This is a genomic window from Faecalimicrobium sp. JNUCC 81, from assembly GCF_053667625.1.
The window spans coordinates 2767467-3228839 of sequence record NZ_CM132203.1 but is presented as its reverse complement, the minus strand read 5'-3'; the positions used below and the strand labels follow the sequence as shown (position 1 = coordinate 3228839).

General features: G+C 28.1%; 405 protein-coding genes, 6 tRNA genes, 6 rRNA genes, 1 other RNA gene, 5 riboswitches and 2 other annotated features (2 of these 425 running past the window's edge). Of the genes, 366 read left to right on the top strand and 52 right to left on the bottom strand.

What is annotated here, in order from left to right; all coding sequences use genetic code 11:
* From JNUCC81_RS15955 to hdhA, 3 genes are all read left to right on the top strand, one after another.
* A protein-coding gene (locus JNUCC81_RS15955; protein ID WP_454094367.1) for a ligand-binding sensor domain-containing protein crosses the window boundary here: on the top strand, positions 1-1076 show its final stretch. Its footprint begins 2137 nt before the window's first position; 1076 of the gene's 3213 nt are visible here — the last part of the coding sequence; its start codon lies beyond the left edge, outside the window; the stop codon is at positions 1074-1076.
* Positions 1077-1215: 139 nt separating this feature from the next.
* Positions 1216-3621 carry a PAS domain S-box protein gene (locus tag JNUCC81_RS15950; RefSeq protein ID WP_454094366.1) on the top strand — a complete coding sequence of 802 codons (2406 nt, stop codon included), beginning with the start codon at positions 1216-1218 and terminating at the stop codon, positions 3619-3621.
* Positions 3622-3785: 164 nt separating this feature from the next.
* Positions 3786-4574, top strand: a complete 789-nt coding sequence (hdhA, locus tag JNUCC81_RS15945; RefSeq protein WP_454094365.1) for a 7alpha-hydroxysteroid dehydrogenase — start codon at positions 3786-3788, stop codon at positions 4572-4574.
* A 33-nt stretch (positions 4575-4607) separates the two neighbouring features.
* Here the strand turns inward: hdhA and JNUCC81_RS15940 are convergent, their stop codons facing one another.
* Positions 4608-5435 (bottom strand): MerR family transcriptional regulator, encoded by an 828-nt coding sequence (locus tag JNUCC81_RS15940; protein WP_454094364.1) that lies wholly within the window; start codon positions 5433-5435, stop codon positions 4608-4610.
* Between the two features lie 127 nt (positions 5436-5562).
* Here JNUCC81_RS15940 and JNUCC81_RS15935 point away from each other — a divergent pair, with 127 nt between their 5' ends.
* Complete coding sequence (locus JNUCC81_RS15935; protein ID WP_454094363.1) at positions 5563-6012, top strand: GNAT family N-acetyltransferase; 450 nt, start codon at positions 5563-5565, stop codon at positions 6010-6012.
* A gap of 278 nt (positions 6013-6290) precedes the next feature.
* A complete protein-coding gene (locus JNUCC81_RS15930) occupies positions 6291-7937 on the top strand; it encodes an EAL domain-containing protein (RefSeq protein WP_454094362.1) in 1647 nt (548 codons plus the stop codon).
* A gap of 106 nt (positions 7938-8043) precedes the next feature.
* Here JNUCC81_RS15930 and JNUCC81_RS15925 read toward each other — a convergent pair whose 3' ends face one another.
* On the bottom strand, positions 8044-8211 hold the full coding sequence (locus JNUCC81_RS15925) for a hypothetical protein (RefSeq protein WP_454094361.1): 168 nt from the start codon (positions 8209-8211) through the stop codon (positions 8044-8046).
* 325 nt (positions 8212-8536) lie between these two features.
* On the opposite strand from JNUCC81_RS15925, the gene JNUCC81_RS15920 reads away from it, so the two are divergent.
* Both JNUCC81_RS15920 and JNUCC81_RS15915 read left to right on the top strand, forming a co-directional pair.
* Positions 8537-10456, top strand: a complete 1920-nt coding sequence (locus JNUCC81_RS15920; protein ID WP_454094360.1) for a tetratricopeptide repeat-containing diguanylate cyclase — start codon at positions 8537-8539, stop codon at positions 10454-10456.
* Between the two features lie 78 nt (positions 10457-10534).
* The gene (locus JNUCC81_RS15915; RefSeq protein WP_286184070.1) at positions 10535-10723 is read left to right on the top strand and encodes an asparagine synthase; all 189 of its coding nucleotides are present in this window, start codon (positions 10535-10537) and stop codon (positions 10721-10723) included.
* 71 nt (positions 10724-10794) lie between these two features.
* On the opposite strand, the gene JNUCC81_RS15910 is transcribed toward JNUCC81_RS15915, so the two are convergent.
* Positions 10795-11232 carry a MarR family winged helix-turn-helix transcriptional regulator gene (locus JNUCC81_RS15910; protein WP_454094359.1) on the bottom strand — a complete coding sequence of 146 codons (438 nt, stop codon included), beginning with the start codon at positions 11230-11232 and terminating at the stop codon, positions 10795-10797.
* 273 nt (positions 11233-11505) lie between these two features.
* Here JNUCC81_RS15910 and JNUCC81_RS15905 point away from each other — a divergent pair, with 273 nt between their 5' ends.
* The 19 genes from JNUCC81_RS15905 (at position 11506) to JNUCC81_RS15815 (ending at position 30754) form a co-directional block, all read left to right on the top strand.
* Positions 11506-13899, top strand: a complete 2394-nt coding sequence (locus JNUCC81_RS15905; RefSeq protein ID WP_454094358.1) for a PAS domain S-box protein — start codon at positions 11506-11508, stop codon at positions 13897-13899.
* A gap of 153 nt (positions 13900-14052) precedes the next feature.
* Complete coding sequence (locus JNUCC81_RS15900) at positions 14053-14979, top strand: alpha/beta hydrolase (protein ID WP_454094357.1); 927 nt, start codon at positions 14053-14055, stop codon at positions 14977-14979.
* Between the two features lie 151 nt (positions 14980-15130).
* Entirely contained in the window at positions 15131-15640 is a 510-nt protein-coding gene (locus tag JNUCC81_RS15895) for a DedA family protein (RefSeq protein ID WP_454094356.1), read from the top strand.
* A 27-nt stretch (positions 15641-15667) separates the two neighbouring features.
* Positions 15668-16936: a glycosyltransferase gene (locus JNUCC81_RS15890; RefSeq protein WP_454094355.1), complete on the top strand. Its 1269-nt coding sequence runs from the start codon at positions 15668-15670 to the stop codon at positions 16934-16936.
* Between the two features lie 96 nt (positions 16937-17032).
* Entirely contained in the window at positions 17033-17737 is a 705-nt protein-coding gene (locus JNUCC81_RS15885) for a response regulator transcription factor (RefSeq protein ID WP_208331885.1), read from the top strand.
* Positions 17709-19916 carry a sensor histidine kinase gene (locus JNUCC81_RS15880; RefSeq protein ID WP_454094354.1) on the top strand — a complete coding sequence of 736 codons (2208 nt, stop codon included), beginning with the start codon at positions 17709-17711 and terminating at the stop codon, positions 19914-19916. Before JNUCC81_RS15885 ends, JNUCC81_RS15880 begins: the two co-directional genes overlap by 29 nt.
* Before the next feature lie 133 nt (positions 19917-20049).
* On the top strand, positions 20050-21180 hold the full coding sequence (locus JNUCC81_RS15875) for an aminopeptidase (protein ID WP_454094353.1): 1131 nt from the start codon (positions 20050-20052) through the stop codon (positions 21178-21180).
* A gap of 123 nt (positions 21181-21303) precedes the next feature.
* The gene (locus tag JNUCC81_RS15870) at positions 21304-21480 is read left to right on the top strand and encodes a hypothetical protein (RefSeq protein ID WP_208331887.1); all 177 of its coding nucleotides are present in this window, start codon (positions 21304-21306) and stop codon (positions 21478-21480) included.
* A gap of 181 nt (positions 21481-21661) precedes the next feature.
* Positions 21662-22099: a YaiI/YqxD family protein gene (locus tag JNUCC81_RS15865; RefSeq protein ID WP_208331888.1), complete on the top strand. Its 438-nt coding sequence runs from the start codon at positions 21662-21664 to the stop codon at positions 22097-22099.
* 165 nt (positions 22100-22264) lie between these two features.
* Positions 22265-23461: a MalY/PatB family protein gene (locus JNUCC81_RS15860; protein WP_454094352.1), complete on the top strand. Its 1197-nt coding sequence runs from the start codon at positions 22265-22267 to the stop codon at positions 23459-23461.
* Between the two features lie 92 nt (positions 23462-23553).
* Positions 23554-23727, top strand: coding sequence for a Na+/H+ antiporter NhaC family protein (locus tag JNUCC81_RS15855; protein WP_454094351.1), 174 nt, complete (start codon positions 23554-23556; stop codon positions 23725-23727).
* Between the two features lie 102 nt (positions 23728-23829).
* Positions 23830-24132: a PTS sugar transporter subunit IIBC gene (locus JNUCC81_RS15850; RefSeq protein WP_208334549.1), complete on the top strand. Its 303-nt coding sequence runs from the start codon at positions 23830-23832 to the stop codon at positions 24130-24132.
* Positions 24133-24401: 269 nt separating this feature from the next.
* The gene (mgtE, locus tag JNUCC81_RS15845) at positions 24402-25736 is read left to right on the top strand and encodes a magnesium transporter (protein WP_454094350.1); all 1335 of its coding nucleotides are present in this window, start codon (positions 24402-24404) and stop codon (positions 25734-25736) included.
* A gap of 72 nt (positions 25737-25808) precedes the next feature.
* Positions 25809-26921, top strand: coding sequence for an FtsW/RodA/SpoVE family cell cycle protein (locus JNUCC81_RS15840; protein ID WP_454094349.1), 1113 nt, complete (start codon positions 25809-25811; stop codon positions 26919-26921).
* A 15-nt stretch (positions 26922-26936) separates the two neighbouring features.
* Complete coding sequence (locus JNUCC81_RS15835; protein ID WP_454094348.1) at positions 26937-27614, top strand: response regulator transcription factor; 678 nt, start codon at positions 26937-26939, stop codon at positions 27612-27614.
* Positions 27604-29016 carry a HAMP domain-containing sensor histidine kinase gene (locus JNUCC81_RS15830; RefSeq protein WP_454094347.1) on the top strand — a complete coding sequence of 471 codons (1413 nt, stop codon included), beginning with the start codon at positions 27604-27606 and terminating at the stop codon, positions 29014-29016. Before JNUCC81_RS15835 ends, JNUCC81_RS15830 begins: the two co-directional genes overlap by 11 nt.
* A 79-nt stretch (positions 29017-29095) precedes the next feature.
* A complete protein-coding gene (locus tag JNUCC81_RS15825) occupies positions 29096-29374 on the top strand; it encodes a hypothetical protein (RefSeq protein ID WP_454094346.1) in 279 nt (92 codons plus the stop codon).
* 232 nt (positions 29375-29606) lie between these two features.
* The gene (locus JNUCC81_RS15820) at positions 29607-30440 is read left to right on the top strand and encodes a metallophosphoesterase (protein WP_454094345.1); all 834 of its coding nucleotides are present in this window, start codon (positions 29607-29609) and stop codon (positions 30438-30440) included.
* Positions 30441-30502: 62 nt separating this feature from the next.
* Entirely contained in the window at positions 30503-30754 is a 252-nt protein-coding gene (locus JNUCC81_RS15815) for a hypothetical protein (protein WP_454094344.1), read from the top strand.
* A gap of 8 nt (positions 30755-30762) precedes the next feature.
* Here the strand turns inward: JNUCC81_RS15815 and JNUCC81_RS15810 are convergent, their stop codons facing one another.
* Positions 30763-31218 (bottom strand): MarR family winged helix-turn-helix transcriptional regulator, encoded by a 456-nt coding sequence (locus JNUCC81_RS15810; protein WP_454094343.1) that lies wholly within the window; start codon positions 31216-31218, stop codon positions 30763-30765.
* Positions 31219-31485: 267 nt separating this feature from the next.
* Between JNUCC81_RS15810 and JNUCC81_RS15805 the strand changes: the two genes are divergently transcribed.
* The 24 genes from JNUCC81_RS15805 (at position 31486) to murJ (ending at position 58521) form a co-directional block, all read left to right on the top strand.
* Positions 31486-33639: an ABC transporter ATP-binding protein gene (locus tag JNUCC81_RS15805; RefSeq protein ID WP_454094342.1), complete on the top strand. Its 2154-nt coding sequence runs from the start codon at positions 31486-31488 to the stop codon at positions 33637-33639.
* A 1-nt stretch (position 33640) separates the two neighbouring features.
* Positions 33641-35500 (top strand): ABC transporter ATP-binding protein, encoded by a 1860-nt coding sequence (locus JNUCC81_RS15800; protein ID WP_454094341.1) that lies wholly within the window; start codon positions 33641-33643, stop codon positions 35498-35500.
* 271 nt (positions 35501-35771) lie between these two features.
* On the top strand, positions 35772-36101 hold the full coding sequence (locus tag JNUCC81_RS15795) for a PadR family transcriptional regulator (RefSeq protein ID WP_208334558.1): 330 nt from the start codon (positions 35772-35774) through the stop codon (positions 36099-36101).
* Positions 36102-36104: 3 nt separating this feature from the next.
* The gene (locus tag JNUCC81_RS15790; protein ID WP_454094340.1) at positions 36105-36860 is read left to right on the top strand and encodes a permease prefix domain 1-containing protein; all 756 of its coding nucleotides are present in this window, start codon (positions 36105-36107) and stop codon (positions 36858-36860) included.
* Between the two features lie 457 nt (positions 36861-37317).
* The gene (gene agaB / locus JNUCC81_RS15785) at positions 37318-37794 is read left to right on the top strand and encodes a PTS galactosamine transporter subunit IIB (protein WP_454094339.1); all 477 of its coding nucleotides are present in this window, start codon (positions 37318-37320) and stop codon (positions 37792-37794) included.
* A 14-nt stretch (positions 37795-37808) separates the two neighbouring features.
* Complete coding sequence (locus JNUCC81_RS15780; protein ID WP_454094338.1) at positions 37809-38576, top strand: PTS mannose/fructose/sorbose/N-acetylgalactosamine transporter subunit IIC; 768 nt, start codon at positions 37809-37811, stop codon at positions 38574-38576.
* Complete coding sequence (locus tag JNUCC81_RS15775) at positions 38566-39414, top strand: PTS system mannose/fructose/sorbose family transporter subunit IID (protein ID WP_454094337.1); 849 nt, start codon at positions 38566-38568, stop codon at positions 39412-39414. The genes JNUCC81_RS15780 and JNUCC81_RS15775 overlap by 11 nt, the downstream gene beginning before the upstream one ends.
* Before the next feature lie 10 nt (positions 39415-39424).
* Positions 39425-39826 (top strand): PTS sugar transporter subunit IIA domain-containing protein, encoded by a 402-nt coding sequence (locus tag JNUCC81_RS15770; protein WP_454094336.1) that lies wholly within the window; start codon positions 39425-39427, stop codon positions 39824-39826.
* Between the two features lie 217 nt (positions 39827-40043).
* On the top strand, positions 40044-40688 hold the full coding sequence (locus JNUCC81_RS15765; protein WP_454094335.1) for a TVP38/TMEM64 family protein: 645 nt from the start codon (positions 40044-40046) through the stop codon (positions 40686-40688).
* An 82-nt stretch (positions 40689-40770) separates the two neighbouring features.
* Positions 40771-41907 carry a (Fe-S)-binding protein gene (locus JNUCC81_RS15760; protein WP_454094334.1) on the top strand — a complete coding sequence of 379 codons (1137 nt, stop codon included), beginning with the start codon at positions 40771-40773 and terminating at the stop codon, positions 41905-41907.
* Between the two features lie 15 nt (positions 41908-41922).
* Positions 41923-42594: a TVP38/TMEM64 family protein gene (locus JNUCC81_RS15755; protein ID WP_454094333.1), complete on the top strand. Its 672-nt coding sequence runs from the start codon at positions 41923-41925 to the stop codon at positions 42592-42594.
* Positions 42595-43179 carry a CDP-alcohol phosphatidyltransferase family protein gene (locus JNUCC81_RS15750; protein ID WP_454094332.1) on the top strand — a complete coding sequence of 195 codons (585 nt, stop codon included), beginning with the start codon at positions 42595-42597 and terminating at the stop codon, positions 43177-43179.
* A gap of 10 nt (positions 43180-43189) precedes the next feature.
* Positions 43190-44395 carry an ABC transporter substrate-binding protein gene (locus JNUCC81_RS15745; protein WP_454094331.1) on the top strand — a complete coding sequence of 402 codons (1206 nt, stop codon included), beginning with the start codon at positions 43190-43192 and terminating at the stop codon, positions 44393-44395.
* Positions 44385-45245: an ABC transporter permease gene (locus tag JNUCC81_RS15740; RefSeq protein ID WP_454094330.1), complete on the top strand. Its 861-nt coding sequence runs from the start codon at positions 44385-44387 to the stop codon at positions 45243-45245. Before JNUCC81_RS15745 ends, JNUCC81_RS15740 begins: the two co-directional genes overlap by 11 nt.
* Before the next feature lie 9 nt (positions 45246-45254).
* Positions 45255-46055: an ABC transporter permease gene (locus tag JNUCC81_RS15735; protein ID WP_454094329.1), complete on the top strand. Its 801-nt coding sequence runs from the start codon at positions 45255-45257 to the stop codon at positions 46053-46055.
* 21 nt (positions 46056-46076) lie between these two features.
* Complete coding sequence (locus tag JNUCC81_RS15730; protein ID WP_454094328.1) at positions 46077-47099, top strand: ABC transporter ATP-binding protein; 1023 nt, start codon at positions 46077-46079, stop codon at positions 47097-47099.
* A 347-nt stretch (positions 47100-47446) separates the two neighbouring features.
* Complete coding sequence (locus JNUCC81_RS15725; protein ID WP_454094327.1) at positions 47447-47737, top strand: hypothetical protein; 291 nt, start codon at positions 47447-47449, stop codon at positions 47735-47737.
* A 247-nt stretch (positions 47738-47984) separates the two neighbouring features.
* Positions 47985-49487 (top strand): 16S ribosomal RNA (locus JNUCC81_RS15720).
* Positions 49488-49538: 51 nt separating this feature from the next.
* Positions 49539-49614: transfer RNA gene (locus tag JNUCC81_RS15715), tRNA-Ala, on the top strand.
* 230 nt (positions 49615-49844) lie between these two features.
* Positions 49845-52746 (top strand): 23S ribosomal RNA (locus JNUCC81_RS15710).
* Between the two features lie 60 nt (positions 52747-52806).
* Positions 52807-52880, top strand: a tRNA-Gly gene (locus tag JNUCC81_RS15705).
* 9 nt (positions 52881-52889) lie between these two features.
* Positions 52890-53006 (top strand): 5S ribosomal RNA (rrf, locus tag JNUCC81_RS15700).
* Together the 16S, 23S and 5S rRNA genes with 2 tRNA genes alongside form the textbook arrangement of a ribosomal RNA operon.
* 214 nt (positions 53007-53220) lie before the next feature.
* Entirely contained in the window at positions 53221-56751 is a 3531-nt protein-coding gene (gene nifJ, locus JNUCC81_RS15695; protein ID WP_454094326.1) for a pyruvate:ferredoxin (flavodoxin) oxidoreductase, read from the top strand.
* Positions 56752-56955: 204 nt separating this feature from the next.
* Positions 56956-58521, top strand: a complete 1566-nt coding sequence (gene murJ, locus JNUCC81_RS15690) for a murein biosynthesis integral membrane protein MurJ (RefSeq protein ID WP_454094325.1) — start codon at positions 56956-56958, stop codon at positions 58519-58521.
* Between the two features lie 55 nt (positions 58522-58576).
* Here murJ and JNUCC81_RS15685 read toward each other — a convergent pair whose 3' ends face one another.
* Positions 58577-58750, bottom strand: a complete 174-nt coding sequence (locus JNUCC81_RS15685; RefSeq protein ID WP_454094324.1) for a hypothetical protein — start codon at positions 58748-58750, stop codon at positions 58577-58579.
* A gap of 277 nt (positions 58751-59027) precedes the next feature.
* On the opposite strand from JNUCC81_RS15685, the gene JNUCC81_RS15680 reads away from it, so the two are divergent.
* From JNUCC81_RS15680 to JNUCC81_RS15560, 25 genes are all read left to right on the top strand, one after another.
* A complete protein-coding gene (locus JNUCC81_RS15680) occupies positions 59028-59249 on the top strand; it encodes a NifU family protein (RefSeq protein WP_454094323.1) in 222 nt (73 codons plus the stop codon).
* 129 nt (positions 59250-59378) lie between these two features.
* Entirely contained in the window at positions 59379-62570 is a 3192-nt protein-coding gene (locus JNUCC81_RS15675; protein WP_454094322.1) for a two-component regulator propeller domain-containing protein, read from the top strand.
* 250 nt (positions 62571-62820) lie between these two features.
* Positions 62821-63690: a YitT family protein gene (locus tag JNUCC81_RS15670; protein WP_454094321.1), complete on the top strand. Its 870-nt coding sequence runs from the start codon at positions 62821-62823 to the stop codon at positions 63688-63690.
* Between the two features lie 267 nt (positions 63691-63957).
* Entirely contained in the window at positions 63958-68136 is a 4179-nt protein-coding gene (locus JNUCC81_RS15665) for a hemoblobin-interacting domain-containing protein (RefSeq protein WP_454094320.1), read from the top strand.
* An 84-nt stretch (positions 68137-68220) separates the two neighbouring features.
* Positions 68221-69255 (top strand): FAD:protein FMN transferase, encoded by a 1035-nt coding sequence (locus JNUCC81_RS15660; RefSeq protein WP_454094319.1) that lies wholly within the window; start codon positions 68221-68223, stop codon positions 69253-69255.
* 111 nt (positions 69256-69366) lie between these two features.
* Positions 69367-69548, top strand: a riboswitch (cobalamin riboswitch).
* 137 nt (positions 69549-69685) lie between these two features.
* Positions 69686-70711: an ABC transporter substrate-binding protein gene (locus tag JNUCC81_RS15655; protein ID WP_454094318.1), complete on the top strand. Its 1026-nt coding sequence runs from the start codon at positions 69686-69688 to the stop codon at positions 70709-70711.
* Between the two features lie 10 nt (positions 70712-70721).
* A complete protein-coding gene (locus JNUCC81_RS15650; RefSeq protein ID WP_454094317.1) occupies positions 70722-71813 on the top strand; it encodes a FecCD family ABC transporter permease in 1092 nt (363 codons plus the stop codon).
* Complete coding sequence (locus JNUCC81_RS15645; RefSeq protein WP_454094316.1) at positions 71813-72583, top strand: ABC transporter ATP-binding protein; 771 nt, start codon at positions 71813-71815, stop codon at positions 72581-72583. The genes JNUCC81_RS15650 and JNUCC81_RS15645 overlap by 1 nt, the downstream gene beginning before the upstream one ends.
* 87 nt (positions 72584-72670) lie before the next feature.
* Positions 72671-73429: a molybdate ABC transporter substrate-binding protein gene (modA, locus tag JNUCC81_RS15640; protein WP_454094315.1), complete on the top strand. Its 759-nt coding sequence runs from the start codon at positions 72671-72673 to the stop codon at positions 73427-73429.
* Positions 73430-73461: 32 nt separating this feature from the next.
* The gene (gene modB, locus JNUCC81_RS15635; protein ID WP_454094314.1) at positions 73462-74139 is read left to right on the top strand and encodes a molybdate ABC transporter permease subunit; all 678 of its coding nucleotides are present in this window, start codon (positions 73462-73464) and stop codon (positions 74137-74139) included.
* Positions 74140-75177 carry a sulfate/molybdate ABC transporter ATP-binding protein gene (locus JNUCC81_RS15630; RefSeq protein WP_454094313.1) on the top strand — a complete coding sequence of 346 codons (1038 nt, stop codon included), beginning with the start codon at positions 74140-74142 and terminating at the stop codon, positions 75175-75177.
* 319 nt (positions 75178-75496) lie between these two features.
* On the top strand, positions 75497-75940 hold the full coding sequence (locus tag JNUCC81_RS15625; protein ID WP_454094312.1) for an NfeD family protein: 444 nt from the start codon (positions 75497-75499) through the stop codon (positions 75938-75940).
* 5 nt (positions 75941-75945) lie between these two features.
* A complete protein-coding gene (locus JNUCC81_RS15620; protein ID WP_454094311.1) occupies positions 75946-76944 on the top strand; it encodes an SPFH domain-containing protein in 999 nt (332 codons plus the stop codon).
* A gap of 275 nt (positions 76945-77219) precedes the next feature.
* On the top strand, positions 77220-79238 hold the full coding sequence (gene glgB / locus JNUCC81_RS15615) for a 1,4-alpha-glucan branching protein GlgB (RefSeq protein ID WP_454094310.1): 2019 nt from the start codon (positions 77220-77222) through the stop codon (positions 79236-79238).
* Positions 79239-79294: 56 nt separating this feature from the next.
* A complete protein-coding gene (locus JNUCC81_RS15610) occupies positions 79295-80449 on the top strand; it encodes a glucose-1-phosphate adenylyltransferase (protein WP_454094309.1) in 1155 nt (384 codons plus the stop codon).
* A 1-nt stretch (position 80450) separates the two neighbouring features.
* Positions 80451-81578: a glucose-1-phosphate adenylyltransferase subunit GlgD gene (gene glgD, locus JNUCC81_RS15605; protein ID WP_208331947.1), complete on the top strand. Its 1128-nt coding sequence runs from the start codon at positions 80451-80453 to the stop codon at positions 81576-81578.
* Between the two features lie 16 nt (positions 81579-81594).
* Positions 81595-83037 carry a glycogen synthase GlgA gene (gene glgA / locus JNUCC81_RS15600; RefSeq protein ID WP_454094308.1) on the top strand — a complete coding sequence of 481 codons (1443 nt, stop codon included), beginning with the start codon at positions 81595-81597 and terminating at the stop codon, positions 83035-83037.
* A 15-nt stretch (positions 83038-83052) separates the two neighbouring features.
* Positions 83053-85503, top strand: a complete 2451-nt coding sequence (locus JNUCC81_RS15595; RefSeq protein WP_454094307.1) for a glycogen/starch/alpha-glucan phosphorylase — start codon at positions 83053-83055, stop codon at positions 85501-85503.
* On the top strand, positions 85481-87334 hold the full coding sequence (locus JNUCC81_RS15590) for a glycoside hydrolase family 13 protein (RefSeq protein ID WP_454094306.1): 1854 nt from the start codon (positions 85481-85483) through the stop codon (positions 87332-87334). Before JNUCC81_RS15595 ends, JNUCC81_RS15590 begins: the two co-directional genes overlap by 23 nt.
* A 150-nt stretch (positions 87335-87484) precedes the next feature.
* Entirely contained in the window at positions 87485-87910 is a 426-nt protein-coding gene (locus JNUCC81_RS15585; protein WP_454094305.1) for a single-stranded DNA-binding protein, read from the top strand.
* A 291-nt stretch (positions 87911-88201) separates the two neighbouring features.
* Positions 88202-89470, top strand: a complete 1269-nt coding sequence (locus tag JNUCC81_RS15580) for a dicarboxylate/amino acid:cation symporter (protein WP_454094304.1) — start codon at positions 88202-88204, stop codon at positions 89468-89470.
* A 136-nt stretch (positions 89471-89606) separates the two neighbouring features.
* Positions 89607-90416 carry a MerR family transcriptional regulator gene (locus JNUCC81_RS15575; RefSeq protein ID WP_454094303.1) on the top strand — a complete coding sequence of 270 codons (810 nt, stop codon included), beginning with the start codon at positions 89607-89609 and terminating at the stop codon, positions 90414-90416.
* Between the two features lie 77 nt (positions 90417-90493).
* Entirely contained in the window at positions 90494-91798 is a 1305-nt protein-coding gene (locus JNUCC81_RS15570) for an MATE family efflux transporter (RefSeq protein ID WP_454094302.1), read from the top strand.
* Positions 91799-91949: 151 nt separating this feature from the next.
* On the top strand, positions 91950-93062 hold the full coding sequence (locus JNUCC81_RS15565) for a YkvI family membrane protein (protein ID WP_454094301.1): 1113 nt from the start codon (positions 91950-91952) through the stop codon (positions 93060-93062).
* 58 nt (positions 93063-93120) lie between these two features.
* Positions 93121-93990 (top strand): hypothetical protein, encoded by an 870-nt coding sequence (locus JNUCC81_RS15560; RefSeq protein ID WP_454094300.1) that lies wholly within the window; start codon positions 93121-93123, stop codon positions 93988-93990.
* Between the two features lie 58 nt (positions 93991-94048).
* Here JNUCC81_RS15560 and JNUCC81_RS15555 read toward each other — a convergent pair whose 3' ends face one another.
* A complete protein-coding gene (locus tag JNUCC81_RS15555) occupies positions 94049-95254 on the bottom strand; it encodes a zinc dependent phospholipase C family protein (protein ID WP_454094299.1) in 1206 nt (401 codons plus the stop codon).
* Positions 95255-95507: 253 nt separating this feature from the next.
* Between JNUCC81_RS15555 and JNUCC81_RS15550 the strand changes: the two genes are divergently transcribed.
* From JNUCC81_RS15550 to JNUCC81_RS15530, 5 genes are all read left to right on the top strand, one after another.
* The gene (locus JNUCC81_RS15550; protein WP_454094298.1) at positions 95508-96695 is read left to right on the top strand and encodes a M20 metallopeptidase family protein; all 1188 of its coding nucleotides are present in this window, start codon (positions 95508-95510) and stop codon (positions 96693-96695) included.
* A gap of 219 nt (positions 96696-96914) precedes the next feature.
* Positions 96915-97937, top strand: coding sequence for a BMP family lipoprotein (locus JNUCC81_RS15545; protein WP_454094297.1), 1023 nt, complete (start codon positions 96915-96917; stop codon positions 97935-97937).
* 222 nt (positions 97938-98159) lie between these two features.
* Complete coding sequence (locus JNUCC81_RS15540; RefSeq protein WP_454094296.1) at positions 98160-99821, top strand: ribonuclease J; 1662 nt, start codon at positions 98160-98162, stop codon at positions 99819-99821.
* A 586-nt stretch (positions 99822-100407) separates the two neighbouring features.
* Positions 100408-101823: an MBOAT family O-acyltransferase gene (locus tag JNUCC81_RS15535; RefSeq protein ID WP_454094295.1), complete on the top strand. Its 1416-nt coding sequence runs from the start codon at positions 100408-100410 to the stop codon at positions 101821-101823.
* 14 nt (positions 101824-101837) lie between these two features.
* On the top strand, positions 101838-103034 hold the full coding sequence (locus JNUCC81_RS15530; protein ID WP_454094294.1) for a DHHW family protein: 1197 nt from the start codon (positions 101838-101840) through the stop codon (positions 103032-103034).
* Positions 103035-103048: 14 nt separating this feature from the next.
* Here the strand turns inward: JNUCC81_RS15530 and JNUCC81_RS15525 are convergent, their stop codons facing one another.
* Complete coding sequence (locus JNUCC81_RS15525) at positions 103049-103804, bottom strand: SGNH/GDSL hydrolase family protein (RefSeq protein WP_454094293.1); 756 nt, start codon at positions 103802-103804, stop codon at positions 103049-103051.
* Positions 103805-104342: 538 nt separating this feature from the next.
* Between JNUCC81_RS15525 and JNUCC81_RS15520 the strand changes: the two genes are divergently transcribed.
* The 7 genes from JNUCC81_RS15520 to JNUCC81_RS15490 all read left to right on the top strand — a co-directional run bounded on the left by JNUCC81_RS15520 (position 104343) and on the right by JNUCC81_RS15490 (position 113601).
* Positions 104343-105002 carry an ABC transporter ATP-binding protein gene (locus tag JNUCC81_RS15520; protein ID WP_454096411.1) on the top strand — a complete coding sequence of 220 codons (660 nt, stop codon included), beginning with the start codon at positions 104343-104345 and terminating at the stop codon, positions 105000-105002.
* A 2-nt stretch (positions 105003-105004) separates the two neighbouring features.
* Positions 105005-108253, top strand: coding sequence for an FtsX-like permease family protein (locus JNUCC81_RS15515; protein WP_454094292.1), 3249 nt, complete (start codon positions 105005-105007; stop codon positions 108251-108253).
* Positions 108254-108363: 110 nt separating this feature from the next.
* Positions 108364-108552, top strand: coding sequence for a hypothetical protein (locus tag JNUCC81_RS15510; protein WP_208331965.1), 189 nt, complete (start codon positions 108364-108366; stop codon positions 108550-108552).
* A 332-nt stretch (positions 108553-108884) separates the two neighbouring features.
* Complete coding sequence (locus JNUCC81_RS15505) at positions 108885-110393, top strand: DUF1846 domain-containing protein (protein ID WP_454094291.1); 1509 nt, start codon at positions 108885-108887, stop codon at positions 110391-110393.
* A gap of 284 nt (positions 110394-110677) precedes the next feature.
* Complete coding sequence (gene dinB / locus JNUCC81_RS15500; protein ID WP_454096410.1) at positions 110678-111775, top strand: DNA polymerase IV; 1098 nt, start codon at positions 110678-110680, stop codon at positions 111773-111775.
* A 189-nt stretch (positions 111776-111964) separates the two neighbouring features.
* Positions 111965-112840: a cation diffusion facilitator family transporter gene (locus tag JNUCC81_RS15495; RefSeq protein WP_454096409.1), complete on the top strand. Its 876-nt coding sequence runs from the start codon at positions 111965-111967 to the stop codon at positions 112838-112840.
* An 86-nt stretch (positions 112841-112926) separates the two neighbouring features.
* Positions 112927-113601: a copper homeostasis protein CutC gene (locus tag JNUCC81_RS15490; protein ID WP_454094290.1), complete on the top strand. Its 675-nt coding sequence runs from the start codon at positions 112927-112929 to the stop codon at positions 113599-113601.
* Positions 113602-113635: 34 nt separating this feature from the next.
* Here the strand turns inward: JNUCC81_RS15490 and JNUCC81_RS15485 are convergent, their stop codons facing one another.
* On the bottom strand, positions 113636-114280 hold the full coding sequence (locus JNUCC81_RS15485) for a Crp/Fnr family transcriptional regulator (RefSeq protein WP_454094289.1): 645 nt from the start codon (positions 114278-114280) through the stop codon (positions 113636-113638).
* Positions 114281-114402: 122 nt separating this feature from the next.
* Here JNUCC81_RS15485 and hcp point away from each other — a divergent pair, with 122 nt between their 5' ends.
* From hcp to JNUCC81_RS15450, 7 genes are all read left to right on the top strand, one after another.
* Entirely contained in the window at positions 114403-116121 is a 1719-nt protein-coding gene (gene hcp, locus JNUCC81_RS15480; protein ID WP_454094288.1) for a hydroxylamine reductase, read from the top strand.
* Between the two features lie 202 nt (positions 116122-116323).
* Positions 116324-116397, top strand: a tRNA-Cys gene (locus tag JNUCC81_RS15475).
* 9 nt (positions 116398-116406) lie between these two features.
* A tRNA-Thr gene (locus JNUCC81_RS15470) sits at positions 116407-116481 on the top strand.
* Positions 116482-116724: 243 nt separating this feature from the next.
* Positions 116725-117420, top strand: a complete 696-nt coding sequence (gene sfsA, locus JNUCC81_RS15465; protein ID WP_454094287.1) for a DNA/RNA nuclease SfsA — start codon at positions 116725-116727, stop codon at positions 117418-117420.
* A gap of 132 nt (positions 117421-117552) precedes the next feature.
* Positions 117553-118818 carry a 30S ribosomal protein S1 gene (locus JNUCC81_RS15460; protein WP_454094286.1) on the top strand — a complete coding sequence of 422 codons (1266 nt, stop codon included), beginning with the start codon at positions 117553-117555 and terminating at the stop codon, positions 118816-118818.
* 71 nt (positions 118819-118889) lie between these two features.
* Positions 118890-119606 (top strand): phosphatase, encoded by a 717-nt coding sequence (locus tag JNUCC81_RS15455; protein ID WP_454094285.1) that lies wholly within the window; start codon positions 118890-118892, stop codon positions 119604-119606.
* A gap of 70 nt (positions 119607-119676) precedes the next feature.
* Positions 119677-120183, top strand: coding sequence for a PaaI family thioesterase (locus JNUCC81_RS15450; protein ID WP_454094284.1), 507 nt, complete (start codon positions 119677-119679; stop codon positions 120181-120183).
* A 34-nt stretch (positions 120184-120217) separates the two neighbouring features.
* Here JNUCC81_RS15450 and JNUCC81_RS15445 read toward each other — a convergent pair whose 3' ends face one another.
* Positions 120218-121489: a conjugated bile salt MFS transporter gene (locus tag JNUCC81_RS15445; RefSeq protein ID WP_454094283.1), complete on the bottom strand. Its 1272-nt coding sequence runs from the start codon at positions 121487-121489 to the stop codon at positions 120218-120220.
* 278 nt (positions 121490-121767) lie between these two features.
* Here JNUCC81_RS15445 and JNUCC81_RS15440 point away from each other — a divergent pair, with 278 nt between their 5' ends.
* The 4 genes from JNUCC81_RS15440 (at position 121768) to JNUCC81_RS15425 (ending at position 128506) form a co-directional block, all read left to right on the top strand.
* Positions 121768-123270, top strand: coding sequence for a helix-turn-helix domain-containing protein (locus JNUCC81_RS15440; protein WP_454094282.1), 1503 nt, complete (start codon positions 121768-121770; stop codon positions 123268-123270).
* Positions 123271-123596: 326 nt separating this feature from the next.
* Positions 123597-124940, top strand: a complete 1344-nt coding sequence (locus tag JNUCC81_RS15435; RefSeq protein ID WP_454094281.1) for an alanine:cation symporter family protein — start codon at positions 123597-123599, stop codon at positions 124938-124940.
* A 52-nt stretch (positions 124941-124992) separates the two neighbouring features.
* On the top strand, positions 124993-126630 hold the full coding sequence (locus JNUCC81_RS15430) for an amidohydrolase (protein ID WP_454094280.1): 1638 nt from the start codon (positions 124993-124995) through the stop codon (positions 126628-126630).
* 244 nt (positions 126631-126874) lie between these two features.
* The gene (locus JNUCC81_RS15425) at positions 126875-128506 is read left to right on the top strand and encodes an EAL domain-containing protein (protein ID WP_454094279.1); all 1632 of its coding nucleotides are present in this window, start codon (positions 126875-126877) and stop codon (positions 128504-128506) included.
* Positions 128507-128561: 55 nt separating this feature from the next.
* Here JNUCC81_RS15425 and JNUCC81_RS15420 read toward each other — a convergent pair whose 3' ends face one another.
* The gene (locus JNUCC81_RS15420; RefSeq protein ID WP_454094278.1) at positions 128562-129869 is read right to left on the bottom strand and encodes a conjugated bile salt MFS transporter; all 1308 of its coding nucleotides are present in this window, start codon (positions 129867-129869) and stop codon (positions 128562-128564) included.
* Between the two features lie 267 nt (positions 129870-130136).
* Here JNUCC81_RS15420 and JNUCC81_RS15415 point away from each other — a divergent pair, with 267 nt between their 5' ends.
* The 21 genes from JNUCC81_RS15415 to JNUCC81_RS15315 all read left to right on the top strand — a co-directional run bounded on the left by JNUCC81_RS15415 (position 130137) and on the right by JNUCC81_RS15315 (position 154633).
* Entirely contained in the window at positions 130137-131651 is a 1515-nt protein-coding gene (locus JNUCC81_RS15415; protein WP_454094277.1) for a hypothetical protein, read from the top strand.
* Between the two features lie 306 nt (positions 131652-131957).
* Positions 131958-133292: an alanine:cation symporter family protein gene (locus tag JNUCC81_RS15410; RefSeq protein WP_454094276.1), complete on the top strand. Its 1335-nt coding sequence runs from the start codon at positions 131958-131960 to the stop codon at positions 133290-133292.
* A 63-nt stretch (positions 133293-133355) separates the two neighbouring features.
* Positions 133356-134987 (top strand): amidohydrolase, encoded by a 1632-nt coding sequence (locus tag JNUCC81_RS15405; RefSeq protein WP_454094275.1) that lies wholly within the window; start codon positions 133356-133358, stop codon positions 134985-134987.
* Positions 134988-135305: 318 nt separating this feature from the next.
* Positions 135306-136649, top strand: a complete 1344-nt coding sequence (locus tag JNUCC81_RS15400) for a hypothetical protein (protein WP_454094274.1) — start codon at positions 135306-135308, stop codon at positions 136647-136649.
* Between the two features lie 204 nt (positions 136650-136853).
* Positions 136854-138848 carry a YgiQ family radical SAM protein gene (locus JNUCC81_RS15395; RefSeq protein WP_454094273.1) on the top strand — a complete coding sequence of 665 codons (1995 nt, stop codon included), beginning with the start codon at positions 136854-136856 and terminating at the stop codon, positions 138846-138848.
* A gap of 174 nt (positions 138849-139022) precedes the next feature.
* Positions 139023-139409 carry an S-Ena type endospore appendage gene (locus JNUCC81_RS15390; protein WP_454094272.1) on the top strand — a complete coding sequence of 129 codons (387 nt, stop codon included), beginning with the start codon at positions 139023-139025 and terminating at the stop codon, positions 139407-139409.
* Positions 139410-139680: 271 nt separating this feature from the next.
* A complete protein-coding gene (locus JNUCC81_RS15385; protein WP_454094271.1) occupies positions 139681-140238 on the top strand; it encodes an ECF-type riboflavin transporter substrate-binding protein in 558 nt (185 codons plus the stop codon).
* A 21-nt stretch (positions 140239-140259) separates the two neighbouring features.
* Positions 140260-141966 (top strand): ABC transporter ATP-binding protein, encoded by a 1707-nt coding sequence (locus JNUCC81_RS15380; protein ID WP_454094270.1) that lies wholly within the window; start codon positions 140260-140262, stop codon positions 141964-141966.
* Complete coding sequence (locus tag JNUCC81_RS15375) at positions 141963-142793, top strand: energy-coupling factor transporter transmembrane component T family protein (protein WP_454094269.1); 831 nt, start codon at positions 141963-141965, stop codon at positions 142791-142793. Before JNUCC81_RS15380 ends, JNUCC81_RS15375 begins: the two co-directional genes overlap by 4 nt.
* Positions 142794-142913: 120 nt before the next feature.
* On the top strand, positions 142914-143912 hold the full coding sequence (locus tag JNUCC81_RS15370; RefSeq protein ID WP_454094268.1) for an ABC transporter substrate-binding protein: 999 nt from the start codon (positions 142914-142916) through the stop codon (positions 143910-143912).
* Positions 143884-144660 carry an ABC transporter permease gene (locus JNUCC81_RS15365; RefSeq protein WP_454094267.1) on the top strand — a complete coding sequence of 259 codons (777 nt, stop codon included), beginning with the start codon at positions 143884-143886 and terminating at the stop codon, positions 144658-144660. Before JNUCC81_RS15370 ends, JNUCC81_RS15365 begins: the two co-directional genes overlap by 29 nt.
* Positions 144648-145328, top strand: a complete 681-nt coding sequence (locus tag JNUCC81_RS15360) for an ABC transporter ATP-binding protein (RefSeq protein WP_454094266.1) — start codon at positions 144648-144650, stop codon at positions 145326-145328. Before JNUCC81_RS15365 ends, JNUCC81_RS15360 begins: the two co-directional genes overlap by 13 nt.
* Positions 145329-145407: 79 nt before the next feature.
* On the top strand, positions 145408-147201 hold the full coding sequence (locus JNUCC81_RS15355; protein WP_454096408.1) for an aminopeptidase P family protein: 1794 nt from the start codon (positions 145408-145410) through the stop codon (positions 147199-147201).
* A 144-nt stretch (positions 147202-147345) separates the two neighbouring features.
* Positions 147346-147825, top strand: a complete 480-nt coding sequence (gene ybaK, locus JNUCC81_RS15350; RefSeq protein WP_454094265.1) for a Cys-tRNA(Pro) deacylase — start codon at positions 147346-147348, stop codon at positions 147823-147825.
* A 177-nt stretch (positions 147826-148002) separates the two neighbouring features.
* Positions 148003-148842 carry a fumarate hydratase gene (locus tag JNUCC81_RS15345; RefSeq protein ID WP_454094264.1) on the top strand — a complete coding sequence of 280 codons (840 nt, stop codon included), beginning with the start codon at positions 148003-148005 and terminating at the stop codon, positions 148840-148842.
* A gap of 10 nt (positions 148843-148852) precedes the next feature.
* The gene (locus JNUCC81_RS15340) at positions 148853-149401 is read left to right on the top strand and encodes a Fe-S-containing hydro-lyase (protein WP_454094263.1); all 549 of its coding nucleotides are present in this window, start codon (positions 148853-148855) and stop codon (positions 149399-149401) included.
* Positions 149388-150572, top strand: coding sequence for an NAD(P)-dependent malic enzyme (locus JNUCC81_RS15335; protein ID WP_454094262.1), 1185 nt, complete (start codon positions 149388-149390; stop codon positions 150570-150572). The genes JNUCC81_RS15340 and JNUCC81_RS15335 overlap by 14 nt, the downstream gene beginning before the upstream one ends.
* 198 nt (positions 150573-150770) lie before the next feature.
* Complete coding sequence (locus JNUCC81_RS15330; RefSeq protein WP_454094261.1) at positions 150771-151475, top strand: GntR family transcriptional regulator; 705 nt, start codon at positions 150771-150773, stop codon at positions 151473-151475.
* A gap of 165 nt (positions 151476-151640) precedes the next feature.
* On the top strand, positions 151641-152960 hold the full coding sequence (locus JNUCC81_RS15325; RefSeq protein WP_454094260.1) for a PTS sugar transporter subunit IIC: 1320 nt from the start codon (positions 151641-151643) through the stop codon (positions 152958-152960).
* A gap of 28 nt (positions 152961-152988) precedes the next feature.
* The gene (locus JNUCC81_RS15320; RefSeq protein ID WP_454094259.1) at positions 152989-154299 is read left to right on the top strand and encodes a 6-phospho-beta-glucosidase; all 1311 of its coding nucleotides are present in this window, start codon (positions 152989-152991) and stop codon (positions 154297-154299) included.
* A gap of 19 nt (positions 154300-154318) precedes the next feature.
* The gene (locus JNUCC81_RS15315) at positions 154319-154633 is read left to right on the top strand and encodes a PTS lactose/cellobiose transporter subunit IIA (RefSeq protein ID WP_454094258.1); all 315 of its coding nucleotides are present in this window, start codon (positions 154319-154321) and stop codon (positions 154631-154633) included.
* 43 nt (positions 154634-154676) lie between these two features.
* Here the strand turns inward: JNUCC81_RS15315 and JNUCC81_RS15310 are convergent, their stop codons facing one another.
* Complete coding sequence (locus JNUCC81_RS15310) at positions 154677-155516, bottom strand: CvfB family protein (protein WP_454094257.1); 840 nt, start codon at positions 155514-155516, stop codon at positions 154677-154679.
* A gap of 173 nt (positions 155517-155689) precedes the next feature.
* Between JNUCC81_RS15310 and JNUCC81_RS15305 the strand changes: the two genes are divergently transcribed.
* The 24 genes from JNUCC81_RS15305 to addA all read left to right on the top strand — a co-directional run bounded on the left by JNUCC81_RS15305 (position 155690) and on the right by addA (position 188304).
* On the top strand, positions 155690-156424 hold the full coding sequence (locus tag JNUCC81_RS15305; protein WP_454094256.1) for a GntR family transcriptional regulator: 735 nt from the start codon (positions 155690-155692) through the stop codon (positions 156422-156424).
* A 9-nt stretch (positions 156425-156433) separates the two neighbouring features.
* Positions 156434-157564, top strand: coding sequence for an N-acetylglucosamine-6-phosphate deacetylase (gene nagA / locus JNUCC81_RS15300; protein ID WP_454094255.1), 1131 nt, complete (start codon positions 156434-156436; stop codon positions 157562-157564).
* A 17-nt stretch (positions 157565-157581) separates the two neighbouring features.
* Positions 157582-158331, top strand: coding sequence for a glucosamine-6-phosphate deaminase (nagB, locus tag JNUCC81_RS15295; RefSeq protein WP_454094254.1), 750 nt, complete (start codon positions 157582-157584; stop codon positions 158329-158331).
* Between the two features lie 332 nt (positions 158332-158663).
* Positions 158664-159599, top strand: coding sequence for an ABC transporter substrate-binding protein (locus tag JNUCC81_RS15290; RefSeq protein ID WP_454094253.1), 936 nt, complete (start codon positions 158664-158666; stop codon positions 159597-159599).
* A 133-nt stretch (positions 159600-159732) separates the two neighbouring features.
* A complete protein-coding gene (locus tag JNUCC81_RS15285; RefSeq protein ID WP_454094252.1) occupies positions 159733-160746 on the top strand; it encodes a FecCD family ABC transporter permease in 1014 nt (337 codons plus the stop codon).
* A gap of 9 nt (positions 160747-160755) precedes the next feature.
* The gene (locus JNUCC81_RS15280; protein ID WP_454094251.1) at positions 160756-161763 is read left to right on the top strand and encodes a FecCD family ABC transporter permease; all 1008 of its coding nucleotides are present in this window, start codon (positions 160756-160758) and stop codon (positions 161761-161763) included.
* Between the two features lie 15 nt (positions 161764-161778).
* Positions 161779-162561 (top strand): ABC transporter ATP-binding protein, encoded by a 783-nt coding sequence (locus JNUCC81_RS15275; protein WP_208333103.1) that lies wholly within the window; start codon positions 161779-161781, stop codon positions 162559-162561.
* An 11-nt stretch (positions 162562-162572) separates the two neighbouring features.
* Positions 162573-163913, top strand: coding sequence for an MATE family efflux transporter (locus tag JNUCC81_RS15270; RefSeq protein WP_454094250.1), 1341 nt, complete (start codon positions 162573-162575; stop codon positions 163911-163913).
* Between the two features lie 97 nt (positions 163914-164010).
* On the top strand, positions 164011-164703 hold the full coding sequence (locus JNUCC81_RS15265) for a YczE/YyaS/YitT family protein (RefSeq protein ID WP_454094249.1): 693 nt from the start codon (positions 164011-164013) through the stop codon (positions 164701-164703).
* Between the two features lie 324 nt (positions 164704-165027).
* Entirely contained in the window at positions 165028-165567 is a 540-nt protein-coding gene (locus JNUCC81_RS15260; protein WP_042277796.1) for a helix-turn-helix domain-containing protein, read from the top strand.
* Between the two features lie 17 nt (positions 165568-165584).
* Positions 165585-166628, top strand: a complete 1044-nt coding sequence (gene potA, locus JNUCC81_RS15255; RefSeq protein WP_454094248.1) for a spermidine/putrescine ABC transporter ATP-binding protein — start codon at positions 165585-165587, stop codon at positions 166626-166628.
* 1 nt (position 166629) lies between these two features.
* Positions 166630-167466, top strand: coding sequence for an ABC transporter permease (locus tag JNUCC81_RS15250; RefSeq protein WP_454094247.1), 837 nt, complete (start codon positions 166630-166632; stop codon positions 167464-167466).
* Positions 167467-167570: 104 nt separating this feature from the next.
* Complete coding sequence (locus tag JNUCC81_RS15245; RefSeq protein ID WP_286184065.1) at positions 167571-168245, top strand: ABC transporter permease; 675 nt, start codon at positions 167571-167573, stop codon at positions 168243-168245.
* Positions 168245-169297, top strand: coding sequence for an ABC transporter substrate-binding protein (locus JNUCC81_RS15240; RefSeq protein ID WP_454094246.1), 1053 nt, complete (start codon positions 168245-168247; stop codon positions 169295-169297). Before JNUCC81_RS15245 ends, JNUCC81_RS15240 begins: the two co-directional genes overlap by 1 nt.
* Before the next feature lie 102 nt (positions 169298-169399).
* Positions 169400-170050 carry a glycoside hydrolase family 73 protein gene (locus JNUCC81_RS15235; protein ID WP_454094245.1) on the top strand — a complete coding sequence of 217 codons (651 nt, stop codon included), beginning with the start codon at positions 169400-169402 and terminating at the stop codon, positions 170048-170050.
* 248 nt (positions 170051-170298) lie between these two features.
* Positions 170299-171801: ribosomal RNA gene (locus JNUCC81_RS15230) — 16S ribosomal RNA — on the top strand.
* A gap of 307 nt (positions 171802-172108) precedes the next feature.
* A 23S ribosomal RNA gene (locus JNUCC81_RS15225) occupies positions 172109-175010 on the top strand.
* Between the two features lie 65 nt (positions 175011-175075).
* Positions 175076-175192 (top strand): 5S ribosomal RNA (rrf, locus tag JNUCC81_RS15220).
* A gap of 78 nt (positions 175193-175270) precedes the next feature.
* On the top strand, positions 175271-175717 hold the full coding sequence (locus JNUCC81_RS15215; RefSeq protein ID WP_454094244.1) for a hypothetical protein: 447 nt from the start codon (positions 175271-175273) through the stop codon (positions 175715-175717).
* 465 nt (positions 175718-176182) lie between these two features.
* Entirely contained in the window at positions 176183-178078 is a 1896-nt protein-coding gene (locus JNUCC81_RS15210; RefSeq protein WP_454094243.1) for a hypothetical protein, read from the top strand.
* Positions 178071-180308: an ATP-dependent helicase gene (locus JNUCC81_RS15205; RefSeq protein WP_454094242.1), complete on the top strand. Its 2238-nt coding sequence runs from the start codon at positions 178071-178073 to the stop codon at positions 180306-180308. Before JNUCC81_RS15210 ends, JNUCC81_RS15205 begins: the two co-directional genes overlap by 8 nt.
* 16 nt (positions 180309-180324) lie before the next feature.
* Complete coding sequence (locus JNUCC81_RS15200; protein ID WP_454094241.1) at positions 180325-181104, top strand: PD-(D/E)XK nuclease family protein; 780 nt, start codon at positions 180325-180327, stop codon at positions 181102-181104.
* Positions 181094-184546: a helicase-exonuclease AddAB subunit AddB gene (addB, locus tag JNUCC81_RS15195; protein ID WP_454094240.1), complete on the top strand. Its 3453-nt coding sequence runs from the start codon at positions 181094-181096 to the stop codon at positions 184544-184546. The genes JNUCC81_RS15200 and addB overlap by 11 nt, the downstream gene beginning before the upstream one ends.
* Positions 184546-188304 carry a helicase-exonuclease AddAB subunit AddA gene (addA, locus tag JNUCC81_RS15190; protein WP_454094239.1) on the top strand — a complete coding sequence of 1253 codons (3759 nt, stop codon included), beginning with the start codon at positions 184546-184548 and terminating at the stop codon, positions 188302-188304. Before addB ends, addA begins: the two co-directional genes overlap by 1 nt.
* Before the next feature lie 61 nt (positions 188305-188365).
* Here addA and JNUCC81_RS15185 read toward each other — a convergent pair whose 3' ends face one another.
* Together JNUCC81_RS15185 and JNUCC81_RS15180 are read right to left on the bottom strand one after the other, a co-directional pair.
* Entirely contained in the window at positions 188366-189988 is a 1623-nt protein-coding gene (locus JNUCC81_RS15185) for a carbon starvation CstA family protein (protein ID WP_454094238.1), read from the bottom strand.
* Complete coding sequence (locus JNUCC81_RS15180) at positions 189985-190389, bottom strand: hypothetical protein (RefSeq protein ID WP_454094237.1); 405 nt, start codon at positions 190387-190389, stop codon at positions 189985-189987. The genes JNUCC81_RS15185 and JNUCC81_RS15180 overlap by 4 nt, the downstream gene beginning before the upstream one ends.
* 431 nt (positions 190390-190820) lie before the next feature.
* Here JNUCC81_RS15180 and JNUCC81_RS15175 point away from each other — a divergent pair, with 431 nt between their 5' ends.
* From JNUCC81_RS15175 to JNUCC81_RS15150, 6 genes are read left to right on the top strand one after another with little or no spacing between them, the layout of a single operon-like run.
* On the top strand, positions 190821-191918 hold the full coding sequence (locus JNUCC81_RS15175; RefSeq protein WP_454096407.1) for an ABC transporter ATP-binding protein: 1098 nt from the start codon (positions 190821-190823) through the stop codon (positions 191916-191918).
* 1 nt (position 191919) lies between these two features.
* Complete coding sequence (locus tag JNUCC81_RS15170; RefSeq protein WP_454094236.1) at positions 191920-193200, top strand: ABC transporter substrate-binding protein; 1281 nt, start codon at positions 191920-191922, stop codon at positions 193198-193200.
* The gene (locus JNUCC81_RS15165) at positions 193190-194071 is read left to right on the top strand and encodes a carbohydrate ABC transporter permease (protein WP_454094235.1); all 882 of its coding nucleotides are present in this window, start codon (positions 193190-193192) and stop codon (positions 194069-194071) included. The genes JNUCC81_RS15170 and JNUCC81_RS15165 overlap by 11 nt, the downstream gene beginning before the upstream one ends.
* Entirely contained in the window at positions 194052-194891 is an 840-nt protein-coding gene (locus JNUCC81_RS15160; RefSeq protein WP_454094234.1) for a carbohydrate ABC transporter permease, read from the top strand. Before JNUCC81_RS15165 ends, JNUCC81_RS15160 begins: the two co-directional genes overlap by 20 nt.
* Positions 194891-195820 (top strand): UbiA family prenyltransferase, encoded by a 930-nt coding sequence (locus JNUCC81_RS15155; RefSeq protein WP_454094233.1) that lies wholly within the window; start codon positions 194891-194893, stop codon positions 195818-195820. Before JNUCC81_RS15160 ends, JNUCC81_RS15155 begins: the two co-directional genes overlap by 1 nt.
* Before the next feature lie 40 nt (positions 195821-195860).
* A complete protein-coding gene (locus tag JNUCC81_RS15150) occupies positions 195861-196694 on the top strand; it encodes an ABC transporter substrate-binding protein (protein WP_454094232.1) in 834 nt (277 codons plus the stop codon).
* Between the two features lie 104 nt (positions 196695-196798).
* On the opposite strand, the gene JNUCC81_RS15145 is transcribed toward JNUCC81_RS15150, so the two are convergent.
* Both JNUCC81_RS15145 and JNUCC81_RS15140 read right to left on the bottom strand, forming a co-directional pair.
* On the bottom strand, positions 196799-197332 hold the full coding sequence (locus JNUCC81_RS15145) for a Gx transporter family protein (RefSeq protein WP_208334056.1): 534 nt from the start codon (positions 197330-197332) through the stop codon (positions 196799-196801).
* A gap of 5 nt (positions 197333-197337) precedes the next feature.
* Entirely contained in the window at positions 197338-197733 is a 396-nt protein-coding gene (locus JNUCC81_RS15140) for a NusG domain II-containing protein (protein WP_454094231.1), read from the bottom strand.
* A gap of 185 nt (positions 197734-197918) precedes the next feature.
* Between JNUCC81_RS15140 and JNUCC81_RS15135 the strand changes: the two genes are divergently transcribed.
* The 6 genes from JNUCC81_RS15135 to JNUCC81_RS15110 all read left to right on the top strand — a co-directional run bounded on the left by JNUCC81_RS15135 (position 197919) and on the right by JNUCC81_RS15110 (position 204631).
* Positions 197919-198407 carry an FMN-binding protein gene (locus tag JNUCC81_RS15135; RefSeq protein ID WP_454094230.1) on the top strand — a complete coding sequence of 163 codons (489 nt, stop codon included), beginning with the start codon at positions 197919-197921 and terminating at the stop codon, positions 198405-198407.
* 332 nt (positions 198408-198739) lie between these two features.
* On the top strand, positions 198740-199771 hold the full coding sequence (locus JNUCC81_RS15130) for an FAD:protein FMN transferase (protein WP_454094229.1): 1032 nt from the start codon (positions 198740-198742) through the stop codon (positions 199769-199771).
* Positions 199772-199794: 23 nt separating this feature from the next.
* The gene (locus tag JNUCC81_RS15125; protein ID WP_208334060.1) at positions 199795-200670 is read left to right on the top strand and encodes a LysR family transcriptional regulator; all 876 of its coding nucleotides are present in this window, start codon (positions 199795-199797) and stop codon (positions 200668-200670) included.
* An 11-nt stretch (positions 200671-200681) separates the two neighbouring features.
* Positions 200682-201623: a 1,4-dihydroxy-2-naphthoate polyprenyltransferase gene (locus tag JNUCC81_RS15120; protein WP_454094228.1), complete on the top strand. Its 942-nt coding sequence runs from the start codon at positions 200682-200684 to the stop codon at positions 201621-201623.
* Positions 201624-201647: 24 nt separating this feature from the next.
* On the top strand, positions 201648-203567 hold the full coding sequence (locus tag JNUCC81_RS15115) for an FAD-dependent oxidoreductase (RefSeq protein ID WP_454094227.1): 1920 nt from the start codon (positions 201648-201650) through the stop codon (positions 203565-203567).
* A gap of 95 nt (positions 203568-203662) precedes the next feature.
* The gene (locus JNUCC81_RS15110; protein ID WP_454094226.1) at positions 203663-204631 is read left to right on the top strand and encodes a polyprenyl synthetase family protein; all 969 of its coding nucleotides are present in this window, start codon (positions 203663-203665) and stop codon (positions 204629-204631) included.
* A 427-nt stretch (positions 204632-205058) separates the two neighbouring features.
* Here JNUCC81_RS15110 and JNUCC81_RS15105 read toward each other — a convergent pair whose 3' ends face one another.
* Complete coding sequence (locus tag JNUCC81_RS15105) at positions 205059-205733, bottom strand: NAD(P)/FAD-dependent oxidoreductase (RefSeq protein ID WP_454094225.1); 675 nt, start codon at positions 205731-205733, stop codon at positions 205059-205061.
* A 256-nt stretch (positions 205734-205989) separates the two neighbouring features.
* On the opposite strand from JNUCC81_RS15105, the gene JNUCC81_RS15100 reads away from it, so the two are divergent.
* Together JNUCC81_RS15100 and pepT are read left to right on the top strand one after the other, a co-directional pair.
* Positions 205990-207228: an HlyC/CorC family transporter gene (locus JNUCC81_RS15100; protein ID WP_454094224.1), complete on the top strand. Its 1239-nt coding sequence runs from the start codon at positions 205990-205992 to the stop codon at positions 207226-207228.
* Positions 207229-207412: 184 nt separating this feature from the next.
* A complete protein-coding gene (pepT, locus tag JNUCC81_RS15095) occupies positions 207413-208639 on the top strand; it encodes a peptidase T (RefSeq protein WP_454094223.1) in 1227 nt (408 codons plus the stop codon).
* Positions 208640-208724: 85 nt separating this feature from the next.
* Here pepT and yfcE read toward each other — a convergent pair whose 3' ends face one another.
* The gene (gene yfcE / locus JNUCC81_RS15090) at positions 208725-209291 is read right to left on the bottom strand and encodes a phosphodiesterase (RefSeq protein WP_454094222.1); all 567 of its coding nucleotides are present in this window, start codon (positions 209289-209291) and stop codon (positions 208725-208727) included.
* A 26-nt stretch (positions 209292-209317) separates the two neighbouring features.
* Positions 209318-210118: an NAD(+)/NADH kinase gene (locus tag JNUCC81_RS15085; protein WP_454094221.1), complete on the bottom strand. Its 801-nt coding sequence runs from the start codon at positions 210116-210118 to the stop codon at positions 209318-209320.
* A 172-nt stretch (positions 210119-210290) separates the two neighbouring features.
* Between JNUCC81_RS15085 and JNUCC81_RS15080 the strand changes: the two genes are divergently transcribed.
* The 8 genes from JNUCC81_RS15080 to JNUCC81_RS15045 all read left to right on the top strand — a co-directional run bounded on the left by JNUCC81_RS15080 (position 210291) and on the right by JNUCC81_RS15045 (position 216618).
* Complete coding sequence (locus JNUCC81_RS15080; protein WP_454094220.1) at positions 210291-210662, top strand: GntR family transcriptional regulator; 372 nt, start codon at positions 210291-210293, stop codon at positions 210660-210662.
* A 4-nt stretch (positions 210663-210666) separates the two neighbouring features.
* Positions 210667-211530 carry an ABC transporter ATP-binding protein gene (locus JNUCC81_RS15075; RefSeq protein WP_454094219.1) on the top strand — a complete coding sequence of 288 codons (864 nt, stop codon included), beginning with the start codon at positions 210667-210669 and terminating at the stop codon, positions 211528-211530.
* Entirely contained in the window at positions 211523-212224 is a 702-nt protein-coding gene (locus tag JNUCC81_RS15070; RefSeq protein WP_454094218.1) for an ABC-2 transporter permease, read from the top strand. Before JNUCC81_RS15075 ends, JNUCC81_RS15070 begins: the two co-directional genes overlap by 8 nt.
* A gap of 18 nt (positions 212225-212242) precedes the next feature.
* Positions 212243-212821, top strand: a complete 579-nt coding sequence (locus JNUCC81_RS15065) for a hypothetical protein (RefSeq protein ID WP_454094217.1) — start codon at positions 212243-212245, stop codon at positions 212819-212821.
* A 171-nt stretch (positions 212822-212992) separates the two neighbouring features.
* Positions 212993-214195 carry an MFS transporter gene (locus JNUCC81_RS15060; RefSeq protein WP_454094216.1) on the top strand — a complete coding sequence of 401 codons (1203 nt, stop codon included), beginning with the start codon at positions 212993-212995 and terminating at the stop codon, positions 214193-214195.
* A gap of 141 nt (positions 214196-214336) precedes the next feature.
* Positions 214337-215239 (top strand): RluA family pseudouridine synthase, encoded by a 903-nt coding sequence (locus JNUCC81_RS15055; RefSeq protein WP_454094215.1) that lies wholly within the window; start codon positions 214337-214339, stop codon positions 215237-215239.
* 33 nt (positions 215240-215272) lie between these two features.
* Positions 215273-216277, top strand: a complete 1005-nt coding sequence (locus tag JNUCC81_RS15050; protein ID WP_454094214.1) for a nucleoid-associated protein — start codon at positions 215273-215275, stop codon at positions 216275-216277.
* A 131-nt stretch (positions 216278-216408) separates the two neighbouring features.
* Positions 216409-216618: a hypothetical protein gene (locus tag JNUCC81_RS15045; protein WP_208334074.1), complete on the top strand. Its 210-nt coding sequence runs from the start codon at positions 216409-216411 to the stop codon at positions 216616-216618.
* A 46-nt stretch (positions 216619-216664) separates the two neighbouring features.
* Here the strand turns inward: JNUCC81_RS15045 and acpP are convergent, their stop codons facing one another.
* On the bottom strand, positions 216665-216892 hold the full coding sequence (acpP, locus tag JNUCC81_RS15040; RefSeq protein ID WP_454094213.1) for an acyl carrier protein: 228 nt from the start codon (positions 216890-216892) through the stop codon (positions 216665-216667).
* A 146-nt stretch (positions 216893-217038) separates the two neighbouring features.
* Between acpP and JNUCC81_RS15035 the strand changes: the two genes are divergently transcribed.
* The 7 genes from JNUCC81_RS15035 to JNUCC81_RS15005 all read left to right on the top strand — a co-directional run bounded on the left by JNUCC81_RS15035 (position 217039) and on the right by JNUCC81_RS15005 (position 220444).
* A complete protein-coding gene (locus tag JNUCC81_RS15035) occupies positions 217039-217470 on the top strand; it encodes a hypothetical protein (RefSeq protein WP_454094212.1) in 432 nt (143 codons plus the stop codon).
* Positions 217471-217503: 33 nt separating this feature from the next.
* Entirely contained in the window at positions 217504-217707 is a 204-nt protein-coding gene (locus JNUCC81_RS15030) for a hypothetical protein (RefSeq protein WP_208334076.1), read from the top strand.
* Between the two features lie 171 nt (positions 217708-217878).
* Positions 217879-218094 (top strand): hypothetical protein, encoded by a 216-nt coding sequence (locus tag JNUCC81_RS15025; protein WP_454094211.1) that lies wholly within the window; start codon positions 217879-217881, stop codon positions 218092-218094.
* Between the two features lie 200 nt (positions 218095-218294).
* A complete protein-coding gene (locus JNUCC81_RS15020) occupies positions 218295-218513 on the top strand; it encodes a hypothetical protein (RefSeq protein WP_208334078.1) in 219 nt (72 codons plus the stop codon).
* Between the two features lie 175 nt (positions 218514-218688).
* A complete protein-coding gene (locus JNUCC81_RS15015; protein ID WP_454094210.1) occupies positions 218689-218865 on the top strand; it encodes a hypothetical protein in 177 nt (58 codons plus the stop codon).
* 142 nt (positions 218866-219007) lie between these two features.
* Positions 219008-219196 carry a hypothetical protein gene (locus tag JNUCC81_RS15010; RefSeq protein ID WP_454094209.1) on the top strand — a complete coding sequence of 63 codons (189 nt, stop codon included), beginning with the start codon at positions 219008-219010 and terminating at the stop codon, positions 219194-219196.
* A gap of 228 nt (positions 219197-219424) precedes the next feature.
* Positions 219425-220444, top strand: coding sequence for a LacI family DNA-binding transcriptional regulator (locus JNUCC81_RS15005; protein WP_454094208.1), 1020 nt, complete (start codon positions 219425-219427; stop codon positions 220442-220444).
* A 126-nt stretch (positions 220445-220570) separates the two neighbouring features.
* On the opposite strand, the gene JNUCC81_RS15000 is transcribed toward JNUCC81_RS15005, so the two are convergent.
* Positions 220571-221803: a CD0519/CD1768 family membrane protein gene (locus JNUCC81_RS15000; RefSeq protein WP_454094207.1), complete on the bottom strand. Its 1233-nt coding sequence runs from the start codon at positions 221801-221803 to the stop codon at positions 220571-220573.
* A gap of 252 nt (positions 221804-222055) precedes the next feature.
* On the opposite strand from JNUCC81_RS15000, the gene JNUCC81_RS14995 reads away from it, so the two are divergent.
* The 7 genes from JNUCC81_RS14995 to JNUCC81_RS14965 all read left to right on the top strand — a co-directional run bounded on the left by JNUCC81_RS14995 (position 222056) and on the right by JNUCC81_RS14965 (position 230821).
* On the top strand, positions 222056-223030 hold the full coding sequence (locus JNUCC81_RS14995) for an ornithine cyclodeaminase family protein (RefSeq protein ID WP_454094206.1): 975 nt from the start codon (positions 222056-222058) through the stop codon (positions 223028-223030).
* A 36-nt stretch (positions 223031-223066) separates the two neighbouring features.
* Positions 223067-224089, top strand: a complete 1023-nt coding sequence (locus JNUCC81_RS14990; protein ID WP_454094205.1) for a proline racemase family protein — start codon at positions 223067-223069, stop codon at positions 224087-224089.
* A 162-nt stretch (positions 224090-224251) separates the two neighbouring features.
* Complete coding sequence (hutH, locus tag JNUCC81_RS14985) at positions 224252-225820, top strand: histidine ammonia-lyase (protein WP_454094204.1); 1569 nt, start codon at positions 224252-224254, stop codon at positions 225818-225820.
* 18 nt (positions 225821-225838) lie between these two features.
* Positions 225839-227872: a urocanate hydratase gene (locus JNUCC81_RS14980; protein ID WP_454094203.1), complete on the top strand. Its 2034-nt coding sequence runs from the start codon at positions 225839-225841 to the stop codon at positions 227870-227872.
* Positions 227873-227990: 118 nt separating this feature from the next.
* Entirely contained in the window at positions 227991-228884 is an 894-nt protein-coding gene (ftcD, locus tag JNUCC81_RS14975; protein ID WP_454094202.1) for a glutamate formimidoyltransferase, read from the top strand.
* Positions 228885-228888: 4 nt separating this feature from the next.
* Positions 228889-230166: an imidazolonepropionase gene (gene hutI, locus JNUCC81_RS14970; RefSeq protein ID WP_454094201.1), complete on the top strand. Its 1278-nt coding sequence runs from the start codon at positions 228889-228891 to the stop codon at positions 230164-230166.
* A gap of 10 nt (positions 230167-230176) precedes the next feature.
* Complete coding sequence (locus tag JNUCC81_RS14965; protein WP_454094200.1) at positions 230177-230821, top strand: cyclodeaminase/cyclohydrolase family protein; 645 nt, start codon at positions 230177-230179, stop codon at positions 230819-230821.
* 38 nt (positions 230822-230859) lie between these two features.
* On the opposite strand, the gene JNUCC81_RS14960 is transcribed toward JNUCC81_RS14965, so the two are convergent.
* The gene (locus tag JNUCC81_RS14960; protein ID WP_454094199.1) at positions 230860-231324 is read right to left on the bottom strand and encodes a hypothetical protein; all 465 of its coding nucleotides are present in this window, start codon (positions 231322-231324) and stop codon (positions 230860-230862) included.
* A gap of 238 nt (positions 231325-231562) precedes the next feature.
* On the opposite strand from JNUCC81_RS14960, the gene JNUCC81_RS14955 reads away from it, so the two are divergent.
* Both JNUCC81_RS14955 and ssrS read left to right on the top strand, forming a co-directional pair.
* Complete coding sequence (locus JNUCC81_RS14955; RefSeq protein WP_454096406.1) at positions 231563-232351, top strand: hypothetical protein; 789 nt, start codon at positions 231563-231565, stop codon at positions 232349-232351.
* A gap of 85 nt (positions 232352-232436) precedes the next feature.
* A non-coding RNA gene (gene ssrS / locus JNUCC81_RS14950) (6S RNA) lies at positions 232437-232618 on the top strand.
* Between the two features lie 42 nt (positions 232619-232660).
* On the opposite strand, the gene JNUCC81_RS14945 is transcribed toward ssrS, so the two are convergent.
* Positions 232661-233674 (bottom strand): hypothetical protein, encoded by a 1014-nt coding sequence (locus tag JNUCC81_RS14945; protein WP_454094198.1) that lies wholly within the window; start codon positions 233672-233674, stop codon positions 232661-232663.
* Positions 233675-233853: 179 nt separating this feature from the next.
* Here JNUCC81_RS14945 and JNUCC81_RS14940 point away from each other — a divergent pair, with 179 nt between their 5' ends.
* Positions 233854-235107 (top strand): exosporium morphogenetic protein CdeC, encoded by a 1254-nt coding sequence (locus JNUCC81_RS14940; protein WP_454094197.1) that lies wholly within the window; start codon positions 233854-233856, stop codon positions 235105-235107.
* Between the two features lie 45 nt (positions 235108-235152).
* On the opposite strand, the gene JNUCC81_RS14935 is transcribed toward JNUCC81_RS14940, so the two are convergent.
* From JNUCC81_RS14935 to JNUCC81_RS14925, 3 genes are read right to left on the bottom strand one after another with little or no spacing between them, the layout of a single operon-like run.
* Entirely contained in the window at positions 235153-235794 is a 642-nt protein-coding gene (locus JNUCC81_RS14935; RefSeq protein WP_454094196.1) for a hypothetical protein, read from the bottom strand.
* A 9-nt stretch (positions 235795-235803) separates the two neighbouring features.
* Positions 235804-237129, bottom strand: a complete 1326-nt coding sequence (locus tag JNUCC81_RS14930) for a polysaccharide biosynthesis protein (RefSeq protein WP_454094195.1) — start codon at positions 237127-237129, stop codon at positions 235804-235806.
* A gap of 50 nt (positions 237130-237179) precedes the next feature.
* The gene (locus JNUCC81_RS14925) at positions 237180-237974 is read right to left on the bottom strand and encodes a histidinol-phosphatase HisJ family protein (protein ID WP_454094194.1); all 795 of its coding nucleotides are present in this window, start codon (positions 237972-237974) and stop codon (positions 237180-237182) included.
* Between the two features lie 108 nt (positions 237975-238082).
* Between JNUCC81_RS14925 and pdxR the strand changes: the two genes are divergently transcribed.
* From pdxR to JNUCC81_RS14910, 3 genes are read left to right on the top strand one after another with little or no spacing between them, the layout of a single operon-like run.
* A complete protein-coding gene (gene pdxR / locus JNUCC81_RS14920; RefSeq protein ID WP_208334273.1) occupies positions 238083-239504 on the top strand; it encodes a MocR-like pyridoxine biosynthesis transcription factor PdxR in 1422 nt (473 codons plus the stop codon).
* A gap of 56 nt (positions 239505-239560) precedes the next feature.
* Positions 239561-239770 (top strand): DUF896 domain-containing protein, encoded by a 210-nt coding sequence (locus JNUCC81_RS14915; RefSeq protein ID WP_208334272.1) that lies wholly within the window; start codon positions 239561-239563, stop codon positions 239768-239770.
* Positions 239771-239822: 52 nt separating this feature from the next.
* Complete coding sequence (locus JNUCC81_RS14910; RefSeq protein ID WP_454094193.1) at positions 239823-241217, top strand: aminopeptidase; 1395 nt, start codon at positions 239823-239825, stop codon at positions 241215-241217.
* Positions 241218-241241: 24 nt separating this feature from the next.
* Here the strand turns inward: JNUCC81_RS14910 and JNUCC81_RS14905 are convergent, their stop codons facing one another.
* Positions 241242-242150 (bottom strand): selenium metabolism-associated LysR family transcriptional regulator, encoded by a 909-nt coding sequence (locus tag JNUCC81_RS14905; RefSeq protein WP_454094192.1) that lies wholly within the window; start codon positions 242148-242150, stop codon positions 241242-241244.
* Between the two features lie 314 nt (positions 242151-242464).
* On the opposite strand from JNUCC81_RS14905, the gene JNUCC81_RS14900 reads away from it, so the two are divergent.
* The 11 genes from JNUCC81_RS14900 to JNUCC81_RS14850 all read left to right on the top strand — a co-directional run bounded on the left by JNUCC81_RS14900 (position 242465) and on the right by JNUCC81_RS14850 (position 252522).
* A complete protein-coding gene (locus tag JNUCC81_RS14900; protein WP_208334269.1) occupies positions 242465-243214 on the top strand; it encodes a hypothetical protein in 750 nt (249 codons plus the stop codon).
* 239 nt (positions 243215-243453) lie between these two features.
* Positions 243454-244407, top strand: coding sequence for an ABC transporter permease (locus JNUCC81_RS14895; RefSeq protein WP_454094191.1), 954 nt, complete (start codon positions 243454-243456; stop codon positions 244405-244407).
* The gene (locus tag JNUCC81_RS14890; RefSeq protein WP_454094190.1) at positions 244397-245350 is read left to right on the top strand and encodes an iron chelate uptake ABC transporter family permease subunit; all 954 of its coding nucleotides are present in this window, start codon (positions 244397-244399) and stop codon (positions 245348-245350) included. Before JNUCC81_RS14895 ends, JNUCC81_RS14890 begins: the two co-directional genes overlap by 11 nt.
* Positions 245351-246106, top strand: coding sequence for an iron ABC transporter ATP-binding protein (locus JNUCC81_RS14885; protein ID WP_454094189.1), 756 nt, complete (start codon positions 245351-245353; stop codon positions 246104-246106). It begins immediately after the preceding gene.
* 87 nt (positions 246107-246193) lie between these two features.
* Positions 246194-247147: a siderophore ABC transporter substrate-binding protein gene (locus JNUCC81_RS14880; RefSeq protein WP_208334267.1), complete on the top strand. Its 954-nt coding sequence runs from the start codon at positions 246194-246196 to the stop codon at positions 247145-247147.
* Positions 247148-247314: 167 nt separating this feature from the next.
* Complete coding sequence (locus JNUCC81_RS14875) at positions 247315-249015, top strand: ABC transporter ATP-binding protein (RefSeq protein ID WP_454094188.1); 1701 nt, start codon at positions 247315-247317, stop codon at positions 249013-249015.
* A 71-nt stretch (positions 249016-249086) separates the two neighbouring features.
* On the top strand, positions 249087-249269 hold the full coding sequence (locus JNUCC81_RS14870; RefSeq protein WP_454094187.1) for a hypothetical protein: 183 nt from the start codon (positions 249087-249089) through the stop codon (positions 249267-249269).
* A gap of 102 nt (positions 249270-249371) precedes the next feature.
* Positions 249372-250247, top strand: coding sequence for a metallophosphoesterase (locus tag JNUCC81_RS14865; RefSeq protein WP_454094186.1), 876 nt, complete (start codon positions 249372-249374; stop codon positions 250245-250247).
* A gap of 3 nt (positions 250248-250250) precedes the next feature.
* Positions 250251-250982, top strand: coding sequence for a glycerophosphodiester phosphodiesterase family protein (locus JNUCC81_RS14860; RefSeq protein WP_454094185.1), 732 nt, complete (start codon positions 250251-250253; stop codon positions 250980-250982).
* Positions 250983-251099: 117 nt separating this feature from the next.
* The gene (locus JNUCC81_RS14855; RefSeq protein ID WP_454094184.1) at positions 251100-251576 is read left to right on the top strand and encodes a C-GCAxxG-C-C family protein; all 477 of its coding nucleotides are present in this window, start codon (positions 251100-251102) and stop codon (positions 251574-251576) included.
* A 13-nt stretch (positions 251577-251589) separates the two neighbouring features.
* On the top strand, positions 251590-252522 hold the full coding sequence (locus JNUCC81_RS14850) for a TDT family transporter (protein ID WP_454094183.1): 933 nt from the start codon (positions 251590-251592) through the stop codon (positions 252520-252522).
* 162 nt (positions 252523-252684) lie between these two features.
* Here the strand turns inward: JNUCC81_RS14850 and JNUCC81_RS14845 are convergent.
* Positions 252685-252770 (bottom strand) — tRNA-Leu (locus JNUCC81_RS14845).
* Between the two features lie 146 nt (positions 252771-252916).
* On the opposite strand from JNUCC81_RS14845, the gene polA reads away from it, so the two are divergent.
* The 27 genes from polA to JNUCC81_RS14710 all read left to right on the top strand — a co-directional run bounded on the left by polA (position 252917) and on the right by JNUCC81_RS14710 (position 279268).
* Entirely contained in the window at positions 252917-255565 is a 2649-nt protein-coding gene (polA, locus tag JNUCC81_RS14840) for a DNA polymerase I (protein WP_454094182.1), read from the top strand.
* An 8-nt stretch (positions 255566-255573) separates the two neighbouring features.
* Positions 255574-256176 (top strand): dephospho-CoA kinase, encoded by a 603-nt coding sequence (gene coaE / locus JNUCC81_RS14835; RefSeq protein WP_454094181.1) that lies wholly within the window; start codon positions 255574-255576, stop codon positions 256174-256176.
* Positions 256172-256726, top strand: coding sequence for a lytic transglycosylase domain-containing protein (locus tag JNUCC81_RS14830; RefSeq protein WP_208334280.1), 555 nt, complete (start codon positions 256172-256174; stop codon positions 256724-256726). Before coaE ends, JNUCC81_RS14830 begins: the two co-directional genes overlap by 5 nt.
* Complete coding sequence (locus JNUCC81_RS14825; RefSeq protein ID WP_454094180.1) at positions 256726-258384, top strand: ABC transporter substrate-binding protein; 1659 nt, start codon at positions 256726-256728, stop codon at positions 258382-258384. The genes JNUCC81_RS14830 and JNUCC81_RS14825 overlap by 1 nt, the downstream gene beginning before the upstream one ends.
* A gap of 151 nt (positions 258385-258535) precedes the next feature.
* Complete coding sequence (locus tag JNUCC81_RS14820) at positions 258536-258748, top strand: heavy-metal-associated domain-containing protein (RefSeq protein WP_454094179.1); 213 nt, start codon at positions 258536-258538, stop codon at positions 258746-258748.
* Between the two features lie 269 nt (positions 258749-259017).
* Entirely contained in the window at positions 259018-259623 is a 606-nt protein-coding gene (locus tag JNUCC81_RS14815) for a hypothetical protein (RefSeq protein ID WP_454094178.1), read from the top strand.
* A gap of 114 nt (positions 259624-259737) precedes the next feature.
* Positions 259738-260466: an endonuclease/exonuclease/phosphatase family protein gene (locus JNUCC81_RS14810; protein ID WP_454094177.1), complete on the top strand. Its 729-nt coding sequence runs from the start codon at positions 259738-259740 to the stop codon at positions 260464-260466.
* Between the two features lie 57 nt (positions 260467-260523).
* Entirely contained in the window at positions 260524-260895 is a 372-nt protein-coding gene (locus tag JNUCC81_RS14805; protein WP_454094176.1) for a VOC family protein, read from the top strand.
* 133 nt (positions 260896-261028) lie between these two features.
* The gene (locus JNUCC81_RS14800) at positions 261029-262243 is read left to right on the top strand and encodes a C40 family peptidase (protein WP_454094175.1); all 1215 of its coding nucleotides are present in this window, start codon (positions 261029-261031) and stop codon (positions 262241-262243) included.
* Positions 262244-262366: 123 nt separating this feature from the next.
* Positions 262367-263338, top strand: a complete 972-nt coding sequence (locus JNUCC81_RS14795; RefSeq protein ID WP_454094174.1) for a hypothetical protein — start codon at positions 262367-262369, stop codon at positions 263336-263338.
* Positions 263339-263495: 157 nt separating this feature from the next.
* A complete protein-coding gene (gene rsxC, locus JNUCC81_RS14790; protein WP_454094173.1) occupies positions 263496-264818 on the top strand; it encodes an electron transport complex subunit RsxC in 1323 nt (440 codons plus the stop codon).
* A gap of 21 nt (positions 264819-264839) precedes the next feature.
* Positions 264840-265820 (top strand): RnfABCDGE type electron transport complex subunit D, encoded by a 981-nt coding sequence (locus JNUCC81_RS14785; protein WP_454094172.1) that lies wholly within the window; start codon positions 264840-264842, stop codon positions 265818-265820.
* Complete coding sequence (locus JNUCC81_RS14780) at positions 265820-266389, top strand: RnfABCDGE type electron transport complex subunit G (RefSeq protein WP_454094171.1); 570 nt, start codon at positions 265820-265822, stop codon at positions 266387-266389. Before JNUCC81_RS14785 ends, JNUCC81_RS14780 begins: the two co-directional genes overlap by 1 nt.
* Positions 266390-266392: 3 nt before the next feature.
* Positions 266393-266986, top strand: a complete 594-nt coding sequence (gene rsxE, locus JNUCC81_RS14775; RefSeq protein WP_208334240.1) for an electron transport complex subunit RsxE — start codon at positions 266393-266395, stop codon at positions 266984-266986.
* A gap of 12 nt (positions 266987-266998) precedes the next feature.
* Positions 266999-267574, top strand: a complete 576-nt coding sequence (gene rsxA / locus JNUCC81_RS14770) for an electron transport complex subunit RsxA (protein WP_208334239.1) — start codon at positions 266999-267001, stop codon at positions 267572-267574.
* Positions 267575-267594: 20 nt separating this feature from the next.
* A complete protein-coding gene (locus JNUCC81_RS14765; protein WP_454094170.1) occupies positions 267595-268566 on the top strand; it encodes an RnfABCDGE type electron transport complex subunit B in 972 nt (323 codons plus the stop codon).
* 301 nt (positions 268567-268867) lie between these two features.
* A complete protein-coding gene (locus tag JNUCC81_RS14760; RefSeq protein ID WP_208334237.1) occupies positions 268868-269461 on the top strand; it encodes a Maf family protein in 594 nt (197 codons plus the stop codon).
* A 34-nt stretch (positions 269462-269495) separates the two neighbouring features.
* Positions 269496-270155: a RadC family protein gene (radC, locus tag JNUCC81_RS14755; protein WP_454096405.1), complete on the top strand. Its 660-nt coding sequence runs from the start codon at positions 269496-269498 to the stop codon at positions 270153-270155.
* A 26-nt stretch (positions 270156-270181) separates the two neighbouring features.
* Positions 270182-271249, top strand: a complete 1068-nt coding sequence (locus JNUCC81_RS14750; RefSeq protein ID WP_454094169.1) for a rod shape-determining protein — start codon at positions 270182-270184, stop codon at positions 271247-271249.
* A gap of 10 nt (positions 271250-271259) precedes the next feature.
* The gene (gene mreC, locus JNUCC81_RS14745) at positions 271260-272153 is read left to right on the top strand and encodes a rod shape-determining protein MreC (RefSeq protein ID WP_454094168.1); all 894 of its coding nucleotides are present in this window, start codon (positions 271260-271262) and stop codon (positions 272151-272153) included.
* Between the two features lie 15 nt (positions 272154-272168).
* The gene (mreD, locus tag JNUCC81_RS14740; protein ID WP_454094167.1) at positions 272169-272657 is read left to right on the top strand and encodes a rod shape-determining protein MreD; all 489 of its coding nucleotides are present in this window, start codon (positions 272169-272171) and stop codon (positions 272655-272657) included.
* Positions 272658-272667: 10 nt separating this feature from the next.
* Positions 272668-275730 carry a penicillin-binding transpeptidase domain-containing protein gene (locus JNUCC81_RS14735; protein WP_454094166.1) on the top strand — a complete coding sequence of 1021 codons (3063 nt, stop codon included), beginning with the start codon at positions 272668-272670 and terminating at the stop codon, positions 275728-275730.
* Between the two features lie 59 nt (positions 275731-275789).
* Complete coding sequence (locus JNUCC81_RS14730) at positions 275790-276470, top strand: septum site-determining protein MinC (RefSeq protein WP_454094165.1); 681 nt, start codon at positions 275790-275792, stop codon at positions 276468-276470.
* Positions 276471-276499: 29 nt separating this feature from the next.
* Positions 276500-277297 (top strand): septum site-determining protein MinD, encoded by a 798-nt coding sequence (gene minD / locus JNUCC81_RS14725; protein ID WP_454094164.1) that lies wholly within the window; start codon positions 276500-276502, stop codon positions 277295-277297.
* A gap of 23 nt (positions 277298-277320) precedes the next feature.
* Entirely contained in the window at positions 277321-277605 is a 285-nt protein-coding gene (gene minE / locus JNUCC81_RS14720; RefSeq protein WP_208334277.1) for a cell division topological specificity factor MinE, read from the top strand.
* 113 nt (positions 277606-277718) lie between these two features.
* Positions 277719-278837, top strand: coding sequence for a rod shape-determining protein RodA (gene rodA / locus JNUCC81_RS14715; protein ID WP_454094163.1), 1119 nt, complete (start codon positions 277719-277721; stop codon positions 278835-278837).
* Positions 278838-278854: 17 nt separating this feature from the next.
* Complete coding sequence (locus JNUCC81_RS14710) at positions 278855-279268, top strand: methylglyoxal synthase (RefSeq protein ID WP_208334231.1); 414 nt, start codon at positions 278855-278857, stop codon at positions 279266-279268.
* Between the two features lie 51 nt (positions 279269-279319).
* Here JNUCC81_RS14710 and JNUCC81_RS14705 read toward each other — a convergent pair whose 3' ends face one another.
* Positions 279320-280513 (bottom strand): FprA family A-type flavoprotein, encoded by a 1194-nt coding sequence (locus JNUCC81_RS14705; RefSeq protein ID WP_208334230.1) that lies wholly within the window; start codon positions 280511-280513, stop codon positions 279320-279322.
* Between the two features lie 368 nt (positions 280514-280881).
* Here JNUCC81_RS14705 and JNUCC81_RS14700 point away from each other — a divergent pair, with 368 nt between their 5' ends.
* The 9 genes from JNUCC81_RS14700 to JNUCC81_RS14660 all read left to right on the top strand — a co-directional run bounded on the left by JNUCC81_RS14700 (position 280882) and on the right by JNUCC81_RS14660 (position 289323).
* Positions 280882-282726, top strand: coding sequence for a TIGR03960 family B12-binding radical SAM protein (locus JNUCC81_RS14700; protein ID WP_454094162.1), 1845 nt, complete (start codon positions 280882-280884; stop codon positions 282724-282726).
* A 2-nt stretch (positions 282727-282728) separates the two neighbouring features.
* Positions 282729-283427 carry a TIGR03936 family radical SAM-associated protein gene (locus JNUCC81_RS14695; protein ID WP_454094161.1) on the top strand — a complete coding sequence of 233 codons (699 nt, stop codon included), beginning with the start codon at positions 282729-282731 and terminating at the stop codon, positions 283425-283427.
* A gap of 93 nt (positions 283428-283520) precedes the next feature.
* Entirely contained in the window at positions 283521-284918 is a 1398-nt protein-coding gene (locus tag JNUCC81_RS14690; RefSeq protein ID WP_454094160.1) for an Rne/Rng family ribonuclease, read from the top strand.
* 115 nt (positions 284919-285033) lie between these two features.
* Positions 285034-285345 carry a 50S ribosomal protein L21 gene (rplU, locus tag JNUCC81_RS14685; RefSeq protein ID WP_208334226.1) on the top strand — a complete coding sequence of 104 codons (312 nt, stop codon included), beginning with the start codon at positions 285034-285036 and terminating at the stop codon, positions 285343-285345.
* A gap of 14 nt (positions 285346-285359) precedes the next feature.
* Entirely contained in the window at positions 285360-285677 is a 318-nt protein-coding gene (locus JNUCC81_RS14680) for a ribosomal-processing cysteine protease Prp (RefSeq protein WP_042275704.1), read from the top strand.
* 13 nt (positions 285678-285690) lie between these two features.
* Entirely contained in the window at positions 285691-285981 is a 291-nt protein-coding gene (rpmA, locus tag JNUCC81_RS14675; RefSeq protein WP_042275702.1) for a 50S ribosomal protein L27, read from the top strand.
* Between the two features lie 118 nt (positions 285982-286099).
* A complete protein-coding gene (gene obgE, locus JNUCC81_RS14670; protein ID WP_454094159.1) occupies positions 286100-287377 on the top strand; it encodes a GTPase ObgE in 1278 nt (425 codons plus the stop codon).
* 20 nt (positions 287378-287397) lie between these two features.
* Positions 287398-287769: a YhbY family RNA-binding protein gene (locus tag JNUCC81_RS14665; RefSeq protein WP_454094158.1), complete on the top strand. Its 372-nt coding sequence runs from the start codon at positions 287398-287400 to the stop codon at positions 287767-287769.
* Between the two features lie 219 nt (positions 287770-287988).
* Positions 287989-289323, top strand: a complete 1335-nt coding sequence (locus JNUCC81_RS14660) for a CoA-disulfide reductase (protein ID WP_454094157.1) — start codon at positions 287989-287991, stop codon at positions 289321-289323.
* Positions 289324-289415: 92 nt separating this feature from the next.
* Here JNUCC81_RS14660 and JNUCC81_RS14655 read toward each other — a convergent pair whose 3' ends face one another.
* Positions 289416-290333 carry a ribonuclease Z gene (locus JNUCC81_RS14655; protein ID WP_454094156.1) on the bottom strand — a complete coding sequence of 306 codons (918 nt, stop codon included), beginning with the start codon at positions 290331-290333 and terminating at the stop codon, positions 289416-289418.
* Positions 290334-290708: 375 nt separating this feature from the next.
* On the opposite strand from JNUCC81_RS14655, the gene JNUCC81_RS14650 reads away from it, so the two are divergent.
* From JNUCC81_RS14650 to JNUCC81_RS14640, 3 genes are all read left to right on the top strand, one after another.
* Entirely contained in the window at positions 290709-291851 is a 1143-nt protein-coding gene (locus tag JNUCC81_RS14650; RefSeq protein WP_454094155.1) for a pyridoxal-phosphate-dependent aminotransferase family protein, read from the top strand.
* A 22-nt stretch (positions 291852-291873) separates the two neighbouring features.
* Entirely contained in the window at positions 291874-292401 is a 528-nt protein-coding gene (locus JNUCC81_RS14645) for an ECF transporter S component (protein WP_454094154.1), read from the top strand.
* Positions 292402-292559: 158 nt separating this feature from the next.
* Complete coding sequence (locus JNUCC81_RS14640; RefSeq protein WP_454094153.1) at positions 292560-295325, top strand: calcium-translocating P-type ATPase, PMCA-type; 2766 nt, start codon at positions 292560-292562, stop codon at positions 295323-295325.
* Positions 295326-295383: 58 nt separating this feature from the next.
* Here the strand turns inward: JNUCC81_RS14640 and JNUCC81_RS14635 are convergent, their stop codons facing one another.
* Both JNUCC81_RS14635 and recX read right to left on the bottom strand, forming a co-directional pair.
* The gene (locus JNUCC81_RS14635; protein ID WP_454094152.1) at positions 295384-295782 is read right to left on the bottom strand and encodes a hypothetical protein; all 399 of its coding nucleotides are present in this window, start codon (positions 295780-295782) and stop codon (positions 295384-295386) included.
* A 213-nt stretch (positions 295783-295995) separates the two neighbouring features.
* A complete protein-coding gene (recX, locus tag JNUCC81_RS14630) occupies positions 295996-296634 on the bottom strand; it encodes a recombination regulator RecX (RefSeq protein WP_454094151.1) in 639 nt (212 codons plus the stop codon).
* A 119-nt stretch (positions 296635-296753) separates the two neighbouring features.
* Between recX and nadD the strand changes: the two genes are divergently transcribed.
* The 12 genes from nadD to JNUCC81_RS14570 all read left to right on the top strand — a co-directional run bounded on the left by nadD (position 296754) and on the right by JNUCC81_RS14570 (position 311977).
* Positions 296754-297443 carry a nicotinate-nucleotide adenylyltransferase gene (nadD, locus tag JNUCC81_RS14625; RefSeq protein WP_454094150.1) on the top strand — a complete coding sequence of 230 codons (690 nt, stop codon included), beginning with the start codon at positions 296754-296756 and terminating at the stop codon, positions 297441-297443.
* Positions 297444-298013 (top strand): bis(5'-nucleosyl)-tetraphosphatase (symmetrical) YqeK, encoded by a 570-nt coding sequence (yqeK, locus tag JNUCC81_RS14620; RefSeq protein WP_454094149.1) that lies wholly within the window; start codon positions 297444-297446, stop codon positions 298011-298013.
* Positions 298014-298128: 115 nt separating this feature from the next.
* A complete protein-coding gene (gene rsfS, locus JNUCC81_RS14615; protein WP_208331645.1) occupies positions 298129-298479 on the top strand; it encodes a ribosome silencing factor in 351 nt (116 codons plus the stop codon).
* Positions 298480-298509: 30 nt separating this feature from the next.
* Positions 298510-298702 (top strand) — a binding site (T-box leader).
* Positions 298703-298754: 52 nt separating this feature from the next.
* On the top strand, positions 298755-301175 hold the full coding sequence (leuS, locus tag JNUCC81_RS14610) for a leucine--tRNA ligase (RefSeq protein WP_454094148.1): 2421 nt from the start codon (positions 298755-298757) through the stop codon (positions 301173-301175).
* Positions 301176-301601: 426 nt separating this feature from the next.
* Positions 301602-302819: a threonine ammonia-lyase gene (gene ilvA, locus JNUCC81_RS14605; RefSeq protein ID WP_454094147.1), complete on the top strand. Its 1218-nt coding sequence runs from the start codon at positions 301602-301604 to the stop codon at positions 302817-302819.
* Positions 302820-303033: 214 nt separating this feature from the next.
* A complete protein-coding gene (locus JNUCC81_RS14600) occupies positions 303034-303414 on the top strand; it encodes a RidA family protein (RefSeq protein ID WP_042275682.1) in 381 nt (126 codons plus the stop codon).
* Positions 303415-303789: 375 nt separating this feature from the next.
* Positions 303790-304464 (top strand): L-serine ammonia-lyase, iron-sulfur-dependent subunit beta, encoded by a 675-nt coding sequence (sdaAB, locus tag JNUCC81_RS14595; RefSeq protein ID WP_208331642.1) that lies wholly within the window; start codon positions 303790-303792, stop codon positions 304462-304464.
* 21 nt (positions 304465-304485) lie between these two features.
* Complete coding sequence (sdaAA, locus tag JNUCC81_RS14590; RefSeq protein ID WP_042275679.1) at positions 304486-305364, top strand: L-serine ammonia-lyase, iron-sulfur-dependent, subunit alpha; 879 nt, start codon at positions 304486-304488, stop codon at positions 305362-305364.
* A gap of 191 nt (positions 305365-305555) precedes the next feature.
* A complete protein-coding gene (locus JNUCC81_RS14585; protein WP_454094146.1) occupies positions 305556-306701 on the top strand; it encodes a hypothetical protein in 1146 nt (381 codons plus the stop codon).
* A gap of 3 nt (positions 306702-306704) precedes the next feature.
* Positions 306705-308387: an Hsp70 family protein gene (locus JNUCC81_RS14580; protein WP_454094145.1), complete on the top strand. Its 1683-nt coding sequence runs from the start codon at positions 306705-306707 to the stop codon at positions 308385-308387.
* Positions 308388-308399: 12 nt separating this feature from the next.
* Positions 308400-310007 (top strand): hypothetical protein, encoded by a 1608-nt coding sequence (locus JNUCC81_RS14575; RefSeq protein WP_454094144.1) that lies wholly within the window; start codon positions 308400-308402, stop codon positions 310005-310007.
* Between the two features lie 2 nt (positions 310008-310009).
* Positions 310010-311977 carry an MBL fold metallo-hydrolase gene (locus JNUCC81_RS14570; RefSeq protein WP_454094143.1) on the top strand — a complete coding sequence of 656 codons (1968 nt, stop codon included), beginning with the start codon at positions 310010-310012 and terminating at the stop codon, positions 311975-311977.
* 47 nt (positions 311978-312024) lie between these two features.
* Here the strand turns inward: JNUCC81_RS14570 and JNUCC81_RS14565 are convergent, their stop codons facing one another.
* Positions 312025-312270: a hypothetical protein gene (locus JNUCC81_RS14565; RefSeq protein ID WP_454094142.1), complete on the bottom strand. Its 246-nt coding sequence runs from the start codon at positions 312268-312270 to the stop codon at positions 312025-312027.
* Positions 312271-312445: 175 nt separating this feature from the next.
* Positions 312446-312657, top strand: a binding site (T-box leader).
* Between the two features lie 248 nt (positions 312658-312905).
* Here JNUCC81_RS14565 and argH point away from each other — a divergent pair.
* Positions 312906-314222 (top strand): argininosuccinate lyase, encoded by a 1317-nt coding sequence (argH, locus tag JNUCC81_RS14560; RefSeq protein WP_454094141.1) that lies wholly within the window; start codon positions 312906-312908, stop codon positions 314220-314222.
* Positions 314223-314390: 168 nt separating this feature from the next.
* Positions 314391-314729, top strand: a complete 339-nt coding sequence (locus tag JNUCC81_RS14555; protein ID WP_454094140.1) for a DUF2325 domain-containing protein — start codon at positions 314391-314393, stop codon at positions 314727-314729.
* Between the two features lie 25 nt (positions 314730-314754).
* Here the strand turns inward: JNUCC81_RS14555 and JNUCC81_RS14550 are convergent, their stop codons facing one another.
* Positions 314755-316083, bottom strand: a complete 1329-nt coding sequence (locus tag JNUCC81_RS14550) for a D-alanyl-D-alanine carboxypeptidase family protein (protein WP_454094139.1) — start codon at positions 316081-316083, stop codon at positions 314755-314757.
* Positions 316084-316163: 80 nt separating this feature from the next.
* Between JNUCC81_RS14550 and JNUCC81_RS14545 the strand changes: the two genes are divergently transcribed.
* The 9 genes from JNUCC81_RS14545 to JNUCC81_RS14505 all read left to right on the top strand — a co-directional run bounded on the left by JNUCC81_RS14545 (position 316164) and on the right by JNUCC81_RS14505 (position 326633).
* Complete coding sequence (locus tag JNUCC81_RS14545; RefSeq protein WP_454094138.1) at positions 316164-316823, top strand: helix-hairpin-helix domain-containing protein; 660 nt, start codon at positions 316164-316166, stop codon at positions 316821-316823.
* A gap of 87 nt (positions 316824-316910) precedes the next feature.
* Positions 316911-317951 carry a selenide, water dikinase SelD gene (gene selD, locus JNUCC81_RS14540; protein WP_454094137.1) on the top strand — a complete coding sequence of 347 codons (1041 nt, stop codon included), beginning with the start codon at positions 316911-316913 and terminating at the stop codon, positions 317949-317951.
* Between the two features lie 43 nt (positions 317952-317994).
* Positions 317995-319398 (top strand): L-seryl-tRNA(Sec) selenium transferase, encoded by a 1404-nt coding sequence (selA, locus tag JNUCC81_RS14535; protein ID WP_454094136.1) that lies wholly within the window; start codon positions 317995-317997, stop codon positions 319396-319398.
* Between the two features lie 21 nt (positions 319399-319419).
* Positions 319420-321303 carry a selenocysteine-specific translation elongation factor gene (gene selB / locus JNUCC81_RS14530; RefSeq protein WP_454094135.1) on the top strand — a complete coding sequence of 628 codons (1884 nt, stop codon included), beginning with the start codon at positions 319420-319422 and terminating at the stop codon, positions 321301-321303.
* 146 nt (positions 321304-321449) lie between these two features.
* Entirely contained in the window at positions 321450-324212 is a 2763-nt protein-coding gene (locus tag JNUCC81_RS14525) for an ATP-binding protein (RefSeq protein WP_454094134.1), read from the top strand.
* Between the two features lie 55 nt (positions 324213-324267).
* Entirely contained in the window at positions 324268-324942 is a 675-nt protein-coding gene (locus JNUCC81_RS14520; protein ID WP_454094133.1) for a uracil-DNA glycosylase, read from the top strand.
* 110 nt (positions 324943-325052) lie between these two features.
* Entirely contained in the window at positions 325053-325370 is a 318-nt protein-coding gene (locus tag JNUCC81_RS14515) for a rhodanese-like domain-containing protein (protein WP_208331629.1), read from the top strand.
* Positions 325371-325550: 180 nt separating this feature from the next.
* Positions 325551-326414 carry a G5 domain-containing protein gene (locus JNUCC81_RS14510; RefSeq protein ID WP_454094132.1) on the top strand — a complete coding sequence of 288 codons (864 nt, stop codon included), beginning with the start codon at positions 325551-325553 and terminating at the stop codon, positions 326412-326414.
* A gap of 122 nt (positions 326415-326536) precedes the next feature.
* A tRNA-Sec gene (locus JNUCC81_RS14505) sits at positions 326537-326633 on the top strand.
* 52 nt (positions 326634-326685) lie between these two features.
* Here the strand turns inward: JNUCC81_RS14505 and JNUCC81_RS14500 are convergent.
* Positions 326686-327441, bottom strand: coding sequence for a hypothetical protein (locus tag JNUCC81_RS14500; protein WP_454094131.1), 756 nt, complete (start codon positions 327439-327441; stop codon positions 326686-326688).
* 84 nt (positions 327442-327525) lie between these two features.
* On the opposite strand from JNUCC81_RS14500, the gene JNUCC81_RS14495 reads away from it, so the two are divergent.
* Positions 327526-328233 (top strand): tRNA threonylcarbamoyladenosine dehydratase, encoded by a 708-nt coding sequence (locus JNUCC81_RS14495; protein WP_454094130.1) that lies wholly within the window; start codon positions 327526-327528, stop codon positions 328231-328233.
* 27 nt (positions 328234-328260) lie between these two features.
* Here the strand turns inward: JNUCC81_RS14495 and JNUCC81_RS14490 are convergent, their stop codons facing one another.
* Positions 328261-329103 carry a ComEC/Rec2 family competence protein gene (locus JNUCC81_RS14490; protein ID WP_454094129.1) on the bottom strand — a complete coding sequence of 281 codons (843 nt, stop codon included), beginning with the start codon at positions 329101-329103 and terminating at the stop codon, positions 328261-328263.
* 219 nt (positions 329104-329322) lie between these two features.
* On the opposite strand from JNUCC81_RS14490, the gene JNUCC81_RS14485 reads away from it, so the two are divergent.
* The 4 genes from JNUCC81_RS14485 to holA all read left to right on the top strand — a co-directional run bounded on the left by JNUCC81_RS14485 (position 329323) and on the right by holA (position 333779).
* Positions 329323-330228: a DUF2156 domain-containing protein gene (locus tag JNUCC81_RS14485; RefSeq protein ID WP_454094128.1), complete on the top strand. Its 906-nt coding sequence runs from the start codon at positions 329323-329325 to the stop codon at positions 330226-330228.
* A gap of 1 nt (position 330229) precedes the next feature.
* Positions 330230-331396, top strand: a complete 1167-nt coding sequence (locus tag JNUCC81_RS14480; protein WP_454094127.1) for a GNAT family N-acetyltransferase — start codon at positions 330230-330232, stop codon at positions 331394-331396.
* Between the two features lie 105 nt (positions 331397-331501).
* The gene (locus JNUCC81_RS14475) at positions 331502-332761 is read left to right on the top strand and encodes a ComEC/Rec2 family competence protein (RefSeq protein WP_454094126.1); all 1260 of its coding nucleotides are present in this window, start codon (positions 331502-331504) and stop codon (positions 332759-332761) included.
* Positions 332736-333779: a DNA polymerase III subunit delta gene (gene holA / locus JNUCC81_RS14470; RefSeq protein WP_454094125.1), complete on the top strand. Its 1044-nt coding sequence runs from the start codon at positions 332736-332738 to the stop codon at positions 333777-333779. Before JNUCC81_RS14475 ends, holA begins: the two co-directional genes overlap by 26 nt.
* Positions 333780-333898: 119 nt before the next feature.
* Here the strand turns inward: holA and rpsT are convergent, their stop codons facing one another.
* Positions 333899-334165: a 30S ribosomal protein S20 gene (rpsT, locus tag JNUCC81_RS14465; RefSeq protein ID WP_208331621.1), complete on the bottom strand. Its 267-nt coding sequence runs from the start codon at positions 334163-334165 to the stop codon at positions 333899-333901.
* 268 nt (positions 334166-334433) lie between these two features.
* Between rpsT and gpr the strand changes: the two genes are divergently transcribed.
* The 12 genes from gpr to JNUCC81_RS14405 all read left to right on the top strand — a co-directional run bounded on the left by gpr (position 334434) and on the right by JNUCC81_RS14405 (position 347802).
* Complete coding sequence (gpr, locus tag JNUCC81_RS14460; protein WP_208331620.1) at positions 334434-335390, top strand: GPR endopeptidase; 957 nt, start codon at positions 334434-334436, stop codon at positions 335388-335390.
* 12 nt (positions 335391-335402) lie between these two features.
* Positions 335403-336362, top strand: a complete 960-nt coding sequence (spoIIP, locus tag JNUCC81_RS14455) for a stage II sporulation protein P (RefSeq protein WP_454094124.1) — start codon at positions 335403-335405, stop codon at positions 336360-336362.
* 22 nt (positions 336363-336384) lie between these two features.
* Complete coding sequence (locus JNUCC81_RS14450) at positions 336385-336639, top strand: hypothetical protein (protein WP_454094123.1); 255 nt, start codon at positions 336385-336387, stop codon at positions 336637-336639.
* Positions 336640-336755: 116 nt separating this feature from the next.
* Positions 336756-338561, top strand: a complete 1806-nt coding sequence (gene lepA, locus JNUCC81_RS14445) for a translation elongation factor 4 (RefSeq protein WP_454094122.1) — start codon at positions 336756-336758, stop codon at positions 338559-338561.
* Between the two features lie 190 nt (positions 338562-338751).
* Positions 338752-339174 (top strand): acyl-CoA thioesterase, encoded by a 423-nt coding sequence (locus JNUCC81_RS14440; RefSeq protein WP_454094121.1) that lies wholly within the window; start codon positions 338752-338754, stop codon positions 339172-339174.
* Positions 339175-339407: 233 nt separating this feature from the next.
* A complete protein-coding gene (locus JNUCC81_RS14435; protein WP_454094120.1) occupies positions 339408-340727 on the top strand; it encodes an APC family permease in 1320 nt (439 codons plus the stop codon).
* A gap of 212 nt (positions 340728-340939) precedes the next feature.
* Positions 340940-342073, top strand: a complete 1134-nt coding sequence (hemW, locus tag JNUCC81_RS14430) for a radical SAM family heme chaperone HemW (protein WP_454094119.1) — start codon at positions 340940-340942, stop codon at positions 342071-342073.
* A gap of 99 nt (positions 342074-342172) precedes the next feature.
* Positions 342173-343192, top strand: coding sequence for a heat-inducible transcriptional repressor HrcA (hrcA, locus tag JNUCC81_RS14425; protein WP_454094118.1), 1020 nt, complete (start codon positions 342173-342175; stop codon positions 343190-343192).
* 33 nt (positions 343193-343225) lie between these two features.
* Positions 343226-343819: a nucleotide exchange factor GrpE gene (gene grpE, locus JNUCC81_RS14420; RefSeq protein WP_454094117.1), complete on the top strand. Its 594-nt coding sequence runs from the start codon at positions 343226-343228 to the stop codon at positions 343817-343819.
* A gap of 116 nt (positions 343820-343935) precedes the next feature.
* Positions 343936-345774 carry a molecular chaperone DnaK gene (gene dnaK, locus JNUCC81_RS14415; RefSeq protein ID WP_454094116.1) on the top strand — a complete coding sequence of 613 codons (1839 nt, stop codon included), beginning with the start codon at positions 343936-343938 and terminating at the stop codon, positions 345772-345774.
* Between the two features lie 150 nt (positions 345775-345924).
* Positions 345925-347064 carry a molecular chaperone DnaJ gene (gene dnaJ / locus JNUCC81_RS14410; protein WP_454094115.1) on the top strand — a complete coding sequence of 380 codons (1140 nt, stop codon included), beginning with the start codon at positions 345925-345927 and terminating at the stop codon, positions 347062-347064.
* A gap of 264 nt (positions 347065-347328) precedes the next feature.
* Complete coding sequence (locus JNUCC81_RS14405) at positions 347329-347802, top strand: hypothetical protein (RefSeq protein ID WP_208331582.1); 474 nt, start codon at positions 347329-347331, stop codon at positions 347800-347802.
* Between the two features lie 37 nt (positions 347803-347839).
* On the opposite strand, the gene JNUCC81_RS14400 is transcribed toward JNUCC81_RS14405, so the two are convergent.
* Together JNUCC81_RS14400 and JNUCC81_RS14395 are read right to left on the bottom strand one after the other, a co-directional pair.
* Positions 347840-348940: a substrate-binding domain-containing protein gene (locus JNUCC81_RS14400; RefSeq protein WP_454094114.1), complete on the bottom strand. Its 1101-nt coding sequence runs from the start codon at positions 348938-348940 to the stop codon at positions 347840-347842.
* A 245-nt stretch (positions 348941-349185) separates the two neighbouring features.
* Entirely contained in the window at positions 349186-349734 is a 549-nt protein-coding gene (locus tag JNUCC81_RS14395; protein ID WP_454094113.1) for a hypothetical protein, read from the bottom strand.
* Between the two features lie 278 nt (positions 349735-350012).
* Here JNUCC81_RS14395 and JNUCC81_RS14390 point away from each other — a divergent pair, with 278 nt between their 5' ends.
* The 22 genes from JNUCC81_RS14390 (at position 350013) to JNUCC81_RS14285 (ending at position 380151) form a co-directional block, all read left to right on the top strand.
* Positions 350013-350948 carry an ROK family protein gene (locus tag JNUCC81_RS14390; RefSeq protein WP_454094112.1) on the top strand — a complete coding sequence of 312 codons (936 nt, stop codon included), beginning with the start codon at positions 350013-350015 and terminating at the stop codon, positions 350946-350948.
* A gap of 195 nt (positions 350949-351143) precedes the next feature.
* Complete coding sequence (locus JNUCC81_RS14385; RefSeq protein ID WP_454094111.1) at positions 351144-354266, top strand: alpha-mannosidase; 3123 nt, start codon at positions 351144-351146, stop codon at positions 354264-354266.
* Between the two features lie 133 nt (positions 354267-354399).
* Positions 354400-357102, top strand: coding sequence for an alpha-mannosidase (locus tag JNUCC81_RS14380; RefSeq protein WP_454094110.1), 2703 nt, complete (start codon positions 354400-354402; stop codon positions 357100-357102).
* Positions 357103-357157: 55 nt separating this feature from the next.
* Positions 357158-358102 carry a mannose-6-phosphate isomerase, class I gene (manA, locus tag JNUCC81_RS14375; protein ID WP_454094109.1) on the top strand — a complete coding sequence of 315 codons (945 nt, stop codon included), beginning with the start codon at positions 357158-357160 and terminating at the stop codon, positions 358100-358102.
* Between the two features lie 138 nt (positions 358103-358240).
* On the top strand, positions 358241-358855 hold the full coding sequence (locus JNUCC81_RS14370; protein WP_454094108.1) for a YesL family protein: 615 nt from the start codon (positions 358241-358243) through the stop codon (positions 358853-358855).
* 11 nt (positions 358856-358866) lie between these two features.
* Entirely contained in the window at positions 358867-360600 is a 1734-nt protein-coding gene (locus JNUCC81_RS14365; RefSeq protein WP_454094107.1) for a sensor histidine kinase, read from the top strand.
* A complete protein-coding gene (locus JNUCC81_RS14360) occupies positions 360593-362083 on the top strand; it encodes a response regulator transcription factor (RefSeq protein ID WP_454094106.1) in 1491 nt (496 codons plus the stop codon). The genes JNUCC81_RS14365 and JNUCC81_RS14360 overlap by 8 nt, the downstream gene beginning before the upstream one ends.
* A 179-nt stretch (positions 362084-362262) precedes the next feature.
* Positions 362263-363192 carry an ABC transporter permease gene (locus JNUCC81_RS14355; protein WP_454094105.1) on the top strand — a complete coding sequence of 310 codons (930 nt, stop codon included), beginning with the start codon at positions 362263-362265 and terminating at the stop codon, positions 363190-363192.
* A 37-nt stretch (positions 363193-363229) separates the two neighbouring features.
* Positions 363230-364180 (top strand): carbohydrate ABC transporter permease, encoded by a 951-nt coding sequence (locus JNUCC81_RS14350; protein WP_208331572.1) that lies wholly within the window; start codon positions 363230-363232, stop codon positions 364178-364180.
* Positions 364181-364220: 40 nt separating this feature from the next.
* Positions 364221-365684, top strand: coding sequence for an ABC transporter substrate-binding protein (locus tag JNUCC81_RS14345; RefSeq protein ID WP_454094104.1), 1464 nt, complete (start codon positions 364221-364223; stop codon positions 365682-365684).
* 92 nt (positions 365685-365776) lie between these two features.
* Entirely contained in the window at positions 365777-367051 is a 1275-nt protein-coding gene (locus JNUCC81_RS14340) for a glycoside hydrolase family 125 protein (protein ID WP_454094103.1), read from the top strand.
* Positions 367052-367144: 93 nt separating this feature from the next.
* Entirely contained in the window at positions 367145-368524 is a 1380-nt protein-coding gene (locus tag JNUCC81_RS14335; protein WP_454094102.1) for a glycoside hydrolase family 1 protein, read from the top strand.
* A gap of 30 nt (positions 368525-368554) precedes the next feature.
* Positions 368555-369460, top strand: coding sequence for an ROK family protein (locus tag JNUCC81_RS14330; protein WP_454094101.1), 906 nt, complete (start codon positions 368555-368557; stop codon positions 369458-369460).
* A 120-nt stretch (positions 369461-369580) separates the two neighbouring features.
* On the top strand, positions 369581-372613 hold the full coding sequence (locus JNUCC81_RS14325; protein ID WP_454094100.1) for an endo-beta-N-acetylglucosaminidase: 3033 nt from the start codon (positions 369581-369583) through the stop codon (positions 372611-372613).
* Positions 372614-372685: 72 nt separating this feature from the next.
* A complete protein-coding gene (locus tag JNUCC81_RS14320; protein WP_454094099.1) occupies positions 372686-375013 on the top strand; it encodes a glycoside hydrolase family 31 protein in 2328 nt (775 codons plus the stop codon).
* 242 nt (positions 375014-375255) lie between these two features.
* Positions 375256-376194 carry a 50S ribosomal protein L11 methyltransferase gene (gene prmA, locus JNUCC81_RS14315; RefSeq protein ID WP_454094098.1) on the top strand — a complete coding sequence of 313 codons (939 nt, stop codon included), beginning with the start codon at positions 375256-375258 and terminating at the stop codon, positions 376192-376194.
* 8 nt (positions 376195-376202) lie between these two features.
* Entirely contained in the window at positions 376203-376955 is a 753-nt protein-coding gene (locus JNUCC81_RS14310; RefSeq protein ID WP_454094097.1) for a 16S rRNA (uracil(1498)-N(3))-methyltransferase, read from the top strand.
* Positions 376956-378257 carry a tRNA (N(6)-L-threonylcarbamoyladenosine(37)-C(2))-methylthiotransferase MtaB gene (gene mtaB, locus JNUCC81_RS14305; RefSeq protein WP_454094096.1) on the top strand — a complete coding sequence of 434 codons (1302 nt, stop codon included), beginning with the start codon at positions 376956-376958 and terminating at the stop codon, positions 378255-378257.
* A 42-nt stretch (positions 378258-378299) separates the two neighbouring features.
* Positions 378300-378650: a histidine triad nucleotide-binding protein gene (locus tag JNUCC81_RS14300; protein ID WP_454094095.1), complete on the top strand. Its 351-nt coding sequence runs from the start codon at positions 378300-378302 to the stop codon at positions 378648-378650.
* A 161-nt stretch (positions 378651-378811) separates the two neighbouring features.
* Positions 378812-378991 carry a 30S ribosomal protein S21 gene (rpsU, locus tag JNUCC81_RS14295; RefSeq protein ID WP_021125460.1) on the top strand — a complete coding sequence of 60 codons (180 nt, stop codon included), beginning with the start codon at positions 378812-378814 and terminating at the stop codon, positions 378989-378991.
* Positions 378992-379018: 27 nt separating this feature from the next.
* Complete coding sequence (locus tag JNUCC81_RS14290; RefSeq protein WP_208331561.1) at positions 379019-379462, top strand: GatB/YqeY domain-containing protein; 444 nt, start codon at positions 379019-379021, stop codon at positions 379460-379462.
* A 191-nt stretch (positions 379463-379653) separates the two neighbouring features.
* Positions 379654-380151: a TspO/MBR family protein gene (locus tag JNUCC81_RS14285; protein WP_454094094.1), complete on the top strand. Its 498-nt coding sequence runs from the start codon at positions 379654-379656 to the stop codon at positions 380149-380151.
* A gap of 68 nt (positions 380152-380219) precedes the next feature.
* Here the strand turns inward: JNUCC81_RS14285 and JNUCC81_RS14280 are convergent, their stop codons facing one another.
* Entirely contained in the window at positions 380220-381224 is a 1005-nt protein-coding gene (locus tag JNUCC81_RS14280; protein ID WP_454094093.1) for a hypothetical protein, read from the bottom strand.
* Between the two features lie 244 nt (positions 381225-381468).
* On the opposite strand from JNUCC81_RS14280, the gene JNUCC81_RS14275 reads away from it, so the two are divergent.
* From JNUCC81_RS14275 to JNUCC81_RS14200, 16 genes are all read left to right on the top strand, one after another.
* Positions 381469-381705, top strand: coding sequence for a YabP/YqfC family sporulation protein (locus JNUCC81_RS14275; protein ID WP_208331558.1), 237 nt, complete (start codon positions 381469-381471; stop codon positions 381703-381705).
* A 12-nt stretch (positions 381706-381717) separates the two neighbouring features.
* Positions 381718-383010, top strand: a complete 1293-nt coding sequence (gene yqfD / locus JNUCC81_RS14270) for a sporulation protein YqfD (protein ID WP_454094092.1) — start codon at positions 381718-381720, stop codon at positions 383008-383010.
* A gap of 27 nt (positions 383011-383037) precedes the next feature.
* Complete coding sequence (locus JNUCC81_RS14265; RefSeq protein ID WP_208331556.1) at positions 383038-384015, top strand: PhoH family protein; 978 nt, start codon at positions 383038-383040, stop codon at positions 384013-384015.
* A 28-nt stretch (positions 384016-384043) separates the two neighbouring features.
* Complete coding sequence (gene ybeY / locus JNUCC81_RS14260; RefSeq protein WP_454094091.1) at positions 384044-384502, top strand: rRNA maturation RNase YbeY; 459 nt, start codon at positions 384044-384046, stop codon at positions 384500-384502.
* Between the two features lie 3 nt (positions 384503-384505).
* Entirely contained in the window at positions 384506-385228 is a 723-nt protein-coding gene (locus tag JNUCC81_RS14255; RefSeq protein ID WP_042275590.1) for a diacylglycerol kinase, read from the top strand.
* A 264-nt stretch (positions 385229-385492) separates the two neighbouring features.
* Positions 385493-386383, top strand: a complete 891-nt coding sequence (era, locus tag JNUCC81_RS14250) for a GTPase Era (protein WP_208331554.1) — start codon at positions 385493-385495, stop codon at positions 386381-386383.
* Positions 386384-386394: 11 nt separating this feature from the next.
* Positions 386395-387774 carry a magnesium transporter gene (mgtE, locus tag JNUCC81_RS14245; protein ID WP_454094090.1) on the top strand — a complete coding sequence of 460 codons (1380 nt, stop codon included), beginning with the start codon at positions 386395-386397 and terminating at the stop codon, positions 387772-387774.
* Between the two features lie 70 nt (positions 387775-387844).
* Entirely contained in the window at positions 387845-388000 is a 156-nt protein-coding gene (locus tag JNUCC81_RS14240; RefSeq protein ID WP_208331552.1) for a YqzL family protein, read from the top strand.
* The gene (gene recO / locus JNUCC81_RS14235) at positions 387966-388739 is read left to right on the top strand and encodes a DNA repair protein RecO (RefSeq protein WP_454094089.1); all 774 of its coding nucleotides are present in this window, start codon (positions 387966-387968) and stop codon (positions 388737-388739) included. Before JNUCC81_RS14240 ends, recO begins: the two co-directional genes overlap by 35 nt.
* Positions 388732-389355: a DUF4342 domain-containing protein gene (locus JNUCC81_RS14230; RefSeq protein WP_208331550.1), complete on the top strand. Its 624-nt coding sequence runs from the start codon at positions 388732-388734 to the stop codon at positions 389353-389355. The genes recO and JNUCC81_RS14230 overlap by 8 nt, the downstream gene beginning before the upstream one ends.
* A 156-nt stretch (positions 389356-389511) precedes the next feature.
* Complete coding sequence (gene glyQ, locus JNUCC81_RS14225; RefSeq protein WP_454094088.1) at positions 389512-390390, top strand: glycine--tRNA ligase subunit alpha; 879 nt, start codon at positions 389512-389514, stop codon at positions 390388-390390.
* On the top strand, positions 390390-392456 hold the full coding sequence (gene glyS / locus JNUCC81_RS14220) for a glycine--tRNA ligase subunit beta (RefSeq protein WP_454094087.1): 2067 nt from the start codon (positions 390390-390392) through the stop codon (positions 392454-392456). Before glyQ ends, glyS begins: the two co-directional genes overlap by 1 nt.
* 402 nt (positions 392457-392858) lie before the next feature.
* The gene (locus JNUCC81_RS14215) at positions 392859-393497 is read left to right on the top strand and encodes a helix-turn-helix transcriptional regulator (RefSeq protein WP_208331548.1); all 639 of its coding nucleotides are present in this window, start codon (positions 392859-392861) and stop codon (positions 393495-393497) included.
* A 10-nt stretch (positions 393498-393507) separates the two neighbouring features.
* Positions 393508-394344: a pyruvate, water dikinase regulatory protein gene (locus JNUCC81_RS14210; RefSeq protein WP_208331547.1), complete on the top strand. Its 837-nt coding sequence runs from the start codon at positions 393508-393510 to the stop codon at positions 394342-394344.
* A 45-nt stretch (positions 394345-394389) separates the two neighbouring features.
* On the top strand, positions 394390-397011 hold the full coding sequence (gene ppdK / locus JNUCC81_RS14205) for a pyruvate, phosphate dikinase (RefSeq protein ID WP_454096404.1): 2622 nt from the start codon (positions 394390-394392) through the stop codon (positions 397009-397011).
* 120 nt (positions 397012-397131) lie between these two features.
* On the top strand, positions 397132-397383 hold the full coding sequence (locus JNUCC81_RS14200; RefSeq protein ID WP_454094086.1) for a hypothetical protein: 252 nt from the start codon (positions 397132-397134) through the stop codon (positions 397381-397383).
* Between the two features lie 22 nt (positions 397384-397405).
* Here JNUCC81_RS14200 and JNUCC81_RS14195 read toward each other — a convergent pair whose 3' ends face one another.
* Positions 397406-399592, bottom strand: a complete 2187-nt coding sequence (locus JNUCC81_RS14195) for a DNA topoisomerase (protein WP_454094085.1) — start codon at positions 399590-399592, stop codon at positions 397406-397408.
* Between the two features lie 89 nt (positions 399593-399681).
* Positions 399682-400311 carry a hypothetical protein gene (locus JNUCC81_RS14190; protein WP_454094084.1) on the bottom strand — a complete coding sequence of 210 codons (630 nt, stop codon included), beginning with the start codon at positions 400309-400311 and terminating at the stop codon, positions 399682-399684.
* Positions 400312-400422: 111 nt separating this feature from the next.
* Between JNUCC81_RS14190 and dut the strand changes: the two genes are divergently transcribed.
* The 3 genes from dut to JNUCC81_RS14175 all read left to right on the top strand — a co-directional run bounded on the left by dut (position 400423) and on the right by JNUCC81_RS14175 (position 403096).
* Complete coding sequence (gene dut, locus JNUCC81_RS14185) at positions 400423-400854, top strand: dUTP diphosphatase (protein ID WP_454094083.1); 432 nt, start codon at positions 400423-400425, stop codon at positions 400852-400854.
* Positions 400855-401176: 322 nt separating this feature from the next.
* Positions 401177-402520 (top strand): C40 family peptidase, encoded by a 1344-nt coding sequence (locus JNUCC81_RS14180; protein ID WP_454094082.1) that lies wholly within the window; start codon positions 401177-401179, stop codon positions 402518-402520.
* A 168-nt stretch (positions 402521-402688) separates the two neighbouring features.
* Positions 402689-403096 carry a hypothetical protein gene (locus JNUCC81_RS14175; protein ID WP_454094081.1) on the top strand — a complete coding sequence of 136 codons (408 nt, stop codon included), beginning with the start codon at positions 402689-402691 and terminating at the stop codon, positions 403094-403096.
* Between the two features lie 494 nt (positions 403097-403590).
* On the opposite strand, the gene JNUCC81_RS14170 is transcribed toward JNUCC81_RS14175, so the two are convergent.
* Genes JNUCC81_RS14170 through JNUCC81_RS14160 form a run of 3 tightly spaced genes read right to left on the bottom strand, consistent with a single transcriptional unit; the run spans position 403591 to position 404675 of the window.
* Entirely contained in the window at positions 403591-404163 is a 573-nt protein-coding gene (locus JNUCC81_RS14170) for a manganese catalase family protein (protein WP_208334976.1), read from the bottom strand.
* Positions 404164-404193: 30 nt separating this feature from the next.
* On the bottom strand, positions 404194-404463 hold the full coding sequence (locus tag JNUCC81_RS14165) for a spore coat protein CotJB (protein ID WP_208334977.1): 270 nt from the start codon (positions 404461-404463) through the stop codon (positions 404194-404196).
* The gene (locus tag JNUCC81_RS14160; RefSeq protein ID WP_208334978.1) at positions 404460-404675 is read right to left on the bottom strand and encodes a spore coat associated protein CotJA; all 216 of its coding nucleotides are present in this window, start codon (positions 404673-404675) and stop codon (positions 404460-404462) included. The genes JNUCC81_RS14165 and JNUCC81_RS14160 overlap by 4 nt, the downstream gene beginning before the upstream one ends.
* Before the next feature lie 216 nt (positions 404676-404891).
* Between JNUCC81_RS14160 and JNUCC81_RS14155 the strand changes: the two genes are divergently transcribed.
* The 11 genes from JNUCC81_RS14155 to JNUCC81_RS14105 all read left to right on the top strand — a co-directional run bounded on the left by JNUCC81_RS14155 (position 404892) and on the right by JNUCC81_RS14105 (position 414917).
* A complete protein-coding gene (locus JNUCC81_RS14155; protein ID WP_454094080.1) occupies positions 404892-405752 on the top strand; it encodes a tRNA 2-thiocytidine biosynthesis TtcA family protein in 861 nt (286 codons plus the stop codon).
* A gap of 225 nt (positions 405753-405977) precedes the next feature.
* Positions 405978-406994: an exonuclease domain-containing protein gene (locus tag JNUCC81_RS14150; protein WP_454094079.1), complete on the top strand. Its 1017-nt coding sequence runs from the start codon at positions 405978-405980 to the stop codon at positions 406992-406994.
* A 100-nt stretch (positions 406995-407094) separates the two neighbouring features.
* Positions 407095-408288, top strand: a complete 1194-nt coding sequence (locus tag JNUCC81_RS14145; protein WP_454094078.1) for an MORN repeat-containing protein — start codon at positions 407095-407097, stop codon at positions 408286-408288.
* Between the two features lie 31 nt (positions 408289-408319).
* The gene (locus JNUCC81_RS14140; protein ID WP_454094077.1) at positions 408320-409273 is read left to right on the top strand and encodes a S8 family peptidase; all 954 of its coding nucleotides are present in this window, start codon (positions 408320-408322) and stop codon (positions 409271-409273) included.
* 196 nt (positions 409274-409469) lie between these two features.
* The gene (locus JNUCC81_RS14135; protein ID WP_454094076.1) at positions 409470-410156 is read left to right on the top strand and encodes a cell division ATP-binding protein FtsE; all 687 of its coding nucleotides are present in this window, start codon (positions 409470-409472) and stop codon (positions 410154-410156) included.
* Entirely contained in the window at positions 410140-411036 is an 897-nt protein-coding gene (gene ftsX, locus JNUCC81_RS14130; protein WP_208334893.1) for a permease-like cell division protein FtsX, read from the top strand. Before JNUCC81_RS14135 ends, ftsX begins: the two co-directional genes overlap by 17 nt.
* A gap of 18 nt (positions 411037-411054) precedes the next feature.
* Positions 411055-412161, top strand: coding sequence for a murein hydrolase activator EnvC family protein (locus JNUCC81_RS14125; protein WP_454094075.1), 1107 nt, complete (start codon positions 411055-411057; stop codon positions 412159-412161).
* A gap of 92 nt (positions 412162-412253) precedes the next feature.
* Positions 412254-412760: a 3'-5' exonuclease gene (locus JNUCC81_RS14120; protein WP_454094074.1), complete on the top strand. Its 507-nt coding sequence runs from the start codon at positions 412254-412256 to the stop codon at positions 412758-412760.
* A gap of 104 nt (positions 412761-412864) precedes the next feature.
* Entirely contained in the window at positions 412865-413161 is a 297-nt protein-coding gene (locus tag JNUCC81_RS14115) for a hypothetical protein (RefSeq protein WP_208334895.1), read from the top strand.
* Positions 413152-414168: a serine/threonine-protein kinase gene (locus tag JNUCC81_RS14110; protein ID WP_454094073.1), complete on the top strand. Its 1017-nt coding sequence runs from the start codon at positions 413152-413154 to the stop codon at positions 414166-414168. The genes JNUCC81_RS14115 and JNUCC81_RS14110 overlap by 10 nt, the downstream gene beginning before the upstream one ends.
* Before the next feature lie 272 nt (positions 414169-414440).
* The gene (locus tag JNUCC81_RS14105) at positions 414441-414917 is read left to right on the top strand and encodes a hypothetical protein (protein ID WP_454094072.1); all 477 of its coding nucleotides are present in this window, start codon (positions 414441-414443) and stop codon (positions 414915-414917) included.
* A 35-nt stretch (positions 414918-414952) separates the two neighbouring features.
* Here JNUCC81_RS14105 and JNUCC81_RS14100 read toward each other — a convergent pair whose 3' ends face one another.
* Complete coding sequence (locus JNUCC81_RS14100) at positions 414953-415123, bottom strand: 4Fe-4S binding protein (RefSeq protein ID WP_454094071.1); 171 nt, start codon at positions 415121-415123, stop codon at positions 414953-414955.
* A gap of 203 nt (positions 415124-415326) precedes the next feature.
* Here JNUCC81_RS14100 and JNUCC81_RS14095 point away from each other — a divergent pair, with 203 nt between their 5' ends.
* Both JNUCC81_RS14095 and JNUCC81_RS14090 read left to right on the top strand, forming a co-directional pair.
* Positions 415327-416253: a transglycosylase domain-containing protein gene (locus tag JNUCC81_RS14095; protein ID WP_454094070.1), complete on the top strand. Its 927-nt coding sequence runs from the start codon at positions 415327-415329 to the stop codon at positions 416251-416253.
* A gap of 15 nt (positions 416254-416268) precedes the next feature.
* Positions 416269-416688: a DUF3785 family protein gene (locus JNUCC81_RS14090; RefSeq protein ID WP_454094069.1), complete on the top strand. Its 420-nt coding sequence runs from the start codon at positions 416269-416271 to the stop codon at positions 416686-416688.
* Between the two features lie 47 nt (positions 416689-416735).
* Here JNUCC81_RS14090 and JNUCC81_RS14085 read toward each other — a convergent pair whose 3' ends face one another.
* Positions 416736-417383 (bottom strand): SIMPL domain-containing protein, encoded by a 648-nt coding sequence (locus JNUCC81_RS14085; RefSeq protein ID WP_454094068.1) that lies wholly within the window; start codon positions 417381-417383, stop codon positions 416736-416738.
* Between the two features lie 235 nt (positions 417384-417618).
* Here JNUCC81_RS14085 and JNUCC81_RS14080 point away from each other — a divergent pair, with 235 nt between their 5' ends.
* The 6 genes from JNUCC81_RS14080 to JNUCC81_RS14055 all read left to right on the top strand — a co-directional run bounded on the left by JNUCC81_RS14080 (position 417619) and on the right by JNUCC81_RS14055 (position 426336).
* The gene (locus tag JNUCC81_RS14080; RefSeq protein ID WP_454094067.1) at positions 417619-419562 is read left to right on the top strand and encodes a sigma 54-interacting transcriptional regulator; all 1944 of its coding nucleotides are present in this window, start codon (positions 417619-417621) and stop codon (positions 419560-419562) included.
* A 258-nt stretch (positions 419563-419820) separates the two neighbouring features.
* On the top strand, positions 419821-421086 hold the full coding sequence (locus tag JNUCC81_RS14075; RefSeq protein ID WP_454094066.1) for a pyridoxal phosphate-dependent aminotransferase: 1266 nt from the start codon (positions 419821-419823) through the stop codon (positions 421084-421086).
* 52 nt (positions 421087-421138) lie between these two features.
* Entirely contained in the window at positions 421139-422938 is a 1800-nt protein-coding gene (iorA, locus tag JNUCC81_RS14070) for an indolepyruvate ferredoxin oxidoreductase subunit alpha (RefSeq protein ID WP_454094065.1), read from the top strand.
* 1 nt (position 422939) lies between these two features.
* A complete protein-coding gene (locus JNUCC81_RS14065) occupies positions 422940-423533 on the top strand; it encodes an indolepyruvate oxidoreductase subunit beta (protein WP_454094064.1) in 594 nt (197 codons plus the stop codon).
* A 96-nt stretch (positions 423534-423629) separates the two neighbouring features.
* Positions 423630-424715 carry a butyrate kinase gene (gene buk, locus JNUCC81_RS14060; protein WP_454094063.1) on the top strand — a complete coding sequence of 362 codons (1086 nt, stop codon included), beginning with the start codon at positions 423630-423632 and terminating at the stop codon, positions 424713-424715.
* A gap of 112 nt (positions 424716-424827) precedes the next feature.
* Positions 424828-424932: riboswitch (SAM riboswitch) on the top strand.
* 78 nt (positions 424933-425010) lie between these two features.
* Entirely contained in the window at positions 425011-426336 is a 1326-nt protein-coding gene (locus tag JNUCC81_RS14055) for a Na+/H+ antiporter NhaC family protein (RefSeq protein ID WP_454094062.1), read from the top strand.
* A 43-nt stretch (positions 426337-426379) separates the two neighbouring features.
* On the opposite strand, the gene JNUCC81_RS14050 is transcribed toward JNUCC81_RS14055, so the two are convergent.
* Both JNUCC81_RS14050 and JNUCC81_RS14045 read right to left on the bottom strand, forming a co-directional pair.
* Positions 426380-426691: a DUF1540 domain-containing protein gene (locus JNUCC81_RS14050; RefSeq protein WP_454094061.1), complete on the bottom strand. Its 312-nt coding sequence runs from the start codon at positions 426689-426691 to the stop codon at positions 426380-426382.
* A gap of 76 nt (positions 426692-426767) precedes the next feature.
* Complete coding sequence (locus tag JNUCC81_RS14045; protein WP_454094060.1) at positions 426768-427196, bottom strand: hypothetical protein; 429 nt, start codon at positions 427194-427196, stop codon at positions 426768-426770.
* 149 nt (positions 427197-427345) lie between these two features.
* On the opposite strand from JNUCC81_RS14045, the gene JNUCC81_RS14040 reads away from it, so the two are divergent.
* Complete coding sequence (locus JNUCC81_RS14040) at positions 427346-428527, top strand: ion channel (RefSeq protein ID WP_454094059.1); 1182 nt, start codon at positions 427346-427348, stop codon at positions 428525-428527.
* An 87-nt stretch (positions 428528-428614) separates the two neighbouring features.
* Here JNUCC81_RS14040 and yidA read toward each other — a convergent pair whose 3' ends face one another.
* Positions 428615-429427: a sugar-phosphatase gene (yidA, locus tag JNUCC81_RS14035; protein ID WP_454094058.1), complete on the bottom strand. Its 813-nt coding sequence runs from the start codon at positions 429425-429427 to the stop codon at positions 428615-428617.
* Between the two features lie 210 nt (positions 429428-429637).
* Between yidA and JNUCC81_RS14030 the strand changes: the two genes are divergently transcribed.
* From JNUCC81_RS14030 to JNUCC81_RS13975, 12 genes are all read left to right on the top strand, one after another.
* Entirely contained in the window at positions 429638-431332 is a 1695-nt protein-coding gene (locus JNUCC81_RS14030) for a M3 family oligoendopeptidase (RefSeq protein ID WP_454094057.1), read from the top strand.
* 147 nt (positions 431333-431479) lie between these two features.
* A riboswitch (glycine riboswitch) is annotated at positions 431480-431586 on the top strand.
* A gap of 101 nt (positions 431587-431687) precedes the next feature.
* Positions 431688-432050, top strand: coding sequence for a GrdX family protein (locus JNUCC81_RS14025; protein ID WP_454094056.1), 363 nt, complete (start codon positions 431688-431690; stop codon positions 432048-432050).
* Positions 432051-432197: 147 nt separating this feature from the next.
* Positions 432198-433163: a thioredoxin-disulfide reductase gene (gene trxB / locus JNUCC81_RS14020; RefSeq protein ID WP_454094055.1), complete on the top strand. Its 966-nt coding sequence runs from the start codon at positions 432198-432200 to the stop codon at positions 433161-433163.
* Positions 433164-433265: 102 nt separating this feature from the next.
* A complete protein-coding gene (gene trxA / locus JNUCC81_RS14015) occupies positions 433266-433583 on the top strand; it encodes a thioredoxin TrxA (protein ID WP_454094054.1) in 318 nt (105 codons plus the stop codon).
* 95 nt (positions 433584-433678) lie between these two features.
* Positions 433679-434965 carry a glycine/sarcosine/betaine reductase component B subunit gene (locus tag JNUCC81_RS14010; RefSeq protein ID WP_454094053.1) on the top strand — a complete coding sequence of 429 codons (1287 nt, stop codon included), beginning with the start codon at positions 433679-433681 and terminating at the stop codon, positions 434963-434965.
* Positions 434966-435024: 59 nt separating this feature from the next.
* Positions 435025-435504 carry a glycine/sarcosine/betaine reductase complex selenoprotein A gene (gene grdA, locus JNUCC81_RS14005; protein WP_208333058.1) on the top strand — a complete coding sequence of 160 codons (480 nt, stop codon included), beginning with the start codon at positions 435025-435027 and terminating at the stop codon, positions 435502-435504.
* Positions 435505-435525: 21 nt separating this feature from the next.
* Complete coding sequence (gene grdB, locus JNUCC81_RS14000; protein WP_454094052.1) at positions 435526-436875, top strand: glycine reductase complex selenoprotein B; 1350 nt, start codon at positions 435526-435528, stop codon at positions 436873-436875.
* Positions 436876-437044: 169 nt separating this feature from the next.
* Positions 437045-438577: a glycine/sarcosine/betaine reductase complex component C subunit beta gene (gene grdC / locus JNUCC81_RS13995; protein ID WP_454094051.1), complete on the top strand. Its 1533-nt coding sequence runs from the start codon at positions 437045-437047 to the stop codon at positions 438575-438577.
* Positions 438578-438590: 13 nt separating this feature from the next.
* Positions 438591-439733: a glycine/sarcosine/betaine reductase complex component C subunit alpha gene (gene grdD, locus JNUCC81_RS13990; protein WP_454094050.1), complete on the top strand. Its 1143-nt coding sequence runs from the start codon at positions 438591-438593 to the stop codon at positions 439731-439733.
* Between the two features lie 66 nt (positions 439734-439799).
* Positions 439800-439901: riboswitch (purine riboswitch) on the top strand.
* Positions 439902-440022: 121 nt separating this feature from the next.
* Positions 440023-440595: a xanthine phosphoribosyltransferase gene (locus tag JNUCC81_RS13985; RefSeq protein ID WP_454094049.1), complete on the top strand. Its 573-nt coding sequence runs from the start codon at positions 440023-440025 to the stop codon at positions 440593-440595.
* A gap of 286 nt (positions 440596-440881) precedes the next feature.
* Positions 440882-441532: a fructose-6-phosphate aldolase gene (gene fsa / locus JNUCC81_RS13980; protein ID WP_454094048.1), complete on the top strand. Its 651-nt coding sequence runs from the start codon at positions 440882-440884 to the stop codon at positions 441530-441532.
* Positions 441533-441629: 97 nt separating this feature from the next.
* Complete coding sequence (locus JNUCC81_RS13975) at positions 441630-443528, top strand: FUSC family protein (protein WP_454094047.1); 1899 nt, start codon at positions 441630-441632, stop codon at positions 443526-443528.
* A gap of 43 nt (positions 443529-443571) precedes the next feature.
* Here the strand turns inward: JNUCC81_RS13975 and JNUCC81_RS13970 are convergent, their stop codons facing one another.
* A complete protein-coding gene (locus tag JNUCC81_RS13970) occupies positions 443572-444846 on the bottom strand; it encodes a dicarboxylate/amino acid:cation symporter (protein WP_454094046.1) in 1275 nt (424 codons plus the stop codon).
* 381 nt (positions 444847-445227) lie between these two features.
* Here JNUCC81_RS13970 and JNUCC81_RS13965 point away from each other — a divergent pair, with 381 nt between their 5' ends.
* The gene (locus JNUCC81_RS13965) at positions 445228-445836 is read left to right on the top strand and encodes a hypothetical protein (protein WP_454094045.1); all 609 of its coding nucleotides are present in this window, start codon (positions 445228-445230) and stop codon (positions 445834-445836) included.
* A gap of 66 nt (positions 445837-445902) precedes the next feature.
* On the opposite strand, the gene JNUCC81_RS13960 is transcribed toward JNUCC81_RS13965, so the two are convergent.
* Positions 445903-446688 carry a PIG-L family deacetylase gene (locus JNUCC81_RS13960; RefSeq protein WP_454094044.1) on the bottom strand — a complete coding sequence of 262 codons (786 nt, stop codon included), beginning with the start codon at positions 446686-446688 and terminating at the stop codon, positions 445903-445905.
* Positions 446689-446904: 216 nt separating this feature from the next.
* Between JNUCC81_RS13960 and JNUCC81_RS13955 the strand changes: the two genes are divergently transcribed.
* The gene (locus JNUCC81_RS13955) at positions 446905-447546 is read left to right on the top strand and encodes a lytic transglycosylase domain-containing protein (protein ID WP_454094043.1); all 642 of its coding nucleotides are present in this window, start codon (positions 446905-446907) and stop codon (positions 447544-447546) included.
* Positions 447547-447586: 40 nt separating this feature from the next.
* Here the strand turns inward: JNUCC81_RS13955 and JNUCC81_RS13950 are convergent, their stop codons facing one another.
* Complete coding sequence (locus JNUCC81_RS13950; protein ID WP_454094042.1) at positions 447587-448267, bottom strand: LytTR family transcriptional regulator DNA-binding domain-containing protein; 681 nt, start codon at positions 448265-448267, stop codon at positions 447587-447589.
* A gap of 192 nt (positions 448268-448459) precedes the next feature.
* Here JNUCC81_RS13950 and JNUCC81_RS13945 point away from each other — a divergent pair, with 192 nt between their 5' ends.
* The 16 genes from JNUCC81_RS13945 to flgB form a co-directional block, all read left to right on the top strand.
* On the top strand, positions 448460-448882 hold the full coding sequence (locus tag JNUCC81_RS13945) for a YaaR family protein (RefSeq protein ID WP_454094041.1): 423 nt from the start codon (positions 448460-448462) through the stop codon (positions 448880-448882).
* Positions 448883-448894: 12 nt separating this feature from the next.
* On the top strand, positions 448895-449218 hold the full coding sequence (locus JNUCC81_RS13940) for a FliM/FliN family flagellar motor switch protein (RefSeq protein ID WP_454094040.1): 324 nt from the start codon (positions 448895-448897) through the stop codon (positions 449216-449218).
* A 36-nt stretch (positions 449219-449254) separates the two neighbouring features.
* Positions 449255-449521 (top strand): flagellar biosynthesis anti-sigma factor FlgM, encoded by a 267-nt coding sequence (flgM, locus tag JNUCC81_RS13935; protein ID WP_454094039.1) that lies wholly within the window; start codon positions 449255-449257, stop codon positions 449519-449521.
* On the top strand, positions 449522-449935 hold the full coding sequence (locus JNUCC81_RS13930) for a flagellar protein FlgN (protein WP_454094038.1): 414 nt from the start codon (positions 449522-449524) through the stop codon (positions 449933-449935).
* A gap of 20 nt (positions 449936-449955) precedes the next feature.
* Positions 449956-451236 carry a flagellar hook-associated protein FlgK gene (gene flgK, locus JNUCC81_RS13925; protein ID WP_454094037.1) on the top strand — a complete coding sequence of 427 codons (1281 nt, stop codon included), beginning with the start codon at positions 449956-449958 and terminating at the stop codon, positions 451234-451236.
* 14 nt (positions 451237-451250) lie between these two features.
* A complete protein-coding gene (locus JNUCC81_RS13920; protein WP_454094036.1) occupies positions 451251-452192 on the top strand; it encodes a flagellin N-terminal helical domain-containing protein in 942 nt (313 codons plus the stop codon).
* Positions 452193-452205: 13 nt separating this feature from the next.
* Entirely contained in the window at positions 452206-452604 is a 399-nt protein-coding gene (gene fliW, locus JNUCC81_RS13915; RefSeq protein ID WP_454094035.1) for a flagellar assembly protein FliW, read from the top strand.
* Positions 452588-452800, top strand: a complete 213-nt coding sequence (gene csrA, locus JNUCC81_RS13910; protein ID WP_208334872.1) for a carbon storage regulator CsrA — start codon at positions 452588-452590, stop codon at positions 452798-452800. The genes fliW and csrA overlap by 17 nt, the downstream gene beginning before the upstream one ends.
* 23 nt (positions 452801-452823) lie before the next feature.
* Positions 452824-453207, top strand: a complete 384-nt coding sequence (gene fliS / locus JNUCC81_RS13905; RefSeq protein ID WP_454094034.1) for a flagellar export chaperone FliS — start codon at positions 452824-452826, stop codon at positions 453205-453207.
* A gap of 12 nt (positions 453208-453219) precedes the next feature.
* Positions 453220-454791 (top strand): flagellar filament capping protein FliD, encoded by a 1572-nt coding sequence (gene fliD, locus JNUCC81_RS13900; protein ID WP_454094033.1) that lies wholly within the window; start codon positions 453220-453222, stop codon positions 454789-454791.
* A gap of 14 nt (positions 454792-454805) precedes the next feature.
* Positions 454806-455126 (top strand): flagellar protein FliT, encoded by a 321-nt coding sequence (locus JNUCC81_RS13895; RefSeq protein WP_454094032.1) that lies wholly within the window; start codon positions 454806-454808, stop codon positions 455124-455126.
* Between the two features lie 111 nt (positions 455127-455237).
* Positions 455238-456422 (top strand): flagellar hook-associated protein FlgL, encoded by a 1185-nt coding sequence (gene flgL, locus JNUCC81_RS13890; protein WP_454094031.1) that lies wholly within the window; start codon positions 455238-455240, stop codon positions 456420-456422.
* A gap of 212 nt (positions 456423-456634) precedes the next feature.
* Positions 456635-457813 carry a flagellar hook-associated protein FlgL gene (flgL, locus tag JNUCC81_RS13885; RefSeq protein ID WP_454094030.1) on the top strand — a complete coding sequence of 393 codons (1179 nt, stop codon included), beginning with the start codon at positions 456635-456637 and terminating at the stop codon, positions 457811-457813.
* Between the two features lie 214 nt (positions 457814-458027).
* Positions 458028-459206 (top strand): flagellar hook-associated protein FlgL, encoded by a 1179-nt coding sequence (gene flgL, locus JNUCC81_RS13880; RefSeq protein WP_454094029.1) that lies wholly within the window; start codon positions 458028-458030, stop codon positions 459204-459206.
* A gap of 200 nt (positions 459207-459406) precedes the next feature.
* Positions 459407-460591, top strand: coding sequence for a flagellar hook-associated protein FlgL (gene flgL, locus JNUCC81_RS13875; RefSeq protein WP_454094028.1), 1185 nt, complete (start codon positions 459407-459409; stop codon positions 460589-460591).
* A 198-nt stretch (positions 460592-460789) separates the two neighbouring features.
* Positions 460790-460873, top strand: a riboswitch (cyclic di-GMP riboswitch).
* Positions 460874-461362: 489 nt separating this feature from the next.
* Positions 461363-461373: the 5' end (the start) of a flagellar basal body rod protein FlgB gene (gene flgB / locus JNUCC81_RS13870; protein ID WP_454094027.1), read on the top strand. The gene runs 316 nt beyond the window's last position; the window shows 11 of its 327 coding nt (coding positions 1-11); it begins with the start codon at positions 461363-461365; the stop codon falls past the right edge of the window.

Here is a 461373-nt window from a genome sequence, read left to right as displayed (position 1 = left end):
CAGATTATAAAAATAATAAAAATATACAATATCAATATAAGATGGAAGGATTAAATGATAAATGGATTTTAGTAAATAATAATGAAGCTATATATTCAGATTTAGACCCTGGAGATTATACATTCAAAATAAAAGCTAGAAATCAAAATGGTGTTATGGGAAAAGAGAGTAGTCTAAAGTTTACAATAAATCCTCCATTTTGGCAAAGCCAAACGGCTATAATGTTATATATATTTATAATTATTATTATAGTTTATAGAACAACAACTAAAGTAAAAAGATTAGATATACTAGTAGATAAAAGAACTAAGCAATTAAGAGATGAAATGAAAAAAAATAATAAGCTTTTAAATCAAGTTATAAAACTTGAAAAAAATAAAAATAATTATTTTATAAACTTATCTCATGAGCTTAGAACTCCTTTGAATGTAATTAATTCAATAGAACAGTTAATTACAGAACTTAATAAATCTGAAAAGGAAATAAGTAAAGATAAATTAGCCCATTATATGGACGTATTGAAGAAAAACTCAAAAAGGTTATTAAATTTAATAAATAATATAATAGACACGAATAAAATTGAACATGGAAACTATAAAATTAACTTAGATAAATATGATATTGTATATATAGTTGAAGAAGCTGCACTAGGCCTAAAAGAATATATCGAATCTAGAGAAATTGAGTTAATAATAGACACAGACGTAGAAGAAAAATATATAATTTGTGATGAGGATGAAATAGATAGATGCATCGTTAATTTAGTTAGTAATGCTGCCAAATTTACACCAGAAGGTGGGAAAATAGAAGTTAATATAACTGATCTAGATGATAAAGTAAAGATAAGTGTAAAGGACACTGGAATCGGAATAGATGAAAAATATCATAAATCTATATTTGATAGATTTAATCAAGTTATTGACCCAGACTCTGAAACAAAAGGAGGAAGCGGTCTAGGACTTACTATAACAAAGCATATAATAGAACTTCACAAAGGCGAAATATATGTTAAAAGTAAAAAAGATGAAGGTAGTGAGTTTGTAATTATACTTCCAACTACCATAGAAAAAATTTAATAATAAATAACAAAAAAGCTTGCATTTATTAAATGTAAGCTTTTATTTTTATAGTAACTCATTGAAAATTATTTTTTATTACGTAATATTAATATATAATTAAAATATACACACATTTAAATAGAGGGGAAATTAATTAATGAGGCTGTTTTTTAATAAGTTAGATGAACACATTTTGGTAATGGATGAAAATGGATATATAAAATATTGTAATGATAAATTATTACTAAAATTGCAATATGATGAAAGGGAAATACAAAATTTAAATGTATCCAGTATATTATCCAATGACAGAAATTCTTTAACAGAGTTATTAAAATATAAAAATAAAGGGAAAATAGATTTGAACTTACACTCAAAGTCTAATAAAGTAATGTACATGACTTGTGAAATAATTGAAGACATATACAATAACGAAAATTTGATTTTTATTATAGGTAAGGAAATATGCGAAAGATGCTATTCAATAGATGATTTAGAAATACTACTAGATAAATCTCCATTCACTGCTTGGATTAAGGATGTAAATGGAAAATATTTGTATGTAAATAAAGCTTATGAAGATAGTATACACAAAAGCAAATCGGAAATTTTAGGTAAGTATGATAAAGATATATGGTGTCTAGAAAATGCAACAAAATATATAAAAATAGATAAAGAAATAATAAATAGCAATAGAGCTAAATCTTATGAAGAAAAATTTACATGTAACGGAAAAGAAGAATGGTTTGAAAAATTTAAATATCCTGTAGCTGATGAAAACGGTAATTTGAAGTATATACTTGGAGTCGGAAAAAGTATTACAGCAGAAAGAAATTTAAAAGATAAAATTGCAGATAATTATGCTGAGATAGCTACATTAAATAATCTAATAAATAGTGATAAAGAAATTGATTTGTATGAATTACTAGAACAGATATGCAAAAATGTATTAGAACATATAGGATCCGATGGAATATCTATAATGTTATATAATGCTGATAAAGAAATATTAGAGCCTAAAGTCAGAATTGATTATGCAAAAAAAAGCATTCCAAAAGATTGCTTTATAAATTTATCGAGGAGTAAAGCTTTAGAAATTTTAGAAAAAAAAGATAATGAGGGAATTAAAGGTATTAAGTATGCAGAAAATATTATAACTATAGATCCATCTGCAGAAGAAGATATAGAATATATAGGAAGTTATAGTATTTCTCTTAATAATGAGCTTATTGGAATGCTAAGTTTTAGCTATAAAAAGGGAAATACTCCTAAACATGACTTAGATAGTACTATAAAAATAATTTGTATGCAAATTGCTGTAATAATTAAAAACTTTACATTGTCTCAAGAAGTCAAAGTAGAATTTGATAAAAGAAAAGAAACTGAACATAAATTAGAGGTTTTTTTAGAAACGGCAGCTGATATTGTAGGAATTATAGATAGCAAAGGACATATAAAAAAGGTAAGTATGTCATGGACTAAAATTCTTGGATGGAGTAGTGAAGAGCTATTATCAATGAATTGGAATGAAATTATCCATCCTGAAGATAAAGAGAGTTTTGATGATATTTGGATTGAACTTAAAAATAATAAAAGTACAATGCGTGGGCAAAGACGATATTTATGTAAAAATGGTGAATACAGATGGCTATATGTTAATGCTATGTATTTAAAGGATGAAGACTCATACGCTATGACTGCTAGGGATATTACGGAAGAAAAAAAGATAAAGGAAGAAAAAAAAGCATTACAAGAAGCAGTTGAATTAGAGAGTGTAAAAAATGAATTTTTTGCTAATATATCTCATGAATTTAAAACTCCTATTAATATAATTCTTGGGACTATGCAGTTATTAAATAGAAAAGTAAATCAAGGTTCTATATATTGTAATGATGATACAAATTTATTAAATTATATTAATTCAATAAAGCAAAATTCATATAGACTATTAAGGCTTGTGAATAATTTAATTGATATGAGTAGAATAGATACTGGATATTATGAAATAAATCTTAAAAATTATGATATTGTAAAAATAGTAGAAGATATAACAATGTCTGTAACCCAATATGTTGAAAATAAAGGTATAGATATAATATTTGATACTAATGTTGAAGAGTCTGTTATAGCTTGTGATCCAGATAAAATAGAAAGAATTATGCTTAATATCTTATCTAATGCTATTAAATATACAGATGAGCATGGTAAAATTATGGTAGACTTAAATCAAGTTGCTAAAAAGATAACTGTGTCTATAAAGGACAATGGGGTAGGTATATCTGAAGAAAAGTTAGATTTTATTTTTGAGAGGTTTGGACAAGCAAACAATGCATTAACAAGAAGATGTGAAGGTAGTGGTATTGGATTATCATTAGTTAAGTCACTGATAAATATGCATGATGGTGATATATATGTAAAAAGTAATATAGGAGAAGGAACTGAATTTACATTTGAAATTCCGATAAAAACTGTAGAAGAAAAAAATGAAAATATAAATAAAGATAACTATGAAGAGCTTAGAATTGAAAAATGTAATATAGAGTTTTCAGATATATATTCTTAATAAAAAATTTATAATAAAATATTGTAGTTTATATATAGATTAAAAATGGTATAAATAAAATATAAATTTATTAAAAATAGTACTAAATATTAGAATTTAGTACTATTTTTAAATGGTAAAATGTAAAAATATGGTTTAAGACAAAAATACTGGAGGCATTGACAATGAAGAAGTTACAAGGCAAAGTTGCAGTAGTAACATCATCAACAAAGGGGATAGGATTAGCATCAGCAGAAATTTTAGCTGAAAATGGAGCATTAGTTTATATAGCAGCTAGATCTAAGGATTTAGCAAATGAGGTTATATCTAATATTGCTTTAAAAGGTGGAGAAGCAAAATTTGTATACTTTAATGCTAGAGAAGAGGAAACTTACACTTTAATGATAGAAGAAGTAGTTAAAAATGAAGGAAGAATTGATATCTTAGTGAATAACTATGGAGGAACTAATGTAGCTCTTGATAAAAATCTTGTAGATGGTGATACTGATGAATTTTTCAATATAGTTAAGGATAACCTTCAAAGTGTATATTTACCATGTAAGGTAGCTGTTCCATATATGATAAAAAATGGAGGCGGAAGTATTGTAAATATTTCTAGTATAGGATCTGTAGTTCCAGATTTATCAAGAATAGCATACTGTGTTTCAAAATCTGCAGTAAATTCATTAACTAAAAATATAGCAACTCAATATGCTAGAGATAATATTAGATGTAATGCGGTACTACCAGGTCTTATAGCAACTAAAGCAGCTATTGACAATATGTCTGACGAGTTTATAGATTCATTCTTAAGACACGTACCATTAAATCGTATGGGTAGACCTGAAGATATAGCAAAGGCTGTGTTATTTTATGCTAGTGATGATTCATCATTTATAACTGGAGATATTTTAGAGGTAGCTGGCGGATATTCAATGCCAACACCTCAATACTCAGAATATACAAATAGATAATAAAAAAGACACTGATAACTATCAGTGTCTTTTTTATATATTTTTTACTTCAACTAATATCTGAGTTAGGTAATTTTCATAACCTTTAACTGAGACTTCATCTAAAATATACTCTTCATAAGAGTAATCACCTAAAGTTAGATTATTTTCATCTATAAATAGCAATATTTTATCATAAGTTTCTTTTATATTTTCGTAGCTACCTTGATGATAAGCGACTAAATACAAGCCTTTAGGTTTAATGTAAATAAAAGGACTAGATTGTAGATCATCTACTTTTGTATATAAGTAAGAATAGCCATTATGATTACCCTTTAAAATATTATCTTTATTAATAATTGCTCCTATAGAGTAACCAATATTCAAATTATTACAAATACAGTAGTCCATATGGTCTGACACAGCCTTAAAAAATCCTTTATCACTGGTATTATCAATAGGATTGCTAAGGATTAAATACTCTTCATCTTGTATTTTTAAATTTATTTTAGAGTGATTAACATTACAAGCTTTTTCTGTGATATCAATTTTAGTTTCCATTAATGTACGAATTTTATTTAAATTCTCGATTTCTTTATCTACTTCCTTTATTTTGTTTTTAAAAAGATTAATTAAGGAGCTTGGTGTTCTATTATCTAAATAAGATTTAATTTCTTTTAAAGGCATATTAATTTCCTTTAAAATTGTAATAACACTGAAAATCTCAAATTGTTGATAAGAATAGTACCTATACCCATTTTCATCTTTTATTTCAGGACAGAAAATTCCTATATTATCATAATGAAAAAGCGTTTGTTTTTTTACATTACATAGTTTTGCAAATTCTCCAGTGGTAAAATATTTATCCAAATTTTTATTCATAAATAACTCCCTCTATTGACTATACGGTAACCGTATATACTATTATGATATCATAACAACATTGATATCATAAATCAATAAATAATTAATAAAATATTATAATATTAACAACTTGAGAGGCTAAATTATGGATATAGAGATTAAAAAAGTAAATGATAAAAATTTAGAGGATATATTAAAATTAAGGATAAATGAAAATCAAAATTCTTATATTGAATCGACTGAAGAATGCTTAAAAGAGGCAGATGAATGTAAGTTTTATGAGCCAGCAGGACTTTATATTGATGGTGTGCTAGTTGGATTTGCAATGTATGGATTTTTTCCTAGAGAAGGGGAAGATGGAAGAGTATGGTTAGATAGATTTTTGATAGATAAAAAATATCAAGGTGAAGGTCTTGGTAGTATTATGTTAGATAATTTAATAAAATATTTATCTAACAAATATAAGTGTAATAAAATATTTCTAAGCTTATATGAGAATAATACGGGTGCGTTACACTTATATAAAAAATTTGGATTTGAATTTAATGGAGAGTTGGATATTAATGAGGAAAAAATAATGGTTAAAAAATTATAAAATTTAATACTAACATAAAAGCTACATAAATATTTATGTAGCTTTTATGTTGAAAAATTATAATAATAAAATTATTATAATTAAAATTTTAAAAATGTAAAAAATAGTGCTAAAATTATGGAAAATAATACAAAAAAAAATATTCGCAACCAAAAATATACAATTTGATACAAAATGCTTGAAATAAGAACTTTAAACTGTTATTATTTAGGCAATTATAAATATATATACATTATAAAAAATCAATATTAATAGTGTAAATATCAGGGGAAAAGTATATGGAAAAAATATTTAAAGCTAGATTTATATTAATATTATTTTCATTGTTTTGTATATTAAATATAAAATCATATGCAGATAGTGATATAAATAATAACGAAGAAATACTAAAAGTAGGTTTTTATGATAATAAGCCATACTATTTTATGAACAAAAAAGGAAAAGAAGATGGGTACTACCACGATTTATTAAACTTGTTAATTAAAGGGACTGGTATTAAATATAAATATATAAAATATGATTTTTCAGAGGCTGTTAATAAACTAGAAAATGGGGAGATAGATTTATTATTTGGTTTACATAGAACAGATGAAAGAATGAAAAAGGTTATATATACAAATAATTATATAGAAATAGAGACTTATAGGATTTATACGAATAAAGATATAAGATATGGTAAACTAGATGAATTAGAGGGATTGAAGTTTGGACTTGTTAAAAATGGTATGAATTCAAATTGGATATTTGAGTTTCTTGAAAATAAAGATATTAATATTATACCTGTATGGGTAGATACAGATAAAGATAGTATAAAACTATTAAAAAACAAATCTGTAGGTGCAATAGTAGGTAGTGCTGAAAATAATGATCTTGATGGGTATAAGAATATATATGAATTTTCAGCAGGTCCTGTATATATAGCGGGAAATAAACACAAAGGAAGTATTATTAAAGAATTAGATAATAGAATAGATTATATTGATGTATTAGAAAAAAAACATATAGAAAAAATATATAGAGACTATTTTAATGAAGCTACAAATCTGGATAAGAAAAAAATAACTATTATAATTAGTATTATTTTTTTATTGATTATATCTACATGTGTTTTAGTAATAAAAAGTATGTACCCGAAAATAAAGAAAAATAAAATTAAGTCTAGTATTAGAAATAGAATAAGAAATAAAGAGTATCTATTATATTATCAACCTATAGTTGATCCTAAAAAAGATAGTATAGTCGGATTTGAGGCATTATTAAGATTAAATCATCCTAAAGAAGGAATACTAACTCCTTATAAATTTATAGATGAGATAGAAAAAAACGACATGCTGTCAGAAGTGTCTATTTGGGTGCTAAAACAAGTATTATTAGATTATAATAAAATAAAAAAATATAATAATATAGATAATAAGAAATTTTATATATCAATGAATTTGACAATCAAAGAAATTGAAAATGATGATTTTATATATAAGATACAAGAAATATTAAATATATATCGTATGGAGAAAAACTCAATATGCCTAGAAATAGTAGAGAGTGTTAGAATAAGTAATTTAGAAAAGTTACAAAAGGCGATACAAACATTGAAGAATTTTGGATTTATGATTGCAATAGATGATTTTGGAGTTGAATATTCAAATCTAGATATATTAGAAAAATTAGATTTTGATATAATAAAGTTGGACAAGTATTTTGTTGATGATATATCAGAATCAATAGTCAGACAACGTATAATGAAATTTATTTCAGATATAACTATAATTAAAAATAAATCTTTAGTTGCAGAAGGCGTTGAAGATTTATTACAGAGAGAAATAATAAAAAATATTGAAAATAATAAATTTTTTATTCAAGGATATTTTTACTCTAAACCAATAAGTATTGAAGAAATAAAAAATATAAATATAAAAAGTTGTTAAATTATTAAATCTATAATTATTTCATATGATAATGATTTGAAATCTAAACAATAAGGGTATTACTAATATTAGTAATATCCTTATTTATTTAAGTACTAAAGTATTTTTAATAATAATCTTCTTCAATTGAGATTAATCCTTTAGAATCTAGGAATTTTTCTTCTAAATCTAATATAATTCTTATTTTATCTACAGAAATAGGTAATCCCATAAGTTTACTTTGCTCGTGTATGTAGTTTATCATTTCTTCAATAGATATTGTATTTTCTTCCATAAAATTAATCCTTTCAATTATATTATAAAAATAATTCTAATAAGATATTACTATATAAACTAAATAAAAAATATGAATAATATTAGGAAATTCTAAATATTAATAAAAATATGTCAAAAAATGACCTAATATGACATTTCGTAACAAAATACATGTTAATCACTACATAATATTGAAAAGGTAAAGGTGACAATATAGAATATAATAATGCAATAAAATTAATCATAACAAATTTAATTTGACGTTACTATATATTAGGGAAGGGATTGCTATGAGGTTAAAGTTTTTTAAAAAGGGAGTAGTATTTTTTATTTTTATCTTAACAATGATTATTCTTACTTTTTCAACAGAGAATAAGAATAAATCTTTATATACAGATAGATTTATTAATATCATTGAAAATAATGAAGAATATAATTTAGAGGATAGTAACATTATATTTTATAAAGAAAAAATTAACAATGAAATAAAAGATACTATAAATAATTCGATTTTGAAAAAGGCATATTGCTCACTAGGATATATAGAATTTATTAGTGGAAATTATGAAAAATCAACAAATTATTTATTAAAGTCTTTAGATTATAAAATAATGAGAAGGCATAAAGTACAGCTAATGACTTATAGTGGCGTATCAAAGAGTTATATGGCAATTAAAAATCTAGATAAATCATATGAATATTTTAAGAAAGCTGAAAATTTAGCTAAAAATACTAGAAAATATAATGATTTATCAAGTATGTATAGGGCTAGAGCAAAATCTTTAATTAATTTTGATAAAGGAGTAGGAGAAGCCATCAGTTTACTAGAAAAAGCTTTGAAATTAGAACAAAGTAGCAGAAATAAAGTAGAAAATTATTTATTTATATCAAAATTATATATGATAAGTGATATGTTTGATTTAGCTTTGACCTATAGCAATAAGGCAGTAGAAATGGCAATAGACAATAATTTCAATAGACTTATTACAGAGGGGTTGATAAGCCTTGGAACTAATTACTATAGCCAAGATAAATACAATAGGGCGATAACTATATATGAAAAAATTTTGTATGGAGATTATATAAAAACATTAGAAAATAAGCTGCTAGTAATAGGCTATCTTATGGAGAGCTATTCTAAAATAGAGGACTATAATAAAGCGGATAAATATATGAAAGAGTATTTAAAAGAAGTAAAAACATTACCAGTTATTAAAAAAAATAAAGAACTAAACTGGCTATATATAACAGTTGCTGAATATAAGGTAAAGCAAGGTAATATAGAAGAATCGATTGAGTGCTTAGATGAAGCAAATAGGATATACAAAAGCAATGAAGCGGCAATGTTTTCTAATACTGATATTTGGATAAAAAAAGTTGAACTAGACATAAAGTCTAAGAAAAATGTAGCTTATAGTAAAGTACTAAATGGATACATAGAGTTATTAAATAAAATTGAAGATAGAGGAATAAAATCAGGAATAAAGGATGCAACTATTGAGTCTATTATAGACCTAAGTGAAAAAAACAATGACTATTATACTACACTAATTTATACCAATAAGAAACTAGAGGAAATAGAAAAAGAGTCTAACAAAAATCTAGATACATCAGCTGATTATTCAATTAATAAATTTGAAAATGATATTATAAATAAAAAGATAAAAAATATGAAAGTAAGAATTAAGATTAGTTCTTTAATTATTATATCTATAATTACTATAATATTTATAACTCATAATAAGAATAAAAGAATAAAAAAATTAAATGAAGAGCTAAAATTAATAAGTATGACAGATCCTTTAACTGGATTATATAATAAAAGATTTTTAAATAATCAAATGAAAGATATTTACAAGAAAAAAGAAGACATTAGTTTTATAATGATAGATATTGATTATTTTAAATTGTACAATGATAATTATGGACACTTAAATGGAGATATAGTATTAAAAGAAGTGTCACAAATTTTAAAAACAGTCTTTAAAGAAGATATAGTATCAAGATATGGTGGAGAAGAATTTTTAATAATATCTAATTTTAGTAAGGAAAAAATAGTTGAAAATATAAAAGAATTAATGATAAAACTATATAATAAAAACATAATTCATGAATACTCATTGATTAGTGATAGAGTAACTTTAAGTATTGGAATTGAAACTATGAAAATATGTGAAAAAAATGATATTGATAAAATAATAAAATCGGCAGATGAGAAACTATATAGTTCAAAAGAAAATGGAAGAAATAGATATACTGTTTAATTAAAAAAATCATATTATATAATTATCTAAAAATAGACAAACTATATTTAATTATAAGAAATCATGGAGGACATATTTATGAAAAAAGGTTTAATACCAGTAGCTTTAGGTACAATAGTAACAGCAACAGGACTAGCTTTAGATTCTAAGCAAAGTAAAAAGTATAAATGTCAAAGAAATGATTATACAAGTATGGTAGGTACTCTTTTAATAGGAGTAGGAGCAGCACATGTTTTACTTGGAACAATAGATATAATAAAAGAGTAGATAATAAACACTAAAAATTAGGGATTTAAGGGAGCGTATTATTTAATTTATTCCATACCCTCCCTTAAATATTAATTAGCATCCTTAAAGTTCTTGCTAAGTTTTTTTAACAATCTTAAAAATTCTTTTTTTTCATCTTCAGTAAAGTTGCTATAAGCAATTTCTTTAACTTGAGAAGATATATTATTAAATTTATCTTCTATACTTCTAGCTTTGTCAGTTAATTTTATATAAGTAACACGCTTGTCTTTATCACATTTTTCTTTTTCTATATACCCTAAACCTATAAGCCTATTTACTAAAGATGTAACAGTAGATTTATCTTTACCTATTTTTTTAGCAATTTCTTTCATAGTAAGCTTTCCATTACTTTCATAAAGAGCAGTTAAAATATTACCATGAGTAGGAACTAAATCATTAAGTCCGCTTATTTTAAGTTTATTTTCTATAAATTTTATCATGTTTGCTTTTGTTCTGCTTATAAAGTACACAATATATTTATCATTCATAAGAAATCTCCAATCTAATAGATAATATAAAAAATTTACTTATTTATACTTTAATATAATAACATAATTATATGATTAGTTGTAAATCTTATATTATTCACAAAACTAAAAGTAATTTTACAGAAAGTATATATTTAAGATATTTCACAAAAAATAAATTTTTCTTAATAGCAGTAAATTACATATTTAGACAGTAAAAATATGTAAAATAATAATGTACCTTGAATTAAATGTAAAAAATACAAAGAAGTTTATCAAAGGGGAAGTTTAGTAATGGAATTCGTATTTAATAATTTAGATGAATATATATTAGTTATAAATAATAAAGGAAATATAAAATATTGTAATGACTGTTTATTAAAAAAATTAGGATATAGTAAAAAAGATATATATGAAAAAGATATATATAATATTTTATATAATCAAGAAAATTACATAAATAAAATATTAAATAATGAAAATGAGATAAGTTTAGATTTAACTTTATACTCAGACTATAAAGAGAAAATAGATGTTACTTCTAAGATAGTAATAAGTAAATGGAATAGAGAAAAAGGTATTTTTATCATATCAAAAGATATGTCAGAAAAATTTTATTCCAAAAAGGATTTGGAAAATTTGTTAGACCATCATCCTTATGCATCTTGGATAAAAGATATTAATGGAAAATATTTATATGTAAATAGCTTTTTTTCACTACCAATTGAACAGGAAAATGTTTTAGGAAAATACGATTATGAAATATGGGAAAAGGATATTCTTTCAGAATTTAAAAAAACAGATAAAAAAGTGATTGAAGAAGGGATACCAAAATTAATAGAAGAAAGAAGAATAATAAATGGGGATGTAAGATGGTATGAAACGTGTAAGGCTCTTATAGGTGAAAATGGTAAATATAAGTATTTAGTAGGAACAAGTAGAGATATTACATTAAGAAAATCAATGGAAGAAGAGAACTCTAAAAAACATAAATATATATCAAACTTATATGACATATTAAACGAAAAGTATAAAGAAAATGACTTGTATGATATATTAAATAATATTTCGCATAATACAAAAGATTATTTAGAAGCAGATGGATTATCTATATTTTTATATGATAAAAATAAAGAAATTTTAGAAAGTAAAACAAAAATTGGCTTGGCAGTTGAGGTGTTAAAAGATATTGAAGATATAAAAATATCAAATGAAGACGCTAAAAAATTAATTAAAAATAATAATTATGAAGGTCTAATGGATATAAACAATAGATCTTTTATTAAAGATAAGCAAAATAAATATATAAAGTATTTAGGTGTTTATAATATCGTATTAAATAATGAATTTATTGGTATTATGACTATTGGATATAAAAGTGGTAATATACCACTTTATAATTTATATGATCATATTAAAGATATCTGTAGTGAAATAGGGATTATTGTTAATAACTTTAGGCTATCTCAAGAGGTTAAGAAAGAGTTCGATAGAAGAGTTGAGATAGAAGATGAGTTAGAGCTTTTTTTAGACACAGCAACAGATCTTATAGGAATAATAGATGAGAAAGGTAATTTTAAAAAAATAAATTATCAATGGAGTAAAACTCTTGGATGGAGTAATGAAGAGTTATTATCAATGAATTATGAAGATTTAATTCATAAGGATGATTTAAATCCTTGTGAAAGAAAAATAGTAAAAAATAAGGATGAAAAGTTTATAATTTATGCAGAAAATAGATTTTTATGTAAAAACAATGAATATAAATGGCTAGCATGGAACTGTAGATACTTAGACGAAAGAAAAGAGTATATAACAACAGTTAGAGATATTACTGAAGAAAAAAGATTAGAAGAAGAAAGAAAAAATCTTCAAGAAGCAATTCATTTAGAAAGTATTAAAAATGAGTTTTTTGCAAATATATCTCATGAATTTAAAACACCATTAAATATTATATTAGGAACTATTCAATTAATAGATAAATATGTGAAAAGTGGGAATATGCAAAATACTAATATTATAGATTTAAGTAAATATATGAGACCAATAAAACAAAACTCATATAGACTTTTAAGATTAGTAAATAACTTAATAGATATGACTAGAATTGATACTGGATATTATGATTTAAATATAGAAAATAGTAATATTGTATCAATTGTAGAAAATATAACGATGTCTGTAGCTCATCATATAGAAAATAAAGGAATAAATCTTATATTTGATACAAATGAGGAGGAACTTATTTTAGCATGTGATTCAGATAAAATAGAAAGAATTATGCTAAACCTTATATCTAACGCAATAAAGTATACTGATAAAAATGGAGAGATTAAAGTAGATGTAAATTGCAATAAGAATAGAGTGAAGGTCTCTGTTAAGGATAATGGAATAGGAATATGTAAAGATAAAATCGAGATGATATTTGATAGGTTTATGCAAGTTGACAATAGCCTGACTAGAAGATGCGAAGGTAGCGGAATAGGACTCTCCTTAGTTAAATCTTTAGTTGAGATGCATGGTGGTAAAATAAATGTATATAGTGAATTTGGAAAAGGATCAGAATTTGTATTTGAAATACCAGTAAAAATAATCAAAGAAAATAAAAGATGCTATATGAAAAATGATTACATAGATTTTCAAATAGAAAAATGTAACGTAGAATTCTCAGATATATACTCCTTGTAATAAAATACCTTGGGATATAGACTTAATAAAGTTTATGTCTCAAGGTATTTTTAATTATATTAAAATCTATGTATATGATATAGATATAATTTGGTATAAATTAGTATTTATATGCAGATAATAGTATAAATAAGCTTGGGAGGGAGGGCTAAAATGAGTATATGGACAATATTTATTATACTTTTGATAATTATATCTGTAACAGGTATTGTAACAGGTTATTATTTTTCACTCATTATAGCTAGACCAATATGTCGTAGTTATGAAGAAACTTATTATTGTACTAAAGGAAGAGAGCCTAAGGTAATAGAAACTTATAACAAATTAAAAAAAGAAAAAGTTAGCATAGATTCGGTTTATGGATATAAATTAAATGGGATATTTTTCCCGAATAAAAAAGTAGATAAGGTTGTAATATTATCACATGGAGTTACATCTAATCTTTGGAATATGTTAAAATATGGATTTGCATATATACCTAAGGGGTTTAGTATATTAGCATATGACCACAGATACCACGGTCTTAGTGAGGGTAAAAGTGTATCATATGGATATTATGAAAAATATGACTTAAAGGCTTGTGTAGATTGGCTGAGAAATAGATATGGAAATAATATAAAAATAGGCTTACACGGAGAATCAATGGGATCAGCTATAATAATAGAATATTTAGGTTTATATGATGATGTAGAGTTTTGTGTTGATACATGTGGATATACAGATTTTAGAGAAGAAGCGAAGTTTATATTAAGACAGGACTTTAATATAAAACTGGATATAATTCAAAACTATATAATTATATTTTCAAGTATTATAAATAAAATTAAATATGGATGGAGCTTTAAACAAGTTTCACCTATAAAATCTATTAAAAATACGAAGACTCCACTACTTTTAATACATGGAAGAGAAGATACGGTAGTACCATTTGATATGTGTGAAAAGATATTTAATGCCAAAAAATATGGTATAAAAGATAAATATGAAGTTAAAAAAGCAAAACATACTACAACTTTAGATTCGGATGAAAAATCTTATATAGACCATCTATATAGATTTTTAGAAAGTGTTGGAATTTAGCTGAAAAATAAAAAAGCACTTACTAATTTATAAATTAGTAAGTGCTTTTTTATTTTAAATAATTCTTTAGAAATTCTTTAGATTTACTACAATAATATCTTAAGTTTTTAAGTTTATTATATATCTAATTAATAACGAAGGAGGAATTGAGATGGGAGTAGAGTCATTAACAAGTTATTTATCAGAGTATGGACTTATATTTTTATTTATAATAGTACTTTTAGAATATATGAATTTACCAGGATTTCCTGCTGGAGTAATTATGCCATTAGCTGGAATTTGGGTAGCAAATAGTGGAAATAATTTTTTTGTTGCCCTTATAGTTTCTGTATTAGCTGGGTTAATAGGAAGCTGGCTGTTGTATTTTTTAGGAATGTATGGTGGAGAGTTTTTCCTAGATAAATATATTAAAAAATTTCCAAGTCATGAAAAGTACATTAAAAGCAATATGGAAATGTTAAGGAAAAGAGGAAATGTAGGTGTATTTATAAGTAAGTTTATACCAATGGTAAGAACAATTATATCAATACCAGCGGGGGTATTGAAATTAAATTTTATAAAATACACAGTATATTCAACTTTAGGTATATTAATATGGAACTTCATATTTATAGCATCAGGATATTTTTTTGGAGATAGAGTTTTACAAGCATTATTATAAAAATTTAGAATACGGAGGGATGATTATATGCGTATAGCTATGTTAACTAATAATTATAAGCCATTTATAGGAGGAGTTCCTATATCGGTAGAAAGATTAACTGACGGGTTAAAAGAAATTGGACATGAAGTTTTCGTATTTGCACCAAATTATGATAATCAGATATATGAAGAACATGTAATAAGATGTAAATCTAAAACAAGTAAAAAAGACAGACATGTTATACCTAAAATATTAGATACTAGGCTTGAAAAAGAATTTAAAAAATTAAACATTGATGTTATACATGTACATCATCCATTTTTATTAGGTAATATTGGACTTTATCTAGGTAGAAAATATAATGTACCTGTTGTATTTACTTATCACACAAGATATGAACAGTACTTACACTATGTAAAAGTATATAGCGCTATTGAAGAGAGGCGTAAAGTTGAAAATAATAGAAATTTAATTTATTTAGAGGATAAAATATTAAACTATACTAAAAATAATTTTGTACCAAAGTATTTAAGTAAATTTGCGAATAAGTGTGATATGGTATTCGCTCCAACAAACTTAATTAAAGAGAGCTTAGAAGATAATGGTATAAATACAGATATTGAAATAGTTCCAACTGGGCTAGAAAAAAGATATTTTAATGCAAATATAGATGAAGTACAAGAAATAAGAAGCAAATATAAAAGAAATAAAAATTATTTGTTTTGTACAGTAGCGAGACTTGTAAAAGAAAAAAATTTAGAGTTTATAATAGAAGGTTTAAGAAAATTAAAAGAAAAAGAAGGGGATTGTTTTAATCTTATAATGATAGGTGATGGTCCTTTAAAAGAAGAACTTATGAACAAAGCTAAATATTTAGAGTTAGAAAATAATATAATATTTTTAAATTCTATAAAGAATGAAAAAATAGGAAATTACTATAAAGCTTGTGATATGTTTTTATTTTCATCTAAATCTGAAACACAAGGAATTGTTTTATTAGAAGCAATGGCAGCTAAAAATCCAGTGATAGCAATACAAGCAAGTGGTGTTACTGATGTAGTTAAAAATAACATTAATGGATATATGACAAATGATAATATAAAAGACTGGGTTGAAAAAATAAGTTATTTAATGAATAATGAGTCTGATATGGAGAGATTAAGCCAAGGAGCTTATGATACTTCTCTTAAGTATTTAAATTCAAATATTGCAAAACTAGTTGAATTAAATTATAAAAAGGTTATTGAAAATTATTGCCATAAAAATCAAATATATAAAAAATTTACTTCATTAGTATCAGAATATGTTAATTAGATAATTTAGAATGAATAAAATATCAATAAATGCTAAAATTCTTATGATATTGTATAATAATTATTATGTAATAGTTATAAGAAGGGGGTAATTGATATGAAACCATATAATATTTTAGTTGTAGAAGATGAAAAAGAGATAGCTGATGCTATTGAAATATATTTGTTAAACCAAGGATATAAAGTGTTTAAAGGATATAATGGACTTGAAGGTCTTGATATTATAGAAAAAGAAACTATTCATTTAGCAATAATAGACATTATGATGCCAAAAATGGATGGTATAACATTAACAATGAAGCTTAGAGAACATTATAATTTTCCAGTTATAATGTTGTCTGCAAAATCGGAAGAAGTAGATAAAATAATGGGATTAAATATGGGTGCAGATGATTATGTAACAAAGCCATTTAAACCTTTAGAGCTTTTAGCAAGAGTAAACTCCCACCTTAGGAGATATACAAAATATTTAAATATAATTAAAGAGAATAAGGAGAATAGTAGCATATTTACTATAGGTGGTTTGGAATTAAATGAAGATACAAAAGAAGTTACAGTAGATGAACAATATATAAAAACGACACCTATTGAATTTAAAATACTGCATTTAATGATGCAAAATCCAGGAAGAGTATATTCATCAGAAGAGATATATGAAAGAGTATGGAATGAAAGTGCAGTAAATACAGATACAATAATGGTTCATATTAGAAATTTAAGATCAAAAATAGAAATAAACCCAAAAAATCCAAAATATTTAAAGGTGGTGTGGGGTGTTGGATACAAAATTGAAAAACAATGATAAAAAATTAATAGCCACTCTTGGTATACTAATAATAAGCTTGCTTTTTTCAATTGTAATGATTAAGTCATATCCTATAATATATGAAAAATCCAAAGAGTATGATTATAATCCGTTTGAATCTAGAGAGCTTATAGATGATATAAACTCTACTAATTATGTACTTTATCAAAGGTTAATTGAAAAAAAGACTAATACTGTAAAAAATGCATCAGATATTTTTATAAATAATGAAAGTATTAAATCAGTAACTGAAGATATTAAATTAGAAGGCAATTATAGTTCATATAAAGAAGAAGACATTAAATTAGACCTTAAAAGAAATTTTGAAGATAGATTTAATGGTTGGGAAAGAACTTTAAATTATGATTTAGATAATTTGGAATATTACGCATTAGACAAAGATAGTAAAAAAGCGGTATATAGTAAGAGTAATGAAATTGATGTATTAGAAAATAGTGATGGAAAATCAAAAGAAAGAATAGATACTCTTAAGGAAAAATATCAATTTTATACAATTATTGATTTTGATGAAGATGGAAGTATAAGTGTAAGAGAAAGTTACGGAGCAAATTCTAAATCTATAGAAAGAAATCTAAGAGATATAAATAGGACTAATGTTGATTATAAAATAGAGCCAATAAAAAATGCTACATTTATATATGCAGTACCTCACAAATTATACTATTATGATAACATATCTAGATACATAAGTATTGAAGAACGTGCGGGAGATTTTGTAGCAAGTTCATTTGTAGTAAATTTATCTATGATGGTAGCAATAATATCTCTTTTAATACCTTATAGATTATCAAGTCAAGTACTTGGATTTAATAAATTGTGTAAAATACCACTAGAATTTGTAATAGGACTTATACTGTTTATAATAATATTCTTTAATATATATCCAGCAGGAATAGTACAAACTAGTGTAAATAGTGATACATTAAATTACTTGATTAGTGTAAATATAAATAAAAATATGGCTCATGTATTAATAAATTTAATGAATTTAATTATATGGTCTATACATTTTACAATCGTCTTTTTAATGACTACTTTAGTAAAATATATATTTAAAATAGGATTTTCAAATTATATTAAAAATCACACTTATACTGGAAGGTTATTAAATAAATTAGTAAATAAATTAAGAAGTATAAAGAATAGAGTTAGTGCGATAGATTTAAAGAAAAAGCCAAATAAATTTATATTCACTGCACTTAGTATAAATCTAATAATATTAGTAATTATGTGTATAGTATGGATATTTGGTATAGTTCTTGCAATAATATACACACTAGTTATGTTCATTATACTAAAGAAATATTCAAAGGATGTGATAAAAAAATATGATAAGCTTTTAGAGGCAACTCATGAAATATCACACGGTAATTTAGATATAGAAATAGATGAAAATTTAGGAGTATTTGAGCCTATAAAAAATGAACTACAAAGTATTCAAAAAGGTTTTAAAATGGCAGTTGAAAAAGAAGTAGTAAGTCAAAAAATGAAAACAGAGCTTATATCAAATGTATCACACGATTTAAAAACGCCATTAACTTCTATAATTACTTATATAGATTTATTAAAAAATGAAAATATAAGTGAAGAAAATCGACAATCTTATATAGACACAATAGATAAAAAATCTCAAAGACTTGAAAATTTAATAGAAGATTTATTTGAGATGAGTAAAGTAAATAGTGGTAATATACATTTAAATAAAATGGATGTAGACATAGTTTCATTAATGAAACAAACACTATTAGAAGTAAGTGATCAAATAGAAGAATCAGGGTTAATATTTAAAAATAATTTTCCAAATGAAAAAGTAATATTAAACTTAGATAGTCAACGTACATTTAGAGTATTTGAAAATCTAGTACTTAATATAACAAAGTATTCTATGAAAAACTCAAGAGTATATATTGATATACTAGAACATGAAGATAAAGTTGATATAATACTCAAGAATATGTCAGCAGTAGAAATAGATTTTGATGTTAATAATATAGTTGAGAGATTTGTAAGAGGAGATAAATCCCGTAATACAGAAGGAAGTGGATTAGGGCTTGCTATAGCTAAAAGCTTTGTTGAATTGCAAGATGGAAGCTTAGAAATAAGTGTAGATGGAGATTTATTCAAGGCGAAAATTAGTTTCAAAAAGAAGAAATAATAAAAAGTGTAGAAAGTTTATATAATTTAAACCTTCTACACTTTTTTTATATAAATATTTATTTATATATTGGTGTTTAATTATTTTAAGATTTAATATATAAATAGGGATTAAATTAATGGGAGGGATATTTATGGCAGATAAGAGACTAAATAAATTAGCTAAATTACTAGTAAACTATTCAACCGAGGTTAAAGAAGGAGACTTTGTATTTGTATGTGCAGATGAAGTATCAAAACCATGGGTTGTGGAAGTAGTTAAAGAATCTATAAGAGCTGGAGCTCATGTAGAATACATGATGGATTCTAATGAAGTTGATGAAATAAAGCTAAAATATAGCAATGAAAAACAACTTAAAGAAGGTGGAAACTTTATATACGAAAACTTATTATCTAAATCCGATGTATGGTTAACTGCATGGGGAAGTAGAAATACAAGGGGATTATCTAATATAGATGCACAAAAACTTAAGCTATCGCAACAAGGAGCAACGAAGTGGAGAAAAGTTTATTCAGAAAGGTGTGGTGATGGTTCTCTAAGATGGTGTGGGACACAGTACCCTACATATGCAGATGCTCAAGAAGCTTCTATGAGTATTAGTGAATATGAAGACTTTGTTTATGGGGCAGGACTTTTAGATAAAGAAGACCCTGTAGCTGAATGGAAAAGAATAAGTAAAGAGCAAGAACGATGGATAAAATATCTTGATAGTAAAAACGAAATTCATATAATATCAGAAGGCACAGATATTAAAGTTGATGTAAGTGGTAGAAAGTGGATAAATTGTGATGGTAAAGAAAATTTCCCAGATGGAGAAATTTTTACATCACCAGTAGAAAATAATATAAATGGTCATATTAGTTTTTCATTCCCAGGAATATTTCAAGGTAAGGTTATTGAAGGAATAGAACTAGATGTTAAAGATGGAAAAGTCATAAATGCAAGGGCTGAAAAAGGTGAAGATTTATTAAAAGCATTATTAGAAACAGATGAAGGTTCAAGCTTTTTTGGTGAGGTAGCAATAGGAACGAATTACGGAATAAAAGATTTTACATCTAATATGTTATTTGATGAAAAGATTGGTGGAACTATTCATATGGCAATAGGTGATTCAATGCCTGAGGCTGGAGGAAAGAACAAATCATCTCTACATTGGGATATGTTATGTGATATGAGAAATTGTGGAAAAATATATGCAGACAACGAACTTTTCTATGAAAATGGAAAGTTCATAGATGATATTTTAGAAAAATATAATCTATAAGCTTAATAAAAAATACTATACGTATAATACGTATAGTATTTTTTATTAAGCTTAAAATAATTTGATTATAAATACTGTGCTAGGTCAATAATGAAAGTATAAATATATAAAGGGGGAAGATATATGATAGTATTAAGTAGGGAAAATATTATAGAAGGTTTAATTGAATTAAGAGAAGAATCTGATTTTGAAAATAAGAAAATAATTAATAATATAAAATATATAATAAATAAAAAAGATGTTAATGATATAGATAAATTAAAGTTAATAAATAATGAGTTGGGAAAAGTAATATTATAAAATAAAGCCTATGTACTGTATAGTATGTAGGTTTTATTTTATAATATATAAGTTATAGTAAATTATTTACACTCAAGGAACTTATACCCTAGAATTTTATGGATAGCTTATGTAAATGATTTTAAAAAATATATTTTGTTAGCTATATTAGCTAAGTAAAATTTTTTATTTAGGAGAGAATATGAAAATACTAATAGATGCAGATGGTTGCCCAGTGGTAGATATATCTATAAAGGTAGCAAAAAAATTTAACTTAAAGACAATAATAATGTGTGACACGTCCCATAATTTTAAAAGATTGGGAGTTGAAACAATAACCTTATCAAAGGGATCTGATTCTGTAGATTTTGCTCTTGTTAATAAAGTTGAAAAAGGAGATATTGTTGTAACTCAAGATTATGGATTAGCAGCAATGGTTTTAGCTAAAGGGGGGTATCCTATAAACCAAAATGGACTAGTTTATGATAATGAAAATATAGATCAATTATTATTTACAAGACATATTTCTAAAAAGGTTAGAAGTGCTGGAGGTAGAATGAAAGGGCCTAAAAAGAGGCAAAAAGAAGATGACATAAGATTTGAGGAGAGTATGACTAAACTTTGTGAGAAAATTATATAGAGTTTCATGAGAAACTTAGACAAGTATAAATAAACTCATTTTAATATTAAAATGAGTTTATTTTCATGTAATAAATTATAAAATAAACCCCATTTTTAAAGAATATAGACTAAAATATAATTAAAGTGATAAATGGAAAAATATAACAAATATGGAGGGATATTAGTGAATTATAACTTTGATGAAATTATAGACCGTAGCAAAACTTACTCAGTGAAATATGATAATAGAAAAATTAAATTTAATAAAGAAGATGTAATTCCTTTATGGGTCGCAGATATGGATTTTAAAACTGCTAAGCCTATTATTGATGCAGTAATAGAAAGAGCAAATCATGGTGTTTTTGGATATACTTCAACACCAAAAGAATATTTTGAAGTAATTAAGAATTGGCAGTTAAAGAAAAATAATTGGAATATAGAGACAGAATATATGTCTAATGCTACTGGTGTAAAGACTATAATGAATCATTTTATGAGAGAATTTATACATGAAGGAGATAAGGTTATAATTCAGCCACCTGTTTATCACGGTTTTTTTAAAGCTGTTGAAAACTGGGATGGAGAGCTATTATATAATCCACTTAAACGAGTAGATGGAGATTACTACATGGACTATGAAGATTTAGAAAATAAAATTAAAGAAGGTGCTAAATTTTTAATACTTTGCAATCCTCATAATCCAGTTGGAAGAGTTTGGAGTAAAGAAGAACTCACAAAATTAGGTAATATATGTTTAGAAAATGATGTAATGATTATATCTGATGAGATACATTCAGATTTAATGCTTTGGGGAAATAAACACGTACCACTAGCATCTATATCAAAAGAAATTGCAGAAAATACAATAACTTGTATATCATCTACTAAAACATTTAATTTAGCGGGATTACAAGTTTCAACTACTATATTTCCAAACTTAGAAATGAAAGAAATATATGAAGATATGCAAGAACGATTAGATTCAAATAATATTAATACGATTAGTTTAGTAGCCAATATAGCTGCATATACTGAAGGTGAAGAATGGTTAGAACAAGTTTTAAAATATATAGAAGGAAATGTTGAATATATTATAGATTTTTGTGATAAAAATATACCGCAGATAAAACCGAATAGACCAGGTTGTACATATTTAATGTGGCTAGATTGTAAAGGTTTAAATTTAGATGAAGATGATTTAGTAGATTTCTTTATAAATGAAGCGAAAATAGGATTAAACGATGGTCGTGATTTTGGAATAGAAGGATCTGGATATATGAGACTTAATGTAGCTTGTTCAAGGCTGTTATTAGAAAAAGCAATGAACCAATTAAAAGATGCTATTTTAAGAAAAGAAAATATTTTAGATAAAAATTTATAAATGAGTGAGTAAAATTATATATATTATAAATATAAGTATTAAGGCGAAGAAAGTATAGAAGTTTGTAAAATAGGTAAAGGTGAAATATATTGATGAGAACTATATCTGATACAGGAATTATAATTGTGCCGATTATACCATGGAACGTTAACTCAATAATTATACGTTTAGTTACAGGGGTATCATGCTTATCTTATGCTCCATATGCAGTACTTTGTTTTTTCTTTCCTATAATTACTATTTTATTAGCTATGAAAATAAAATAATTTACATAATATATGTAAGTTATTAATAATAGTTATTGACTTAATAAAGACAAAAATAAGATAATATAGAATGTAGTATAATAGATTAGAGAGGGAAAAAATATGAATAAAAGTATAGTAGCAGTATGTGAAAATGAAGCATGTGCAAGTGCACTTAGAGAAAGTGGGGAAGCTTTAGGAGTTAGAATAAGAACTGAGGTACAAAACGGTTCTAATATAATAAATGAACTTTCAATAGAAGAAATAAAGTCATCAATGGCAGTATTATTTGTTATAGATGGAACTGTAGAAGATATAGAAAAAATAGAAAGATTTATAGACTTTGAATATTACGAAGTAGAGCCTAAATTTGTTATGAATGACCCTAAAGCAGTGATAAATGAAATTGTATTAGATATAAACTAAATAAAATATTTTAAGCGTATTGATAAATTTATCAATACGCTTTTTTAGTATAAAAACAATTATCCATATTTTCTCCATACTTTTTTTATATAATGAAAAATATGAAAAGGAGAGTGATCTTATGGATGATAGTTGGCAGCATTTAAATAAGTATCAAAAAATAAAATATTTTAAAGAGTTCATATGTATCACTACTAAACTTAAGTAAATTGAAATCTAATATAAATATATTTTAGTTTATGCTTATGAACTCTGATAAGGAGAAAATCATGGCAGAAAAAATAAGAGTATTAATACATGAAAATAAAATTATAGAGTTAAGTGAATATCTGCAAAGTATGAAGCATGTAGATATAGCAAAGCGTATGATGGACTTAGAAACTGAGGACTTAATTTTGGTGTTTAGAATATTACCAAAAGATGTATCAGCAGAGGTTTTTTCATATTTAGATAAAGAATCTCAACAATATATTGTAGAAATAATTGCAGATAGTGAAGTGAGAGAAATAATTGAAAAGTTATTTTTAGATGATACGGTAGCTTTAATAGAAGAGCTACCTGCTAATATAGTAAAAAAGGTTCTTAAAAATACTTCAATAGAAAAAAGAAAATTAATAAATCAATTTCTAAAGTATAATGAATCATCAGCAGGTTCTATAATGACAATAGAGTTTGTTGATTTAAAAGAAGAAATGACAGTAAAAGAAGCTATAAATCACACTAGAAAAACTGGATTAAATAAAGAAACAATAGATACATGTTTCGTAATAGATAACTATAGAAAGTTAAAAGGAACTATTACTATAAAAGATTTAATTTTAAGTGATGAAGATACTCTAATTTCAAATATAATGGATAAAAATACAATAAGTGTAAAAACATGTGAAGATCAAGAAAAAGTTGCTTCTTTATTTAAAGAGTACGACTTACTTTCAATGGCAGTAGTAGATAAAGAAGAAAGACTCGTAGGAATAATAACAATAGATGATATAGTGGATATTATTGAACAAGAAAATACTGAAGATTTTCAAAAGATGGCAGCTATAAAACCAAGTGAAGAAGCATATTTAAAAACATCAGTGTTGCAATTAGCAAAACATAGAGTAGTATGGCTTTTAGTTTTGATGATATCAGCTACTGTAACGGGTTCAATAATAAAAGAATTTGATGAAGTTATTCAATCAGTAGTTATACTAGCTGCATTTATACCGATGCTTATGGATACTGGTGGAAATGCCGGATCTCAGTCATCAACATTAATTATTAGAGGATTAGCACTTGGAGATATAAGTACAAAAGATTACTTAAAGGTAATGTATAAAGAATTTAGAGTAAGTTTAATAGTAGCATCAATACTTTCGGCTGTTAATTTTTTAAGAATATATTTTTTAGAAAATACAGACATAATGATTACACTTACTGTATGTGGAAGTTTATTTTTTACTGTAATAATAGCAAAGGTTGTAGGAAGTATTTTACCTATTATAGCTAAAAAATTAAAATTAGATCCAGCTATAATGGCAAGTCCTCTTATAACAACAATAGTAGATGCATTTGCGTTAACTATATATTTTACACTAGCTAGATTATTTTTAGGAATATAATAAATTAAATTCAATGAAGCCTATGTATAAATTCTTTTATCATAGGCTTTTATTTTAGAAAGACGGGAAAATATGAACACTAAAAAATATAAAATAATAAAAGAATTAGATTTAAAACTCATACTTAGTATATTATCAATATTTATATTTGGGATAATAATTTTAAGTAGTGCAACGCATGCAAGAGATACAGGGAATTACAACAAGATAATTAAGCAAATAATAGCTTTTTCACTAGCTGTTATTTTAATATTGGTTACACTAATGATTAGCTACAATACTTTAGGTAAAAACTATAAAGCTTTTTATATGGCAAGCATAATATTGTTGTTAATCATATGGGTTCCGGGACTTGGAAAAGTTCAGGAAGGTTCAAGAAGATGGATAAAACTAGGCCCGCTATACCTTCAAACATCTGAACTGGTAAAGATTACTTTTACCATAAGTTATGCTAAAATAGTTGAAAAAAGAAGAGGAAAGCTAAATACAATAAAAGAATTAATTCCGGTAATTATTTATGCTATGCCTATACTTTTATTAATGCTCATACAGCCGGATTTAGGAGGAACAATAGTATTTGGATGTATAATATTTGGAATGCTATTTGTAGCAGGGCTTAATATAGATATAATAAAAAAAGCATTTATAGTATTAGTTATAATAATACCCTTAATTTATATGTTTATGGCTCCACATCAGAAAGTAAGAATACAGGCGTTCCTACATCCTGATGATTTAAGCTATCCAGGAAATTATCAAGTAGTTCAATCTATGATAGCAATTGGTTCTGGAGGACATAAAGGTAAAGGTCTTTATAATGGAACTCAAAATAATAGTAATTTTTTACCTGTACAGGATAGTGACTTTATATTTGCTGTTATAGGAGAAGAACTTGGAATGGTGGGTATGTCTATCATTATATTTTTATATATAATGTTTATTACAAGGATGATTAATATGGCAAGAGAGGCAAAAGATTTTTATGGCACATTAATAATAGTAGGCGTAACAAGTATGTTTACCTATCAAATTATACAAAATATAGGAATGACAATGGCATTAATACCTGTTACTGGTGTAACATTACCACTAATTAGCTATGGAGGAAGCTCTTTGGTTTCATCATTAGCTAGTTTAGGTCTAGTTTTAAATGTAGGGATGAGAAAGAGAAAAATTAATTTTTAGGAAGGGGATAATAACATGGCTAATATATTGCTTGTAGACGATGAGCCTAAAATATGTGAATTTATAAAAGCATGTTTAGATGTAGAAAATTATAATACAGATATTTCACACGATGGAAAAAATGCAATAGATTACTTTGATAATAATAATTATGACATTGTGATATTAGATAGAATGCTACCAGATATAAGTGGAGAAAAAATATGTGAATATATAAGGAAAAAATCAGATACTCCAATAATAATGTTAACAGCAAAAATAGAAGATGAAGATAGAATAGATGGATTTAAATTAGGTTGTGATGATTATATTTGCAAACCATTTAATGTAATAGAATTAGTCTATAGAGTTAAATCTATTTTGAAAAGAAGTTTGGACTCAAAGGAAACATCATCAATAAAATTTGGAGATGAGTTTGAACTAAGTAAACTTTCTCCAGAATTAAAAGTAAGGGGAAAACAGATAGTACTTACTCTTACCGAGTATAAAATACTATTAAGGCTTTCGTCAAATCCAAAAAAGACATATACAAGAGAAGAACTCTTAGAAAATACAACTGAAAGCTATTACGAAAAAATAGATAGAGTTATAGATAGTCATATAAAGAATTTACGCCAAAAGATAGAATTGGATTCTTCTAAGCCTAAAATTATACAAACTGTATATGGAGTAGGATACAAATTTGGATTATAAAACTAAATCAATAAATGGAAAAATAATTAAAGCATTTACTATTATAATGCTATTAACTATTATATCTATAAAAGTATTTGTAGCTATGACTTTTGAAAATGGGTTTAGAAAATATGTTGATGATAGTAATAAAGCAGAAGTAGAACACCTTATTTTTGATTTAAAGAATATATATAAAGATGATAGTTGGGATATAGAAACTATAAAAGCGTTAGGAGAAGATGCTATTAGAAAGGGAATCGCTCTTGAAATATATGATAAAAATAAAAAATTAGTATGGAGTATATTTGAGGATGAAAAAGTATTATCTAATGAAACATTAAATGAAATAAGTAAAAATATGCAAAGTATAGATAATACTTGGAATAATCAATTTAGTGAGTATGAAATTACTGTTTATGATGACAATGGAAATATTGCTGGATATCCATATATAGGACATTATGCATCTACATATTATATGAAAAATGATATAGAATTTTTTCATGATATGAATAAGGTAATTATAATTATAGCTATTATATCTATAGGAAGTATTATAATTATATCTTTTATAATATCTAAATCCATATCAAATCCTATAGCTAAGGTATCAAAAATGGCTAAAGATATAGAAGAAGGTAATTATAGGGATACTATAGACTATAAAAGTAACATAGATGAAGTTGATGAGCTTATAAATTCTATAAATAAGTTAGGGTATGAACTAAGCGAGCAAGAAAATTTAAGAAAAAGACTAACTACAGATATAGCTCATGAACTTAGAACACCTTTAACAAGTATAAAGGGGCATTTAGACCTCATAATAGCTGGAATATGGGAACCATCAAAAGAAAGATTAGTAAGCATAAATGAAGAAGTATCTAGAATCACAAAGTTAGTAGAAGGTCTTAGAAATCTAGCTAAATTTGATAGTGAAAAAAATAAGCTAGAAAAAGAAAAAATAAATATAAAAGATTTAATAATAAATATAGTATATAATTACGAAGGCAAGGGATTAGAAAAAAATATAAAATTAGATTATGATCTTGAAGATATATATATTTATATAGACAAAAGGCAATTTTCTCAAGTAATTATAAATTTATTATCTAATGCAATTAAGTATACAAATATTAATGGCGATATTAAAATAAAAAATTATATAAAGGATTCTAGTATAAATATATCTATAAAAGATAATGGGATAGGAATACCTGAAAAAGATATAAATTATATATTTGAACGTTTTTATAGAGTAGATGAATCTAGAAGCAAAGAAACAGGTGGAATAGGTGTAGGCCTTACTATATCAAAATCAATAGTAAAACTACATGGTGGTGATATAATGGTAAATAGTGAAGTAGATAAAGGAACAGAATTCATCATTAGATTACCAATAAAAAATGTATCATCTAAATAAAATAGTTGATAGATTTTTATAATATATCTATTTTATGGATAAAATGTATAATATAAATCTTAAGGAGGAAAAGCCAAATATGGAAACAAAATTTGAAAATAGAAAAATGATAATAGAATACATAGAAAAAAATAGTGATATTATAAAAGATAAAAGCTATATATTTAAAGTTAGTATAAAGGATTTTGATACACCTAATTTAAATATTGAGTATGATTCTAGTGAAGATACTATAGTAAGAACTTGGATTGAAGAAGATATTGCAAATATTCCTAAAAGCCATGTTGTGCATAAGATATTTAGTTTAATAGAATATGAAGTAGTAGAAGTAATAAAATTTATGATAAAACACATATAAATACTTACAAATTAACAAAAATATGTAGATAAGTCTGAAAATTGTGGACAATTTAGTGAAAACGTATTCAAAACTATCCTAAAAAGGGTAGTTTTTTATATTAGGAAATATTGTATTTTGTCTTAGTTGTGGATAAATCAAAACTTTAACTAAATCAATTTATATTGTTAATCTAAATGTAATTTATTTAGTATAAAATGTAATTATACAAAAATAGAAAGAAGTGACAGATATGAAAATAATAAAAAAAATTTTTACATTTATATTAATAACACTAGTAATTGTAACATCATTTTTAGTTTACATGGCAAAGATAGAACCTAATATGCTAATAGCTAAAAACTATAATATTAATATTAATGAAAATAAAGAAGCGAAGAATATAAAAATAGTTCAGTTTACAGATACTCAACTAGGTGAATTTTATTCTTTAAGTCAATTAGAAAAAGCGGTAAAGAAAATTAATAAACAAAATCCAGATATTGTATTGTTTACGGGAGATCTAATTGATAAAGTAAGTCAGTATAAAGATATAGATAAAGTAACTTCAATAATGTCTAATATAAATTCTAAACTAGGTAAGTATGCAGTATGGGGGAATCATGATTATGGTAGTGGAGGCCATAAGTATTATGAGAACATAATGATTAAGTCAGGATTTAAAATACTTGTAAATGAAACAGTATCTATTCCTATAAATAAAGATAAAAATATTACTATATCAGGCCTAGATGAAGTTATGTTTGGGAAACCAGATGCAAAATCTATAGAAAAAAACATAAATAACAATGATATAAATATATTAATGTTACACGAGCCAGATTTAATTAGTGAGTTTGACTATTCAAATATAGATCTAGCAGTTGCTGGCCATAGCCATGGAGGTCAAGTAGCACTTCCATTTATAGGAGCTATAATTACACCTCCATTTGGAGAAAAATACACGAAAGGCTTCTATGAAATAAACGATAGAACAAAGTTATATGTTAATTCAGGTTTAGGGAATACAAGATCACCTTTTAGATTAATGAATATACCCGAAATATCAGTATTTAATGTTGAATAAAGAACAAATAAATCACATTACGTTATAGTCCAGAATAGAATGTATTAGAAGAGGTGACAAATTTGAAAAATTCTCAAAATACAGGAAAATCTTTATGGACGCATTTTTCAAGCGTTAGAAAAACAATTGCATTATTATTGACAGTTGTTTTTTGTTATTTAAGTATAAAAGGAAAAATAACTCAAGACCAATTTATACCTATATTTAGTATGGTACTTGGATATTATTTTGGTAAGTCTACTGCGTTGGATAATATATCCAATCCTAGTAAAGATAATAAAAATAATGATATAAATAATAATGTAAAAAATTAAGCTCAGAATTATTCTTCTGAGCTTAATTCCATTAAAACCTCTTTTAAATTTTCTAAAGATGTACCAAGTTTAATAAGTTGACTATCTGATAAAGTTGAAAGTCTTACTTTTAAAGCATCTTTAGCATGTTTAAATTTTTCATCTAGATATTGGTGACCTTTTTGTGTTAACTCAATATTAATAATTCTACGGTCTTTCTTATCTGGAATTCTCTCCACCATTTCCTCATCAATAAGTTTATTAATAAGTTTAGTCATATTAGGTGTAGAAATTAGTAGCTTTTTACCAATTTCTGATATAGGCAACATTCCTTTTTCCTTTAAAACAGCCATTATTTGAAAATGAGAATGATTTAATTTTTCAGGTGAAAGATTACAATCATTTTTTGTAAATAATTTTTTTTTGAATAATGGCATTATAGTTATAAAGTTTTGAACTATATTTTCTAGCTTAGTATCATTCATTTACCTTACCCTCCATAAAAAATATAAGTGACATTTATTAGTATAAATTAATAGAATAAATTTAGTGACCAAGAAAATAATATATATATTATTGACTTTTTTTTAAAAACATATATACTTAAAAAGTATAATAGTTAAAAAGTATAACTATTAAAAAATATAACTATGTTAACTATTATACAACAAATTTTATTAAATTGTAAAATTTATAATTTAAAGTTATTTAAGTTATTAAAAATATTTAACAATGTGGAGGAGGAATGATTAATGTTTAAAGTTCTTAAATACTTAAAACCATTTGTGTTATCAATTATAACAGTAGTTGCACTTTTAGTTGTTCAAGCAGTATGTGATCTTTCATTACCAGATTATACATCAAAAATTGTTAATGTTGGTATTCAGCAAAATGGTATAGAAAATGCAGTACCAAAAGAAATTCGTAAAAGTGAATTGAACAAACTTATGATTTTCATGACAGATAGTGAAAAAAGTAAAATCGAAAAAAATTATGTTTTATCACAAGATGATAAAGCTATTTATGATTTAAACACAAAAGATAAAGAAACAATAGATGAACTTAACTCTATAATGAGTAAATCTATAATGACAGTTTCAGCTCTTGATATGGCAAATAAAGAAGGAAAAATACCTAATGTTCCAAAAGGTACGGATATATGGACTATTATTCCTAAAATGCCACAAAATCAAATAAATGAGATGAAAAAAGGAATCGATGAAAAACTAGAAGATTTAGATGAAAATATGTTAACTCAATCATCAATTTATTACGTTAAAAGTGAATATGAAAAAATTGGAATAGACACAGAAAAACTACAAACTAATTACATACTTACTTCAGGAGCTAAAATGCTGGGTATAGCACTTATAAGTATGGCAGCAACAGTAACTGTAGGATTTTTAGCAGCTAGAGTAGCAGCAGGAATGGGTAAAAATCTTCGTAAAGATGTGTTTAGAAAAGTTGTAGGATTTTCAAATACAGAATTTGATAAATTTTCAACTGCATCTTTAATAACTCGTAGTACCAATGACATTCAACAAATACAAACATTCATGGTTTTATTAGTTAGAATGGTATTTTACGCTCCAATACTAGGTATAGGTGGAGTAATTAAGATATTAAATACGGATACATCTATGGCATGGATAATAGGTGTTGCAGTGGTAGCTATATTATCATTTGTAAGTGTATTATTTGCATTAGCAATACCTAGATTTAAAATAGTTCAAAAACTTGTTGATAAATTAAACCTAGTAACACGTGAATCGCTTACAGGAATGTTAGTTATTCGTGCATTTGGTACTCAAAAAACTGAAGAAAAGAGATTTGATGAGACAAATGAAATGCTTAGAAAAACAAATACATTTGTCAATCGTATAATGGCTTTAATGATGCCTACTATGATGCTTATTATGAATGTAATAACAGTTATAATAGTATGGTCAGGAGCTCACCAAATAGATGCTGGGAATATGCAAGTTGGAGATATGATGGCATTTATACAATATGCAATGCAAATTATAATGTCATTCTTAATGTTAACAATGTTATCAGTTATATTACCTCGTGCATCTGTATCAGCTGGACGTATAGGAGAAGTTTTAGAAACCAATGTAGTTATAGATGACCCTAAAAATCCTAAAGGATTTAATAAAGAAGAATACGGAAATGTTGAATTTAAAAATGTATCATTTAAATATCCAGATGCTGAACATAATGTTTTAACTAATATAAACTTTGTGGCAAAGCCTGGTGAAACAACAGCCTTCATAGGAAGTACTGGTAGTGGTAAGTCAACACTTATAAACTTAATACCTCGTTTCTTTGATACATCTGAAGGTGAAGTATTAGTAAATGGTGTAAATGTTAAAGATATAAATCAACATGAATTAAGAGATGAAATAGGATATGTTCCACAAAAAGGAGTATTATTCTCAGGAACAATTGAAAGTAATATAAAATATGGAGTGGAAAACTTAAGTCAAGATGAATTAGAAAAAGCAGCTGATATAGCTCAAGCTATGGAGTTTATAGATAACAAACCAGATAAATTCCAAACAGAGATATCACAAGGTGGTACAAATGTATCAGGAGGTCAAAAACAAAGACTTTCTATAGCTCGTGCTCTTGCAAAAAATCCAAAGATACTAATATTTGACGATAGTTTCTCAGCCCTAGATTTAAAAACTGATGCAGCTCTTCGTAAAAAATTAAAGGAAGAGATACACAATAGTACAATGCTTATAGTTGCTCAAAGAGTAAGTACTATTATGAATGCTGACCAAATAATAGTTCTTGATGAAGGTAATATGGTAGGAATCGGGACGCATGAAGAGCTTATGAAAAATTGTGAAGTATATAATCAGATTGCAGAGTCTCAGCTTTCAAAGGAGGAATTATAAAATGAATCCAAAGAGTAATTCAAGAAAAATGGGTCCAGGTGGACCAGGTGGACCTATGGGAGCAATGGCAGGAGTAAGTAAAGCTAAAGACTTCAAAGGCACAATGAAAAAATTAATACAACATTTAAAACCGTATAAAATAGCGATGGTACTTGTTGTAATATTTGCAATAGGTAGTGCAGCATTTAACATAGTAGGACCAAAGATACTTGGAAATGCAACTACAGCTATATTTGAAGGTTTAGTTAATAAAATAAGTGGATCAGGAAATGGTATAGATTTTGGATATATAGGAAGAATCTTATCAATGTTAGTAGGATTATATGTTATAAGTGCATTATTCTCATTTGTTCAAACATTTGTAACATCAGATATATCACAAAAAGTGTCTTATAATTTGAGAAAAGAAATATCAGAAAAAATTAATAATTTACCTTTAAATTACTTTGATAAAACTACAAATGGAGAAGTTTTATCTAGAGTGACTAATGATGTTGATGCAATAAGTCAAAACTTAAACCAAGTCTTATCTCAAATGATAACAGCAGCTACAACTATTATAGGTGTGTTAATAATGATGTTATCAATAAGTGTGAGTATGACTATTGCAAGTTTAGTTATAATACCACTTTCATTAATATTTATAATGTTAGTAGTAAAAAAATCACAAAAATACTTTAAAGAACAACAAGAATATTTAGGTAGTACTAATGGTCATGTAGAAGAAATCTATAGTGGACACAATATAATGAAGGCATTTAATGGAGAAGAAAAAGCTATAAATGAGTTTGAAGATATAAATGAAAAACTTTATAATTCAGCGTGGAAGTCTCAATTCTTATCAGGAATGATGATGCCAATAATGACATTTATAGGTAATCTAGGTTATGTTATAGTAGCTATAATGGGTGGATATCTTGCTATAAAGAAAACTATCCAAGTTGGGGATATACTATCTTTCATACAATACACAAGATCATTTATGCAACCTATAGCACAAACAGCTCAAATATCTAATGTTATGCAAGCAACAGCAGCAGCAGCAGAAAGAGTATTTGAATTTTTAGAAGAAGAAGAGGAAGCTAAAGATACGACTAATCCTTTATCTACTGAAAATGTAAAAGGTGAAGTTGAATTTAAAGATGTTCATTTTGGATATGATAAAGATAAAATAATAATAAATGACTTCTCAGCTAAGATAAAACCTGGCCAAAAAGTTGCAATAGTTGGACCTACAGGTGCAGGTAAAACAACGGTTGTTAAGCTACTTATGAGATTCTATGAATTAAATAGTGGTAAAATATTAGTAGATGGTCATGATATTAAAGATTTTACTCGTAATGATTTAAGAGATATGTTTGGTATGGTACTACAGGATACATGGTTATTTAATGGTAGTATGATGGAAAACATAAGATATGGTAGATTAGAAGCAACAGATGAAGAAGTTATAGAAGCATCTAAATTAGCACATGCAGACCACTTTATAAAAACTTTATCAGAAGGATATAAAACTGAAGTTAATGAAGAAGCAAACAATATATCTCAAGGACAAAAGCAATTGTTAACAATTGCTAGAGCTATACTTTCAGACCCTAAAATATTAATATTAGATGAAGCAACAAGTTCAGTTGATACACGTACAGAAGTTTTAATACAACAAGCTATGGAAAATCTTATGAAAGGTAGAACAAGTTTCATAATAGCACATAGATTATCAACTATTAGAAATGCGGATGTTATTTTAGTAATGAAAGATGGAGATATAATAGAACAAGGAAGCCATGAAGAATTACTAAAGGCTAAAGGATTCTATTATGATTTATATAATAGTCAGTTTGAAGAAGGCGAAGCATCTTAAAATATAATAAATAAAAAATACCCAAATTAAAGTGAATTTTAATTTGGGTATTTTTTTACTCTTTTAATTTTCATTTTAATACTTATATCCATATTGAAGTTTTATAAAAAAATAATATTAATTGAAGTTGGAGTTTATATCATTTTCCTTTACTGTAAAGCTTGAAAATATATTCTAATAAAATTTATCATTGCATTACGAGGTATTATAATTTATTATATTTATATAACTACATCGTATAGTGAGGTATTAAATATAAGGAGGTGATATTATGGAATTGAACAAGGAAGTTTTAAAAGGTCATATAGATACTTTGATATTAGCAATTTTAGATGAAAAGGACTCTTATGGTTATGAAATTGCAAAAATAGTCAGGGAAAAAACAACTTTTGAATTAAAAGATGGAACAATGTATGTATCTCTTAAAAGGCTTGAATCTAAAGGATTGATAAAATCTTACTGGGGAAATGAACAAGGAGCAGGGAGTAGAAGAAAGTATTACAATATAACTGATGAAGGAAAAGAAGCTTTAGATATAAAGGTAAAAGAATGGAACTTTGTACAAAATATTATGAATCAATTTTTAAAGGGGAGGTTATAAAATATGAAAATAATAGATGAATATTTAAATTCTTTATATACAAATGATAAAAGCAAGGAAATAAAAGAATTAAAAGAAGAATTAAAAGAGCATTTAGTGACATCAACTAATGAATTTATTGCTAAGGGATACTCAGAAGAAGATGCACAATTTCAAGCTATAAACCAATTTGATGATGGAACAGAGATGTTAAAGGATTTACATAAGGCTCTTAATGAAAGTAAAAAGGATAATGAAAAATTAAATAAAAAATTCATAAATATATTTAGAAATTTTTTTATAATATCATTAATAGTAGGTCTTGCAACTATGGTTTATGGTAAGAAATTAATTGATAAATTAGAGTATATACAATATAGTATACGTGGAGAGATTTATGAATTAGGAATTGATAAAAGAATAGATAAGCCAGAAACATATAAAAAGCAAATTGAAAATATATTAAAAGATAAAGACTTTAAATATGTAAGATATTTAGAGATTACTTCAGATTCAGATAAGAAACCTGTTTATAGATACAATGATAATTCAAATCAAACTCAATCTATAGCTATAAGGGGTACTGACATAGGGTCTTCAAATAAAAATGGAAAAAGGGGAAGTTTTGAAGTTGGAATAGATTATAGACCTGTATTGAGAGTGAGGAGTTTTTGGAATGAAGTTTTCTATGTTGGGATAATTTCTTTAATTACTTATATAGTTTTACTAGTGAGATACAAAATTAAATTTAAAAAAACTTTAATTTATAAAAAACTTTAATATATATTTAATTTTGGGTTAATTAATTTTGAAGGGAAAATATTACGTATGAAAAAGGAAGTACTACTTGGGGCATTAGGTATATCTACATTATTCAAGCTAACTTATTTAAATAATTAATTTTAGCTTATGATAGAAAGAGGGTATCGTATTTTAGGATACCCTCTTTAATTTGTTTATTTTTTATAAATGGATCTATTTTTTCTTTTAAATTAAAAAAAATTATTATAAAGTCAAATTTTTATTATAAAGTCAAAATTACTTTCATATAATTTATTAAAGTAATTCAATGATTACATAACTTAAATAACTTAAATAGTTAACGCAAAATTATAAAGCAGAAGAATGAAACTATAAATACATTCATTCACTAGATAACTACAATTAAGTTATAAAAAGTAAGGAAATATAAAAAAAGAAAATGTTTTCTAATAATTTTTAACAAGGGGTGGAGATTATGCCAAATATAGTATTAACAAGAATTGATAACAGATTAATCCATGGTCAAGTAGCAACAATGTGGTCTTCAAGCGTTGGAGCAAATTTATTATTAGTTGCAAATGATGAAGTTTCAACTAATGAATTTAGACAGGGACTTATGGATATGGCAGCACCGAGTTTTGCTCAAACAAGATATTTTTCAATAGAAAAGACTATAAATATAATTGATAGAGCAAGTGAGGCTCAACACATAGCTATAATATGTGAAAATCCACAAGATGTAGTCAGATTAGTTGAGGGTGGTGTGCCTATAAAAAAAGTCAACATAGGAAATATGCATATGGCAGAAGGAAAAAGACAAGTATCAAAAGCTGTGTGTGTAGACGATAAAGATGTAGCTGCATTTAAGCGCCTTAGAGAATTAGGAGTAGAGCTAGAAATCAGGAGAGTTCCAAGTGAATCTTCTGAGAATATAGATGAATTATTCAAATAAGGGGGTAAGTATTTATGGAATTAAGTTTTATCCAAATTGGTCTTATTTTAATCGTAACAATGATAGCAGCAATAGACCAGTTCAACTTCTTAGAGTCTTTATATAGACCTATAATAGTTGGGCCAATAATAGGTGCTATCATGGGGGATTTACAAACAGGTCTTATAGTTGGTGGTTCTTATGAACTTATGATGATAGGGGCAATGCCAGTAGGTGGAGCACAACCACCAAATGCAGTTATAGGTGGAATAATGGCAACAGTATTTGCAATACAATCAGGACTTGATACTTCAGCTGCATTACCACTTGCAATACCATTTGCATTACTTGGTCAATATGCAGTAACAGCACTATTTACAGTAATGTCACCTTTAATGGGATTATGTGATAAAGCAGCTGATAATGCTAATCCAAGAGGAGTAGATAAAGTAAACTATATGGCTATGGGAATATTAGCAGTATCTTTTGCGTTAATAGTTTTAGCTGGATTACTATCAGGTCAAGCGATAGGAGAAACTTTAACAAAAGTATTACCTTTATGGGTTTGGGATGGATTAACTGCATCTGGTAAAATGATGCCAGCACTAGGATTTGCAATGTTACTTAAGGTTATGTTGAGTAAAGAATACGCAATATTTATGGTATTAGGATTTGTATTAGTAGCATATGGAAAATTACCATTATTAGCAGTAGCTATGGTAGGTATAGCAGCAGCAGTTTATGACTTCCACGTAAGTATGAAAACTAAAAATACAGGAGGAGGTATAGGAGATGGCATCTAATACAGAAGAAATGATGAGAGGTCAAAGAGAATATATTGATAAGACTGAAGCACAGACTCTTGACAATAAAACTTTAAATCAAATGGCATGGAGATCTATGTTTTTACAAGCATCATTTAACTATGAAAGAATGCAAGCTGGTGGATGGTTATATTCTATACTTCCAGGGCTTAAAAAAATACACAAAAATAAAGATGATTTGTCAACTTCAATGAAACATAATATGGAGTTCTTTAACTGTCATCCATTCTTAATAACATTTGTTATGGGTATAATAATATCTTTAGAGCAAAAGAAAGCAGATGTTCAAACGATACGTGCTCTAAGAGTTGCAGCAATGGGACCTTTAGGAGGTATAGGGGATGCGATATTCTGGTTTACATTACTTCCAATAGCAGCAGGAATAGGGGCTAACCTTTCTCTTCAAGGTAGTATATTAGGACCAATTATATTCTTTGTAATGTTTAATGTGGTTCACTTAGGTCTTAGATTTGGACTTATGCATTGGTCTTACAAAGTTGGTGTTGAAGGTATAACTAAGCTTACTAAAAATGCTAAAGAGTTCACAAGAGCAGCTACAATATTAGGTATGATAGTTGTTGGATCATTAATAGCTTCTTATGTAGGTATAAATCTAGTTACTCCGGAGCATTTAAGTATGTCTGGAACAATTGACATACAATCTATATTAGATTCTATAATGCCTTGTTTATTACCACTTGTAGTGACATTTGGTATGTATGGATTAGTTAAGAAGAATGTGTCTCCATTAGTTAATATATTAATATTAGTAGTAATTGGACTAATAGGAGCATATATAGGAGTATTTAAATTCTAGGAGGATACTAATGATTATAATAACAGGACATGGGAAGTTTGGGACTGGACTTAAAACTAGCCTGGACTTAATAGTTGGAGATCATAACTTTATAAAGCCAGTTGATTTTACAGAGGAAAAATCTCCAGAAAAATTAAAAGAAGAAATAAAAAGCATTGTAAAAGAAGCTGATAGTAATGTATATATATTTACTGACTTAGTAGGAGGTACACCTTTTAAAGTAAGTAGTGAATTGACTTTAGAACATAATAATTTAGAAGTACTTTGTGGAACTAATTTGCCGATGCTTGTTGAAGCTACTATGATGGTATCTTTAGGATGTGATATTAATAGTGAATCAATAAAAGATGCAGGTATTAGTAGTATAAGACCTCAAGCAAAAACAGTAGTATTTACAGATGGTGGAATATAAAAAAGAACGCCAATTGGCGTTCTTTTTTATATAATAGAGAAAATATATAACAATGTATTTATATATAGATATAATCTATAAAATGACCTATAAAATATTTGATATAATTAAATTTAGGCATTTTTTATATAAAGTCAATGAGAGGAGTGGAATTGTTATAAATAAACAAAGCAGTAAAAAGTTAATTTCATTTTGGATAACACTAGGAATTATATTATTGTGTATATTAATTTATATATTTTTACCAAATATTAAAGGAACTGTAGATTTAGTTATATCTTATTTAGTTAGGTTGGATTTAGAAGGATTAAAAGAATATATACTATCTTTTGGAGCCTGGGCACCAGTAATATCATTTTTATTTATGATATTACAATCAGTTGCAGCTCCACTTCCTTCATTTGTTATAACTTTTGCTAACGCAGCATTATTTGGTTGGGTAATGGGAGCTATACTATCTTGGAGTAGTGCCATGGCAGGAGCAGCTTTATGTTTTTATATAGCTAGATTTTTAGGCAGGGATACAGTTGAAAAATTTACAAGCAAGTTTGCACTTAAGAGTGTAGACGAATTTTTTTATAAATACGGAAAACATACAATATTAATAGCTAGACTTTTACCATTTATGTCATTTGATTTAGTAAGTTACGCAGCAGGTTTAACATCAATGAGTTTTATATCATTTTTTATAGCTACAGGATTAGGACAACTTCCGGCTACAATAGTCTATTCTTATGTAGGAGGTATGTTAACTGGTGGAGTTAAATTAATGATGATGGGAATACTCACATTATTTGCTATAAGCATATTTATTTATATGCTTAAAAAAGTTTATAACGATGGACAAGTTAAACAGAATTAAATATTACAAATTAAATAGATTGATATAATATATCAATCTATTTAATTTTCAACAATTTCTATTTTGAAGATGGAGGTGCAATATGAAGAAAATAAATTTAGATGAAAAACGATTAACCCAGATTATAGATAATGAAAATAATTGTGTTGATTGTAAAATATGTTTTAACTCATGTCCTATGATGAAAGATTACAGTTCTTCTCCTAAAGAATTATTAACAGATATTATAAATGAAAAGAGTATAGATAAAAATATACCTTATTCATGTATGTTATGTAATGTTTGTACTATAAAATGTCCAAAGGATATAGATTTAAATACAATGTTTTATAATATAAGGAAAGATATATTTAAAGAGAATCATAAAGAGGTAGATAATATTGGATATAAAACAGTAAAAATCCATCAAAGTAGTAGCTTTTCTCCAGTATTTTCAAAACAATTTATTGAAAAGGAAAGTAAAAGAATATTCTTTCCAGGATGTAGCTTGTCAAGTTATAGCGATGATATAGTTTTAAAAACATATGACTATTTAAAATCAAATATAAAAGATATATCTTTAGTATTTGGATGTTGTGGAAAGCCAACCTTATCTATGGGAGATATGGATAAGTTTAATAATTATTATTCTAAGCTACAGTCTATAATTGATGAAAATAACATATATGAAATTATAGTAGCATGTCCAAATTGCTTTAAAACTATAAAAAACTATAGCAAAAACATAGTTGTAAAAACTTTGTGGGAGGTAATTATAGAGTATAAACTACCTAATGAGTTAAGAGGATACTATAACGATATAGAAGAAGTATTTTCAATTCATGACCCATGTCCTATTAGAGATGAAGGTGATATACATAATTACGTTAGAAATATACTTAATGATTTAGGAGTCAAAGTAGCTGAATTTAATAAAAATAAAGATAAAAGTGAGTGTTGTGGTTCTGGAGGGATGATAAGAGTTACTAATCCAAAAATAGCAATGAATCAAACTAAAAAAAGAGCTAATGAAGCTAAAAGTGATAATATAGTTACTTATTGTGAATCTTGTTGTGAATCGATGTTAAGTGTAGATAAGAATACTCTTCATATACTAGATTTTATGTTTAATCAAGATGTTCTAGATAAAATAAAATTTACACAAGATAAAAAATCCACTATTGAAAAATGGAAAACGAGATACAAGGGGATAAAAAAAGCTAAGAAAGTATTAAAATAATGAAAGGTATTTAATATGAAGATAAATAAAAATAATTTGTTAAAATATTTTATAAGTATTGTGTTCGTTATAATATTTATATTGATTGTATATAAGATATTTAAGATGGATATAGGTATAAGTGATATAAAAGACTATGTAAGTTCATTTAAAACTTTCGCTCCAATTATATATATTATAATGTTTGCATTAGTACCTCTTACACTGTTCCCAGATTCTATTCTTGCAATATCTGGGGGATTATTATTTGGATTATATAAGGGGTATATTTATACAGCAATAGGAGCATTAATAGGAGCGACTATATCTTTTTATATTTCAAAAAAATTAGGGAGAAATATAGTAAAAAAATTTACAAAAGATAAATTAGATAATATAGAAAATATAATAAATAATAATGGATTTTATATTATATTTTTACTTAGGCTAATACCTTTATTTCCATTTGATGTCATAAGTTATGGAGCGGGTTTAACTAAAGTAAAATATAAGGATTTTATATTGGCTACATTTTTAGGTACAGTACCAGGAATACTTGTGTTTACTAATATAGGTGCACATGCTTTAAATATAGGAAGTAGTAGTTTTTATATTTCTATTTCAGCATTAATACTTCTTATATTTATATCAATGATTTTAAAAAAGAAATTTATAAAAAATAATATAAATAAAGCACAGGAGGAATAAATGTTAGATACTCATGCGAGAAAATATGTAAATCCTATTATAGAGAGTGGAGCTAATTTTTTTATAAAGCTAAATTTAACTCCAAATAATGTTACTGTATTAGCTCTAATATTAGGGGTACTTACATCAGTATTTTTATACTTTGATATGGAGATTATAGGAGTGATACTATTATGGGTGTCAGGATACTTAGATGCAGTAGATGGAGCTATGGCAAGAAAAACAAATAAAACCTCTTCTTTTGGGACTTTAATGGATATAACTTTTGATAGGATAGTAGAGGTTTCAATTATATTAGTTATAGGATTTAGACATATAGATATAAGAATGAATTTAATAATATTAGCTATTAGTATTATTTTATCCATGACTATATTTTTAACAGTAGGAGCGCTTACGCAGCAAAAAGGTATGAAGTCATTTTATTACCAGGCTGGAGTAGCTGAAAGAAGTGAAGGATTTATAATGTTTTCATTAATGATTTTATTACCTAGTTATTTACCTATAATAACTAATATATTTTCAATTATGATTTTAATAACAGCTTTTCAAAGGGTGTTAGAAGCTAAAAAAATACTCGATTAAGGAGAATAATATGAAAAAAATAATAACATTAGTATTATGTATGTTGCTTACAATTAGTTTAGTAGGGTGTTCAAATAAAGAAACTAAAAGTAGTGAAAACATACTAAATAACAATTACGAAGAAATTTTAGAAAGTGCAAAAGGAAGTAGTGTGAATTTCTACGGATACGGTGGGGATGAGGTAATGAATAAGTGGTTTGATACATATGCAATACCTCAAATGAAAGAAAAATATGATATAACTGTAAAAAGAGTAGGTATGGATATAGATAATATATTAAATCAGTTATTATCAGAAAAACAAGCTAGCTCAAAAGGTGTAATAGATTTAGTATGGATAAATGGAGAAAACTTTAAAACAGCCAAAGAAAATGACTTATTATTTGGACCTTTTACAGCTAAACTTCCAAATTTTAATAATTATATAGATGGAGAATCGAAAGATATAACTACTGATTTTGGAACGAGTGTAGATGGTATGGAAGCACCTTGGGGCAAAGCTCAATTTGCTATAATGAAAAATTCATCTAAAGTGTCTCAAAAGATGGCTAATACTCAGAATTTAAAAGAAATAGTTAAAAAGTATCCAGGTAAATTTACATACCCAGCATTACCAGATTTCACGGGAAGTGCATTTGTTAGAAATGTAATATATGATATTGTAGGATATGAAAAAGTAAAAAATCTTCCAGAAGATGAAGCTAAGGTAAAAGAAGTTATACAACCAGCAATGGATTACTTAAATGAAATAAAGCCTTATTTATGGAATAAAGGAAAAACATATCCTCAAACTTCATCTCAATTAGATAATATGTATTTAGATAATGAAGTTTATTTTAATATGACATATTCACCAAATGGAGTTTTAAATAGAATTAAAAGTGGAGAATTTAGCAAGGATACAGAAATACTAGAATTTGATAAAGGTAATATAAGTAATACTCATTTCTTAGCAATACCTAAAAACTCTCAAAATCAAGTTGGTGCTATGGTTTTAGCAGATTTCTTAATGAGCATAGATGCGCAAAGTTCTAAGTCAGATAGCGAAAATTGGGGAGATGCAACTGTATTAGATATAGAAAAAATGAAAAAAGAAGAAAAATCAAAGTTTAGTAAATCTATAATAATAGAAAATTCATTGCCAGAGTTAAAAGCAGGTTTAGTTCCAATAATAGAAAAAATATGGATTAAAGAGGTTTTAGAAAGTGGAAAATAAATTAAAGCCATATTTACTACTAGCTCCAATTAGTATATTAGTTATATTAATAATGGGGGTAGGAATATTAAATTGTATTTTTCAAAGTATAGGATATATTCCAAGTATAGGACTTAATAATTTTACATTAGATTATTATAAAGAGATTTTAAGAGATGAAACTTTCTTAAAATCTCTTATATTTAGTTTAAAAATATCTTTTATATCATCTTTTATATGTGTAGTAGTAGGTGCATTACTAGCTTATGCATTATCTAAAAATAAGTACTCAAAACTAAAAGTAAATTTATTAAATTTACCTATAATAGTTCCTCATATAGTAGTAGTTATTATAGTATTTATGATTTTTTCTCAAAGCGGAATCTTATCAAGGATATTATATAATCTAGGAGTAATAAAAGATTCATCAGAATTTACACAATTAGTACTAGACGAAAATGGTATAGGAATAATTCTTGTATATTTATGGAAGGGAATACCGTTTGTAATTATAACTGCTTATAATATTTTAAAAAATATAAGCGAGAGTTTAGAAAATGTAGCTATAAATTTAGGGGCCAATAAGTTTCAGGCTTTTAGATTTATAATTTTACCACTGGCAATACCTAGTATAATATCGTCTTTTATTATACTGTTTGCATTTTCTTTTGGATCATTTGAAGTTCCCTTTTTAATAGGTCCATCTACACCAAAAGCCTTATCAGTACAAGCGTATATAAGTTATTCTAGTTCAGATTTAATGCAAAGACCAATTGCTATGAGTATAAATGTTATATTATCTGGAGTAAGTATTTTTATGCTTTTAATATATAATAAAGTTTTTTCAAAGATATATAAGGATAGATATTAGGTGATTACTATGAAGAGAAATTTAAAAAGATTAATAATTGATTTAAGTATTATAATTTTAATATCTCCAATTTTAATATTAATTATATGGGCTTTTACAAATGCATGGGCATACCCAGAATTAATGCCGAAAAACTATTCAATTAGAGGGATTGAATACATACTAAATATGAAAAATGTTAAGGTATTACTAAATAGTATATTAATATCAATGATGGTTGTAACAATAACCATATTAATAAGTATACCAGCTGCAAATGCATTAAGCTTATATGAATTCAAAGGTAAAAAAATCATAGAAATACTGATACTGTCTCCGATAATAGTTCCGACAATATCAGTGGCAATGGGAATACATATTATATTTATAAAATTAGGAATTGCGAATAATATATTGGGAGTGATAATTATCAACTTGTTGCCTTGCATCCCATATGCAGTAAGAATTATAGGCGATGTATATAAAATATTAGGAAACAAATATAACGTACAAGCTAAAGTTCTAGGAGCAGACAAATTTAGTATATTTAGATATGTTACTTTACCTCTTTTAATGCCAGGTATAATCGGAGCATCTAGTATGTGTTTTATAATATCATTTAGTCAGTATTTTTTGACACTACTTATAGGCGGTGGAGTAATAACAACATATCCTATGATTATGTTTCCTTATATACAAAGTGGTGACAGAACAATATCAGCATTATATAGTATAGTTTTTTTACTTGTTAGTTTATTAGTACTAATTCTTATTGAATTAACTGTTAACAAGTACTACAAACAAGATAATATAAATTATAAATTAGATTAAAAAATTATAAGGGAGAAGATTATGTCATACGTTAAGCTTGTTAATATGACAAAGTATTTTAATGATACAAAAGTTTTAGAAAATATAAGTTTAGATATCAATAAAGGCGAAATTATATCTTTATTGGGTCCATCAGGGTGTGGTAAAAGCACAACTTTAAAATTAATAGCAGGTTTATTAAATCCAGATAAGGGGGATATATTATTTAATGATAAATCAGTTTTAAATTTGCCTCCGGAAAAAAGAAATGCAGTAATAGTATTTCAAGAGTACTTATTATTTCCACATATGAATGTATATGAAAATATAGCTTTTGGATTAAAAATGAAGAAAGTATCAAACAAGGATATAGATTCTAAAGTTAAAGAACTATTATACTTAGTTAAATTAAATAATTATGAAAATAAATATCCATCAGAGTTATCAGGCGGTCAAAAGCAAAGAGTCGCAATAGCAAGAGCATTAGCAGTAGAGCCAGAGATATTATTATTAGACGAGCCTTTTTCTAATTTAGATATAAATTTAAGAGATGAAATGAGAGAGTTTGTATTAGATATACAAAGAAAAAAGAATATAACAACAATATTAGTTACTCATGATAAAGAAGAAGCTTTAATAATGAGTGATAAAATAGCTGTTATGTTAGATGGAGAGATAAAACAATTTGATACACCAAAAAACTTATATGAAAATCCAATAAGTAAAAATGTAGCAAATATATTTGGTGAAAGAAATTATATAAGAGGAAATATAGAAAATGGAGTATTTAAAAGTGATATTATAGAGATTAATTTAAATAATAAAGAAAATATAAATAATATAGAATTAATGATACCAAAGGAAAATATAGATATACGTAGTATATATTATGAATATGGAACAAAAGCTATTATAGTAAAAAAGAGATATTCAGGAGATAGGACACATTACGATTTAAAAATCAAAGGCAGTATATTAAAAGCTAGTTGCAACGAGGATTTATTTAATGAGAATGAATCAATAAGATTTATTGTTAAAAATAAGAATCTAGTATATTTTAAGTAGCATATAAAAAGTACACAATTTAATGTACCTATAGAAGGTGAATAAAAATATAAATGAAAAGTAGACAGGAGAATTAATAAATAGCACTAAAGAATTATTAGTTGTAGATGTTAGGGCTAAAGAAGGATTCAAAAAATGTATACAATGCAGCTTATCATGTATAAGAGTATGACTGTAAATGAGTGAGATAGAGAAAGTTATTATTAGAGAAAAGCCATATAGAATATATATTAATTGAAATATATATTCTATATGGCTTTTTTATATAAATAAATTATAAAAAATATAATAAAAATTAATATTATGGAAAAATTAAAAAAGAATATTATTTTAGGAGGTAAAATAAAATGGATAATATAATGGCGCAAAGAAATAAATTAGAAGATGGTAGCTACAACTTATCTATTGAAGTTGCAGACTCTGCTTATTTTAATATATATGATAATGCAGATAATAAATCAGGAGAAGAGCTATTAAGAAACTATTTAAAAGATAATTCTGACGATGCAAGATATGATAATGTAAAAGTAAACCATAATAAAAATAGACATCTAGTTAATATTACAGCTAAATTAAATTATGACAGTAACTTACATACAGAGTATGAAAATATATCAAGATTAATGCATAAAAAGTAAATTTAATGGACAAGTATAGCGTAAATTTATAATTAAATATAAAAATTATAAAAAAGTTTTAAAAAAGTATTGACGTTATAAATTTAAGATGATATAGTTATACTTGTCCGAAAGACAAGGACGAAAAATAACAGCAAATAAGTTGTTATAAAGAACTTTGAAAATTAAACAGTAGGTTAATTTATAGAATTTGAAACAACCAAACAAAGCCAGATATATAACAGTATCTGAGCCCAAGTCAAAACTTATATTTAAGAGTTTGATCCTGGCTCAGGATGAACGCTGGCGGCGTGCCTAACACATGCAAGTCGAGCGATTTCCTTCGGGAAAGAGCGGCGGACGGGTGAGTAACGCGTGGGTAACCTGCCCTGTACACACGGATAACATACCGAAAGGTATGCTAATACGGGATAATATGTTTTGATCGCATGGTCGAAATATCAAAGCTCCGGCGGTACAGGATGGACCCGCGTCTGATTAGCTAGTTGGTAAGGTAACGGCTTACCAAGGCGACGATCAGTAGCCGACCTGAGAGGGTGATCGGCCACATTGGAACTGAGACACGGTCCAAACTCCTACGGGAGGCAGCAGTGGGGAATATTGCACAATGGGCGAAAGCCTGATGCAGCAACGCCGCGTGAGCGATGAAGGCCTTCGGGTCGTAAAGCTCTGTCCTCAAGGAAGATAATGACGGTACTTGAGGAGGAAGCCCCGGCTAACTACGTGCCAGCAGCCGCGGTAATACGTAGGGGGCTAGCGTTATCCGGAATTACTGGGCGTAAAGGGTGCGTAGGTGGTTTCTTAAGTCAGAGGTGAAAGGCTACGGCTCAACCGTAGTAAGCCTTTGAAACTGAGAAACTTGAGTGCAGGAGAGGAGAGTAGAATTCCTAGTGTAGCGGTGAAATGCGTAGATATTAGGAGGAATACCAGTTGCGAAGGCGGCTCTCTGGACTGTAACTGACACTGAGGCACGAAAGCGTGGGGAGCAAACAGGATTAGATACCCTGGTAGTCCACGCCGTAAACGATGAGTACTAGCTGTCGGAGGTTACCCCCTTCGGTGGCGCAGCTAACGCATTAAGTACTCCGCCTGGGAAGTACGCTCGCAAGAGTGAAACTCAAAGGAATTGACGGGGACCCGCACAAGTAGCGGAGCATGTGGTTTAATTCGAAGCAACGCGAAGAACCTTACCTAAGCTTGACATCCTTTTGACCTCTCCCTAATCGAAGATTTCCCTTCGGGGACAGAAGTGACAGGTGGTGCATGGTTGTCGTCAGCTCGTGTCGTGAGATGTTGGGTTAAGTCCCGCAACGAGCGCAACCCTTGCCTTTAGTTGCCAGCATTAAGTTGGGCACTCTAGAGGGACTGCCAGGGATAACCTGGAGGAAGGTGGGGATGACGTCAAATCATCATGCCCCTTATGCTTAGGGCTACACACGTGCTACAATGGGTGGTACAGAGGGCAGCCAAGTCGTGAGGCGGAGCTAATCCCTTAAAGCCATTCTCAGTTCGGATTGTAGGCTGAAACTCGCCTACATGAAGCTGGAGTTACTAGTAATCGCAGATCAGAATGCTGCGGTGAATGCGTTCCCGGGTCTTGTACACACCGCCCGTCACACCACGGAAGTTGGGGGCGCCCGAAGCCGGTTTGCTAACCTTTTGGAAGCGGCCGTCGAAGGTGAAATCAATAACTGGGGTGAAGTCGTAACAAGGTAGCCGTATCGGAAGGTGCGGCTGGATCACCTCCTTTCTAAGGAGAATTACCTACTGTTTAATTTTGAGAGTTCTTAAAACTCTATATGGGGGTGTAGCTCAGCTGGGAGAGCACTTGCCTTGCACGCAAGGGGTCAGGAGTTCGATCCTCCTCATCTCCACCATTAGTACTTTGAGCAACGTAATAAATTGAATGAATATGAAATTTGTTCGTTGACGATGTACGCTAGTACTTTGAAAACTGCATAACATTTAGTGATATGACATCATTTTATATATAGACAATGAAGTCTTTAAAATAAGCTAGACAGATAAGTCTTTAAAATCAACTTTAAGCACTGGAATAAACTGAGTGAATACGAAGTTTGTTCAGTAGCGATAACTTTTAATAACTGGTCAAGTTATTAAGGGTGCAGGGCGGATGCCTTGGCACTAGGAGCCGATGAAGGACGCGATAAGCTGCGATAAGCTTCGGGGAGTTGCACGTAAACTTTGATCCGAAGATTTCCGAATGAGGAAACTCACTTAGAGTAATGTCTAAGTATCGTTAAGTGAATACATAGCTTAGCGAGGGGAACTCGGGGAACTGAAACATCTAAGTACCCGGAGGAAAAGAAAGAAATTCGATTCCGTAAGTAGCGGCGAGCGAACGCGGAACAGGCCAAACCAATGAAGTTTTCTTCGTTGGGGTTGCGGACATATCATAAACGAAGAGGTCATCGTAAGTGAAGAGAGTTGGAAAGCTCCGCCATAGAAGGTAATAGCCCTGTATTTGAAACGATAATTCTTTAGATATGATCCAGAGTACCACGGGACACGTGAAACCCTGTGGGAAGCAGGAGGGACCATCCTCCAAGCCTAAATACTACCTAGTGACCGATAGCGCATAGTACCGTGAGGGAAAGGTGAAAAGAACCCCGGGAGGGGAGTGAAATAGAACCTGAAACCCTGCACTTACAAGCTGTGGGAGCACATTACTTGTGTGACCGCGTACTTTTTGTAGAACGGGCCAACGAGTTACGTTAAGTAGCAAGGTTAAGCACTTAAGGTGCGGAGCCGTAGCGAAAGCGAGTCTTAAATGGGCGCTTAAGTTACTTGACGTAGACCCGAAACCGGGCGACCTATCCATGAGCAGGTTGAAGCGAAAGTAAAATTTCGTGGAGGACCGAACCCACGAGCGTTGAAAAGCTCGGGGATGACTTGTGGATAGCGGTGAAATTCCAATCGAGCCCGGAGATAGCTGGTTCTCCCCGAAATAGCTTTAGGGCTAGCCTCAAGGTTGAGAGAAGCGGAGGTAGAGCACTGAATGTCCTAGGGGGTATTGCACTTACCGAAGACTATCAAACTCCGAATGCCGTATTCTTATACTTGGGAGTCAGACTGTGGGTGATAAGATTCATAGTCGAAAGGGCAACAGCCCAGATCGTCAGCTAAGGTCCCTAAATGTACGTTAAGTGGTAAAGGATGTGGGATTGCACAGACAACCAGGATGTTGGCTTAGAAGCAGCCACTCATTTAAAGAGTGCGTAATAGCTCACTGGTCGAGTGATCCTGCGCCGAAAATTTCCGGGGCTAAAACGTACTACCGAAGCTACGGCATCATTATGATGGGTAGGGGAGCTTCGTATGCAGGCTGAAGCGTGACCGTAAGGACGCGTGGACAGTATACGAGTGAGAATGTTGGCATGAGTAGCGAGACGTGGGTGAGAATCCCACGGGCCGTAAACCCAAGGTTTCCAGGGGAAGGTTCGTCCGCCCTGGGTTAGTCGGGACCTAAGCCGAGGCCGAAAGGCGTAGGTGATGGACAACAGGTTGATATTCCTGTACCGCCAATAAACGCTTGAGAAATGGGATGACACAGTAGGATAAGCTAACCACACTGTTGGTTATGTGTGGCTAAGTACTGAGGCAGTCAAGATAGGCAAATCCGTCTTGATAATGCTGGGGTACGATGGGGAGCGAAATTTAGTAGCGAAGTAGCTGATTTCACACTGTCAAGAAAAGTCTCTATCGAGTTTAAAGGCGCCCGTACCTCAAACCGACACAGGTGGGTGAGGAGAGTATCCTAAGGCCAGCGAGAGAACTATTGTTAAGGAACTCGGCAAAATGACCCCGTAACTTAGGGAGAAGGGGTGCCATCCTTTGGATGGCCGCAGAGAATAGGCCCAAGCGACTGTTTACCAAAAACACAGGTTTCTGCTAAGTCGCAAGACGATGTATAGGAGCTGACGCCTGCCCGGTGCTGGAAGGTTAAGGGGATCTGTTAGAGCAATCGAAGCAGTGAACTTAAGCCCCAGTAAACGGCGGCCGTAACTATAACGGTCCTAAGGTAGCGAAATTCCTTGTCGGGTAAGTTCCGACCCGCACGAAAGGCGTAACGATTTGGGCACTGTCTCAACAATAGACTCGGTGAAATTGTAATTCCGGTGAAGATGCCGGGTACCTGCGACAGGACGGAAAGACCCCATGGAGCTTTACTGTAGCTTGACGTTGGGTCTTGGTACTACATGTACAGGATAGGTGGGAGACTTTGAAGCATGAACGCCAGTTTGTGTGGAGTCATCCTTGGGATACCACCCTTGTAGTACTGGGATCCTAACCAGAGGCCTTGAATCAGGTCTTGGGACACCGTCAGGTGGGCAGTTTGACTGGGGCGGTCGCCTCCCAAAGAGTAACGGAGGCGCTCAAAGGTTCTCTCAGTACGGTCGGAAATCGTACGAAGAGTGTAAAGGCAAAAGAGAGCTTGATTGCAAGACATACAGGTCGAGCAAGGACGAAAGTCGGACTTAGTGATCCGGTGGTTCCGCATGGAAGGGCCATCGCTCAACGGATAAAAGCTACCCTGGGGATAACAGGCTTATCTCCCCCAAGAGTCCACATCGACGGGGAGGTTTGGCACCTCGATGTCGGCTCATCACATCCTGGGGCTGTAGTAGGTCCCAAGGGTTGGGCTGTTCGCCCATTAAAGTGGTACGCGAGCTGGGTTCAGAACGTCGTGAGACAGTTCGGTCCCTATCCGTCGCAGGCGTAGGAAATTTGAGGAGACCTGTCCTTAGTACGAGAGGACCGGGATGGACGTACCTCTGGTGTACCAGTTGTTCTGCCAAGGGCATGGCTGGGTAGCTATGTACGGAATGGATAAGCGCTGAAAGCATCTAAGCGCGAAGCCAACTTCAAGATAAGATTTCCCACCGTAAGGGTAAGACCCCAGGAAGACTACCTGGTTGATAGGTCGAAGGTGTAAGTGCAGTAATGTATTTAGCTTATCGATACTAATAGGTCGAGGACTTGACCAAAAAAATAAAATGACTAATATGTTAAATGTTTGCAGTTTTCAGAGTATTAACTCTAAAATTGCGGGTGTAGCTCAATGGTAGAGTTCCGGCCTTCCAAGCCGGCTGTGAGGGTTCGATCCCCTTCACCCGCTCCATAAAGATTATGTGGTTATTATAGCAAAGAGGATACACCTGTTCCCATTCCGAACACAGAAGTTAAGCTCTTTAGCGCTGATGGTACTTGGTGGGCAACTGCCTGGGAGAGTAAGACATAGCCACGTAATCTTTTTTTATGTCTAAATTAAATATACAAAAATCCCCTTGATATATAAGTTTATCAAGGGGATTTTTGTATATTTAAGAATTATAAGTTATATTTGCAAAAAATTATAAATTAGTTTGGTAAAACATGAGTATTATATCGAATTTATGTAAAAAATAATTAGGATTTATATATTAAAAATAAATAAAATCTAAAATGAGAGGAGATATAATATGTCAAAAATAATGAAGACAGTTGATGGAAATACAGCTGCGGCTTATGTAGCGTATGCTTTCACAGATGTTGCATCAATATTTCCAATTACACCATCAACAACTATGGCTGAAATAGTAGATGAATGGGCAGCTCAAGGCTTAAAAAATATATTCAATCAAAAAGTAAATGTAGTAGAAATGCAATCTGAAGCAGGAGCAGCAGGGGCTTTCCATGGTTCATTACAAGGTGGAGCTCTTACCACTACTTTCACTGCATCACAAGGGTTGCTTCTTATGATACCAAATATGTATAAAGTTTCAGGGGAATTACTTCCAGGGGTATTCCATGTTAGTGCGCGTGCAATAGCAGCTCAAGCTTTATCAATATTTGGTGACCATCAAGATGTTATGGCAACAAGACAAACCGGATGTGTAATGTTAGCATCAGGCTCGGTACAAGAAGTTGCAGATATAGCTCCGGTTGCTCACTTAGCAGCTATAAAAGGAAGGTTACCATTTGTACATTTCTTTGATGGATTTAGAACATCACATGAAATTCAAAAAGTAGAAGTACTAGAGTATAGAGATTATGAAAAGTTATTAGATAAAAAAGCACTTCAAGAATTTAGAGATAGAGCCTTATCTCCAGATCACCCAGTTACTCGTGGTACGGCTCAAAACTCAGATATATACTTCCAAACTAGAGAAGCAAGTAATAAGTATTATGATCAAATAATACCAATAGTAGAAGATTATATGAAACAAATGAGCGAATTAACAGGAAGAAATCATAGTTTATTCAATTACTATGGAGCTGAAGATGCAAAAGAAATATTAGTTGCTATGGGATCAGTAACAGAAACAATAGAAGAAACAATAGATGAACTAAATTCTAAAGGAGCAAAATATGGATTAGTCAAAGTTCATTTATATAGACCATTCTCTAAAGAGCATTTATTTAATGTCATGCCAAAAACTGTTGAAAAAATATGTGTAATAGATAGAACTAAGGAACCAGGTGCAATAGGAGAGCCACTATATTTAGATGTTAGATCAGCTTTTTATAATAGAGAAAATGCACCTATGATAATAGGTGGAAGATACGGACTTGCATCAAAAGATGTAACACCTTCAGATATAAAAGCGATATTTGATAACTTAGTAAGTGAATCACCTAAAGACCAATTTACAGTTGGTATAAATGATGACGTAACTAATACATCTATCGAAGTTAAAGATGAGTTAAAATTAAGCCATGAAGGAACTATAAACTGTAAGTTCTGGGGATTAGGATCAGATGGTACAGTTGGAGCTAATAAGCAAGCAATAAAGATAATTGGAGATAATACGAAAAAATATGTACAAGCATATTTTGCATATGATTCTAAAAAGTCAGGTGGTATAACTATGTCTCACTTAAGATTTGGAGACAGACCAATTAGATCAACTTATTTAATAGATAATGCCGATTATATAGCTTGTCATAACCAATCTTATGTAAATCAATATGACTTATTAAGAGGACTTAAAAAAGGTGGTATTTTTGTTTTAAATACTATATGGAATGATCAAGAATTAGATACTCATTTACCAGCAAAAATGAAAAATTACATAGCTAATAATGATATTAAATTCTATACAGTAAATGCTACTAAAATAGCTCAAGAAATAGGTCTTGGAAATAGAATAAATATGATAATGCAATCTGCATTCTTTAAATTAGCTAACATAATATCAGAAGAAGAAGCTACTGAATACCTAAAATCATCTATAAGTAAAGCTTATGGTAAAAAAGGTGAAAAAGTAGTTAATATGAACTATGAAGCAGTAGAGAAAGGGAAAAATTCAATAACAAAAATTGAAATTCCACAAAGTTGGACAAATGCAAACGATGAAGTAAAAGAAAGTAGCAATGAGCCCGAGTTTGTAAAAAATATATTAAGACCAATGAATGCGCAAGAAGGAGATGGATTACCTGTAAGTGCATTTAATGGAATCGAAGATGGTACATTCCCTAATGGGACAGCAGCATATGAAAAACGTGGTATAGGAGTTAATGTACCAGAATGGATATTAGAAAACTGTATCCAATGTAATCAATGTTCATATATATGTCCTCATGCTACTATAAGACCATTCCTTGTAAGTGAAGAAGAACTAGGAAAAGCACCAGAAGGATTTGGAACTAAAAAAGCTGTAGGTAAAGGATTTGAAGGATTACAATATAGGATACAAGTAGATACTATGGACTGTACAGGATGCGGAAACTGTGCAGATGTATGCCCGGCTAAAGAAAAGGCATTAGTTATGAAACCACTTCATACCCAAATAGAAAAAGAAATACCAAATTGGGAGTTTGCAGTAGCTGAAGTTTCATATAAAGGAGATTTAGTAGCTGGTAAAACAGTGAAGGATTCTCAATTTAGAACTCCTTTAATAGAATTCTCAGGTGCATGTGCAGGATGTGGAGAAACACCATATATTAAACTAGTTACTCAATTATTTGGAGAAAGAATGATAATAGCAAATGCGACAGGATGTTCATCAATATGGAGTGCATCAGCTCCAACTAGTCCATATACAATAAACCATGAAGGTAAGGGTCCAGCTTGGGCAAACTCATTATTTGAAGATAATGCAGAGTTTGGATATGGAATGTATTTAGCATCTAAGCAAATGAGAAGTAAAATAGAAGATGTAATGAATGAATTATTAACTATGGAAGGCACAGAAAGTTTAAAAGAAGTTTTTGAAGAATGGATAGCGAATAAGGAAAACGGTGAAGGATCTAAATCAAGTAGTAAAAAAGTACTAAAAGCTATAGAAGGATCTTCATTTAGTCCAGATGTACAAGTTTTAGTTGATGAGATAAAAGATAGAAAAGATTATCTAGTTAAGACATCTCAATGGATAGTAGGTGGAGATGGTTGGGCATATGATATAGGATATGGAGGCCTAGATCATGTAATTGCATCTGGAGAAAATGTTAATATATTAGTATTTGATACAGAAATATATTCTAACACTGGAGGACAATCATCTAAAGCTACGCCAGTAGCTGCAATGGCTAAGTTTGCAGCGTCAGGAAAAAGATCTAAGAAAAAAGATCTAGGTATGATGGCAATAACATACTCAAATGTATATGTAGCGCAAGTATCTATGGGAGCAGACAAAAACCAATTAATGAAGGCAATAATAGAAGCTGAAAGCTATGATGGACCATCATTAATAATAGCTTATGCACCATGTATAAGTCATGGTTTAAAAGAAGGTATGGGAAGAAGTATAGCTAATGAAGCTCAAGCAGTTTCATGTGGATATTGGCATTTATATAGATACAATCCTCAATTAAAGGAAGAAGGAAAAAATCCATTTATATTAGATTCTAAAGAGCCTAAAGAAAGTTTTAGAGATTTCTTAATGGGACAAGTAAGATACTCAGCAATTGCTAAACAATTCCCAGATATATCTGATGAACTATTTACATTAGCTGAAAAATATGCAAAAGAAAGATACGAGGGCTATAAAAGATTAGCAGAACAAATGTAGATTACAAAAGAGTGCATAGTTTATAAACTATGCACTCTTTTTATATATTTATAATTATAAAACTTAATATAAAATAAGTCTAATTAGTAAAATATTATTTATGTAATTAAAATTTGATATAATTAGTATATAGTTGTACAATATTAGATAAAAATATTAAAATAATATAGAATATAATAGGTTTAGTAGAGAAGAGGATTATATATGGCAAAGAGAACTAAAAAGGCAGCAGTTATTCTTATGACGATAATATTAATATCAAAAATAACTGGCTTTCTAAGAGATATAGTATTAGCACAAACCTTTGGAGCTGGAGAAATAACAGATGCATATCTTACTGCGTTAAATATACCAGTAGTTTTATTTGATGGAATAAGTGCTGCTCTTGGAACAACATTTATACCTATGTTTTTTAAAGTTAAAGATAGTGATGGAGAAGAAGGAGTAAATAAATTTACTAGCAACGTATTGAATATAGTTGTAGTTCTAAGTGTATTATTTATCATTGTAGGTATGATATTTGCCCCATACATAGTAAAATTATTTGCCATGGGATTTAGTGGAGAAGTATTAAATCTTACTGTAGAATATTTAAAAATACTATTATTCTCAATGATATTTATAGCAGCTAATGGGCTTATATCATCATATTTAGTAGCGTCAGGAGATGTTTACATATCAGGTCTTATAAGTATTCCATTTAATATATTTGTTATAGGAGCGATAATATTAGGATCTATAACAAACTCTTATGTTATGGTGTTTGGAACATTAATTGCGTATATAGCTCAACTTTTATTCCAATTACCATTTTTATTTAAAAAAGGATATAAGCATGGATTTAAAATAAACTTTAAAGATGAAAATATAAAGCAAGTAGTATATCTTGTTATACCAGTATTTTTTGGTTCATATGTAGGACAAATAAATTCAATAGTTAATAGAACTTTGGCATCTACCTTAGAAAAGGGAAGTATTACTGCACTAAACTATGCAAATAAACTAAGTATGTTTGCAGTAGGTGTAATAGTTGTAGCGCTATCTACAGTTATATATCCAGTTTTATCAAAATTAGCTAGTGAAAATAATATAAAAGGATTTAAAAGTAATTTATCTAAATCTATAAATATTATAGTAATACTAATGGTACCTATAATGATTATGATTATGGATTTTTCAACGCCTATAGTTAGAATTTTATTTGAAGAAGGATCATTTGATTCACATGCTACATATTTAACATCAACAGCGCTATCTTGCTACTCTGTAGGTATAGTAGCTTATGGACTTAGGGAAATTTTGGCTAAAGGGTTTTATTCATTACAAGATACTAAAACACCAGTTAAAAATGCTACTATATCAGTGGTTATAAATGTAATTTTTTCTATAGTTTTAGTAAGGTATATGGGTATTGGAGGTTTAGCTTTAGCAAGTTCTATATCTGCAATATTAACTACCATGTTACTTTTTATATCTTTAAGGAAAAAAATTGGAAAGCTAGGATTTAAAAATATATTTATAACATTTATAAAAGTATCAATAGCATCAATTATTATGGGAATAACAATGAAGTTTATGTATAATAAGATACTAGGCTTAAGAAACATATTTACAATAGAAAATAGAAAATTTATAGGCGTGGACACTGTAATTTCTGTATTTGTAGGATTAATTATTTATATAGTTTTAATATTACTATTTAATATTAAAGAAGTAAGAGAAATATCTGAAATTATTGTAAATAGAATAAAAAAATATATAAAAAAATAAAGTCTTTAAGACTTTATTTTTTTATATATTTTTTATTTTAATTATGCATAAAATTTTATTTAAATAATAAATTTGTAGCAGTACCACCTACTAAAGCAGGGATTATTGATGACAATAAGCATAGTTTCATATTTATAAAGCTTATGTCTCCTTTAAAATTTAAACTATATAAAGCCACAAAAAGTATATACACAACTAAATATATAATTAATTTATTTATATACCTCATATATACTCATCTCCTTATAATAATTTATACTTTAATTATAAATTATTTTTATTAGGTCTGTAAACATTTTCCTGAGAAAAATTTTATAATATTTAAGATATATAATTAAAAATATTATAAAAATAAGTTAATTGTATATAATATTTGTTTTTTATGCATAAAATGAGTTAATTAAAAATAAAATTATAAAAATGAAAAATGAGAAAAGGATATATAAATATAGCATAGAAACTTATGAATATATGCAATTATAAATTATTATTTTAGGGGGAAGTTTATGACAGATAAGGTGTCAGCAGTTATCGAAAGAATAAGGCCATTATTACAGAAAGAAGGTAAAGATTTAAAGTTGGTAAATGTAAATGATCAGGGTATTGTATTAGTAAGATTAGAAGGAAATTGTAAAAAATGCCCTGTGTCAGCAGCTACTTTAAAGTTAGTGGTAGAAAATTTATTAACTAAGGAAATTGAAGGTATTAATAAAGTAATAGATATATAAAATCACTCATATATGAGTGGTTTTTTATTTTTTGTATATTAACCAAAATCTCTGAATATGGAAAAAAATGTAAATATGTAGTATAATTTAAAAAAATGTAAAAACTTAGGGGTAACATAAGGGGAAGAGATGAAAAAAATAAGCTTAATAAATATTTTAACTATTAATATTTTGAGCTTTATATTTTTTGTTATGAGTTTCTTTAATGTAAATGCATATGCACATGATATAAAGTTTAGAAATATTACCCATGAGGATGGGTTATCTCAAGCAACAGTAGAGACTATAATTCAAGATAGACAAGGATATATTTGGATAGGCACAAATGACGGACTTAATAAATATAATGGATATGATTTTAAGATATATAGACATGACCAGGATTCTGAAAATAGCATAACAAATAATTATATTGTTGATTTACAAGAGGATAAAGAAGGAAATATATGGGTAGGAACGGCTAATGGATTAAATAAAATAAATCATCAAGGTAAAATAACTAATTACTTCGCGGAAAAAGATAATGGGAACCTATCAAATAATAATATAGGTGATATATTAATAACTAAAGCAGGAGATGTTATGGTTGCTACATCTAATGGGCTTAATGTTTATGATGAAGAGAAGAATGAATTTAAACGTATTTTAAGTGGAGAAAATGATATAACTAATCAGTTTATCCATACATTGAAGCAAGATGCCAATGGAGATATATGGATAGGAACTAAAAATGGATTAAATAAGTTAGATATTAAGAGCCAAAAAATTTATAAATTTTATAGCAATGAAACAGAAAATAGCATAAGTGGAAATAATATATATGGACTTTCGTACGATGATGATGGATATATATGGATTGGAACTTTTAAAGAAGGATTAAACAGAATAGATATAAATACTCATGAAATAAAAAGGTATAAAAATGACCCCAAAGATATAAATTCACTTCCAGGAAATTACGTAAAAGATGTATATAAAGATAGTAATAATATACTATGGGTGGCTACAGATAGAGGATTAGCAAAGTATAATGAGAAAAAAGATAACTTTACGACATATAAAAATAAAATATATGATGAAGATAGTTTAGTTGATGATGACTTATTTACAATTATAGAGGATAAAAGTGGATTAATATGGGTGGGTACTTATAATGGTGTAAGTGTTTTTGATTCTAATAATAAAATGGAACATTATAAAAAAGACCCAACTAATAAAAACTCATTAAGTGATAATTTAATACATGGTATATATGAAGATAAGGATGGATTACTATGGGTAGGAACGAACTCTAAAGGTGTAAACGTAATAGATAGAAGAAGTGATAAAGTAACTCATATAAATAAGGACAGTACAAATGGAATTTTTGTTAATGATTCTATAAACGATATAACAGGAAAAGATAATATAATATATATTGGTACTAATAATGGTTTAGTAAAAATTGATAAAGATAAAAATATTATAGATACATACGATAAATCAAATGGAATATGTGAAGATAATGTAAGATGCTTATATCTAGACAGCAAAGGATATTTATGGATTGGAACTACAGATGGAGTAAGCATATTAAATACAAAAAATGATGAAGTAATAGACATTACTAAAATATTAAAGGATAATGGTATAGAAGATTTATTTGCTAGGGTAATATATGAAGATAAAGAAGGAATATATTGGATTGGAAGCTTTGTAGATGGGGGGTTAATAAGATTAGACCCAGTTAAAAAAACTATAAAAAACTATAAAAGAAAAACAAATGATAAGAGAACTATAAGTAGTGATACAGTAAGATCAATAGCAGAAGATAATAAAGGAAATTTATGGATAGGTACTAGTTATGGGCTGAATAAGTTCAATAAAAAATCAGAAACATTTACAAGGTATACAGTACATGATGGATTATCTAATGATACTGTATATGGAATATTAGTTGATAACGATGATGATTTATGGCTTAGTACTAATGAAGGTATTTCAAAGTTAGATACTGAGAGCAATAAGTTTGAAAAGTTTGGGGCAACAGATGGACTTCAAGGAAATGAATTTAATGGAAGTGCATATTATGAAAATAGTAAAGGTGAATTTTTCTTTGGAGGAACCAATGGGCTTAATATATTTAATCCAGATAAAGTAAAGAAAAATGATTATGTGCCAAATGTTGTTTTTGATGGATTTGAAGTTAATGGAAAAAGCTATAATAATATAGATGGATTAAAGTTTAAGCATAATGAAAATTTTATAAATATAAATATGTTTATATCAGATTATAGAAATATAGAAAACGTACAGTACAAATATATGCTAGAAGGTGCAGATTCTGAGTGGCATATGCTAGATAGAAATAATATAAATTATAGCAATTTACCTCCAGGTAATTATACCCTTAAAGTAAAGGCAAGAAGTCATAATGGAAAAGTAACAGATGAAAATCATGTAAGTTTTACGATACTACCACATCCATTAAAAAGTGATATAGCAATATTTATATATTTTCTACTTTTTATTTTGATAATATATTCGTATATAAACAGAATGAAATATTTAGATAAGTTAGTAACAAAAAAGACAGAGCAATTAAGTTATGAAATGGAAAAAAGTAATGAATTACTGAATAAAGTTATTCAGCTAGAAAGAAATAAAAATAATTATTTTATAAATTTATCTCATGAACTTAGAACTCCTTTAAATGTAATATATACAACGGAACAGCTTATAACAGAGTTTAATAAGTCTGAAAAAGGCATAGAGAAAGATAAATTGAGTGACTATATGAAGGTAATGAATAGGAATATAAAACGTTTACTTAATTTAATAAATAATCTAATCGACACAACTAAAATAGATAATGGGAAATATAAGATTAATTTAAAAGAAGAAAATATAGTATATATAGTAGAAGAAGCGACGTTATCATTAAAAGAATATATAGAAAGTAAAGGAATTCAGTTAATAATTGATCCGGATATTGAAGAAAAAAATATAAAATGCGATGCATATGAGATAGAAAGATGTATAGTAAATCTAGTAGGAAATGCAGCAAAATTCACACCAAGTGGAGGTACCATCGAAGTCAGGATAAAAGAGTTAAACAATAGGGTGATTATAACTATAGAAGATAATGGTATAGGTATAGATCCTAAGTACCATAAATTAATATTTGACAGATTTAACCAAATAGTAGATGCTAATTCTGAGGTAAAGGGTGGAAGTGGTCTAGGTTTAACTATCACCAAGCATATTATAGAAATGCATAATGGAGAAATTTATGTTGAAGGAAATATAGGCAAAGGAGCTAAGTTTACAATTATATTATAAAGAAAAAATGCGAATATTTTATAAATATTCGCATTTTTCTTTATATAAATAAAATAAACTATAGGAGGGGAATATAAATAAAAACTTACAATCATATAAACAAACAAAAATGCAAATATTTAACATATATATATAAATAAAATATGATTTAATGCGAATATTATTAAAAACTATTGCTAAAACAAAATGATAGAGTTACAATAAGATGTTGCAAATATACACATGTATTTATTAAAAAGGAGGAGAGTAAATGACAACAGCTAAATCTTTGAATATTGAAGATAATAAATTTTTACAATTTGGATTAATAATTATTGGTACTATACTTCAAGCTGTGGGAATCAATGCTTTTTTAGCACCAGCTAAGATGCTAAGTGGTGGATTAGCCGGTATATGTATAATTTTAAATCAGACATTAGGCCTTAACCAAGGTATGATGAGTTTCTTAATAAATATACCTATATTTATATTAGGTAGCAGATTTTTAGATAGAAAGTTTTTAGTTATAAGCTTTTTTAATATGATTTTATTCTCATTTTCCCTGGGAGCTACGCAAGATTTATTCCAAGCATTTTATATGGATGACATAATGTTACAATGCATATTTGGTGGTGTATTAAATGGAATTGGTATGGGATTAGTTTTTAAAGCTAGAGCATCAGCAGGTGGGCTAGATATAATAGCAGCTATAATGAAAAGAAAATTTGGTATACCTTTAAAGAATACATATTTAACCGTAAACTTCTTTATTGTATGCGCTGGAGGATTCCTATTTGGTGCAAAGCCAGTAATGTATACTTTAATAGCAATGTATTTAACTTCAATAACAATGGATATGGCGAAAGATATATTAGATAAAAATAAATCAATACTTCTTATATCAGAAAAGTATGAAGAAATTGCAAAAGCTATAATGAATGAAATGGGGACTGGTGTAACATTCTTAGAAGCTGAAGGAGCATACACTAACAGTAAAAAGAAAATAGTGTACTGCATAGTTGCATCAGGTCAAGTTGCAAAACTTACAGAATTAATATATAGCAAAGATGAAAGTGCTTTTATATCTGTAAACCACGTAGAAGAAGTAAGAGGTGCTGGATTTAGAGAAAAATTTTTATAAATTTAAAAATTAAAAATATATTATTAAAAATCTATGGATTTCAATACTATTTAAAGAAAATAGTTAGTTTCCATAGATTTTTTTATTAGAATGCAAAATTAAAAATAAATTAAAAGTATAGAAATTAAAATAATTCGACTAATTAATAATTAATATTAAATGAAAATAATTATCAATAACTATAGACAAGGTAACCAATGTGATATATATTATAGATAAAGGGAAATTTTCCCTAAGTAAAAAATTAATATGAGGGAGGGGATCTCATTGAATAGAAAATTAATGAGCACGGCCGTAATATCACTAATAACAGCATCATCAATCTCAATAGGAGTAAATTTATCAAATAATAAATTAGATGGTACAGATAATAATAAATTTATAACAGAAAAAAAAGTATCCTCTAAAGAGGATACAAACCATGAAGTGATAAATTTAAATTCAGATGAAATTAGTGATAACGGTGATAGTAAAAAAATAGGAAGTGGTAATTCAACAATAAAAGCAACTAATCTATCTAGACCAGACAGTGAGATAAAAACAATAGGTAATATAGTAAAAGGAGAGGAAATTGTTAAATCAGAGAAAGTAAATAATACAGATAAAATACCTAATCAAATTGTAAACCAAGAAAAAGTAAACGATATAGGTAAAGTAGATAAGCAAATTATAGATAATGAAAAAGAAAATAATATGGATAAGTTAGTTAATAAAATAACAAAGATAGATAAAGTAAATGAAAAAGGTGAAATAGTTGAAAAAATTATAGCTCCTAAAAATGTAAATAATACAAATAAAGTAACAGAAAAAATTATAAAACAAGAAAATGTAAATAATATAGTAGTTAATAAAGGTGAATCAGGGAAAAATTCAAATACAATACAAACTAAAATAAACAATAAAGCTAGAAATAATATTAAATCTAGTGATATTTCAATTAGTGGATTAAAACAATTTGAAGAATCAGAGCTAAAATCAGGAACAATAAAAAATGATTTAAAAGTAACTATTTCTAATGATACAAAAGCAACTTTTGCAAATAATATTGATGGAAATGTAGATGCAATAACGTCTGCAAGTGTGATGGGATTAAATAAAGGTCACTCTCTTTATATAAAAAGGCAAGATGATAAAAATATAATTTTATCTATAAAAGGAAAATCATTAGATCATGATGCTAGCATAAATACTAACAAGAGAAATAATGACTTTAATAATAATAAAATTTATGGTGATATAAAGTTATTAATGCTACCAGAATTTTTTGTAAATATATCAGGAAAAGATAGTGTAGAAAACGGTGGAATATATGCTATAACAGATATAGTATATAAAGATAATAAAAATGATGTAAATAGTGATTCTATTATAAATTCAGATAAAACAAAAATTATTAAAGTTGAAGGAAGTGCATATGCAGTAGTAACTTTATCTAAAGGAGATATAAATAATACAACATTTAAATTTAATAAAGTATCAATAAATCCAACTCCCGTTAATACTGAAGGTACAATAGTTAAATTTGAAGTTAACCCTAATGAAATAGCTGAAATTAGTGTAACTCAAAATAGTGGAGGAACTGAAAATATAACTCTTAATCAAGGTGGAAAATCATTTACAAAAATTATAAAAAATGAAGTACCAAATAAAATATTAGCATCTGGACCTATCAGTAAGTTTGATTACCATCAAGCTAATTACGATAAAAATGGAGAACGAATACTTACTCCAAGTAAAACTACATTTAGTACAAAACATGATACTAATGAAGGGATTGATCCTACTTTACCAAAATTAAGTATAAACAAAACAAAATTAGGTAAAGATGTTGTAATGACATTTGATAATAGTAGCCAGCAAGCTAAAGATTGGCAAAAAAATATTTATAAAATAGAAAGAGTACATAAAGATAGTAGTAGTAAAGAAAGCTTACACTACTCAATACAAGATGGAAAAATAGTAATAGATAAAGATTCTGTAGCTATAAAAGATAGAAATGGAGTACATAACATAAGGATAAAATCAAAAGGGTACAATGATTTAGATATAACTATAGAGATAGTAAAACCAGCAAGAAAAGTAGAACTTTCAGGTGATTTTAATTTCTGGGCTAATAATGAACTGGTATTTAGATTAAAAGATTTTACTTATGCTATACAAAATCCAGTTTATGAAATCTTACTAGATGGAAAAGTTATAGAAGGAAATTGCATTGACTATCATGTAATATCAGATTTAATCAGATTAGAAAATGATGCTCTAGGTAAACTTACACCGGGTAAACATAGTATAACTATTAAAGCATACGGATATGAAGATTCTACTAAAGAATTTTACCTAGAAGAAGCACCGGAAGGTAGTAGTAACCCATCTATGAATCATGAAAAAGGAAATTCTAAATTAAGTATAAATAATGCTTCTATATCAAGTATAGATACCATATCAAGTGCAAGTGGTGGAGGTGGTAGTACTGGAGGAAGCTTAATGATGAGAGCTAATATAATATATGATTTTGACTTGATTTCAAATGCTATGATTCTTAGAAATTTAAGAATGGGTACAGACTACTCAAATGAAGTTTTATCTTGGTGGGCAGCTATGACAAAAGATGCTGTATTAACTAATGAATCTGAGAAAGTAATAAGTTATCAAAGCTATAAAAATGCTGTAAATGAAGCGGCCATGAAAGGTAAGTATTTAACATTTAAAAGTTACTATGATAGCGTAAAAGAAAGTAATTACTTAAATGGACCATACCAAATTAAATATATGTTAGAAAATGGATTATTTGGAGATGTACAATTGTATTCGCAAGAAAATTTAAAAATAGCACCTAAATTATCAATTGAAGGTAATATTGAGGATGGATTAAAAATTAACATTGATAATGATAATCAATATACTGAAAATATAGAAAGAGTTTTAGTAGGCATGAATGAACTCTCAAAAGATAGTTATAAAATTGAAAACTCAAAAATAACAATTACCGATACATCTAAATTTAGTAGGGATGAAAATATTATCAAGCTAGTAGCAAAAGGATACAAAGATAATATAATATCTGTAAACTTAAGAAATAAAGAAGTAGATTTAAAAGCTAGTAAAGATAATAATGGAAATATATTAATAAAATTTGATAAAGACTTTAAGAGCAATGTAGTAGGCTTATCACTTAATGGAAAATCATTATTAAGTGATTCTCAAGTTGGTGGTAATGGCGATTATTACTATATAGGAGAAACTTTAGTTTTAAGAAATAAATTATTTGAAAATAAAGAAGATCAACAACAAACTATGATAGTGAAAGCGAATAAATATGATGATTCTAGCTTATCATTTATTCCTAAAAAATTAGAAATAAAAAGTGTAGAAAAGCTGGATATACCTAATTTTGTTAAGTTAAATGAATCAAATAAATTTAATAAAAATGAAAGTGTATTAATAGATGTAGAAGATGTTACTGATGGAAAGTATAGAAAAGACATAACAAATATTTTAGTAAATGGTAAAAATGTAGAGTATACTGCATCTAAAGATAATTTCTATTCAATTGAAATAGCAGGTACAGTTTTTAATGAGGAAAATAATTATGAAATAACAATAAAAACTAATAATTATAAGGATTTTGTTATAAATAAAAGAATAGGTAAACAAGAAGAATCTAAGCCAGAAATTACCGTAGATACAAAAAAAATACCTGCTCCAGAAATAATATTTGAAAAAGATATGTTTAGAAAAAATATAATTAAATCTAATGATAAAGATTATTTAAATAGTATTGATAGCATAAAAATTAATGGAAAAAGCTTAACAAAAGCATCAAATTCATACAGCAGTGATGGTTGGATTTTAGACAAAGATAAAATTATAATATTTAATGAATTAATAGGAGGAAGTGAAATAACTCTAGAATCAAGTTTATATGCAGATAACTCATATAAGGTGCCTAAAAAATCAGTAGAAAATATAAAGTTATCTAAAAAGAATAATGGTAATTCTGTATTTTCACATTCAGACTATAATTGGACTGAAAATGTAGAAGTAAGTATAAATGGAAAAATATTAAAAAATAATGAAGAAGTTAGAGCTGATTATGGTCAAGTTACGGTATTAGTTCCATTATCTATAAATGATAATATACTTATAAAATCAGAAGGATATAATGACTATATATACAATGTTCAGTTAGTTGATAATAAAGTAAAATCTAATAAAAATACGTTCACAGGTAGTTATACATTTACTTCATCTAATAATGGGTGGAGTGAATCTATAACTAGTGTACAAATAAATGGGGAAGAAATTGAAAAAACATCAGAGATAAACCCGACTAAAGGATATAAGTTTAACTACTCTGGAGGAATAGATTTATATAATCAGCTAAATTCCGGTGATATAGTAACAATAAAATCAGATGGATACACTGACTATACTTATACATTTTAAAATTAAGTATAATATATAAATATAATAGTAATAGTAATACGAAACCACATAGTTTCGTATTACTATTGATTATGAGAGGGAAGCATGAAAAAAATATATTTAATAGTTATATTATTGTTAGGAGTATTATCTATAGGATGTGAGAAAAAAGAATATAGTAGCTATGATATGGATGTATTCGCTATGGGATCTTATATAAAAATTAGCATATATTCACAAGAAAAAGTAGATGATAAAGTTTTTGAAAGAATGGAAAATGCTATAAGAGATGTAGATCATAAAATGTCTATCAATGACAAAAACGTAGAAAGTGAAGTCGACAAGATAAATGAGAAAGCTGGAACTGAATTTGTAAACGTTAGTAAAGAAACTTTTGAATTAATTGAGCGAGGCATAAAGTATAGTAAAGAAACTAATGAAAATTTAGATATAGCAATAGGTCCTGTAGTTAAATTATGGAATATTGGATTTGAAGATGCTAGCTTGCCAGATGATTTAGATATAAAAAATGCTTTGAGTTTAGTTGATATAGATAAAATATCATTAAATAAAAAAGAAAGCTCTATTATGCTAAAACAAAAAGGTATGATGATTGATTTAGGGGCAATAGCAAAAGGATATGTAGGAGAGAAATTAAAAAGTATTATTTTAGATAGTGGATATAAACATGCAGTTTTAAATATAGGTGGAAACATATTATGTATAGGAGAAAAAGTTGATTCTAGCCCATACAAGGTAGGAATAAGAGATGGAAAAAAATCTAAAAATGATGTCATAGGAGCATTAGATGTAGCAAATAAATCAGTAGTAACATCAGGAATATATGAACGAAATTTTGTAAATAATGGGAAACTATATCACCATATATTAGATAGAAAGACAGGATACCCTGTAGAAAATAATTTACAAAGTGTTTCTATTATATCGGATGATTCTACATATTGTGATGCATTATCGACAGCGATATTCTCTATGGGGCTTGATAAAGGTTTAGAATATGTAAATGATAAGAGTGACGTAGAAGCTATTTTTGTGACAAAGGATAATAAGGTTTATCTTACAAGTGGTATAAAAGGAAAGTTTAAATTAACTTCAGAAGAATATAATTTACAACCGTAAAAAATCTGACAATGTTTTCAATAAAAATACAATAATTAATTAAAATACCCAATAATATAGAAAAAAAACATAAATTCTATTATAATTATATATAAAGTAATAAAATTATTACTATATATGGATAATATTGGTTTTAGTGTGAATTAAAAAGGAAGATGGATGAGATTTCCACACAGTGCCGCTACTGTAATTAAGGAGTGCTAACTTACTATGTCACTGAATTTATAATTTGGGAAGGCTAGTTAGTGCGATGATTTATAAGTCAGGAGACTTGCCAGTATTAAAATATCGATACTCTTCGGTACAAAGAGAGATATAAGACATAAATAAATATCAATAAAGTGTCATTACTGAGAGTGTCCTTATATTATATCTATAGACAGTTATAATTTTTTACAAATTATAATTTAGATACAAAATGGAGGATGACATGAAAAAAATTAAGCAAATGATGGTATTTTTATTAAGCTTCATATTTATAATTGGAGCTGTTGGATGTAGCCCAACAAATGAAAAAAAGGATGAAGGTAAAAGCAACTCAAAGGTGGAAGAATCAGCAAATAAAGATTCTCACTACCCAGTAACTATTACAACTTATAATTATAAAAAAGAGCCAGTTGAAATAACTTTTAATAAGGCTCCTGAAAAAGTTGTAGCTATATATCAAAATTCAATTGAAACAATGTTAGCATTAGGATTAGAAGATAAAATAGTTGCAGCAGCAGGTCTTGACCATGATGTAAAAGATGAATATAAAGAAGCATTTAAAAAAGTGAAATATTTAGAAGAATTTACACCATCAAAAGAAAGTATAATAATGGAAAAACCAGATTTTATATTAAGTTGGTATTCATTATTTGATGAAAAAAGACTAGGTGAAGTAGATTATTGGCACAAGAACAATATAAATACATATATGTCTTTAAATAGTGGTGTAAAAGATGAAAAAACAATAGAAAATGAAATAACAGATATATTAAATTTAGGAAAAATATTTAATGTTGAAGATAAAGCTCAAGAGCTGGTAAATAAAATAAATAAAAAGGTTGAGGAAGTATCTAAATCTGTAGAAGGTAAAGAAAAACAAAGCACTTTAATTGTTGAGTTTGGTAAAGATCAAATGATTACTTATGGAGCGAATTCATTAGGTGGAGATATGATAAAAACATTAGGAGCAAATTTATTAAATCCTCAAGGGAAAGCAATTAATGAAGAAGATTTAATAAACTTAAATCCAGATTCTATATTTGTTGTATACATGGATAGATCAGATGAAAAGGTTCCTAAGCAAGAAGTAAATAAGATATTAGAAAATAAGGCGTTAAAAAGCTTAAATGCAGTTAAAAATAAAAGAGTTTATGCGATACCTTTAGGAGATATGTACTCTAGTGGTATAAGAACTATTGATGGTATAAATACTTTTGCAAAAGGATTATATCCAGACTTAAAAAACTAGGAGAGTCATAATGGAAAAAGAAATTTATATTAAAGATGGAAACTCTAATATATTTAAAGGAACACCTATTTATATAGGTGTTTCTATATTTTTATTAATACTATTATTTTTATCAGTAGGCCTTGCAGTTACACTTGGTTCTGTTGATATAAGCATAAAAGAAGTATATGATATTATTTTTTATAAACTATTTAATATTGGACAATCAGAAATCCTAGGTAATGGAGCTATTCATGATGTTGTGTGGCTTATAAGGCTTCCAAGAATTGTATTAGCAATATGTGTAGGTATGGGATTATCAGTAGTGGGAATAGTAATGCAAGCTATTGTAAAAAATCCACTAGCAGATCCTTATATATTAGGGGTATCATCAGGAGCATCATTAGGAGCTACAATAGCTGTCATGTTTGGAGTTGGTTCAATATTAGGAAGTAATGCAATTGGAGTTTCTGGTTTTATTGGAGCATTTATAGCATCTATACTAGTTCTTGTTATATCAAATATTGGAGGAAGAGCAAATTCTATAAAACTTCTATTAGCAGGAACAGCAATAAGTTCAGTTTGTAGTGCATTTTCGAGCTTTATAGTATATATAGTGGATGATGCAAGTAAAATAAAAACTATAACATTTTGGCTTATGGGAAGTTTGGCAGGAGCTAAATGGGAAGAGTTAATTTTTATACTACCTATAATAATAATTGGAACTATATTTTTTATAACTCAATACAGAACATTAAACTTAATGTTATTAGGAGATGAAGTTTCTATTACTTTAGGAACTGATTTGCATAAGTATAGACATATGTATCTGATAATAACATCATTGATGATAGGAGTTTTAGTGTATGCATCTGGTATGATAGGATTTGTAGGCCTTGTCATACCTCATATAGTAAGAATGATATTTGGAACAGACCACAAGAAGATAATACCTATAGCTGCAATATTAGGAGCAATATTTTTAATATGGGCAGATGTATTATCTAGAATAATAATAAAAGGAACTGAAATCCCAATAGGTATATTAACTTCTATAATAGGAGCTCCATGTTTTATTTGGTTAATGATAAGAAATGCTTACGGATTTGGAGGGAAAAATTAATGCATATAAAAACATATGGAGTTAATGCTAAAATAGGTGATATAGATATTTTAACGAATATTAATATAGATGTAGATAATAAAGAATTTGTAGGAATAATAGGGCCAAATGGAAGTGGAAAATCAACATTTTTAAAATGTATTTATAGAACATTAAAACCACATGGCGGAACTATAAAATTAGATGAAGTAAATATAGATAAGCTATCTATAAAAGATACTGCTAAAAAAATGGCGGTTGTTTCTCAGCATAATTATTATGATTTTGATTTTACTGTAAAAGATATAGTATTAATGGGGAGATCTCCTCACAAAAAAATGATGGAAAGAGATACTGAAGATGATTATAAAATTATGTATAAATCTTTAGATAAGGTAAATATGTTAGATTTTAAGGATAGAATATTTTCTACTCTATCTGGAGGGGAGCAACAACGTATAATATTAGCAAGAGCTTTAGCTCAAAAAACATCATGTTTAATATTAGACGAACCAACTAACCACCTAGATATAAAATATCAATTACAATTAATGGATATAGTTAAAAATTTAAATATAGAAGTAGTAGCAGCAATACATGACTTAAATATTGCAGCTATGTACTGTGATAAGATATATGTATTAAAAAATGGAGAAATAGTCAAATACGGAACTCCAAAAGAAGTATTGACTAAAGAATTAATAAAAGCAGTATACGAAGTTGATGCAATAGTCAATGAAGACAGTGAAACTGGTTTAATTAATATACTTTTTAAAAGAAACTTAGCTTAAAAGTTACAGCGCCTATATTATTAGGCGCTATTTTAATGTAAAATTATATAGTATTAAGGAAAATATATTATAGGGGGGTAAGAAAAAATGAAAAATATAATTAAGAAGCTGTACTTTATACTTCCAGTTTTTCTAGTAATGGTTGGATGCCAATCTAAAAACACAGTTGAAGAAATAAATATATCAGCTGCAGCTAGTTTAAAAGAAGTTATGGGCGAAATAAAAACTGAATATGAAAGTAAAAATAAAAATATAAATCTTACTATAAATTACGGAAGTTCAGGTTCTTTAAAGCAACAAATTGAACAGGGAGCTCCATGTGATATTTTTATATCAGCAGGACAAAGCCAAGTAGATGATTTAGATAAAGGTGGATTTTTAGTATCTGATACAGTTAAAGAATTTACAAGAAATAAGCTGGCTTTAATAGCTCCAAAGGATGGAACTTTAGGTAAAATAGATGACTTGACTACAGATAAAATAAAACATATAGGTGTTGGTTATCCTGATAGTGTACCAGCAGGGAAATATGCAGATGAAGTATTAAATAGTTTAAACTTAAAAGAGAAAATAAAAGATAAATTAACCTTTGGAAAAGATGTAAAAGAAGTATTAGCTTGGACAAGCTCAGGAAATGCGGATGCAGGATTTGTTTATATAAGTGATACTGTAAATAATGATAGCGTTAAAGTAATTGAAGTTATAGATGAAAAAAATCATTCGCCAATAATTTATCCAGTAGCTATTACAAAGAGTAGCAAAAAAATTGAACAAAGTAAGAAACTTGAAGAATTTTTACTTAGTGAAGATGTAAAAAAAATATTAAATAAATATGGATACAATTAAAGATTAGAAAGTATAGAAAGGAATTTAAAGTTATGGATTGGTCACCACTATATATATCTATAAAAACCTCTATTTTAGCGACTAGTATTACTTTTTTTATAGGGATATTGGTGTCTTATAAAATGGCAATGTATAAAGGAAAATTTAAGGGGTTAATTGATGGATTACTAACAATACCATTAATATTGCCACCTACAGTAATAGGTTTTTTTCTACTAATTATTTTAGGTAAGAATTCAATTTTAGGTAAATTACTTTTTTCATTTGATAAAAATATAATATTTACTTGGTCAGCAACAGTTATATCAGCAGTTGTTGTTTCATTTCCTATGATGTATAGGACGACTAGATCAGCATTTGAGCAAATTGATGATAATATTATTCTATCGGCAAGAACATTAGGTCTTAGTGAGTTAAAGATTTTTACAAAGATTGCTATTCCGCTAGCGTATCCTGGAATTATTGGAGGATGTGTATTAACATTTGCTAGAGCGTTGGGGGAATTTGGGGCAACTTTGATGATAGCAGGTAATATTCCAGGTAAAACTCAAACAATGCCAGTAGCTATTTTTTTTGCTGTTGAAAGTGGAGACATGAACAAGGCCATGACGTGGGTAATTATGATTATTTTAATATCATTTCTTATGATTATAATTCTAAATTACTGGTCTGATAAACAACAAAAAATAATAGGAAAGAGGCTAAAGTAAATGTCATTTTATATTGATATAGAAAAGAAGTTAGAGTCCTTTAATTTAAAAGTTAAATTTGAACAAAATGGTAATGTTCTTGGTTTTTTAGGTGAATCTGGTTGTGGTAAAAGTATGACTTTAAAATGCATAGCTGGTATTGAAACTCCAACAAAAGGAAAAATAGAGTTAAATAATAGAATATTATTTGACTCAGAAAAGAAAATAAATTTATCAGTACAAGAAAGAAAAATTGGATTTCTATTTCAAAATTATGCACTTTTTCCACATATGACTGTGAGAGAAAATATAGAAATTGGATTATTTAATTTAGAAAAAAATAAAATAAAATATATATCAAATAAATACATTCAGAAATTTAAATTAGTAGGATTAGAAAATAGATATCCTCATCAACTATCAGGAGGACAATCTCAAAGAGTTGCATTGGCTAGAGTTTTAGCTACAGAGCCAGAAATATTGCTTTTAGATGAACCATTTTCAGCGCTAGACTACCATCTTAGAAGTGACATGGAAATAGAGCTAGTAAATATATTAAATGATTATAAAGGTGAAGTAATATTTGTAACTCATGATATAAAAGAAGCGTATAGAGTTTGCGATGATATAGTAGTATACGATAAAGGGCTATCTAAGGATAAAAAAAAAATAGAGGAGCTATTTAAAAGTCCAAATTCAATTGTAGAAGCTAAAATGACAGGTTGTAAAAATATATTAAAAATAGAAAAAACTAAGGGTCATAATTTTTATATTTCAGACTTAAGCTTTGTAATTAATACTAATAAAGCTTTAGATGATAATATTAATTATATAGGAATTCGCCAAGAACATATTAATTTGAAAAAAGATATAAAAGGATTATTTAAAATAAAAAATATAGTAAAAAATCCATTTGGATATACAATCTTTATTAAAAATAAAGAAAATAGAGAATGTAAACTTATTCAAGTAGACCTATATAAAGATAGTGTAGATTTTAATATTAATGATAGTGTAAATTTAAATATAAATGAAGATAAAATAATGTATCTAAGATAAATTATAATTTTAAAAATAATTAATTGGGAAAGATACATAATATTCATTAGATAGCTCCTGTACTTAGCAGGAGTTATTTTATATATAAGGAGATTATATTTTATCCGATTTGTGGGTATATATATTTAAATTTTATGCTTGTTTATGCAGTCGTAATCTTTTTGTAATATATATAGCTTTAAATTATGGTAAACTGTATTTAAATAAGAGGGGAGAATCTTATTTTTTAGTTAATAATTTTTTTTATAAACATATATTTAATAATAGAAGATTTAAAAGCTTAATAAATTTAAAATATAATATTAAATGAGGGATTGATATGAAGTTAATATGGTTAATAATAGCTATTGCATTTGGGATAGCAGAGGCTATGACACCTAGTTTAACATTAATATGGTTTAGCATAGGTGCATTAGTAGTATTATTTTTAAGCAGCTTTATAGAGAGTATATTTATACAAATAGTACTATTTGCAATAATATCTACAGCTCTTTTATTTATAGCTACTAAAAAAATAGTAAAAAAAGATGAAAGTTATAAATATAATACTAACTTGCAGGCTATCATTTCAAAGAGAGGAACAGTGGAGTCAGAAATACTTCCGGGTCAAACTGGATTAGTAGTAGTTGATAGTGAAAAGTGGAGTGCTATATCTATTGATGGAAGAAAATTAGAAAAAGGCGATATTGTAGAAGTAGTTAAAATTGAGGGAGTTAAATTAGTTGTCAAAAAAATAAAAAAAATAAATATAGTGGGGGTATGATTTAAATGGTAGAATCAGTAATGCCGATAATATTACCAATAGTATTAATAGCTGTTGTTGTAATATTAGGCTTATCATGTGTTAGGGTAATAAAGCAGTCTAAAGTAGGAATAGTAATGAGACTTGGAAAGTTTCTAAAAGTAGCAGATACAGGAGTTCATTTTTTAGTACCATTTATAGATACTATGAGCTATGTAATTGATTTAAGAGAAAATGTAGTAGATTTTCCACCGCAACCAGTTATAACTAAGGATAATGTAACTATGCAAATAGATACTGTAGTTTATTATAGAGTTACAGATCCAGCTAGATATGTATTTGAAATAGCAAATCCAATAACAGCAATAGAAAATTTAACAGCAACAACTCTTAGAAATATAATAGGTGAATTAGACCTAGATGAAACATTAACGTCTAGAGATATAATAAATACAAAAATGAGAGTAATATTAGATGAAGCAACAGATAAGTGGGGTATAAAAGTAAATAGAGTAGAGCTTAAAAATATAATGCCTCCACATGATATACAAGTAACTATGGAAAAACAAATGAGAGCAGAAAGAGAAAGAAGAGAATCTATCCTTCAAGCAGAAGGTAACAAATCTGCATCAATACTTCAGGCGGAAGGGGAAAAGCAATCTGCAATACTTAGAGCAGAAGCTAAAAAAGAATCTACGATTCGTGAGGCAGAAGGTCAAAAAGAAGCAGATATACTTAAAGCGCAAGGTGAGGCTGAAGCAATAAGACAAATTGCAATAGCAAAAGCTCAAGGGGATGCAGAAGTTATATTTAGAGTCCAAGAAGCAAATGCTAAAGGTTTAAGAGAAGTATTTTTAGCTATGAAAGAATCTGATATTGATGATAATATGCTAGCTTTAAAATCAATAGAAGCTCTTGAAAAAATGGCAGATGGAAATGCAACGAAGCTTATACTACCTTCAGATACTGTAAACTTTTTAGGAACATTTAAAGGAATAAAAGAGGTTTTAGGTGATGATAAGTAGTATTTATATAGAATAAATTATTTTAAAGAAGTCTTATAATTTTATAAGACTTCTTTTTTTAGATTTAATATTAATTGAATCTTTACCACGAATAAACTCGATATATGAAAATAGATTTATTAATATGGAATAACATACAATAAAATGACTGAATTTTTCTAAAACTTATTCGTAAAGTATATAATGTTTTACTATATAATTAATTAAAGCATAGAACATTTTACTATATAATTAATTACTATGTGAGAGATCAATAGGGGGAGGAAATTTTACATATGGCGTACAAAAAAAATATAAAATATGAAGATCTCATTAGCCGAGAAAATATTGATAGATTTAAAATGGGTCATTCATATGATAGCTACAAATTTATGGGAAGCCATATAGCTACGCGCAAAGGTAAAAAGGGGATATGTTTTAATGTATGGGCACCAAATGCGAAAAATGTGTATTTAGTAGGAGATTTCAATGATTGGAACAAAGAATCATATCCTATGGAAAATATTAATGATAGTGGAATATGGAGTATTTTTCTAACAAATGTAATAATAGGTCAATCATATAAATATAATGTAATAGGTTATGATGGTATCAGTAGAATGAAATCGGATCCATATGCAGTATATTCTCAAAAAAGGCCAAACACTGCATCTATAGTATATAATCAAGACGATTATAAGTGGAAAGATCAAAAATGGTTAAAAAATAGAGAAAATAAAAAGTATGACAATGAGCCGATGAATATTTATGAGGTTCATTTAGGTTCATGGAAAAGAAAATGGGATGGGGAATTTTTTTCTTATGATGAACTCTATGAAATGATAGATTATGTAAAAGATATGGGATATACACATATAGAAATACTTCCTATAACGGAGCATCCATTAGATGAATCTTGGGGATATCAAACTATAGGATATTATAGTAGCACTAGCAGATATGGTAGACCAGATGAATTTAAAGCATTTATAGACAAGTGCCATAAAAGTGAAATTGGAGTAATAGTAGATTTTGCATATAGCCATTTTTGCAAAGATGAACATGGATTATATAAGTTTGATGGAACTAATCAATTTGAATATAGTGATCCACTAAAGGCTGAAAATATAGGCTGGGGAACTGCTCATTTTGATTTAGGAAAATCAGAAGTTAATAGCTTTTTATTATCAAACGCCATTTATTGGTTTAATGAGTTTCATATAGATGGAATGAGAGTAGATGCAGTATCCAGTATGTTGTATTTAGATTATGACATAGGTCAATGGAAACCGAATAAATATGGAGGAAGAGAAAATTTAGAAGCAATAGATTTTTTAAAACGATTTAATGAAACTATATATAGATACGTTGATAACCCTATAGTAGTAGCTGAAGAATCTACAGCATGGCCAATGGTAACAGGACCAACATATAAGGGAGCACTAGGTTTTACATATAAATGGAATATGGGATGGATGAATGATACCTTAAGATACATGGAAATGGATCCTATATATAGGAAATATCATCATGAATTAATAACTTTTTCTTTTATGTATGCCTTCTCAGAAAATTTCATACTACCTTTATCTCATGATGAAGTTGTCCATGGTAAAAAATCATTATTGGATAAAATGCCAGGGGATACATGGCAAAAATTTGCAAATCTTAGAACTTTATATGCGTATTATATGATGCACCCAGGAAAGAAACTTTTATTTATGGGATGCGAATTTGCTCAAGGGTTAGAGTGGCGATATGCTTATGGATTAGAATGGGAGCTTTTAGAAATAGAGCCTCATATTAAGATGAAAGATTATATAAGAGATTTAAATAATTTATATAGAAGTGAAAAAGCCTTACATGAAATAGATAATAGTTATGAAGGTTTTGATTTTATTGATCCTCACAATAGTGAACAAAGTGTAGTAGTACTTATGAGAAAAGGTAAAAAGCCTAAAGATTTTATGATAGCAGTAATAAACTTCACTCCTATTGTTTACTATGACTATAAAGTAGGTGTTCCATATGAGGGTGTATATGAAGAAGTATTAAACTCTGACAATGATAAATATTTTGGATCAAACCAAACTATGGAAGGTGCTAAGTTAACTTCTATAAATGAAAAATGGCATAATAAAGACCACTATATAAAAATAAAAGTTCCTCCTTTAGGAGTAAGTTTTATTAAGGGAAAAGATATATTTTTAGATAAATTAGATATAAATAAAGAAGAGAAAATACTTATTGGTGGTAAGAGTAAGAAAAGTGAAATTATAAATAAAAAAAGTATAATCAAAGTTCAGGAATTATAAAAATATAAAAAATATTTTAATAATAAATTAGTGATTAGTAATAAGGGGGATAACTAGTGAAAAAAGAAATGTTAGCTATGATTTTAGCAGGGGGACAAGGTTCAAGACTAGGAGTTTTTACAAAAAGAATTGCTAAGCCAGCAGTATCATTCGGTGGAAAGTATAGAATAATAGATTTTGTATTAAGCAATTGTTCTAATTCAGGTATAGATACAGTAGGTGTATTAACACAATATAGACCATTAATTTTAAATACTCATATAGGTATGGGAAGCCATTGGGATTTAGATAGAATAAATGGAGGAGTATATGTACTTCAACCATATATGAATGAAACAGAAGGAAATTGGTATAAAGGTACTGCAGATGCTATATATAAAAATATTGATTTTATAGATAATTATAACCCTGAATATGTATTAGTATTATCAGGTGATCATATATATAAAATGGATTATAATAAAATGCTATCATATCATAAAGAAAGAAATGCAAAAGCTACTATAGCTGTAATTGAAGTTCCATGGGATGAAGCTTCAAGATTTGGAATAATGAATACAAATAATGATGGAAGTATTTATGAATTTGATGAAAAACCTGAAAATCCTAAAAATAATTTAGCTTCTATGGGAGTTTATATATTTGATTGGAAGGTCTTAAAAAGTTACTTTAAACAGATTGAAACAGAAAATGTAAACTATGATGATTTTGGAAAAAATTTATTACCTCAAATGCTAGAAGACAATGTTGAAATGTTTGCATATCCGTTCACGGGATATTGGAGAGATGTAGGTACTATACAAAGCTTGTGGGAAGCTAATATGGATCTTATAAATTCAGAAGAAACATTAAAGTTAAATGATAATAAATGGAGAATATACACAAATACAAAGGCTATGCCTCCTCAATATGTTGGTTCAAATGCAAATTTAAGTAAATCAATGATCGCAGATGGTTGCATGGTACTAGGTAAAGTGGATCATTCTGTATTATCTCATGGAGTAGAAATTGGAGAAGGAAGTATTATAAAAGATTCGGTAATAATGCCTAATGTTAAAATAGGTAAAAATGTAGTTATAGAAAAAGCTATGATCGGAGAAGGGGCAATAATAGAAGATAATTGCTATATAAAAAATGATAGAAATGAAATAAATGTAGTTTCTGAGTATGAAGTTATAAAAGCTGAAGCTGTATTAGAAGGAGGTCTGTAAAATGGCAAATAAGTGTATGGGATTAATAAATTTAAATAAAAAAGGGGAGCCAAATATAAGTAAACTTAATTATGGAAGACCCTTAGCATCAACGCCGATAGCAGGAAGATATAGAGTAATAGATTTCACTTTATCTAATATGGTAAACTCAGGAATTACTAATATAGGAATATATGCAAAAGAAAAATACAGATCTTTAACTGATCACATAGGAAGCGGAAAAGATTGGGATTTAAGTAGAAAAAAAGGTGGATTATATATATTTAGTCCAGAAGATACTGAAGTACAAAATAAATATCCATATAGAAAGGGAGATATTTACAATATATTATGCAATATAGGTTATATAGAAAAGAGTGAAGAAGAATATATACTAATTTCACCAAGTTATATGATGTGTAATATGGATTATAGTGAAGCTATTAAATACCATATAAGATCTAAAAATGATATAACAATGGTATATAAACCAGTTGATAATGCAAATGAAGATTTTGATGGAAATTTGACTCTGGTGTTAGATGATAAAAAAGTAGTAAATATAGGTAGTAACTTAGGGGTATACTCTAATGCAAATATATGGATGGAAACATACATAATGAAAAGAGAAGATTTTATAAAAACTATATATATGTTAAGTAATACAGGAGAATATTTATATTTAGAAGATTACATATCTGAAAATGTAAATAATTTAAGAGTTGGAGCGTATGAATACAATGGATATTTAAAATGTATAAAAACAACTAAATCATACTTTGATATGAGTAAAGACTTATTAAATATAGATATAGCTAAGGAATTATTATATTCAGATAGAAGAATATTAACTAAAGAAAAAAATGAATCGCCTACAGTATATTCTGATAATGCAAATGTAGAGAACTCATTTATAGCTACAGGATGCGTAATAGAAGGAAATGTGAAAAATAGTATTATATTTAGAAAGGTACATATAAAAGAAGGTGCTAATATAGAAAACTGTGTAGTAATGCAAAACTGTATTATAGATAAAGGTGCATATTTACAAAATGTTATATTTGATAAAAATATAAATATGGGTGAAGGAAAAGAATTAAGAGGAGATGAAAATTATCCTATAGTCATAGAAAAAGATATAAGTATTTAGAGGGGGGAAATTTTTAGTGAAAGTTCTTTATGCAACATCAGAGTGTTGGCCATTTGCAAAAACAGGGGGATTAGGTGATGTAGCTTATGCATTACCTAAAGCATTAAAAAAGGAAGGTATTGATATTAGAGTAATACTTCCAAAGTATTCAAATATGCCAAATTATTTAAAAGAAAAATTAAAAGAAGTAGCTATATTTAATGTCAAGGTTGGATGGAGAAACCAATACTGTGGACTTTTAGAAATGGAATTAGATGGAGTTAAGTTTTACTTTATAGATAATGAATATTACTTTAGAAGGGAGGGAGAAATTGCATACCTTTATGGATATGATGATGATGCAGAAAGATATACTTTCTTTAGTAATGCTGTGTTAAAAGCTATATCAATACTTGATTTTTATCCGGATATAATTCATCTAAATGATTGGCATACAGGTATGATACCATTAACTTTAAATGAGAAGTATAGGAATTTACAAGGATATAAAGATATAAAAACTATATACACTATCCATAATTTACAATATCAAGGTGTATTTTCTAATTCGGTTTTAGGAGATGTACTAGACCTTCCATATAAGTATCTTGAAAATGGAGATGTTGAATACTATGGAGGAGTTAGCTTTATGAAATCAGGTATAGTATTTAGTGATAAGGTAAGCACTGTAAGCCCTACTTATACAAATGAAATACAAACTGAGTTTTATGGAGAAAGCTTAGATGGATTATTAAGACATAATTCATCTAAATTAACCGGAATATTAAATGGAATAGATTATGATTTAAATAATCCTAAAACAGATAAAGATATATTTGTTAACTTTGATATTAATAGTATTGACAAAAAAGTTGAAAATAAACTTAAATTGCAAGAAATTTTAGGTCTTGAAGTAAACCATGATATACCACTAATAGGAATAGTTTCTAGATTAGTATCACAAAAAGGATTTGATTTAATATCTTATATTATGCCAGAACTTATGAGAGAAAATTTACAAATAGTAGTTCTAGGTACTGGAGAGCATCAATATCAATCGATGTTTAATTATTATGATTCACATTTCCCTAATAAAGTATCCGCAAGAATAACATTTGATAGTGCATTAGCACAGCAAATATATGCAGCAAGTGATATATTCTTAATGCCATCATTATTTGAACCATGTGGAATTGGACAAATGTTAGCCATGCGATATGGAACACTTCCAATTGTTAGAGAAACCGGTGGTTTAAAAGATACAGTTAAGCCATATAACCAATATACTAAAGAGGGAAATGGATTTACATTTGCAAATTATAATGCTCATGAGATGCTTTATTGCATACAGAGAGCGGTAGGACTTTATAATGATAAAGATACTTGGAAAAAATTAATGTTTAATGCTATGGAAACTGATAGTAGCTGGAAGAAATCAGCTCAAGATTATATAAAGACCTATCAAGATATGCTAGATTAAAGGGGTGATTTGATTTTGGTCACAATTAGTAAAAAGAAATTTAAACAGCAATTTGAAACTAAGATGTATAGTTTGTATGCTCAGTCTATAAATGAAGCTAGTAATGAGCAATTATTAAATGTTTTATGTAGCGTTATAAAAGATATAATTGCAAAAAGATGGGTTGAAACTAAAGTAAGTTGTCAAAAAGAAGTATATTATTTTTGTATAGAGTTTTTAATAGGAAGACAGCTAAAATCTAATTTATTAAATCTAGACCTAGAAAAAACTATAAGAGATGGTTTAACAGATTTAGGAATTAGCTTAGATGACTTAATAGAAGAAGAAGTAGACCCAGCCCTAGGAAATGGTGGATTAGGACGACTAGCAGCATGTTTCTTAGATTCTATGGCATCATTAGATATAAGTGGTCATGGATACGGAATTAGATACAAGTATGGTCTTTTTGAGCAAAAATTTGTTAACGGTTATCAGGTAGAAGTTCCTGATAACTGGCTTACACAAGGAAATTATATATGGGAAACTGTAAGACCTAATAAGGCTGTAGTAGTTAAATTTGAAGGGGATGTAGAATTAATAGATGATAATAAAAGGTTAAGAGTAGTTCATAAAAATTACATTCCAGTTATGGCTATGCCTTATGATATTCCTATTATAGGATATGAAAATGATGCTATAAATACATTAAGATTATTTAAAAGTGATATTGTAAGAAGAGATTTTGGTCCTACATCTTCTAATGCTAAAAATTATTCGGGAAGCTATGATGATGCACTAAAATATAAGTACTATGCAGAAGAAATATCACAAGTTTTATATCCAAATGACTCGAACTATGCAGGAAGATTACTTAGATTAAAGCAAGAATACTTCTTCGTTAGTGCAGGGATTCAAGATATAATAAGAAAATTTAAAAAGCATAAGTCTAATATATTAGACCTACCTAAAAGTGTTGCTATTCATATAAATGATACACATCCAACACTTTGTATTCCAGAATTGATGAGAATATTATTAGATGAAGAAGGATTATCTTGGGATGAGGCTTGGGATATAACCCAAAATACAATATCTTATACAAATCATACAATAATGGCTGAGGCTATGGAAAAATGGCCTGCAGAAATGATGAAGAAATTACTTCCTAGAATATACATGATAATAGAAGAGATAGATAGAAGGTATAAGAATTATTTAAATGAAAAATATTATGGAGATATTAACATGATCGACCATATGAGTATTATAAATTGTGAAAATATAAGTATGGCTCATTTATGCATAATGGGAAGTCATAGTGTAAATGGTGTAGCAAATCTTCATACTGAAATATTAAAAAATGAAGTGTTAAAAGATTTCTATGATGATGAACCAGAAAAGTTTAATAATAAGACAAATGGAATAGCTCATAGAAGATGGTTACTAAGCTGTAATCCGAAGCTAGCAAATCTTATCACAGAACTTATAGGAAGTGAATGGAAAAGAGATACTTCAAAACTAAAAGAGTTGGAAAAATATAAAGATGATTTAGATGTATTAAATGTATTAGATGAAATAAAAACAAATAATAAAAAAATATTATCCAATCATATAAAAGAAAAATATGATATAGATATAAATCCAAACTCTATATATGATGTTCAAATTAAGAGGTTACATGCGTATAAAAGGCAACTTTTAAATGTTTTCCATATACTTCATTTATATCATGAATTATTGGAAAATCAACATTTTGATATGGAGCCTAGAACGTTTATATTTGGTGCAAAAGCTGCACCTGGGTATCAATTAGCAAAATCGATAATTAAATTTATAAATTCAGTAGCATATAAAATTAATAATGATGAAAGTGTTAAAGATAAACTAAAGGTTGTTTTTGTTGAAAACTATAGTGTATCCTTAGCTGAAATAATAATACCGGCTGCTGATGTAAGTGAACAAATTTCAACAACTACAAAAGAAGCATCTGGAACGAGTAATATGAAATTTATGATGAATGGTGCAGTAACTATAGCAACATTGGATGGGGCAAATGTTGAAATACATGAGCAAGTTGGAGATGAAAATATTATATTATTCGGATTAAGTGCTAAACAAGTACTAGATTATGATAAATATGGCGGATACTCAGCACTAGATTTATATAAGTCTAATAGATATATAAAAAGAGTTGTAGATGACTTAATAAATGGATTTATACCTAATATAGAAAAAGAAGGTAGAGAAATTTATGATTCATTAATAACGTATAATGATGAGTATTTTGTATTAAGAGATATGGAAAATTATATAGAGGCACAGCAAAAAATAAATAAATTATATAAACAAAAAGAAAAGTGGAATAGTATATCTTTAGTCAATATAGCCAATTCAGGAATATTTTCTTCAGATAGAACTATATTAGAATATGCAAAAGATATTTGGTTTAAAGGGTGTGAGATAAATGGGGAAGATAATAAACTATAATTCTTGGGAAAACAAGGCTCCTTTTGGAGCCTTGAAAATCAATCAAGGTATGAAAATATCAATAAATGTAAATAAAGAGTCTAATATATCAAATATTGCCTGGGTAATATTTAGAGAAGATGTAGAATTAAGTAGAATTAACTTAGTAAAGGAAAGTGAAAATTGTTATAACGGAGAATGTAGTCCATTTGAAGAAGCTGGTATTTACTTTTATTATTTTGAAATAGAACTAAATAATAATCAAAAATTGTTCTATGGAAAGAGTAGGGAAGATGGGCAGGCTTGTGAATACTCTTATTATGATATAAATAAATATCAAGTAACTGTGTATGAAGAATATGAAGTTCCTGCTTGGTATAAAGAAGGTATAGTGTATCAAATATTTGTAGATAGATTTAATAATGGTAATAAAACCAAAAAGCCTAGTAATCCTAAAGAAAATAGCTTTATATATGGAACTTGGCGTGATACGCCTATGTATATAAAGAATGAGGAAGGCGAAGTAATAAGATGGGATTTTCATGGTGGAAATTTAAAAGGTATAATAGATAAACTTACATATTTAAAAAAGCTAGGTGTAAGTATTATATACTTAAGTCCAATATTTGAATCTTCAAGTAATCACAAATACGATACAGGAAACTATGAAAAGATAGATCCGATGTTTGGGGATGAAGAAATATTTGAAGATTTAATAAAAAAAGCAGAAAAAAAAGGTATAAATATAGTATTAGATGGAGTATTTAGCCATACTGGTGCAGATAGTAAATATTTTAATAAGTATGGAACATATGATGAAGTAGGAGCTTTTCAGTCACAAGAATCTAAATATAATTCTTGGTATAACTTTAAAAACTTCCCTCTAGAATATAAATGTTGGTGGGGTGTAAAAACATTACCAAATGTTAATGAATTAGATCCGGGATATATAGATTATATTATAAAAAGTAAAGATAGTATAATTAGAAAATGGACAAGTAAAGGTGCAAAAGGTTGGAGATTAGATGTAGCTGATGAACTTCCAACTAACTTTATAAAATTGTTAAAAGAAGAATTGAAAGATATAGATAATGAGGCCATCTTAGCAGGTGAAGTCTGGGAAGATGCATCTAATAAAGTAAGCTATGATGAAAGAAGAAGCTATCTTCTTGGAAATCAGTTAGATTCAGTTATGGGATATCCTTTTAGAAGCAATGTAATTTCATTTTTAAAAGGAGAAATAACATCTAAAGATCTTAGAAATAAGTTTATGGGGATTAAAGAGAATTATCCTAAGGAAGCTTTTAAATCAAATCTAAACCTAATAGGTAGCCATGATGTTACTAGAATAAAAACTGAATTAAATGAAGATAATGATATGGTTAAACTAGCTGTTTCTATACAAATGACATTTGAAGGAGTTCCATACATTTACTACGGAGATGAAGCAGGCCTTATAGGTAAAAAAGATCCAGATAATAGAAGAACGTATCCTTGGAACAATGAAGATGAGGATATGATAGAATTCTACAAAAATATAATATCAACAAGAAAAAAATTAAAGCCATTAGTTCATGGAGGTACTAAGTTTATAGATACTAAAAATGATGATGTATTTGGGTTTATAAGATTTACTGAAGATAATGAAAGAATTTTAGTTTTAGTAAATAGAAAAGATTATATTCAAGACATAAATATAAATTTAGATGGAGATATTTTGGAAGAAATAGATATAAACTATGGTGTTAAAAAATATGTAGAAAGCATATTTAAAGAAGATGATAATTTTAATATAGAATTAAATAAAAAATCATTTAGAATATTTAATATGAGAAAGATAATGGAAAACTAATATAATTAAAAATAACTTAGAAAAAAGAATGCAAATTTGCATTCTTTTTTTGAAATTTACTATAAAAAATCTAAATTTTGGAAAATGTGTATTATAGATGAAATCATTGTTCATAATTTAAATAAAAATAAATTAAAGAGGATGATATTTATGAATAATGTTATTTTAGCAGGACGACTTACTAGGGATGCAGATATAGATTTTGTAGGAGATTCTCAAGTTGCGAGAGCGAGATTTACATTAGCAGTAGATAGAGATTATAAAGATAAATATGGTAATAGAGGAACAGATTTTATAAATATAGAGGCATGGGGTAATAGAGCTCAAGCTTTTGCTCCTAGATTAAAAAAAGGAGCATTTACATTAATACAAGGAAGTGTTGTAGTAGATAGGTATAAGACAGCAGATGATGAGAGTAGAGCTATAACTAAGATTTATGTAAACAGCTTTAAATATATCGAAACAAGGGATAAAATCAATGATATAAAGGAAGAAAGTAAGCAGTATGATGGTAACAAATTATTTGAAAATGTAGGAGTGGATATTAACTCAATAGAAGAAGAACTGCCGTTTTAATTATAATATAAATAAGAAAATAAAAGGAGTATAAGTTGGAAAATATTAAGAAATCTAACTTATACTCCTTATTTATATATAATTAATGAATTTTCGAAGATATTATTTAATGAAAGTTGGTTAAATATCAAAATACTAATTTAATTAAACTAAAGACACTGATAACTTTACAAAATTAAAAATTCGACACCTAAAACATAGACGGACTTTATTTTTTTAATGAAAAAATAAAGGTAGTAGTGTATAATATAATATATAAAATGAAAAAAGTTCGAAGAGAGGAGAATGATTATGAAAAAAAAGATCACGTTGACGAGTAAAATTTTACTAGGTCTTCTGCTAGGATTCTTATTTGGATTACTATTAAAGCAGATGCCATCGAGTTATATAAAAGATACAGTAATTTTAGGAGGAGTATTTAAGATTTTTGGAAATGGATTTACTTCTGCTATAAAAATGATGGTTGTTCCATTAGTATTTGTTTCATTAATTTGCGGTTCGGCTTCTATGGGAGATGTTAATAAGTTAGGTAGAATAGGTGGAAAAACTATGTTATTTTATCTAGGAACTACTGCGATAGCAATAATAGTATCATTATTCTTAGGTAGTGTATTAAAACCAGGTTTAGGTCTTGACATGAGTAACTTAGTTTCAGGAGATGTTGCAATAGGAGAATCAAAATCGTTAGTTGAAATAATATTAAATATTATACCAAGTAATCCAATACAATCATTAGCAAATGGAGATATGTTACAAGTTATATTCTTTGCATTACTTATAGGGGTAGCTATAAATGTTGTTGGTAAAAAGGCAGAACCTATTAAAGTATTATTTGAAAGTGCAAATGAAGTTTGTATGAAAATGGTAAATATAATAATGTTATTTGCTCCATATGGAGTATTTGCATTAGTTGCTAATACATTTGCAACAGTTGGAACGGATGCAGTATTTGCATTATTAAAGTATGTAGCTGTTGTATTACTAGGACTATTAATACATGTAAGTGTAGTCTATGGTGGATTATTCAAAATATTTACAAAGCAAAAAATAAAGCCTTTTTTAAAAAAGTTTACACAAGTAGCAGCAGTAACTTTTTCTACTGCGTCAAGTAATGCTTCAGTACCGGTAAGCTTAGAGATAATGGAAGAATTAGGTGTTGGGAAAGCAACAAGATCATTTACAATACCGATGGGTGCAACTATAAATATGGACGGTACTGCTATAATGCAAGGAATAGCAGCATTATTTATAGCACAAATATATGGAGTAGATTTAGGATTAAATGATATGATGACAATTGTACTTACTGCAACATTAGCATCTATAGGAACAGCGGGAGTTCCTGGTGTAGGTATGATAATGTTATCGATGGTTCTTCAGTCAGTAGGACTTCCACTTGAAGGTATAGGTCTTATAATGGGAGTTGAGAGAATTATAGATATGTTTAGAACTACAGTCAACGTTATGGGAGATAATGTTTGTACTTTAGTTATAGCAAATAGTGAGAAAGATTTAGACTTAGAACAATATAATAAAGATGCTAAATCTCAATTAGCATAATTATAAAAAAGAGTACTAAGGTAATACTTAGTACTTTTTTTATATATTAAAAATTATAATAATTATATTTTTTTAGAAAAAAGTAATGTATCATTAGTGTATTATTAAATATAATAATTTTTAAGAAGGTGGTAAAATGAGAACATACTTTACAATAGGAGAGATATCTAAGCTATCTAATTTACCTATAAAGACACTTAGGTATTATGACCAAATAGGGATATTGAAACCTGCATATATAAATAAAGAAAATAATTACAGATATTATTCAATAGAGCAATTTATGCATATAGATATAATAAAATATTGCAAATTAATAGGAATGTCTTTAGAAGAAATAAAAAAACTTATAAACTCTGATGGAACCGTAGAATCTATGTTAAATACATTAAAAAGACAGAGTAGCTTATTAGAGAAAAAAATTAAAGAGCTATCAGATGTTAAATCATATTTAGATGAATTAGAAGCGAATATAGAAGAAACAATAGACTCTAAAATGAATACAGTGATTATAAAATATAATAAAGAACGTAAATTTATAAAGTACGATTGTATAGCTAGTGAATTAGAAGAATTCGAGATGCATTTAAGAAAGGTTATTATCGATATTGAAAATAAGTACAATGAAACATATCCTCAACTTGGAGCAAGTTCATCTTATGATAAATTAGTTAGTGAAGGTAAGTTAGTATATACAGGAATCAAAAGTTTTTCTCAAAGAGAAAAGTATAAAAGAGAAGGTGTTTTACCGGAGGGAGAGTATATAACTATATTATTTGATGACAACTATAAAAATTATATAAAATACTATAAAAAAATAGTTAAATACATAAAAGAAAATAATATAGAGGTAGTTGGAGACTTTAATGAAAGGTGGATAATGCCAAGGATAGATAAGGATACAAAGGAAAAAACTTTAGTACAAATAGAAATATTAAAAAAATAATAAAAAAATATTGACACTCCACTAACTGTACACTTTACAATCTAAAAAGTAAATAATTTTTTAGGAGGTTGTAGTATATGTCAAAAGAATTTTTAAAATATGCTATACCATCAGCTTTAGCTATGTGTATAGCTTCATTTAATACAGTATTAGATGGAGTATTTTTAGGAAGAGGTGTTGGGGATTTAGCTCTTGCAGCTGTAAATATAGTTATGCCACTTACTATAATATTTTTTGGTCTTGCTACTATGGTAGCAGTTGGTGGTGGAGCTTTAGTTTCAAAAAACTTTGGAGCAAAAAATGATGAAAGGGCTATAAGTGTATTTAGACAGGTAATGAAGTTTTTAGTTATTATAAGTTTAACACTTAGCGTTGTATGTGTTATTTTTGCATCTCCAATAGTTAAATTAATGGGGGCTACAGAAAATCTTCAAGATTTATCTGCAGAATATTTAAGATACTATGCAATGTTTTGTATACCAAATTTATTAGGAATTGCACTTGGAAGTTTTGTAAGAAATGATAGTAGACCAAATCTTGCAATGATATCTACTATAGTAGGTACTATATGTAACGTAGCATTAAACTATATATTTATATTTAAATTAGGATTAGGTATAAAAAGTGCAGCAGTAGCTACGGGCTTAGGCCAAATAGTAACAGTTTTAATAATAGTACCTCATTTTATAGGAAAAAGGGGTAAGCTTACATTTGGAAAATCTAAAATGGAAAAAGAAATTATAATGGAAGCTATAAAAGTTGGTTTCCCATCATTTATTGCAGAAGCAGCTTTTTCAGTAATGATACTTATTCATAATATTGCTATAACTTTTGTAATTGGAGAAATGGGACTTTCAGCTTATGCAGTAGTAAACTATATTACTACTAATATATACTTAGTATTATTAGGGGTAACTTTAGGTGCACAGCCTCTTATGAGTTATAATTTCGGAGCTAAAGATGCAGATAAAATAATAAATGTATATGGGTTAGCTGTTAAAACTAGTATGATAATTTCTACTGGATTTTTCCTTACATGTTTATTCTTTGGAAAGCCTATAATAGGAATATTTACATCAGATAAGGTGATAATTGATATGGCTTATATAGCGCTTAACATGACTAATTTAGCATATTTTTTAATAGGAAAGAATTTAACAACAACAGTATATTATCAAGCGATAGAATTTACTAAGTATTCAAATTTAATAGGAGCTCTACGTTCAATATTAGTTCTTCCTATTATACTAATTGTTTTATCTAAAATATTTGGGGCCAATGGTATATGGGTCAGTATGTTTGTAACAGAATTTATAACAATGATTATTATATCTAAAGTAGCAAATATACAAAAATATGCTTATAAAGCAGTATCAAATTAAATAATATAAATAATGAATATAGGGCTCTACTTTAAATAAAATTAACTTATTTGAAGTAGAGTTTTTATTTTTAAATAAAATGATATTAATAATATTGAACAAGCATATAGATAAATAAAGGGGAAAACTATTATTATAGGAGGGACTTTAGATGAGTAGGGGGAGTAACTTCAAAGAAATTATGCGATTTGCAGGAACCTATATATCTGTTTGTATAGGCTCGGGATTTGCAACAGGACAAGAAATTATGCAGTTTTTTTCAGCACATGGAATGATAAGTATACTATCGAATATAATATGTATGGTAGTTTTAGCTTATTGTGGAGCTAGTTTGTTAGAAATAGGAAAGAGTGCAAAATTAAGATCAAGTAATGATATTTTTACATATTTATGTGGCAACTTGATAGGAGGTTTTTTTAAACTTTTTATGCCTATATTTTTCTTTTTAAGTTTTGTAGTTATGATATCTGGTGCAGGTGCATCTATTAATCAGTACTACGGAATAGATAAAAATATAGGATCATTGATCCTTGCACTATTAGCCCTTGGATCAGTACTAATGGGGATGAATAAACTAATAGATATATTAGGCAATATAGGGCCTATGATTATAATAATATCAGTTGGTGTAGGTGTTGTTACAATTGCAAGAAATTATGAATCATTTCTTGCTGTAAATGAAATAATATCTACAATAAACGTTACTAAAGCAATTGAGAGCTGGGCTATAACAGGTATTATTTATAGTGGTCTAAATTTAATTATAGCAACACCATTTTTAGTAGGAGTAGGCACTACAGCTAGAAATAGGAAAAATTGCATATGGGGTGGAATTTTAGGTGGTATAGCATTTATGATTGCGGCTATAACTTTAAATTTAGGAATAATGTCAGATATACAAAATATATATATGACAGAAATACCAACATTATATATGGCAGATAAAATAGGGCCAATAGTTGGAGTTATGTTTTCTTTAATGCTTATAGCTGGAATTTATACTACGGCAGTTCCACTACTTTGGAGTGTATGTAGTAGCTTTGCTAAAGAAAAAACATCTAAATTTGCAATAATAGCCATTTTATGTACTGTAGCAGGATTTATAGGAGGAAGATTACCTTTTGCGATGTTAGTTAACCTAATATATCCAATATCAGGTTTATTTGGAGTAGTTATATTAGTATCAATATTTATAAAAAAATCAGGCGTATTTAATAGGCGAGGTTGTAAAATTAATAGATTGCTAACTTGTAAAAAAGATTAGAATGATTAGGTAAAACTATGATAATATAATTACATAATTAAAACAAAGGAGAAATAATATGAATAAACAATTAGAGATAGACTATTCATTTGGTTACGTTTTTGATAAAAGTAAATTAATAGTAATGTATCCAGTGGGAACAAATATAATAGATGAAGAAGAGTATGAAATGGAAGTTGAAGTAGCATTTTTAGAAGATGGTATAGAAGTAGCGTTTGAAGAGAGTGATATAAAAGAAGCAAATGCAACGATAAAGCCATTAGAAATGTTTTTAATGAAACCTAATAAAATAATACCATTTGTAACTAGTATAAAGGATGCAAATACAAAAACTGAACTACCTAAATTAATTAAAGAATTTGATGAAGAGTATGAAATAAAAGAAAATTACATAAATAAAGGATATGAAATAAAAGATATATATCATGTTTTTCAAAATGTATCAAACTACATACCTAAAGAAAATATAGAAACATTAAATATATTAAAAGTAGAATTAGATAAGTTTGATATGGAAGGTTTTATAAATACTATAAAAGAAAACTTAGATGAAGCAGTGGATGAAAGTTTAATATCTGTTAATATGGTAAAAAGTAATTTAACAGACCGTTTATTTATAAAATCTGATGATAAAGATGCTAAAGCTAAGTATATAGTATTTGCTACAGATATAAGTACATATTCAAAAGGTATTTTATGTGGAAATAAAGAAATAGTAGAAGATTTAGACTTAGATATGGGTGATTTAGAAATATCTAATACTAAAGATGCAGGATACTTAATTAATGAAGTAGATGGTTATCTTACTTTTAAAATAGCAAACTTTAACTCACAAACAGAAAATAAAAACCAGGTAGCTCAAATAGTTGACTACAGTGGAATATTTAAATCTATGATGATAAATTTTGTTAATAAGTTTGTTAAGTAAAAATATAATAGTAGTTATATAAAAGGGGTTGTCTCAAAATAGACAGCCCCTTTATTGTTTATTTACTTATATAGTAAGTTTCATTTCCTGATAATACTTTATTTATATCCTTTTGAAGTATTACCCTTCCATTTGATATTAATTTTAAATTACTTAGTTCCAAATCATCGCTTGCAACAGCCATATTATCTTTTCTAATCCAAAACTTAGTTATATTATTCGTATCAAATTTTAAATTATCTTTTGTTTTTAATAAATAGTTATCTACTTGATTTCTTTCAAAATCATCACCTGCATTATCTAATATCCATTCATTTTTTACGCCATCTTTTGTTTCAAATCCAAAATATACATTATCATTTGTTCCTGCATATTTATTGTCAGCAGTTTTTAATACTAAATTAAATTCACTAGCCATATTGTTATTTAAATCCGTAGATTCATCTTTAGATACCTCATCCATAAATCTATATAAAAAACCTGCTGTACAAACTTGTGAATTTTTTATAGCTTCTCTTCCTGAGTAATCCCAATTTTCCCAACTATGATTCATAGTTGAATGGCTATAATATAAATCTTTAGCTTTTTTAGCGTATAAAATTGAATTTTGAGTCATCCATTCATCATAATTTTTATTTTTAGATGCTTCTTTATATACGCCTGAAGCAGTATCTGTTCCAGTTGTGTTTAATGCATAATTTTCTTTTCTTTCTTCCACAAATGTTTCATACTTAACGTGACCGGGACTATCTACAGCAGTTATATTAGATGCATGATAAGGAGTATTTAAATCTCCTAAATAGTGTAATCCTTGTCCTAATAAAAATGTAGCTTCTTGATAATTACCTTTTTCCCATTCGTTTTGTGCTAGAATTGTAAATTTTCTTACTTGAGTTTCAGCTGTATCATATATAGGTGATGCTACATACCACTTATTATCTAGTGTAAAGTTATTACCTGTATCAGGATCAAAGAAATGATCTTGATACAAATCATATGCGTTTGAATCATAATCAGGGTAAGTTGATCCTACTTTTAAATCCTTAATATATTTATTTAATATTTCTATATTTTGTTTAACTATTGGTGATTCATTTTTACTTAAATCATTATTTAGCATAGTTAACCCCTGTTCTGCTATTAATGCATGTGTTCCTGTACCATCTTTTTTACCATCCCATGCATAAGATGTGCCTCCCATAAGAGCACATAAACCTACGACACAAAATGCATTAATTGATTTTTTTAAAACTCTGTTTTTCATAACTATTCCTCCATATAACCCCAAAATTTTTAAAACTCCCTTTTGACTATGATGTTAGCAGTTATTTTTTCTAAAATAATAATATTGGACTAAAATGGGAATATCGTGGACTGAAATGAGATATTTAACTAAATTTTATAAATTTTTGTTCTATTTTGAAAAGCTTCTTTTATTGCATAAATTGTAATATAAAAACTAACTAAGCATAAATATTATAATACTTTTAATTAAAATAATATGAGGAGAAATTGGTATGGATAAAGAGAGGTTGATTAAAGAGTGTGAAAATATAAAACCCTGGCTTGTTAATATAAGAAGATATCTTCATAAGACACCAGAATTGTCAGAAAAAGAATATGAAACTAAGAAAAAAATAATAAAATACCTAAAAGAAATAGGAATAGATTATATAGATTTTAAAGATCACAGTGGAATAATGGCATATATAATTAATGAAAATTCAAAACAAACAATAGCGATAAGAGCAGATATAGATGCACTTCCAATAAAAGAGCAAGTAGATTCCTCATACAAATCAATAAATGAAGGAGTAATGCATGCGTGTGGGCATGATGCTCATACATCAATACTACTAGGCGCATGTAAAGTACTTTATTCAATAAAAGATAAACTAAATATTAATGTTAAATTTTTATTTCAACCTGCAGAAGAAACTGTAGGTGGGGCTAGATTTCTGATAAAAGATAAATGTCTAGAAAATCCAAAAGTAGATTATATATTTGGTCTTCATGTAATGCCAACTGTGGATACAGGAACTATAGAAACTAAATATAATACATTAAATGCAAGCACTGATACATTAAAGATTTCTATAAAGGGCAAGAAAGCTCATGGAGCATATCCAGAAAATGGAGCTGATGCTTTATTAGCAGCAGCTCATGTAGTAACAGCATTACAAAGTATAATAAGTAGAAATTTATCTCCACTTAATTCGGCAGTATTGACAATAGGACAAATATGTGGAGGAGAAGCACAAAATATTATATGTGATGAGATAAATATGAAAGCAACATTAAGAACATTAAATCAAGAAACTAGAGATTTTATGCTAAATAGAATAAAAACAATAATAGAAAATGTTTCATTAGCTTTTGGATGTAGTGGGGAATTAGACTTAGATGAATATGGATACCCAGCTGTTATAAACAATAAATTTTTAGTGGATATAGTAAAGAAAAATACTGAAGAATTACTAGGAAAAGATAAGTTTAGTATGAAGGAAAAACCATCTTTAGGGGGCGAGGATTTTTCTTTCTATACTAGAGAGTGTGAAGGTGTGTTCTTTAACTTAGGTTGTGGGAACAAAGAAAAAGGTATAATAGAACCATTGCATACATCAAAATTTAATATTGATGAGGAATGTTTGTCGATTGGTGTTATGATACATGTTGCTAATACATTATATTTTAATAAAAATTAAAATAATAATTGATATAAAAGTAAAAATATATTGACAAATACTATATAAAATGTGATAATACTTAAGGAAAATTTATAAATAAATTACAAAAATAAACTTTAATTTGGTCCAGAGAGACTAAAAAGATATTTGAATAGTTAAAACATAGAAAAAAGCTAACTATCCTTTTATCATGATGATAAAAGGATTTTTTTTAGAAAAACATCAGGAGGTTAAAGCATGAAACTTAAAAAAATAGCAGCACTAGCAATGACAACAATATTATCAGCATCTATGTTAGTTGGATGTTCGGGAAAAACTAAAGAAAAAGATGATTCACAAATAACTATAGGTATGATAACAGACGTGGCTGGTGTAAATGACCAATCATTTAACCAAAGTGCGTGGGAAGGTCTTAAAAAAGCTGAAAAAGAATTAGGAATAAAAGTAAAATATTTAGAGTCTAAACAAGATTCTGATTATGCTAGTAATATAGAAACTTTAGCAGATGAAGAAGTAGATTTAATACTAGGAGTTGGAATGAAGTTATCGGGAGCTATAGAAGAGGGCGCTAAATTATATCCCCAACAAAAATTTGCATTAGTAGATGAGACTTATAAAAATATACCTAAAAATGTAGAAACTATACAATTTAATGCTGAACAATCAGCCTACTTAGTAGGATTAGTAGCAGGAAAGATGACAAAAACTAATAATGTAGGGTTTATAGGTGGTATGGAATTACCAGTTATAGAGACTTTCCAATATGGATTTATGGCAGGAGTAAAAGCTGTTAACCCAAGTATAGAAATACAAACACAATATGCTAACTCATTTACAGATCAAGCAAAGGGTAAAGCAATAGCTAATCAAATGTATTCAAAAGATGCAGATATATTATTTATAGCAGGTGGAGATGTTGGAACAGGTGCAATAGAAGCAGCTAAAGAAAATAATAAATTTGCTATAGGTGTTGATAGAGATCAAAGTGATTTAGCACCAAAGAATGTATTATCTTCAGCTATAAAAAGAGTTGATGTAGGTGTATTTGAATTAGCTAAAGGTTTAAAAGAAGGTGAATTCAAAGGTGGAGATACTACTGTGTACGGACTTGATGAAAATGCAGTTGGAATACCTGAAACTACTAAAAACTTAGTACCTCAAGATATAATAGATTTCGTAAACGAACAAGCCGCTAAATTCAAAAAAGGAGAGTTAAAAGCTCCTAAAACTAAAGCGGAATACGAAGCTCTTGTAAAATAATACAAGCATAACACAAAAGCTATAGATTGCTCAATTAGAGTATCTATAGCTTTTTTTATATAAATTTCTCAAAAGATTATATTAAAAATGGAATTATTATACGTATTTAGAGAAAACTAATAATGACTAGTTAAAAATAAAATTGAAAACAAAGATATATTTAAATTTGAAATATGATAATAGTTTATATAAATTAAATAATTATAAAGGAGAAGTATTTATATGGAAAATAGTAAGCTAAGGATAATTCCTCTAGGAGGTCTTGGGGAAATAGGGAAAAATATTACGGCTATAGAATATGATGATGAAATTATAGTAATTGACTGTGGAATATCATTTCCAGATGAAGATATGTATGGAGTAGACTTAGTAATACCTGATGTAAAATATTTATTAGATAAAAAAGATAAAATAAAAGGATTGTTTTTAACACATGGACATGAAGATCATATAGGTGCAATTCCATATATTTTAAAGCAAATAAATATGCCTGTATATGGAACTAAGCTTACATTAGGCCTAGTAGAAAATAAATTAAAAGAACATAACATGATAGATATATGTGATTTAAAATCTGTAAAATCAGGAGAAAAAATTAAATTAGAAAACTTAAAAATTGAATTTATAAAAGTAACTCATAGTATTGCAGATGCATGCGCCTTAGCTATACATACTCCAATAGGTGTTATATTGCATACAGGAGATTTTAAGATAGATTATACACCAATAGATGGAAGAGTTACTGATTTAAGTAGAATGGCTACTTTAGGTAAAAAAGGAGTATTACTGTTAATGGCAGATAGTACTAATGTTGAAAGGAAAGGCCATTCGCTATCAGAAAAAACTATAGGTGAAGCTTTGACTAGATTATTCTCAAATGCAAAAGGTAGAGTTATAGTCGCTACTTTTGCATCAAATATTCATAGAATGCAACAAATTGCAAATGCCTCAGTTACACATAATAGAAAAGTAGCTTTTAGTGGAAGAAGTATGGAAAATATATCTCAAGTTGCTATAGATTTAGGATATCTTCATATACCACCAGAAAATATAATAAATATAGATGATATTAATAATTATCCACATGAAAATATAACTATAATAACAACAGGAAGTCAAGGAGAGCCTATGGCTGGACTTTCTAGAATAGCATATGGATCTCATAGAAAAATATTAATAGAAAAAGATGATTTATTTATTATATCAGCATCTCCAATACCTGGAAATGACAAATTAGTATCTAGAGTTATAAATCAATTATTTAGAAAAGGTGTAGAGGTTATATATGAGGATTTAGAAGAAATACATGTATCAGGACATGCTTATCAAGAAGAGTTAAAATTAATTCATACCATAGTTAAACCAAAATACTTTATGCCTGTTCATGGTGAGTATAGACATTTAAAACACCATAGTGATTTAGCTATAAAGCTAGGAATGAAGCCGTCAAATGTATTTACATTAGAAACAGGACAAGTACTTGAAATTTCAAAAGAAGGGGCAAATAAAGCTAAAAGAGTTCATACAGGTGTAGTATTTGTAGATGGTCTTGGAGTCGGAGATGTAGGAAATATTGTATTAAGAGATAGAAGAGATTTAGCAAGAGATGGTATGGTTACTATTGTTGTAGCTATAAATAGACATGATTATAGCATAGTATCTGGTCCAGATATAATAACTAGGGGTTTTATATATGCAAGGGAATCAGAAGATTTAATAAATAAAATAAAAGAAGTGGCTAAAAATGAAATAGAGGAATGTTTAGAAAAGCAAATTTTAGAGTGGCAAGTACTAAAAATTCATGTAAAAAAATCAGTAGAGCATCTTCTATATGATAAAACTAAAAGAAGACCAAGTGTGTTTACTATAATAATGGAAGTATAAATAAAAAATATTAGAACAAAAATAAGGTTATAGTTATAACTTAGAATAACAATTATAAATGAATGAGTATGAATTATATATAATAATGCGAATAGGAAGAATTGAAGTCAGATAATACAAAATAACAATATTTCTTTAAAATAGTTTACAAATTTATACACATTTAACCTTGATAATTGAGAGCAGCTTGGTATTTCAAATTCATACGCTACTTTAAGATGATTATTTTATTTTTTATTAAAACCTCTAAGGCTATCACATTCTGAAAGTTTTAAATTTTATGTATCGTAATAATTAGATTACTGCAATACTAAAAACTAATGTCTAGGTTTTTTAGGAGCATAAATTAATACAATTCAAATCATAGGGTAGAATTTATACAATTTTAAGGTAGATTTATGACAGTTGGGTCTATAAAATAATCAGTTGGGCCAAACGTATTGGTGAAAAAAATAAAGTATGTTATATTTTAGTGGGTATGAATATGTAAAGGTGAAATAAAAAATTGTAAAACTAAATGGATTAGTATATGTAAATTGAAAGGGGTGAGTATATCAATTTAATAAATTTAAATTGATATGACAATATGGTTTTTAGCAGTTTAGTATTTTTATTCTTGTTTTTACCGATAGTTTTTATATTTTATTATTTAGTTAATGATAGACTTAAAAACTTCGTGTTATTACTTGCAAGTCTGTTTTTTTATGCTTGGGGAGAACCAACGTATATATTCTTAATGCTTGGATCTATAGGAGTCAATTATATATTTGGGCTTAAAGTATCTTCAAGTGATAAGAAAAAAAATAAATTATGGTTAACACTATCTGTAATTTTTAATATTTCAATATTAGTTATATTTAAATATAGTAATTTTTTTGTAGATAATTTGAACACTTTACTTAATGTTAAGATAAGTATTCCGGTTATAAATCTACCTTTAGGTATATCTTTTTTCACCTTCCAGATTATAAGCTATATAATTGATGTGTACAGAAAAGATGGAAAAGTTCAAAGAAATATATTTGACTTAGCACTATATATAAGTTTATTCCCTCAACTTGTAGCGGGGCCTATTGTTAGGTATCAAACAGTAGCTGATCAGATAAGCAGTAGAAAGCACTCTATAAATAAATTTGCATCTGGCGTTGACAGATTCATAATAGGGCTTGGTAAAAAAGTGATATTCTCAAATCAATTAGGTCTAATATCTGATGGAATCTTTGCAGTACAGTCATCGAATTTATCTACACTTGAAGCTTGGTTAGGGATAATATGTTATACACTTCAAATATATTTTGATTTTAGCGGGTATAGTGATATGGCAATAGGTTTAGGCAAAATGTTTGGATTTGAGTTTCTTGAAAACTTTAATTATCCATATATATCTCAATCTGTATCTGAATTTTGGAGAAGATGGCATATATCCTTAGGTAGTTGGTTTAGAGATTATGTATATATTCCTTTGGGTGGAAATAGAGTTTGTCCAATTAAGCAATATAGAAATCTATTTATAGTATGGTCTTTAACCGGAATATGGCATGGAGCTAATTGGACATTTATGGCATGGGGACTATATTATGGAGTATTAATTGGGATAGAAAAAGCTTTTTTAGATAAGTTACTAAAAAAGCTACCACAGGTATTCAGACATATATACTTATTACTAATAGTAATGATTGGATGGGTATTTTTCAGAGCAGAAAATATGGTACAAGCATCTGAATTTATACAAATTTTATTTGGAATTGGTTCAAATCCAGTATATAATAATTCATTTGTTCGTTATATAAGTGATTCTGGATATATTGTATTTTTAAGTATAATATTTGCAACACCTGTTATACCTAAACTGAAATCGATATTGAGATCAAAAAATAAAAAACTAGTGGGAAGTAATCTTATATATGGACTTTACTCAACTTGTTTAATGTCATTAATGTTTGTGGTAGTTGTAATATTGATAAATTCTACATATAATCCATTTTTATATTTCAGATTCTAGGGGAGGGCGTTAAATTGAATAATAAAAAAGCAAAATGGATAGCACTTCCTTTTATAACTATAATAATGGGAACTTTCTTTATCTCTGTAATAATTAAAGATAAAGAATATAGTGCATCTGAAAATAGAACATTGGCTCAAATGCCAACTTTAAAAGATGTTAAATCAGGAGAATATACAGGTAAATTTGAAAACTATTTTTCTGATCAATTTCCATTTAGAGAAGAGTTATCAGAATTATACTCTAAGGCAGAAATACTTCTTGGTAAAGATAAAGTTAAAAATTATTACTTACTAGATGATAACTGGATAATGCCAACACCATCAAAAAAAATGTCTGAAAAAGAATTGAAAGATGCTGCAAATGAAATAAATGAATTATCTAAGATAGCAGTAAATTCAAATAAAAAAGTTTATTATGTTTCTATACCACACAAAGAAAGTATGTTAACACATTTATATCCTAAGTATACTGATGGATTAGAAAATGCTATTGATAATAAAAATAATTTTAAACGTTATTTAGATTTAGAAAATATAAATTGTATAGATGTAGATGAGCATTTCTTAAAAGAGTTTAATGAGTCTCAACGAGAAAATTTATATTTTAAAACAGATCATCATTGGAATGGAATAGGAGCTTACGAAGGTTTTAAATCTATCATTGAAGATATGAATATAGTAAATAATATTTCTTGGGATAACTATACTCAGACAATGTTTGATAAAGGATATTTTCTAGGAAGTTATAATAAAAATTTAAATAATTTAGTAAAAGAAGATGAAACTATTCCATACGTTCATCTAAAAAATAGACCTAATTATGAATATTATAAATTTGATGGAAAAACAGAAACTAAATGCAAGGAAGAAGATGTTATAGGTACTCGTAGAAATGAAGAAGAAATTTTATACGGTGGTACATATATGTTTGGTAATGCTTGTTCTATCTTAAAAATTAGAAATGAAGATGCTTTATCTGATAAAAAATTACTTATAATAAGAGATTCATATCAAGCTCCTACATCATGGTTATTTGCTGATATATTTTCAGAAGTACAACTAGTAGATCCTCGATATATTGAAAGTATTGATTTATCTATTGATAATATTATAAGAAATAGTGATGCTGATATGGTTATGTTTATGTATAATACAACAGACTTTAAATCGATGATAGATGTAATCAAAGAACAAAGAGAGAATATTTAATATTCTCTCTTTGTTTATATATCTAATAAAAATCTATACATTTTTTCTGATATCCGTTCATATCCAACCTCATTTGGATGAAGCCCATCTCTTGTAAATGTATTCATATTTTCTTTTGTTATACCACCTTCAGAATATAAATCTAAGACAGGAAGTGAATACATCTCGCCTAATGTTTTGATAACAGATACATAATCTATCAGTTTACTTCCGGCTTCATTGGTAAAGATAATATCATATCCATCATGAATTCTTTGAGGCGGAGTAATCAAAACTAAATCTATATAAGGATTTGATGATAAAATAGTCTCTATTAATAGTTGATATGCACCTGTAAATGTAGTTTTATCAAATCCATTACTTCCGCTTTCTTTGATTTTTCCTAGTTTTTTATTATATCTAAAGTCATTAGTTCCAATAAAAATTGTAGCCAAATCATATTCTTTATAATTAACTAATTTTCCAACTGTATATGTTGACTTATTTTGAGGTTGGTATGCCATTGTGTGTCCATTTTCACCAATATTATCAATTTTTGAAAATCCTAAGATATCCTTAAGTTTATGCTGATATCCATTAGCCTTTGTTATACTATCACCTAAAGTTATCCATGACTTACCTTTCCACTTGTTGAAATACATCTCATTTAAAGGTAATTTATTTTGAGTGTCACTAAATGCAGATGATATGTTATTTGAGCTAAATAAATTATATATTCCAATACATATTATTAACGCTGGTAATATTAAATAGATAAATTTCATTTTCATACGATAATCCTCCTATATGCTTTATTATATAGAAGTATAGATAAATTATTCATATAAAAGGATATGATATTTAATAGCAAAGGTTGATTTTAAAAAGTATTAATAGATGGTTATTTTTAACGGTTTAGTCATGAGTTTATTTTTTATTTATGTATAATAGCTTTGGGTTTTAAGGTATGATTAAAGAAATGATTGATAAAGGTATAAATAAAATAATATCTAATAATTTAATGATGTTCTATGTATATTTCTATAGTGTTTTCCAATACGTTTAAATAATGATAGTAGACTATTTAATATATGTATATACTATAAACTATAAAAATATTCAAATTGTCAAAATGTAAATAGTATATACTAATATATAGACCTATGTGAAGTTTTAATTATCTCCTTTAATGTTTTTCTAATAAAATAATTAGAAAAGAAATAGAATGATTTAGTTATGATATAATATACTAAATTAAATTTAAATAAGAATAGAGGGGAACAAGTGAGCAAATTTATCGAATTTAAAAATGTTAAGAAGATATATAAAATGGGAGAAGTTGAAATAAGCGCATTAAGTGGAGTAGACTTTTCTATAGATAAAGGTGAGTTTGTAGTAGTTGCAGGTGCTAGTGGTGCTGGTAAAAGTACAATATTAAATATTTTAGGTGGAATGGATAGTTCTAGTAGTGGAGAAGTAATAGTAGATAATAAAAAAATAAATAATTTTTCAAATAAAGATTTAATAACATATAGAAGATTTGATATAGGATTTGTTTTTCAATTTTATAATTTAGTTCAAAATTTAACTGCACGTGAAAATGTTGAACTAGCAACACAGATTTGCAAAGATCCACTTGATATAGATGAAATCATGAAAGCTGTTGGTCTAGAAAATAGAAAAGGAAATTTCCCAGCTCAATTGTCTGGAGGAGAGCAGCAAAGAGTAGCAATAGCAAGAGCTCTTGCTAAAAATCCAAAATTATTATTATGTGATGAACCAACAGGAGCATTAGACTATAATACAGGAAAATCAATCCTTAAATTATTACAAGATACTTGTAGAAAAATGGGTATGACAGTTATAATAATCACTCATAACTTAGCTTTAACTCCTATGGGTGATAAAGTAATAAAGGTTAAAAATGGTAAGATAGAAAACGTTACTATTAATGAAAATCCGGTTGAAGTAGAAAGGATTGAGTGGTAGTAATGAAAAGTATTTTAAATAAAGATATTATAATGGACATAAGAAAATCTAAAGGTAGATTTTTATCCATATTATTTATAGTAGCCTTGGGTGTCGCATTTTTTTCAGGGATAAAAGTTTCACCAATAGTTATGAAAAATACATCGGATAAATACTATGATGATTATAATCTTATGGATATAAAACTTATATCTACATTAGGGCTTACTGATGATGATATATCTGAAATAAAAAAGATTAAAGGGGTTAAAGGTATTTTTCCGACATACTCTATGGATGTTTTAACAGAGTATAAATCTAATCAACAAGTTTTAAAAGTGCACTCATTAGAATTGAATAATATGGAAAATAATAATGATGATTACATAAATAGAGTAAAACTTGTAGAAGGAAGATTGCCACAAAAATCTGGAGAATGTGTAATAGAAAGAAATAAAATAGAGAAATTAAAAATACCTTTAGGTACTAAAATAAAATTAAAATCAGGAACTGATAAAGACATTAGTGATAGCTTAAAAAATACAGAATATACAGTAGTTGGATATATTGAAACTCCTTACTATCTTTCTTATGAAAAAGGAAGTAGTAGTATAGGAAGTGGAGCAATAAATAAAATAGTAATGATTCCACAAGAAGACTTTAAAATAGAAGCATATACGGAGGCGTTTTTAACTGTAGATGGAGCTAAAGGAGAAGATTCTTACAGTGATAAGTATTTTGATAAGGTAAATGAAGTTACTGATAAATTAGATAACATATCAAAATCTAGAATAGATAAAAGATACAATGAAGTAATTGATGCAGCTAATGAAGAACTTCAAAATGGTAAAAAAGAATTTGAAGATAAAAGAGATGAAGTAAATAATGAATTAAAAAAAGCTGAAAGTGATATAAATACATATAGTAAACAAATAGAAAGTGGAGAGAATCAGTTAAAAAACAAAAAAAATGAGGTATCTCTTAAGATATCAAATGGAAATAAACAAATAAGTTTAGGAGAAAAAGAGATTAAAAATGGATACATCCAATATGAAAATCACTTAAACGAATTTAATGAAAATAAAAATTTAGCTCAGCAAGGTTTTATAGATGCACAAAATAAGTTAGAAGAATTAAACAAACAAATACATTACTTAAATAATGTAAATTCATCACTAGAGGAAAAACTAAATCAAGAAAATTTAAGTGAACAAGAAAAAAATAAATTAACTGAGGAATTAAATAAAAATAATTTAGTATTACAGACATTAAACAGCTCATATAAAAATGGAAAAAATGAATTAGAAAATAAAAAACAACAGTTTAAAGATATAGAAAATAAGCTTTCAAGTACTAAGGCTACATTAGATAGTAATAAAGAAAAATTATCTAAAGAAAAAGAAAATATTATTAATATGGAAGCTAAATCAAAATTAGAATTTGATAAAGCTGAAAATGAATTTAAAAAACAACAACAAAAAATAGAAAAATCAAAAGAAAAATTAAACGAATCTAAAATAAAAGCAAATGATGAATTGATAAAAGCTGAAAATAAGATAAAAGATTCAGAAGATGATATAAAGAAAATAGAAAAGCCACAGTGGTATATTCTAGATAGAAATAGTCATTATTCTTATGCAGAATATGCAGGATGTGCAAATAGTATAGATGCTCTAGCAAAGATATTTCCAGTATTTTTCTTTTCAGTTGCAGCATTAGTATGCTTAACTACTATGACTAGAATGGTAGATGAACAAAGAATAAATATAGGTACATTAAAGGGGCTTGGGTATACAACAGGTCAAATAGCTAAAAAATATATACTTTATGCATTGAGTGCAAGTCTTTTAGGGAGTATTTTAGGATTAATGATAGGATATACAGTATTTCCTATAATAGTATTTAATTCTTATGGAATAATGTATACATTACCACCTGTAGATTTAGTATTTGACGTAAGATTAGCAGTAGGTGTTACTTTAACAGCGATACTTATAACTACTATAGCAGCATACTCAGCATGTTTTAAAGAACTTAGGGAGACTCCGTCGGTTTTAATGAGACCAAGAGCACCTAAAAATGGAAAGAGAATAATGTTAGAAAGAATTCCATTTATATGGAATAAAATAGGTTTTATAGGTAAGGTGACTATAAGAAATATATTTAGATATAAAAAGCGATTTTTAATGACGGTACTTGGCATTTCAGGGTGTAGTGCTTTAATATTATCGGGACTTGGTATACAAGACTCTATACAAATGATAGTAGATGGTCAGTATGGAAGTATATTTAAATATGATATGAGTGTTAATTTGGATAATAATATAAAAAATAGTGAATTGATAAATGTAGAAAAATATATCAAAGAAGAAAATGATATATCAAACTATCAATTTATAAACAATCAAAATGGTAAAATATCTGTAGGCAAAAGTGAGAAATCTATAAATATAGTTATACCTAAAAATAGTAATGAATTTAAAAATTTTGTAGGGCTTAAAGATAGAAAATCACAAAAGAAAATAGAGTTAAATAATAAAGGGATAGTACTAAGTGAGAAAGCGGCTAGAGATTTAAATATAAAAGTAGGAGATAGTATAGATATTGTAAACAATAAAGATAAGAAGGCTAGAGTTAAAGTGATAGGCATAACTGAAAATTATATATCACATTATGCTTATATTTCAAAGGAATACTATAAAGAAGTATTTAAAAGAGATGTAGATTACAATAGAGTAATTGGTATTTTAAATAATGAATCAAAATCGGCTGAAGATAATATTTCTAAAAAACTTATAAGCCAATCTGGAGTAAATGGAGTAAGTTTTAATACAGGCCTTAAGGAAAATTTTGAAACTACAATAGAAAATTTAAACTATGTAGTTTTAATAATGACTATATCAGCAGGAGCGTTAGCATTTGTTGTTTTATACAATCTTACAAATGTAAATATTTCAGAGAGAATAAGAGAAATAGCAACTATAAAAGTTCTAGGATTTTATGATAATGAAGTTTCAGCATATATTTATAGAGAAAATATAATACTTACTGTAATAGGTACTATAACAGGATTAGGTATAGGAAAATTACTACACCAATTTATAATGGTAACTGTAGAAATAGAAAGTATGATGTTTGGTAGAATTATAGAAAGTAGTAGTTATTTAATAGCAATGATTCTTACAATCACATTAGGTTTAATAGTTAACCTAGCTATGTACTATAAACTAAAGAATGTAGAAATGGTAGAGTCCTTAAAATCTGTAGATTAAGACTATAAATCTTTGATATTTCAAAAAAGTAATGTCAAAAATCAAAAAACTCTCATAGTATAAATTAGGAGTAAAACTCCAAAGAATTAAATACAACAGGGGGTAGCAAAATGTTAGACAGATTATTTGGCGGATGTGATTGTGCAGGAGGAATATGGATAATAGTACTATTCTTCCTATTCTTAGTATTCCAAGATACATGGGCAGAATTTGATATATGTGATTGGATACCATTCTTAATATTATTATTAATAGTTTGTGGAATGGGTGGTATATTTGACGACGGTTGTGGTTGTTAATAATTAAAAAAGTAGACTGTCATTAGACAGTCTACTTTTTTACATATAAAGAAATTATATTTATGTATGATTCATAAATAAAAATTATGATTGATAAACTTTAGCAATAGACTTGGATTGTAGGCATCTGAATATATGAATATAGCTAATTTTTACTTAAAATCGTCTTGAAATATAGCTAGCTTAACTGTATAATATAGTCTTAAAGTGAAAAATAATTGAAAAAAATACCGCTAGAGTATTAAGTAAATTATAGGGATTTTTACTTTAAACCAATAAAATAAATATAAATATACGGCTAACAAAACAAAATAATTTAGTGAGGTGGAAATATGAAAATAGGATTTGATCACAAAAAGTATTTGGAGGAACAATCTAAGTACATATTAGAAAGAGTTAATAATTTTGACAAGTTATACCTAGAATTCGGTGGAAAATTAATAGGTGATTTACATGCTAAAAGAATTTTACCAGGATTTGATGAGAATGCAAAAATAAAAGTACTACAACACATGAAAGAAAAAGTTGAAGTTGTTATATGTGTTTATGCAGGAGATATAGAAAGAAATAAAATAAGAGGTGATTACGGAATAACTTATGATATGGAAGTTTTAAGATTAATAGATGATTTAAGATCTTATGAACTAGACGTAAATAGTGTAGCAATTACTAGATTTGAAGGACAACCTGCTACAACAGTATTTATAAATAAATTAGAGAGAAGGGGCATAAAAGTTTATAAACATGCTCCAACTAAAGGATATCCAAGTGATGTTGATACAATAGTAAGTGATGAAGGATATGGAGCTAACCCATATATAGAAACTACTAAACCAATAGTCGTAGTAACAGCTCCAGGACCAAATAGCGGAAAGCTTGGAACTTGTCTAAGTCAGTTATACCATGAAAATAAAAGAGGAAATAGTGTTGGGTACTCAAAGTTTGAAACTTTCCCAGTATGGAATTTACCACTTAAGCATCCAGTAAATATAGCTTATGAAGCAGCAACTGTTGATTTAAAAGATGTTAACATGATAGATTCATTCCATTTAGAAAAATATGGTGAAATGTCAGTAAACTATAACAGAGATTTAGAATTATTCCCAGTTCTTAAAAAAATAATAGAAAAAATAACAGGAAAAGAATCTATATTCCAATCACCAACAGATATGGGTGTTAATAGAGTAGGATTTGGTATAGTAGATGATGAAGTAGTTAAAGAAGCTTCTAGACAAGAAATAATAAGAAGATACTTTAAGACTGCTTGTGAATATAAAAAAGGTCAATTTGATAAAGGTGCTTTTGATACTATTCAATTAATAATGAGTGAAGTAGGATTAAAGCCAGAAGATAGAAGTGTAGTTAAGCCTGCTAGAGAATACAGTGCTAAGTTAAAAGAAACTGCTAGTAAAGATAATGCTTGTCCAGTAGTAGCGTTAGAATTAAATGATGGTACAATACTTACAGGTAAAGGCTCAAACTTAATGAATGCAAGTGCAGCAGTTATATTAAATGCTATAAAGCACTTAGCGAATATATCTGATGATATACATTTATTATCACCAGCTATTGTTGAACCAATTGTAAATTTAAAAACTAAAACATTAGCAAGTAGAACACCAGAGTTAAGTTGTGAAGAGGTTTTAACTACATTAAGTATATGTGCAGTTACAAATCCAACAGCTCATGCAGTTCTTGAAACATTACCTATGTTAAAAGGAGCACAAGCTCATTCAACAACTATATTAAGTAAGAATGATGAACAAACATTTAGAGAACTTGGAATAGATGTTACAAGTGATCCAGAATATCCATCAAGAAACCTTTATTACGCTAACTAATAAAAAATAGAAAATATAAGACCATATTACAACGGATGTAGTATGGTCTTTCTTATATAAAATTATATAATCTTAAAAATAAATATAAATATACGGTTAACAAGTACGTAAGATAACTTAGTTCCTTGGAATACCTATTTTAAAGGTTTTTTGAAAATTTTGCAAGTTATTTTTTTAAACTAGTAAAAAAATTCAATCATGTAGTTTAAGTGGTTCACCAACATGTGGCTAAAATGGCATATAAACCAGATATGTTGCTTAAAATATATAATAAGGTGATAATTATGGATGAGAATAGAAAGATAATACATATAGATATGGACGCATTTTATGCATCTGTTGAACAAAGAGATAATAAAGAGCTAAGAGGTAAGCCTGTAATAGTTGGAGGTAATCCTCAGAGTAGAGGTGTAGTAGCAACCTGTTCATATGAGGCGAGAAGTTATGGAATTCATTCAGCTATGCCAGCTAAAATAGCATACAAAAGATGTCCTTATGCTTATTTTGTAAGACCAAGATTTCATGTATATAAGCAAGTATCAGCTCAAATACGAGAAATATTTTATAGATATACGGATTTAGTAGAGCCACTTTCATTGGATGAAGCTTATTTAGATGTTACAAATAATAAGAAAAATATAAAATATGCAACAGAGGTTGCAAAGAGAATAAAAGAAGATATTTTAAAAGAAGTTGGATTAACATCTTCAGCAGGGGTTTCCTATAATAAATTTTTAGCTAAGTTAGCATCTGACTATAAAAAACCAAATGGATTAACAGTAATAACACATGAAAATAAACAAGAATTTCTTGATAATCTGCCTATAAATAAATTTTTTGGAGTAGGGAAAGTAACTGAAAAAACACTTAGACATCTAGGTATAAATACTGGATATGATTTAAGGAAACTAGATTTGAATCAATTAGAAAATATATTTAAAAATAGAGGTTATATATTTTATCAGTTTGCAAGAGGAGTTGATAATAGGCCAGTAGAGCCTCATAGAGAAAGAAAATCAGTAGGAGCAGAAACTACACTAGGAAGTAATCTAAGTATTGACGAAGAAGAAGTTGTAGATATATTAAGTGAAATATGTGAAGAAGTTTCACACAGGCTAGACTATTGTGATAAGCTTGGAAAAACCATAACTATAAAGATAAAGTATAGTGATTTTACTCAGATAACAAGAAGTTTAAGTTTAGAACACCCCATATCCAATCATGAAGATATTAGAACAAATGTATATAATTTGTTCAATAATGTAGAAGTTAATGATAAGCAAATAAGGCTTCTAGGAGTAACTGTTTCAAATTTAATTGATAAAAAAGATGAATGCACAAATATAACAATATTTGAATATATAGATAGTATAAAAAATTAATGTAAAAAATATAGTCACTTTTACTAAACAGGCAGTATTTATTATTTAGCCGGGCCTTTATGGCAGTGGAATTAAGTCCATGGGATAGTTTTAATTAAAAACTCTTCCATGGATTTTTTAGATAATATGCAAATGAAATCTATTATTATAGGAAAGTGGATATTATTTTTAGGAGGGAAACTTATGGTAATTAATAATTATAAAAAAGTAAAGCAAGTTCTATGGGTTATTTTATTTGCTAACTTTGCAGTATCTTTATTAAAAATTATTATAGGACTATCTATTAAAAGTACGAGTATGACAGCTGATGGTTTTCACTCATTCTCAGATGGTGCATCTAATATAGTTGGAATAATAGGAATAAGCATCGCATCAAAACCAAATGATAAACAACATCCATATGGACATAAAAAATTTGAAGTGATGGCAAGTTTGTTTATAGGGGCTATGCTTGTTACAATGGCAGGTAAAATTATTTTTGATGCAATTTCAAGATTTCAAAATGTAGTAAAACCATCTATAACAATAGAAAGTTTGCTAGTGTTAATTTTAACACTTTTAATAAATATATTTGTATGTACCTATGAAAATAGGATAGGTAAAAAACTAAATAGCTATATATTAATATCTGATTCATTGCATACAAGAAGTGATATATTAGTATCTGTGGGAGTCTTATTAACTTTGATAGGAGTTAAGCTAGGGTTACCAGCATGGATTGATCCATTGGCATCTTTAATAGTTTCAGGATTTATAATTTGCTCAGCATACGAAATATTTAAATCTTCAACAGGAGTGCTGGTGGACCAAGCGATATTAGAGGAAGATGATATAAGAAATGTTGTAGAGGAATTTAATGAAGTGAAAGAAGTTCATAACATAAGAAGTAGAGGAAGCGAAAATGACATTCATATAGATATGCACGTAATGATAGAGCCAGATATAAGCGTAGAGAAATCTCATATACTATCCCACGAAATAGAAGGTAAAATACAGGACAGAATAAATGAAAGTGCTCAAGTAATACTTCATATAGAACCTTTTTATAAAAAAAATAAAAATTAAACTATTTAGTATATAGATAATGGTAAAATACTTATAGATTAAATATAGTTTAGAAATGTACAAAAGAAAAAGTATTAGGAGGATGTATGCTAGAGATAATAGGGATGACAGTAGATGATGCTAAAATAATAGAATATTGTGGGGCAGATAGAATTGAACTTGTAAGTGCATTAACAGAAGGTGGAGTAACACCTAGTTTTGGACTTATAGAAGCGGTTGTAAATAGCGTAGATATACCTGTAAATGTTATGATAAGGCATCATGCAAATAGCTTTGTTTATAGTAATGAAGATATAAGTATAATGCTAAAGGATATTGAAATAGTTAAAAATATTGGTGCAAATGGAATTGTACTAGGTTTATTAGATAATTACAATAATATAGATGAACCTAATCTAAAATTTTTATTAAAAGAATGTGGTAATTTAGATGTAACTTTTCATAAGGCAATAGATGAAACTAATTGTATAAAAAGTATAGATATATTAAATAATTATAGTCAAATAACAAATATATTAACATCTGGAGGAAAAGGAAACATACTTGATAATATAGATATAATAAAAAAAATGATGTATAAATCAAATAATATAAATATACTTTTAGGTGGAGGATTAAACTTTAGCAATATTAATGAAATTAAAGAAAAAACTAATGCTAAAGATTACCACTTTGGTACAGCTATAAGAGTTGATAAAAATCCATTTGGAAAAATTGATGAAGTTAAGCTAAAAGAATTAGTAAAAATAATAAAAAATTAATATAGTATCTAAATAAGAGGCATGTTTATGCCTCTTATTCCATTAATATCTCTTCTAGTGCATCTTTATCTAATATTTTAATAAAATCCTTAGAATAGTCGATAAGACCTAAATTTTTCATATTTATAAGTTCTCTAGACAACGATGGTCTAGGAACTCCTAATATTTCGGATAGTTTTTGTTTTGTCATGTTTAGCTCAATAAATAAACTATTTTGAATATTAAATTCAGTAAGCAAAAAGTTAGTTAATTTTTGGCGAATACTACTAAAAGATAAACCTGCTATTGATTTGTTAAGAGTAATTATTTTATTAGTTAGTTCATTTAAGAACATACTTAAAAAGTCAGGATGGTGAGTACAAAACTTTATAAAATCATTTTTACCAATAAACATAATCTCACTATTAGTAGCAGATATAACTGTAGCAGGATAACGATTTGTATCTGAAAAAGCAATTACTTCTCCAAATAAGCGCCCGGGTCCAAATGAAGATAAATGAATTACAGTATTACTTGTTAAAATTCTTTTAATATCAATATTGCCTGTTAAAACTAATCCAACTTTTTCACAGGGAGAACTTTCTAAAGCAATTATATCATTTTTAGAAAACTTAACTATTTTACAATTATAATCTTTAAAAAAATCCATTATCTCATTTCTGGTTTTATTTTTAAACATAAAATCACCTATTAAAAAAATTTATTATATTTTGATATTGTAACATAGGTTACGGAAAATATATAGTCTTTCAAACTATAATAAGTATATAAAATACACATTAAAAAATGGAGGATGAAAATATGGAAAATAAAATGTTTTGTTTTCAGTGTCAAGAAACAGCAGGTTGCACAGGATGTACTAAATTTGGGGTATGTGGAAAATCACCAGATTTAGCTAGAATGCAAGACCTATTAATATATACAACAAAAGGATTATCAGAGGTTACAACAAGACTTAGAGGAGAAGGGAAATTAATTGATCATGAAGTAAACCATTTAATAACAATAAACTTATTTACAACTATAACAAATGCAAACTTCGATGATGCGATATTCTATGATAGAGTTAAGATGACATTATCTACTAAAGAAGAATTATTATCTAAATTAGATAATAAAGAAAATCTATCAGAAGCTGCTTTATGGAATGCATCTTCAAATGCCGAGATGGATGTTAAAGTAGGAGTTTTAGCTAAATTAAAGAATGCAGTATTAGGAAGTGGCGAATCAGTTTCAATAGATTCAATATTAGATGAAAAATCAACAAAAGTAGGAGTGTTAGCTACTAAAGATGAGGATATAAGAAGTTTAAGAGAGCTTATAATATATGGATTAAAAGGTATGTCAGCTTATATGAAACATGCAAATGCATTAGGATATGACGATGAAGAAGTAAATGCATTTATGCAAAGCGCTTTAGCTAAGACACTAGATGATAACCTAACTATAGATGAATTAATAGCTTTAACTTTAGAAACTGGTAAAGTTGGAGTAGATGGAATGGCTTTACTTGATTCAGCTAACACAGGAACTTATGGAAATCCAGAAATAACTAAAGTTAATATAGGTGTTAGAAATAACCCAGGTATATTAGTATCAGGACATGATTTAAAAGACTTAGAATTATTATTAAATCAAACTGAAGGAACTGGAATAGATGTATATACTCACTCTGAAATGTTACCAGCACATTACTATCCAGCATTTAAGAAATATACTCATTTTGCAGGAAACTATGGAAATGCATGGTGGAAGCAAAAAGAAGAGTTTGAAAGCTTTAATGGTCCAATATTAATGACTACAAACTGTATAGTTCCTCCAAAGGATAGCTATAAAGATAGACTATACACTACTGGGGCTGCTGGATTTGTAGGATGTACTCATATAAAAGGTGAAAGTGAAGACAATAAAGATTTCTCTGTTATAATAGATCATGCTAAAAAATGTCAAGCACCTACAGAAATAGAAACAGGAGAAATAATAGGTGGGTTTGCGCATAACCAAGTATTTGCATTAGCAGACCAAGTTGTAGAAGCAGTTAAAACTGGTGCTATAAAGAAATTCTTTGTTATGGCAGGTTGTGATGGAAGAGCTAAATCAAGAAATTACTACACTGATTTTGCAAAAGCGTTACCAAAAGATACAGTAATACTTACTGCAGGATGTGCTAAATATAAATACAATAAATTACCTTTAGGTGATATAAATGGTATACCAAGAGTGCTAGATGCAGGACAATGTAATGATTCTTACTCATTAGCTCTTATAGCATTAAAGCTTAAGGAAGTATTTGAATTACAAGATATAAATGAGCTTCCAATAGCATTTAATATAGCATGGTATGAGCAAAAGGCTGTAATAGTATTATTATCATTACTATACTTAGGAGTTAAAAATATTCATTTAGGGCCAACATTACCAGCATTTTTATCTCCAAATGTAGCTAAAGTATTAGTTGAAAACTTTGGAATAGGTGGAATAAGCACTGTAGAAGATGATATAAAGATGTTCTTAGAATAATATAATTAAATAGTAGGATAATATATATTATCCTACTATTTTTATATTTAATTATATAAATAAAAATAAAACAGTTTGTAAATAAATGAATAAAATTATATAGATTTAAATATAATATAGAAACTACTTAATATAAAAAATATTTTAAATTAATGGTTGCCAAATGGTGGTACAAATCATATAATTATAATGTAGTGAACAAGGCGACATAGCCAAGTGGTAAGGCAGTGGACTGCAACTCCTTGATCCCCAGTTCGAATCTGGGTGTCGCCTCCAATTAATTTTGCTGGTGTGGCTCAACGGTAGAGCAGCTGACTTGTAATCAGCAGGTTGTAGGTTCGATTCCTATCACCAGCTCCAATAAAAATAACCTTAATCAATGTTGATTAAGGTTATTTTTATATATAAAAAATAAAAAAGTTATATTAAGTAAATATAATTTTAACTTTAAATACTTATATGTAGAAAAAAAGAGTATATTATAAAAGAAAAGACTTTTTAAATATTAGGAATTTGTAGATTACTTATCATATAAAACAGGTATAAATTTAAAAATATATATAGGGATTATATAGTACATAAAGGTAAATTAAAGGAGTTAAAATGAAATATAACAATATAATAAAAGCAGAATTTATAGAAAGGCCCAATAGATTTATAGCCTATTGTAATATATGCGGCAATATAGAAAAAGTACATGTTAAAAATACTGGAAGATGTAGAGAATTACTTACTCCAAATTGTACAGTATACTTAGAGGAAAGTGACAACCCAAATAGAAAAACAAAATACTCATTAATAGCTGTACAAAAAGGTGATAGATTAATAAATATGGACTCTCAAGTACCTAATAAAGTGGTATATGAAGCTTTAGTTAATAAATCAATAATATTACCAAATTTAAATGAAGATATAAAATTAATAAAGACAGAAAAAACATATGGAAATTCAAGATTTGATATATATCTAGAAACTGAAAGTAAAAAAGTATTTATAGAAATAAAGGGAGCTACTTTAGAGGAAGAAAATATAGTAATGTTTCCAGATGCTAAAACAGAAAGAGGAGTAAAGCATATCAATGAACTTATAAAAGCAAGTGAAGAGGGATATAAATGCTATGTTATATTTGTAGTTCAAATGGAGAATGTACTTTATTTTACACCTAATAAAAAAATGCATCTAGAGTTATCAGAAGCTTTAAATATGGCAAATGCAAAAGGTGTAGACGTACTAGCATACGATTGTATAGTCAATCAAGATTCAATAATTATAAAGGATGATGTAAAGGTTATATTGTAAAGTATAAAGAATCAAAAGTTTGATTCAAGTAATATCAATGATATAAAATATTACAAGAAAAATTTAAGTATTTGAAATATTAATGGTATAATACTTATATGTATAAGAATTATAATGAAAGGATTGAAAATCATGACGAATAACTTATCTATGCAAGAACTATTAGACCAACAAGAACAAGAATTTAGTAATGTTAAGGTTGGACAAACTATAACTGGAAAAATATCTAAAATAACTAATGAAGGTATTGTTTTAGAATTAAACTATGGATTTGACGGAGTTATATCAACTGAAGAATTAAATCTTTTAAAAGGGCAATATGCTAGTGATGTATATAACGTAGGAGATGAAATAAGCGCTGTAATAAGCAAAGTTTATCATAAAGATGGAGTAATACATTTATCTAAATTACAATTAGATAAAAGAGCAGATTTAGAATGCTTAGAAAAGGCTTACAAAGAACATAGAATAATAACTGTAAATGTAGAAAAGAACATTGAAAGAGGTGTATTTGCTACATATAATACACAATCATTATTCATACCAATATCTCAATTAGATACAAAATTTGTTACTGATACATCTAGCTATGTAGGTCTTAATTTAGAAGTTTACATAAAAGAAATGGACACTAAGAAAAATAGATTAGTAGCTTCTCATAGAGAAGTGTTACAAGAACGTTTAGATATAGAAAGAGAAGAAAGAAGAGCAAAAGTACAAGCTGAAAGAGAAGAAGCAAAAGCAAAAGCTAAAGCAGATAGAGAAGCTTACAGAGCTAAAGTTAAAGCAGAAAAAGAAGCATTATTTAATTCTTTAGAAGTAGGACAAAAAAGAGAAGGTAAAGTTACAAAGCTAATGCCTTATGGAGCATTTGTTGATATCGGTGGACTTGAAGGTTTAGTTCATTTAAATAACTTATCTTGGACAAGAGTTGAGTCTGTAGAGGATATGTTAAGTGAAGGTCAAGAAGTAGAAGTTTATGTATTAGATGTTGATGTTGAAACTAAAAAAATTGCATTAGCTTTAAAAGACATAAATAATGATCCATGGAATTTAATAAAAGAGGAAGTAGAATTAGATGATATAGTTACAGGTACAGTAGTTAGAATAATTGAAAAAGGTGCTTTTGTACAAATTAGAGAAGGTGTAGAAGCATTTTTACCTATATCTGAGTTAAGTGAAGAAAGAGTAATGAAAGTTACTAATGTTGTTAATGTAGGTGATGAAGTTAACGTTATGGTACTTGACTTTAATCCAAAGAACAGAAGAATGTTAGTATCAATAAAAGAAGCTACAAGAGAGCCAGAAGAAGATATAAGTGAATTCTTAGAAATAGAAGATTCTTTAGGGAGCCTTGGAGAATTATTTAAGGATAAATTCAAAGATTTAAAATTATAATAATAAATAAAAATAAGCCATATTTTAAAAATATGGCTTATTTTTAAAATCATAATTTAGAGGTGATATACATGAAGGCTTTAATTGATTTACATACACATACTATAGTGAGTGGACATGCTTATAGTACAATACAAGAAAATATAGCTCAAGCTAAAAAGGTAGGATTAAAATATTTAGGACTTTCAGAACATGCCCCAACTATGCCGGGGGGACCTCATCCATTTTATTTTCACAATATGCATGTTATACCAAGAGAAGTAGATGGGGTAAAAATACTTAGAGGTGTAGAGGCAAATATTATTGATTATAATGGAAATACAGATGTAGAGGATGATTTATTAACTCATATAGATTATATGATAGCTAGTTTACATACTCCATGTCTAGTATCAGGATCGAGAGAAGAAAATACTAATACTATACTAAAAGTAATGGATCATCCAAAGGTTAAAATAATAGGTCATTTAGATGATAATAGATATAAAGTTGATTATGAGACTATAGTAAAAAAAGCTAAAGAAAAAAATATTTTACTAGAAATTAATAATTCATCATTAAAACCAAATACTTTTAGACAAGGTGCATGGGAAAATGTAACTATTATGCTTGGTCTTTGTAAAAAATATGGTGTAAGAATCGTACTTGGAAGTGATGCTCATATATCTTATGATGTAGGGAAATTCCCTTATTCTCAAAAAATTATAGCTGATTTAGATTTTCCAAATGAATTAGTTATAAACTATAATGATGAAGAAATAATAGAGTTTTTCAAAATTAATTTTTAATTATAATAAAGTGATAAATTTAAATTTATCGCTTTTTATAATTACTAAAAAACTTAAAAGATATAGGTGGGTGTCGATATTGAAATATAAAGTAGTTAAAAAACAAAATAACAGTAAAAGATGTATCGTATGTGGTTTAGATAATGAACTTGGGCTTAAAGCATCTTTTTATGAGTTAGAAAGTAATGAACTAGTAGCAATATGCAATACAAAGGACTGGCATCAAAGTTATCCTGGTAGAGTACATGGAGGTATGTCAGCAGCATTACTTGATGAAACTATAGGAAGAGCAGTAAGTATAAGTGATGACACTATTTGGGGTGTTACTGTATCATTAGAGCTTAAATACAAAAAGCCTGTTCCAACAGACTGTGAGATAAAAATAGTTGGTAGAATAACTAAAGAGAATAGAAAATTATTTGAAGGTAGCGGAGAGATAATTCTCCCAAACGGAGAAGTTGCAGTAACTGCTACAGGTAAGTATATGAAAATGCCAATAGATAAAATAGCAGATGATAGTTTTAATGATGATGAATGGTTTGAAGAAAAATCTGACTTAGAATATATAGAAATATAAAAAAAGAAGGTTTTATAAAACCTTCTTTTTTATATTAAGCAGCAGCTTGCTCTTTTTTAGATTTGTTTAATTTATTCATTTTTATAGATACCATAACTAATAAACTATAAGCTAATATTATAGCTCCTAAAATAACAAACCAAGCTACTCTGTATCCTAAGCTGTCTACAATTAATCCGAAAGCAGATGAACCAGCAGCAAATCCTATACCGAATATTAATTGGATTAAACCTAATATACCTGCATATTCTTTATTTCCAAATAGAGATCCAGTAAGTAAAGCAGGACCCATCATATAAGCAAATATTGATAATCCTTTTAGTAGAGCAAATAGATATGCAAGAGGTGTTATATCAACTGAGTATATTAATGCTAAATCAGATCCGGCAACTAGTAATCCAGCGAATATAAGTGTTTTAGTAGTACCAATTTTATCAAATAGTGTTCCACCAAGTAAATTACCACTAAGAGAACATATAGCAAATACAGACCCTACTAAACCAACGCTTATATTATTGTTTTGGTGTAAATATGCTGGGTATTGAACTGATAAAGCAGATACGTATATACCTACAAATAAGAATGCAAGTCCAAGTAACTTAAATTCTTTAAGAGCTAAAGCTTCTTTAACAGTATATCCCCAAGAAGAATTAGCATTAGTATCATTATTTTTTGATTTAGACTTAACAATTTCAGATTCATCTTTAGGTAATCTTAACATAAATAAAGTTATTGGTATTGCTACTATTAAACCAGTAAGACCGAAAGCTAAATAAGAAGCTTTATATCCGAAAGTTTCTAGAACATAAACAACTGTAGCTTGCATGAATATATTACCTATAGAACCACCACACATAGCTATACCTAGAGCTTTACCTCTACCAGCGCCATCAAACCAAGCGTTGATTAACAAAGGAACCCCTATTGCTGATATTATTGCAGCTCCGAATTGCATTACAACAGAAATCGCATAAAATTGCCATGGAGCATTACATAAAGAGTATGCAGCGAAACTACCACATCCTAAGAAAGCTCCAGCTATATATAATGTTTTTAAACTGAATTTATCAAATAATTTACCTATGAAAGGTGAAGCAAACGCTGATGCAATGGTTCCTATTGTAAATATAAGTGAAAAGCTAGCAGTAGTAAATCCTAAAGCTTTATCAGCCATAACATAGTGCATAAATTGAGGCTGTAAGTTAGCAAGAACACCGTAAGGTATAGCTTGAATAAGCATACAAGCTGCTACTATCATCCAGCCAGTAGTAAATTTTTTTGTATTCTTTTTATTAATATTAGTCATTAAATTAATTTCTCCTTATATTAAATCTTTTGTAAATAGGCATTAATAAATTAAGAAATATAATTAATATAAAATCATCATAACATAGAAAAAAAATAAAAAATAAGACAAATAGCGACAAAAACAGAGTTTGAATTCTTATTAATTCATAATGAATCAAAAAAAATCAAAAAAAATTCATTAAGTAGTGTATATAAAAGGTGCATTTGTATAATCATTTTTATGATGATATAATCGTTAATATAAAAAGTTATAGTGACTTAAGGAGGAGTATTAGTTTGAATAACAATACATTTGGGCAATTATTAGATCAATTATTATATATATCTAATCAAAAAAAAGGTACTCTTGCTAAGGAGTTAGGTTATGATACATCTTATATAAGTAAATGGATTACTGGAAAAAATCTACCTACACCTAAAAATATAAATAAAGTGTGTAAATCTATATCAAGTTTTATAGTTACATCTCTAGACAGTACTTCACACCAAGATATTATTAATTACTTTGGAATAAACAGTGATGAATGTGATAAAGTATTTTTAATTAAGTATATATCTAGGGAATTAAAAGAATCTTATTTAAATACACAACATAAAAGCACACAAAAAATACCGAAAGATACTCAGTTAGAAATGAAATACAATGGTTTAGTAACTGTAAATACTAAACTTAGAAAACAATATTTAGAGAATGAGATATATATATACTTAAGTAAGAACAAAGAGATTGATATTATAATAGCAGCTGATTTATTCCAATCTAATTATGAGGAAAGCATATCATTATCTAATATGAAAAAAGGAATATATAGTCTACAAAATAATGAAAATATAAAGATTAGATTTTTGGCTGGATTTACAGGAGAAAGTAACAATATTATAATGGATGCTATAATGATTTTGAATATGGTAGCTACATATCCACAATTAGACTTTGAAATATATAACTGTGCTATTACTAGTGATTCTTATTTTTTTATAATTAAAGATGAGCTGCTTAATACATCTATATTTAATAAAAATGGTGAGTGTATATTTAGTACTATGTCAAAAGAAAAAGAAACTATAGATGAGCTATATTATAGTTTAGAAGGGTTACTAAAAAGACAAGGAAAACCTATTTTTGAAAAAAAAGACGTAATGTCAATTATAAAAAATAATATATATACTCAATATATATTAGGTAATGATTTAAGATGGTTGATAGGGTCAATGAATGAGCTTTTTATGCCGGAGGATTTATTTATTGAAGTAGGAAAAGAAGTATTTGGTGATAATAACGAGATAATGGAAGAACTAAATAAAATTAATATATTTTTAAATAATAAAACTTATAAATCTGATTTAAAAATATTAATTTATGAAAATGAGCTTAGAAGATATATATCTTCAGGAGAGCTTAGATTTTTCAATGTTCATGTAAAGCTAAGTTTTCAACAGCGTGAAAGACATATAGAATATATGAAGAAAGTATTAAGAGAAAATAACAATCTAGAAATTAAACTAATTGAAGGAGATTTTGTTGAGGAATTTAAAGACAAGCTAAATCCATCATTATATTTATCAAAAAATATAAAGTTAACAACAATTTGTCCTGATGATTATAAAAATCAATATGCAATTGTATCAGATAACCAGTTTAAAACAATATGTGATGATTTATTTAATTCAATGTGGAATGAGAGACAAGATATAACTTTAGATAATAAAGAACAAATAATAGAGAGCATAAGAGAATTTCTAAGCCATACAAAGATAATAAATGACAATCTTAATTAATTTTAAAAATAAAAAAATTAATGAATAATGTGAATGATTTTAAAATGATTAAAAATTTATATTGACTTCATAAAAAAAAATAAATAAACTGAAAATGTAAATAGGCGTTTTTAAATTATATGAAATTACAAAGCAGCAATTATGAATTATTTCTATTACTGTTTTGTGCATAATTATAATTTTAAACTAATGTCTATTTTTTTTATGGAAAAATATAAGTGTAACTAAAAGTTAAAGAAATATATATAAATATTACTTTAGCTATTTTATTAAATTCATCAAATTAATTCATCAAAGTTAATAAGGCTAAAGAAAAGGAGTCGAAAATGGGGCAAATGTTACATCAATTAGAAGCTATAATAACTAAAATATCGGATATGATATGGCCAGTATTCTTACCATTTATATTAATAACGGGTGCGATAATGTCTATAAGAACGATATTTATGATTCAAAAGAAGGCTACAACGCCTGCTAAGTTACAAATAAAGAATGTTATAGGTCCAGCATCTATATCATTAGGAGCAATGATAGGTACAGGGGCAATAATAGGAGTTTTAGGAGCATTATCAAAATTAGCTGCATCAGGAGAAAGAAATATAGAAGCAATGGCTATATGGGCTTTAATAGGAGCATGTATAATGGTTCCGGTTTCTTATGCAGAAACATTAAACTCTAAAATAATGGGTAAAACTCCAAAAGAGTATATATCATCATTAATATCACCAAAGCTTGGTTTATTATATGCAGTATGTTTCGTAGCATTAGCTGTATTTGGGTTCGGTGGATTCCAATTTAGTGGTATAGATTCAGTTTCAGCGATAGTACTTGATAAATTTGGTATGGAACTTACTTTAGTTCAAAGATATATGTTTATAGTAGTACCGGTAATAGCTGTAGTTGCTGCACTAGTATTATCTAAAAAGCATGAACTATTCATGGGAGCTATGACTTATATGATAGGAACAGCTGTTGCAGGATACTTTATATTCTTCACAATGTTCGTTATAAAAACTTCAGGATATATACCTACTTATGTTGAAGGTGTAATCCAAGGTATGACTAATCCAGTTAACGGACTTACTGGTATAGTATTAGGATTTGTATTAGGAATGCAAAAGATAATACAAACTGCTGAAACAGGTTTAGGGGCCTTAGCTATGGCTGCTCAAGAATCAGATTCTAAGCCAAGAGAAGCTGCTATGATATCTTTAATACCTACAGTAGTTACAGTTGTAGTATCTATAGTAGTTACTTCTTATATAGCATCTTATGGATTAAACAATGGGATAATAGAATTCCCAGCAGATGCTGTAACTAGATTATCTCAATACTTTGCAACTGCAGAAGCAGTAACAGGAACATTTGGATTAGTAGTATTATGTGCATTTACAGTATTATCAGCGTTAACAACAATACTTGGATCTTATTACTATATGACAAAGTTATTCAAGCAAAACCCAATAAACAAAAATATAGCTATATACTTAGCATTAATAATAGCTGCTGGAACATTAGCAGTATTTGGAGCTAACGTAGTATTTGAAGCTGTTGACTTATTATTATTCGTTCTTTCTGGAATAAACGTAACTGCGTTATTAATATTCAGTTTAAAGAAATGGCAAGAATTTAAGTTAGAAGGTTCATTAGAGAATAAGAAAGTATCTTAATAAAATATGTTTATATAAAAACTCTACATTATACAACTTAGGAGGCAACATAATGCAAAAAACTATTTATTTTAATGGAAACGTTGTTACAGTAGACAGTAATAACACAGTAGCAGAATCTGTTTTAGTAGAAAATGGAAGGATAGTTAAAGTAGGAACTAATGATGAAGTTCTATCGAAGAAAGATGATGGTACTAAGCTTGTAGATTTAGAAGGTAAAACTATGGTTCCAGGATTTATAGATCCTCATGGACATATAGCAGCTATAGCTCAAACATTATTATTAGTTCAGCTTGGAGATGCTACTTCAGTAGAAGAAGTAAAAGAAAGATTAAGAAATTATATAGCAACTACTAAATTACCTGAAGGTGCTTGGGTAATAGGATTTGGATATGATAATACTAAATTTGAAGATAAAGAGCATCCTACTAAATTTGATTTAGATGATGTAAGTACAGAAATAGGAATATACTGTACACATGCATCAGGACACTTAGCTGTTACCAATTCGTTTGGACTTAAAGCTTACGGATATGCTGGAGAAGACTATGTAGTTCCAGAAGGTGGAGTTGTACAAACTGTAAGGCCGGACTCAAGAGAAGCTAATGGAATACTAGAAGAAAATGCTATAATGGCAGAAGAAAAAAAAGGTATAGTACCAGCTCCTCAATTTGAACAAGTTTTAGATAGTTTAGTTAGAGCTCAAGACTTATACGCTCAATTAGGTATAACTACAGCTCAAGATGCAAGTTTGGATCCAGGATATGATCAAATGTTAACAGCAGCAGGTCAAATGGGTAAATTAAAAATAGATATATTAGGATATGCATTAATGCCTTTTACAGAAAAATTAATTAAAACAAATGAAGGAACTCCAAAGAGAGAGTATGTAAACCACTATAAAATAGGTGGAGGAAAGACTTTCTTAGATGGTTCTCCTCAAGGAAAAACTGCTTGGTTAACTCAACCTTATTATGAAGTTCCAGAAGGTGAATCTAAAGATTATCTTGGATACCCTACTCAAAGTGATGAAGATATGATATCATACTACAAAATGTGTATAGAAAATAATTGGCAAGTTCACACTCATTCAAATGGTGATGCTGCAATAGATCAATTCTTTAGATGTTATGAAAAGGCTTTAGAATTAACAGGAAATACAACAAAGAAAACAAATTTAAGACCTGTATTAGTTCACTGTCAAGCGATAAGAAAAGACCAAATTAGGAAAATGGCTGAATTAGGAGCAGTACCAACATTCTTTAATGATCACGTTTGGTTCTGGGGAGATTATCACTATGAATCAGTATTTGGACCAGAAAGAGCTCAAAATATATCTCCACTAGGTTGGGCATTAGAAGAAGGTCTAAAGTTTACAATACATCAAGATCCACCAGTAAAAATGCCAGATCAAATACTAGGTATGCATAATGCTGTAAATAGAAAAACTCAATCAGGAAGAGTATTAGGTGGACAACACAAGATATCACCGTTAGAAGCATTAAAAGCTGCAACTATAAATGGAGCTTATGGATATTTTGAAGAAGATATAAAAGGAAGTATAGAAGTAGGAAAGTATGCAGACTTTGTAATACTAGACAAGAATATACTAGAAGTTGATCCAGAAGAAATAAAAAATATTAAGGTCTTAGAGACTATAAAAGAAGGAAATACTATATTTAAAGCTTAATAAAATACCGTAAAAAATGGGATATCAATATATTGGTATCTCATTTTTTTATTATATTTAAAAAAATATTTTAAAAATAATCTAAATAAGTGGGTACAAAAATAAGAATATATCATAAAATAATGGAATAAGGAGTAAAAAGGAAAAAAGTAGTAGAAAATTATATTTTTTTGTATAAAAATGTAGTACTATTTATATGATAACTCTATAATAAATAAGATAATTGAGTAAGGTGGAATAATATATGAATAAACTATTAAAAAGGATTTTTACCCTTATTATTTTTATTGGTTGCATTATTCCTGGTAATGTATGTGCAGATAATAAATATAATAAAGTATTTAAAGTTGGATTTTATGAATATAAGCCTTATTATTTCATTAATAAAGATGGATGCCCAGATGGTTACTATCACGATGTACTAGAATTACTTGCAAAAGATTTAGGGATTAAATTTGAGTATGTAGATTATGAGTTTACGCAAAGTATTAAAAAGTTAGAAAGTGGAGAATTAGATTTGCTGGTTGGTATACGTAATAGCGAAGAAAGAGAAAGTAAGCTTATATATACAAACCATTATATAGGAACAGAAACATATGGAGTATATACAAATAAAGATATTTTATATGGAGAGTTAGAAGAACTAGAAGGATTAGATTTTGCTTTTATAGAGCAGGAATTGAATTCAGATTGGATGCTTAAGTTTCTAGAAAAAAAAGGAATAAATATAGTTCCTATTAAATCTAACTCATATGAAGAATCTATAAAATTGTTGAGTGAAAAAAAGGTAGATGCAACTGTTGCGGCAATTAAAAATGACGAACTTGAAAATAAAAATAAGATATATGAGTATTCAGCAGGTCCTGTATATATAGCAGGAAATAAAAAGAATGCATATATAATAGATAAGTTTGATGAGATGTTAGAAAAATATTCTAAATTAAATAAAAACCCTATCAAAGATATACAAAATCAGTATTTTGCAAAAAATTCAAATCTTAATTCTAAAGAAACTAAAATTATAATAAATATTAGTTTATTAATAGCAGCTATATATATATTCATAATGTATGTTTATATACATCCAAAAATTAAGAAGAAAAGAATTAAAATTAACATTAAAGAACGAATGAATAATAATGAATATTTACTGTTTTATCAACCAATAGTAAATCCTAAGAAAAATGATATAGTTGGATTTGAAGCATTATTAAGATTAAAAGATAAAAAGTTGGGCATAGTACCTCCATATTTATTTATAAAAGAAATTGAAGAAAATGATATGTTATTCGATATTTCTATATGGGTTCTTAAAAGAGCTATTAAAGAGTATGACATAGTAAAAAAATCAAATAATATAATAAATGATAACTTTTATATATCAATAAATGTATCATTAAAAGAAATAGAAAATGAAAAGTTCATTAATGAAATTATAAAATGCATATTAGATAGTAAAATAGGAAATAACAAAATTTGTTTGGAAATTATAGAAAAGGTAGGTATAAATGACCTAGAAAAAATACAAAAATCTATAAAAGAATTAAAAAAAGTAGGATTTATGATTGCAATAGATGATTTTGGAGTTGAGTATTCTAATCTAGATATACTAGAAAAACTTGATTTTGATATAATAAAACTAGACAAATATTTCATAGATGATATGGAGGGATCTGAGGTCAGAAAGTTAATAATGAATTTTCTTTCACAGTTAACTATAATTACAGGAAAAACTATAATAGCAGAGGGTGTTGAAAAAATATCTCAAAGGGATGCTATAAAAAAAATAAAAAATGATAAATTTTATATACAAGGATATATTTATTCAAAGCCAGTATCCATAGATGATATACAAGATATTGAAATTAATAATTAATAAAAAACTATGATATCTGTATTATACAGATATCATAGTTTTTTTTATATAAAACTTATCCAACTTTTTTAGCTTCAAGTTCTAACTTTGCTATTCTTTCTTTGTTTAATTTAGCCATACCGATAGAAGCTAATATTAATGAACCGTAACATACTACTATGAATACTAATATAGCTGACCAAGCAACTCCGTATCCAAGATTATCAACTAGTGCACCGAATACTGATGAACCAGCAGCAAATCCTACGGCAAAGAATATTTGAACTACACCTAATATAGCACCAAATTCTTTTTTACCGAAAAATGATCCTGCAAGTAGAGAAGGTCCCATCATGTAAGCGAAAACTGATAAACCTTTTAATGCAGCGAATACGAATGCAAGTTGTGGTATACTACCAGAGAACATTAAAGCTAAACATGAAATAAATGCTAATACAGATGCTACCATAAGACCTTTAGTTACACCTAATTTATCAAATATTATTCCCCCAAATAAGTTTCCACCTAAAGAGAATAAAGCAAATATTGATCCAACAGAACCAACTATAACAGGAGCTAATTTTAAATGAACTTTTAAGTAAGCTGGATATTGAACTGCTAAAGCAGAAACATACATACCTAAGAAGAATAAACCTAAAGCAAATACCCAGAAGAACTTAAGATTTTTAGCTTCTTTAAAAGTATATCCCCAGTCTACTGAAACTGTATTTTGAGAATTTCCTTCTTTACCATTTTCTTTTTTAGAACCTTTAACGATTTCGTTATCGTTTTTAGGCATTCTTAAGAATAATAAAGTAACTGGTATTCCTACTATTAATGATAAAGCTCCGAATAACATGTAAGACTTGCTAGCTCCATTACTAGCTAATGAGAAGGCAGTCATTTGTTGAAGGAATATATTACCTATAGATCCACCGGCAAAAGCAAGACCCATAGCTTTACCTTTAGATAACTCATCGAACCATCCATTTATTAAAAGTGGTACACCTATTGAAGATATAGCTGCAGTACCAACTTGTACTATACCAGCAACAATATAGAATTGCCATAATTCTTGACACATAGAGAATGCTAAGAATCCTCCACCAGAAAGTATACATCCTAATAAATACATAACTTTTGCATTTATTTTATTAAACATCATACCTATTATAGGTGAAGCGATAGCAGATACTACAGTACCTAATGTAAATATTAAAGAGAATCCAGCAAGTGTGAATCCATGTTCTTCAACAACGTAACTTACGAATTGAGGTTGTATATTTGCTGCAACACCAAATGGTATAGCTTGTATAAGCATACATGCAACAACAATTAACCAACCAGTTGCAAATTTCTTTTTACTTTGATTTAAAGTACTCATAATGTTTTCTCCTTTAATTTGTGTTTTGTAAATAGGCACCGATTAAAAGAAATATTTTGAATAACTATAGGATAACATATACCTATAGTTTGAATGAAGGGAAAATGACTGAAGTAATTTGAATAAAAAATAAAATAGTTTCAAAAAAATCAAATAAAAATCAAATAAATTTAACTTATAATTTTAAGATATAATAAATCAGTTAGTTTATAAGAATAAAAAAGTAATTATAAAATAATATAAAAACATATGAAGAGAGGTATTTATATGAATAGTACAACATTTGGGCAATTATTAGAAAAATTATTATATTTATCAAATCAAAAAAAGGGGACATTAGCTAAAGAGTTAGGTTATGACATATCTTATATCAGTAAATGGATTAATACAAAGAACCTACCGAGTCAAAAAAATATTTCAGAAATATGTAAAACTACAGCAAGATTTATAGTAAGTTCATTAAGTGAGAAATCAAAGCAAGGTCTACTAGACTACTTTGAGATAAGTAAAGAGATATATAATGATGAAGTATTAGTTCAGTATATAGAAAGAAGTTTAAAAAATGCATATATGACTACGGCTGAAGTAAAAAATATAAATATATATAAAGGTACTCGATCAGAAGATAATTATAATAGTGCAACTCATATCAACCCAAGTCTTAGAAAGCAGTATTTAACGAATGATGCAGAACTATTTTTAAGTAAATCAAAAAAATTGGATATGATAATATCTGCTAATTTATATCATATAAATAATGATGATAAGAGATCTATATCAGTCATGAAGCAAGCGTTATCTGAGTTAGAAGGCGACTATCAAGTAAAAGTAAGGTTTCTTATGGGATTTGATGGAATGAATGAAGATTCCATATTAAATACTATATTAACTATTAATATGATTATAGCTCATCCTGAAATGGACTTTGAAATATATAATTGTGAAGTAGAATCAGGATCAATATTATCAGTAATAAAGGATAATATATTCCACAGCGCCTTATTTACAAAGGATAAAAGATGCTTACTTACTAATATGTCAAAGGAAAAAGAGGTTGTAGATGATATGTATTATAGTTTAGAAGATATACTTAAAAATAGAGGAAAGAAAATGTTTGAAAGGTTAAATTCTTTATCTATAATAAGAAACCAAATATATGTTCAATATATAATGGGAAGCGATTTAAGATGGCTAATGGGATCTATAAATGAACTACTAATGCCAGGAGAATTGTTTATGGAGATTGGAAGACAAGTCTTTGGCGATAATACAGAAATTATAGATGAACTGCAAAAAATTAATCTATTCCTTCAAAATGTAACTTATAGCTCAGATATAAAAATACTTATTTATGAATCAGAGCTGAGAGACTATATTTCTACAGGTAAAATGAACTTCTTTAATATACCAATTACTTTAAGTTTTGAACAAAGAGAAAGACATATAGAGTATATAGAAAGAATCTTACAAGAATCTGAAAAGATAAATATAAAACTTGTTGGAGGAAATTTTGTAGAAGAGTTTAGACATAATAAAGCGCCATCTTTATATTTATCTAAGACAATAAAGTTTACAAAGGTACATCCAACAGAAGATATAAATGATTATGCAATGATAAAAAATAATGAATTTGGTGATATTTGTAGCAACGTATTCGATAGACTTTGGAATGAGAGAAAAGATGTTGTTATAGAAGATAAATGTGAAGTTATTGATAGAATATCAAAAACAAGAATATATGCAAAACTAATAAATGAGAAATTTGACCAAACAATTAAATAAACTGTTGAATAGTAAAATTGAATTTGTTGAAATAAAAAAATAATACAAAAAATACTCCGTTGACTTTTATCGACGAAAATTGATAAACTTCTAATCGTAAATAGGCACTTTAAGTTATATAATTACATGTTCAGACAAATTAATTGATTTTATTATGCAAATAAAATTAATTTTATTTGTTAAGTGTAAATAAATTAATTCATGTAATTAAGATCTCGAAGGAATATAAAAAATATTATTTAGCTATTTTTATATTTTATTAATTCATCAAAACAAATAAAGTTAAAAAAGGAGTTGGAGGGGCAAATGTTACATCAATTAGAAGTTGTGATAACTAAAATATCGGATATGATATGGCCAGTATTCTTACCATTTATATTAATAACGGGTGCGATAATGTCTATAAGAACGATATTTATGATTCAAAAGAAGGCTACAACGCCTGCTAAGTTACAAATAAAGAATGTTATAGGTCCAGCATCTATATCATTAGGAGCAATGATAGGTACAGGGGCAATAATAGGAGTTTTAGGAGCATTATCAAAATTAGCTGCATCAGGAGAAAGAAATATAGAAGCAATGGCTATATGGGCTTTAATAGGAGCATGTATAATGGTTCCAGTTTCTTATGCAGAAACATTAAACTCTAAAATAATGGGTAAAACTCCAAAAGAGTATATATCATCATTAATATCACCAAAGCTTGGTTTATTATATGCAGTATGTTTCGTAGCATTAGCTGTATTTGGGTTCGGTGGATTCCAATTTAGTGGTATAGATTCAGTTTCAGCGATAGTACTTGATAAATTTGGTATGGAACTTACTTTAGTTCAAAGATATATGTTTATAGTAGTACCGGTAATAGCTGTAGTTGCTGCACTAGTATTATCTAAAAAGCATGAACTATTCATGGGAGCTATGACTTATATGATAGGAACAGCTGTTGCAGGATACTTTATATTCTTCACAATGTTCGTTATAAAAACTTCAGGATATATACCTACTTATGTTGAAGGTGTAATCCAAGGTATGACTAATCCAGTTAACGGACTTACTGGTATAGTATTAGGATTTGTATTAGGAATGCAAAAGATAATACAAACTGCTGAAACAGGTCTAGGAGCGTTAGCTATGGCTGCTCAAGAATCAGATTCTAAGCCAAGAGAAGCTGCTATGATATCTTTAATACCTACAGTAGTTACAGTTGTAGTATCTATAGTAGTTACTTCTTATATAGCATCTTATGGATTAAACAATGGAATAATAGAATTCCCAGCAGATGCTGTAACTAGATTATCTCAATACTTTGCAACTGCAGAAGCAGTAACAGGAACATTTGGATTAGTAGTATTATGTGCATTTACAGTATTATCAGCTTTAACAACAATACTTGGATCTTATTACTATATGACAAAGTTATTCAAGCAAAACCCAATAAACAAAAATATAGCTATATATTTAGCATTAATAATAGCTGCTGGAACATTAGCAGTATTTGGAGCTAACGTAGTATTTGAAGCTGTTGACTTATTATTATTCGTTCTTTCTGGAATAAACGTAACTGCATTATTAATATTCAGTTTAAAGAAATGGAAAGAATACAAGTTAGAAGATTTATTCGAAGATAAGAAAATATCTTAATATATAGAGAGCATCTTTTAATAGATGCTCTCAAATCAATTAGAGGACTAAGGAGACAGTATTATGCAAAAGACTATTTATTTTAATGGTAAAGTTGTTACAGTAGATAGTAACAACACAATAGCAGAAGCGGTTTTAGTTGAAAATGGAAAAATTTCTAAAGTTGGAAACAATGAAGAAATATTATCTTTAAAAGATGAAAATATTAATTTAGTTGACCTTGAAGGAAAAACTATGTTACCAGGATTTATAGATCCTCATGGACATATAGTAGCTACAGCTCAAACTTTAATGATAGTTACTTTAGGAGAGGTTACTTCAAGAGAAGAATTATTAGCTAAATTAAAAAAAGAGTTAGAAGAAAATCCTCCTCAAGGAGATAAATGGTTAATAGGATTTGGATATGATAATACGAAATTTGAAGATGGTCAACATCCTACAAAATTTGATTTAGATTCAGTAAGCAAAGATATACCTATAACTGTATCTCATGCATCTGGACACTTAGCGTCTGTTAACTCAAAAGCTTTAGAGTTATATGGATATGTAGGAGATGATTATATAGTACCAGAAGGTGGAGTCGTAAGAACTGTATCTCCTGATTCTAAAGAAGCAAATGGAGTTTTAGAAGAAAATGCTATCCTTGATAGTGAAAAGAAAAAAGTAGTAATATCACCAGGATTTGAAGATGTTTTAAGAGCTGTTGAGAGAGTTCAAAAAGTATATGCATCTTTAGGTGTAACAACTACTCAAGATGCTTCTGTTGAGTTAGCTAATGGATATACTCATATATTAGAAACTTGTGCTAATACTGGAAAATTAATAATAGATATAATGGGATTAGCAACTCAACCAGTAACAACTAAGCTTATGACAAATGAAGGTACTCCAAAGAGAGAGTATAAAAATCATTATAAATTAGCTGGAGGTAAGACTTGGCTAGATGGTTCGCCTCAAGGATTTACAGCTTGGTTAAGTGAACCTTATCATGTTGTACCTGAAGGACAACCTGCCAATTATTGTGGATATGGAACTCAAACTGACGAAGTTGTAACTCAATACTTTGTTGATTGTATAAACTTAAATATACAAGTTCATGTTCACGTAAATGGAGATGAGGCATGTGCTCAATTCTTAAGATGCTATAAAAAGGCTATGGAAATAACAGGACATGGCGCTGAATTAAGACCGGTTATGGTTCATTGCCAGGCATTAAGAAAAGATCAGTTAGATGACGTTATAGCTGTTGGAGCTGTTCCAACATTCTTCAATGATCACGTAGCATTCTGGGGAGATTTACATCATGATCAAGTGTTTGGACCAGAAAGATCTCAAAATATATCTCCAATAGGTTGGGCATTAGAAAAAGGTATAAAGTTTACTCTACACCAAGATCCACCAGTTAAAATGCCTAATCAAATATTTGCTATACACACTGCTGTAAACAGAATGACAGAAAGTGGTAGAGTATTAGGTGAACATCAAAGAATAGCTGTTATAGAAGCTATAAAAGCTGTAACTATAAACGGAGCTTACCAATACTTTGAAGAAGATATAAAAGGAAGTATAGAACCTGGTAAATTAGCAGACTTAGTTATACTTGATAAAAATCCACTAGAAGTTGAAGCATCAGAAATAAAAAATATAAATGTTTTGGAAACTATAAAAGAAGGAAATTCAATTTTTAAAAAATAGTTTTTAATAGTTTTTTATTATAATTTAAGAGGAGTATAGGCTAAGTCTATACTCTTTTTTATTACCAATAAATTAACTTATATAAATACAAAGTAAAGTCGAAATAACTCAAAGGATACCATAAAATATAATTTGTTTTAAAATATCGTATTTTAGGGATGAAAGATAGTATTTAACATGATATAATACTCTATGGATTAGCTAAAAACAAGTTAAATACAAACAATATTTAAATCTGAATTTAAAAAAGATCGTATATATCAAAAATTAAATATAGAGTAGTATTTATTTAAAATAACTTAATAAAGGGGGCGCACTTTGGAAAATATACTATCATATTTAGAGCAATTTACAACAATAATATCTAATGTAGTTTGGCCTATATTTATTCCATTTTTATTATTAGTTGGAATTTATATTTCTTCTCAAGTAATCTTGAACATAAGATCTCTTACAACTAAAAAAAGTTGTGTAAATTTAAAGTACATAGTTCCTCAGGCATCTGTAGCATTAGGAGCTATGATGGGAACAGGAACAATAATAGGTTTTATAGGCGCTTTAAGTAATTTAGCAATAAGCGGTCAAATATATGTAGAAGCAGTTGCTATTTGGGCATTACTAGGATCATTTGTGCTAATACCAATATCATATTGTGAGACTTTAATAGCAAAAATTGTAGGAATGGAACCAAAAGAATATATTAAATCATTTGTATGCAAAGGTGCAGCAAAGGTTTATATAGTGGCATTAATATTATTATATGTATTTGCAATAGGTGGAGTCCAATTTAGTGGAATTGAGGCTATTATGATAACGACATTAGATAAAGTGTTTAGTATTGAACTTAGTGAATTACAAAGATATTTATATATAGTTATACCATTAATAGGAATTATTACGATTATAGTACTAAAAAATAGACAAGATATATTTATAAAATGTATGATAGGTATGATATTAGTAGCAGTTACTATATACTTTATATTCTTTGGGTTGTTTGCAGCAAAAACATCAAGTTATATTCCTGTATTTATAGAAAGAGTTATTATAGGATTTAAAAATCCTGTTTCTATGATATTAGGAATTCCTTTAGGATTAATATTTGGAATGCAAAGGGTTATACAAATTGCTGAACCTGGTTTAGGGACTTTAGCTTTAGCTTCAATGAAGTCAGATTCAAACCCAAGAGTAGCTGGAACGATTTCGTTAATTTTAACTACTACACTAGTAGTTGTTTCTATAGTAGTTACATCTTATATAGCATCTTATGGACTTGATAAAGGTATAATAACTTTTTCTGAAGTAGGGGTGTATAGATTAGTTTCATATTTTGAAACTGTTATTAGTGTGACTGGAAGTTTTGGATTTGCAATCTTATTTATATTTATAATATTATCAGGAATGACTACTTTACTGGGAGCGTATATTCTTTTAAATAATTTAATAGAAAAAGAAACTGTAAAGAAAAATACTTTGTATATAGCACTTTTAGTAGTATCAGGTGCTTTATCAGTATTTAAATTCGATATATTGTTTAATTTATTAAATATACTATTATTCATAGCAACATCAATAAATATAACTGCATTAGCAATGTTTACTGAATTTGAATGGAGTAAGTATAAAATAAAAAACTATATATATAACGAAAGAGTATCTTAAATAATAAAAAAGCATGAATTTATATCCATGCTTTTTTTATTATTTTATTCCTTAAAATACTATTTAAATAAATTATAGAATATGACAAATTAAATCATATTTTGTGGTATAATTACAATTTAGAGGCTCAAAATAGAGACTATAGTTTCGTTTGGATTTAATTAGGATATAATAAATTTAATGATATAAAAAGCAGGTGATAAAATGGAAAATAAATTTTTACCGATATGCAAGCAAGATATGATAGATAGAGGATGGGATGAACTAGATTTTATAATAGTTACAGGAGATGCTTATGTTGACCATCACAGTTTCGGAACAGCCATAATATCAAGAGTACTAGAAAATTCAGGGTATAAGGTTGGTATAATAGCACAACCTGACTGGAAAAATACAGATGATTTTATGAAATTAGGAAGGCCAAGATTAGGATTCTTAGTAAATGGCGGAAATATGGACTCTATGGTTAACCACTATTCAGTTAGTAAAAAGCATAGAGATAAGGATATGTATTCTCCAGGAGCTAAAATGGGTCTTAGACCAGATAGAGCTACAATAGTATATTGTAATAAAATAAGAGAAGCATATAAAAATATATCAATAGTAATCGGTGGATTAGAAGCTAGTTTAAGAAGATTTGCTCATTATGATTATTGGAGTGATAAAGTAAGAAAGTCAATGCTTATAGATAGTGGAGCGGATTTATTAGTTTATGGTATGAGTGAAAAGCAAATAGTTGAAGTAGCAGATGCGCTTAATGATGGATTTGATCCTAAATATATAAGACATATAAATGGGACGTGTTATATAGCGGATACTTTAGATGAAATATATGATGATTATATACTTATACCATCATATAAAGAAGTTTGTGATGATAAAATAAAGTATGTTGAAGCTTTTAAAGTTCAATATGATGAACAAGATCCATATAGAGGAAAAGCGATAGTACAAAAGCATGGTGATAAGTATCTTGTTCAAAATAAACCAGAAAGACCTTTAAATAGAGAAGAACTAGATGCAGTATATGCACTTCCTTATCAAAAGACATATCATCCTATATACAAAAAGGATGGAGGAATACCAGCTATTGAAGAAGTTAAGTTTGGTATAGTAAGTTCTAGAGGATGCTTTGGAAGTTGTGCTTTCTGTGCAATAACTTTCCATCAAGGTAGAGCTGTTCAAAGTAGAAGTCAAGAATCTATAGTAGATGAAGCTAAGTGGATAAGTTCTTTACCTGATTTTAAAGGGTATATACATGACGTTGGTGGACCTACTGCAAACTTTAGAAAAGAAGCATGTAAAAAACAAATTACAAAAGGTGCTTGTAAGAAAAAGCAATGTCTACACCCAGAGCCATGTAAAAACTTAACTGTAGACCACAGTGAATATTTACAGTTATTAAGAAGATTAAGAAAACTTCCTAACATAAAGAAAGTATTTGTTCGTTCAGGAATAAGATACGATTATGTTATGGCAGATAAAGATAATAAATTCCTTAGGGAATTAATAGAACATCATGTTAGTGGACAGCTTAAAGTTGCCCCAGAACACGTTGCAGAAGAAGTTCTACATCATATGCAAAAACCTGCAGGTAACACTTATGATAAGTTTAGACAAAAGTTCTTTGCTATAAATGAACAATTAGGTAAAAAACAATATTTAATACCATATTTAATGTCATCCCATCCTGGTTCTACATTAAATAGTTCAATTGAATTAGCTGAATATTTAAGAGATACTCAGTATCAACCAGAGCAAGTACAGGATTTCTATCCAACTCCAGGAACATTATCTACTACAATGTTCTATACCGGAATAGACCCACTTACTATGAAGCCTGTGTATGTTCCTAAGTCAAAACAAGAAAAAGCTATGCAAAGAGCATTGCTTCAATATAGAGCTCCAAGAAATTATGATTTAGTTCACCAAGCTTTAGTAGAAGCTGGAAGAGAAGATTTAATAGGACTTGGACATAGATGTTTAATTAAGCCAAAAGATGCAAGAGGATATTCAAATAGAGGCTCAAATTCTAATAAAAAGAATAATAACTCGAAAAACTCAAATAATAAGGATTCAAGAGGAAGAAACTCTTCAAGAGAGAACGAATCGAATAATAGAAGTAAAAATGATAGAAATAATCAATCAGGAAAGAAGTTTTCTAAAAACTCTAAGCCTATAAAAAAGAAAAGAAGATAAATACATAAAGGATATGAGATAATCTCATATCCTTTATGTATTTATATGGTAATCAACACAAAGTGTCAAAAAAAGTAAAAAAATGTCTTTTTTAGTGTAACTAAGTTTTATATAAATCATATTATATATTGAGGGCAAAAAAATTGTCCTACATTAAAAGGAGATGTATATACTATGTATGATATGCATGAAGGTAGTAACTGTGGATGTTCCCCAAGACCAGATCATGATGATAAAAGGGAAAGAGTTTGCGAAATTGAAAGTGAATGCTGTGACACTTTTGTTAAAGAACAATTTACTATAAGAGCAACTGCTTCATCTAATGAAATAACTGTTTACAAAGCAAATACAAATACTATTACACGTGCTACAATAAAAATTATAAATTTATCGCCAAGTGTTAGTGTTACTGTTGGAACAAATGGTTTGGGTACTGTTGTAGGACCTAATCAAGAAGCTGCAATTACAGTAAATGGAATAGATCATCTAACACTTCAAACTGGAGGAGGTACAGCAAGAGTATTGCTTTGCTTTGATTTACAAGTTGCTGATCTTGATTAAGAATATCACTTAGACAGAATCAATTATTAATGTAAATTAAAATTTTAAAGAAGATAGTATCTAATTTACACTAGGCAGAGAGTTTTCTCTGCCTTTTTATTTATCTAAATAAAAGTTAAGGATACATAAACGAATATAGCAAATAATAAAGGTAGAAGAATGGCTAAAAAAGCGACCTATATTGACATTTTTTTTAGTAAAGTTTATACTAAAATTTGTGTTTAATTTAAATAAATATAAATGTATACATCTAAAATAGAGAGGTATAAGTATGAATAAAAGTAAATTTTCAATAAAAACTATAGTTGCTATAGGAATTGGAGCTGCAGTATTTATGATATTAGGTAGATTTGGCTCGATACCAACTGGTATACCAAATACTAATATAGAAACGGCGTATGCATATCTTGCATTAATGGCTATATTATATGGGCCAGTAGCAGGATTTTTAATTGGACTTATAGGGCATGGATTAAAGGATTTAGTATTTTACGGAATGCCGTGGTTTAGCTGGGTTATATCATCAGCAATAGTTGGTTTGATAATAGGATTAGTATGGAAGAGATTAAAGGTTAATGATGGACTTTTTGCAACTAAACAAATAATACTATTTAATATAACACAAGTCATAGCAAATGTAATTGCATGGTTTTTAGTTGCACCTACATTAGATATATATATATATGCAGAGCCGGCTGATAAAGTTTATATTCAAGGTATGATAGGTGGTATATCTAATATGTTAACTATAGGTATACTAGGTACTTTAATATTATTAACTTATTCTAAGACTAAAATAAAGAGTGGAAGTTTAAGAATAGAAGATTAAAATTTAATAAGGAGACCTTAGATGAAAAGAAAGATAATAGAGTTTAAAGATTTTAGCTTTCAATATAGAGTACAAGCAGTGCCAACGCTTAAAAATATAAATTTAACTATATATGAAGGTGAAAAAGTTCTTATAGTGGGTCCATCAGGGTCTGGAAAAAGTACATTAGCTCATTGTCTTAACGGATTAGTTCCATTTTATTATGATGGAAAAATGACAGGGCAATTAAAAATAAATAATGAAAATATAAAATCTAAAAATATATTTGATTTATCTAAAATTGTAGGAACGGTATTGCAAGACCCGGATAGTCAATTTATAGGACTTACAGTAGGCGAGGATATAGCTTTTAAACTAGAAAATTACTGTGTAGAACAAGAGAAAATGATAGAAAAAGTAGAAAAGTCAGCGAAGTTAGTTGATATATATAAAGAAATAAATGAATCTCCATATAGATTATCAGGTGGTCAAAAGCAAAGAGTTACTTTAGCTGGAGTTACAGTAGATGAGGTTAAAGTATTGTTGTTTGATGAACCATTAGCAAGTTTAGATCCAGCAACAGGTAAAAGTGCTATAGAATTAATAGATAGCATACAAAAAAATGGAGATAAGACAATTGTTATAATAGAACATCGATTAGAAGATGTTCTTCATTGTGATGTAGATAGAATTGTAGTAATGGATAAAGGTGAAATCGTAGTGGATACTACTCCAAATGAACTTCTTTCAAGTAATACTTTATCAGAAATTGGAGTTAGAGAACCTTTATATATAACAGCACTTAAATATGCAAATTGTGATATAAATCCAAAGTTAAACCTTTCAAATATTAAAACTTTAGATTGTAGTGCTTGTAAGTGTAAAGTTAACACTTGGTATGAAAGTGCAAACAAAGCTATACAAAAGTCTAAAACTAATACAATTTTAGAGTTTGATAAAGTAAGTTTTTCATATGGAAATGAAAAGCAAGTTTTAAAAGATCTTTCTTTTAAAATAGATAAAGGAGATATGGTAAGTATAGTTGGAAGAAATGGTGCAGGAAAATCAACTATATCAAAATTAATATGTGGTTTTTATAAACCTATATCAGGAAGAATACTATTTGATACTAAAGATATAATAGATGAATCTATAAAAGAACGTTCAGAAAAGATAGGATTTGTAATGCAAAATCCCAATCAAATGATATCTAAAACAATGGTATTTGATGAAGTTGCTTTTGGGCTAAAAATAAAAGGTATTAAAGAAGATGAAATTAAAGAAAGAGTATATGAAACACTTAAAATATGTGGATTATATGGATATAGGAATTGGCCAATTTCAGCACTTAGTTACGGTCAAAAGAAAAGAGTCACAATAGCATCAATACTTGTATTAAATCCAGAAGTTATAATTTTAGATGAACCTACAGCGGGCCAAGATTTTAAACATTATACAGAAATAATGGAATTTTTAGTTGAACTAAATAAAAAAGGAGTTACAGTTATAATGGTAACTCATGATATGCATCTTATGTTAGAGTACACTAATAATGTAATTGTATTGGCAGAAGGGAAAAAGTTAGCCGATGATAATGCTATTAATATATTAACTAATAAAGATATAGTAAAAAAAGCAAACTTAAAAGAAACATCACTACATGAACTTGCTATAAAGTGCGGTATAGAAGATTCAGTAGAATTTGTAAATAGATTTATAGAATATGATAGGAGGGTTAGAAAGCTATGAATACAGAAATGTTGTCATATATAAAGAAAGACTCACCTATTCATAAGTTAACAGGAGCTACTAAATTAATATGTTTTCTAGTTTGGACAATAGCTGCTATGATAACGTATGATACAAGAGTTTTATTAGGACTTTTTATAATAGGATTAATTGCATTTAAGGTATCTAAGATAGAATTTAAAGATATATCTTTTGTACTTTATTTTATATTATTTTTCTTAGTTTTAAATGCAATTATGATATTTATATTTGCTCCATATCAAGGAGTAGAAATATATGGCACTAGACATGATATATTTAATATACTAGGTCCATATACATTAACAAAAGAACAATTATTTTATGAGTTTAATGTAATACTTAAGTATTTTTCAACAATTCCAATAGCTCTTTTATTTATACTTACTACAGAACCTAGTGAGTTTGCAGCATCTTTAAATAAAATAGGCATAAATTATAAAGCGGCGTATACTGTATCAATTGCTTTAAGATACATACCAGATGTACAAAGAGATTATAAAGATATATCATTTGCGCAACAAGCGAGAGGAATAGATTTATCTAGAAATGAGAAATTAATAAAAAGAATAAAAAATTCATCGGCTATACTAATACCTTTAATATTTTCAAGTTTAGAAAGAATAGATAAAATAAGTTTAGCTATGGAACTAAGAGCATTTGGAAATGGAAAAAAACGTACATGGTATAGTATGAGAAGATTTAAAAAAGAAGATTATATTGCAATAATATTTTTAATAATTATATTAATTATATCTGTAGCTATGGTTAAGTTAAATGGATCAAGATTTTATAATCCATTTATATAGTAAAAAAGAACTTATATGTAAATTACATATAAGTTCTTTTTTACTATATATAAAAGAAGGAATATTTATAAAACTAGAAGAAGTTATTAGTTTAAAATAGTTTTTAGGGGGTAAACGAAAATGAAAAAAGGAATAAGTATTTTACTATCAGTAGCTATTAGTTCTATATTATTAGTAGGGTGTAGCCAAACATCTAAAGAAATAACTAAATCAGAGGGTAAAGTAGATAGTAAGGAAGTAAAAATATCTGCCCCTGATGGATTACCGTCAATAACGCTAGCTAAATTAATGAATGAAGATATTAAAATAAAAGAAGGATATGATATAAAATATACAATAGAAAAAGCTCCAGAAGCACTATCTACATCAGTTATGAAAGAAGATGTTGATATAGCCATAGTACCGTCAAATATGGCAGCTATAGCCTATAATAAAACATCTAACTATCAAATAACTGGAACTGTAGGCATGGGATCATTTTATTTAGTATCTACAGAAGATATAAAAGAGCTAAAAGATTTAGAAGGGTATGAAGTTGGAAATACTGGTAAGGGCCTAACACCAGATATAACTGCTCAAGCTGTTTTAAAGGATAGAGGTGTTGATTTAGGGAAAATAAATTTTAGTTATGTTAATTCAGTAAATGAATTAGTCCCACTTTTAGCAACAAATAAACTTAGTACAGCATTTGTTCCTGAACCGGCATTAACAGGGCTACTAAATACAAATAAAAAAGTGAAAATAATAAAAAGCTTAAATGATGAATGGAAAGAAATTAATAACTCACAAGAGGGATATCCACAGTCTACAATAATAGTAAAATCTGATTTTGCTAAAGAAAATAAAGAGTTTGTAGATTCATTTATAAATCAAATATCAGATAGTGTGAAATGGGCTAATACAAACTCTGATAGAGTAGGAGAATATGCTAAAGAAATAGGCATATCTATTGAATCGAGTATTATAGGGCGAGCTATGGAAAGATCTAATTTAAAATTTGTTCCTATTAAAGATATGATTGATGATTATAATTATTATTATAAAAAACTATTTGATTTTGATACTAACTCTGTAGGAGGAAAATTACCAGATGAAGGTATATACTTCATTTCTAAATAATTCTAATAGGAAAGATAAAATGGAGATCGTACTTTCATGTATTCTCCTATTGTTTTTATGGCAAATTATAGCTATATTAATAAATAATGAAATATACCTGCCTACTATAAATCAAACATTAAATAGTATGAAAGAAATAATTTTAGAACCAAGATTTTATTTGGATATGGCTTATTCTATAGGGAGAAGTTTGTATAGTTTTTTACTTGCATTAGTTTTAGCTATGGTTATAGGAATATTATCATATAGTAATAAAATTATTAGAAATATTATTAAGCCTATAAGTAAAATATTAGAGTCTATTCCTACTATGATACTAGTTTTACTTGTATTAATATGGTTTAACAAAGATAAAGCACCATTTATAGTTGGATTTTCAATAGTTATGCCAATACTATATGATGCTGTATTAGGATCAATGTTAAATATAGATAAAAAATTGATTGAAATGAGTGAAATATATAAAATAAATATAAATGATAAAGTATTAAAATTATATTTACCGTCCATAAAACATAGCTTAATGCCTATTTTTATATCTACATTTTCATTAGCATTAAAAGTAGTTATAGCAGGTGAAGTATATGGACAGCCAACTTATGGAATTGGAACTATGATACAAGTTGAAAAGATTAATTTCAATACATCGGGGATATTTGCATGGATTGTAATAATACTATTAATCTCTGTGGTTTTAGATATAATCCAAAAAGTATTATTAAGGAGAACTTTTATATGGAAGAGATGATACTTGAAATTAATAATATAAATAAAAGCTATAATGAAGATGTAATATTCAAAGATTTTAGTATAAAATTTTATAAAAATAAAGTAAACTGTATTCTTGGAAAATCAGGATGTGGAAAAAGTACACTTTTAAATATTATAAGTGGAATTATTAAAAGTGATTGTAGAGAATTTGATACTTTAGAAAGTTTTGGAATAAGCTATATATTTCAAGAAGATAGATTAATAGATTGGTTAACAGTTGAAGAAAATATTAGATTAATAGCTAAAAACTATTACAAAAAGAATGAATTAGATAAAGAAGTACATAAATACTTAAGCTTAGTAGGAATTTCTGATTATAAAAATTATTATCCTCAAATGCTTAGTGGAGGAATGAGGCAGAGAGTTAATATTGCAAGGGGATTAATTTGTCCTTCTAATATTATTATAATGGATGAGCCATTTAAATCTATTGATATATTAAATAAAAAAGTTATAATAGATAATTTCAATGATATACTAAAAATAGAAAAGAGAACCGTAATATTTGTAACTCATGATATTGATGAAGCTTTATATTTGAGTGATAAAATAATTATATTAGGAAATAGACCTATTGAAATAAAGGCTATATTAGATAATTCTAAGAAACTTAATAAAGGAGATATCAGTATACATATAAATTAAAGATTTAAGACTATGTATTGTTTAGGTTATAATATACAATAATTATTGTAGGGTAATATTTTATTATAAGGAGGCAGAAATTATGATAAAAGAAAGAATTAATAAATTAAGATATATAATGAAAGAAAAAAATATTTTTGCTTACATAATACCATCTTCAGATTATCATCAAAGTGAGTATGTAGGAGATTATTTTAAAAGTAGAGAATTCATATCAGGATTTACAGGATCTGCGGGTACTGTTGTAGTAACTCAGGATGAAGCGGGTTTATGGACTGATGGAAGATATTTTATACAAGCTGAAAATCAATTAAAAGATAGTAGTATAGAATTATTTAAGATGGGAGAAGAGGGAGTACCAACTATAGAAGAATATTTAGCAGATAAAATGCCAAATGATTCTAAATTAGGATTTGATGGTAAAGTAATATGCACTAAAGAAGGTGAAAAATTAGCTAAGAAGCTAGAATTTAAAAACGTATCAATAGAATACTCTTATGATTTAATAGATAGTATATGGGAAGATAGATATGATTTACCTAATAAACCAGCTTTCTTACTAGGAAATGAATATAGCGGTGCAAGCTTTAGTGAAAAATTATCTAGAGTAAGAGATGTTATGAAAGAAAAAAATGCAACAACTCATATAATTACTACATTAGACGATATAGCTTGGTTATTTAATATAAGAGGAGGAGATGTAAAATCAAATCCTGTTGTGCTTTCATATGCTGTTATAGGCTTAAAGAATGTTTACTTATTTGTTGATGATAATAAGCTTAATAATGAGATAAAAGAAGAATTAGGTAAAGAAAATGTAGTTATAAAGCCTTATGATTCAATTTATGAATTTGTAAAAACTTTAGATAAAAATGAAGTTGTTTTACTTGACCCAAATAAGGTAAACTATGCAATTTATAATAATATTCCAAGTAACATTCAAAAAATAGAAGGTACTAATCCTACTATAATGTTTAAGGCAATAAAAAATGAAGTAGAATTAGATAATATTAGAAACAGCCATATAAAAGATGGTGTAGCTTTTACTAAATTTATGTACTGGTTAAAAAATAAGGTAGGAAAAATAGAAATAAGTGAAATAAGTGCTACGAAAAAATTAGAAGATTTTAGAAAACAACAAGATAAATTTATAGAACCAAGTTTTGATACTATTGCAGCATATAGAGAACATGCAGCTATGATGCATTATAGCGCAAATGAGGAAAGTAACTACAAATTAGAGCCAAAAGATTTATTCTTAGTAGACTCTGGAGGACAATATTTAGATGGAACAACAGATATAACAAGAACTATAGCACTAGGAGAAATATCAAAAGAAATAAAGACTCATTTTACAAGCGTAGTCAGAGGTATGATAAGATTATCAAAAGCTAAGTTTTTATATGGATGCAGAGGATATAACTTAGATATGCTTGCAAGAGGGCCGCTTTGGGATTTAGGGATAGATTACAAATGTGGAACAGGTCATGGTATAGGATTTGTTTTAAATGTACATGAGGCACCTAATGGGTTTAGATGGAAAGTAGTTGCAGATAGAGATGATAGCTGTATACTTGAAGAAGGTATGGTTACTACAAATGAGCCTGGAGTTTATATAGAAGGTTCTCATGGTATAAGAATTGAAAATGAAATAGTAGTAAGGAAAGCTGAAAAAAATGAATATGGTCAATTTATGGACTTTGAAGTAGTTACATTTGCGCCGATAGATTTAGATGCTATAGATAAAGATATTATGCTAAAAGATGAAGTAAATTACTTAAATTCTTACCACAAACTTGTTTATGATAAGATAGGTCCATATTTAACTGAAGAAGAAAAAGACTGGTTAAAAGAATATACTAGAGAGATATAAATTAAAAGGATATTGATATTTAATCAATATCTTTTTAATTTGTAATTATAATAAAAATAATATGAAAAGAATAATTTAATAATTTGATATAATAAATAAAGGAATTTAAAAATTTAAAACTAAAGCTATATATTAGGAGGAGTTATGTCAAAAGTAAAAACTAATGCGATGAGAATATTAGACTCTAACAAAGTAAGCTACAATATGTTTTCTTATAATGTAAAAAAAGGAGAACATGTAGATGGAGTTGAAGTAGCTAAACAAATAGGAAAAGATGAAAAAGAAGTTTATAAAACTTTAGTAGCTCAAGGTAATAGCAAAACCATATACGTATATGTAATACCGGTAAATGAAAGTTTAGACCTTAAAAAAGCAGCAAATGTAGCAAAAGAAAAAAAGATAGAAATGATACATGTAGCCGATATAAATAAGATTACAGGATACATAAGAGGAGGATGTTCCCCTATCGGCATGAAAAAGAAATATAAAACTTTTGTAAATGAGACTGCATCTGATTTAGAACAAATTATAGTAAGTGCTGGTAAAATAGGATATCAAGTGCAACTAAATCCGTTAGATTTACAAAAAATAACTGAGTGTGAATTTATAGATATAATAAAATAAAAAAAAGAGTTAGATTTATAACTAACTCTTTTTTTATTTAAAAAATTATACTATCAATATTAATTTATAAATTTAAGTTTATGAGTGTTAGCTTTTTTACAACTTGTAGTAGACTAGAAAAAATGTTAAAGTATAAATATACGAATATTAAAATTGAATGCATAGGGGGATGTTCGAGTGAGAGTGATAGAATCTCATGAAATTACGGAAAAAGTAAAAGAAATTTGTATAGATGCAAACATAAATCTAGGAAATGATGTAGTAAATTCATTAAAATCAAACCTAGAAAAAGAAGAAAGTCAATTAGGAAAAAATATTTTAAATATAATAATAGATAATGCAAATATTGCAAACGAAAAAAATACACCTATATGCCAAGACACAGGAATGGCTGTATTTTTTGTTAAATTAGGAAATGATGTAGTTGTAAAAGGAGATACAATTACAGATGCAATAAATGAGGGAGTTAGGCAGGGATATAGAGATGGGTATTTAAGAAAATCTGTTGTAGACCCATTAAGTAGAATAAATACCAAAGATAATACTCCAGCAATAATACACTATGAGATTATTAAAGGAGATAAAATAATAATAGAGTTTGCTCCAAAGGGATTTGGGAGTGAAAATATGAGTAAATTAAAAATGTTAAAACCATCAGATGGTATAGATGGAATAAAAGAATTTGTAATAGATACAGTTTCAGAAGCTGGCCCAAATCCATGTCCTCCAATAGTTGTAGGCGTTGGAATAGGTGGAACAGTAGAAAAATGCGCTCAAATAGCTAAAAAATCTTTACTTAGAGAAGTAGGGATGCATAATAAAAATAAAGATATAGAAACATTAGAAAAAGATTTATTAACTGAAATTAATAAATTAGGTATAGGACCACAAGGTGTAGGAGGAAATACTACTGCACTAGCTATTAATATAGAAACATATCCAACACATATAGCAGGCTTACCTGTTGTAGTTAATATAAATTGTCATGCTTCAAGACATAAAAAAATAATTATATAGGAGAGTCAATATGATAAGTTTAAGTATGCCTATAAAAGAAGATGAAATAAAGAAGCTAAGTTGTGGAGATATAATAAGATTAAGTGGAACTATATATACTGCTAGAGATGCTGCACATAAAAGATTAATAGATTGTATAAATAAAGATAAAGAGTTACCTTTTAATATTAAAGACCAAGGAATATATTATGTTGGACCGACACCAAATAAACCAGGAGAAGTAATAGGTTCGGCAGGACCAACAACCTCTTATAGAATGGACGATTTAACAATTCCTCTTTTAGAAAGAGGATTAAAAGTAATGATAGGCAAGGGAAAAAGAAGTAATGAAGTTATAGAAGGTATAAAAAAGTACAATGCTATTTATCTTATTGCTATAGGTGGAGCTGGTGCATATATATCAAATTCTATAAAAACTTGTGAAGTAATAGCTTATGATGATTTAGATGCAGAGGCTATAAGAAAATTAGAAGTGGAAGATCTTCAACTAATTGTAGCTATAGATAGCAAAGGAAATAACATATATGAAAAAGGGAGAAAGATGTATGAAAAACAATAAAGATTATTCTCAATTAGCACTTAAAATGCATGAAGAAAATAAAGGTAAAATTAGAGTAGAAAGTAAAGTAAAAATAGAAACTAGAGATGATTTATCTACAGCGTATACTCCAGGTGTAGCTGAGCCTTGTAGAAAAATACATAAAGATATAGATAATGTATATAAATATACATCAAAAGGAAATACTGTTGCAGTAGTGAGTGATGGAAGTGCAGTGCTTGGACTTGGAGATATAGGAGCGCATGCATCTATTCCAGTTATGGAAGGAAAGGCAATATTATTTAAGGAATTTGCAGATGTTGATGCATTTCCAATATGTGTAAAAACTAATGATGTAGATGAAATAGTAAATACTGTGAAATTATTAGAACCTGTATTTGGAGGAGTAAATCTAGAAGATATAAGTTCTCCAAGATGTTTTGAAATAGAAAATATATTAAAAAAAGAATTGGATATACCGGTATTTCATGATGATCAACATGGTACAGCAATAGTTGTAGCAGCTGCTGTAATTAACTATGTTAAATTATCATCTAAAAAAATTGAAGATTTAGAAATAGTAATAAACGGTCCAGGTGCTGCAGGGATTGCAATAGGAAAGATATTGCTAAGTATGAATGTAAAAAATGTAATATTTTGCAACAAGCAAGGTGCACTTGAAGAAAGCATGGATGACTTAAACTGGGCACAAAGAGAAATGCTAGATAAAACTAATATAAATAATGAAAAGGGATCTTTAAAAGAAGTGATAAAAGGAAAAGATATTTTCATTGGAGTTTCAGGGCCAAATATGCTAAATAAAGAAATGGTAGAAACTATGAATGATAAATCAATGGTATTAGCAATGGCAAACCCAACTCCTGAGATAATGCCAGATGAAGCTAAACTAGGTGGAGCATTAGTAGTTGGAACAGGACGTTCAGATTTTCCAAACCAAGTTAACAATGTATTAGCATTCCCTGGAATATTTAGAGGGGCGTTAGATGTTAGAGCTAAAGAGATAAATGAAGAAATGAAAATAGCAGCGGCTTATGCTATTGCAAATACTATATCTGATGAAGAAATCTCAATAGACTATATTTTACCAGATGCATTTAATAAAAATGTAGCTAAAAATGTTTCAAATGCAGTTAAAAAAGCGGCTATTGATACTAAAGTAAATAAAATATAATTAAAAATAAGGCTAGTAAATTTAATATAATTTTACTAGCCTTTAAATTTACATAAAATTATAATATACTTTTATTATTAGAATTTTATGTATTAAAGAACTATTGCTTATATTTGATATACATATGTCGAAATTAGTAATATAAATTTTTATAGAGATAAAATATAGAAAATAAAAACGAGAGAGGAATATATTAAAATGAAGGAACCTATGTATAAAAATATTGAAAATTACGTAATGAACCTAATTGAAAGTGGGCAATTACAAGAAGGCGATTTAATCCCATCTGAAAAACAATTAACAGAAAAGTTTAATGTAACTAGAATGACTGTAAGGTCAGCTCTTAACAACTTAGTTAACGGAGGATACATAGCAAGAAGAAGAGGAATAGGTAGCATAGTACTAGGAAATAATATATACGATAATATATCTACAATAAGTGGATTTACAAGAGAAATGGAGAGTAAAGGATATAAAGTTTCTAATATAGTACTTGATCTTAATATTGTCCAAGCTGATGAAACACTTAAAAAAAAGTTAAACCTAGAAGAAAATGATAATGTATGGGAAATCAAAAGAGTAAGAATTGCTGACGATGAAAGAGTTTCATACATGGTAACATATATGCCTGTAAAATTATTTCCTAATTTAAGCAAAGAACGTTGCAATGGATCTTTATATAAATATGTAGAGGAAGATTGTGGATATAAAATAGCTATGTCTGAAAGAGAAGTAACTGCTGTTATGTCTGAAATAGAAATAGAAGAAGCTTTAGAATTAGATGGTCCTCAAGCTTTATTATATATAGCTCAGGTATGTAAATTACAAAATAGTGAAGCATTTGAATACTCTCATACATATCATCATGGATACACATTAACATTAAATGCAGTTCCAAAATAAATAGAAAATATTACTAAACTTACTCTGCCTTTTCAGAAAAATATTAAAATTAAAAAAAGTACTTGAAATGTATATACATTTGAAATACAATTATATACAAATGGCTAGGAAAATGTTATCCAATCCCTAAAACATAAAATAAGATTAGGGAAGGCAGGTATAGTAATGGAAAAGATAATGGCTTTTATGGAAAAATACTTAGTACCAATAGCCGCAAAAATAGGATCACAAAGACATCTAGTAGCAGTAAGGGATGGATTTGTTGCTATGATACCTATAACAATGGCTGGTGCATTTGCAACGCTTATTAATAACTTACCAATTCAAGCATATAAAAATATGATGGCTAGTATATTTGGTGAAGGATGGACTACACTAGGGGGAAATATATGGTGGGCATCAATTGCCACAATGGCATTATTCTTAGCAGTTTCAGTAGCATATTTCTTAGCGAAATCATATAACGAAAATGAATTACAAGCAGGACTTATATCTTTAAGCTCATTCTTATTATTAGCTCCTCAAGTAGCTAAAGTAGTGGATGAAGCTGGAGCAGTTGTAGCTGAAGGATGGGGATTCATTCCGAAGGGATATATATCAACTGATGCATTGTTTACAGCAATTATAGTAGCAATAATAGCAACTGAATTATACGTTAAATTATCAAAAGTATCATGGTTAACAATTAAGATGCCTGATAGTGTACCACCAGCAGTTTCAAGATCATTTGCAAAATTATTACCAGGGGTAATAACATTATTTGTAATGGGTGTTATAGGAATCTTTATTAATAAATTATCAGGTGGATTACATCTTAACGATTTATTATCAAAATATTTAGCGATGCCTTTAGCAGGAGTTGCTGATTCATTTATAGGAACAATAGTAGTAGCATTATTTGTTCACGTTCTTTGGATATTTGGACTTCATGGTGCAAACATAGCTTTACCAGTTGTTGAACCAATACTAATGCAATTAGGTGGACAAAACGAAGCTTTAGCAGCAGCAGGAGCAACTACAGGATACAATGTATTTGCAGGAGCATTCCTTGATGCATTTGTATACTTAGGTGGATCAGGTATGATACTTGGTCTAGTAATAGCATTATTAATAGCAGGTAGAAGACGTAAAGAAATGATAGCTTTAGGTGGGCCACCATCAATATTTAATATAAGTGAGCCTATGATATTTGGTTTACCAATAGTACTAAATCCAATGTATGCAATACCATTTGTTTTAGCACCTGTTATATGTGCAGCACTTTCGTACTTTGCGATATCATCAGGAATAGTTCATCCAGTAATAATGTCTAAAATACCATGGGTTACACCACCAATAATGGGAGGATTAATGGCTACAGGTCACTGGACTGGAGGAGCATTAGCAGCAGTTAACTTATTAATATCTATAGGTATTTACTTACCATTTGTTGCAGCTGAAGAAAGAATGACAAAGAAAAAATTAGATAAACAAAGCGTAAATTAATAATCTATAGATAAGGTGGTAGACATTGATGAAAAAAGGGCTGAAGATAGTAACTATAGGCGGTGGGTCTAGTTACACACCGGAACTTATAGAAGGATTTATAAAAAGATATGAAGAACTTCCATTGAGTGAAATTTGGTTAGTGGATATAAAAGAAGGAAAAGAAAAGCTTGATATAGTTGGAAATCTTGCAAAGAGAATGATAAAAAAAGCAGGATTAGATATAGATGTACATTTAACTTTAGACAGAAGAGAAGCTTTAAAGGGAGCTGACTTTGTAACAACTCAGTTAAGAGTTGGATTATTAGATGCAAGAATAAAGGATGAGAGCATTCCTTTATCTCATGGAATAATTGGTCAGGAAACTAATGGAGCAGGAGGTCTTTTTAAAGCTCTAAGAACTGTACCTGTAGTATTAGATATAATTAAAGATATTCAAGAGTTATGCCCAAATGCATGGCTTATAAACTTTACAAACCCAACTGGTATAATAACTGAAGCTGTATTTAGATATACTAATTTTAAAAACTATATAGGTTTATGTAATGTACCTATAGGAATGAGAAATGGGATAGCAAAAGAATTTGAAGTAGATCACGAGAGAATTCATATGGATTTTGCTGGACTTAATCATATGGTTTATGGTCTAAATGTATCTTTAGATGGTGTAGATGTAACAGAGGAAGCTATAGAAAAGTTTACAAATTCTAAAATATCTATGCAAAATATAAAAGCTATAGATTTTAATGCTGAATTTGTTAAAGCTTTAGGAGCAATACCTTGTCCTTACCATAGATACTACTATAAGTCTAAGGAGATGTTACAAGAGGAACTTCATGAGTTTTCTAAGGGGAAAGCCAGAGGTCAGGTAGTTAAAGAATTAGAAGAACAATTATTTGAATTATATAAAGATGAAAATTTAGATGTAAAACCTCCTCAGCTAGAAAAAAGAGGTGGAGCATACTATAGTGATGCAGCTTGCAACTTAATAAGTTCTATATATAATGACAAAGGCGATATACAAGTAGTTAATACTTTAAATAATGGAGCTATAAGAGACTTTAAAGATGATCAAAGTGTAGAAGTAAGTAGTGTTATCACTAAAAATGGGCCAAAGCCTTTAGCAATAGGGTACTTACCTGAAGCGGTTCATGGATTAGTTAGTGAAATAAAATCATTTGAATTACTAGCAGCAAAAGCTGCTGTATATGGAGATTATAATACAGCACTTCTTGCACTTTCTATAAATCCATTAATACCATCTGATGATACTGCTAAGGTATTATTAGACGAAATGTTAGAAGCACATAAAGAATATTTACCACAGTTTAATAGATAACATAAGGAGGAAATTTATAATGGATGAAAAAATAATTGAAATATCATTTAATATTATAGCTCATGCAGGAGATGCTAAAGGATTAGCTTTTGAAGCTATAAGAGAGGCTAAAGCCGGAAATATAGAAGCAGCTAGAGAAAATATAGTTAAATCTAAAGAAGGTATGGTTGTAGCTCATAGATTTCAAACTGAATTAATACAAAATGAAGCAAGTGGAAATAAAACAGAGATGAGTGTTATATTAGTTCATGCACAAGATCATCTTATGAATGCTATGAATTTCCAACAATTAGCTGAAGAGTTCATAGATTTATATGAAAGAATAGGAAATTAATAAAACAAAAAGACTAGTCATTAGACTAGTCTTTTTTGAGCCACTACTTTATAGAAGTTCCATTTTCATCTTGAGTTATTAATCCTTTTTTCATTAAAACACCAAGGGCACGCTTGAAGTTCTTTTTACTGCTATTAAACACAGTAGATATTTCTTCTGGTGTTGATTTATCATTAAATCTCATATGACCATCAGCACCTTCTAGGTAACTCATGATTGAACTTTCTAGAGAATCTAGTTCATCTTTTCTATTGCTTCTAGGAGTAAGTCCTAATTTACCATCTTCGTATATTTTTATAACGTTTAAGTTTAATTGATCACCTATTTTTAACTCAGTGAAGTATTCGTTATGAAGTATAACACCTGCATATTTGTTATCTACACAAATCATAGCAGAGTTATTAGTTTGGAATCCGTAAACTACACCAGTTACACTATCACCTATATTGTACTCATGGTCTGTTGTAAGATGCTCATTTATATCAGTAGTTGCAGCTATTCTTCCTGACTTATCTAAGTATATATAGAATGGATATCTACTACCTTTTTCAAGTTCATAAGTCTTAGCACTGAAAGGTACTAATATATCCTTTTGAAGACCTACATCTATAAAACTACCTATTTGTGTATGAGCAACTACTTTTAAATAAGCTACATCGCCTACTTTAGCCTTAGGATAATCTAAAGTAGCAGAAGTTCTACCTTCAGAATCCTTATATATGAAGACATTAACTTCTTGACCTACTTCAATTTTATTTTTTCCTAATAATCTATTATGAAGTAATACATCATCTTTAGTGTTTCCAGTTTTAGCATCTAAGAAATATCCGAAGTCAGTTTTTCTTTTAACTTCAAGTGTATTATAATCACCTATTTTTATCAATTTATATCATCTCCTTAGTTGTTATTATTACTTAGTTATAATTTAATATAATACCATATATAAGAAATATATTATAGACAAAAATTTTGTTAATAAATCAAGGAAAGTATTGATAAAAATATATAAAATAATGTATAATTGGTATATACCAATTATAAAGAGGTAATGAACAAATGGATAAGGTAAATAAAAATAGTACAGTACCTATACACACTCAACTTAGTTCTATAATAAGAAAAATGATAGAAGAAGGTGAGTTAAAAGAAGGTGATTCTATAACTGCTGAAAGAGAACTATGTAGTATGCAAGATGTTAGTAGAATGACAGTAAATAAAGCAATAGCTACATTAGTTTCAGAAGGTTTACTTTATAGAGTTCAAGGTAGGGGTACATTTGTGGCAAAAAATAAAAAGAAATACCAATTCTCAAATATAAGAGGATTTACAGATGTAATGAAAGAAAAGGGAATAGATATAAGGACTGATATACTTTCCTTCGAGATGGAAATACCAAGTGAATTGATAAAAAGAAAATTAGGAATAAGTGATGATAAAACTAATATATATAAAATTGTTAGATTAAGATATACAGATGGGGAGCCATTTGCTATAGAAACAGTATATTTATCAGAAGCTTCATGCAAAGGTTTTACAAAAGGTATGATTGATAACAATTCATTATATAAAATACTAAATGAAATATATAATCATAAAATTACAAAAGCAAACCAAAGTATAGAACCAATAGTTTTATCAAAAGAAGAATGCAGGCTTTTAGAAGCTGAAGAAGGTTCATTAGCACTTAAGATACAAAGAAATTCATACGACATAAACAAAGAACCTATAGAATATACTATTTCAGTATTTAGAAGCGATAAGTTCCAATATGAATTAATATTAAGTGAGTAGGTGATTGATATGAAATGTATAGTTAATGGGAAGATAATATTAGAAAATAAAATATTAGAAGGTAAAGTATTGGTATTTGATGAAAAGATAGTGGATATAAGTGATGAGGTGCCTCAAGGATGTGAAATTATTGATGCTAAAGGACAATTTGTATCTCCAGGGTTTATAGATATACATATTCATGGGAATATGGGAAAAGACACAATGGATGCGACTGAAGAATCAGTTACAACTATAGCTAAATCTGTGGCTAGATACGGTGTAACATCATTTTTACCAACAACTATGACGATGGATAAAGAATCGATATATAATGCACTAGATGTTGTCAAAGAGTTAATGGGAAGTGGAGAAAGTAGAGCAGAAATATTAGGAGCTCATTTAGAAGGTCCATTTATACACCAAAAATATAAAGGTGCTCAAAATGAAACATTTATAGCAGAGCCAAGTTATGAATTTATTAAAAAGTATAAAGATGTAATAAAGGTAATAACTTATGCCCCAGAAAATGATGAAAACTATGAATTTACTAAAGAAGTAGTTAGAAATACAAATATAGCATTATCAATAGGACATAGTAAGTCAACATATAAACAAGCTATGGATGCTATAAACTTAGGAGCTAGGAATATAACTCATATGTTTAATGGTATGACACCTCTTAACCATAGAAATCCTGGTGTAGTAGGTGCAGCTCTTACAAGTAATGCATACTGTGAGATAATAGCAGATACAATCCATATAACTACAGATTTATTCCAGTTTATATTAGACAATAAAGGTGAAGATAAAATAATACTTATAACAGATTCTATAGAAGCTGGTGGACTTGAAGATGGAGAATATTCTTTAGGTGGTCAGAAAGTTGTAGTAAAAGATAGTCAAGCAAGACTAGAAAGTGGATCTTTAGCAGGGAGTGTAATGCCACTTAATAAAATGGTATATAATTTCTTAAACAATACGAATTTAGATGTAAGAAAAGTTGTAAAGCTTGCTTCATTAAATCCAGCTAAATCAATAGGTGTTGATAAAATTAAAGGAAGTATAGAGATTGGAAAAGATGCAGATATAGCTATATTTGATGAAAATATAAATTGTTATATGACGATAAACAAAGGAAACGTTATATTTAAAAAATAACATGTAGGGGGAAAAACATGAGAATATTAGTATGTAAAAACTATGAAGAAATGAGCAAAAAAGCAGCACAAATGATATTAAGCCAAGTTACATTAAAGCCAAATTCAGTTTTAGGATTAGCAACAGGCAGTACTCCTATGGGTATGTATAAAGAATTAGTAAATATGTATAAAAATAATGTTATAGATTTTAGTGAAGTAACTACATTTAATTTAGATGAATACTATCAACTACCTATAACTAATGACCAAAGTTATCACTATTTCATGCATGAAAATTTATTTAACCATATAAATGTAAAAAAAGAAAATATACACGTACCAAATGGTATGGTTAAAGATGTAGAAGCAGAATGCAACAGATACGATAACTTTATAAAGGAATCTGGTGGAATAGATATACAAGTTTTAGGTATAGGTCACAATGCTCATATAGGATTTAATGAACCAACTATAAACTTTGAAAGAGGAACTCATTTAGTTGACTTAAAGGAAAGTACAATAGAAGCTAATGCAAGATTTTTTGATAAGATAGAGGATGTTCCTAGAAAAGCTATAACAATGGGAACTGGATCAATATTTAAAGCTAGAAAAATAATGTTATTAGCTTGTGGAGAAGGTAAAGCAGACGCTATATACAACACTGTATATGGAAAAGTTATACCAGAAGTTCCAGCATCAATATTACAATTCCACAATGATATAGTACTAATATTAGATGAAGAAGCTGCAAGCAAATTAAATCAGGAAGATTATAAATTAGTTTAATATAAATATAAAAAGGCTATGGTGAAAGTAGTATTATTTAAATCTTATTGAAAATGGAATTAGATATGCTGAGAATACAAAACAAGGAGAAAGACTATTCCATCTGATGGAATGGAAAATTCTCAAAGTAATGCTAAATATAAAAGAAGAAGAACAATTATAAAGATAAAAAATAAAGCTAGATGTTAAATCTAGTTTTATTTTTATGTGTAAATTTGGTAAAATACAAAATTTTATAAAGATATTGACTAAATTTAAAGAGATGTTATAATAAAATACAGAAATGATAATTAATTTCAAGTATAAACGGAAAACAATTAGGAGGCAAATTCATGTTAAAGAAAAAATCATTAGCATTACTTTTGACATCAGTTTTAACAATGGGTGTTTTAAGTGGATGTTCAAGTAAAAGTATAAATGAATCTAGCAATGAAACAAGAAAGGTTCAAAGTGTAAAAGGAGAAGTTGAAATACCAGCTAATCCACAGAAAATAGTAGATATATCAGGATCTACAGAGGAATTATTAATATTAGATAAAAAACCAGTTGGATCATCAAATGTAGACTCTTATCAAACTGATAAATTTCCATCATACATAGAAAATAAATTAGAAGGAACAAAAATAGTTGGTCACTCTATGATGGATACTATGGATATGGAAGCTATATTATCATTAAATCCAGATTTAATAATAATGAGTCAAAGACAAGAAAAAATATATGACCAATTAAAAGAAATTGCTCCAGTAGTTATGATGAAAGATTATGCAAATGATTGGAGAACTAAGCTAGTTGACGTATCTAAATTATTTGACCAAGAAAACATTGCAAATGATTGGTTAAAAAAATATGATGAAAAAGCACAAAAAATGGGTAAAGAAGTAATAGCTAAAAATGGAAATAAATCATACTTACCAGTACTATCAACAACAGGAAGCTTCATGGTATTTAGTGATGCAGGTATAGGAACTATAATTAATGAAGATATGAAGTTAGCTAGACCAGAAAACATGCCAAAGCAAGATGGTATAACATTACCAACTGTTACTATGGAAGGTTTAACTAAAATAGATTCAGACCATATAGTAGCAATAGCTACTGAATCTGATAAAAAAGATTTAGATAAAAGTAGTGTATGGTCACAAGTAAGAGCTGTTAAAGAAGGCAATGCAACAATACTTGATGCTATACCATACTTTACTCAATGCTATAACCCAATAGGAAGAGAAATGTTATTAGAGCCAATGATGGAAGCTTTAACAAAATAATTGATTAATACAGGTGTGAGATAATGTATACATTTTTCACACCTTATTTTATATTTAAGAGATTTTATGAAATAGAAATAAATGGGTATATGAGAAAATTTAATTTTAAGCTAATAAAGTTTTGGAGGAAAATATGGTTAAGTTGAATAAAAAGAAAAAAGCATATTTGTTAATTGTTTTTGGTCTTATCATTCTTGCATTAGGAATTTTATTATCAATATCCCTAGGTGCAAATGATATGAGTTTTAAGACAACTATACAAAGCTTATTCTCATCAAATATTGATATAAATACAAATATAGTTAAAGATATAAGATTACCAAGAGCAATAGCTGCAGTATTGGTAGGAGGATTTTTAGCAGTATCCGGTGCTATAATGCAGGGTATAACTAGAAATCCGATTGCAGATCCATCTGTTATGGGTATAACTCAAGGAGCCACATTTACAATAGCAATAGCATTAGTATTACAAGTACTAATTCCTGGATTTGCATTAGGAAGTTTTGGTCTTATGATATTTGCATTTTTAGGAGCAAGTATTAGTGGTTTATTAGTTTATTTTGTAAGTTCTAAATCAAGAGGTAAAGTTGATCCTGTAAAGCTTGCTTTAGCAGGAACTGCCCTAGGTACATTATTAGTGTCATTAGCAATGGCAGTATCAATGTATTTTAATTTATCACAACAGTTAAGTTTTTGGATAGCAGGTGGTCTTACAAGTGCTAAATGGGAAGGTGTTAAATTACTCTTCATAGTAGGAGGAGTATCCACTATATTAGCTATGGTAATGGCACCTAAGATAACTATACTAAGTTTAGGAGAAGAAGTAGCTATAGGACTTGGACAAAATACAAACTTAGTAAGATTTATATGTTTATTATTAGTTATACTATTAGCTGGTTCATCAGTGGCTGTTGCTGGAAATATAGTGTTTGTCGGTCTTATAGTACCTCAAATTGTTAAAGCAATAGTTGGAGCTGATTATAAGTATATAATTCCTTGTTCTTTAGTATTAGGAGCAATATTGTTAGTATATAGTGATATTATGGCTAGAATGATAAATCCACCATTTGAAACACCAATAGGTTCATTAACTGCACTTTTAGGAGTTCCAGTATTTATATATCTTGTAAGAAAGGAAACTAAATAGACTATGAAAATGAACAAAAATAAAAAATTTTTACTTATAAGTGCAATTTTAATAGTATTAATATTTATTACGTTTTTAGTAAGTTTAAACTTAGGTTCATTTGCTATAAGTCCAGAGGATGTTATAAAAACATTAATTGGACAAGGGCAAAGAAATCATGAAATAGCTATATTTAAACTAAGACTACCGAGAATCGTAATGGCTATATTAGTAGGTACTTCGCTTGCAACAGCAGGAACAATACTTCAAGGTGTAACAAAAAATGATTTGGCGGACTCGGGTATACTAGGTATAAACTCAGGAGCAGCATTATTTGTAGTAGTATACATATTTTTAATGAATGGGAATGTATATGATGGAGTTAGTGATTTTACGATATTTACAATGCCAATAGTAGCACTAGGTGGTGCTTTATTTGGAGCGTTTTTAATATATATTTTAGCTTGGAAAAATGGTATAAGTTCATCGCGATTATTACTAATAGGAATAGGAATAAATGTAGCATTTACATCTATTCTAACAATATTCCAATTGAAGTTTACAACACAAGAATTTAATAGAGTTATGGCATGGACATCAGGAAGTATATGGGGAACTAGCTGGAAGTACGTACTTGCAGTTTTACCATTTATATTACTATTTATGGTAATTACTATTTATAAAGCCAGATACTTAGATGTAATAAACCTAGGTGATGAGATATCTACAGGACTTGGAATAAATGTTGAAAAGGAAAGAAGAAAATTAATTGTTTATGCAGTTATATTATCTGGAGTTGCTACATCAGTAGCAGGTAGTATAGCATTTTTAGGTTTAGTTTCACCTCATATTGCAAGAAAATTAGTTGGTCCTAAACATAAAAAACTAATACCAACAGCAGCACTTATAGGAACATTAATATTATTAGTTTCTGATACTATATCAAGAAATTTATTAGCACCAATAGAGATACCTGTAGGTATAGTAGTATCTATAATTGGTGTACCGTATTTTATCTATTTAATGTTATCAAACTAGAAAGAGGGAATAAATATGAATTGTATAACTACGAAAAATTTGAATATAAGTTATGGAAATATAGATATTGTTAAAGATTTAAATTTAAAAATACCTAAAGGTAAAATAACTACAATAATAGGTGCAAATGGATGTGGGAAATCTACTATATTAAAAACAATAGGTAGAATTATAAATCCTAAAAGTGGAAATATTTACGTAAACGATAAGGATATACACAAACAAAACCCAAAAGATTTAGCTAAAGAAATGGCAGTACTTCCTCAAAGTCCTCAAGCACCAAGTGGATTAACTGTTGAAGAATTAATTTCTTATGGAAGATTTCCACATCAAAGTGGATTTGGAAAAGCTAAAAAAGAAGATAAAGACATTGTAAAGTGGGCTTTAGAGGTAACAGGTATTTTAGAGTTTAAGGATAGAGATATAGATGATTTATCAGGTGGACAAAGACAGAGAGCTTGGATAGCTATGGCTTTAGCTCAAGAAACGGATATACTTTTACTTGATGAGCCAACTACATATTTAGATTTAGCTCATCAACTTGAAATTTTAAAATTATTAGAAGAATTAAATAAAAAAGAAGGAAGAACCATTGTCATGGTTATACATGAACTTAATAATGCTGCTAGGTTTGCCGATCATATGATAGGCGTTAAAAAAGGCAAAATAGTATGTGAAGGTAGTGCTAATCAGGTTATGACAAAAGAAAATCTTAGAGAAATATTTAATATAGATGCAGAAATTGTTAAAGACCCAAGGACACAAAGACCAGTATGTATAACGTATGATATGGTTTAAAAGGTGAAAAAGTGGACAATCAAGAATCATTAAGATATGAAAGTATAAGTAATTTATTAATAAAATACTCAGTACCTGCAATACTTGCAATGATGGTAACATCTCTTTATAACACTGTGGATAGAGCCTTTATAGGTTCTATTGAAGGTGTAGGTGCACTTGCTATATCTGGTCTTGGGGTTACTATGCCAATATTTACAATAATAGTAGGTTTTGGGGTTTTAATTGCAGTTGGAGGAAGTACTAATATTTCCATAAAGCTTGGTGAACAAGACAAAGAAAATGCAGAAAAAGTGTTAGGAAATACATTGATGTTAGCAATTATTATATCTTTGATAGTAGTGATAGTAGGCATCTTATTTATAGATAAAATACTTTACCTATTTGGTGCAAGTGAGCATACAATTTCTTATGCAAGGGATTATATAGGAGTTATATTTTTAGGAACACCATTTAATTTAATTGCATTTTGTTTAAATAGCGCAATTAGAGCAGAAGGTAACCCTAAATTAGCTGCTAAGACTATGATAGTAGGATGTATATTAAATGTAATATTAGACCCTATGTTTATATTTGTATTTGGTTTAGGTATAAAGGGAGCAGCTATAGCTACAGTACTGTGTCAAATAATAATATCAATATGGGTATTAAGCTATTTCTTAAGAAAAAAATCAAGCGTAGAGCTAAAAAAATCAAATATTAAAATGGATTTTAAAATAGTAAAGGTAATTATATCAGTAGGTTTAGCACCTTTTTTAATGGAAATGGCAACTGGATTAATACATGTAATAAGCAATAATGCCTTAAAAGTGTATGGAGGAGATTTTGCAATAGGGGCAATGACTTGTGTAACCTCTATATATCTTTTATTTATGATGCCTGTGTTTGGGTTAAGCCAAGGGATGCAAACTATAATAGCATATAATTATGGAGCTAAGCAGTATGATAGAAGTAAAAAAGCATTAATTTTAGCAATAATAACGGCTATATTTATATTGACGACTGGATTTATACTGATAAAAGTATTTCCAGAATTCTTTATAAGTATATTTAATAAAGATAAATCGCTTATAGATTTAGCTAAAAAAGGTATAAATATAAATTTATTTGCGATGCCTATAGTTTCTATAGCTATAATTGGTCCAGTATATTTCCAATCTATAGGAAAAGTTAAGCAATCAATGTTTTTAACATTACTTAGACAATTTATAATATTAGTGCCATTAATATTAACATTACCGAGAATTTTAGGACTAGATGGAGTATGGATATCGCAACCAATAGCAGATATAATGGCGGTTATTATAGTTAGTCTATTCTTATTTAAAGAATTTAAATCTCAAGCTAAATAATAACAAGATAAATAAGTTGTTTTAACTAGTTATTATTACAATGATACTGTATTATAATAGATGACTAGATTGTTGGATAAAAATGGAGGGATAGATATTGTTGAGTAAAATTATATTGAAGGGATTAAGACTCTTTGCAGGATTTTTTATGTGTGCTTATGGAACTATATGTATTATAAATTCTAGCCTAGGTGCTGCACCTTGGGATGTGTTTCATCAAGGAGTATCATATAGAACAGGCATAACTATAGGTACAGCGAGTATTATAGTTGGACTACTTATTGTAATTATAGATGCATTACTTGGAGAAAAAATAGGTATCGCTACTGTATTAAATATGATATTCATTGGGATTTTTATGGATATAATAGTTTTTAATAATATGGCACCGTTGCCAAATAATAAAATAATAGGATTTGCCACATTAATAATAGGATTAATATTTTTATCTGTTGGAACCGTATTTTATATGGGATGTGGACTTGGTAGTGGTCCGAGAGATGGTTTAATGGTTGCTCTTCAAAAGAAGACAAAAAAACCAGTAAAACTAATAAGAGGATGTATAGAACTAGGAGCTTTATTAGTTGGAGTTATTTTAGGAGGAAAAACTGGAGTAGGAACAATTATAGCTGCTTTAAGCCTAGGATATATTATGCAAATAGTATTTAAAATATTTAAATTCGATTCTTCTAAAATTAATCACAAGTCTATTGAAGATAATATAATAGGAATTAGAAAATATTTAAATAGAGAAAATAATATGACAGAAGAAATAGTTGAAAACGAATAACCAAAAAATAACATCTTTGAATAAAGATGTTATTTTTTATATATAAAAATACTAAAAAAATATATAAATTAATTTTTATTATTTTATAAATTAATTTATATAAATTAGGGATACTAAACTTTATAAATATTAATATAAACACAATTACTAGGAGATATTAGACAAAGTGTTTAAAATACTAGTTTTTATATATGAAAATAAAAAATAAAAAAATAACTAAAATCTATTGAATTATAGTATGAATTTTTATATAATAAATTTTGTTGTTTAGAAATTTTAAACATAGTGTTTAGTTATAATAACAAAACCTTAGGAGGTGGAACTATGGATATCGGTGAAAAAATAAAACGAATGAGAATAGAAAAGCAACTGACCCAAGAAGAATTAGCAAATAGATGTGAGTTGTCTAAAGGGTTTATATCTCAATTAGAAAACAACTTAACATCACCATCCATTGCTACCCTTATAGATATACTTGAAATATTAGGTACAAATTTAAGGGAATTTTTTAATGAAATAGATGATGAAAGAATTTCTTTCACAAAAGATGATATGTTTGAAACAGAAGACGAGGATTTAAAATACACATTTACATGGCTAATACCAAATTCACAAAAAAATGAAATGGAACCTGTAATAATAACTTTATATCCTGGTGGGCAATATAAAGAAGAAAAACCACATGAGGGAGAAGAATTCGGATATGTACTTGCTGGAGCTATATATTTACATATAGGTGACAAAAAAAGTAAAGTAAGAAAAGGTGAAAGTTTCTACTTTAAACCAAGAGCTAATCATTATATATCAAATGCAGGAAAAACTACAGCGAAGGTAATTTGGGTGAGTACGCCACCGTCATTCTAGAGAAGAGGTGTTAACAATTGGTAGAAAATATAATAGAATTACACAACATATCTAAAACATACGATGATAACACAGTTTTAGATAAATTAAGTTTAGATATAAAGAAAAATGAGTTTTTGACATTACTAGGACCAAGTGGATGTGGTAAAACTACAACTTTAAAAATAATAGCAGGTTTTGAATACGCAGATGAAGGTCAAGTTTTATTTGAAGGTAAGGAAATGAACAACCTTCCTCCATATGAAAGACAAGTAAATACAGTATTCCAAAAGTACGCGTTATTTCCACATATGAATATTTACGAAAATATAGCATTTGGTCTTAAGATTAAGAAAATGCCAAAGGAAGAAATAGATAAAAAAGTAAAAGAGATGTTAAAACTAGTTGCATTAGAAGGTTTTGAAAATAGAAAGGTTGATTCTTTAAGTGGTGGTCAACAACAAAGAATTGCTATAGCTAGAGCATTAGTAAATGAACCTAAAGTTCTTTTACTAGATGAGCCTTTAGGAGCACTAGATTTAAAATTAAGACAAGAAATGCAAATAGAGTTAAAAAGAATGCAACAGAAATTAGGAATAACTTTTATATTCGTAACTCATGACCAAGAAGAAGCACTAAGTATGTCAGACACTATAATAGTTATGAACAAAGGAAAAATTCAGCAAATGGGAACGCCAGAAGATATATATAATGAGCCAGAAAACTCATTTGTAGCTAGATTTATAGGTGAAAGTAATATATTTGATGGAGTTATGCTTGATGATTTTAAAGTAGTATTTTGTGATAAAGAGTTTGATTGTGTAGATAAAGGTTTTGAAAAAAATGAAGATATAGAAGTTGTAATAAGACCAGAAGATATAAAAATGGTTAATGCAGAAGATGGTATGTTAAAGGGAACAGTTACATCTACAGTATTTAAAGGAGTTCACTATGAAATAACAGTAAAAGAAGATGACAGAAGTTGGATACTTCATAATACTAAAAATGCTGAAATAGGCTCAATGCTTGGTATGGATATATATCCAGAAGATATTCATATTATGAGAAAAGTAGCTGAATAATATGAAGAAGAAGTCATTTTTAGCTTATCCATACGTAATATGGAGTGCAATATTCATAGTAATCCCTTTAATATTAGTAATATTTTTCAGTTTTAGCACAGAAGTAGATGGTAAATATGTATTTTCATTATCAAATTATAAAGAACTAATGGACCCAATATACTTTACAGTATTTTTTAGATCAATTATGTTAGCAGGAATAGCAACATTAGTATGCCTTATAGTTGGTTATCCAGTTGCTTATATAATCTCTAAAGCACCTATAAGTAAAAGAGGAACTTTAATATTATTATTTATTCTACCAATGTGGATGAATTTCCTTTTAAGAACTTATGCTTGGGTAGCGATACTAGGTAAAAATGGTTTATTAAATTCTTTCCTTGGATTGTTTGGAGTGGAGCCAATAAGTATTTTATATACTAATTTTGCAATACTTCTTGGGATGGTATATAACTTCTTACCATTTATGGTATTACCAATATTTACATCGTTATCAAAAATGGATAATGATTTAGTTAATGCAGCACATGACTTAGGAGCAAATAAATTCCAAGTTTTCACAAAAGTTATTTTCCCACTTAGTCTACCAGGAGTTATATCTGGGATAACAATGGTATTTATGCCAGCAGTTACAACATTTGCTATATCAAGACTATTAGGTGGCGGTAAATTTATGTTACTTGGAGATTTAATAGAACAACAATTCACAGTAGTGGGAGATTGGAACTTCGGATCTGCTGTATCAATATTTATGATGATAGTTATATTAATATCTATGGCTATTATGGCTAAGTTTGAAGATGAATCAGACAAGGAAGGCGGTGGGTTATTATTTTAAAGTTAAGAAAATCAATATCTAATATATATTTATTTTTAGTGTTTATATTTTTATATGCACCAATATTTGCATTAGTTGTATTTTCATTTAATGATTCTAAATCAATGGCTCACTGGGGCGGATTTACATTTAAATGGTATGAAAGACTAATTCATAATGAAAGTATTATGAGCGCTTTATATTATACAATTATAGTAGCATTAATTTCATCTATAATAGCTACAATAGTTGGAACGATAAGTGCAATAGGGATACATAAAATGAAAAGCAAAAATAGAAAGTTAATGCTAAACATTAACTATCTACCAGTATTAAACCCAGATATAGTTACAGCAGTAGCACTTATGAGTTTATTTGTATTTTTAAATGTAGAATTTGGATTTACTACTATGCTTTTAGCTCACATAATGTTTAATATACCATATGTAATACTATCTGTTTTACCTAGAGTAAAGCAATTACCACAAAATATTGAAGAAGCAGCTATGGATTTAGGAGCAAAACCTATATATGCTCTTAGAAAAGTAATACTTCCTCAAATAAAACCAGGTATAATATCTGGATTTTTAATTGCTTTTACTATGTCTATAGATGATTTCATAATAAGTTTCTTTAATACAGGAAATGGTGTTAGTAATCTTTCTATAGAGATATATGGTATGGCTAGAAGAGGTATAAAACCTGAAATAAATGCATTATCAACTATAATGTTCATCGTAGTTTTAGGTTTACTTTTACTATCAAATAAAAAACAATCTATAGTAAGAGGTGAGAAGTAATGGCTATATCAAAAAAAATAATATCACTTTTAACTATTACTGGATTAAGCTTAGGACTTACAGTGGGGTGTGGTAAGAGCAATGAATCAAAAAATGTTCTTAGTGTATATAATGTCGGAGATTATATAGACGAAAGCCTTATAGGAAAATTTGAAGAAGAGACAGGAATAGAAGTACAATATGAAACTTATGATACAAATGAAATGATGTATCAAAAAGTAAAAAGTGGGAGCACAAGCTATGACTTAGTTTTCCCATCTGACTATATGGTAGAAAAGATGAAAAGTGAGAAGCTTCTTCAAAAAATAGATTTTAAAAATATACCGAACTTTAAATATATAGATAAAAATTTCAAAAATCCTATATATGATGAAACTAATGAATATAGTGTACCTTACATGTGGGGAACATTTGGGATTTTATATAATAAAAAAATGGTAGATGAACCAGTAAATAGCTGGGATATACTTTGGAATCCTAAGTATAAAAGTAATATAATGATGTTTGACTCTGTAAGAGACACTATGGGAATAGCACTTAAAAAACTTGGATATAGTATGAACACTACTGATCCAAAAGAAATAAATGAAGCAAAAGAGCTTCTTATGAAGCAAAAAGACTTAGTATTAGCATATGTAAATGATGAAGGAAAAGATAGATTACTTGGAGAAGAAGCTGCAATGGGTATAATATACTCAGGAGATGCAGTAACTTTAATGGAAGAAAATCCTAATCTAGAATATTCAATACCAAAAGAAGGTAGTAATAAGTGGGTTGATGCAATGTGCATACCAACTACAGCAAAGCATAAAAAAGAAGCAGAAATGTTTATAAACTTTTTATTAGACCCTGAAAATGCCAAGGTAAATGCAGAATATATAGGTTACTCAATACCTAATACAGGAGCATTAGAATTATTAGATGAAGAAATAACAAGTAACCCAGTGGCATATCCTTCACAGGATGTACTTGATAAGTCTGAGACATTTATAGATATCGGTAATGATATAAAAATATATGATAGAGCATGGATAGAATTAAAATCAAAATAAAAAAGAGTAGAATATTCTACTCTTTTTTATTTTGCTATAATATAAATTATATAGGAAGTATTTTTTGAATTACAAAATTAGTAATATATTTAGGGGGAATCTATGGGGAAGAAGAAAATAAAACACCTTGGAAAAAACAAAAGAATAAAAAATAGAATTAAATTTGTTTCTAACAAGATATTGATTACAATAGGTGTATTATTAAGTATATATGCGATTTTTAATTTGACAAAGGATATAGAAGATGTAAAAGATAAAGAAGAAGTAAGTATTACGCTAGAACAAAATGATTTTATAAAAAAAATCGAGTCTGGGGCTAAAAAAAACTATAAAAAGTATAAAATATTGCCATCTATAACAGTAGCTCAAGCTATACTAGAATCAGGATGGGGAGAATCAGAATTAGCGAAGAAGAGTAATAATTTGTTTGGTATAAAAGCGGATAATAGTTGGGATGGTGAGTTTGTAGAGGTAAGTACTTTAGAAAATCATAATGATAAAATAAATGCAAAGTTTAGAAAGTATAATCATGTTGATGATTCTATATATGATCATGGAAAATTTTTAGAAGAAAATAAGAGATATGAAGAAAATGGATTGTTTAAAGCTAAGAACTACAAAGATCAAGCTCAAGCTTTAGAAGATGCGGGTTATAGTACAAAGAAAGATAAAAAAGGCAACCCTGTTTATGCTGATGTACTTATAAGTGTGATAAAACGTTATAATTTACAGAAATTAGACTATAAAATATAGATAGTAGAATAAAATAATTTGAACAAAATACGACAAAAATAAAAAAAGTTTTACAAAAAGTGTTGACGATATATTTTTAAGGTGATATAGTATTACTTGTCCAAGAGATAAGGACGAAACAAAAAAGTAAGCGCCGATACAGTCGCTTAAAATGAACTTTGAAAATTAAACAGTAGGTTAATTTATAGAATTTGAAACAACCAAACAAAGCCAGATATATAACAGTATCTGAGCCCAAGTCAAAACTTATATTTAAGAGTTTGATCCTGGCTCAGGATGAACGCTGGCGGCGTGCCTAACACATGCAAGTCGAGCGATTTCCTTCGGGAAAGAGCGGCGGACGGGTGAGTAACGCGTGGGTAACCTGCCCTGTACACACGGATAACATACCGAAAGGTATGCTAATACGGGATAACATGAGAGAGTCGCATGGCTTTCTTATCAAAGCTCCGGCGGTACAGGATGGACCCGCGTCTGATTAGCTAGTTGGTAAGGTAACGGCTTACCAAGGCGACGATCAGTAGCCGACCTGAGAGGGTGATCGGCCACATTGGAACTGAGACACGGTCCAAACTCCTACGGGAGGCAGCAGTGGGGAATATTGCACAATGGGCGAAAGCCTGATGCAGCAACGCCGCGTGAGCGATGAAGGCCTTCGGGTCGTAAAGCTCTGTCCTCAAGGAAGATAATGACGGTACTTGAGGAGGAAGCCCCGGCTAACTACGTGCCAGCAGCCGCGGTAATACGTAGGGGGCTAGCGTTATCCGGAATTACTGGGCGTAAAGGGTGCGTAGGTGGTTTCTTAAGTCAGAGGTGAAAGGCTACGGCTCAACCGTAGTAAGCCTTTGAAACTGAGAAACTTGAGTGCAGGAGAGGAGAGTAGAATTCCTAGTGTAGCGGTGAAATGCGTAGATATTAGGAGGAATACCAGTTGCGAAGGCGGCTCTCTGGACTGTAACTGACACTGAGGCACGAAAGCGTGGGGAGCAAACAGGATTAGATACCCTGGTAGTCCACGCCGTAAACGATGAGTACTAGCTGTCGGAGGTTACCCCCTTCGGTGGCGCAGCTAACGCATTAAGTACTCCGCCTGGGAAGTACGCTCGCAAGAGTGAAACTCAAAGGAATTGACGGGGACCCGCACAAGTAGCGGAGCATGTGGTTTAATTCGAAGCAACGCGAAGAACCTTACCTAAGCTTGACATCCTTTTGACCTCTCCCTAATCGGAGATTTCCCTTCGGGGACAGAAGTGACAGGTGGTGCATGGTTGTCGTCAGCTCGTGTCGTGAGATGTTGGGTTAAGTCCCGCAACGAGCGCAACCCTTGCCTTTAGTTGCCAGCATTAAGTTGGGCACTCTAGAGGGACTGCCAGGGATAACCTGGAGGAAGGTGGGGATGACGTCAAATCATCATGCCCCTTATGCTTAGGGCTACACACGTGCTACAATGGGTGGTACAGAGGGCAGCCAAGTCGTGAGGCGGAGCTAATCCCTTAAAGCCATTCTCAGTTCGGATTGTAGGCTGAAACTCGCCTACATGAAGCTGGAGTTACTAGTAATCGCAGATCAGAATGCTGCGGTGAATGCGTTCCCGGGTCTTGTACACACCGCCCGTCACACCACGGAAGTTGGGGGCGCCCGAAGCCGGTTTGCTAACCTTTTGGAAGCGGCCGTCGAAGGTGAAATCAATAACTGGGGTGAAGTCGTAACAAGGTAGCCGTATCGGAAGGTGCGGCTGGATCACCTCCTTTCTAAGGAGAATTGCCTACTGTTTAATTTTGAGAGTTCATTAGAACATCTCAAAAATAGGGCGTAGCCCGAAATATTACTTTGAGTAACGGATGTTATTGAACGTATGTGAAATAATATCGTTGACAAAGTGCGTTAGTACCTTGAAAACTGCATAACATTTAGTGATATGACATCATTTTATATATATGAAGAAGATAACTTCTAAAAATATCGACGACACGATAAGTCATTAAAATATCAACTTTGAGTAACGTAATAAACTGAGTGAATACGAAGTTTGTTCGTTGACGAAACACTTTAATAACTGGTCAAGTTATTAAGGGTGCAGGGCGGATGCCTTGGCACTAGGAGCCGATGAAGGACGCGATAAGCTGCGATAAGCTTCGGGGAGTTGCACGTAAACTTTGATCCGAAGATTTCCGAATGAGGAAACTCACTTAGAGTAATGTCTAAGTATCGTTAAGTGAATACATAGCTTAGCGAGGGGAACTCGGGGAACTGAAACATCTAAGTACCCGGAGGAAAAGAAAGAAATTCGATTCCGTAAGTAGCGGCGAGCGAACGCGGAACAGGCCAAACCAATGAAGTTTTCTTTGTTGGGGTTGCGGACATATCATAAACGAAGAGGCTATTGTAGACGAAGAGAGTTGGAAAGCTCCGCTATAAAGTGTAACAGCCACGTAGTCAAAACGAGAAGACTTCAGATATGATCCAGAGTACCACGGGACACGTGAAACCCTGTGGGAAGCAGGAGGGACCATCCTCCAAGCCTAAATACTACCTAGTGACCGATAGCGCATAGTACCGTGAGGGAAAGGTGAAAAGAACCCCGGGAGGGGAGTGAAATAGAACCTGAAACCCTGCACTTACAAGCTGTGGGAGCACATTATTTGTGTGACCGCGTACTTTTTGTAGAACGGGCCAACGAGTTACGTTAAGTAGCAAGGTTAAGCACTTAAGGTGCGGAGCCGTAGCGAAAGCGAGTCTTAAATGGGCGCTTAAGTTACTTGACGTAGACCCGAAACCGGGCGACCTATCCATGAGCAGGTTGAAGCGAAAGTAAAATTTCGTGGAGGACCGAACCCACGAGCGTTGAAAAGCTCGGGGATGACTTGTGGATAGCGGTGAAATTCCAATCGAGCCCGGAGATAGCTGGTTCTCCCCGAAATAGCTTTAGGGCTAGCCTCAAGGTTGAGAGAAGCGGAGGTAGAGCACTGAATGTCCTAGGGGGTATTGCACTTACCGAAGACTATCAAACTCCGAATGCCGTATTCTTATACTTGGGAGTCAGACTGTGGGTGATAAGATTCATAGTCGAAAGGGCAACAGCCCAGATCGTCAGCTAAGGTCCCTAAATGTACGTTAAGTGGTAAAGGATGTGGGATTGCACAGACAACCAGGATGTTGGCTTAGAAGCAGCCACTCATTTAAAGAGTGCGTAATAGCTCACTGGTCGAGTGATCCTGCGCCGAAAATTTCCGGGGCTAAAACGTACTACCGAAGCTACGGCATCATTATGATGGGTAGGGGAGCTTCGTATGCAGGCTGAAGCGTGACCGTAAGGACACGTGGACAGTATACGAGTGAGAATGTTGGCATGAGTAGCGAGACGTGGGTGAGAATCCCACGGGCCGTAAACCCAAGGTTTCCAGGGGAAGGTTCGTCCGCCCTGGGTTAGTCGGGACCTAAGCCGAGGCCGAAAGGCGTAGGTGATGGACAACAGGTTGATATTCCTGTACCGCCAATAAACGCTTGAGAAATGGGATGACACAGTAGGATAAGCTAACCACACTGTTGGTTATGTGTGGCTAAGTACTGAGGCAGTCAAGATAGGCAAATCCGTCTTGATAATGCTGGGGTACGATGGGGAGCGAAATTTAGTAGCGAAGTAGCTGATTTCACACTGTCAAGAAAAGTCTCTATCGAGTTTAAAGGCGCCCGTACCTCAAACCGACACAGGTGGGTGAGGAGAGTATCCTAAGGCCAGCGAGAGAACTATTGTTAAGGAACTCGGCAAAATGACCCCGTAACTTAGGGAGAAGGGGTGCCATCCTTTGGATGGCCGCAGAGAATAGGCCCAAGCGACTGTTTACCAAAAACACAGGTTTCTGCTAAGTCGCAAGACGATGTATAGGAGCTGACGCCTGCCCGGTGCTGGAAGGTTAAGGGGATCTGTTAGAGCAATCGAAGCAGTGAACTTAAGCCCCAGTAAACGGCGGCCGTAACTATAACGGTCCTAAGGTAGCGAAATTCCTTGTCGGGTAAGTTCCGACCCGCACGAAAGGCGTAACGATTTGGGCACTGTCTCAACAATAGACTCGGTGAAATTGTAATCCCGGTGAAGATGCCGGGTACCTGCGACAGGACGGAAAGACCCCATGGAGCTTTACTGTAGCTTGACGTTGGGTCTTGGTACTACATGTACAGGATAGGTGGGAGACTTTGAAGCATGAACGCCAGTTTGTGTAGAGTCATCCTTGGGATACCACCCTTGTAGTACTGGGATCCTAACCAGAGGCCTTGAATCAGGTCTTGGGACACCGTCAGGTGGGCAGTTTGACTGGGGCGGTCGCCTCCCAAAGAGTAACGGAGGCGCTCAAAGGTTCTCTCAGTACGGTCGGAAATCGTACGAAGAGTGTAAAGGCAAAAGAGAGCTTGATTGCAAGACATACAGGTCGAGCAAGGACGAAAGTCGGACTTAGTGATCCGGTGGTTCCGCATGGAAGGGCCATCGCTCAACGGATAAAAGCTACCCTGGGGATAACAGGCTTATCTCCCCCAAGAGTCCACATCGACGGGGAGGTTTGGCACCTCGATGTCGGCTCATCACATCCTGGGGCTGTAGTAGGTCCCAAGGGTTGGGCTGTTCGCCCATTAAAGTGGTACGCGAGCTGGGTTCAGAACGTCGTGAGACAGTTCGGTCCCTATCCGTCGCAGGCGTAGGAAATTTGAGGAGACCTGTCCTTAGTACGAGAGGACCGGGATGGACGTACCTCTGGTGTACCAGTTGTTCTGCCAAGGGCATGGCTGGGTAGCTATGTACGGAATGGATAAGCGCTGAAAGCATCTAAGCGCGAAGCCAACTTCAAGATAAGATTTCCCACCGTAAGGGTAAGACCCCAGGAAGACTACCTGGTTGATAGGTCGAAGGTGTAAGTGCAGTAATGTATTTAGCTTATCGATACTAATAGGTCGAGGACTTGACCTCATTAAAATGACTAATATGTTAAATGTTTGCAGTTTTCAGAGTATTAACTCTAAAATAAAAGATTATGTGGTTACAATAGCAAAGAGGATACACCTGTTCCCATTCCGAACACAGAAGTTAAGCTCTTTAGCGCTGATGGTACTTGGTGGGCAACTGCCTGGGAGAGTAAGACGTAGCCACGTAATCTTTTTTTATGTACTAATACTCACACTTTAAATTCACTTTAAATATAATAAAATAAAGGAGTTTGAGGTGAGTATATGCAAAAGGTATTTCAAGCAGGTGAAGCATTATTCTTTGACATATTAATTATATGCCTAGTGTCTTTTATTTACTTTAATTTTCTTCCTATTACAAATTTAACACTTACAATAGGTATGGTATTTACAATACTTTATATTGGAGTTAATTTCTATGTAGGATACAAATATAATCTTAAGTTTTTAGAATCGTTAATTGTAGGATTAATAGGTTGTTCAATGGGCTTATTTTTACTATTTTTTGCACTATACACTCAGTATATATTAAATAGTCCAAATACTGCTTTATGGATAGCGATGCCATATTTTAGTCCAACTATGTCTGCAATTAAGATGTTTATAAAAGAAATAAGTATATCTTATGTTATTTATTTAATGTTTATTAATATAGCAATGGTTGTAATGGGTTCTTTTAGTAAATTTATTATAAATAAATTTTTACAGTAATTTATAAATTTATATAATAAAATCTACAAAATATAAGATAGAATAATATGTATTAAATGCAAATGATATATTTAAATTAAGTTAGAAACTAGCTAAACTTTAGACGTAAAAGTCTAATTAGCTAATGATTTATATAAATTTAAAAATATATTTATGGTAAATCTAATGATAATTAAATTAGAAGTTAATTAACGAATATGTTATTTTAATAAAGATAAAATAAAAAGCAGCCAATAGGCTGCATTTTTTATTATAAAAAATTATAACTTTTATTATTTACAGGATGTCTGATAAATGCGAATTTTTTATGCACTAATATACTATAATTTGTATGATTTGTAGATAATTTAGAGTATAAACTTTTATACAATATATAAAATATAGGCTAACTTACAATATGGTAGTATTAAATTTTTATATGATATAATTAAAATACTATTAAATAAGTAAAAAGAAGGTGTTAATATGAAATATTTATTTATAGAGAAAAATATAAGTAAAAAAATAGATAAATTTATAGATATATATAATAAATTAATTAATCAAAATAACAATAGATCTAAAAAAATAATGATACTAGTACCTAATAATAGGGCTAGAATTACATATTTAAGAAAATTAAACTTAAGTTTTAGTGAAGAATTAAAAGTAACTACGTACTTAAGTTTTATAAAAAAAGAAATTATCAAATTTTGGCCATTAGTATTAGAAAGATGTGACAAAATAGAAAAAAATACAGTATCACCAACATTTATATCAAGTAGTTTATCTGATTATATAATAAATTCTGAGGTTGATAATAAAAGAAATTTAGAAGGTTATTTTGATGATATAACGGGTACAAGTAGAAACATATCAAAGAGTATAAATACTAATATTAATCAAGCTGCAAGAGGATTAATAGATTTTATAACGATAGGAGAAAAAATATATTTATCAAAAAAGAATAGGGAGAGTTTAAATAGATTTTCTTATAGTCAGATGAATGAAATAATAGAAAATTATATAAATATATTATTATCAAATGGTATGGTGGATAATTCTCTTTGTATATATATATATAATAATTATTTGCTTAAGGATGAAAGGTATATTAGACTTCTAAAAAAAGAAATAAATTACCTAATAGTAGATAGTCTTGAAAGTTGTAGCAATGCCGAAATTGAATTTATAGATTTACTAAAAGAAGACGTAAATGATTTATACATAAACTTTAATTCAACTAGAGATTATTCAGTTTTTAACAATATAGATATGGATTGTATAAATAATTTAATAAGAGAAAACTTCAAAGTAAGCAATGATATATTTAAAAATATTAGTATAAATGATTTACTGTATACTTCTGCAGATATATATTTAGATGAATCAAGTCAATTATATAATGAAATGATTAGTGAAGTTTGTAATAAAGTAATAGAACTTGTAAATAGTAGTACAAGCCCTAAGGATATAGCTATAATATCTCCAGTAAACAATACAGTATTAGATTATCAAATTAAAAATATATTAGAAAATAATAACTTAGAAGTATTTAATAGTAAAAAAGATAAGAAAATTATAGATTATCCATATGCTAATGCATTAGTAGTGGCAACATGTATTTTCTATGATTATATAGAGTTAATAAAGGAAGAAGAATTTATTAGCTTTATAGAAATAATTTTAGATGTAAATAGGATACAAGCATTTAAGATATTTAAGAATAAAGATGAACATGATAGCTATTTATGTATTCTAAAATATATAAATAGCAAAAAAGAAAATAAATTAAAAATAAGTGAATTTTTAATTCAATTTTATATAGATAAGATGCTAAATTTAAAAGATGGAAGAAAGAATGTACATATATGTAAAAATATAATAAATGAAAGTGAGATTTTTACTGAAAATATAAGTCTATTAAACTTAGACAAAAATAAAGAGAAAGAAAGAATATTCATAGAGGAACTTAAAAGTACAATAAATGATTATTATAGTGGAGCTGATATAGATAGATTAAATGACTCAAATAAAGTTTTAATAACAACGCCTTACTTTTATATATCATCTAATATACAAAGGCCAATCCAGCTTTGGGTTGACATAGGAAGTAATGCATGGAATATGAAAATAGAAAAGGATATAAGTAATGTAGTAATCCTTAGAAAATCCTTTAATGAAAATAAGATTTATACTGATGATATGGAAGAAGGGTATAAAAGATATTATTTATATAATATGATTTATAATCTTTTAAAAAATGCAAAGCGAGTATATGCATATAAAAGTGAGTATACGGTGAATGGATATATTCAAGAAAGTATATTGTATAGCTTATTATTAAAGATATTAGATAAAGGGGAAATCGAGAATGAATAATATAAATTATAGGATAGATCAATTACCTATAATAGGATATGAAAGTGGAACTATGGCAGTTCCAGCAGTGCCAGGAGCGGGTAAAACATTTATAGTAACAAACTTAGTTGCTAAGCTTCTAAAAGAAAATAGGCATGATGGTTCAAAGATATTAATACTAACATATATGAATAGTGCAGTAAGTAATTTTAAAGGAAGAATAAAAAAAATACTTCAAGATAATAACATAAAAGAAGAAAATTCATATGAAGTTATGACGATACATAGTTTAGCGGTAAAAATAATAAAGGAAAAACCAGAAGTAGTAATGTTAAGTGAAGAATTTAGTATTGCTGATGATTTACAGAAAAACATAATACTTAATGAATGTATAAATAATTTTAGATTAAATGGAGGAGAAAGGGCATTTAGGTGGTTTTTAAAAGACCAAAAAGATGGTGAGTGGAGAGATAGAATGTTTGATGCCTGGGAGCATGGTTTCTATGAACTTGTAGGAAATGCTATAGGTGAATTAAAGTATAAAGAAATATCACCAAAAAATTTGGAAGATATAATAGAGCAAAACTATAAAGGTATACTTAAAATTATACTTCCAATATACAGGGAGTACGATAATAAACTAAAACAATATGGATTATTAGATTATGATGACATATTAATTTTAGCATATAGGGCACTTAAGTTAGATGAAAGCCTAAGGTTAAAGCTTCAAAATAGATATAAATATATATTTGAAGATGAATGTCAGGATTCTAATGAAATACAAGGAAATATAATAAAGTTAATATCTAAAAAAAATAACAACTTGGTAAGAGTAGGGGATATAAATCAAAGTATAACCGGTACATTTTCATCATCAGACCCTAAATATTTTAAAGAATTTATAGAAGAAAGTGATAATTGCTATAGAATGGATATGTCTAATAGAAGCTCTAAGGATATATTAGATTTAGCAAATAGACTTGTTAAATACGTAAATTATGAATTTAGACAAGTAGAATGTAGAGATGCCCTAGAAGATATGGAAATAAAAACAGTTCCAATAGATATGGGTTATAAAGAAAACCCTAAACCCGATATTTATAGTATAAATACAAAGAGATATTTAACTTGGAATGATGAAGTAGAAAAAACAGTAGCGTATGCAAAGGGTATAAAGAAAAAATATCCAGATAAAAGTATAGGAATATTAGTACCTTTCAATGATCAAATTACTCAAGTGGCAAGAAAACTAATTGAAAATAATATGGAATTTGAAGAATTAGGACCAAATTCTATGAGCAAAAGAAATATGGTTAATAATATAACTTATATTATTAATTTTATATTAAACTGTGATGATATAGAAGCGCTTATAAATGTTTTAGATAAAGTGTTTATACACACCGATAATGAATTAGGTAAAAAAGATTTCTTAGAGATTCTTAGAAAATATGATACAGAAGAAATAATATATAATATAGAAAAAAATGAATCATTAATAATAGATGATAATAGTGACTTATATAAAAGCTTTTTACATGGAGTAAGTGTATTAAAAGATATAATTGAATACCCAACATCTAGATTAGATTTATTAATTTTATATATAGGAGAACAATTAAATTTAGAAAAGGAAGATAAGGCTATAGTTGATTATATAGCTTTCTATATAAAATATTTGACAGCAGAAAATATTAATATAAACTTAGTGGATGTATATGAGATATTATTTGATACAAAGAATAAAGTGTTTAATCATATTATAGATGTAGTTTATGAAATGAATGGATATGAACCAGAACCAGGAAGTATAACGGTTTGTAATTATCATAAATCTAAAGGGCTAGAATGGGACTGTGTATTTTTATTAGGCCTTGTAGAGTATAATTTTCCAGATAATATAACTCAAAAGTTTCAATGCGATAAATGGTATTTAAAAGATAAATATAAAAATCCAATTGCAGTAATTAAATCAGAAATAGATGCAATATTTACAGGAGAGAATCCTACTGATTATATAAACAAAACGAAGATAGAGTTAATAAATGAAAAGATAAGATTACTATATGTAGGTATAACTAGAGCAAAAGAAATGCTAATATTATCATGTAGTTCTTATAAAGATGAAAGTGAAGTAGGAAAGAAAAATAGAGAGCAAAAGCCATCTATTTATATAAATGAGCTTGAAAAATATATTAAATATAAAAAAGAAAATTCTATAAACAATAATAAAAATATAGATATCTAAAAGGAAGTGATATTAATTGAACGACAAGTTAAAGTATTTTTGTTACAGTCAAAACTCAATAAATACGTATAAGTCATGTCCTTTAAAATTTAAATATAAATACATAGATAATATAAATTGGAAACATGATGATATAGAAAGTAGAGAGTATTATGAAGGTCTAAAAAGTGGTAGAGAATTTCATTTACTTTGTGAAAGATATTTTAGCAATATACCCTTAGGCATAAATGATAGTGATAAAAGTAACTTTTCTATATGGATAAGTAAAATAAAGAAATTAATACCTATAAATAAAGAAGATATATATTTGCCAGAATATGAAATTAGATATAATTTGTTTGGAAATGAAGTACAAGCCAAATATGACTTAGTTATATTAGGAAAAGATAAAATTGAAATATATGATTGGAAAACAGAAAATAGAAAAATTAATTATAAAAATATAGAAAATAGGATGCAAACAATAGTGTATATGTTTTTAGCTAAAGAGGTAATACCAAAGTTATTTGATATTAATATTGATACTTCAAATATAGTAATGAAATATTATCAACCATTATTTGAGGATGGGCCAATTACTATTTCATATAGTGATCAAAAACATAATACGAATAGAAATAAATTAAATGAGTACATAAATATGATAAAGCACACTAAGTATGATGATGAACAAAAAGATTATAGATATGATTTAATTCATAATAAAGAGCATTGCAAGTTTTGTGAGTTTAATAAACTATGCAATGGAGACGATATAAATTATAACATTTTAGAGGAGGAAATTTATGAGTGTTAGATTTGTGTTCGGTAGAGGCGGGAGTGGAAAATCTACATATATTCTTGAAGATATAAAAAGAAGAGTTCAAGATAATGAAACATCTCCTGTTATATTGTTAGTTCCAGAACAATATACCTTTGAGATGGAAAAAAGAATGAGTAAACTTTTCTTAGGAGAGGAAAAAGATAAATTTCTAAGATCTAGAGTTTTAAGTTTTAAGACCATGAGTAATATAGTTTTCTCTCATGTTGGAGGATTAACAGAAGTTAATATAAATTCAAGTGGTAGAGCAATGATGACTTACAGAGCAATAGAAAGTGTAAGTGATGAGCTTAATATATTTTCAAAATCATCTTCTCAATCTGGATTTGTAAGTTCAATATCTGATATTATATCAGAATTAAAGCAATACAATATAAGTTATGAAATGTTAGAAAATATAAGTGGAGATATTGATAATGAAACTTTAAAATTAAAGCTTAAGGATGTAAGTAAAATATATAAAGAATATGAAGAAAAATTAAATGAAAATTATGTAGACTCTCAGGATATGCTTAACTCATTAGCGGACAAGTTAAATTTATGTGACTATTTTAAAGATGCTTATATTTATATAGATGAATTTACGGGATTTACACCTAACCAGTATAGAGTTCTTAAAAGTATATTTGCTAAAGCAAAAGAAGTAACTATATCTTTAACGGTGGATAATCCGCAAGCTATATCTTATAATAAGGCAGATGCGTTTTCGAGAACTAAATTTACATATCAAAAGCTTATTAAATTATGTAATGAAGATGGTATTCAATTACTTCCATCTATTAATTTAAATAGTTCTATTATACAAAGATTTAAAAATAGTGAAGAATTACAACATTTAGAAAAATACTATCACTCTTATCCATATAATACCTATGACAATGAAACTAAAGATATAAAAATAAAAGAATTTAATAACCTGTATTCTGAAGTAGAAGAAATAGCCAAAGAAATAGTAAAATTAGTAAGAGATAAAGATGTTAGATATAGAGATATTACTATAGCTACAAGAGATTTAAATAAGTATGACTTTTTAGTACACTCAATTTTTAACGAATATAAAATACCTAACTTTATAGATAAAAAAAGAGAAGCTAAAAGTAATCCAATAATAGTACTTATAATATCTGCATTAGAAATGAAAAATAGAAGATACAGTTATGAAACTATGTTTAGATATTTAAAAAGTGGCCTTATAGGTATAAGTAATGAAGATATTAGCTTACTTGAAAACTATGTGCTTGCAAATGGTATAAAGGGTAAAAAGTGGTTTGAAGAAGAGTGGACTTATAGAATAAATCATAACATAGCAGCTGAAGAAAAAGAAAATGAAGTTGAAATAAGGATTAGAGTCAATGAAATAAAGAATAGAGTATTATCACCCATAATAAACTTACAAGAAAAATTAAAGGGAAGAAATAGCGTAAGTGATATTTGTAAGTTTGTATATGAATTTTTGTTAGAAATTGAAATGCCTACTACAATAGAAAATTTAATAATGAATTTTAAAGATAAAGGTGAGCTAGATGTAGCAAATCAATATTCACAAGTGTGGAATATAGTAGTAGATATTTTTGATCAAATGGTAGAAATAATGGGTGATGAAAAAATATCTTTAGATAAGTTTATAAAACTTATAAGCTTAGGATTTGATGAGTATGAACTAGGATTAGTACCTCCAAGTATAGACCAAGTATTAGTAAGTAGTGTAGATAGAATGAAAAATCCTAATACAAAGTATTTATATTTAATAGGAACAACAGATGGTACATTCCCACTTATAGCAAAAGACAATGGACTATTAAGTGATAGTGATAGAGAGAATTTAGGTCAAAAAGGTGTAGAGGTAGATATTGATAGTAAAACGAAAACTTTTGAGGAACAATATTTAGTTTATAAGGCTTTGACATCTACAAGTGAGAATCTTATAGTAACTTATCCTATTGCAGATCATGAAGGAAAAACTTTAAGACCATCAGTTATAATATCTAGACTTAAAAAAATATTCCCAAATATTGATAACAAAAGTTACTTAATAGAAAAAGAAGCTAAGAATGATGAAGAAATATTAGATAAAATAACTGTAAAAGCTCCAACATTTAATGAACTTATAAATGAAATAAAAGAATTTGATGATGGAAAAGAAATTAATAATATATGGATCGATGTATATAGATACTATTTAAATGATAAAGAGTACTCTAATATTACTAAAAAAGTAATAAGTGGACTAAGTTATACAAATCAAGTTCAAAAAATAGAAGAAGAAAAAATAAGATCTTTATATGATAAAAACTTAAGTGTTTCTAGATTAGAAATGTATGCACAGTGCCCATTTGCTTATTTTATTCAATATGGATTAAAAGCAAAAGAAAGAAAAGAATATTCGTTTACAGCACCAGATTTAGGAACATTTATTCATAATATATTAGATAGATTTTCAAAACAACTAAGTATTGATAATTTAGATTGGAGAGATATAGATCAAATATATATAACAAACAGAGTATCTCAAATAGTAGATGATATAGTTGGTAGAATTCCAGGGTATATATTAGAAAGTTCTGAGAGATACAAATATCTTGCATATAGACTTAAAAACATGCTTATATCAGCAATAAGTATAATCAGTGAACAAATAAAGCAAGGGTCTTTTGAGCCAACAGATTATGAAGTTGATTTTTCTGTGAAAGGAAAATATCCTCCAATAAAAATAGTATTAAATAACGGAGAAGAAATAAATCTAAGAGGGCAAATTGATAGAGTTGATGAGTTTGAAAATGAAGAAGGAAGATATATAAGGATTGTAGATTATAAATCTGGTAAAAAAGATTTAAGTTTAACCGATATATATCATGGTCTTCAGTTGCAACTATTAGTTTATATAGATGCAATACTAGAAAGTGGTAAGGATGATGGTAAAAGTTTAAATCCAGCAGCCATTTTATACTCTAGAATTGATGATCCAATAGTGAAATTTGATGAAAATAAAGATGATGAAGAAATTAGAGAAAATATATTAAAAAGTTTAAAGATGCAAGGACTTTTAATAAAAGACTCAAATATTATAAAAGAAATGGACAAGTCTTTAGCAAACGGAGAAAGATCTACTTCCTTAATAATACCAGCAAATTTAAACAAAGATGGAACTTTAGGTAGACACACAAAAGGAGTAAGTAGTGAAGAATTTGATGTAATAAGAAAGTATGTAAAAGATCTTATAAAAGACTTATGTGAAGATATGTTAGACGGAAATATAAGTATATCTCCATATAAAAATAAAGATAAAAATTCATGTACATTCTGTAACTATTCAGCTATATGCCAATTTGATACAACATTAAAGGACAATAAATATAAAGTTATAAATAAAAAGAGCGATGATGAAATAATAAAGACAATGAGAGAAGAGGTGAAATAATGAGTTCTCCTAAATGGACAAATGAACAGCAAGCAGTTATAGATAGTAGAGACTGTAATTTGCTTGTAGCAGCAGCTGCAGGTTCGGGTAAAACTGCAGTACTAGTTGAACGTATCATACAAATGATAACCGATAGAGATAATCCTATTGATATAGATAAGTTATTAGTAGTTACATTTACTAATGCAGCAGCCTCAGAAATGAGAGAAAGAGTAGGAGATGCAATAGGTAAAGCATTAGATAAAAATCCAGAAAATAAACATTTACAAAGTCAGCTTGTACTTTTAAATAAAGCGAGTATAACAACGATACATTCATTTTGTTTAGAAGTTATAAAATCTAACTTCCACAAGATAAACCTAGACCCTAACTTTAGAATAGGAGATACTACAGAATGTACCTTGCTAAAGCAAGAAGCTATAGAAGAAGTTTTTGAACAACTTTATGTAGAGCAAGATAAAGGATTTTTAAATTTAGTTGAAAGTTATGCAGAGAGAAGAGGAGATAGTAATTTAGCTGATATTATACTTAGGATATATAATTTCGCAATGGCATCTCCAAATCCAAAAGAATGGTTAGAATTTTCAGCTGAGCAATTTAATATAGATGAAAGCTTTGAGTTTTCAAATTCAATTTGGGCTAAGGCTATACTAGATACCGTTAAAATAGAAGTAAGTGGAATGGAAATAAGTATGGTAAAAGCTTTAGAAGAACTTCAAGATATAGAAGAGCTTGAGACATATTTAGATAAATTCAAAAGTGATTATAATGGGATAAAAAAGATACTAGAGGGGTGTAATAAATCTTGGGATGATGCATTTAAGGCGATGTCATCTATGAAATTTGAAAATTACACAAAAGGAGTAAAAAGAATCCCTAAAGATGCACCAACATATATAACTGATATAAAGAAAAAAGCAGATGATATAAGGAAAAAAGCTAAAAAATCAATAGAATCAATGATAGCATCAACATTTTGTAAAGAAAATGAAGATATAAATGATGAACTTAGATATTTATATAATGTAGCAAAATCTATATCAGAAACTGTAATTAAGTTTGAAGAAGCTTATGATAGTAAAAAAAGAGAAAAAGGAATAATTGACTTTAACGATATAGAACATTTTGCTTTGAAAATACTTACAGAAAAAGATGATAACGGAAATGATATACCATCAGATATAGCTTTAGGATATAGAGATAAATTCTATGAAATATTTATAGATGAATATCAAGATAGTAATTTAGTACAAGAGGTACTTCTTAGCACTATTGCAAAAATAAAAGTGCCTAATAGATTTATGGTTGGAGATGTTAAGCAAAGTATATATAGATTTAGACAGGCCAAACCTGAAATATTTTTAAAGAAATATGCAGATTATGATACTGAAAAAGGTTCTTTATATAGAAAAATAATGCTATATAAAAACTTTAGAAGTAGAGAAGAAGTTGTAGACTGTGCAAATTATATATTTGAAAATACAATGAGTTTGCATATTGGAGAGATAGATTATACAGAAGAAGAAAGACTTAATTTAGGGGCTATATTTAAAGAAAATACTAATGAAAAAGCTTTAGTTGGAGGACCTTCTGAAATACATATAATGCAAAGCAAGTTAAGATCTGAAGATTCAAGTGAAGAAAAAGAAAATGAAAGTAATGAAGAAGAGGAAGAAGTAGATAACATTCAGCTTGAAGCTAGAATGGTTGGTAAAATAATAAAAGATTTAATGAATCAAAACGAAGATGGCAAAATTCAAATGGTTTATGATAAAAAATTAGATGATTATAGACCAGTACAATTTAAAGATATCGTAATACTTCTTAGAGCAACTTCAGCTTGGGCACCTGTATTTGCAGATGAACTTATGAATATGGATATACCAACTTATGCAGATACAGGAATAGGGTATTTTGATACAATAGAAATAAAAACTATTATATCTCTACTTCAAGTTATAGATAATCCAATGCAAGATATACCTCTTTTAGCAGTGCTTAAATCACCAATTTGTGGATTTACCCCAGAAGATTTAATAGATATAAGAGTTGAAGATGGTCAAAAAAGCTTTTACGAAGCATTAGAAATGTTTAGCCAAAGTCAAGATGAGAAAAGTAAAAAGTGCATAGAATTTATAAATAGATTACATGACTATAAAGAAAAATCACTCTACATGAGTACAGATGAATTTCTTTGGTACTTATATACTAAAACAGGATATTATGCTTATGCAGGGGCACTACCTGGAGGTTCTCAAAGACAAGCAAATCTAAAGATACTATTTGAAAGAGCTAAGCAATTTGAAGAAACTAGCTTTAAAGGCATATTTAACTTTATAAATTTTGTAAGTAAATTAAGAAAATCTAATACGGATATGGGAAGTGCAAAAACTTTAGGAGAAAATGCTAATGTAGTTAGGATAATGAGTATACATAAAAGTAAAGGTCTAGAATTCCCTGTTGTAATATGTTCTGGTATGGGTAAAAATTTCAATACTCAAGATTTTAAGAAGGATATATTATATCATCATAATCTAGGATATGGTCCTCAGGTTGTAGATTATGAAAGAAGAATATCTTACCCAAGTATAGCAAAAGAAGCATTAAAAAGTAAAATAAATGTAGAAAATCTATCGGAAGAGATGAGGGTACTATATGTTGCCTTTACAAGACCAAAAGAAAAACTTATAATAACAGGCTCTACTAGAAATATAGAGAAAAGTTTAAAATCATGGTCAAATGGAATAGATGGAAATGAACCAATATCACAATATAAAATATTAAAAGGTAAGGGATTTTTAGATTGGATAATGCCAGCGGTTTTAAAGCATAAAGACTTAGAAAATTTAAGAGAAATAGCTGATATTGATATAGATAATATTGATAATCATAGTTCAAAGTGGAATGCAAAAATTTGGTATAAAGATGATGTATCAATAGAAGAAAAAGAAGGTGAAGAGCAAGAAGGAATTAAAGCGATTATAAAAAATTTAGATGTAGATAAACCTGATAGTGAGTATTACTATGATATAAAAGAAAAATTAGACTATATTTATCCATACGAACTTTGTGTAACTAAACCTGCTAGTATATCAGTAACAGAAATTAAAAAGATACAAAATAATTATGAAGAAGAATATACAAAGGATATATTTAATAATCAAATTAGTCTAAAGAAACCATTATTTATGCAAGAATCAGAAGTTAATGATAAAATAACTGGAGCTGAAAAAGGCACTATAGTCCATTTAGTTATGGAAGTTTTAGACTTTAATAAAATAAATAGTATTAGTGAAATAGAAGAACAAATTAAAAGTTTTATATCTAAAGGTATAATAACTAATAAGCAATCATCAGTTATAAATCCATATAAGATATATAAATTCTTTAAATCAGATTTAGGTCAAAGAGTACTGAAATCTCAATTTATTAAAAAAGAACAAGCAATTTATGCTCAAATCAAAATGAAAGATGTATATATATATGAAGAGCTAGAAACATATGATGAAATTACAAGATATGATGATGAAAGTCTTATGTTAAGAGGTATAATAGATATGTACTTTGAAGAAGATGAAAAAATTGTCATAGTTGATTATAAAACAGATTTCGTAAATGAAGAAAATAAAGAAGATGTAGTAAATAGATATAAAAAGCAGTTAGATTTATACGCTCAAGTAGTTGAAGATTTAACAGGAAAAGAAGTAAAAGAAAAGTATGTATATTTATTTGGAATAGATGAAGGTATTTCAATGTAAATAAAAGGGGCTGTCGCACTAAAAATATAGGGCGACGGCCTTTTTATAAAATATTTAATTATTAGATAATTTCTTTATCTTTATTATGTTTGAAAAATGCTAATGCCTCTTTTATTAATACAAGCGATAAGACTAAAAGTGCTATAGCTATTATAACTAATGGATAATTTACACCCATATTTGATTTAATGTTAAAGCAAAGAGAGACTATAGTAACAATAAACATAAATATTATAGGAATAATAAACTCCTTACATCCTCTATTTGTATTAGCAAGCCATATAGCTATTGCCATTAAAGATATTGCAGCTAATAATTGATTTGCAGAACCAAATATTGGCCAAATTTTTTCGTAACCTAAAATAGCTAAAAATCCAGAACATACAACTGTTATAGTTGTTGAAACATACATATTTGTAAGGGGATTTTTCTTAGATTCTTCTTTATTTTCACAGCTATCATTATCAAAGAACTCTTGGAATATAAATCTTCCAAGTCTAGTTGCAGTATCCAGTGAAGTAAGAGCGAAGGCAGATATTGCAAGTGCTGTGAAAGTTTTACCGATGCTAAATGGAATACCAAAAGAAAGCATAAAGTTTGCTATACCTTCTGAAAAAACATTTACAGGACCACCGTTTGATAATAAATCACCAAATTGAGCATTTGATATATAAGCAACAGTTATAAGTGCTACTATAGCTAATAGACCTTCTATAAGCATTGCACCATAACCTATCTTTTTAGCATCAGACTCTTTGTATAATTGTTTTGAAGATGTACCAGAACCGACTAAAGAGTGAAAACCTGATATTGCACCACAAGCAACAGTAACAAATAATACAGGGAATAAATACTGACCATTAACGTTAAAGCCTACAAATCCATCCATTTGTATCTCAGGTCTTAATATAACTATACCTAAAAGGGCACCTGCTATCATTGCATATAATAAATATGAATTTAAATAATCTCTAGGTTGAAGGAGTATCCATACTGGAGTAACAGATGCAACAAATATATATACCATAAGTATAAGAATCCAAACTTGTTTAGATAAAACTAGTGGAAATAAAAATCCTAAGTAAATGCAAGTAAATAATAATATGACTCCAATTATAGTAGATAATAAAAGAGGTGCTTTAAATCTATATACTGCTATACCAAAGAATACTGCTAGAATCATAAAGAATACAGAAGCGCTTGCAGCCTGAGGAGTTGAAACAAAGTTATCAGCAACTATATTTGCAAAAGCGGCAACTACTAAAATTAAAGTTAACCAAGCAAATAAAGCAAATAATTTTTTACCTTTCTTACCCATATTAGCTTCTATTATCTCACCAATAGATTTACCATCATGTCTTATAGATGCAAATAATGAACCAAAATCTTGAACACCACCAAAGAATATACTACCTATTATTACCCATAAGGTAACTGGAATCCAACCAAAAATTGCTGCTTGTATAGGGCCGACAATAGGACCGGCACCAGCTATTGATGCGAAGTGATGACCAAGTAAAACTGGAGATTTAGCTGGAACATAGTCAACACCATCATATTTTGTATGTGCAGGTGTTTTACGGGAATCGTCAACACCCCACTTTTTAGCAAGGTATCCACCATAGAATATATAAGCTACTAAAAGTATAATTGCACTTCCTATTAAAAGCGTAAATGAATTCATTTTAAAACCTCCTTATAAAAATTTATAACATCTTTAGACTCTGAGTTATAGAGAAGTTCTTGTTTCGTATTATCAAATAATATAAGTCTAGTTGAGGCATATCCTCTAAGACCAAACTTATAGCTTTTTCTTCTTCTGTATTTTTTTATATGATTTTTTAGATCAGGATCAATAGAATTGGATGATAAAAATAAAGTTACTATTGATGACATATGATTTTGATTGGTTTTTACAATATTGTCTAAAGCATAACTTATAAAAGGCAATATATTTTGGTTTAGGTATTCTTTTGATAGGTTTTCTACTTCTTTAGCAAAAATATATTCATTATTTTCATAAGCATAAATAACTTTATCCTTGCTTAAAAAGTATTTAGAGTTAGTAAGTAAAAATTCTCCCATAAAATCAAATTGATAGTTATCAATACAATAGTTATTGTATATGTTAAACGAGTTTTTTAGAGAATCTTTTAATTTAGGTAAAATAGTAGCACCCCCTTCTGTGTTTTTTAGATTAGTATAAAAACTAAGTAGTCTGATAATATATATATTCTAATTAACATTTATAATTCATCATATTATTAATTGGTATTTATAATTAAGATTAGACGTAATTTATTTATAAAATGCAGAATTATGGCAAGTTAGGTATTTGATTTAGTTATAATGCTATAAAAAACTTGAATATATGGTTTTTCCGTATTTATTGATTTATTATGCAAGCTTTAAGTATAATAGACTAAAAGGGAGGTATCGAAATGGATTTAATCATTAAGATATCTCCCTTTTTATATATTTATAATTGTTATATTAAACAAGGATAGGAGAGATAAATTATCAGCTATATAGTATTAAAAAATATTGTAAAAAAATATAAGAGTAATGAAAAAAACACTATAAATAGTTTTGATTTAAATATAAATAAGGGGGAGTTTATTGTAATTTTAGGTCCAAGTGGTAGCGGAAAATCAACATTGTTAGAAATGATATGTGGATTTGAGTCACCAACTAGTGGAACTATTGAGATAGACGGTAATATAATCAATGATGTATTGCCCAAAGATAGAAATGTATCAATGGTATTTCAAGACTATGCATTATTTCCTCATATGACTGTGTATGAAAATATTGCATTTGGAATGAAGATAAGAAAAATAGATAAAAAAACTATAGAAAATAAAGTAAAATGGGCATCTAAAATATTAGAGATAGAAGCATTTTTAAAGTTAAAGCCTAAAAAGTTATCAGGAGGTCAAAGACAAAGAGTAGCTCTTGCTCGTGCAATGGTTAGAGAACCAAAACTATTTCTTATGGATGAGCCGCTATCTAATCTAGATTCTCAGCTTAGATACTCAACATGTAACGAGATTACAAATTTACATAAAAAAATAGGAGCAACAACTATTTATGTTACACACGATCATGTAGAAGCACTATCAATGGCATACAGAATAGTTATACTAAATGACGGAGTTATTCAACAAGTAGGTAGACCTAATGAAATTTATGAAAATCCATCAAATCTATTTGTAGCAACATTTATAGGTAGGCCTAAGATGAATACATTTGATATAAAGATTAGTAAGGACACTTTTTGTATAAATGATGATATTGTTTTTTCAAAAGATCAATTACCTAATTTAGATAATAGAAAAAGTTATATTATTGGGATTCGACCAGAGCATATAAGATTTGTAGGTACAATAAATGAATATATAAAAAATAAAAATATATTAGAGGCAACAATTGAAAAAATAGAATATATAGGTGGAGAATCATTAATTTATTTAAGAAAAAAAGATACTACATTTACAATGAAATATAATCAAAATGAAAGTCTGAAAGTAGGAGAAGTGATAAGTGTAGTATTTGATTTTAATAAAGCAAATATTTTTGATAGTATAACGAAAGAAAATTTAAGGAGAGAGTAAAATGAAAAGAATGATTGGTTTATCACTTATTGCAACATTAGCATTAAGTGGATGTGCAAAAAAGTCAGAAAGTGAAGTTTCTAATAAGGGGAAAATTGGGGGAGAAATAACTGTAGTGACAGATAGAACAGATGCAGATGAATTTTTCGCACAAGTTGAAGAAAATTTTAAAAAGAAATATCCAGATGTAGTAGATATTAAGTGGGAATCATCAACAGATTATGACACTCATATTACAACTCGTATGAACACTAAAGAATATGGAGATGTATTATTTATACCATTTAGCTTAAATGCTACACCACAGGAATATAGTAATTACTTTGTTCCATTAGGAAAAGTAGAAAATCTTGAAAAAGAGTATATGGATGTAACAGAAGCTGATTATGACTCAGTAGCATATGGTTTACCTTCTCGTTTAAATTCACTTGGAGTAATTTACAATAAGAAGGTATTAAAAGAAGCAGGTATAGAAACTATGCCAACTACAATGGAAGAGATGGAAGTTGCGCTTAAAAAAATTAAAGATAATACAGATGCAATCCCATATTACACAAATTATAATACAATACTTGGAATTTGGGGAGGAGCATTAACATCATTTGGAGGAGAACAATACCGATCTGAAACACTAAAAGCAGGTACAGCATTTAAAGAAGGGCAACCAATGAGAGAAATCATGGACTTTATATATTATGTTTCATCAAATGGTTTGATAGAAAAAGATCCAATAACAGGAGATATAGCAAAGTCTCTACAAATGTTAGCTGATGGAAAAGTTGCTATGATAGTAAGTGGTTCTCAAGATGTACCTACAATAGAAAATATGAATAGTGATAAAGATAACATAGCAATAGCTCCATTCCCTGTAAAATTAAATGGTGAGGATACTATTGCATATGGGGCAGATTCAGTTGTTGGAATAAATAAAAATAGTAAAAATATTGAAACAGCAAAAGCATTTTTAGATTTCTTTATATCTAGTGAAAGTGGATATGCAGCCGAATCAAATGGAATATCACCAAAAAAATCTGATTTTACAGATGGGCAAAAGAAAATATTTGAAGAAAATAAAGTTATATTAACTGTTCCAACGGAAAAACCAGAAGATGATAAATTATATTCAGATATAGCAAATGAGGTTGGAGTTGGAAGATTAAAAGATTCATTACAAAAGGTAATTAATATAGGTTTATATCCAGATCAAAATGAAAGCTACGAAAATTACATAAACAGCTTAGAAGCAAGTTGGGCTAAAGCAGTAAAGAATAATGCAAAGTAATAGTATTAGAAAAAAAGAAAGGAAAATTATTTTTCTATTTCTTTTTTTCCCTGTTTTACTTTTAGTTACATTTGGATTTTTGCCTGTTATTTATTTATTTCAATATAGTTTAACTTCTTGGAATGGGCTATCTGAAATAAAAGAATTTGTTGGATTTGATAATTTTATAAAAATAATAACAGACCCATCCTATGTAAAAGTATTTTTAAATAGTTTATATTATTTTGCGTCTGGTGTTTTACAAATAATAATATCTCTATATTTTGCAATTTTATTATCTACAAAAATAAAGGGAAAGTCATTTTTTAAAGCAATTATATTTTTTCCAACACTTATTAGTGGTGTAGCTATATCGATGATGTTTAGAATGTTTTTTAGTCCAGGAGGAACATTTGATGAAATACTTATACTACTTGGATTAAAAGAACATATAAAATTTTGGCTAGGAGACCCAGAATTTGTAAATTACACATTAGCAGGTATCTCACTTTGGCGATATACTGGATTTAGTTTTATAATGTATTTTGGTGCAATAGCGACTATTCCAAATGAGTATAAAAAAGTAGCACAGTTAGAGGGGGCATCTTTTATTCAGCAAGTAAGATACATAATATTACCAAATATTCACACTGTGATTAAAGTGAATTTTATTTTATTAACAATTGGAGCTATTTCAGTTTTTGAAATTCCAATGATTTTAACCAATGGATCAAACGGTACAATGACGTTTTTACTTCAAACTATGAAAACAGCATTTGAGAAAAAAATGTTTGGTATGGCAGCGTCCATGGCTGTTATACTATCAATTGTAGTAGGAGTACTTATTATGTTACAAAAAATAGTATATAGGAATGATGAAGATGAATTTTAAAAAAGTTACTAAAAATATATTTGTATACACAAGTTTATTATTGTGGACGATAATTATTATATTACCTGTATTAACAATTTTGTTTGGTTCTTTTAAAAACTTTGAAGAGTTTACGAAAACTCCAGGTATTATTCCACCAAGTAACTTTTTTAATATAGAAAATTATAAGAAAGCATTGTTTGAAGGACGTATGTTACTTGGATTTTTTAATACATTTATATTAACATTATTTGGAGTTTTAGGAAGTATAGTAGTTGGATCAATGGTTGCATATGTTATAAATAGATTTAATTTTAAGAGTAAAAAATTAATTTTATTTATATACTTTGCAGTATCAGTAGTACCAATGGAAATATCACAAGTATCAACATTTAAAATAATTGATAATTTAGGTCTTTATAATACAAGGCTAGCACCAATACTACTTTATATAGGTGCAGATGTCTTAATGATATATATGTACATGCAGGCATTAGAAAAAATTCCAAAAGAATTAGATAGAGCGGCTATGTTAGAGGGAGCAAATTATTTTCAAATATATAGGAATATAATATTTCCATTATTAAAGCCAGTAATTATAAGTGTTATTATGATAAAAATGATTTCTATATATAATGATTTTTATATACCATTTTTATATATGCCAGATATGAATCTACAAACAGTGTCAACGACCTTATTTAAATTTATAGGTCCATATGAAATACAGTGGCATGTTATTTGTGCTGCAATTATAATTAGTATAATACCAATGTTAGTATTTTTTATTTTTTTACAGAAACATATATATGATGGTATAACTTCAGGGAGTATTAAATAATGAATAAAAAGAATTTTTTTGAAAGAGCATACACTGTAATGGAGATAAGAACAGGGTTTGCAACGGGTTTACCAGTTCTAAGTGGTGGATTATTTGGGGCCTACATGGTAGGTAAATTAAACATATTATTATTAATTCTTATGTTTATCACAGGGTTTTGCTTAAATATAGTAGCTAATGTAGCAAATGAAATAAGAGCATTTTTAAAAAATGAAGAAAATGAAGATACATTTACAGGGCATTTAGGAAGTGAGGGCTTAGTAAGAGGCGATGCTAAGCTAATAGATGCTTTAATTGTAATAGGAGTTTTATTAATTATTAGTGGTATATGTGGATTATCAATAGTATTTATAACAAAAAATATTAAAATATTAATAATTGGACTAATAAGTGTTTTAGCAGCTATAGGATATTCTTTAGGTCCAAAGCCATATATAGTTTATCCAGTTGGAGAATTTGTGTCAGGGGTATTTGTTGGAGCAATTAGTTGTTTTGTATCAGCATATATTCAAACTAGTATGGCAAATTATGCAATACTTTTATATTCTCTAATAGCTATGATAATGACAGTGTTTTTAATGTCGACTAATAATACTTCAGATTACGAAAAAGATAAAGGTACAAGAATAACTCTTCCTCATGTTATTGGATTTAGAAATTCTATCAAAATTATAATACCAGAGGCTATAACAATGATAGTACTTTGGGGGATTTTATATTTTACGAATAATATTTCAATAATAATTTTTATAAGTGGATTAGTTATATTTTATTATTATGGATATCTACGTTGGTATAGGGATTACTATAAGATAGAACAAGTATATCCTCAGATGGGAAAAGATTGGGGACCTAGACCATTATTATTAATATATGGATTTCATATTGTTATGAGCATAGAATTTTTAGCTGCCTTAATTATAAAATAGTAATATATACAGAGAATTAAAAAGGAGATTTAATTTAAATATGAACACAATAAATTTAAAATTAATAAGAATAAATCCATTAACTGTACCAGTTTTTATTGCAGATAAAAAGAAAATATTTAAAAAGTATGGTATTAATATTAACCTGAGAATAGATGAAAAGTTTTTATTTGATGGAAATAAAGACTTTTATGATGGAAAAGTGGATTCAATGGTTGGAGATTTAACATTTTTCTTTTATATGTTAGAAAAAGGCAAAAGAGCAGTATTAACATCTAATTTAACTCGTACAATACATGTTGTAGGAGGCAAACACTATCCAAAAGACTTAAAAAATCTTAAAGTTGGGGTAAATAGAGCAGGTTTGTTTCGCCTATATTTAGAAAATGACTTAAAGGATATACTTGAAAATGCGAAAGTTGTTTGGATTAATAATTCATATGAAAGAATTAAGGCACTTGAAGATGGAGAAATTGATGCATTAGTAGCAATAGAGCCTTTTGTAAGTGATGTAATTGAAAGTGGTGGAGAAATAATTTGGAGCAGTAGAAATAGTGATAAAAATTTAGTTATGTGGGCTTTTGATGAAGAGTTTTATAATAATAATAAATTAGCTGTATCTAATTTCCATAAGGCATTAGAAGAAGCACAAGAATTATTTAACTCATTATCACAAGAAGAAAAGGTAAATATATGTATTGACTGTGCTGGATACAGTTTAGATATGGCAAATAGAATGAAAAATTTTGAATTTGAAAAGCAAGAAGTCTTTAATATTGATGACTTTAATTTATGCCAAGAGTGGATGTATAGAGAAAATGAAATTACAAAACTTTATGATGGTAAAAAATTAATTTGTGATGTATTTAATTAAAGTAAATTTAAAAATAAAAATCTGTAAAATTAGAATTTAAATTCTAATTTTACAGATTTTTTATTTTATTAATAAAATTTTAAATTATATTTAAAAATAGTTACTTATTTTACTTTAGCATATTTGAAATATGGTAAAGTTTTAAGATGATTTAAAACATAATTTGCAGATAATCCTATAAAAATACCTGTTATTATACCAGTAATAGATAAAAGAGGAAGATATAAAAATATACTAAAATTATTTAGTATAAGTGATGCTGCTAATAATTGGCCTACATTATGAAATACAGCAGCAGAAGCACTAACGCCAATTACAGAAACATGTTTACCTCCAAGTTCTTTGACTATAACTGTAATTATAAAACTTAAGATTCCACCAGTAACACTATATAATAGTGATGAAACACTACCACCTAAAAGTGCAGCTAGGAAAATTCTTAAAAATAATACAAGAAAAGACTCTTTATAGTTATCTAAGGTATAAACAGATATTATTATTATAAGGTTAGCTAATCCAAGCTTTGCACCTGGAGCTATAAATGGGGTAGGTATCATACGCTCGATTAAAGACAATATTAAAGCCATAGACACTAGTAGAGACATATATACCATTTTAGAAGTTTTATTTAGTTTCATAATATTTAATGTGAAAGTATCATATCATCCAAACTTCCACTTTCATCTCCTTTAATTTCTATTATTAATTTGTGAGGTAAACATACAAGAGTTTCTCCTACTTTAGAAATAGATCCTTGCCTTACACATAACTTATCACTACAATTAGCATCTAATATTTGAATACTACCATCTTTTATAAGTATTTTATTAATACCATGAGAAGTTTTTATATCTAGTGTTTTTTCTCCTTTAAATGATGATAAATCAATTGTATCATAAACTTTTCCTGATAGTTTAATATTAGCATAAGTTGATGAGTATTCTTTAGATAATGACTTTGAAAATATTAAATGTGGAGTAAATGATAAAATTAACAGAAAAACTATAATAACAACATCAAGTTTTTTTAAAGTTTTCATAAAACGTTTCTCCTTAAAATTCAGTATATAACCCATTATACTGAATTTTAAGGAATAGGAAAATAAAATAGTGATACAAATAATTTATACTGTATTAAAAAAAACTATTAATATATATGTTGTAAAACGTTGTATAATCCAGTTAGAGGTAATTACATAAAAAATGTAAATGTGGAGGGAATATTATGAAAAGAAAAGTTTTAGTAGGATTATGTGCAAGTTTATTAACATTTTCACTTGTAGGTTGTTCATCAACACCTAAGGAAGAAGCACCAGCAAAGGAAACACCAAAAACAGAAGAAACAGCATCAGGAATGAAAGATGGAGTTTATGAAGCTGAAACTAAAGAAGCTGATGAAAATGGTGGAAAAGCAAGAGTAAGTGTAAAAGTTGAAAGTGGAAAAATAGTAGAAGCTAGCTACAATGAATTCACTGATGATGGAGATAAGAGAGCAAACGAAGGATACAATAAAATGATGAAAGAAAAGTCTGGAACTAATCCATCAGAATATGAACCAGCAATAGAAAAGCAAGTGGTAGAAGCACAATCTGCTGAAATAGATGGAGTAACAGGAGCAACACATTCATCTGCAAAAGCTAAGACATTATTTGGAGCAGCTTTAAAAAATGCAAATGAAGGAAAAGCTGAAAAAGAAGTAGTTGAAGTTAAATAATTAACGATGCTGTTAGTATAGGTTAACCTATACTAACAGTTTTTTTACATATAAGGAAATTATACTTTAGGACATTAGTGAAGTGAATTTTTTATACATCAACCTTACACTTTAAATATTTAAAAAATCCATAAATAAAGAATATAAACCTTTTTGATTTTAAATTTAATTATAAAAAATTTAAAATAGCTACAATAATCTTAAATAAAATTATACAAAATATTGAATTATTAGTTAAAAATAGATAAAATGTAATGAGAATAGATATTATTTACTATAAAATATTAATAATTTATATCTAATGTAGTTTAAGTAAAAGGAGAATAGAAATTATGGGGAAAAAAGTAATTGTTATAATAACAACAATTATTTTGGCCATTGGTTTAGTAAGTTGCGCAAAAGAAGATTCTAACAAGCAACTTAGTAGAACTGAATTATTTATGGGTACTGCGGTAAAAGTAACTCTTTATGATCATGCAAGTGAAAAACTATTAGATGACGTATTTAAACGTGTATCTGAAGTAGAGGACTTAGTTAGTATAAATAAAGAGGGAACTGAAGTAGGACTATTAAATGAAAATGCTGGAATAAAAGGCGTTAAACTTAGTGATTTTAGCTACAATCTTATTAAAAAAGCTTTAGAATACTCAGAACTTTCTCATGGAGGATATGATGTTTCTATAGGACCTTTAGTAAAGCTTTGGAGTATAGGTCTTCCAGAGGCAAATGTTCCAAGTGAAGATGATATCAAAGAAGTAATAAAAAATATTGATTACACAAAAGTCAAGATGAATGATTCTACGAAAGAAGTATTCTTAAGCGAAAAAGGGATGATTATAGACCTTGGTAGTATAGCTAAAGGTTATATAGCTGATGATATTGCTAGACTTCTTAAAGAGAATGACGTAGAAAGAGCAATTATTGATTTAGGTGGAAATATATATGCTATGGGTACAAAAGATAAGGAACATAAATGGAAGATAGGGATTCAGAATCCATTTGAAGATAGAGGAAATGTTATTGGAACAATTGAAATTGCAAATAAATCAGTTGTTACAACAGGAGTATACGAAAGGTTTATTGAAAAAGATGGAATTAAATATCACCATATCTTAAATCCTAAAACTGGATATCCATATAAAACAGACATTGCTGGAGTAACAATAGTTGCAGATGAGTCAGTAGACGCAGATGCTTTATCGACATTAATATTTACAAAAGGTTTAGATGAAGGATTAAAGTTTTTAGATGAATTAGAAATAGCAGAGGCAATATTTGTAATGAACAATAGTAAAGTCTATATAACAAAAGGATTAAAAGGAAACTTTAAGATAGTTAATGATAGCTTTGAGCTTTCTAATTAGAGTTTAGGGGAGTGGATAATGATATGCGAATAAGTAGTTTAAGATATTTTTATGAAGTGGCAGAGTTAAAAAGTATATCGAAGGTTTCAAAAGATTTACATATATCACAGCCCGCTTTAAGTCATCAGCTTTTTAAGCTAGAAAAAGATCTTGGAGTGAAGCTTTTTGAAAGAAGTAATAGAGGAGTAGAGCTAACTAGTAAGGGAGAGATATTATACAAATACTCTAAAGAAATAATTAATATACATAATAATTTACTTGAAGAAATAAACTCAGAAAATTACGAAAGAAAAGAAATAAAAATAAATATGTCTAGCGTATATGCAAATTTCTTTATATCTACTATAGCTAGAGATATAGGCGAAATATTTAATGGATTTAATATAAGCATAAATAGGTACTTGCAATCCAATGAAAAATCAATGCTTTTACATAACAAAGCAGATATAGTAATTGGATGCAACAAGATAAATGATACGGACCTTGTATCAACTCATATAGGAAGTAGTAAATTAATTTTAGTTAGTAAAAAATATATTGAATGCGACAAAGTAGATAAAAATACAATAGCTATACTTGATGATGACTCAAGTTCTAATTCTATTAAAATTAAAGAATTAAATAATATAAATTTTTGCTTGAAAACGGATTCCTTAGATACCATAAAAGAATACTTAAAAAATCCGAATACATCAGCAATTGTTCCCAAAATTGCAGTAGAGGAAGAGTTAAAGTTAGGAAAACTTATAAATTTATGTGAAAATGTAGCAGAAGGTAATTATGATTTATTTATAACTTATAAAAAAGATATAGGAAATGATATAAAGAAAAAAATTAAAATATTAAAAAAAGAATTAGAACATATTTTAAATAAAGAAGGTATAAAGTTAGTAATATAAAGGAGAACAAGATGAACTTAAAGGGCTATATAAATTTTGTTGAACTTCCAACAAAAGTAGCTAGTGTGATTCCATTTATTATGGGGGTTGTATATAGCATATATAGATATGGCGAAATAAATGTTGTTAATTTAACAATAATGTTTATATCAATGATAACATTTGATATGGCTACAACAGCTATTAATAATTATTGTGATTACAAAAATGAAATAAGCCATCAAGGTGAAAATTATCAAGGGAAAAATCCAATGCATGTACATGGAATTTCACAAAAAGCAGGTCTACATACAATAGCTATATTATTAAGTATAGCCACTATATTTGGTATACTACTTGCATTTAAAACAAATATATTAATCCTATTTATAGGTGTGATTTGTTTTTTTATAGGAATATTTTATACATTTGGACCTATACCAATATCTAGAATGCCATTAGGAGAAGTATTTTCTGGCATATTTATGGGTCTTTTTATACCATTTATAACTATATATGCAAGTATACATGACAAAGAATTTTTTGGAATATACATAGAAGGTAGCATGATATTAGGTAAGTTTAATTTTATAGAAGGTATAGCTATATTAATGGTATCAACACCTTTAATATGTGGAATTGCAAATATAATGCTTGCAAATAATATATGTGATTTAGAAGAAGATATTAAAGTTAGTAGATTCACATTACCATACTACATAACAAAAGATATAGCTATTAAATTGTATAAGTACATATATTACTTTGGATATATAGTTATTTTACTGTCAGTGATAGTTAAAATATTACCAAATTCGACATTATTAACTATTTTAAGTTTATATATAATACAAAAAAATATTAAAATATTTGAAAAAAATCAAATTAAATCACAAACATTTATTACAGCTGTAAAGAACTTTATGGTACTAGGTATATCATATATAGTTAGTATCGCCATCAATCTAATATAAAAAATATAACTAAGGGGGAATAGTATGTCGACTAAAATTGTGATTTTAGGTGCAGGATATGCAGGTGTCCATGCCGCTAAGAAATTAGCAAAGAAGTATAAAAAAAATAATGAGGTAGAGATTACATTAATAGATAAGAACCCTTATCATACCTTAATGACTGAATTACATGAAGTTGCAGGAGGTAGAGTTCCTGAAGAGTCAGTAAAAGTTGATCTTTACAGAATATTCAATAGAACTAAGGTAAATGTTGTGGTTGATTATATAGAAAATGTAGACAGCAATAACAATGTAGTTAAAACAAATCAAGGTGAATATAGCTATGACTATTTAATTATAGGAGTAGGAAGTGAGCCAGCATTCTTTGGTGTTGAAGGAGTAAAAGAAAATGGATTTACTCTATGGTCATTAGAAGATGCTCTTAAAATAAAAGCTCATATAAAAGACAGAGTTAAAGAAGCTTCTTATGAAAGAGATGCAGAGAAAAGAAAGAAGATGCTTACTTTTGTAGTGGCGGGTTCAGGATTTACTGGAATAGAGATGGCAGGAGAACTACTTGAGTGGAAAACTACATTAGCTAGAGAATATAGAGTAGATGAAAGCGAAATAAGATTATTAGTAGTTGAAGCTATGTCAACTATATTAAACATGTTAGATAGAAAACAAGCTAATAAAGCTGAAAAATATATGGTTAAACATGGAGTAGAAATACTAAAAGATTCTCCAATAGTGCAAGTAACAGAGGAATCTATAAAGTTAAAAGATGGAACAGTTATTCCAACTGAAACTTTAATATGGACTTGTGGAGTACAGGCAAACCAAGATTTAAGTGATATGGATGTTGAAAAAGCTAGAGCTGGTAGATACTCAGCTAATAAATATATGCAATCACAAGGTAGGGAAAATATATATGTTGTTGGAGACGTTGCATATATAGAAGAAGAACCAGGAAAGGAAAATCCTCAAATAGTTGAAGCTGCAGAACAAACAGCAGTAACAGCGGCTAAAAATATAATAGCTTCTATAGAAAATAAGGAAAAAGTAGAATTTAAGTCTAATTATCACGGATTTATGGTTTCTATTGGTGGAAGATATGCAGTAGCAGATTTAATGGGAATGAAGTTATCTGGATTCTTTGCAATGGTAATGAAACATCTTATAAATATGGTATACTTATTTGGAGTAAATAATGTACACGCAGTATATAACTATCTTCAACATGAATTCTTTGCAATGAAGGAAAGAAGATGTATAATGAGAGGTCACCTATCATCTAAAGGAAACAGATTATGGTTAGTACCTTTAAGAGTTTATATAGGTGCATTATGGTTAATTGAAGGTCTTAAAAAGTTAATTGGTGAAGGAACATGGGATACAATGTTTGCAAAAGCAGGAGAAACTTCAAGCATTGGTGGATATATTAATGAGTTAGTAAATAACGTAGCAATTGGAGCTGACAGCTGGGTAAGAGCAGGAAATGTTAATATGCCGTTTGAATGGTTACATGACGCAGTATCTGGAGCATCGCAAGCAGTTGATGGTGCAACAAATATGCCACAACCAATTTTAGAAACAGTACCAAAGCTTTATGAAGAAATAATGAGAATATTTATGCCAACTCCAGAGGTTGCAGTATTATTCCAAACAATGGTAGTAATAGCTGAAATAGGTATGGGGTTATGTTTAATAGCAGGATTATTTACATTCTTAGCATCAGCAGCATCAGCATTTATGACAGTTAACTTTATATTATCGGCTATGGCTGGATGGGAAATCTTATGGTACACATTTGGAAGTATAGCATTAATGTGTGGAGCAGGTAGAACATTCGGATTAGATTATTATGTAATGCCTTGGATTAGTAATCTGGTAGGCAACTTCTGGATGGGTAAGAGAAGACCAATCTATGAAGTACATGGAAAATCTGATTCTTTAGCAAAATAGTTACTAAAGACATAAAAATTAAAAGCAGGAAGAGATTCCTGCTTTTTAAATAAATTTTATTAAAAATTATTAAGACAACAAAGTGAGGGATGAGTATGAGTAAATTTTGGATAGATTATCCCATAATTGATAAAGAAATTGAAAAAGTAAAAAAGCAAATTGCACAAAATGCAAAATGTAAGGACAAGATTATAGAAAGTAGTATATTAGAATTGTTAGAGTCAGGTGGAAAAATGATAAGACCTGCTTTTACAATAATAGCTTCGAAGTTTGGAGAATATAATGAAGAAAGAGCACATGCATTTGCGTCAGTAATAGAAATGTTTCATATGGCAACATTAGTACATGATGATATTATAGATGAAGCCGAATTTAGAAGAGGAAAAGAAACTATACAGTCAAGATATGGTAAAAACTATGCAGTTTATATAGGTGATTACCTTTTTTGTTTATGTTTTAGAATATTAGCTACTACATCATCAATAGAAAGAGGAATTGATGTAGATACGAAAGTTATGTCTCGTATATGTATGGGAGAAATAGAACAGCTAAATTCAAGATATGATAAAGACGTATCAGTGAAAGATTATTTAAAAAGAATATCAGGTAAAACAGCTGAGTTATTTTCATTAAGTTTGTATATAGGAGCTGCAGAGAGTTTATGTGATAAAAAAATGTGTAGATTATTTTGGAATATAGGTCATAATATAGGTATGGCATTTCAAATACTAGATGATATATTAGACTATACTGCAACAGATGAAGAAATAGGAAAAAAATCAGGAAAAGATTTAGAAGATGGTATATATACACTTCCATTAATTTTAGCTATAAAAAACAATCATAAAGAAATTAAAGAAGCTTTAGATAAAGATAGATACAATGAAGAAGAAATAAAAGGCATAATAAAGTTAGTTAAAGATAATGGTGGTATAGAAGAATCAATAAAAATTGCAGAAAAGTATTCTAAAAAAGCATTTAGAGATATAAATAAATTACCAGACAATGAATATAAACAAATACTTATAGAAGTTACAGAAAAGCTTATAAGTAGAAAATATTAATATAAAATTCGCTTCGCTCATGTCGCCAACGATCTTGGAAGGCAGGTCCGTTGCTAAAAAAAGTGGCGTCTACAAGGGGGAATTCGTAGACGCCTTTATTTTATATATATACTTATTAGGGGGAGAGGTATATATATTTTCCGCTCTCAATTATAATTATTAACAAAAAATAACTTTATATACGTATTAAACCAAATAAGTATAAAAAATAGCCACCTATTCAGGGGGGGGAGAAATAGGTGGCTTAGAATATTTTGGGGGGAAAGAAATTTTTATATCCGATCATTAATTATAATACTAACAGGAGTTTTGATATTCATATTATTTGGTTTTGTAAGAGAAACTCTACTTTAAGCTTCTCTTAATATAACATATGATATAAATACAAAAAATGACACAAAATAATAAAAAATATTTTTTTTATTATTTATTGTAAAATATTGTCTAAATTGACTGTAGATTTAAATTCATCAAATCCGATTCTATCTATGTAAGAACCTAGTCGTTCTTTACCAGTTGCATTACTTGAATATATTTGTACGATTTTATCAACTACATCTAAAACCTTATCATCAGGTATATTAATAGCTAATTTATCACCTAGTCTTGGAACATTACCACCTTTACCACCAACAAAAACTGCCCATCCTTTAGGCATACCCATTAGTCCTATATCACGAGTATGATTATCTGAACAGCTGTTAGGACAACCACTTACTCCAATTTTTAATTTATTAGGAAGATTCATTCCGTGATATCTATCGTCAAGTTTAAGTCCTATAGACACAGAATCTCTAAATCCTCTTTTACAAAATGTTGTTCCAGGACATGTTTTAATACTTCTAACGCATAATCCTATAGCAGCACCAGGCTTCATTCCTAAATCATCCCAAGCATTATCAATATCTTCTTCTTTCAATCCAACTAAAGCAATACGTTGAGCGGCAGTTATTTTAATTGCACCAACATTGTATTTATCTGCAACATCAGCGAGTTTTCGAAGTTGGTCAGATGATATTAATCCAGCAGGAACATGGGGTGCTATTGCATAAGTTTCTTTATCTCTTTGTAATACGGCACCTTTTTCAAGTAAATCTTTCATAATAATACCTCCTTTATACAGTAATAATAGTATATGGAAATAAATTAATTTTATATATGTAAATAATTAAAAATAAGCATATATATTTTATTAGAATATAAGTAAATATTTATTATTATTATAAGGGTATAATAAACATGTATTTAAAGTAATTACTAATATGTATTATTTCCTAATAAGGCTCATATATGATATAATATACTAACATTAAAAATAAAAACTAGGAGTGTGGTAAAGGTTGGATTTGACCGGTATTTTGATTCAGATAGGATTTTTAGTAATATTACTTATAGGTTCGGGATTCTTTTCAGCATCTGAAACGGCTTTAATGTCTTTAAGTAAAATAAGAATGAGGCATATGAAAGATGAAGGAGTAAAGGGAGCTAGATTAGTTAGTTCTTTAATGGAGGAGCCTAATAAATTACTAAGTTCTATATTAGTAGGTAACAACGTTGTTAATATAGCAGCAACATCAATATCAACATCTTTATTTATATCTATATTAGGTGAAAAACCTGGAGCTGTACCACTTGCAACAGCTGTTATGACGATATTAGTATTAATATTTGGAGAAATAACTCCAAAAACAGTAGCAGCAAATAATTCAGAGAAAGTGGCACTTTTTGTATCTAAACCAATAAAATTAGTTATATTTATAACTGCACCTGTTGTATGGATATTTAATATAATCACAAATGTAATATTTAAGTTATTTGGTATAAAAGATAAGGGAGTACAACCATATATAACGGAAGAAGAATTAAAGACTATGGTAAATGTAAGTCATGAAGAAGGAGTGCTAGAAATAGAAGAAAGACAAATTATTAATAATGTATTCCAATTTGGTGATATGCAAGCTAAAGAAGCCATGGTTCAAAGATTAGATATGATAGCTATAAATACAGAAGATAGCTATGAAGAAATAATAGAGATGTTTAAAAATGAAAAGATAAGTAGACTTCCTGTTTATGAGGACTCAATAGATGATATTATAGGTATACTTAATATAAAAGATGTAATATTTTTAAAAGATGATGAAATAAAAGACTTTAATGTTAATAATTATATAAGAGAGCCATTCTTTACATACGAATTTAAAAAGATAACTCAATTACTTGAAGAGATGAAAAAAGAAAAAAGTCAAATGGCCATAGTTGTAGATGAATACGGTGGTACATCAGGATTAATAACTATAGAAGATTTAGTAGAAGTAATTGTTGGTGATATAGAAGATGAGTATGATGAAGAAGATGATGATATAATAGTAATACAAGAAGATGAATATATTGTTGAAGGTAGTACAAAAATAACAGATATAAATGAACTTATAGGTGTTAAGTTAGAATCAGATGAGTTTGATTCTATAGGCGGTTTTATAATAGGTCATTTAAGACGATGGCCTGAAGAAAATGAAGTTATTGAATTTGATAATATAAGATTCTGTATAGAAAGTCTAGATAAAAATAGAATAAAGAAAATAAGAATTTTTACATAAAACACTGCTTATAGCGGTGTTTTTTATATATAAGCAAAAACTATTACAAACGAAAATTATTATAAATTAAAATAAAATAACGGAAAATGTAGAAAAATATAAACATTAAATGGTAAAATAATGGTAATACTTAATTATATATGGATTACTAATCAACAGAAACTAAAGAGAGAGGGATTAAAACATGAGAGAAAAAGTAGTAGAAAGATTTTTGAAATATGTTACATTTGATACGACTGCAGATCCTAAAAATTCAAACTGTCCATCAACAGAGGGGCAGAGAGTATTTGCTAACTATTTAGTTGAAGAATTAAAATCATTAGGACTTACAGATGCCAACGTAGATGAAAACAGTTACGTAATGGCAACTTTAAAAGGTAATGTAGAAGGTATAGAAACGATAGGATTTATATCTCACTTAGATACAGCACCAGATGTTACAGGTAAAGATGTTAAACCAAGAATAGTTAAAAACTATGATGGAAAAGACATAGTATTAAATTCAGAGCTAAATATAGTTACAAAAGTTGAAGATTATCCAGAGATTGCTAAATTTGTAGGTCAAGATTTAATAGTTACTGATGGTACCACATTACTTGGTGCTGATGATAAGGCTGGTGTAGCAGAAATAGTTACAGCTATAGAGTACCTAGTAAACAATCCTCAGATAAAACATGGAGATATAAAAATAGGATTTACTCCAGATGAAGAAATAGGTAGAGGAGCTAATTTATTTAATGTTGAAAAGTTTGGAGCTAAATACGCTTATACTATAGACGGTGGTATAATAGGTGAGCTTCAATATGAAAACTTTAATGCAGCAGGAGCTACTATAACTATACAAGGAAGAAACGTTCACCCAGGTGCATCTAAAAATAAAATGGTTAATGCACTACATATAGCAGCTGAAGTATCTGAAATGTTCCCTAAAAGTGAAAGACCAGAAACTACAGAAGGTTATGAAGGATTCTATCACTTAAATGATCTAAATGGTAATGTTGAAAAAGCAAGTATGGTTTATATAATAAGAGATCATAATAAGCAAAAGTTTGAAGAAAGAAAAGCTTATATGACTGAAAGTATAAATAAGTTAAATAAAAAATATGATGGAAGAATAACTTTAGATTTAAAAGATCAATATTTTAATATGAAAGAAAAAGTAGAGCCTGCTAAGTTTATAGTTGATATAGCAAAAGATGCTATGAATGAAGTTGGAATAGAACCACTTATATTACCAATAAGAGGTGGTACAGATGGAGCTAGATTATCATTTATGGGTCTGCCATGTCCAAATATATTCACTGGAGGATTAAATTTCCACAGTAAAAATGAATGTATACCAGTAAATTCAATGGAAAAATGTGCTCAACTTATAGTTAAGATAGCCGAAAAATACGTAGAAAAAGGGTAAATAAAATTTACCAAAGAGAATAAGTTATTTTATATATAAAATAGGTATTGGATTAATCCAATACCTATTTTTATTAAATTTATTATTAATTATCTAACTCTATAATTTCTCCACTATTTATATCTATTAAATTTATATCTAAATCTAACTCATGTTGATCTTCACCCATTACTTCTATAGTTGCAACTGAATGACTTCCATCTTTAGGTATAGATGTAGAACCAGGATTTAAAACTACTAAATTTTCATCAAGGTATAGCTCTTTTACATGAGTATGTCCAGATATAAGAACACTAGCATTCATAGATTTTGCTTTCTTTATCATTTCTTCTTTTGATTCTACATATCCATGAGTAACTAAAACTCTAAGTTTTCCAAATTGGCTTACAACATAAGGTGTTTGAATAGGATGGTCTATAACCATTTGGTCTACATCAGAATCACAATTACCTTTAGCGATAAGTATATTTTGAACTTCATTTAATCTTAAAGCTAACTCTTTTGGATTATAACCTTCTGGTAGAGGATTTCTTGGTCCATGGTATAATACATCACCACCGTGTAGTATAAAATCACAATCATTTAAAGTATCTAAAGCTTTTTCAAAATAAAGTAAACTTCCATGAGTATCACTCATTACTCCTATTTTCATATTAAATTCCTCCTAAGTATGTATTATTATAAAAATTTTTCAGAGACTCTACTCCAGAATTCATAATTTGACATTCTAAGTAAGTTTATTTTTATATCTGATACAAAAACCTTTATATCGGATATTTGATTATATCTATGTTCAACACCATCAATAACTATTAATAGAGAATCTTCAAATCTATATTCAGGAATAACATTTATTATAGATTCGCTAGAAAAAATTATGCTAGATGTAAAACATCTATAAGCATTTGTATTTATAGGATAAAGTGGTGTAAGTTGCATAAGGTTTAAACTTGAATCTACAATACTTCCACCAGCAGCATAATTATATGCTGTAGACCCTGTAGGAGTAGATATAATCATTCCATCACCACTGAAATTTTGTATATGTTTATCATTTACTTTTAAATTAAGATGAATAGTTCTAGACTTATCACCCTTTACTACAACCTCATTTATAGCAAATACATCTAAGCAATGTTTATTAGTGCATATACTGGCTTGTATAAGAGATATATCTTGAATAAGATAATCCTTTTTTAAGTAAGCTTCAATAAAATCGTCTATATTATCAGGAGAAATATCTGGGAAAAAACCAAGATGCCCTGTATTTATTCCAACAACAGGTACTTCAGGAAATTCAAAATCATGAATAGTTTTTAAAAAAGACCCATCACCCCCAATTGATATAATTAGTTCTGTATTTGGATGGAAATCATCTCTTACTTCAAACCCTGCATTTATAAGTTTTTTGGATAATAGCTCCTTAGTTTCTAAAGATTTTAAAACTCCATTTGAATTTATAGTAATAATTCTTTTCATTTTTCCACCCCTTCATACTTTGTATTATAACATAAATTTATAAAACTATAAGTTAATTTATTCTATATAGAGAAGGCATATGTTAATAAAATTCAAGTAGACATATTTACATTAACAGTATATACTGAATATATACAGTATATATAGATATTTTGAAAAGAAAGGAGAAATCATGAACATTATAATAAGTAACTCATCAGATATTCCGATTTATAAACAGATAGTAAATCAAATAAAAAAATCAATAATAGAACAAGAGATTTTACAAGGTCAGTTACTTCCATCAATAAGAACACTTGCTAAAGATTTAAATATAAGTGTTATAACAACAAAACGAGCTTATGAAGAGCTTCAAAAACAAGGTTTTATAGATATAGTAGCAGGAAAAGGAACATTTGTATCAGGATTTAAAAAGGAAATAGTATTTGAGGAAAAAGTAAAACAAATAGAAAATAAGCTTGAAGAAATAATAGAGATATCAAAAATGATAGATTTATCAAAGGAAGAAATAATAGAAATTTTAGAGTGCATATACGAGGGGTGATTAAATGCTTAAAATTGAAAATCTAAGTAAAAATTTAGGAAGCTTTAAATTAGAAAATCTAAATATAAATTTAGATGAAGGCTTTATTATGGGAATTGTTGGACCCAATGGTTCAGGAAAAACTACACTTATGAAACTTATAATGGGTTTATTAGATGCAGATGAAGGAAATATAAAAATATTTAATAAAGAAATTAAATATTACCCTATAGATATAAAAAATAATATTGGTTTTGTATATGATAGCTTAGATTTTTATCCTCATCTTAAGATTAAAGATTTCAAAAAGATCATGGAATTAATGTATGAAAAATTTGATAAAAATAAATTTAATAATTACCTAAGTAAATTTAATTTAAATGAAAAATTTACTATAAAACATTTATCTAAAGGAGAATCTGTTAAGTTAATGTTAGCAAATGCGCTTAGTCATGATGCAAAGCTTTTGATTTTAGATGAACCTACAGCTGGGTTAGACCCTATAATTAGGAAAGAAATATTAGGATATTTACAAGAATTTATTGAAGAAGGAAAAACAAGTGTAATAATATCAACACATAATACAGAAGAATTAGATAAAATAGCTGATTACATAACTTTTATAAATAGAGGAAAACAAGTATTTACAATGGATAAAGAAAGCTTAATAGAAGATTATAAAATAGTTAGGGCATCAAGGGAAGAATTAGAAAAGCTTAGTAAATTTATAATTGGTATGAAAAATAATAAATATTACAGTGAAGCTTTAATTAAGTTAGATACTATGGAAGCTATTGATATATTAAAAAGTATTGAGATTATTAGTATAGAAAATTCAGTTATAGAAGATGTAATGTATTATTATGTGGAGGGGAAAAATAATGCTTAATTTAATTAAAAAAGATATAATAACAAGCATAAAAACAGAAGGTATAAAAAATATAAAATATTTATTTATATTTTTAGTATCTTATATAATATTTAGAGATCAACATTATTATATAACGCCTGTATTTATAAGTTATTTAATACTAGCAAATACTTTTTATTGTGATTATGAAAATAATTCAAGAAATTTTATAAAAAGTATGCCAACAAGTAAAGAAGATATAATTTATTCCAAATATATAATGGGGGCAGCTACAATACTTATAATAACTATACTTTCTACAATAATAAATCAAATATTTTCTATATTTTTACTTAGAGAAGTAGTACTAGATGATATATACTTTGGAGTAAATTCATTTTTAGTAATTATATCCATAATACTACCTCTGTATTTCAAATTTGGATACCATAAAGTCAGAGGGCTATGCGGATTTATAAGTGTATTTATTTTGATTTTTTACATAAATACACTTAGTATGATTTCAGATAAAGTATTTTATAGCTCAAGGTCAGACTATTTTATTAGTTATGGACCATTAAGTTCAATTGGAAATGTAATAATTAATTTTATTGAAAATGCTAGTTCAAAATATTTAAATTTAAATACTATTACGTTTATAACTCTTATAATTTTTATAATATCAATGTATGTGTCTCTAAAAATTATAAAGTCTAAAAATTCACACTACTAATATTAGGGAGGGAGAAATATGAAAAGATTTATAAAAATTTCAATAAGCATACTAATAGTATTTACAGTATTTTTTATAGGTAATAAATTAATATTTAAAGATATGATACATGTAAATGATTATGAAGAAAAAAATATAAAAGAAATAAGAGTAGATTTATATGATAAAAAGGAAGTTAAAGAAGGTACTATATTTAAATTTAAAATAAAGAACGAAAGTAAATATACTTATAGGTTAAATAGTGCAAAATTAATTTTTCAAAGAAAGATAGAGGAAGAAAATGAAGAGGTAACACATTTTGGATCTAATATAGAATTAACTTCATATGAAAGAGATATGGGAGATAATGAAAATCATGTTAGTGAAAGTGATAAAATGTTTTTATATGGAATAAAACCTTATAAAGAAGGATATGTAGAGTTTTTATTTCCAAAAGGATTAACTTTAGACAAAAATTATTTTGATTTATATTCTGTAAATATAGATTTTGACGGAAGATATACAGTTGATTTACCATTTTTAGAAACTGGATGTATAAATGTACAACAAGATAATAGAAGTCATTCTTTTAATTTCGAAGCACATAATAAAAATTAGTCTATCAATTGATAGGCTTTTTTACATATAAATTCCAGTTACCAAGCTTAAAATGTTTCGCCAACACAGTTGCTCAAGCAATGTACATTTTTTGTAGGTAATTAGTAACATGAGTAAAACGAATTTTTTATTTGGAAACAATTTAAAAATAACAATTTGGGGTATTTTATAATGTATAAAATATTATTAACAATAGAGGGCAATATGGACAAAAATAAACTAAAGAAAATATTATTTATAAACTTTATAACTATGACAACATTTAACATGGCTCACCCTGTAACTCCAACATTAATAAATACATTGGGGCTACCTACATATATGTTTGGGGTACTTTATTCAACTATGGCAATTGCTCAGTTTGTAATGTCTCCAATATGGGGAGCTATGTCTGATACAAAAGGAAGAAAAATATTTTTAATAATAGGAGTGTTAGGATATGGAATAAGCCAACTCGGATTTGGTCTTTCGCAAACTACAAGCACGATTTTATTATTTAGAATACTAGGAGGAGGAATGTCAGTTGGCTTTATAACAGTGGCAACTGCATATATAAGTGATGTATCTACGAAAAAAGAACGAGTAAAATATATGGCTTATCACACTGCAACTGGATCTATTGCAAGTTCAGCAGGAGCACTTCTTGGAGGAACAATAGGTAGTTTTGGATATAAGTACGCTTTTATAAGTCAATTTATATTATCTATTATAGTAGCAATAATAATTTATATTTTAATTGATGAAACCATAAATAATAAATATGGAAAATTTAAAATTTACTTAAACCACTTAAAACCTAGTAAAAAATCAGTTGATTTAAAGTCTACTATAGGAATAATGATGATAGTAATGACTTTAATTACAATATCAACAACATCTTATAATTCAACGATAAATTATTATATAGAGTCAGTATTAAATATGCCAACTACTGTAAACGGAGCAGTTATGGCGGTAGCAGGAATAATAGCTTTAATAATGAACTTATTTGTTAATCCGTATTTAGGTAAGAAGTTTAATGAAAATAAAAGTATAATATATGCATTAGTAATAGCAGGGATTTCTATAATAATATCAAGCTTGAGTAATAATATATTTGTAGCTTTACTTTTCTTAAGTTTATTTATAGCATCAAGCGCACTAGTTACTCCTATGCAGCAAAGTATAGTATCGAAGTTAGCTAAGGATAACTATGGAGAGATAATGGGCGTTCAAGGTTCATTTAAAGCGATAGGTATGATTACAGGATCTTTAGTTTCTGGATTTATATTTGATTATGGAAATAAGTTACCATTTATATTAGGTGGTATATGTTGCTTAATTGCATTTTTAATTTTAGTAAAAAGTTTTAGCAATAAGAAAGTCAAACAATAAAGAATTATAAATAATCAAAAAGACTTTAGTTTGTATAATAAATTAAAGTCTTTTCTTTAATTTAGTCAAAAAAGCATCTATATATTAAAAAAATAGTGTAAAATATATAATGTTATTAGCAAAAAGGAAGTAGGTGTAGATTTGTTTAAAAAAGAAGGTCAGAAATATAACCTTATATCATATATAAATGATGAAGAATTAACTTTAAAAGAAGTATTATTAGATAAATTAAACTTCTCAGTAAGATCTTTATCTAAAATGAAAAGAGAACAAAGTGTATCAGTGAATGGTGAATTTAAAAAGCCAAGTACTAAGATAAAAAAAGGTGATTTGATAGAAGTAAAAATAGAAGAAGATATGGCTAACTTTGAACCACAAGATTTAAATTTAGAAGTATTATATGATGATTTTGACTTAATAATGGTAAATAAGCCACCATTTATGGTAGTTCATCCAACTAAAAGTCATTATGATAAAACTATTGCAAATGCTGTAACAGACTATATTATAAAAAATAATGAAAAAGTAAAAATAAGATTTGTAAATAGATTAGATATGAATACATCAGGTCTTGTAATAGTGGCAAAAAATGCCTATGCACATCACACATTATCCCAAGATATGAGTGAAGATAAGGTTGAAAAAACTTATATAACTGTTGTAAAAGGACAAGTTTTAGATAATGAAGGAACTATTAATAAGCCCATATATAGACAAACTGGAGATAGTATAAAAAGAGTTATAGATGAAAGAGGACAGGCATCAGTAACTCACTATAAAGTGCTTGAAAGATTAAATGAGGCTACTGTACTAGAGGTAAAGCTTGAAACTGGAAGAACTCATCAAATAAGAGTTCATATGGAATCTATTGGACATGGAATAATAGGTGATGAGCTTTATGGTCATGTTGATGAAAATCTTATTAATAGACAAGCTTTACACGCATATAGCTTAGAGTTTGAACAGCCAAGAACTAAAGAGAAATTAAGTTTTAAAGCAGATTTACCAAGTGATATAAAAGATTTAATAGAAAAATTAAGATAGATAAAATATATATAAGATTGAGGTGCAGGAAATATGATAATACATAAGTTTATAGTGCATGTACTAGATAAAAATAGTGATGTGCCAATATTAAATGATTTTGAAGGTAAGGTTAATCAAGAAGTAGATAAGTTTTTCCAAAAGGTTATAAAAAGAGTTACTAAAGATGATGATTTAAGAAAAGGTGCATTTAAAAATTATAATGATAATACAATAAAAAATTGTTGCGAACAAATTATATATGATGAAAGCACATTTTTAGAAAACTCTAAGGAAATAGCAGCATACTTATTTGATATTATGAAAATTAATGCAGAAATCGAATCTTGTGACTTAGCAATATGCTTATATACTGTAAAAGATGAAAAGTATGTGGCTATATTAAAGTTAGACTACAAGAAACTTTATACTCATTCAATAGAATTTATAGATGAGAAATTTAATATACAAATGGTTGCAAATGAAGTAGGTATCCCAGAAACAGGTAGACAAAAGCAATGTGCAATAATTGGAACAAGTGGTATAAATGACGAATTCCATTTAAGACTTTTAGATAAAGATGCTGAAAAGGAAGAAAGTGAATCTAAGTTTATAACAGAATTTTTGAATGCTGAGAAGATAGAAGATGATAAATATAAGACTAAAGTATTTAAAAATTCAGCAGAAAATTGGATTACAAATGCACTAAGTGATGATATAAAACAAGCAGAAGATGTTAGAAGTATATTAAATTATACATTAAAAGAAAAGCATGAAATAGATATTCATGATTTTGTAGAAAACTCAATAAAAGATGAAAATCTTAAAGAAAGTTTTAAAGAACATATGGAAGATAAAGGATTAGAAGAAGGATTTAGTATAGATAAAAAATGGGTCGAAAAGAAGCTTAAAAAGAGAAGTATAAAAACAGATAATGGATTTGATTTAAAAGGTAATTTAGCTGACTTTGAGGATCCAATGAAATATAGCGTAAGACAAAATACAGATGGAACAATAGATATAGTACTTAAAAATATAAAATTCTACGAAGAAAAATAAGTATAGATAGTATGAAGATAGTTAATATTTTCATACTATTTTTTTGTACATGCACAAAGATAAATATACAATCATATTTATAAATAAGAGAACTATTAAATTGTTACATATCAAGTTAAGGAGGAGTATAAATGGATCAAATAACAGGATTTTTTAGAGGATTTGATTGTATAGATGATAACCCACTTATTTTATTTTTAATAATAGGAGCTATAATTTTTTTATTTATGGGCAATGGAGATATAGGATGCTTCTTTGAACAAAATAATTCATTTATTTGGATTATACTTATAGTGTTCTTAGTGTTTATGTTTAACAATAACAATGATTGTTGTTGCTAGAATTAAATATATATAAAATAAAACCGAGCTTAAATGCTCGGTTTTATTATTTATTACCTTCTATAAACTTAGCTATATCGCCTATAGTCTTGAAGTGTTCAGCTTCTTCATCTGGAATTTCTATTCCAAACTCATCTTCAAGTGCCATTATAACTTCTACAGCATCTAAAGAATCTGCTTCTAAGTCATCTATTAAAGATGTTTGTGGAGTTATTTTGTCTACATTATCTATCCCTAGTTGTTCTGCTATTATTTCTTTTATTTTTTCAAACATTGTAAACCTCCTAAAAGAGTTGATTAATTTTAATTGTAGTTTAATATAATATGTAAAAAAATTCAATATACAATTATAAAAAAGTAATAAATTTTTAGTAAAAGAATATAAATTATAATATAAATTTACACATAGGAGGAATTGTTATGAAATATATAGGATTGGTAGTATCATCAATTGGAGTATTTTTAATAATATTAATAAATTTATACTATAATTCAGTGACATTAGATATGCAAAAGATAAAGGACTATGTATTTGAAACCAATATTATATTAGAGGATATATTGGAAAAAGAAGAACATGTTAAAGAAAAGAAGGATGAGTACATATCGAGGTTGGTATCTATAAAAAAAGGTATTACAAACTCTAAAACAACATTTTTAATAAACGACTACAAAGAGTATAAAATAAAATCAATAGATAGTTTAATACAAAGTATATCAGAAAATAAGAATAAGGAAAAGCACTTAGAAGATGCAGATAAATACAATAGCTTGTGTGATGAAGAATTAGATAAATTAGCTAATAAGAGTTTTAAAGAGGTAACTTATTTATCAGCTATGACATATACTTAAAACAAGAAAGCTTTGAATTAAGGGGGGAAGGTCATGGCAAAATTAGAAGATGCGCTATCCCGTTTTTTTGGAGGCGATGATGGCCTTTTTGGCAATGGAATGCTAGTAATTATAGTATTAATATTTATTGTACTATGCACAGATATATTAGATGGCGTTTTAGAAGATGACAGCATATGGATATGGATTATATTAATCATACTTTTATTATTTAATTTTGATGATAATTGTTGTTAGTATTTGGCTTAGAAGAAATCCTAGTGATTTCTTTTTTTTATATAAAAATAGTACAAGCAAAAAAATGAAACTATAAAACAATAAAATGTAACAATTTAAGCCACAAATACATAATATTTATTAAGTAGGTAGAAATAATAATTGCCTATAAATAAAAAAGGGGGCATTAAAATGTCAAATGAGCAAGGCTTACAACGTTTCTTTGGTGGAGGTATATTTGGTGGAGGTGGACTAGGAATAATAGTGCTACTAATACTAGGAGCAATACTTCTATTAGGAGATGACCTTATAGAATGGTTGTTCTGCGACGATATGGCTCTAATATGGATAGTATTATTAGTACTACTTTTAACTAATTTTGATTTTGATGGTGGATGCTGTTGTTAATATCATTAAGGGGGGCTCAGGTAGAGCCTCTTTTTTTATTTGAAAACATCTTAAAGTAAATCAAATTTTTATTAGAAATTTATAAAAAATAATAACACTTTTTAAAGAGTTACATAGTATAGTATGGAGAAGGTAAATAACCTAATAACAGCTGAGTACTTGCATAAATTAGAGTATCTATATATTAGGAGGGGATTTGTGTGAGTAATAAATTAAGTAGAGTATTTGATTGTTTTGGTGGAGGTGGATGGTGGATAATAGTATTATTCTTCCTATTCTTAGCTTTCCAAGAATGCTGGTCTGAAATATGCATAACAGATTGGATTCCATTTTTAATATTACTACTAATAGTTTGTTCTTGTGGCTTAGGTGATGATGATTGTGGATGCTTAGACAATAGTTTTGACTGCGGATGTTAATTAAGTAAGGCAAAAGAGGGTGCAATTGCACTCTCTTTTGTTTTTTGTTAGATTTACTTTTCTGAATATTAAAAATTAAATTTAGAGCAAAAAAACACTATCACAAATTATATAGCTTGCATATTATATCTTAAGAGCGAAAGCTCAAAATTAAATATCAACAGGAGGTAGCAAAATGTTAGATAGATTTTTTGGGGATGAAGGATTCTTTGGTGCAGGTGCTTGGTGGATAATAATATTATTCTTCTTATTCTTAGCTTTTGGAGATACTTGGGTAGATATAGACATAATGGCTTGGATACCTTTCTTAATATTATTATTAATACTTTGTAGCTGTGGTATATGGGATTAATAATTTAGAGCTTTAGTAACAAAATCAAATTAATTTCATATTATATATTATGGTAATGGTTAGTTAAATATATAATTTACTAGCCAGTAGTAAATATATTTTAATATATTTATAAAATTTTCATTAATGGGAGGGCTTTAATATGTTAGATAGATTCTTTGGAGAAGGTGGCTTCGGTGGAGGAGCATGGTGGATAATAGTACTATTCTTCTTATTCCTAGCTTTTGGAGATTGCTGGGCTGATATAGATATAATGGCTTGGATACCATTCTTAATATTATTATTAATAACTTGTTCTTGTGGTGGAATGTTTGACGATGGATGCTGTTAATATTAAGTAATAAAAAACGTTGGTATTAAATACCAACGTTTTTTGTTATAATAATATTAATATTCATGTATAAAACTATCGATGTAAATTAATAATTAAACTAAGAAAAGGTTTTACATAATTAATATATTTTTAATGTATTTATATAATCGGAAATTTATGATAGAATAGAGTTTTAATTAAACTTATTATAACTTTAAATAAATTAATAAAAGGAGGGGATTTGAAATGAAGACTAATATAACTATAAAAGATGTTGCAAAACAAGCAGGAGTTTCTATATCTACTGTATCTAGAGTTATAAATGATTCAAAGCCCGTAACGGATGAAGTAAAACAAAAGGTTTTAGATGTTATAAAAGAGACTGGATATATTCCAAATCCACTTGCAAGAAGTCTGGTAACTAAAAAAAGTCAATTAATCGGAGTAATAGTTCCAGAGGTGTCTGATTCTTTCGTAAATGAGATACTAAATGGAGTAGAAGAAATAGCAAAAATGTATGACTATGACATACTTTTAGCAAATACATACTCTGATAAAGAGCAAGAATTAAAAAGCATAAACTTGTTAAGAGCAAAACAAGTAGAAGGTATAGTTATGATATCTTGGAAAGTAGAAGAAGATCATATAGAATACATCCAAAATTGTGGTATACCTGCAACATATATAAGTAAGACTGCTAGAAACTATGATATACACACAGTTAGTACAAGCAATAAAGAAGCTACTTATGATATGACTAAGTATCTTGTTAACAAAGGACATGAAAAAATAGCATTTATAATGACAAGTGAAGATGATACTGTTTTAGAAATGGAAAGATTATCAGGTTATGAAGATGCTCTAAATGAAAATAATATAAAGTTAGATCAAAGTTTAATAAAATACGGTGGAACAACTTACGAGACTGGTTATAAAAGTATGAAAGAATTATTAGATGAAGGAATAGTTCCTCATGCTGCATTTGTAACAGGAGATGAGGCTGCAATCGGTGCAATAAATGCTATATGTGATGCTGGATATAAAGTTCCAGAGGATATATCAGTAGCTGGATTTAATGATGTTAAAATAGCTAAAATGTATAGACCTAAATTAACTACAGTTCATCAACCATTATACGATATTGGAGCAGTTGCTATAAGAATGGTAATAAAAATGATAAATAAAGAACAATTAGAAAATAAAAAGATAGAATTACCATATAGAATAGTAGAAAGAGAAAGTGTTATAGAAAGAAAAAAAATATAATACTTTAAAAGGGATTTAAAAAGCATATCTGGTTAAATGAAACTAATAAGATAGTAAAATTTTTAATTTCTCTAAAAATATAAAAAAGACTGATTTAGTATTTTGATACTACATCAGTCTTTTTTATTAAAAAATCATGAAAATAAGAGTGTGCATATAATTTGCAATTATACCAGCACAAAGACCTCCAATTAAATGAGTGATCATTGCTTTTGTAGTAATTTCTCTTACTTTTAGGCTATCAGCCATACTAGCTGTAGTAGAAAGAAAACCAGCCCAGCAATATGCAATTGCAAAATAAACGGTCATGTCATGAGCATTCAATAGACCTGATTCAGCTAAAGATTTAGCACCAGCTATAGATGCACCACATGCACCTAATGCTGTTAAAGGTAGACCTAAAACTGCTGAATTTGCAAAACCAAATAATGGATTAAGTAGGAAGGAAATTTTATCACCAATTAAAGTAAGAAGACCAGTACCCTCATAAGCAACACCTAGATAAACTTCTTTACCATCAACAAGACTAGGGCCATTTGTTAACATCATTACAAGTGTACAGAATATTAAGATTCCAGGTATAATACTTAATCCTAAGTCTACGCCAGCTTTTGCACCGTCAAAAGTTGCATTTAACCCCCTTTGAAATGGACTACCGCTTCTAATCTTACGGTATCCATGTTTCACATTTACAATTTCAGAATCTAGATATTGTTGATTGACTTCGGCTTCTTTTCCGTAAAGTTTCTTTGTATAACGCATCAATAATCTATTACTGATGATTCCTCCGATAATAGCGCAAATTGTTCCTATAACAACACTAGGGGCAAATTTACCAGCTTCAATTCCAAGAATACCACCAGATATTATAATACCCATACCAAAAGTAGTACCAAAGTTGACCATTGTAGCCCATTGATATTTTTTAAAATATTTTGCATACGCTGGATCTTTAGAAATTGGTACAATTGCAGGATTATCTGAGAAATAGCAAGTTATAGCTCCTAAAGCAGAAGCACCAGGTAATCCAAAAATAGGTTTCATTATAGGAGATATTATCTTGTTAATTAGAGCTGTAACACCAAACTCGGAAAAAACAGAAGATAGGGCACCAGCTAATACAGCAACTCCCATAATATAAAAAGCAGTGTTTAGCAATAAATCATGTGCAGTTTTCATAATAACACTAAACATTGTGCCAACACCCATGACCACGCCAAAATACGTACCAAGAGCAACTACAAAAATAAGACATAAATAAGTTCCTTTGCTAATCTCTTTACGTATTTCGCAAGAATTATTTTGATAATCGTCTACTACATTGTTAGTCTTTTTTGATTGAATAGTTTTATTATCCATAAAATCTCTCCTTAACAATATTATTTAATATTTAACAATTGCTTATATTTATATTGTATATAGGTGAAATATCACAAGTCAATTTATTTTGATAAAATAAATTCATTTTAATGAAATTATTTTTATTAAAATGAATTGACAATGTGTAATGATGAATATACTATTACAAATATAAAAATATTTTTAATAATAAGTAAAAAATAAATTTTATTAAAATTTTAGAATTAAATAAAAAAGAGAGGAGGTAATAATATGCTAGTTATAAATAATGAGGATATTTTAAAGATTGTTTCTTACAAAGAGATTTTAGATGCAATCGAGTATGCTTACAAAGTCTATAACGATAAAAGTTATTATATGCCAGATCGTTTTCATGTTGATTACAAAAATAAAACACTGCTTTATATGCCATGTTTTGTAGAAGAGAGTTTAGGTACAAAAATTTTAACTATTTTCCCTGAAAATATAAATAAGGGTATTCCTTCTTTAGATGGACTTATGCTTTTAAATGACTATGAAACAGGGAAGCCAACATGTATGATGGATGGAAAAACATTAACTGCACTAAGAACTGGAGCTGTTGGTGGGATAGGAATTAAGCACACTACACCAGAAAATGTAAATAGTGTTGGATTAATAGGAGCTGGAGTTCAAGGATTTTATCAATTGATTTATGCTTGTCAAGTAAGGAATTTCCAAAAGATTTATATTTTCGATCCATATTCAAAGAATATAGAAAGTTTTGTAGAGAGGCTACAAAAACAATTATCACTAGAGATTGAGATTATTATTTGTAATGACTCTAAAGACCTATTAAAGAAATCAGATGTTATTATCACAACAACTACAGCAACCTCTCCAACTTTGCCAGAGAATCCAGAATTACTTGAAGGTAAGCATTTTATTGGTATTGGTTCTTACAAGCCAAATATGCGTGAATTTCCAGACGCACTATATCCACTATTAGATTCAGTTTATGTAGATGCTGATATTGCTTTAGAAGAATCTGGTGATCTTATACAGCCAATAAATAAGGGGATACTTGACAAAAATAATATAAAAAGATTTAGTGATTTTCTTCTTTCTGCTTCGGATGAAGAAAAATATAAAGTTAAAAATTCAACTTCTTTCTTTAAATCAGTTGGAATTGCTATTTTTGATTTGATTGTAGCTGAAAGAATTTATAAAGTAGCCTTAGAAAAGGATGTTGGTTATAAAGTTAAGTAGAAAACGTATATTGGGATATATGGAGGTAGAATTATCATGATGAAGTTTAAAAATCTTATAAATTGTATAGATACACATACAGGAGGGGAAGCCACAAGAATCGTTACTTCAGGTTTTCCTAAAATACCAGGAAAAACTATTTTAGAAAAGAGAAAATATGTTTTAGAAAACTATGATGATTTAAGAAAAATGATTATGCTTGAGCCTAGAGGTCATAGTGGTATGTATGGTTGTATTTTATGTGAGCCTGTAACTGAAGATGGTGATTTTGCAGTTTTATTTACGCATAATGAAGGATTAAGTTCTATGTGCGGTCATGCAACTATAGGTCTTACAAAAACTGCTTTTGAAGTAGGTATGCTTCAAGGGAAAGAAGGAGAAAATTTAGTTAAAATTGATGCTCCTTGTGGACGAGTTGAGTCTAAAGCTTATATTAAAAACGGAGTAGTAGAAAAAGTTTATTTCCAGAATGTTCCTTGCTTCGTTTATAAAGAAAATATTGAAGTTGAAGTGGATGGAATTGGAACAATAGTTGGAGATATAGCTTACTGTGGAGCGTTTTATGTATATATAGATGTTACCAAAGTAAATTTAAGTGTAATATCAGAAGATGCAGATTTATTAGTTAAAATTGGAATGGAAATTAAACATAAAGTAATGGATAAATATGAATTTAATCATCCAACTGAGCCGGGAATTAACTGGTTATATGGAACTATTTTTTATGAGCCAGTAGTTGATGAAGGAGATAAAGTTTTGACTAAAAATGTTTGCATATTTGCACAAGGGCAAATAGATCGTTCTCCAACTGGATCTGGAACTGGTGGACGTGTAGCGATTCATTATGCTAAGGGAGAATTAAATAAAGATCAAATTCTTATAAATAAAAGTATAATTGATACATCAATGGAAGGAAAGGTTATTTCAGAAACCAAAGTTGGAGATTATAACGCTGTTATTACAGAGGTATCTGGAGTATCACATATCATGGGATTTAATCAGTTAGTATTAGATCCAAAAGATCCACTTCCACAAGGATTTCGTATTAGCGGAAACTAATATCTTAATAAGTAATGATATGGCATCTGTACCCTGCAGATGTCATATTTTTTATAGTTAAAAATATAAAATTATAATGAAGGATTGTGGATATATATATAGAAATAATTAAAGTGATAGAGAAAATTTAAACAAATTTAATAATAGTGGGGAGAGTCTGTTATGAAAAGGGTATTAATTGATGGTAGTAGCTTAACTATTGAAGACGTAGTTAATGTTTGCCGAAATAATTATGAAGTAGTACTAAGTGAAGAATCTATAAGTAAAGTAAAGATAGCAAGAAATTTAGTTGACAACTTAGTAGAGAATGAAAAGATATCTTATGGAATAACTACAGGATTTGGAAAGTTTTCAGATGTAGCAATATCAAAAGAGGATTCAAAGCAACTCCAAAAAAATTTAATAATAAGTCATTCATGTGGTGTAGGTAATCCTTTAAGTGAAGATATTGTAAGATCAATTATGTTATTAAGGGTAAATGCTCTATCAAAAGGAAATTCAGGAATTAGAATAGAAACTCTACAAACTTTAGTAAATATGATAAACAAAGGAGTACATCCTATAATACCAGAAAAAGGATCCTTAGGAGCATCAGGAGATTTAGCTCCTTTATCGCACATGGTTTTAACCATGTTAGGAGAAGGAGAAGCGATTTATAAAGGTGAAAGGTTAGATTCTAAAGTAGCTATGGAAAAAGCAGGTATAGATGTGTTAGAGTATTTATCAGAAAAAGAAGGCTTAGCTTTAATAAATGGAACTCAAGTTATGACATCAGTAGGTTTATTAACATTATATGATTCAATGAACCTTTTAAAAACTGCAGATATAGCATTAGGTTTGACTATGGAAGCCTTAAATGGAATAACTTGTGCAATGGATGAAAAAGTACACTCAGTAAGACCTCATAAGGGACAAATTAATACTGCTAAAAACATATTAAATATAGTATCAGGAAGCGAAATGACAACTAAACAAGGTCAAATGAGAGTTCAAGACGCATACTCAATAAGATGCTCACCGCAAATTCATGGAGCGAGTAAAGATGCACTTGAATATGTAAAAAATAAAATAAATATAGAAATTAATTCAGTTACAGACAATCCAATAATATTCCCACAAGAAGAAGAAGTAATATCAGGAGGTAACTTCCACGGCCAACCAATGGCTTTAAGCTTTGACTTTTTAGGAATCGCTCTATCAGAAATAGCAAATATATCAGAAAGAAGACTTGAGAAATTAGTAAACCCAGCATTAAGCCATGGATTACCAGCATTCTTAGTAAATAAAGGTGGTCTAAATTCAGGATTTATGATAGTTCAATATAGTGCGGCATCACTAGTATCAGAAAATAAAGTTTTAGCACATCCAGCAAGTGTAGATTCAATACCATCATCAGCAAACCAAGAAGACCATGTATCCATGGGTACAATAGCAGCAAGAAAAGCAAGAGAAATAATGGAAAACACAAGAAAAGTACTATCTATGGAAATATTAGGCGCTGTTCAGGCTATAGATTTAAGAGGTAAGAAAAAACTTGGAATAGGTACTGAAGCAGCATATAGAGTAGTTAGAGAAAATACTACATTTGTAGATAAAGATAGAATAATGTATAAGGATATAAATATATCAGAAGATTTAATAAAGAAAAATCTATTAGTTGAAGCAGTTGAGAAAGCTATAGAATGTGAGCTTTTAATGGATGAAGAACTATTAGTTGAAAGTTTGAGTTAAATAAAAGGAGGTATTTATATGGAAAAAACATTAAATATACTAAATGAAGATATAAAAGATTCTATGAGTATAAAATTAAATTATGTTCCTCAAGAAACTCCGCATTTTATAGAGGGAATAAGAAGAGCACCAAAAAGAGAGGCAAAATTATATGATTCAGATATTAAATTGGCTTTAAAAAATGCTTTAAGATATATACCAGAAGAGTATCATGATGAGCTAGCAAAAGAATTTTTAGATGAATTAATGACGATGGGAAGAATTTATGGATATAGATTTAGACCAGAAGGAAATTTAAAAGGACTTTCTATAGATGATTATGAAGGGAAATGCATAGAAGGAAAAGCTTTTCAAGTCATGATAGATAATAACTTAGATTTTGACATAGCTTTATATCCTTATGAACTAGTAACATATGGAGAAACAGGTCAAGTGTTTCAAAATTGGATGCAGTATGCTCTAGTTAAAGAATACTTAAAAGAATTAACAGAGGATCAAACTTTAGTACTTCAATCAGGTCATCCAGTTGGATTATTTAAATCAAAACCAGATGCTCCAAGGGTTATATTAACTAATGGTCTTATGATTGGTATGTTTGATAATCAAGAAGATTGGAAAAGAGCTGCAGCAATAGGTGTATCTAATTATGGACAAATGACAGCTGGTGGGTGGATGTATATAGGTCCTCAAGGAATCGTTCATGGAACATATTCAACATTATTAAATGCAGGAAGATTAGTTTTAGGAGTAGACCAACATTCAGATTTAAAAGGTAAATTATTTGTAACATCAGGGTTAGGAGGAATGAGTGGTGCTCAGGGAAAAGCTGTAGAAATTGCAGGTGGAGTGGGTATAATAGCAGAAGTTGACTATTCAAGAATAGAAACTAGACATACTCAAGGATGGGTAAGTAAGGTAACAAAAACTTGCAAAGAGTCATTTGAAGTGGCTTATGAGTGTATGAAAAAAGGAACACCTTGTGCAATTGCTTATCATGGGAATATAGTAGATTTATTGGAATATGCAATAGAAAATAATATACATATTGATTTATTATCAGACCAAACATCTTGCCATGCTGTTTATGATGGAGGATATTGCCCACAAGGTATAACTTTTGAAGAGAGAACAAGACTATTATCAGAGAATAAAGATAAGTTTATAGAATTAGTTGATGAAACGCTTATAAAACACTTTAAAGCTATAAAAGAATTACATAATAGAGGTGTATATTTCTTTGATTATGGAAATAGCTTTATGAAAGCTGTTTATGATGCAGGATGCAGTGAAATTTCTAAAAATGGAATAGATGAAAAAGATGGATTTATATTCCCATCATATGTTGAAGATATATTAGGTCCACAGCTATTTGATTATGGATATGGTCCATTTAGATGGGTTTGTTTAAGTGGACTAGATGAAGATTTAGAAAAAACTGATAAAGCAGCGATGGATTTAATTGACCCAAATAGAAGATATCAAGATAGAGATAACTGGGCTTGGATAAGAGATGCTAAAGAAAATGCATTAGTAGTAGGAACAAAAGCGAGAATACTTTATCAAGATGCTATGGGAAGAACAAATATAGCTTTAAAATTCAATGATATGGTAAGAAGAGGAGAAATAGGTCCAGTTATGCTAGGAAGAGATCATCATGATGTATCAGGTACAGATTCTCCATTTAGAGAAACTTCAAACATAAAAGATGGAAGTAATATAATGGCTGATATGGCGACTCATTGCTTTGCAGGAAACTGTGCAAGGGGAATGAGTTTAGTAGCCCTTCATAATGGTGGAGGAGTAGGTATAGGAAAGTCTATTAATGGTGGATTTGGGATGGTTTTAGATGGTTCTCAAAGAGTTGATGATATACTAAGAACTTCAATGCCTTGGGATGTTATGAGTGGAGTTGCTAGACGTGCTTGGGCCAGAAATGAAAACTCTATATCTACAGTAATAGAGTATAACAAAATGTGTGAAGGAAAGGATCATATAACACTCCCATATATAGTTGATGATAATTTAATTAATGAAACGATAGAAAATTTATAATTTTAATTAAAGCAGATAAATAGTATTAATAAGGTAATAGTTTTATATAGTTGCTAGGTAGCTTAAAAAATAAGCTATCTTGTAATTATATTTATTTAAATATAAAGGGGGTCTAAATATGGCAATAGTACAATGTGTTCCTAATTTTAGTGAGGGTAAGGATTTAGATAAAATAGAAAAGATAATAAATCCATTAAGAGGAAAAGAAGGAGTAAAATTATTAAACTACGAGGCAGATAAAAATTATAATAGACTAGTAGTCACAGTTATAGGAGAACCTCAAAAAGTTAAAAATGCAGTTTTAGAGTCTATAGGAGTTGCTAAAGATGTTATAGACATGAATGTTCATAAAGGTCAGCACTCTAGATTTGGGGCTACAGATGTGTGCCCATTTATACCTATAAAAGATATGACAATGGAAGAAACAATAGAATTAGCTAAAGAATTAGGTGAAGAAGTGGCTTCAAAATATGAAATACCAGTATTTTTATATGAAAATGCAGCTAGTAAACCAGAAAGAGAAAATTTAGCTACTGTTAGAAAAGGACAATATGAAGGACTAGATGAAAAATTAGAAGATCCAAACTGGAAGCCTGATTTTGGTCAACCTAAGAAACATCCTAGCGCAGGAGCAATAGCTATAGGTGCTAGAAGACCTCTTATAGCCTATAATATTAATCTTGATACTACAAATATAGAAATAGCATCAAGTATAGCTAAAACTATAAGATTTTCAAGTGGAGGATATAGATATATTAAAGCAGGACCAGTAGAGGTTCCAGAAAGAGGAATAACTCAAGTAACTATGAATTTAACTGATTATACTAAAACTAGTATGTACAGAGCTTTTGAAACTGTAAAAATGGAAGCTAAAAGATATGGTGTAAATGTAGTTGGAAGTGAGATAGTAGGTCTTTGCCCAATGGAATCATTAATAGATGTAGCATCATATTACTTAGGGTTGGAAAATTTTAGTATGGATAAAGTTTTAGAAACTAGTTTAATGGAGTAGAGATATGAAGATAGATTTAATTATAAAAAACATAGGCAAATTGGCTACATGTAAAAGTTTTGGTTGCCCAAAATCTGGGGAAGAAATGAATAATCTAGAGTTAATAGAAGATGCATATATAGCTATAAGTGGTGGTAGAATTGCAGAAATAGGCACTAAAGATAGCTATGAAAGATTAATAGATTCAAACACTAAAATAGATGATGTAAATGGACTTTTGGTAACTCCAGGATTAATAGATTCTCATACACATTTAGTTCATGGTGGATCTAGAGAAAATGAGTTTTCTAAAAAAATATCTGGTGTGCCATATATAGAAATATTAAATCAAGGTGGAGGAATACTTAGTACAGTTAAGTCTACTAAAGAAGCTACAGATAAAGAATTATACTATAAAGCTAAAAAAAGTTTAGATAGAATGTTAGAACTTGGAGTTACAACTGCAGAGGCTAAAAGTGGATATGGACTAGAATTAGAAACAGAGATTAAGCAACTTAAAGTTGCAAAAGACTTAGATAAAAATCATCCAGTAGATTTAGTACATACATTTTTAGGCGCACATGCAATTCCACAAGAATATAAAGAGAATCATAAGGAGTTCATAGATATAATAGTAAATGATATGATGCCTAAGGTTAAAGAATTAGAGTTAGCAGAATTTTGTGATGTATTCTGTGAAGAAGGTGTATTTACTATAGAAGAAAGTGAATATATATTAACAAAAGCAAAAAAAATGGGATATAAATTAAAAATACATGCAGATGAAATAGTTTCATTAGGTGGAGCAAAGCTCTCAGCTAAATTAGGGTGTATATCATCAGATCATTTAATGGCAGCAAGTGAAGAAGGTTTAAGAATGATGGCAAAAAATAAAGTAATAGCCAATATACTTCCAGCCACTTCATTTAATCTAAATAAAGATTATGCAAATGCACGAAAAATGATAGAACTAGGAGTAGCAGTTTCTTTATCTAGTGATTATAATCCGGGAAGCTGTCCAAGTGAAAACTTACAATTCGTAATGCAACTTGGGTGTTTAGGATTAAAAATGACACCAAATGAAGTATTAAATGCAGTAACTATAAATGCAGCATATGCAATTGATAGACAAGATAACATTGGTTCATTAGAAGTAGGAAAAAAAGCAGATTTAGTAGTATTTGATGCTCCTAATATAGAGTATTTAATGTATCATTTTGGAATAAATCATGTGAATAAAGTTTATAAAGAAGGTAAATTAGTAGTAGATAACAAAGGGGTAATTTATAACAATACCATATAGGAGGAGAAATATGAAATTAGTGGATATGACTGTGTCTGAGTTTTCGGATGAAGTAGATTCTAATTCCCCGGCACCTGGTGGTGGTTCAGTAGCTGCACTATCAAGTAATATAGGTATAGGGCTTGCTAGAATGATGGCACACTTAAGTTTTGGAAAGAAAAAATATGAAGCTTTAGAAGAAAAAGTAAGAGCAGAGTTTGTAGATAAGTTCAATAAGCTTGGAGATATAAGGCAAGAGCTAATAGAGCTTATAGATAGAGATACTGAATCATTTAATGAAGTTATGAAAGCTATGAAAATGCCTAAGAATACCGATGATGAAATTAAGGCTAGAAAGGTTGCTATACAAGATGCAACATTATTTTCTATAGATGTTCCTTTCAAAACTGCTAAATTGTCTTTTAAAGCACTACAACTATTAGAGTATCTAACTAAACATGGAAACCAAAACGCTATAACTGACATTGGAGTAGGAACACTAATGCTATACAGTGGCCTAGAAGGAGCTTTATTAAATGTAAAGGTAAATTTAATGACTCTTGAAAATAAAGAGTTATATAAAGTTTACAGCAAAGAATGTGATGAACTTTTATTAGAAGGAAGTGAAATCAAAGATAATCTAATGAAATCTATACACAATAAACTTAATAACTAAAAAAATAAAGCTAGAGTAATTACTCTAGCTTTATTTTTTTAGTTATTATGATTAGATTTTTTAACTTTTTTAACTACTTTTTTAACTTTTTTATTACCATTAGGTTCAGATGTACTTTCATCTTGTACGGATGAGTTATGTTTACTAGATTTATGCTTCTTAGGTGTATTTTGATTAGATGTACTTTCCTTAGAAGATTTATTTCCAGAAGCAGATTTTTTTGACTTTAATTTTTTACTTTCTAGTTTATCTTGAACTTCAGCTTCAGAAATTTTACCCATTATAGTATCTAATTTTTTACGTTGATCATCATCTAAGAATGTCTTAAATTTTGATATAACCTCATCTTTTCCTTGAAGATTTTTACCTATTTTTATAAGTTCATCCATAAGTTCATTTTCAGATTTGCCTTTATAGTTATCAGCAATTTGTTCAATTTTTTCCTTATCAATATTTTTTTGTTTAGCCATTTTCTCCAATGCGTCTGTATTTACTTTTTTCATAAAAATGCCCCTTTCTATAATATATATTAGATTTTACTCATATTATTTATATATAGAAATAATCTTAAAAAATGAATGATATATTAAATTTTAGATAAATAAGATTTCCTATAAATAATGTATATGCATATGAACAAAAAAAAGTAACATTAATAGCAAATAAAACATACTTTATATATGAGGAGAAGTATATTTTAAGGGGTGACTGGGATTGAATAATATACTGTTGATACTTGGAATGATCGCGCTTAGTAACGGAAATATTTCGTTATTTGATAATAATAAAAATAAACCAAAAGAAATTAATGCAGATGGAGTTAGATGTCCATCTATAAAAAAGAAAAAAGTAAAAGAAGTAAAGCCTAAAATTCCTAAAAAAACAAACCCAAAGAGGGAGAGAAAGAGTAGTAATAGTATGCTTGGATTTAATATGAATGATATAAACAAGGGTATGAAATTAATGGATTTAAGTGATGAAGATCTAGAACGTGGAATGGAAATAATAACTAGAACTAAAAAATATATGTCTAGAGATGAGATGAAAGTTTTAGCAAAACTAGAAAGTTTACTAGATTTAGTAAAAGGTATAAAGAGATTAAGTGGAATCGATGATATACAAGAAGAAGAAACAAACTTTTTTAGAAGCATGGACGAAGATGATAAAAAAAATATGATGATAAAAGAAATACTAGAAGTATTCCCAGAGAAGAGAAAAGAATCTATAGAAAAAGCTATAGATATGAAAAAGAAAATTGATTTATTTGCGGAATTATTTTTACCAGATGATTTTGGTGAAGGTGGATTTAGTTTAAGTTCATTAGCCAATATAAACAATCTAGGAAGTATGAATAACCTTAAACTATTAGGAAGTCTTTTAAGATCTGATGGAGAAGATAGCTCTTATGATGATGAAGAATATGATGACGATGAATATGAATACGAAGATGAAGAATATGGTGATGAAGATTTTGACGATGAATACGAAATTTATGAGGATGATGGCTACATAGATGATGACAATAATTAAATTTCCAAAAAAATACTGATATTATATTAATTACTATGTAAAATTACTTTTAAAATTTAGCATTTTGTTATATAATAATATTATAAAAATCCTGAAGCATTCGATAGGCTTATTTAAATTCAACCGACAAATGTTATAAGGGAGACTGAGTCCATCTATGGATAACATGCCTGTATATATACGGGAAGTTAAAAGTAGATAGTAGGTCACCCACCTGGGAGTATCTCGGGTATGAATTTATTGGGTCGCCGGTGTTTTGGGATTTTTAATATAAAAAAGTGTTGCTAAGCTTAGCAACACTTTTTTATATTAAAAGCCAAGTATTCCAATATCATTAGCCGTTGTAAAAACAGACGTAACATTATAAGGAATATCATCAACATAGTTAGATGAAAAATTAGCTCTAGTAAAATCTTCACTTAAACTAAATTTATCAACTTCATGCTTACCCCAAGATTTCCCAAAGTCATTAGATGTACATATATTTAGCTTTTCATAGTCAACCCATGATAGATAAATATTAGATTTGTATTTAATTAAACTAGGATATCTGCATGTAGAAGGCTTCGTTATATAAGTACAAACATCTACATCTAATTTGTCATCACTTAAGTATCCGTTTATGTATTTAACTGCATATCCGTTGCCTACTTCTTCACAAAATGTTAAGTGATAAAAATTCATACTGTCTCTAAGTGCAGATAAATAAATTTTTCTTTTACCAGAATCAGTGATTTGAATAGGAGTGCACCAAGTTAAGGTATTTATATCAAATTTAGATAAGAATATTTCTTCATATCCATTTACTAGATTAAAGTAGTACACGATTGGACAGTTATTGCTCCATGATACTATAAAATTATTTAATACTAAATGATTTATAAAATCAACTTTATTTTCTACCCAAACACCATTATGATTATAATGATGAAATAATGCACAAGTATCAGTAGAATTATTGTTATAAACATAGTATAAAATGTGAATATCATTTTTTATTCTTTTTATATATGGAAACATTAAATCAAATTTCTTATAATTAAAGCTTAAAATTTCTTTTTGAATAATTTCATTAGATCCTTTTTTTAATTCAATCATATTTAATGAATTATCTTTATATATTCCGTAGATATTATCATATTCATCTAAATCAAAGTAAGAATTAGTGAAATCTATATTACTAGAATTAGCTAAGGAATTAGAATAAATTAAATTATCATCTTTATCTAAGTAGTCAAATCTAAGATCTTTATCAGAATAGATATGGCAAATATCTTTATTTGAAAGTCTAAGAATAGTAGAGCATTTATTAATAAAACTCACATATATCCCCCCTTATAGAAACATTTATATTATATATTATATTTTAAAAAAAATTATTTATTCTAATTTATCTAATCTTCAAGTCCAAGTAACAAATGGTAATAAAACTGCATATTATTAATTAGGCTACAAAAAGCCAAGACACTTTAATAATTCATTTAAGGGGAGGAAGTTAAGATATGCAAGATATTAAAAGAAGTAAAAGAAGAATGACGAATCAACAAGTTGAACCTATGGTTAATAATGTTGAGCCTAATGAAAAACATATAGAAGGTTGCATGGATGAAGAACTAAATAGAGGTTGTGGATGCAAACCAAAACAAAATAAATGTGAATGTAAACATGATCATGACTGTGATTGTAAACATGACCATGATTGCAAGCATGATCATGACTGTGATTGCGATTGTAAACATGACCATGATTGCGACCACAATCATAAACACTGTAAACCTTGTGAATTAGAATCAGAAACATGTGTTAAAAACCCATGCGCACACCCTGGATGTGGAGGTCCTATAAGACCAGTATTATCACCAGCAAATGCTAGACCAATTGCAATAGAAACTAATAGAGTATTTGATACTATGGTATTCCAAACTTTTACAGATGCAGTAGCTCCAAATGGAGAGACACTAGTTTTTGATTTTGATGTAGTAGATGTAAATGGACCAATTCCAAGAGGTGGTCAAGTAAATGTAACAATAGATAAAGTATGTATGAACTTCTCTGCTATAGTAATAGATACAGGAAGAACTACTTTAGAAGACTTCGATATAGAACCACTAGAACCAACAACTGGTAAATCTTGTGAAACTATCTTTGAATATGCTGTATGTGGAAGAAAAAATGATACATGCTGTAATCAAGGATTAGGTCAAAATGTAGTTTATAAAGAAAGAGGATTAAGTGTATTAGTAGAGGATCTAGTATTAGAACTAAGAGGTAGATGTGGATGTACAGAAGTAGTAGCATTGGCATTCCCAGCAGTTAGATTAATGGGTGGACAAATTAAGAGATGCTGTGATGTTGAATTCTTATTCAATACATTAACAGCTCCTATAAGTGTACCAGCTGATGGAAGAGCATTTACTTTAAGACAAGACTTTAGAACTAATTTAACTGTAGATTGTATAGGTAAAGCTTTATTAAAATGCATATGTGATGAATGTTGTGAATCTCACTTCGAACTATGTATACCAAATGATATAGATTTAATAATGTGTTTAGAAGCTGTAGTTAGCACATTAACTAGTGAACAACTAGTAGTTTTAGGATCTCAAAATGCAATACAACCAAGAGTAGTAGATACTTTTGATAAAGTATGTGATTTTAGAACATGTGAAGAAAGAGAAAGAGAAAGAGACAGAGACAGAGACAGAGACAGAGATAGAGATAGAAATAGAGACAATAATTGTGGATGTAACAGATAGATAATTAAGTATAAAGCTACCAATTTTATTGGTAGCTTTATTTTATTAAAATTTATATTTTATACTATAACAATATTCAAAAATATCATCTTTAATATCTAATTCTTTTAAATCTGTAGGGCACCCACCTCTAAGCATAGAATTAGGTGTTAGCCATTTTTTACTAATATTATTAAATATAAGAGTATTATTATTAAAGCTTCTATCAGATTTATTTAATGCCTTGTATTCAAAAACAATATTAGAGGAGTCATCTATATTAAGTCTATAAAAATATCCATCATTTTTACAAATATTATTTATATTATATCTAGAGAACTTTGAATTTTTCTCATTAAAATTAAAATGAGAAACTTTATATAAGTTTTCAGATAGAGGATAATTTTCTACAGCAAAGATATTTAAGTAGTCATCAATTATATATAATCTCATTTCTTTAATATTTCTAATACTATTAAAAACTTTATTAATAACTTTTTTTCTCCAATTACCGTTATTATTAGTAAAATGAACTAACTTCCCTTGTCTATCTATACCACAGATATGAATTTTGTTATTTGAATCAATATTTGCACAATAAGAGAATATATTATTAGCTAATCTATCAGTGCGTTCATTTATATTTTTTATATATAGGCAATTTTTATTGGTATATATGTAAAAAGGTTTTATATCATTATTATTCATTGTAGCCTCCTAGTATTTAAATTTTTTTAAAGTTCTAATAAGAACTATAATATGTAACAAACATGTAAACATTGAAACAAATGTCATTGTGTATATGTATGCATAAATATTAATACTTGGAACAGGAAGTAATAAGTAAAGTGCAATTAACTGAATAATCATACTGATAATAGTAATTACACTAGATGCAACTTCTTTTTTTATAGAATGAAGTATACCTGATAATGTTTGATTTAAAGACATAAATAAAGGAACTAAAAACATTGCCTTTAAATATGTACCAGCTATCTTATTATCAAAAATTAATAAGCAAAGCTTACTTCCGAAAAAATAAAAAAAAGTAGAAGATACAACACCAACTGTTATAGTTAAAAGTAGAGCATAATTTATTTTTTTTACAACATTTTTATACTTACTAAGTGCCATTTCTTGTGAAATACTTGGTATTAAATTGACAACCAAAGCAGAACCCACAGTAAAAGGAAGGTATACAAAAGGCATAACCATTCCGCTTATAATACCATACATACTTAACGATTTATGGTATGAAAGTCCTGATAACACAAGTCTAGATGGAACAATCATTGAACTAATTGAGTGAAGTAATATATTTGACATACGATTACAAGTTATTGGTATAGAAAGCCTAATTGTTTCCATAGAGGAACTATAAAAATCTTTAATATTAATAGTGTATCTATTATAAAGATTAGAATTTTTATAAAGACAAATACTTATATAAAGTATGTTTACGGCTTCACCAACTGAGATACCTAAAAGTGCAATATAGCAGTTTAAAGATTTATTATTTATATACATTATAATTAAAAAAACAAATATAATTTTACTAATTTGTTCTAAAATTTGACCAATAGCAGGTACAGCTACTTCCTTAATACCATAGTAATACCCCCTAAGTACATTAGATAGAGTTATAACAACAATAGCAGGACAAATTGCCAGTATAAATAAGCTTAAATCACTATGCTTTAATAATTTAAGGGATAGAAAATTAGCATTTAAAGCAATAAACAATGAGATTATCAAAGCAACCAAAAATGCTACATACAAAGTAGATATAAAAAGAACATTACTATTATGTTTATCATTTAAAGCCTTTTTCTTGGCAACTAAGCAGCTAAGGGCAGTGGGAATACCTGTAGTGGTAAAAGCTAAACAAATCATTAAAAAGTTAAAAATTATATGATATATACCTAAGCCTGTTTCTCCAATTGATCTTGATAAAAATATTTTATATAAAAAACCAAGAGCCCTTACTATTATATTAGATACAAATAAAGTAATAGTAGATAATACGAGATTAGGTAACTTCAATAAATCACCCCCTTATGTTTAAATATATTCATAAGGGGGCGAAAAAATAATTATATCTTTATAAATTCTGGATTCATTTTGTTAAATTTGCAAACATACTCAAACCCTATATCTTTTAGATATGAGTATATGTAGTCAAATTGATATGCGATTTGAGATGTATTGTGAGAGTCTGAACCTGTAGTTATAATTTCTCCTCCTAAATCTTTATACATATTTAATATATATCTAGAAGGCGTTAAGTCTGGAAGATTATATCTATAACAAGATGTATTTATTTCTATACCTTTTCCATCATGTATGGCTTGTTTTAATATAGCTTCTATAATATCTGAAAATAATTTATCATCTAATAATTTATCATAGTTACCATATCTTTTAACTAAATCCAAATGACCAAGAACTGAATAATCTTTATAGTTTTTTATAATATTATAAAGCTTTGTAAAATATATCTCATAAGCTTCATGTTGTGTTTTATCTTTAAAGAAGTTTCCAAAGTATAAATCGGATCTATTAATAGCATGCATAGAACAAATTATAAAGTCAAAAGGATACATATTGGCTTCTTTATTACATTTATCTATTATTTGTTCTTGAAGACCAAATTCTATACCTTGTTTTATAGAAATTTTATCAAAGTACTTATTTTGGAAAAATTTTATTTTATCAAAGTACTTATTATAATCAATCCCCCAATCATCATCAGCATCAAGGTCATAATCAACATGATCTGTAAAGCATATTTCTTTTAAGCCTAAATCTATAGATTTTTTTATCATATCTTCCATATCAGTTTTGCTGTCATTAGAGAAACTAGAGTGCATGTGATAGTCATAAAACATAAATATTTCCCCTTTTCATTAAAATTTTGGTATTATATATACATACTACATATTAGCAAATATAAATATAACCATCAAGGAATTAAGAAAAATATAAGTGGTGATAAAATGGAAAAATACAATATAGAATTGGATAAAAATACTATAAAATATCTACAAATATACAATAATATAAAGCAAATGATATTAACCAAAGAAATAAATGAGCATGAAAAATTACCACCAATAAGAAAGTTAGCTAAATATATAGGTGTGAATAATACAACTATAGTTAAAGTCTATGAATTATTAGAAAATGAGGGGTATGTATATAAATCTATTGGAAGTGGGACATTTGCATCAGTGCTTAAAGTGGAGAAAGAAGAAGACCATAAAAATAAAGATGGAGTAATACAATTTGATAGTGGAAATCCATCTACAGAAATGTTTCCAATTGAGGACTTTAAGAGTGCTATAAATATGGCACTAGCTAAAGAGGGAAGCTCTATATTTGAATATGATGAAGGGTTAGGTTATGACAATCTAAGAAAAAAAATTGTTGACTACCTTAAAAAAAGAAGTATAGAAACTAGCAAAGAAAATATTCAAATAATATCTGGAGCACAGCAAGGAATTGATATTATTTGTAAAGGTCTTATTAATTACTCTGATGTAGTGTTTGTTGAAGAACCAACATATAATGGAGCAATACAAGTATTTAAAAGTAGGGGAGCAAAAATAATATCTATACCAATGCTAGATGATGGAATTGATATAGGCATACTTAAGTTAAAGCTAGAAAAAATAAAACCTAAGTTAATATACACTATGCCTAATTTTCAAAATCCTACGGGCATATCATACTCTACATATAAAAAGAAAAAACTTATAGAACTAGCAGAAGAGTATGATTTTTATATTGTTGAAGACGACTTTATAAGTGATTTTAAATTTGATTCAGATGATAATAGACCACTAAAAAGTTATGATGATAAAAATAGAGTTATATATATAAAAAGTTTCTCTAAGATATTTATGCCTGGCCTTAGAATAGGTATTGTAGAGATACCAAATGAACTTTTAAAGAAAGTGCTATGGGCGAAGTATTCTTCAGATATATCAACGCCAGGACTTATTCAAAAATCAATGTACTATTATATGGAATGCTTTGACTGGGACAAGTACTTAGAAAGTGTAGAAACTATATATACTCAAAAATATAATTTAGCAAAAAAGTTGATTAATGAAAAATTGAGTGATAAATTAAAGATAAGTAATTCCAATGGAGGAATAAATTTCTTTTTAGAATTACCCAGAGGGTATTTATCACAAGATTTTGAAAAGTTTATGCTAGATAAGGGAGTATCGATACTTCCTGGTACATATTTTTTTGACAATATATTTGATGATAGATTTTTTAGGATAAATATAGCAAAGTCAAGTATACAAGATTTAGAAAAGGGAATATCTATAATATATGAAAATTTAGATGAATTTTTAAAAGAGTATAAAAACAATATAAATATAAAAAGTAATAAATTATTTTATTAAGAAAATAGGAAAGGAGAATACTCAGATTTAAAGAATTATTTGAGTATGATGATAAAATGTTTGATCAAAAGAAATTAGATAGAATAAATGAACTAGCGAAGAAAAATAAAACTGAGGGTTTAACTGAAATAGAGATAAAAGAAAGAGAAGAATTAAGAAAAGAATACTTAGCTAACTTTAGAGCTCATTTTAGATCAAGATTAGATCAAGTTAAAGTTGTATCACCAGAAGAATATGAAGAACATATGAGAAATAAAAAAAACTAATCATAAAATAATATAATTAGTTTTAAATATATTATAGTTTTGGAGGGGTACCATGAAACTAAAGCATGAATTTAAAAATGCATGGGAAGTTGAAAGAGAAAATAATAAATTAAATGACATAATGTCTTACGCTAATGAATATAAACTATTTTTAGATAATGGAAAAACTGAAAGAACCTCAGCTAGAGAAATAGTAAAAATAGCTAAAGAAAATGGGTACATATCAATAGACGAAGTAATACAAAGAGGTAGTATAAGTCCAGGAGATAAAATTTATGCAGCTAATAAGGATAAATCTGTTGCCTTATTTGTAATGGGTAAAAATCCATTAGAAAAAGGAATGAAAGTAATAGGCGCTCATATAGATGCTCCTAGAATAGATTTAAAGCCGAACCCACTATATCAAGAAGCTAATCTAGGATTTTTCAAAACTCATTACTATGGTGGAATAAAAAAATACCAATGGACAGCAACACCTCTTTCTATACATGGAGTAGTGATTTTAAATGATGGTAAAAAAGTAGATATTTGTATTGGAGAAGATGAAAATGATCCAGTATTTTGTATAACTGATTTATTAGTACACTTAGCAGGAGATCAGATGCAAAAGAAACTTTCTGATGGTATAACTGGAGAATCACTAAATATATTAGTTGGACATATACCATTAGAAGGTGAAGAAAAAGATGCTATAGAACAAAATATATTAAAAATACTAAATGATAAATATGGTATGATTGAAGAAGATTTTTTAAGTGCAGAAATAGAAGTTGTTCCTTCTGGTCGTGCTCGTGATTTAGGATTTGATAAATCTATGGTACTAGCTTATGGCCATGATGATAGAGTTTGTTCTTACGCCGCTGTAAAATCAATAATTGAAACAGAAATGCCAGAGTACTGTGCAGTTGCATTATGTGTTGATAAAGAAGAAGTTGGCTCTCAAGGAAATACAGGTATGCAGTCTAGGTTCTTTGAAAATACAGTTGCAGAACTTATTGCTTTAGAAGGCAATTACTGTGACTTAAAGGTAAGAAGAGCTATGGCGAATGCTAAGGTATTATCTGCAGATGTTTCAGCTGGATATGACCCTAATTATGCAGATGCTTATGAAAAAAGAAATTCAGCTTATATGGGTAAAGGGCTAGTATTAAGTAAATACACTGGATCTAGAGGAAAAGGTGGATGTAATGATGCTAATGCTGAATTTATGGCAGAAGTAAGAAGAACTTTTAATAATGCTAATGTAGTATGGCAAACTGCTGAACTTGGTAAAGTAGATCAAGGTGGTGGTGGAACTATCGCATATATACTAGCAAACTATGGAGCAGAAGTTATAGATTGTGGAGTGGGAGTGTTAAATATGCATGCTCCTTATGAGATAGTTTCAAAAGTTGACATATATGAAATGTATAAAGGATATAAAGCATTTTTTAATATGAATATATAATATAAATAAGCCTTGAGAGAGATCTTAAGGCTTATTTATATTATAATAATCACATAAACTATATAAAAATTTATTTTCTAGTGGGTTAAAAGTTTTTTTCTTAGAATATATAAAATAAAACTTTCGTATAAATTCTATATCTTTAATTCTATAAAAGTTTAGCTTTTTAGAATTTATAAAATCTATGGCAGAAATATAAGATACAAAAGATACCCCAATACCAACTCTAACCATCTCTTTAATAGATTCATTAGATTCTATATGAGCTGCTATATTTAATTTATCTATGGCAAAATTATTACTTTTTAGAGTATTTAAAATTAAGCTAAGAGTACCGGAACCCTCTTTTCTCATAATAAATTTAAGATTATAAAGTTCATCTAAATTAATATAACCATTTTCATTTTCAATATATAAATCATTTGGAGTAATTAAAATAAGTTCATCATCAATTAAATCGAGGTATTCTATTTGAGAATTATTGATTTTTGAACCAACAAGTCCAAAACTTATTTTTTCATTTAAAATTTCAGATATTGCATATTGAGAATCATAATGACTAACAGTAAACTTTACGTCAGGATATGTACTAGAAAAGTTACTTAGAAAATCAGGTAATACATAGGTTTCTGGAATAGAACTACAAGCAATATCAATAATTCCTTCTATTTTTCCTGAATACTCTTTTATATCATAAATTGCTTTTTTACAATTATTTAATATTTCAATAGCATGTTCATAAAGAAGTTCTCCGGATTTAGTTAAAGTAATATTTTTATTGCTTCTATTTACTAAAATAGTGTCTAATTCTCTCTCGAGATTTTGAATGTGAGCACTTACTGTTGGTTGAGTTAAAAATAATTCACGAGCGGCCTTTGAGAAACTTTGATGCTTAGCTACAGCAATAAAAACTTCGAGTTGTTTAAAATCCATAAAAAATCCTCCTTTTTCTAATTATTATATTATAACATAGAATAGGTTATATATAGTTTTGATTATTTATATACAATCTGTTATAATATTGGAATAATTTGGGCTTAATTTACAAAAACATAAAAATTTATTTATTAATGAATGTTAATAAGTCATTCTGTTACAAAAATATTACAGATTACCCTTAAGTATTATTAAAGCTTATCAAATAGTATATAATTTATCTAAGGCAGCTAATATAAACTCTGTGATATAGAAAATATTTCAAATGTTATATAAAGAAATATTGAAATTCACGAAAGGAGGATTAATCAATGAACTTAAAAAAGACTATATATAGTATTATTTTAATAGGTATGTTTGTTACGGGATGTAGTAAAAATAATATAAAAGAACCAAGTAAAATTGCAGATGAAGAAACCCATCAAAAAACTATGACAAAAGTCCAAAACAATGCAAATGAGATAATTGGTAAGGACTACGATTATGTACTTAAGAATATGGGGGTACCATATTGTACCACATACTATATAGATGCTGAACTTATGGAGAGTGCAAATACTATAGATGAACTTAATAAAATTGTAACGGCTAATAATATGAGGTTAATATATCCGAAATATACATCAGATAATGAACTAGATGGAAGTGCATTATATATAGAAATTAATAATTATAAAGTTATAGGTGTGCAAACTTATGAGTTTTCAGATTATGATATTGAAACGGAAGCCGTTAGGAGTAATGTAGATATAATTGTAGACCAATACAACGAAAAAATAACATTGCCAATAGAAAAATTCAAAAATATAGATTTTAAAAACTATATTCATAAAGATAAAAAAGAACTATATAGTTTATTAGATGAAGACTCATCAAATTTTGAAGCATATGATAAAGAAAGAAAAGAAAAAATAAAAGGGTACTTTTTAAAAGAAAATGACGGTAGCTTTAAAAATGTATTAACAATATATGAAAAAGATAATTTGATTGAATCTATTGATATAGTTAGTGCAGATAAGACAATGAACGTAGTGAAAAGTCATTTATATAATAATAAATAGATAAAAAGTTATAACAGATGTTATAGCTTTTTTTATTTGTTGAATATTATTTTCAATTATATGTTATAGATTATAAAAACTGGGTATATTTATTTATGTAGTCGCAAATGATAATTTTTATCGATGAAAAACATTTAAGTATTGACAATGATAATTGTTATTGTTAAACTTATGAAAAGTGAAAACTATTATCAATTAAAAATAAAATACATAGTAAAAGGAATTTTGTGGGAGGAATAATGAAAAAGAGGTACTTAATTATAGGACTAATAGTTTTATCTTATATTTCCTTGTTTATAGGGGCTCAGGATATAACTTTAATGGATATATTTACTAAAGATCAATATAAACTAATGGTATTTCTTATAAGTAGAGTACCAAGACTAATAAGTATATTAGTTGCAGGCCTAGGTATGAGTATAGCGGGGCTTATAATGCAACAGGTAAGTAAAAATAAATTTGTATCTCCTACAACAGGAGCTACAATAGATGCAGCTCAGTTAGGTATAGTAATTTGTATGCTAACAATACCAGGGGCGTCTATATTTACTAAAACAATGGTATCATTTATTTTTTCACTTATAGGAACGTTTATGTTTATGAAAATAATAGGAAAATTACAATTTAAAAATATAATATTTGTACCATTAGTAGGTATAATGTTTGGGAATATAATAGGAGCTATGACAGATTTTATAGCTTACAAGTACGATATGAGCCAAAATGTAACTGCATGGATGCAAGGTGATTTTTCTATGATACTTAAAGGGAATTATGAAATATTATATATAACAATACCTCTTGTTATATTAGCTTATATTTATGCGAATCGATTTACAGTTGCTGGAATGGGTGAAGATTTTGCAACAAATCTAGGTCTAAATTACAAAAAGGTAGTTAATTTAGGATTAATAATAGTATCTTTAGTAACAGTATCTGTTGTTGTTACAGCAGGTAGTATCCCTTATATAGGACTTATAGTTCCAAATATTGTATCATTATATATGGGTGATAATATAAGAGAAAGTATATGGCATACAGGTTTATTTGGAGCAATATTTGTACTTGTATGTGATATATTTGGAAGAATAATTATATATCCATATGAGATATCTATAGGGCTTACAGTTGGAGTTATAGGAAGTATAACATTCCTTTATATGATATTAAGGAGGAATGCAAATGAAGCTTAGTATTAACAAAAGAATATATATGATGGGATTAATAGTTTTAGTATTTGCAATACTATTTTTAAGTTATGGAATAGATATGAACCATTTAGACTATGCCTTATCTAAACGAATTCCAAAAATTGTAGCAATAGTTTTAGGTGGAGGATGTATAGCATTTACTACTGTAGTCTTTCAAACAATTACTAACAATCAAATACTAACACCTAGTGTGCTAGGATTAGATTCATTGTATGTATTAGTTCAAACTGTAATAGCATTTTTATTTGGTTCAACAAGTACATTTATAATAAATAAAAATTATAACTTTATAATAAATGTACTGATTATGATTGCAGCTTCTGTGTTATTGTACAAAGTGTTATTTGAAAAAGGAAAAAATAATATATTTTTCTTATTACTAGTAGGTATGATATTTGGAACATTATTTAAAAGTGGATCATCATTTATTCAAATTATGATAGACCCAAACGAATTTTTAGCTGTACAAAGTAAGATGATGGCTAGTTTAAATAACATGAATACAGATATTCTTATAATTGCATCGATAATGATTATTGCTATTATGCCTTTTATATATGATGATATAAAATATTTAGATGTATTGTCTCTAGGAAGAGAACAAGCGATAAACTTAGGTGTAGATTATGATAGATTAGTTAAGAAAATGATTATAGTAATATCTGTTTTAGTATCAATATCAACAGCACTTATTGGCCCTATGACATTTTTAGGCTTAATAGTTGCTAATATTGCAAGAGAAAGTATGAAAACATATAAACATACTTACTTAATATTAGGAGCAACATTAATTAGTATGATTACATTAATTGGTGGTCAGTTCTTTGTACAACATATATTTAAATTTAATACAACATTAAGTGTAATTATAAATTTTATAGGTGGAATTTACTTTATACAACTATTATTAAAGGAGAGTAAATAGATGATAGAAATAAAAAATATATTTAAAAAATATAAAAATAAAAATGTCGTAGATGATGTTTCCTTTAATATAGAAAAAGGAAAAATAACATCTTTTATAGGACCAAATGGAGCGGGTAAAAGTACAGTTTTATCAATAGTAACTAGACTTATATCTGGAGATGGTGGAGACGTTTTAATAGAAGGTAAGAATTTAGAAGGTTATGAAAGTAAAGAACTAGCAAAAAAAATAGCTATACTTAAGCAATCTAACAATATAACTTTAAAGCTTACAATAAAAGAATTAGTTGGATTTGGTAGATTTCCATATAGTGAAGGTAATATAACTAAAGAAGATGAAAAACATATTGATGAAGCTATAGAGTATATGAAACTAACTGATATACAAGACAAATATTTAGATGAACTAAGCGGTGGTCAAAGACAAAGGGCTTATATAGCAATGGTAATAGCCCAAGATACAGAATACATATTACTTGATGAACCATTAAATAATTTAGATATGAACCATTCTGTTCAAATGATGAAGGTTCTTAGAAATCTTTGTGATGAATTAGGTAAAACTATAGTTCTAGTAATGCATGATATAAATTTTGCTTCATGTTACTCAGATAATATAGTAGCACTTAAAAATGGAAAGATTGAAAAGGTAGGAACTACAGAAGATATAGTTCAAAGAGAAGTTTTAGAGGATATTTATGAAATGGACTTTGATATAAAAAGTATAAACGGAAATAGAATATGCGTTTATTTCTAAAAATACAGAGATTGCAAAACAGCAATCTCTTATAAAAAAGATATAGTTGAGAATGATTTTAAATATTAATAAAGAGGAGAGATTGATATGAATAAAAAAGCAGCAATTATAGCTGGAGTAGCAATAATAGGATTAGTAGGAGCATTTGCATTAGGTGGGAATAAAAAAAAGGGACAAGAAACAGCAGTAGAGGCAAATGCTAGTATGAAAATAGTTCATAATTTAGGAGAAACGGATGTTGTAAAAAATCCTAAAAAAGTTGTAGTGTTTGATTATTCTGCGTTAGACACAATGGATGCTTTAGGGATTGAAAATGTAGTAGGTCTTCCAAAAGCAACTTTACCAAAGTCTTTAGAAAAATATAAAGATAAAAAATATGCAGATTTAGGTGCATTAAAAGAGCCAGATTTAGAAGGTATAAAATCACAAAACCCAGATTTAATAATAATAGGTGGAAGACAAGCAGATTTTTATGATAAATTATCTGAAATAGCTCCAACAATAAGTATAAGTAAAGATAACAAAGATTACTTAGGGTCAGTTAAGAAAAATATAAATACAGTAGCTCAAATATTTGGTGTAGAAGAAAAAGCTAAAGAAGAATTTGCTAAAGCTGAAAAGAAAATAGCAGAATTAAATAAAAAAGTTAAAGAAAAAGATATAAATGCTTTAACAGTAATGGTAAATGAAAGTAAGTTAAGTGTATTTGGTGAAGAATCAAGATTTGGTATATTATATCAATCATTTGGATTTAAGAATAAAGATCAAAATATAGATGATTCAGCTCATGGTCAAAATGTTACTTTTGAATATTTAGCTAAACAAAATCCTCAAGTTATGTTTGTTTTAGATAGAGGTGTAGCAATAGGCAAATCTGAATCAGCTAAGTCAACATTAAATAATGATATGGTAAAATCTATGGATGCGTTTAAAAATAATAAAATAGTATACTTAGATGGAGCAACTTGGTACTTAAATGATGGAGGACTTAATTCTTTAAATACAATGATAGACGATGCTATGCAGGCAGTTAGTAAATAATAATATTGGGTATAAATAAAAAGTACGGTTTTACCGTACTTTTTATATTGTTTTATTTATAAAGTATTATTTGTATGAATATATTTTAAATTAGGTATGATATAATATTTATTTAAGCTAAATTAAATAGTGTGAATTTTTATTATATTAAGACAGGAGGGATTTATATGCTAAAGGAATTTGTGAAATATTACAAACCATACAAAAAACTATTTATATTAGATTTATTAGCAGCATTCTTATTTGCAACATGTAACTTAGTTTATCCTATGATAACTAGAAATATAATGGACGAAGTTATACCAAACAAAAACGTACAAATGTTAGCAGTATTTGCAATAGTACTTATAGGGATATTTATATTAAAAGCTGGGCTAAATTATTTTATGCAGTATTGGGGACACGTTGTAGGTGTTAGAATGCAAGCTGATATGAGAAGTTATGTATTCACACATTTACAAAAATTACCTAATACTTATTTTGATAATAATAAGACAGGTGTTACTATGTCTAGAATAATAAATGATTTAATGGAAGTATCGGAATTAGCACATCATGGTCCAGAAGATTTATTTATTTCTATTATAATGCTAGGAGGATCTTTCGCTATTTTATTAGGAGTAAACGTAGAGCTTACTCTTATGATATTTTCAGTACTACCTTTTGTAGTATGGTTTGCAATAGCGCAAAGAAAGAAAATGAATAATGCATTTATGGAAACTAGAGTAAAAACAGGAGATGTAAATGCAACTTTAGAAAATAGTATAGCAGGGATGAAAGTTACTAAATCTTTTTGTACTGAAAAAGAAGAGTTAGAAAAATTTTCTGAAAGTAATAATATATTTAGATATGCAAGAGAAAGTGCATACAAAGTTATGGCTGAATATTTCTCAGGAATGAACTTATTTATGGATATATTAGAACTTATAGCACTTGTTGCAGGAGGTTATTTTACTTATCTTGGAAGAATAACATTAGGAGATTTTGCAGCGTATATACTATATGTAAAAATGTTTATAGAACCAATAAAGAAACTTATAAACTTTACAGAACAATATCAAAGTGGTATGACAGGATTTGAAAGATTTAATGAAATAATAAATCATGAAACTGAAAAAGAAGTGAAAAATCCAGTTGAATTAAAAGGTGTAAAAGGTGATATAGAAATAGAAAATGTATCTTTTACATATGAAGATGAAACTCAAGTTTTAAATGGATTAAGTCTATCAATAGAAGCAGGAAAAACTGTAGCATTAGTTGGACCATCTGGAGGAGGAAAGACTACTTTATGTAGTTTAATACCAAGATTTTATGAATTTGAACAAGGTGATATAAAAATAGATGGTAAGAGTATAAGAGATGTAAGCTTAAAATCTTTAAGAAAAAATATAGGTGTAGTTCAGCAAGATGTATTTTTATTTACAGGAACTATAAAAGAAAATATTATTTGTGGTAATCCAAATGCTAGTGATGAAGAGATTATAGATGCAGCTAAAAAAGCAAGAATACATGATTTTATAGAAACACTTCCAGATGGATATGAAACTTATATTGGAGAAAGAGGAGTTAAATTATCAGGTGGACAAAAGCAAAGAATATCTATATCTAGAATATTCTTAAAAAATCCTCCGATAATAATTTTAGACGAGGCAACTTCAGCGTTAGATAATGTTACAGAAAGAGAAATACAAGAATCTTTAGAAGAATTAAGTAAAGATAGAACTAACTTAGTTGTTGCACATAGATTATCTACTATAAAAAATGCTGATGAAATAATCGTTTTAACTGATAAAGGAATAGAAGAAAGAGGAACTCATGAAGAGTTAATAAATAAAGACGGAGTTTATAGTAAACTTCATAGAAAGTAGATTGAATATTAAATGTCTCATTTGGATAAATTAAAAGTGCATAACTAAGAGTTTCATAGGAGGCATTTTAAATGGACAATAATAAAAATAGACTTAAAGACAGACCAAAATCTAATTCAGAACTGAGAAAAATGTACTCTGAGCATGGATCAGAGTTAGGGATAGAAGATGGTCAAAAAATTGGAGCAAAAGATTCTGGAAGTAATAAAACTAAAACGGAAAAACTATACCATAAAGTAAAAAAGAAAGATTAATAATTAAAAGAAGAGATTTAATAAATCTCTTCTTTTTTATTTATTTTTATAGTAACTTATAATATAAAATAAGTAAGTGTATTTTAAAGTGAGGTACTTAACATGATAAATGAAATTTTAATTGGAGGTGCAATTTTAACAAGTGCATACTCTTTATATAAATATCAAGTAGACAGTATAGAAAAAACTGAATATATAATAGAAAATGCTAAAATACCTAAGGAGTTCGATAATTTTAATATAGTTCAAATTAGTGATTTGCATAATAAAAGTTTCGGAAAGAATAATAAAAAACTACTGAAGATTATAGATGAATTAAATCCTGACATTATAGTAATAACAGGGGATTTAGTAGATGGAGAAAATAAAAAATTTAATATAGCATTAAATTTAATAGATGACTTAACTAAAAAGTATAAAGTTTATCATATAATTGGTAATCATGAACAAAAATCATTAATAAAAAGATATAAAAATTTGTATAATAATTATTTTAAAGAACTATATAGTAAAAATATAATTAATTTAGAAAATGAAGTAGTTAAAATAGAAAAGAATAATAGTCATATAAATATATATGGATTAATTGTACCTTTAGATTATTATATATATTTTTTCAATAATTATAAAAATAAAAACTTAAAATTAGATAAAAAAATTATAGAAGATATTTTAGGTAAAATAGATAAAAATGAATATAATGTACTACTTGCACACACACCATTTTTCTTTGAAGAATATGCTTCTTGGGGTGCAGATTTAGTATTAGCAGGTCATGTACATGGAGGGATTATAAGAATTCCATATGTTGGTGGATTACTATCGCCAAACAGAGAATTTTTTCCTAAATATGATTTTGGAACATATAATAAAGAAGAATCTACAATGTTACTTAGTAAAGGATTAGGAGGTTCTAGAATTTTAATGAGAATAAATTGTAGACCAGAAATAGTTAAAATAATTTTAAAACACAAATAAGATATGGGGGAAATAGACATGATGATATTTGCACATAGAGGATACAGCTTTAAATATCCTGAAAATACAATGCTAGCTTTTGAAAAATCTTTAGAAAAAGATGCAAAAGCAATTGAACTAGATATTCATAAAACTAAAGATGATAAAATAGTTGTAATACATGATGAGGATATAGAAAGAACATTAGAAGGGAAAGGTCTTATTAAAGATTATACTCTAGAAGAATTAAGAAAATTTAAATGTAAGACTATAAAATTTAGAGATAATGATTTATGTAAAATTCCTACATTAGAAGAAGTAATAAATTTAATAAAAGATAAAGATATATTTTTAAATATAGAAGCAAAAACAGATGTAATTGACTATAAATTAGAACAGGATACTTTAGATATAATTAATAAATATGGTATGAAAGATAAAGTTTTAATATCTAGTTTTAATCATGAAAGCATAAAAAGATTTAAAGAACTTAAAAATGATATTAAATATGCAAACTTATATGGAGATAAAGGTACAAATAGTAAAGATCTAACTAAAAAAATCAAAGAATTAGAACTTTATAGTATTAATATAGATGTTGAATTAGCTACAAAAGAGCTAGTTCAACATGCACATGATAATAATATAAAAGTATTTGTTTATACTGTAAACTCTTTAGAATTAGCTGAAAAGCTAATTGAATATGGAGTTGATGGTATATTTACAGATTGTATTGAATTGATGAAACGTATATAAATTATATAAAAAAGCTATAAGTACTATCATATATATTGGTAATTCCTATTTGAATTTACAACATAAGACATAAAATATATAATTTAGCTGAATGTAATGTATATAGGAGGTATAAATATGGTTAAAGATATGGTAATGGCAGTAAGTGTAAGTAAGATTCAAAAAGATGCAGAAGAGTTATATAGAAAAGGTGATTATTTCTGCTCAGAAGCTATAGTGGCATCTATAAGAAGTAACTTTGAATTAGATATGCCAGAAGAAATGATAGCAATGGCATCAGGGTTTCCAATTGGAATAGGAAGATCTAAATGTGTATGTGGAGCTGTTTCAGGAGCTATAATGTGCATAGGATATTTCTTTGGAAGAAAAACAGGGGCAGACCCTAAGGTAAATAGAACTTTAGAATTAGCAAATGAAGTACAAGAAAGTTTCAGAAAAAATCATAGAGTACTGTGTTGTAGCGTACATACTAAAGGTATGGATATGGGTTCAGGAGAGCATAAAGAACAATGCATAGCATTTACAGGTGAAATGGCTAGAAAAACTGCTGAGGTTATAGTTAGAGAATTAGGCATAGCTAATTTAGACGACTAATTAGGTGAACTATATGATAAATATATTAAAAAAAGTTCCTATACCTATGGCTGGATTGATGTTAGCCTTAGCGGCGACAGGTAATCTAGTCTTATCATATGGAGACGTCTATAGAAATATTTTTGGGATATTATCCACTGTATTATTAGTATTTATGATTATAAAAATATTTATTGATTTTAAAGATATTTTAGAGAAACTAAAAAATCCAGCTATAGCAAGTGTAGCCCCGACTTTTAGTATGGGAATTATGATACTTTCAACATATATAAATAAACTAGCTCCACGCTTAGCAGTATTAATATGGAGTATAGGATTGATTTTACATATTATATTGATATTATATTTTACTTATAAATTTATAATGAAGTTTGATATTAAAAAAGTACTTCCCAGTTATTTTGTAGTTTACGTAGGAATAGCAACAGGAGGTATAACTGCTCCTACCTATAATTTAAATAAATTAGGTGAGTATTTATTTTGGTTTGGATTAATAAGTTATATAATTTTACTACCAATAGTACTTTATAGATTATTTAAAGTAAAAGATATACCTGAATCAGCTCTTCCAACAATATTAATACTTACAGCACCTGCAAATCTTTGTTTAGCGGGATATATATCAAGTTTTAAAGAGAAAGATATTTTAATGATAGGATTTTTAGGAACACTATCGATTTTAATATTTATTGGAATATTAGTGTGTTTACCAAAAATACTAAAGATTAAATTTTATCCAAGTTATTCAGCGCTTACTTTCCCGCTTGTTATAACTGCAATAGCAACTAAGCAAACTAATATGTATTTTATAAAGCAAGGAATAATAATACCTATATTAAAATATTTAACTTATTTTCAAATGATATTAGCTATAGGAATTGTAGCTTATGTATCTTATAAGTACGTAGTATTTTTATTTTTAAATACTAATGAAGCTAAAGCATAAATTAAATATAAAAAAGGCTTAAGTAGTTAAAAAACTTAAGCCTTTTTATATTGAGAAAATATAAATAATTTATCTTATTATTAAATTTTAGAGACAAAATACAGATTTTCTATAAAATAAAAGAGCTTCAACTAAAATGTTAAAGCTCTATAAATTCTTAATTGGTGCCGGATATGGGACTTGAACCCATACGGTATTTCTACCAACGGATTTTGAGTCCGTCGCGTCTGCCATTCCACCAATCCGGCAATTAAATAATTCTATATAAATTATAGCAACTAAATAAATCGTTTGCAACATAATAATTCTTAATATACTATCAATAATATGGTAATATTAAATAATAACATATTTATGTAAGAAAATAATAAGAAAAACTATGGGAGTGATAAATTTGGACAAAAGATTAATTATAATAGATGGAAACTCAATAATAAATAGAGCATTTTATGCTTTACCAGAAATGAATAATAAAGAAGGGTTAAAAACAAATGCTATATATGGATTTACAACTATGTTATTTAAAATAATAGATACATATAAACCAACACATATAAGTGTAGCATTTGATAGGAAAGCACCAACATTTAGGCATTTAGAATTTAATGAATATAAAGCTGGTAGAAAGAAAATGCCAGATGAATTAAGAGTACAATTTGAACCATTAAAAAATCTATTAGATAAATTTAATATAAACAGATTAGAAATAGATGGTTATGAAGCAGATGACATAATAGGAACTGTTTCTAAGTTGGCAGAAGATAACGATTATAAAGTATACATAGTAACTGGAGATAAAGATGCTATACAGCTTGCATCAGATAAAACAACTACATTAATAACTAAAAAAGGTGTAGGAGAAGTAGAAGAGTACGATTTTGAATCTGTAATGAGGACATATGAAATGACACCGACTCAATTTATAGATTTAAAAGGGCTTATGGGAGATAAATCTGATAATATACCAGGGGTTCCAGGTATAGGTGAAAAGACAGGTATAAAGCTTATAAAAGAATTTTCTAGTATAGAAGGAATAATTGAAAATATAGAAAGTCTTAAAGGAAGTGTTAAAAAGAAACTAGAAGAAAATAAAGACTTAGCTATAATGAGTAAAAGACTTGCTACAATTATAAGAGATGTTCCAGTAGAATTTAAATTAGAAGATTTAGAGTATGGAGAATTTGATAAAGATGCTGTTATAGAAGCATTTAGAAATCTTGGATTTACAAGTTTAATATCTAGATTAGTTGATTTAGATGGAGGACAACAAAAAGAAGAAGATGAAGCCTTACTTAATATAGAGAAGTTAGAAAATATAGATGAATTTATAAATGAAATTAATGAAAATAAAAAAGTTATATTAAAAACTGTTAAAAGAGAAGGCAACATATTAGAAAAAAATATAATGTATGTATTTATGAGTATTGATGGTAAAAATATATATTATATAAATGAAGATGAAATAAATAAATTCAAAGATGTATTTTCAAGTAACGAAATTAACAAATTTGGATATAATCTAAAAGATGATTATATAGCTTTAAGATCATATGGAATAAAACTAGAAAATATGAACTTTGATATAACAATAGCAGAATATCTTATAGATTCAACATCATCAACATCATATGAATGTAGTGCTATAGCTATGAAGTATTTAACAAGAAAAGTTAAATCAAGTGAAGAGTTATTAGGAAAAGGTGTAAAAGCTAAGAAGTATCAAGATTTAGAATTTAATGAACTAAGTGGCTATATAGGCCAAGTAATAAATACAGTAGCTAAAACTATGCCTGTAATGGAAAAAAGTTTAAATGAAATGGATATGGATGGACTATTTTATCATGTAGAAATGCCTTTAGTAGAAGTATTAGGATATATGGAGTATGAAGGTGTAAAGATAGATAAAGAAAAGTTAAATGAACTAGGAACTGAGTTTAAAGAGATAATAAAGAGACTAGAAGAAGAAATATATGAAATTGCTGGAGAAAAGTTTAATATAAATTCTCCAAAGCAGTTAGGTATAGTACTATTTGAAAAATTAGAATTACCAGTAATCAAAAAAACTAAAACAGGATATTCAACTAATGCAGAAGTATTAGATAAGTTAAGAGATAAAAGTCCTATAATTGATAAAATTACTGAGTATAGACAAATAGTAAAATTAAATTCAACTTATGTAGAAGGTCTTTTAGCCATAATAAACCCTGTTAGTGGTAGAATACACTCATCATTTAATCAAACTATAACTACAACAGGGAGAATTTCTTCTACAGAACCAAATCTTCAAAATATACCTGTAAAGCTTGAAATGGGAAGAAATATAAGAAAAGTATTTATTGCTGACAATGGATGTGATTTAGTTGATGCCGATTATTCTCAAGTAGAGCTTAGAGTACTAGCGCATATGAGTCAAGATGAAACTATGATAGATGCATTTAAACATAATGAAGATATACATACTAAAACAGCAACACAAGTATTTAACATAGAGGCTAAAGATGTTACTAGTGAATTAAGAAGTGCAGCTAAAGCAGTAAACTTTGGTATAGTTTATGGGAAAAGTGATTTTGGATTATCTGAAGAACTTCATATACCACTTAAGCAAGCTAAGGAATATATTCAAGGTTACTTCAATAAGTATTCTAAGATAAAAGAGTTTATGGATAATATTATAGAAAAAGCTTCAGAAGATGGATATGTAACAACTATATTAAATAGGAGAAGATATATACCAGAAATAAAATCTAGTAACTTTATGGTAAGAAATGCTGGAAAAAGGGCAGCCATGAATGCTCCTATTCAGGGAAGTGCAGCGGATATAATAAAAATAGCAATGGTAAACGTATATAAAAAAATAGAAGAGAAAAACTTAAAATCTAAACTTATATTACAAGTACACGATGAGCTTATAGTTGAAACTGTAGAAGATGAAGTTGATATAGTAAAAACAATTGTAAAAGAAGAAATGGAAAATGCGGTAAGTATGGACGTTAACTTAGATGTGGACTTAAATGTAGGTAAATCTTGGTATGAAACAAAGTAGGTGATATTATGTTGGTATTAGGGCTTACAGGAAATATTGGCTGTGGTAAAAGCAGCCTTTCCAATATACTAGTGGAAAATGAAATAGATGTAGTTGATGCAGACATTATAGCAAGACACATATTTGAAGATAGAGAGCTTTTACATAAAGTATTTGAGGCTTTTGGAGACGATATAATAAATAATGACCAATCTTTAAATAGAAAAGCATTAGGAAATATAGTTTTTAATAATGATGAGAAATTAATCTTACTAAATAGTTTGACTCATCCTAAAATAAAAGAAAAAATAATAGATAAAATAAATGAAGCAAAAACCAATAATAAAGATATAATAGTGATAGATGCAGCTTTATTAGTAGAAGGCGGATACCTAGATATAGTGGACAAACTAGTAGTAGTTACATGTAATGAAGAAATTCAGATACAAAGAATACAAAAAAGAGATAATTGTACTAAAGAAGAAGCTGTAAGTAGAATAAAGTCTCAAATGAATCAAGAAGAAAAAATTAAGTACGGAGATTTTATAATAGATAATTCGGGGAGTATTATAGAGCTTAGAGAAAAAGTACATAATTTTATAAAATACATGAAGGAGAAATGGTGTGATTAAGAAAAGGATATTAATAATACTATCTATTTTCATAATCTTATTTGGAGCCTTACTTGTTGAGAAAGACACAATAAATAAGTTAATATACCCGAAGAAGTATTCTGAGTATGTAGAAGAATATGCTAAAGAATTTAGCTTAGATGAAAATTTAGTTTATAGTGTTATAAAAGCAGAAAGTAAATTTAAGCAAGATGCAGTATCTCACAAGGGTGCAAAGGGTTTAATGCAAATAAGTGATATAACAAGGGATTGGGCGAAGGAAGAATTAGAATTAGGAGAAATAGATATTTTTGATCCAGCAGTAAATATAAGAGTAGGATGTTGGTATATAAATAAATTGTATAAAGAGTTCGGTAAATTAGATTTAGTTATAGCCGCATACAATGGTGGGTCAGGTAATGTTAAAAAATGGTTACGAAATAATGAATATAGCAAAGATGGGCAAAAACTTCATAGTATACCATTTAAAGAAACTTCAAATTATGTTGAAAAAGTAAGTAAAAACTATGAAAAGTACAATAAGATATATAGCAAGGAAGGTAAAAACTAATGAAGAAGAAAAAAATTCTAGCTATAATTTTAGCATCAGCACTTACATTTGTTGGGTGCAGTGATAATAAAGAGAATGAGGCTAATTCAGACGCTGAAAAAAGTGGTATAAATTCAGAGTACATAAACCTTACAATGGTAAAGCCTAAAACCATAAATCCTATAATAAATAAAGATAAATCAGTAGGATATATAATGAATTTGATTTATGACGGACTATTTACGATTGACGAAAACTATAATGTAGTACCTCAATTAGTAGAAGAGTATGGAATATCTCAAGATGGTATGAGTATAGATATTAAATTAAAAGATGCAAAATGGCACAATGGAAATAATGTGACATCACAAGATGTTAAATACAGTATAGAGTTAATTCAAAAAAGCTCAGAAAGTCCATATAAGATTTTAACTGATAATATTGCATCTGTATCTACAATAAATAATAAGGAATTGACTATTAAGTTTAAAAATAAATATGCATTCTCAGTAGATACATTAATTTTTCCAATAGTATCTAAGGATGAATTAAGCGATGGTAAGGCTGATGAAGAAAAGAATAATTTAATAGGAAATGGACCTTATAAAATAGAAAAGTATGGAATTAGAGATGGTATGATTTTAAGTATAAATAAAGATTACTATAGTAAGTTACCTTCTAATTCTAAAGATATAAAAATAGGAATAGTTCCAGATGCAGAAGCTCAAGTTTCTATGGTTATGGCATTGGATAGTGATATAACTAGTGTTTCATTAAGTGATTTAAGTAAATTCTATGAAAAAGAATTTAATATAACTAAATATGAAGGCAGAGATTATGAGTCTGTAATATTTAATTATGACAATAAATTCTTAAAAGATGTTAATTTTAGAAAAGCAATTTCACATGCTATAAATAAAGAAAAAATACTAGAAGAAGGATATATGGGAAATGGAAAACTAGTTAATTTTCCATTAAATTCCAAATCTAAGTATTATAATAATGATATTAAACAATTAGAATATGACAAGGAAAAAGCTAAAAGCTATCTTGAAAAAGTAAATCCTTCAGCAGATGATAAACAGTTAAGTAAAGATGAAAATAATAAGGATAAAAACTCATCAAAAGAAAATAAAAAGAATGAAATTAAAGGCAAAGATAGTGATAAAGACAAAACAGAAAATAATAAAGCTGAAATTAAAAAGATGATTTCTAAATTGAATCTAAAAATAGTAGTTAATAAAAATAATAGTGAAAGAGTTAAATCTGCATATTTAATAAGTGAAAATTTAAAAGCTATAGGAATAAAATCGACAGTAGTTGAACTAGTAGATAAAGAACTAGATGAGGCTATTAGTTCAAAAAAATATGATTTAGCATTAGTAGGATGGGAATTATCAAGTGTTCCAGATGCTAGAAATGTAATAGAGAATATAGGATATAGTGATGAAAAATTAACTGGTTATATAACATCTTTAATAAATGCAACATCACAATCTCAAATAAGTGATGTATATAAATCTTTACAAGCGTATGTAAATGATAATGCATTATTTATGAGTTTAGTTATTAGACATGATTATATAGTTACAAATAGACGTTTAGAAGGAAAAATTTCACCTAATGACTTTGATGTATATGAAGGTATAACAAATTTAAATATAGAAGCTAAAAAATAATAAAAAAGTAGGACTTTAATAGTCCTACTTTTTTATTTTATAGGTTTAAGATAGCATATATTTAAAAATAAGATAAATAATAAAAAATATATTAAAAAATAAATTAACTTATGATATAATACCCTTATAGGGTATATAAGGAGGTATAGTTATGAAAAAGAAATTATTAATAGATGGTATGAGTTGTGGACACTGTGTAAATCATTTAAAAACAGCACTTACAGAAGATATAGAAGGTGTTAAGGTAATAGATGTTAGATTAGAAGATAAATGTGCTATAGTTGATATGAATGAGAATATATCTGAAAATGCATTAAAAGAAGTAATAGAAGAAGTAGGATATGAGTTAAAAGGAATAGAATAATTAACAAAAAAGAACTAGCAATTGCTAGTTCTTTTTTTATTAAAAAAAGACTTCTATTGGGGGAAATAAATAGAAGTCTAAATGGGGGAGATTGAGTATGTTTGATTTTACATTAATAGTATGTCCACACTCAATGAATATATACACTAAAATATATAAAATTAATATAATTTAGTTGTATAACACTATATTATGAAAATTGGCCAAGAATGGAACTCACATTTTTAAAAAAGTTTGAATATAATATAAATAACTAAGGGGGGAGTATCATGGATGAAAGAGGATATAAAGATAATTTAAGAAAATTAATACTTGATATGGCCCAAAAAGAACTTGATAGCTATGTATCTCAAAAAGGAGTTCAAAAATACTTTGATGGAAACGTTGATAAGATAATAAATGAAAATATTAAAAAGTTTAATCAAGGTATAGGGGCAAATAGAGTATATTCAAAAGTATTGAAAAATGGTGCAAATCAAGAAAATATTTCTTCAGTAGCAAGATATATAAAAGCAGAAGAATTATTTAAATCAAAAAATGAATTAGTTAAATTTGCTAAGCATTTAGGTATAAATGTAAACATGAAAAGCTCATATAATCAGATACTACGAAAAGTATCAAATCACATATATTCAAATAGAAATTCATATAGTAAAAGGTATGTTTCATATAAAAGAGGAGAGGAAGAATATATTTTAGAACCAGAAAAGATAAAAACTGATTTAATAGAAAGTTATAAATCTAAAACTAGAAATGACATGAGATCTATAGCTAAGCTATTAAATATTAATGTCAAAGAAGATGATGGTGCAGAAGATATAAGGAAAAAAGTAATAAATTATATTATGAAAGAGAAGCTTTCTAAAAGTAAATAAAATAAGACTTTAAGACGCCAATTTGGCGTCTTTAATTTTTATTTTGGCATATAATATAAAAGAGATCATATGAGGAGATGATGACGTATACGTTTAAAAAATGGATTTATATTAATGGTAGTAGTATCTTTAATCATCATAGCTTATAACATAGAAAAAAGTTTTTTTCCCACTAAAAAAGAACTTAAAGTAGTTACTTATAATATACATAGCGGTTTGAATAAGGATATGTTCCCGACGCTCTTTGACATAATTGATTTTTTGAGAATTTCTAATGCAGATATAATATGTCTTCAAGAAGTTAACGAATCTGCAAAGGCTGGGTTTCAAGTTAGTAGCTTTAAAGATGAGCTAAAAATGTATTCCCACTTTGGAGCTAATGTAGTTGACTTTGGTTTAAATTATGGACTTGTTACATACTCCAAATATCCTATAAAAAGTGAGGATCATATATATCTAAGCAGTGGTAGAGAGCAAAGAGGAATTTTACACACGGTTGTAAATATAGATAGACGAAAGTTAAATATTATAAATGTTCATCTAGGATTAAGCAAAGAGGAGAGAGAAATACAAGTTAAGGAATTAGTAGAATTTATAAAAAAAATAGGCGATGAACCTTATATTGTTGTTGGGGATTTCAATGATGGCAGTATGAATATAGATGAGAGTATTTTAAAAGATGTTGCAAAAGAATTAGATAAAGCTAATGTATTAACCTTTGCAACTGGGTTAGATAGAATAGATTATATATTTGTATCACCTGATATTGAGGTATTAGACTATGAAGTATTAATAAAAAATATGTCAGACCACTATCCAATAATTGCAAAAATAAGGATGTAAGTATAAAATAGTATAAAGTAATATTAATAATTATTTATACTTTAGGAGGATTTAAAAATGAAATTTAGTTTTTGTCATAATAATTTTAATGTTAGAGATTTAGATAAAAGTTTAGAGTTTTATAAGAAGACTTTAAATTTAAAAGAAGTTAAGCGTAAAGAAGCAGAAGATGGAAGCTTTATATTAGTATATTTAGGGGATGGAGTAACTCCACATACACTAGAGTTAACTTGGCTTAGAGATTGGGATAGAGAATATAATTTAGGAGATAATGAATTCCATTTAGCTTTAGAAGTAGATGATTTTGAAGGGGCTCATAAATTACATAAAGAGTTAGACTGTATATGCTATGAAAATACAGCAATGGGAATTTACTTTATAGCAGATCCAGACAATTATTGGATAGAAATATTACCTAAAAAGTATTAAAAGATAGTATTTATATAAACCTTACTTAATGTTGTCACATACCTTTACAATATTATACAAAATGAGTTATTATTAAATTATACCAATAAAAATGGATAATAATGTAATAAAAATATAAAGGGGGAGCTTGAGTATGGTTAAAAAATTAGTTGCAACTTTAGGGATAAGCGCTATGGCCATTTCTATAAATGCTATAGAGGCAAGCGCGATGGAAGCAGGAACTATAACTACAAGTGTATTAAATATAAGAAGTGGACCGAGTACAAATAATTCGATAATTGATAAAGCTTATAAAGGTCAAAATATAGAGATATTAGAATCGAGCAATGGATGGCATAAAGTTAAGTTACCTAATGGCAAAATAGGTTGGGCAAGTGGACAGTATATATCTAAAGGAACTAATAGTAGCTCTGCTAATACATCACTTCAAGGAAAAAAAGGAAAAATCTCTGCAAGTCCAAGACTAAATATAAGAAGTGGAACAGGGGTTAATTATTCAATAGTAGGAAAAGCTAATAATGGAGAGATAGTAGAACTATTAGAAAAATCTAGTAATGGGTGGTTCAAAGTAAAAATGTCAAATGGAGTAATTGGATGGGGAAGCAGTAGTTATATAGTAGAAACTAATCAATCGTCTAATGATTCAAATACAAATACCCAAAATCCATCAACTTCTACACCTATTCAAGGTAAAAGAGGTAAAATAAAGGCTAATCCAAGACTAAATATAAGAAGTGGAGCAGGTACTACTTATTCAGTAATAGGAAATGCTAATAATGGAGATATAGTTGATTTACTAGAAAAATCTAGTAATGGATGGTATAAAATAAAATTACAAAATGGAATAGTAGGATGGGGAAGTGGTGACTATATAGTAGAAACTGCAGAATCATCAAATGATAATTCAAGTAACAATAATAATAACAATAACAATAACAACGATAATACACAAAAACCACCATCTTCTATAGACAAAAGTGCTGTTGTAAATCTTGCATATGGATTGATGGGTAAATCATATAAATGGGGAGCTGAAGGACCGGATAGTTTTGACTGCTCAGGATTTACTCAATATGTTTATAAGCAAGCAGGAGGAAAAAATATACCAAGGGTATCTAGAGATCAAGCTAGATACGGAACAGCTGTTTCTAGAGAGAATTATGCTCCGGGAGACTTAGTAACTTTTGATACTGATGGTGATGGTGAAGTTAACCATGTAGGTATATATGTTGGAAACAATGAATTTATACACTGCAGTGGAACTCCAAGTAAACCAGAGAAAGTAAAGATTGATAATCTAGGGTCATCATATTGGTCAAAGGTACTTAAAGGTGTAAGAAGATTTTAATTAAATAAACTGTGAAACTACATTAGAATATTATATTTTAATGTAGTTTTTTTTATATTTATTCATAAATTTTAATTCTTAAAAATATATATTATTAAGAATATTTTTAGGGGGGACAAACTAATGAATAAGAGAAGAACAATATACAGAGGATTTAATAAAAGACGTAAGACAAAAGTTATTAAAATAGCGGCTATTGGTATGAGTATATGTTTGATAGGGGGATATGCATATATAAAAGCTAAAGATATGAAAATATTTACAAAATTAAGTAGTAAAGTATCATTACTAACTGATAAAATACCATCTTTTAGTTTAGATAATTTTAAATTTGAAAAGCCTAAAGTTACTAGTTCTGGTGATATATCTAAAGAATTAGAAGCTATTCAAAAGGAAAAAAGTAAAGAAATAGAGAATAAAAATGAAAAAGTTGAAAAACAAAGTCAATCAGAAGTAAGCGAAGATATTAAATTAGCAATTATAGAAGGATGGAATTTACATACAGTTCAGGTTGCTTCAGTAGAAAATGATAATGATATTCCCAAAATAGAAAAGCAATTAACTGATAATAAAATACCATTTTCAGTAGTAGAAATAGATGGGTTAAAAAAAGTACAAACATATGCATTTTTTGATCAAGAAAGTACACGAAGTCATATGGATGAAGTTAAAAAAGTATTCCAAGATGCATTTTTATCTCAAATGAAAGTTCCATTGCTGTCATTGGAATATACTAATAAATATTCATATGTAGAAGACATATCAAAACAATTAAATAATTTAATTTCTAATTTTAAAGAAGAGTCTAAATTCTGGGCATCAAATAAAGAAAAAGTGGATTTATCAGAGTATAACAATATATTAACAAGTAGAAGGAAAATAATAGAAGATATTAAGAAGGAAACTGATAAAATAGACTATTCGAATATGGATGTATTTAAACAAAATTTAGTTAAATATTTAAATGATATGGATGAAAAAATTACGATGGCATCAAAGGCCGCTAATGAACAAAACTATTATGTAAGTGAAAGTTTATACTTATCATCTATGCAAGGATATTTTTCATTTATAAACTCTATAAATAAGGCTTAGAAAAGGTTGTTTTTTAACAGCCTTTTTTCTTTAAACAATTAAATAAAATAATTGAAAGATGGATAAAATTTTAACAATAGTTAAGTTTTACCAATATGTATAGTATACTTATATAAAGTAGAATAAATTTATTTTATCTATAATAAGGGGGCAAAAAATGAAATTATTAACTTTTAAAGGAGGAACACATCCTCCAGAAAAAAAGGATTATTCAAGTCAAAAACCACTTCAAAAGGCAGACAATCCTAAAATTGTATATATACCACTACAACAACATATAGGTGCTCCTGCTAAAGTTATTGTAAATGTAGGAGACCAAGTAAAGATGGGCCAAAAGATAGGTGAACAGCAAGGATTTGTTTCTTGTAATGTACATTCTTCAGTATCTGGAAAAGTTATAGGAATAAAAGAGCATGAACTTCCTGGAGGCCATGGTGTATGTATAGCTATAGAAAACGATTTCAAGGAAGAGTTACATGAGAGTATAAAACCTAAAGGAAAACTAGAAAACCTAACAAAAGAAGACATAGTAAATATTGTAAAAGAGGCAGGAATTGTTGGTATGGGAGGAGCAACATTCCCTACTCATGTAAAAATATCACCACCACCAGATAAAAAAATTGATGTAGTAATACTAAACGGGGCAGAATGCGAACCATACTTAACGGCAGATCACAGACTTATGTTAGAAAATCCAGAAGATGTTTTATTTGGGCTTAAAGTACTAATGAAAGCCTTAGATGTTAAAAAAGGATATGTGGCAGTAGAAAATAATAAGCCAGATGCATTAGAAATATTGCAAAAATCCGCTCAAAAATATGAAGATATTGATATTATAGGACTTCAAGTAAAGTACCCACAGGGAGCAGAAAAACAACTTATTTATGCTTGTACAGGAAGAGAAGTACCATCAGGTGGTTTACCTATGGATGCAGGTGCAGTAGTTAATAATGTTGCAACAGCTGCTCAAATTGCAAGGACAATACAAACTGGGTTGCCATTAATAGATAGAATTACAACAATAACAGGAAGTTGTATAAAAGAACCTAAAAATCTTGTAGTCAAAGTTGGTACTTTAGTATCAGAGATAATAGAACAATGCGCAGGATTAAAAGAAGGTAAAAAAGTAGGCAAATTTATAATGGGTGGGCCTATGATGGGGATAGCTCAGTATACAATGAACATTCCTATAAATAAAGGATCTTCAGGAATATTATGTTTAGATGAAGAAGAGTCAAAAACTCCAAAACAACAAAATTGTTTAAGATGTGGAAGATGTGTGGATGTATGTCCAGCATTTTTACAACCACTTTACATAAGTGCATATTCACTAAAAAATGATTTTGAAAAATCTGGCGAGTACAGAGCTCTAGATTGTATAGAGTGTGGATCATGTTCATTTGTATGCCCAGCAAGAAGGCAATTACTTCAATCAATAAGAAATGCTAAAAGAGAAATAATAGCAAGTAAAAGGAAATAATGGAGATTAGGGGGACAGTTTATGGATAATAAGTTTATAGTATCATCTTCTCCTCACGTGAGAAGTAGTGAAGATACCTCGTATATAATGAAACAAGTTATAATAGCACTTACACCAGCTGCATTAGCAGGTTTATACTTTTTCAGATTAAATGCATTAAGTGTCATGTTTTTCTGTATACTTGGCGCAGTGGGATCAGAATATTTATATCAAAAAATAAGTAAGCAAGAAAGTACAATAGGAGATTACTCAGCCGTAGTTACAGGTTTATTACTAGCTTTTAATGTTCCTGCATCACTTCCATGGTGGATGTGTTTAATGGGATCTGCTTTTGCAATAGTAGTAGTTAAAATGGTATTTGGAGGAATAGGTCATAACTTTATGAATCCAGCCTTAACCGCTAGAATTTTCTTATTAGCATCTTTTCCAGTTGCAATGACTGCATGGACTAAAACAGGTGTTAACTGGATAGGTTCTACAGACTTAGATGCAATAACTACAGCTACACCTCTTAGTTTTTTAAAAGAAGGTCCAGCAGGTTTATCCGCTCTTTATGATAGTGGAACAAACTTGACGGATATGATTATAGGTAATATAGGAGGATGTATTGGAGAGACATCAGCAATACTTATAATAATAGGTGGAGCTTATTTGATTTATAAAGGCATAATAAATTATGTAATACCTCTATTTTACATATTAACAGTACTAATATTATCCTTTGTATTAGGTGGATTTAGTATTGAATTTGCAATGTATCAATTATTTGCAGGAGGTCTTATGATAGGGGCATTTTTTATGCTAACGGACTATACTACTTCTCCTATGACAATAAAAGGGCAGATAATTTATGCATTTATAGCTGGTCTTATAACAACTGTAATAAGATTATATGGAGGATACCCCGAAGGAGTATCATACTCAATAGTAATAGTTAATGTAATTACTCCTCTTATAGATAAATATGTTAAAAATAGAGTCTTTGGGGAGGTATCTAAATAATGAAAAATATAGTTAAGTTAGGAATTACTTTATTTATTATTTGTGCAGTAGCAGCATTAGCTCTTGGAATAACTAATGATGTTACAGCCCCAATTATAGAGGAGAGAAATATACAAGCTAACAATGAATCAAGAAAAATAGTATTAGAAAGCGCAAAAGAATTTAAATTAATAGATAATCTAAAAAGTGAATTAGTAGAAGAAGTATACGAAGGAAGTAATGGGTCTGATACAGTAGGATATACAATGAAAACTAAGCCTAAGGGATATGGAGGGGAAATGGAAGTTATAGTTGGTATATCTATAGATGGGAAGATAACAGGTGTTAATATAGGAACTAACTCTGAAACTCCTGGACTTGGATCTAAAGCATCAGAACCAGAATTTAAAAATCAATATAATGATAAATCAACAGATAATCAAATAAATGTAGTAAAAGGAAAAGCTTCAAGCGAATCAGATATAGTTGCAATATCTGGAGCAACTATATCATCTAAAGCTGTAACGTCTGGAGTTAATGCTGCAATAGACTTATTTAATGAAGAACTAAGTAATAAGGAGGGAAAATAAGCTATGAAGTTAGGAAAAGTATTTAAAAATGGATTGATAAATGAAAATCCAGTACTCGTTCAAGTTATAGGAATGTGTCCTACTCTAGCAGTAACAACATCAGCTATGAATGGATTAGGCATGGGACTCTCCACAACTGCAGTTTTAGTTTGTTCTAATATAGTAATATCTTTAATGAGAAAAATAATACCAGATAAAATAAGAATACCTTCATTTATAGTAGTTATAGCTACTTTTGTTACAATTGTAGGAATGCTTTTAAAAGCCTTTCTTCCTGCTCTTGATAAAGCACTTGGATTATTTATACCTTTAATAGTTGTTAACTGTTTAATATTAGCTAGAGCGGAGAGTTTTGCTTCAAAGAATGGTCCTTTAGAATCAGCAGTAGATGGTTTAGGTATGGGATTTGGATTTAGTTTATCTCTTACAGTATTAGGGATAATAAGAGAAATTCTTGGAAGCGGTAGTATATTTGGATTTAGCTTATTTGGAGCGTCTTTTGAGCCAATATTATTATTTATATTACCACCAGGGGCATTTTTAACATTAGGATTTTTATTAGCTGGATTTAATAAAATAAAAAATAAAAAAGCATAAGGAGGGGAGCAAATGAAGTTAATACTTTTATTTTTAAGTATAGTTTTAGTTAACAACGTTATAATGTCTCAGTTTATGGGAATATGTCCTTTCTTAGGAGTATCTAAAAAGGTGGATACTGCCGTTGGAATGGGATTTGCAGTTACTTTCGTTTTAACATTAGCATCAGTAATAACATATTTTATACAAAATTTACTAGAAGTGACAGGGAATGAATTTTTACAAACAATAGCTTTTATATTAGTAATAGCATCTATAGTTCAGTTTGTTGAAATGGTAATCCAAAAAATGAGTCCATCGCTATATCAAGCACTAGGTGTTTTTCTACCTTTAATAACTACAAACTGTGCAGTATTAGGTATAGCATTAGTTAATGTTCAAGAAGGTTACAGCTTAGTGGAAACTATAGTAAATGGATTTGGAGCGGGAGTAGGATTTACATTAGCAATAGTTTTATTTGCTGGAATAAGAGAAAGATTAGAGTTATCTGACATACCAGAATCGTTTAAAGGGTTTCCTATAACTTTAATATCAGCAAGTTTAATGTCTATGGCTTTTTTAGGATTTGCAGGCCTTATAAATTTATAAACAGGGGGGGGGAGAAGTAAGTGTCTATAATTAGTTCAATTGCAGTGTTAGGTGGCTTAGGTCTGACCTTCGGAGCGATTTTAGCATATGCTTCAAAAAAGTTTGCAGTAGAAATAGATGAGAGAGTAGAAAAAATTATGGTAGTTCTTCCAGGTGCAAACTGTGGAGGATGTGGATTTCCTGGATGCGGAGGTTTGGCAAGTGCTATAGTAAATGGAGATGCTCCTGTAAATGGATGCCCAGTAGGTGGAGCAGATTGTACATCTAAAATAGGAGAAATAATGGGTATTAGTGCAGATGTCTCAGAGAAGAAAGTTGCAAAAGTAATTTGTAAAGGTAACTGTAAAACTTCAAAAGATAAGTACAAATACGAAGGAATATCAGATTGTAGAGCTGCTGCAACCTTAAATTCAGGTGCTAAGTCTTGTGAATTTGGATGTTTAGGACTAGGAACATGTAAAGATGTATGTAAGTTTGATGCTATAACTATAATAGATAATATAGCTGTAATAGATGAAGAAAAATGTGTTATGTGTGGAAAGTGCATAGAAGTCTGTCCAAAGAAAGTAATATCTATAAAACCTTTTAACCAAGATATAGTAGTTGAATGTAATAGTAAAGATTTTGGTAAGGCTGTTAAGGAAAAATGTAGCGTAGGGTGTATAGGATGTGGAATTTGCTATAAATCTTGCAAATTTGATGCAATAGAATTTGAAAATAAAATTGCAAAGATAAATTATGATAAATGTGTAGGTTGTATGGTGTGCGTTGAAAAATGCCCAACAAAAGTTATAAAAGGAAATATAAATAAAAGACAAAAAGTGAAAATTGATGAATCTCTTTGTATAGGTTGTACAATTTGTAAGAAACAATGCAAATTTGATGCAATAAGTGGTGAATTGAAAGAAAAGCACATAATTGATAAAGATAAGTGTGTAGGATGTCATTTATGTATTCAAAAATGCCCCAAAAAGGCTATTAAAACTATATAATATGGATAAGATAAAGGTATGGATTTTCCATACCTTTTTTTATATATAGGTATTATAAATATATAAATTGAGCAATAATTAAATATATATGGATTATACTGGGAATTAAACTTAAATTTATATTTTTAAATGTATATTAAAATTATAAAACCAAAATTATTAAAGCTTTACAAAAAACTGCAATTAAATGCTGAAAAATAACAATAGTGTAATAAAAACGTTCGACATTTGTGTTGAATTTTTTACAATATAATGATAGACTAAATAAGTACAAATTCTAAGTAACAAATGAGGTGAATAAATGAATATAATCTTAGCATCAGCATCTCCTAGAAGGAAGGAAATTCTAGGTAATACAAAGGTCAAATTTGACGTAATAAAAAGTGAAATAGACGAGGTTATATTAGAAGAAGAAGCACCTACACAAGCAGTTATGAGGCTTGCGTTTGAGAAGTGTATAGATATAGCATCTAAGAATAAAAATAGCTTAGTTATAGGCGCAGATACTATTGTAGTTTTAGATAATACTATATTAGGAAAGCCTAAGGATAAAGAAGATGCAATTGATATGATAGAAAGATTATCAGGCAGATGGCATCAAGTTATAACAGGAATAAGTCTAATAAATTTAGATGCAGATAAAAAAATAATTGATTATGTAGTTAGTAATGTTAAGTTTAAAGAATTATCACATGAGGACATAATAGATTATATACAAACTAATGAATCTTTAGATAAGGCAGGAGCTTATGGGATTCAGGGATATGGAGCATTATTAGTTGAAGAAATTCAAGGTGATTACTTTAATATAGTAGGACTTCCCATATCTAGGCTAAGTGATTTATTAAAGAAACATTTTAGTATAAATCTTTTTATGGAGGGTGATGAAGCTTAAAATGCCTTTGAATTTACAAATGACAGTAAAAGAAATGGCAGCTGATGAAAGACCTAGAGAAAAAATGCTTGCAAAAGGAGAAAAAAGTTTATCCAATGCAGAATTATTAGCAATTTTACTTAGGACAGGCACAAAACATAAAAATGCTATTGAATTAGCTAACTATATTATAAGTAAGGATTTACAAGGATTAAGATATCTACAAGATATGACTATAGAAGAATTATGTGAAATAGACGGAATAGGACTATCTAAGGCAACCATGATAAAGGCGGCACTAGAATTAGGCATTAGAGTTGCAAGTGTTAAACCGAAGACATACAAGGTGAAAAATCCTTGGGATATATATAAGTATTATATGGACAGTTTAAGATATCAAAAAAAAGAGGTTTTTAAGGTAGTTCTTTTAAATACAAAAAATGAAATAATATCGGATATAGATGTATCTATAGGAACTCTAAATTCATCATTGGTTCATCCGAGAGAAGTGTTTAGAGAAGCGATAAAAAGAAGTACAAATAAAATAATTCTAATGCATAACCATCCATCGGGAAGTATAGAGCCTTCTAAAGAAGATAAAAATATTACTTCAAGGCTTATAAAATGTGGAGAAATAATAGGTATTGAAGTTATTGACCATATAATAATAGGAGATGGATTATACTTTAGTTTTAAAGAAAATATGATAATTTGATTTGATAGAGTGGAAGGAGCAACAAAATGGCTAAGGAAAAAAAAGAGAAAAAAGGATTCATGTCTATGCTTGGATTAAAGAAGATGACTAAGGATATGGGTATAGATTTAGGTACAGCAAATACATTAGTTTATATAAAAGGGCAAGGAATAGTAGTAAGAGAACCATCTGTTGTAGCAATAAGAGATGATAGTAAAGAAGTTTTAGCAGTTGGAGAAGAAGCTAAAAGAATGATAGGTAGAACACCAGGTAATATAGTAGCTATAAGACCTATGAAAGATGGGGTTATAGCTGATTTTGATGTTACTCAATCAATGCTTAGCTACTTTATACAAAAGGCTGCGGCTAAAAAAGGAGTTGTAAGTCCAAGAATAGCAATATGTGTCCCATTTGGAGTTACAGAAGTTGAAAAGAGAGCTATAGAAGAAGCTGCAAGACAAGCAGGAGCTAGAGATGCTTATCTTATAGAAGAGCCAATGGCGGCAGCTATAGGAGCTGGATTAAGAGTTGAGGAACCAGAAGGTAATATGGTAGTAGATATCGGTGGAGGTACTACAGAAATAGCTATAATATCTTTAGGTGGTATAGTTACTGCAAAATCTATCAGAATAGGTGGAGATGAGTTTGATGAGTCTATAGTAAGTTATGTTAAAAAAGAATATAACTTAGCTATAGGTGAAAGAACAGCAGAAGACGTTAAGATAAATATAGGTTCAACTTTCAAAGATGACCAAGAAACTAATATGCAAATAAGAGGTAGAGATTTAATATCAGGTCTTCCTAAAACAGTAGAAATAAATTCTACAGAAGTTAGAGGTGCTTTAAAAGAACCAATAAACTCAATAGTAGATGCAATAAAATCAACTTTAGAAAAAACACCGCCAGAATTAGCATCAGATATAATGGAAAATGGAATAATGCTAACTGGAGGGGGAGCATTACTTAGAGGCCTTGATAAGTTAGTTAAGCAGGAAACAGGAATGCCAGTACAAATAGCTGAAGACCCACTAGATTGTGTTGCCTTAGGAACAGGAAAATCAGTTGAAGATCAAGAAATATTTGAAAAAGTATTAATGATGAACGCTAGAAAGTAATTAAAAGTTGGTGATACCTTTGAGATTCGATAAGAATAGAAAAGACAAAAAGAGGATTAACATTAAAGTGATAGCAACTGGGGTAGTTGCTATCACTTTAATTGGAATTGTAGGAATATCAATAGGCAAATTTGCTGGCCAAAATCCTGTTGGGCCAGGAAAAGTATTGGATGGAATAACAGCAATAGAAGGAAATTTAAATAAAGGTTTTGTATTTTTACAAGACAATTTAAAAGAATTATTAAATTACAAAAAAAATGCTGATGACTTAGAAAGTATGAAAAAAGAAAACGATGACTTAAAGAAAGAAATAATAGCATTAAACAATAAAATATCAGATACACAGTCACTAGAAAGTTTAAAAAAATCTTTGAATTTTATAGACGAGTCTTATAAAGCTAAAAGCATATCAGCAAGTGTTGTAGGTAAAAATGATGGGAACTGGTATAACAGTTTTGTAATAGGAGCTGGAAAAAAACAAGGTGTAAAAAAAGATAGTATTGTAATGAATGGAAGTGGATTAGTTGGTAAAGTATATGAAGTTTCTGATAACTACAGTAAAGCAATTTCTTTATTAGATACTAAATCATCAGTTAGTTTTAAACTAAAAGATAGCAACGCTAAAGGTGTTATAACTCAAAATTCAACATTAGAAGATAAGGAAAATTATAAAAATAAAGGTCAATTACATGGATACATGTTTGAGACAACGGATAAAGTTTTACCAGGGGATGTGCTAGTAACATCAGGTTTAGGACTATACCCAGAAGGTATACCTGTAGGTGAAGTGGATAAAGTAATAGATGACAAAAATAAATCTATGAAATTTGTAATTGTAAAACCTTACGCAGATTTTAAAAATATAGATGACGTTACTATTATAGAACCGAGAAATATAGGATAAAGGAGACTAATGATTATGAAAAGAGTTTTACTTTGTCTTTTGGGGATATTATTAGTGATAATAGAAAATAGCATTACAAATTATATAGATATATTCGGTATGAGTTTTAATATAGTTATTATATATATGACTATTATAGCACTATACTTAGATGAATTAGAAGTCGGTATTATAGGCGCTATAATTGGTTTAGTGAAAGATATAACTGTTGGAGCTATATTTGGAGTTAATGGACTTATTTTATTTGCAATAGCTTATGGAATTAGTCATTTAAAAAATAAAATTTATAAAGAAAGTAATATTACTATATTTGCACTAGTATTTATAACTAGCTTATTTGACTCTATGGTAAATATTGCAACAGCTAGTCAAGTATATAATACTTATGGAATAGTGACAATGATTTCTAAGGGAATTTTAATTGCACCGTTGTGTAATAGTTTACTTAGTATAGTTTTATATAACATGTCAAAAAAATATATATTAAAACTTAAAGAAGATTAGTGGTGATTTCATGGAAGAAAATAAAAAAGCAGATAGATTATCCATAATGAGAAATATCATACTAGTAGCATTCGTTGTAATATTATGTAAGATAGTATTTATGACAACATTTAAATATGACCATTATACTCAACTAGCAGAAAATAAAACTTACAAAGAGCTTCCTATAAAAGCTCCTAGAGGAGAAATAAGGGATAAATATGGAAGGTTACTAGCAGGAAATAAAAATTTATTTACTATTCAAGTATCAGGTAATGGAATCAATAAAGTTAATGATAAAAAAGAGTCTATGGCAAATGACATATCATTAAAGCTTATAAATTTATTAGAAGATAATAATGAAGAGTATATAGATGAATTTCCTATATATATAGAAAATGAAAAATATTTTTATACTTTCGATAGAAATATTAGAAATTTTAAAAAAGATAATAATATACCTCTTGATTTAAATGCTAAAGAAAGTTTTTACTATTTAGTTGATAGATTAATCAATGAAGGTGTATTGACTCAAGAAGATAGAAAACTAGAAGTAAGCAAACTTCAAAAAAAATTAAATGAAAATGGATACTATCCTCCTATTCTTGTTAGTAAATGGTTATTTACAGAAGAAAAAAATAAACAAGATTGGATACAAAGTTATAAAATAGAAGGTAGTAATATAAATGCAAAAGAAGCATTCAAAAAAATTAGAGAGTATTATGAAATAGATAAAAAAGTTAAAAAATACTCTGAGAAAGATAAAAAAAACATAATAGTTTATGAAAGAAATGAAGATATAGATGATAAAGATGCAAGAAAGATATTAGTTGTAAGAGATCATATAAAATCTCAAGGTTACTCACAATACAACCCAGTAACTATAGCTAAGGATATAAGTGAAGAAACTATATCTAAAATAGAAGAAAATGCTATGGATCTTCCAGGAGTATCAGTTGCAATAGAGCCTGTAAGGGATTATCCAAATGGAAATTTAGCTTCTCATACCTTAGGACATATGGGTAAAATGCCATCAAATGATGAAGCATCATACCTAAATAGAGAAAAAGGAAAAAAATACTCTAAAGGTGACACTGTTGGTATATCAGGAATAGAAAAAAATTATGAAGAACAGCTACGTGGTGTAGATGGATATAAGAAAGTACAAGTTGATGCTTTAGGTAGAGTAACTAAGGAGCTTGAAGTAACAGAACCTCAGTCTGGAGATACAGTATACTTAAGTGTAGATAAAGATTTACAAGAAGTAGCAGAAGACGTATTAAAAAGAACAATAGATGTAGCTAGAACAGGTGGAACATTTAAAAGTGAATTTGGAGATAAAAGTTTTTCAAAGACAGCACCAAATGCAAAATCAGGTGCAGTTATGGCTATAGATGTAAAAACTGGAGATGTATTAGCGATGGCTAGTTATCCAAACTATGATCCAAATAAATTTGTAAATGGTATATCATATGAAGATTTTGAAGCTCTTCAACCAAAAAATAAAAATGATGTATTAGCACCAAATCCTCAAGTTAACTTAGCTACTCAAGGTGTATTTCAACCAGGATCTACATTTAAGATGGTAACTGGAATGGCTGCAATAGATAATGGTTTAAGTCCAAATTATACAATACAAGATACTGGTGTTACGTATCTTTCTAAAAGTAAAAATAGTAGACCTTTTGCCGATTATATATGGCATAAATCTAGACGTAATCATGGTTCTACTAACCTTTATAAAGCGATTCAAGAATCTTGTAATATTTATTTTTATAGTATAGGTTCTGGTAAAAATCGTGGAATAGGAGCAGATCCTGATGTAAAGATAGGACCTAATGATATACTAGAATATGCTAAGTTGTTTGGTTTAAATGATTATACAGGATTAAATACTGAAATAGATGAAAGAAAAGGTAAAGTACCAAGTATAGAGGTTAAATTAAATTCAGCAAAAGCTTTACTTAGAACGTTCCTTGACAAAGAAATGGCAAATGCATTTACTGATATAAGTAAGTCAAAAGACGAAGAAAAATATGAAGCTAGGATAGAAGAAATAGTTAATTGGGCAGATGAAGAAAAAACTATTGATAGACTTGAAGGAATAAAAAGATTAACTAAATTAAATGTTAAGAAAGACAAGGTAGTTTACTTTGCAGATAAAATAGTATATGATCATTTAAAGTTTGCTAAATGGAGTACTGCAGATACATTCAACCTTGCAATAGGTCAGGGGGAAAATCAATATACTCCAGCACAAATGGCAAGATATGTAGCTGCAATAGCAAATGGAGGAGACTTAGTAGACTTATCTGTAATAGATAGGGTTATATCAAGTGATTATTCATCAGTGGATATAGATGAAAATGCTAAAGAAAAAATACCATTTAAAAATAGTGAAAAGCTAAAAGATTTAACTGAAGGTATGAAAAGAGTTACAACTCAAAGCTCAACTAAGAACTTATTTACCAATTTCCCAGTAAGTGTGGCTGCTAAAACAGGTACTGCTGAAAAGAGTGGTAAAATCCCTACTGAAAATGACTATGAATATTTACTAAGTCATATGGGATCTTATGGAGTATCAACGGAAGATGCAGTTAAGCTATCTAATAAATTGAAATTAGAAAGAGAAAAAGAATTATCAAAAGAAAAAGAACAAGAAATAAAAGAAGAATTAAAAGATAAAAAATTAGATGATGAAAAAAGAAAAGAATTAGAAGAAGAATTAAAAGATGGAGTTAAAGTTAAGCTAGAAGATACTGATAAAATTAATTCTGCTTATCTAAAAAAAGCTATAAAGGAATTAAATCCTAAAATAACTGATGAAAAAATAGATTCATATAAGCAAAGCTATGCGGCTTTTGCATGGAGTGTAGGATTTGCTCCAGCAGATAACCCTGAAATTGCAGTAGTAACTATGATACCTCAAGGTAATGAAAGTGTATACGCAATGTTACCTATAAGAGAGTTAATAGGGACTTATATGGGCTTAGGAAAAGATAAGACAAAAGTTGATGAAAATAATTCTAATGAGCAAAAAAATGAGGTATCTAATAAAGAAAGTATAAATTTTGTTTCACAAATGAAAAAATAAGAGGAATTAAGATTTTTTTGAAGAATATATAATATTGATATATCACTCTGGAGGTTGTTATGTCTTTGATAGATTTTGAAGCCAGAGAACTAGTAGAGTTCAAGGGCAGTAAAAGAGGGATAATAGTAAACATTAAAAGAGTAGCGTCTTTTGATGAGATAAAACAAGCTATAATAGATAGACTAGAATCGTCTATAGGTTTTTTCAATGGGGCTAAAATTTGTGAGATTAACAGTGAATGTCTAAGTGATATACAAATTATAAATATAAAAGACGATATATCATCTAGATTTGATGTAGAGTTTGTTGGAGACGATGAAAATAAAATGATTAAAACCTTTCAAACTAGATATGTAAACAACTTAAGATCTGGAGAAAATATTGAATTTGATGGAGATGTAATTGTAATGACGGATATGAAATCAGGATCACAGGTAAGCTCAACTTCAAATGTAGTAATTATGGGTGATGTAAGTTCTGGAGCGCGAGTTGTAGCCAATGGTAATGTTATAGTAATGGGCAGTGTTAAAGGTTTTATACATGCAGGAGCAACTGGAAATGAAAATGCATATGCTGTTGCTAATAATCTTAATGCTAAAGTATTACAGATTGCAGGTAATATAGCTGAAGCACCAGATGATGAGAACTATGAAGAAGAAAAAGCAAATGTCCCAGAAATAGCCCTAGTAAGTAATGGTAGAATAATAATAGAAAGTTACTTACCTAAAATAATAAAATAATAAGGATTAATCCATAGGGGGGTAGTATTATGAGCGAAGTTATAGTTATAACATCTGGTAAAGGTGGAGTTGGAAAGACTACTACCGCGGCAAACTTAGGAACTGCTCTAAGCTTGGAAAATAAAAAAACAGTTATAGTGGATGCAGATATTGGACTTAGAAACTTAGATGTAGTTATGGGTCTTGAAAATAGAATCGTATACGATATAGTAGACGTAGTAGAAGGAACATGTAGACTTAAACAAGCATTAATAAAAGATAAAAGATTTGATAATCTTTATTTATTACCAGCTGCTCAAACAAGAGATAAAAATGCAGTAAGTGTAGAACAAATGTCAAATTTATGTGAGAAACTTAAAGAGTCATTTGATTATGTACTTATAGACTGTCCAGCAGGTATAGAGCAAGGATTTAAAAATGCTGTTGCTGGAGCTGATAGAGCAATCGTTGTAACAAACCCAGAAGTATCAGCGGTAAGAGATGCAGATAGAATTATAGGATTACTAGAAGCAAACGAAATTAAAGATATTAGATTAGTTATAAATAGAATAAGACAAGATATGGTTAGACGTGGAGATATGATGGATAAACAAGACATAATAGAGATATTAGCTATTGATTTAATAGGTCTTGTTCCAGATGATGAAAGTATCATAGTATCTACCAATAAGGGAGAGCCTGCTATACTTGATTCTAAATCTAGTGCAGGACAAGCTTATAAAGATGTAGCTAAAAGAATACTAGGTCAAGATATACCGATGATGGAATTAGAATCTGAAAATAATATCTTCAGTAAAATTAAGAAAATATTTGGCATGGCCAAGTAGTAAAGGGGGATATGTCAGTGTCAGTGTTAGATTTTTTAAAAGTTTTTTCTGACGAGTCTAAAACGAGTAAATCAGTTGCGAAAGAAAGATTAAAATTAGTTTTAGTGCATGATAGAGTCGATTGCTCTCCTAAGTTTTTAGATATGATAAAGACCGATATATTAAAAGTTATAGCAAACTATGCTGAAATAGAAGAAGATGGTCTTGAAATAAAAATGTCTAAAGCTAGAGGAGATCAAGAAGATATAACAGTGTCTGCATTAGTCGCTAATATACCACTAAAAAATATAAAAGATAGAAGCATATAAAGGAGATTTTAAAGGGGGATGGTCTAAAATCCCCCTTTATTTATTTTAAAGTAATTCACAAATATACGACTCAAAATAAGTTTTCAATTTATAGTTAGAAAGACGGTGAATATATGATCGAATACAAATCGACTATTAAATTAATAAAGCAATTAGATTGGAAGTTAATATTAACAGTACTAGCGATATTTGTTTTTGGACTTGTAATATTAGTAAGTGCTACACATGCACAAGATACAGGTAATTATAAACAGGTATTTGTACAAGGAATGGCTTTTGCATTAGGTATAGGTGTGATAGCTATAATGCTATTCTTTGATTATAACTTTTTAGGAAAGTATTATAAAGCATTATATATAATTAGTTTAGTATTATTATTTATAGTTTTAATACCTGGTATTGGAGCTGAAAGAGGTGGAGCCAGATCTTGGATTAATTTAGGACCTTTAGATTTTCAAACATCAGAGTTAGCAAAACTAACTTTTATATTAAGTTATGCTAAAATAGTAGAATCTAGAAAAGGTAAATTAAATACTATAAAGGATATTATACCAGTTGCAGTGTATGCCTTACCTTTTATAGGATTGTTATTTGCCCAACCCGATTTAGGAACAGCAATAGTATTTTCTTGTATAATAGCAGGAATGTTATTTACAGCGGGACTTGATATAAAGTTGATAAAGAGGGGGATAATAATAGCGCTTGTGTCTTTGCCTATAATGTATTTATTTATGGCTCCTCATCAAAAAGATAGAATAGAAGCATTTTTAAATCCGGAAGACCCAACACTAAAAGGAAATTATCAAGTTATGCAATCTATGATTGCCATAGGTTCAGGTGGGCCAACTGGTAAAGGATTATACAATGGTAGTCAAAGTCAAGAAGGATTTTTACCTGTTCAAGAAAGTGACTTTGTATTTGCTGTTATAGGTGAAGAGTTAGGCGCAGTAGGAATGGCGTCTGTAATAGCATTATATGCGATTTTCTTAACTAGGATGATTTATATAGCTAGAGAAGCTAAAGATTTTTATGGTACACTAATAGTAATAGGGGTAATGAGTATGTTTGGATATCAAATTATTCAAAACATAGGTATGACAGTAGCATTAATTCCTGTAACTGGAGTAACACTTCCGTTTATTAGTTATGGAGGAAGTTCATTACTAACATCCTTAGCTAACCTAGGATTAGTTTTAAATGTTTGTATGAGAAGGAAAAAAATAAACTTTTAATCATAATGGAGGGACTTATGAATATTGCATTAGTAGCACATGATGAAATGAAAAACACAATGGTAGGGTTTTGTATAGGTTATGAAGTTATATTAAAAAACTATGGTCTTTACGCAACAGGAACAACAGGAAAAAGAATAATGGATGAAACAGAATTAAACATTAATAGGCTTGCATCAGGTCCTCTTGGAGGAGATCAACAAATAGGATCATTAATAGTATCTCAAGATATAGACTTAGTAATCTTTTTACGTGATCCTCTTACATCTCAGGCTCATGAAACTGATATACAAGCATTAATAAGACTGTGTGATGTTTATCATGTACCAGTAGCTACAAATCTTGCATCAGCAGAAATATTTATAAAGGCACTAGATAGAGGGGAACTTTCTTGGAGAGAGGTTAGAAAAACTACTAGCCAAAGAGTTTAATAAGCAAATTAAAGGACAAGGTTAAATTTAACCTTGTCCTTTTTATATTAACTATTTAACTAATTTAGCGAATTCTACACCAAAGTCGAAACACTCTTGTAATGTATCATCACATGGGAAGAATTTTTTCTTTAAAGTTGGTATAGGCATTTTGAAGTTCATAGCTTTAAGGTTACATTCAGCCATAGTAAGACCTTCACCACTCCATCCAAATGAACCGAATACTCCTGCTATAGAACCTATATTTGCCATAGGATCTATCGTAGAGAATAAGTCCCACATAGGCTTAACCATAGTTTTGTTTATTGTAGGAGAACCTAATAATATAACTTTAGACATTACAACTGCATCATGCATATCTTTTAAAGACATCTCTTCTAAATCGTATAATTTAACATTGGCACCTTCTGATAGTAAACCTTCTTCTATTTTTTTTGCCATAGTTAAAGTATTTGTATAAGCTGATAAGTAAAATACTGACACTTGATTTTGATTAGTAGTTTCTATAACTTCAGTTGACCAGTCTAAATATCTTTTAACTGCAGCCATAGGGTCTTTTGTAAGCATAGGACCATGAGAAGTTAATATTGTATCAAAATCTAATTTTAACTCTACAACTTTATTTATAGCACTTAAAACATGTTTAGCAAATGGTTTAACTATACAATCATAGTAATGCTTAGCTGATTTTAAGTAATCTTCACTTTCAACAACATTAGCATCAACGCTTGCAAAGTGACATCCGAAAGCATCACAAGTGAATAAAGTTTTATCCTCTTCTATATAAGTGAACATTGTATCTGCCCAGTGTAAGAATGGAGCAGTTATAAATTTAATGTTTCTTTTTCCTATATTTAATACTTCGCCATCAGTTATAACATGACATTTAAAAGGTTTATTTATTTGATCATTTAAATATAATTTAGCAGCTTTAGTACAGAAAACTTCTATATTAGGATTTAAGTCTAATAAATATTTTAAGCTACCAGCGTGGTCAGGCTCAGTATGATGTATTACTACATAATCTATATCTTTTATATCTGTAACTTCAGATAAATTATTTAAAAATTCTTCTTTGAAATTTCCTTTTACCGTATCAAATAAAACAGTTTTTTCATCTTTTACTAAATAACAGTTATAAGTAGTCCCGAATTCAGTTTCCATTATTATGTCAAATACTTTTAAATCTTTATCTACTACACCTGTACAGTAAATATCCTTTTTTATTTCAAATACATTACTCATTGAAAATCCTCCTAAAATTAATTTCATATAAAAATTATACCCAATTTATTTACACTGAAACAAAATATTACAAATTTGTTCTTTGTATACAAAAAACGTTGAAAAATTATTTTAAAAATAGTATTCAATTATATTATATCAAAAAAAGTATAAAAAAAATGATTTTTTGTATGGAATTTAATACTATATATAGATTGAGGTTATAATATAAAAATACTTAAGATTTATAAAAATATTCAAATAGATAATGTCTAAATATTTGGAAAAACTATTATTTATAAGCAATAAAATTTTGATACATAATATCATATCGTGTATAATAGTAATTATGTCTAAAACAATAAACATATTCGGAGGGTTTAAGATAAATGAATAAGGTTGACTTAAAAAGAATTTTGAAAAAGGTAGAAAAGCCAGCAAGATATCTTGGTAACGAAATAAATTCAATACATAAAGATACTTCAAATAAAAATCTAATAAGATATGCTCATTGTTTTCCAGATTTATATGAGGTTGGGATGAGTCATTTAGGAAGTCATATACTATATGATGTAATAAATAGAGATGCAGATGTATTTTGTGAAAGAGTATATTCTCCTGCTGTAGATATGGAAACTATAATGAGAGAAAAAAATATACCTATGTTTGCATTAGAATCAAGAGAAGCAATAACTAATTTTGATTTTGTAGTTTTTACTCTTCAATATGAACTTTCATATACTAATATTTTAAATATATTAGATTTAGCAAACATACCTTTACTAAGAGAAGAAAGAAAATTAGAGGATCCATTTATAATGGTAGGTGGACCTTGTGCATACAATGTAGAGCCGTTATCTGATTTTGTTGATATAGTAATTTTAGGAGAAGGTGAAGAAGTAAACCTAGAAGTTGTAAATGCTTATAAAGACTGGAAGAAAAATAAGACAACTAGAGAAGATTTCTTATATAAAGTTTCTCAGATAGAAGGGGTTTATATACCTAGTTTTTATGATGTAACTTATAATGAAGATAACACAGTTAAGGATGTTACTCCTAATAGAGAAGGTGTACCAGCTAAGGTACAAAAGAGAATAATAAAAAATGTTGAAGAAGTACCATACCCAGAAAAACTAATAGTACCATTTATTGATACAGTTCATAACAGAGTTGTATTAGAGTTATTTAGAGGATGTACTAGAGGCTGTAGATTCTGCCAAGCTGGTATGATTTATAGACCTATAAGGGAAAAAAGTTTAAATAGATTAAAAGAAATAGTAGATAAATTGATTAAGAATACAGGATATGATGAAATATCACTTTCATCTTTAAGTACTAGTGATTATTCACAGTTAGCAGACCTTACAGATTTCTTAGTTGAAGAATATGCGTCTAAGAATATAGGTATATCACTTCCGTCACTTAGACTTGATAACTTCTCTATGGAAATAGCTGAAAAGATACAACAAGTTAGAAAATCAGGTCTTACATTTGCACCAGAGGCGGGGACTCAAAGAATGAGAGATGTTATAAATAAAGGTGTAAGTGAAGAAGATTTATCTAATGCAACAAGAAAAGCATTTGAAATGGGATGGAATAGCGTTAAATTATACTTTATGATAGGGCTTCCAACAGAAACTTATGATGATTTAGACGGTATAGCGGACCTTGCTTATAATGTTATAGATACTTATAGAGATGTTCATAATGGAAAGATAAAAAGAAGCTTTGGAGTTACAGTAAGTACATCGACATTTGTACCTAAACCATTTACACCATTCCAATGGCATGGACAAGATACAACTGAAGAAGTTGTAGAAAAGCAAAGACATTTAGTTAAAAAATTAAAAAATGGAAATATAAAATATAACTATCATGATTCTAAGACAAGCTTAATGGAAGCTGTTATTGCTAGAGGAGATAGAAAAATAGGAAAAGTTATATATGATGCATTTAAATCAGGTGCTAAATTTGATGGATGGTCAGAGCACTTTAATTTAGATACTTGGAAAGAAGCCATGGAGAAAAATGAACTTGATATAGCCTTCTATGCAAATAGAGAAAGAGACTATGAAGAAGTATTCCCGTGGGATCATATAGATGTAGGTGTAACTAAGAAATTCCTAGTTAGAGAAAATGAAAAATCAAGACAAGATGCAATTTCTCCAGATTGTAGACATAAGTGTAATGGATGTGGAATAAACGCACATGATATAGGAAGGGGGCTTTGCTAATTATGAGCAAAATAATAAGAACTAAATATAATAAAGAAGGAGATATGATATACATATCACACCTTGATTTACAACAATTATTACAAAGAGCATTTAGAAGAGCTGATATAGACTTAGTTCATTCTCAAGGATTTAACCCTCATCCTAAAATAAGTTATGGAAATGCCTTAGCTTTAGGTACTGAAAGCCAAGGAGAGTATGTAGATGTTGAAATAGTAGACGATTTAAGTGTAGAAGAATACTTAGATAGAATGAATAAACAATTACCAGATGGTATAACTTTTATAAAAGCAGTGGAGATAAATAAGCAAACTCCATCATTAGCTTCAACTATAGAATATGGAGAATATTTATTTACTATAGAAGTTGAAAAACCATTAACTAAAGAATTAGTAAAATCTAAAATTTTAGATTTTATGAGTAACGAAGAAATAGTGATAACTAAGAAAAATAAAAAAGGTAAAATGGTAGAGTCTGATATAAGGCCTATGATAAAGAGCTTTGATTTATTGGATATTCAAGATAATAAAATGATTTTAGAGGCTATGCTTGCTACTGGTTCTAAAGCAAATTTAAATAATAATGTATTTGTTCCTAAGATACTAGAAATGTTAGAATTAGAAATGGATCCATTAGATGTAGATATACTAAGAAGAGACTTATATGTAGTAGAAGATAATCAATTAGTATCTCCTATGTAGTGAAAAGGTGGGTAAAACCACCTTTTTATGTACAATTTTTGAGAAACTAGTTAGTGATATGAGGATAGCTAATTTTGTAAGGAGTAATATATTATGAAGAAGATAATAATAGAGTGTCTAGTAGCATCTCAAAAAACTGCTATATTAGAAAATGAGAAATTAACAGAGTTATTAATTGAGGATAATATAAAAAGTAAAACTGCATCAAATATATATAGAGGTATAGTTAAAAAAGTATTACCTGGAATGCAAGCTTGTTTTGTAGATATAGGATTTGAAAAGCTAGCGTATCTTCAGTTGAAAAAAAATAGTGATATAAAATCAGGACAAGATATATTAGTTCAAGTAAATAAAGAAGAAATAGGAACTAAAGGTGCAAAGCTTAATTTAGAAATAAGTATAGCTGGAAGATATTTAGTGTATATACCGTCTAATAATAAAACAACAGTTTCGAGTAAGATATCAAAAGAAGAAGAAAAAGATAGATTAAAAGAAATTATAAAATCTGTAAGTCCTAATAATTTAGGATTTATAATAAGAACTGAGGCAGTTGGATGTAGTAAAGAGGAATTAGAAAAGGATATTATAGATTTAAAAAATAAATATGAAAACATATTAAAAGAATATAAATTAGGTATAGGACCGAAGCTTCTACATAAAGAACTAGATTTATCAAGTAAGTATGTTAAAGATAATATAAATGACAGTGTAGAAAAGATAGTAACTAATAGTAGTGAAAAATATGATGAAATAAAAAATATTTTAAAATATATAAATAAAGATTATATAAATAAGTTAGAACTGGAAGAAAACAAAGATATATTTAATTTATATAGAGTAGAGGGGCAAATAGATAAAGCATTAAGTAATAAAGTATGGCTAAAAAGTGGAGGATACCTAATAATAGAAAAAACAGAAGCTTTAACAGTCATAGATGTTAATACAGGTAAATTCACAGGAAATATAAAGTTATCTGAGACAGTTTATAAAACAAACTTAGAAGCAGCAGCTGAAATAGCAAAACAGCTAAAGCTTAGAGATATTGGTGGAATAATAATAATAGATTTTATAGATATGCATAAAGATATATATAAAGATGATGTAATCAAAGTTTTAAATAGAGAACTTAAAAAAGATAAAAGAAAAACAGAAGTGCTAGGAATGACAAGGTTAGGATTGGTAGAAGTAACAAGAAGAAGAGAAAAGGATTCGATAGACAAATACTATATAGATAAAGAATACGAAGAGTATGGGTATAGAAAGTCAATTAATTATATTATAGATAGCATTGAAAATGAAGTATTAAGAGTTAGTAATCATACATCATATGAAAATATAAAAATTGAATTAAATTGTAACTTATATAATATAATAAATGGAGAATTTACAAATATAATTAAAAATATTGGTGAAAAATATGGTATAATCATATCGCTAGGAAAAAACAGTGAATTAAATTACGAAAAAATAAATATAATTTATAATACTTAGTTGACAATTGTACATTTAAGTAGTAAAATTAATAACTGTAATGCCGCACAGAAAAGGTTAAAATCTTCTTAGGAAGTACCTATATGGCGAGTTTAAGACCGAGGAGGTGTATTTAATGTACGCTATAGTTAAAACAGGTGGAAAGCAATATAAAGTTGCTGAAGGTGATGTATTATTCGTTGAAAAGTTAGAAGCTAACGCAGGTGATGTTGTTACTTTAAACGAAGTATTAGCTTGCACTAAAGATGGAGAGTTAGTAGTTGGAGCTCCTGTTGTTGAAGGTGCTTCTGTTTCTGCAAAAGTTGTAGAGCAAGGTAAAGCTAAGAAAGTTGTAGTTTTCAAGTATAAAGCTAAGAAAGACTACAGAAGAAAGCAAGGACATCGTCAACCATACACTAAGATAGTTATCGAAAAGATAAACGCTTAATTAAAGGTTGAGTAATGATAAAAGTTAAATATTATTACGATGATGACTTTTCACTAAAAGGATTTTGTTTAAAAGGTCATGCTGATTTCGCTGAAATTGGTTATGATATAGTATGTTCTGCAGTTACATCTAATGCTATTGCAGTAATAAATTCTTTAGACAAATTAGTGAAGGTTGAATTTGAAACTGTAATAGGACAAGAAGGTCATATAGAATGTATTGTTAAAGATACATATATTGAGAAATCTCAATTATTACTAAATCATTTTCAATTAGCAATTGATGGAATTAAACGGGAATATCCCAAAAATATAAAAATCTTAAAAAAGTAGGGGGTGACTCCATATGTTAAACATGAACTTACAGTTACTTGCATCTAAAAAAGGGGTAGGGTCTTCTAAAAACGGTAGAGATTCTATATCTAAGAGATTAGGTGTTAAGAGATTCGACGGACAAGTAGTAACTGCTGGTAGTATAATAGTAAGACAAAGAGGTACTAAAATACATCCAGGAACTAACGTAGGTATAGGTGGCGATGACACTTTATTTGCATTAGTTGACGGTGCTGTTAAATTCGAAAGAAAAGATAAGAAGAGAAAGAAAGTAAGTGTATACCCAGTATCAATAGCTGAGTAATACATAAAAAAGGAGTGTTAATGCACTCCTTTTTCTTGTAAATAGATATTTACAGAATGATATATATCTATTTTGGGAAAAATAAATAAAAAATGACTTAATCAAGTAGGTGATTAATATGTTTATAGATAAGGCAAGAATTTTTGTTAAAGCCGGAAACGGTGGAAATGGTTCGGTAGGATTTAGAAAAGAAAAATATGTTCCAGCTGGTGGTCCAGATGGTGGAGACGGTGGACATGGTGCAAGTATAGTATTTGAAGTAGATTTAGGTCTTAGAACATTAATGGATTTCAAATATCAAAGAAAATACTCAGCAGAGCCAGGTGGAGACGGTGGAAAGTCAAAAAGAGCAGGTAAAAATGGAGAAGATTTAATTCTTAAAGTTCCTGCAGGTACGATAATAAGAGATGAAGCAACAGGTCTTATCTTAGCAGATTTAAAAGAAGAAGGCGATAGAGCGGTAGTTGCCAGAGGTGGTAGAGGTGGAAAAGGAAACCAACACTTTGCCAATGCAGTAAGACAAGCCCCGGCTTTCGCTAAATCTGGTACAGATGGACAAGAAAGATGGGTAACATTAGAGCTTAAGATGATAGCTGATGTAGGGTTACTTGGATTCCCAAATGTAGGTAAATCTACATTCTTATCAGTTGTAACTAAGGCTAAGCCAAAGATAGCTAACTATCATTTCACAACTTTAACGCCTAATTTAGGAGTTGTTCAAACTAAGTTTGGAGATAGTTTTGTATTAGCGGATATACCTGGACTTATAGAAGGAGCGGCTGAAGGAATTGGTCTTGGACATGACTTCTTAAGACACGTTGAAAGAACTAAAGTTTTAATTCATATAGTAGATATATCAGGTTTAGAAGGTAGAGATGCTTTAGAAGACTTTGATAAAATAAATGATGAACTTAAAATGTATAATGAAAGATTATCAACAAGACCGCAAGTGGTAGTTGCTAATAAAATAGATATATTAGAAGATGAAAGTACATTTGAAGAATTTAAAAGCGAGTTAGAAGGTAGAGGATATAAGGTATTTAAAATGTCTGCTGCTACTCGTCAAGGTATAGATGATGTAATAGCTTATGTATCAACGTTATTAAATGAAGTTGAAGATGTAGAGTTAGTTACAGAAGAAGAAATGTACAAGCCAGAATTAGACGTTCGAGAAGAAGAAACATTAAATATAGATATAGAAGATGGAGTATATGTTGTTACAGGTAAAGCCCTTAGAAGAATTATGTACTCTGTTAACTTTGATGACATGGAATCTCTTCAATTCTTCCAAAAAGCTATGGAAGGTCAAGGTGTATTTGACAAACTTAGAGAAATGGGAATTGAAGATGGAGACACAGTTAGAATTTACGAAATAGAATTCGAATTCTATAATTAGAAAAGACACGAGGTGACAAAATGTTAAAAGGAAAGCAAAGAGCATACTTAAGATCAATAGCGAACACTTTAAAGCCTGTTACTCAAATAGGAAAAGATGGTGTAACTGAAAGCTTTTTAGAGCAACTTGATGGAATGTTAAAAACTAGAGAAATAGTTAAAGTTACAATACTTGAAAATGCAGGACTTGATACAAAAGAAACTGCAAATGCAGTATGTGAAGCTTTAAGAGCAGAATTTGTTCAAGCTATAGGATCTAAGTTTACTTTATATAAAAAAAATATGGATGAACCTAAAATAGTATTCCCTGGACATGCTCCAGCTAAGGCTAAGGTTAAAGATGAAAATGTTACTAGAAAAGGTAAACCAACTAAAAGATCAGCTAGAAGATAAATAAATTTTAGATAAAACAAAAGCATTTGTAAAATTACAGATGCTTTTTTTGTTTTTGGGTAATTATAATATTATAAAATAGAATTTTATATATAAAAAGGAATGTTAAAATATAGCTTTTTATATCAAAAAATGTTAAGATAATAACTGTATAAGTTAAAGTGTATAATAAAAATATATTTAATATATAAAGAATGTATCATTTTAAGGAGGAACAAAATGAGAGTTATTATAATAGGGGCAGTTGCAGCAGGTATGAGTGCAGCAGCAAAGTTAAAAAGAATGCAGCCTGAATATGAAGTTGTAGTTTATGAAAAAACTGATGTAGTATCATTTGGTGCTTGTGGGCTTCCATACTTTGTTGGAGGATTCTTTGATGAAGCTGAAAAAATGATAGCTAGAACACCAGAAAAATTCAGAGAAACAGGAATTGATTTAAATGTATTTAATGAAGTGGTAAACGTTGACCCAGTTGAAAAAAAGGTTATAGTGAAAAATGTAAAAACTGGTGAAGAGTTTGAAGATTCATATGATAAGTTAATGATAGCAACAGGAGCAAGTAGTATAATACCTCCTATTAAAAATGTTAAGCTTGAAAATATTTCAACATTAAAAAGCATGGAAGATGGAGTAAGAGTAAAAGAATTATTAAATAAAGAAGAAAATAAAAACATAGTTATAATAGGGGCAGGATTTATAGGATTAGAAGCTGTAGAAGCAGCTAGACATTTAGGAAAGAATGTTACTGTATTCCAAGCTGGAAATAGAATATTAGAACAAGTTTTTGACAAAGAAATAACTGATGTATTAGAAGAAGAAATAAGAAAACATGAAGTAGACTTAAGATTAGAAGAACTTGTTTCTGAATTAGTTGGAGAAACTAAAGTAGAAAAGGTTATAACAAATAAAGGTGAAGTTAAAGCAGATGTAGTTATAATAGCTACAGGAGTTAGACCAAACACTGCGTTCTTAAAAGATAGTGGAATAGAAATGTTACAAAATGGAGCTATAATAGTAGATGAGTTTGGGAAAACATCTGTAGAAGATATATATTCAGCAGGAGACTGTGCAACTATTAAAAATATTGTTAGTGGACAAGATACATATGTACCATTAGCAACAGGAGCTAATAAATTAGGAAGAATAGTTGGAGAAAATTTAGCTGGAGCTAATAATACATTCCAAGGGTCTTTAGGTTCAAGTTGCTTAAAGGTTATGGATATGGAAGCTGGTTCAACTGGTTTAACAGAAGTACAGGCGGAGAAATTAGGATTAGATTTTAAAGTTAAGTTTATATCTGATTTCAATCAAACTAACTACTATCCAGGTAGAGATAAAATATATGTAAAACTTGTATATGATGCAAAAACTAAAGTTATATTAGGTGGGCAAGTTGCTGGATTTAAAGATTCAGTTCAAAGAACAAATGTAATAGCAGCAGCTATATTTGGAAAATTAACAACTAATCAATTAGGAATGTTAGATTTATGTTATGCACCACCATTTGCAAGAACATGGGATGTATTAAACGTAGCAGGAAATGTAGCTAAATAGTTAAAATAAAAGCATCTATAAATTTATAGATGCTTTTTTAATAAAAGGAAATTATAATTCACCAATACAGTTACTTAGACAAAGCGAATTTTTTATTCTTTAAAATTTAAATTTATTTCTAGTCTATCTTCACCTGCAATTGTATTTTTAAATACTTTAGTAGCGTTATCTAAATAAAAATTAGGATCTTCAAGAGAGGGACTAAAATGAGTCAGTACAAGCTTTTTTACTTTTCCCAGGGATGCTAAATTAGCAGCTTCTCTAAAGGTCATATGTTGATTTTTAACAGCTTTTGAAATCTCTAAGTCATCCCCATACATAGATTCGCATATAAATAAATCGCTATTATTTATAAAATTTGGGATTGTATCTATAGGTCTTGTATCAGTTATAAAACTAACTTTAATTCCTTTTCTATCATCACCTAAAACCATACTAGGAGTATACTCTACATTATCTAAAACAACATTATCTCCAGACTGAAGTTTATTCCAAAGTATCTTAGGTACATTATTAGAAGTAGCTTTTTCTATATTAAATTTGGGTTTTCTTTTAAAATATAAGCTATATCCTAAACACTCAGTTGAATGTTGCAACTCCAATGTAGAGATCTCAACGTCTTTTAAAGGGCCGTTACTTAAAGAAAAAGGGCCTTTAGGATTTTCAATAATGTTTATTTTATAAGGTAAATACTCAATTAAAACCTTAATTGCATTCATAACTTCTATTATTCCTTTAGGACCTACAATTGTCAAATCTTCAGTTCTAGAACTATTCCCTATAGTTGATAAAAGTCCAATAATACCATTTATATGATCTCCGTGAAGATGAGTTATACATATTAAATCTATATTTTTAAATCCACAATTTTTCATTCTCATAGAAACCTGAGTTCCTTCGCCGCAATCGATAAGTATTTTTCTTCCCATATAGTTTATAAATAGAGAAGACAAAAATCTATTAGGCATTGGCATATTACCACCACATCCGAGCAAAACTAAATCAATCATATTTATCTCCTTATAGGTATTATTTAGTATAGTATTTGTATTTGAAAACATATTTATTTAATTATTTTAACATTTATTTTTATACTTTGTTATAGTATTAAAGCTTTAAATTTGACAACTTTATATTAAAAATTTCCTAGGAAATAGTATTTTTGTATTTGTTATGACAATTATATTTAATATAGTAGAATTTATAACTTTGTAAAGTTTAATTTGTCTAAATTAAAAGATAGTAAGGGTATATTTTAATATTATAAATTTGGTTTGAATTTATACATCAAACTGTATCCATACAATTATTAAAAAAATATAAATTGTATCGCTTTGAATGAAAATTAGCTATAATATTTTTAGAATAAAAAAGGGGGAGATTAAGTGAATAATAAATTTGTTTATACGCCAGGACCAACATCTATAAGAGAGAATGTTTTGTTAGCTAGAGCGCAAAAAACAACCAATCCAGATATAGATAAAGATTTCTTTGATTTTTATAAAAATACATGTGAAAAGATTGGAAAAATAATAAATACTAAAAATGATGTTTACATATTAAGTGGAGAAGGGATATTAGGTCTTGAAGCAGCTTGTGCATCTTTAACAGAAGAAGGTGATAGGGTGCTTGTAATAGACAATGGAATATTTGGAAGAGGCTTTGCGGATTTTATTACTATGTATGGCGGAGAAGTAGTGTATTTCTCAAATGATTATAATAAAGATTTAGATGTAGAAGATTTAAAAGCATTTTTAGAAAAAGACAATAATTTTAAATATGCAACGGTAGTTCATTGCGATACTCCAACAGGTGTATTAAATAATATAGGTGAAATTTGCCCACTTTTAAAAGAGTACAATATATTGACAGTTGTAGACTCTGTTGCAGCTATGGTTGGAGAAAAATTAAATGTAGATAAATGGCAAATTGATATAGCTTTAGGTGGATCTCAAAAGGCGATATCTGCGCCAGCTGGCCTTACAATAGTAAGTATTAGTGATGATGCAAAGATATCTATTAAAAATAGAAAAATAAAGATAAGTGGATTTTATTGTAATTTAAGTATATGGGAAAATTACTATGAAAATAAAAGTTTTCCATATACAATGCCTATAAGCGATATAATGGGGCTAGATAAAGCAATAGATAATATATTGGATGAAGGAATAGAAAATATACTTAATAGACATGCGAAAATAGCTTTAGCTACTAGAAAAGCTATAAAGGAATATGGGCTAGAATTATTTTTAGATAAGGGATATTCAAATACCGTTACAGCAATAAAGATACCAGAAGGTATAGGTGCTCTAAATTTATCACATTATATGATACAAAAATATAACACACTTGTAGCTACGTCTTTAGGTGAATATATGGATAAATTATTAAGAATAGGTCATATGGGAGAAAATGCTAGGTTAGAAACTATAATATATATATTAAACACATTAGATAAGAGCTTAAAGGATTTAGGTTTTAAAGGTGATAAGAATTTAGTTGAGCTATTTAATAAATATTATAATTAGAGATGAAATTTAGGGGGAGACTATGGAAACTACAATTAGAAATGAAAAGTTTACAACTAGAGATTTGGTTGAAACTTCTTTACTTATAGCATTGGTATTTATAGCAACTAAATTTATAAATATAAAACTTCCTATATCTATAAATGGTGGATTAATACATTTAGGAAATACAATGTTGTTTATATCAGCGATAGTATTTGGTAAGAAAAAGGGTGCTATATCTGGTGCTTTTGGAATGGCATTATTTGATTTGGTTTCGGGATGGACTATGTGGGCTCCATTTACATTGATAGTAAGAGGAATTATGGGATATATAATAGGTAGTATATCATGGTCAAGTGGGAAATACGGAAATAATACAGTTACTAATATTTTTGCTATAATAATAGCTGGTATTTGGATGTTAATTGGTTATTATATAACGGAAGTAATATTATATGGAAATTTAACGGTTCCTTTAACATCGATACCAGGAAATATAACTCAGGTAGTTATAGGACTTATAATAGGATTACCTATAGCTAAAGTTATAAAAAAGTATATAAGATAGTTTAAACACTACTGTAGTTTATCTTTAGATATAAATAATAAACTATAGTAGTATTTTTTATATAATACTTTTTAAAAATTAGTAATATTTTCTAACTACCCTTTATATAATATTTCATAGGACAAGTATAAATTAAGTTTAACTAGGGGGATAAAACTATGAAATATTATAACGAACCGAAGGACGAAGTTTTAGAACACCTTAAAGTAGACGCCTTAAAAGGCTTAAATAGTAATGAGGTAAAGTTAAGGAATGAAAAATATGGGAAAAATGAATTTACAGTTAAAGAAGAAAGTTCATTTTTTGATGAATTAGGGAAAAGCATAACTGAGCCAATGATATTAATATTATTAGGAGCAGCAGTTATAAGTGCATTTGTAGGTGAATTACATGATGCAATAGGTATAATAGGTGCTATAATATTAGGAATATCTATAGGGATAGTAACAGAGGGAAAATCTAAAAAGGCAGCCCAATCACTTTCTAAACTAACTGAAAATATAGAAGTAAAAGCCCTTAGAGATGGTAAAGTAACAAAGCTTTCTAAAAATGATTTAGTTCCTGGAGACATAGTATATATAGAAACCGGAGACATGATACCCGCTGATGGAAGAATTATTGAATCGATAAACTTAAAAGTTAGAGAGGATATGCTAACTGGTGAATCTGATGATGTATTAAAAAGATCAGATGTTACAGTTGATACGGAAGTTATATACTCAAGAAATGATACTAAGGAACAAGATGCAATTCCATCTAAACAGATAAACATGGTATTTGGAGGAACATTAGTTGCATATGGTAGGGGAACTATGGTAGTTACATCAATTGGTGATAGTAGTGAAATGGGAAAAATATCAAAAAATTTAGATCAAGATGCTATTTCAACTCCCCTTCAAATTAAATTAGGTAAATTAGGTGCTCAAATAGCAGCTATATCAGGAACTATAGCAACTTTACTTTGTATATATATTATGTTTAATCTGCATACAAAGGGGCAGTTAATACTAGATACATCTGGTTTTATACCATTTTTACAGTCATTAGAACCAGCAAAAGATGCATATATGGTATGTATAGCTTTAATTGTAGCAACTGTGCCAGAAGGGTTACCTACAATGGTAAATATAACTTTAGCTATAACAATGCAAAAGATGGCTAAGATAAATGCTTTAGTAACTAAAAAAGAAGCCTGTGAGACAATAGGTGCAGTATCAGTAATTTGCTCAGATAAAACAGGAACATTAACTCAAAATAAAATGGTGGTAGAAGTGGCTTATATAGATGGCAATTATGTAGATAACTTAAATAGTGACTACAATAGCTATAGCTATTTTAACGAAAATTGCACGGTTAATTCTACTGCTGATATAGAAAGAGATGGTAAAAGTTATAAATATATAGGGAGCGCAACAGAATGTGCATTACTTTTATATAACAAAAAGGATTATAGAGAAGTACGAAAATGTACAAACTTAATATCTCAATTACCATTTAGCTCAGATAAAAAAAGAATGTCTTCACTTATTCAAAAAGACAAATCAGAAATATATTTATGTAAAGGTGCTCCTGAAATTATTTTAAAAAACTGTTCTTATATTCAAAATGGGAAAGATGTAATAAAAATTACAAATGATATAAGAAGTCGCATATTGAGAGAAATAGAAAAACTACAAGCAAAATCTATGAGAACATTAGGATTCGCATATAAAAAAATAAATAAATCATATTCACAAGTAGCTGCAACATATGAAGATGAATTAGCTATTACAGAAGACGTTGAACAATATGAAAATTCTTCTGACTTAGTATTTAGTGGATTTGTAGGAATAGTAGATCCATTAAGGGATGGTGTTAAGGATTCTATAAATACAGCTAATGATGCAGGTGTAGAAGTTAAAATGCTTACGGGTGATAACATAAACACAGCAAAAGCAATAGGTAAAGAAATAGGATTATTAGAAAATGGGAAAAAAGCAGTTGAAGCAACATATATAGATTCACTTACAGATAAAGAGTTAAGATCAGAAATAAAAAATATATCAATAGTTGCCAGAAGTAAACCAGATACAAAAATGAGAATTGTATCAGCACTTCAAAATAATAATGAAGTAGTTGCAGTCACAGGTGATGGAATAAATGATGCACCGGCACTTTCTAAAGCTGACGTAGGTATAGCTATGGGAATATCAGGAACAGAGGTATCTAAAAATGCAGCAGATATAATATTAACAGATGATAGTTTTACCACTATTATTGATGGAATTAAGTGGGGCAGAGGTATTTATGAAAACTTCCAAAGATTTATACAGTTTCAGTTAACAGTTAATATCGTTGCTTTTTTAATAGCAATTTTATCTCAAATAATGGGAAAAGAAATGCCATTTACTACAATACAATTATTATGGGTAAATATAATAATGGATGGACCTCCAGCATTAGCTTTAGGCTTAGAACCTGTTAGAGACTATGTATTAAATAGAAAACCAATAAATAGAAAAGCTAATATAATAACTAGATCTATGGTAGTTAATATAATTATTAATGCATCTTTAATAATTATAGCTGTATATTCTCAGTACCTAAATAATTTCTTAGGAGCTACAGCAGAAGAACAAGGGACTGTGATATTTTCATTATTTGCATTTAATGCATTATTTAATGCGTTTAACTGTAGAGAGTTTGGGTTAAATAGTGCAGCAACTAATTTTTTCAAAAATAAATTAGCTATACAAGTAATAATTATAACAGGAGTTTTACAAATTTTAGTTATTCAGTTATGCCCAGGGCTTTTCAACGCAGTTTCATTAGATACTAGTATGTGGGTTAAAATAATACTATCTTCATCTGCGGTACTGTTAATAAATGAATTAATTAAATTTATTCTAAGAAATATAAGAAAAAATATAAAATTTGCAAAATAGTTAATATAAATCCCCTTATAATAGTACACTTTAGTCTCTATTTATAAGGGGATTTATATTAATTTAGATCATCTTTATCATTTGAATTAAATAACTCTGTGAGATTTTGAGCTGCAGCTCCAATTAAAAAAACTACCCATGCATAATCCCATCCATCAAATATAAAACCTATTAAAAAAAACGAAGAGATAGATAATAACCAAATTGTAGAAGCTATTATTTCGCTTTTTTTAGATTTAGAAGGCTTATAGATTTTGGTATAAGGATTTTCTTCAGAAGTAAATCCTAAATATACATAAATTCCAATAGCAGGTATTAAACATATAAAGAAAAATACTAATCCAGTAATCTCAGATTTTGAAACTTCTGACAAAATAATTAATCCAAGAACGCCAACCAATATTAACATTGTGGCAAAAGAATATCCTGAGGCTCTTTTCTTTCTATTTTGGTCCATAGTTAAAACCCCCTTTAATTAATATATATTAATTAAAGGGGGTTTTGTTGTGAGTAGAATTATCTAATGCTATCTTTTTTATATAGTTGTATAACGTTATAGATGCCAAGTGCAAGACTTAAGCCACCTATTATTAATGATTTCAAAAGTATTACCTCCTAATTAGTAAAAAAATCCGCTTCTTTTATGTCCCTTTATTTGTATATAAAGAATTTAAAAATCATATTCATCAGTATTTAAAAGCTTACTTAAAACTCTTTTTATAATATCATAATTAAAGCCTTTATAAGCTAAATGTTGAGAGATTTTTTGATATATTTTTCTTTTATCTTCATTTTTTATGCGATTATATCGTTTTTGAGCTAAATACATAGCATTTTCAAATTCAGCATTTTCATCAATATCATTAATAGCTTCATTAATAGACTGTTTATCAATACCTTTATTGTATAGATTTTGTTTAATTTTATTTCTTCCACATCTATTTAAGTTAATATTAGTATTAACAATTTTTTGAGCTAAGATATCATCATTTATAAAATTATTCTTCTTTAAAAAATCGATAACTTTATCGATTGTATCTTCTTCAAATTCATTAGATAGTTTTTCTCTTATTTTCTTTTCAGATTGATCAGCTTTAGATAAAATATTTAAAGATTTATTTTTAGCTTTTATATACATCTCATCTTTAATTAAAGGTTTTAATACTTCTTCTTCTATCTCCATTCCCTTTTTTAAATTAAAACTGTAAACTAACTCTGTAAATATAGCCATGAAAAATTCATTGTTTACATATATATTAACTCTATCAGTATTTTTTTTTTGTGATTCTATTTTAGTAATTATAGCCATTTAAAATCTCCTTTGTATTATTTATAGATATAAGTATATACTAAAAAACAATTTATAACCTTTAATAAATTTAAAATAATGATACAATAGTAATATAATTTCTATAAAGGAGAGCAAGTATGAGTATTGATAATCTAGTTAACAAAGCAAAGCTAATAAATAATAGTAAACTAGAGAAATTTAAAAGTAAGAATAAGAAAATGAAAATAGGAATAATGGGAGGGACGTTTGATCCAATTCATTATGCCCATTTAGCTACGGCTGAATTTATTAGAGACAAGTATAAAATAGATAAAATACTTTTTATACCATCAGGTAATCCTCCGCATAAAAAATTAGATATTACAAATAAGTATGATAGATATAATATGGTACTTTTAGCAACTAATAATAATGATAACTTTATCGTTTCAGATATAGAAATAGAAAGAGAAGAAAGAACTTATACCGTAGATACTTTAAGAGAACTTAAGAAAAAGCATAGTAATATAGATATTTATTTTATAACAGGGGCAGATGCTATTTGTGATATTGAAAGTTGGAAAGATGTAAGTGAAAACTTTAAATTAGCCACATTTATTGCTGCAACTAGGCCAGGTATAAGTGTATTAAGATCTCAGGAAAAGATAGAATGTCTAGAAAAAAAATATAATGCTAATATAATAAGTGTTTATGTTCCTTCTTTAGATATATCTTCCACATATATAAGAGATCAATTAAAGGAAAATAAATCGATAAGATACTTAGTTCCTGAATACGTAGAAAAATATATATATGACAATGAATTATATAAGCATGGAGAAGAATAAATGATTTTAGAAAATATTAATAGTAAATTAAAAGAAATGCTACCAGAAAAGAGATTTAACCATTCTTTAAATGTAGCAACATGTGCAGCTAAGTTAAGTGAAATATATAATTATGATAAAGAAAAAGCGTATTTAGCTGGAATTGCACATGATTGTGCAAAATATTTAAATAAAGAGGAAGTTAAATACTATGTAAATAAATATAATATTAATTTAGATTCTTTAGAAAAAGATAATTTAGCGCTATCTCATAGTGTTATAGGATCATATATAGCTAAATATGAATTAAATATAGAAAATGATGATATAATTAATGCCATAAAGTATCATACTACAGGTAAAGAGAATATGGATATTCTAGAGAAAATAATTTATATTGCAGATTTAATAGAAGAAGGAAGAGATTTCCCAGGAGTTGAGAAGTTAAGAGAATTAACTTATTCAGGAAAACTTAACGAGGCTTTAATAGTTTCATTTAATAATACAATTAAGTTTGTTATAGACAATAACCAAATGATACATCCAAGAACTATAGACGCTAGAAATTATCTTATAAAAGAAAATTTGTAATGATTTAGTAACTTAATATAAAATATTTATCAAAAATAAAAATTTCATATATAGAGATTATTATTTATGGTATAATAGTTAAATGTGTTTAAAATTAGGAAAGGTAGGAGATTATATGACTGTAGAACAAATGACAAAAGTTATATACGATGCAATAGATGACAAATTAGGTCAAGATATATCTATAATAAATATAGGTGCAGTATCAAGTTTATGTGATTACTTTGTTATAGCAACAGCTGGTTCTCAAAGACAAGTAAAAGCTATAGCTGATAATGTAGAAGACGAATTAACTAAGCTTGAAATAGAACCAAGAGGGAAAGAAGGATATGAATCTCAAACTTGGGTACTTCTTGATTATGGTGATGTTATGGTTCATGTATTCAATGAAGAAAGTAGAGCATTTTATAACTTAGAGAAGTTATGGAAAGATGCACCATTTGTTGACGTTGACACTTTAGCATAAAAGTGATAACATAAAATATTATAACTTAAAATTAATTAAATAGACTAGAGTAGTAAAAGAATATGTTTTTTCAGAGAGCTAGTGGTGGTGTGAACTAGTAAAATATACCTTTGAACTTGCTAGATATAATCTATTTAGCCGTAGTTGGCATAAAAACTATCTAAGAGAGTCTAATTTTTAGGCTAATTAGGGTGGTACCGCGAATATAATCCTCGTCCCTAAACGTAAGTTTAGTGATGGGGATTTTTTAATATAAAAATATAGGAGGAAATTAAATGAACGTTTATAAACCAAATGAAATTGAAGCTAAATGGCAACAAACTTGGGAAGAAAACAACCAATACAAAACTGATACAAATGATACAACAAAACCAAAATATTATGCATTAGAAATGTTTCCGTATCCATCAGGTAACTTACATATGGGACACGTTAGAAACTACTCTATAGGTGATGTTGTAGCAAGATTTAAGAAAATGCAAGGATATAATGTTCTACATCCAATGGGATGGGATTCATTTGGACTTCCAGCAGAAAATGCAGCTATAAAGCATGGAGTACATCCAGATAAATGGACTATGCAAAACATAGCGGAGATGAGCAGTCAACTAAAGACATTAGGCCTTAGCTTTGATTGGGATAGAGAAATAGCAACATCTACACCAGAGTATTATAAATTTACTCAACAAATATTCTTAAAGATGTTAGAACATGGACTAGCATATAAAAAGAAATCTTTTGTTAACTGGTGTCCATCTTGTGAAACAGTTCTTGCTAATGAGCAAGTTGTACAAGGTGCATGTGAAAGATGTGACTCTGTTGTTGTAAAAAAAGACTTAGAACAATGGTATTTTAAAACAACTCACTTTGCAGAAGAATTACTTCAAGATATAGATACTTTAGATGGTTGGCCAGAAAAAGTTAAAACAATGCAAAAGAACTGGATAGGAAAGAGTACTGGAGCAGAAATAACTTTTGATATAGATGGAAGTGATAAGAAGGTAACGGTATTTACTACTAGACCAGATACAGTTTATGGAGTTTCTTACATGGTTTTAGCTCCAGAACATGCATTAGTTAAGGAATTAGTTGCTAAAACTGAATATGAAGCAGATGTAGAAGCTTTCGTTCAAAAAATGCATACTATGACTGAAATAGAAAGAACTTCAAGTGATGTAGAAAAAGAAGGAATGTTCATAGGAAAATATGTAATAAATCCTGTAAACGGAAAGAAAGTTCAATTATGGATAGCTAATTATGTACTTGCTGATTATGGAACAGGTGCAGTTATGGCAGTTCCTGCACATGATGAAAGAGATGGCGAGTTTGCAGCTAAGTATAACTTAGAAATTGTTGAAGTTATAAATGAAGACAATGTAATGATAAACTCTGGTGAGTTTGATGGAATGGATGCATCAAAAGCTTTTGATGCTATAATAGAAAAAATAGAAGAAATTGGAAGAGGGAAGAAAACAGTTAACTATAGACTAAGAGACTGGTTACTTTCTAGACAAAGATACTGGGGATGCCCAATACCTGTAGTATATTGTGATGAATGTGGTATAGTTCCTGAAAAACAAGAAAATTTACCAGTATTATTACCAACAGATGTTGAGTTTACAGGTAAAGGTGAATCTCCACTTACAACTTCAAAAACATTTATGAATGCTACTTGTCCTCATTGTGGAAAGTCAGCTAGAAGAGAAGCAGATACAATGGATACTTTCGTTGACTCTTCTTGGTATTTCTTAAGATACATAGATCCTAAAAATACTGAAGAACCATTTAGTAAAGAAGCTGTTAACAACTGGATGCCAGTAGATCAATATATAGGTGGGGTAGAACATGCAATACTTCATCTTCTTTATTCAAGATTCTTTGTAAAAGCATTTAATTCAATGGGAATGTTAGATTTTAAAGAACCTTTCAAGAACTTATTAACTCAAGGTATGGTTTTAAAAGATGGAACTAAGATGAGTAAATCTAAAGGTAATGTTGTAGCACCTTCAGAAATAATAGAAGAGTATGGAGTTGATACTGCTAGATTATTCGTATTATTTGCAGCTCCTCCAGAAAGAGACTTAGAATGGTCAGATCAAGGTGTTGAAGGATGTTTCAGATTCTTAAATAGAGTTTATAGATTAATGGATGAATTAAAAGATATTACTAAGTCAGATGTATCTTTAGGAGAATTAAGCAAAGAAGATAAGGCTATGAGATATACTATAAACACTACTTTAAAGAAAGTAACTGAAGATTTAAATGAGAAGTTTGGATTTAATACTGCAATATCTGCATTAATGGAATTAATAAATGAAATGTATAAATACAAAGAATTAGATAATAGAAATGATGCAGTTATAAAAGAAGGTATAGAAACAATTGTAACTATACTTGCACCATTTGCACCACATATGGGTGAAGAACTATGGACTATGATAGGAAAAGAAGGAAGTATATTTGATATAAGCTGGCCTAAATACGATGAAACTGCATTAGTTAAAGATGAAGTTGAAATAGTAGTTCAGGTAAATGGTAAAGTAAGAGGAAAATTAAGCGTTGCTTCTAATATATCTAGAGAAGATATGGAAAAAGTAGCGATGGAAGATGAAAAGATAAAAGTGCTAGTTGAAGGCAAAACTGTAATTAAAGTAGTCGCAGTACCTAAAAAGCTAGTTAATATAGTAGTTAAATAATTTTCTTAGGAGTAGTTTAAATAACTACTCCTTTTTTTATATTAATTAATGTCAAAAAATAGATTTTTAAAATAAATATTATAAAAGAATTAAAAAAAGTTAAAACTAAAATTGAAATTAATATTTTAAAAAAGACAATTGATTAAAAAAATATATAATTAATACAATATTAATAAAATTAGGTAAAGTTTTTAAAAACTTGATTTTTCAATGGTTTAGAATGATAATGCTTAAAAAATAAAATTAAAATATAAAACATAATTTAATTTTTAATATTCAATTATTTAATTTTTTTATATTTTTAGACTTATCTAAAAATTAAAAAATAGCGTTTTCATGTTGATTTTTGTAAAAAAAGATTATAGAATATAGGTGTTAAGAGAAATACAAAATACAAAATTTGTTTTACAGGGAGAGTAAAAAATTATGGCAAAAGTTACTTTACAAGATATAAATGAAGCTAGAGAGACAATTAAAGATATCGTTAAAAAAACAGATATATTAGAAAGTGTAAAGCTTAGTCAGATGACTGGGGCAAATGTTTTCTATAAATGTGAAAATCTTCAAAAAACAGGTTCTTTCAAGGTAAGGGGTGCTTGTAATAAAATCGCAAATTTAACAGAACAAGAAAAGGCAAACGGTGTTATAGCATCAAGTGCAGGAAACCATGCACAAGGTGTTGCATTAGGTGCTAAAATGAGTGGAATAAAAGCAACAATAGTAATGCCAGCAACTGCACCACTTGCAAAAGTTACAGCGACCAAAGGATATGGAGCAGAAGTAGTATTAAACGGCTTAGTATATGATGATGCTTATGCAAAAGCGGTTGAAATACAAAAAGAAACCGGAGCTACATTCTTACATCCATTCAATGATAAGCATGTTATCGCAGGACAAGGGACTATGGCTCTTGAAATATTCGAACAATTAAATGAAAACGTTGACACGATACTTTGTCCAATTGGTGGAGGCGGTATAATAGCAGGGGTTGCTGTTGCTGCTAAAGCTTTAAATCCTAACGTAAAAATAATAGGAGTTCAAACTGCAAATATACCTTCAATGCATGAATCGATGAAACAAGGTAAAGTAACTACAGCATTTAATGATACTACAATAGCAGACGGTATAGCTGTTAAAACACCAGGGGATCTTACTTTTGAAATAATAAAAGAACTAGTCGATGAAGTAGTTGTAGTAGAAGAAAATGAAATAGCTCAAGGTATGTTATTCTTAATGGAAAATCAAAAAGTTGTAGCTGAAGGTTCAGGAGCAGTAACTACAGCGGCCTTATTAAATAAAAAATATGTACCACAAGAAGGGGAAAATGTAGTTTGTATAATATCTGGAGGTAATGTGGATGTTAACACATTATACAGAGTAATAGGGGCTGCTTTAACTAAAGAAGGTAGAAGATATTCATTTAACACAGTAATTCAAGATAAGCCAGGCGGACTTGCTGAATTAACTAAGATAATAAGTGAAAATGATGGAAATATATTAAGTGCAAATTTATCAAGATTAACAGTTGGTGGTAATTTAGGGGAACAAACAGCTGAATTAACATTAGAAACATTTAATAATGAACATATATCTAAACTAAAAGAAGCTATAACTAAAGGTGGATTTGAAATAATAGAAATGTAATATTCGTACAAATACACAGATAAATATACAAAAAACAATAAAAAATATTAAAATATGTTAAAAAAATGAAAATAAAATGTGGTATAAAAAATAATTATACTTTTTATGCCACATTTTAAAAAATATATATACATTAATGCATATATAATAGTATAATAGTATATGAAAACGTGTACTTTATATTAAAATATATATTTACTAGGAGGACTACAATATGAAACATCAAGTAATACATACAGATAATGCACCTAAAGCTATAGGACCATATTCTCAAGCTGTTAAAGCTGGAAATATGTTATTTGTATCTGGACAAGTTCCATTTGTACCAGAAACTATGGAAATAGTTGAAGGAGATGTTAAAGCTCAAGCAGCTCAATCTTTAAAGAATGTTCAAGCTATATTAGCTGAAGCAGGATTAGATTTTTCACATGTAGTAAAATCTACAGTATTCATAAAAGATATGAATGAATTCGCACAAATAAACGAAGTTTATGCTGAATACTTCGGTGATAACAAGCCAGCTAGAGCTTGTGTAGAAGTTGCAAGACTTCCAAAAGACGTTAAAGTTGAAATAGAAGTAATTGCTGTAATATAATTCTTTTTAAGAATAATAAAATGACCAGTACAAACTGGTCATTTTATAATTATTTTCAGTGCATAATAGTGTATATGCAATCATTTTATTAATAAATTTATAAATATATCTAAATAGTTAATTAGTAAGATTTAATAAGTATTTACAAAATCTTATTTATATATATATAGTTTACAATTTATCTAAAATAATCAATGAATTATATGACATCTTTAGATAGATACTATTTATGCAAAGTGAAATATAAATTATTTTATATTTAAATTTTGGGTATATAGATATCAATAAGACATCAGAAAATTATCTAATGATTAAATCTAAAAGGTATATTGAAATTAATAAGACATTTTTAAGACAAAAGAAAGAGGTAATATAATGGCTAAAGATTATAGTGTATTTGATATCGTAGGGCCTAATATGATAGGACCATCAAGTTCCCATACTGCGGGAGCTGCAAGACTTGGAAAAACTGCTTCGAAAATAGCAGGAAAATCTATAAAAGAAGTTAAATTCTATCTTCATGGATCTTTTGCTGAAACTTATAAAGGTCATGGTACAGATAAAGCGTTAGTTGGAGGAATCTTAGGATTTCAACCAGATGATGCTAGAATAAAAAACTCTTTTGAATTAGCTGAGCAAGCTGGAGTTAAGTTTGAGTTTATAAAAGCTAACTTAGGTGATGATGTACATCCTAATACTGTTAAAATGGAAATGTTATTAGAAGATGATACAATATCAACTGTAAAAGGTGCATCTATAGGTGGAGGAAACATAAAGCTTACAGAAATGGACGGATTAGCATTAGACTTTAATGGAGCAAGAGCAGCTGTAGTTTTAGAAATAAAAGATATCCCTGGTGCAATATCATTTGTAACAGGATTACTTGCTCATAACAATAAAAATATAGCAACAATGTCAACAAACAAACCAGCTAAATCTGAATATACATTCTTAACACTAGAGACAGATGATCAATTAGAAAAAGATTTAATAGATCAATTAAAGAAATTTGAAGTAGTAGCTAAGGTTGTAGTTTTAGACAAATTCTAATGAGTAAGGAGAGATAAAAAAATGAAATATAACTTCACAAGCGGAGCAGAATTATTAGAAAAATGTAATGAGCTTAAAATGCCAATACACCAAATATGTTTAGAGAGAGAAGCTGAACTTGCAGGATTATCTACTGAAGAAGTAAGAGAAAAAATGAGAGTTAGTTTAAATATAATGAAAGCAGCTATAGAGAAAGCCATAGAAGAAGATATAAAGTCTATGGGTGGACTTATAGGTGGAGAAGCTAAAAAGTTAACTAAATACAGAGGTTCATCTAGAACTGTATGTGGAGAATTAATGAATAAAGCTATGGCTGCTGCTATGGGTACTATGGAAGTTAATGCTTCTATGGGATTAATAGTTGCTGCACCAACAGCAGGGTCTTGCGGTATACTTCCAGGAGCTGTTGTTACTATAGGTAAAGAATATGGATTTAATGATGAAGAAATGATAGATGCGTTATTCACTGCATCTGCAATAGGTGTTATAATAACTAGAAATGCTACAGTATCTGGTGCAGAAGGTGGCTGTCAAGCTGAAACTGGAGCTGCTGCTGCAATGGCATCGGCTGGAGTAGTAGAGATGATGGGTGGTTCACCTGAGCAAGCTATACATGCTGCATCTCATTGTTTACAAAATGTTATGGGACTTGTATGTGACCCAATAGCAGGTTTAGTTGAAGCACCTTGTCAAGGAAGAAATGCAATAGGTGTAGCAAATGCTTTAATATCAGCAGAGTTATGCCTAGCTGGAATATTAAACATAATACCATTTGATGAAACGGTTGCTGCAATGTACAAAGTAGGTAAAGAACTTCCTATGGAGTTAAGAGAAACTGCATTAGGTGGAGTTGCTGCTACTTGTACAGGATGTTCTTTAACTACTAAAATATTTGGATAATACAAATAATTAGTAAAAAATAAATTAACACTTGAATATAATTAAGGAGTAGACGTTAATCTACTCCTTTTTATTATTACTATAAAAAAGTTATTATAGGAAAAAAAGAAGGTATTTAAGGAAAAATATCGAAGTTTATTAGTTGGTAAACTTAATTAAGTAAAATAAAGTGGATGCTCTGGGAGGTAAAATTGGGGAATTTAAAAATAGGAATAAAAGATGTAGTTAATGAATTAGGTGTAAAAAATAATAGAAATGAATTTATAAATGAATTAACTTTATTTTTGAACTTAATTGCATTTGATAAAAACTCAGGAGAGTATTATGATGTAATGAGGTTAAGGTTTTATGAATATATGGATAAGTGGAATTTAGATATAGAAAAAAGCTTTTCTATAATAGCTAAATATGTAAAATCTCATAAATTACCATATAAAATTGTTAAGGATGAAGGATTTGAAGGTATAAAAAGTGAAAAATTTATAATATCTATACTTGTAGAATTATATCTTATGATGATCATAGTAAATAACGATGAACCATCAAAAGAAAAATTAAAAGCATTTATATATAGCGAACTTAATAAAAGTAAAATTAACTTAAATGAAAAAGATATAGTTATATCAGACTTTGATTATTTATTTAAAGATAAAAAACTATTTTTCATATGCAAAAAGTCTTTAATTGATAAGCAAAAAGAAATAAAATTAGCTTTTGATGAAACTGTAAAAGCCATAGAGAATAGAAATAATATAAAGTTAAAACTAAATTATATAATACATAAAAATAATGACTTTGGGGAAAACGTAATCCTTAAAGATGACGAAAAAATAGAACGAATTGATAAATTAAAATGGCATATAGAAAAATTAAAAAAAGATATAGAATTAAATAATGTTATTATAAATGAATATATTGACAAAGAAGTAAGCCTTAAGAATGAATTAAATAAACTACAGTTAGAAAATATAGAGCTAATTGGATACGCTAAAGAGCAATATTCAAAAGCTTTAATTGATTTGGTACAAAATATGAATGATTCAACAAATGGTAATTTATTAGATAGACTTTATTGTTACTCAAAAGGAAAAGAAGAGACTAATCTAATGTTTGTTGCAACAAATTTGTTTAATGTGCTAAGAGAAATGGGGATTTTTCCAAGAGAGACCATAAGAGTAGGTGATAATGTAAAAGTAGAAGAGTATTCTTTTTATAACTATAGGCTAAATAAAGATATATCAGACATTAACTCATGTGAAGGTAAAGTATTGTATCCGGCATGGTTTTACAATAATAAAGAGATATTAAAGCCATATGTAAACATTAAGGGGGAGTAAATTATGAATAGAGAATCAGGAAATGATATTTACTTTGGTATTGATTTAGGAACAACTAATACTGTAGTTTCAAAAGGAAACTTATTATTTAATGGATTGATACAATCTCAGATTATACAAGTTATGCAAGTTGACGAAAATAAATCTCCTACAATGGAATTTATATTACCTTCAGTATTATATGTTGATGAAAATGGAAAAGAGTATGTTGGGAAAATTGCTAAAGAAATAAAATCGAAAGCATCTAAAAAAGTTTTATATAATACAAAGAGATATATAGGAACTAATAAAAAATGGTTATTAGGAAACTCTGAATATAGTGCTAAGGATGTAGCAAAGCAAATCCTTAAAGCATGTAGAGACTCTATGAAAAGATATAATCAAGGTAATGATGTCGATAGTGTAACAATAACAGTACCTGCATCTTTTAATACAGATCAAATTAAGGATACAAAAGATGCAGCACTAGAAATCGGATTCAAAAATGTAAACCTTATACCAGAGCCTACATCAGCTCTTATCGATTTTATAAATGAACAAACAAATTTAATAGAGAGTCAAAGACAAGTTGATTTAAGTAAAAGTACGAGAATATTAGTATTTGATTTAGGGGGAGGTACATGCGACGTAGCTGTTGTAGATGTAATACAAAATGGAAGAAAAGTTGAATTTACTGAAGTTGCAATAGGTAGATATGATGAGCTAGGAGGCATCGATTTTGACAACAAAGTTGCATTAGTTAAGTTAAATGAATTCTTAGAAAGATATAATTTAAAATATAGTGATATAGACAAAGAAGATAGAGAAAATATGGTAAGGCATTTAAGAATATTTGCAGAAAAGGCAAAGGAAAGAATATCGTCGGATATAGAGATGAACTGTTATTTTGGGGAAAGCTTTGACCATTATATAATGGATTTTTATAATGATGATCATGTCCAGTTCTGTATAAATAAAGATGAGTATGATGATGCAATAAAAGATTTCTTTACAAAATCTACGCCAACTAATAAAAGACTTGATGAAGAAGCTCAAAAGAATATAGTTGACCCTATATTAAATACATTGAGAGACTATGATATAAGTAAAGGCAGTATAGATTATTTATTTTTAACTGGAGGAATGACAAAGTATCAATTAGTAAGAGATAAAATTAAAAAAATATTAAATCTTGAAGACGAACAAGTTATAAACTCTGCAGATCCGTTAATATCAGTAGCAAAAGGAGCAGCTATATATGATTATTATGAAACCATAATAAACAGGCCTAATTCTATAAATAAATCGGAAGATAAAATTACGGATATAAAGAAAGATAAAAAATTTGAGTTAACAAGGGTACTAGCAGAGGCAATAATGATAGATGTGAAGCAAGGTCTACCAGTAGTTATAATTAACTCAAACCAAGAAGTACCATATGAAGGTAAATTAGAAGGGGCATTAAAAACTACGAGTCCATCAGGGGTAGAAATAAATCTTTATGCAGGAATAGACCAATATGACTCTAAAATGAGGATACAAAGAAAATATAAGGCTTATTTTAAAACTCCTAAAAAGCCGGGAACACCAATGGATATAAATTTCTCAATAGATAAAGATAAATATTTAAAACTATCAGTAGATGTAGATGGAGAAAAAATAGAATTAAAACAAGAAGTGGACTTAAAAGAAAAAGAAATTATATAAGGGGGTATTTTTGTGATATTAAAAAGCTTAGAAGATTTAGAAAAATACAGAAATAATATGAGTATCTCAAAGCCTTCAGTTAGTTTGAGTGATATAAATGAGGTAAGTGAAGGTGGTGGCGAAAGTACTAATAACTGTAATAATAAACTATTTTATTGGAACTTTAAACCATATTATATAGAAGAATTATTAAGAGCTTATGAGAAGCTTACATTAGGAGGAGTAAATTCAGGAAAATTACATGAATTGGAAATGGACTTAAGATTTATTTCACAAGATATGATGGATGAAAATACATGCCCTATAGAAGCTATATTATATGCATCAAAAACTATTAATAATATATTAATCAATAATAACTTGCTAATAGAAACAATCGGAAATGTTACAGCAGAAATTTATAGCAAAAATAAAGAAGAATATAAAGATACGATTAGATTTATATTATATGAATGGTCGTGGTCAACTCAGATTATGATTTTAATAAATGCTTGCGGAAAAATAAATGATACAGAATTTTTAAAGATTATTTTTGATAGACATACTAAAGGAGATACTAGATTACAAGCCTTAAAAGCTTTCATGAATAAAAATGATGATATATGTATAGATTACGCTTTAAAATTAATAAGCTTGACACAGGAATCAGATAATACAGAAGTTCAAATGGCTAAGTACTTTATACATAACTATACAAAAAGCTTTGGAAATAAAGCTATAAAAAAAGCAGAGAAGTATTTAGAAATACCAAGTATAAATAAAACTGCTAGAAAAATAATAAGTAGAACTATACCATCGGGAGCTAAAGATGAATCTGTAACTTTAGACGCTATGATAAAAAAAGCTAAAAATTGGGATTTAGAAAGTGACTTTTATAGCTCGTTTGAAGAGTGGATGAATAATAGTAACACTAGAAAAAATGCATTTTTAGCAATAAGATACTCTAATTCATCAAAAGTTGAAGATATGGTAATAGATATACTTAATAGATATTCATGTAACTCTATAGAGATAGGTACAGCTTTAGTGACATTAGCCCAATGGGGTTCTAGGAAAGGTTTGAGTCCTAGATTTTCAGATTTAATAAATAAAAATAAAAATGATATTACTAAAAAAGTATATTGCAGTGCAGCTATGTGTAGTTTAGGGGATGAAAAAAATGCGATAGAGTTGATAAGAGAGTTTTTAGAGGAAGACTATTATGAAAGTAGACAGGTATTTTCTATAATAAGAGATTGTGCATATAAGAGTAATCAACTTTTAAGATATGCAATAAAAACTATTTATGATGAGTATTTAAACAGTGATGATGAGACGAAAATTATAAAGGCTATAAATGGCGCATATGAATTATGTGATAAACCGAAATTTAATTTTAAAGAAGTTGCTCTTTCATCTATAAAAAAATCTATAGGTTTAAATGGCAGTTCTAGTATAGAATATTCTGATAATATATATATGGCTTTAATAAGCTTAATAGAGAGATTACTTAATGATAAAAATAAAGATGAATTTATAGATATATTATTTTTTATAATTGAAAATGAAAAATGTAGCTCAAGGATAAAATTTAAAGCAATATCCATGCTAAAAAGACTGAAAGTAGATCCACCAAAATAATTATGTATATATATAAAGGCACTATAATAAAAAAATTATATATTGAAGATATAGAAAAAGATATAATTTGTACAATAGAAAACTCTAAATATGATGATATAAAAAATATAAAAGAAATTGATTATTTTATAGAAAATATATCTTATATTCAAATGGGGAAGAAAGATTTTTTAGAAATATTAGCTTATACAAAGTATAAATTAGGAGAGTATTTACTATCTTTTCAATATGGATTAGAAGGTTTTTCTTTCAATAAAAATAGCCTGGGAATAGTATATTCTATATTATCATTGCTACACTTAAGCTTATATGATCAAGCAGAGTATATGTTTAGAGAAAATGAAGAAAGAATAATGGATATAATAAATTCTAATAAGTGTGATATAGATGATTTTATAGATTTATTAATTTATTTTAGGATATCTTTAAATCCATCGGATGATTTAAATTATAAAATAGATAATATAAAAGATAAAAGAAAAAAATACTTATATATATTAGTTAATTTCATAGAAGAAATAAAAGATAACATAAATAAAGAAATAGAAAAATCAAATGGTTTAGAAATGGAAAAAATTCTGGAGTCGTATAAAGAATATTTATATGAAACCATAAATATATTAAAAGAATTAAAATTAGAAGAAATAGCTATACTTTATAAATCCAAAATAGATAATTTAGACAATAAAGAAATATACAGTGAAGTATCATGCGATAATCTACCTAAATATATCTGTAAATCATTATTAGATATAATAGATTTAAAAAATATAAATCATAATTATATACCTGATAGAATAAATAAATACAACTTTAAAGATGAGTTCATAGAAATTTATAGTTATAGAGGAAAATCTTCAGTTAGCATGCATATTTTAAAAATAAAAGATGAATACTTAATATTAGACTGTGGAGCAGAAATAATAAACTCAGAAATAAAAAAAATTAATATAGAAAAGTTTTTACATGAGAATAACCTTCCTAAGGAAAAAATAAAATCATTAATAATAAGTCATGCTCATTTAGATCATTATGGTAGCTTAGATATTTTACAACCATATGTAAATGAAATTTATATGACTAAAGATACTTATAATATTATTAATGTTGTATCAACTGGATATAATATAGATTCTAAGAAATTAAAAATAAAAAAAGATAATGAACAATTTATGATTAAGGATTTAAAAGTTACTTTCTTTCCTTCTAATCATATAAAAGGCTCAGTCGGAGTATGTATAGAATATGAAGGTAAAAAAATAATTTATACAGGGGATTTTTCTTTTAATAGACAATCAACAACTAGATATATTGATGAAAAAAGCTTTGTTAAATTCAAAAACGCAGATTATCTTATTATGGAAACAACCTATGGAAATAAAAGAATTACCTTGCCTTATAGATATAATAAAAAACTATTTAATTACTTTACTAATTTATCTGTAAAAAATAAAAAAAGAGTACTAATTCCATCTGCAACTATTGGAATAACTCAAGAGTATTATGATTTAATAAAAAATAGTACAACTAAAGCAAATATTTTAATAGATGGCTTAGCTGTTAAAGTTAATAAATATTATAATAAAGTAGATAAAAAAATTAATATAAATAAGGAAATTGACTATAAAAAATATAGGTCTATTTATGAAAAGTACTATGAAAATGATGTGATAATTGTAAGTGGAGGGATATTAAAAGATAAAAGTATATCAGAAAGCTACTATAACTTAGTTTTAGAAGATAATGATATAGTAACTATTTTAAATTGTGGATGTATGGATAGGGAAATAATAAAAAAGAGACTAAAACCGTATGATACTATTAAAGTAAATTTAATTGAAATAAGCTTATCATCACATGCTCAATATGAGGATTTAATAAAAACTGTAAATACAATAAAACCTAAAAATTTAATAATGGTACATGGAAATGGAATAAAATTATATGATGACTTATGTAATGATATCTAATGTGGTATAAAAAAGCTTCTTATAATTTATAAGAAGCTTTTTTTATATTAGTAGTTTATATCTGCAGGTTTTATATTGTTTTTATCACTAGAACTGCAAGGAGTAACACCATAAACCATAAAGCAGTGTGGACATTTATCTACATGAGTTTTCATAGTAAATGATTTAGAGCAATTAACACACTCTATTTCATGATGAGTTCTTAAAGGAAACTCACCTTTACCCTTACTTCTCACTAAATCAACTACATTTTTACCATTATTTTTATCTGTATTAGAACATCCGCAACTCATAATAAATCCTCCTAAAAAATTTATGTATAATTTTATATATAAAATTATACATACCCTTTAGATAAAAGTCTGTAACAAATGATACACTTTAATATTAAAGATTAAAGTATTAAAAATATAAAAATATATTGACTATTTTGAATTTTGTAATTATAATATATAAAAATGTAAAAATAAAAATCCAGCGAAAAAGAAAGTAAATATAAAATAAGCTACAGCGAGTTAGGGTTGGTGTGAGCCTAATAGTAAATTTTATAATGAAGAGAGCTTTAGAGGAGGATGCTTGAAATTTTAGTATGGCATTCGGTTTATCTCGCCTTAAGAGATTAGAGTGGATAAGTTTTACTTATTAATTAGAGTGGTAACGCGGAATATTTCGTCTCTTGGTTTTATAACCAAGGGGCTTTTTTAATATTTTAAATTACTTATTATATAAGTATTATTATCAATAAGAGTGGTAACACGGATTGAAATTCGCCTCTTGGTCTTTAGGCCAAGAGGCTTTTTGTTTAAATTTTCTTTGGAGGAGTAATCATGGATAAATTTGTAAAATAAGCTTAATACTTATAACATTGGAAACAATACTGTATATACTAAAAAATACACAAAATAATATATAATACGAGGTGAATAATATGAAACTATGGGGTGGACGTTTTAGAAAAGAAGAAAATAAACTTATGGAGGAGTTTAATAAATCATTTGATTATGACAATGTTTTATATAAAAAAGATATAGAAGGAAGTATTGCTCATGTATATATGCAAGTTCATTGTAAATTATTAACAGAAGAAGAGGGAATAGCTATAACAGATGGATTAGTTGGGATATATAAAGATATTTTAAATAGAAAATTATTATTAGAAGGAAACTATGAAGATATACATAGTTTTATAGAAATAAATTTAATAAATAGAATTGGTGATATAGGAAAAAAACTTCATACATGCAGAAGTAGAAATGACCAAGTTGCTACTGATATGAGATTATATGCTAAAGAAAAAACAATTAATATAATAAGCTTAATATCTGATTTTAAAAATACTATAAAAGAAGTTGCATATGAAAATCCAGTTATTATGCCTGGATATACTCATCTTCAAAGAGCTCAGGTAGTTACCTTTAAACACCACTTAATGGCTTATTACAGCATGTTTGATAGAGACGAAAAAAGACTTAAAAATGCTTTAGAAATATTAGATGAATCTCCTTTAGGGTGTGGGGCTTTAGCTGGAACTACACATAGTATAGATAGAAATATAACTAAAGAAAAATTAGGATTTAAGCGAATTGTAGAAAATTATATAGATGGAGTTAGTGATAGAGATTATTTGTTAGAATTGATGAGTGATTTTTCAATAATTATGATGCATTTAAGTAGACTTAGTGAAGAATTAATATTATGGAGTAGTCAAGAATTTCAATTTGTAGAAATCGATGATTTATATACTACAGGAAGTAGCATAATGCCGCAAAAGAAAAATCCTGATGGGGCAGAATTGATAAGAGGTAAAACAGGAAGAGTATATGGTAACTTTTTTGGACTTTTAACGGTTATGAAAGGACTTCCGCTAGCTTATAACAAAGATATGCAGGAAGATAAAGAAGGATTTTTCGACAGTGTAAATACAGTTGAAATGTGCGTTTCAATAATGGAAAAAATAATATCTACTATTAAGGTTAATAAAGATAAAATGAAAGAAGCTGTTAAATCTGGATTTTTAAATGCTACAGAAGTTGCAGATTATTTAGTTAATAATAATATTGCATTTAGAGATGCTCATCAAATAGTTGGAAGCATTGTAATATACTGTGAAGATAACAAAAAGGCAATAGAAGATCTTACTATGGATGAGTTATTAAAATTTTCGAATGTATTTAAAAATGATATATATGATTTTATAGATTATGAGAGTATATTAAATAAAGGGATAAAAAAACATTTAAAATAAATAATAGCCATACTAATTTAAATTAGTATGGCTATTATTTATTTTGTTAAATATAAAAAAGTTAAATAAAAATGATAATTAATATCAATAAGCATTGACAAAGGGGTTTTATAATACTATCATTAATAATAAAGATACTAATTACTAATATGAAAGGGGCGTATATTAATGAATTTAGTAGTAGTTGGCGGACACGAAAGAATGGAAAAAGATTATATTAATATAGGAAAACAAAAAGGATATAAAACGAAGGTATTTACAACTATGTCATCAAAGTTTAATAACTCAATCGGAAAACCTGATGCAATAGTCATATTTACTTCAGCTGTTTCACACAAAATGACTTCGATAGCGGAAAATCAAGCTAAAAAAAATGATATATTAATAGTAAGGCATAGAAATAGCAGTAAAATTGCATTTAAAGAATGTTTAGATAGAATAGATGAATGTATTGGAAATTGTAAAGAATGTAAATATAATAAAATTAAAAATATAAAAGAAGGATAGCTACTAATAGTTGCTATCCTTTTTATTATCTTCTTCTTCTGCTATGTTTACCTCTTTTTTTTGAATATATATTTCTATTATATGGTTTTCTTTTTTTTCTTCTTTTTCTCATTATAACAAATGCTATAACAATTATTACTAATGATATAACTATTAATGTAGCTAATTTTATTATTGACATAACAGCTTTATTCTCAGTTATAAAAGCAAATACACTGTTAACATTATTTTTAGCTATTAAATCTATTGAATGTTCAAGTTTACCTGAATTATATACATCTAAAGTACCGACTTTATCACCTTTTCTAATAGGTAACTTAGTTCTTGCTAAATTAGCTTTTGTAGTATAGCTACTTTCCTTTTGACCTTTAGGTAAGACGCGTTTATAACTATACTCTGGCTCATAAGAAAGCTCTTTTTGTTTACTAAGGAGGATTTTCTTAGTACCAGCCTGTTTTTCTTTAGTAACAATAGTAGTAGAATAGAAATTTTCATATCCATAATCTAATAAGGTTCTAGAATCTAGATATAAATCATTCCCAGTAGTTTTGAAGACAGCAGAGATAAGCCTCATATTATCTTTAACAGCACTAGATAAAAGGCATCTTCCGGCATCATCAGTATATCCAGTTTTTATACCATCAACTATATCATACTTAATATCGATTTGATTTCCTTTATAATTAATCTTTTCATTTGAAGTCAGAAACTTGTTAGTATTTACAAAGTATCTTTCGTGAGGATATGCTTCACTAGGTTGATAACTAATAGACTTAGTTTTAACAATATTTCTAAAGATTTCATTATTCATAGCTTCTCTAGCCATAAGAGCCATATCGTAAGCTGTAGTATAATGGTTTGTATCTGGCAATCCATGAGGATTGTTAAAGTGAGTGTTTTTAGCACCGATTGCTTTAGCTTCTTTATTCATTAGTTCAACAAATTTTTCTACTGATCCACCACCTACATATCTAGCTAATACAACAGCTACATCATTAGAAGAGTGAACTAGTAGGGCGTCTAATAATTGTTTAACATTGAAAGATTCACCGTTTTTTAAGTACATACTTGAGCCATCCACAGGTGGCAAGTCCTTAATTTCTACAACTTGACTTAAATCAGGAACATGTTTTAAGACAACATAAGCTGTCCAAGCTTTAGTAGTAGAAGCTGGGTAAAGTTTTGAAGAACCGTTTTTATCATATAAAACTTTTCCAGTTTCGTAATCCATTAAAACTGCATGTTCAGCTGTTAGATTTGGCTTAGCGTTATTTGCAAATGATATATTTGCAGTACTTAAAAATGAGGTAAAGGCTATAAGACATGACACTAAAAGAGATAAAATTCTTTTCATGTATTAACCTCCAAATTTAAAACTTATATTTTAGTATAACATATTTTTGTCAATAATTAAAATAAAGGAGTGATCAAAATTTGAAAAAATTGGGTAATATTATTATATTTTCTTTGATAATAATTTTAAGTATAGGAACAATTATATATAAAAATAGCAAAAAATTAGAAGATAATATTTACGTAGTTAGTGAGAGTGAAGAGAATAATAAACAAACAATTTCAAAAAATAATAAAGAAAATAATGATAAAATAGAAGATATAAAGGTTGCAAAAAGTAATAAAGACGTAAATAATAAAGTTGCGACTATATATATTAGTGGTGAAGTTAATTCGCCTGGTGTAGTAACTATAGATAGTGATAAAAGGTTATCTGATGCAATAGACAAATTAGGTGGGCTGACTAAGGAAGCTGATTTTAATAGAATAAATTTAGCTATGAAAATAGAAGATGAGAAACATTATATAATACCTAAAATAGGCGAAGAGCTAGAGTTTAATAATGAAGAATCAAATACTATGAAAAGTTTTGAAAATAAAGACAGTAATAAAATAAATATTAATACTGCTACAGTACAAGAATTAGATTCTTTGCCTGGTGTCGGAGAAGCAACAGCAAATAAGATACTAAATTATAGACAAGAAAATGGAACATTTAAATCAATAGAAGAAATAAAAAATGTAAATGGAATAGGTGAGAAAAAATATGAAGATTTAAAAGATGCTATTTGTATAAATTAATATAACTATACAAGTTTAAATCTATTCAATAAACATATTAAAGTGTGATATTATAGGAATATAATAATTAGCTAAAGGAGTAGGGTTATGCAAATTTTAAAAAGGCTTACTGAAATGACGACTTCAGGTGGCTGAGCGGCTAAAATAGGGCCAGAGGTTCTGGCTTCAGTTTTATCACAGCTTCCTAAAAATGAAAGTACAGATAAATTATTAGTAGGATTAGAAACATCAGATGATGCAGCTGTTTATCAATTAAATGATGAAATGGCTTTAATACAAACATTAGACTTTTTCACGCCAATGATAGATAATCCATATGTATTTGGTCAAATAGCAGCTTCAAACTCTTTATCAGATGTATATGCTATGGGAGGAACTCCTTTAGTTGCAATGAATATAGTTTGTTTTCCATCTTGCCATGATATGAACGTGTTGGCAGAAATATTAAAAGGTGGATTTGATAAAGTAAAAGAAAGTGGAGCGCTTTTAGTTGGGGGACATACTGTGGATGATAAAGAGCCAAAGTATGGACTTTCTGTATCTGGTATAGTAAATCCAAATAAGGTTTTATCAAATGCAACTGCTAAAGTAGGAGATAAATTAATACTTACTAAACCAATAGGTGTAGGAATATTAAATACTGCTATGAAAGAAAACTTAGTGGACAAAAATATATCTGATAAAGTAATTGAGGTAATGGTACACTTAAATAAATATGCGGCTAAAAGTTTTGAAGTTACAGATGTAAATTCAGCAACAGATATAACTGGATTTGGTCTTTTAGGACATACTCTTGAAATGGCTAAAGCATCAGATGTAAGTATTGAGATAGAGGCTAAAGAAGTTCCTATATTAGACGGTACAGTTGAAATGGCACAGATGGGAATTATACCTGCTGGAATGTATAGAAATAAAGAATATATATCAAAAGATGTTGATGTAAAAAATATAAAACCAGAAATAGAAGATATTTTATATGATCCTCAGACTTCTGGAGGATTATTAGTATCAGTAAAACCAGAATTAGCACAAGAACTTGTAAAAGATATGAAAAAGAATGGTTCTATAGAGGCAAAAATTATAGGTACTGTAAAACAAAAATCTGAAAAATATATTACGGTTATATAAATAACCGTAATTTTTATATATTAACAAGGAAAGGGTGATTGTGTTGATAAAAAAAGAATTATTTTCTATACTACCATCAGTTGATGAAGTATTAGGGGATAAAAATGTAATAAAAGCATTAGAAGAATATCCGAGGAGTTTGGTGTTAGATTCAATAAGAGAATCAATAGATGTAAAAAGAAAATTTATCATAAATATAAATGAAAATAGTATAGATAACTTTAATATAAAATTGGAAGATATTATAAAAGATTCGCTTCAAAGAATTAGAATAAATTATTCGTTATCATTAAAGAAAGTTATAAATGCAACTGGAACAGTTATACATACTAATTTAGGAAGATCATTACTTAGTGAAAGTATAAAGGAAGAATTATGGAACCTATCATCTAGATATTCAAATTTAGAATATGATTTAGAAAAAGGGGAAAGAGGTTCTAGGTATAATCATTTGACACAAATGATAAAAAAGCTTACAAATGCTGAAGATGTTTTGGTTGTGAATAATAATGCAGCAGCGGTTTTACTTGTACTAAGCACAATGGCTAAGAATAAAGAAACTATAGTTTCGCGTGGAGAATTAGTTGAAGTAGGTGGATCATTTAGAATACCTAATATAATGGAATTAAGTGGAACTAAACTTGTAGAAATTGGTTCAACTAATAAAACTAATTTAAGTGACTATAAGAGGGCTATAAATGAAGATACAAAAGCTATAATGAAAGTACATACAAGTAATTATAAAATACTAGGATTTACAGACAGTGTAGATATAGAAGACTTGTCTAAATTAGGTAAAGAATATAATATTCCTGTTATAGAAGATTTAGGAAGTGGAGTATTTATAGATTTATCTAAATATGGTTTATCTTATGAACCGACAGTACTAGATTCTATAAAAAGTGGGGCAGATATAGTAACTTTTAGTGGAGATAAAATGCTCGGAGGCCCTCAAGCTGGTATTATAGTGGGGAAGAAAAAATATATAGATGAAATGAAAAAAAATCAACTCACAAGAGCCCTAAGGGTTGATAAGTTAACAATATGTGCTTTAGAGGCTACTTTAAGAATGTATTTAGATGAGAAAAAGGCAGTAGAGAATATACCTACATTAAAAATGCTAACATTAAATAAATCAGAGTTAGAGGAAAAGGCTTTAAATTTATTTAACAAAGTTAATAAACTAAATTTAGATATAAATATATCGATTGAAGATGGTTTTTCACAAGTTGGGGGAGGGTCTATGCCTATTGAAGTTATAAAAACAAAAGTTATAGCTATAACTCCAAATAAAATAAATGTATCAACTTTAGAAAAAAGACTTAGACTAAGCGAATCTCATATAGTAGCTAGAATATATGATAACAAATATATATTAGATGTAAGAACAATATTTGAAGATGAGTTTGATGTTATTGCAAGTGAACTAGAAAATGCTTTAACATAAAATCTTTATTGGGAGGAATAGATGAAAAACATAGTAATAGGAACAGCAGGACATATAGATCACGGTAAAACTACTCTTATAAAAGCGCTAACTGGTAGGGAAACAGATACATTAGCAGAAGAAAAAAGAAGAGGTATATCTATAAATTTAGGATTTACATATTTTGATTTACCAAGCAATAAAAGAGCTGGAATAGTAGATGTTCCGGGACATGAGAAATTTATAAAAAATATGCTAGCAGGAGTGGCTGGTATAGATATTGTACTTTTTGTAGTTGCATGTGATGAAGGGGTTATGCCCCAAACTGTTGAGCATTTAGATATATTAACATTTTTAAATGTAAAAAAAGGAATAATAGTACTTACAAAGTGCGATACAGTTGATGATGAATTTATAGAACTAGCAAAAGAAGATGTTGAGCAAAAGGTAAGAGGAACGTTTTTAGAAAATGTAGATATTATAGAAGTTGACTCTATATCAAAAAGAGGAATAGATAATTTAGTTAATGCAATAGATAAGATGAGTGAAGAAATAGAAGATAATGATAGAGACTTACCAGCAAGGCTTAATATAGATCGAGTTTTTTCTGTAAATGGATTTGGAACGGTTATAACAGGAACATTATTAGAAGGAAAAATTAGTATAGATGATGATTTAGTTATTTATCCTAAAAAATTACCAACTAAGATAAGAAGTATACAGGTGCATGGAGAAAGTGTTAATGAAGCTTATGCAGGACAGAGAACTGCTATAAATATATCAAATGCAAAAGTAGAAGAAATACAAAGGGGAGATGTATTGGCAGCAAAAGATTCTTTGGAGGAATCTATGATGTTAGATACAAAACTTTCACTAGTAAATCATTCTAACAAAATATTAAAACATTGGGATAGATTAAGATTATATCATGGAAGTAGAGAAATATTTTGTAGAGCAGTTCCGCTAAATGTAGAAACTATAGAGAGTGGACAAAGTGGATATGTACAACTAAGACTAGAAGAAAATATAGTTGCTAAAAAAGGAGATAAATTTGTATTAAGAACCTATTCACCTATGGAAACAATTGGAGGAGGCATAATAATAGATGCATCGCCTAAAAAGCATAAAAGATTTGATGATGAGTTAATACAGGCACTTAAGTTAAAAGAAAAAGGTGAACTAAAAGATATTTTAGAAGAGTACTTAAAAATAAATTTAAATAAGTACATAACTATAAAAGATATTATGAGCTATAGCGGAGATAGTGAACTTAATATAAAGGAAGCTATAGACAAATTAGTGAAAGAAAAAAGAATACTTATTATAAATAATATTTATATTCATATGAGCAAGTATGAAAAATTTAAGGAAGATACAGTAAAAATATTATTATCTTATCATAAAAAATATAGGCTTAGAAAAGGTATGCTAAAGGAAGAATTTAGATCAAAATTAGAGTCTAAATTTAAAATAAAAGATATAGATACATTATTAAATTATATGGAAAATGAAAAAATAGTAAAATTAGATAATAATATAGTTTCTTTATATAATTTTGAAGTTGTATTTAATGATAAACAAAAAGAAATAAAATCAAATATACAAAAAAAACTTAGAGAAGATGATGTATTACCTATATTAAGTATAGAAAGTATATGTGAAAGTAATCATTACTATATAGAAGTTTTAGAATCTATGATAGGTAATTATGTTGAAAAATTAGATGATAATCATGTTATGGACAAAGAAATATATGAATCTGCTAAAGAAGAATTAATAAATTATTTAATGGAAAATAAAGAAATAACTTTAGGTGAATATAGAGATTTAATTAATTCTAATAGAAAAAATTGTATGATTTTATTAGAAAATTTTGATAGAAAGAAAATAACTAAAAGAGAAGAAAATAAAAGAGTTTTATTCTAAAAATTACATTATTTATAAAATACCAAGATATAATAACAAAAACATACATATCTTGGTATTTTATTATGCAAATAATAAAGAAATAATGAGATAAAAAAGCATTTATAGTATAATAATAGAGTATAAATAAATAGGAGGAGAGGGTATTGGAGGATATTGTATCGATAAGGGAAAAGAAAAACTATATAAATGAAAACTTAGCTATTTTATTTATTTTTATAGGATATATATTATTATCATATATTATGAAAGATGTTGCTCAGTTTGAAATTTTTGTACACACTATATATTCTACATTTTTAATTGCTATGGGAATAGTAGTATTTAAAAGTATAGAATTTAATATAGATAAATTTTGTATATTTTTAGGTGCGGTATTTGCACTTACTGGGATAATAGAATGTATTTATGTAATTACAATGGTAACAGATAGAAGTAATATGCACTACAGCAACAATTTTAAAGTTATCTTAATAGCTTTTGTAGATATACTACCAATGATAGGTATATATTTAAGTTTTAATCACATAAAACGAGACAAAAATGTGATTATGGATATAATTATATTGACAGTTGTTACAACAATATCAATATTTATAGCAATGAAAGTTTTGTCAGATAATAGTTTAATAAAAATAAACTTAATGGAAAAAGAAAATAAGTTATTAATTGAATTGATTATAAATGGATTTTTACTTTTAATGGGTATAGTTATATATAAAAAAGTTGGTAACATTGGAGAATGTCTAGATGATCAAGAAAAGTACTATTTTAAGAGGATGATTATAGTTATATCTCTATCTAGAATAACAACACTAATAAATCCGTATTCAAATAATTTAAAATTTGCAGATATATTAAGCCAAATTATAACTAATGTAGCTATGATATATATATATAACTACATAGTATATGCAAATTTTAAAAAACCTTATAATAAATTAAATTCCATAAACTATGAACTAGTAAAAAAAACAAATATATTAAAAAATAATAATATTAAGCTTATAGAACATACAAATAATATGTATGGTCTTAAGGAAGTTCTTAATGATAAAGAGTCAAAATTGCAATCAACATTAGATGTTTCAGTAAATTGCATAATAGTTTTTAATAAAGATAAAAAAGTGACATATACAAATAAAAAATTTGAATCAATATTTGCATATGAAGGAGATAAAATAACTAATAGCATAGAAGAAAGCATGAAATATACAATAGGTAACTTTGACGATTTTATAAAAAATGTAGATTATGTATTTGATGGTAAAGAAAATTTAAACCAAATTATTAAAGTAAATAATAATAGAGTTTATCATGCTGCATTTTCTCCCTTAATAATAAAGGGTAATATACAAGGTGCTCTATGTATATTAATAAACAAAACAAGACAAATAGAGTATGGACAAAAAATAATCGATGCTAATAAGAAATCTGAAAGATTTTTAGAAAGTATAGGAGATGGAATAATAGTTTTTCAAAATGGAGAAAAAATATATACTAATAAAGCAAGTAAGAATATATTTAAAGAAAGATTAAATTCTATAGATTTTAATTTTTATAGGCAAAATAAAAATAAAGAAGCTTACTTTAAAATTGATGGAAAAGAAGTATTTCTAGAAATGGAATTTTCAGATTATACAAAAAATAAAGAATTAAACACTATAGTAGTGGTAAGGGATATAACTAGTCGTAAAAGAGCTCAAATGAGTCTAAGAGAAAACCAAAAGGCATATTCTAAGTTTATAGATATATTACCTGATGGTATTTGTCTATTAAATGAAGAATTACAAATTACATATGCTAATAAATCTCTTTTAGATATGTTAGAAATTAATAGCTTAAATCAAATTAATAATAACAATATTAAAAGTATAATAAATTTAACTGAAGAAGAAGAAGATTTATTTGATAGAAAAATGAAAAAGGTTATCAGCAAAAATAAATACATGCTTTTACTAGAGTATGAGTTAATAACACATAATAAAAATAAGGTTCAAGTAGAAGTAAATGCAACTCCATTTTTTAATGAAGATAATTATATAATGCTTATAATCAAAGATTTAACCTATAAAAAAACATCTGAGATGGCAGAAAAAGAAATACTAGATAGATTTAAGACTGATAAAATAAAAACAGAATTCTTTGCGAATATGTCCCATGAACTTAAAACACCATTAAATGTTATTTCTAGTTCTAACCAATTATTAGATTCACTTTATAAAAATGAAAAAATTGAAGATTATAATAATAGCGTGAAATCTCATATAGATTTAGTTAGACAAAGTTCATATAGATTACAAAGATTAATTGGAAATATAATAGATCTAACGAAGATGGAATCAGGATTCTATAGGTTAAAGCTATATAAATACAATATTGTAAATGTTGTTGAAGATTTATTTATGAAAATAGAAGAATATGCAAATAAAAAAGATATAAGCATTGTATTTGATACAGATAGTGAAGAAGTATATGTTAATATAGATAAATCTGAAATGGAAAGAATAATATTAAATTTATTATCAAATTGTATAAAATTCACAGATATTGGTGGAAGTATAAATGTAAATATATATGATAAAGGAAGTAATGTTGCAATAAGTGTACTAGATAATGGCGTTGGTATACCAAAGAATAAAATAGGATTAATATTTGAAGAATTTGGACAGGTAAATAAAACATTATCTAGAAATGCAGAGGGTAGTGGAATAGGTCTTTCTATAGTAAAAAACTTAGTTGAACTACATAATGGTAGTATATATGTTAAAAGTGAGGAAAATAAAGGTACTGAGTTTATAATAATTATACCTAAAACAAATGTACATAATGACGATTATCAGGAAGATAGAAGGATATATAATATTGATGAAAAAATAAAAATAGAATTTTCGGATATATATTACTAAAATAGTAGAAAAATAGATATAAATAGATTTATATTAAATTAAAGTAGGTGATATTATGGTTAAATTAGGTAATGATTGGGATATTCTATTAGAAGATGAATTTAAAAAAGAATATTATCTAAACTTAAGAGAATTTTTAAAGGTTGAATATAGTTCAAAAGTAATATACCCTGATGCAAATAACATATTTGAAGCTTTAAAGCATACATCATATAATGGTACTAAGGTTTTAATATTAGGGCAAGATCCATATCATGGAGAAGGTCAGGCTCATGGTTTAGCATTTTCAGTTCAAAAAGGAATACAAACTCCTCCATCTTTATTAAATATATATAAGGAATTACAATCAGATTTAGGATGTTTTATACCTAATAATGGATATTTAATGCCTTGGGCTGATCAAGGAATTCTTTTATTAAATACAGCATTAACAGTTAGAGCTCATGAAGCTAATTCTCATAAAGATAAAGGATGGGAAATTTTTACTGACAGTATAATAAAAATCTTAAGTGGGCGTGAAGAACCAATTATATTCGTTTTATGGGGTTCAAACGCACGTAGTAAGAAAAAATTAATAGATAATAAAAAACATTACATACTAGAATCTCCTCATCCAAGCCCGCTATCGGCATATAGAGGATTTTTCGGGTGTAAACACTTTTCAAAAATAAATGAAATTCTTAAAAGTATAAATAAAGATCCAATTGATTGGCAAATACCTAATATATAAAAAATAGCCAGACTTCTAATTTAATTAGAAATCTGGCTATTTTTGTATTTAATTGTAACTTTTAAATACAATTTTAATAATATGTATTAAAAGGAATTAGGTGATATTTTATGGATTTAATTATGTTAAAGCCGATTCAAGTTAAAGAAATGATAGAAAATAATCAATTTGATTTAATTATAGATTTAAGAGATAATGAAAATTACCATAAAGGGCATTTGCCAGGGGCTATAAATATTCCCATAAATGAAATAACTGATAAATTAAATTTTTTAGATTTATACAAGAAAAAATCTATTATTTTATATTGTGGAATAGGCAGTAAAAGTATAAGTGCAGGCAAGGTATTAATTATAAATGGATTTGAAAAAATATATAGTCTTTCAAATGGAATTAAAGGATATAAATATGAACTAAAATCAAATTAAATGTTACAAAAATGTAACTAATAAAAAGTATGCTGAACACGTTGGAAAAACTAAACAAGCATATTTTTTGTTTTTTGTCAAGTTGACAAGTGGTATCAAAAAAGTTACAATTTATACATAGAAAGTGACAAATAACTTTAATTTAAATATAAAACTTAGAAGATAAGGAAGGAGAATATTATGAACTTAAAAAATAATAAAACATTAAAAGTCTCGGTCTTGGCCGGTTTATTATCAGTTGGAATTTTAGCAGGTGGCTACTCTATATTAAACAAAGATATAACCTTAGTAGTAAAAGGAGAGGAAACATCAGTATCAACGTTTAAATCTACAGCGAAGGAAATTTTAGAAGAACAAAATGTTAAATATGACGGAAATGATATTGTAAGCGTAGATTTAGATAGTAAGTTAAAAGATGGATCGAAAATAGAAATAATAGACGTTAAAGAAGAAGTTATTAAAGAAAACAAAGAGGTACCTTTTGAAGTAAATGTAGTTGAAGATAACAATTTACTAAAAGGTAAAACGGAAATTAAAACAGAAGGGCAAGCTGGTAAGAATGAATTAGTTTATAAAATAACTTATCATAATGGGAAACAAATGGAAAAGAAATTTGTAGAAGAACTAGTATCAGTTGAGCCAGTTAATAAGATAGTTAAAAAAGGAACTAAAGTTGAGGTTCAAGTTGCATCATCAAGAGGTTCTAATGCTGGAAGAAAAGCTAATGTAGCAACTACATCAACTGAATCGGTTAAATCAAATTCATCAAGTAGTAAAGGTAAACATATGAAGGTAGTTGCAACGGCTTATTCAGGAGATACTGTAACATCTACAGGTACAAAGCCTAAGTGGGGAACTATAGCAGTAGACCCAAGTGTAATACCATACGGAACAAAGGTGTATATACCTCAATTTGGTCAGACATTTATAGCAGAAGACTGCGGAGGAGCTATAAAGGGAAATAAAATAGATATATTTATGAATGATGAGTCTACAGTTAAGAACTGGGGAAGAAAAACTATAGATATATATATTGTTGGATAAAATTAAGGAGTAGCTATTAAGCTACTTCTTTTTATTTAATATGATTAAAAATTATAAATCTGTTGAAAATTATAAATAAAAATGTTATTATAAGACTTAAGCTATAAAAAAATATTTTATACGGGGGTGGATGGGTGCTGGTGTGTCCTCTAGTCTTCAAAACTAGTATGAGGGGTTAATAGCTTCTTGGGTGGGTTCGACTCCCACGCACTCCCGCCAATTATAAAAAGGAACTCTTTTGAGTTCCTTTTTGCATATTAAAGATAGAGAATTATTTATTTATATTTTCAGATGTTGATTTTATAAACTTCTCATTTTTATCATCCCACTTATATATTTCTTTTGTGGTATTTTTATTTATTTCATTGAATTCTTCGCTAGACTGAGAACCTTCATATTCCGTTATAGTTGTTATACATAAAATACGAGGTATGGATCCTTCTAAACAATCTATAGAACTTGATTCTATATTTTTGATGAGGTCATCGCTATTCTCTTTTTTATTTATTTTTTCGCTATATATACTTTTATTAAAAACGGATATGTACTTATTATCTTTTTTATAAAATATTTCGAAAAACTCTCTTTGGCTAATATTATCAGAAGAATTAGAGTATTTTTGCTCAACTATTAAGAAATCCTTATAAAAATAAAAGTTGCTAACAAGAGCTAAGTTATTAATACTACATTGAAATTTTAAATTATTATTATCAATTTTATCATAAATAGCTATAAAAGAAATTTGTTCAGGTAAAGATAAAGTAAAAGCAACTTTATTTTTATTATCATTAGGTATTTCATCGGTAACAGAAATTTCTATATAATCAGCATATTTTATAAGATTATCATTATTAGTGTCTTTTAAAATTTTTAAAATTAAATTATAATTATCATTATTATGTATAACATTTTTAGCATAAGAAATAGGTAATATAGTTTCGTGAGTATATTTTTTTACTAACAAATTACCAAAGATAAGTAAATTTATAATAAGTAAAAAAGATAGCAGATTTATAATTTTATTCAAATTAAACCTCCTTATAATTTTAGGATTTAATATTAAAATATATTCTGTTAAACTAAAATAAATAACTTTAGGAGCATAGTAAATATGGAAAAAAACTTTAAAACAAGAACAGGCCTTATAATAGGTGATGAAGGACTAGAAAAATTAAAAAATTCTAATGTGATAGTATTTGGAGTTGGAGGGGTTGGAAGTTTTGCTGCAGAAGCAATAGCTAGAGCAGGAGTGGGAAATCTTACAATTGTTGATTTTGATGATGTGGATATAACAAATATCAATAGACAGCTTCCGGCGCTACACTCTACAGTAGGTAAGTATAAGGTAGAAGTTATGAAAGAAAGAATACTTGATATTAATCCGGATATAAAAATTAAGGCTGTTAGAAAAGTATATAACAAAGATACGAGTGAGGAGATACTAACAGAAGATTATGATTATGTAATAGATGCTATAGATATGGTTACATCAAAAATACACTTAATAGAAACTTGCAAGTCTAAAGGATTAGAGATTGTAAGTTCTATGGGTATGGGAAATAAATTAGATCCTACAAAAATAGTTGTTACAGATATACATAAAACAAGTATGTGCCCATTAGCTAAAGTAATGAGAAAAGAACTAAAGGATAGAAGAATAAAAAAATTAAAGGTTGTATACTCAACAGAACAACCTCAAGAACTAAAAAAGAAAATAATGAACGGCAAAAAAATAACACCAGGAAGTACTTCATTTGTACCATCTGTTGGAGGTTTAATAATAGCATCTGTAGTTATAAATGACTTATTAAATAAATAATAAATAAGGAACAAGTAATATTGTTCCTTATTTTTCATATTTATAATTCTTTTTAGTATAAATAGTTTTACCATCGCTATAAAATACAATATCTCCAAGTAAATCAGTTCTATAGACTTTTACACCTTCAGTAGATAAATTTTCTAGAGTTGATCTATGAGGATGTCCGTATTGATTTTTATACCCACATGATATTGTAGCTATATCTGGAGATACTTCTTTTAAAAAGTTTTCATTAGTTGAAGAGCTACTGCCGTGATGTCCTACTTTTAAAAAATCTACATCATCTAAATTAAAGGAATTTATGATATCTATTTCATTTTGATACTCAGCATCTCCTGTAAATAAAAATGATTTATTCATAAAGTTTAGTTTGAATACGATTGAATTTAAGTTATTATCATCTTGGATAAAAGAAGGATTTAAAGTTAGTATATCTATATTATCTTCAATATTTATGGTGTCATCTTTATATAAGTGTTGAATAGATAAATTTTTATTTAAACAAGCATTAACTAAATTTTTATAAGCGTTAGTATTTGTTTCTTGTTCTGGCATAAAGATTGATTTAACGTTAAAATCATTGATTATATTATCAAGTCCTCCGATGTGGTCTGAGTCTGGATGGGTAGCAATCATTATATCTACAGTTTTTACTTTATATTTTTTTAAGTAAGATTTAATTATATGTGAACTATTTTCATCTCCGCTATCTACCAAAATATTTTTAGAATTAGGAGTTTGTATTAATATACTATCTCCTTGACCAACATCAATTATATGTACAGCTAAATGAGAAGTTTTGTCACAACCGCATAAAAGTGATATTATAATAAATATCAATGTTATAAATAAATTCCTAAATTGCATAATACCTCCATTCATTACATGTTTACAAAAAATATAAGATGGGTAATATAAGTTAGTAAAAGTATTTTATTTTATATTCTAAACAATATAATATAAGATAATTCAATAAAATAATGATTCACTAAAATAATTAATAAAGAGTATTTTATATAATAAATAAAATTAAAGTAGTATATATTTATAAATTAAATGTTAAAGTAGTAAAACTAGGAGGATTTTATGATTTTTAAAGAAATTAATATAAATTCAAAAAAGGAATTAGATCCATATTTTGAATTAGTCGATTATGAAGCTTGTGAGTACTGTTTTAGTACTTTATATATGTGGCAACATGCTTATAACACAGGATATTATATCGGAGAAGATTTTGCAGTAATAGTTGGAGAATATGAAGGTGATAGCTTTTCAATACAGCCATTAGCTCGTAAAGAAAAACTGCCTGAAGTTATAGATTTTGTAGTAAGACACTTTGAAGAGGAAAATAAAAAAATATATTTAAGAGGTGTTAATAAAGATATCGTAGAATTTTTAAAAGAAAGATACCCAAATAAATTTGAATATATAGAAGAAAGAGATTTATTTGACTATGTATATGATGGAGAAAGCTTAAGAACTTTAGCTGGAAGAAAAAATCAAAAGAAAAGAAATCATATAAACTATTTCTTAAATGAATATGAAGGAAGATTTGAATATAAATTATTAGATAAAGAAAACTTCAAAGAATGTTTAGATTTAATGAAAGAATGGACGAATAATAAAGAAGAACATGATGAATTTGATGAAGGTATGGATGATGAACTTATAGGAATAAAGAAAATATTTGATAACTATGATGTTTTAAAAGATAAATTAAAGGTCGCTGGAATATATGTAGATGGAAAATTAGAAGCATTTACAATTGGTGAATTATTAAATAAAAATATGGCTTTAGTTCATATAGAAAAAGCTAATCCGGAAATTAGAGGATTATACCCATATATCAATCAACAATTTATAGTAAATGAATTTGAAGATGTTGAATTTGTAAACAGAGAAGAAGATTTAGGAATAGAAGGACTTAGAAAAGCTAAACTTTCTTACCATCCATGTAGATTTGTAGAAAAGTATACTGTTAGGGAGGCATAAAATGAAAATAAGATATGCTAGGTCTAATGAGATAGATGATATAAAAGATATATGGAATTATTGCTTTGATGATAGTGATAGTTTCGTAAATTATTATTTTAACGATAAGTACAGCAGATTTAACACTGTTGTAGTAAATGAAGGGGAAGAAATAGTTTCTTCCCTTCAATTAAATCAATATAAACTTATTTTAAATAATAAAGTATATGATAGTTCATATGTAGTCGGAGTTTCAACACTACCTCAAGTTAGAGGAAGAGGATATATGAGAAATATAATGAAATTTACACTTAGAGAACTATATGCAAAAGGACAGTTAATATCAATTCTTATGCCAATAGATTATAGACTGTATAGAAAATATGGATATGAACACTGTTACGACCAACTTGAATATACTATAGATATTGAAGATTTAAAAAGATTTAAAATAGGTGGTAGATTACATAAAATAAATGAATCTCATATAAATGATTTAATAGATATTAGTAAGTTTTTCTTAAAAGATACTAATGGAAATGTTTATAAGACGGATGAATATTATAAAAACCAATTCAAAGAAGTGAAAAGTGAAAATGGATATATGTATATACATGAAGATGAAGGTAATCAAGGGTATATAATTTATTTCTTAAATGGAGACAAGATGTTTGTTAGAGAACTATTTTATAAAAATATTAATTCTCTAAAATCTATGCTAAAGTTTATATATAATCATAACACTCAATGTAGAGAAGTTGTAATTTCGTCACCTGTAAATGATAAAATAAGGTTTATACTAGATAATCCTAAAACCTCACAAATAAAGATAAAGCCATTTATGATGGGTAGAATTATAAACTTAGAAAAATACTTAGAAAGTTTAGATATAGATAGTAATTTAAATTTAGAAGCGAATGTGTTCGTAGAAGATCAATTTTTAAGTGAAAATAATGGAGTATTTAATATAAAATTAAATAACAATAAACTAGAAGTTAAAAAAGTTGATAGTGATTATGATGGATATTTTACTATAAATACTATGACTCAACTATCATTTTCATATATAGATATGGAAGAGGCATTAGTGATAAATAACAAGTCAGAAAATGAATGTAGTGAAAATGTAATTAAATTATTTAGTACTATATTTACAAAGAAAAAAAATTATATAAATGAATATATATAAGAGGTATCAATTAGATATCTCTTTTTTGTTTGTTAGGAATTATAATTGTTTAAAATTTAAAGCCTTTGAAAATAATCAAAGAAAAAGGTTGTATTAGGAGGTAGGATGAGAAGACCACTGCTAATAGTATTTGTTATTATTATTTTTATATCATCTATATATACTAAAAATGAAAAAGAAAATGTATTATATGATAATAAAAATATAATTATAGAAGGCTTAGTAAAAGACAAAAAAGAAAAGGAAAAATATAATGAGTATAAAGTAGATGAATTTTTAATAAGAGATTATAAAAAAAATAAAAATATAAAAATGGGACAAATAATAAAGATAGAAGGAAAGTTTAAAAGTTTAGATAGAATAAATTATGAAGATTTTAATTATGGTAAATATTTAAAGAGTAATGGATATAAAGGATTAATTTATATTAGTAGTTATGAAGTGTCAGGTAATAATAAATTATATCTATCAATAGGAAATATAAAGACATACATAAGAAGTACAACAAGGTATCTATATAAAGAAACATCTGATTTTATAAATTCAATAATAATAGGAGAAAAAGAAAACCTTACTAAAGAAGATAAAGAGATGTTTAGTAAAACAGGTACAAGTCATATAATAGCCATTTCAGGATTTCATACTAGTATATTTTGTGTGTTAATAAGTTTTATAATAGGAGGAATAAATAAATATTATAAATTAATAATACTTTCATCTATTATATTTTTATATTCAATTATGGTGGGGGCATCACCGTCTATAATAAGATCTGTTATATTTACTATAATTTTGTATCTAGCAGTTTTTATTGATAAAAAAAGAGATCAAATATCAACTTTATCTATGATAGGCATATTTTTAATAATAAATAACCCATATATTATATATAATGTAAGTTTTCAATTGTCTTTTCTCGCTACATTGTCTATAATATATTTCTATGGCTATATAAATAATATTATAAAAATAAGTTTAATATCATTAACATTATCAGCCAATATATTAACATTACCAGTAGTATATTATAATTTTAAAGGTATACCTGTAATTTCGGTAATTAGTAATATAGTAATAGTGCCGTTTATAGGTCTTATAATGTATTTAAGCATTATGAGTGTAGCTTTATTTAAAATAAATATACAACTAGCAAAGTTGATATCAAACTTTAATGGATTTATAATAGATATAATATATTTTTTACTAGAAAAACTTAGTAATTTATATTTTTCATACATTGAAGTAAATAATCCAAGCATATGTTGTGTAATTATTTATTATACAATAGTGTTTTCATATATGATTTATAAAGAACAGAAGGTTATGAAGGAGCAAAAGAATGAATTACAAGGATATTATAAATAATCTTAAAAATAAAAACTTTGAAAATATGTATCTATTTTATGGTAGAGAATACTACTTGATTGAAAATGCAATAAAGTCATTTAAAGACACGTTAAATGAAAGTATGGTAGATTTTAACCTAGATGTTATTGATGGAAAAGAAACTATGTTAGATCAAATCATAAGCTCTATAGAGACACTACCATTTATGGATGATAAAAAAATAGTTATAATAAAGGACTTTGAATTACTAAAAGGTAAGAAAAAGAATTTTAGTGATAGTGATGAAAAGTATTTAATTGAACATTTAGATAATATACCAGAAAGTACAGTAGTAGTTTTTGCTGTATATGGAGATGTTGATAAAAGAAAATCTTTAGTTAAGAAAATTGATAAAAAAGGTATAGTATTTAACTGTGATAAATTATCTGATATGGATTTATTTAAATGGGTCAAAAAGAAGTTTGAACTAAATAATGTAGTAGTAGACAATCCTCAAATAATGTACTTTATAGATCAAGAAGGATATAGAGATAAAAGCAGTGAAAAGACTTTATCTGATTTAGAAAATGAAATTAATAAAATAAGCTCATTTGTTGGAAAAGAAAATAAAGTGACAAATGATATAATAGATAAGTTATCACAAAAAAAAGTTGAAAATGATATATTTAAATTAATAGATTACATAGGAGAAAAAAAATCTTCGGACTCAATGAAAATCTTAAATGATATGTTACAAGAAGGGGAGTCAGTTTTAGGTATATTTGCAATGATAGCAAAACAATTTAAAATAGTTATGCAAGTTAGACAGCTAAGTACAGATGGTTATAGTGCTAAAATAATAGCTGAGAAATTAAAGATACATCCATTTGTAGCAGGGAAAGCATTAAAACAAACTAAAAACTTCTCTGATGATATAATTGTAGATATGTTAAATTATATATTAGAAAGTGATTATAAGATAAAAAATGGGTTAATAAGAGAAAATTTAGCTGTAGAAATGCTAGTAGGAAAGTATTGCAACTCTAAAATAATTTAAATAAAATACAGAAAAATCTTAGTATAAATACTAAGATTTTTCTGTATTTTATTTTTAATAATAAAAAAGCCCTTGATTTTAATCAAGGGCTAATATCTATTAACATTATAAACGGTTAATTAAGCGTTCATCCCGTTTAATTTTTGAGCTAATTTAGATATCTTTCTAGCTGCAGCGTTCTTGTGTATAGTTCCTTTAGAAGCTACTTGGCTTATTCTCTTTTGAGCGTATTCAAATCTTGATACAGCCTCATCTTTATTTCCTGCTAATACAGCTTCTTCGAATCTTCTTATAGCAGTTTTAACTTGAGATTTTCTAGCTCTATTTAAAGCAGTTTTCTTTTCGATAACTTTTATTCTCTTTTTAGCTGATTTTATGTTTGCCACCGTGTTCACCCCCTCGTGTTTTTTTTATTATATTCATCGTCAACATATTAGATTTTAACAGAAATAAATCTAAAAATCAAGGATAATTATTTATTAGTTTTATATAATATCTTTTTCTTTTGACTTTTTAGATTATAACCCATATAAAAATAATTTACAACACAGAAATTAAATATTCATGGATTTATAAAATTATAATTTTTGTTATAAAATACTAAAATTTGTTAACACTTATAACTAGCATTTAATTTGTACTAGGAGGGTTAAAATGATTAGTATAAGAACAGACTTAGCCTTAGAAGCTAGAGAGATGTGTGAAGATGGACAGTCATCTAGTGAGATACCAGGGGTTAAACTTGAAAAAAAAGAATTAGAAAATTGTATAGTAACAAAAGTTGAAGTTATAGATGAACAAGGATCTCAAATAATGAATAAAGGAATCGGAAAATATATAACTTTAGAAAGTAATCTTATGAAATTTGATGATGATGAATCTAGAGAAGAAGTAATAGGTTACTTAAGAAATGAATTAGCAGAAATATTAGGTACAGATAAAACTAAAAAAACATTAGTAATAGGACTTGGAAACTGGAATATAACATCAGATGCCTTAGGACCAAAGACTGTATCTAAAACACTAGTAACAAGGCATATTTTTAAAAATTATAACAAAGATTACGATGATGATTTTACTGAAGTAGCAGGGTTAAGTCCTGGGGTGATGGGACTTACAGGGATAGAGACAAGTGAAATTGTAAAATCAGTTGTAGATAAAATTAAACCAGATAGAGTTATAGCCATAGATGCTCTTGCCTCTAGAAAAATGGAAAGGGTAAACACTACAATACAAATATCAACTGCAGGTATAGCACCTGGAGGAGGGGTAGGAAACAAGAGAAAAGCCCTAAATAAAGACTATTTAGGAGTAGATGTTATAGCAATAGGTGTTCCTACTGTTGTAGACGCTGCAACTTTAACAAGTGATGTATTAGATTTAGCAATTGATAATTTAATGAATCAATCAGAAGGAATAGAAAATTTTTATAGTATGTTAAAGCAACTTAAAGAAGAAGAAAAATATAATTTAATAAAAGATTCACTAGATCCATATGATAAAAACTTAATAGTAACACCTAAGGATATAGACGAAACTATTGAAAATTTATCAGTAATAATAAGCGAAGGATTAAATAGATCTCTTCACCCAGGTAGGATCATTAATTAAGGAGGAGTAAAAATGTTAAGAAAACGCATAAAGGCACTTTCTATAGCCTGTGTGTTAGTTTGTATTTTACCAATAGCATCTTATTCAATGGATAAAGATGAGTTTTTAAAGTTTTTAGTAAACTCATCATATCCAGAAGTTAAAGATGATAATAAGGAAGTAAGTAAAAATACTAAAAATGAAAATAAAAACACAGAGGATAAACAAGGAAAAGATTATATTAAATTTCATGTAGGGGAAGAAAATATACCAAAAATAAAAAGTAATGAAAATAATAGCAATAATGAAGTTACAAAAACTACAGTAAATACATCAGAATATAAGGGTGACATTAGAGTAACTAAAGAAAGTCCAAGAATATTAATATACCATACACACTCAGGAGAAACATATTCAAACTCACCAGGAGGAAATTTCCATTCAAAGGATAAAGAAAACTCAGTAATGGCTGTAGGTAGCTTAGTTACAGAAGAGTTAAATAAAAAAGGATGGGGTGTAGTTCATACAACTAAATACAATGATTATCCTTCATTTAATCATGCTTATGCAAACAGTTTAAAAACAATACAATCTATTTTACCAAAGTATAATAGTATAGATATTGCTATAGACTTACATAGAGATGCAAGAGATTTAACTAATGATGCACTTAAAAAGGCAGAAGAAAAAAGAATGACTACAACTATTAATGGAGAAAAAGTAGCAAAATTCTTCTTTGTAGTAGGAGAAAAAAATCCAAATGTAGAGCATGTTAGATCATTAGCACAAGACATAACAAAGTTTGCACAAAGTAAATATCCAGAATTAATTCTTCCAGTAGTAGAAAAACCATATGGGAAGTATAATCAATTTGTTGCTAAAAACCATATGTTAATAGAAGTTGGAAGTAATGGGACAAGTGCGGATGAGGCAAAAGCAAGTGCTAAATATGTAGCTCAAATACTAGATGAATATTTTAAACAAAAGAATTAGTCTATTATAATAGGAGAATCAAATGAGTAGATTAGAAAAGACTATACAGAAAAAACATAAAAATAAAAAAGTTAGATTTATAAGTAAAGTGGTATTTATGTTATGTATGGCTATAAATCTAATGATTTGTATAATTATAGTAGATAATAGTGCTAAACAAATGTTGGGAGAAAAAACATTTACAATAAGTTCTATAATAAGTAATATAAAAGAAAACATAGATTTTAATAATATTGAAGAAATTAAGGATAATATAATTAAAAATTTTAATAAATAATAATAAAAATAAGACTTATATCATAATAAGTCTTATTTTTATATAACTGTTATTTACATAAAAGAGGATATATTATAAAATAAAAGTTATGATAAATAATATAAGGAGGAAACAAGGTGGACAATAAACAAAGTAGAACTAGAAATTTTAGTATAATAGCACATATAGATCACGGGAAGTCTACCTTAGCTGATAGATTAATACAAAAGACGGGACTTGTTAGTGACAGAGACATGAAAGCTCAATTATTAGACAACATGGATCTTGAAAGAGAAAGAGGAATCACTATAAAGCTTCAAAATATAAGATTAATATATAAAGCTAAGGATGGAAATGAATATTATTTAAATCTTATAGACACGCCAGGTCATGTAGACTTTACTTATGAGGTTTCAAGAAGTTTAGCAGCATGTGAAGGTGCATTATTAGTAGTAGATGCAGCACAAGGTGTTGAAGCTCAAACATTAGCTAACGTTTATTTAGCTCTAGACCAAGATTTAGAGATATTACCAGTTATAAATAAAATAGATTTACCAAGTGCTAGACCAGATGAAATAAAGCAAGAAATAGAGGATATAATAGGGCTTGATGCAAGTGAAGCACCGCTTATATCAGCTAAGAGCGGTCTAAATATAGAAGATGTATTAGAAACTATAGTAAAAAATGTACCAGCTCCTACAGGGGATAAAGAAGCTCCATTAAAAGCTTTAATATTTGATTCATACTATGATGCGTATAAAGGTGTAGTAGCTTATGTTAGAGTATACGAAGGAACTGTAAAAAAAGGTATGACAATAAAAATGATGAATACTAATAAAAAGTTCGAAGTAACTGAAGTTGGAGTTATGGCTCCGGGTCAAACAGAGCTTGATGAACTTTGTGCTGGAGATGTTGGTTATATCGCAGCAAGTATTAAAGATATAAGAAGTTGTCAGGTAGGGGATACAATAACTAATGCAGAATATCCTACTGATATCCCTATGCCAGGATATAAAAAGGCGACACCAATGGTTTACTGTGGTATATACCCAGGTGAAGGTGAAAAGTATGAAAATGTAAGAGATGCACTTGAAAAGCTACAAGTAAATGATGCAGCGCTTGAGTTTGAAGCTGAAACTTCAGCAGCATTAGGGTTTGGATTTAGATGTGGTTTCTTAGGTCTTTTACACATGGAAATAATTCAAGAAAGATTAGAAAGAGAATTTAATCTTGATATTATAACAACTGCACCGTCTGTTATATACAGAGTTACAAAAACTGATGGGGAAGTTGTTATGATACAAAACCCTGCTAATCTACCAGAGGTGTCTGAAATCAAAATGATAGAAGAACCTATAGTTAAAGGGGATATAATAGTTCCTAAAGATTATGTAGGTATAGTTATGGAACTTTGTCAGGAAAGACGTGGAAATATGATAAATATGGAGTATATAGATGAAAAGAGAGTTATGCTTCATTATGACCTTCCTCTTAACGAAGTTGTATATGATTTCTTTGACGCTTTAAAATCTAGAACTAGAGGATATGGATCACTAGACTACGAGATAAAAGGATATGTTCCTTCTACTCTTGTTAAACTTGATGTATTAATAAATAAAGAACAAGTAGATGCACTTAGTTTTATAGTACATGAAACTAGAGCTTATCCAAGAGGTAAATCTATGTGTGAAAAATTAAAAAATGAAATACCAAGACATCAATTCCCGATACCAATACAAGCAGCTGTTGGAAATAAGGTAGTGGCTAGAGAAACTATAAGTGCACTTAGAAAAGATGTACTAGCTAAGTGCTACGGTGGAGATATATCTCGTAAGAAGAAACTTCTTGAAAAGCAAAAAGAAGGTAAGAAACGTATGAGACAAGTAGGATCTGTTGAAGTTCCTCAAAAGGCATTCATGTCTGTATTAAAATTAGATGACTAAGAAAATATAAACTCAAAACCAAAGATTTAAATCTTTGGTTTTTTTATTTAAATAATATTAATAGTGAATAAAATAAGGGACATATTATTAAATCAATGTTAAATTTTATTGGAATTTATTGTTAATATAGAGTTTTAGGTATAGTATATAAATAATAGCTTATAGATTTAATATACTAGGAGGGGTTTATATGAAGTATTATGATACACATAGGCTTGTTAAGGGAGAAGATTTAAATCATCATGGAACGTTGTTTGCTGGAAGGATGACAGAATGGTTTGTTGAGAGTTGTTTTATAACAGTCGCAGATGAATATAAGCACCCAGAAAATTTAGTATGTAGAAAAGTTAATGAAATTAATTTTAAACAGCCTATAAGAAAAGGCGATATTATAAATATAAAATCTAAAATAGTTTATACTGGAAAAACAAGCTTAATTGTTTATGGAAAAGTTACTAGAAATAATAATGAGAATATTATAGTAGACGGTTTTTTAACTTTTGTTTGCATTGATGAAAATGGAGTTAAGATGCCTCACAATTTAAAGATAGACGAGCCTTTTACGCAAGAAGATATAGAGCTTTTAAATATAGCCAAAAGTTTTAGAAAATAAAATAATAAAATCTAATTTTAAAAATGACCCTACTCTACGTAGGGTTATTTTTATTATACAGGTGAAAAATTTCTCTTACTATATTAGATGAATTTTAGTCATGTATCGCTTTTTATCTACTAAAAATCACTTTTAATGTGAAAATTTTATAATTAAAAAAATTTTGGTAATACTAAATTCATACATCAAATGAAATAATTTTATATATTTATAAAATTGACAGGAGGAAAACTATGAGCAATAAACTTAAGAAAACACTTGGTTTTTCCGCAGCCATTTCTACAGTTGTGGGTATGGTTATAGGTTCAGGTGTATTTTTTAAACCACAATCAATATATTCTACAACTAATGGAGCACCAGGGTTAGGGATGCTTGTCTGGATTATAGCTGGTATTATAACTATAACGGCAGGACTTACAGCTGCAGAAGTATCAGCTGCAATACCAAAAACTGGTGGAATGATGGTATATATAGAAGAAATATACGGAGCTAAGTTAGGTTTTTTAACAGGTTGGATGCAAACTGTATTATTTTTCCCAGGAACAGCAGCAGCTTTAGCTGTAATATTTGCACAACAAGTTGCAGAACTTATGGGGTATGCATCATCTAACATGGCCATAGTTTTACCTGTAGCTATAGGTGTTATAATTTTATTAGCATTATTAAATACTGTAGGTTCATCTTTAGGAGGTAGTATACAAACAGTTTCAACGGTTTGCAAATTATTGCCACTAATATTAATAATAATATTTGGTTTTGTAAAAGGAAGTGGAAATCCAATTATAAGTCCTATGGTTGGAGAAGGTGTAACTATAAATAAAGCTTTAGGTCAGGTGTTGATAGCCGCATTATTTGCATATGATGGATGGATAAATGTAGGCGCTATAGCTGGAGAGATGAAAAATCCAGGCAGAGATTTACCAACTGCTATAATAGGAGGATTATCTCTTGTAATGGCTGTATATGTAGTTATAAATTTAGCGTATTTATGGGTAGCTCCAGCAAGTGAATTAGCTAAAGTAACAGCACCGGCGACATTAGTAGCGACTAAAATATTTGGATCTATAGGAGGAGATGTAATAACTATAGGTATACTTATATCAGTATTTGGTACACTGAATGGGTATTTACTTACAGGACCTAGAATACCATATACACTAGCTAAAAATAAAACATTTCCATGTAGTGAGATACTATCAAAGGTTAATAGTGGAGGATCTCCATACAACTCAATATGGTTAATAGCTATACTAGCTTGTATATATGCACTATCAGGGCAGTTTAATTTATTAACTGACTTAACTATATTTATAGTTTGGGTATTTTATGTATTAACATTTATAGGAGTTATGAAGCTTAGAAGAGATTATCCGGACTTACCAAGACCGTATAAAGTTCCTCTTTACCCTGTTATACCGTTAATAGCTATAGCAGGTGGTATATTTGTTATACTAAATCAATTAATAACAGCCACAACAATAGCATTAGGAGGTATAATTATAACATTAATAGGACTTCCGATATATTCATATATGAGCAAAAAAAGTAATTAAATTTTTATATTTTATAAAGGCCTTTGCTTAATATTTTAGGTAAAGGCTTTTAAAATTATATAGATATAAGGTTTAAATTATATTGATTTAGGGAATTTAAAATTAAATATAAATAAATTTTAAATTAGATTTATTTAATATAATATGATAGCTTGATATGGTATAAAAAGGTATAATTTAAGTTGTATAAAATTAGGAAAAGAGGAAAATTAATGCTAGGATTATATATACATATTCCATTTTGCGTAAGTAAATGTAATTACTGTGATTTTAATTCATTTAAAATGGATAAAATAGCGAAAGATAAATATTTAAAAGACTTGAAAAAAGAGATGGAACTATATAGTAAAAATTTGAAAGAAGATAATTATATTACAAGTGTTTTCTTAGGAGGAGGGACACCAAGTATATTAAATAGTAATGAACTAAAATATATATTTGAAAATATAAATTTATATTTTAATGTAAAAAAAAATGCAGAAATAACAGTTGAATGTAATCCTGGAACCTTGACTAAAGAGAAGTTAAAAATTATGAAAGAAATTGGTGTAAATCGACTAAGCATTGGATTACAGGCTGTTCAAGATTACCATCTAAAATCTATTGGAAGAATACATACTTATGATGAATTTGAAAAAAACTATAAAGATGCATTAGAAGTTGGATTTAATAATATTAATATAGATTTAATGTATGCACTTCCAAATCAAACTTTTGAAGATTGGAAAGAAAGTTTAGAGAAAATAGTTAGCTTAAATCCATCACATATATCAGCATACTCACTTATATTAGAAGAAGGTACAAAATTATATGAAATGTATGAAAATAATGAATTTAATGTTATAGATGAGGATACAGATATTAATATGTATAACTATACTATAAATTACTTAAAAAGTAATGGATATAACCAATATGAAATATCTAACTATGCAAAAGATAAATGTGAATGTGAACACAATATACTATACTGGAAATGTAATCATTATATAGGACTTGGGCCAGGTGCTTCAGGATATATAAATGATTTTAGATATAAGAATGTTGAATCTTTAAAAGAATATCATGAAAAATTATTTTTAAATGATAAACCAATAGAAAGTAAAGAAAATTTAACTATAGATGATAAAAGTAAAGAAAAAATATTTATGGGGCTTAGGATGAATGAAGGAATAAAGTTCAAAGATTTTAAAGAAGAATTTAATATAAATTTTAAGGCAAAATATAGTAAAAAAATAAAAAAATTAAAAGAAAGAAAACTTATAAATGAGGATATAACTGGGATTAGACTTACTCAGAAAGGAAGAGAAATATCAAATAGTATATTTATAGAATTTATAGATTAATTTAAGGGTGTTGACAAATGAAAAATATAATGATATATAATATATATAATCTTTTTAGCACTCGAATTTAGTGAGTGCTAACAGCGAGGAGGCGAAAAAATGGAACTAAACGAAAGAAAACTAAATATCCTCAAAGCTATAGTTAAAGATTATATAGAAACGGCTGAAGCTGTAGGCTCTAGAACTATATCAAAGAAACATGATCTAGGCGTTAGTGCAGCTACTATAAGAAATGAAATGGCTGATCTTGAAGAACTAGGCTATTTGATTCAGCCACATACATCTGCAGGTAGAGTTCCTTCTGAAAAGGGATATAAATTATATGTAGATTTGCTGATGTCTCAAAATGAGCTTAGAGATGATGAAAAGCTATTAATTGAACAATGTTTAGAAAAAAATGTAAATCATATAAAAGATTTAATTCATGAGACCTCTAAGTTATTATCTCAGCTTACTAATTATACAACAGTAGCTGTGACTAAAAGTTTAGTAAATCAAAGTGTTATAAAGCACATACAATTGGTAGGAATGGGTGACAATAAAATTCTACTAATAGTGGTCACAGACAAAGGTGATATAAAAAATGCAAATCTTTTAACTAACATTAATTTAGATCAATCTAAATTAAACCTAATTTCTGATAATCTTACAAATAAATTATCAGGAAAAAGCATAACAGAGCTAGACAATAGATTAATTGCATTTATAAAATATGAGATAAGTGAGTATTCAGCATTTATAGATGAACTTGTAAATGCACTTAACTTTAATATATCAGAAGAAGACTTATCAGTCTCATTAAATGGAGCTACCAATATATTTAGTTATCCAGAGTTTAACGATATAATAAAAGCGAAATCTTTTTTAAATATGCTTGAGAAAAAAGAAACTATAACTAGCATGGTTAGATCTAAAGGAATACAAAAGGATAATATAAATATAATAATAGGTAGTGACAATGACTGTGAGTTGGCTAAAGATTGCAGTATAGTTACAGCAACATATAATATTGATAAAGATTTAGTAGGTCGTATAAGTTTTATTGGTCCTACAAGAATGGATTATGCAAGAATCTATTCAATAGTCAATTATATGAGCCTATTATTTAATAGAAAGTAAATTTATAATAAAATAACTAAGGGGTGTAATATCTTGGAAGAAAATAACATACAACAAGAAGAGTTAAAAGAAGATAAAGGCACTTTAGAACAAGAATCTCAGACTGAAAAGGTTGAGGACTGTCAAGAAGAGTGTAAGTGTGAAGAATCTAACCAAGGAGATAATATATCTGATATAAACTCTAAGTTAGAAGAAAATAAGCTAAAGGAAGAAATAGAATCACTTAATGATCAACATCAAAGGCTTCAAGCTGAATATGCAAACTATAGAAGAAGAACACAAGAGGAAAAAGAAACTATAGGTTTATTTGCAAATGAAAAAATGATAGGTGATTTAATACCAGTTATAGACAATATGGAAAGAGCATTAGATGCATGTGAAGATAAAGAAGATAACATGTATAAAGGTATAGATTTAGTTTATAAGCAACTTAAAGATACTCTAGTAAAATTTGGAGTAGAAGAAATAGAAGCTGAGAATTCAGATTTTGATCCAAATCTACACCTAGCAGTAATGCAAGAAAGTATAGATGGAGTTGAAGCCAACAAAGTAGTTATGGTTCTTCAAAAAGGATATAGGCTAGGAACAAAGGTACTAAGAGCTAGTATGGTTAAAGTTTCTTGCTAAAATAAGTTTATACAAAACATAAAATAATTAATAATTCTTCATATAAAAAATGAAGTTAAAATACTAAAATAAGAATATAAAAATTAATATATAACCAATTAAGGAGGATATTAATCATGGGAAAAGTGATAGGAATTGACTTAGGAACAACTAACTCTTGTGTTGCAGTACTTGAAGGTGGAGAAGCACAAGTTATAACAAATGCAGAAGGTATGAGAACTACTCCATCAGTAGTGGCATTTACTAAAGATGGTGAAAGAATAGTAGGAGAACCTGCAAAAAGACAAGCAGTTACTAATGCTGACAAAACAATAATATCTATAAAAACTCATATGGGAACAGACTATAAAGTTAATATAGATGGTAAAGATTATACTCCGCAAGAAATATCTGCAATAACTTTACAAAAATTAAAGGCTGATGCTGAAGCTTACTTAGGTCAACCAGTAACAGAAGCGGTTATAACAGTTCCAGCATACTTTACAGATGCTCAAAGACAAGCAACTAAAGATGCAGGTAGAATAGCAGGTCTTGATGTTAAGAGAATAATAAACGAACCAACTGCAGCAGCTCTTGCTTACGGTATGGATAAGTTAGATCAAGAAAAGAAAATATTAGTGTTTGACTTAGGTGGAGGAACATTTGATGTTTCGATACTTGAAATAGGAGATGGAACATTCGAAGTTTTAGCTACTGCTGGTAACAACAGATTAGGTGGAGACGACTTTGATCAAATAATAATAGATTATTTAGCTGAAGAATTTAAAAAGGCTGAAGGTGTAGACTTAAGAAATGATAAAATGGCTCTTCAAAGATTAAAAGAAGCTGCTGAAAAAGCTAAAAAAGAATTATCATCTACAATGTCTACAAATATAAACTTACCATTTATAACAGCTACAGCTGAAGGTCCAAAGCATATGAATTTAGACTTATCAAGAGCTAAGTTTGATGAATTAACTTCTAATTTAGTAGAAAAGACTATGGAACCAACAAGAAGAGCATTACAAGATGCAGGATTATCTACATCTGATATAGATGATGTATTATTAGTTGGAGGATCAACTAGAATACCAGCTGTTCAAGAAGCAGTTAAGAAGTTTATAGGAAAAGAAGCTCATAAAGGAATAAACCCAGATGAATGTGTTGCTGCAGGTGCTGCTATACAAGCTGGTGTTTTAACTGGAGAAGTTAATGATTTATTACTTCTTGATGTTACTCCTCTATCTTTAGGAATAGAAACTATGGGTAACGTAATGACTAAGATAATAGAAAGAAATACAACAATACCAACTAAGAAGTCTCAAGTATTCTCAACTGCTGCAGATAACCAAACTGCTGTTGATATACATGTACTTCAAGGTGAGAGAAGTATGTCTTATGATAATAGTACTTTAGGTAGATTCCAATTAACAGATATACCACCAGCACCAAGAGGAATACCTCAAATAGAAGTTACTTTCGATATAGATGCTAATGGTATAGTTCATGTTACTGCTAAAGATCTAGGAACAGGAAAAGAGCAAAAGGTAACTATAACTTCAGGAACTAATTTATCTGAAGAAGAAATAGAGAAAAAAGTAAAAGAAGCTGAAATGAATGCTGAAGCTGATAAGCAAAAGAAAGATAAAATAGAAGCATTAAATCAAGCTGATTCTACAATATATCAAACAGAAAAAACATTAAATGAATTAGGTGACAAAGTAAGTGCTGACGATAAGTCTGCAATAGAAACTGCCATAGCTGATTTAAAAGCTGTTAAAGAAAAAGAAGATGCAACAGCTGAAGATATCAAGAAAGCTATGGATGAAGTAATGAATAAATTCCATAAAGTTTCTGAACAAATGTATCAACAAGCTGGGGCTGAACAACAAGCTCCAGGACAAGAGCAAGCAGGATCAGCACAAGATGATAATGTAGTAGATGCTGACTTTACAGAAGTAAATGATGAAAAATAATTTACACAAATAGAAGTATTTGTATATAATAATATATATTAAAAGAAAAGAGTATCTTTTCTAAAGCAATAATTGCTTAAATAGAGATAATAGCTTGTAGTTTGATATTCTACAAGCTATTGTTTTGTAAAATGAAGGTGGTGGCAAAATTTGAGTACTAAAAGAGATTATTATGAAGTCCTTGGCGTTGATAAAAATGCAGACGCACAAGCGCTTAAAAAAGCATATAGAAAAATGGCGATGAAATATCATCCAGATAGAAATCCTGATAATAAAGAAGCTGAAGAAAAATTCAAAGAAGTAAATGAAGCATATGAAGTTTTATCAGACGATACTAAAAGAAGAACTTATGATCAATTTGGCCATGAAGGTGTAAATGGTCAAGGTGGATTTGGCCAAGGTGGATTTAGTGGTCAAGGATTTGGCGGGTTTGAAGATATATTCGGAGACATGTTTGGTGATATATTCGGCGGAGGAAGGGCTAGAAGAAGAGGTCCAGAACGCGGAGCTGATATTAGACAAGACGTAAATATAACTTTTGAAGAAGCTGCATTTGGTAAAAAAATGTCTATAAAAATAAATAGAAGTGAAGAGTGTAGTGAATGTAGCGGAAGTGGAGCTAAACCTGGAACATCAAAGAAAACTTGCCCTACTTGTAATGGAGCAGGTGAAGTTAGAACAGTACAAAGAACTCCATTTGGAAATATAGCAAGTTCTAGAACTTGTAGTGCGTGTAATGGAGAAGGCGAAGTAGTTGAATCTCCATGTAGTAAATGTAATGGACAGGGAAGTACTAGAAAAGTTAAGACTATAGAAGTTGATATACCAGCAGGTATAGATGATGGTCAAATGATAAAACTTTCAGGTCAAGGTGAACTTGGAAGTAAAGGTGGACCAAGAGGAGACCTTTATATAGTAGTAAATGTTAAATCTCATCCATTATTCACTAGAGAAGGAAATGATATCTACTTCGATATGCCAATTACATTTGTTCAGGCAGCATTAGGAGATGAGATAGAAGTTCCTACATTAGATGGAAAAGTTAAATATACAGTACCAGAAGGAACTCAAACTGGAACGGTATTTAGATTAAGAGAAAAAGGTATACCAAGACTAAGAGGAAACTCTAGAGGAGATCAATATATAAAAGTAGTTGTTGATACACCAAGGAAATTAAATGAAAAACAAAAAGATATATTAAGAGAATTTGCTAAAGAGTGTGGAGAAGAAGTTCATGAGAAGAAAAGAACTTTTGGGCAAAAAATCGAAGATATGTTTAGAAAAAAGTAAAAAGAAGTTCTAGGATATTTTCCTAGGACTTTTTTACACTCAAGGAAACTAAATTACTTCAATAACGATAAATAATTACTACACATAAGTAATATCCACTAACTTGGGGAGCGTAAAAAAGCTTTAGAGTAACGGATTAAGATGAAGTGTAGCGCTCACACAGTAGCTTAAGCGAATCGAATTTTTTATATAAAGGAATATGTTACTCTACTAAATCATAATATATTTTAAGATGCTATTTTAGAATATAAAGGTGGGGGATGTATGGATACTTTATTTATAGAAGGTAAAGAAATTAAGACAAAGGAAGAACTTCATGAATTTTTAAAAAATAAATTAAAACATGAGTGTAATATAGAATTAAGTGAAGTTAATAATGAAGATTATTCTAGAGGAAAAAAACATAAGAACGTTCAGCACCAAGGACCTAAGCAAGTTTGTCTAAAATATATGTTTCCATATAAAATAGAGTTAAATCCAGGTGGTAAGCAGATGATATTTGGAGTATTAGTAGATGGCCATGGTCATCCTGTAAGAAATGCTATAATAAACTTTGAACTATCCGATTACGACTTAGGAACAATGACTTTTAGCCCAGCAATAAGTTTTGGAGATGGATGTTTTTTTACAACATTTATAGCTGAATGTTCTGGTAGCGGATGTATAAAAATAACTGCCCACGGAACAAATCTAGATAAGGTTATTCCTATCAAAGTAGAATATAATAATTGTTATTAAAGTGCTGATAATATATCAGCACTTTAATTTTTATATACTAAAATATGATTTTTTCGTTTATTGTTATACTTTGAGGTGATGATTTATTAGCTATTAGATTATGTAAAACTTTACCCGAAGTATATCCTATTTCATGAGGATTTTGCTCTATTACAATAGGCTTGCATGGAAGAAAATCCATGTATTGCTCAAATTCATTGTCATATAGAATAAGTTCTATATCATCAGGACACTTAAGACCTAGAGAATAGATTATTTTAATTAAGCTAAGTCCTGTCATTCCTCCATCGCAAATTATAGCTGAGATATCTTTATTTTTAGATAAAAAATTTTTTAATAGTTGAGTTCTATTTTCTAATTCGAATGGAAGAGTTAATTTTAACTGATCTCTTAATCCAACACTAGAACTTAAAGCTTTTTCATATCCATGTATTCTTTCACATACAGATGATGCAATTTTAGGACTAGGACTAATAAAACCTATATTAGTATGGCCTTTATTAATTAAATACTCAGTGGCATTAAAAGCAGAATTAAAATGATCACTAGCAACATAACTTATATCTAAACCTTCTAATTTTCTATCTATTAATACTGTAGGAAACTTATTAAGAGAAAGTTTTAAAATTTCAGGATTATATATTTGGTTATCACTAGGGAAAATAATTAAACCTCTACAATTCATATTTAAAGCTGTTTTTATAAGTTCTTTTTCTTTATCTTGGTCTGTATCGGTAATCATTAATACTAACTTAAAATCATTAGATTCAAGATATTCCTTAGCTCCATTTATTATATTTATAGCAAATCTGCTATCTATCCATGGTATTAACATGCATATAATATTCTCGTTTTTAGAATTAGAAATCTTAATAGAGTCTGTTGTATTTTTTAAAGATTTACAATGGAAATTTATATTATGATTTATAAAAGTTCCTTTTCCTTGAAGTCTGTAAACTAGACCTTCATTTTGAAGGGATTTTATTGCATTTTTAGCTGAAATTCTACTTGCATCAAATTTAAGAGCTAATTGATTTTCAGATGGAAGTTTATAATTTGGAATATTTTTATTTTTATCAATAAGATCTAGTAGATATTCCTTAATTTTCATATATAATGGAGAATTTTTATCATTCATTAGCAAAGTTACCTCCTTAATATATACCAACAATATCAACTTAATATACAACTTTAAAAAGTATTATTGACTATAAAAAACATTGTTGATACAGTGTAATTAAGATAATTATACATGTATATTATTAAAGAGTAAATAAATAAAAATATATCAAGTATATCAACTTGTATAAATTTTAAGTAGAAACAATAAAATATGACACTTAAAAAATTAAGTGCCATATTTGATAAATCAAAAAGTTTTTATTATAAAGATATAAAAGATAGAGTTTGGATTTGGCTAAGTATAGCCTGAGATAAGTTATCTATTTTAGATTTTTCAATATCCATATCTTTTAAAGCTAAAAAAGTCAAAAACGCATTTACAGTAATTTTTTCATAGATATAAAAGTAAGTATTTTTATCTTTTAAATAGTCTTTATTTTTAATAGACTCATTTATAAGAATTAATTCATCTATAGTTGTAAGCATAACTACTTTAACTGTAGTAGATTCAATATCCATATTACTTAAGCTTAAATTTTTATATTTATCACTAGCAAAATTATTAAGCTGAAGAAGAGTTTTATAAATATCTTTAGAGTTTGAATTTTTTAACTCTTCCCTAGTTTCTTTAGATATAAGATGAGCTCTTTCTTTTATTTGATTAATGTTTGATTTATAAAATTGAATTAAAGAATTAAATTTTTTATTGTCTTCTAACTCTTTTTCATTATTTTTTAATTCTAAATTACTATATTTTTTTGATACTTGTTGTAAGTCATTAAATAGTTTTATTGATTCAAGCTTATTCATACTAAATACCCCCAATGGTTGATTCGAATTAATGTTTATAGTAATTAGTATAAGGTATGGATTAAGTATAATAAAGAAAATGTTTTCATAAAACTGTAGATTTTAAAGTTGAATATAAGATAAGTATAGAAAAAGTTAGATATTTGAACTTTTACTATTAAAATCATTAATATAATATAGAATTAAGGAGTTAATCAAAGAATTAAATTACTTTTCTAAAAAGTGATATATAAATAAATTAAAATATGATAAAGCTAAAAGTTTTCAAGGAGGAAAATATGTATTTTGTTGGAGTTGACATTGGGGGAACAGGGATTCAAGCTGGAATAGTTGATGAGTTTGGTAAAATTCTTTTTAGAAAAGAGTGCAAAACTGATATCGATGGTGGATTTGATAAAGTAATGGATGATATAAATACTCTAGTAAGGAGTTTATTAGAGGAGAATAACTTAAGTATAAACACTATAGAATCCATAGGTTTTGGTGTTCCAAGCTTTATAAACAAAACGGGATTAGTAACCTGTGTAAATTTAGGATGGTTTGAAGTTGATTTTATGGGTGCTTTAAAAAGAAGATTTCCTGAAGTTAAAGTTAATGCTGAAAATGATGCTACAGTAGCTGCACTTGGTGAAGCTAAATTTGGAAGTATGAAAGATGCTAGCGTTGCAGTTATGTATACTCTAGGTACTGGAGTTGGTGGTGGAATAATAATAAATGAAAAAGCATTTACAGGGGCTCACGGTATGGGATCTGAAATAGGTCACGCAATAATAGGAGAAAACTATTTTGATTGTAACTGTGGAAATAATGGATGTCTAGAAACTTTTTGCTCAGCAACTGCAATTATAAAGTATGCCAGGAAGCTAATAAAAGAAGGTAGAAAAAGTATAATACTAGACTTTGTTGAAGGTGATCTAGAACAAATAACTGCTAAGATTGTATTTGATGCATATAGACAAGGTGATGAAGTAGCCATAAAGGTAATTACTAGATTTAAAATGTATTTAGCTAAAGCGATGGCTAGTATTATAAATATATTAGATCCAGAGATTATATCTATTGGCGGAGGAGTATCTAGAGCATCTGATATCATACTTAAAGATATAGAACTAATTATAAGAGAGTATGTACTTTATAGGAATGAAGAGTTTGCAAAAATCGTATGTGCTACTTTAGGGTCTGATGCGGGAATAATAGGAGCAGCATTTCTATAATATAAATATTTAAACTTGAGAAACGTGTTGGCGAGATGAGCAAAGTGAATTTTATAATAAACAGCTATACTCATATTATAAAAACTGCACTAAATAAGTATATATGTGTAGAAAATTGACATTGAAAACGTTTCTAAATTATAATCGAAATATGAATAAGAAAACTTATATAAAAAGGTTTTAGGGGAGGACAATATGTTTTATACAATAGATAAACTTAGAAATAGAATACATGAGTTAGATAATTATAGATATAGAGATGTAATAGAGCTTGAATACTTTAATACTAAATTAAATGGTGATAGAGATATAAATCCTGAAATACCAACAGAATTTGATGGAGTAATAAGAACAGGAGAAACTTGGAAAGGTAGAGATTTATACCTTTGGATGAATAAGGTTGTAGAAGTACCTAAATCTTGGGGAGAAAATAAGGTAGTTGGTATATTTGATTTTGGAGAAACAGGAGCGGGTAACAACTCAGGGTTTGAATCGTTATTTTATTTAAATAATAAGCCATACCAAGGTGTTGATAGCAACCATAAAGAAGTATTTTTCCCAGAAGGGACTTCAGGAACTAACTTAGAGTTAATGTTTAGACTATGGACAGGACTTGAAGGTGGAGGAGTAAAAAGAGATCAAGAACATCGTATAAATAGAGCACAAATTGCATGGCTAGATGAAAAAATGGATGATTTATATTATAATGCAATGGTAATTTTAGAAACAATAGGAGAGTTAGATGAGTACTCTGTAGATAAAGTCAATTTAACAAAAATACTAAATGATGCATTTAAATTTATAGATTGGTCTTATCCAGGAAGTGAATCGTTCTATGAGTCAGCTCATAAAGCAGCAGATTATTTAAATGAAGAAATAGATAAAATAGATAAGCACTCAGTAGTTAATGTAACTTGCATAGGTCATACTCATATAGATGTTGCATGGTTATGGAGATTAAAACATACTAGAGAAAAATGCGCTAGATCATTCTCTACAGTACTTAGGCTTATGGAAAGATATCCAGAGTATGTATTTTTACAAACACAGCCACAATTATATGAATATGCAAAAAATGATTATCCGGAATTATATGAAGCTATAAAACAAAAAGTAGCAGATGGTTCATGGGAGATTGATGGAGGTATGTGGTTAGAAGCAGATTGTAATATACCATCAGGAGAATCATTAGTGAGACAATTATTAGTTGGTTCAAGATTCATAAAAGAAGAATTTAACAAAGATGTTGAATATTTATGGTTGCCAGATGTATTTGGATATTCATGGGCTTTACCTCAAATATTAAAAAAATCAGGTATAAAAACATTTATGACTACAAAAATAAGCTGGAACCAATACAATAGAATGCCACACGATACATTTAACTGGAGAGGTATAGATGGTTCTGAAATATTAACTCACTTTATAACTACTCCAGAACCATGGAGTCAACCGGGATCTTGGTTTTATACATATAATGGAAGACTTACACCAAAAACTGTAAAAGGTGTATGGGATGCTTATACAGATAAAAACTTAACTAAAGACCTTTTAGTTTCTTATGGATTTGGAGATGGCGGTGGTGGTGTAAACCGTGAAATGCTAGAGTATAGAAGAAGATTAGATAAGATGCCAGGACTTCCAAATGTTAAAACAGGAAAAGCAGGAGAGTATTTCAAAGCTTTAAGAAAAAAAGTAGAAAATACTAACGAATATGTTCATACTTGGGATGGAGAATTATATTTAGAGTATCATAGGGGAACATATACAAGCCAAGCTTATACTAAAATGATGAATAGAAAATTAGAACTTTTATATAGAGAAACTGAATGGTTAGGAGCTGTAAATTCATTAATAAATAATGATTGGGCATTATATCCAAGTACTAACTTACTTAAAGGATGGAAAACTATACTTAGAAATCAATTCCATGATATAATACCAGGCTCTTCAATTACAGAAGTTTATGAAGATGCAAAAATAGAATATAAAGAAGCTGAGGATTTAGCACTTGATGCGAGGGGTGAATTTAATAAAACTCTAGTAACTGAAAAAGAAGGAACTTTTACAGTTATAAATAATGCTAACTGGGATAGAACTGAAGTTGTAGAAATAGAAACTGATTTAGTAGGTAATTTCTATGATGAAGATGGAAATAAGTTAGAAGCACAAAAAGAAAAAGGAAAGTATATAGTAAAGGTTAAAGATGTTCCTTCAACAGGATGGAAAAGAATAACTTTAAAGGAAGAAGCTATAGAAGAAAATGGAGCAGTATTTAAATATAGTAAGTATGAAATAACTACTCCTAACTATGAAATAAAATGGAATGAAGTTGGTCAATTAACTTCTATATTTGATAAAACTAATAATAGAGAAGTATTAGCTAAAGGACAAAGAGGAAATGTTCTACAAATGTTTGAAGATAAGCCAATGGCACATGAAGCTTGGGATATAGATATCTATTACCAAGAAAAAATGAGAGAAGTTACTGATTTACAAAATATAGAGTTAATAGAGTGTAAAAACCTAAAAGCAGTTGTAAGATTTAGCTACAAATATATGAATACTACTATAAACCAAGACATGGTAGTGTATGCAGATAATAGAAGAATAGACTTTGTAACTAATGTTGACTGGAGAGAGCAAAAGCAATTATTAAAAGTAGCATTCCCAGTAGATGTAAGAAGTACAATGGCAACTTATGATGTTCAGTTTGGTAATGTTAAGAGACCTACTCATTGGAATACAAGTTGGGATATGGCAAGGTTTGAAACTGTAGCTCAACAATGGGTAGACTTATCTCAAAGAGATTATGGAGTAAGTTTATTAAATAACTGTAAGTATGGTCATGATATAAAAGATAATGTAATAAGATTAACATTATTGAAATCAGCTACTCATCCAGATCCAGTACAAGATCAAGGAGAGCAAAACTTCACTTACTCATTACTTCCACATAGCAAAGACTTCGTTGAAGGTAATACAGTTAAAGCAGCTTATGAATTAAATCAACCATTAACTTATATAAATGGATGCATAAGAGAAGATATACCAAATAAGATGTTTAACTTCAATGATGCGTATGTATTAGTTGATGCTATAAAGAAATGTGAAGATGAAGATGCAGTGGTTATTCGTTTGCATGAATATGCAGGAAGTACTCAAAAAGTAAATATAACTAGTGGATATGAAATAAATGCATGGCAAGAAACTGATTTAATGGAAAGAGCGATAGAAGAGTTAAGAAATGAAAAAGAAATAAACTTAACATTAACTCCTTATGAAATAAAAACAATAAAGATAAAAATGAATAAATAAGCTAACTATTTTAAATTTTATATATACTCCAAAGGTAACTTTCTTACTTTATACTAACTACGGTAAGGAAGTTACCTTAACTCTATAAAATAACAAAATTCAAATAAATATTATAAAATGGGGGACTAAAATAATGAGAAAAAAAGCGCACATAATATCTCATACACATTGGGACAGAGAATGGTATTTACCATATGAAACTCATCATATGATGCTTATAAAAACTATGGATACACTTTTAGATACTTTTGAAAATGATCCTGAATTTAAATATTATCACTTAGATGGTCAAACTGTTTTATTAGAAGATTACCTAGAAGTAAGACCACAGAGAAGAGAATTATTAGAAAAAGTAATAAAAGAAGGAAAATTAAAAATAGGTCCATGGTATGTATTACAGGATGAATTTTTAACTAGCAGTGAATCGAATATCAGAAATTTACAATATGGTCATAAAGATGCGGGAAAATATAATAAAGATGTAACTAAAGTAGGATATTTCCCAGATTCTTTTGGAAATATGGGGCAAGCTCCTCAAATATTAAAACAAGCTGGGATAAATACTGCAGCATTTGGAAGAGGTGTAAAGCCAACAGGATTTAATAATGAAGTAAGTGCAGATGATAAATTTGAATCACCATATTCAGAAATGTATTGGGAATCACCAGATGGCTCAAGAGTATTAGGTATATTATTTGCAAATTGGTATTGTAATGGAATGGAAGTTCCTGTAGATGCTGATGAAGCAAAGGAGTATTGGGATAAAAGACTAAATGATGCATCAAAGTTTGCATCTTCTAATCAATTATTATTTATGAATGGATGTGACCATCAACCGATACAAACAGATTTATCAAATGCTATAAGTACTGCAATAGATTTATACAAAGATATAGAATTTGTACATTCAAACTTTGATGATTATATAAAAGAATTAAGAGAAAATATGAATAATGACTTACAAGTTATAAAAGGTGAACTTAGAAGTCAACAAACTGATGGATGGTATACATTAGTAAATACTGCTTCAGCTAGAGTTTATTTGAAACAGTGGAATCAATTATGCCAAACTTTATTTGAAAAAGTAGCTGAACCATTAGCAACTATGGCACACAGCTTTGGATTTGAATATCCTCATCACTTATTTGAATATGGGTGGAAATCTTTAATGAAAAATCATCCTCATGATAGTATATGTGGTTGTAGTGTAGATGAAGTACACAGAGAAATGGTAGCAAGATTTGATAAAGCAAAAGACGTTGCAAATTATATAATAAATGAAAGTTTAATGTATTTAGGTAGTCAAATTAATACAGAAAATTTTTTACAATTAGGTGAAGAAGTACATCCGTTTATGGTAGTAAATACTACAGGATATGATAGATGTTCAGTAGTAGCTACTGATATTAAGCTTTATAAAAAGTATTTCAGAGAAGGTAATCCTAATGAAATAGCTAAGGAAATGAGGAAGGTATCATTACCTAAATTTAAAGTAGTAGATATAGATGGAAATAAAATAGATGCAAAAATAACTGATTTAGGCATAAAGTTTGATTATGATTTACCAGATGATAAATTCAGACAGCCATACTATTGTAGATTAGTTAGAGTAGAACTTGAAACTAAAAATATTAAATCATTTGGATGGGATACATATGCTTTAGTAAAAGATGATGAAAGTATAGACAATGAAGCTAAAAATTCATTAGTAAACGAAAATATACTAGAAAATGAATATATAAAAGTTGAAATAAATGAAAATGGTTCAGTTAATATACTAGATAAAAATACTTATAAAGAATTTAAAGATCTATGTATATATGAAAATACTGGGGATATAGGAAATGAATATATTTATATGAAACCAGTTGGAGAAATACCTTTAACTACAAAAGACATGAGCGCAGATATAAAAGTAGTCGAGGACTTACCTTATAAAGCAGTAGTTGAAATTACTCATAGATTTGAAGTTCCATCTTGTGCAAATGAATTATTAAATAAAGAAATAGAGGAAGTTTTAGAATTTAAACATAGAAAATCTCAAAGAGTCAAAGAGACTGTAACATTAATAATAAAGACAACTTTAACTTTGGAAAAATCATCTAAAGGCTTAAAAATAAAATCATCATTTAATAATATTGCAAAAGATCATAGAATGAGAATGTTATTTGCTACAGATATAAAATCTGATGTTCATTTTGCAGAATCTATCTTTGAGGTAGCAAAAAGAAGTAATACTACTTATGAAACTTGGGAAAATCCAAGTAACTGTCAACATCAACATACTTTTGTAAATGTTCATAATGAAGACTATGGTATTACAATAGCAAACAAAGGGTTAAATGAATATGAAATGTTAAATGATGAAAGAAATCATATAGCTGTAACTCTTCTTAGAAGTGTTAGGGAGCTAGGAGACTGGGGAGTATTTGAAACTCCCCAAGCACAATGCCAAGGACAATATGAAGCAGAATTAGAAATCATAACTCATGGACAGGATATGTATGAATCATTTAGAGAAGCTAACATGTTCCAAGTACCAGTGCTTACTAAGCAATTAGAAACTAAGACAGGTGATGTAAGCCATAATCATAATTTAATAGACATTGAAGGCAATGCAGTAATGTGGTCTACATTAAAGCTAAATGAAAATAATAAAACAATACTTAGAGTATTTAATGCATCAGACTCAGACTCTTCATTAAATATAAACAAGTGTGAAATAAAAGGTAAAAAGTACAAAACAAATATATTAGAAGAAGAATTAAAAAATACTATAGAAGATTCAATTAATTTAAGAAAATCTGAAATAGCAACTATAGCTATAGGAGACTAATAAAAAGGTTGTCTTAAAAGACAACCTTTTTATAAACTATGGAGGTAATATATTTATGGAACCATTATTTTTAAATCCTTTATTTATGTATAGAATATGGGGAGGAAATGAATTAAAAAATAAATTTAATTATGATATTCCATCTGATAGTACAGGGGAATGTTGGGCTATAAGCTCTCATGAAAATGGAGATTGCGAAATACAAAATGGACAGTATAAAGGAAAAACATTATCTAGAGTTTGGAATAAAAATAGAGAATTATTTGGTAACATAGAAGGAGAAAAATTCCCTCTACTTACTAAAATATTAGATGCAAATGATAATCTATCAGTTCAAGTTCATCCAGATGATGAATATGCTAAAGTAAATGAAAACGGAGAACTTGGGAAAACAGAATGTTGGTATATTATAGATTGTGATGATGATGCAGAGATGATATTTGGTCATAATGCTAAAACTAAAGATGAATTACAAAAAATGATAGAAAATGATGAGTGGGATAACCTTCTTAGAAAAGTGAAAATTAAAAAAGGTGATTTCTTTTATGTTCCAAGTGGAACTATACATGCTTTATGTAAGGGTACTTTAATTTTAGAAACTCAACAAAATTCAGATACTACATATAGAGTTTATGACTATGACAGAGTTGATGATAATGGAAATAAACGTGACCTACATGTACAAAAATCTATAGATGTTTCAACAGTACCTCATATTGAAGATAATAATACTTATAATATAGTTTCTAAAGATACATATAAGTGTACAACTTTTATAAGTAATGAATTTTTTAGCGTACATAAGTTAGATATATTTGGGGAATGTAAATTTACACATGATAAACCATTTACATTATACAGTGTATTAGAAGGTAGTGGAAAAATACATTTAGACTCTAAAGAGTACTTATTAAATAAAGGATCTAATTTTATATTACCATTTAGTATAAAAGACTTTAAAATAGAAGGTAATATGGAAATAATTTGTTCCCATATTTAATATTTAAAAATAAAAGTTTTAAACTTATTATAAAATAGGGTTAAAACTTTTATTTTAATATATTATAATATAAATAGGGAAAACCTTTTATAAGTGAAGGGTATGTTAATAAATAAAAATACAACTGGGGTGATTTATATGAAATTAGATGGTATGCTAATAAGTTTTTGTGAATGGATTTACAGGTTTTTAATACTCAATTTTTTATGGGTTGCATTTACAGTAATGGGTGGTGTAGTATTAGGGATTATGCCAGCAACAGTAACAACGTTTTATATATTAAGAAAATGGGTTCAAGGAGAATTAGATATACCTATATTTAAAACATTTAAAGATGTATATATAAAGGAATTTAAAAATGCTAATAAATGTGGTCTGTTTTTTGCGGCTGTATTTATGTTTTTAGCAGTAGATCTTAATATCTTATACAAAATGGAAGCTTTATACTCAACAGCACTATATATACTAGTAATGGCAGTGTTATTCTTTGTAAGTGTAGCATTTATTTACTTCTTCCCTACATATGTACACTTTGAATTAGGTATAAAAGATTATATTAAAAACTCATTTATACTAGCATTAACTAGTCCAATGCAAACAGTCCTAATAGGAGTAGGATTTGGATTAATTTATTATTTTGTAAAAGGAAGTCCGGGATTAATTCCATTTTTCTTTATGGTTATACCGTCTTATTGGGTAATGCATATATTATACAAGAGATTTTTATATTTAAAGAAAACTCTTAGCGCATAGGGAGTGGGGACTTGAAAAAACTATACACTAAGTATATAAAAAATAAATTATTCAATAAAATGTTACTTATATACTCAGCTATAACTATAATATCTATATTTTTATTAACGAATATATTTTTAAGTTACTATATAGAAAATGAAATTCAAAATGAGCTAAATATACATTCAGAAGTAATATTTAATATAGAAAAAAGATTTGAAGAGCAAAATACAATCAGTAATTCAATTATAAATGGTGTAAATACGCAATCGGATGTAACAAATGAAATTCAGGTTTTAACAACATCATCATATGAAGAATATTTAAGTTATAAATTAGACAGATTTTCAATTAGAAGCAAAACTCCAATTGATTTAAAGTACTTGCTAGATACTATGCTATCTAATAGAAGTGATGTTTTAGCAGTAGTAATTAATGATAAAGATAAGGAATATAAAAGTGAAATAGTTTTAAATCATAATAAGTGGTACAACTTAAAAAAGCAAAACTCATCTATGAGAAAAATTACAAAGCCTATAAAAAATGTAGATTCTATGTATACAATAGGGTATCTTGATATATATTTTGATATAAATGAATTAAATAAAATATTAAAAAACACAAATTTAAAGGGAGATTTAGTTATTTGTGATGAAAATAAAGATATAGTATTTAGTTCAGATAAAAATATTAGAAAGGATTACATTAAAAAAATAGGGAAAGAAAGCTATTCGCCAAAAAATAATACTATACATGTTAAAACTTTGCTTGATAATGAGCCTATAATTAGCCTTAAAGAGGATGCTCAAACCAAACTTAAATATATAAGTTTAATAAACAATGAAGCTTTAGGTATAAAAAGTATTGTATTAAAAATAGGAATTATATCTTTAATATGTATTCTAACTATAATATTAATTACTTATTTTATAATACAAAGATATTCATTAAAATTAAAAAAAATGATGAGATGTATAGACGAAATTAAAAAAGGGAACTTAGATGCTAGATTTAATATAGAAAAAGAAGATGATGAGTTAGACATGATAGCTATGGGAATAGATAAAATGAGTGAAAGTCTACAATATAATATAAATAAAAATTATATATCTCAGGTTAAACAAAAGCAAGCAGAAATAAATGCACTTCAAGCACAGATAAAGCCTCATTTTTTATACAACATGTTAGAAGTTATAAGAATGTGCGCACTTTCTAGTAAGAATACAGAAGTAGCAGGTATGATATATAGTTTAGCAGGTATGTTTAGGTATTCTACTTATAACAATGGAAGTATGGTTTTATTAAGTGAAGAAATAAAATATTGTAAGATGTATTTAAATCTATGTTGTACAAGGTATAAAGGAATATTTGACTATACTATAAATATTGATGAAGAATCAATGGATTATATAGTACCAAAATTTATTTTACAGCCAATAGTTGAAAATGTTATAAATCATGGTATAAGAAAAGATCGAAGCGATAATAAGATACAAATAGATGTAATAAAGTTAAATGAAGATATTGAAATCGTTATAAAAGATAATGGGGTTGGAATAAATGAAAAAGTCTTATTAATGATTAAAGAACAACTTGTAAAAAACCTACAAAAAACAAATTCAATAGGATTAATGAATATAAATAACAGATTAAAATTAAAATTTGGAGATAGCTATGGGTTAGAAATCAGTAGCAAAGAGTTTGAATGGACTATTGTAAAAATCAAGCTACCAATTTTAAAGGATGGGGATGAAGATGTATAGTGTATATTTATTAGACGATGAGCCATTTATATTAGAAGGATTAAGATACATCGTTCCTTGGGAAGAATATGGTTTTAATATTGTTGGAAGTGCAGGTAATGGAGAAGATGGATTTAATGAGATAATAAAAAGTGATATTGATTTAATAATAACAGATATAATGATGCCTAAAATGACAGGTTTAGAATTAATTAGTAAATTAAAAGAAGAAAATTATGATACTAACTTTATAGTACTTAGTGCATTTCAAGAGTTTAAATACGCTAAACGTGCTATGAATATGGGTGCAGAAAATTATTTACTAAAACCGATAGATACAGATGAGTTATCTGAAAACTTAAAAAATGTATACAAAAATATAAAACTAAAAGAAAAAAATATACTAGATAAAAGCATAGTAAAAAATAACCTACTATTAAAATTATTAACTGAGGAATACGAGGAGAATACTACAAGTGATTTAGAGGAATTAAATATAGTATTTAAAGAAGATAATTATTGTGTAGCTATGATAGAGCTAAGTGACACATCTTGTGATATAAACATCATATTAAAAGAAAAAATAAAAAATAATAAATTTATATATTGTATAAAATCCAAATCTAGAGCCTTACTAATTGTTAATGAAAAAAATAAGGATATATTAATAAGTGAATTATCTCAACTTAAAGCCGGTATAATGAAAGAAAGTAATTCTCTAGTTTATATAAGTGTAGGAAAATATGTAGATTCAGTTAAAGACATATGCAAAAGTTATAAAACTTCATTAGAAATTAGTGAATATAAAATGATATGTTCAGATAAATCGTGGGTTAAAATTTATAAAGAGCAGGGATTAAAACAAAATGATACGTATATAGAGTTTGAAGAATTAAAAAAAATGTTAGTAAATAAAGATATATCTAAAACTTCAGATTATATTAATCAAATTTTTAGAAAGTTAAAAAGTGAAGAAGATTTAACTCCAAAACAAATTAAAATGAAATCAGTAGAAATATTTTTAAATGTCTATAATTACTTTAATGAATCTAAGATTATAAAAGATTTACACAAATATTTTGAATGTATAGTAAATAACCATAGTACTGTAGACGAAATAGAGCTTCAATTAATTAATATGCTTAAGCATATACAAACTAAATTAGAACAAGCAGACGAAAGCATAAGCCCTGTTATATTAAAGTTATTAGAGTATATAGAAGATAATTATAAATATGATTTAAATTTAAAAGAAATAAGCGATAAATTAAATATTAATGCTATATATTTAGGACAGTTATTCCAAAGAGAAACGGGAACATTATTTTCAGATTATATAAATAACTTTAGAGTTAATAAAGCTAAAAAATTATTATCAGATACAACTCTTAAAGCTAGTGAAATAGGGATTTTAGTGGGGTATACCAATAAAAATTATTTTTATCGTAAATTCAAAAATATTGCTGGAGTAACTCCAAGTGAGTGGAGAAAAATTAATTTATAATTATAAATTAATTAAAAAAGGTTGGTAATAAGTTATTACCAACCTTTTTTATGTGTTTTATAAAAAATAGTTTCGGAAAACGTATACTTAGTAAGATTTGTGTAGCTAATCTAATAATTGTAAACTTTAGAAAACATTTGCCTGATGGTAAAATATAAGTAAAGAGAGGGGTGGATATAGTGAAAAAATTTCTAAAGAAATTATGGAAAAACAAATCATGGCTATTGATGGTTTTACCAGGAACTATATGGTTATTAATATTCTCATACTTACCAATGTTTGGTACAGTATTAGCATTTAAAGACTTTAAAATAAGTTCGGGTGGATTTATAGAAAGTTTAATTAATAGTAAATGGGTAGGGTTTGATAACTTTGAATTCTTATTTAGTAGTGGAGATGCATTTAGAATCACTAGAAATACTGTTGTATACAATTTAGTATTCATACTATTAGGATTAATATTTGCAGTATTTGTAGCTATAGCACTTAGCGAAATATCGAATAAAAAATTAGGGAAAATATATCAGACTAGTATGTTATTTCCTCACTTCTTATCGTGGGTTATAGTAAGTTACTTCGTATTTAGTTTCTTAAGCTTTGACAAAGGAATGCTTAATTCGGTATTAGGCGCATTTGGGGTAGATCCTGTGTCTTGGTATAGTGAACCGAAGCACTGGCCAGGAATACTTGTATTTATGAATATATGGAAAGGTGTTGGATACGGAAGTATAGTTTATTTAGCGGCAATAGTAGGTATTGATAAAACTTATTATGAAGCAGCGACAATAGATGGAGCTAGTAAATGGCAACAAATAAAAAATATAACTATACCTTTAATAGTACCTTTAATGATAATACTTACAATAATGGCAATCGGAGGAATATTCAGATCAGACTTTGGATTATTCTATCAAGTACCAAGAAACTCAGCTGTTTTATATCCTGTAACAGATGTTATAGATACATATATTTATAAAGGACTTATGAATATGGGGAATATAGGAATGAGTACAGCAGCAGGTTTATATCAAGCTATAGTAGGATTTATATTAATAATGGCTACAAACTTTGCAGTTAAGAAAATAGATCCTGAATATGGTTTATTCTAAAATAGAAGGGGGAGAGGCATTTATTTGCCGATAAAATATGGATTCACAAGCAATTAAAAAAGATGCAAAAAAGCCAGTACGCTCTTCTAAGAAAAAGAAAAAGGCTTATAATGAAGGGTTTACAGGTATAACAAATATAATAACAAACATAATATTAGCGATATTCTCAATAGCATGCATATTCCCATTTGTATTTGTTATTGTAATATCTTTAACATCAGAACAATCGTTAATACAACATGGGTACTCTATATTCCCAAAAGAGTGGAGTTTAGATGCTTATAAATATTTAATTGAATCAGGTGGGCAATTAGCTCAATCTTATATAGTAACAATAATTGTAACAGTATTAGGAACTTTAATAAATGTAAGTATGGTATCTACATATGCATATGCAATATCTAGACCAAACTTCGCATTTAGAAAACAGTTTATGTTCTTAGTATTCTTTACTATGTTATTTGGAGGAGGTATGGTTCCTTCATACATAGTTATGACTCAAGTATTAGGTCTTAAAAATACTATATGGGCATTAATATTACCGCTAGCATTTAATTCATTTAACATAATAGTAATGAGAACATTCTTCCAAAAGTCTGTTCCAGAGTCAATAATAGAGTCAGCTAGAATAGATGGTGCAAGTGAGTTTAAAATATTTATAAAGATGGTTATACCACTAGCTCTACCGGGTATAGCAACAATAGCATTATTCTCTACATTAGCATATTGGAATGACTGGTTTAATGCAATGCTATATGTTGATTATCAAGAATTAGTTCCACTACAACACATGCTTATGAAGATAGAAAAGAATATGGAATTCATAAGGCAAAATGCAATGTTAAGTGGACAAGTTATGTCAACATTACCTCAAGAATCTGTTAGAATGGCAATGGTAGTAATATCAACATTACCAATAGCATGTACATATCCATTCTTCCAAAAATACTTTATAAGCGGATTAACTATAGGTGGGGTAAAAGAGTAATAAAATATACATTAAAAAATAATAAGTGGGGGATTTTATTATGAAATTCAAAAAAATATCTAGTTTATTTTTAGCAGTAACAATAGCGTCATCAGCGATACTTACAGGATGCTCAAGCACTAAAAAGTCTGATGAAGCTAAAAAAGGTAATGGAGACAATGTTGAATTAGTGTGGTATATGATAGGAACTCCACAACCAGACCAAGCAAAGGTTATGGAAGAAGTAAACAAATATACAGCGGAAAAAATAGGTGTCACATTAGATTTAAGAATGGTTGACTGGGGTGATTATGGTCAAAAAATGCAAGTTATAACTTCTTCAGGTGAACCATTTGATATAGCATTTGCAAGTGACTATGCATTAAATGCTCAAAAAGGAGCTTACTTAGAAATAAGTGATTTATTAGAAAATAATGGAAAAGAATTAAAAGAAGCTATAAATCCTTTATTCTTAGAAGGAGCTTCTATAAATGGAAAATTATACGGAGTACCAGCTAACAAAGAAGTTGGTCAACAAATGGTTTGGGCTTACAATGCAGATATGGCAAAAGAGATTGGTGTAGATATGACTAATGTTAAAACATTAGAAGATTTAGAAAAAGTATTAGAAGTAGTTAAAGCTAAAAAACCAGACTTAAAAATGCCTATGTCAGCAGGATCAACTTTTGTACCATATATGCCATATGATTTATTATTAGGAGAAAACTTACCATTTGGTATAGCTTTAGAGGGTGATACAACTAAGGTTGTAAATATATATGAACAAAAAGATGTTAAAAAGACTTTAGATACATTAAGAAGATTCTATCAAAAAGGATTTATACATACACAAGCTTCAACAGATACAGATCCACATGAAATGAGTGTTCAAAACTGGTTTGTTAGAAAAGAACAATATGCACCAGGTGCAGGAGAAATGTGGTCTTCAAATGCAGGATATCCAATTAAATATAGTGAAATGCATGACCCTTTAACTATAAATAACTCTGTTACAGGTTCTGTAATGTCAATATCAGCAGCATCTAAGCATCCAGAGGAAGCTATGAAGTTCTTAAACTTATTAAATACAGATGAGTACTTAAGAAACTTAATAGACAGAGGAATAGAAGATGTTCACTATAAGACTAATGAAGATAAAACTATAACTAAAACTGAAGAAGCTAAAGCTTACAACATGCCTTCTTGGGCTTTAGGAAATGTATTTTTAACTAAAAACTTCGATACTGACCCTAAAGATAGAATAGAACAATATGAAAAATTCAATGAAAAAGCAGTAGCATCTCCAACATTAGGATTCTATGTAGATACAACTGATATAAGTACAGAATTAGCTACTATATCTAATATAGTTCAAGAATTCAAAGCTCCATTATATACAGGATCTGTAGATACAGATAAATACTTAGGAGAATTAAATAAGAAATTAAAATCTGCAGGACTTGATAAAGTTATGGCTAATATACAAGAACAATACGACAAGTGGATGGCAGATCAAAAAAAATAATAAATAACGAATAAAATAACATTAAATTTATATATCAAGGTATTCTTCTACAAAATAGTAGTAGAATACCTTGATTAATATAGGGGGACAAAATGTATAACTCAATAAATGTATTAGTACAAGAAGTGAAAGATAAGCTAAAAGATGATGTAAAACTAGGAGAAATGTTTGAAAAATGTTTCTTAAATACTATAAATACAACTGTTAAAAGAATGAATGATGGTACAACATATGTATTAACAGGGGATATACCAGCTATGTGGTTAAGAGACTCTGTATGCCAAATTAGACCATATTTAGTTTTAGCTAATGAAGATGAAGAAATCGCTAATATGATAGAAGGGTTAGTTGAAAGACAATTTAGATATATACTAGTTGACCCATATGCAAATGCATTTAATGAAGATGCAAATGGTATGGGGCATCAAAGTGATTTAACCAATATGAAGCCTGAAATATGGGAGAGAAAATATGAGATAGACTCTTTATGTTTCCCAATACAATTAAGTTACTTATTATATAAAAATACGGGAAGAACAACTCAATTTAATGAAACTTTTAAAAAGGCAGCACATACAATAATTGATTTGTGGAAAGTGGAACAAAATCATGAAGAAAACTCTCCATATATATTTGAAAGACTTGATTGTCGTCAATTAGATACATTAGCAAGAAGTGGTAAAGGGCCAATGCATAAAGAAACAGGAATGACTTGGTGTGGGTTTAGACCAAGTGATGATGCATGCCAATATAGCTACTTAGTACCATCTAATATGTTTGCAGTAGTAGTACTAAATTATATCGATGAAATCGCTAAAGAAATATTAAATGATGGTGAACTATCTAAATGCGCAAGAGAATTAAGTGATGAAATAAATGAAGGAATACAAAAGCATGCAGTTTACAATCATCCAAGATGTGGAGAAATATATGCATATGAAGTAGACGGATTAGGTAATTATAACCTAATGGATGATGCAAATCTTCCGAGTTTATTAGCTATACCATACTTAGGATATGCAGATATAAATGATGAAAAATATGTTAATACTAGAAACTTCATATTAAGCACTGAAAATTCAGAGTTCCATATAGGAAAATTTGCATCAGGTGTAGGAAGCCCTCATACTCCTGAAGGTTATATATGGCATATATCACTTGCTATGCAAGGTTTAACAACTAATGATATGGATAAAAAGAAAGAATTACTAGAAATTATGAAGAATACAGATGCAGGAACATATTTAATGCATGAAGGGTTCCATCCAGATGATCCAAATAAATTCACTAGAGATTGGTTCTCTTGGGCAAATATGATGCTCTGTGAATTAGTTTTAGATTACTGTGGAATAAAAGTTAAAAAATAAAAGTTATAAAAAGCTATATAGCTATAGTTATATAGCTTTTTTAATAATATAAATCGATTAATTTAATGAAGTGAATTTTATGGAGGAGTTAACATGAATTATAAATTTCCAAATGATTTTTGGTGGGGAAGTGCATCATCGGCAACACAAATGGAAGGTGCATATAATATTGACGGGAAAGAACAAAATATATGGGACTACTGGTATGAAATAGAACCAGAAAAATTTCACAATAATATAGGACCTCATAATACTAGTAATTTTTATTATAAATATAAAGATGATATAAAGTTAATGAAAGATTTTTCACACAATTCTTTTAGATTTTCTATAAGTTGGTCTAGGCTTATAAATGAAGACCAAAGTGTAAATGAAAATGCAGTTAAATTTTATAATGATGTAATAAATACTATGATAGAAAATAATGTAGAACCATTTATAAATTTATTCCATTTTGATATGCCTATGTATTTACAAAATATAGGTGGATGGGAAAATCGTGAGGTTGTAACTTGTTATCAAAACTTTGCTAAAAAATGTTTTGAGCTATTTGGAGATAGGGTTAAAAAATGGTTTACTCACAATGAACCGATAGTTCCAGTTGAATGCGGGTATTTAGGTCATTACCATTATCCATGTGTAGTTGATTTTAAAAGAGCAGTACAAGTTGGATATCATATAATGTTATCTAGTTCATTAGCTATTATGGAATATAAGAAATTAAATCAAGGTGGAGAAATAGGAATAATAATAAATTTAACACCATCATACCCAAGAAGTAATAGTAAAGAGGACTTAAAAGCATCTAATATAGCTGATTTAATACTAAATAGGTCATTCTTAGATACGTCTGTTTTAGGGGAATTTCCTGGGAAATTAATAGAATTTGTAAAAGAACAAAATTTAATGCCTGAGTTTACAGTAGAAGATTTAGATGCAATTAAAAATAACACAGTAGATTTATTAGGAGTAAACTACTATCAGCCAAGAAGAGTAATGGCTAAGGAAAGTAAGATTGAAGAAGGAGAACCTTTAACACCAGAATCATTCTTTGATTTTTATGATATGCCTGGGAAGAAAATAAATCCTCATAGAGGTTGGGAGATATATGAAAAAGGTATTTACGACTTAGCTATAAATATTAGAGATAATTATAAAAATACACCATTTTTCATATCTGAAAATGGTATGGGTGTAGAAGGTGAAGAAAAGTTTAAGATAGATGGAAAAATAGAAGATGATTATCGTATAGAGTTTATAAGTGAACATTTGAAATGGGCTCATAAAGCGCTTGAAGAAGGATGTAATTTAAAAGGATATCACTTATGGACATTTATGGATAACTGGTCTTGGTTAAATGCTTACAAAAACAGATATGGATTTATAGAAGTTGATATAAATAACGATTTTAAAAGAACACCTAAAAAAAGCGCTTATTGGTTTAAAGAAGTTATAGAAAATAACGGATTTTAATAAAAATAAAGTTAAAAATGTGGGGGACATATGTATTATATAGTTTTTGATATTGGAGGAACATCTATAAAATATAGTTTAATGAATAAAGAAGGAGATATGATAGTTTCTAATTCTTTAAAAACACCTAATCAAGGTCAAGGGAAAACGCAAAAGATACTTGTAGATATAATAAATGAATATAAAACATTATACGATATTGAAGGTGTAGCTATGAGCGTTCCTGGTGGTATTGACGATGATGGATATATTCATTTTATGGGACAAGTAACAGACCTTCAAAATATGTATCTTAACAAGTACATAAAAGAACATACAGGACTTCATTGTTCTTATGATAATGATGTTAATTGTGTAGCAATGGCTGAAAAATATATGGGAAATGCAATAGATAATAAAAACTTTGTATGTATAACTATAGGTACAGGAATTGGTGGAGGAGTATTTATAAACAACCAATTATATAGGGGACACAGAGGTATGGCCGGAGAATTTGGGATAAATATATTAGAACATAGAATATCAGAATTAGAAAATTTAGAGTATAAAACTTTTAGTAGATTAGGTTCAACATACAATCTAGTATCAAAAGTCAATAATCTTAAGGGGACTAACCTAGATGGTAGGGAAGTTTTTGAATTAGCACAAAATGGAGATGTAGAAGTCCAAAAGTTGATAGAAGATTTTTATTTCTCATTAGCAATAGGAATTTATAATATTGTTTATAGTTTTGCGCCAGAGAAGGTTTTAATTGGCGGAGGATTAAGTGTAAGAGATGATTTAATTGAAAATATAGAGAAAAAATTAGAACTTTTAAATAAAGATATTCTAAAATCTGTCGAAATTGATACTTGTAAATTCCAAAATGACTCAGGTAAAATAGGAGCTTTATATAATTATATTAATAAATATAAGATAGAAACTTCAAGTAGCTAGGTTTATCTATAAAAAATACAATAGAAATATGTTGCTGGTTTTAAGTTAGAAAAAGCGAATTATAAATGATAAATATAATTCGCTTTAATATATAAAATAATCAATATGGGGAGGAAACCTATGAAACACAGAAAGTTTATTTCATCAGCAATAGCTGCAATGATGCTTTTTAGCGCTATACCAAGTACAAGTTATGCAATATTAGACTCAGATATACAAGAACAGGAAAAAACAGGACAGCCATTTTCATCTTACTGGTATCCAGATGAATTATTAAAATGGAGTCCACAAACTGACAAAGATGCAAAGTTTAATGTTGGAACGGTACCTCTTCAAGAAAGAACAGATGGGGAAAAATTAAAAAAATCTCAAAGTGAAGATGCGAAAGTTATATCTTTAGCTATAGCTAATAAAACAACTAGCTCTACTCCATCTCAAGGAAAAGATACATTCGATGGATATAACTTTAGTTATTGGCAATATATAGATACGTTAGTAGCATGGGGAGGATCTGGTGGTGAAGGACTAATATTAAGTCCGAGTGCAGATTTAATAGATTCAGCTCATACTAATGGAGTTCCAGTATTAGGAACAGTATTTTTCCCACCATTAGAATATGGAGGAAGATATGAATGGATGGAAGAATTTTTACAAAAGAGTAAAGATGGAACATTCCCAATGGCTGATAAGTTAGTTGAAGTAGCAAAGTACTATAATTTTGATGGATGGTTTATAAATCAGGAAACTGGAGATAGACAAACTCTTAAACCTGAATTAGCAAAGTTAATGAAAGAATTTTTAGAATATTTACAAAAGATAAAGCCTGATAATATGGAAATAATTTGGTATGATTCTATGATAGATGATGGTAGAGTATTTTGGCAAAACAGATTAAACGAATATAATAAGAATTTTTTAGGAACTAACAAGAAAACGTTATCAGATGGTATGTTTTTAAATTTCTGGTGGACTAATGAAAAGTATGGAGCTGTAGATCCTGAAAATACTCAAAATAGAATTCCTTATACTGTAACGGGTAAAGAGTTAAAAGAATCAGCTAAGCTTGCTAAGCGAATGAAAAGAAGCCCATACGACTTATATGCAGGAGTTGATGTACAAGCTGACGGATATAATACAAAAATTAAATGGGATTATTTATTCCCAAAAGGTCAAGATGCAAATACATCTTTAGGATTATACTGCCCTTCATGGACTTATGATTCATCAAAAGATTTTGACGAATTTTTGGCAAAAGAGAATAAGTTCTGGGTAAATGAAAGTGGTGATCCAAGGGAAAAGGGTGAAGACGATTGGAAAGGTATATCTAACTACATAGTAGAAAAATCTCCTGTAACATCTTTACCATTTGTAACAAATTTCTCTATGGGTAATGGTAAGTTCTTTAATGTAAATGGAAAGCAAGTTTCAGATGATGAATGGAACCATAGAGGCATGATGGATGTAATGCCAACTTATAGATGGGTAATAGATAATAAGAAAAATAACTTAAGTGCAGATGTAGATTATACTGATAGTTTCTATGGAGGAAACTCTATAGCGCTTAGAGGTAAGTTAGAAAATGGTGGAAAAAGTACTATAAAACTATATGCTTCAGAACTAGATTTAACTTCAAATACTGAGATAGCTTTAAAGTACAAATCAACTAATGATAAATCTAAATTAAAGTTGGAGTTAGTTATTGATGATAAAAAACAAACTGTAAATTTAGATACTAAGCAAAATGGAGAGTGGAGTGAAGCTAAAGCTTCTTTAGGTAAATTTGCAGGGAAAGAATTAGAGGAAATATCTTTAGTAGTAGAAGGAAAATCTAGGTCAACTAAATATAAATTAAATTTAGGTGAACTATCTATAACAGATGGAAATAAAGGTAATGATGTTTCTAAAATATCTAATTTAAAAGTAGAAGATTTTAAAGTTATAGATAATTATTATGGAAATGTTAGATTAACATGGGATAAAGGAAGTAATGATATAAGTCATTATGAAATATACATAGAAGATAGTAAAGGAAATAAAAAACTAATAGGAGCAACTCCAACAAATGCATTCTATGTAAGCAATATAGAAAGAGAACTTACATTAGATACACAGTCAACTTTTATAGTAAAACCAGTAAGTAAGCTTAACCAAACTAACCCACAACACGAAGCAAAAGTAAATGTTAAGTGGCCAAAACTTGAAACTCCTAAAGCTAATTTTGAAATTAGCTCACCAATTGTAGAGCCAGGAGAAACAATAACTTTAACTGATAAATCATTAGCTGAAAATAGTATTAACTGGAAAATCGAAGGACTACATAAAAATGAAGAATTAAGTGGTGAAGAAGTAACTGTTAAATTTGATAAACCAGGAGTGTATTCTATAACTCAAATAGTATCAAATCCAGCAGGAGAAACTATTAATAAAAAAGATGATTTTATAGTTGTAAGTAATCAAGCTAAAGGTGGGCTTTCAAACTTAGCCCTAAACAAAGAAGCAAAAGCCAATACCCAAGTTAATGATGGGGAAGCTGCTAAATTTGCATTTGATGGAAAATTAAATAGTAAGTGGTGTGCATTTGGAGAAAAAGGTAACTGGATAGAAGTTGACTTAGGGAAAGAAATGACTATAAAGGAACTAAGAATGAGCCATGCACAAGCAGGTGGAGAAGCTAGAAGTTTAAATACATCTGAGTATACTGTAGAAGTTAGCAAGGATTCAAAAACATGGACTCAATTAAAAGATATAAAAGGAAATACTGATGCAGTATCTAAAGATGATTTAAACTATGAATTAGCAAGATATGTAAGAGTTAAAATAAATAAATCAGAACAAGGATCAGGTGGAGCAACTAGAATTTATGAAATAGAAGTATTAGGTTTAGACGCTAATAAAGTTACGGTTATAGATAATAAACAATCTTTATATCAATTGAATGAGACTATACAAAAAATAGAGGAAGAATATAAAAATTTAGGAATAAAAGATGAAAGCTTTGAATCTATATTAAGAAAAGCTAAAGAAGTGATAGATAAAGTGGAAGTAGAAAAGGAAGAAATATTAAAAGTTGAATCTGATTTAAAAACATCTTTTGAAAATTTAAAAAATCCGAAAGTAGTAAATGAAGAAGTTGAAATAGTAAAAGAGAATTAAATAATTTAAATACTTAAGTAAGCTGATGTATATTATGCATCAGCTTATAAGGTTATATAGTGGAGGAATGACATGTTTGGAAAAATAAAAGATTATAACATTAAAGATAATATTGTAAATATAAAATTTGAAAATATTGATGTAAAAATAGAAATTATAAATTCTTATATAGTAAACTTTTTTGTGCCTACATTAAGGGAGAAGAGAAAGTCTAAAGCAATTGAAGATTTGAAGATAGAAAAATGCGAATTTAAAGTTACAAATAAAGAATTATATATAGAGATAAAAACTAATGATTTAATTATAAGAGTATATGATAACTTTAAAACAGATATATACAATAAAAATGGAAAATTGATATGCCAAGACTATAGGGGAGATAGGGAACCATTTATAAAAAACTGTGCGGGTAGATTAGATATAGCCATGCAGGAAGGACATAAACCAACAGATCATGTAGAATACAAGGTATTTATCCCTAAAAAATTAAAAGAAGAGATGTATTTTTATGGATTTGGTGAAAGAACGGGTCATTTAAATAAGAGAGGGTGTCATTATATTAATTGGAATACAGATGACCCAACTCCTCATGGTGAAACATATGAAAAATTATATAAATCAATACCATTTTTTATAACTTTAGAAGGTAAAGAAGCTTTTGGAATTTTCTTTGATAATACTTTTGAATCTCATTTTGATTTAGGAAAAGAAAATTCGAATTATTATTACTTTGCGTCATTAGATGGAAACATCGATTATTATTTTATATATGGACCAAGTGTTGATAAAGTAATAAAAGGATATACATATTTAACTGGAAGTACTCCACTTCCTCAGCTATGGACTTTAGGATATCAACAGTGTAGATGGGCGTATTGTCCTGAAAGTAATGTAGTTGATATAGCTAATAAATTTAGAGAAAAAGATATACCTTGTGATGCACTATACTTAGATATAGAGTATATGGATGATTTTAGAGTATTTACATGGGATAAAAATAAATTTAAAAACCCTAAAAAAATGATAGAAAATCTTAAAGAAAATGGATTTAAGTTGGTTACAATAATAGACCCTGGTGTTAAGGTAGATAAATGTTACTCTATATATGATGAAGGTCTAAAAAATGGATATTTTGCAACAGATAAAAATGGAATAACATATACTAACTGGGTATGGCCAGGTAATTCTGTTTTTCCAGATTTTATGAATAGTAAAGTTAGGAACTGGTGGTCAAATAATCAAAAAATACTTCTTGAGGATGGAGTAGCTGGAGTTTGGAATGATATGAATGAACCAGCAAGTTTCAATGGGCCACTTCCAGATGATATCAAATTTAATGAAGATGGCGATATTTTAGACCATAAAGAGATTCATAATGTATATGGACATATGATGAGTAAAGCTACATATGAAGGAATAAAAAAACATACAGATAAAAGACCTTTTGTAATAACAAGAGCATGTTATTCAGGAACGCAAAAGTATTCCACAGTTTGGACTGGAGATAATCAAAGTACTTGGGAACACCTTAGAATGAGTGTGCCAATGCTTATGAATTTAGGTCTTAGTGGAATGTCATTTTGTGGTACAGATGTAGGTGGATTTGGATATGATGCTACATCGGAGTTACTTAGTAGGTGGGTTCAAGTTGGTGCATTTACTCCATTATTTAGAAATCACACAACAATTTATTCAAGAGATCAAGAACCTTGGGCATTTGATAAAAAGACAGAAGATATTTATAGAAAATATGTAAAGTTAAGATATAAGATACTTCCATATATATATGATAATTTTTATAAAGGAGAAAAGGATGGACTTCCTCTAATAAGACCTCTTTTACTACATTATCAAAATGATGAAAAAACATATGAAATAAACGACCAATTCCTTTGTGGTGAAAATATAATGGTAGCTCCAATACTTGAACAAGGTAAAAAGGCTAGAATGGTATATTTACCAAAAGGGAGTAGATGGATAGATTACTGGACGAAAGAAGTGTATGAAGGTGGAAAGTATATAATAAAAGAAACTCCAATAGATATATGTCCAATATATATTAAATCAGGAAGCATAATACCAAATCTCCCTCAAATAAATTATATAGGTGAAAAAGAAATAGATACTTTAGTTTTAGATATATACTTAGATGAAAATAATTTTGAGTATACTCATTATCAAGATGATGGAGAGTCATTTGATTATAGAAATGGAAAATATAATTTATACAAGATATCTGTAGAAAATGAAGATAAACTAATTATTAATATTGAACTAATTAATAATGGATATAGTAAGAAGTATAGTAGCTGTAATATAAACATCAATGGAATAGATTATGGTAAAATTATATTAAATTATAATGAAAAGCTAATGAACTTTAGTATTTCTAAGAAATAAAATAATATAACAACTATTTAAAAAGCTATAGATTAATAGTATATAAAACTACCTTTTTCTTGTATTTTAAAGGAAAGAGGTAGTTTTAATTTTAAAGTATTTATATTTATATGCTACATTTAGAGTTATAATTGTAGGGTATTGTAAAATAGATTAAAGAATGATATTAAAGACAATAATAATTATGATATAATAAAATTTATGAAAATAAGACAATTAAACATAAGGATGGTGCTTAATAAATGAAATGGGCTGAAATAACAATAAAGACTACAACTGAAGCAGTTGAAGCCATAACTAATATATTATATGAACAAAATGTAGGTGGAGTATCAATAGAAGACCCTAAAGACTTTAAATTCCAAAAGAAAAATGAGTATGACTGGGATTTTGTAGAAGAAGAGATATTCAATAGTGGATATGATGGAGTTATAATAAAAACTTACATAACTGAAGAAAGAGACGTAAGTGAAGACTTAAATTTAATAAGAGAGAAGATACAAGGACTAAAAGAGTTTGGAATAGATATAGGAGATGCAATAGTTGAGCTTTCTCAAGTTGATGAAGAAGATTGGGCTAATGAATGGAAAAACTACTACAAACCAACAAAAGTAGGTCAAAGAGTAGTTGTAAAACCAACATGGGAAGAATATAAAGCTGAAGAAGAAGATTTAATAATAGAATTAGATCCAGGTATGGCTTTTGGTACAGGAACTCATGAAACTACAAGTATGTGCATACAACAATTAGAAAAATATGTTAAAAAAGATTCAAAGGTGTTTGATATAGGTTGTGGAAGTGGAATACTTGCAATAGCTGCAGCAAAATTAGGAGCAAAGGAAGTAACAGCTGTTGATTTAGATGAAGTAGCTGTAAAAGTATCTAAAGAAAATATAGAATTAAATAAAGTAGAAGATAAAATAGTTGCACTTCATGGAAATTTAACAGAAGTTATAAAAGATAAAGCAGATATAGTAGTGGCTAACATAATAGCAGATATAATAAAAATATTAGCTAAAGATGTGGCTAACTTTATGAAAGATGACGCAGTATTTATATCATCAGGTATAATACATGCTAAAGTTGATGAAGTAAAAACTAGCCTAGTTGAGAATGGATTTGAAATAGTCGAAGTTCAATCTTTAGGTGAGTGGAATGCTATAGTATCAAAACTTAAGTAGGTGAAATTATGGATAGATTTTTTGTAGAAAAGAAAAATATAAACCTTGAAAATAACACATGTATCATTGAAGGTGAAGATGTTAAACATATATCTAAAGTTTTAAGATGTAAAATCGGAGAAGAATTAGAAATATGCGATAATGATAATAAGGAATATATATGTGAAATAACTAATATAGATAAAGATAATGTTACTTTAGATATATTAGAACATATTGATATAAAAAGAGAATCAGATTTAAAAGTTAAATTATATCAAGGATTACCAAAAGGTCCTAAAATGGAAATGATACTTCAGAAACTTACAGAAATTGGAGTAGACGAAATAATACTAGTTCAAACAAAGAGAAGTGTAGTTAATGTTTCTGATAAAAAGGAAGATAAAAAAATTGAGCGTTGGGAAAGAATAATATACGAAGCAGCTAAACAAAGTAAAAGAGGGAAGATACCTAAGTTAAGAGGTATATTAAGTTTTAAAGAAGCCTTAGAAGATATGAAAGAGAATGACTTAAATATAGCTCCTTATGAAAATGAAAGAACAAAATCGATTAAAAAAGCCATAAAAGGTGTAGATATAAATAACATAGGTGTTTTTGTAGGTCCGGAAGGCGGATTTGAAGAAAGTGAAATTCAATCTATAGAAGAAATTAAAGGACAAGTCGTTTCTTTAGGGCCAAGAATATTAAGAACAGAGACAGCGTCAGTAGTAGCGTCGTCAATAGTTTTATATGAACTAAGTGACATAGGAGGTAGAGTATAAGTGAAAAAGGTAGCTTTTTATACACTAGGGTGTAAAGTAAATCAATATGAAACAGAAGCAATGCTTGAGATGTTTAAAAAAGAAGGTTATACTCAAGTTGATAGTGAAGAATTTGCAGATGTTTATGTAATAAATACATGTACAGTAACACATATGAGTGATAGAAAATCACGTCAATATATAAGAAGGATGAAAAAGAAAAACCCAGATGCAATAATAGCTGTTGTTGGATGTTATTCTCAAGTATCTCCAGAAGAAATATTAGATATTGAAGAAGTAAACCTAGTAATGGGAACTAATGAAAGAAGAACCATAGTTGATGAAATTAAAAAAATAGATGCAAGTAAAAAAGTAAGTACAGTTGATGATATAATGAAGGTTAGAGCCTTTGAAGAAATAGAAATAAGCCAATCTAATGGAAAAACTAGAGCATTTATGAAAATACAAGATGGATGCGATAGATTTTGTAGCTACTGTATAATACCTTATGCTAGAGGTGGTAAGGTAAGAAGTAGAAGTTTAGAGAGTATATTAGAAGAAGTTAACAAATTAGTAAGTAATGGATATAAAGAATTTGTTTTGACAGGAATACATGTTGCTTCTTATGGAAAAGACTTAAGGGATGAACAAATAAATTTATTAAATGTAATAAAAGAAATAAACAAAGTTGAAGGTGTAAAGAGAATAAGATTAAGTTCAGTTGAGCCAGTTTTATTTACTGATGAGTTTGTAAGCGAAGTTTCGAAAATGGAAAAAGTGTGCCCACACTATCATTTATCACTTCAAAGTGGATGTGATGAAACTTTAAAAAGAATGAATAGAAGATATACTACAGAGGAATATAAGGCTATAGTAGATAGATTAAGAGAAAATATACCTAATGTGGCAATAACTACTGATGTAATTGTAGGGTTTCCGGGGGAAACTAATGATGAATTCAATAAGACTTATGAATTTTTAAAGGATATAGAGCTTTCTCAAATGCATATATTCAAATATTCTCCAAGAAAAGGTACACCAGCTGCAACTATGGATAATCAAATAGATCCACAAATGAAACAATTTAGAAGTGATAAGCTTTTAAATTTAAACAAAGAAAACTTTAATAAGTTTGCATCTAAGTTTATAGGTGAAGAACTAGAAATACTATTTGAACAAAGTGTAGTTGATAACATGTATGAAGGTTTAACTACTAACTATATAAGAGTAGTTGTTCCAAGTGAAAAAGACATACAAGGCGAGATACTAAAAGTTAAGATAACTAATGTTAAAGACCAGTATGTAGAAGGAATAGTAGTATAGTATATAGAACTATAGAGAAATTTTATATGGGGAGGAATTAAAATGAGTTGTATATTTTGTAAAATAATAGAGGGAGAAATTCCGTGCAGTAAAGTCTATGAAGATGACTTAGTTTTAGCATTTAATGATATAAATCCGGTAGCTCCATATCATATATTAGTTATACCCAAAAAACACTATGAAAGTGTAGTAGACATACCTGAAAATGAAATGGAAATCATGGGACATATTCATAATGTAATTAATAAGATAGCTAATAAAAAAGGATTTAATAAAACTGGATTTAGAATTATAAATAACTGTGGAGAAGATGGCGGACAGGAAGTTAAGCATGTTCACTACCATATATTAGCTGGCAAAAAGCTACCTATGTATGAAATAGAGAAAAAATAGTCTAAATTTAAAAATTAAAATCTTATTAAATAAAAATACTTGAAAAAAATAAAAGATTAGTTTATAATAAACAAAGTGTGAGGTTGTAATGCATATTATGCAGATATAATCGTAGTTACAGTCCCAGCATAATTCGCGCTATCGGAGGGAGGGAAAAAGAAATGTCAGAAGTAAGAGTTAGAGAAAATGAAACATTAGACAGCGCTTTAAGAAGATTCAAGCGTTCATGTGCAATGTCTGGCATCATGTCTGAAGTTAGAAAAAGAGAGCACTATGATAAGCCAAGCGTTAGACGTAAGAAAAAAGCAGAAGCTGCAAGAAGAAAAAACGCTAAGAAATAGTAAAAAAGAAATAAAGAGGTGAAGGGAATGTCCCTTAAAGAAAAGTTACAAGAAGATTTAAAATCTTCAATGAAGAACAAAGATACAGTTAAAAAGTCTGTAGTAACTTTAATAAGAGCTTCTATAAAGCAATACGAGATTGACAATAGAGTTGAACTTGGCGATGAGGAAATTATTGATATAATTTCTAAGCAATTAAAGCAACGTAAGGATGCTTTAACTGAATTTGCAAAAGCTAATAGAGAAGACTTAGTAAAGGAAACAGAGGCTGAAATCGAAGTTTTAAAAGAGTACCTACCTCAGCAATTAAGCGAAGAAGAATTAAATGAAATAGTAAAATCTACTATATCTGAAGTTGGAGCAACTTCTATGAAAGATATGGGAAAAATAATGTCAGCTATAAAACCGAAAACAAAAGGAAGAGCTGATGGCAAACTTATAAATGAGTTGGTTAAGGCTAACTTACAATAGATTAAAAGTCTAGAGAGAAATCTCTAGGCTTTTTTATGTATTAGGAAATATTTTAGTGAACATGTAAGTAATATGATAACGTATAGTTTTATAGTAATTAAATTTATAAATAATGAAAGTAAAACTTGGAATAATGATATAGTCTTGTACATATTTATTAATTAAATAAGAATATGAAAGAGGGGAAAATTTTGATTATATCAGTAAAAGAAGTTAGAAATTTTCTAATAAGTATATTAATACCACTAGCAATTGGCTATGCTAGTAGTTTTATATCACAAATACTTTCAGGAGTCGATATAGCTACATCTTATTCTCAATTAATAAAGCCAGGATTTGCACCTCCAAGTTTTATGTTTCCTATAGCTTGGACTATAATTTACATACTAATGGGGATATCCTCATATATTATTATGAAAAAAGATTATAAATCTACTAAAGTTAAAGACGCTATGTTTTATTATTGGCTACAACTAGCTCTTAACTTCTTATGGAGTATACTGTTTTTTGGACTAGATTTAAGGTTTACAGCGATGGCAGATTTAATTATTATGATAATAATAATAATAATAATGATTTTTAAATTCTACAAATTAAATAAAAAAGCTGCATATTTAAACATACCATATCTTCTATGGACTTTTTATGCATTATTTTTAAATTACTTTATATGGACAATAAATAGATAAAATAAAAATACTGAGATATGCTCAGTATTTTTATTTTTAAGTAATTAATAATAGTCTTGTAATGATATTTAAAATAATGATATTTCCTTTATATTAAGATATCTAGCATCCACTGTAATATACAAACCCTTATTAAGATTTATCTTACCCTTATCACCTTTATAATTATATTTAAGTTTATAACTTTCAATTGTATCCATATATGTTGAAGTATTTGTATAGCTCTCATCAAGCACTAAATCAGAGTACACATCTTTAAATTTTTCTTTAATGTAATCATTAGCAAAATTTATAGCGTCATTTTTATCTATAGATGGAGCAATTTCAACAAAATTATCTGAAATTTGGGACATATAAAAAACAGATGGATCTTTATCCATAACTCTAATTTTAAAAGATTTATCATTTGATTTAAAAAAGAATTGATAAAACTTATTTTCGGGATTATTCTCAAAAAAAATTTCGTATTGTTCAGAAGAAATTATATTATCTAGTAAAGAGTAATCAAAAAAGAAATCAATAGCATCTATTGAAATATCTCTAATAAAGTCTATTGAAATATCTTTAGGTATATTTTCATTGTTGTATTCACTTACCATATAAAAAAAGCGGTAATTAAGTATATGAGAATCTATCTTAAAATAAGGTGTAGTATTGTTTATTTCAAAGTTACGTTTTTCGTTTTGTGTAATTGGACAAAAGCAGTGTATAAAGGATATGAAATTAAGATAACTATTAATTAATCCTTGTACAAGTCTAAAAGAATAAGGATTAAAAGAACATTTTTTTAAGTCTTCAAGCTCAGATAATATATTAAAGTTAAATTTGAGCAATTTGTGTAGTCTATCTTCATTGGATTTTTTGAGTTTTAAAGGATCTATATCATCTATGCTTAACCGCTCATATGAAATATATTCATACAAATGACATATAACCTTAATGTTTCTTAAGTTCTCACTTTTCATATCAGATAAGAAATTCAAGTATTGATAGGAGTTTGAACTTATTAATGTATTTAGTAAAAAGTCTACGCATATACATTTTTGAATTATATTCACAAAGGTGTTTTTCATGTAACCATCCTTTCTAATAAAATTTATTGATATATTCTTATTTTATTCTAAACATATATATAAGTTTACACACATATTTAAATAAGAGAGTATTATAAAAAATAGTAATTAGTAAGCTATTATTTAAATAAAATTTATAATATATAAAAAATATAATAAAGATGTAGTATATATCAATTTTAAGGATTAAAAAGTAATTTAAGAAAAATCATGAACATAAAATATATTAAGGGGGGATATGGATATGGTAGATATATCAACTGACCTGCAAGTAAACCAACCCACAGTAACTATTGTAGGTAATACATTTGTAAGTGTGGAAAATTACTTATCTATAATAACTTATGAAACTGATTTAATAAAAATAAAAACTAAAGTAAAGTCAATTAAGATATCGGGAGATAAACTTTCACTAAAATATATTACTGATGGGGAAATAGGAATAAAAGGAATTATATATAGTGTAGAGTATACAGATTAGGAGGAGATTGAATTGATAAGTTACATAAGAGGATATTATGTAATAACTGTAGAGGGAATAGGTGTAGAACGTTTTTTAAATCACCTTATGAGAAATGGAATAAAGGTATATGATGTTACCAGAATAAATAGTAATAAAATTCAGTTTAGTGTGGATAGGCAGGATATGAAGGAGTTTAAACAAGTATATAGAGGTAGTAACTATGATGTTAAGGTCAAACAAAAAACAGGTTTGCCATTCCTAATAAAAAGAATATATAAGCATAAAGGTTTATGGGTTTTCGCTATTATATCTTTAGCACTTTTAATTATGACATCTCAGTTTGTAACGGATATATACATACAAGTTCCAGAAGGTATAAAAAAAGAATCATTAAGGAAAGAACTATACGATGCTGGACTTAAGCCTGGTGTCTATAAGAAGAATATAGATAGAAAAGAAATAAGGGATCAAATAATGTTAGCATTTGATGAAGTAGCATATGTATCTATAAATGTTAAAGGGACAAATATATTTGTAACTGTAACAAAAAAAGATGAGAGTTTAAAGTCAACGGATGAATCAAATTATTGTAATATAATAGCTCAAAAAAATGGTATAATAGAAAAGGTAATACCAAGAAGTGGAAGTCAGATTGTAAACGTTGGAGATATAGTTCAAAAAGGTGATGTTCTTTTAAATGGAGCAAATACGAAATCAGTACCAGAAGTATGGGCAAGCACATTTTATGAGGTTTCAAAAAGTGCAAGCTATGAAGATGTAGAAAAAGAAAAAACTGGAGAAAGTAAAAAAGTATATAGTATAAGCTTTTATGATAAAAACTATACAATAAGAAGAAATATAAACTATAATAATTATGTTATTGAAAATAAAGAACATAAACTTTCTATTGGAGACTATACTTTTCCTTTAAAAATAAAAGTAAGTACTTTCTATGAAACAAAGAATGTTAAAGTTAAAAAAGATAAAGAAAAACTTAAAAAAGAACTTTCTGAGAATGTATTAAAAGAACTAGAATACATAATACCAGCTTCTGCAAGAATAGTAGATGTAGATCACGATTATAAAGTTAATAAAAATATATTAGAGTATAGAATTACAGTTCAAGCGTCTGAAAATATAGCAAAACTTTATCCTCTTAGTAAGTCAGAGGCAGAACAGATAATAAAAGAACAAGATAATTCTACTGATACAGAAGAACCACTTCCTTCAAATCCGGGGAAAAGACCAATAAATGATATAAGAAATGAATTTGAGGATAAAAATAATAGTAAAGAGCAAAATGATACTAAAGATGAAAATTAATTATCTTATTCAAGGAGGCATACTAAATTGATAGTACAAAAGAAGTTTATAATTTCAGAAGAAAAATTTGAAAGAGAGCTATTTGGAAATTTTGATGAAAATATAAAATTGATAGAAGAAACTTTAAATATAGATGTAATACTAAGAGAAGGTAATATAGTTTTAATGGGGCAAGAAAAGAATGTAGATGAAGCATTAAAGCTTATGAATGAGCTTCACCAAACTGTATCAAATGGAAAAAGTTTAGATAAGCAAAGTATATCATACTCATTATCTTTATTATTAGAAGGAAAAGAAGAACAACTTAAAGAACTTGAAGATGTTATAGTTGTAACTAAAAAAGGAAAACCGGTTCAACCTAAAACATTAGGGCAAAAAAAGTATATAAATCTTATAAAATCAAATGACATAACTTTTGGTATTGGACCAGCAGGAACGGGAAAAACATATTTAGCTGTGGCTATGGCTGTAAAAGCATTTAAAAGAGATGAGGTAAGTAAAATAATATTAACTAGACCAGCAGTAGAAGCAGGAGAAAATTTAGGTTTTTTACCAGGAGATTTAAAGGAAAAGGTAGATCCATATTTAATACCATTATATGACGCTTTATTTGATATGCTAGGTCCAGAAAAATTTGTTAAGTACTTAGAAAGAGGTACTATAGAAGTTGCGCCTCTTGCTTTTATGAGAGGAAGAACATTAGACAATGCATTTATAATATTAGATGAAGCTCAAAATACAACTCCAGAGCAAATGAAAATGTTTTTAACTAGGCTTGGATTTGGATCAAAGGCAGTTGTAACTGGAGATTTAACTCAAACAGATCTACCGAATAAGAAAAAAAGTGGACTTTTACAAGCTACAGCAATATTAAAAGATGTGGAAGGTATTGGATCTATAGCTTTAAGTGACAAAGATGTTGTAAGACATGAACTAGTTCAAAGAATAATAAGAGCTTATGAAAAGTTTGATAAAGAAGAAGAAAAGAAAATGAGTAAAAAATAATATAAATTTTAAACAAAGGAAGAAAAATATGGAACTTATAATAGATAATAGACAAGATAAAATACAGATAAGTGAAGAGTTAATAGAGAAAATAGAAGATATAATTGTAGAGTGTTTAGACTATGAAGGATATGATGATGATTATGAAGTTAGTTTATCATTTGTAGATAATAAAGAAATACATGAATTAAATAGAGAATATAGAGGCGTAGATAGAGCTACAGACGTACTATCCTTTCCTCTCTTAAGTGATGAATTTGATATAGAAGTTGAAGAAGAGTCTCTAGGTGATATAGTAATATCTTTAGAAAGAGCTTTTGAACAAAGTGAAGAATATAATCATAGCTTTGAAAGAGAAGTGTGCTTTTTAGTTTGTCATAGTACATTCCATCTTTTAGGATATGATCATGATAATGAAGAAAGTACAAAAGAAATGAGACAGAAGGAAGAATATATATTAAACAAGCTAAACATAACAAGGGAGTAATTTATGAAATCTAAAAAAACTCGTCAGGGGATAATTAAAGCATTTAATGCGGCAATAGAAGGTATTATATATACCTTTAAATTTGAAAGAAATATGAAAATACATTATTTTGTTGCCGTATTAGTGTTTGTAGCAAGTTTATTTTTTGATTTATCAAGGGTAGAAATGCTTATATTAATATTTTCTATAAGTTTAGTTGTAATATCGGAAATGTTTAATACAGCCATAGAAAAAACCATTGATATGATAACCGAAGAATATAATGTGCTTGCTAAAATTGCTAAGGACGTTGCTGCTGGTGGAGTACTAATTGCAGCACTAAATTCTGTTGTAGTTGGATATCTATTGTTTTATGATAAAATAACTGATATATCAGTACGACTAATGTACACTATTAGAGAGTCGGAACCTCATATAACATTAATATGTATTGTATTAGTACTTATAGCTGTAGTAGTAGTGAAGGCGATGACCTCAACAGGTACTCCTTTAAAAGGAGGAATGCCTAGTGGACACGCAGCGCTTGCATTTGCTATGGCTACAGGAATTACATTTATGACTGAAAGAGTAGTTGCATCAACACTAGCCTACTTAATGGCAGTGTTAGTTGCTCAAAGTAGGATAGAAGGAAAGATACATACTTTTTGGGAGACTGTAGCAGGTGGGATTTTAGGAACTCTAATAGGGATATTAATATTCCAAATGAGTGTTTTTTACATAAAATAATATATAATATTAAATTTAATGAATTATAATAGAAAAAGAGTGTATAATGTTTATAAAAGAAGTCTTTAAGACTTCTTTTTATGTTATAATGGAACGTACTAGATAAAAAGATTAATATTAAATTATATTAAATTAAGAATATTTATTATCTATTTTTTATAATATAAATCTATAGATAATAAAATGAATATAAACTAGATAAATATAAATCAGATAATAAAAAATTTATAAGACACAAAAGAAAATGATAGGAGAAGCGACAATATGTTTAAATCAGGATTTGTTAGTATAGTAGGAAGACCAAATGTAGGGAAATCTACTTTAATGAATAATGTAGTTGGAGAAAAAATAGCTATAATGAGTGATAAACCTCAAACTACAAGAAATACAATACAGGCAGTTTATACAGATGAAGAATGCCAAATAGTATTTTTAGATACACCAGGAATTCATAAGCCTAAAAATAAATTAGGAGAATTTATGGTAAAATCTGCTACTGATGCATTTAAAAATGTAGACTTAGTATTATATGTAGTAGATGATTCTAAAAAAATAGGACCAGGAGATAGAAAAATAATAGATGATCTAAAAAATGTAAAAACTCCTGTAGTTTTAGTTATAAATAAAATGGATCAAATTGAAGAACAAGATTTATTTGATATGATGAAGATGTATCACGCTGAAGGTGTGTTCAAGCAAATAGTACCTATATCAGCACTAAAGGGAAGAAATGTTAAGGAGCTATTAAAGGTAGTTCAAAATCATTTAGAAGAAGGACCTAAATATTTCCCAGATTATATGATAACAGACCAACCAGAAAGAGTATTAGTATCAGAATTAATAAGAGAAAAAGTTCTTCATTATATACATGATGAAATCCCTCATGGTGTTGCTGTTGAAATTGAAAAAATGAAATCAAGAAAAGATAAAGAAATAGTAGACGTTTCTGCAGTAATATATTGCGAAAGAGACTCTCATAAAGGTATAATAATAGGTAAAAATGGTAGAAAACTAAAAGGAATAGGTAAATCAGCAAGAGAAGATATGGAATTACTTTTAGGATCTCAAATAAATCTTCAATTATGGGTTAAAGTTAAGGAGAATTGGAGAAACTTACAAAATTACGTAAGTAATTTTGGATATACTGATAAATAAAGGTGGATTATATGGATAGGAAACAAGAGGCGTCCCAGGACTTATTGAGTGAAGTCAAAATATTAATTGAAAATAATAAAATATTAGAATTAAGAGAATTACTTGAAGAGTATCATATAATAGATATTTTTGATATAATGGAACATTTAGAGGAAAGTATGAAAATAAAATTATTTGAAGTACTTCCTCTTGATATGGCAGCGTCTATACTAGAAGAAAGTGATGTTGAGTTTTTTAGCACAATACTATCAAAAATAGATGTAGAACATAGAAAAAATATACTAGAATTAATGTCTCTGGATGATATGGCTGATATATTAAGTCAGCTTGAGGAAGAAGAAAGAGAGAGAATAATGGAACTTTTAAGTAAAGAAGATGCAGATGACTTAAAAGAACTATTAATATATGAAGAAGAATCTACTGGTGGAATAATGACTACCGGATATATAGAAATAAATGAAGAAATGACTGCAAAAGAAGCAATAGAACACATGAGAGAAAATGCCGAAGATGCAGAAACTATTTATTATATATATGTAGTAGATAACGATGAAAGACTAGTAGGAGTATTATCTTTAAGAGAATTAATAACTTCTAGAGATTCTAATATTATAAAAGATTTGATGAGTGAGAATATAATATCAGTTTTCGTAGACGAAGATAGAGAAGAAGCTGTAAGATTAGTATCGAAATATAATTTAATAGCAATACCGGTAATAGATAGAGATCAAAAATTAAAAGGTATAATAACTGTAGATGATATAATTGATGTTATAGAAGAAGAAGCAACAGAGGATATGTATAAATTTGCAGGTTCTTCAGAACATGAAAGAGATACAGTGGAAAAAGTAAATCCAATGTTAAAAGACCAAATTTCATCATCAGTTAGAGGAAGGATGCCATGGCTTATAATAACACTAATTGGAGGATTATTATCTGCAATGATGGTTTCTAACTTAGACTTTATAATGAATCCTACTTATGCAATTTTAGTATTTTTCATACCAGTTGTTATAGGTATGGGTGGAAATATAGGAACTCAATCTTCTGCACTTACTGTTATGGCATTATCAAATAAAGATTTAGAATTTAGTAATGTTATAAGGGAAGGTATAGTAGGTCTTATTACAGGAGTTATATGTAGTATAATACTTGCTATTGTTGTATTTATATTTACTAAAGATATAGATATTGTCATAGTTGTATCTTTATCATTATTTATAAATATGATCGTTGGAGCAATGATAGGAGCTTTTATACCAGTATTTTTAAAAAAATTAGATTTAGATCCATCAATAATTTCAGCACCAGTTATAGCTACAGTCCTTGATATAACTGGGATAGCAATATACCTTGTTATAACTACTGTATTATTGTCAAAAATTGTTTAATAACTTTATGTATTATTTACCCTCTTCTTACTAAAAATATAGTATAAATGTAAGGAGGGGGTTTTTAAAAATGAACAATTTATGTTGGGAAGTTTTTAAAAAGACGGGTAGTATAGAAGCATATATGTATTTAAATGACTTCAAAGGCCTGCATGAAGAAAATGAAGATATAAGGGAGATAGATACCGACTATGATAATCTTGAACACCCAGGGGATAGTACTTAAAGCGGTAAGATATGAAGAGAATGATGTAATATTAACTTTGTTTACTAGAAAGCTTGGAAAAGTAGCTGCTTTAGCGAAAGGAGCTAAGAGGAATAAAAGTTCTTTCCTTTCATCATCGCAGCTCTTCTCCTATTCTAATTATACTTTAAAAAAACAAGGTAATATGTATAGAGTAAGCCAAAGTGATATAATAAAAAGTTTTTATGATATATCTTATGATATAGATGCATTTTCATATGCTACATATATTACAAAACTAGTAGAAGGATCTACATTAGAAAATCAGACAAATAATAGACTGTTTATACTACTGGCACAAACTCTACATTTATATACTCAAAATGATGTAGACAAACAATTTATAACTAGAGCTTTTGAGATAAAGTTTTTAGATTATATAGGATTTAAACCTGTAGTAAATAGATGCTGTAGTTGTGGAAGTAAAGATTTAAAGACACCTGTTTTTAACGTAGACGAAGGTGGCATATTATGTGGAATATGTAGTGAACATACTGAAAATAATTTAAAAATTGACGTAACTACTGTGAGGCTTATGGAATATATATTAAGTAATGACATATTGAAGTGTAGTAAGGCAAAAGTTTCAAAATATATAACATATGAATTGGGAAAGATATTAAATAAATATCTAAATACCTATATTGATAATGTAAATTTAAAATCATTATATCTATTACAAAATATTCAAAATAATAAGGGAGTTGATACGGATGAATAGTAATATAACTATTGAACAAATGGATGCAGTAATATCAAGAGTTCCAAATGCTACTTATGCGCAGGTTAAACAAGCACTTATAGATTCGAATGGAGATGTAATAGAAGCAGTTATTGCGTTAGAATCTATAAACCCAATAAGTAAAAAAACAAAGCAAGCTAGACAAAAAATTGAAGAGGTTTTTAATAAAGATAACGAAGACATGAAAGAATTTAAGGAACAATTTGGAGAAGATTTTGCCCATGTAAAAGAACAAGTAAAAGAGTTACTTAAAAAAAGTAGTGTTATAAGAGTTATGGTAGAAAAAAATGATAAGATTATAATGAATATACCTTTAACAGTTGGAGTTGTAGGTTTAGCACTAGGACCATTAGTGACTTTAGTAGGATTATCAGCAGCAGTGTTAGGAAAATATAGAATAAAAATTCAAAATGAAGATGATGGAACTATTGTTGACTTAGGAGAATTAAACGAAGAGAAACTTAATATGCTAAAGCAAATGTTAGCGAACACAGCAAAAGATGTAAAAGATGTTGTAGTAGACAATAAAAAAGATGACAAAGATATAACAGATGAGCTTATCAAAGAAGACAATAAAAAAGATATAAATAATTAAATAGAGTATAATTTACTTACTTATATCTACATTGACAAAATTTATAGAATTTGATATTCTAAAAGTTAGAAAAGAGCTATTTAAAGGCCTTTCGTGTAGACGAAAGGCTTTGTTATATTATAGGAAAGTTAAATTTTTATTATAGGAGGTATTATTATGAATTTTCAAAATATGATACTTACGCTACAAAACTACTGGGCTAATCAAGGATGCATAATGATGCAACCATATGATGTTGAAAAGGGTGCGGGAACGATGAACCCTAACACATTTTTAAGATCATTAGGTCCAGAGCCTTGGAAAGTTTGTTATGTAGAGCCATCTAGAAGACCAGCTGATGGTAGATATGGAGAAAACCCTAATAGACTATATCAACATCATCAATTCCAAGTAATACTTAAGCCATCACCAGATAATATACAAGAATTATATCTAGGGAGTTTAGAAACTATAGGAATAGACCCAAGTGAACATGATATAAGATTCGTTGAAGATAACTGGGAATCAACTACTGTTGGAGCTTGGGGACTTGGATGGGAAGTATGGTTAGACGGGATGGAAATAACTCAGTTTACATATTTCCAACAAGTTGGTGGTATAGAGTGTGAGTTAGAAACTGGAGAAATTACATACGGATTAGAAAGACTTGCAATGTACATTCAAGAGGTTGATAGCGTATATGACCTTAAATGGAACGATGAAATAACTTATGGTGATGTATTTAAACAATCTGAATATGAAAACTCTATGTATGCATTTGAAGAATGTGATGCAGATATGTTATTTAATCTATTTGATACATATGAGAAAGAAGGATTAAAACTTATGGAAAGAGGACTTGTAGTGCCAGCATATGATTATGTATTAAAGTGTTCTCATACGTTCAATACATTAGATGCCAGAGGAGCTGTAGGTGTTAGTCAAAGAGCCTCATTTATAGGAAGAGTTAGAAATATGGCTAGAAATGTTGCAGCTGCATTTGTAAAACAAAGAGAAGAATTAGGATATCCTCTTTTAAAGGAAGGTGATAGATAATGAACAACTACCTTTTATTTGAAGTTGGTGTTGAAGAATTACCATCAAGATTTGTAAGTAGTACTCTACAACAAATAAAAAATAACTTAACAAAAATGTTTAATGAAAATAGAATTGAATTTAATGAAATAAATACTTATGGAACTCCAAGAAGATTAACTTTTATAGTTGAAGGCATAAGTGAAAAACAAAGTAATTTAGAAGAAGAAGTAAAAGGTCCATCTAAAAAAATAGCATTAGATGCTGATGGAAACTTTACAAAACCTGCACTTGGATTTATGAAGAGTAAAGGTCTTAAAGAAGAAGATGTAGTGTTTAAAGTTGTAGGTAAAGATGAATACATATTTGGAACTATAAGACAAGCTGGCAAAGAAACTAGTGAAGTTTTAAAAACTATATTACCAGAAGCTGTAAAAAATGTAACATTCCCTAAAGCTATGCGTTGGGGTGGTAAGAATATGAGATTTGCTAGACCTATAAGATGGATGGTTACTTTATTAAATGATAATGTATTAGAATTTGATTTAGAAGGTATAAAGTCATCTAATATTACTAAGGGTCATAGATTCTTAGGACAAAATGAATTTGAAGTTAATTCGCTACAAGATTACTTAAATAAATTAGAAGAAAACTTTGTAATATTAGACCAAGATAGAAGAAAAGACATTATAAGAAAACAATGTATAGAAGTTGCTAATTCATTAGGTGGAGAAGTTGAATTTGATGAGGATTTACTTGAAGAAGTAACTCATTTAGTTGAATATCCAACAGCATTTTATGGAGAATTCAATGAAGACTATGCAAAACTACCTAAAGAAGTTGTAACAACTCCAATGCAACAGCATCAAAGATATTTCCCTGTTGTCAAAGATGGTAAGTTATTACCTAACTTTATAGCAGTTAGAAATGGTAATGATTATAGAATAGATAAAGTTAAAGAAGGAAATGAAAAAGTTTTAGTTGCAAGACTTGAAGATGCACTATTCTTCTATAAAGAAGATACAAAGAAGAGCCTAGAAAGCTATAGCGAGAAATTAAAGAGTGTGGTATTCCAAGCAAAACTTGGAACAGTATATGATAAAACTTTAAGAATAGAAAACTTAAGCTCTAATATAATTGACTTATTAAACCTATCAAATGATAAAGAAGATACTAAAAGAGCAGCTGCATTATGTAAGTCTGACTTAGTTACAGGAATGGTATTTGAATTTACTGAGCTTCAAGGTATAATGGGTAGAGAATATGCTAAAGTTAGTGGAGAAAATGAAGCAGTTAGTGAAGCTATATTTGAACACTATTTACCTAGATTTGCAGGAGATATACTTCCTAAAACTAATGCTGGAATAGCTTTATCTATAGCAGATAAATTAGATTCTATAGCAGGATTCTTTGCAATAGGAATACAGCCAACAGGTTCACAAGACCCTTATGCTTTAAGACGTCAAGCATTAGGTGTTTTAAATATATTAATGGATAGTAAATTAGATGTTAATTTAGCTGATTTAGTTGAATTAGCTCTTAATAATTACTCTAACTTAGAATTTAATAAAGAGGAAGTAATAGCTTCTATTATGGAATTCTTTAAAGAGAGAATAAAGAACCTATTCAGAGATTTAGGAATAAGATATGATGTTATAGATGCAGTATTAAGTTCTAAACTAAATGATATATCAGATATGCATTTAAGAGCAGAAGAACTTAATAATTGGCTAGATAAAGATGAATTAGTTGAAATGTTAACAGCATTCAATAGAGTATCTACATTAGCTCAAAAGGCTATATCTAGTGAAATTAATGAAGAACTGTTAAAAGAGGAAGCAGAAATAGCTTTATATAAAGAATTTAATAGTACAAAAGATAAAGTTGAAGAATTATTAAAAGACAAAAAATATAGTGAAGCTCTAGATTCTTTTGCATCATTAAGACCATCAATAGATGCTATGTTTGATAGTGTTATGGTAATGGATAAAGATGAAGCTATAAAAAATAATAGATTAGGTTTACTTAAACAAATATACGATACTATGTTAAGTATATGTGATTTATCTAAAATAGTATATAAGTAATAAAATAAGACCTAGGAGATAATCCTAGGTCTTATTTTTATAATCTAAACATTTAAATTTAAAGTATTTCGACCATAAAGTAGCTTAAGAGAAGCTGACTTTAAATCAAAATATTAAAAAATAATTATATGTATATTAAAATTTTTATATTTTAGTAAAAATTTAGTATTAAATTGGTTACTATGTACAATAATGTATTATAATATTATATAGTATAAACAATTTAGCTACATTATTTAATATATAACCCCAATAAATATATATTAGATACACTAATAAAGTGATAAGAAAAGAAAAAGTATAACATTTATTTATAAAAAGTGTTTACAGAATGGTATATACAGATATATAATGTAATATATAAGATGAAATCTGTAAAAAGTATAGCACAAATGAAAGAAGGTGAACATTATTCAACTTAACCAAAGACAATTAAAAATAATTGACATAGTAAAAGCTAATGAGCCTATAACAAGTGAATGTATTGCCGCTAACTTAAATGTAACTCGTGCTACACTAAGGTCAGACTTAGCTATATTAACTATGACAGGCATATTAGATGCAAGACCTAAAGTTGGATATTTTTACTCGGGAGTTAGCGAAATTAATTTAATAGGAAATAAAATAAAAGATAAAAAAGTTAAAGATATAATGAGTATGCCTATTGTTGTTAAAAAAGACACAAGTATATACGATGTTATAGTAACAATGTTTTTATCTGATGTAGGAAGTATATTTATTATAGACGACGATGAAAACTTATGTGGGATAGTATCTAGAAAAGATTTACTAAAAGCAACTATAGGTGGTGGAGATATAAATAAAATGCCTATAGGTATGATAATGACTAGAACACCAAATGTAATAACTGTAAGTCAAGAAGAAGGAATTTTAGTAGCAGCTAAAAAGATAATAGAACATGAAGTTGATTCCATACCAGTAATTGAAGAACATGAAGATGACCCTAATCAAGCTAAGGTTATTGGAAGAATGTCTAAAACTAACATAACAAAGTTATTTTTAGAGTTAACAGACAATTAAGGAGGAACATATGGAAAATTTAATTATATATGTCATATCAGATTCAGTTGGTGAAACTGCACAGCAAGTAACTAAAGCTGCTATATCACAATTTAGCATGGAAGATAATTATGAAATTAGAAGATTCCCTTATGTTACAGATAGAGGATTTTTAAAGGAGATACTTAATAGCGGAAAAAATGAAGATGCCATAATAGTATATACCTTAGTAGATGAAACTTTATTAAATATAACAAAGGAATTTTGTCAAATAGAAAGATTAAGCCATATAGACTTAATGACACCTTTACTTAGAGAAATATCAAATAAGACAAATATCAAGCCTAAAAGAGAGCCTGGAATAATAAGAAAGCTTGATGAAAGCTACTTCAAAAGAGTAGAGGCTATCGAATTTGCTGTTAAATATGATGATGGAAAAGACCCAAGAGGTATATTAAAATCAGACATAGTTTTACTTGGTATATCAAGAACATCTAAGACGCCACTTAGTATGTATTTGGCAAATAAGAATATAAAGGTAGCAAATGTACCTTTGGTTCCAGAAATACCAATACCAAAAGAAGTATTTGAAATAAATCCTAAGAAAATAATAGGTCTTACAAACACTCCAGAAAAGCTAAATAGAATAAGGCAGGAAAGATTAAAAGCATTAGGACTATCTAGTAATGCAAGTTACGCAAATCTAGAAAGAATACTTCAAGAGTTAGACTATTCAGAGAAAGTAATGAAAAAGGTAGGATGCCCTGTTATAGATGTTTCTAGCAAAGCAATTGAAGAAACAGCGGGCATTATAATAGATATAATGAAAGAAAATGGAATTAAAGTCCACAAAGATGGCGAGAAGTAGTATATAAATAAAAATCTACAATATTAATCGATGGGGGATTAAATGATGGAAGCTAAATATGTTTATAGTTTTACTGAAGGTAACAAAGAAATGAAATCTTTATTAGGAGGTAAAGGTGCTAACTTAGCAGAGATGACAAAGATAGGACTACCTGTTCCTAATGGTTTTACTATTACTACTAAAGCATGTAATGATTATTATGATAATAATGAGACAATAAGAGAAGAAATAATAACTGAAATAGAAAGTCAATTATTAGGATTAGAAAAAGAGTTAAATAAGTCACTAGGATGTAGCAAAAATCCATTATTATTGTCAGTTCGTTCAGGAGCAGTATTCTCTATGCCTGGTATGATGGACACAATACTTAACCTAGGACTTAATGATACAAGTGTAGTAGCACTAGCTAAGGCTACAAAAAATGAGAGATTTGCATATGATAGTTATAGAAGATTTATACAAATGTTTTCAGATGTAGCTATGGGAATTCCAAAATATAAATTTGAAAATATATTAGATAAAATAAAAGAAAGTAAAGAATATAAATTTGATACAGATTTAAATATTGATGATTTAAAAGAATTAGTAAAAGAATATAAAAAATTATATAAAAAAGAAATAAAAGTAGATTTCCCAGAAAATCCAAAAGAGCAATTGATGCTTGCTATAAAAGCTGTATTTAAATCATGGAATAATCCGAGAGCAGCAGTATATCGTAGATTAAATGATATACCTCACAACTTAGGGACAGCCGTGAATATACAATCAATGGTATTTGGAAATATGGGAGAAACTAGTGGTACGGGTGTTGCATTTACTAGAAACCCATCTACTGGAGAAAATAAATTATTTGGAGAATTCTTGCTTAATGCACAAGGTGAAGACGTTGTAGCCGGAATAAGAACTCCTAAAGATATATCTACATTAAAAGAAGTTATGCCAAGTGCATACGATGAATTTACGAAAATAACATCTATACTTGAAAATCATTATAAAGATATGCAAGATATAGAATTTACTATAGAGAGAGAAAAGTTATATATACTACAAACAAGAAACGGTAAAAGGACAGCTAAAGCATCTATAAATATAGCTGTAGATTTAGTTAAAGAAAATATTATAGATAAAAAAGAAGCTATAATGAGAATAGATCCTAAGCAATTAGACCAACTTCTTCATCCAAGTTTTGAAAACGAATCTTTAGAAAAATCAACAGTTATAGCTAAAGGACTACCAGCATCACCTGGAGCAGGTAGAGGAAAGGTTTACTTCAATGCACAAGATGTTGTTAGTGCTAAAGAAAGAGGAGAAGAAGCAATACTTGTTAGACTTGAAACATCACCTGAAGATATAGAAGGTATGGTATGTGCAGAAGGTATACTTACAGCAAGAGGTGGTATGACATCTCATGCAGCTGTTGTAGCACGTGGTATGGGTAAATGTTGTGTAGCTGGATGCTCAGATATAAAGGTAGATGAGTTTAATAAAGAGATAAGAACAGAGTTAGCGGTAATAAAAGAGGGCGAGTATATTTCATTAGATGGATCTAGTGGATGTGTTTATTTAGGGGAAGTTAAAAAAACGGATGTAGCTTTAAGTGGAAGCTTTGAAATATTAATGAATTGGGTAAATGAATATAAAGACATAGCAGTAAGAACTAATGCAGATAATCCAAGAGATGCAAAAGCTGCTATTAAATTTGGCGCAGAAGGTATTGGTTTATGTAGAACTGAGCATATGTTCTTTGATGAAGATAGAATACCTGCTGTAAGAGAGATGATATTATCTAATACACTAGAGCAAAGATTAATAGCATTAGATAAATTACTTCCTATGCAAAAAGAAGATTTTATAGAAATATTTAAAGTTATGGATGGAAAAGAAGTTAATATAAGATTACTTGATCCACCTCTTCATGAATTCTTACCTCATGATGATGAATCTATAAATGTTCTTGCTAAAACTATGAATATAGAAGTAAGCGAAATAAAAAGAAGAATAGTAGATTTAGAAGAATTTAACCCAATGCTTGGTCATAGAGGATGTAGACTTGCTATAACATTCCCTGAAATATATGAAATGCAAGCAAAGGCTATAATATATGGAGCAATAGAAGCTATTAAATTAGGAGTAAAAGTAATACCTGAAATAATGATACCTTTAGTAGGTGAAGTAAAAGAATTAAAAGTAATAAGAGAAATGATAAAAGAAACTATAGATAATATAATAAAAGAAGAAGATTTAAAAGTAGATTATACAGTAGGTACGATGATAGAAGTTCCAAGAGCGTGTTTAACAGCAGATGAAATAGCACAAGAGGCAGATTTCTTCAGCTTTGGAACTAATGATTTAACTCAAATGACTTTTGGATATTCAAGAGATGATGCAGGAAAGTTCTTAGGGGAATATGTAAATAATGAACTTTTAGAAAAAGATCCATTTGAAGTATTAGATCAAAATGGTGTTGGAAAGTTAGTCAAAATGGGTTCTAAATTAGGAAGAGAAACAAAACCAGAATTAAAAATAGGAATATGTGGAGAGCATGGAGGAGAACCATCTTCAGTAGAGTTCTGTTATAAGCTTGGACTTAATTATGTATCTTGTTCACCATTTAGAGTTCCTATAGCAAGACTTGCAGCAGCACAAGCAACTATAAAAAATAAATAATTTAAATATAAACTCCTTTATAAAATAACTTATAGAGGAGTTTTTTAATGTAACATCTAGAATAGACATTTCATAATATATAATGATATTTTGAAAATCAAATTCAATGGGGGATATAAAATGATAAAATGTCCAAGATGCCAAAAAGATGTTTCATCAAGACCTGGAACAATATGCCCAAGATGTGGGCTTAAGGTATCAGAAGTAAATCAAAAGGTAAGATGTCCAGAACCAAGTTGTAGAGCGTTAGTATCTAGAAAATTAGAGTACTGTCCAAAGTGTGGATGCAAGCTAAAAGGATATAAATTTTCTGAGATTATGAAAATGGCAAGATGTAAAATCGATGAAACTTTTTATGATAAAGAAAAATAGGTTGCTAAAAATTAGCAACCTATTACTGCCTTTCAATATCCCAACCGAAATATCCATTTTCTTTTTTATAATATTTTAATATAGCATCAAATTTATCACCTTGTTTAGAAGTTAGTGATTTAACTTTTGCTGATCCATTTTTTAGTATACTTTTTACCATAGTCTTATTAGGTTTCTTTTTGTAGTATTCTAAGAATTTATCATTTTTCCATATTGCAAATTTACATTCTTTGTAATTATTACATATATATCCTTTGCCAATTTCAACAACATCTCCCTGACAAATAGGGCACTTTCCTAATGATTCATTTTTAGTATCAGGTGATTTTGAAGTATTATTATTTGAAGATTTAGAATTAGTTTTTTTAGATGATTCTTTAGTAAATTTCTTAGTTTTAGGGTTATATGTATAGTTTTCTGTACTAATATTTTTAGGCGTATCTCTTTTTATAAGTTCTACATTTTTAACAATAAAACTCATTATATTAGTTAGATACTCTTTTCTAGTGAAATTTCCTTTTTGAATATCACTTAAACTTTTTTCTAGCTTACCAGTATAGTCAACGTCAAATAAATCTTTAACAGGGAATATTTCAACTAAATTTTTTCCTAAATCAGATATAAAATATGATTTACCTTTTTTACCAACATATCCAACTTGCATAATTTTTTTTAATACATCAGCACGAGTCGCAGATGTACCTATAGAGTAGCCTGATAATACAGCAGTATCTTCTTCAGATACATTTTTACCACAGTTTTTCATAGCCTTAAGTAAAGTATCTTCAGTATAAGGCTTAGGTGGAGTAGTTTGCTTGGTTAAAGTTTTTATATCTATTATATCAACAACATCTTTGTTATTTACCATAGGAAGTAAATCATCTTTTTCTTCTTTATTATAAACTTCTAAATAGCCTTTAGTTTTAAGAACTTTACCTTTAGTTAAGAAAATATGTCCATCAACATTTGTTTTAATCTCAGTATTTTCATATTCAGCAGGAGGCATAAAGTTTGCTATAAATCTATCTTTAATAGCATTATAAACTATAAGTTCATCAGTACTTAAATTATTAGGTATTATGTAAGTAGGTATAATAGCACTATGGCTATCTACTTTAGATGAATCGAAAACTCTTTTTGTTTTAGAAAACTTTACTTTATTCTCATATTCAAGTCCTGCCTTTAATTTGTCTAAAGCTTGTGATACTTTTGAAGTTAAACTTTCTTCTAAATAAATAGAATCAGTTCTAGGATATGTTATATATCCACCTTTACCTTTTCCTTCATAAAGTGACTGACATACACTTAAAACCTTATCTGATGTAAAATTTGCATGTTTGGATGTTATATATCCTTGCAAAGATGTTAAACTGAAAAGCTTAGGAGCATATTCCTTAGACATGGTAACTTTCTTATCTTCTATAGTTCCGGTATTTGAAGTTATACTATCGATAACTTTATTTGCTTCTTCAATTGTATCAAATTTACTTTCTTTACCTTTTATGTACTTTCCTTTGTATTTCCCATTATCACATCTAAAATTACCTTCTATCTCATAATAAGTTTTAGGTACAAAGTTTAATATTTCCATATCTCTATCATAAACCAATTTTACAGTTGGAAGTATGACACGACCAATATTAAGTAACTTTCCATTACCATATTTTAATGTAGCAGCGGAAGTAAAGTTAATACCAATTAACCAGTCAGTAATAAGTCTAGTATATCCTGCTGCTTGTGAATTTCTCATTTCAGAGTCGTCTTTTAAATTGTTAATACCTCTTGTTATATCTTCAGGTGTCCATTCATTAACTAAGATTCTTTTAATAGGTTTTTTGTTTTTGGCAAGTAAAAATATAAGGAAAGATATTAACTCTCCCTCTCTATCGTTATCTGTTGCATTTATAATATATTCTACATCATCTCTATGTAAAAGTTTTTTTACTATATCAAATTGCTTTTTCTTAGAACTATCTACTTTAAATTTAAATTTATCAGTAGGTATGAATGGAAAATTATCCATCTTCCATGACCCCGAATATCTATCTTTGTCGTAATCCTTCATATCATATAAACCAACCAAATGCCCAACAGCATAAGTAATTATATAACCATTTCCCTCGAAGTATCCATCACCTCTAGTTTTAGCACCTAAGAAGGATGCTATAGTTTTGGCAACAGATGGTTTTTCCGCTAATACTAGTTTCAATAAATATAAACCTCCTTTATAAAGTGCATAAAAGTTTTTTAACAACTTTAAATATATTATCACAAAAAAAGAAAAGACTGCAAGGCAGTCTATACATTATAATTAAAATTATTGTTTTTATTGGTTAGGCCTTTTAGATAGCAATCAACAAAACTGTCAGCTAAAAATTCATCCATTAAAGCTACAAAAGCTATATGATTTGTATTATCAGGATTATTTTTTTTCAAATTGTAATTTAAAATAGAACCAGATATAGTACAAGATGATAGCGGATTTATATAAATTCTTTGAGTATCTGATAAAGATGTAAAAATCTCAAAGCATTTTGAAGTATCAATTAAATATGTATGGTCTATTAAACCTTTTAGTTCTGGAAATTTCATATATAAATCATAAGATAAATCTAACTCACTACATTTAAGATGATTTTCCTTATATCCACCAAGTACAATATATACATTATCTTTAGAAATAGATTTAAATGATAAAATTAAGTTTTTAATAAATTCATTTACTTCAATAGGTAGATATAGATACAGTGGATTAGTATCATTTATAGTAATGTTAAAATCATCAAGTAAGTCAATTAAATCAGAAGTATTAAAATTGTTATTATTAAAGTTTAAACTATTATAAATTAAAAATAGGTTGCCATATAATCTTTCTTCATAAATACTTTCTAACTTTTGTTTCATCCAAGGAACAGGTAATAAATTCATGAAATCCCTCCTAAATAAATATAATTTCTAATCAATAAAATATATCTCTCTTTAATATAATTAATATTATGTATATAATAGTTAAATAAGAATAAAAAAGGAGAGACTAAAATGTATACATTAAAGATAAAAAAACTAAGCGAAGAAGCAATAATACCAAACTTTGCTCACCAAGGTGATGCTGGTATGGATTTATATTCTATAGAAGAGGTGGTTATTCCTTCAAGTGAGACAAGACTTATAAAAACTGGAATATCAATCCAACTACCTAAAAATACAGAAGCTCAAGTAAGACCAAGAAGTGGTATGGCTCTTAAGCATTCAATTACAGTTTTAAATACACCTGGTACTATAGATGAAGGATATAGAGGTGAAATCTGTATAATACTAATAAATCATGGCAAAGACGAATTTGTTGTAACTAAAGGGATGAAAATTGCTCAAATGGTAGTTAAACCAATATATGATATAAATATAGAAGAAGTTAAAGAATTAGATAATACAGAGAGAGGTCAAGGTGGATTTGGATCTACTGGATTTTAAATAAAACTATATCTAAAAAAAGAGTTAAATATTAATATTTAACTCTTTTTTTATGTATAAATATGTAATATATGTAAGTTTTTTACAAATTAGTATTTGTATAGACAAAAAGTAACAAATTTGCAATAATAATATTATAGATTAAAATGAAATAAAAAAATATTTATAAAATTAAACAGTATACATACCAAGCTTGAAGTGTAAATAGAACATAATTGTAAAGTGAGCTAATTTAAATATATTAGATTGCTTTATATAAACATTATTAAAACTTGAAAGGAGTTGAGTTAATTACAGTCTATTAAGTCTGTAATAATTTATTATGAACATAAGTAAAAAAGAAGCAGTTGCTACATTGGTAGCTACATCTATAGTTCTACCAATGTCAGCAACTATAGCAAGTGCAAATGAAAATAGTGTACAAGCGATAAATATAGAATATAGAACAATAACTGGAAATTCAGTAAACTTTAGAACAGGTCCAGGGACAAATTATTCATCTGTGGGTAAATTAAATAAAGGTAATACTATAGAGTATATTGGTAAAAGTGGTGCATGGGTAAACGTTAAGTATAATGGAAAAGTAGGATATGTACATGGAGATTATGTATCTACATCTAATAACACTTCAACAGATAATACTATAAAATCAACGAAAGTAGTAAATGGAAATTCAGTAAACTTTAGAACAGGACCAAGTACAAGTAACTCATCAATTGGTAAGCTAAATAAAGGTACAGAGGTAGGGTTTATATCAGAATCTAATGGATGGGCAAAGATAAGCTATAATGGAAAAATAGGATATATGTCAAGCCAATACTTATCAAATAAAGGTAATGCACCATCAGGAGATAATTCTGTAAAATCAACAAAAGTAGTAACTGAAAATTCAGTGAATTTTAGAACAGGCCCAAGTACAAGTAACTCGTCAATTGGTAAGCTAAATAAAGGTACAGAGGTAGGATTTATATCAGAATCTAATGGATGGTCAAAGATAAGCTATAATGGAAAAATAGGGTATATGTCAAGCCAATATTTATCAAATAAAGGTAATGCACCATCAGGAGATAATTCTGTAAAATCAACAAAAGTAGTAACTGAAAATTCAGTGAATTTTAGAACAGGCCCAAGTACAAGTAACTCGTCAATTGGTAAGCTAAATAAAGGTACAGAGGTAGGATTTATATCAGAATCTAATGGATGGTCAAAGATAAGCTATAATGGAAAAATAGGATATATGTCAAGTCAATATCTAGGTGACAAAGGATCATCTAATGTACCTAGTAGTCAAAAGGCAGACAAGGTTATAGAATTTGCTAAAACATTATTAGGAAAGCCCTATGTGTGGGGAGCTGAAGGTCCAAGTAGCTTTGACTGTTCAGGATTTACTCAATATGTATTTAAAAAATCTGTGGGAGTTAGCATTCCAAGGGTTTCTAGAGATCAAGCTAAATTTGGTCAATATATAAATAAAAGTGATATTAAAAAGGGTGACTTAATATCATTTGACACTGATGGATCTAATAATGGACAAGTAAGTCATATAGGAATATATATGGGAAATGGACAATTTATACATGCATCATCAAGTAAAAAGAAAGTAATAATATCTGATATGAATGCATACTACAATAATGCATATGTAAACGCAAGAAGAGTTTTATAATAAATATATGACTATATAATCTATTTTTACTTAATAAAGTAAAAATAGATTTTTTTATGTAATAATCAAAGTTAACTTTATTACTGATTGATGAATAAATAACAGGGGATATTGAAAATAATAAATATAAGAGTCAAAAATCAGATGTAAAGTGTAAGGAGTGTAGCAATGGGCCCAGTAACTGATTTTTATCAATTCAAATATAGCAGAAATTGCTATTATATAGATTTATTTATTAACAGAGTTGCAGTTTTAAGTATCGAAGAAGCTTTAAATGAAAGGTTAAGTAGCTTAGAATTACCAAAAGATTTCCAATGTGCATATATGAGATTGAAAGAGATGTTTCAAATATCAAGAGAAAGTACAGATTCTTTATATGTAGAATTAAGAATTAATAAATGTTATTTAAAATATATAAAAAGTTTAAATTGTTACTTTAATGATAGAAATGAATATATGCCTTTAAGAGTCTTAAATGATTACTTACAATCATACCTAATTAAGGATATAGAGAATATATCAAGATTTAGTATATTAAATGAAGATATTAAAGTAAGAGTATTATCTACAATATAAAAACTCTTCCTACGGTAGTAGGGAGAGTTTTTATATTGTAAAATGCATAATTAAAAAACACAGAAACAATTTTGTAACAAATGGAAATTTTAGTTAACTAACTGCATATAATATTGTAAAATGAAAGAATATTAGATAAACTTTCAAATTTTAAGCTATAAAAAATTTAGGAGGCAAAATTATGGATAATAGTTTAGATTTAGTATACCTTGATTACGAAAGCGAATTAGAATATGATTATACACCAGATTACGATGCTGAATAATGAATGTATACAAAAGATAAATTCATATGAAATATTCGTTTGAATAATTAAATAAATATTATGCAATAAATACTTCAAAGGAGAACTATCGTGTTTAACTTAATAAATAAAATATAAAAACCTCTTATAAGTACATATTGTAGGAGGTTTTTATATTTTGTTTATTAAATGAATATGTCACCAACATGTTTATTTATAAACTTCGTTGGTGACATATATTTAGAAAATATTAAAATAATTTTTGACTTTCTTCAAAGTCATATACATCCATTAAAGCCTCACCAAATCTTTGGTAATGAACTATTTCTCTTTCGCCTAAGAATTTTAGTACATTTTTTATATCAGCATCATCAGTTAAATTTACAAGTTGATAATAAGTTGCTAAAGCTTTTTGTTCAGCTGCCATGTCTTCATGTAAATCAGTAACTGGATTTCCCATAACAGCTATTGTAGACGCACTAAATGGAACACCATTAGCATCTGATGGAAATATTCCAAAACCATTTTGAGCATAGCTTGAACCAAGTCCAGCAGCTCTTAATTGTTCTGGAGTAGCGTCATAAGTTAATTGATAAACCATAGTAGCTATCATTTCAACATGTGCAAGTTCTTCTGTACCGATGTCAGTTAAAAGTGCACGAGATTTTCCAGTAGGCATAGTATAACGTTGGCTTAAATATCTAAGTGCTGCACCTAACTCTCCGTTTGGCCCCCCAAATTGAGTTATTAGATACTTCGCCATTTGCAAATCCCCACCTTTAAGGTTAACAGGATGCTGTAAAGTTTTTTGATATATCCACATAAAAATTAATCCTCCCAGTAGTTTTGATATCTAATAATTAACTTCTCTATCCCAAGGCCAAGGTTGACAAACCCATTGCCAATTATTGCAATTACTTGTTGAATGACCAAAATTTGTTAGTGGTCCATACTTACTCTCATAAGCACACTTAGCCTGCATAAATTGTTTACTTAATGAATTAAAAGTGTTTACAGCTTTTTGATCTTCTGGATGTGTATCTAAGTATAGATTCATATCTAAGCATGCAAAACATAATTCTTGTATTCTTAATAAAAGTTCTCTTCTAGACTCTTTTCTCATTGTTTTTTACCTCCAGATCTTTTTATTATAGGTGTAGAGTATAGGTCTTTGTTGTACATTAAAGATTCCCATAAGTATAATTCTGGAAATAAAGTCCCGTGTTGCAATGCAGCACAAGGATTATACATTTTTGTAAAAACCTGATCATTTACATAAGGTCTTGCAAGAGAACATCCACAGTTTTGAGAAACGCCCCTGTTGTCATTTTGCATTGAATATTCCTCCTAAATTAAAAGTTAGATAATAATTATCTAATATATATTATTCGTACAAGCAAATTTTGTTCCTAAAAAGGATGCATATATTTTAATTGACAAATAATAAGAGTATAAAATAAATAATAATAGATTAATTTAGGTATTACTTGAACTAAGAATAGAATATATGATAAAATAATTTGCATGTTTGCATAATAATGAGGTGATAAAATGAGTGAATTAGCAGGAAAAGGCTGTGAGATTATAGTACCTTTTGATGAAAGACAGCCATTAAAAGAAATAGAAAGAAGTGTAATAAAAAGATATAGAAAACATTTATGGTCAAAATTTATAAAAGCTATAAGAGATTATAAACTAGTAGAAGAAGGAGATAAAATAGCAGTAGCTATATCTGGCGGAAAAGATAGCTTACTTATGGCAAAAATGTTTCAAGAATTAAAAAGACATGGACAGGTTAACTTTGAAGTGGAATTTATTGCAATGGATCCAGGGTATCATGAAGATATTAGAAAGTTACTTGTAGATAACTGTGAGTATTTAGATATACCAATACATTTATTTGACTCAAGAATATTTGAAATAGCTGATGAAATAGCTAAGGATTATCCTTGCTATATGTGTGCTAGAATGAGAAGGGGAGCATTATATTCTAAAGCTGAAGAATTAGGATGTAATAAACTTGCACTTGGGCATCACTATGATGATGTTATAGAAACAACAATGCTTAATTTATTGTGTGCTGGAAACTTTAAGACTATGTTACCTAAGTTAAATTCTACAAACTTTGATGGTATACAAATAATAAGACCTCTTTACTATATAAGAGAAGAACATATAGTAAGATTTATACAAAATAGTGGTATATGGCCATTAAACTGCGCTTGCATGGTTGCAGCTAAGAAAACAGGTAATAAAAGATATGAAATAAAAGATTTAATAAAGAGTTTAGAACCGCAATTTAAAGATGTAGAAAAATCTATATTTAAAGCAGCTGAAAATGTTAATATAGATTCAGTTTTAGGATGGCAAGAAGATGGAGTTAAGCATTCTTTTATGGAAAAATATGAATAAATAGTTAAATTATAAGACCGTTGATGAAAAATTCAACGGTTTTTTATATTTAAGAGATTATAAATTATCTGGTTTATAGATGATTTATAATCTCAACTGCTAATCTTAAGCAACAGACCTGACTATCAAGGTTGTTGGCGATATGAGCGTAGCGAATTTTTTTTACTATGTATAAACAAAAATGATAGAATATAATTAGATGTATTTAGAAGGGGTGAGTTTATATTGAAAAAAATATATATAGACTTTGAAATGAATATGCCAAGTTCTAAAAATAAAAGAGATATGTTAGATGCAGATATAATAGCTATAGGTGCAATAAAGTATGATACAGATACTGGAGAAATAGAAGAGTTCAAATCTTTAATAAAGCCAGTTGGTAATATGCATATATATCCACATATAGAAGAACTAACTCATATAACTCAAGAAGACTTAACAAAAGCACCTACTTATGAGATTGTTATGAGAAATTTTAAAAAATGGTTAGGTACATTTTCGCAAATTGAGGGCATATATACATTTGGGAGTTTAGATTTAACATGTTTTAATAATACTGATAAAAAAAGTGCGAAAAAACACAATCATCCACGTTTTATAAATAACATTAGAAATTTATTTGTAGATATAAAGGATAAGTATTTATCTAATGGAATAAGGTGCATGAATTATATTTCTTTAAAAAACTTATTGAGGTGCGCTAACATTGAGTTTTTAGGAGATGCACATGACCCTCTATATGATGCTTATAATTTATATATACTAGATGATGCACTAGAAAATAATGAAAACATTAGAGATATATTAGTAATACAAGATATAGTTAAACCACCATTTAGTATAATTAATGAAAAATTAGAAGGAAAATTTGAAGAATATAAAAAATATTTTTATAAAAATGAAGGTAACTACAATGAATTAGATATGTCGATTGAAGTACTAAAAACTATAAGATTATATGTTGAAACTATAAAGGATATTGATATATATAATATAGATGTACTTAGAGATATAAATAAAAAATTAGATATTTTAGAAAATATAAAAGATATAAATATAGGATACATGTATTTATTAGAAAACTTTTATTTTGATATGAAAGACCTTTTAGAAGATTTAATGCTTTATAAATTAAATGAAACTGAATATAAAGAAGAGCTTAATAATATTATAACCTTATATGATGAAGATTTAAGTTATGAGAATATAAATTGTAGAGACTTCTTAGAAGAGAGCTGTTAATAAAATTATTTTATTAACAGCTTTTAAATTGTGTATCAAGTAGTCTAAAGATAGTAGTTGCTAAATATAAATTATATATAGAAAGGAGGCAAATTAAACTATGGAACAAATTCTGAATTATATAACTATTATATTAAAGGTATTTATTTGTTTATGGGCTGTATTTATAGTAACTATTTTAATAAAATTCATATTTACATTTAAAAAGAATAAAAATAAAACAATGTCAAGAGGAAGCTTAGAAGGTTATAAATTTAATTTAGAAGGAAAAATAAAAAATAAAAAAGATAAATATAATTATAAAGAAGACTATAATTTAAATGGAGAAAAAATAATAAATTATGATAATGGAGATAGGTATAAAGGAGAATTAATAAACGGTAAGAAAAATGGATTTGGAGTATGTATATTTTCTAATAAAGAGAGATATGAGGGTCTATGGAAAGATGATATGATGCATAGTGTAGGAAAATATACATATAACAACGGAGCGGTATATAGTGGAGATTTTAAATATGGGATAATTGAAGGATTAGGAATGTATACTCACACTAATAAAGATATATATAAAGGTTATTTTAAAAATAATAAAAAAAATGGTAAGGGAGTTTTATACTATAAAGATGGCAGTAAATACAGTGGTATGTGGGAAGATAATTTACAGTGTGGGGAAGGCAAACTAATAAAATCAAATGGAGATGTATATGAAGGGGAATTTAAATGTTCAAAGATAAATGGAAAGGGAGAGTATAGATATAAAGATGGTAGTAAATACATAGGAGAGTTTAAAGATAATGTGTTTCATGGTCACGGATGCTATACAGAATCTAGTGGGAATATATATGAAGGAGAATTTAAATATGGATTAAAGAGAGGAAAGGGCATATATAAATTTAGAACAAATGAAGTTTATGAAGGAGATTTCAAAGACGATTTATTTGATGGAATAGGTAGATATACATATAATGATAAAAGTATTTATGAAGGAGATTTTAAAAATGGAAAAAGAGATGGGATAGGTACATATACTTGTGAGTTATATAAATATGTTGGAGAATGGAACGAAGATAAAAAAGAAAAAATAGGCACTTTCTATTTACCGCTTAAAGCTAAATTAGAAGTAGTTATAGAAGATGAAAAAATAGTACAAGGGGTATATAAAATAGAAGGTGAAGAAGATTTATATTTACATGAAATAGATATAAATGAAAAGGATGAAAAGAAGATAATATCAAATATAGAAAGTTATTTAAAAAGAGGTAGTATTCACAATAATCAATTCAAATATATATAATTAAATATAAAACAAGTTTGGAGTGATTATATTGAAGATAAAACAAGAAGATTTAACTGTAAAATTAATTCCATTTACTTTAGATAGAGAAGTTAGAAGAAAAGATACAAAAGCTCCATATGGAGTAGATATGATAAAAGCTAAAAGTATATGGGAAGAGTCTCAAATGGGCGAAGGTGTGAAAGTTGCCGTAATAGATTCAGGTTGTGATATTAATCATGAAAGTCTTAAAAATAATATAGTAGGTGTTAAAAACTTTACTGATGAAGATGGAAAAAAATCAGATATAGTTATAGATAGAGTTGGACATGGAACACATGTAACTGGAACTATAGCTGCTAATGGAGGAAATAATACCCTAGTTGGAGTAGCACCAAATGCTCAGATTTATGTATTAAAAGCTATAGATAAAACTGGATCAGGTAAGTTAAGCTGGGTAGTAAATGCTATTTATTATGCGATTGAGCAAAATGTAGATATAATATCTATGTCACTTGGAATGTCACAAAATAGTGAAAAATTAGAAAAGGCAGTAAAAGAAGCTATAAATAAACATATTTTAGTTGTATGTGCAGCAGGAAATGATGGAGATGGAAATTCTAATGACTTTGAATACTCTTATCCAGCAGCTTATATGGATGTAATATCAGTTGGAGCAGTTGATAAAAAAGGAGTTCCTGCTAGTTTTAGTAATGCAAATTTAGCTGTTGATGTAGTTGCACCAGGTGTAAATATATTGTCAACTTATCCAAACAATCAATTTGCTATATTAAGTGGAACTAGTATGGCAACTCCACATGTAAGTGGAAGTTTAGCTCTTCTTAAAAATTGGTCTAAAAAAGAGTTTCAAAGAAACTTAAGCCAAAGAGAACTATATGCTCAGTTAATTAAACATACAAAAGTATTAGATTATTCAAGAGCAGTACAAGGAAATGGACTTGTTTATTTGGCAGAAGTAAAAGGAAAGAAAAAAATAAAATACTAAAAAAGAAACTCTCATAGTTTATATAAAACTATGAGAGTTTCTTTTTTGATTATAAATAGTGTAAATTGACAGAAAATAAAAATTTCGTTTTAAAGTTACAAAAAGGTTACAAAAAATGTTATAATTAGGTATAATTGAATAATAAAGAAAAAAATAACGAAAATAATCAAGAAAAAAGTAAAATGGAGTGGTATAAATGATTAAATTTACTAATGTAGATAAAGTCTATGCTGATGGTAATAAATCATTAGATAATATAAACTTAGGTATAAAGCAAGGCGAATTTGTATTTTTAGTAGGTCACTCAGGTGCAGGAAAATCAACTTTACTTAAGCTAATGACTAGAGAAGAAAAGATATCATCAGGAAGACTTTCAGTTTTAGGAGAAGAGATTACAAAATTAAAAACTAATAAAATACATAATTACAGAAGAAATCTAGGAGTAGTTTTTCAAGATTTTAAATTATTAAATGAAAAAACAGTATTTGAAAATGTAGAAATAGCCCTAAGGGTAGTCGGAACAAATCCTAGTGAAATAAAGCCAAAGGTAATGGATGTATTAAAAAAGGTTGGGATTGCAGATAAATACAACAAATATCCAGCAGAATTATCAGGTGGAGAGTGTCAAAGAGTTGGTATAGCAAGGGCTATAGTAAACAAACCATCTATAATAATAGCAGATGAATGTACTGGAAATTTAGATATACATAACTCAATAGGTATATTAAATTTATTAAGTGACATAAATTCGGAAGGAGTTACTGTTATAATGGCAACTCATGATATAGAAATTTTAAAATTATTTCCAAATAGAATTGTAGAAATTCAAAAAGGAAAAATAGTCAAAGATACAAAGAGGGATTTATATGAAGTTAGTGTCTAAGTGTTTATATAGTTTAAAACAAGGAATAAAAGGAATTTTTAGCAATAAAACTATGAGTTTTATATCGGTAATATCAGTAACATCTGCTTTAATTATACTTGGTATAGTATTTACTATAGTTTTAAATATAAATCAACTTATTACGTTTGCTAAAGATGAAATAAATGAAGTAAGAGTTTCAATGAAAGCTAATATAAGTGAAGAAGATAGAGAAAAGATTAAAGAAGATATAAAAAAAATAACGGGTGTAAAAGAAGCAGAATATAAAACGAAAGAGGAAGCTCTTAGTAGTATGAAAAAGAGTTGGGGAGAAGAAGCGTACCTACTAGATGGTATAAAAAATCCACTTGACGATTATTATCTTGTAAAAATAGATAATCCAGATAAATTAAAAGAGATATCATCTAAAATGTTAAAATTAGATGGAGTTGAAGATGTTAAATTCCATCAAGATATAATGCAAAACTTTTTAAATATATCAAATATAGTTAAAAAATTCGGATCAATAATAATAATTGCCTTACTACTAATATGCTTAGTAATAATATCAAATACGATAAAAAGCAGAGTTTACAGTAAAAAAGAAGAAATACAAATAATAAAATATGTTGGGGCTAGTAATGGATTTATAATAGCGCCATTTATAGTAGAAGGATTTACTATAGGAATGATAGGTTCACTTTTAGCCGTAGGAGCATGCATAGGAATGTATGGATACATATTAGAAAAGACTACATCTGTTATAAGCAGAGTTGTAGGAAATGTAGCACTTCCTTTAACTAGCATATCTATGTCTCTTATAGCAGTTTTAGTTATAACAGGAATAACTATAGGAGTGCTTGGAAGTGTATTATCAGTTAAAAAACATTTAAAAGTATAGATAATAGGGGGAAATTGAGTGAAAAAAATAGTATCATTAATAACAGTATGTGCTGTGGTAGTTAGTACAAACTTTATATATGCAGATAATAAAGAAGATAATCTAGATAAAAAGTTAAATGAAAATAGGCAAGAACAAATAAATATAGTAAATAAAATAAAAGATTTAGATGAAAAAGTTGCAGAAATAGAAGCTAATATTTCAAAGACTAATGAAGGAATAAGTAAATTAGATACAGAAATCAATAGTACACAAGAAGAAATTAAAACTTTAGAAAATAATATAAGAGATAATGAAGAAGCTTTAGGAAAAAGATTAAAAGTTATAAATAACAATTATTCTATGGGATACTTAAAGGTTATTTTAAGTAGTACATCTTTATCAGACTTTTTTAATAATATTTACATAGTTAAGCAAGTTGTAGAACAAGATAAAATACTTTTACAAGAGCTAGATGATAATAAAGTGGCAGTAGAAAGTAAAGAAAAAGAATTAGAAGATAAAAAACAAAAGCAAGAAGAACTTAAATCACAACTACAAAGTGATAATGAATCAGTGCAAGCTGATAAAAGCGAATTACAAGCATTAAAAAATGAATTAGAAAAAGAAGAAAATGACTTAGAATCAGAATTAGAAAAAATAGCAGCAGAAGCAGCGGCTAAATTAGCAGCAGAGCAAGCAGCAAGACAAGAATCATCAAATAATGGGACAACTAGTGGTCCAACAGGTGTTATATCTAGCGGATCTTGGCCTGTACCAGGGCATACAAGAATAAGTTCTCCATATGGATATAGACAACATCCAGTTTTAAATGTACAAAAGTTACATACAGGTGTAGATATACCAGCACCTAAGGGTACTCCTGCAGTAGCTATAGATAATGGAACAGTAATATTCTCTGGAACACAAGGAAGCTACGGAAATACAGTTATGATACAACATGATGATGGGAAAGTAACATTATATGCACATAATAGTGAGTTAGTTGTATCGGTTGGTCAAAGAGTTCAAAAAGGACAAGTTGTTACTAAGATAGGTTCAACAGGTAGATCAACAGGACCACATTTACATTTTGAAGTAAGAATAAATGGAAAACATACTAACCCGATGCCTTATATAGGATAATAGTTTGTAAATATAAGAGTTTATATAAATACGCATATTTGATATAATTAGATTATATTAAATATGCGTATTTGCAATTTGAGGAGAATAATATGAATGAATATGTAGTTGTAGACTTAGAAACTACAGGCCTTGATCCATATAAAGGTTGTGAGATAATAGAAATAGGTATAACTGAAATAATTAACAATAAGATAGTTAAAAACTATTCAAGGCTTATAAAGCCGAAATCAATAATACCATACTTTATAACTGAAATAACAAATATAACTAATGAAATGGTTGAAGGTGAAGAAAGTATAGAAACCGTACTACCTAGATTTAGAGATTATATAGGTGACAGAACGATAATAGCTCATAATGCAAAATTTGATTTGAAATTTCTAAATTACTACCTTAAAGAGTTGAATTTAGAACCAATAGATAAACATATCTGTACTTTAGAGTTATTAAAACAAAGTAAAAGTTATAAAGGTAAAAATAAAAAATTAGAAACAGCATGTGAGTATTATAATATAGAAAACAAAAATGCTCATAGAGCAGATAGCGATACATTAGCTACAGCGAAATTATTTTTAAAAATTAAAGATGAAAACTAAGATAAGCATGAACTTCATGCTTATTTTTTTGTCCAATTAGTGTTTAAATTTTAAATGGTTTCATAGTATATAACAGACAGAAATCTTTCTTAGGAGTTGAGTGTATGGTTTTTATAGATATTAATATATTTATAGATAAAATAGAATTTAATATATTTGAATATGAATATGAGAAGAAAGATATATTACAAGATAAAATTATAGTACCACAATCTTTTAATATAGGTGATAAATTAAATTATATAAGAAAATTCATGGCTAGACTTATAAAGCAATATAAAATAGAAAAAGCATATATGAATATAGAAGATAATCTTGGTATAGATGTTATTAATATAGTAAAAATGGAAGGCGTATTAGATGAATTGCTTTCAAATTGTGGGGTGGAAAAGTGTATATAAGTCCAAATTTCAATCTTGAAATAATAGAAAAAATAAATTCTGAAGGAGTTAACTCTGCACTTTATCTTGTTAAAGATGTGCAATTAGGATCTATATTTATATTAAAACAAATATCAAAAAATAATTTTAGAGATGATGGGAATTATTTTGAAGAATCAAAAAAAATATATAATCTAAAGCATCCTAATATAATTCCTATAAATACAGCATCATATGATGAAGAGTATATTTATATTACTATGCCTTATTTTAAAAGAGGGTCTTTATATAGTTTATTGCAAAATGAAAATTTATCAGTAAGAAAAATAATAAAATATTCTTTAGATTTTTTATCAGCGGTAGACTATATGCATAGTAAAAATGTTATACATTGTGATATAAAGCCAAATAATATTCTTATGGGTAATGAAGATAATGCAGTACTAACTGATTTTGGGTCAGCTCTATATTTAAATTATTTAGGAAATGCAAGGCTTAAAAATGTTTATTATAAACATATAGCACCAGAACAATGCAGTAACTCTATAATAAGTAAAAAAATAGACATATATCAGATAGGAACAACGTTATATAGAATGTGCAATGGAAATGAAGAATACAATAAGCAGGCTAGAAAATATAAAGATTTAAATAGCCTAAAGTTAGCTTGTGCGAAAGGGAAATTTCCGATTAGGAAAAAATATTTACCTCATATACCAAAATCAATGATAAATATAATAGAGAAATGTATAAAGGTAAATCCTCAGGAAAGATATGAGAATGTATTAGAAATAATGAATGAACTATCTTTAGTTAATGAAAATCTAGACTGGAATTATTATAAAATAAGTAAAAGTAGATTTTCATGGGTATTAGGGAATAGTGTTAAGTTAGAGCTTTATAAAGAAAATGATGTATGGAATATTATAGATAATGGTAAAATAAATTCATTTGTTGATAGTAAAGCAAAAGGATACAGAGTCATTAGAGAAATAATAAAAAAATATGAAAAAATAGCCTTACTTTAAACCGATCAAGTAAGGCTATAAAGGGGTAAAATATATTATAAAAAGGGGTTTATTAGGGAATATATTTTATTTGGGGAGTAAAATAATCGGTTATTAGGGGAATAACCTTAAATAAATAATAACAAAATTCGACAAAAAAAGCAATAGGTAATTTCAAAAAAAATATATGAAAATTAAATTAAATAAAATTATAAAAAAAATTTTAGTTTAAAAATTATGAATGAAAAATTTTCCTATGCATAAAATAAGAAAAAATTACTTAGGAGGATTTTATGAATAAAAAGCTTTTAACCTGTTTTATAGCTATATTTATATCCCTTTGCAGTTACACTAAGTCAACTTGCATAGAAAATAAATATACTAAAGATATATGGATAAATAATCTTAATACTAAAGGAATTAAAGTCAATGTAGTAGATATAAAGATACTAAAAGAAAGTATTGATATTGGAAAAAAATATAATGCATCAGCTATATTGACTATGAATGTAGAGAATAATTCTTTAGATGATATAGAATTATCAAATATAGATGTATATCCATATCAAGATAACAAAGAAACAAAATATTTTGTAAGTACGTCAGAAGATAATATTACAGGATTTATAGGCAACTTAAAGCCTAAAGAATCTAAAACTATAAAAATGGGAGTAGCATTACATAATACTGAAGATCCTATAAGTTTAGAGTTTTCTAATATTGAAGATGAAAAAAATGAAAAAATAACTGAAAGTATAAATATAAAATAAAAAAGAAAAGCTTAAGCTTTTCTTTTTTTATGTATTTAATCTGGTTGAGGAGCATCGACAGGACAAACATTATTACAAGCTCCACATTCTATACATATCTCAGGATCTATAACAAATTTATCATCTCCATCGGAAATACAATCAACAGGACATTCAGGTTCACAAGCACCACAGCTTATACAAGTATCTGTTATAAAGTAAGCCATATTATATACCTCCTTTTACAATTTACAATATATGATACCCAAAAAAAGTAAATTTACTACATAAATAAAAATATGATTTTAATTTATAATATAAAACAATATTATATTTTTTATCTTAAATTAGAACTTAATCTTACAATTTTGTTCTTTGATTTATTTAATATAACAAGGTATAATTAATTTTATAGAATGAGGAGGATAAAATGAGTTATTACGACAATAATGAGAATAAAATAAGAAGAAGAAAAATAAGTTCTAGTGATAATATTACAAGAAACTTACAAGACAATAGATCTTATGAAAAAAATAGTAAAACAAATAATTCAAGTATTAAAAAAGATAAAATAGATAGAGAGAGAGCGCACCCAAGCTCTAGAGTTAGCAAAGCTAAAAGAAGCAAAAAGAAAGCTAACAGAAGGAAAGCAGGAAAAATATTAAAAAGAATGCTAGTGATTATGTTAATACCACTAGTTGTATTATCTTTAGCAGGATCGGCATTTGTAATGTCATCATTAAAAGGATCACAACCTGTAACTAAAGAATTATTAGAATCAAAATATATTAGTAGTCAAGTAGTAAGCACTGATGAAATACCGAAACACTTAAAAAATGCAATTGTATCCATAGAAGATGAACGTTTTTATAATCACAAGGGTGTAGATCCAATATCTTTAGTAAGATCTGTGCTACATAATATTTTTACAGATACTACTCAAGGTGGGAGTACTATAGAAATGCAAATATCAAAGAATTTAATAACTAATGATGATAAAACTATAAAAAGAAAATTACGAGATATGTATAATGCGATTTCTATGGACAAAAATATAACTAAAGATGAAATATTAGGAGTATATTTAAATAATATATATTTAGGAAAATCATCTTATGGAGTTGGCAAAGGTGCTAAAGTTTATTTTGGTAAAAATGTTAGTGAACTTACTTTAGCCCAATGTGCAATGATTGCAGGGATAACTAACAATCCGGTAAGATATGTAGAACATAGAGAAGCTAAAAAAAGACAAGAAACTATATTATATAAAATGAATGAACTTGGATATATAACTGATAAAGAATATAAAGAAGCTCTAAGGGAAAGTGTACCTTTTATATCAGAAATAGGAAAATAAATAATGAGGTGTGAAATGAGTTTATACAAATTTACTTATGAAGATGAAGAATATTTATTAAATCAAGACAATTGTAGCGGATTAATAAATGATGATGAAAAGCCTGTAAAAGGAATTGAAGTATGTAATATAATAGATATACTAAATAATTCACAAGATGTAGAATTTGATATTGAATACTATCAAGAAGCATGTCCAGAATGTTTAGCTGGAGTAAAAGAAAAGCAAAAATTCTTTGGATTTTTAGAATATCATTTTTATATATTTACTAAGAAAGGTGAATATGTAATTAGTGACATAAGTGAAGAATACAAGGGATTATCATTTAATAAGCTTTGTAAGCAAAATAAAGCCGATGATAGTTATATAATTAGTATAATAATTTGCGAAAAATGTAAAGATTATATAATACAAATAGAAAATTGTATAGTATAAAAAGTCTACTAGAAATAGTAGGCTTTTTTACTATACCAAAATAAATTTTAGAAAGGAAAGGTTGTAAATACAGCTTCAACCTCAGCTGTAACTTTAACTAATCCGGGAGCAAAATTTTGAGAAATATTACTAGAGGATGAATATGTAATTGAACGTAGTGAAGAACTAATTTCAGTTACCTTAGATGGAATAGGATTATATTTTAGAGAAAAATTCTTAGCTAATAATGATGCTTTATTAATAGCATCTTGGCTAGCTTTTTTTAATGCCTTACTATAATAATAAGATGGATTTGAAAGCATAAAATCTACATTTATATCATCATTAGCTCCATTTTCTATTACTAGTTCATATACGTCTTTTAATTTAGATAGATCAGTAATTAATATACTAATTAACTGTGAAACCTTATAAGAAATCAATACATTATTAGTATAGTCATAATTTCTAGTTACAGATATATCTTCAGTATGAATATTCTCTTTAGGTATTCCATAGTCATATAAACTAGTTAGTAAAATATTAACTATTTTACTATTTTGTTCTTGTGCTTCTTCTAAACTCTTACTTTCTGTAGTTACTCTAAGATTTAGTTTAGCTATATCAGCATTTATTTCAATATAGCCCTTTCCATTTACAGATAAACATCCTTTATTTGTAGGCATGCATATATTACTATTATTTCTAAATTGCATTGTAATACCTCCTTAAAACCTAGTACATTACATAGGAATTATATTCAAAGCTATATGAAAATATGAATTTTATATCAAGGTTGATTTATTCAATAAGCAATAAAGTTATGATATAATACAGAATATTACTATGAATGAAGGTATATATAGTTTATACTATTAAAAACCCAGATAAATTATATAAAGGAAAATATTTAGAGATAAATACATCTTAAAATAGGGGAGAGAATAGATAGTGCAAAAGAGAATAGGTATAATAGCATCTAATTTAGAACTAAAAAATAGAATTGAAAAATTATATTATAAAGATGTTAAGGATAAAAATATAATAATAGATATTATAGATATGGATCTATTAGAAGAGCAAGGTAAAATGTTAGTTGATAAAGGTGCCCAAGTTATAATTGGAAGAGGCGGAGGGTATAAACTAATTTTAGACACTGTTAATGTACCTGTAATACCTTTAAATATGAAAATAATAGATTTATTAAAGGCTATAAAAGAAGCAAGTTCATATTCAAAGAAAGTTGTATTAATATTAGGATATGATGAAGTTGACTTTGACTATAATAAATGGAGAGAGATAATAGACGTAGATATATCTGAAGAATGGTTTAAATCTAAGTATGAAATAAGGAATAAAGTAATCAAATATATAGATGAAAAAAATGATGTAGTTATTGTTGGAAGTGGAATTGCATGTTCTTTTGCGAAACAGTACAACATGGATAATGTATTTATAGGCGCAAGTGATGATTCTATAAAAGAGGCTATAGAATATTCTAAAAATTTACTTGAAACAGTTGAAAAGGAAAAATTTGATAACGAGATTTTAAGAAATATACTAGATGGAGTAAAGGATGGAATAATAGCAATAGATAATAATGGAAATATATTATTGTATAACGATACAGCCATGAAAATAATGAAAGTCGATAAAAAAGATGTATCTAATCGATACATATTAGACGTATTTCCTAACATGGAGTGGTTGCTAGAATGTTTACATACTAAGAAAGACAGCAAGCGAAAAATAAGACATATCTATAATTCGATAGTAAACACTAATGCAAAACTAATAAAAGTAGATGGCCATATTTATGGAGCAATTGGAATAATTCAAGATATAACTAAATTACAAAATTTAGAAAGAAAAATAAGAGCAGATTTAAATAAAAAAGGACTTTATGCTAGATATACATTTTCTGATTTTATGTTTAAAGATAAAGTAACAAGTGAATTTATTGAAGAAGCTAAAAGAATTGGAAGAACTGATTATACAACATTGCTTTATGGTGAAAGTGGAGCTGGAAAAGAGATACTAGCTCAAAGTATGCACAATATAAGTAAAAGAAAAGATAAGACATTTGTTGCAATAAATTGTGCAACTATATCTGAAAATCTTTTAGAAAGTGAATTATTTGGATATGAAGAAGGAGCTTTCACAGGAGCTAAAAAAGGAGGTAAGCCTGGATTATTTGAGTTAGCTCATGAAGGGACACTATTTTTAGATGAAATTAATAGCTTATCACTTAATTTTCAAACTAAACTATTAAGGGTTATAGAAGAAAGGCAAATAATGAGAATAGGATCAGATCATATTATACCTTTAGATATTAGAATAATAGCAGCAACAAATGAGTTTTTAACTGAAAAAATAAGAGATAATTCATTTAGAGCTGACTTATTTTATAGATTAAGTAGCTTAGAAATAAATATCCCACCTCTTAGAGAGAGAAAAGAAGATATAGTACCATTATTTGAACACTTTGTAGACGAAATACTAAAAAATAGAAACATTGATGAGTTGGACAAAGTAGTAAAAAATTCTAAATTGAACAAAGAAGATATAGACAAACTAAAAGCTTATAATTGGCCAGGAAATGTTAGAGAACTTAAAAACATAGCTCAAAAGTATGTTGTAACAGGTAAAATAAAACTAGACTATACTATAAATGAAATTGATTATATTAGTGTAGATAGAGATTATAAAGATGAATATAAAAATACTGAATTTGACTATGCTAATATAAATATAAATATGAAAGAAATAAATAATTTTGTGGAACAAAAAATTATAGATATGTTATTAAGTCAAGGTTTAAATAAAACGGAAGTATCGCAAATACTTGGAATAAGTAGAACTGCATTATGGAAAAAATGTAATAAAAATATATAGTTTACTAAAGTTAACAAATGTTAACTAGTGTTAATAAAAATTAATATATATAAATTAGTTAAAATATAAATGAATTAATACATAAATAATATTAAAAAAGACATATAAATAATAATGTTAAATCAGGTAATTTACCTGATTTTTTTATGCCGAACAAAAATTATATTTAATATAGTAAAGACTTTATTTAACATAATAAAATTGGCATATAAGTTGCTTTTAAATGACATTACAAAATATTATTAGGGGGTATTGATTATGACTCAGAGTATGGTGGCGAAACATTCTATGTGGCCAAGGAAGAAAGATATAATATTTAATTTATCAGAAAGGGCTCAAAAAGCAGAGCGAGCTATAGGAAAAGATAATGTTATAAATGCAACTATAGGAGCTCTTATGGACGATGAAGGTAAGTTAATAACAATGGAAACTGTATACAATGAGTACAAATCATTAGAGAATAGAGATATTTCAGCATATGCTGCATTAGAAGGACAACCAGATTACCTTGAAGCAGTTAAAAAAATATGTTTTAAAGAATACTTACCTGAAGGATATGTAAAAGCTGTAGCCTCTCCAGGAGGAAGTGGTGCTATAAAGTTAGCAACTTGGAATTATACTAATGAAGGTGATGAAGTATTAACATCTGATTGGTTCTGGAGTCCATATATAAGCATAACAGAGGAAATAGGAAGAAAAGTTGCTACATATAAACTATTTGACGAAAATAATAACTTCAACTTTAATTCATTTGAAGAAGAATTTTTAAGAATATCATCTAAACAGGAAAGAATATTTACTATATTAAATACACCAGCGCACAATCCAACTGGATATAGTGTATCAGATGATGAATGGGATAAAATTTTAAATCTATCAAAAGAAGTAGCAAAAGACAAAGATAAGAAGATAATATTATTTGTAGATATTGCATATATAGATTTTGCAAAGGATGATGATGGAAGTAGGAAATTCTTCTCTAAATTCTCTAATCTTCCAGAAAATGTACTTGTAATAGTAGGCTTTAGTATGTCAAAAGGATTTACAGCTTATGGAATGAGAATGGGTGCAGCGATATGTATAACATCTTGTGAAAATGTAGCAGAAGAGTTTTACTATGCATGTGTTCATTCTTGTAGGGCAAACTGGTCAAACTGTAATAGGGGAGCTATGACTCTATTATCTAATATAGTCAAAGACCAACAAAAGCTAAAAACATACACAAAAGAAAAAAACATCCACAAAGAAATGTTAAATAAAAGAGCTGAAATATTTGTTAAAGAAGCTCGAAAGGTAGGACTTCCAATACTTCCATATAGAGATGGATTCTTTATAAGTATACCATGTGATAATCCTATGGAAGTTTCAGAAGAATTAACAAAAGATAATGTCTATGCTGTACCATTGAAAATGGGTATTAGATTTGCAATTTGTGCAGTATCAGAAGAAAAATGTAGGGTAGCTCCAAGTATCATAAAAAATGCACTTGAATATGTAGAAAGTCAAAAATCATTAAATATATAGGGACATAGTAAATAGATTATAAATTAATAATTATTTATGGGGGATTTTAACTATGAAACAATTAATGACAGGTAATGAAGCTATTGCTCGTGGAGCATATGAAGCTGGTGTTAAATATGCATGTGCTTATCCAGGTACTCCGAGTACTGAAATATTAGAAAATGTAGCATTGTATAAAGATGACATAGTTGCTGAGTGGGCACCTAATGAGAAAGTAGCATTAGAAGCTGCTATAGGAGGATCTATAGCAGGTGCTAGAACTATGGCTTCTATGAAGCATGTAGGCATAAATGTTGCAGCAGATCCACTATTTACTTTTGCATATACAGGAGTAAATGGTGGTATGGTTTTAATTTCAGCAGATGAACCAGGAATGCACTCATCACAAAATGAACAAGATAATAGAAATTATGCTAAATTTGCTAAGATAGCTCTTTTAGAGCCTTCAACTAGTCAAGAAGCTAAAGAAATGTTTAAAGAAGCATTTGAGATAAGTGAAAAATTCGACACACCAGTTTTATACAGATTAACGACAAGGCTATGTCATTCAAAAGGAATAGTAGAATGTTTTGATAGAAAAGAAGTAGGAATAAAAGACTATATCAAAAATCCTCAGAAAAATCTTACTGTACCAGCACATGCTAGAGTAAGAAGAGTTGCAGTAGAAAAAAGATTAAAAGAATTAGAAGAATTTTCAAATAGCACACCTTTAAATTATTACGAAATAAATGATACTAAAATTGGAATAGTTGCATCTGGTATGTGTCATACATACGCACAAGAAGTATTTGGTAAAGATGCATCATATATGAAGTTAGGATTTACTAACCCAATGCCAATTGAAAAAATAAAAGAATTCTCATCTAAGGTAGACAAAATCTATGTAATAGAAGAAAATGATCCATTTATAGAAGAGCAAATGAAAGCAAACGGTATAGAATGTTTTGGAAAAGACATATTACCTGTTTACGGGGAAATGACACCAGATGTAATTAGAAAAGCTATATATGGTAAAACAAATCCTACTATAGATTTCAACGAAGGGCTGGTTGTACCAAGACCTCCAGGATTATGTGCAGGATGTCCTCATAGAGGTTTCTTCTATGAATTAGGTAAAAGAAAAAATGTAATGGTAACAGGTGATATAGGTTGTTATACTCTTGGATTTGCGCCACCATATAATGCTATGGATACAGTAATCTGTATGGGTGCAAGTTTAAGTACTGGTCACGGAGCTCAAAGAGTATTTAATATGAAACAAGACAATGATATGAAGGTTGTTGGAGTTTTAGGAGATTCTACATTCTTCCATACAGGAGTAAACTCACTTTTAGACATTGCCTATAATAAAGGGAATTGTGTATCTGTAATACTAGATAATAGAATAACAGGTATGACAGGTCACCAACAAAATCCTGGAACAGGATATACTTTGCAGGGCGAAAGTACAAATGAAGTAAATGTAGAAGAATTAGTTAGAGCTTGCGGAATAAAAAATGTTAAAAATATTGATCCGAACAATTTAAAAGAAGTAAATGAAACTCTTGATTGGGCATTTAATTTAGAAGAACCCTCAGTAATTATAACTAGATGGCCATGTGTTTTAAAAAAATTCTCTAAACAAGATTTAGAAGAATTTAATAATCCTTTTGCAAGTAAATGTACTGTAGACCATGATGATTGTATAGGATGTAAAATCTGTATGAAGACAGGATGTCCAGCTATATCATTTACAAAAGAAACTAAAAAAGTAAATATAGATCCAAACCAATGTGTAGGATGTGGGGTTTGCTCACAAGTTTGTCCAAAAGAAGCTATATCTAATAATTCTGTGTCTAAGGGGGTAATGTAGTATGACTAAGAGTATTCTTTTAGTAGGAGTAGGAGGGCAAGGGACTATACTTGCTAGTAAATTATTAACTACAGGACTTATGGAAGCTGGATATGATGTAAAAATGAGTGAGATACATGGAATGAGCCAAAGGGGAGGCTCGGTATCATCACAAGTTAGATATGGTGAAAAAGTATATTCTCCAGTTATAGAAGTAGGTGGAGCTGATATTTTAGTATCATTTGAAAAGATGGAAACACTAAGATGGATAAAATTCTTAAAGCCAGAAGGTAAAATTATTTACAATAACTATAGAATGGACTCTATGCCAGTATTAACAGGTAAAGCACAATACCTTGAAACAGAAATAGATGAAGAACTAGAAAGATTAAATGCTATTTGTCTAAGTGCAGCGGATAAAGCTTTAGAACTTGGAAATTCTAAAATAATGAACGTTATATTATTAGGAAGTTTAGTTAAATCTATGAAATTAGAGTATATTAATTGGGAAAAGATAATAAAAGATAATGTAAAAGAAAAATTTGTAGATATAAATATAAAAGCTTTAAAAGAAGGTATGAGTTTAATTCCTAGTGAAGCTATTCAAACAAACTAGTATAAATAAAAGTTAGAACATTAAATTAAGCTATTACAAGTATAGATATACAGTAATAGCTTAATTTATAGAAAATAAAATAAAGAGGGGATATTTATGATCTATAGAATACTAGCTGTAAATCCAGGGTCTACATCTACTAAAATAGCAGTTTATGATAATGATAAGATAGTATTAGTAAAAGGAATTAATCATCCTGTTTGTGAAATAGCAAAATATAATAATATACAAGATCAATTTGAAATGAGAAAAGATGAGGTACTAAAAGTTATTAAAGAAAATAATATAGATATAAACACATTGAGTGCAGTTGTTGGAAGAGGTGGATTACTTCCACCAGTTAAATCAGGGGCATATTTAGTGAATGATCAAATGATAGATAGATTAGTAAATAGACCTATAATTGAGCACGCATCAAATCTAGGGGCTATTATATCTTATGAAATAGCAAAACAACTTGGAATAAATGCATACATATATGATTCTGTGGCAGTAGATGAACTTGATGATATAGCTAGAATATCTGGAATTTGTGGAATGGATAGAGATTGCTTAAGTCATGCACTAAATTCTAGGGCTATGGCTATGAAACATTGTAAAAATAACAATAAAAACTACAAAGATTTAAATTTAATAGTAGCTCACTTAGGTGGAGGTATAACAGTTAGTGTACACAAAAAAGGTAAGATGGTAGATATTGTATCAGATGATGAAGGATCATTTTCACCAGAAAGAGCTGGAAGAGTGCCTTGTAAAAAAATCATAGATAGATGTTTTTCAGGAGAATACTCACATAGAGAAATGCTAAAAATGATAAGAGGAAATGGTGGTATAGTATCGTATTTAGGAACGGTTGATGTTAGAGACGTAGAAAAAATGATAAATAAAGGTAATGAAAAGGCAAAACTTGTTCACAAAGCAATGGCATATCAAGTTTCTAAAAGTATAGGTGAATTAGCAACGGTTGTAGAGGGAAAAGTTGATGCAATAGTTATTACAGGTGGAATTGCTTATTCAAATATGATAACTTCTATGATTAAACAAAGAGTAGATTTTATAGCACCAGTAGACATTATTCCAGGTGAAAATGAACTTGAGTCTTTATCTTTAGGAATTTTAAGGGTATTATTAGGAGAAGAAAATGCTAGAGTATATGAAGAAAATGAACTAGCTAAAGCATAAAACTAATGTTGATAAAATTATTAAAAAAATAATTATTAAAAAAATCAAAAATACTTGAAATATTTAGACAATTATAGTATTATAAAAAAATAGCAAGAGAAAAATTAAATACTCCTTATCAAGAGAGGTGGAGGGGCTGGCCCTTTGAAACCCGGCAACCAGTATATTTAATATACATTGGTGCTAAATCCTGCAGCTAATAGCTGAAAGATGAGTAAATAATTGCTTATTATAGCCTGAGTTTATTCTCAGGCTTTTTTATATATTAATTAGAACATAAGAGGAGGCGACATGTATGGAAAAAGAAATAAAAAAGGGTAATGCATTGGCATTATTACCATTAGGAGTATTTTTATTATTATTTTTAGGAACGGGAATTATAACAGGTGATTTCTATAAAATGCCAGTATTAGTTGCATTTATTATATCGGCTGGCGTTGCATTAATGTTAAATAAAAAAGAATTATTTTCTACAAAAATAGATGTGTTTTGCAAGGGAGCAGGAAAGCCTGATATTATATTGATGTGTATGATTTTCTTATTGGCAGGTACATTTGGAAGTGTTTCAAAGGCCATGGGTGGAGTTGATGCTACTGTAAACCTAAGCTTATCAATATTACCACCAAATCTTGTAGTAGTAGGATTATTTGTTATAGGTTGTTTTATATCTGTTTCAATGGGAACATCAATGGGAACAATAGCAGCAATAGCACCAGTAGGAATAGGTATATCAGAAAAAACTGGAATACCAATGGCTTTAGTGATAGGAGCAGTAATAGGTGGAGCTATGTTTGGAGACAATTTATCTATGATATCTGACACAACTATAACTGCAGTTAGAACTCAAGGGTGCGAGCTTAAAGATAAATTTAAGGTTAATTTCTTAATAGTTTTACCAGCAGCTATAATAACAACTATAATACTTGGAATAAATACATCAGGATATAACGTAGTATTATCGGAAAACTATAGTTATCAAATAATAAAAGTAGTTCCATACATTATAGTATTAGCTGGAGCATTACTTGGAATGAATGTATTTAAATTACTTCCAATGGGAATATTTGTATCAGCAATAATAGGAATATCAACAGGATCATTTGATGTATTTGGATTTATAGATTCTGCATCACAGGGTATGTCAGGAATGTATGAATTATGTATGATGTCTATAGTAATAGGCGGAATTGTTGAACTTATAAAGTTTAATGGTGGAATAGATTTTGTACTACATTTTATAACAAGTAGAATAAAAAATAAAAAAGGCGCTGAATTTGGAATCGCAGCACTTGTAGCTTTAGTTGACTTATGTACAGCAAATAATACTATAGCAATAGTTATGGCAGGGCCATTAGCTAAAGATATAGCACAAGAATTTGATATAGATCCAAGAAGATCAGCAAGTATATTAGATATTTTCTCTTCTTGTTGTCAAGGAATGATTCCATATGGAGCTCAAATATTAACAGCTGCAGGATTAGCAGCAATATCTCCAGTTGAGATTTTAAGATACTTACATTATCCAATTCTGATGGGGTTATTTGGAATATTAGCTATAGCTTTTGGATTCCCTAAATTATCGGATATTAAGGAAAAAAGAAAAGAAGGTAAAATAGCATAAATAAAAAATAGTACTGAATAAATTTATTCAGTACTATTTTTTATTATCTAGATATGAAAGTTTCACAACTTGCATTACTATCATTGTTTATATGAACTTGGTCCGCCTTACATAGCTCACTTTCATTATATTTACAGTTAGTAGCTTTACAATGAATGTTTTGTGTACTTACACAATCACACTCATTAGCAGAACTTGTAAATCCAGCGCTAGCTTTATCTACATAAGATGCACAATTAGTATGTCCAGTAGTAGTAGCTTTACGTCCATCTACATTTATACCTCCTGCAAAACATCCTCCAGCGTTGTTATGAGCACAGCTAGTAGCCGAACAGTTTAAATTACTATTTATCATTTTAAAATACCTCCTACAAATTTATTTCTACCTTAGTATGTGGAGATAAATTATTTTTTATAACAAGTATTATTAATTATTTAGCAATACAATCAGAACAGACAACGAAAACATCATCTAAATTTTCGCGTCCAAATTTTTTATTAACATGGTGGACTTCTAAATTATCACTTGAGCCACAAAGAACACATTTATTATTGTAATAAGACAAAGCTTTTTCTTTAAATAATTTAAAGTGGATAGAGTTTAAATAATTATCGTAATTTATTTTTATACAAGCTTCTAGATAATTAATATATAGGTTGTCTAAATCCTCGGTAGTTAAAGTACTATTTTCTGGAGAAAAAAATTCGCAACGTTTATTTGACTCTGGCAAAGCATCAAGCATTATACATTTTATACTATATTGATAATCTTTATCTGGACCATCTAAAGAAAGATGAGTGCAAAAAGAGCAACATTCTTTAGGTAAGCTTTCTTCTAATTCGTTAATATTAATATTCATAAACAACCTCCCTTAAATATTTCAATTAATTTTATCAACGTATTATATTTATATTAAAAAACATAGACAAGTATTCTATAAATAAAGGATTTATAAAAAAAACAAAGTATTATTAAATAAAGATGTTAAAAATATTATAGGGTGATTAGATGCAAGTTTATAATTTTGATAAAATTAGAAAAGATGTTAATAATGATTTAATAAAAAGAGAAGCTGAGAATAAAAAAAGGTATTATTTTCAGCTTAATTTATTTGAAGAGAATAATTTATCTTTTAGAGATGATGTTTGTAATATAGAAAATAAAAAAGAGATTATAATAAAAACATTTGAAAGTAAATTGATAGGTAATAATGATAAAGGCAATTTAAAAAAAACTAAAGTATTAACTGATATTGAATTTAAATACAATATTTTTAGAAGCTGTCAATTTAATAATATTAAATTTAACAATTGTTCTTTTTTAGGAACAACATTTTTAAACTGTAATTTTAAAAATATATCTTTTGAAAATTGCTTTTTCTATAATTCAAATGGAGATATAAGTATATTTAATAATAAAAGTAAATTTAAAAACTGCTACTTTAAAAGTTGCTATATGGAAAATAGCGTATTTCAAAATGTTAATTTATATAATGTGAGCTTTATACATACAAATTTAAAAAACTCAATATTTAGTGAAATATATATGGATAAAGTCTATATAACAGATTCTGATTGTAGGTCGTTAAAAATTTTAAATCCAGATATAAATGAATTTAAGTTTGATGACAACTTTTTAACTAAGTTTGATGAATATACATTTATAGATAAAATAAAAGTCGATAGAAATTATAAAAAGACATATGAAATAGCTTCTAAGGTATATATGGAATTTGCTTCAAAGTTTGAAGGAAATCGATTAATGAATAATCGTGGAGAGTATTATTATATGTCAAAATGTATGGAAAAAAGGTCTTTAAGTGGTACAAATAAAATTAAATCATCTATATTTTGGATGTTATGTGGATATGGTGAAAGGCCAACCTATGCACTTATAACTTCTTTAGAGATAGTATTGGTATTTGCTATTATTTATATGATTACAGGGATTAGTGTGGGAGGATATATTATAGATTATAAATTGGCATTAGAATATGGACTTGCTATGCCTGATTTAATATCAGATTTTATGCAGTCTCTTTATTTTAGTATAGTTACATTTACAACTGTAGGATATGGAGATATAACACCGATTGGAAGTAGTATTTTATTATCGGGAATAGAAATGCTTTTAGGAGTTACTATGGTAGGGGTATGGACGGCTACTTTAGCTAGAAAAATAACTAGATAAAAATTATCGCCAGTACGTTGCTAAAAAACCTGATTAAATATTTAATCAGGTTTTTTATTATAAATATAGATTATACTAAATAAAATTTTACTTATTTAGTATAAATTTATTAATAACATTTGCAACACCATTATCATTATTAGTTGTAGTTATGTAATCTGATATATCTTTTATGCTATCACGAGCATTACCCATGGCAACACCAAGCCCTGCCATCTTTATCATATGCTGATCATTTTCTTCATCACCAACAGCAATTGTTTTTTCGATAGGTAAATTTATATTATTACATAAAGCTTTTAGTGCAGTCCCTTTATTAGCTTTTTTATTCAAAAATTCTAAGAAGAAAGGTGCAGATCTAACAACTGTATATTTTTCACGAAGTTCATTAGGAAGAACTTCTAAAATTTCTTCTAATCTTTCGGGATGATCGATAATCATTATTTTACAAAATGTTATACTGTCATCTATATCTTCTTCACTTTTATAAACGATTGGTATTTTATTTATTTCAGATTCATGAACTGTATATTCACTAGGTTCTTTATGTGGAGTTATTAGATTAGTTGGCGTATTTATATGAACTTTAGTATTAAGTTTTTTTACAACCTTATATATATCCTTAAAATCTTCATAACTCATTTCTATATTAGAAATAACCTTTTGGCTTTTTACTTCCTGAACTACTGCTCCGTTAAAGCATATAACGTAGTCACCTTCATCACTAAGATTCAATTCATTTAAAAGAGGCGTTACACCTGGAAGAGGCCTACCTGTTGATAATACTACCTTTGCACCGTTTTCTTTTGCTTTTTGGATAGAATCAAATACATCAGAAGTGATTTTTTTTTCACTATTCAATAATGTTCCATCAATGTCTAGAGCTATTAATTTATACATATTTATCCTCCTAAAATATTTTATAATGCTGTTACTAGTAATGATTATATCAATACATAATAAATTTATAAACTAAAATAAAAAATTTACCCTGATTGATGGCAAGTATCTTAAATGTTTATGTATTAAAAGTATTATATACAGTAAATGAGGTAATTATTGTATAATTTAATATATAAGTATAAGCAATATCAAAGAGGAGTGAATAAAATGAAATTTCTAGATTTTAAATATGAAAGACCTAAATATGAAAGTAATAAAAAAGAGTTCAATAATATAGTAAAAAAAATTAATGAATCTAATACATACAAAGAACAAAAAGAAAATATAGATAAGCTTAATAAATTAAGAAATAGTACAGAAACAATGTCTACAATAGCATCAATAAGACATAGCGTAAATACAGAAGATAAATTTTATGAAGAAGAAAGAGCTTATTGGGACGAATACTCTCCGCTTTATGAAGAATTAAATTCATTATTTTATCAATCAGTTATAAATTCTAAATTTAAAAAAGATATAGAAAATGATTTTGGTAGACAGTTCATATCTATAGCAGAATATTCTTTAAAAGGATTTTCAAGTGAGATAATAAATGACTTACAAGAAGAAAATAAATTATGCTCAGAATATACTAAACTATTAGCATCAGCTAAGATAATATTTGAAGGTAAAGAGAAAAATTTATCTGGATTAGGTAAGTATATGCTATCAAAAGATAGAGATATGAGAATTAAAGCGTCAAAAGCTTACTATGGATACTTTGAAGAAAATGAAGATAAGTTTGATGAATTATTTGATAAATTGGTAAAAATAAGATCCAATATTGCTAAAAAGCTTAACTTTAATAGCTTTGTAGAATTAGGATATATAAGAATGATGAGAACTGACTATAATGCACAAATGGTAAAAAACTTTAGAAAACAAGTTTCAGAATATATAGTTCCAGTTGCTAGTGATTTGTATAAAAGACAAGCCAATAGATTAAATATAGAAAAGTTAACATATGTTGATGAAAACTTTGAATTCTTAAGTGGAAATGCAACACCTAAAGGAAGTTCAGAATATATTATTGAAAATGGTAAAAAGATGTATTCTGAGTTATCTAAAGAAACAAAAGAATTTTTTGATTTTATGTTAGAAAATGAGCTTATGGATTTAGTAACTAAGAAATCTAAGGCAGCAGGTGGATATTGTACATATATACCAGATTATAAAGCACCATTTATATTTTCAAACTTTAATCAAACTGCGGATGATATAGATGTATTAACACATGAAGCGGGACATGCATTCCAGCTATATATGTCAACTTGGATAGATATGCCTGAAATAAATTTCCCAACCTATGAAAGTTGTGAAATTCATTCTATGAGTATGGAGTTTATAACATGGCCGTGGATGGAACTTTTCTTTAAAGAAGATACGAAAAAGTATAAATTTACTCATTTATCAGCCGCTATTAAATTTATACCATATGGAATAGTAGTAGATGAATTCCAGCACTATATTTATGAAAATCCAAATATGACTAAGGAAGAAAGAAAAAAAACTTGGAGAATGTTAGAAAAGAAATATCTTCCTCATAAAGACTATGAAGGATGTAAGTTTTTAGAAAATGGTGGATGGTGGTTTAAACAAGGCCATATATTTAAAAATCCTTTTTATTATATAGACTACACATTAGCTCAAATTTGCTCTTTACAGTTCTGGAAGAAAATGAGTGAAGATAAAGATAAAGGATGGCAAGACTACTTAGATATATGCAAGGTAGGTGGAACTAAATCATTCTTAGAAATTGTTGATATAGGAAATTTAAAATCTCCATTTGAAGATGGATGTGTTGAAAGTGTTATATTAAGTATTAAAAAATGGTTAGAAGAAGTAGATGATAGTAAGTTATAAAATAACTTTTGTCAACTTTAAAATATAGATTTAAAAATCATATAATTTTTTTAAAAAAATATGTTGAAAATCAAATAGAAAGATTATATACTTAGCTTAGATAGTATAGATATTATTAATAAAGAAAATAGAAAATTAAATATCCGAATGAAGGACATGGGAGACAACTTTTAAAGTGACCGAAGGGACAAACTTAATTTATTAACCCAATAAAATTAAGTGAAATTCTCAGGTGAAAATACTGTGTCTAGACGGAACTCTGAAGATTATATTAACAGAGAAAACGAATTGGGAATTTGTTTTCTCTGTTTTTTGTTGTAAAATAAATACGAAATATTGAAAGCGAGAGGGAGACATGGTAATAATAACTAATAACCCAATTGTTAAACAAGAGATTAAAGATAAAGAAATTTTACAAAAAGATATTACCTATATAGGAATACTAAAAGAATGCAGAGATTTAATACATAAGGGATATAAACTTTTATCTCATCCACTTTATGGAAGTGTAAAACCTAATGAAACACCATATCGAAGTATCATTATGAAAAAAGGAAAAAATCTAGATACAAATTCACTAATGTTAATAGAAGAAGCAATTTTGACTTCAAGTAAATTTCAAAACAATAAAAATACTCCAAATTGGACAGAAAAAGTTATAGATGATTTTAGAGTTATAGACTTTGATATCCTAAACAATACCTTACAAAGAATTTAATATATAAGTTACATATCATATTATTTTTAATAAACAGTATAGTATTATATAAAATAATATTGACAGACAAAGAGATATTCCTAAAGGTATTTTTTTAGCAAGTCCATTGTTTAAATGCAGTTTTTTAATATAAAAGGGGGTAGTTAAATGGAAAATTTATATGACTTAATTATAATAGGTTCAGGTCCAGCAGGTCTTTCTTCGGGTCTGTATGGAGCTAGAGCAAAGCTTAAGACACTTATAATAGAAAAATCAAAAACAGGTGGACAAATAGTTACAACACATGATGTAGCAAACTATCCAGGATCTATAGAAGATGCAAGTGGGCCAAAGTTAATAGCTAGAATGGTTGAACAATGCAAAAGCTTTGGGGCTGAAATGGTTAAAGACAATATAATTGAGGCTAGTATAGATGGAAAAATAAAAGTAGTAAAAGGTGAAAAAGGAGAATACAAAGGAAAAGCTCTTATAATAGCAACTGGTGCGACTCCAAAAAAATTAGGAGCACCAGGTGAAAAAGAACTTACTGGAAAAGGTGTATCTTATTGTGCAACATGTGATGGAGATTTCTTTACTGATTTAGAAGTATTTGCAGTTGGTGGAGGAAATAGTGCGGTAGAAGAAGGTATGTTTTTAACTAAGTTTGCAAGAAAAGTAACAATAGTTCATAGAGGAGATAAATTATCTTGTGCTAAATCAATAGAAGAGAAAGCAAAAGATAATCCAAGCATAGAATTTATGTTTAATACTACTGTAAAAGAATTACATGGTGATGGAATATTAGAAAAAGTAATATTTAAAAACACTGTAACAGGTGAAACAATGGAATATGAAGCAGATGAAGACGATGGAACAATGGGCGTATTTGTATTTGTTGGTTTAGATCCTCAAACAAATTTATTTAAAGATAAAATTAATATGGATCAAAGAGGTTATATAATAACTGATGAAAATATGAAAACAGATGTAGAAGGTGTATTTGCAGCTGGAGACTGTAGAGTTAAAACTTTAAGACAAGTGGTAACGGCTACAAGTGATGGTGCAATAGCTACAATAAATGCAGAAAAATATATAGAAAGCAAAGAGTGGAATTTAGAAGAATCTATGATGTAGTATAAATTTAAATATTATTTATTAGAAAGTTAAATAAGTATTTAAATTTAATATATATTCAACTATAATAAAAATTTAAATTAATTTAAGGGGGAATTTAAAATGATAGCTCTAGATAAGAGTACTTTTGAAGAAGAAGTTTTAAAACATGAAGGAATAGTAGTTGTAGATTTCTGGAGTGAAGGATGCGAACCATGCAAAGCATTACTTCCAGAGGTTGAAGAATTATCTAATCAATATGCAGATAATTTTAAATTCTGTAAGTTAGATACAACAAAAGCTAGAAGATTAGCTATAAAAGAAAAAGTATTGGGCCTTCCAACAATAGCTATATATAAAGATGGATCTAAAATAGATGAAGTTACAAAAGATGATGCAACAATATCTAATATACAAGAAATGATTAAAAAATATCTTTAATATTTAGTTTTAATTAATGGTGTTATAAATTTGAGTAAATCTCAAATCTATATAAAGTGTAGTCAGATTATAAGTAAAAATTGGGGGGTGCACGTATGCGTCTTGAGTTAGGGAAAATCTTTATAAATGACATTCAGTTTGGTGAAATTACTGAAGTTAAAGATGGAGTTTTATACGTTAATAAAGAAGAGATGCTTAAAGAAATTGGAGGAGATGAGCACATAAAATCTATAGATATAGATATAGTTCATCCTGGTGAAAGTGTTAGAATAACGCCTGTAAAAGATGTTATAGAGCCGAGAGTTAAAGTGGATGGAAGTGGTGGAATATTCCCAGGAATAATATCCAAAGTAGATACCGTAGGAACTGGAAAAACTCATGCACTTTCTGGGTGTGCAGTTGTAACAACAGGTAAAATAGTAGGGTTTCAAGAAGGTATAATAGATATGACAGGACCAGGTGCTAACTATTGTCCATTCTCTAAATTACACAATGTTGTAGTTATAGCAGAACCAGTAGATGGACTAAAGCAGCATGACCATGAAAAAGCTGTTAGAATGATAGGATTTAAAGCAGCAACATACTTAGGTGAAGCAGGAAGAAATGTAGAACCTGACGATGTTAAAACTTATGAAACTAAACCATTATTAGAATCTATATCAGAATACCCAGAACTTCCTAAAGTAGGATATGTATATATGCTTCAAACTCAAGGATTACTTCATGATACATATGTATATGGTGTAGATGCAAAACAAATAGTACCAACACTACTTTATCCAACGGAATTAATGGATGGAGCGATAGTTAGTGGTAACTGTGTTTCTGCATGTGATAAGAATCCTTCTTATGTTCATATGAATAACTCTATAGTAGAGGATTTATATGAACAACATGGGAAAGAAATAAATTTTGTTGGTGTGATTGCAACGAATGAAAACGTATACCTTGCAGATAAAGAAAGATCTTCTAACTGGACTGCTAAGTTATGCAAGTATTTGGGATTAGATGCAGTTATAATATCACAAGAAGGATTTGGAAACCCAGATACAGATCTTATAATGAATTGTAAAAAGATAGAAATGGAAGGTATAAAAACAGTTATAGTAACGGATGAATATGCAGGACGTGATGGAGCCTCTCAATCACTTGCAGATGCAGATGTTAGAGCGAATGCTGTTGTTACTGGAGGGAATGCTAACGAATTAATACTACTTCCTAAGATGGATAAAGTAATAGGGCATATAGAAGTTGTTGATGTTATAGCTGGTGGATTTGATGGAAGTTTAAGAGAGGATGGAAGCATAGAAGCTGAAATACAAGTTATAACTGGTGCTACAAATGAAACTGGATTTGGAGTATTGTCTACAACAACTTACTAAAATATGAATTAAAAAAGCTATAAAAGATAGTAAATGCTGAAAATAAAAGGGGGATAAATATGAGCATACTTGCGAATAAAAAGGTCCTTATAATAGGTGACCGTGACGGTATACCAGGACCTGCAATAGAAGAATGTATAAAAACAGTAGAAGGAGCAGAAGTAATATTTTCTTCAACAGAATGCTTTGTCTGAACGGCTGCTGGGGCTATGGACTTAGAAAACCAAAAGAGAGTTAAAGAAGCTTGTGAAAAGCACGGAGCTGAAAACTTAGTGGTTTTATTAGGTGCATCTGAAGCCGAAGCTGCAGGTCTTGCAGCAGAAACAGTAACAGCAGGAGATCCAACATTTGCTGGACCACTGGCTGGAGTTGAATTAGGTCTTAGAGTTTACCATGTTGTAGAAGATGAAATGAAATCAGAATTTGATGAAGCTGTATATGATGAACAAATAAGTATGATGGAAATGGTACTTGAGGTTGATGAAATAGTAGAAGAAATGTCTAGCATGAGAGAGCAATTCTGTAAGTTTAATGATTAATTAGCTCAAAGGGGTGAAAAGATGGAAAAACTAAGAGTAGTTCATTATATAAATCAATTCTTTGCAGGAATTGGTGGAGAAGAAAAGGCTGATACTAAGCCGCACATAGCACAAACTTTACCTCCAATAAGTACACAACTAAACAAATTATTAGGGGATAATATGGAAGTAGTTGGTACAGTTGTATGTGGAGATACATACTTCAATGAAAACTTAGAAAGTGCAAGTAGTGAAGTATTAGAAATGATAAAAGGATTTGAACCACAACTTTTCATAGCAGGGCCTGCGTTTAATGCTGGTAGATATGGAGTTGCTGCAGGAACTATAACTAAGGTTGTTAAAGAAAACTTAAATATACCTTGCTTTACTGGAATGTACGTAGAAAATCCAGGAGCAGATATGTTCAAAAAAGACGTTTATATAATAGAAACATCAGATTCAGCAGCCGGAATGAGGAAAGCTCTACCTAAGATGGTTAAGTTTGCTAAAAAGTTAGCTAATGGAGAAAAAATAAGTTCTCCAACTGAAGAAGGATATATGGAAAGAGGATTAAGAGTTAATTTCTTCCATCCTGAAAGAGGATCAAAAAGAGCGGTTGATATGTTACTTAAGAAAATAAAGGGAGAGGATTTTGTTACAGAGTATCCAATGCCAGTATTTGATAGAGTTCAACCTGCAAAAGCTGTAAAAGGTTTATCAAATGCTAAAATAGCATTAGTTACTTCTGGAGGTATAGTACCAAAAGGTAATCCGGATAGAATAGAATCTTCTTCAGCGTCTAAGTATGGAGAATACTCATTAGAAGGATTTGAAAATTTAACAGAGGATTCGCATGAAACTGCACATGGTGGATATGATCCAGTATATGCTAATTTAGATGCAGACAGAGTTTTACCAGTTGATGTACTTAGAGATTTAGTAAAAGAAGGAGTAATAGGAGAATTACATGAAGTTTTCTATACAACAGTTGGTAATGGTACAGCTGTTGCAAGTGCAAAAGCTTATGCTAATGAAATAGGTAACAAGTTAAAAGCTGTTGGTATAGATGCTGTTATATTAACTTCTACGTGAGGCACTTGTACACGTTGCGGTGCAACGATGGTAAAAGAAATAGAAAGAGTTATGGAAGTTCCTGTAGTTCATATGTGTACAGTAGTTCCTATATCTTTAACAGTTGGAGCAAATAGAATAGTTCCAACTATAGCAATACCTCATCCACTTGGAAATCCAAATCTTGATCCAAAAGAAGAAAAGGCATTGAGAAGAGGATTAGTAGAAAAAGCTTTAGTTGCTTTAACTACAGAAGTAGAAGATCAAACTGTATTTGAAAATCCAGATACATCAGTACTAAATTCTAAGGAAATGGCTTAGATAGTATAAATTAATTTATTAGTAATATATTAAAGCTGTCTTAAACTAAATTTTACTGTGTAAAGTCAATTGTTTGAGGCAGCTTTTTATGAAATATAATAATCACCAGAACCTATTAATTATTTTGGTGTTGAATATGTATGTAAAAATTTAATGGGGGTGCTAATTTATGTCTTATCCAGTTTTAAAAGGTGCGAGTTATGTACTTATTCATACTCCAGATATGATAGTGCAAAATGGTAGTACATGTAATGTTGAAAGAGCTACAAATCCAGATTCAGAGTTTTTAAAAGAAATAGCTAATCACATAAGAAGTTATGAAGATGTAGTTAAATACATGCCGAATCAAGTTTACATAGGCAACAAGAGACCAGAGGAATTAAAAAATATATCTATGCCTTGGTGTAATGAAAAAGTAGAAGGTAATAGAACAGGAAAATTAGGGGAAATAATGCCTCAAGACGAATTTATAGCGTTAATGCAAATATGTGATGCATTTGATCTAGTAAAGTTAAGTGAAGAATTTGTAAACGAAGTAAAACCTAAAGTTGAAAATAACTACCCAGAATTAGCACAATTTATAGCTAAATTAAAGGGAGATGATATAGAAGAAGGAAAAGAACTAGTATATAATCATGTTGCTGAAGGGTTATATCATGAAGGTGAATTTGTAGGATATGTAAAAAAAGCTCATGATGTAGATGTTAATTTAAATGCTCACACTATGTTTGAAAACTTAGTAGTTAAAGCATCAGGGGTAATATCAGCAATTCATTTATTAAGAAGTAACAATATAAATCCATTAGATATAGATTATGTAATAGAATGCTCAGAAGAGGCTTGCGGAGATATAAATCAAAGGGGTGGAGGAAACTTTGCAAAATCTATAGCAGAAATAGCAGGGTATAATAATGCGACAGGGTCTGATACTAGAGGATTCTGTGCAGCCCCAACTCATGCTTTAATTCAAGCAGCTGCTCTTGTTAAATCAGGAGTATATAAAAATGTAGTAGTAGTTGCAGGTGGAGCTAGTGCAAAACTTGGAATGAATGCTAAAGATCACATCAAAAAAGGTCTTCCAGTATTAGAAGATGTAGTTGGTGGATTTGCAGTACTTGTATCTGAAAATGATGAAGTAAATCCAATAATAAGAACTGATTTAATAGGAAAGCATAATGTTGGAACAGGTTCATCACCTCAAGCTGTTATGACAGCGCTCATAACAAGTGGACTTGATAAAGCGAATTTAAAAATAACTGATGTAGATGTATTTTCTGTTGAAATGCAAAATCCAGATATAACAAAACCAGCAGGAGCAGGAGATGTTCCAGAAGCTAATTATAAAATGATAGGCGCTCTAGCTGTTAAGCGTGGAGATATGGAAAAGAAAGCGTTAAAAGAATTTGTATCTAGTAAAGGGCTTCCAGGATGGGCTCCAACTCAAGGACATATACCATCAGGTGTTCCGTATATAGGATTCTGTATAGATGACCTAACTACAGGAGACAAAAATAGAGCAATGATAGTAGGTAAAGGAAGTTTATTCTTAGGAAGAATGACTAATTTATTTGATGGAGTATCATTTATAGTAGAAAGAAACAATGGAGTAACTGAGGAAGCTAGTGGAGTATCTAAGGAAGAAATCAAAAAAATAATAGCAGAGTCTCTAAGAAAATTAGCATTAGATATGATAGAAGAATAGGGGGGAGAATACTATGGCTAAAAAGATAATAGGTGAAACTCTTCTAGAAATAGCTAATGCAATAGAAAGTGGAGAATTTGGGAAAAAAATAAAAATAGGATTAACTACACTTGGAAGTGAGCACGGAGTAGACAATTTAGTAAATGGAGCACATTTAGCAAAGTCTAATTTATTTGATATAGTTTTAATTGGACCTAAGGTAGAAACAGATCTTGAAGTGATTGAAGTAACTTGTGAAAAAGAGATGCACACAAAAATGGAAGAGTTATTAGATATCGGATATATAGATGCAGCTGTAACTATGCATTATAATTTTCCAATAGGTGTATCTACAGTCGGTAGAGTAATAACACCAGGTAAAGGAAAAGAAATGATATTAGCAACAACAACAGGAACTAGTGCAACAAATAGGATAGAAGCAATGATTAGAAATGCTATATATGGAGTCGCAACTGCTAAAAGTATAGGAATAAGAAATCCTAAAATTGGTATACTTAATGTTGATGGTGCTAGACAGGTTGAAAAAGGCTTAAAACAATTAAAAGATAATGGATATGATATAGAATTTGCTGATTCTATAAGATCTGATGGTGGATGTGTAATGAGAGGAAACGACTTACTAGCAGGGGCTCCAGATGTTATGGTTTGTGATACTTTAAGTGGTAATATATTTATGAAGGTATTTTCTTCATTTACAACAGGAGGAGACTATGAAGGCAGTGGTTATGGTTATGGACCAGGAGTAGGAGAAGAATATAATAGAAAAATACTTATATTATCAAGGGCATCAGGGATTCCTGTAGTTTCTAACGCACTTAAATATGCTTATGATGTAGTTAAAGGAAATGTAAGTGAGGTTTCAAAAAATGAGTTTATAAATGCTAAAGCTTCTAAGTTTGAGGAAGTAATAAGCGGTATTATTAAAAAAGAAGTAAAAATTAGTGAAGAGGTTAATATGCCAGAAAAACAAGTAGTTACAACTCAAATATCTGGTATAGATATAATGGATTTAGAAGATGCGGTTAAAGAATTATGGAAAAATGAGGTATATGCAGAAAGTGGAATGGGATGCACTGGGCCTATAGTTTTAGTAAATGAAGCTAAAGGGGAGGATGCAGTTCAGATTCTATTAAAAGCTGGATATACAGCAAAATAAAACTAAATAAGTAAAAATATAAAAGTATTAGTTGAAGAAACTAAACGTATAATATATAATTATAAGAAATAATTGAATGTATTTACCTGTATATTTTTGATGATATGGTTCAAATGTATCTACCAGGCTACCGTAAATTGCCTGACTACAGGAGTTTTTGATAATATAATTTTAAGTATACAATACACTATAAATCTATACTTTTATGTTAAATAGTAAACTCCTGTCTGTTTTAGACGGGAGTTTTTTGTTCTTAATATATAAATAAACTACTTTTAGGGGGAAAAATATGAAATCATTACAAGAAAAAATATTAACAGAAGGTCGCGTGTCAGGAAATGATATATTAAAAGTAGATAATTTTTTAAATCACCAATTAGACGTAGCTTTTTTAAATGAAATAGGAAAGGAATTTAAAGAAAGATTCAAAGAAGATAAAATAGATAAAATACTTACTATAGAAGCTTCAGGAATAGCAATAGCATCTATAGCATCTCAACATTTTGGAAATGTACCAGTTGTATTTGCAAAGAAGGTAGAGTCTAAAAATCTAGATAAAGATGTATATGAAACGAAGGTATATTCATTTACAAAAGGAAAAGAATACAGCGTAAAAGTATCTAAAAGATACTTAAATGAAGGTGAAAATATACTAGTTCTAGATGATTTTTTAGCAAATGGAAGAGCAGCACTTGGTCTTAAAGATTTAGTGGATCAATCTGGAGCAAATTTAGTAGGAGTTGGGATTGTAATAGAAAAAGGATTCCAAGATGGTAGAGAATTATTATTAAATGAAGGTGTTAAATTAGAATCATTAGCAATACTTGATTCAATAGAAAATGGAGTTATAAAATTTAGATAATTTAAACTTTATATAAAAAATCCTAGAAAATTAGAATTATAAAATCTAAACTTCTAGGATTTTTTTATCTAATAAACTAAGTGTGGAAAAAGTTAGAAAAATAACAATTCAGTCAATCTGCGGTTTGTGAATTATATGGTTATATTTAATATTTACCATATAAACAAACTGTGATATCATATGTACTTAGCAACTAATAAAATATAAAATTTAATAAATATAATCTGGATTTATATTTATTAAATAGGAAATAATATATACATAAGAATTTTAGGAGGTACATATAATGAAATTTTTTATAGACACAGCTAACATAGAAGAAATAAAAGAAGCTAACGATTTAGGTGTTATATGTGGAGTTACAACAAATCCATCGTTAATAGCTAAAGAAGGAAGAGACTTTATACAAGTTGTAAAAGAAATAACTGATATAGTAGATGGACCAGTTAGTGCAGAGGTAATAAGCTTAGATCATGAAGGAATGGTTAAAGAAGCTGATAAATTATCTAAAATACACAAAAACATAGTTATAAAAATACCTATGACAGCAGAAGGATTAAAGGCTGTAAAGATATTATCAAGCAAAGGGATAAAGACAAACGTAACTTTAATATTCTCAGCAGGACAAGCTCTTTTAGCTGCTAGAGCAGGAGCTAGTTATGTAAGTCCATTTGTAGGTAGATTAGATGATATAGGACAAAATGGATTAGATTTAATAGAAGAAGTAGTAGATATATTTGATGTAAATGGTATAGAAACAGAAGTAATAGTTGCAAGTGTAAGAAATCCAATACATGTACTACAAGCAGCTAGAATAGGAGCTGATATTGCTACAGTTCCTCTTAAAGTAATAAACCAAATGATAAAGCATCCTTTAACAGATAAAGGTATAGAAAGCTTTATGAGTGACTGGGAAGGTGCATCGTTAAAATTATAAAAATATAAAAAAGCTAAACTTATAAGTTTAGCTTTTTTATATTTTTATAGATAAGTAGCATAATATATATTAGGACATTTATTATGGAGGCGATTTTTTGAAAAGTAAAATAGCATTTACAACATTGTTATTTATAGCAATAGTAGGATTTATTGTGGTATTTCAAAATATATTTGGACCGGAAAATACATTAATTGGAGTAGCAGGTATAACTGCTGCATTATCTTTAACAGATATTGATTATACTTTGTATCCTATAAAAAATACAATAAAATTTATGGCATTAGAAGTTCTAATAGGTATATTAGCATTTATAGCATCATTAAATCCAATTACAGCGTTAATAGTAAACTTTATAGCTATATTTTCTCTAATATATTTATTTACATATGATACTAAAAAATCAATATATGTACCATTTACATTAGGGTATTTATTTATACTTTATTCACCTGTAAAAATAGAAAATATGCCTCTTAGAATTGCAGGCCTAGCATTTTGTGGGCTACTAATAATGGCGGTTCAGCTATTGGTAAATAGGAATAAATTTTGGGATAAAACTCAAAAAAGTATAATACAAGTTGCAAATGATTTAAAGGATAAAATCGATTTTATAATAAATAAAGAAGATGTATATAACATAGAAGAAAAGCATAATGAGGTTTATAAAAATATAAGAAATATATCGGCAAAAATGTATGAAAGAAGATTAAAAAGGATTGATGAATCAAGTTTATATGAAATTAATTTAGGTATAATACTAAGTTTTGAGAGTATTAATATTACATTAAGTAAAATACAAAATGATACTGAAAATATTAAAAGATATGATGATCTTTTAGTAGAATTGAAAAAAGAGCTAGATTATATTATTAAATATATAAATAATGAAATTACAGCCACTGAATTTAGTAATAACTTACAGGTATTTATAAAAGATAAAAGTACTATAGACTGCTATTTATCATATGAATTAAAGGAAAACATTAGTTTGTTAAACAACACTTTAGAAGAAATGGAATTTACAGAAAGTAAAGAAAGAAAAATTAGTTATACACCATATAGTAGCCTTAAAAGCTATGTATTAAAAAGTACCTTTAACAAAGATTCTTTAAAATTCTCATTTGCATTTAGAAGTGCAATAATGATATCTATAGGAACATTTGTAGTTAGCTTTTTTAATATAAATTATGGTAAATGGTTAATATTTACACTTTTCTCAGTATTACAGCCATATCTTGAACTAAGTAGAACTAAAGGAAGAGATAGAATATTAGGCACTATTATAGGTGTACTAATATTTGAAATCGTATTTAATATAGTTAAAGATGATTCTATGAGAATGATAGTAATATTTATAGTAGGGTATTTAAGTAATTATCCAACTAAATATCATCAAAAAATGATATTTACAACTATATCTGCATTAGGAGCAGCATCTATAGGATCAGCATATGAACTATTAGCACTAGAAAGGTTATCATTTATAATTATAGGAACTATAATAGCATTAATATCTAATAGATTTATATTACCATATAGAATAAGTAGTGAAACTAAAAACTTAATAGATAAATCTATTAAAGTTAACAAACAAATTTTAAATAAGATATCTCATATAAATATTAATGATATAAATAAAAATGAATTTAGTGACTTAATATTAATTAATAAGCTTGTAAATGATAAAATAAGTATTAATAATAATATTTTAATGTCTCAAATAATAAACGAATTTTTAAAAAATCAATGTGTAATGATGAACAATATTAATTTTTTACTAAATAATATTATAAATGGTAAGGTAAAAAATTTAGATATAAATATCATTTGTGAAAATGCAAATCTATTAAATAATAGAAATATTAAAGAAGAAGATTTAAAAGAAGAATTCTATTCTTTAAAAAATAATATAGAAAAGTTTGTATTTATAGATATATTTGAAATTTTTAACAATCTTAATAAATCACATGAAATAGCTAAAAATATAAAATAAAGAAAGCCCCATATTCAAAATTGAATATGAGGCTTTCTTTATTTTATATAGAGATAGTTTCGATTGATTGTTCACTATAGTATTTATTTTTATCTAATTCCTTTTCACTGCTACTTACTACTAAAGTACAAGCACAGTCACCCATTACATTAACAGTAGTTCTAGCCATATCTAATAATCTATCAACACCCATTATTAATCCAACGCCTTCTATTGGAAGTCCTACAGAAGTTAATACCATCGATAAAGTTATCATACCAACGCCCGGAACACCAGCGGTACCTACAGAAGCTAAAGTTGCAGTTAATATTATTGTAATAAAAGAATTTATATCTAAATTAATCCCGTATAATTGAGATATAAATATACAAGCCACACCTTGCATTATAGCAGTACCATCCATATTAATTGTAGCTCCTAAAGGAAGAGTAAACGAAGCCACAGAATTATCAACACCTAATTCTTCCATACTTTCTATAGTTAAAGGTAGCGCAGCATTACTTGAAGCTGTTGAAAAAGTTACGGCAGCAATATTAGCAAATTTCTTTAAAAATGGTTTAAGTTTAAGTCCTGTGAAAAATTTAATCATACCGGCGTAAACTATAAATGCTTGTAAAACTAGAGTCATAGAAACTGCAAACATATATTTTACAAGGGATAATATAGCTTCAAATCCTGTAGTAGCAAAGGTATTTGATATAAGTGCAAAAACTCCGTAAGGCGCAAGTAACATTATAATACTAACCATCTTCATACAAACATCGTTAGCACATTCAAATAATTTTCTAAGAGGTGCAGCTTTTTCTCCAATAGCACTCATTGATATACCAAGTAATAAGGCAAATACTATTATTTGTAACATATCACCACTAGCTAATGATTGTATTGGGTTAGAAGGAATCATACCAAGTATTATATCAACTATTGGCTTATTTTCACCTATAGTAGGCGCTTCAGTTATTAAATGTGACATATCAAGTCCAAGACCCGGATTTATTAACTTGCCTATAAAAAGCGCTAAAGTTATAGCTATTGCAGTAGTTGTTAAATAAAATACCAAAGTTTTAACTCCGATTCGTCCTAATTTTTTTATATCTCCCATAGACGATGATCCACAAACTAAAGAAACAAAAACAAGTGGAACAACTAGCATTTTTATAGAATTTATAAAACCACTGCCAAGTATTTTTAAAATTCCATCTAATAAAATTGTATTTTTTAAAGTTCCATTAGATAAACTTTTTATAGTTAGACCAAATATTATTCCTAAAAATATACCTATAAAAATTTTATATGTAAGACTTAACTTTTTTTTCATAGAATCTTCCTCCGAATGGTTATTTTAAAGCTTTGTTTTTATACAGTATATAATAGCATTAAAATTTAGAAAAATGCAAGTTAAAAATAAAATTATTCATAAAAATAATAAAAAATATGAAAATATAGAAAAAAATTAAAAAAAATGAATTGGATGTAAATAAAAAACTCAAAAATGAATAAGGAATTTATATATGTTTAATAATGTTTAATATAGCTAAAACTAAAAGGTTACATCGATGTAACTTTTATTACGAATCTGTAATTTAAAGTAACAGTGGTGTAACTGTTTTTATAAAATTTACTATGGTAATATTAGATTATAGAAAAGGAAATAAAACAAATTTACATAAATTATTACATATAAAGGATGGGATTTATTATGAAAAGAGCAATTATAGCATTATCAATATTATGTACAGGGGCATTAGCAATAAACCCAATAAAAAATATAAGCTTTGCACAAAATGCAGATAAAAATACTAATAAGCAAGTAGTTCAAAGTGTAGAGATAAATAAGAGTGAAAATTTAAATGTAGAAAAGAATAAAAACATAGAAGTTAATAAAGAAGTAGTAAAAACAGAAGCAAATAAAAAAGAAACATTAAAAAATGAAGAAAAAGAATTAGTTATAAATAAAGAAGAAGCGACTAAACCACAAAAAAATGAACAAAATACAAAACAACCTGTTATAGAAAAAAATGAAGCTGTTGTTGAGAATAAAAATAAAGAAAAAGCAGATAAAAATACTGTTGAAGTTATAGAAGTATTAAATAAAGAACAAGCTAAAGAATTATTAAAAATGGTAAATCCAGATATGAATTATGTATATCAAGGAGATGAAACTACATTTGAAGTTTTATCTCAAAAAGGATTAAGTGGATATGTATTTTTACCAGATGTTGATGGAGATATGGGATTATTTGTAGATAAAAATACTGCAAAAGTTTACTACTTCCATCCAAGTGGATATCTTGAATTAGCTTTATAAGATAGTCAATAAAATTTAAAACTCATATAAAAAACCTTGATACAAACTAAATTGTATCAAGGTTTTTTATACATTTGGAGTATGAAGTATTGATGGTGCAGCTTTATTTTTTAGTAGCTTATCAAAAGACTGATGATCTGACTTATATCCAATACCTTCTCTTTTATTATCTACATCTATTATTTTATATTGTTCACAAGCTTCTTTTACCATTTCATATTCTTTATTAGAATCAGCATTATAGATTATTTTTTTACTAGGAAATATTTTATAAGCAAATTGAGGTTTTACGAAATATCTAGCATCTTTAATTTTACCTGTATTATATAATCCTTGGATTATAGAACCATTTTTTATGTGTTGTAGATGATCATCAAATTTATAGGTATGTGCAACATGAGTTACACTCTTCAAATTTTTTTCAAATTCTAATGCAATATTTTCCATAGAATTAAAATCAGTATCACCGTTAGAAGTTAACTTTGGTAGTATAATAATATTTTTATCTTTTACACCTAATGAATTTAGTGATGCTAGAAATTCTCTATTTCTGTAACTAGATTTTTGATCTTTTGTAAGATTTTTATATTGGTCATTATTATCAAACACAGCTATTCCACTACCATTAGAAACCAAAACCACAAATACATTATCTTGCCCTCTTTCTTTTATGGCCTCAACTATAGCACTACCAGCCCATAATACTTCATCATCTTGGTGTTGAGGGTAAAAAACAACGTAATCTTTAAATTGTTTATTAGTATTATTTTTATGAATATTAAATATAGCTAATATTAAAAAGAAACATAATATAATTGCCAATATTAAATTTTTATTATTTTTTAAGCACATACTATTTTCTCCTTAAATAAAATTAAAAATGTCATATATTTTAATATGCTAACAAAAAAATTTGATAATAAGTTTGAACTATTGTTATTAAATTGATATTAATATTTTAGACAAGTATCATTTCTTTATGTAAGATTATAAAAATTTAAATAAATATAAAGAAATTTTGTATTTATCCGTATAATTAAAGTAATAAATTATTTTCGAGGTGACAAAATGCTTGATAAAATACAAGGCTTAAATTCTATATCTACCTTTTCAAATCATAGTGAGTGTAAATGCAGCTCTAATAGCGAAGTATTTGATATGATTATGATAAGTTTATTAAAAGCTTTAGCAGAGAAGAATAAAAGAAGTAATAACATAAATGAAAATAACATAGGAATATTAGAAAATTTACAAACTCAAAATGCATCTCAAGTTAGCAATAAAATAGAGATATCATCAAAAAAACTTAATGCTAATGAAAGAATAGAAGATGCTGTAAATTTATCGTCAAAAAAGTATGGTGTAGATGCAAACTTAATAAAGGCAATAATTAAAGTTGAATCAGACTTTAATCCAAATACTGTATCATCTGCAGGTGCAAAAGGATTAATGCAACTTATGCCGGAGAATATTAGAGACTTAGGAGTTAAAAATCCACTTAACATAGAAGAAAATATAGATGGTGGAACAAGGCATATAAAAGAATACTTAGATAGATATAATGGAAATGTTGAAATGGCTTTAATGGCTTATAATGGTGGTCCTACGAGGATGATGAGACGAGGAGTTACATCAATAGAACATATATACAAAATGCCAAGAGAAACACAAAACTATGTACCAAAAGTTATGAAATATTACAAAAGATAAGATATATTTTAGACAATAAAAAATAGATGCAATAAAGCATCTATTTTTTTATATTTAACATATGTAATAATCTTGTTTTTAATCCGGAAAAATCATTTTGAGATAGAGAAACCTCCACATCACCTACTATAACAGATGACTTGTTTAACCTACGAACTTGTTTTATGTTGATTAAATTTTTATTGCTACATCTATAGAAAATATAAGAATCTAGAGATTCTGTTAACTTATTAATATTAGAATCTATAGTAAAAGTATCATTTTGAGTATATACTAAAGATTTATTTTTATGAGATTCAATAAGCAATATTGATTTAGGAGGTATATCGCCTAATATATCATTTTCATTTAACTCATTTACACACTGTAAAAGCTCATCATTAAAAGCTTCCTCATTTATAGGATTTATTACATATTTAAAATCTTTTAGTGGAAAACCATTAATCATAAAATCGACAATCTCAGGAATAAATATTATCTTAATATTACTATATAAACTTGTTATTTTTTGATTAATCTCATTAGCTATTGTTTTATTTTTTAAAGCTACACTGACTAATAATATATCTACATTTCGTGGTTTATTATTTAGTAAATCATCAATAGAATTAAAATTAGAAAGTTTGTATTTAAATTTGTTAAATGAAGTGAATTTAAGCAAAAGTCCATTTAAATTATTTCTTTCATTAATATTATTACAACATACACATACATCAAACATTAAAAATCTCCTTTCAAAATAATAATTGAAGCTGATATTATAATAAATAAAATAAGCTTCTAAATATAAGATATTAGATAAGAACTATTTATATACCTCTTAAATAATTATTGAAAATTAACTTAAGAAATATTCAAAACAACCGTAAAAATATATAATATAAAATATTAAATAATATTACAGAGGTCAAATATGAAGGTAGGAAATATAGGATTAAATCCTAGTATAAATATAGAAAGTAAAAATAATAAAAGTAAGTTGGATTTTAGTGATAGTTTTAATCAAACAAATAGGTCAAAAACAAAAGAAGAATTGGAATTATATATAAAAGAAATAAAGAATACTGGAAGTAGATTAGCCGCAACCCAAAATTACACAGATGTAGTAAAATATAAAAAGGTTATAAAAAATTACCTAAAATCTATAGTAGACTATGTATATGAATTAAATAAAAAAGATAGTTTTTGGGATACAAATTACTTTACGACAGTAAGTACAGTAAATGAGAAATTAGAAGAAATAACAAAAGAACTATTATACGATCAAAAGAGTAATATAGATGTAGCATCTAAGGTAGATGAGATAAATGGATTATTAATAGATATATATATGTAAGGAGAAATGAATATGGATACTTTAAAAAAATATGATAATGTATATGAGGTTGAATTTGAACAATTAGAAGAAGGTGAAAAAAAATCAATAAGTGCTATGAATGAAATTATGAATTCACAATTAGATATAACAGTATCAATAGGAGAAACAAGAGAAAAGTTAGAAAAAATAGCTAGCTTAAATGTAGGAGATGTAATTGTTTTAGATAAGCACCTTGAAGAACCATTAGACATAAGTATAAATGGAAAAGTGGTAGCAAGTGGTGAAAGTATCATATTAGATAATAAATTAGCAATAAGATTATCTACTATAAAAATGGATGAGGATGAAAGTTAAAATAATTATAACTTATTAATACTAGGGAGGTACTCGATGAAAATAGGTTCGATAAACCAAAGAGTCATTGAAAATATATATAAATCCAATAAAGCAGAAGACAAATCTATAAAAAAAGAAAAAATAGATACTGTACAAATATCTGATTTAGGGAAATATTTAAGTGAAGTTAATAATAAAAAAGAAGAAATAAATATTGAGAAAGTTAATGAATTAAAAAAGAAAATAGATAATGGAACTTATAGAATAGATTCTAAGGATATAGCAAAGAAAATAATTGAGCACATGAGAGGTGAAAACTAGTTGAGCCCAGAGTTAAAAATAGTTATATTTGAAGAAAAAAATATATTAAAAACCCTTTTAGATTTGCTAGATGAGCAATATGAATTATTAATAAACAAAGATGTAATCAAGCTTGATAAAATAGCCACAGAAATAGATTTAGTAGCAAAAGAACTTGCAACATTAGAAATTAAAAGAAGAAACATTACAGGTAGTGAAACTAGTATGTCTAAACTTATGGAAGATTGTAATGATGAAAATATAATTAAGGCATATGAAGATATAAAACATTATCTTCATATGTTAGAAGTACAAAAAGAAGCAAATAACAATCTTATAAAACAGAAATTATTATTTACAAAAAAAATGATAAATTTTATTAAGCCAAGTAAAGGTATTGGTACATATAATTCACTTGGACAAGTAGGAAAATAAATTACAATGGAGGGAAAGTTATGTCAGGTTTATTTGGGACTTTACAGTCATCAAGAACAGGTATGAGTGCGAGTCAAGTTGCTATACAAACAACTTCGCACAATTTAAATAATATGAATACACCAGGGTATTCAAGACAAAGGGTAGAGCAAAAAGCTAGAAGTGCATATAGTTACCCAGGGTACAATAGTAGTTTAGGAGCAGGTCAATTAGGAACTGGTGTAGAGGTTACAGACATTTCTAGAGCTAAAAATGCATTCTATGATTTTCAATATAGAAGCGAAAGTCATACATCTGGTAGTTTAAAAGTTAAATATGAAAGTTATACAAATATGGAAACTATATTTAATGAGCCATCAGATACATCGATTTCTGCATCTATGAATAATTTCTTTACTAGTTGGCAGGAATTAGCTAAAAGTCCAAAAGATAACGGTGCAAAAGATATAGTAATACAAAATAGTAAGTATTTAGCTGATAAAATAAGCCAAATAACTAATAAATTAGAAAACTTAGGAGAACAAACGCAAGTAAACTTAGACAATCAGGTAAAAGATATAAACTTTGCAATTAATCAATTAAGAGATCTTAACAAAAATATCAAAATAGTTGAAGGTAGTGGGAAAAGCCCTAACGATTTACTAGATGAAAGAGATAGAATACTAGATGACCTTAGTTTTAAGATAAATATGCAAGACGATGAGGTAAAAAATCTGCTTAATGATAAAATAACAAAGGGCGGAGAAGTTACAATAGATGAATTAAAAAAAATAGCAAATGTTTCAGGAGAAATTAAAGGTTCTCTAGAAATGATAGAAAAAATAGATAAATATAAAAATGATGTAAATACATTAGCTGAAAATATAGCAACATCAGTAAATGATACTTTAAAAATTAATTTATTTGAGTATGATGGTACTAAAAGTCCATCTTTAAAAGTAGCTGATGGAATAATAGATGGAACAGTTGACTTAGATGTAACATCAGATAAAGCACAAGAAATGTATAGATTAAAAAATAAAAAAATCAGTATCAAGGGAGAAAACGTAACTATAAATAACTTTTATAATGGTGTAATACAAAGTTTAGGGAATGAATCTCAAGAAGTGATAAGAAATGAAAAAAATCAAAGTAAAATATTAAAAGAAGTAAATAAAACAAGACTAAATGAGTCTGGTGTTGCATTAGATGAAGAAATGACTAATTTAATACAATTTCACCATGCATATAATGCAAGTGCTAAAGTAGTATCGACGATAGACTCTTTATTAGACGTTGTAATAAATGGATTAAGAAGATAAATTAGGAGGTAATTATGAGAATAACAAATTCATCAATGCTTTTCAGTCATATGTATGACGTACAAGAAAATTTACAAAGAATGGATAAATTAAGTAAGCAGCTTGATACAGGCAAGCAAGTAAATAGGGTATCAGATGATCCTCACAAAGCTGTAAAAATAATGAATTTAAATAACGAAATAAAATATACAGAAAAATACAACTATAATATAGATGAAATCGTAGGATGGATGGATAATACAGATTCATCATTAGAAGAGGTTGGAAGAGCTCTTAACGATATTAAAGAATCTATTTTAAAAGTTGGTAATGGTGCATATACTGAAGAAGAATTTAAGGCTATAAATGCAGATGTAAATGTAAAAATTAGAGAATTGGGAGAAACATTAAATTCAAGTTATGCAGGAAGACATATGTTTGGAGGAAGTACTGTTGATGAAGCTCCAGTAAATATAATAGAAAATGCAGATGGAACTGTAACATTAGAATTAAATTCAAAAGCGAATTCAGACGACTTAAAAGCGGACATATCAGATGGTATAAATATAGATTATAACGTATCTGCCAAAGAAATATTTGATACAGGAAAGGGAGGTAAAGATTACCTTTCTGCAATAAATGATGTATCTAAATTGTTAAACGATATATCAAACGGTAAGGATGTTGAAGTAAATAAAGAGAAATTGACAGGTGATGTAAAAGTTAAAATAGATTCATTTTTTAACCATACACTAGATAATAGAACTAAACTTGGTGTTAGAGTAAATACGGCTGAAAATATAAAAAAACTTAATAATGAGAATATATTAAATATGAAAGGTGTATTATCATTAGATCAGGATGTTAATCATATTGAAAAATTTACTGAATTAAAATCAGCAGAATTGGTTTATAATGCATCTATTCAAGCTGGATTAAAATTAATACAGCCGAGTATACTTGATTACCTAAGATAATTAGGAGGAATATATGGAAATATTATTTGATAAAGGAATTCCGGGTCTTGAAGAATATAAAGTTTTTACAATAAATGAAATTGAAGAAAATACTAAATTTAAAATTATAAACTCAAAAGAAGATATTAATATAGGTTTTATAGCTATATCACCTTTTGAAGTTAAAAATGACTATGAAATAAATTTAAATGATGACATAATAAATGACTTGGAAATAGAAAATCCTAATGACGTATTAATATTAAATTTAATAACTTTAAGCAACACATTAGAACAAAGTACAGTTAATTTAAAAGCTCCTTTAGTAATAAATATTAAAAATAATAAAGGAAAGCAATTAATATTGCAAGATGATAAATATAGCATAAAAGAACCTTTAACAGGGAGTGAAAAGAATGTTAGTAGTTACTAGGAAAAAAGGAGAATCTATATTAATAGGAGATGATATAGAAATTAAGTTAGTAAAAATAGAAGATGGAAGCGTTAAAATAGCTATAGATGCTCCCAAAGATAAGGTTATACTTAGAAAAGAAATATATGAAAATGTTAAAAAAGAAAATTCAGAAGCTATAACCAATACAAATGAAATTTTAAATTTATTTAAGTAAGTAAGTGAGTGAGGGAGAAAGTTATGTATGCAGCAAATCCATATAATATATATAAACAAAATTCAGTAAACACAGCGTCACAAGAACAATTATTACTTATGTTAGTAGATGGAGCTGTTAAATATACAAAAATAGCTAGACTTGCAATATCAGAAAAAAATATGCAAAAAGCACATGATGAGCTAGTTAGGGTTCAAGATATATTTTTAGAGCTTATGGTAACTATGGATAAAGATGCAGGAAGTTACATGAAAGATTTATATAATGTGTATGAGTTTATAAAAAGTGAACTTGCTAAAGCTAATATAAAAAAAGATGCACAGATAATAGATAACGTACTTCCTTTAATTGAGGAAGTAAGAGATATGTGGCATGAGGCATATAAAGCAACAAAGAAAAGTAAGTAGGGAGGGGATTTTATGTCAAGTGTAAATAGTTTGAGATTAACAGGACTTGCAACTGGTATGGATACAGAAACCATGATAAAGGAAATGCTTGCAGGAGAACAAAAAAAGGTAGATACAGCTAAGCAAAAAGAACAAACTATAAAATGGCAACAAGAAATATATAGAGAAGTTATAAAAGATGTGAAAGATATTAGCGAGAAATATTTTTCAGTATCGTCAAAGAATTCTTTAACAACTAGTAGTGCATGGAATACATTATCTTTAACAAGTTCTGACTCGAGTATATTAACTGCTAAAGGTAATGCAGGTGCTAATAAGATTGATTATAAATTTAATATTGAAAAATTAGCTGAAGCTCCTAAAGCTACATCATCACAAGCTGCTAATGGTAAAGAGATTAAAAAAGATAGCAAGTTATCTGAATTGGGATTAGCATCAGAAACTAAATTTAAAATAAATTTAGGGAAAGATTCTAATTCAAAAGATATAACTATAGGACCGGATGATACTATAGATTCTCTAGTAAGTAAGATAAACAATAGTATGAGTGGAGATGTTAAAGCTTCATTTAGTGAAATGACTGGTGAATTTACTATTGAATCAGCTAAAGAAGGTAAAGATAGTGAATTAAAAATATTAAATGAAGATGGAAGTATATCTAACTCTCTAGACTTTTTAGGGTTAAAGACAAAATCATATGAACTTGAATCTGATGGAAGTTTCAAGCTGGATGGAAGTGGAAAGCCTAAACTTACTGAACTTGAATTTAAAGGTAGCGCTGTAGGTAGCAACTCTATAATTCAAGTATCTTCAAAGGACGGATCGTTTACGAAGACTCTAAATGAAAAATCAAATTCATTTACAATAGATGGAGTTACATATAACGTACATTCAACAGGTAGTACCGACATTACATCTAAACAAGATGTTCAACCAGTAGTAGAAAATATGAAATCATTTGTTGAAGAATATAATAAACTAATGGACAAGGTATACAAACTTGTAATGGAGAAAAAGTCAGCAGACTATAAACCTTTAACAGAAGCTCAAAAAGAAGATATGAGTGAAAAAGAAATAGAAAAATGGGAAAAGAAAGCCAAAGAAGGTATACTTAGAAATGACTCTGAAATGAGAAAGTTTATGTCAGATATGCAAAAGTCTATATTTGGAGATAAAATGGGAGTTTTAAGTGAGATGGGCTTAACTAGCCATGAAGATTATACCAAAAGAGGACAAATCGCGTTAAATGAATCTAAATTTACAAAAGCTTTAGAAACTAATTCTACTAGAGTATATGAAGTATTTGCTAAAGACAGTTCCAGTGTATTAGAAAATATGAAAAATACTATGAATAAGTATGTAGGAGGTTCATCATCTATATTTGCAAAAAAAGCAGGGCTAGAGAAAACGGCATCTGCAGTAAGAAACTTTTATTCGGATCAACTAAAGAAGCAAGCAGAAAATATAAAAAATATTACAAGAAAGATGGATGCAAAAGAAAATGCACTGTATAAAAAATTTGCAAAATTAGAATCAAGTATTAATAAACTTAATGCGCAAATGAATTATCTTTCACAAATGTAGGTTTGGTGAAAGATATGAAAGAAATTGTAAAACTGTATAAAGATATATCTTTAGAAATAATTGAATGTATAAATAAATCAGAATTAGATAAAGTAGATAGTCTTTTAAATAAAAGACAAGAAATACTAGAAAGTGAAATTAATAAATCAGAATTAAAAAAATTACTAATAGATAATAAAATATTAGATATAGATAAAAAAATACATAATTTATTAAATGAAAATATAGATAAAGTTAAAGATGAAATTAAAGAACATAAAGTGTCTAAACAGGCAAATAACAACTATTCATATTTTAATAAAGAAAAATTAAATATTTTTAATAAAAAAGTGTAAAGTTTTATTAAAATATATCGATATATTATATTGTAAGGGATACTTAGTTAAGTATTTTTACATAAATTAAAAGACATGGATGTCATTAAAAAAACTAAGGAGGGTAACATAATGAGAATAAACACTAATATGAATGCTATGATAGCATTAAACCAAATGGGAAAAAATGTAGGATTATCTGGTAAGTCAATGAATAAATTATCTTCAGGAGAAAGAATAAACAAAGCTGGAGATGATGCAGCAGGTCTTGCAATATCAGAAAAAATGAGAAGCCAATTAAGAGGATTAGAACAAGCATCTAGAAATACTCAAGATGGTATATCAGTAGTTCAAACAGCAGAAGGTGCTATGGAAGAAGTTGGAAACATAGCTCAAAGAATGAGAGAATTATCTGTTCAATCTGCAAATGAAACTAACACTGCAGAAGATAGATCTAAGATAACAGAAGAATTATCACAATTACATGATGAAATAAACAGAATAGCTGATTCTACTGAATTCAATAAGAAAAACTTATTAAATGGAACTGATTCAATAGGGAAAACTATAGATGTTAAAATGGAAGCTGGTATGGCTGATAAATACTCTGTAGATGGTATAGAGGGATTAGGACTTAAAGGAGATGTAAAATTAACTACAGCTGCTTCTGGTGCAGCAGGTAAAATAACTCTTAAAGTTGGAGCTGATACATTTGAATTAGATGGAGTTACTGCTCTTGGTGGTACTGCTGGTGCTGTGGCTAAAGGAGACTACACTTTAACTAAAGCAGGTTCAACTGAAACTATAAAAGTTACTATAAAAGAAGATATGGCAGCGGTTTTAGCTGAGACTAAAATAGCAACATCAGCTGAAGGAGATATAAAAGGTCAATCTATAAACTTACAAGTTGGAGCAAACACTACAGATTCTCAAAAACTTAATGTTAAAGTACAAAATGTAAATACAGAATCTTTAGGATTAGGTGCTGATAAAAAGGCTATAGAAAAGATGAACAAAGAAGGAAATGATGGAACTGTTGCAGCTAGAGCTATGATAGATTCTTTAGATAAAGCATTAGAAACAATAAATACTTCAAGAGCTAACTTAGGAGCAACTCAAAATAGATTAGAAACTGCTCAATCTAACTTAAGTACTTCAAGTGAAAACTTAACAGCAGCAGAATCAAGAATAAGAGACGTAGATGTTGCTAAAGAAATGATGAACTTATCTAAGTTAAACTTATTAACTCAAGCTTCTCAGGCTATGATGGCTCAAGCTAAATCTCAGCCAGAAGGTGTAATGCAATTATTAAGATAATTGTATCTACAATTTAACAAAAATAGACATAATTTTAAATTATGTCTATTTTTGTTTTAATTATAAAGAAAAATTAAATATTTTTAATAAAAAAGTGTAAAGTTTCATTAAAATATATCGATATATTATATTGTAAGAGATACTTAACTAAGTATCTTTACATAAATTAAAAGATATGGATGTCATTAAAAAAAACTAAGGAGGGTAACATAATGAGAATAAACACTAATATGAATGCTATGATAGCATTAAACCAAATGGGAAAAAATGTAGGATTATCTGGTAAGTCAATGAATAAATTATCTTCAGGAGAAAGAATAAATAAAGCTGGAGATGATGCAGCAGGTCTTGCAATATCAGAAAAAATGAGAAGCCAATTAAGAGGATTAGAACAAGCATCTAGAAATACTCAAGATGGTATATCAGTAGTTCAAACAGCAGAAGGTGCTATGGAAGAAGTTGGAAACATAGCTCAAAGAATGAGAGAATTATCTGTTCAATCTGCAAATGAAACTAACACAGCAGAAGATAGATCTAAGATAACAGAAGAATTATCACAATTACATGATGAAATAAACAGAATAGCTGATTCTACTGAATTCAATAAGAAAAACTTATTAAATGGAACTGATTCAATAGGGAAAACTATAGATGTTAAAATGGAAGCTGGTGCAGGAGATAACTACTCTGTAGACGGTATAGAAGGATTAGGACTTAAAGGAGATATAAAATTAGTTACAGATGCTGGTACTGGTGCTACAAGTAAAATAACTCTTAAAGTTGGAGCTGATACATTTGAATTAGACGGAGTAGGTGCAGATGCTACTGGTATAGTAAAGGCAGGAGATTATACATTAAAGAAAGCTTCAGGAGAAACTGTAAAACTTACTATAAAAGCAGATATGACAGCGAAGGCAGCAGATGTTAAGATAGGAGCATCAGCTGAAGGAGACATAAAAGGTCAATCTATAAACCTACAAGTTGGAGCAAACACTACAGATTCTCAAAAACTTAATGTTAAAGTACAAAATGTAAATACAGAATCTTTAGGATTAGGTGCTGATAAAAAAGCTATAGAAAAGATGAACAAAGAAGGAAATGATGGAACTGTTGCAGCTAGAGCTATGATAGATTCTTTAGATAAAGCATTAGAAACAATAAATACTTCAAGAGCTAACTTAGGAGCAACTCAAAATAGATTAGAAACTGCTCAATCTAACTTAAGTACTTCAAGTGAAAACTTAACAGCAGCAGAATCAAGAATAAGAGACGTAGATGTTGCTAAAGAAATGATGAACTTATCTAAGTTAAACTTATTAACTCAAGCTTCTCAAGCTATGATGGCTCAAGCTAAAGCTCAGCCAGAAGGTGTAATGCAATTATTAAGATAATTGTAGCTATAATTTAACAAAAATAGACATAATTTTGAATTATGTCTATTTTTAATTTAATTATATTATAAAGAAAAATTAAATATTTTAATAAAAAAGCGTAAAGTTTTATTAAAATATGTCGATATATTATATTGTAAGGGATACTTAACAAAGTATTTTTACATAAATTAAAAGACATGGATGTCGTTAAAAAACTAAGGAGGGTAACAAAATGAGAATAAACACTAATATGAATGCTATGATAGCATTAAACCAAATGGGAAAAAATGTAGGATTATCTGGTAAGTCAATGAACAAATTATCTTCAGGAGAAAGAATAAACAAAGCTGGAGATGATGCAGCAGGTCTTGCAATATCAGAAAAAATGAGAAGCCAATTAAGAGGATTAGAACAAGCGTCTAGAAATACTCAAGATGGTATATCAGTAGTTCAAACAGCAGAAGGTGCTATGGAAGAAGTTGGAAACATAGCTCAAAGAATGAGAGAATTATCTGTTCAATCTGCAAATGAAACTAACACTGCAGAAGATAGATCTAAGATAACAGAAGAATTATCACAATTACATGATGAAATAAATAGAATAGCTGATTCAACTGAATTCAATAAGAAAAACTTATTAAACGGAACTGATTCAATAGGAAAAACTATAGATGTTAAAATGGAAGCTGCAGCTGCTGATAAATACTCTGTAGATGGTTTAGAAGCATTAGGACTTAAAGGAGATGTTGAATTAACTATAGCAGATAGTGGTGCTAAAAATAAAATTACTTTAGAAGTTGGAGGAAAGACTTTTGAAGTAGATGGTGTAGGTACAGCAGCCCATGATATAGCTGCAGGATCAGTATTCACTTTAAAAGATACAGCTAGTACTGATACTATAACAGTTACTATGAAAGAAGCTGTTACAGCAGTAGCAGCTAAAGCTAAAATAGCAACATCAGCTGAAACTGATATAAAAGGTCAATCTATAAACTTACAAGTTGGAGCGAATACTACAGATTCTCAAAAACTTAATGTTAAAGTACAAAATGTAAGTACAGAAACTTTAGGATTAGGTGCTGATAAAAAGGCTATAGAAAAGATGAACAAAGAAGGAAATGATGGAACTGTTGCAGCTAGAGCTATGATAGATTCTTTAGATAAAGCGTTAGAAACAATAAATACTTCAAGAGCTAACTTAGGAGCAACTCAAAATAGATTAGAAACTGCTCAATCTAACTTAAGTACTTCAAGTGAAAACTTAACAGCAGCAGAATCAAGAATAAGAGACGTAGATGTTGCTAAAGAAATGATGAACTTATCTAAGTTAAACTTATTAACTCAAGCTTCTCAAGCTATGATGGCTCAAGCTAAAGCTCAACCAGAAGGTGTAATGCAATTATTAAGATAATTGTAACTACAATTTAACAAAAATAGACATAATTTAAAATTATGTCTATTTTTATTTTGATTATAAAAAAATAATAAAAAAAGTGTAAAGTTTTATTAAAATATGTCGATATATTATATTGTAAGTGATACTTAACTAAGTATTTTTACATAAATTAAAAGACATGGATGTCATTAAAAAAAACTAAGGAGGGTAACATAATGAGAATAAACACTAATATGAATGCTATGATAGCATTAAACCAAATGGGAAAAAATGTAGGATTATCTGGTAAGTCAATGAATAAATTATCTTCAGGAGAAAGAATAAACAAAGCTGGAGATGATGCAGCAGGTCTTGCAATATCAGAAAAAATGAGAAGTCAATTAAGAGGATTAGAACAAGCATCTAGAAATACTCAAGATGGTATATCAGTAGTTCAAACAGCAGAAGGTGCTATGGAAGAAGTTGGAAACATAGCTCAAAGAATGAGAGAATTATCTGTTCAATCTGCAAATGAAACTAACACTGCAGAAGATAGATCTAAGATAACAGAAGAATTATCACAATTACATGATGAAATAAACAGAATAGCTGATTCAACTGAATTCAATAAGAAAAACTTATTAAACGGAACTGATTCAATAGGAAAAACTATAGATGTTAAAATGGAAGCTGGTATGGCTGATAAATACTCTGTAGAGGGTATAAAAGAATTAGGTCTTAAAGGTGATGTAAAATTAACTACTGCTGCTGGTACTGGTGGTAAAAGTAAAATAACTCTTAAAGTTGGAGCTACTGATACATTTGAATTAGATTCAGTAGGTGCAGATGCTACTGGTAAAATAAAAGCAGGAGATTATACATTAAAGAAAACAGGTTCAACTGAGACTATAAAAATTACTATAAAAGCAGATATGACAGCGGCATCAACAGATGAAAAATTAGCAGTATCAGCTGAAGGAGATATAAAAGGTCAATCTATAAACTTACAGGTTGGAGCTAACACTACAGATTCTCAAAAACTTAATGTTAAAGTACAAAATGTAAATACAGAATCTTTAGGATTAGGTGCTGATAAAAAAGCTATAGAAAAGATGAACAAAGAAGGAAATGATGGAACTGTTGCAGCTAGAGCTATGATAGATTCTTTAGATAAAGCATTAGAAACAATAAATACTTCAAGAGCTAACTTAGGAGCAACTCAAAATAGATTAGAAACTGCTCAATCTAACTTAAGTACTTCAAGTGAAAACTTAACAGCAGCAGAATCAAGAATAAGGGACGTAGATGTTGCTAAAGAAATGATGAACTTATCTAAGTTAAACTTATTAACTCAAGCTTCTCAAGCTATGATGGCTCAAGCTAAATCTCAGCCAGAAGGTGTAATGCAATTATTAAGATAATTGTAGTTACAATTTAACAAAAATAGACATAATTCCAAATTATGTCTATTTTTGATTTAATTATAAATAAATGAAAAATATTTTTATATTCTAGTGTATATATGTACATATTTTCCCATATATATGTACATATATATGGGAAAATATGTTATAATATAAGCATAGATGTTAGAATATGTATAAAAAGAACTAAAAATAAAATTTAATAGGCAAACCTAGGGAAATCTAGGGACGCAAAACTATAGGGGCTAACGTTTTTAACTATGCCAGCCAGCTGCCGAAGAGTTAATAGACTTTTTGTTATCATTTTGATATGAAAAAATACTCTGCTGCAGAGTATTTTTTTTATATTAAAACTACTAATTATAATTGCTATAACAAATTTAAAAATAATAAATTTATACAAACACGGAGAAATAATTAGAAACTGATATATTTTGTCGGAAAAAATACAAATATGATAAAAAATATAAATATATTAGGAAAAAGTATGAAAAATATTGACAAAAAATGAAAAAATTGATAAAAATTGATAAAATTTGTAAATTTTTGTTAGAATCCATACAATTATCTCGAAAAAAGAGTTATAATATATATTAGATATGATTTAGGAAGAATAATCCAAACATAAGTATATAAAAGTGTAGTGTAAAAGTATTTTTAATTTTGTTCTAGTTTTGTGGATTGTATTACACACGAATTATAATACCATGAAATAATATAGACTACTCTTTCTGAGTAGTTTTTTTAGATTAAAAAATAGGAGGAGTTATGAGTATATA

What these genes read in the sequence shown, in the direction of transcription:
- JNUCC81_RS15950 (WP_454094366.1), top strand. Translation starts at nt 1,216, where the DNA reads ATGAGGCTGTTTTTTAATAAGTTAGATGAACACATTTTGGTAATGGAT.
- hdhA (WP_454094365.1), top strand. Translation starts at nt 3,786, where the DNA reads ATGAAGAAGTTACAAGGCAAAGTTGCAGTAGTAACATCATCAACAAAG.
- JNUCC81_RS15940 (WP_454094364.1), bottom strand. Translation starts at nt 5,435, where the DNA reads ATGAATAAAAATTTGGATAAATATTTTACCACTGGAGAATTTGCAAAA.
- JNUCC81_RS15935 (WP_454094363.1), top strand. Translation starts at nt 5,563, where the DNA reads ATGGATATAGAGATTAAAAAAGTAAATGATAAAAATTTAGAGGATATA.
- JNUCC81_RS15930 (WP_454094362.1), top strand. Translation starts at nt 6,291, where the DNA reads ATGGAAAAAATATTTAAAGCTAGATTTATATTAATATTATTTTCATTG.
- JNUCC81_RS15925 (WP_454094361.1), bottom strand. Translation starts at nt 8,211, where the DNA reads ATGGAAGAAAATACAATATCTATTGAAGAAATGATAAACTACATACAC.
- JNUCC81_RS15920 (WP_454094360.1), top strand. Translation starts at nt 8,537, where the DNA reads ATGATTATTCTTACTTTTTCAACAGAGAATAAGAATAAATCTTTATAT.
- JNUCC81_RS15915 (WP_286184070.1), top strand. Translation starts at nt 10,535, where the DNA reads ATGAAAAAAGGTTTAATACCAGTAGCTTTAGGTACAATAGTAACAGCA.
- JNUCC81_RS15910 (WP_454094359.1), bottom strand. Translation starts at nt 11,232, where the DNA reads ATGAATGATAAATATATTGTGTACTTTATAAGCAGAACAAAAGCAAAC.
- JNUCC81_RS15905 (WP_454094358.1), top strand. Translation starts at nt 11,506, where the DNA reads ATGGAATTCGTATTTAATAATTTAGATGAATATATATTAGTTATAAAT.
- JNUCC81_RS15900 (WP_454094357.1), top strand. Translation starts at nt 14,053, where the DNA reads ATGAGTATATGGACAATATTTATTATACTTTTGATAATTATATCTGTA.
- JNUCC81_RS15895 (WP_454094356.1), top strand. Translation starts at nt 15,131, where the DNA reads ATGGGAGTAGAGTCATTAACAAGTTATTTATCAGAGTATGGACTTATA.
- JNUCC81_RS15890 (WP_454094355.1), top strand. Translation starts at nt 15,668, where the DNA reads ATGCGTATAGCTATGTTAACTAATAATTATAAGCCATTTATAGGAGGA.
- JNUCC81_RS15885 (WP_208331885.1), top strand. Translation starts at nt 17,033, where the DNA reads ATGAAACCATATAATATTTTAGTTGTAGAAGATGAAAAAGAGATAGCT.
- JNUCC81_RS15875 (WP_454094353.1), top strand. Translation starts at nt 20,050, where the DNA reads ATGGCAGATAAGAGACTAAATAAATTAGCTAAATTACTAGTAAACTAT.
- JNUCC81_RS15870 (WP_208331887.1), top strand. Translation starts at nt 21,304, where the DNA reads ATGATAGTATTAAGTAGGGAAAATATTATAGAAGGTTTAATTGAATTA.
- JNUCC81_RS15865 (WP_208331888.1), top strand. Translation starts at nt 21,662, where the DNA reads ATGAAAATACTAATAGATGCAGATGGTTGCCCAGTGGTAGATATATCT.
- JNUCC81_RS15855 (WP_454094351.1), top strand. Translation starts at nt 23,554, where the DNA reads ATGAGAACTATATCTGATACAGGAATTATAATTGTGCCGATTATACCA.
- JNUCC81_RS15850 (WP_208334549.1), top strand. Translation starts at nt 23,830, where the DNA reads ATGAATAAAAGTATAGTAGCAGTATGTGAAAATGAAGCATGTGCAAGT.
- mgtE (WP_454094350.1), top strand. Translation starts at nt 24,402, where the DNA reads ATGGCAGAAAAAATAAGAGTATTAATACATGAAAATAAAATTATAGAG.
- JNUCC81_RS15840 (WP_454094349.1), top strand. Translation starts at nt 25,809, where the DNA reads ATGAACACTAAAAAATATAAAATAATAAAAGAATTAGATTTAAAACTC.
- JNUCC81_RS15835 (WP_454094348.1), top strand. Translation starts at nt 26,937, where the DNA reads ATGGCTAATATATTGCTTGTAGACGATGAGCCTAAAATATGTGAATTT.
- JNUCC81_RS15825 (WP_454094346.1), top strand. Translation starts at nt 29,096, where the DNA reads ATGGAAACAAAATTTGAAAATAGAAAAATGATAATAGAATACATAGAA.
- JNUCC81_RS15820 (WP_454094345.1), top strand. Translation starts at nt 29,607, where the DNA reads ATGAAAATAATAAAAAAAATTTTTACATTTATATTAATAACACTAGTA.
- JNUCC81_RS15810 (WP_454094343.1), bottom strand. Translation starts at nt 31,218, where the DNA reads ATGAATGATACTAAGCTAGAAAATATAGTTCAAAACTTTATAACTATA.
- JNUCC81_RS15805 (WP_454094342.1), top strand. Translation starts at nt 31,486, where the DNA reads ATGTTTAAAGTTCTTAAATACTTAAAACCATTTGTGTTATCAATTATA.
- JNUCC81_RS15800 (WP_454094341.1), top strand. Translation starts at nt 33,641, where the DNA reads ATGAATCCAAAGAGTAATTCAAGAAAAATGGGTCCAGGTGGACCAGGT.
- JNUCC81_RS15795 (WP_208334558.1), top strand. Translation starts at nt 35,772, where the DNA reads ATGGAATTGAACAAGGAAGTTTTAAAAGGTCATATAGATACTTTGATA.
- JNUCC81_RS15790 (WP_454094340.1), top strand. Translation starts at nt 36,105, where the DNA reads ATGAAAATAATAGATGAATATTTAAATTCTTTATATACAAATGATAAA.
- agaB (WP_454094339.1), top strand. Translation starts at nt 37,318, where the DNA reads ATGCCAAATATAGTATTAACAAGAATTGATAACAGATTAATCCATGGT.
- JNUCC81_RS15780 (WP_454094338.1), top strand. Translation starts at nt 37,809, where the DNA reads ATGGAATTAAGTTTTATCCAAATTGGTCTTATTTTAATCGTAACAATG.
- JNUCC81_RS15775 (WP_454094337.1), top strand. Translation starts at nt 38,566, where the DNA reads ATGGCATCTAATACAGAAGAAATGATGAGAGGTCAAAGAGAATATATT.
- JNUCC81_RS15770 (WP_454094336.1), top strand. Translation starts at nt 39,425, where the DNA reads ATGATTATAATAACAGGACATGGGAAGTTTGGGACTGGACTTAAAACT.
- JNUCC81_RS15760 (WP_454094334.1), top strand. Translation starts at nt 40,771, where the DNA reads ATGAAGAAAATAAATTTAGATGAAAAACGATTAACCCAGATTATAGAT.
- JNUCC81_RS15755 (WP_454094333.1), top strand. Translation starts at nt 41,923, where the DNA reads ATGAAGATAAATAAAAATAATTTGTTAAAATATTTTATAAGTATTGTG.
- JNUCC81_RS15750 (WP_454094332.1), top strand. Translation starts at nt 42,595, where the DNA reads ATGTTAGATACTCATGCGAGAAAATATGTAAATCCTATTATAGAGAGT.
- JNUCC81_RS15745 (WP_454094331.1), top strand. Translation starts at nt 43,190, where the DNA reads ATGAAAAAAATAATAACATTAGTATTATGTATGTTGCTTACAATTAGT.
- JNUCC81_RS15735 (WP_454094329.1), top strand. Translation starts at nt 45,255, where the DNA reads ATGAAGAGAAATTTAAAAAGATTAATAATTGATTTAAGTATTATAATT.
- JNUCC81_RS15730 (WP_454094328.1), top strand. Translation starts at nt 46,077, where the DNA reads ATGTCATACGTTAAGCTTGTTAATATGACAAAGTATTTTAATGATACA.
- JNUCC81_RS15725 (WP_454094327.1), top strand. Translation starts at nt 47,447, where the DNA reads ATGGATAATATAATGGCGCAAAGAAATAAATTAGAAGATGGTAGCTAC.
- nifJ (WP_454094326.1), top strand. Translation starts at nt 53,221, where the DNA reads ATGTCAAAAATAATGAAGACAGTTGATGGAAATACAGCTGCGGCTTAT.
- murJ (WP_454094325.1), top strand. Translation starts at nt 56,956, where the DNA reads ATGGCAAAGAGAACTAAAAAGGCAGCAGTTATTCTTATGACGATAATA.
- JNUCC81_RS15685 (WP_454094324.1), bottom strand. Translation starts at nt 58,750, where the DNA reads ATGAGGTATATAAATAAATTAATTATATATTTAGTTGTGTATATACTT.
- JNUCC81_RS15680 (WP_454094323.1), top strand. Translation starts at nt 59,028, where the DNA reads ATGACAGATAAGGTGTCAGCAGTTATCGAAAGAATAAGGCCATTATTA.
- JNUCC81_RS15675 (WP_454094322.1), top strand. Translation starts at nt 59,379, where the DNA reads ATGAAAAAAATAAGCTTAATAAATATTTTAACTATTAATATTTTGAGC.
- JNUCC81_RS15670 (WP_454094321.1), top strand. Translation starts at nt 62,821, where the DNA reads ATGACAACAGCTAAATCTTTGAATATTGAAGATAATAAATTTTTACAA.
- JNUCC81_RS15660 (WP_454094319.1), top strand. Translation starts at nt 68,221, where the DNA reads ATGAAAAAAATATATTTAATAGTTATATTATTGTTAGGAGTATTATCT.
- JNUCC81_RS15655 (WP_454094318.1), top strand. Translation starts at nt 69,686, where the DNA reads ATGAAAAAAATTAAGCAAATGATGGTATTTTTATTAAGCTTCATATTT.
- JNUCC81_RS15650 (WP_454094317.1), top strand. Translation starts at nt 70,722, where the DNA reads ATGGAAAAAGAAATTTATATTAAAGATGGAAACTCTAATATATTTAAA.
- JNUCC81_RS15645 (WP_454094316.1), top strand. Translation starts at nt 71,813, where the DNA reads ATGCATATAAAAACATATGGAGTTAATGCTAAAATAGGTGATATAGAT.
- modA (WP_454094315.1), top strand. Translation starts at nt 72,671, where the DNA reads ATGAAAAATATAATTAAGAAGCTGTACTTTATACTTCCAGTTTTTCTA.
- modB (WP_454094314.1), top strand. Translation starts at nt 73,462, where the DNA reads ATGGATTGGTCACCACTATATATATCTATAAAAACCTCTATTTTAGCG.
- JNUCC81_RS15630 (WP_454094313.1), top strand. Translation starts at nt 74,140, where the DNA reads ATGTCATTTTATATTGATATAGAAAAGAAGTTAGAGTCCTTTAATTTA.
- JNUCC81_RS15625 (WP_454094312.1), top strand. Translation starts at nt 75,497, where the DNA reads ATGAAGTTAATATGGTTAATAATAGCTATTGCATTTGGGATAGCAGAG.
- JNUCC81_RS15620 (WP_454094311.1), top strand. Translation starts at nt 75,946, where the DNA reads ATGGTAGAATCAGTAATGCCGATAATATTACCAATAGTATTAATAGCT.
- glgB (WP_454094310.1), top strand. Translation starts at nt 77,220, where the DNA reads ATGGCGTACAAAAAAAATATAAAATATGAAGATCTCATTAGCCGAGAA.
- glgD (WP_208331947.1), top strand. Translation starts at nt 80,451, where the DNA reads ATGGCAAATAAGTGTATGGGATTAATAAATTTAAATAAAAAAGGGGAG.
- JNUCC81_RS15590 (WP_454094306.1), top strand. Translation starts at nt 85,481, where the DNA reads ATGGGGAAGATAATAAACTATAATTCTTGGGAAAACAAGGCTCCTTTT.
- JNUCC81_RS15585 (WP_454094305.1), top strand. Translation starts at nt 87,485, where the DNA reads ATGAATAATGTTATTTTAGCAGGACGACTTACTAGGGATGCAGATATA.
- JNUCC81_RS15580 (WP_454094304.1), top strand. Translation starts at nt 88,202, where the DNA reads ATGAAAAAAAAGATCACGTTGACGAGTAAAATTTTACTAGGTCTTCTG.
- JNUCC81_RS15575 (WP_454094303.1), top strand. Translation starts at nt 89,607, where the DNA reads ATGAGAACATACTTTACAATAGGAGAGATATCTAAGCTATCTAATTTA.
- JNUCC81_RS15570 (WP_454094302.1), top strand. Translation starts at nt 90,494, where the DNA reads ATGTCAAAAGAATTTTTAAAATATGCTATACCATCAGCTTTAGCTATG.
- JNUCC81_RS15565 (WP_454094301.1), top strand. Translation starts at nt 91,950, where the DNA reads ATGAGTAGGGGGAGTAACTTCAAAGAAATTATGCGATTTGCAGGAACC.
- JNUCC81_RS15560 (WP_454094300.1), top strand. Translation starts at nt 93,121, where the DNA reads ATGAATAAACAATTAGAGATAGACTATTCATTTGGTTACGTTTTTGAT.
- JNUCC81_RS15555 (WP_454094299.1), bottom strand. Translation starts at nt 95,254, where the DNA reads ATGAAAAACAGAGTTTTAAAAAAATCAATTAATGCATTTTGTGTCGTA.
- JNUCC81_RS15550 (WP_454094298.1), top strand. Translation starts at nt 95,508, where the DNA reads ATGGATAAAGAGAGGTTGATTAAAGAGTGTGAAAATATAAAACCCTGG.
- JNUCC81_RS15545 (WP_454094297.1), top strand. Translation starts at nt 96,915, where the DNA reads ATGAAACTTAAAAAAATAGCAGCACTAGCAATGACAACAATATTATCA.
- JNUCC81_RS15540 (WP_454094296.1), top strand. Translation starts at nt 98,160, where the DNA reads ATGGAAAATAGTAAGCTAAGGATAATTCCTCTAGGAGGTCTTGGGGAA.
- JNUCC81_RS15535 (WP_454094295.1), top strand. Translation starts at nt 100,408, where the DNA reads ATGGTTTTTAGCAGTTTAGTATTTTTATTCTTGTTTTTACCGATAGTT.
- JNUCC81_RS15525 (WP_454094293.1), bottom strand. Translation starts at nt 103,804, where the DNA reads ATGAAAATGAAATTTATCTATTTAATATTACCAGCGTTAATAATATGT.
- JNUCC81_RS15520 (WP_454096411.1), top strand. Translation starts at nt 104,343, where the DNA reads ATGGGAGAAGTTGAAATAAGCGCATTAAGTGGAGTAGACTTTTCTATA.
- JNUCC81_RS15515 (WP_454094292.1), top strand. Translation starts at nt 105,005, where the DNA reads ATGAAAAGTATTTTAAATAAAGATATTATAATGGACATAAGAAAATCT.
- JNUCC81_RS15510 (WP_208331965.1), top strand. Translation starts at nt 108,364, where the DNA reads ATGTTAGACAGATTATTTGGCGGATGTGATTGTGCAGGAGGAATATGG.
- JNUCC81_RS15505 (WP_454094291.1), top strand. Translation starts at nt 108,885, where the DNA reads ATGAAAATAGGATTTGATCACAAAAAGTATTTGGAGGAACAATCTAAG.
- dinB (WP_454096410.1), top strand. Translation starts at nt 110,678, where the DNA reads ATGGATGAGAATAGAAAGATAATACATATAGATATGGACGCATTTTAT.
- JNUCC81_RS15490 (WP_454094290.1), top strand. Translation starts at nt 112,927, where the DNA reads ATGCTAGAGATAATAGGGATGACAGTAGATGATGCTAAAATAATAGAA.
- JNUCC81_RS15485 (WP_454094289.1), bottom strand. Translation starts at nt 114,280, where the DNA reads ATGTTTAAAAATAAAACCAGAAATGAGATAATGGATTTTTTTAAAGAT.
- hcp (WP_454094288.1), top strand. Translation starts at nt 114,403, where the DNA reads ATGGAAAATAAAATGTTTTGTTTTCAGTGTCAAGAAACAGCAGGTTGC.
- sfsA (WP_454094287.1), top strand. Translation starts at nt 116,725, where the DNA reads ATGAAATATAACAATATAATAAAAGCAGAATTTATAGAAAGGCCCAAT.
- JNUCC81_RS15460 (WP_454094286.1), top strand. Translation starts at nt 117,553, where the DNA reads ATGACGAATAACTTATCTATGCAAGAACTATTAGACCAACAAGAACAA.
- JNUCC81_RS15455 (WP_454094285.1), top strand. Translation starts at nt 118,890, where the DNA reads ATGAAGGCTTTAATTGATTTACATACACATACTATAGTGAGTGGACAT.
- JNUCC81_RS15445 (WP_454094283.1), bottom strand. Translation starts at nt 121,489, where the DNA reads ATGACTAATATTAATAAAAAGAATACAAAAAAATTTACTACTGGCTGG.
- JNUCC81_RS15435 (WP_454094281.1), top strand. Translation starts at nt 123,597, where the DNA reads ATGGGGCAAATGTTACATCAATTAGAAGCTATAATAACTAAAATATCG.
- JNUCC81_RS15430 (WP_454094280.1), top strand. Translation starts at nt 124,993, where the DNA reads ATGCAAAAAACTATTTATTTTAATGGAAACGTTGTTACAGTAGACAGT.
- JNUCC81_RS15425 (WP_454094279.1), top strand. Translation starts at nt 126,875, where the DNA reads ATGAATAAACTATTAAAAAGGATTTTTACCCTTATTATTTTTATTGGT.
- JNUCC81_RS15420 (WP_454094278.1), bottom strand. Translation starts at nt 129,869, where the DNA reads ATGAGTACTTTAAATCAAAGTAAAAAGAAATTTGCAACTGGTTGGTTA.
- JNUCC81_RS15415 (WP_454094277.1), top strand. Translation starts at nt 130,137, where the DNA reads ATGAATAGTACAACATTTGGGCAATTATTAGAAAAATTATTATATTTA.
- JNUCC81_RS15410 (WP_454094276.1), top strand. Translation starts at nt 131,958, where the DNA reads ATGTTACATCAATTAGAAGTTGTGATAACTAAAATATCGGATATGATA.
- JNUCC81_RS15405 (WP_454094275.1), top strand. Translation starts at nt 133,356, where the DNA reads ATGCAAAAGACTATTTATTTTAATGGTAAAGTTGTTACAGTAGATAGT.
- JNUCC81_RS15395 (WP_454094273.1), top strand. Translation starts at nt 136,854, where the DNA reads ATGGAAAATAAATTTTTACCGATATGCAAGCAAGATATGATAGATAGA.
- JNUCC81_RS15390 (WP_454094272.1), top strand. Translation starts at nt 139,023, where the DNA reads ATGTATGATATGCATGAAGGTAGTAACTGTGGATGTTCCCCAAGACCA.
- JNUCC81_RS15385 (WP_454094271.1), top strand. Translation starts at nt 139,681, where the DNA reads ATGAATAAAAGTAAATTTTCAATAAAAACTATAGTTGCTATAGGAATT.
- JNUCC81_RS15380 (WP_454094270.1), top strand. Translation starts at nt 140,260, where the DNA reads ATGAAAAGAAAGATAATAGAGTTTAAAGATTTTAGCTTTCAATATAGA.
- JNUCC81_RS15375 (WP_454094269.1), top strand. Translation starts at nt 141,963, where the DNA reads ATGAATACAGAAATGTTGTCATATATAAAGAAAGACTCACCTATTCAT.
- JNUCC81_RS15370 (WP_454094268.1), top strand. Translation starts at nt 142,914, where the DNA reads ATGAAAAAAGGAATAAGTATTTTACTATCAGTAGCTATTAGTTCTATA.
- JNUCC81_RS15365 (WP_454094267.1), top strand. Translation starts at nt 143,884, where the DNA reads ATGAAGGTATATACTTCATTTCTAAATAATTCTAATAGGAAAGATAAA.
- JNUCC81_RS15360 (WP_454094266.1), top strand. Translation starts at nt 144,648, where the DNA reads ATGGAAGAGATGATACTTGAAATTAATAATATAAATAAAAGCTATAAT.
- ybaK (WP_454094265.1), top strand. Translation starts at nt 147,346, where the DNA reads ATGTCAAAAGTAAAAACTAATGCGATGAGAATATTAGACTCTAACAAA.
- JNUCC81_RS15340 (WP_454094263.1), top strand. Translation starts at nt 148,853, where the DNA reads ATGATAAGTTTAAGTATGCCTATAAAAGAAGATGAAATAAAGAAGCTA.
- JNUCC81_RS15335 (WP_454094262.1), top strand. Translation starts at nt 149,388, where the DNA reads ATGAAAAACAATAAAGATTATTCTCAATTAGCACTTAAAATGCATGAA.
- JNUCC81_RS15330 (WP_454094261.1), top strand. Translation starts at nt 150,771, where the DNA reads ATGAAGGAACCTATGTATAAAAATATTGAAAATTACGTAATGAACCTA.
- JNUCC81_RS15325 (WP_454094260.1), top strand. Translation starts at nt 151,641, where the DNA reads ATGGAAAAGATAATGGCTTTTATGGAAAAATACTTAGTACCAATAGCC.
- JNUCC81_RS15320 (WP_454094259.1), top strand. Translation starts at nt 152,989, where the DNA reads ATGAAAAAAGGGCTGAAGATAGTAACTATAGGCGGTGGGTCTAGTTAC.
- JNUCC81_RS15315 (WP_454094258.1), top strand. Translation starts at nt 154,319, where the DNA reads ATGGATGAAAAAATAATTGAAATATCATTTAATATTATAGCTCATGCA.
- JNUCC81_RS15305 (WP_454094256.1), top strand. Translation starts at nt 155,690, where the DNA reads ATGGATAAGGTAAATAAAAATAGTACAGTACCTATACACACTCAACTT.
- nagA (WP_454094255.1), top strand. Translation starts at nt 156,434, where the DNA reads ATGAAATGTATAGTTAATGGGAAGATAATATTAGAAAATAAAATATTA.
- nagB (WP_454094254.1), top strand. Translation starts at nt 157,582, where the DNA reads ATGAGAATATTAGTATGTAAAAACTATGAAGAAATGAGCAAAAAAGCA.
- JNUCC81_RS15290 (WP_454094253.1), top strand. Translation starts at nt 158,664, where the DNA reads ATGTTAAAGAAAAAATCATTAGCATTACTTTTGACATCAGTTTTAACA.
- JNUCC81_RS15285 (WP_454094252.1), top strand. Translation starts at nt 159,733, where the DNA reads ATGGTTAAGTTGAATAAAAAGAAAAAAGCATATTTGTTAATTGTTTTT.
- JNUCC81_RS15280 (WP_454094251.1), top strand. Translation starts at nt 160,756, where the DNA reads ATGAACAAAAATAAAAAATTTTTACTTATAAGTGCAATTTTAATAGTA.
- JNUCC81_RS15275 (WP_208333103.1), top strand. Translation starts at nt 161,779, where the DNA reads ATGAATTGTATAACTACGAAAAATTTGAATATAAGTTATGGAAATATA.
- JNUCC81_RS15260 (WP_042277796.1), top strand. Translation starts at nt 165,028, where the DNA reads ATGGATATCGGTGAAAAAATAAAACGAATGAGAATAGAAAAGCAACTG.
- JNUCC81_RS15250 (WP_454094247.1), top strand. Translation starts at nt 166,630, where the DNA reads ATGAAGAAGAAGTCATTTTTAGCTTATCCATACGTAATATGGAGTGCA.
- JNUCC81_RS15245 (WP_286184065.1), top strand. Translation starts at nt 167,571, where the DNA reads ATGGCTCACTGGGGCGGATTTACATTTAAATGGTATGAAAGACTAATT.
- JNUCC81_RS15240 (WP_454094246.1), top strand. Translation starts at nt 168,245, where the DNA reads ATGGCTATATCAAAAAAAATAATATCACTTTTAACTATTACTGGATTA.
- JNUCC81_RS15235 (WP_454094245.1), top strand. Translation starts at nt 169,400, where the DNA reads ATGGGGAAGAAGAAAATAAAACACCTTGGAAAAAACAAAAGAATAAAA.
- JNUCC81_RS15215 (WP_454094244.1), top strand. Translation starts at nt 175,271, where the DNA reads ATGCAAAAGGTATTTCAAGCAGGTGAAGCATTATTCTTTGACATATTA.
- JNUCC81_RS15210 (WP_454094243.1), top strand. Translation starts at nt 176,183, where the DNA reads ATGAAATATTTATTTATAGAGAAAAATATAAGTAAAAAAATAGATAAA.
- JNUCC81_RS15205 (WP_454094242.1), top strand. Translation starts at nt 178,071, where the DNA reads ATGAATAATATAAATTATAGGATAGATCAATTACCTATAATAGGATAT.
- addB (WP_454094240.1), top strand. Translation starts at nt 181,094, where the DNA reads ATGAGTGTTAGATTTGTGTTCGGTAGAGGCGGGAGTGGAAAATCTACA.
- addA (WP_454094239.1), top strand. Translation starts at nt 184,546, where the DNA reads ATGAGTTCTCCTAAATGGACAAATGAACAGCAAGCAGTTATAGATAGT.
- JNUCC81_RS15185 (WP_454094238.1), bottom strand. Translation starts at nt 189,988, where the DNA reads ATGAATTCATTTACGCTTTTAATAGGAAGTGCAATTATACTTTTAGTA.
- JNUCC81_RS15180 (WP_454094237.1), bottom strand. Translation starts at nt 190,389, where the DNA reads ATGGGAGAATTTTTACTTACTAACTCTAAATACTTTTTAAGCAAGGAT.
- JNUCC81_RS15170 (WP_454094236.1), top strand. Translation starts at nt 191,920, where the DNA reads ATGAAAAGAATGATTGGTTTATCACTTATTGCAACATTAGCATTAAGT.
- JNUCC81_RS15165 (WP_454094235.1), top strand. Translation starts at nt 193,190, where the DNA reads ATGCAAAGTAATAGTATTAGAAAAAAAGAAAGGAAAATTATTTTTCTA.
- JNUCC81_RS15160 (WP_454094234.1), top strand. Translation starts at nt 194,052, where the DNA reads ATGATGAAGATGAATTTTAAAAAAGTTACTAAAAATATATTTGTATAC.
- JNUCC81_RS15155 (WP_454094233.1), top strand. Translation starts at nt 194,891, where the DNA reads ATGAATAAAAAGAATTTTTTTGAAAGAGCATACACTGTAATGGAGATA.
- JNUCC81_RS15150 (WP_454094232.1), top strand. Translation starts at nt 195,861, where the DNA reads ATGAACACAATAAATTTAAAATTAATAAGAATAAATCCATTAACTGTA.
- JNUCC81_RS15145 (WP_208334056.1), bottom strand. Translation starts at nt 197,332, where the DNA reads ATGAAACTAAATAAAACTTCTAAAATGGTATATATGTCTCTACTAGTG.
- JNUCC81_RS15140 (WP_454094231.1), bottom strand. Translation starts at nt 197,733, where the DNA reads ATGAAAACTTTAAAAAAACTTGATGTTGTTATTATAGTTTTTCTGTTA.
- JNUCC81_RS15135 (WP_454094230.1), top strand. Translation starts at nt 197,919, where the DNA reads ATGAAAAGAAAAGTTTTAGTAGGATTATGTGCAAGTTTATTAACATTT.
- JNUCC81_RS15130 (WP_454094229.1), top strand. Translation starts at nt 198,740, where the DNA reads ATGGGGAAAAAAGTAATTGTTATAATAACAACAATTATTTTGGCCATT.
- JNUCC81_RS15125 (WP_208334060.1), top strand. Translation starts at nt 199,795, where the DNA reads ATGCGAATAAGTAGTTTAAGATATTTTTATGAAGTGGCAGAGTTAAAA.
- JNUCC81_RS15120 (WP_454094228.1), top strand. Translation starts at nt 200,682, where the DNA reads ATGAACTTAAAGGGCTATATAAATTTTGTTGAACTTCCAACAAAAGTA.
- JNUCC81_RS15115 (WP_454094227.1), top strand. Translation starts at nt 201,648, where the DNA reads ATGTCGACTAAAATTGTGATTTTAGGTGCAGGATATGCAGGTGTCCAT.
- JNUCC81_RS15110 (WP_454094226.1), top strand. Translation starts at nt 203,663, where the DNA reads ATGAGTAAATTTTGGATAGATTATCCCATAATTGATAAAGAAATTGAA.
- JNUCC81_RS15105 (WP_454094225.1), bottom strand. Translation starts at nt 205,733, where the DNA reads ATGAAAGATTTACTTGAAAAAGGTGCCGTATTACAAAGAGATAAAGAA.
- pepT (WP_454094223.1), top strand. Translation starts at nt 207,413, where the DNA reads ATGAGAGAAAAAGTAGTAGAAAGATTTTTGAAATATGTTACATTTGAT.
- yfcE (WP_454094222.1), bottom strand. Translation starts at nt 209,291, where the DNA reads ATGAAAATAGGAGTAATGAGTGATACTCATGGAAGTTTACTTTATTTT.
- JNUCC81_RS15085 (WP_454094221.1), bottom strand. Translation starts at nt 210,118, where the DNA reads ATGAAAAGAATTATTACTATAAATTCAAATGGAGTTTTAAAATCTTTA.
- JNUCC81_RS15080 (WP_454094220.1), top strand. Translation starts at nt 210,291, where the DNA reads ATGAACATTATAATAAGTAACTCATCAGATATTCCGATTTATAAACAG.
- JNUCC81_RS15075 (WP_454094219.1), top strand. Translation starts at nt 210,667, where the DNA reads ATGCTTAAAATTGAAAATCTAAGTAAAAATTTAGGAAGCTTTAAATTA.
- JNUCC81_RS15070 (WP_454094218.1), top strand. Translation starts at nt 211,523, where the DNA reads ATGCTTAATTTAATTAAAAAAGATATAATAACAAGCATAAAAACAGAA.
- JNUCC81_RS15065 (WP_454094217.1), top strand. Translation starts at nt 212,243, where the DNA reads ATGAAAAGATTTATAAAAATTTCAATAAGCATACTAATAGTATTTACA.
- JNUCC81_RS15060 (WP_454094216.1), top strand. Translation starts at nt 212,993, where the DNA reads ATGTATAAAATATTATTAACAATAGAGGGCAATATGGACAAAAATAAA.
- JNUCC81_RS15050 (WP_454094214.1), top strand. Translation starts at nt 215,273, where the DNA reads ATGATAATACATAAGTTTATAGTGCATGTACTAGATAAAAATAGTGAT.
- JNUCC81_RS15045 (WP_208334074.1), top strand. Translation starts at nt 216,409, where the DNA reads ATGGATCAAATAACAGGATTTTTTAGAGGATTTGATTGTATAGATGAT.
- acpP (WP_454094213.1), bottom strand. Translation starts at nt 216,892, where the DNA reads ATGTTTGAAAAAATAAAAGAAATAATAGCAGAACAACTAGGGATAGAT.
- JNUCC81_RS15035 (WP_454094212.1), top strand. Translation starts at nt 217,039, where the DNA reads ATGAAATATATAGGATTGGTAGTATCATCAATTGGAGTATTTTTAATA.
- JNUCC81_RS15030 (WP_208334076.1), top strand. Translation starts at nt 217,504, where the DNA reads ATGGCAAAATTAGAAGATGCGCTATCCCGTTTTTTTGGAGGCGATGAT.
- JNUCC81_RS15025 (WP_454094211.1), top strand. Translation starts at nt 217,879, where the DNA reads ATGTCAAATGAGCAAGGCTTACAACGTTTCTTTGGTGGAGGTATATTT.
- JNUCC81_RS15015 (WP_454094210.1), top strand. Translation starts at nt 218,689, where the DNA reads ATGTTAGATAGATTTTTTGGGGATGAAGGATTCTTTGGTGCAGGTGCT.
- JNUCC81_RS15010 (WP_454094209.1), top strand. Translation starts at nt 219,008, where the DNA reads ATGTTAGATAGATTCTTTGGAGAAGGTGGCTTCGGTGGAGGAGCATGG.
- JNUCC81_RS15005 (WP_454094208.1), top strand. Translation starts at nt 219,425, where the DNA reads ATGAAGACTAATATAACTATAAAAGATGTTGCAAAACAAGCAGGAGTT.
- JNUCC81_RS15000 (WP_454094207.1), bottom strand. Translation starts at nt 221,803, where the DNA reads ATGGATAATAAAACTATTCAATCAAAAAAGACTAACAATGTAGTAGAC.
- JNUCC81_RS14995 (WP_454094206.1), top strand. Translation starts at nt 222,056, where the DNA reads ATGCTAGTTATAAATAATGAGGATATTTTAAAGATTGTTTCTTACAAA.
- JNUCC81_RS14990 (WP_454094205.1), top strand. Translation starts at nt 223,067, where the DNA reads ATGATGAAGTTTAAAAATCTTATAAATTGTATAGATACACATACAGGA.
- hutH (WP_454094204.1), top strand. Translation starts at nt 224,252, where the DNA reads ATGAAAAGGGTATTAATTGATGGTAGTAGCTTAACTATTGAAGACGTA.
- JNUCC81_RS14980 (WP_454094203.1), top strand. Translation starts at nt 225,839, where the DNA reads ATGGAAAAAACATTAAATATACTAAATGAAGATATAAAAGATTCTATG.
- ftcD (WP_454094202.1), top strand. Translation starts at nt 227,991, where the DNA reads ATGGCAATAGTACAATGTGTTCCTAATTTTAGTGAGGGTAAGGATTTA.
- hutI (WP_454094201.1), top strand. Translation starts at nt 228,889, where the DNA reads ATGAAGATAGATTTAATTATAAAAAACATAGGCAAATTGGCTACATGT.
- JNUCC81_RS14965 (WP_454094200.1), top strand. Translation starts at nt 230,177, where the DNA reads ATGAAATTAGTGGATATGACTGTGTCTGAGTTTTCGGATGAAGTAGAT.
- JNUCC81_RS14960 (WP_454094199.1), bottom strand. Translation starts at nt 231,324, where the DNA reads ATGAAAAAAGTAAATACAGACGCATTGGAGAAAATGGCTAAACAAAAA.
- JNUCC81_RS14955 (WP_454096406.1), top strand. Translation starts at nt 231,563, where the DNA reads ATGATCGCGCTTAGTAACGGAAATATTTCGTTATTTGATAATAATAAA.
- JNUCC81_RS14940 (WP_454094197.1), top strand. Translation starts at nt 233,854, where the DNA reads ATGCAAGATATTAAAAGAAGTAAAAGAAGAATGACGAATCAACAAGTT.
- JNUCC81_RS14935 (WP_454094196.1), bottom strand. Translation starts at nt 235,794, where the DNA reads ATGAATAATAATGATATAAAACCTTTTTACATATATACCAATAAAAAT.
- JNUCC81_RS14925 (WP_454094194.1), bottom strand. Translation starts at nt 237,974, where the DNA reads ATGTTTTATGACTATCACATGCACTCTAGTTTCTCTAATGACAGCAAA.
- pdxR (WP_208334273.1), top strand. Translation starts at nt 238,083, where the DNA reads ATGGAAAAATACAATATAGAATTGGATAAAAATACTATAAAATATCTA.
- JNUCC81_RS14915 (WP_208334272.1), top strand. Translation starts at nt 239,561, where the DNA reads ATGTTTGATCAAAAGAAATTAGATAGAATAAATGAACTAGCGAAGAAA.
- JNUCC81_RS14910 (WP_454094193.1), top strand. Translation starts at nt 239,823, where the DNA reads ATGAAACTAAAGCATGAATTTAAAAATGCATGGGAAGTTGAAAGAGAA.
- JNUCC81_RS14905 (WP_454094192.1), bottom strand. Translation starts at nt 242,150, where the DNA reads ATGGATTTTAAACAACTCGAAGTTTTTATTGCTGTAGCTAAGCATCAA.
- JNUCC81_RS14900 (WP_208334269.1), top strand. Translation starts at nt 242,465, where the DNA reads ATGAACTTAAAAAAGACTATATATAGTATTATTTTAATAGGTATGTTT.
- JNUCC81_RS14895 (WP_454094191.1), top strand. Translation starts at nt 243,454, where the DNA reads ATGAAAAAGAGGTACTTAATTATAGGACTAATAGTTTTATCTTATATT.
- JNUCC81_RS14890 (WP_454094190.1), top strand. Translation starts at nt 244,397, where the DNA reads ATGAAGCTTAGTATTAACAAAAGAATATATATGATGGGATTAATAGTT.
- JNUCC81_RS14885 (WP_454094189.1), top strand. Translation starts at nt 245,351, where the DNA reads ATGATAGAAATAAAAAATATATTTAAAAAATATAAAAATAAAAATGTC.
- JNUCC81_RS14880 (WP_208334267.1), top strand. Translation starts at nt 246,194, where the DNA reads ATGAATAAAAAAGCAGCAATTATAGCTGGAGTAGCAATAATAGGATTA.
- JNUCC81_RS14875 (WP_454094188.1), top strand. Translation starts at nt 247,315, where the DNA reads ATGCTAAAGGAATTTGTGAAATATTACAAACCATACAAAAAACTATTT.
- JNUCC81_RS14870 (WP_454094187.1), top strand. Translation starts at nt 249,087, where the DNA reads ATGGACAATAATAAAAATAGACTTAAAGACAGACCAAAATCTAATTCA.
- JNUCC81_RS14865 (WP_454094186.1), top strand. Translation starts at nt 249,372, where the DNA reads ATGATAAATGAAATTTTAATTGGAGGTGCAATTTTAACAAGTGCATAC.
- JNUCC81_RS14860 (WP_454094185.1), top strand. Translation starts at nt 250,251, where the DNA reads ATGGGGGAAATAGACATGATGATATTTGCACATAGAGGATACAGCTTT.
- JNUCC81_RS14855 (WP_454094184.1), top strand. Translation starts at nt 251,100, where the DNA reads ATGGTTAAAGATATGGTAATGGCAGTAAGTGTAAGTAAGATTCAAAAA.
- JNUCC81_RS14850 (WP_454094183.1), top strand. Translation starts at nt 251,590, where the DNA reads ATGATAAATATATTAAAAAAAGTTCCTATACCTATGGCTGGATTGATG.
- coaE (WP_454094181.1), top strand. Translation starts at nt 255,574, where the DNA reads ATGTTGGTATTAGGGCTTACAGGAAATATTGGCTGTGGTAAAAGCAGC.
- JNUCC81_RS14825 (WP_454094180.1), top strand. Translation starts at nt 256,726, where the DNA reads ATGAAGAAGAAAAAAATTCTAGCTATAATTTTAGCATCAGCACTTACA.
- JNUCC81_RS14820 (WP_454094179.1), top strand. Translation starts at nt 258,536, where the DNA reads ATGAAAAAGAAATTATTAATAGATGGTATGAGTTGTGGACACTGTGTA.
- JNUCC81_RS14815 (WP_454094178.1), top strand. Translation starts at nt 259,018, where the DNA reads ATGGATGAAAGAGGATATAAAGATAATTTAAGAAAATTAATACTTGAT.
- JNUCC81_RS14810 (WP_454094177.1), top strand. Translation starts at nt 259,738, where the DNA reads ATGGTAGTAGTATCTTTAATCATCATAGCTTATAACATAGAAAAAAGT.
- JNUCC81_RS14805 (WP_454094176.1), top strand. Translation starts at nt 260,524, where the DNA reads ATGAAATTTAGTTTTTGTCATAATAATTTTAATGTTAGAGATTTAGAT.
- JNUCC81_RS14800 (WP_454094175.1), top strand. Translation starts at nt 261,029, where the DNA reads ATGGTTAAAAAATTAGTTGCAACTTTAGGGATAAGCGCTATGGCCATT.
- JNUCC81_RS14795 (WP_454094174.1), top strand. Translation starts at nt 262,367, where the DNA reads ATGAATAAGAGAAGAACAATATACAGAGGATTTAATAAAAGACGTAAG.
- rsxC (WP_454094173.1), top strand. Translation starts at nt 263,496, where the DNA reads ATGAAATTATTAACTTTTAAAGGAGGAACACATCCTCCAGAAAAAAAG.
- JNUCC81_RS14785 (WP_454094172.1), top strand. Translation starts at nt 264,840, where the DNA reads ATGGATAATAAGTTTATAGTATCATCTTCTCCTCACGTGAGAAGTAGT.
- JNUCC81_RS14780 (WP_454094171.1), top strand. Translation starts at nt 265,820, where the DNA reads ATGAAAAATATAGTTAAGTTAGGAATTACTTTATTTATTATTTGTGCA.
- rsxE (WP_208334240.1), top strand. Translation starts at nt 266,393, where the DNA reads ATGAAGTTAGGAAAAGTATTTAAAAATGGATTGATAAATGAAAATCCA.
- rsxA (WP_208334239.1), top strand. Translation starts at nt 266,999, where the DNA reads ATGAAGTTAATACTTTTATTTTTAAGTATAGTTTTAGTTAACAACGTT.
- JNUCC81_RS14760 (WP_208334237.1), top strand. Translation starts at nt 268,868, where the DNA reads ATGAATATAATCTTAGCATCAGCATCTCCTAGAAGGAAGGAAATTCTA.
- radC (WP_454096405.1), top strand. Translation starts at nt 269,496, where the DNA reads ATGGCAGCTGATGAAAGACCTAGAGAAAAAATGCTTGCAAAAGGAGAA.
- JNUCC81_RS14750 (WP_454094169.1), top strand. Translation starts at nt 270,182, where the DNA reads ATGGCTAAGGAAAAAAAAGAGAAAAAAGGATTCATGTCTATGCTTGGA.
- mreD (WP_454094167.1), top strand. Translation starts at nt 272,169, where the DNA reads ATGAAAAGAGTTTTACTTTGTCTTTTGGGGATATTATTAGTGATAATA.
- JNUCC81_RS14735 (WP_454094166.1), top strand. Translation starts at nt 272,668, where the DNA reads ATGGAAGAAAATAAAAAAGCAGATAGATTATCCATAATGAGAAATATC.
- JNUCC81_RS14730 (WP_454094165.1), top strand. Translation starts at nt 275,790, where the DNA reads ATGTCTTTGATAGATTTTGAAGCCAGAGAACTAGTAGAGTTCAAGGGC.
- minD (WP_454094164.1), top strand. Translation starts at nt 276,500, where the DNA reads ATGAGCGAAGTTATAGTTATAACATCTGGTAAAGGTGGAGTTGGAAAG.
- rodA (WP_454094163.1), top strand. Translation starts at nt 277,719, where the DNA reads ATGATCGAATACAAATCGACTATTAAATTAATAAAGCAATTAGATTGG.
- JNUCC81_RS14710 (WP_208334231.1), top strand. Translation starts at nt 278,855, where the DNA reads ATGAATATTGCATTAGTAGCACATGATGAAATGAAAAACACAATGGTA.
- JNUCC81_RS14705 (WP_208334230.1), bottom strand. Translation starts at nt 280,513, where the DNA reads ATGAGTAATGTATTTGAAATAAAAAAGGATATTTACTGTACAGGTGTA.
- JNUCC81_RS14700 (WP_454094162.1), top strand. Translation starts at nt 280,882, where the DNA reads ATGAATAAGGTTGACTTAAAAAGAATTTTGAAAAAGGTAGAAAAGCCA.
- JNUCC81_RS14695 (WP_454094161.1), top strand. Translation starts at nt 282,729, where the DNA reads ATGAGCAAAATAATAAGAACTAAATATAATAAAGAAGGAGATATGATA.
- JNUCC81_RS14690 (WP_454094160.1), top strand. Translation starts at nt 283,521, where the DNA reads ATGAAGAAGATAATAATAGAGTGTCTAGTAGCATCTCAAAAAACTGCT.
- rplU (WP_208334226.1), top strand. Translation starts at nt 285,034, where the DNA reads ATGTACGCTATAGTTAAAACAGGTGGAAAGCAATATAAAGTTGCTGAA.
- JNUCC81_RS14680 (WP_042275704.1), top strand. Translation starts at nt 285,360, where the DNA reads ATGATAAAAGTTAAATATTATTACGATGATGACTTTTCACTAAAAGGA.
- rpmA (WP_042275702.1), top strand. Translation starts at nt 285,691, where the DNA reads ATGTTAAACATGAACTTACAGTTACTTGCATCTAAAAAAGGGGTAGGG.
- obgE (WP_454094159.1), top strand. Translation starts at nt 286,100, where the DNA reads ATGTTTATAGATAAGGCAAGAATTTTTGTTAAAGCCGGAAACGGTGGA.
- JNUCC81_RS14665 (WP_454094158.1), top strand. Translation starts at nt 287,398, where the DNA reads ATGTTAAAAGGAAAGCAAAGAGCATACTTAAGATCAATAGCGAACACT.
- JNUCC81_RS14660 (WP_454094157.1), top strand. Translation starts at nt 287,989, where the DNA reads ATGAGAGTTATTATAATAGGGGCAGTTGCAGCAGGTATGAGTGCAGCA.
- JNUCC81_RS14655 (WP_454094156.1), bottom strand. Translation starts at nt 290,333, where the DNA reads ATGATTGATTTAGTTTTGCTCGGATGTGGTGGTAATATGCCAATGCCT.
- JNUCC81_RS14645 (WP_454094154.1), top strand. Translation starts at nt 291,874, where the DNA reads ATGGAAACTACAATTAGAAATGAAAAGTTTACAACTAGAGATTTGGTT.
- JNUCC81_RS14640 (WP_454094153.1), top strand. Translation starts at nt 292,560, where the DNA reads ATGAAATATTATAACGAACCGAAGGACGAAGTTTTAGAACACCTTAAA.
- JNUCC81_RS14635 (WP_454094152.1), bottom strand. Translation starts at nt 295,782, where the DNA reads ATGGACCAAAATAGAAAGAAAAGAGCCTCAGGATATTCTTTTGCCACA.
- recX (WP_454094151.1), bottom strand. Translation starts at nt 296,634, where the DNA reads ATGGCTATAATTACTAAAATAGAATCACAAAAAAAAAATACTGATAGA.
- nadD (WP_454094150.1), top strand. Translation starts at nt 296,754, where the DNA reads ATGAGTATTGATAATCTAGTTAACAAAGCAAAGCTAATAAATAATAGT.
- yqeK (WP_454094149.1), top strand. Translation starts at nt 297,444, where the DNA reads ATGATTTTAGAAAATATTAATAGTAAATTAAAAGAAATGCTACCAGAA.
- rsfS (WP_208331645.1), top strand. Translation starts at nt 298,129, where the DNA reads ATGACTGTAGAACAAATGACAAAAGTTATATACGATGCAATAGATGAC.
- leuS (WP_454094148.1), top strand. Translation starts at nt 298,755, where the DNA reads ATGAACGTTTATAAACCAAATGAAATTGAAGCTAAATGGCAACAAACT.
- ilvA (WP_454094147.1), top strand. Translation starts at nt 301,602, where the DNA reads ATGGCAAAAGTTACTTTACAAGATATAAATGAAGCTAGAGAGACAATT.
- JNUCC81_RS14600 (WP_042275682.1), top strand. Translation starts at nt 303,034, where the DNA reads ATGAAACATCAAGTAATACATACAGATAATGCACCTAAAGCTATAGGA.
- sdaAB (WP_208331642.1), top strand. Translation starts at nt 303,790, where the DNA reads ATGGCTAAAGATTATAGTGTATTTGATATCGTAGGGCCTAATATGATA.
- sdaAA (WP_042275679.1), top strand. Translation starts at nt 304,486, where the DNA reads ATGAAATATAACTTCACAAGCGGAGCAGAATTATTAGAAAAATGTAAT.
- JNUCC81_RS14580 (WP_454094145.1), top strand. Translation starts at nt 306,705, where the DNA reads ATGAATAGAGAATCAGGAAATGATATTTACTTTGGTATTGATTTAGGA.
- JNUCC81_RS14570 (WP_454094143.1), top strand. Translation starts at nt 310,010, where the DNA reads ATGTATATATATAAAGGCACTATAATAAAAAAATTATATATTGAAGAT.
- JNUCC81_RS14565 (WP_454094142.1), bottom strand. Translation starts at nt 312,270, where the DNA reads ATGAGTTGCGGATGTTCTAATACAGATAAAAATAATGGTAAAAATGTA.
- argH (WP_454094141.1), top strand. Translation starts at nt 312,906, where the DNA reads ATGAAACTATGGGGTGGACGTTTTAGAAAAGAAGAAAATAAACTTATG.
- JNUCC81_RS14555 (WP_454094140.1), top strand. Translation starts at nt 314,391, where the DNA reads ATGAATTTAGTAGTAGTTGGCGGACACGAAAGAATGGAAAAAGATTAT.
- JNUCC81_RS14550 (WP_454094139.1), bottom strand. Translation starts at nt 316,083, where the DNA reads ATGAAAAGAATTTTATCTCTTTTAGTGTCATGTCTTATAGCCTTTACC.
- selB (WP_454094135.1), top strand. Translation starts at nt 319,420, where the DNA reads ATGAAAAACATAGTAATAGGAACAGCAGGACATATAGATCACGGTAAA.
- JNUCC81_RS14520 (WP_454094133.1), top strand. Translation starts at nt 324,268, where the DNA reads ATGGTTAAATTAGGTAATGATTGGGATATTCTATTAGAAGATGAATTT.
- JNUCC81_RS14515 (WP_208331629.1), top strand. Translation starts at nt 325,053, where the DNA reads ATGGATTTAATTATGTTAAAGCCGATTCAAGTTAAAGAAATGATAGAA.
- JNUCC81_RS14510 (WP_454094132.1), top strand. Translation starts at nt 325,551, where the DNA reads ATGAACTTAAAAAATAATAAAACATTAAAAGTCTCGGTCTTGGCCGGT.
- JNUCC81_RS14495 (WP_454094130.1), top strand. Translation starts at nt 327,526, where the DNA reads ATGGAAAAAAACTTTAAAACAAGAACAGGCCTTATAATAGGTGATGAA.
- JNUCC81_RS14490 (WP_454094129.1), bottom strand. Translation starts at nt 329,103, where the DNA reads ATGCAATTTAGGAATTTATTTATAACATTGATATTTATTATAATATCA.
- JNUCC81_RS14485 (WP_454094128.1), top strand. Translation starts at nt 329,323, where the DNA reads ATGATTTTTAAAGAAATTAATATAAATTCAAAAAAGGAATTAGATCCA.
- JNUCC81_RS14480 (WP_454094127.1), top strand. Translation starts at nt 330,230, where the DNA reads ATGAAAATAAGATATGCTAGGTCTAATGAGATAGATGATATAAAAGAT.
- JNUCC81_RS14475 (WP_454094126.1), top strand. Translation starts at nt 331,502, where the DNA reads ATGAGAAGACCACTGCTAATAGTATTTGTTATTATTATTTTTATATCA.
- holA (WP_454094125.1), top strand. Translation starts at nt 332,736, where the DNA reads ATGAATTACAAGGATATTATAAATAATCTTAAAAATAAAAACTTTGAA.
- gpr (WP_208331620.1), top strand. Translation starts at nt 334,434, where the DNA reads ATGATTAGTATAAGAACAGACTTAGCCTTAGAAGCTAGAGAGATGTGT.
- spoIIP (WP_454094124.1), top strand. Translation starts at nt 335,403, where the DNA reads ATGTTAAGAAAACGCATAAAGGCACTTTCTATAGCCTGTGTGTTAGTT.
- JNUCC81_RS14450 (WP_454094123.1), top strand. Translation starts at nt 336,385, where the DNA reads ATGAGTAGATTAGAAAAGACTATACAGAAAAAACATAAAAATAAAAAA.
- JNUCC81_RS14440 (WP_454094121.1), top strand. Translation starts at nt 338,752, where the DNA reads ATGAAGTATTATGATACACATAGGCTTGTTAAGGGAGAAGATTTAAAT.
- JNUCC81_RS14435 (WP_454094120.1), top strand. Translation starts at nt 339,408, where the DNA reads ATGAGCAATAAACTTAAGAAAACACTTGGTTTTTCCGCAGCCATTTCT.
- hemW (WP_454094119.1), top strand. Translation starts at nt 340,940, where the DNA reads ATGCTAGGATTATATATACATATTCCATTTTGCGTAAGTAAATGTAAT.
- hrcA (WP_454094118.1), top strand. Translation starts at nt 342,173, where the DNA reads ATGGAACTAAACGAAAGAAAACTAAATATCCTCAAAGCTATAGTTAAA.
- dnaK (WP_454094116.1), top strand. Translation starts at nt 343,936, where the DNA reads ATGGGAAAAGTGATAGGAATTGACTTAGGAACAACTAACTCTTGTGTT.
- JNUCC81_RS14405 (WP_208331582.1), top strand. Translation starts at nt 347,329, where the DNA reads ATGGATACTTTATTTATAGAAGGTAAAGAAATTAAGACAAAGGAAGAA.
- JNUCC81_RS14400 (WP_454094114.1), bottom strand. Translation starts at nt 348,940, where the DNA reads ATGAATGATAAAAATTCTCCATTATATATGAAAATTAAGGAATATCTA.
- JNUCC81_RS14395 (WP_454094113.1), bottom strand. Translation starts at nt 349,734, where the DNA reads ATGAATAAGCTTGAATCAATAAAACTATTTAATGACTTACAACAAGTA.
- JNUCC81_RS14390 (WP_454094112.1), top strand. Translation starts at nt 350,013, where the DNA reads ATGTATTTTGTTGGAGTTGACATTGGGGGAACAGGGATTCAAGCTGGA.
- JNUCC81_RS14385 (WP_454094111.1), top strand. Translation starts at nt 351,144, where the DNA reads ATGTTTTATACAATAGATAAACTTAGAAATAGAATACATGAGTTAGAT.
- JNUCC81_RS14380 (WP_454094110.1), top strand. Translation starts at nt 354,400, where the DNA reads ATGAGAAAAAAAGCGCACATAATATCTCATACACATTGGGACAGAGAA.
- manA (WP_454094109.1), top strand. Translation starts at nt 357,158, where the DNA reads ATGGAACCATTATTTTTAAATCCTTTATTTATGTATAGAATATGGGGA.
- JNUCC81_RS14370 (WP_454094108.1), top strand. Translation starts at nt 358,241, where the DNA reads ATGAAATTAGATGGTATGCTAATAAGTTTTTGTGAATGGATTTACAGG.
- JNUCC81_RS14360 (WP_454094106.1), top strand. Translation starts at nt 360,593, where the DNA reads ATGTATAGTGTATATTTATTAGACGATGAGCCATTTATATTAGAAGGA.
- JNUCC81_RS14350 (WP_208331572.1), top strand. Translation starts at nt 363,230, where the DNA reads ATGGATTCACAAGCAATTAAAAAAGATGCAAAAAAGCCAGTACGCTCT.
- JNUCC81_RS14345 (WP_454094104.1), top strand. Translation starts at nt 364,221, where the DNA reads ATGAAATTCAAAAAAATATCTAGTTTATTTTTAGCAGTAACAATAGCG.
- JNUCC81_RS14340 (WP_454094103.1), top strand. Translation starts at nt 365,777, where the DNA reads ATGTATAACTCAATAAATGTATTAGTACAAGAAGTGAAAGATAAGCTA.
- JNUCC81_RS14335 (WP_454094102.1), top strand. Translation starts at nt 367,145, where the DNA reads ATGAATTATAAATTTCCAAATGATTTTTGGTGGGGAAGTGCATCATCG.
- JNUCC81_RS14330 (WP_454094101.1), top strand. Translation starts at nt 368,555, where the DNA reads ATGTATTATATAGTTTTTGATATTGGAGGAACATCTATAAAATATAGT.
- JNUCC81_RS14325 (WP_454094100.1), top strand. Translation starts at nt 369,581, where the DNA reads ATGAAACACAGAAAGTTTATTTCATCAGCAATAGCTGCAATGATGCTT.
- JNUCC81_RS14320 (WP_454094099.1), top strand. Translation starts at nt 372,686, where the DNA reads ATGTTTGGAAAAATAAAAGATTATAACATTAAAGATAATATTGTAAAT.
- prmA (WP_454094098.1), top strand. Translation starts at nt 375,256, where the DNA reads ATGAAATGGGCTGAAATAACAATAAAGACTACAACTGAAGCAGTTGAA.
- JNUCC81_RS14310 (WP_454094097.1), top strand. Translation starts at nt 376,203, where the DNA reads ATGGATAGATTTTTTGTAGAAAAGAAAAATATAAACCTTGAAAATAAC.
- JNUCC81_RS14300 (WP_454094095.1), top strand. Translation starts at nt 378,300, where the DNA reads ATGAGTTGTATATTTTGTAAAATAATAGAGGGAGAAATTCCGTGCAGT.
- rpsU (WP_021125460.1), top strand. Translation starts at nt 378,812, where the DNA reads ATGTCAGAAGTAAGAGTTAGAGAAAATGAAACATTAGACAGCGCTTTA.
- JNUCC81_RS14290 (WP_208331561.1), top strand. Translation starts at nt 379,019, where the DNA reads ATGTCCCTTAAAGAAAAGTTACAAGAAGATTTAAAATCTTCAATGAAG.
- JNUCC81_RS14280 (WP_454094093.1), bottom strand. Translation starts at nt 381,224, where the DNA reads ATGAAAAACACCTTTGTGAATATAATTCAAAAATGTATATGCGTAGAC.
- JNUCC81_RS14275 (WP_208331558.1), top strand. Translation starts at nt 381,469, where the DNA reads ATGGTAGATATATCAACTGACCTGCAAGTAAACCAACCCACAGTAACT.
- ybeY (WP_454094091.1), top strand. Translation starts at nt 384,044, where the DNA reads ATGGAACTTATAATAGATAATAGACAAGATAAAATACAGATAAGTGAA.
- JNUCC81_RS14255 (WP_042275590.1), top strand. Translation starts at nt 384,506, where the DNA reads ATGAAATCTAAAAAAACTCGTCAGGGGATAATTAAAGCATTTAATGCG.
- era (WP_208331554.1), top strand. Translation starts at nt 385,493, where the DNA reads ATGTTTAAATCAGGATTTGTTAGTATAGTAGGAAGACCAAATGTAGGG.
- mgtE (WP_454094090.1), top strand. Translation starts at nt 386,395, where the DNA reads ATGGATAGGAAACAAGAGGCGTCCCAGGACTTATTGAGTGAAGTCAAA.
- JNUCC81_RS14240 (WP_208331552.1), top strand. Translation starts at nt 387,845, where the DNA reads ATGAACAATTTATGTTGGGAAGTTTTTAAAAAGACGGGTAGTATAGAA.
- recO (WP_454094089.1), top strand. Translation starts at nt 387,966, where the DNA reads ATGATAATCTTGAACACCCAGGGGATAGTACTTAAAGCGGTAAGATAT.
- JNUCC81_RS14230 (WP_208331550.1), top strand. Translation starts at nt 388,732, where the DNA reads ATGAATAGTAATATAACTATTGAACAAATGGATGCAGTAATATCAAGA.
- glyQ (WP_454094088.1), top strand. Translation starts at nt 389,512, where the DNA reads ATGAATTTTCAAAATATGATACTTACGCTACAAAACTACTGGGCTAAT.
- glyS (WP_454094087.1), top strand. Translation starts at nt 390,390, where the DNA reads ATGAACAACTACCTTTTATTTGAAGTTGGTGTTGAAGAATTACCATCA.
- JNUCC81_RS14210 (WP_208331547.1), top strand. Translation starts at nt 393,508, where the DNA reads ATGGAAAATTTAATTATATATGTCATATCAGATTCAGTTGGTGAAACT.
- ppdK (WP_454096404.1), top strand. Translation starts at nt 394,390, where the DNA reads ATGGAAGCTAAATATGTTTATAGTTTTACTGAAGGTAACAAAGAAATG.
- JNUCC81_RS14200 (WP_454094086.1), top strand. Translation starts at nt 397,132, where the DNA reads ATGATAAAATGTCCAAGATGCCAAAAAGATGTTTCATCAAGACCTGGA.
- JNUCC81_RS14190 (WP_454094084.1), bottom strand. Translation starts at nt 400,311, where the DNA reads ATGAATTTATTACCTGTTCCTTGGATGAAACAAAAGTTAGAAAGTATT.
- dut (WP_454094083.1), top strand. Translation starts at nt 400,423, where the DNA reads ATGTATACATTAAAGATAAAAAAACTAAGCGAAGAAGCAATAATACCA.
- JNUCC81_RS14180 (WP_454094082.1), top strand. Translation starts at nt 401,177, where the DNA reads ATGAACATAAGTAAAAAAGAAGCAGTTGCTACATTGGTAGCTACATCT.
- JNUCC81_RS14175 (WP_454094081.1), top strand. Translation starts at nt 402,689, where the DNA reads ATGGGCCCAGTAACTGATTTTTATCAATTCAAATATAGCAGAAATTGC.
- JNUCC81_RS14170 (WP_208334976.1), bottom strand. Translation starts at nt 404,163, where the DNA reads ATGTGGATATATCAAAAAACTTTACAGCATCCTGTTAACCTTAAAGGT.
- JNUCC81_RS14165 (WP_208334977.1), bottom strand. Translation starts at nt 404,463, where the DNA reads ATGAGAAAAGAGTCTAGAAGAGAACTTTTATTAAGAATACAAGAATTA.
- JNUCC81_RS14160 (WP_208334978.1), bottom strand. Translation starts at nt 404,675, where the DNA reads ATGCAAAATGACAACAGGGGCGTTTCTCAAAACTGTGGATGTTCTCTT.
- JNUCC81_RS14155 (WP_454094080.1), top strand. Translation starts at nt 404,892, where the DNA reads ATGAGTGAATTAGCAGGAAAAGGCTGTGAGATTATAGTACCTTTTGAT.
- JNUCC81_RS14145 (WP_454094078.1), top strand. Translation starts at nt 407,095, where the DNA reads ATGGAACAAATTCTGAATTATATAACTATTATATTAAAGGTATTTATT.
- JNUCC81_RS14135 (WP_454094076.1), top strand. Translation starts at nt 409,470, where the DNA reads ATGATTAAATTTACTAATGTAGATAAAGTCTATGCTGATGGTAATAAA.
- ftsX (WP_208334893.1), top strand. Translation starts at nt 410,140, where the DNA reads ATGAAGTTAGTGTCTAAGTGTTTATATAGTTTAAAACAAGGAATAAAA.
- JNUCC81_RS14120 (WP_454094074.1), top strand. Translation starts at nt 412,254, where the DNA reads ATGAATGAATATGTAGTTGTAGACTTAGAAACTACAGGCCTTGATCCA.
- JNUCC81_RS14115 (WP_208334895.1), top strand. Translation starts at nt 412,865, where the DNA reads ATGGTTTTTATAGATATTAATATATTTATAGATAAAATAGAATTTAAT.
- JNUCC81_RS14105 (WP_454094072.1), top strand. Translation starts at nt 414,441, where the DNA reads ATGAATAAAAAGCTTTTAACCTGTTTTATAGCTATATTTATATCCCTT.
- JNUCC81_RS14100 (WP_454094071.1), bottom strand. Translation starts at nt 415,123, where the DNA reads ATGGCTTACTTTATAACAGATACTTGTATAAGCTGTGGTGCTTGTGAA.
- JNUCC81_RS14095 (WP_454094070.1), top strand. Translation starts at nt 415,327, where the DNA reads ATGAGTTATTACGACAATAATGAGAATAAAATAAGAAGAAGAAAAATA.
- JNUCC81_RS14090 (WP_454094069.1), top strand. Translation starts at nt 416,269, where the DNA reads ATGAGTTTATACAAATTTACTTATGAAGATGAAGAATATTTATTAAAT.
- JNUCC81_RS14085 (WP_454094068.1), bottom strand. Translation starts at nt 417,383, where the DNA reads ATGCAATTTAGAAATAATAGTAATATATGCATGCCTACAAATAAAGGA.
- JNUCC81_RS14075 (WP_454094066.1), top strand. Translation starts at nt 419,821, where the DNA reads ATGACTCAGAGTATGGTGGCGAAACATTCTATGTGGCCAAGGAAGAAA.
- iorA (WP_454094065.1), top strand. Translation starts at nt 421,139, where the DNA reads ATGAAACAATTAATGACAGGTAATGAAGCTATTGCTCGTGGAGCATAT.
- JNUCC81_RS14065 (WP_454094064.1), top strand. Translation starts at nt 422,940, where the DNA reads ATGACTAAGAGTATTCTTTTAGTAGGAGTAGGAGGGCAAGGGACTATA.
- buk (WP_454094063.1), top strand. Translation starts at nt 423,630, where the DNA reads ATGATCTATAGAATACTAGCTGTAAATCCAGGGTCTACATCTACTAAA.
- JNUCC81_RS14055 (WP_454094062.1), top strand. Translation starts at nt 425,011, where the DNA reads ATGGAAAAAGAAATAAAAAAGGGTAATGCATTGGCATTATTACCATTA.
- JNUCC81_RS14050 (WP_454094061.1), bottom strand. Translation starts at nt 426,691, where the DNA reads ATGATAAATAGTAATTTAAACTGTTCGGCTACTAGCTGTGCTCATAAC.
- JNUCC81_RS14045 (WP_454094060.1), bottom strand. Translation starts at nt 427,196, where the DNA reads ATGAATATTAATATTAACGAATTAGAAGAAAGCTTACCTAAAGAATGT.
- JNUCC81_RS14040 (WP_454094059.1), top strand. Translation starts at nt 427,346, where the DNA reads ATGCAAGTTTATAATTTTGATAAAATTAGAAAAGATGTTAATAATGAT.
- yidA (WP_454094058.1), bottom strand. Translation starts at nt 429,427, where the DNA reads ATGTATAAATTAATAGCTCTAGACATTGATGGAACATTATTGAATAGT.
- JNUCC81_RS14030 (WP_454094057.1), top strand. Translation starts at nt 429,638, where the DNA reads ATGAAATTTCTAGATTTTAAATATGAAAGACCTAAATATGAAAGTAAT.
- JNUCC81_RS14025 (WP_454094056.1), top strand. Translation starts at nt 431,688, where the DNA reads ATGGTAATAATAACTAATAACCCAATTGTTAAACAAGAGATTAAAGAT.
- trxB (WP_454094055.1), top strand. Translation starts at nt 432,198, where the DNA reads ATGGAAAATTTATATGACTTAATTATAATAGGTTCAGGTCCAGCAGGT.
- trxA (WP_454094054.1), top strand. Translation starts at nt 433,266, where the DNA reads ATGATAGCTCTAGATAAGAGTACTTTTGAAGAAGAAGTTTTAAAACAT.
- JNUCC81_RS14010 (WP_454094053.1), top strand. Translation starts at nt 433,679, where the DNA reads ATGCGTCTTGAGTTAGGGAAAATCTTTATAAATGACATTCAGTTTGGT.
- grdC (WP_454094051.1), top strand. Translation starts at nt 437,045, where the DNA reads ATGTCTTATCCAGTTTTAAAAGGTGCGAGTTATGTACTTATTCATACT.
- grdD (WP_454094050.1), top strand. Translation starts at nt 438,591, where the DNA reads ATGGCTAAAAAGATAATAGGTGAAACTCTTCTAGAAATAGCTAATGCA.
- JNUCC81_RS13985 (WP_454094049.1), top strand. Translation starts at nt 440,023, where the DNA reads ATGAAATCATTACAAGAAAAAATATTAACAGAAGGTCGCGTGTCAGGA.
- fsa (WP_454094048.1), top strand. Translation starts at nt 440,882, where the DNA reads ATGAAATTTTTTATAGACACAGCTAACATAGAAGAAATAAAAGAAGCT.
- JNUCC81_RS13970 (WP_454094046.1), bottom strand. Translation starts at nt 444,846, where the DNA reads ATGAAAAAAAAGTTAAGTCTTACATATAAAATTTTTATAGGTATATTT.
- JNUCC81_RS13965 (WP_454094045.1), top strand. Translation starts at nt 445,228, where the DNA reads ATGAAAAGAGCAATTATAGCATTATCAATATTATGTACAGGGGCATTA.
- JNUCC81_RS13960 (WP_454094044.1), bottom strand. Translation starts at nt 446,688, where the DNA reads ATGTGCTTAAAAAATAATAAAAATTTAATATTGGCAATTATATTATGT.
- JNUCC81_RS13955 (WP_454094043.1), top strand. Translation starts at nt 446,905, where the DNA reads ATGCTTGATAAAATACAAGGCTTAAATTCTATATCTACCTTTTCAAAT.
- JNUCC81_RS13950 (WP_454094042.1), bottom strand. Translation starts at nt 448,267, where the DNA reads ATGTTTGATGTATGTGTATGTTGTAATAATATTAATGAAAGAAATAAT.
- JNUCC81_RS13945 (WP_454094041.1), top strand. Translation starts at nt 448,460, where the DNA reads ATGAAGGTAGGAAATATAGGATTAAATCCTAGTATAAATATAGAAAGT.
- JNUCC81_RS13940 (WP_454094040.1), top strand. Translation starts at nt 448,895, where the DNA reads ATGGATACTTTAAAAAAATATGATAATGTATATGAGGTTGAATTTGAA.
- flgM (WP_454094039.1), top strand. Translation starts at nt 449,255, where the DNA reads ATGAAAATAGGTTCGATAAACCAAAGAGTCATTGAAAATATATATAAA.
- flgK (WP_454094037.1), top strand. Translation starts at nt 449,956, where the DNA reads ATGTCAGGTTTATTTGGGACTTTACAGTCATCAAGAACAGGTATGAGT.
- JNUCC81_RS13920 (WP_454094036.1), top strand. Translation starts at nt 451,251, where the DNA reads ATGAGAATAACAAATTCATCAATGCTTTTCAGTCATATGTATGACGTA.
- fliW (WP_454094035.1), top strand. Translation starts at nt 452,206, where the DNA reads ATGGAAATATTATTTGATAAAGGAATTCCGGGTCTTGAAGAATATAAA.
- csrA (WP_208334872.1), top strand. Translation starts at nt 452,588, where the DNA reads ATGTTAGTAGTTACTAGGAAAAAAGGAGAATCTATATTAATAGGAGAT.
- fliS (WP_454094034.1), top strand. Translation starts at nt 452,824, where the DNA reads ATGTATGCAGCAAATCCATATAATATATATAAACAAAATTCAGTAAAC.
- fliD (WP_454094033.1), top strand. Translation starts at nt 453,220, where the DNA reads ATGTCAAGTGTAAATAGTTTGAGATTAACAGGACTTGCAACTGGTATG.
- JNUCC81_RS13895 (WP_454094032.1), top strand. Translation starts at nt 454,806, where the DNA reads ATGAAAGAAATTGTAAAACTGTATAAAGATATATCTTTAGAAATAATT.
- flgL (WP_454094031.1), top strand. Translation starts at nt 455,238, where the DNA reads ATGAGAATAAACACTAATATGAATGCTATGATAGCATTAAACCAAATG.
- flgL (WP_454094030.1), top strand. Translation starts at nt 456,635, where the DNA reads ATGAGAATAAACACTAATATGAATGCTATGATAGCATTAAACCAAATG.
- flgL (WP_454094029.1), top strand. Translation starts at nt 458,028, where the DNA reads ATGAGAATAAACACTAATATGAATGCTATGATAGCATTAAACCAAATG.
- flgL (WP_454094028.1), top strand. Translation starts at nt 459,407, where the DNA reads ATGAGAATAAACACTAATATGAATGCTATGATAGCATTAAACCAAATG.